This window comes from Paenibacillus sp. FSL W8-0186 (assembly GCF_037969765.1).
Lineage (GTDB): Bacteria > Bacillota > Bacilli > Paenibacillales > Paenibacillaceae > Fontibacillus > Fontibacillus woosongensis.
Genome location: NZ_CP150207.1, coordinates 57,672 through 519,044, shown reverse-complemented (window position 1 = coordinate 519,044; position 461,373 = coordinate 57,672). Strand labels below are relative to the sequence as shown.

General features: G+C 49.7%; 373 protein-coding genes, 12 tRNA genes, 6 rRNA genes, 2 other RNA genes, 2 pseudogenes and 3 riboswitches (2 of these 398 running past the window's edge). Of the genes and pseudogenes, 111 read left to right on the top strand and 284 right to left on the bottom strand.

The annotated features are described in order from the left end of the window. The 6 genes from MKX50_RS02245 to xylA all read right to left on the bottom strand — a co-directional run. Positions 1–644, bottom strand: partial view of an ABC transporter permease subunit gene (locus MKX50_RS02245; RefSeq protein WP_213591087.1) — the 5' portion only. Its footprint begins 286 nt before the window's first position; 644 of the gene's 930 nt are visible here — the first part of the coding sequence; it begins with the start codon at positions 642–644; its stop codon lies beyond the left edge, outside the window. 82 nt (positions 645–726) lie between these two features. Continuing rightward, entirely contained in the window at positions 727–2,217 is a 1,491-nt protein-coding gene (locus MKX50_RS02240; protein ID WP_339158291.1) for an ABC transporter substrate-binding protein, read from the bottom strand. A gap of 260 nt (positions 2,218–2,477) precedes the next feature. Then, positions 2,478–3,998 carry a response regulator transcription factor gene (locus MKX50_RS02235; RefSeq protein WP_339158290.1) on the bottom strand — a complete coding sequence of 507 codons (1,521 nt, stop codon included), beginning with the start codon at positions 3,996–3,998 and terminating at the stop codon, positions 2,478–2,480. After that, positions 3,991–5,814, bottom strand: coding sequence for a histidine kinase (locus MKX50_RS02230; protein ID WP_213590868.1), 1,824 nt, complete (start codon positions 5,812–5,814; stop codon positions 3,991–3,993). Before MKX50_RS02230 ends, MKX50_RS02235 begins: the two co-directional genes overlap by 8 nt. Before the next feature lie 277 nt (positions 5,815–6,091). Further along, positions 6,092–7,591, bottom strand: a complete 1,500-nt coding sequence (xylB, locus tag MKX50_RS02225; RefSeq protein WP_155611660.1) for a xylulokinase — start codon at positions 7,589–7,591, stop codon at positions 6,092–6,094. Between the two features lie 125 nt (positions 7,592–7,716). Continuing rightward, positions 7,717–9,033, bottom strand: a complete 1,317-nt coding sequence (gene xylA, locus MKX50_RS02220) for a xylose isomerase (protein WP_339158289.1) — start codon at positions 9,031–9,033, stop codon at positions 7,717–7,719. Positions 9,034–9,259: 226 nt separating this feature from the next. Between xylA and MKX50_RS02215 the strand changes: the two genes are divergently transcribed. From MKX50_RS02215 to MKX50_RS02190, 6 genes are all read left to right on the top strand, one after another. Continuing rightward, positions 9,260–10,459, top strand: coding sequence for an ROK family transcriptional regulator (locus MKX50_RS02215; protein ID WP_339158288.1), 1,200 nt, complete (start codon positions 9,260–9,262; stop codon positions 10,457–10,459). Positions 10,460–10,832: 373 nt separating this feature from the next. After that, complete coding sequence (locus MKX50_RS02210; protein WP_339158287.1) at positions 10,833–11,519, top strand: hypothetical protein; 687 nt, start codon at positions 10,833–10,835, stop codon at positions 11,517–11,519. A gap of 2 nt (positions 11,520–11,521) precedes the next feature. Further along, positions 11,522–12,439: an ABC transporter ATP-binding protein gene (locus MKX50_RS02205; RefSeq protein ID WP_339158286.1), complete on the top strand. Its 918-nt coding sequence runs from the start codon at positions 11,522–11,524 to the stop codon at positions 12,437–12,439. Positions 12,440–12,689: 250 nt separating this feature from the next. Next, complete coding sequence (locus MKX50_RS02200) at positions 12,690–13,238, top strand: sigma-70 family RNA polymerase sigma factor (protein ID WP_213590863.1); 549 nt, start codon at positions 12,690–12,692, stop codon at positions 13,236–13,238. Beyond that, positions 13,225–14,430, top strand: coding sequence for a DUF4179 domain-containing protein (locus MKX50_RS02195; RefSeq protein WP_339158285.1), 1,206 nt, complete (start codon positions 13,225–13,227; stop codon positions 14,428–14,430). The genes MKX50_RS02200 and MKX50_RS02195 overlap by 14 nt, the downstream gene beginning before the upstream one ends. Before the next feature lie 26 nt (positions 14,431–14,456). After that, complete coding sequence (locus MKX50_RS02190) at positions 14,457–15,434, top strand: DUF4179 domain-containing protein (protein ID WP_213590861.1); 978 nt, start codon at positions 14,457–14,459, stop codon at positions 15,432–15,434. An 87-nt stretch (positions 15,435–15,521) separates the two neighbouring features. On the opposite strand, the gene MKX50_RS02185 is transcribed toward MKX50_RS02190, so the two are convergent. Both MKX50_RS02185 and MKX50_RS02180 read right to left on the bottom strand, forming a co-directional pair. Beyond that, positions 15,522–17,762 (bottom strand): glycoside hydrolase family 95 protein, encoded by a 2,241-nt coding sequence (locus tag MKX50_RS02185; RefSeq protein WP_339159986.1) that lies wholly within the window; start codon positions 17,760–17,762, stop codon positions 15,522–15,524. A gap of 55 nt (positions 17,763–17,817) precedes the next feature. After that, entirely contained in the window at positions 17,818–19,242 is a 1,425-nt protein-coding gene (locus MKX50_RS02180; protein ID WP_339159984.1) for a family 43 glycosylhydrolase, read from the bottom strand. Positions 19,243–19,342: 100 nt separating this feature from the next. On the opposite strand from MKX50_RS02180, the gene MKX50_RS02175 reads away from it, so the two are divergent. Then, the gene (locus tag MKX50_RS02175; protein ID WP_213590859.1) at positions 19,343–20,218 is read left to right on the top strand and encodes an AraC family transcriptional regulator; all 876 of its coding nucleotides are present in this window, start codon (positions 19,343–19,345) and stop codon (positions 20,216–20,218) included. Here MKX50_RS02175 and MKX50_RS02170 read toward each other — a convergent pair. From MKX50_RS02170 to MKX50_RS02080, 19 genes are all read right to left on the bottom strand, one after another. Continuing rightward, positions 20,129–20,986 (bottom strand): carbohydrate ABC transporter permease, encoded by an 858-nt coding sequence (locus tag MKX50_RS02170; RefSeq protein WP_244996406.1) that lies wholly within the window; start codon positions 20,984–20,986, stop codon positions 20,129–20,131. The two genes, MKX50_RS02175 and MKX50_RS02170, sit on opposite strands and share 90 nt — an antisense overlap. A 16-nt stretch (positions 20,987–21,002) precedes the next feature. After that, complete coding sequence (locus MKX50_RS02165) at positions 21,003–21,896, bottom strand: sugar ABC transporter permease (protein ID WP_213590857.1); 894 nt, start codon at positions 21,894–21,896, stop codon at positions 21,003–21,005. A gap of 100 nt (positions 21,897–21,996) precedes the next feature. Next, complete coding sequence (locus MKX50_RS02160; protein ID WP_339158284.1) at positions 21,997–23,313, bottom strand: sugar ABC transporter substrate-binding protein; 1,317 nt, start codon at positions 23,311–23,313, stop codon at positions 21,997–21,999. Positions 23,314–23,712: 399 nt separating this feature from the next. Further along, positions 23,713–24,519, bottom strand: coding sequence for a Nif3-like dinuclear metal center hexameric protein (locus MKX50_RS02155; RefSeq protein ID WP_339158283.1), 807 nt, complete (start codon positions 24,517–24,519; stop codon positions 23,713–23,715). A gap of 43 nt (positions 24,520–24,562) precedes the next feature. Continuing rightward, on the bottom strand, positions 24,563–25,456 hold the full coding sequence (locus MKX50_RS02150) for a carbohydrate ABC transporter permease (RefSeq protein WP_055106928.1): 894 nt from the start codon (positions 25,454–25,456) through the stop codon (positions 24,563–24,565). 10 nt (positions 25,457–25,466) lie between these two features. Beyond that, positions 25,467–26,393 (bottom strand): ABC transporter permease subunit, encoded by a 927-nt coding sequence (locus MKX50_RS02145; RefSeq protein ID WP_055106929.1) that lies wholly within the window; start codon positions 26,391–26,393, stop codon positions 25,467–25,469. Positions 26,394–26,463: 70 nt separating this feature from the next. Then, positions 26,464–28,011 carry an ABC transporter substrate-binding protein gene (locus MKX50_RS02140; protein ID WP_055106930.1) on the bottom strand — a complete coding sequence of 516 codons (1,548 nt, stop codon included), beginning with the start codon at positions 28,009–28,011 and terminating at the stop codon, positions 26,464–26,466. A 112-nt stretch (positions 28,012–28,123) separates the two neighbouring features. Next, positions 28,124–29,710, bottom strand: a complete 1,587-nt coding sequence (locus MKX50_RS02135; RefSeq protein ID WP_339158282.1) for a helix-turn-helix domain-containing protein — start codon at positions 29,708–29,710, stop codon at positions 28,124–28,126. Between the two features lie 18 nt (positions 29,711–29,728). Further along, complete coding sequence (locus MKX50_RS02130; protein ID WP_230202479.1) at positions 29,729–31,426, bottom strand: histidine kinase; 1,698 nt, start codon at positions 31,424–31,426, stop codon at positions 29,729–29,731. Between the two features lie 113 nt (positions 31,427–31,539). Continuing rightward, complete coding sequence (locus tag MKX50_RS02125; protein WP_213590853.1) at positions 31,540–32,352, bottom strand: alpha/beta hydrolase-fold protein; 813 nt, start codon at positions 32,350–32,352, stop codon at positions 31,540–31,542. 29 nt (positions 32,353–32,381) lie between these two features. Next, the gene (gene gtfA / locus MKX50_RS02120) at positions 32,382–33,851 is read right to left on the bottom strand and encodes a sucrose phosphorylase (protein WP_339158281.1); all 1,470 of its coding nucleotides are present in this window, start codon (positions 33,849–33,851) and stop codon (positions 32,382–32,384) included. A gap of 11 nt (positions 33,852–33,862) precedes the next feature. After that, positions 33,863–34,822, bottom strand: coding sequence for a carbohydrate kinase (locus tag MKX50_RS02115; RefSeq protein ID WP_339158280.1), 960 nt, complete (start codon positions 34,820–34,822; stop codon positions 33,863–33,865). A gap of 41 nt (positions 34,823–34,863) precedes the next feature. Then, positions 34,864–35,805: an alpha/beta hydrolase gene (locus MKX50_RS02110; protein WP_339158279.1), complete on the bottom strand. Its 942-nt coding sequence runs from the start codon at positions 35,803–35,805 to the stop codon at positions 34,864–34,866. Positions 35,806–35,916: 111 nt separating this feature from the next. Next, the gene (locus tag MKX50_RS02105) at positions 35,917–36,906 is read right to left on the bottom strand and encodes a LacI family DNA-binding transcriptional regulator (protein ID WP_339158278.1); all 990 of its coding nucleotides are present in this window, start codon (positions 36,904–36,906) and stop codon (positions 35,917–35,919) included. Between the two features lie 72 nt (positions 36,907–36,978). Beyond that, positions 36,979–37,803 (bottom strand): carbohydrate ABC transporter permease, encoded by an 825-nt coding sequence (locus MKX50_RS02100; RefSeq protein ID WP_055106938.1) that lies wholly within the window; start codon positions 37,801–37,803, stop codon positions 36,979–36,981. Continuing rightward, positions 37,803–38,684 carry a sugar ABC transporter permease gene (locus MKX50_RS02095; RefSeq protein ID WP_155611640.1) on the bottom strand — a complete coding sequence of 294 codons (882 nt, stop codon included), beginning with the start codon at positions 38,682–38,684 and terminating at the stop codon, positions 37,803–37,805. Before MKX50_RS02095 ends, MKX50_RS02100 begins: the two co-directional genes overlap by 1 nt. A gap of 94 nt (positions 38,685–38,778) precedes the next feature. Further along, positions 38,779–40,140: an ABC transporter substrate-binding protein gene (locus tag MKX50_RS02090; protein WP_339158277.1), complete on the bottom strand. Its 1,362-nt coding sequence runs from the start codon at positions 40,138–40,140 to the stop codon at positions 38,779–38,781. Between the two features lie 212 nt (positions 40,141–40,352). After that, positions 40,353–41,267: a nucleoside hydrolase gene (locus tag MKX50_RS02085; RefSeq protein ID WP_339158276.1), complete on the bottom strand. Its 915-nt coding sequence runs from the start codon at positions 41,265–41,267 to the stop codon at positions 40,353–40,355. Positions 41,268–41,304: 37 nt separating this feature from the next. Beyond that, complete coding sequence (locus MKX50_RS02080; protein ID WP_339158275.1) at positions 41,305–44,058, bottom strand: EAL domain-containing protein; 2,754 nt, start codon at positions 44,056–44,058, stop codon at positions 41,305–41,307. 275 nt (positions 44,059–44,333) lie between these two features. Between MKX50_RS02080 and MKX50_RS02075 the strand changes: the two genes are divergently transcribed. Both MKX50_RS02075 and MKX50_RS02070 read left to right on the top strand, forming a co-directional pair. Continuing rightward, the gene (locus tag MKX50_RS02075) at positions 44,334–44,624 is read left to right on the top strand and encodes a metalloregulator ArsR/SmtB family transcription factor (RefSeq protein ID WP_213590843.1); all 291 of its coding nucleotides are present in this window, start codon (positions 44,334–44,336) and stop codon (positions 44,622–44,624) included. Further along, positions 44,621–46,276 (top strand): FAD-dependent oxidoreductase, encoded by a 1,656-nt coding sequence (locus tag MKX50_RS02070; protein WP_213590842.1) that lies wholly within the window; start codon positions 44,621–44,623, stop codon positions 46,274–46,276. Before MKX50_RS02075 ends, MKX50_RS02070 begins: the two co-directional genes overlap by 4 nt. Before the next feature lie 137 nt (positions 46,277–46,413). Here the strand turns inward: MKX50_RS02070 and MKX50_RS02065 are convergent, their stop codons facing one another. Then, positions 46,414–47,211 (bottom strand): formate/nitrite transporter family protein, encoded by a 798-nt coding sequence (locus MKX50_RS02065; protein ID WP_213590841.1) that lies wholly within the window; start codon positions 47,209–47,211, stop codon positions 46,414–46,416. A gap of 232 nt (positions 47,212–47,443) precedes the next feature. On the opposite strand from MKX50_RS02065, the gene MKX50_RS02060 reads away from it, so the two are divergent. Both MKX50_RS02060 and MKX50_RS02055 read left to right on the top strand, forming a co-directional pair. After that, a complete protein-coding gene (locus MKX50_RS02060; protein ID WP_213590840.1) occupies positions 47,444–47,596 on the top strand; it encodes a hypothetical protein in 153 nt (50 codons plus the stop codon). A 192-nt stretch (positions 47,597–47,788) separates the two neighbouring features. Next, complete coding sequence (locus MKX50_RS02055) at positions 47,789–48,628, top strand: hypothetical protein (RefSeq protein ID WP_213590839.1); 840 nt, start codon at positions 47,789–47,791, stop codon at positions 48,626–48,628. A gap of 58 nt (positions 48,629–48,686) precedes the next feature. Here the strand turns inward: MKX50_RS02055 and MKX50_RS02050 are convergent, their stop codons facing one another. From MKX50_RS02050 to MKX50_RS02025, 6 genes are all read right to left on the bottom strand, one after another. Then, positions 48,687–50,291 (bottom strand): response regulator, encoded by a 1,605-nt coding sequence (locus MKX50_RS02050; RefSeq protein ID WP_213590838.1) that lies wholly within the window; start codon positions 50,289–50,291, stop codon positions 48,687–48,689. After that, positions 50,266–52,182, bottom strand: coding sequence for a sensor histidine kinase (locus MKX50_RS02045; RefSeq protein WP_213590837.1), 1,917 nt, complete (start codon positions 52,180–52,182; stop codon positions 50,266–50,268). Before MKX50_RS02045 ends, MKX50_RS02050 begins: the two co-directional genes overlap by 26 nt. 538 nt (positions 52,183–52,720) lie before the next feature. Continuing rightward, positions 52,721–54,394 (bottom strand): extracellular solute-binding protein, encoded by a 1,674-nt coding sequence (locus tag MKX50_RS02040; RefSeq protein ID WP_339159982.1) that lies wholly within the window; start codon positions 54,392–54,394, stop codon positions 52,721–52,723. Positions 54,395–54,533: 139 nt separating this feature from the next. Next, positions 54,534–55,421 (bottom strand): carbohydrate ABC transporter permease, encoded by an 888-nt coding sequence (locus MKX50_RS02035; RefSeq protein WP_339158274.1) that lies wholly within the window; start codon positions 55,419–55,421, stop codon positions 54,534–54,536. An 18-nt stretch (positions 55,422–55,439) separates the two neighbouring features. Continuing rightward, positions 55,440–56,375: an ABC transporter permease subunit gene (locus MKX50_RS02030; RefSeq protein ID WP_339159980.1), complete on the bottom strand. Its 936-nt coding sequence runs from the start codon at positions 56,373–56,375 to the stop codon at positions 55,440–55,442. 254 nt (positions 56,376–56,629) lie between these two features. Beyond that, on the bottom strand, positions 56,630–57,979 hold the full coding sequence (locus MKX50_RS02025; RefSeq protein ID WP_339158273.1) for a glycoside hydrolase family 30 protein: 1,350 nt from the start codon (positions 57,977–57,979) through the stop codon (positions 56,630–56,632). A gap of 382 nt (positions 57,980–58,361) precedes the next feature. Between MKX50_RS02025 and MKX50_RS02020 the strand changes: the two genes are divergently transcribed. The 4 genes from MKX50_RS02020 (at position 58,362) to MKX50_RS02005 (ending at position 63,570) form a co-directional block, all read left to right on the top strand. Then, complete coding sequence (locus tag MKX50_RS02020) at positions 58,362–60,113, top strand: EAL domain-containing protein (protein ID WP_339158272.1); 1,752 nt, start codon at positions 58,362–58,364, stop codon at positions 60,111–60,113. A gap of 213 nt (positions 60,114–60,326) precedes the next feature. Continuing rightward, the gene (locus MKX50_RS02015) at positions 60,327–61,694 is read left to right on the top strand and encodes an efflux RND transporter periplasmic adaptor subunit (protein WP_339158271.1); all 1,368 of its coding nucleotides are present in this window, start codon (positions 60,327–60,329) and stop codon (positions 61,692–61,694) included. Between the two features lie 14 nt (positions 61,695–61,708). Then, positions 61,709–62,401 carry an ABC transporter ATP-binding protein gene (locus MKX50_RS02010; protein WP_339158270.1) on the top strand — a complete coding sequence of 231 codons (693 nt, stop codon included), beginning with the start codon at positions 61,709–61,711 and terminating at the stop codon, positions 62,399–62,401. Beyond that, positions 62,398–63,570, top strand: coding sequence for an ABC transporter permease (locus tag MKX50_RS02005; protein WP_213590830.1), 1,173 nt, complete (start codon positions 62,398–62,400; stop codon positions 63,568–63,570). The genes MKX50_RS02010 and MKX50_RS02005 overlap by 4 nt, the downstream gene beginning before the upstream one ends. A 42-nt stretch (positions 63,571–63,612) precedes the next feature. On the opposite strand, the gene MKX50_RS02000 is transcribed toward MKX50_RS02005, so the two are convergent. Both MKX50_RS02000 and MKX50_RS01995 read right to left on the bottom strand, forming a co-directional pair. Further along, positions 63,613–64,611 carry a glycosyltransferase gene (locus MKX50_RS02000; protein WP_213591083.1) on the bottom strand — a complete coding sequence of 333 codons (999 nt, stop codon included), beginning with the start codon at positions 64,609–64,611 and terminating at the stop codon, positions 63,613–63,615. Next, positions 64,583–65,629 carry a phosphotransferase gene (locus MKX50_RS01995; protein ID WP_339158269.1) on the bottom strand — a complete coding sequence of 349 codons (1,047 nt, stop codon included), beginning with the start codon at positions 65,627–65,629 and terminating at the stop codon, positions 64,583–64,585. Before MKX50_RS01995 ends, MKX50_RS02000 begins: the two co-directional genes overlap by 29 nt. A 173-nt stretch (positions 65,630–65,802) precedes the next feature. Between MKX50_RS01995 and MKX50_RS01990 the strand changes: the two genes are divergently transcribed. Beyond that, a complete protein-coding gene (locus MKX50_RS01990; RefSeq protein WP_339158268.1) occupies positions 65,803–66,417 on the top strand; it encodes a GNAT family protein in 615 nt (204 codons plus the stop codon). Positions 66,418–66,608: 191 nt separating this feature from the next. On the opposite strand, the gene MKX50_RS01985 is transcribed toward MKX50_RS01990, so the two are convergent. From MKX50_RS01985 to MKX50_RS01975, 3 genes are all read right to left on the bottom strand, one after another. Further along, a complete protein-coding gene (locus MKX50_RS01985; protein WP_339158267.1) occupies positions 66,609–69,692 on the bottom strand; it encodes a copper amine oxidase N-terminal domain-containing protein in 3,084 nt (1,027 codons plus the stop codon). A 253-nt stretch (positions 69,693–69,945) separates the two neighbouring features. Beyond that, positions 69,946–71,859, bottom strand: coding sequence for an LTA synthase family protein (locus MKX50_RS01980; RefSeq protein ID WP_339158266.1), 1,914 nt, complete (start codon positions 71,857–71,859; stop codon positions 69,946–69,948). A gap of 129 nt (positions 71,860–71,988) precedes the next feature. Beyond that, a complete protein-coding gene (locus MKX50_RS01975; protein ID WP_283926724.1) occupies positions 71,989–72,843 on the bottom strand; it encodes a helix-turn-helix transcriptional regulator in 855 nt (284 codons plus the stop codon). 122 nt (positions 72,844–72,965) lie between these two features. Here MKX50_RS01975 and fabF point away from each other — a divergent pair, with 122 nt between their 5' ends. Further along, complete coding sequence (gene fabF / locus MKX50_RS01970; RefSeq protein ID WP_213590824.1) at positions 72,966–74,204, top strand: beta-ketoacyl-ACP synthase II; 1,239 nt, start codon at positions 72,966–72,968, stop codon at positions 74,202–74,204. Positions 74,205–74,296: 92 nt separating this feature from the next. Here fabF and MKX50_RS01965 read toward each other — a convergent pair. The 3 genes and pseudogenes from MKX50_RS01965 to MKX50_RS01955 form a co-directional block, all read right to left on the bottom strand. After that, positions 74,297–74,890, bottom strand: a pseudogene (locus tag MKX50_RS01965) (aldo/keto reductase); the annotation flags it as partial. 170 nt (positions 74,891–75,060) lie between these two features. Beyond that, positions 75,061–75,273, bottom strand: a complete 213-nt coding sequence (locus MKX50_RS01960) for a TM2 domain-containing protein (protein ID WP_244996403.1) — start codon at positions 75,271–75,273, stop codon at positions 75,061–75,063. A 148-nt stretch (positions 75,274–75,421) separates the two neighbouring features. After that, on the bottom strand, positions 75,422–76,156 hold the full coding sequence (locus MKX50_RS01955) for a protein-glutamine gamma-glutamyltransferase (RefSeq protein ID WP_213590822.1): 735 nt from the start codon (positions 76,154–76,156) through the stop codon (positions 75,422–75,424). A 328-nt stretch (positions 76,157–76,484) separates the two neighbouring features. Here MKX50_RS01955 and MKX50_RS01950 point away from each other — a divergent pair, with 328 nt between their 5' ends. From MKX50_RS01950 to MKX50_RS01940, 3 genes are read left to right on the top strand one after another with little or no spacing between them, the layout of a single operon-like run. Next, a complete protein-coding gene (locus MKX50_RS01950) occupies positions 76,485–77,678 on the top strand; it encodes an MBOAT family O-acyltransferase (RefSeq protein WP_339158265.1) in 1,194 nt (397 codons plus the stop codon). Positions 77,679–77,707: 29 nt separating this feature from the next. Then, positions 77,708–78,868, top strand: a complete 1,161-nt coding sequence (locus tag MKX50_RS01945) for a hypothetical protein (RefSeq protein WP_339158264.1) — start codon at positions 77,708–77,710, stop codon at positions 78,866–78,868. Then, on the top strand, positions 78,849–79,034 hold the full coding sequence (locus MKX50_RS01940) for a hypothetical protein (RefSeq protein ID WP_155611616.1): 186 nt from the start codon (positions 78,849–78,851) through the stop codon (positions 79,032–79,034). Before MKX50_RS01945 ends, MKX50_RS01940 begins: the two co-directional genes overlap by 20 nt. Before the next feature lie 1,217 nt (positions 79,035–80,251). Here MKX50_RS01940 and MKX50_RS01935 read toward each other — a convergent pair. Both MKX50_RS01935 and MKX50_RS01930 read right to left on the bottom strand, forming a co-directional pair. Next, the gene (locus MKX50_RS01935) at positions 80,252–80,938 is read right to left on the bottom strand and encodes a hypothetical protein (RefSeq protein ID WP_283928321.1); all 687 of its coding nucleotides are present in this window, start codon (positions 80,936–80,938) and stop codon (positions 80,252–80,254) included. 144 nt (positions 80,939–81,082) lie between these two features. Beyond that, positions 81,083–82,381, bottom strand: a complete 1,299-nt coding sequence (locus MKX50_RS01930; protein ID WP_339158263.1) for an alpha-glucosidase/alpha-galactosidase — start codon at positions 82,379–82,381, stop codon at positions 81,083–81,085. A 251-nt stretch (positions 82,382–82,632) separates the two neighbouring features. Between MKX50_RS01930 and MKX50_RS01925 the strand changes: the two genes are divergently transcribed. Continuing rightward, complete coding sequence (locus MKX50_RS01925) at positions 82,633–83,475, top strand: AraC family transcriptional regulator (protein ID WP_339158262.1); 843 nt, start codon at positions 82,633–82,635, stop codon at positions 83,473–83,475. Positions 83,476–83,530: 55 nt separating this feature from the next. Here the strand turns inward: MKX50_RS01925 and MKX50_RS01920 are convergent, their stop codons facing one another. From MKX50_RS01920 to MKX50_RS01910, 3 genes are all read right to left on the bottom strand, one after another. Then, positions 83,531–84,274: a hypothetical protein gene (locus tag MKX50_RS01920; RefSeq protein WP_213590817.1), complete on the bottom strand. Its 744-nt coding sequence runs from the start codon at positions 84,272–84,274 to the stop codon at positions 83,531–83,533. After that, positions 84,259–84,636, bottom strand: a complete 378-nt coding sequence (locus MKX50_RS01915) for a hypothetical protein (protein WP_213590816.1) — start codon at positions 84,634–84,636, stop codon at positions 84,259–84,261. Before MKX50_RS01915 ends, MKX50_RS01920 begins: the two co-directional genes overlap by 16 nt. A 118-nt stretch (positions 84,637–84,754) precedes the next feature. After that, entirely contained in the window at positions 84,755–85,639 is an 885-nt protein-coding gene (locus tag MKX50_RS01910) for an AraC family transcriptional regulator (RefSeq protein WP_213590815.1), read from the bottom strand. 231 nt (positions 85,640–85,870) lie between these two features. Between MKX50_RS01910 and MKX50_RS01905 the strand changes: the two genes are divergently transcribed. Next, positions 85,871–87,478 (top strand): glycoside hydrolase family 43 protein, encoded by a 1,608-nt coding sequence (locus tag MKX50_RS01905; protein WP_213590814.1) that lies wholly within the window; start codon positions 85,871–85,873, stop codon positions 87,476–87,478. A gap of 755 nt (positions 87,479–88,233) precedes the next feature. Here MKX50_RS01905 and MKX50_RS01900 read toward each other — a convergent pair. From MKX50_RS01900 to MKX50_RS01870, 7 genes are all read right to left on the bottom strand, one after another. Continuing rightward, complete coding sequence (locus tag MKX50_RS01900; RefSeq protein WP_213590813.1) at positions 88,234–89,118, bottom strand: carbohydrate ABC transporter permease; 885 nt, start codon at positions 89,116–89,118, stop codon at positions 88,234–88,236. Between the two features lie 13 nt (positions 89,119–89,131). After that, entirely contained in the window at positions 89,132–90,013 is an 882-nt protein-coding gene (locus MKX50_RS01895) for a sugar ABC transporter permease (protein WP_213590812.1), read from the bottom strand. 120 nt (positions 90,014–90,133) lie between these two features. Then, the gene (locus MKX50_RS01890; protein WP_213590811.1) at positions 90,134–91,459 is read right to left on the bottom strand and encodes an extracellular solute-binding protein; all 1,326 of its coding nucleotides are present in this window, start codon (positions 91,457–91,459) and stop codon (positions 90,134–90,136) included. A 109-nt stretch (positions 91,460–91,568) separates the two neighbouring features. Continuing rightward, positions 91,569–92,357 carry a response regulator gene (locus MKX50_RS01885; RefSeq protein WP_213590810.1) on the bottom strand — a complete coding sequence of 263 codons (789 nt, stop codon included), beginning with the start codon at positions 92,355–92,357 and terminating at the stop codon, positions 91,569–91,571. Then, positions 92,332–94,104, bottom strand: a complete 1,773-nt coding sequence (locus MKX50_RS01880) for a sensor histidine kinase (RefSeq protein WP_213590809.1) — start codon at positions 94,102–94,104, stop codon at positions 92,332–92,334. The genes MKX50_RS01885 and MKX50_RS01880 overlap by 26 nt, the downstream gene beginning before the upstream one ends. A gap of 161 nt (positions 94,105–94,265) precedes the next feature. Further along, positions 94,266–95,312: an RDD family protein gene (locus tag MKX50_RS01875; protein ID WP_339158261.1), complete on the bottom strand. Its 1,047-nt coding sequence runs from the start codon at positions 95,310–95,312 to the stop codon at positions 94,266–94,268. Between the two features lie 265 nt (positions 95,313–95,577). Further along, complete coding sequence (locus tag MKX50_RS01870; RefSeq protein ID WP_155611604.1) at positions 95,578–96,027, bottom strand: SRPBCC family protein; 450 nt, start codon at positions 96,025–96,027, stop codon at positions 95,578–95,580. A gap of 148 nt (positions 96,028–96,175) precedes the next feature. Between MKX50_RS01870 and MKX50_RS01865 the strand changes: the two genes are divergently transcribed. After that, on the top strand, positions 96,176–96,952 hold the full coding sequence (locus MKX50_RS01865) for a helix-turn-helix domain-containing protein (protein ID WP_339158260.1): 777 nt from the start codon (positions 96,176–96,178) through the stop codon (positions 96,950–96,952). A 14-nt stretch (positions 96,953–96,966) separates the two neighbouring features. Here MKX50_RS01865 and MKX50_RS01860 read toward each other — a convergent pair whose 3' ends face one another. From MKX50_RS01860 to MKX50_RS01850, 3 genes are all read right to left on the bottom strand, one after another. Next, positions 96,967–97,143, bottom strand: coding sequence for a hypothetical protein (locus MKX50_RS01860; RefSeq protein WP_339158259.1), 177 nt, complete (start codon positions 97,141–97,143; stop codon positions 96,967–96,969). A gap of 149 nt (positions 97,144–97,292) precedes the next feature. Beyond that, positions 97,293–98,411: an alanine dehydrogenase gene (gene ald, locus MKX50_RS01855; RefSeq protein WP_213590805.1), complete on the bottom strand. Its 1,119-nt coding sequence runs from the start codon at positions 98,409–98,411 to the stop codon at positions 97,293–97,295. A gap of 160 nt (positions 98,412–98,571) precedes the next feature. Further along, positions 98,572–99,444 carry a LysR family transcriptional regulator gene (locus MKX50_RS01850; RefSeq protein ID WP_339158258.1) on the bottom strand — a complete coding sequence of 291 codons (873 nt, stop codon included), beginning with the start codon at positions 99,442–99,444 and terminating at the stop codon, positions 98,572–98,574. 156 nt (positions 99,445–99,600) lie between these two features. Here MKX50_RS01850 and MKX50_RS01845 point away from each other — a divergent pair, with 156 nt between their 5' ends. Beyond that, complete coding sequence (locus tag MKX50_RS01845; RefSeq protein WP_339158257.1) at positions 99,601–100,614, top strand: DMT family transporter; 1,014 nt, start codon at positions 99,601–99,603, stop codon at positions 100,612–100,614. A gap of 78 nt (positions 100,615–100,692) precedes the next feature. On the opposite strand, the gene MKX50_RS01840 is transcribed toward MKX50_RS01845, so the two are convergent. Continuing rightward, complete coding sequence (locus tag MKX50_RS01840) at positions 100,693–102,039, bottom strand: sodium-dependent transporter (protein WP_213590802.1); 1,347 nt, start codon at positions 102,037–102,039, stop codon at positions 100,693–100,695. 235 nt (positions 102,040–102,274) lie between these two features. On the opposite strand from MKX50_RS01840, the gene MKX50_RS01835 reads away from it, so the two are divergent. The 3 genes from MKX50_RS01835 to MKX50_RS01825 are packed head-to-tail and all read left to right on the top strand — an operon-like array spanning position 102,275 to position 106,959. Then, positions 102,275–103,981: a molecular chaperone HscC gene (locus tag MKX50_RS01835; RefSeq protein WP_213590801.1), complete on the top strand. Its 1,707-nt coding sequence runs from the start codon at positions 102,275–102,277 to the stop codon at positions 103,979–103,981. Beyond that, the gene (locus tag MKX50_RS01830) at positions 103,978–106,296 is read left to right on the top strand and encodes a tetratricopeptide repeat protein (protein ID WP_339158256.1); all 2,319 of its coding nucleotides are present in this window, start codon (positions 103,978–103,980) and stop codon (positions 106,294–106,296) included. The genes MKX50_RS01835 and MKX50_RS01830 overlap by 4 nt, the downstream gene beginning before the upstream one ends. Before the next feature lie 21 nt (positions 106,297–106,317). After that, positions 106,318–106,959, top strand: a complete 642-nt coding sequence (locus MKX50_RS01825) for a DUF1266 domain-containing protein (RefSeq protein ID WP_339158255.1) — start codon at positions 106,318–106,320, stop codon at positions 106,957–106,959. 108 nt (positions 106,960–107,067) lie between these two features. Here the strand turns inward: MKX50_RS01825 and MKX50_RS01820 are convergent, their stop codons facing one another. Then, positions 107,068–108,297 (bottom strand): MFS transporter, encoded by a 1,230-nt coding sequence (locus tag MKX50_RS01820; protein ID WP_339158253.1) that lies wholly within the window; start codon positions 108,295–108,297, stop codon positions 107,068–107,070. A gap of 221 nt (positions 108,298–108,518) precedes the next feature. Here MKX50_RS01820 and MKX50_RS01815 point away from each other — a divergent pair. Beyond that, positions 108,519–108,762 (top strand): annotated as a pseudogene (locus tag MKX50_RS01815) (hypothetical protein). A 44-nt stretch (positions 108,763–108,806) separates the two neighbouring features. Here MKX50_RS01815 and MKX50_RS01810 read toward each other — a convergent pair. The 9 genes from MKX50_RS01810 to MKX50_RS01770 all read right to left on the bottom strand — a co-directional run bounded on the left by MKX50_RS01810 (position 108,807) and on the right by MKX50_RS01770 (position 118,244). Further along, on the bottom strand, positions 108,807–109,787 hold the full coding sequence (locus tag MKX50_RS01810; protein ID WP_213590797.1) for a carbohydrate kinase: 981 nt from the start codon (positions 109,785–109,787) through the stop codon (positions 108,807–108,809). A 27-nt stretch (positions 109,788–109,814) separates the two neighbouring features. Next, on the bottom strand, positions 109,815–111,281 hold the full coding sequence (locus tag MKX50_RS01805) for a glycoside hydrolase family 32 protein (protein ID WP_213591079.1): 1,467 nt from the start codon (positions 111,279–111,281) through the stop codon (positions 109,815–109,817). Between the two features lie 36 nt (positions 111,282–111,317). Then, a complete protein-coding gene (locus MKX50_RS01800; RefSeq protein ID WP_213590796.1) occupies positions 111,318–112,151 on the bottom strand; it encodes a carbohydrate ABC transporter permease in 834 nt (277 codons plus the stop codon). Then, complete coding sequence (locus MKX50_RS01795; protein ID WP_155611591.1) at positions 112,151–113,035, bottom strand: sugar ABC transporter permease; 885 nt, start codon at positions 113,033–113,035, stop codon at positions 112,151–112,153. The genes MKX50_RS01800 and MKX50_RS01795 overlap by 1 nt, the downstream gene beginning before the upstream one ends. A gap of 101 nt (positions 113,036–113,136) precedes the next feature. Then, the gene (locus MKX50_RS01790) at positions 113,137–114,471 is read right to left on the bottom strand and encodes an ABC transporter substrate-binding protein (RefSeq protein ID WP_213590795.1); all 1,335 of its coding nucleotides are present in this window, start codon (positions 114,469–114,471) and stop codon (positions 113,137–113,139) included. 264 nt (positions 114,472–114,735) lie between these two features. Next, positions 114,736–115,713, bottom strand: coding sequence for a LacI family DNA-binding transcriptional regulator (locus MKX50_RS01785; RefSeq protein ID WP_213590794.1), 978 nt, complete (start codon positions 115,711–115,713; stop codon positions 114,736–114,738). 159 nt (positions 115,714–115,872) lie between these two features. Then, positions 115,873–116,766 (bottom strand): CPBP family intramembrane glutamic endopeptidase, encoded by an 894-nt coding sequence (locus tag MKX50_RS01780; protein ID WP_213590793.1) that lies wholly within the window; start codon positions 116,764–116,766, stop codon positions 115,873–115,875. Positions 116,767–116,850: 84 nt separating this feature from the next. After that, positions 116,851–117,642: an AraC family transcriptional regulator gene (locus MKX50_RS01775; protein ID WP_213590792.1), complete on the bottom strand. Its 792-nt coding sequence runs from the start codon at positions 117,640–117,642 to the stop codon at positions 116,851–116,853. Positions 117,643–117,647: 5 nt separating this feature from the next. Next, positions 117,648–118,244: a LysE family transporter gene (locus MKX50_RS01770; protein ID WP_339158252.1), complete on the bottom strand. Its 597-nt coding sequence runs from the start codon at positions 118,242–118,244 to the stop codon at positions 117,648–117,650. A gap of 181 nt (positions 118,245–118,425) precedes the next feature. Between MKX50_RS01770 and MKX50_RS01765 the strand changes: the two genes are divergently transcribed. Together MKX50_RS01765 and MKX50_RS01760 are read left to right on the top strand one after the other, a co-directional pair. Then, on the top strand, positions 118,426–118,902 hold the full coding sequence (locus MKX50_RS01765) for a glutathione peroxidase (protein WP_213590790.1): 477 nt from the start codon (positions 118,426–118,428) through the stop codon (positions 118,900–118,902). Positions 118,903–118,953: 51 nt separating this feature from the next. After that, positions 118,954–119,394 (top strand): MarR family transcriptional regulator, encoded by a 441-nt coding sequence (locus MKX50_RS01760; RefSeq protein WP_213591077.1) that lies wholly within the window; start codon positions 118,954–118,956, stop codon positions 119,392–119,394. Positions 119,395–119,508: 114 nt separating this feature from the next. Here the strand turns inward: MKX50_RS01760 and MKX50_RS01755 are convergent, their stop codons facing one another. The 11 genes from MKX50_RS01755 to MKX50_RS01705 form a co-directional block, all read right to left on the bottom strand. Continuing rightward, positions 119,509–121,791 carry a helix-turn-helix domain-containing protein gene (locus MKX50_RS01755; protein WP_213590789.1) on the bottom strand — a complete coding sequence of 761 codons (2,283 nt, stop codon included), beginning with the start codon at positions 121,789–121,791 and terminating at the stop codon, positions 119,509–119,511. 12 nt (positions 121,792–121,803) lie between these two features. Then, complete coding sequence (locus MKX50_RS01750; RefSeq protein WP_339158251.1) at positions 121,804–122,814, bottom strand: LacI family DNA-binding transcriptional regulator; 1,011 nt, start codon at positions 122,812–122,814, stop codon at positions 121,804–121,806. A 163-nt stretch (positions 122,815–122,977) separates the two neighbouring features. Beyond that, the gene (locus tag MKX50_RS01745) at positions 122,978–123,709 is read right to left on the bottom strand and encodes a DinB family protein (RefSeq protein ID WP_213590787.1); all 732 of its coding nucleotides are present in this window, start codon (positions 123,707–123,709) and stop codon (positions 122,978–122,980) included. Positions 123,710–123,870: 161 nt separating this feature from the next. Then, a complete protein-coding gene (locus MKX50_RS01740; RefSeq protein ID WP_339158250.1) occupies positions 123,871–129,558 on the bottom strand; it encodes an S-layer homology domain-containing protein in 5,688 nt (1,895 codons plus the stop codon). Between the two features lie 166 nt (positions 129,559–129,724). Further along, entirely contained in the window at positions 129,725–131,134 is a 1,410-nt protein-coding gene (locus MKX50_RS01735) for a glycoside hydrolase family 30 beta sandwich domain-containing protein (protein ID WP_339158249.1), read from the bottom strand. A 126-nt stretch (positions 131,135–131,260) separates the two neighbouring features. Then, positions 131,261–132,823 (bottom strand): extracellular solute-binding protein, encoded by a 1,563-nt coding sequence (locus MKX50_RS01730; protein ID WP_155611581.1) that lies wholly within the window; start codon positions 132,821–132,823, stop codon positions 131,261–131,263. Positions 132,824–132,896: 73 nt separating this feature from the next. Next, positions 132,897–133,808, bottom strand: coding sequence for a carbohydrate ABC transporter permease (locus MKX50_RS01725; protein ID WP_213591076.1), 912 nt, complete (start codon positions 133,806–133,808; stop codon positions 132,897–132,899). A 42-nt stretch (positions 133,809–133,850) separates the two neighbouring features. Further along, positions 133,851–134,771, bottom strand: coding sequence for an ABC transporter permease subunit (locus tag MKX50_RS01720; RefSeq protein WP_213590784.1), 921 nt, complete (start codon positions 134,769–134,771; stop codon positions 133,851–133,853). Between the two features lie 590 nt (positions 134,772–135,361). Beyond that, entirely contained in the window at positions 135,362–136,882 is a 1,521-nt protein-coding gene (locus tag MKX50_RS01715; RefSeq protein ID WP_339158248.1) for a glycoside hydrolase family 30 beta sandwich domain-containing protein, read from the bottom strand. 193 nt (positions 136,883–137,075) lie between these two features. After that, entirely contained in the window at positions 137,076–138,059 is a 984-nt protein-coding gene (locus MKX50_RS01710) for an aldo/keto reductase (RefSeq protein ID WP_339158247.1), read from the bottom strand. Positions 138,060–139,116: 1,057 nt separating this feature from the next. Further along, complete coding sequence (locus tag MKX50_RS01705; RefSeq protein ID WP_339158246.1) at positions 139,117–140,316, bottom strand: ROK family protein; 1,200 nt, start codon at positions 140,314–140,316, stop codon at positions 139,117–139,119. Between the two features lie 322 nt (positions 140,317–140,638). Between MKX50_RS01705 and MKX50_RS01700 the strand changes: the two genes are divergently transcribed. Next, a complete protein-coding gene (locus MKX50_RS01700; protein WP_339158245.1) occupies positions 140,639–141,274 on the top strand; it encodes a chromate transporter in 636 nt (211 codons plus the stop codon). Positions 141,275–141,336: 62 nt separating this feature from the next. Next, positions 141,337–141,873 (top strand): chromate transporter, encoded by a 537-nt coding sequence (locus MKX50_RS01695; RefSeq protein WP_213590780.1) that lies wholly within the window; start codon positions 141,337–141,339, stop codon positions 141,871–141,873. A 29-nt stretch (positions 141,874–141,902) separates the two neighbouring features. Here the strand turns inward: MKX50_RS01695 and MKX50_RS01690 are convergent, their stop codons facing one another. The 7 genes from MKX50_RS01690 to MKX50_RS01660 form a co-directional block, all read right to left on the bottom strand. Beyond that, entirely contained in the window at positions 141,903–143,162 is a 1,260-nt protein-coding gene (locus tag MKX50_RS01690; protein ID WP_339158244.1) for an anaerobic sulfatase maturase, read from the bottom strand. A 104-nt stretch (positions 143,163–143,266) separates the two neighbouring features. Further along, complete coding sequence (locus MKX50_RS01685; protein ID WP_339158243.1) at positions 143,267–144,745, bottom strand: sulfatase; 1,479 nt, start codon at positions 144,743–144,745, stop codon at positions 143,267–143,269. Between the two features lie 16 nt (positions 144,746–144,761). Further along, on the bottom strand, positions 144,762–145,637 hold the full coding sequence (locus tag MKX50_RS01680; protein WP_244996420.1) for a carbohydrate ABC transporter permease: 876 nt from the start codon (positions 145,635–145,637) through the stop codon (positions 144,762–144,764). Positions 145,638–145,646: 9 nt separating this feature from the next. Beyond that, entirely contained in the window at positions 145,647–146,576 is a 930-nt protein-coding gene (locus tag MKX50_RS01675; protein ID WP_213590776.1) for a sugar ABC transporter permease, read from the bottom strand. Between the two features lie 97 nt (positions 146,577–146,673). Further along, positions 146,674–147,981, bottom strand: a complete 1,308-nt coding sequence (locus MKX50_RS01670) for an ABC transporter substrate-binding protein (RefSeq protein ID WP_213590775.1) — start codon at positions 147,979–147,981, stop codon at positions 146,674–146,676. Positions 147,982–148,205: 224 nt separating this feature from the next. Continuing rightward, positions 148,206–149,843 (bottom strand): response regulator, encoded by a 1,638-nt coding sequence (locus MKX50_RS01665; protein WP_339158242.1) that lies wholly within the window; start codon positions 149,841–149,843, stop codon positions 148,206–148,208. Beyond that, positions 149,840–151,642, bottom strand: a complete 1,803-nt coding sequence (locus MKX50_RS01660; RefSeq protein WP_339158241.1) for a sensor histidine kinase — start codon at positions 151,640–151,642, stop codon at positions 149,840–149,842. The genes MKX50_RS01665 and MKX50_RS01660 overlap by 4 nt, the downstream gene beginning before the upstream one ends. A 283-nt stretch (positions 151,643–151,925) precedes the next feature. Between MKX50_RS01660 and MKX50_RS01655 the strand changes: the two genes are divergently transcribed. The 5 genes from MKX50_RS01655 to MKX50_RS01635 all read left to right on the top strand — a co-directional run bounded on the left by MKX50_RS01655 (position 151,926) and on the right by MKX50_RS01635 (position 158,031). Continuing rightward, positions 151,926–153,092, top strand: coding sequence for an ROK family transcriptional regulator (locus tag MKX50_RS01655; RefSeq protein ID WP_339158240.1), 1,167 nt, complete (start codon positions 151,926–151,928; stop codon positions 153,090–153,092). Positions 153,093–153,321: 229 nt separating this feature from the next. After that, positions 153,322–154,056 (top strand): glucosamine-6-phosphate deaminase, encoded by a 735-nt coding sequence (locus tag MKX50_RS01650; protein WP_339158239.1) that lies wholly within the window; start codon positions 153,322–153,324, stop codon positions 154,054–154,056. Between the two features lie 102 nt (positions 154,057–154,158). Further along, on the top strand, positions 154,159–155,127 hold the full coding sequence (locus tag MKX50_RS01645) for an ROK family glucokinase (RefSeq protein ID WP_213590772.1): 969 nt from the start codon (positions 154,159–154,161) through the stop codon (positions 155,125–155,127). Positions 155,128–155,213: 86 nt separating this feature from the next. Beyond that, positions 155,214–156,587 carry an MFS transporter gene (locus tag MKX50_RS01640; RefSeq protein ID WP_213590771.1) on the top strand — a complete coding sequence of 458 codons (1,374 nt, stop codon included), beginning with the start codon at positions 155,214–155,216 and terminating at the stop codon, positions 156,585–156,587. 13 nt (positions 156,588–156,600) lie between these two features. Beyond that, complete coding sequence (locus MKX50_RS01635) at positions 156,601–158,031, top strand: M81 family metallopeptidase (protein ID WP_339158238.1); 1,431 nt, start codon at positions 156,601–156,603, stop codon at positions 158,029–158,031. A gap of 179 nt (positions 158,032–158,210) precedes the next feature. Here the strand turns inward: MKX50_RS01635 and MKX50_RS01630 are convergent, their stop codons facing one another. The 15 genes from MKX50_RS01630 to MKX50_RS01560 all read right to left on the bottom strand — a co-directional run bounded on the left by MKX50_RS01630 (position 158,211) and on the right by MKX50_RS01560 (position 170,865). After that, on the bottom strand, positions 158,211–158,603 hold the full coding sequence (locus tag MKX50_RS01630; RefSeq protein WP_339158237.1) for a hypothetical protein: 393 nt from the start codon (positions 158,601–158,603) through the stop codon (positions 158,211–158,213). 254 nt (positions 158,604–158,857) lie between these two features. Beyond that, positions 158,858–159,283, bottom strand: a complete 426-nt coding sequence (locus MKX50_RS01625) for a hypothetical protein (RefSeq protein ID WP_213590769.1) — start codon at positions 159,281–159,283, stop codon at positions 158,858–158,860. A 12-nt stretch (positions 159,284–159,295) separates the two neighbouring features. Next, entirely contained in the window at positions 159,296–159,595 is a 300-nt protein-coding gene (locus tag MKX50_RS01620; protein WP_213590768.1) for a hypothetical protein, read from the bottom strand. A 200-nt stretch (positions 159,596–159,795) separates the two neighbouring features. Then, the gene (locus MKX50_RS01615; protein WP_244996399.1) at positions 159,796–160,107 is read right to left on the bottom strand and encodes a hypothetical protein; all 312 of its coding nucleotides are present in this window, start codon (positions 160,105–160,107) and stop codon (positions 159,796–159,798) included. A 42-nt stretch (positions 160,108–160,149) separates the two neighbouring features. Beyond that, the gene (locus MKX50_RS01610) at positions 160,150–160,482 is read right to left on the bottom strand and encodes a hypothetical protein (protein WP_213590766.1); all 333 of its coding nucleotides are present in this window, start codon (positions 160,480–160,482) and stop codon (positions 160,150–160,152) included. Between the two features lie 137 nt (positions 160,483–160,619). Continuing rightward, on the bottom strand, positions 160,620–160,895 hold the full coding sequence (locus tag MKX50_RS01605) for a contact-dependent growth inhibition system immunity protein (RefSeq protein ID WP_213590765.1): 276 nt from the start codon (positions 160,893–160,895) through the stop codon (positions 160,620–160,622). A 74-nt stretch (positions 160,896–160,969) separates the two neighbouring features. Then, a complete protein-coding gene (locus MKX50_RS01600; protein ID WP_339158236.1) occupies positions 160,970–161,260 on the bottom strand; it encodes a hypothetical protein in 291 nt (96 codons plus the stop codon). A 13-nt stretch (positions 161,261–161,273) separates the two neighbouring features. Continuing rightward, complete coding sequence (locus tag MKX50_RS01595) at positions 161,274–163,565, bottom strand: RNase A-like domain-containing protein (protein ID WP_339159975.1); 2,292 nt, start codon at positions 163,563–163,565, stop codon at positions 161,274–161,276. A gap of 353 nt (positions 163,566–163,918) precedes the next feature. Next, a complete protein-coding gene (locus tag MKX50_RS01590; RefSeq protein ID WP_339158235.1) occupies positions 163,919–164,833 on the bottom strand; it encodes a polysaccharide deacetylase family protein in 915 nt (304 codons plus the stop codon). Continuing rightward, positions 164,826–166,139: an MFS transporter gene (locus MKX50_RS01585; RefSeq protein ID WP_339158233.1), complete on the bottom strand. Its 1,314-nt coding sequence runs from the start codon at positions 166,137–166,139 to the stop codon at positions 164,826–164,828. The genes MKX50_RS01590 and MKX50_RS01585 overlap by 8 nt, the downstream gene beginning before the upstream one ends. Before the next feature lie 161 nt (positions 166,140–166,300). Then, positions 166,301–167,227: an ATP-binding cassette domain-containing protein gene (locus MKX50_RS01580; RefSeq protein WP_213590761.1), complete on the bottom strand. Its 927-nt coding sequence runs from the start codon at positions 167,225–167,227 to the stop codon at positions 166,301–166,303. Next, positions 167,179–167,973 (bottom strand): aliphatic sulfonate ABC transporter permease SsuC, encoded by a 795-nt coding sequence (gene ssuC / locus MKX50_RS01575; RefSeq protein WP_155613438.1) that lies wholly within the window; start codon positions 167,971–167,973, stop codon positions 167,179–167,181. The genes MKX50_RS01580 and ssuC overlap by 49 nt, the downstream gene beginning before the upstream one ends. Before the next feature lie 15 nt (positions 167,974–167,988). Further along, entirely contained in the window at positions 167,989–169,134 is a 1,146-nt protein-coding gene (gene ssuD / locus MKX50_RS01570) for an FMNH2-dependent alkanesulfonate monooxygenase (RefSeq protein ID WP_339158232.1), read from the bottom strand. A 36-nt stretch (positions 169,135–169,170) separates the two neighbouring features. Beyond that, positions 169,171–170,226 (bottom strand): sulfonate ABC transporter substrate-binding protein, encoded by a 1,056-nt coding sequence (locus MKX50_RS01565; RefSeq protein WP_339158230.1) that lies wholly within the window; start codon positions 170,224–170,226, stop codon positions 169,171–169,173. Positions 170,227–170,481: 255 nt separating this feature from the next. Further along, on the bottom strand, positions 170,482–170,865 hold the full coding sequence (locus MKX50_RS01560) for a hypothetical protein (RefSeq protein ID WP_339158229.1): 384 nt from the start codon (positions 170,863–170,865) through the stop codon (positions 170,482–170,484). Positions 170,866–171,035: 170 nt separating this feature from the next. On the opposite strand from MKX50_RS01560, the gene MKX50_RS01555 reads away from it, so the two are divergent. Continuing rightward, positions 171,036–171,683: an SGNH/GDSL hydrolase family protein gene (locus tag MKX50_RS01555; protein WP_339158228.1), complete on the top strand. Its 648-nt coding sequence runs from the start codon at positions 171,036–171,038 to the stop codon at positions 171,681–171,683. Between the two features lie 111 nt (positions 171,684–171,794). On the opposite strand, the gene MKX50_RS01550 is transcribed toward MKX50_RS01555, so the two are convergent. Then, positions 171,795–175,859: an S-layer homology domain-containing protein gene (locus MKX50_RS01550; RefSeq protein WP_339158227.1), complete on the bottom strand. Its 4,065-nt coding sequence runs from the start codon at positions 175,857–175,859 to the stop codon at positions 171,795–171,797. 252 nt (positions 175,860–176,111) lie between these two features. Between MKX50_RS01550 and MKX50_RS01545 the strand changes: the two genes are divergently transcribed. Then, on the top strand, positions 176,112–176,744 hold the full coding sequence (locus tag MKX50_RS01545) for a TetR family transcriptional regulator (RefSeq protein ID WP_213590756.1): 633 nt from the start codon (positions 176,112–176,114) through the stop codon (positions 176,742–176,744). Positions 176,745–176,778: 34 nt separating this feature from the next. After that, positions 176,779–177,780, top strand: coding sequence for an MFS transporter (locus MKX50_RS01540; RefSeq protein WP_339158226.1), 1,002 nt, complete (start codon positions 176,779–176,781; stop codon positions 177,778–177,780). Positions 177,781–177,808: 28 nt separating this feature from the next. On the opposite strand, the gene MKX50_RS01535 is transcribed toward MKX50_RS01540, so the two are convergent. Beyond that, positions 177,809–179,629 (bottom strand): APC family permease, encoded by a 1,821-nt coding sequence (locus MKX50_RS01535; RefSeq protein WP_339158225.1) that lies wholly within the window; start codon positions 179,627–179,629, stop codon positions 177,809–177,811. 166 nt (positions 179,630–179,795) lie between these two features. Beyond that, positions 179,796–179,968, bottom strand: a riboswitch (cyclic di-AMP (ydaO/yuaA leader). A gap of 348 nt (positions 179,969–180,316) precedes the next feature. On the opposite strand from MKX50_RS01535, the gene MKX50_RS01530 reads away from it, so the two are divergent. Then, positions 180,317–180,790, top strand: coding sequence for a hypothetical protein (locus MKX50_RS01530; protein ID WP_244996396.1), 474 nt, complete (start codon positions 180,317–180,319; stop codon positions 180,788–180,790). 313 nt (positions 180,791–181,103) lie between these two features. Here the strand turns inward: MKX50_RS01530 and MKX50_RS01525 are convergent, their stop codons facing one another. The 5 genes from MKX50_RS01525 to MKX50_RS01505 form a co-directional block, all read right to left on the bottom strand. Then, positions 181,104–182,123, bottom strand: a complete 1,020-nt coding sequence (locus tag MKX50_RS01525) for an SPFH domain-containing protein (RefSeq protein WP_339158224.1) — start codon at positions 182,121–182,123, stop codon at positions 181,104–181,106. Positions 182,124–182,144: 21 nt separating this feature from the next. Further along, positions 182,145–182,933 (bottom strand): TPM domain-containing protein, encoded by a 789-nt coding sequence (locus tag MKX50_RS01520; RefSeq protein ID WP_339158223.1) that lies wholly within the window; start codon positions 182,931–182,933, stop codon positions 182,145–182,147. Beyond that, positions 182,930–183,961 carry a TFIIB-type zinc ribbon-containing protein gene (locus MKX50_RS01515; RefSeq protein WP_339158222.1) on the bottom strand — a complete coding sequence of 344 codons (1,032 nt, stop codon included), beginning with the start codon at positions 183,959–183,961 and terminating at the stop codon, positions 182,930–182,932. Before MKX50_RS01515 ends, MKX50_RS01520 begins: the two co-directional genes overlap by 4 nt. Before the next feature lie 34 nt (positions 183,962–183,995). Next, complete coding sequence (locus tag MKX50_RS01510) at positions 183,996–184,748, bottom strand: PspA/IM30 family protein (protein ID WP_339158221.1); 753 nt, start codon at positions 184,746–184,748, stop codon at positions 183,996–183,998. Positions 184,749–184,833: 85 nt separating this feature from the next. Next, positions 184,834–184,989 carry a prolipoprotein diacylglyceryl transferase family protein gene (locus MKX50_RS01505; protein WP_339158220.1) on the bottom strand — a complete coding sequence of 52 codons (156 nt, stop codon included), beginning with the start codon at positions 184,987–184,989 and terminating at the stop codon, positions 184,834–184,836. 121 nt (positions 184,990–185,110) lie between these two features. On the opposite strand from MKX50_RS01505, the gene MKX50_RS01500 reads away from it, so the two are divergent. From MKX50_RS01500 to MKX50_RS01455, 10 genes are all read left to right on the top strand, one after another. Then, positions 185,111–185,377: a phosphopantetheine-binding protein gene (locus MKX50_RS01500; protein ID WP_213590750.1), complete on the top strand. Its 267-nt coding sequence runs from the start codon at positions 185,111–185,113 to the stop codon at positions 185,375–185,377. Between the two features lie 26 nt (positions 185,378–185,403). Continuing rightward, entirely contained in the window at positions 185,404–186,570 is a 1,167-nt protein-coding gene (locus MKX50_RS01495; protein ID WP_213590749.1) for an acyl-CoA dehydrogenase family protein, read from the top strand. A gap of 19 nt (positions 186,571–186,589) precedes the next feature. After that, positions 186,590–187,735: an acyl-CoA dehydrogenase family protein gene (locus MKX50_RS01490; protein WP_339158219.1), complete on the top strand. Its 1,146-nt coding sequence runs from the start codon at positions 186,590–186,592 to the stop codon at positions 187,733–187,735. A 51-nt stretch (positions 187,736–187,786) separates the two neighbouring features. Beyond that, entirely contained in the window at positions 187,787–188,842 is a 1,056-nt protein-coding gene (locus MKX50_RS01485) for an iron-containing redox enzyme family protein (protein WP_339158218.1), read from the top strand. A 79-nt stretch (positions 188,843–188,921) separates the two neighbouring features. Then, a complete protein-coding gene (locus MKX50_RS01480) occupies positions 188,922–190,538 on the top strand; it encodes an amino acid adenylation domain-containing protein (protein ID WP_339158217.1) in 1,617 nt (538 codons plus the stop codon). 15 nt (positions 190,539–190,553) lie between these two features. Next, positions 190,554–191,384, top strand: coding sequence for an HAD family hydrolase (locus tag MKX50_RS01475; RefSeq protein WP_339158216.1), 831 nt, complete (start codon positions 190,554–190,556; stop codon positions 191,382–191,384). Further along, positions 191,381–192,475: a hypothetical protein gene (locus MKX50_RS01470; RefSeq protein WP_339158215.1), complete on the top strand. Its 1,095-nt coding sequence runs from the start codon at positions 191,381–191,383 to the stop codon at positions 192,473–192,475. The genes MKX50_RS01475 and MKX50_RS01470 overlap by 4 nt, the downstream gene beginning before the upstream one ends. Then, positions 192,472–193,635 carry a glycosyltransferase gene (locus MKX50_RS01465; protein ID WP_339158214.1) on the top strand — a complete coding sequence of 388 codons (1,164 nt, stop codon included), beginning with the start codon at positions 192,472–192,474 and terminating at the stop codon, positions 193,633–193,635. Before MKX50_RS01470 ends, MKX50_RS01465 begins: the two co-directional genes overlap by 4 nt. Further along, positions 193,632–194,402: a methyltransferase domain-containing protein gene (locus MKX50_RS01460; protein WP_339158213.1), complete on the top strand. Its 771-nt coding sequence runs from the start codon at positions 193,632–193,634 to the stop codon at positions 194,400–194,402. Before MKX50_RS01465 ends, MKX50_RS01460 begins: the two co-directional genes overlap by 4 nt. 20 nt (positions 194,403–194,422) lie before the next feature. Further along, positions 194,423–195,652 carry a sugar efflux transporter gene (locus MKX50_RS01455; protein WP_196427313.1) on the top strand — a complete coding sequence of 410 codons (1,230 nt, stop codon included), beginning with the start codon at positions 194,423–194,425 and terminating at the stop codon, positions 195,650–195,652. A 115-nt stretch (positions 195,653–195,767) separates the two neighbouring features. On the opposite strand, the gene MKX50_RS01450 is transcribed toward MKX50_RS01455, so the two are convergent. The 4 genes from MKX50_RS01450 to galA all read right to left on the bottom strand — a co-directional run bounded on the left by MKX50_RS01450 (position 195,768) and on the right by galA (position 204,579). After that, a complete protein-coding gene (locus tag MKX50_RS01450) occupies positions 195,768–198,554 on the bottom strand; it encodes a glycoside hydrolase family 3 C-terminal domain-containing protein (protein ID WP_339158212.1) in 2,787 nt (928 codons plus the stop codon). An 84-nt stretch (positions 198,555–198,638) separates the two neighbouring features. Beyond that, positions 198,639–199,211: a DUF1349 domain-containing protein gene (locus MKX50_RS01445; RefSeq protein WP_213590739.1), complete on the bottom strand. Its 573-nt coding sequence runs from the start codon at positions 199,209–199,211 to the stop codon at positions 198,639–198,641. 430 nt (positions 199,212–199,641) lie between these two features. Continuing rightward, positions 199,642–201,543, bottom strand: a complete 1,902-nt coding sequence (locus MKX50_RS01440; RefSeq protein WP_339158210.1) for a sialate O-acetylesterase — start codon at positions 201,541–201,543, stop codon at positions 199,642–199,644. A gap of 276 nt (positions 201,544–201,819) precedes the next feature. After that, positions 201,820–204,579, bottom strand: a complete 2,760-nt coding sequence (gene galA / locus MKX50_RS01435; protein WP_339158209.1) for a beta-galactosidase GalA — start codon at positions 204,577–204,579, stop codon at positions 201,820–201,822. A gap of 197 nt (positions 204,580–204,776) precedes the next feature. On the opposite strand from galA, the gene MKX50_RS01430 reads away from it, so the two are divergent. The 6 genes from MKX50_RS01430 to MKX50_RS01405 all read left to right on the top strand — a co-directional run bounded on the left by MKX50_RS01430 (position 204,777) and on the right by MKX50_RS01405 (position 212,862). Then, positions 204,777–205,637: an AraC family transcriptional regulator gene (locus tag MKX50_RS01430; RefSeq protein WP_155613464.1), complete on the top strand. Its 861-nt coding sequence runs from the start codon at positions 204,777–204,779 to the stop codon at positions 205,635–205,637. A 30-nt stretch (positions 205,638–205,667) separates the two neighbouring features. Continuing rightward, positions 205,668–207,443: a histidine kinase gene (locus MKX50_RS01425; protein WP_213590736.1), complete on the top strand. Its 1,776-nt coding sequence runs from the start codon at positions 205,668–205,670 to the stop codon at positions 207,441–207,443. Between the two features lie 13 nt (positions 207,444–207,456). Further along, positions 207,457–208,974, top strand: a complete 1,518-nt coding sequence (locus MKX50_RS01420) for a response regulator (protein ID WP_339158208.1) — start codon at positions 207,457–207,459, stop codon at positions 208,972–208,974. Between the two features lie 214 nt (positions 208,975–209,188). Continuing rightward, positions 209,189–210,157, top strand: coding sequence for an ABC transporter permease subunit (locus MKX50_RS01415; RefSeq protein ID WP_339158207.1), 969 nt, complete (start codon positions 209,189–209,191; stop codon positions 210,155–210,157). 10 nt (positions 210,158–210,167) lie between these two features. Further along, positions 210,168–211,058, top strand: a complete 891-nt coding sequence (locus MKX50_RS01410) for a carbohydrate ABC transporter permease (protein WP_339158206.1) — start codon at positions 210,168–210,170, stop codon at positions 211,056–211,058. 58 nt (positions 211,059–211,116) lie between these two features. Continuing rightward, complete coding sequence (locus MKX50_RS01405) at positions 211,117–212,862, top strand: extracellular solute-binding protein (RefSeq protein ID WP_339158205.1); 1,746 nt, start codon at positions 211,117–211,119, stop codon at positions 212,860–212,862. A gap of 148 nt (positions 212,863–213,010) precedes the next feature. Here the strand turns inward: MKX50_RS01405 and MKX50_RS01400 are convergent, their stop codons facing one another. Next, complete coding sequence (locus MKX50_RS01400) at positions 213,011–215,467, bottom strand: excinuclease ABC subunit UvrA (RefSeq protein WP_339158204.1); 2,457 nt, start codon at positions 215,465–215,467, stop codon at positions 213,011–213,013. A gap of 336 nt (positions 215,468–215,803) precedes the next feature. Next, positions 215,804–216,172, bottom strand: coding sequence for a hypothetical protein (locus tag MKX50_RS01395; RefSeq protein ID WP_339158203.1), 369 nt, complete (start codon positions 216,170–216,172; stop codon positions 215,804–215,806). Between the two features lie 352 nt (positions 216,173–216,524). Between MKX50_RS01395 and MKX50_RS01390 the strand changes: the two genes are divergently transcribed. Next, entirely contained in the window at positions 216,525–217,124 is a 600-nt protein-coding gene (locus MKX50_RS01390; RefSeq protein ID WP_213590729.1) for a hypothetical protein, read from the top strand. Positions 217,125–217,354: 230 nt separating this feature from the next. Further along, a complete protein-coding gene (locus MKX50_RS01385) occupies positions 217,355–218,062 on the top strand; it encodes a MerR family transcriptional regulator (RefSeq protein ID WP_339158202.1) in 708 nt (235 codons plus the stop codon). 103 nt (positions 218,063–218,165) lie between these two features. Here MKX50_RS01385 and MKX50_RS01380 read toward each other — a convergent pair whose 3' ends face one another. Continuing rightward, positions 218,166–219,665: a DHA2 family efflux MFS transporter permease subunit gene (locus MKX50_RS01380; RefSeq protein ID WP_339158201.1), complete on the bottom strand. Its 1,500-nt coding sequence runs from the start codon at positions 219,663–219,665 to the stop codon at positions 218,166–218,168. Between the two features lie 161 nt (positions 219,666–219,826). On the opposite strand from MKX50_RS01380, the gene MKX50_RS01375 reads away from it, so the two are divergent. Both MKX50_RS01375 and MKX50_RS01370 read left to right on the top strand, forming a co-directional pair. Then, the gene (locus MKX50_RS01375) at positions 219,827–220,699 is read left to right on the top strand and encodes a TetR/AcrR family transcriptional regulator (protein ID WP_339158200.1); all 873 of its coding nucleotides are present in this window, start codon (positions 219,827–219,829) and stop codon (positions 220,697–220,699) included. Positions 220,700–221,242: 543 nt separating this feature from the next. After that, the gene (locus MKX50_RS01370; RefSeq protein WP_339158199.1) at positions 221,243–221,980 is read left to right on the top strand and encodes an alpha/beta fold hydrolase; all 738 of its coding nucleotides are present in this window, start codon (positions 221,243–221,245) and stop codon (positions 221,978–221,980) included. A 128-nt stretch (positions 221,981–222,108) separates the two neighbouring features. On the opposite strand, the gene MKX50_RS01365 is transcribed toward MKX50_RS01370, so the two are convergent. The 7 genes from MKX50_RS01365 to MKX50_RS01335 all read right to left on the bottom strand — a co-directional run bounded on the left by MKX50_RS01365 (position 222,109) and on the right by MKX50_RS01335 (position 232,422). Further along, a complete protein-coding gene (locus MKX50_RS01365; protein WP_339158198.1) occupies positions 222,109–222,666 on the bottom strand; it encodes a hypothetical protein in 558 nt (185 codons plus the stop codon). Between the two features lie 16 nt (positions 222,667–222,682). Further along, a complete protein-coding gene (locus MKX50_RS01360; protein WP_339158197.1) occupies positions 222,683–225,022 on the bottom strand; it encodes a hypothetical protein in 2,340 nt (779 codons plus the stop codon). A 222-nt stretch (positions 225,023–225,244) separates the two neighbouring features. Then, complete coding sequence (locus MKX50_RS01355; protein ID WP_339158196.1) at positions 225,245–225,619, bottom strand: PH domain-containing protein; 375 nt, start codon at positions 225,617–225,619, stop codon at positions 225,245–225,247. A 214-nt stretch (positions 225,620–225,833) separates the two neighbouring features. Then, positions 225,834–226,697, bottom strand: a complete 864-nt coding sequence (locus MKX50_RS01350) for a carbohydrate ABC transporter permease (RefSeq protein ID WP_339159971.1) — start codon at positions 226,695–226,697, stop codon at positions 225,834–225,836. A gap of 315 nt (positions 226,698–227,012) precedes the next feature. Next, the gene (locus tag MKX50_RS01345; RefSeq protein WP_339158195.1) at positions 227,013–227,927 is read right to left on the bottom strand and encodes an ABC transporter permease subunit; all 915 of its coding nucleotides are present in this window, start codon (positions 227,925–227,927) and stop codon (positions 227,013–227,015) included. 13 nt (positions 227,928–227,940) lie between these two features. Further along, positions 227,941–229,554, bottom strand: a complete 1,614-nt coding sequence (locus tag MKX50_RS01340) for an ABC transporter substrate-binding protein (RefSeq protein WP_339158194.1) — start codon at positions 229,552–229,554, stop codon at positions 227,941–227,943. Positions 229,555–229,956: 402 nt separating this feature from the next. Further along, positions 229,957–232,422 carry an AraC family transcriptional regulator gene (locus MKX50_RS01335; protein WP_339158193.1) on the bottom strand — a complete coding sequence of 822 codons (2,466 nt, stop codon included), beginning with the start codon at positions 232,420–232,422 and terminating at the stop codon, positions 229,957–229,959. A 125-nt stretch (positions 232,423–232,547) separates the two neighbouring features. On the opposite strand from MKX50_RS01335, the gene MKX50_RS01330 reads away from it, so the two are divergent. Next, the gene (locus MKX50_RS01330; RefSeq protein WP_339158192.1) at positions 232,548–232,913 is read left to right on the top strand and encodes a hypothetical protein; all 366 of its coding nucleotides are present in this window, start codon (positions 232,548–232,550) and stop codon (positions 232,911–232,913) included. 744 nt (positions 232,914–233,657) lie between these two features. Here MKX50_RS01330 and MKX50_RS01325 read toward each other — a convergent pair. The 5 genes from MKX50_RS01325 to MKX50_RS01305 all read right to left on the bottom strand — a co-directional run bounded on the left by MKX50_RS01325 (position 233,658) and on the right by MKX50_RS01305 (position 244,957). Then, complete coding sequence (locus MKX50_RS01325; RefSeq protein ID WP_339158191.1) at positions 233,658–233,960, bottom strand: DUF6809 family protein; 303 nt, start codon at positions 233,958–233,960, stop codon at positions 233,658–233,660. 362 nt (positions 233,961–234,322) lie between these two features. Beyond that, on the bottom strand, positions 234,323–238,312 hold the full coding sequence (locus MKX50_RS01320) for a hypothetical protein (protein WP_339158190.1): 3,990 nt from the start codon (positions 238,310–238,312) through the stop codon (positions 234,323–234,325). Between the two features lie 878 nt (positions 238,313–239,190). Next, entirely contained in the window at positions 239,191–241,602 is a 2,412-nt protein-coding gene (locus MKX50_RS01315; protein WP_339158189.1) for a restriction endonuclease-like protein, read from the bottom strand. Next, positions 241,574–243,787, bottom strand: a complete 2,214-nt coding sequence (locus tag MKX50_RS01310) for a DUF3578 domain-containing protein (RefSeq protein ID WP_339158188.1) — start codon at positions 243,785–243,787, stop codon at positions 241,574–241,576. Before MKX50_RS01310 ends, MKX50_RS01315 begins: the two co-directional genes overlap by 29 nt. Positions 243,788–243,901: 114 nt before the next feature. Further along, positions 243,902–244,957, bottom strand: a complete 1,056-nt coding sequence (locus tag MKX50_RS01305) for a DUF4236 domain-containing protein (protein WP_339158187.1) — start codon at positions 244,955–244,957, stop codon at positions 243,902–243,904. An 832-nt stretch (positions 244,958–245,789) separates the two neighbouring features. Between MKX50_RS01305 and MKX50_RS01300 the strand changes: the two genes are divergently transcribed. Together MKX50_RS01300 and MKX50_RS01295 are read left to right on the top strand one after the other, a co-directional pair. Continuing rightward, positions 245,790–246,458, top strand: a complete 669-nt coding sequence (locus MKX50_RS01300) for a hypothetical protein (RefSeq protein ID WP_339158186.1) — start codon at positions 245,790–245,792, stop codon at positions 246,456–246,458. Between the two features lie 251 nt (positions 246,459–246,709). Beyond that, the gene (locus tag MKX50_RS01295) at positions 246,710–247,675 is read left to right on the top strand and encodes a copper amine oxidase N-terminal domain-containing protein (protein ID WP_339158185.1); all 966 of its coding nucleotides are present in this window, start codon (positions 246,710–246,712) and stop codon (positions 247,673–247,675) included. Between the two features lie 5 nt (positions 247,676–247,680). Here MKX50_RS01295 and MKX50_RS01290 read toward each other — a convergent pair whose 3' ends face one another. Beyond that, positions 247,681–247,896 (bottom strand): hypothetical protein, encoded by a 216-nt coding sequence (locus tag MKX50_RS01290; protein ID WP_339158184.1) that lies wholly within the window; start codon positions 247,894–247,896, stop codon positions 247,681–247,683. Positions 247,897–247,973: 77 nt separating this feature from the next. Here MKX50_RS01290 and MKX50_RS01285 point away from each other — a divergent pair, with 77 nt between their 5' ends. Then, positions 247,974–248,399 carry a hypothetical protein gene (locus tag MKX50_RS01285; protein WP_339158183.1) on the top strand — a complete coding sequence of 142 codons (426 nt, stop codon included), beginning with the start codon at positions 247,974–247,976 and terminating at the stop codon, positions 248,397–248,399. An 84-nt stretch (positions 248,400–248,483) separates the two neighbouring features. Here MKX50_RS01285 and MKX50_RS01280 read toward each other — a convergent pair whose 3' ends face one another. Continuing rightward, positions 248,484–249,020: an NAD(P)H-dependent oxidoreductase gene (locus MKX50_RS01280; RefSeq protein ID WP_339159968.1), complete on the bottom strand. Its 537-nt coding sequence runs from the start codon at positions 249,018–249,020 to the stop codon at positions 248,484–248,486. Positions 249,021–249,308: 288 nt separating this feature from the next. On the opposite strand from MKX50_RS01280, the gene MKX50_RS01275 reads away from it, so the two are divergent. Next, positions 249,309–249,698 carry a helix-turn-helix domain-containing protein gene (locus MKX50_RS01275; RefSeq protein WP_339159966.1) on the top strand — a complete coding sequence of 130 codons (390 nt, stop codon included), beginning with the start codon at positions 249,309–249,311 and terminating at the stop codon, positions 249,696–249,698. A gap of 78 nt (positions 249,699–249,776) precedes the next feature. On the opposite strand, the gene MKX50_RS01270 is transcribed toward MKX50_RS01275, so the two are convergent. The 6 genes from MKX50_RS01270 to MKX50_RS01245 all read right to left on the bottom strand — a co-directional run bounded on the left by MKX50_RS01270 (position 249,777) and on the right by MKX50_RS01245 (position 257,560). Then, the gene (locus MKX50_RS01270) at positions 249,777–251,477 is read right to left on the bottom strand and encodes an ABC transporter substrate-binding protein (protein ID WP_339158182.1); all 1,701 of its coding nucleotides are present in this window, start codon (positions 251,475–251,477) and stop codon (positions 249,777–249,779) included. An 81-nt stretch (positions 251,478–251,558) separates the two neighbouring features. Further along, positions 251,559–252,446 carry a carbohydrate ABC transporter permease gene (locus tag MKX50_RS01265; protein ID WP_339159964.1) on the bottom strand — a complete coding sequence of 296 codons (888 nt, stop codon included), beginning with the start codon at positions 252,444–252,446 and terminating at the stop codon, positions 251,559–251,561. Between the two features lie 18 nt (positions 252,447–252,464). Further along, complete coding sequence (locus MKX50_RS01260) at positions 252,465–253,421, bottom strand: sugar ABC transporter permease (protein WP_213594633.1); 957 nt, start codon at positions 253,419–253,421, stop codon at positions 252,465–252,467. 122 nt (positions 253,422–253,543) lie between these two features. Then, the gene (locus MKX50_RS01255; RefSeq protein ID WP_339158181.1) at positions 253,544–255,103 is read right to left on the bottom strand and encodes a response regulator transcription factor; all 1,560 of its coding nucleotides are present in this window, start codon (positions 255,101–255,103) and stop codon (positions 253,544–253,546) included. Next, positions 255,096–256,889 carry a sensor histidine kinase gene (locus MKX50_RS01250; protein WP_339159962.1) on the bottom strand — a complete coding sequence of 598 codons (1,794 nt, stop codon included), beginning with the start codon at positions 256,887–256,889 and terminating at the stop codon, positions 255,096–255,098. The genes MKX50_RS01255 and MKX50_RS01250 overlap by 8 nt, the downstream gene beginning before the upstream one ends. Before the next feature lie 221 nt (positions 256,890–257,110). Beyond that, positions 257,111–257,560: a VOC family protein gene (locus MKX50_RS01245; protein WP_213594637.1), complete on the bottom strand. Its 450-nt coding sequence runs from the start codon at positions 257,558–257,560 to the stop codon at positions 257,111–257,113. A 119-nt stretch (positions 257,561–257,679) separates the two neighbouring features. On the opposite strand from MKX50_RS01245, the gene MKX50_RS01240 reads away from it, so the two are divergent. The 5 genes from MKX50_RS01240 (at position 257,680) to shc (ending at position 267,227) form a co-directional block, all read left to right on the top strand. Continuing rightward, positions 257,680–258,615 carry a YafY family protein gene (locus MKX50_RS01240; RefSeq protein ID WP_339158180.1) on the top strand — a complete coding sequence of 312 codons (936 nt, stop codon included), beginning with the start codon at positions 257,680–257,682 and terminating at the stop codon, positions 258,613–258,615. 79 nt (positions 258,616–258,694) lie between these two features. Beyond that, the gene (locus MKX50_RS01235) at positions 258,695–261,190 is read left to right on the top strand and encodes a helix-turn-helix domain-containing protein (protein ID WP_339158179.1); all 2,496 of its coding nucleotides are present in this window, start codon (positions 258,695–258,697) and stop codon (positions 261,188–261,190) included. A 347-nt stretch (positions 261,191–261,537) separates the two neighbouring features. Continuing rightward, positions 261,538–262,776 carry a PTS transporter subunit EIIC gene (locus MKX50_RS01230; protein ID WP_213594650.1) on the top strand — a complete coding sequence of 413 codons (1,239 nt, stop codon included), beginning with the start codon at positions 261,538–261,540 and terminating at the stop codon, positions 262,774–262,776. 67 nt (positions 262,777–262,843) lie between these two features. Further along, entirely contained in the window at positions 262,844–265,105 is a 2,262-nt protein-coding gene (locus MKX50_RS01225) for a glycoside hydrolase family 3 C-terminal domain-containing protein (RefSeq protein WP_339158178.1), read from the top strand. Between the two features lie 223 nt (positions 265,106–265,328). Then, complete coding sequence (shc, locus tag MKX50_RS01220) at positions 265,329–267,227, top strand: squalene--hopene cyclase (RefSeq protein WP_339158177.1); 1,899 nt, start codon at positions 265,329–265,331, stop codon at positions 267,225–267,227. 51 nt (positions 267,228–267,278) lie between these two features. Here shc and ahpF read toward each other — a convergent pair whose 3' ends face one another. Beyond that, positions 267,279–268,811, bottom strand: a complete 1,533-nt coding sequence (ahpF, locus tag MKX50_RS01215) for an alkyl hydroperoxide reductase subunit F (RefSeq protein WP_213594656.1) — start codon at positions 268,809–268,811, stop codon at positions 267,279–267,281. Positions 268,812–268,824: 13 nt separating this feature from the next. After that, positions 268,825–269,388, bottom strand: coding sequence for an alkyl hydroperoxide reductase subunit C (gene ahpC, locus MKX50_RS01210; RefSeq protein WP_155612393.1), 564 nt, complete (start codon positions 269,386–269,388; stop codon positions 268,825–268,827). A gap of 968 nt (positions 269,389–270,356) precedes the next feature. Here ahpC and MKX50_RS01205 point away from each other — a divergent pair. From MKX50_RS01205 to MKX50_RS01195, 3 genes are all read left to right on the top strand, one after another. Beyond that, complete coding sequence (locus MKX50_RS01205) at positions 270,357–274,319, top strand: endo-1,4-beta-xylanase (RefSeq protein WP_339158176.1); 3,963 nt, start codon at positions 270,357–270,359, stop codon at positions 274,317–274,319. Positions 274,320–274,410: 91 nt separating this feature from the next. Next, positions 274,411–274,686: a hypothetical protein gene (locus tag MKX50_RS01200; protein ID WP_339158175.1), complete on the top strand. Its 276-nt coding sequence runs from the start codon at positions 274,411–274,413 to the stop codon at positions 274,684–274,686. 12 nt (positions 274,687–274,698) lie between these two features. Continuing rightward, positions 274,699–275,547, top strand: a complete 849-nt coding sequence (locus tag MKX50_RS01195) for an alpha/beta hydrolase (RefSeq protein WP_339158174.1) — start codon at positions 274,699–274,701, stop codon at positions 275,545–275,547. Positions 275,548–275,587: 40 nt separating this feature from the next. Here the strand turns inward: MKX50_RS01195 and MKX50_RS01190 are convergent, their stop codons facing one another. From MKX50_RS01190 to MKX50_RS01125, 14 genes are all read right to left on the bottom strand, one after another. Continuing rightward, positions 275,588–276,346: an ABC transporter ATP-binding protein gene (locus MKX50_RS01190; RefSeq protein WP_339158173.1), complete on the bottom strand. Its 759-nt coding sequence runs from the start codon at positions 276,344–276,346 to the stop codon at positions 275,588–275,590. Positions 276,347–276,350: 4 nt separating this feature from the next. Then, entirely contained in the window at positions 276,351–278,669 is a 2,319-nt protein-coding gene (locus MKX50_RS01185; protein ID WP_339158172.1) for an ABC transporter permease, read from the bottom strand. A 4-nt stretch (positions 278,670–278,673) separates the two neighbouring features. Next, positions 278,674–279,318 (bottom strand): TetR/AcrR family transcriptional regulator, encoded by a 645-nt coding sequence (locus MKX50_RS01180; RefSeq protein WP_339158171.1) that lies wholly within the window; start codon positions 279,316–279,318, stop codon positions 278,674–278,676. A gap of 170 nt (positions 279,319–279,488) precedes the next feature. After that, positions 279,489–279,911, bottom strand: coding sequence for a DUF1259 domain-containing protein (locus MKX50_RS01175; protein ID WP_339158170.1), 423 nt, complete (start codon positions 279,909–279,911; stop codon positions 279,489–279,491). Between the two features lie 49 nt (positions 279,912–279,960). Further along, positions 279,961–280,380 (bottom strand): DUF1259 domain-containing protein, encoded by a 420-nt coding sequence (locus tag MKX50_RS01170; RefSeq protein ID WP_213594673.1) that lies wholly within the window; start codon positions 280,378–280,380, stop codon positions 279,961–279,963. Positions 280,381–280,515: 135 nt separating this feature from the next. Next, complete coding sequence (locus MKX50_RS01165; RefSeq protein WP_339158169.1) at positions 280,516–282,495, bottom strand: S-layer homology domain-containing protein; 1,980 nt, start codon at positions 282,493–282,495, stop codon at positions 280,516–280,518. A 183-nt stretch (positions 282,496–282,678) separates the two neighbouring features. Further along, entirely contained in the window at positions 282,679–283,137 is a 459-nt protein-coding gene (locus MKX50_RS01160; RefSeq protein ID WP_339158167.1) for a hypothetical protein, read from the bottom strand. 77 nt (positions 283,138–283,214) lie between these two features. Then, positions 283,215–283,784, bottom strand: a complete 570-nt coding sequence (locus tag MKX50_RS01155) for a TetR/AcrR family transcriptional regulator (protein ID WP_213594678.1) — start codon at positions 283,782–283,784, stop codon at positions 283,215–283,217. A gap of 153 nt (positions 283,785–283,937) precedes the next feature. Continuing rightward, entirely contained in the window at positions 283,938–284,102 is a 165-nt protein-coding gene (locus MKX50_RS01150; protein WP_196427247.1) for a hypothetical protein, read from the bottom strand. A 38-nt stretch (positions 284,103–284,140) separates the two neighbouring features. Beyond that, positions 284,141–284,737, bottom strand: coding sequence for a 4Fe-4S single cluster domain-containing protein (locus MKX50_RS01145; protein ID WP_213594680.1), 597 nt, complete (start codon positions 284,735–284,737; stop codon positions 284,141–284,143). Further along, positions 284,737–285,780, bottom strand: coding sequence for a helix-hairpin-helix domain-containing protein (locus MKX50_RS01140; protein ID WP_213594682.1), 1,044 nt, complete (start codon positions 285,778–285,780; stop codon positions 284,737–284,739). The genes MKX50_RS01145 and MKX50_RS01140 overlap by 1 nt, the downstream gene beginning before the upstream one ends. A 5-nt stretch (positions 285,781–285,785) precedes the next feature. After that, entirely contained in the window at positions 285,786–286,541 is a 756-nt protein-coding gene (locus MKX50_RS01135) for a hypothetical protein (protein WP_213594684.1), read from the bottom strand. Next, positions 286,542–286,769 (bottom strand): DUF2997 domain-containing protein, encoded by a 228-nt coding sequence (locus MKX50_RS01130; protein WP_213594686.1) that lies wholly within the window; start codon positions 286,767–286,769, stop codon positions 286,542–286,544. It abuts the gene before it with no gap. 142 nt (positions 286,770–286,911) lie between these two features. Further along, the gene (locus MKX50_RS01125) at positions 286,912–287,850 is read right to left on the bottom strand and encodes an aldo/keto reductase family protein (protein ID WP_155612409.1); all 939 of its coding nucleotides are present in this window, start codon (positions 287,848–287,850) and stop codon (positions 286,912–286,914) included. 160 nt (positions 287,851–288,010) lie between these two features. Here MKX50_RS01125 and MKX50_RS01120 point away from each other — a divergent pair, with 160 nt between their 5' ends. Then, positions 288,011–288,355, top strand: coding sequence for a helix-turn-helix domain-containing protein (locus MKX50_RS01120; RefSeq protein ID WP_155612410.1), 345 nt, complete (start codon positions 288,011–288,013; stop codon positions 288,353–288,355). A gap of 36 nt (positions 288,356–288,391) precedes the next feature. On the opposite strand, the gene MKX50_RS01115 is transcribed toward MKX50_RS01120, so the two are convergent. Continuing rightward, a complete protein-coding gene (locus MKX50_RS01115; RefSeq protein ID WP_213594688.1) occupies positions 288,392–289,189 on the bottom strand; it encodes an SDR family NAD(P)-dependent oxidoreductase in 798 nt (265 codons plus the stop codon). A gap of 222 nt (positions 289,190–289,411) precedes the next feature. Here MKX50_RS01115 and MKX50_RS01110 point away from each other — a divergent pair, with 222 nt between their 5' ends. Further along, the gene (locus tag MKX50_RS01110; protein WP_339158166.1) at positions 289,412–290,539 is read left to right on the top strand and encodes a DUF4303 domain-containing protein; all 1,128 of its coding nucleotides are present in this window, start codon (positions 289,412–289,414) and stop codon (positions 290,537–290,539) included. Between the two features lie 155 nt (positions 290,540–290,694). On the opposite strand, the gene MKX50_RS01105 is transcribed toward MKX50_RS01110, so the two are convergent. Continuing rightward, a complete protein-coding gene (locus MKX50_RS01105; RefSeq protein WP_339158164.1) occupies positions 290,695–291,369 on the bottom strand; it encodes a uracil-DNA glycosylase in 675 nt (224 codons plus the stop codon). Positions 291,370–291,531: 162 nt separating this feature from the next. Between MKX50_RS01105 and MKX50_RS01100 the strand changes: the two genes are divergently transcribed. After that, complete coding sequence (locus tag MKX50_RS01100; protein WP_339158163.1) at positions 291,532–291,876, top strand: hypothetical protein; 345 nt, start codon at positions 291,532–291,534, stop codon at positions 291,874–291,876. Between the two features lie 39 nt (positions 291,877–291,915). On the opposite strand, the gene MKX50_RS01095 is transcribed toward MKX50_RS01100, so the two are convergent. Beyond that, on the bottom strand, positions 291,916–292,404 hold the full coding sequence (locus tag MKX50_RS01095; RefSeq protein ID WP_339158161.1) for a MarR family transcriptional regulator: 489 nt from the start codon (positions 292,402–292,404) through the stop codon (positions 291,916–291,918). A 160-nt stretch (positions 292,405–292,564) separates the two neighbouring features. Between MKX50_RS01095 and MKX50_RS01090 the strand changes: the two genes are divergently transcribed. The 3 genes from MKX50_RS01090 (at position 292,565) to MKX50_RS01080 (ending at position 295,847) form a co-directional block, all read left to right on the top strand. Further along, a complete protein-coding gene (locus tag MKX50_RS01090; RefSeq protein ID WP_213594699.1) occupies positions 292,565–293,308 on the top strand; it encodes an NADPH-dependent oxidoreductase in 744 nt (247 codons plus the stop codon). A gap of 117 nt (positions 293,309–293,425) precedes the next feature. Then, entirely contained in the window at positions 293,426–295,120 is a 1,695-nt protein-coding gene (locus tag MKX50_RS01085; protein WP_339158160.1) for a GMC family oxidoreductase, read from the top strand. Continuing rightward, on the top strand, positions 295,101–295,847 hold the full coding sequence (locus tag MKX50_RS01080; RefSeq protein WP_339158158.1) for a YheC/YheD family protein: 747 nt from the start codon (positions 295,101–295,103) through the stop codon (positions 295,845–295,847). Before MKX50_RS01085 ends, MKX50_RS01080 begins: the two co-directional genes overlap by 20 nt. A gap of 132 nt (positions 295,848–295,979) precedes the next feature. Here the strand turns inward: MKX50_RS01080 and MKX50_RS01075 are convergent, their stop codons facing one another. Both MKX50_RS01075 and MKX50_RS01070 read right to left on the bottom strand, forming a co-directional pair. Beyond that, complete coding sequence (locus tag MKX50_RS01075; RefSeq protein ID WP_213594703.1) at positions 295,980–296,738, bottom strand: glucose 1-dehydrogenase; 759 nt, start codon at positions 296,736–296,738, stop codon at positions 295,980–295,982. Between the two features lie 161 nt (positions 296,739–296,899). Then, positions 296,900–297,838, bottom strand: coding sequence for a VOC family protein (locus tag MKX50_RS01070; RefSeq protein ID WP_213594705.1), 939 nt, complete (start codon positions 297,836–297,838; stop codon positions 296,900–296,902). Between the two features lie 658 nt (positions 297,839–298,496). Here MKX50_RS01070 and MKX50_RS01065 point away from each other — a divergent pair. Continuing rightward, positions 298,497–299,378, top strand: coding sequence for a hypothetical protein (locus MKX50_RS01065; RefSeq protein WP_339158156.1), 882 nt, complete (start codon positions 298,497–298,499; stop codon positions 299,376–299,378). Positions 299,379–299,518: 140 nt separating this feature from the next. On the opposite strand, the gene MKX50_RS01060 is transcribed toward MKX50_RS01065, so the two are convergent. The 12 genes from MKX50_RS01060 to ssrA form a co-directional block, all read right to left on the bottom strand. After that, on the bottom strand, positions 299,519–300,961 hold the full coding sequence (locus MKX50_RS01060) for an ankyrin repeat domain-containing protein (RefSeq protein WP_339158155.1): 1,443 nt from the start codon (positions 300,959–300,961) through the stop codon (positions 299,519–299,521). Positions 300,962–301,140: 179 nt separating this feature from the next. Then, the gene (locus tag MKX50_RS01055) at positions 301,141–302,691 is read right to left on the bottom strand and encodes a cation acetate symporter (protein WP_213594711.1); all 1,551 of its coding nucleotides are present in this window, start codon (positions 302,689–302,691) and stop codon (positions 301,141–301,143) included. Positions 302,692–302,694: 3 nt separating this feature from the next. Further along, a complete protein-coding gene (locus tag MKX50_RS01050) occupies positions 302,695–303,036 on the bottom strand; it encodes a DUF485 domain-containing protein (protein WP_213594713.1) in 342 nt (113 codons plus the stop codon). A 278-nt stretch (positions 303,037–303,314) separates the two neighbouring features. Then, entirely contained in the window at positions 303,315–304,475 is a 1,161-nt protein-coding gene (locus MKX50_RS01045) for a cobalamin-independent methionine synthase II family protein (protein WP_339158153.1), read from the bottom strand. A gap of 125 nt (positions 304,476–304,600) precedes the next feature. After that, positions 304,601–306,031, bottom strand: a complete 1,431-nt coding sequence (locus tag MKX50_RS01040) for a PQQ-dependent sugar dehydrogenase (protein WP_339158152.1) — start codon at positions 306,029–306,031, stop codon at positions 304,601–304,603. 28 nt (positions 306,032–306,059) lie between these two features. Continuing rightward, on the bottom strand, positions 306,060–306,638 hold the full coding sequence (locus MKX50_RS01035) for a hypothetical protein (protein ID WP_339158151.1): 579 nt from the start codon (positions 306,636–306,638) through the stop codon (positions 306,060–306,062). A 24-nt stretch (positions 306,639–306,662) separates the two neighbouring features. Continuing rightward, on the bottom strand, positions 306,663–307,412 hold the full coding sequence (locus tag MKX50_RS01030; RefSeq protein ID WP_339158150.1) for an energy-coupling factor transporter transmembrane component T: 750 nt from the start codon (positions 307,410–307,412) through the stop codon (positions 306,663–306,665). Further along, positions 307,405–308,208 (bottom strand): ATP-binding cassette domain-containing protein, encoded by an 804-nt coding sequence (locus MKX50_RS01025; protein WP_339158149.1) that lies wholly within the window; start codon positions 308,206–308,208, stop codon positions 307,405–307,407. The genes MKX50_RS01030 and MKX50_RS01025 overlap by 8 nt, the downstream gene beginning before the upstream one ends. A 41-nt stretch (positions 308,209–308,249) precedes the next feature. Next, positions 308,250–309,098, bottom strand: a complete 849-nt coding sequence (locus tag MKX50_RS01020; RefSeq protein WP_339158148.1) for an ATP-binding cassette domain-containing protein — start codon at positions 309,096–309,098, stop codon at positions 308,250–308,252. 327 nt (positions 309,099–309,425) lie between these two features. After that, complete coding sequence (locus MKX50_RS01015; protein ID WP_339159960.1) at positions 309,426–309,809, bottom strand: HNH endonuclease; 384 nt, start codon at positions 309,807–309,809, stop codon at positions 309,426–309,428. Positions 309,810–310,198: 389 nt separating this feature from the next. Beyond that, positions 310,199–311,452, bottom strand: a complete 1,254-nt coding sequence (locus MKX50_RS01010; RefSeq protein ID WP_339158147.1) for a mechanosensitive ion channel domain-containing protein — start codon at positions 311,450–311,452, stop codon at positions 310,199–310,201. A gap of 158 nt (positions 311,453–311,610) precedes the next feature. Further along, positions 311,611–311,974: a transfer-messenger RNA gene (gene ssrA / locus MKX50_RS01005) on the bottom strand. A 388-nt stretch (positions 311,975–312,362) separates the two neighbouring features. Here ssrA and MKX50_RS01000 point away from each other — a divergent pair. After that, positions 312,363–313,355, top strand: coding sequence for a DUF2167 domain-containing protein (locus MKX50_RS01000; protein WP_339158146.1), 993 nt, complete (start codon positions 312,363–312,365; stop codon positions 313,353–313,355). 76 nt (positions 313,356–313,431) lie between these two features. On the opposite strand, the gene smpB is transcribed toward MKX50_RS01000, so the two are convergent. From smpB to MKX50_RS00955, 9 genes are all read right to left on the bottom strand, one after another. Beyond that, positions 313,432–313,911 carry an SsrA-binding protein SmpB gene (smpB, locus tag MKX50_RS00995; protein WP_155612435.1) on the bottom strand — a complete coding sequence of 160 codons (480 nt, stop codon included), beginning with the start codon at positions 313,909–313,911 and terminating at the stop codon, positions 313,432–313,434. 361 nt (positions 313,912–314,272) lie between these two features. Then, a complete protein-coding gene (rnr, locus tag MKX50_RS00990; RefSeq protein WP_339158145.1) occupies positions 314,273–316,861 on the bottom strand; it encodes a ribonuclease R in 2,589 nt (862 codons plus the stop codon). Between the two features lie 238 nt (positions 316,862–317,099). After that, positions 317,100–317,333 carry a preprotein translocase subunit SecG gene (secG, locus tag MKX50_RS00985; RefSeq protein ID WP_155612437.1) on the bottom strand — a complete coding sequence of 78 codons (234 nt, stop codon included), beginning with the start codon at positions 317,331–317,333 and terminating at the stop codon, positions 317,100–317,102. 800 nt (positions 317,334–318,133) lie between these two features. Continuing rightward, positions 318,134–319,420 carry a phosphopyruvate hydratase gene (gene eno / locus MKX50_RS00980; RefSeq protein WP_213594737.1) on the bottom strand — a complete coding sequence of 429 codons (1,287 nt, stop codon included), beginning with the start codon at positions 319,418–319,420 and terminating at the stop codon, positions 318,134–318,136. A gap of 29 nt (positions 319,421–319,449) precedes the next feature. After that, positions 319,450–320,997 (bottom strand): 2,3-bisphosphoglycerate-independent phosphoglycerate mutase, encoded by a 1,548-nt coding sequence (gene gpmI, locus MKX50_RS00975; RefSeq protein WP_155612440.1) that lies wholly within the window; start codon positions 320,995–320,997, stop codon positions 319,450–319,452. After that, positions 320,998–321,750: a triose-phosphate isomerase gene (gene tpiA, locus MKX50_RS00970; protein ID WP_213594739.1), complete on the bottom strand. Its 753-nt coding sequence runs from the start codon at positions 321,748–321,750 to the stop codon at positions 320,998–321,000. Between the two features lie 31 nt (positions 321,751–321,781). After that, positions 321,782–322,963 carry a phosphoglycerate kinase gene (locus tag MKX50_RS00965; protein ID WP_213594740.1) on the bottom strand — a complete coding sequence of 394 codons (1,182 nt, stop codon included), beginning with the start codon at positions 322,961–322,963 and terminating at the stop codon, positions 321,782–321,784. Positions 322,964–323,165: 202 nt separating this feature from the next. After that, complete coding sequence (gene gap, locus MKX50_RS00960; protein ID WP_213594742.1) at positions 323,166–324,176, bottom strand: type I glyceraldehyde-3-phosphate dehydrogenase; 1,011 nt, start codon at positions 324,174–324,176, stop codon at positions 323,166–323,168. A gap of 82 nt (positions 324,177–324,258) precedes the next feature. After that, positions 324,259–325,320: a sugar-binding domain-containing protein gene (locus MKX50_RS00955; protein ID WP_213594744.1), complete on the bottom strand. Its 1,062-nt coding sequence runs from the start codon at positions 325,318–325,320 to the stop codon at positions 324,259–324,261. Between the two features lie 409 nt (positions 325,321–325,729). Between MKX50_RS00955 and MKX50_RS00950 the strand changes: the two genes are divergently transcribed. From MKX50_RS00950 to MKX50_RS00920, 7 genes are all read left to right on the top strand, one after another. Then, positions 325,730–326,851 carry an extracellular solute-binding protein gene (locus MKX50_RS00950; protein ID WP_339158143.1) on the top strand — a complete coding sequence of 374 codons (1,122 nt, stop codon included), beginning with the start codon at positions 325,730–325,732 and terminating at the stop codon, positions 326,849–326,851. A gap of 173 nt (positions 326,852–327,024) precedes the next feature. Further along, complete coding sequence (locus MKX50_RS00945) at positions 327,025–327,420, top strand: hypothetical protein (protein ID WP_339158141.1); 396 nt, start codon at positions 327,025–327,027, stop codon at positions 327,418–327,420. Between the two features lie 55 nt (positions 327,421–327,475). Beyond that, entirely contained in the window at positions 327,476–328,795 is a 1,320-nt protein-coding gene (locus MKX50_RS00940; protein WP_213594748.1) for an ABC transporter substrate-binding protein, read from the top strand. A gap of 189 nt (positions 328,796–328,984) precedes the next feature. Next, positions 328,985–329,059, top strand: a tRNA-Arg gene (locus MKX50_RS00935). 344 nt (positions 329,060–329,403) lie between these two features. Next, the gene (gene clpP, locus MKX50_RS00930; protein ID WP_213594750.1) at positions 329,404–330,000 is read left to right on the top strand and encodes an ATP-dependent Clp endopeptidase proteolytic subunit ClpP; all 597 of its coding nucleotides are present in this window, start codon (positions 329,404–329,406) and stop codon (positions 329,998–330,000) included. An 88-nt stretch (positions 330,001–330,088) separates the two neighbouring features. Continuing rightward, positions 330,089–331,885, top strand: a complete 1,797-nt coding sequence (gene ade, locus MKX50_RS00925) for an adenine deaminase (protein WP_283926526.1) — start codon at positions 330,089–330,091, stop codon at positions 331,883–331,885. 29 nt (positions 331,886–331,914) lie between these two features. After that, a complete protein-coding gene (locus MKX50_RS00920; protein WP_339158140.1) occupies positions 331,915–332,649 on the top strand; it encodes a DsbA family oxidoreductase in 735 nt (244 codons plus the stop codon). A 118-nt stretch (positions 332,650–332,767) separates the two neighbouring features. Here the strand turns inward: MKX50_RS00920 and MKX50_RS00915 are convergent, their stop codons facing one another. From MKX50_RS00915 to MKX50_RS00855, 13 genes are all read right to left on the bottom strand, one after another. Beyond that, positions 332,768–333,565 carry a DUF3298 and DUF4163 domain-containing protein gene (locus MKX50_RS00915; RefSeq protein WP_283926524.1) on the bottom strand — a complete coding sequence of 266 codons (798 nt, stop codon included), beginning with the start codon at positions 333,563–333,565 and terminating at the stop codon, positions 332,768–332,770. A 150-nt stretch (positions 333,566–333,715) separates the two neighbouring features. Further along, a complete protein-coding gene (locus tag MKX50_RS00910; protein WP_283926523.1) occupies positions 333,716–334,765 on the bottom strand; it encodes a spermidine/putrescine ABC transporter substrate-binding protein in 1,050 nt (349 codons plus the stop codon). A 305-nt stretch (positions 334,766–335,070) separates the two neighbouring features. Further along, positions 335,071–335,877: an ABC transporter permease gene (locus tag MKX50_RS00905; RefSeq protein ID WP_213594758.1), complete on the bottom strand. Its 807-nt coding sequence runs from the start codon at positions 335,875–335,877 to the stop codon at positions 335,071–335,073. Beyond that, positions 335,877–336,725 (bottom strand): ABC transporter permease, encoded by an 849-nt coding sequence (locus MKX50_RS00900; RefSeq protein WP_283926522.1) that lies wholly within the window; start codon positions 336,723–336,725, stop codon positions 335,877–335,879. Before MKX50_RS00900 ends, MKX50_RS00905 begins: the two co-directional genes overlap by 1 nt. Continuing rightward, positions 336,722–337,690: an ABC transporter ATP-binding protein gene (locus tag MKX50_RS00895; RefSeq protein WP_213594763.1), complete on the bottom strand. Its 969-nt coding sequence runs from the start codon at positions 337,688–337,690 to the stop codon at positions 336,722–336,724. The genes MKX50_RS00900 and MKX50_RS00895 overlap by 4 nt, the downstream gene beginning before the upstream one ends. Positions 337,691–337,958: 268 nt before the next feature. Beyond that, positions 337,959–338,711, bottom strand: coding sequence for an SIMPL domain-containing protein (locus tag MKX50_RS00890; protein ID WP_339158139.1), 753 nt, complete (start codon positions 338,709–338,711; stop codon positions 337,959–337,961). Between the two features lie 181 nt (positions 338,712–338,892). Beyond that, entirely contained in the window at positions 338,893–339,162 is a 270-nt protein-coding gene (locus tag MKX50_RS00885; protein WP_019640181.1) for an HPr family phosphocarrier protein, read from the bottom strand. Positions 339,163–339,262: 100 nt separating this feature from the next. Next, entirely contained in the window at positions 339,263–340,201 is a 939-nt protein-coding gene (gene whiA, locus MKX50_RS00880; protein ID WP_339158137.1) for a DNA-binding protein WhiA, read from the bottom strand. Between the two features lie 5 nt (positions 340,202–340,206). Continuing rightward, positions 340,207–341,193: a YvcK family protein gene (locus tag MKX50_RS00875; protein WP_213594769.1), complete on the bottom strand. Its 987-nt coding sequence runs from the start codon at positions 341,191–341,193 to the stop codon at positions 340,207–340,209. Positions 341,194–341,210: 17 nt separating this feature from the next. Further along, entirely contained in the window at positions 341,211–342,104 is an 894-nt protein-coding gene (gene rapZ, locus MKX50_RS00870) for an RNase adapter RapZ (RefSeq protein ID WP_283926519.1), read from the bottom strand. Between the two features lie 195 nt (positions 342,105–342,299). After that, positions 342,300–343,250, bottom strand: coding sequence for an ROK family glucokinase (locus MKX50_RS00865; protein ID WP_213594773.1), 951 nt, complete (start codon positions 343,248–343,250; stop codon positions 342,300–342,302). A 274-nt stretch (positions 343,251–343,524) separates the two neighbouring features. Beyond that, positions 343,525–344,790 carry a DUF438 domain-containing protein gene (locus MKX50_RS00860; protein ID WP_339158134.1) on the bottom strand — a complete coding sequence of 422 codons (1,266 nt, stop codon included), beginning with the start codon at positions 344,788–344,790 and terminating at the stop codon, positions 343,525–343,527. A 78-nt stretch (positions 344,791–344,868) separates the two neighbouring features. Further along, entirely contained in the window at positions 344,869–345,096 is a 228-nt protein-coding gene (locus MKX50_RS00855) for a DUF1858 domain-containing protein (protein ID WP_213594776.1), read from the bottom strand. A 172-nt stretch (positions 345,097–345,268) separates the two neighbouring features. Between MKX50_RS00855 and MKX50_RS00850 the strand changes: the two genes are divergently transcribed. From MKX50_RS00850 to MKX50_RS00830, 5 genes are all read left to right on the top strand, one after another. Then, a complete protein-coding gene (locus MKX50_RS00850; RefSeq protein ID WP_213594778.1) occupies positions 345,269–345,946 on the top strand; it encodes a response regulator transcription factor in 678 nt (225 codons plus the stop codon). Continuing rightward, entirely contained in the window at positions 345,943–347,337 is a 1,395-nt protein-coding gene (locus tag MKX50_RS00845; protein ID WP_339158133.1) for a HAMP domain-containing sensor histidine kinase, read from the top strand. Before MKX50_RS00850 ends, MKX50_RS00845 begins: the two co-directional genes overlap by 4 nt. A 71-nt stretch (positions 347,338–347,408) precedes the next feature. Next, the gene (locus tag MKX50_RS00840) at positions 347,409–348,320 is read left to right on the top strand and encodes an ABC transporter ATP-binding protein (RefSeq protein ID WP_213594782.1); all 912 of its coding nucleotides are present in this window, start codon (positions 347,409–347,411) and stop codon (positions 348,318–348,320) included. Beyond that, a complete protein-coding gene (locus tag MKX50_RS00835) occupies positions 348,320–349,033 on the top strand; it encodes an ABC transporter permease (protein WP_339159958.1) in 714 nt (237 codons plus the stop codon). The genes MKX50_RS00840 and MKX50_RS00835 overlap by 1 nt, the downstream gene beginning before the upstream one ends. Before the next feature lie 2 nt (positions 349,034–349,035). After that, positions 349,036–349,770 (top strand): ABC transporter permease, encoded by a 735-nt coding sequence (locus tag MKX50_RS00830; RefSeq protein ID WP_339158132.1) that lies wholly within the window; start codon positions 349,036–349,038, stop codon positions 349,768–349,770. Between the two features lie 717 nt (positions 349,771–350,487). Here the strand turns inward: MKX50_RS00830 and trxB are convergent. The 12 genes from trxB to MKX50_RS00770 all read right to left on the bottom strand — a co-directional run bounded on the left by trxB (position 350,488) and on the right by MKX50_RS00770 (position 362,494). After that, positions 350,488–351,444 carry a thioredoxin-disulfide reductase gene (trxB, locus tag MKX50_RS00825; protein WP_213594786.1) on the bottom strand — a complete coding sequence of 319 codons (957 nt, stop codon included), beginning with the start codon at positions 351,442–351,444 and terminating at the stop codon, positions 350,488–350,490. 151 nt (positions 351,445–351,595) lie between these two features. After that, entirely contained in the window at positions 351,596–353,314 is a 1,719-nt protein-coding gene (locus MKX50_RS00820) for a tetratricopeptide repeat protein (RefSeq protein WP_339159955.1), read from the bottom strand. A 390-nt stretch (positions 353,315–353,704) separates the two neighbouring features. After that, a complete protein-coding gene (locus MKX50_RS00815; protein WP_213594788.1) occupies positions 353,705–354,652 on the bottom strand; it encodes a ribose-phosphate pyrophosphokinase in 948 nt (315 codons plus the stop codon). Between the two features lie 53 nt (positions 354,653–354,705). Continuing rightward, entirely contained in the window at positions 354,706–355,551 is an 846-nt protein-coding gene (gene hisJ, locus MKX50_RS00810; protein WP_339158130.1) for a histidinol-phosphatase HisJ, read from the bottom strand. Between the two features lie 24 nt (positions 355,552–355,575). Then, on the bottom strand, positions 355,576–356,280 hold the full coding sequence (gene hisIE, locus MKX50_RS00805) for a bifunctional phosphoribosyl-AMP cyclohydrolase/phosphoribosyl-ATP diphosphatase HisIE (RefSeq protein ID WP_339158129.1): 705 nt from the start codon (positions 356,278–356,280) through the stop codon (positions 355,576–355,578). Continuing rightward, positions 356,277–357,035 carry an imidazole glycerol phosphate synthase subunit HisF gene (gene hisF / locus MKX50_RS00800; protein WP_155612469.1) on the bottom strand — a complete coding sequence of 253 codons (759 nt, stop codon included), beginning with the start codon at positions 357,033–357,035 and terminating at the stop codon, positions 356,277–356,279. Before hisF ends, hisIE begins: the two co-directional genes overlap by 4 nt. Positions 357,036–357,143: 108 nt before the next feature. Further along, positions 357,144–357,878, bottom strand: a complete 735-nt coding sequence (hisA, locus tag MKX50_RS00795; protein ID WP_213594794.1) for a 1-(5-phosphoribosyl)-5-[(5-phosphoribosylamino)methylideneamino]imidazole-4-carboxamide isomerase — start codon at positions 357,876–357,878, stop codon at positions 357,144–357,146. Between the two features lie 135 nt (positions 357,879–358,013). Next, entirely contained in the window at positions 358,014–358,640 is a 627-nt protein-coding gene (gene hisH / locus MKX50_RS00790) for an imidazole glycerol phosphate synthase subunit HisH (protein ID WP_339158127.1), read from the bottom strand. A 2-nt stretch (positions 358,641–358,642) separates the two neighbouring features. Further along, entirely contained in the window at positions 358,643–359,254 is a 612-nt protein-coding gene (gene hisB / locus MKX50_RS00785) for an imidazoleglycerol-phosphate dehydratase HisB (RefSeq protein WP_339158126.1), read from the bottom strand. Continuing rightward, entirely contained in the window at positions 359,238–360,551 is a 1,314-nt protein-coding gene (gene hisD, locus MKX50_RS00780) for a histidinol dehydrogenase (RefSeq protein WP_213594807.1), read from the bottom strand. Before hisD ends, hisB begins: the two co-directional genes overlap by 17 nt. 66 nt (positions 360,552–360,617) lie before the next feature. After that, positions 360,618–361,259 carry an ATP phosphoribosyltransferase gene (hisG, locus tag MKX50_RS00775; RefSeq protein WP_339158125.1) on the bottom strand — a complete coding sequence of 214 codons (642 nt, stop codon included), beginning with the start codon at positions 361,257–361,259 and terminating at the stop codon, positions 360,618–360,620. A gap of 32 nt (positions 361,260–361,291) precedes the next feature. Next, a complete protein-coding gene (locus MKX50_RS00770) occupies positions 361,292–362,494 on the bottom strand; it encodes an ATP phosphoribosyltransferase regulatory subunit (RefSeq protein WP_339158124.1) in 1,203 nt (400 codons plus the stop codon). A 323-nt stretch (positions 362,495–362,817) separates the two neighbouring features. Here MKX50_RS00770 and MKX50_RS00765 point away from each other — a divergent pair, with 323 nt between their 5' ends. Together MKX50_RS00765 and MKX50_RS00760 are read left to right on the top strand one after the other, a co-directional pair. Then, positions 362,818–363,348 (top strand): sigma-70 family RNA polymerase sigma factor, encoded by a 531-nt coding sequence (locus MKX50_RS00765; RefSeq protein WP_244996873.1) that lies wholly within the window; start codon positions 362,818–362,820, stop codon positions 363,346–363,348. Further along, positions 363,332–364,747, top strand: coding sequence for a DUF4179 domain-containing protein (locus tag MKX50_RS00760; protein WP_339158123.1), 1,416 nt, complete (start codon positions 363,332–363,334; stop codon positions 364,745–364,747). Before MKX50_RS00765 ends, MKX50_RS00760 begins: the two co-directional genes overlap by 17 nt. Before the next feature lie 65 nt (positions 364,748–364,812). Here the strand turns inward: MKX50_RS00760 and MKX50_RS00755 are convergent, their stop codons facing one another. The 25 genes from MKX50_RS00755 to ffs form a co-directional block, all read right to left on the bottom strand. Then, positions 364,813–365,340 carry an acyltransferase gene (locus MKX50_RS00755; RefSeq protein WP_339158122.1) on the bottom strand — a complete coding sequence of 176 codons (528 nt, stop codon included), beginning with the start codon at positions 365,338–365,340 and terminating at the stop codon, positions 364,813–364,815. Further along, positions 365,337–365,990 (bottom strand): pyrophosphatase PpaX, encoded by a 654-nt coding sequence (gene ppaX / locus MKX50_RS00750; RefSeq protein ID WP_339158121.1) that lies wholly within the window; start codon positions 365,988–365,990, stop codon positions 365,337–365,339. The genes MKX50_RS00755 and ppaX overlap by 4 nt, the downstream gene beginning before the upstream one ends. 6 nt (positions 365,991–365,996) lie before the next feature. Further along, complete coding sequence (gene lgt, locus MKX50_RS00745; RefSeq protein ID WP_339159953.1) at positions 365,997–367,040, bottom strand: prolipoprotein diacylglyceryl transferase; 1,044 nt, start codon at positions 367,038–367,040, stop codon at positions 365,997–365,999. A gap of 11 nt (positions 367,041–367,051) precedes the next feature. Further along, positions 367,052–367,993: an HPr(Ser) kinase/phosphatase gene (hprK, locus tag MKX50_RS00740; RefSeq protein ID WP_213594820.1), complete on the bottom strand. Its 942-nt coding sequence runs from the start codon at positions 367,991–367,993 to the stop codon at positions 367,052–367,054. 199 nt (positions 367,994–368,192) lie between these two features. Beyond that, positions 368,193–369,311 (bottom strand): sn-glycerol-3-phosphate ABC transporter ATP-binding protein UgpC, encoded by a 1,119-nt coding sequence (gene ugpC, locus MKX50_RS00735; protein WP_213594822.1) that lies wholly within the window; start codon positions 369,309–369,311, stop codon positions 368,193–368,195. Between the two features lie 122 nt (positions 369,312–369,433). Then, positions 369,434–370,546: a helix-turn-helix domain-containing protein gene (locus MKX50_RS00730; RefSeq protein WP_213594824.1), complete on the bottom strand. Its 1,113-nt coding sequence runs from the start codon at positions 370,544–370,546 to the stop codon at positions 369,434–369,436. 148 nt (positions 370,547–370,694) lie between these two features. Then, positions 370,695–370,767, bottom strand: a tRNA-Lys gene (locus MKX50_RS00725). 4 nt (positions 370,768–370,771) lie between these two features. Next, positions 370,772–370,857, bottom strand: a tRNA-Tyr gene (locus MKX50_RS00720). 44 nt (positions 370,858–370,901) lie between these two features. Then, a tRNA-Phe gene (locus MKX50_RS00715) sits at positions 370,902–370,974 on the bottom strand. 119 nt (positions 370,975–371,093) lie between these two features. Then, positions 371,094–371,170: transfer RNA gene (locus MKX50_RS00710), tRNA-Asp, on the bottom strand. Between the two features lie 23 nt (positions 371,171–371,193). Continuing rightward, positions 371,194–371,269 (bottom strand) — tRNA-Thr (locus tag MKX50_RS00705). A 20-nt stretch (positions 371,270–371,289) separates the two neighbouring features. Further along, a tRNA-Val gene (locus MKX50_RS00700) sits at positions 371,290–371,365 on the bottom strand. 8 nt (positions 371,366–371,373) lie between these two features. After that, positions 371,374–371,450: transfer RNA gene (locus MKX50_RS00695), tRNA-Met, on the bottom strand. Positions 371,451–371,472: 22 nt separating this feature from the next. Continuing rightward, positions 371,473–371,564 (bottom strand) — tRNA-Ser (locus MKX50_RS00690). Positions 371,565–371,647: 83 nt separating this feature from the next. Continuing rightward, positions 371,648–374,578, bottom strand: a 23S ribosomal RNA gene (locus tag MKX50_RS00685). A 299-nt stretch (positions 374,579–374,877) separates the two neighbouring features. Continuing rightward, positions 374,878–374,953, bottom strand: a tRNA-Ala gene (locus tag MKX50_RS00680). A gap of 97 nt (positions 374,954–375,050) precedes the next feature. Next, positions 375,051–375,127, bottom strand: a tRNA-Ile gene (locus tag MKX50_RS00675). A 45-nt stretch (positions 375,128–375,172) separates the two neighbouring features. Further along, positions 375,173–375,289, bottom strand: a 5S ribosomal RNA gene (gene rrf / locus MKX50_RS00670). Positions 375,290–375,422: 133 nt separating this feature from the next. After that, positions 375,423–376,978 (bottom strand): 16S ribosomal RNA (locus MKX50_RS00665). The 16S, 23S and 5S rRNA genes sit together here with 10 tRNA genes alongside, the layout of an rRNA operon. Positions 376,979–377,319: 341 nt before the next feature. Further along, positions 377,320–377,583, bottom strand: a complete 264-nt coding sequence (locus MKX50_RS00660; RefSeq protein WP_213595551.1) for a pro-sigmaK processing inhibitor BofA family protein — start codon at positions 377,581–377,583, stop codon at positions 377,320–377,322. A 38-nt stretch (positions 377,584–377,621) separates the two neighbouring features. Next, a complete protein-coding gene (locus MKX50_RS00655; RefSeq protein WP_213595541.1) occupies positions 377,622–377,918 on the bottom strand; it encodes a DUF2508 family protein in 297 nt (98 codons plus the stop codon). A gap of 146 nt (positions 377,919–378,064) precedes the next feature. Next, positions 378,065–378,664: a recombination mediator RecR gene (gene recR / locus MKX50_RS00650; RefSeq protein ID WP_213595539.1), complete on the bottom strand. Its 600-nt coding sequence runs from the start codon at positions 378,662–378,664 to the stop codon at positions 378,065–378,067. 27 nt (positions 378,665–378,691) lie between these two features. Continuing rightward, on the bottom strand, positions 378,692–379,003 hold the full coding sequence (locus MKX50_RS00645) for a YbaB/EbfC family nucleoid-associated protein (protein WP_213595537.1): 312 nt from the start codon (positions 379,001–379,003) through the stop codon (positions 378,692–378,694). 66 nt (positions 379,004–379,069) lie between these two features. Beyond that, the gene (gene dnaX, locus MKX50_RS00640) at positions 379,070–380,821 is read right to left on the bottom strand and encodes a DNA polymerase III subunit gamma/tau (protein ID WP_339158119.1); all 1,752 of its coding nucleotides are present in this window, start codon (positions 380,819–380,821) and stop codon (positions 379,070–379,072) included. Positions 380,822–381,061: 240 nt separating this feature from the next. After that, positions 381,062–381,329, bottom strand: an RNA gene (ffs, locus tag MKX50_RS00635) — signal recognition particle sRNA large type. A gap of 147 nt (positions 381,330–381,476) precedes the next feature. Between ffs and MKX50_RS00630 the strand changes: the two genes are divergently transcribed. After that, positions 381,477–382,739, top strand: a complete 1,263-nt coding sequence (locus MKX50_RS00630; protein WP_339158118.1) for a stalk domain-containing protein — start codon at positions 381,477–381,479, stop codon at positions 382,737–382,739. Positions 382,740–382,833: 94 nt separating this feature from the next. On the opposite strand, the gene rpmE is transcribed toward MKX50_RS00630, so the two are convergent. The 9 genes from rpmE to MKX50_RS00585 form a co-directional block, all read right to left on the bottom strand. Continuing rightward, the gene (gene rpmE, locus MKX50_RS00625; protein ID WP_155613487.1) at positions 382,834–383,031 is read right to left on the bottom strand and encodes a 50S ribosomal protein L31; all 198 of its coding nucleotides are present in this window, start codon (positions 383,029–383,031) and stop codon (positions 382,834–382,836) included. Positions 383,032–383,139: 108 nt separating this feature from the next. After that, positions 383,140–384,408: a radical SAM protein gene (locus MKX50_RS00620; protein ID WP_339158117.1), complete on the bottom strand. Its 1,269-nt coding sequence runs from the start codon at positions 384,406–384,408 to the stop codon at positions 383,140–383,142. 65 nt (positions 384,409–384,473) lie between these two features. Then, positions 384,474–385,811: a transcription termination factor Rho gene (rho, locus tag MKX50_RS00615; RefSeq protein ID WP_213595530.1), complete on the bottom strand. Its 1,338-nt coding sequence runs from the start codon at positions 385,809–385,811 to the stop codon at positions 384,474–384,476. Between the two features lie 156 nt (positions 385,812–385,967). Then, the gene (locus MKX50_RS00610) at positions 385,968–387,221 is read right to left on the bottom strand and encodes a UDP-N-acetylglucosamine 1-carboxyvinyltransferase (RefSeq protein ID WP_339158116.1); all 1,254 of its coding nucleotides are present in this window, start codon (positions 387,219–387,221) and stop codon (positions 385,968–385,970) included. Positions 387,222–387,406: 185 nt separating this feature from the next. Then, complete coding sequence (gene fba / locus MKX50_RS00605; RefSeq protein WP_213595526.1) at positions 387,407–388,261, bottom strand: class II fructose-1,6-bisphosphate aldolase; 855 nt, start codon at positions 388,259–388,261, stop codon at positions 387,407–387,409. Between the two features lie 253 nt (positions 388,262–388,514). Next, the gene (locus MKX50_RS00600; protein WP_055105456.1) at positions 388,515–388,892 is read right to left on the bottom strand and encodes a response regulator; all 378 of its coding nucleotides are present in this window, start codon (positions 388,890–388,892) and stop codon (positions 388,515–388,517) included. A 132-nt stretch (positions 388,893–389,024) separates the two neighbouring features. Continuing rightward, positions 389,025–390,626, bottom strand: coding sequence for a CTP synthase (locus MKX50_RS00595; protein ID WP_213595524.1), 1,602 nt, complete (start codon positions 390,624–390,626; stop codon positions 389,025–389,027). A gap of 284 nt (positions 390,627–390,910) precedes the next feature. Next, positions 390,911–391,468, bottom strand: a complete 558-nt coding sequence (rpoE, locus tag MKX50_RS00590; RefSeq protein WP_213595522.1) for a DNA-directed RNA polymerase subunit delta — start codon at positions 391,466–391,468, stop codon at positions 390,911–390,913. Positions 391,469–391,771: 303 nt separating this feature from the next. Beyond that, positions 391,772–391,912 carry a hypothetical protein gene (locus MKX50_RS00585; RefSeq protein ID WP_213595520.1) on the bottom strand — a complete coding sequence of 47 codons (141 nt, stop codon included), beginning with the start codon at positions 391,910–391,912 and terminating at the stop codon, positions 391,772–391,774. Between the two features lie 38 nt (positions 391,913–391,950). On the opposite strand from MKX50_RS00585, the gene MKX50_RS00580 reads away from it, so the two are divergent. Then, a complete protein-coding gene (locus MKX50_RS00580) occupies positions 391,951–393,102 on the top strand; it encodes a S8 family peptidase (RefSeq protein ID WP_339158114.1) in 1,152 nt (383 codons plus the stop codon). Between the two features lie 217 nt (positions 393,103–393,319). On the opposite strand, the gene argS is transcribed toward MKX50_RS00580, so the two are convergent. The 5 genes from argS to speE form a co-directional block, all read right to left on the bottom strand. Continuing rightward, positions 393,320–394,999 carry an arginine--tRNA ligase gene (argS, locus tag MKX50_RS00575; protein WP_213595516.1) on the bottom strand — a complete coding sequence of 560 codons (1,680 nt, stop codon included), beginning with the start codon at positions 394,997–394,999 and terminating at the stop codon, positions 393,320–393,322. 1 nt (position 395,000) lies between these two features. Next, positions 395,001–395,438, bottom strand: a complete 438-nt coding sequence (locus tag MKX50_RS00570) for a DUF1934 domain-containing protein (protein ID WP_213595514.1) — start codon at positions 395,436–395,438, stop codon at positions 395,001–395,003. 165 nt (positions 395,439–395,603) lie between these two features. Continuing rightward, the gene (locus MKX50_RS00565; RefSeq protein ID WP_213595512.1) at positions 395,604–396,614 is read right to left on the bottom strand and encodes a hypothetical protein; all 1,011 of its coding nucleotides are present in this window, start codon (positions 396,612–396,614) and stop codon (positions 395,604–395,606) included. Between the two features lie 232 nt (positions 396,615–396,846). Further along, positions 396,847–397,716, bottom strand: coding sequence for an agmatinase (gene speB / locus MKX50_RS00560; RefSeq protein ID WP_213595510.1), 870 nt, complete (start codon positions 397,714–397,716; stop codon positions 396,847–396,849). 14 nt (positions 397,717–397,730) lie between these two features. After that, the gene (speE, locus tag MKX50_RS00555) at positions 397,731–398,558 is read right to left on the bottom strand and encodes a polyamine aminopropyltransferase (protein ID WP_155613498.1); all 828 of its coding nucleotides are present in this window, start codon (positions 398,556–398,558) and stop codon (positions 397,731–397,733) included. 280 nt (positions 398,559–398,838) lie between these two features. On the opposite strand from speE, the gene MKX50_RS00550 reads away from it, so the two are divergent. The 3 genes from MKX50_RS00550 to MKX50_RS00540 all read left to right on the top strand — a co-directional run bounded on the left by MKX50_RS00550 (position 398,839) and on the right by MKX50_RS00540 (position 402,206). Next, complete coding sequence (locus MKX50_RS00550; RefSeq protein WP_213595549.1) at positions 398,839–400,893, top strand: PBP1A family penicillin-binding protein; 2,055 nt, start codon at positions 398,839–398,841, stop codon at positions 400,891–400,893. Positions 400,894–401,013: 120 nt separating this feature from the next. Further along, positions 401,014–401,649 carry a DNA-3-methyladenine glycosylase gene (locus MKX50_RS00545; protein ID WP_213595547.1) on the top strand — a complete coding sequence of 212 codons (636 nt, stop codon included), beginning with the start codon at positions 401,014–401,016 and terminating at the stop codon, positions 401,647–401,649. Positions 401,650–401,822: 173 nt separating this feature from the next. Next, positions 401,823–402,206: a metalloregulator ArsR/SmtB family transcription factor gene (locus MKX50_RS00540; protein ID WP_213595508.1), complete on the top strand. Its 384-nt coding sequence runs from the start codon at positions 401,823–401,825 to the stop codon at positions 402,204–402,206. A gap of 214 nt (positions 402,207–402,420) precedes the next feature. Here the strand turns inward: MKX50_RS00540 and MKX50_RS00535 are convergent, their stop codons facing one another. Beyond that, complete coding sequence (locus MKX50_RS00535; RefSeq protein WP_213595506.1) at positions 402,421–402,954, bottom strand: YwhD family protein; 534 nt, start codon at positions 402,952–402,954, stop codon at positions 402,421–402,423. Positions 402,955–403,152: 198 nt separating this feature from the next. On the opposite strand from MKX50_RS00535, the gene MKX50_RS00530 reads away from it, so the two are divergent. The 6 genes from MKX50_RS00530 (at position 403,153) to MKX50_RS00505 (ending at position 409,220) form a co-directional block, all read left to right on the top strand. Then, positions 403,153–405,138, top strand: a complete 1,986-nt coding sequence (locus MKX50_RS00530) for a M1 family metallopeptidase (RefSeq protein WP_339158113.1) — start codon at positions 403,153–403,155, stop codon at positions 405,136–405,138. A gap of 139 nt (positions 405,139–405,277) precedes the next feature. Beyond that, complete coding sequence (locus tag MKX50_RS00525; protein WP_213595502.1) at positions 405,278–406,102, top strand: hypothetical protein; 825 nt, start codon at positions 405,278–405,280, stop codon at positions 406,100–406,102. Positions 406,103–406,323: 221 nt separating this feature from the next. Further along, positions 406,324–406,461, top strand: a riboswitch (cyclic di-AMP (ydaO/yuaA leader). A gap of 5 nt (positions 406,462–406,466) precedes the next feature. After that, positions 406,467–406,958: a C40 family peptidase gene (locus MKX50_RS00520; RefSeq protein WP_213595500.1), complete on the top strand. Its 492-nt coding sequence runs from the start codon at positions 406,467–406,469 to the stop codon at positions 406,956–406,958. Between the two features lie 196 nt (positions 406,959–407,154). Further along, positions 407,155–407,293: riboswitch (cyclic di-AMP (ydaO/yuaA leader) on the top strand. 4 nt (positions 407,294–407,297) lie between these two features. Beyond that, positions 407,298–407,774, top strand: coding sequence for a C40 family peptidase (locus MKX50_RS00515; RefSeq protein WP_155613506.1), 477 nt, complete (start codon positions 407,298–407,300; stop codon positions 407,772–407,774). A gap of 343 nt (positions 407,775–408,117) precedes the next feature. Further along, a complete protein-coding gene (locus tag MKX50_RS00510) occupies positions 408,118–408,615 on the top strand; it encodes a GNAT family N-acetyltransferase (protein ID WP_213595497.1) in 498 nt (165 codons plus the stop codon). 245 nt (positions 408,616–408,860) lie between these two features. Further along, the gene (locus MKX50_RS00505; protein ID WP_213595495.1) at positions 408,861–409,220 is read left to right on the top strand and encodes a cytochrome c; all 360 of its coding nucleotides are present in this window, start codon (positions 408,861–408,863) and stop codon (positions 409,218–409,220) included. 81 nt (positions 409,221–409,301) lie between these two features. Here MKX50_RS00505 and MKX50_RS00500 read toward each other — a convergent pair whose 3' ends face one another. Both MKX50_RS00500 and MKX50_RS00495 read right to left on the bottom strand, forming a co-directional pair. Next, positions 409,302–409,610, bottom strand: a complete 309-nt coding sequence (locus tag MKX50_RS00500; RefSeq protein ID WP_213595493.1) for a 4a-hydroxytetrahydrobiopterin dehydratase — start codon at positions 409,608–409,610, stop codon at positions 409,302–409,304. Positions 409,611–409,828: 218 nt separating this feature from the next. Continuing rightward, positions 409,829–410,122 (bottom strand): hypothetical protein, encoded by a 294-nt coding sequence (locus tag MKX50_RS00495; RefSeq protein ID WP_213595491.1) that lies wholly within the window; start codon positions 410,120–410,122, stop codon positions 409,829–409,831. Between the two features lie 193 nt (positions 410,123–410,315). Here MKX50_RS00495 and motA point away from each other — a divergent pair, with 193 nt between their 5' ends. After that, entirely contained in the window at positions 410,316–411,119 is an 804-nt protein-coding gene (motA, locus tag MKX50_RS00490; protein WP_213595489.1) for a flagellar motor stator protein MotA, read from the top strand. After that, positions 411,103–411,891 (top strand): flagellar motor protein MotB, encoded by a 789-nt coding sequence (gene motB, locus MKX50_RS00485; RefSeq protein WP_213595487.1) that lies wholly within the window; start codon positions 411,103–411,105, stop codon positions 411,889–411,891. Before motA ends, motB begins: the two co-directional genes overlap by 17 nt. A 67-nt stretch (positions 411,892–411,958) precedes the next feature. Here motB and MKX50_RS00480 read toward each other — a convergent pair whose 3' ends face one another. Next, the gene (locus MKX50_RS00480) at positions 411,959–412,663 is read right to left on the bottom strand and encodes a pseudouridine synthase (protein ID WP_213595485.1); all 705 of its coding nucleotides are present in this window, start codon (positions 412,661–412,663) and stop codon (positions 411,959–411,961) included. Between the two features lie 74 nt (positions 412,664–412,737). Next, complete coding sequence (locus tag MKX50_RS00475; RefSeq protein ID WP_339158112.1) at positions 412,738–414,618, bottom strand: ATP-binding protein; 1,881 nt, start codon at positions 414,616–414,618, stop codon at positions 412,738–412,740. Between the two features lie 334 nt (positions 414,619–414,952). Here MKX50_RS00475 and tadA point away from each other — a divergent pair, with 334 nt between their 5' ends. Then, positions 414,953–415,444, top strand: coding sequence for a tRNA adenosine(34) deaminase TadA (gene tadA / locus MKX50_RS00470; protein ID WP_213595481.1), 492 nt, complete (start codon positions 414,953–414,955; stop codon positions 415,442–415,444). 99 nt (positions 415,445–415,543) lie between these two features. On the opposite strand, the gene MKX50_RS00465 is transcribed toward tadA, so the two are convergent. The 11 genes from MKX50_RS00465 to MKX50_RS00415 form a co-directional block, all read right to left on the bottom strand. After that, on the bottom strand, positions 415,544–416,611 hold the full coding sequence (locus MKX50_RS00465; RefSeq protein ID WP_213595479.1) for a DUF6612 family protein: 1,068 nt from the start codon (positions 416,609–416,611) through the stop codon (positions 415,544–415,546). A 104-nt stretch (positions 416,612–416,715) separates the two neighbouring features. Then, positions 416,716–417,543 (bottom strand): YitT family protein, encoded by an 828-nt coding sequence (locus MKX50_RS00460; protein WP_213595545.1) that lies wholly within the window; start codon positions 417,541–417,543, stop codon positions 416,716–416,718. 467 nt (positions 417,544–418,010) lie between these two features. Continuing rightward, positions 418,011–418,163: a small acid-soluble spore protein P gene (locus tag MKX50_RS00455; RefSeq protein WP_339158111.1), complete on the bottom strand. Its 153-nt coding sequence runs from the start codon at positions 418,161–418,163 to the stop codon at positions 418,011–418,013. A gap of 1,003 nt (positions 418,164–419,166) precedes the next feature. Continuing rightward, a tRNA-Ser gene (locus MKX50_RS00450) sits at positions 419,167–419,255 on the bottom strand. A 62-nt stretch (positions 419,256–419,317) separates the two neighbouring features. After that, complete coding sequence (gene serS / locus MKX50_RS00445) at positions 419,318–420,601, bottom strand: serine--tRNA ligase (RefSeq protein ID WP_155613516.1); 1,284 nt, start codon at positions 420,599–420,601, stop codon at positions 419,318–419,320. Positions 420,602–420,763: 162 nt separating this feature from the next. After that, the gene (gene pdxT, locus MKX50_RS00440) at positions 420,764–421,348 is read right to left on the bottom strand and encodes a pyridoxal 5'-phosphate synthase glutaminase subunit PdxT (RefSeq protein WP_339158110.1); all 585 of its coding nucleotides are present in this window, start codon (positions 421,346–421,348) and stop codon (positions 420,764–420,766) included. Positions 421,349–421,396: 48 nt separating this feature from the next. After that, positions 421,397–422,278, bottom strand: coding sequence for a pyridoxal 5'-phosphate synthase lyase subunit PdxS (gene pdxS, locus MKX50_RS00435; RefSeq protein WP_213595474.1), 882 nt, complete (start codon positions 422,276–422,278; stop codon positions 421,397–421,399). Between the two features lie 177 nt (positions 422,279–422,455). Continuing rightward, the gene (locus MKX50_RS00430) at positions 422,456–423,868 is read right to left on the bottom strand and encodes a D-alanyl-D-alanine carboxypeptidase family protein (RefSeq protein WP_339158109.1); all 1,413 of its coding nucleotides are present in this window, start codon (positions 423,866–423,868) and stop codon (positions 422,456–422,458) included. 139 nt (positions 423,869–424,007) lie between these two features. After that, the gene (gene guaB, locus MKX50_RS00425) at positions 424,008–425,465 is read right to left on the bottom strand and encodes an IMP dehydrogenase (RefSeq protein ID WP_213595471.1); all 1,458 of its coding nucleotides are present in this window, start codon (positions 425,463–425,465) and stop codon (positions 424,008–424,010) included. Between the two features lie 325 nt (positions 425,466–425,790). Continuing rightward, positions 425,791–426,378: an ATP-dependent Clp endopeptidase proteolytic subunit ClpP gene (clpP, locus tag MKX50_RS00420; protein WP_213595470.1), complete on the bottom strand. Its 588-nt coding sequence runs from the start codon at positions 426,376–426,378 to the stop codon at positions 425,791–425,793. Positions 426,379–426,426: 48 nt separating this feature from the next. After that, positions 426,427–427,218, bottom strand: coding sequence for an RNA polymerase sigma factor (locus tag MKX50_RS00415; protein WP_339158108.1), 792 nt, complete (start codon positions 427,216–427,218; stop codon positions 426,427–426,429). 11 nt (positions 427,219–427,229) lie between these two features. On the opposite strand from MKX50_RS00415, the gene MKX50_RS00410 reads away from it, so the two are divergent. Then, positions 427,230–427,529 carry a hypothetical protein gene (locus MKX50_RS00410; RefSeq protein ID WP_339158107.1) on the top strand — a complete coding sequence of 100 codons (300 nt, stop codon included), beginning with the start codon at positions 427,230–427,232 and terminating at the stop codon, positions 427,527–427,529. Positions 427,530–427,977: 448 nt separating this feature from the next. On the opposite strand, the gene rrf (MKX50_RS00405) is transcribed toward MKX50_RS00410, so the two are convergent. The 27 genes from rrf (MKX50_RS00405) to MKX50_RS00275 all read right to left on the bottom strand — a co-directional run. Further along, positions 427,978–428,094, bottom strand: a 5S ribosomal RNA gene (gene rrf, locus MKX50_RS00405). Positions 428,095–428,172: 78 nt separating this feature from the next. Further along, a 23S ribosomal RNA gene (locus MKX50_RS00400) occupies positions 428,173–431,100 on the bottom strand. Positions 431,101–431,441: 341 nt separating this feature from the next. Beyond that, positions 431,442–432,997 (bottom strand): 16S ribosomal RNA (locus tag MKX50_RS00395). Positions 432,998–433,144: 147 nt separating this feature from the next. Next, positions 433,145–433,306 carry a hypothetical protein gene (locus MKX50_RS00390; RefSeq protein ID WP_339158106.1) on the bottom strand — a complete coding sequence of 54 codons (162 nt, stop codon included), beginning with the start codon at positions 433,304–433,306 and terminating at the stop codon, positions 433,145–433,147. 149 nt (positions 433,307–433,455) lie between these two features. After that, entirely contained in the window at positions 433,456–434,964 is a 1,509-nt protein-coding gene (gene lysS / locus MKX50_RS00385; protein WP_155613529.1) for a lysine--tRNA ligase, read from the bottom strand. Between the two features lie 139 nt (positions 434,965–435,103). Then, on the bottom strand, positions 435,104–435,580 hold the full coding sequence (gene greA / locus MKX50_RS00380) for a transcription elongation factor GreA (protein ID WP_155613557.1): 477 nt from the start codon (positions 435,578–435,580) through the stop codon (positions 435,104–435,106). A 359-nt stretch (positions 435,581–435,939) separates the two neighbouring features. Next, entirely contained in the window at positions 435,940–436,941 is a 1,002-nt protein-coding gene (gene dusB, locus MKX50_RS00375) for a tRNA dihydrouridine synthase DusB (RefSeq protein ID WP_213595403.1), read from the bottom strand. Positions 436,942–437,010: 69 nt separating this feature from the next. After that, positions 437,011–437,217 carry a helix-turn-helix transcriptional regulator gene (locus MKX50_RS00370; RefSeq protein ID WP_213595401.1) on the bottom strand — a complete coding sequence of 69 codons (207 nt, stop codon included), beginning with the start codon at positions 437,215–437,217 and terminating at the stop codon, positions 437,011–437,013. Continuing rightward, on the bottom strand, positions 437,169–437,717 hold the full coding sequence (gene folK, locus MKX50_RS00365) for a 2-amino-4-hydroxy-6-hydroxymethyldihydropteridine diphosphokinase (protein WP_213595399.1): 549 nt from the start codon (positions 437,715–437,717) through the stop codon (positions 437,169–437,171). The genes MKX50_RS00370 and folK overlap by 49 nt, the downstream gene beginning before the upstream one ends. A gap of 8 nt (positions 437,718–437,725) precedes the next feature. Further along, positions 437,726–438,088 carry a dihydroneopterin aldolase gene (gene folB / locus MKX50_RS00360; RefSeq protein WP_155613533.1) on the bottom strand — a complete coding sequence of 121 codons (363 nt, stop codon included), beginning with the start codon at positions 438,086–438,088 and terminating at the stop codon, positions 437,726–437,728. A gap of 129 nt (positions 438,089–438,217) precedes the next feature. Beyond that, positions 438,218–439,054 (bottom strand): dihydropteroate synthase, encoded by an 837-nt coding sequence (gene folP / locus MKX50_RS00355; protein WP_213595397.1) that lies wholly within the window; start codon positions 439,052–439,054, stop codon positions 438,218–438,220. 19 nt (positions 439,055–439,073) lie between these two features. After that, positions 439,074–439,961 (bottom strand): aminotransferase class IV, encoded by an 888-nt coding sequence (locus tag MKX50_RS00350; RefSeq protein ID WP_213595395.1) that lies wholly within the window; start codon positions 439,959–439,961, stop codon positions 439,074–439,076. Beyond that, positions 439,958–440,539 carry an aminodeoxychorismate/anthranilate synthase component II gene (pabA, locus tag MKX50_RS00345; RefSeq protein WP_213595393.1) on the bottom strand — a complete coding sequence of 194 codons (582 nt, stop codon included), beginning with the start codon at positions 440,537–440,539 and terminating at the stop codon, positions 439,958–439,960. Before pabA ends, MKX50_RS00350 begins: the two co-directional genes overlap by 4 nt. After that, positions 440,536–442,119: an anthranilate synthase component I family protein gene (locus MKX50_RS00340; RefSeq protein WP_339158105.1), complete on the bottom strand. Its 1,584-nt coding sequence runs from the start codon at positions 442,117–442,119 to the stop codon at positions 440,536–440,538. The genes pabA and MKX50_RS00340 overlap by 4 nt, the downstream gene beginning before the upstream one ends. Positions 442,120–442,300: 181 nt before the next feature. After that, positions 442,301–443,239, bottom strand: a complete 939-nt coding sequence (gene cysK / locus MKX50_RS00335) for a cysteine synthase A (RefSeq protein WP_155613538.1) — start codon at positions 443,237–443,239, stop codon at positions 442,301–442,303. 262 nt (positions 443,240–443,501) lie between these two features. Continuing rightward, the gene (gene hslO / locus MKX50_RS00330; RefSeq protein WP_213595389.1) at positions 443,502–444,389 is read right to left on the bottom strand and encodes an Hsp33 family molecular chaperone HslO; all 888 of its coding nucleotides are present in this window, start codon (positions 444,387–444,389) and stop codon (positions 443,502–443,504) included. Between the two features lie 70 nt (positions 444,390–444,459). Further along, on the bottom strand, positions 444,460–445,224 hold the full coding sequence (locus tag MKX50_RS00325) for a type III pantothenate kinase (protein WP_213595386.1): 765 nt from the start codon (positions 445,222–445,224) through the stop codon (positions 444,460–444,462). Between the two features lie 6 nt (positions 445,225–445,230). Next, positions 445,231–446,097, bottom strand: a complete 867-nt coding sequence (gene nadC, locus MKX50_RS00320; RefSeq protein ID WP_213595385.1) for a carboxylating nicotinate-nucleotide diphosphorylase — start codon at positions 446,095–446,097, stop codon at positions 445,231–445,233. Then, a complete protein-coding gene (gene nadB, locus MKX50_RS00315; protein WP_339158104.1) occupies positions 446,087–447,703 on the bottom strand; it encodes an L-aspartate oxidase in 1,617 nt (538 codons plus the stop codon). The genes nadC and nadB overlap by 11 nt, the downstream gene beginning before the upstream one ends. Before the next feature lie 39 nt (positions 447,704–447,742). Next, positions 447,743–448,681 carry a quinolinate synthase NadA gene (nadA, locus tag MKX50_RS00310; RefSeq protein WP_213595381.1) on the bottom strand — a complete coding sequence of 313 codons (939 nt, stop codon included), beginning with the start codon at positions 448,679–448,681 and terminating at the stop codon, positions 447,743–447,745. Positions 448,682–449,641: 960 nt separating this feature from the next. Next, the gene (ftsH, locus tag MKX50_RS00305; protein WP_339158103.1) at positions 449,642–451,777 is read right to left on the bottom strand and encodes an ATP-dependent zinc metalloprotease FtsH; all 2,136 of its coding nucleotides are present in this window, start codon (positions 451,775–451,777) and stop codon (positions 449,642–449,644) included. A 102-nt stretch (positions 451,778–451,879) separates the two neighbouring features. Then, positions 451,880–452,419: a hypoxanthine phosphoribosyltransferase gene (gene hpt / locus MKX50_RS00300; protein WP_213595377.1), complete on the bottom strand. Its 540-nt coding sequence runs from the start codon at positions 452,417–452,419 to the stop codon at positions 451,880–451,882. A 61-nt stretch (positions 452,420–452,480) separates the two neighbouring features. Next, positions 452,481–453,914, bottom strand: coding sequence for a tRNA lysidine(34) synthetase TilS (gene tilS, locus MKX50_RS00295; RefSeq protein WP_339159948.1), 1,434 nt, complete (start codon positions 453,912–453,914; stop codon positions 452,481–452,483). 57 nt (positions 453,915–453,971) lie between these two features. Further along, entirely contained in the window at positions 453,972–454,934 is a 963-nt protein-coding gene (locus MKX50_RS00290) for a serine/threonine protein kinase (RefSeq protein ID WP_213595375.1), read from the bottom strand. After that, positions 454,897–455,640 (bottom strand): hypothetical protein, encoded by a 744-nt coding sequence (locus MKX50_RS00285; protein ID WP_213595373.1) that lies wholly within the window; start codon positions 455,638–455,640, stop codon positions 454,897–454,899. The genes MKX50_RS00290 and MKX50_RS00285 overlap by 38 nt, the downstream gene beginning before the upstream one ends. Before the next feature lie 153 nt (positions 455,641–455,793). Next, a complete protein-coding gene (locus MKX50_RS00280) occupies positions 455,794–459,540 on the bottom strand; it encodes an amino acid adenylation domain-containing protein (protein ID WP_339158102.1) in 3,747 nt (1,248 codons plus the stop codon). 76 nt (positions 459,541–459,616) lie between these two features. Then, positions 459,617–461,373, bottom strand: the 3' portion of a protein-coding gene (locus MKX50_RS00275; protein WP_213595369.1) for a methyl-accepting chemotaxis protein. The gene runs 4 nt beyond the window's last position; 1,757 of the gene's 1,761 nt are visible here — the last part of the coding sequence; its start codon lies off the right edge, out of view; the stop codon is at positions 459,617–459,619.

The following is a 461,373-nucleotide window of genomic DNA, read 5'->3' as shown; positions in this document are numbered from 1 at the left end:
ATGCGGCGGATTTGCTGCCATTTGTTCGCACCGTCGATCATTGCCGCCTCGTATAGCGACCTGTCGATTCCCATAATCGCCGCCAGATAGACGACGCTGTTGTAGCCGACCGCCTTCCACAGATAGACCAGAATAATAATAAACGGCCAATATTTCGGATCGGCATACCATTGGATAGGATCCATGCCAAGACCTTTAAACACCTGATTCAGCAGCCCGCGCTCGGAGCTCAGGAAGCTGAATGCGAAATAGCCGACGATGACCCAGGACAAAAAATACGGGAGGAACATGCCGGTTTGATATATTTTCGCTAAGCGTTTGTTCACGATCTCAGAGAGCACGATGGCCATCAATACCGACAACACTAAACCGATAAAAATAAATGCTAGATTATACAGCAGCGTGTTCCGCGTAATGACAAATGCGTCGTTTGTGCTGAACAGAAACTTGAAATTATCCCATCCGACCCACTTACTGTTCACGATACTCGCCCAGAAGCCGTCTCTATGGAAACGGTACTGCTTAAAGGCAATGACGGTACCCAGCATCGGCAGATAGGAGAAGAAGAGAAACCACAATGCACCCGGCAGAACCATGAGCAGCATCACTTTGTTTTTGGCGATGTCTTTAAAAAAGCTGCCGATTTTCCTCACGCTTACCCCTCCTGTTGGTTATTGAAAAAGAAGACCGGGAGGGCCAATCACCCGCCCGATCTTCGATTCGTTCCTACTTGTTGTTTGCAGCTCTCCACTCGTCAATCTGTTTTTGAGCTTCCGCGATAATCTTATCCAGACCCGCGGCTTTAAATTTCTCATTTGCTTTTGGCAGGTACTCTTCCGGATCTACTGTACCCGTCATAAGGGATGCCCAGAATTCGTCCTTCACGTTCTGCACGGCAGCGATTTCACTCGCTACATTCGTTGCATCAAAGTTGAAGCCCAGCAGCGGCGCGTTTTTACCCGATTCGTTGAACTCTTTGAATTGCTCCCATTTGTCGGAAGGATCGTTCTCGTTCAAGTAAGTGATCAGAATGTTCCCCAGGGAGAAGGTTGGCATGTCATAGTTCTTAGATTCCTCCAGGTTTTTCATGACATTGTCGCCGACTTTCTCATAATGGACGCCTTCGATTCCAGAATCGATCATATTGCGAAGCACTGGGTCTGTGTTAAGCAGATTCAGAAATTCCATAGCTTTCTCAGGGTATTTCGAGTTTGCGGAAATCGCCTGCATCGAACCCATAACGGACCAGTTATATACATAAGCATCGCCAGCTGGCGTTGAGGTTACCGGATAACCATAGCTTGCAGACCAGAGGTTATTGGCCAGCGGCTGTGTAGCAGCGCGATCCGAGAACCATTTTCCGGATTTATACAAATCATCTACCGAAGTCGTGGTCGCTGCCTCTGGAGAAATGTAGCCGGCTTGATAGAACTTGCGCATCGTCTTCAATGTTTCCTTGGCTTCCTCAGTTTCCAGGATGTTCACGACTTTATAGTCCTTGGTGTCCATGTATACAGCCATCGGCATTTTTTCAATCACGTAGTCGAACGGCATAAGCGGCACATGGTCACTCATGATGGCATACGGCGTGATGCCGGGCTCATTCTCCTTGATGACCTTCAGCAGAGGCTCAAGGCTCTCCAGAGAACGTACGTTTGAAATGCCTAAATTGTATTTATCAAGCAAGTCTTGATTGAAGCGGTAAACCTCCTGTGCTGGTAATTCCTTGTTGGCCGGAACAGCATAGTTATGTCCGTCAACCTTGGAGCCTTCCAGGAACGCAGGATCCAGTACTTCCTTGATGCCTTGGCCATGCGTCTCCAGCAGCTCGTCGATTTCCATAAATGCCCCTTTGCGGGCATTCTGCACGTAATCGAACGCCCAGGAGCTGGTGAACAGAATGTCCATAGGCTCACCGGATGCGGCCATGACCTGCATTTTTTGCGTATAGTCGCCGAAGTCGATCATTTTCATTTTGATCGTTGCATTGATTTTTTCCTTGGTATATTTGTTGACTTCCTCCATCACTTTGTCAACATCTTTCTGCGGTGTGCCGATCGTGTACCAAATCAATTCAACCGGCTTGTCGGAGCTGCCTCCAGCGCCAGAAGCCGCTCCATTGTTGCTCGCCTTGCCGCCTCCGCATGCGCTCAGCACAAGTGTAAGCGCCATCAAGGATACGAGAAGCAGAGACAATCTTTTTCTTTGTTTAGCCATTACCTATGAACCTCCCTTTGGTGTAGCCTCCGAATGATCTGCAGCATAACAACGCTATCGTTCCTCCGGACTTCCAAATTATTCATGATGCGATTGCTGGTGGAGGAAGCGGCCAGACTGCCATTCGCGGCTGGCTTTTCGCCTTGATTTCCTTAGTAGGACTATCTTTACTGTAATTTATGAAAGCATTTTCAAATAGAAGCGAAATTAAATAAATCCATGTATAAAATAAAGAAAGGGCTTTCCAGCGGCATGTTCCGCTAGCTAAGCCCTTTGAATTCAGTCGGCGATATACCGACGTATTTTTTGAATTGTTTATAAAAATAACCGGTCTCCCAATACCCGACCTTCCGTGCGATTTCCTGCACCTTCATGTTCGTCATCCGCAGCAGTTCCTTCGCTTTCTCGATCCGGTATCGGTTAATATACTCGGTGAACGTCTCATTAACTTCTTTATGAAATAATTGTCCCAGGTACACCGGATGGATATTGTACATCGAGCCAAGCACCTTCAGCGACAAATCCTGATTGTACGCATCATGAATATAATTTAGCACCTGCTGGACGACCGGACTCTTCACGTCGCGTTCAAGCAGATCCACCGTCATAGCCGCCGCTTCCTTGATCATCTCCATCAGTTCGGCCGAGGTTGTCGCCCTCCGAATTTGGCTAAGCCCACCCTTGTACGGCTCCGGATCATCGGTATGGGTGATTTCCTGCAGCAGCATCTTGAAGCGAATCAGCCATTCCATCGCGATCTCCTGCAGCAGATCCGGCGTCATACCCTCCAATTGCTGCAGATAAGCGAAGTCCTTCTCGATGCGAAGAAACAACGCCTTCGTATCCTTCGCCATAACTTCCTTCTTGTATTCATTCCAGTCGATCGGCCAATCTCCGAGGCGCGTCTCCTGCTGCCGGCTAGCCAAATCCTCATAACGTAAAATCCGGTCGGCTGATCTGACCATGAAATATTCCTGTGCCCGTTTGGCATGACTGTAGCTTTGCGAGGCATCCTCCACCTTCTCCACACTGCCAAGTGATGCACAAATTTTGTTATGGGGGGACAGGAGCAGGCGCAGATTATCGCTGATTCGTTCCGCATCCTCCTTGCACGACGACACATCATCCGCGTTGAACACAAGCACAATGTCGCCGTCCATATCCCGGAAGGGCACAACATTCTCCGACGAACTCAGCTGATTCATTACAGAATCGAACACCTCTGCCATAGAATGCCCGGCTCGCAGTATGGATACCTGCACATACCGCTGATCGAGCTCAATGCCCAGCAGATCGGCACGCTCCTGGAACTCCTTTGGACTAATCTGATCCTGCAGCCAGCGATACATCACATTGTCCCTCAATATCCGCATGCTCTGCTCGTTCAAGGCGAGCTCCGACCGGTTCACATTCAACTTCTGGGCAACCGTTCTCAAGGTTCCCTTGAATTCTTCCAAATTGATCGGCTTCAACAGATAGTTCTCAATCCCAAGCGCCATGCCTTCTTTCAAGTAATCAAACTCGTTATATCCGCTAAGGACGATGACTTTCAACTCGGGATGAACAGCCCGGACATGGCGGATTAAATCCAATCCACTCATCACGGGCATCGAAATATCCGTAATTAGAATATCGGCTGGCGTTACCTTCATCGCTTCAAGCGCAATCGCGCCATTCTCCGCATGGCCCACAATTTCCATGCCGAGCTTAGCCCAATCGACAATATCGTAAAGCCCCTCGATAATGAACGGCTCATCGTCTACGATAAACACTTTAAACATGGTTGATTACCCCCTCTCCCTTCCGGGGAAAACGAATGGTAAGTGTGGTGCCCTGTCCTTCTTCACTTTCGATTTCAAGGCCGTAACGGTCGCCAAAGAGCAGCCCCAGTCTCTCATGGATGCTGCGCAGCCCGAACGATTCCGCGTTCTTGTCCGGATGATACAGTCCAGTCATGATTTGCTCCAGCCGCTCCCGCGCAATACCCTTGCCATTGTCCCTGACCTGGACGATACAATCCTCGCCGCTTGGCTGTACGGATATTTCAATATGATTGTCATTCCTGTCCGCCCTCATGCCATGCAGAATGTAATTTTCAATGATCGGCTGCAGCGACATTTTAAAAATGGGAATGCTCTCAAACGGCCTATCGCATCGGATGCTGTAGGAAAACTTATCCTTGTACCGGATGCGAAACAGCTCCAGATACAAGCGGCAAGCCTCCAGCTCGTCCTTCAGCGTATAGTTGCTTTTCTGCTGAACAAAGCTCTTGAACAGCACCGACAGGCTGTAGATCATCTCCGCGACATCATGGGCTCCGTGGGATATGGACCGCATGCGAATGACTTCAAGCGTATTGTACAGGAAGTGGGGATTCACCCTCGCCTCCAGCGCGGCGAGCTCCGCGTGCTTCTGCTTGATTTCCGCCTTGAGCCCGCGATCAATATACAAGTTCAGTTCATCGAGCATATCATTGAAGCTCTTGGAAATTTGTCCAAGCTCATCCTCACGGGGATCATCGATACGCGCTTTCAGGTCGCCCTTCTTCACTTTTCTCATCAAACGAATGATGTTATAGATCCGTCTAGCAAAATTGCCGATAAACAAGGACGGAACGATAATGGCGACCAGTATGCAAATCAAGGCGATCGTAATGATCGAATTGCGCACGCCCCGGTAGGTGGCGGCAAGCTCTTCCTTTGGCACCGCGCTGAGCACGGTATATCCTCCCTGGCTCTGGGTCAGTTTCGTGATGGTCATATCTTCACCGATTACCCCAGTGTCATAAATGGAGCTGATCTGTTCTGCATACGGATACTTGCGGCCGTACAACGTATTTGAAGTGTCGAACAAGACGTCGCCGTCCGCGGACAGCACAACGATCGTCCCTTTAAAATCATCGCGATAATTCGCCAGGCTCCCCCAAATCTTCTCCGCATCAAAATAAACGAGCAGCTGCCCGACATTGCGCAGTGATTGCTTGTTGTTCACCGGGACGCGAAGCGAGTACATCGACTGCTCTGGCAAATTCACAATTTTCCGTACCCAAATGTTCGGGATCGATACCTGGGCCTCTTCTTCCAGGTACATCGCATCCGGCACGAAGGAGCGGGCCGCGTTTGTCGGGATGATTTTGAACTGCTTATGCTGATTGTAGACATATAATTGCTGCTGATCCGCACTGTACAGCATCAAGCTGCGAATGTCGGGATCATCCTCCATCTTATTGCGGAAGAACTGAACCGCATCAGTTGTTGCTCCGATATCGCTGTAGAACTTATCCAATCTGAACCGGACATACTCTTCATAGGGATGCTCCATAAGAAAAGAGGTGTTGCTCGCCAGCTCGCTGTCCCGGTACACATCGCGCATCATATTTTGCACCGATTCGTATTTCCCGCTGACATAGCTGCTAACGCTTTCAACCGCCCGTTTCTGGATGTTCATCTGACGCTGTACCGCAGCCTCCGACAAGGATAAGAACATCAAGTACGAGAACGTTATAATTGTCACAATCATGATAATCGAAAAGAACAGAATCATTTTCAAAAACAGATTGTTCTTGAAATACTTTCGGTATACATTGCCGATAATCATGGTAACCTCCTCAGAATATCGCTTATTATAACATGGCTGCGTGCAAATTTCTTATAAGGAACGCCGCCCAAATGAAATAAAAAAAAGGAAATCACCCCTGCAAAAGGCAATTTCCTCTAGGTTTATTCTACTGTCTTTATTTACGAATGGCTGAAGCAGATTTGTTCATTTTACGCCAAAGGGAGCACCTTCCAGGTGCTCTCTTTCACTATTGTTCTGGCTTTTTGCGCTCTTGCGCTTTTGTCCACCATTGCTGCTTAAGCTGTTCTTGCTGCGATTACTGCTCTCTGAACTCCTGCAAGCCCTCGTTCAAGGAACGGGTTGCCGAGTATACTTGCTGGTAGAGCTTGAACAACCGTGCATATTTCTCGACATTCGCCGCATTTGGCTCGTATGTGGCACGGTAACCGATGAATTTATCCGCGCAGTCCTTCAGGCTGTCAAACCAGCCGCTGCCAACCGCTGCCATCATCGCTGCGCCCATGGCCGGGCCCTGCTCGTTGTTCAATGCAACGACCGGCGTGCCGAAAATATCCGCCTGCATTTGCAGCCATACCGGATTCTTGGCGCCGCCGCCGATCGAGATAATGCGCTCCACGTTAATTCCCGCTTGACGGAACAGCTCCAGCGATTCTGCCAGTGAGAAGGTGATGCCCTCCATCACAGCGCGGGCGAGATGCTCGCGGCGATGCGTGCCAGACAGTCCAATGAAGCTGCCGCGGATGACGCTGTCCGCATGCGGCGTACGCTCGCCGACCAGATAAGGCGTGAACAGCAGCCCTTCCGCTCCAGGAGCGATATCGGCTACCGGCTTCAAAAGCTCGTCGAAGCTCAGTTCCGGCGCGAGCGAATCCTTGAACCAGCTCATGCTGTAGCCTGCCGCCAGCGTAACGCCCATCGCATAGAACGCTCCCGGATGAGAGTGGTTGAAGAAATGCACCTTACCACCGAAATCTTTATTTTTATCTTCCTCATACGACAAAATAACACCGGACGTACCGATGCTGCACAGCGCATCGCCCTGACGGACGATCCCGGCTCCAACAGCGCCGCAAGCATTGTCCGCTCCGCCGCCAAATACCTTGGTGCTCGTGGAAAGCCCTGTCAGTTCAGCGAATTCCGGCAGCAAAGTTCCGGTCTCTTCGGTGCTTCCGACCAGCGGAGGCGCAAAATCGCTGGACAGCCCGAATGCCTCCAGAATTTCCTCGCTCCATTTCGCTTCCGGCACGTTCAGCATCAGCGTACCTGCCGCATCGGACAGTTCCATGTGTACGTTCCCCGTCATGCGGTAGCGCAAATAGTCCTTCGGCAGCACAAAACGCGCCGCTTTGGCGAACAGCTCCGGCTCGTTCTCCTGCACCCACAGGACTTTCGGCAGCGTAAAGCCTTCCAATGCAGCGTTTCTGGTAATGTCCAGCAGCTTGTCGCCAAGCTTGGCTTCAATTTCCCGGCATTGCTTCGTCGTGCGGGTATCATTCCACAGAATGGCATGGCGCAGCACTTCATTCTTATCGTCCAGCAGCACAAGGCCGTGCATTTGGCCGGAGAACGAGACGCCTTCGATGTCCTCGGCAGCGATGCCGCTGCTCTTCATCAGTTCTTTGAGGCAGGTGATCGTGCCTTTTACCCATTCTTCAGGGTCTTGCTCACTGTACCCGGGGCGCTCGTGAATAAGCGGATAAGCTGCCGTTGCTTCTCCTTTGATCTCTCCGTCTTGGCCTACCAGCAGCGTCTTTACCGAGCTAGTGCCCAGATCGATTCCGATTACGTATTTCATCCGTGACTCTCCCTTCACCAAATAAAAATTGCCGCTCCCAGCTTACTTCTCATATTCAAAAGGGGACGTCCAGCGTCCCCTTTATAATTGCTCTTATTTCATAGTGATCTTATTTCGTAGTGATCTTATTTCGTAGCGAAAATATATTCGTTCAATCGAGCTTTAACCAATTCCAGGTGGCTGGATTTGTTGCGGATCTCGCTGTTTTGCAGTGCATAAGCTTCCAGCGTCTTGAAGTTGGCTTTACCGGATACGATGTCGGCTCCGATGCCGCTCTTGAAGCTGGCATAACGCTCTTCCAGCAAGTTGTCGAAGAATTTGTCCTCGATCAGTTTAGCTGCTACTTTAAGTCCTTTGGCGAAGGTATCCATACCTGCGATGTGAGAGTAGAACAGGTCTTCCGGCTCGAAGGAGCTTCTTCTTACCTTCGCGTCGAAGTTCACGCCGCCAGCGCCAAGGCCGCCGTTCTCCAGAATTTCGTACATTGCCAGTGTAACTGCATACAGATCTGTCGGGAATTCATCCGTATCCCAGCCAAGCAGCAGGTCGCCTTGGTTGGCATCGATGGAACCCAGCATGTTGTTGAGGCGTGCAACGCGCAGCTCATGCTCGAACGTATGTCCAGCCAGTGTCGCGTGGTTCGCTTCCAGGTTCAGCTTGAAGTGGTCTGCCAAGCCGTATTTTTGCAGGAATGCGATGGTTGTAGCCGCATCGAAGTCGTATTGGTGCTTGGAAGGCTCTTTCGGCTTAGGCTCGATCAGGAATTGGCCTGTGTAGCCGATTTCCTTCGCATAATCAAGAGCCATATGGAAGAATCTTGCCAGGTTGTCAAGCTCAAGACCCATGTCCGTATTGAGCAGAGACTCGTAGCCTTCACGGCCGCCCCAGAATACATAGTTTTCAGAACCAAGCTCAAGACCTGTTTCCAGACCTTTCTTCACTTGTGCAGCTGCATAAGCAAATACATCAGCATTGGAAGTCGTTGCTGCACCGTGAACAAAACGAGGGTTGGAGAACATGTTCGCTGTGTTCCAGAGCAATTTCACGCCGGTAGCTTTCATGCCTTCTTTGATCTTAGCAACGATAACGTCCAAGTTTTCGTTCGTCTCTTTCAGGTTTGCGCCTTCAGGAGCAATGTCGCGGTCATGGAACGCGAAGTAAGGAGCACCGAGCTTCTCTAGGAATTCGAAGTTTACTTCCACGCGGTCCTTCGCAAGATCAAGACCTGTGCGAGTCTCCCATGGACGAATCATGGTTGCTTGACCGAACGGGTCGCTTCCGTCCATCGTCAGGGTATGCCAGTAAGCCACCGCAAAACGAAGATGCTCTTTCATCGTTTTGCCAAGTACGACTTCGTCCTCGTTATAATGTTTGAATGCCAGCGGATTGTTGGAGCCTGAACCTTCGTACTGGATTTTGTTAATGTTCTTGAAATAACTCATACTTGAAATCCTCCCAGTCTGATTTGGAATTACTTGTGGAAAGTAAGCCTTTACATCATGATGATTATTAGTAGCATGACCCAAATTTAGACGAGGCATGCTGCTTGATATCTTTATCCTAACACGGCCGACTTAGTTTGTCTAGTAAACTAACTAAGTTATTGATTTAGCATCACCGTTATGTGTATGATGTAGTTATCTTTTATGTAGAATCGAGGGTATCATCATGAAAATTACGGGCGATCAGCAACTGATCAAGAAAATGAACAAAACGCTCGTTCTGGATACGATTCGTCAGCGGCAGCCCTTGTCCCGTGCCGATATCGCCGCTACGCTCGGCCTGAATAAAGCCACTGTATCTTCGCTTGTCTCCGAGCTGATCGAGAGCCAGCTGGTCACCGAAATCGGCCCTGGCGAATCGAGCGGCGGGCGGAAGCCTACGCTGCTGCTGTTCAACCGCGGCGCCGGATATGCCATCGGCATCGATATCCGCGTCAACGATCTGTTTGCCCTGCTCGTAGACCTGGAAGGGAACGTCATTCGGGAACGAACGGTTCCCCTGGAGGATTCGTCGCCTGATCATGCGATTGACCAAATCCGCAAAATGATCCACTGGCTCAGCAAGAAAGCGCCCGAATCGCCTTACGGCATCGTCGGCATCGGGATCGGTGTACCGGGACTCGTCGACGAGAAGAGCCGGATCGTCTCGGCCCCGAACCTGGGCTGGAACAATGTCGCTGTTCAGAATTTACTCGTCTCCGAATTCGGGGAGAATATTCACATAGACAATGAAGCCAACGCAGGGGCAATCGGCGAGAAGCTGTACGGGGCCGGACGCGATGCCGCCAATTTGATTTATATCAGCATCGGTGTCGGGATCGGCTCCGGCATGATTGTCGGCGGCGAGCTGTACCGCGGCATTTCCAATTTCTCCGGCGAAGTGGGCCACATGACGGTGAGCGAGAACGGCCCCCTTTGCCGCTGCGGCAACCGCGGCTGTTGGGAGACGCTCGCTTCGGAGAAGGCGCTGCTCGATCGTGCAGCCCAGCGCTGGAAGGACAGCTCGGCCGCTTCCGATGAGGAAGGGCTGGAGCGCCTGCTAAACCTTGCCCGGGCAGGCGATCCCGATGCGCTCTCCCTGCTGGAAGAGACGGGGAAGCATCTGGGCGTCGGCCTAGCAAACCTCGTCAACATTCTGAATCCTGAATTGATTGTCATCGGCAACCGTCTGTCGATGGCTGGAGATCTGCTTCAGGAGCCTATGCTGCATACCCTGGAGAGCCGCAGTTTGTCCTATCATATGAAGAAGACGCAGGTCGCCTTCGCCGAGCTGGGCATTCGCAGCACCGCCCTGGGCGCGGCCTCGATGCCAATCACTTCCTTTCTAGCCGATCCGGATGTCACTTCGCAGAAAACCCAGCTTTAAAACTCATTAAGCCCTGACCAGAACACTCTACCTGGTCAGGGCTTTTTATTGTTTCAATCCATATTTTTGCAAATAAGGCAGCAGTACAGCTGAGAAACCTATAATTTACAGGTATTTTCTTGTAACTAAGTATAATATTTGCTAACTTAATAGGATACGAATAGTGAATAAGGGACAGGAGAGATATTTATGCGTAAACTGTTTGAGCTGTTAAGTTTAGCAGGTGTTGTCGGCTACTTGATTACCCGCTTTTTTTCTATGAGCACAAGACTCTGATGTTTATTTTCGGAGGATTAGCCATGGTCGGGCTTATTGGCAGGTGGCTCACTCGAGAATCAAAGAATGTATAGGGGATGAAAGAAGGAGAATTGTTATGAAAGGAATAGTAATTAAAGAATTCGTCGGCCTAATTAGAGGAATTAAATCTATTTTAATCGTTTTATTTATTACCGGAATATCCATTTTAGCCGCCCGCAGCTTGAGAAATAGCCCCCTATTTATGGACGAATCCTCGAATCCGTCGGCTACGGCTCTGGCTGGATTATCTTTTATACTGGTGATCTTTGGGGCTCTATTTGTGCTTACTCTATCGCATGATATTGTGAATCGCGACATTCAGCTGCAGCGGATCCGTCTTTTGATTACCAAAACCTCCCGCCCTTCAGTGATTCTAGGCAAGTTCTTGGCGGTATGGTTATTTTGGGTCATCGTATCTCTCATTTCTTTCGTATTGGTATCCTTTATCACGCGAACCTTTGTCATTCATGAATTGCTATTTCTATGGATATATCTTGCCTTCCTGTCCAGCATTTGCGTTATGCTATCTACCTTAGTGATACACCACGCCTATTCCGTGATCCTGAGCGTGCTGCTCGGTCTGGCCCTGCCGATTTTTGGAATCTGGAGCATGTTCTCCTCCGTTGTGCCGATCCGTGCTTTGCGTTATCTGCTTCCCTACTACCCAATGTTTGAACAACCAGCACTGCTGCTCGTAACTGTGGCCGAGGTCCTTGTCTACTTAGCAGCCGCCGTGGTTTTATTTCAGAGAAAGGATTTATAAGCATGAAAGCATTAATCGTAAACCAACTGTCTAAAGAGTATAAGACGAAGAAAGCCGTGGATGATATCAGCTTTAGTCTAGAGACTGGAGAAGTATTCGCTCTTCTCGGAAGAAATGGAGCTGGCAAAAGTACTACCATCAACATGCTGAGCGGCATTTTAACACCGACTTCTGGCACAATCGAGATCTTAAATACACCCTACAGGCATATGAATAAAATCAAACAGCGCATCGGTGTCTTGCCAGATAACAGTAATTACTACAATGAAATGACCGCCATTCAGCATATGAAATTTTTCGCTCGAGTTAAAGGGGTTTCAGCCCGAAAGGACTCGCTTGTTGACCTGCTTGAATCGGTAGGTCTAGGAGAGGATTTAGGCCGAAAGGTCGGGCAATTCTCGCTTGGAATGAGAAAAAAATTAGGCATCGCTCAAGCTTTGATCGGCTCCCCAGAGCTGATTTTTCTAGATGAGCCCACCTCGACGCTGGACGTCGAGTCCGCACTGCAAATTCGTCAATTGATCAGTACGCTAGCATCTCAAGGCATTACTATATTCATGACGTCCCATAATCTCGAAGAAATTGAACGCATCTGTGATCGGGTGGCTATTCTGAACCATGGAAAAATTGAAAAAATGGGAACCTTGGAACAGCTTCGCGAGGCACATACCCGCAGCATCAACATAACTATCAAATATCAAGCCAGCGATCAATCACAAGAAAGCCTGTGGCTGGATCGGTTACAGCAGATGGCTGGTGCCGTGCAGTGTAAACCCCCTTATGTCGAGATAGAGCTCGACGAGGAAGAGGTGATCCCGGAGATTGTCCAAGCCGCGGTGGAGTGTAAAATCAGAATTTACAGCATCGAACGGGAAAGGGTCTCGCTGGAAAACATTTTTCTGGATGAGAAGCTGGCCTGAGACAAAACGGCAGGATGCATATCTTTTATCGCGAACAGCCCCCCGTGATTGATACACGCTCCCATCATAGTAAACCTAGAAAAAACAAATGACCCTGACCAGGGCACAAATCCTGGTCAGGGTATTTTTATGGAAAATCCAAACATCACTGCAATCCATCCTATTCCAAATAAGTCGGTCATAGCCTGTAACCTTTTCGCCCACTCCCCGATCTAATTCTATAGAGGGCCCTCAAAAGGAGTTGAAATTCTTGCAGCAAGATATAGTACTGGACGTCAAGCGGGCGCAGCAAGGTGACCGGGAAGCGTTCATCCGGCTCTTCCGGATGCTGGAGCCTCAGTTATATAGCTTGGCCAAGTCCATTGTCAGACGTGACGAAGACTGTGCGGACGCATTTCAGGAAACTACGCTTAAAGCGTACAAAGGCTTAGCCACATTACAACAGCCAAAATATTTTAAAACCTGGGTCATCCGGATTCTGATCAATGAATGCAATCAGTTGCTTCGTTTGCGCAGTAAGACGGTGGTTATGGCAGAACTCCCGGAAGCGGAGCCTCCGTTCCATTACTACGAGGACAGCAGCAAGCTGGATCTGCATGAGGCCGTGGATCATCTGGACGAGTCATTGCGCATCGTCATCCATTTGTTTTATTTTCAAGACTTGTCAATTAAACAAATCTCGAGTGTGCTGGACATTTCCGAAGGAGCCGTCCGAACGCGTCTGCACCGGGCTCGCGGGATATTAGCCGATGAAATAAAGCGGAAACAGGAGGGGAAGCTGACTTATGGAAATATATGATCTCGATAAAAAGCTTCGGGAAATCGGCAGAGGAGAACTAAACGAAGTACCGGAGATCATTCGTCAACGTCAGGATCAAGTTTACGCTTCCTTGCCCCATCATCCGATAGAGAACAAAACCGGGCATAACATCCGCAGCCGGATCATGAGCAAATTTTGGGCCGCTACAGCCGCTGCCGTCCTCCTTATCTTTATCGGGGGACTAAGTGGTGTAATGATGTCGCCAGCGTTGGCAAATTCATTGAAAAACCTGCCGCTCATCAGCAATATCTTCAAACTGGTTGACGATTTGGGACTACAAACAGCGGAGGAGCAAGGACTGGTCGAGGAAACAAAAGCCAGTGTGACCCATGAGGGAGTTACTCTGCATGTGCCCCAGGTCATCTTTGACGGACTTCGCTTGTCTCTGGCGGTTCAGCGAGAAGGCGATCATTTTCCCAACGCTATTCTGGATTCCGAGGTCGTCGGAGAAGGGGAGAATGCGAAAGTGATCCACCAAAGAGGCGAAATCAGAGATTTCAAAATGTTCATCAACGGCAAACCTACCCACGAATATAAGGGAAACCAACGCATCGGTTTGAGCGGGCTGCCGACAGAAGATCCTCATTCAGCGATTTTCCGGTTAACTGCCCATTCCGGCCCGGGGGAATCGGCATATTTTCTACCAGATCAATTTACACTGACAGCTCAATTTTGGCTGGAGGGTACCAAGGAGCCATTTGTTTTCGAGATGCCTGTTCGCAAGCAGACGAAGACAACGAGTCTCTCCCCTAGAGAAACGAGAAACTGGAGAAATGTTACCGTCACACTGGACGAAATTCAATTTACCCCCCTGACAACGAAGGTGACTTTAAATCTGGAACCAGAGGATGGGTCGAGAGAAGCTTATCAGAACTTAATATTCGAGCTATGGGATGGGCAAGGAAATCTCTTGAATTTTGTCGGCGGCATGGGGGCGCTCGGAGAAGCTGGCGAAAGCCGGAGTGAACTGTTATTTGACCGCTTCAAGGAAGCCCCAAGTACAGTAACGCTGAAAGCATTTGTCCCTGAAATGGTCGACCCTTCGGCCAAAACGGGCTTGTTCAAGCTTGATCAGAATGGAGAACTTGTCAAACATTATGTGAAAGAACTTGAAATGAGCGTACAAGTAAATCAGAACGAAATAGAGAAACTGTACAACCTATCCAAATAATAAAACCATATGTGGAGGAGTTTAAAATGAAAAAGGTATATAAAGTGATGACAACAGCCGCTTTAGCAAGTTTGATTTTGGGTGGAGCGGCTTTAGGAACAGCGACAGCGAATGTATCCCGTACACCCCTGCTTACCCCTACGAGCGTGGCGGCACAAGCGTCGGCGCAAAATCCTAGTGTAACCCACAACGGCATTACGCTGAGCGTAAGTAAGGCGCTGTATGACGGCAACTATATCGGTATTACCGTAAATCGAAGCGGCGGAGGATTGACTTCAGGAATAACCAAAGGGCATTTTGATCAACAGGCCGAGGATTATGTATGGGCAAAAGGAGCCATTAAGGACATTCAAATTTTCATGAATGGCAAAAATATTTATGACATGGGCGACGGAAAGCTGCATAAAAGACCTAGTCTCGGTTGGGCGCAAGGCTCCAATCCAGACACAGCGGAAATTAAGATTGTCGATCCATCCTGGCTGGGGGATCATCTCAACGAGCTCGCTTTTTCAAATAAATTCAAGCTTACCGTCAAGATCACGCTGGAAGGTGTAGACAATCCGTATACCTTAGAAATGCCGATCCAGCAAAGCGTAGAGAAAGCGACGGCCTTGAAGCCAAATATGACCAAAAAACACGGAAACCTAAGCGTCACCTTGAGCAAGCTTAATCTAACCTCAGATTCTTCCCGTATTCAATTGATTGAGAAAGGCTTAGACAAAGACAAGCATTCGGGCATCATTTATGAGTTCGTAGATGACGAAGGCAACATGATCGAACAAATTTCCAGCTTTGGAACAAACGACAACAACAAAAATGGGCACTGGTACCACAATTTCGTGATCGATGCCCTGAGTAAAAACACCGAGTCGATCACGGTCAAAGCTTTTATTCCTGAAATGGAAACACCAGGAGCAACATCAGGCAGTTTTAAACGAGATGAAAACGGCAATTTGGTAAAAAATTATATTAAAAATCTCGAAATGACTGTAAAGGTGAAGTAACCCATTGTAAACCTTGCCCCGCGCCTTGTATTCTGGGCGCGGAGCAAGGTTTTTTTATATTTAAGTTCTTATACGACAACATTGAAACTACGATTGGCCAAACGTATAGGAGCCGCCAGCCTCACCATCAAATGAAATGATGCCGATCCCTGGCCCCTTCAACCGGCAGGATGCGGCAACCGCGCAGCTCACGACAACCTCCGTAAGAAGGCCCTCCGCCCAGGAGAAATCGACGGTGAACCCGCCCCGGGCCCGCAGCCCTTTGACCCTCCCTTCGCTCCACCCTTCAGGCAAAGCGGGGAGCAATCGAATCATTCCGGTATGGCTTTGCAGCAGCATCTCGGCAATGCCCGCCGTCCCGCCGAAATTTCCGTCAATTTGAAACGGCGGATGGTTGTCAAAAAGATTGGGCAGCGTGGAGTGACTGAGCAGTTCCTTCACATTCTCGTAAGCTTTAGCCCCCTCCCGCAGCCTGGCCCAGAAATTGATTATCCACGCCCGGCTCCAGCCGGTGTGGCCTCCGCCATTCGCCAGCCTGCGCTCCAGTGTCGTCCGCGCGGCTTCGGCCAGCTCCGGGGTGCGCTCTACACAAAAAGCTTCGCCCGGGAATAACGCGAATAGATGGGATATATGGCGGTGTCCCGGCTCCATCTCCTCATAATCCTCCATCCACTCTTGGATCTGGCCGTATTTGCCGATCTGCGGCTTGGGGAGCCGCTTCAGGGCAGTGGCAAGTTCCTTCCGGAACGCCTCATCCCGTCCGATGATCTCCGCACTGCGGATGCAGGCGCTAAATAGCGCCTCGATAATCTGAAAATCCATGGAAGCCCCAGCACACAGCATGCCTGTCTCCCCATTGGGAAGCTTATAGCTGTTCTCGGGAGAGACGGACGGGCAAGTAATCAAACGGCCCTCCCCGTCCTCGATCAAATAGTCGAGAAGAAATTGTGCCGCTTCCTTCATGGTCTCATACGCCCGATGCAAGAAATATTGATCCTGACTGAACCGGTAATGCTCCCACAAGTGCAGACATAACCAGGCCGCACCCATCGGCCAGTAGGAAGCCGGGAGATACATATCCTGCGGAGCCGTATCCGCCCAAATATCCGTGTTGTGGTGCGCCGTGAAGCCCCGGCAGCCGTACATCACCCTGGCCGTTACCCGGCCAGGCTCCCGCATCCGCTCGATCAAATCGAATAATGGCTCATGGCACTCGTTCAGATTGCAGTTTTCCGCCAGCCAATAATTCATTTGGGCATTGATATTGATCGTGAATTTGCTGTCCCACGGCGGCAAAAAGCTGTCGTTCCATATGCCCTGCAAATTTGCAGGCAAGGAGCCGGGCCGGCTGGAGGAAATGAGCAGATAGCGGCCAAATTGAAAATAAGTTGCTATCAGGCCATGATCCTCTTCTCCTTTCCGGATTAGCGCTAGCCGTTCATCGGTCGGGAGTGTGGTTCTGTCCGGGTTTTTCGGCAGCTCGATGTCAACCCGCCCGTACAGCTCCCGATAGTCGGCAACGTGGCGGGCCAATTGCTCGCTATAAGTGGACTTGCTTATCGCCGTCACCTGCCGCTTGCCGTAAAGCTCCGGATCCGGATGCCGGAAGGTTGTACCGGCAACGAGCAGCAGTGTAACTGCATCCGCTCCGGTCACCACCAGATGTTCGCCAAGGGTGCGGGTGTCGCCGCCTTCCGGGATCGCCTTCAGTACGGCGCAGAAGGAACTGCCCCCCTTCCCCCCGCATTCCCCGCGCATAACCAGCCCGCTTTGCCCCCATTTCTCCGACTTCTCCAAGTACCTCCAGTTCTGCCGGTTGAACCGGGCTCTGAAAGATAGGGCTTTCTCCTTGTCGGCGGAAATTCGGAGGACGATCGCCTGGTCCGGATAGCTGGCGAACATCTCGCGGGTGTACCGCACCTGGCCAATCCGATAGCTGACGCGGGATACGCCGTGCTCGAGATCCAGCTCCCGGATGTAGTCTTCCGCAGGCGGCTCATGATCAGCGAACGCCAGCAGCAGATCGCCTAGCGGCAAATAGTGGCGCTGAGCTTCGGGCAGCCCCGTCATCGTCATCGCCGCCAGATCCTCCGCCTCCCGCAGCCGTCCGTCCATAATCAGTTCGCGTATTTGGGGCAAATGAGGCAGTGCATCTTCATTGTTGCGGTCACGCGGACCGCCGTACCATACCGAATCCTCGTTAAGCTGCAGCTTCTCTTCGGCCGTGCCCCCGAAGATCATGGCCCCCAGCCGTCCGTTTCCGATGGGCAGAGCTTCGTTCCATTCCGCAGCCGGTTCTCTATACCACAAACCATGCTTCTGTTCCATCGCAGTCATGCTTCCCCTCCGATCCGTTGGATTGAGATCACGAATATATTCAACCTTATTCCAGCGTGAACGAGGCCAAGCTCGCGCTTCCCATGCCAGTGTATGTAAAATACAAGGCTTGGATGCCGTCGGGAATGACAAGTTCTGTAGAATACGGTTTCCATACGTTTGAAAATTCAACCGGAATCGTTCCGAGAACAGGGCCGTTCCATGCGGTTTTGATTTCAAAGGCACCACGGCAATACCCACGCACCTGGATGGTCATCCTCCTGATTCCATGGCAGTCAAAATACTTGAACCCCGCCGTAGCCGAATCCGTCATATTGGCGATATATCCCATCTCCTCATCGCCGTCTTTTCCATCCTGGGTTATTTTCGGAAACCGGCTGTCCATCCATGCCCCGGAAGCGCCAAAACCTCCTGTATACAGCTCTTCGTCTTTACAAAACAGGTTACATGCCAAATATGCAGGATATTCGCCGCGCCCTGCAAGCGGCCCTCCGTTCGGGCCACAGGAGGTCATCTCCACCTGAGGGATCGTTCCGTCCTCCCGGAATGAAATGGGCTCCATACACCCCTGGCGGCTAAATGCGGTACCATTGGTATGCCTGTGATAGAAAATGTACCATTGCCCCTGAATTTCCACAGCACCGCCATGGTTATTGCCTCCGTAATACATCGGTTTGTCAGCCGGTTTATAAGAATCAATATGAAGATCATTATTGCTTACAATGACTCCCTGATATGTAAAGCCCTTTGTCGGAAATGGGCTGGTCGCATAACACAACTCATGCATGACAACCGAAGAATAGATCAGATAATAAGTATCGCCTCGCTTCCTGATGGATGGCGCCTCGAAAAACTCATGTCCTTCAAATCCGCTGCCCTTGCTGTACGGTTCGCTTGGCGCAACAAACACCGGTTCTTCCACGATGGTGAGCATATCCCGGCCGAGCACCGTGGCCATGGCCCCTTTTCTTGATTTGTCCCCGATGGCACAAAAGCCGGTATACAGATAAGTGAATTCCCCTTCTGTCAGCACGGCAGGATCAAATTGAGGCTCATCGCCCTGTCTTTCTCCTAGACGTGTTCCATCCGAATATCTCACATAGCCATAGAACTCATATTCACCAGCTGGAGAGTCACAGACGGCAACCGAAACAATGGGAACCTTATCTAGGACATAGTACAGATAGTACCGTCCATCAGGTCCCACGGTGACATCCGGTGCATACAGACACATGCCGCCGTCCGGATTAAGCGGATCGTCTGTTTTTTTGTAAATCACACCTTCATACCGCCAGTCCGCCAAATCTGCTACGGGTGCTGACCAGCATACATAGTCGTTTAAACAAAAAGCATGTCCGTTAAAGCGATCATGGGAGCCGTAAACATAAACCCTGTCGTTAAAAACATGCGGCTCCCCGTCAGGAACGTATTCCCAGGATGGAAGATATGGATTCAAACCTTGTTTTGTCATCATTAATGTTGTGCACTCCTTATTTTTTGATATAAACTGTCGAAATATTGATATACTCTTTGTATTCATAGATATATTCCCTTTGATTGAGGTGAGGAGCATGACCAAGATTTTCTATGTGGAATATGATGCGGCACACAATAGCCATTTTATTTTTGATATTCCCGAAGGACATGACTGCTGGCTTTTAGTGATCACGCAAACTCCGGCTCAATTTTGGGTGGACGGGGAATTGAAGGAATACCCGGCTCACTGCGCTGTGCTCTATCAGCCGAAGCAGAAAATTTACTACCGGGCCTGTTCCCAGCAATACATCAACAATTGGATTCGTTTCGAATCCGACGAGCCTTATGTGACCGAAACATCGCTCCCTTTCGGTGTTCCTTTCGCTTTAGATGACCCGGAGTACTGTCACAAGTTATTTCAGCTGCTCGTAAGCGAAAATTCATTCAGCAATGATTATAGAGAGTCGTCTATCGACTGCCTGCTTCGAACGCTGTTTAATAAACTCTTGGAGTCTTACTTCCAGGATGAGATTACTCCGCAGCACTATAACCTGTTAAAGCTCCGGGCCACCATTCACAACGACCCCGGCCAGCATTGGTCGGTTCCAAAGATGGCGGAGATTCTTCGCATCAGTCCGGGTTATCTTCAATGGATTTACAAAAAAAACTTCGGGATTTCCTGTATGGACGATGTCATCCATAGCCGAATTCGGCTGGCTAAAGAATATCTGATCCATGGTACACACACGGTTGCCGAAATTGCCGATCGATGCGGGTACCACAATGTGGAGCACTTCTGCCGGCAGTTTAAACAGTTAACCGGGTACACGCCAAGAAACTTTCACAAGCATACCCGCAGTCTGACCGGCAGAGCAGAGGTCTCATCCCTTGATTCCCGTCATCGTAATGCCCTGAACAAAATGCCGCTGCCCCACGAAGAACAGAATAAGTACGGGAATCACCGTTATTAAGGAGACGGCCATCAGCATCTGAATTTGCGACGAACCAAAGGAATTCTGGAAGAACTGCAAGCCGATTGCCAAGGTAAAGTTCTGATCGCTGTTCAGGTATATCAACGGCGACATATAGTCATTCCAATGAAAGGTTATAGACATGAGGGCAACCGTAATTAAAGCAGGCTTTATAGCCGGGAGCAGAATTTTATAATAGATCTGGAAGGCGTTTGCGCCATCAATATATGCGGCTTCATCCAAATCCTTCGGAATCGATCTAAAGAATTGCCGCAGCAGAAAAATATTAAACGCACCTCCGCCAAAAAAAGAAGGTACGATAAGCGGCTTCAGTGTATCCAGCCAGCCCATTTTGGTAAATAAGAGATAAGTAGGAACTAGGGTAACTTGACTGGGCAGCATTAATGTGGCGAGCACGGCAGTAAACAGCAGGTTGTTGTATCGTGATTTGAACCTGGCAAACCCATAGGCTACGAAGGATGCGGAGAGGACCGTTCCCAACGTGGCGAGTAGAGTTACGGTCAACGTATTTAATGTATAACGCGTGAAGTCCGCATACTTCCACCCCTCGATGAAGTTATCCAGTGTGAATGTCTTGGGAAACAACTTCGGAGGCAAGGTATAAGCCTCGGACGGTATTTTAAAGGCCGTGGAAAGCATCCATAGGAACGGAAAAATGAAGATACCCGCACAAATGATCAAGACCACATAACTCAGACTGTATCTGATTAAATCGCCGGTTCTTTTACTCTTATAGTAGGTGTCCACAGTAATGCCTCCCAACTTAATTGTCGTAATAGACCCAGTATTTGGAGGTCCGGTTTACAATCTGGGTTATGATCATAATGACAATGAACAATAACCATGCCAAGGTTGATGCATAGCCCATCTCACTATATTTGAACCCATTGTTATAAATGTGCATCATGTAGGTGTATGTGGCGTAACTCGGGCCGCCCTCTGTCAGAATGTAAGGCTGCATGAAGATTTGAAACCCGCCGATAATCCCCATGATCAAGTTGAAATACAGCGTGGGGGTTACCAACGGCAGCGTAATGCGCATGACCTTCACCAAACCATTCGCCCCATCTATTTCAGCACTTTCATATAATTGCTCCGGAATATCCTGCAGTCCCGCGAGGGTGATAATAATCGAATTGCCGATCGTCCAGACCCCCATGATAATGATCGCAGGCATCGCCCACTTGGTGTCGCTCAACCAACTTGGTCCCGAGATTCCGAACAGGGACAGGAAATAATTAATAAGTCCATATTGCGCGTTAAAAATCCATCCCCACAATAACGTAACTGCAACGCCGGAAGTGATGTACGGGATATAAAAGCTGGTTCTGAAAAAGCCTACCCCTCTGATCTTTTGATTGAGCAGTAGTGCGATCAGGAAGGCTAATATCAGACTGACCGGGACGGAAACGAGTACGAAGTACAGCGTATTCAGCAGAGATTTATAGAACAGCGGGTCCTGTACAAAAGCCCGGATGATATTGGCAAAGCCGATGAATTTTCCAGTGCCCGTCATATCCATATTCGTAAAGACCAATATGACCGAAAAGATCATGGGATACAGGGTGAAAATCAAAAAGCCCAAAAGCCATGGCGAGATAAAGAAGAAAAAATGCCTTTCTTCTCTCTTTGCAATGCTGTTTTTTCGCGCCTTCATTATTTCGCCTCCCCGGAGCCTCCCTAGGAGACTCTGAATTTTAAAGCATGGGAGGATATTGAGTTAAATACCCTCCCCTAACTCTAGCCGTCATACCCACTTACTTTCTGTTTTGATGGATGGAATCAAAGGCGGATTGAATTTGCGATGCATATTCCTTCGCCGCATCTTCAGCCGATTTGCCCTGAATCGTCACCTGCTGCCACATTTGCGCATACAGGTCTCCCGCCTTGGATATCGCGCCTCCCCAAGGGAAGGTAATAGCATCTTGCAGTCCTGTCACAAAATCCACCATGGAGATGTCTGTATTTTCAATCTTCATATTTACAAAGGTGCTTTCGGCTGCTTCCTTGGCTGCAGGAAGGTTTACTTTGCTGTACAAATCGCCGACTTCTTTATTCAGGGACACCGTCTTAATATAAGCCCACGCCGCTTCTTTGTTCTTGGAGGCCTTGTTCATCGCAAATCCCGTTTGAAATTTAATGTTCACGGTTTTCCCCGACGGGTCTTTCGGAGGCATCACGATCCCCCATTCAAAGTTGTTTCCGACATTTTTTGCGATCGTCGATGCTTCAAACAAGCCCATCGGGTACATGGCAGCTTTTCCAGCCGCGAACATCTGGTCCATCGGCATGCTCTTGGCGGCGGCATCATCCGGCATCGCCCCGGCCTTAACGAGGTCGCCAAACAATTGGTAACCCTTAATCGTATTCGGGTCATCTAATGTCTGCTTCGTCCAATCTTCGTTATACGGCGCTCCACCGTACACAAACGGGGCCAAGCTCTGCAGAATCCAGTGTGACACGATGCCGTAAACCCGGTTTGCCCCTTCTCCTGAAGATACTTGTTTGGAAACCTCAGCGAATTCATCCCACGTCCATTCATTTGTCGGATACGGTACACCGGCTTTATCGAAAATTTCCTTGTTATATGCAATCATAAAATCGGAGGCTGTGGTCGGCATTCCTTCCCTTTTTCCATCGGAATCTACATACCCCCCGTCAACACCTTGCGTGAGCAGAGCCTCGAGATCCAGGTTATCCCGCTCGATATAAGGATTCAAATCTTCAAACCATTTAGAGCGAAGCCCCTTCCAGTCAGGAGACATCATGATGACATCGCCTGCATTCCCTGCGGCCAAAGCCGCATCCAGCTTCACGTCAATGTTATCCGCCGGCAGCCAGATTTCATTCACTTTCACCCCTGGATACAGCTTCTTGAAAATTTTGGTGGCTTCCTTCCGGCTCTGAAGCTCTTCCCCGCCACCCCATCCAAACACCGTGATTTCCCCAGAAATCTCCTGACCCTTCTTGTCCGGATCGGCCGGCTGGCCATTCGTCTGTGTGTTATTCCCTCCACATGCCACGAGGGTCATAATTAAAATCCCGACCAACAACATTGCCAAAAATCTTCTCATATGCATCCCCCTCTTCTATTGCACGCTGATCAAAGTGTCGTGAATCGATGAGTAAACATAATCTCCTGACTAAGGACAAAAACCGGGATATTTATTGATATATTCTTATTTCATGTCGTTCTATGGAAATATACTAGTGTTCGTTTGTCACTCAGCAAACTCCCTAGACAAGCCCCCTTTCCATATGACAACTCGATTGTTAGCGTTTTCATTATATTCTAACATTAAAACTTTGAACGATTTGATTCAATGACATATTCTAATTTAATATTGATTTATTCTAATATCGTGAACACGCCTCAATAATAGCTGCTAATAAAAAAATACACCTTCCAGATGTCTTCATATCTTACGACATGATATACATGCTTGAAGGTGTCATTTATTCAAGACCTTACTTTATAAATACCGGAACGGCTCTTTTGCATCCACAAAACTTACGCGAATATCGCTAACGAGGGGCTGAAGCCAATCCGCCATATGCTTCATTCCCCATTCCTCGCTTCGCTCATGACCGACGATCAGCATCGCCTTATTCATTCCTAGCATGGCAGCGTCATTGACGTATGCACATAGCGTCCACTCCGTGATTTCTCCGCAAACCATGACATCCAGGTTCTGCTCTCTCATCAGTTGCATCGGCATATGCTCCTGTCCCAGCCCCAGGCTCCCTCCACCAACCAAAATTCCAATCCGAGAACAAGGCATATGGGGATTACCTACGATGCGCAAAGTGTCCATGGACAGTTTTTGTTTAAAAAATTGCGCGAGTTCCCCCACAGTCGTCTGCTCGATAATATATATCCAAGGGCTGTCTTCATTGGCCTGATGCTTCTCCCAGCCAATTTCTTTCAGAAGTCCCGCATAGATCCGGTCAGGTTGCGCCATGTGCATATGATCATGATACCGCCAAATCGCAATTCCGTAGTCGTCGATCCATTTTTTCTTAGCTAAATATACAGGATCCTCCCCCACCCAATCGAGACGATCTGCCCCGGTATAGTAAGTAGGCTCATGGGTAATGATCATGTTGGCTCCGAGCGAAATAGCTTCCTTAATCACATCCACAGTCGCCATAAAGCTGGTCACAATCCCTGTCACCTGCATGTCGGGGCTGCCGGATACCAATTGATCGCAGGTGTCAGTCAACTGTTTCCCGCCGCAGGAGTCGAGCAGGATTCGATCGATAACATCTTGTACTTTCATGCATTTATTCTCCTTTACAACAAGCTAGTCTTATGTTCGCTTCTTATCCTTTAATGGCGCCAATAACGACCCCTTTGGTCAAATACTTCTGCAGAAACGGCAGCACCAGCACAATCGGCAATATACCGATTACTGCCATCGACATGCGAATCCCCGTGCTCGGAAGCTCTACCGCACCTGCACCAATCACGTTTCCGGCCTGCCCGGATTTAAGAAACTGAATGTTGTTCATCAGGTTGATTAGCATGTTTTGAATGCCATAATATTTCGGTGATGTAATGTAGTATAAGGCGTTAATCCAATCGTTCCAGTAGGCCAATCCCATAAACAGCCCCACCGTTGCCATGACCGGAACAGACAGTGGCAGCATTATCCGAAAGAACGTCCGCAGTTCCGAGGCACCGTCGATTTGTGCGGCTTCAATCAGTTCGCTGGGTACATTGTTTTTGTAGTAGTTGCGGATGAGAAGCACATAAAAGCCATTCGTCAATAAATTGGGCACAATCAATGCCGCCAAGGAGTCTTTGATATGGAAGTACTTCGTCCACATGATATAAGAAGGTACGATGCCTCCGCTAAACAGCATGGTAAAAAAAATAATGAATGCCAATACGTTATGATATTTGAAATCCTTTCTTGACATGGGATATGCCAGCATACTTGAAATTAGAAGTCCGATGCTCGTACCCAAAATCGTAACCAGAAAAGACACACCGTAAGCTCTAGCAAAAGTGGATGCTGAAGAAACCATATAAAGATAGGCGTCCAAGCTCAGCTTCTCAGGAAAATAGCTGTATCCGTTCCGAATCAAGGCCGACTCGTCTGTAAAGGAAGCGACAACGATCAGAATAAAGGGCAAAAAAGCCAGTATAGCCCACAATCCCATAACAACGATGGAAAAAAGCCAAAAAATCCTTTCACCTCTAGTTTGAATCATGATGTGCCTCCTAAAACAACGCATTATCCGCGTTAACCTTTTTGACAATGGCATTTGCCACCATGACAAGAATAAACCCGACTAGCGACTGATAAAGACCTGCGGCGGCAGACATACCAATATCGTTAACCTGCATCAGCGCACGATACACGTAAGTATCAATCGTTTGCGTCGTACTGTACAAGGCGCCTGAATTTAAAGGAACCTGATAAAACAAACCGAAGTCTGAATTAAAAATCCTGCCGATCGACATTAATGTCAGAATAACAATGGTTGGCTTCAGCAGCGGCAAAGTAATCGTCCATATTTGCTTGAGCTTGCCTGCACCGTCGATCTTCGCAGCCTCATAGACGCTCTTATCTATCCCTGCTATAAACGCAATGTACACGATAGATCCGTACCCTGCGGTTTTCCAGAGCTGGATAAAAACCAACAGGAAAGGCCAGTATTGCGGCTCCGAGTACCAATTGATCTCCGGCAGGCCAAGCGGTATAAGAATCGAGTTGTTAATGAACCCGCTGTCCGCATTCAGAAACGCAAAGACAAGATACGAAAGGACGACCATGGAGATAAGATTGGGTAATATAAGGCTAGTATGAAATATCTTAGAGAATGCTTTGCTGAGCAATTCCGACATCAAGATCGCGATAAGGATCGATAGAATCGTCCCCAGCACGATAAAAGCGACATTGTATAGAAGCGTGTTTCTCGTCATGATCCAGGCATCGCTCGTTTGAAACAGAAACTTAAAATTGTCGAATCCGATCCAATCACTTCGGAATATCCCTTTGGCATAGTTGATATCCTTAAAGGCAATAAAGATACCTATCATGGGAATATAACTGTTTATAATAAAGTAGAGCAGCCCGGGAGCCGCTAGAAGCAAGAGCGGAAGCGTCTTTTTGGGTCCTTTCGATTTCGCCGTTGTGGTTGTCATACGATGTTCTCCTCCATTAACGCGAGGCGGACTCGACTCGAACCCACCTCGCCCAACACTTGATTAACGCTTACTGGGTGCTTTGTCCAGCAATCCACTGATCCAGTTGTTCTTGTTTGCTCTTAATAATCGCCTCAGCCCCCGCATCGTTTAACGCCTTTACAAACTTCGGAATGGACGTCTCAGGATCCAATACTCCGCATACAAGGCCAGGCAGATACTGGTTCACTACGTTGGTAACCGCACTCATTTGTGTTTTTACATCGCTAGGATCAAAGATGAAGCCAAAGAACGGGGACATCTTCGTTTCCTTATTCTCTCGCAGCTTCAGTTCCACATCTGACCAATTTACGCCTTCAAGCTGATACTGCAAAGATTCGGAGCCTACAATTCCCGTACTCAGCATGGCGGTATAGCCCACGGTGGAAGCATCCTTGCCTTCTGGAAATTTCACATGATGCTCGCCAGCCTTGACGTAATCCTCGCCTTCGATGCCATACAATACGGTATTGATCAATTCTTGATCCGAATACAGCAGGTTAAGGAACTTCACAGCCCCTTCCGGAGCTTTGGTCGTACTGGAAACCATCCAACTCACCATATTTACCGCACCGGTCTCAAAATAATAGGGGGCGATCCGCTTCATCTCTAGGTTTTTGCCCGTTTGCGCGCTTAATGCCTTCGCAGCTTCCAAGCCGCTGTACGAGGCCATAAAGGAGAATCCCCGCCCGGAGGCAATCATATCCGAGAAAGCGATTGAGGTTGTCGCCGCATCCTTCTCCAGATAGCCTTGATTGAACCATTCTCTCATCATGCTGACGCCACGTTTGAACTCCTCCGTTTCGTAAAAGTTCAATACCTGTGAATCGTCGCCGATAACTACCCCGATCCCGGTGGTGTCTGATAGGAAATCAACCTCGTACATTCCTTTTAACAGGAAAATAAGGCCTGGATCGCTCGGATTTACATTGACTGGACCAAATGGAATGACTTCCGGATACTTCTGCTTAATTGCATCAAAAATTTTGGGCATATCGTCGACGGACTGAATGTCATCGGCGCTGAAGCCGACTTCCTTCAACATGTCCGCATTGTAGACGATATTGCTCGGTATCGACATCCCCTTATTGACGGGTATGCCGTAAATATGGCCGTCCAAGGTGGTCGATTTCAGCATGTCCGGCCCAAAGTCTTTCTCAATAATCGCCAGTAAATCTTTGCCATGCTCTGGGAGAAGATCCTCCAGCGGGTATAGCTGGTTTTTGGATACATAGCTCGTAAATTGGCCGAGGGTTGTAAATACATCCATCTGCTCTCCACTCTGCAGAGCTAAATTCACCTTCTGGGCGTAATCCGCAGGGCCAAATACTTTGAAATCCACTTCGACTCCGATTTTTGGAATCGTTATTGCATTAATGGCTTCTGTAACTCTGTTGATATTATCTGGAATTCGATTAAAAGATGGCATGGCAAAAACGATTTTATCGGCCTTGGCCGATCCGCTTCCAGCGCCTTGTGAATTGGCCTTTGAGTCCCCTGAATTGCCGCATCCCCCCACGATTGAACTAAGCATCAGAATCGTTAGCAGTAAAGACACTATCCCCTTTTTTCTTCTCATGTTTGTATTCTTGCCTCCTGTCACTGTGATTTCAGTAATATCTTATCCCTTTGAAAACCACATGACTTTTAAAAAAACGGTATGTTTTTTCAAAAACAAGTGTTTCGAACAACTATTTATGATTAGCCCGATAAGCATTCGGCGTTTCGCCCGTAAGCTTCTTGAACAACGTAGAAAAATAGGAAATATTGTCAAATCCAGTATTCGATGCGATTACGCTGATGCTCGCCGTACTTTCAATCAACAACCGTTTGGCCTGTTCAATTCGATATTCGTTCAAATATTCTTTTATCGTTAAACCTGTTTCTTGCTTGAACACTTTAGCTAAGTAATCCGGCGTTAGAAAAACACAGGCAGCAACATCCTCCCGGCTTATATCCAGGTTAAAGTTCTGATGGATAAACCGCTTGGCCCGCTCAACTACCCCTTCAGAACGCAGCGTTTCCTTGGTGGTCTCAATCGAAATTTCTGTTATCATGTGCGCCCACTTCATGAAATCGAATATACTGCCATCGGATCTTTGGTACAATCGCTGGGCGACATCATCGGAGAACAGTTTATGGGCTTGAATTTGGTTGCCCGCAAGGAACGAGTAGACGACTTGAAGAAAATCCTCTCGAATCGAATGAAGCGTAGCCGGATCCAGCTTGTTGTGAGCAGTAAGCTGCTCCAGCTCTTTTTTCAACTGATTGACGATTTGTATCTGTTCCTTCTGAACGAATAGCGCCGCATAATGACGCGTATTCAGCGTATATCGTTCCGACGTATTGTAATTGAAATGATCTCTTTCATAGTGAATACCCCCTCTGAAAATCAGATTGGATATGTCCATATTCTCCAGTTCGGCTTTTGCTTGCGCCAGCTCCTCGATACTCCTCTCCTCGCTGATATAGCACGTAACATGGCACTTGAAATATTGCCTGCACAACCGGTTCAACCTCTCTGCTTTCACATGCAATTGGTCATTATTCTCTCTCGCTTCATACACAATCATCGTATAAATCCGGCTGTCTGTTGGATAAGTAATGACCCTTTCATGGCCGGGTTGATCAAACATCACTTCCGAACTCAAATTCGACAAGGCATAAATGAAGACATTCATGTCCCAATGCTGATCCAAATCATGCCGCTGAGCGCTCGCTAGAAACAAGATATAACCTTGCTCGACCGACAAAGACAAATCCCGTTTACGAATTTCGACCTGAATCAGATCGAGTCGCGAATTTATGGTGCCGCTCAGTACATCCTTCCAGAAACTTTTTTCTACGAATGCCTTATTTTTCAACCAGGTGAGACCTAGCTTCCGGTATTCGCCCAGCATTCTCTTTCGTTTGAGTGATTCCACCGATTTCCGCAATGCCGCTTCCAGCTTCAGCTTATCCAGTGGTTTGGTCAGGTACGAGTCTGCGTTGTACGAGATCGCGGTGGAGGCGAAGTCAAAACTCTCATGACAGGTAAGAAAGATAAAGGCTCCCTCGTAACCTTGCTCCCGAACCCATTTGATCATATCAATCCCGGTACCTCGGGGCATTTCAATATCACAAATCACGAGATCAGGCGCTTCCACTGCAAAGATCGCTTTGGCCTCCTGAACACTGTGTGCCTGCGACACCCGCATAATGCCAAAATCATTCCAGCGGATCATGTCACGAAGCACCTCAATCGTAGGAATGTCGTCATCTATCAGCAAGCAATGCATAATTACCCTCCTTAAGAATCAATCCGCCCTTGCATAAACAGGAATTCGCAGCTCAACTCTCGCACCAGACCGCTCCACATTCGAGAGATACAATAGATCGTCTCGCTTGTAGATCAACTGAAGCGTTCTGCGAATGTTGGCAATTCCCACTTGGCCGTCGGTTTCCCTGGCTTCTTGCTGTACAGGTTCATGAATCTGTAACGCCTCGGGAAATCCCTCTCCGTTATCTTCCACCACGATTCTAACGAAGGGTTCCTCATTCAGCATTTCAATGTCAGCCCGAATAAATATAGACAACATCTCCCCATAGGTCATGGCATGCTTAAAGATGTTCTCCACAAAGGTTTGAATCAAAAATTGCGGTATTTCAATTTCTCCTGCCCTGTAATCGATGTCTGTCATGTAAAAGATCTGATCGGGGTATCGAATCTCTTGCATGCGAATATAATTTTCGACGTGACTCATCTCTTCATAAATGGGAACGAACGTAAACGCGCCCTTAAACATGTATCTCAGATGCTTGGACAACAGGCTGATCCATTCCCTGATTTCCTCATTCTTCTGCTGATAGGAGAGACTCGAAATCGTCGAGATCGCGTTGAGAAAAAAATGCGGCCGAATTTGCATTTGCAGGTACTTCAGCTCATTGCGACTCTTCTCGATTTGTTCTTCATAGGTACGAATTTTCAAAGTCGTAATCTCGTTTACCATAGAATGAAAAGAGTGAAATAGTTTCATAAACTCCAGCGAATAACGTTCCGACGGGAGAGGGAATTCCGGCTGCCCTGTTTCCACTTCTTTAGCCGCTCGGACTAGTTCCAGAATCGGCTGTAAAATGTCTTTTGCCAGCCACCGGAGCAACAGCGGAATCACGATAATAGAAATGACGCCAAGCGAAATGATAAGCCATTGGATCAACTTTAGACCGGAAAAAATATTTTGCTTCGCTGCAATATGGATGATTTGGCCAAACTCGTTGATCGGCTCGGATATAAATAGATAGCTATCCTCATGCCTGTCCCGAAGCCCCCGTAGCGCTGCTTCACCGCCAACGAACCCGGAGTCTGTCGAAGCAAGAATAATCCCTTCATGGTTGCTTAAGACATAATGGCCGAAGCCGTCCCCTTCCCTCTCCGCGATCGATAACAAACTGCTTGCCTTCACGAATGTGCCAAAAGTAATGTCATTGTACGTAATAAATTTGAATAAATAATGCTGATCTTGAATGATTAAACCTGTCCATTGGTCTATTTCTGTCTGGGAATCCGGCCTGAATTCATGACGATCCAGGAAATCAGCCAAAATCAGCTTATCGGCTATTTCAGAGCGATTTCCAAATTGAATAAGCGTTGCCGCACTGCCAGGGAGCTTGATGAACACCCCATCGCTGGAATAGTTGTTAGAGACCTTGGCTTTTAAAGCATTCATTAACTGAATATCCTGAAAATAACTGCTGTCATCACCATTGTTAGAACGATCTATAGCGATGTCGATGTTATTCTCAAACACCTCGGTCAGATCTTTGGAGTAAATGCTGAGGTTGTTATGAATGTTCTCCACATAAATCTCTAGGGTATTCCGGGCATTGTTGAGAAAATGATTACGCACCACTTCCAGCGAGTAAATATTGCTCAGGAGCAGCACCGAGAACAGAATGAATAGAATAATCGTCAGGGGTACCAAGAATTTGAAAACAATGCTGTTCGTTTTAAACATGCTTCCGCCCCTCATCACTCAACCTCTCCCCTCGTTTACTTAGCTAAGTCAAAAAAAGCCCCTACAAGAACGATTCGCTCTGTAGAGGCATGGGTGTGCAATCATTAGATTATCTACGTGTTGGGGTTATTGCCCAGAGCCCATTCTATGGCATACACGATATATTCACTCCAAAAATCCCAGGTGTGGGCACCAGCGCTTTCCACGTAGGTTAGCGGAACATTCTCCCGCACTAGGAAATCGCGGAAACGCTGGTTGACATCCAACAAAAAGTCTTCCGTACCGCAAGCCATATAAATTTGAGGAATAGGCTCGCCCGATTCCTTCAAGCCCATAACAAGCGCTTCGGGATCTTTATCGCTTCCGAGGAGTTGATCCAAATCGCCAAACACCCGTCTGAAATATTTATAATCGGCAATTCCGTCCTTGAAATCCGGAGCCGCGTTTGCGATTTTATAAGGAAGAATCGCCGATGACAGCGCAATGATTCTACTGAAATGGCTTGCGTATTTCAAGCCGTTACGAATAGCTCCGTAACCCCCCATCGACAAGCCGCCGATAAAGGTATCTTCCCGGTCCGTAGACAGCGGGAGCATCGTTCGCGTAAACTCTACCAGCTCCTTGCCTACAAACTCCCCGTAAAGCGCCCCCAGATCTTCGTCGTCTACATAAAAGTGATTTTCCCCGGACGGCATAATCACAGCGATTTTATGTTTGTCCGACAGCTCACGGATTCTCGAATAGCTTAGCCAGTCCCCATGACTGCCTGAATACCCATGAAGCAGATACAAGGTCTTGAGCGGCTTGATTCTATGCTCTTCCTCCGTCTGCCCAGGAATAACCGGGGAATCCACCGGCAATAGAGCATTAAATGTCACTTCTCTGCGCAGACACTTGGAGAAAAAGTTAACTTGTATCGTCGCCATGGATCTAACTCCTTCCTCGTGAAGTGAACTTAGACAATATACTCAACGGTATGATTCATGTCATCTGCGTACTTGATCACGGAGCGATAGGTTTGCAGGTTAATCGCCAGCTCACAGCTTTTCTCGCCCTTTTGCCACTGAAGACGAATTTCATGGTCTGGCGAATCCAGCACACGGAATTCCCCGTTGAAGGCATCGTACGAATTACGGAAACGAATCAGCTTCAGCAATCGTTGAACAACATCTTTCTCCAAGGCCTGTTCAATTTCCTCCACGGTATAATTGTGCCGGTTGATTTCGCGCCCTTCGCCAGTCTCTTGAACGCGCTCCATATCGTTTTCGCCAGCCAGCAGTCCTACATAATATACCTGCGGAATGCCCGGTGCAAAAAATTGAATGGCTCTTGCCGCCATATAGGCGTCATCATCATGATTAAGGACACTATAATAGCTGCAGCGAATTTGATGAACATCAAACCCATCTGCCGCTTTATGCTCATCCGATAGAATCAGGCTTAGATTGGAGCCTCTCTCCAGACAGACGTCCACCAGCTTTCTTGCTTCCGTTGTATCGATAAGATCATCCAGGTCCGGCTTCACAGGAATACCGTCGTGGCAATCTAACATCGTGAACTGCTTATGCGGGCGAGTCTTCAGGTATTGGTTGAGCTCCGCGCTCGAATGGTTGATCAAAGCTTCTAGAACCCGATAAGGCAAAATAAAATCATAAATCCAGCAGCCATGCTCGGCAAGTTTGAATTGGGTGGAGTAATGCGCATGCACCTCCGGCAGCAATTCAATGTCATACGAATCAGCGAGCTCCTTGACCCAGTCAAGGAACTTATAAATTTCCGGCTCAACGAAGAAGCAGCTGGTTCCCAGTTTCTTAATGACATAGCCGACAGCATCCAGCCTGACAATCTTGACGTTTTGTTTCTTGAAATTTTCAAAAAACTCTTCAAAAAGCCGCCGCGTCAGCGGGGACTGGATATCCAGGTCGATTTGTTCGGAAGGATCTGTTTTACCAAAGGTCGTCCATACCTTTTCTTCCTTGCCATCCTTCCCGATTTGGAAGGTCGAGTAAGGCTGCGGGCGGCGCAAAAACATTTGATCAATATCTGCCTGTACCGGTTCGCCGTCTTCCCAGACCTTGTCTAGAGTCAGAAAGAGATCGGCATACTGCGAGTCGCGCCCCTTGGCGAGGAAGTCTTGAAAATAGGGTGACTGCCTTGATATATGGTTGACCATGAGATCAAGCAAAACATCAAACTTCTCCCCGATCTCCCGAATCTCGTCCCAAGTGCCAAAGCTCGGCTCGATTTCCAGATAGGTCAATGGGGCAAAGCCTCGATCCCCAGAGGAAGGAAATGGAGGAAGGATGTGAATGCCACCCTCAAAAATATCTGAAAAATGCTTGTTTAACATCTGATTCAGTGTTTTTAAATCCCCGCCCATAGAATCCGGATACGTAATAAGTTGTACTTGGTTCTTAATTGCCATTTCTAGACCTCCTACAAACTAAATTGTTCTTTAATAACATCCAGCCTCGGCAAATGCACCACTGCACCCGTAAATCTTAACTTGTACGCACTGACTGCAAATCCAAGATGGAGCGCCTCCCTGATGCTGTGGCCCTTGATTAATGCCGCATAGAATCCCGACCAGAACGCATCCCCAGCTCCTGTGGTGTCCACGATCTCGGTTGCCAAAGAGTCGAAGGACAGCGTCTCCTTGCCATTGGATACAATGGCTCCATCCTTACCCAATGTCATAATGACAAGCTTCGCGCCTAATTCAAGAAATTTCTCCAACTGTTTGACGGGCTCATCCTTCCCAAACAAGCGTTCAGCATCATCCTCCGATGGCTTAATCACATCCACCTTAGATATGATGGATTTAACATATTGCGCCCCATCCTCGCCCCGCTGCCAAATCATGGGATGATAATTCGGATCAAAGCCGATGAGCAGACCTTGAGAGCGGGCTTCTTCGATTACCTTTTCGAGCGTGTGTCGCGCCGGCGTTCGGGAGATGGGCCAACAGGAGAAGTGAACGATTTTAGAGTTGGCTATCCTTTGCTCCAACGAAGCATCGAATGTCATTTGATAATCAGCGTCGCGATAAAATATGGGGATCGGGGTTGTCCTGCTTTTTGTAACCACCACCAGGCTCGTGGAAGCATCTACCCTCTGTATGCCTTTTGTGTCCATATCTTCTTGCTGCAATCGCCGCAGAAGGTATGTTCCAAATCCATCATTCCCTACCGCCGAGACGATTTCAGAACGAATACCTAACCGATTTACATTCATCGCGATGTTGGAGGGAGCTCCTCCGGAAAACTTGGTATATCCATCGCATTCGAAGCTGCCATCGTCGTATTCATTGGAAATCATATCAACAAGCAGTTCCCCTACTGCTAGCAAATCATTGGATTTATCTCCAAGCGGAATGATATCGTCTAATTCAAACATGCGTTTCCCTCCGATATTTATATTTAAATTAAGGGAAAAGATTATTTGGCGGCGTTAAATGCCCTCGCCAGTGCCTGAATATACCCATCTTTTGTACGCTTGCTGATCTCCGCGTCGGGAGCGGTATATTCAAAGGCATGATAGCCTCCTGGATAGAGTTGAAACTCCACATCAACGCCAGCCTGGGCAAGCCGTGCAACATATTGGATCGTCTCATCGCGAAATGGATCCAGCTGCCCTACGCACGTATAGGTCGGAGGCAAACCTACGAAACTTTTCGCCCAAAACGGGGCGGCATACGGCGATATTTTCTCCTCATCTTTTTCCTCTTCACCAAGATACATTTTCCATGCTTCCAAATTATTGTGTCTATTCCACACCGCGGGATCAGTAATCTCGTAACTCGAAGGGGTCTCGTTACGATGGTCTATCATCGGGTATAGCGGCATTTGGAAGCAAATGGCCGGACCTCCTTTATCCCGCGCCATCAGGGTTAATGCCGCCGTCAAGCCTCCACCAGCACTAGCGCCGGCGACCGCGATACGGGAGGTGTCGATGCTCAATTCTTCTGCTGCTTGTACCATCCAGACCAATGCCGCATAACAATCATTAATCCCTGCCGGATAGGGATGCTCCGGGGCAAGCCGATAATCCGGGCATACGACGACGCAACCGGTCTTCTCTGCAAAGCTGATACAAATAATGTCATCTATATCTGGATGCCCCATGACATATCCCCCGCCATGAAGCCAAAGAAGCGCAGGCAATTCCTTGCTGGCTCTGTGAATCGGCTCATATATATTTACAAGCATCTCTTGATGATCCGCACCGTTTATCCAGCGTTTCTTGATGTGGACATGCTCGGATAGTACGGGCTTCCGAGGTTGTTCTCTCATCATTTGCAAATCTTCGGGGAGCCTGAAGACAGGAACACTTTCCAATCCCTCCCGCAACTCCGGAGCTACTCTATTGATAAAATCCATATGACTATTCCTCCTGATTCCTTCCTGTATGAAAACCCGATGAAGTCCAATCGATATGACAACCGGTTGACATATTTGGTTCTAAAATTACTCTGCCATACCTGACTTATTTTAAGTCGTTTCTCTCTCTATCAAGGAAACGGGAAACACATTGATCTTAGGCACGACTTCCCCGTTAATTTGCCTCACGATCAAATCAATACTACATTTGCTCATTTCCCTAACCGGCTGCCTGATCGTACTGAGCCGGGGATAAACTAACGAGGCTATTTTAACATCATCGTATCCAATGATTTTAATTTCGTCTGGAATGCTCCTTTTTAATTGATGGCAGACCTGGAGCACCTCGGCGGCAATAAAGTCACTGCTGGCAAATATACCATCCACTTCCGGATGCTGCTGCAAGAAACGAATGATTTCATTGTCGGGTTCGGAATCCTCCCCTTTATTTACCTCCAATTGCAAATGGACAGGTTTCGTTCCAATGGCGAGAAATTCTTCTTCAAAACCCTTCGCTCTTTCGCTAGCCAACAAAGCTTGGTGATGCGGCCCATCAATCCCTCGATAAAGGTAGGCTGGATTCTGGCAGCCATTGTCCAGAAGTAATCTTGCCGCAAGCTTGCCTCCCATGAAGTTATCAGAGGCTACAATGGGAATGTCATCAGCTATAGTGCGGTCAAATGAAATGATTGGTAAATTCAAATTCAAATAGTGCTGGACATCCAATACTGCGCTTCCCATAATAATGGCATCGACCTGGTTCTTCTTCAGCATATCGATATATTGAAGCTCTTTAGCGACGTCCCGGTTCGAATTGCACAATAACAATTTGTATCCCTGCTGATCGGCATAGTGCTCAAGATGATAGGTCAGCTCGCTAAAAAAAGGATGCGATACAGCAGGAATAATAAGGCCGATCATATTCGATTTTCTTCTAAACAAAGCCCGAGCCATTTCATTAGGCTGATAATTAAGCTCCTCTATTGCCTGATTTACCTTAGCTCTTGTCTTCTCGCTAATATAGCCTCTATTATTAAGCACTCGGGAAACCGTCGTGACAGACACTCCTGCCTTTTTAGCCACATCTTCAATTTTAGGCATGAAATACCACCTTGTTTTTTTACAACCATTATAAATAGTCCATCTCTATTACAGCAAACATCGCTATTATAATTACTTCAAAGCACCCTCCGTAATTCCTTTAATGATATGCTTCTGCAGGAATAGATACAATATGAGAACTGGAATAATTGTCATAATTAACCCTGCCATCAACGGAGCAAAATCCACAGCATACGACGAGAAGAAATTATACGTAGAGAGAGGTAGCGTCTTCTGTGACGGCGATAAAAGAACCAGGCTTGGCAGCAAGTAGTCGTTCCAGATCCACAGCACATCGAGCACCATTAGCGTTACGAAAACAGGCTTTAACAGCGGCAAAACAATTTGAAAAAAGGTCCGAAGCCTGGAGCTGCCCTCGATGAATGCTGACTCCTCCAGTTCAAAAGGAACCCCTTTGATGAAACCATGGAAAGTAAACACGCCAAATGGAACACCAAAGCCTAAATACATGAAAAACAACGTTGTTTTCATATCCAGCAGATCCATATTGCCGTACAACATCACGAGCGGAATCATAATGACCTGAAATGGCAGAGCCATGGAGGCCAGCATCGCAAAAAATATAATAGCGTTAATCTTCCAATTAAACCGAACGAACAGATATCCGGTCATCGCCGAAAAAAACAAGATCAACAGCACGGAAACAACTGTAATAATCATGGAGTTCAAAAAACTGCTCAGAAAATCCATATTATGATAAGCACTGACATAGTTTTCGAATTTCAAGTTTTTCGGGAAGGATAACGGATTTTCAACGAACTGCTGCGTCGTTTTGAAAGAGTTCATGATAATCATCAAAAATGGAGTTAAAAAAACGAGCAGCAGCAAATACAATAGTATGTTTTTAACCGTTGAGCCTCTGCGATGCGTATCCATTAAGATTCGACCTCCAATCTCTTAAGCAGGTATGATTGCGTAAGTGCAATAATCGCCACTACGGCAAACAATACAACTGCTTCCGCCTGACCGACTCCATATTGGTTCGACAAAAATGCCTTTTGCACAATATGATAGGTAGCCAGCTCCGTCGAGGCAAACGGACCACCTTTAGTTAAGGCAAGGTTGATGTCGTAGGTTAGGAAGGAGCGAGATAATGAGATGAAAACACAGATGACAATCGCCGGGATCGTTAGAGGCAGAATGACCTTCTGAATTGTTGCCTTCCGGCTGGCTCCGTCGATGGATGCTGCTTCCAGCACATCCGTAGGAACACCAGAGAAGCCCGCGATATAAATAATCATCAAATAACCGATCAATTGCCAGGCCGTTGCAATGACCAACGCCCAAAACGCCGTGTTTGTACTTGTTAACCACGAAGTCTGGAACAAGGACCAGCCGTATTTTTGCCCCATGTAAGGAAGCACCTGCGAAAACAGCGTCTGCCACAAATATCCGAGAACGATACCGCCAATCAGATTCGGGGTGAAAAATCCGGTGCGCAGCCACTGCTCTCCTCTTCCCCCGCTTGTAAGCAAAAGTGCAATAAAGAAGGCAAAGCCGTTAGCAATCAACACCGTAAAAAAAACGTATTTCAGCGTAAACCATAACTGGCCGAGAAATACTTTATCTTTAAACACTTCAATGTAATTGGCAAGCCCAATAAATGCAGTGTCAGCCGATCGAACATCCCAGTTGGTGAACGTCAGATACATTCCAACAAAAAAGGGAATTACAATGACAGCGATAAAGGCGAAGATGGAGGGTCCCCCAAAAACTAGAAACGTGCCCGTATTCCTTAGAAAATTTTTTTTAATCATGTTGCTGCCCCTTTATATGTCCATGTTTAGCCTTTTAGATGAAGGACGGGCCGAAGTAAAACCCCAGTCCCGTCCTCCTTTGTGAATAGACTTCTTATTTACGAGCTTGATCTATCCAATAAGCCTGTACTTCCCCTGCAAGCGCGTTGCGGTCAATGATGTCAGACAGATATTTCTGCATCGATGCTCCAGTCATAGACCAATAATCTTGCGGCAGATAGTTGATTACTCCAATGTTGATCACTTTTCCTTGGTCCACGTATTGCTCAACCGCATTGGAGATCACATTTGTGCTTGTTACTTTTACATCCTTGTAAGGCAGGGCTAATCCCATTTGACTGACAATAGCTTCTTGACCCTCTTGGCTGGTCACCAGCCACTCAAGAAATGCTTTCGCTGCTTCTTGCTGCTCTGCGGAAGAACCAGAATCATCAATCGCGAACAATTTAGGCTGGCTGTACGCTACTTGAGTGTTTCCGAAATCTTCGGGGTTATTGCTGATTGGGACTGGAATTAAGCCGAATTCTTCATCACGATTCTCCAGCGTTCCGATAACCGCCCAAGTCCAGTCTCCCATGAAATAGAAAGCTGCATCCCCTTTGGCGAAGTCAGCGCTATCTTTATTGTAGTCTGCAACAAGCGGGTCGTTCTTTCTTGCATTGTATTTCTTTAACAAATCAAAGGTATCGATCAGACCATTGAATTGCGGGTTGTCCGCAAGCGTAACAGAGCCATCCATCAGGCTATCCACAAACTTGCGATTTTCGTCTACGCTATCAGATTGCAACGAATAAGTCAGACCCAGATAATGAGCGCCCAAAGACCAATCTGCCCCATGGACCATAACTGGCGCTTTACCGGCTGCTTCAATTTTCTTAAACAGATCTTCCAGTGCATCCCGCGTTTGGATCGTAGATGGATCGAATGGTCCACCGATTACTTCTTCAACGACCCGCTTATTATACAGCAGTCCATAACCTTGAGCTGACCAAGGAATGCCAAGGAATTTCCCCTCCAGCAGAGCTCCTTCTACAGCTCCTTCTTTCGTCAACTCTTCGTATTTCGCTTTCTCCGGCTCTAAATCCAGGAACTTATCTTTATATTGCAAAATCGTTCCCGCATCCAGGTTGGCAATGGTTGCCGGGTTGCCGGACGCCAGCAAAGATTGGAATTTCTGAATTTGGGCGCCGCCAATTGGCGTCGGAATCAATTCAATCGTTACATTTGGATTTAGTTCGTGATACTTCTTGAACAAATCTTCAAACACCGTATTTACTTCCGCTGAGGTGTTAAAAAACGTAAGCTTAACATTTTTAGCGGCTTGAGAACTTTCTCCCCCTTCCTGTTGACTGTTGCTGGTGGATGACGTATTGCCAGCAGAACAAGCGGTTAACATAGAAATCACCAAAACCAAGCATAGCATTGCCGTCCATCTGATACCCTTAAATTTCTTCAAAATCATTTCCCCCTTTTTGCCAGTAGCTTGAATGCGCATTCATTCATGTTCGATTTTATGATAAACGATTGACATACATTGTGTCAACCGGTTGTCACAAATAAAAACACAGGTTATTTACCATGAATCAAGAACAGCCCTCAGGCTTATGACCACAAGGGCTGTTCTTCTATGGGTTCTTCTATGGGTTCTTCTATGGGTTCTTCTATAGCTTATATAACACGACTTAAAAAATGCTGCAGGAAGCGCTCGGCGTCTACCTTCGTACATATTTCGATTCTCGGTTCCCCTTCAACCGAACCTACCGTTTGGCCTGCAGCTTCTCCTTCGGTTACAACAGCAACCCGCATTCGGTCGAATGACACAAAACTCCGATCTATCGCCACACCTACAGCAAGCGGATCATGCAATCCGCAGCCGCCGATGCCGGGAAAGCGCGCCTCATAAGCGCCGATATAGAACTCCGTCATCTCCGCAAGCCATCCTCCCAGCTCACCGCCGGAACGGCGCCATTTCTGCAAAGACCCGCTGGACAGCAGCGTCTGCATCGTCACGTCCAGCCCGACCAGCGTCAGCCGTACGCCTGATGCGAAGACGGCCGCAGCCGCCTCCGGATCGGCCACGATATTCGCCTCGCCGTACGGCGTAGCGTTGCCGGGGACAGTCACCGCTCCGCCCATGACGACAACTTCGCCAATCAGCGGGATAATGTCCGGCGCCTTCTCGATCGCCAGCGCCAGATTGGTCAGCGGCCCTACGGCAATAATCGTCATCTCATGCGGCCGCTCCTTCACCTGCCGAATGATATATTCGGCCGCTGCCAGCTCGGCTTTATGGCCTTGAGGTTCTTCCCGGAACGTATTGCCGAGCCCGTCCTGCCCGTGAATATGCCTGGCGTAGGCTTTTTTCAGACTGCCGCTTATCGGCAGCTTCGCTCCTTCGTATACAGGAACAGGCTTGCCCAGCTTCTCCAGCACGTACAGAGAATTCCGCGTAGCCTCCTGAACGGAAATATTCCCGAAGCAGGTCGTGAGTGCGATGAGCTCCAGTTCAGGAGAGCGGGCTGCGTAAGCGATAGCCAAGGCGTCATCAATGCCTGTATCTACATCCATAATGACCGGTTTCATTTCGTCTTCCTCCTTCCCTAAGTTGAAGAAGCTAAATTCAGCACATCTTGTATACTTTATTGCTTCGGATCAGTGACAACGCTTCCTCTTCAGGCAAAGGCCTGCTGATATAAAAGCCCTGAATGAGATCGTATTTCGACTGCTTCGCATGCTCCAGCTGCTTCACGGTCTCTACGCCCTCGGCCACGACATTCAAGCCCAGCCGCCTGCCGATCAGCACCATGGCCCGGGCAAGTGAACGGTCATCCCCTTGATCCGATATTTGCGCGATAAACGAACGGCTGACCTTCAGCGTCGTCAGCGGCAGCTGCTGCAAATAGCTGAGTGAGATGTATCCCGTGCCGAAATCGTCCAGCGCGAGGCGCACCCCTGCAGCTTGCAGCCTGCCCAGCTTTGCGATCAATATGTCGGGCGCTACCATGCCGACAGACACCGATTCCGTAATTTCGAGCTCCAGATGCTCCGGAGGCAGTCCCGTGTTCCTCAAGATTCGCAGCACCATATCGACGAAATCCTCCTGCATAAGCTGAACGATCGAAATATTCACCGATATCCGCAGCTGCCCATACCCTTCCGCCTGCAGCTGCGCTGCGAACCTACAGGATTCCGCCAGCACCCATTCCCCGATCGGGACGATTAATCTGCTGTCTTCAGCGATCCGGATGAAAGCGAGCGGCGCGAGCAAGCCAAGCGCTGGGCTGTTCCAGCGGATCAAGGCCTCAAAGCCCATAATCCGGCCTGTCCTGAGGCTGATTTTGGGCTGATAATGCAGAATGAACTCCTTATTCTCAATACCATGGCGAAGCTGCGTCTCCAATTGAATCCGCTCGTTGAATGTCCGCAAATAAGCCGGATCGAACAGCACATATTTACCTTTACCCGCTTCTTTGGCATTATACATGGCCACATCTGCGTTTCTCAAGATTTCATCCACCGCGCGGCCGTCTTTCGGATAGAAGGAGACCCCCACGCTCACCGACACCTGCAAATCCGTGCCATTAATCCTAAACGGCTCCTTGAAGCCTGCAATAACCCTTTCTGCGGCAGCGATCGCCTCTGCTTCATCCCTAATGCTGCGCATGAACACGACAAACTCATCGCCCCCAAGGCGAAACAGCATGGCCTGTTGGCCGACCATGTCGGACAGCCTCCGGCTGGCTTCAATCAGCAATTGATCCCCGAACTTATGTCCCATCGTATCATTGACGTATTTAAAGTTATCGGTATCCACAAAAAATACCGCCGCCCTCTCTTCCGATGAAGCAAAATAGCCCTCCAACTCCTTCAACAGGTACAGCCGGTTCGGCAGGCCGCTCAAGGTGTCGTAATAAGCCAGCTGGTGCAGCTTCTCCTGAGAGAGCTTCAATTCATGGATATCCTCATGCGTTCCGGCCATGCGGTATGCCCGTCCCCGCCTGTCAAACAACGCTTTGCCCCGGCCAAGAAACCAGCGGTATTCTCCGCTTTTTACCCGCAGCCTGTACCGGCACTCAAACAGCTCTGTCTCCCCTCTTGTCGCCGCATCCATCGCCTTCTGCACTGTTTCTTGATCGTCTGGATGTATAAGATTGTCCAGAATATCGCTGGATACATGATCATCCTTCGTATAGCCCAGCAGTTCAAACCAGCGGGCTGAATAGAACCTCTTGTTGCGGAGCAGATCCATCTCCCATATGCCGGCGTTCGAGGCTTCGATCACAAGCCGGTGCTGTTCTTCATTCCGGCGAAGCATATCCTGGTTTTCAACTAGCTTCTCATAGTTTTCGAGCAGTTCTTTCTGGGTATTCTTCAGCTCCTCGCATGCGGCTTCCAGCTCGCGGCAGCTCTCCTCCAGCTTTAGCTCATACCTTTTTCGTTCCGTAATATTGATCATTGAGCCAGCAAAGCGGACAACCTGACCCTCGCCGTTCCTTCTCGTAATCCCCCTGGCCTGCATCCATAAATAGGCCCCGTCCTTCCTCCTGATGCGGTACTCGCTTTCGTACACGGGTGTATATCCATTTAAGCAGGCCTGTCGCGCACGCTCCGTGTCCGCCCAATCATCAGGATGTATGACCTTCTTTAATCCTTGAACGGTCAGCTCAATCTCGCTGCGGTCATAACCTAGCAAATCATAGAACCGGTCCGAGACGAAATATACGCCTACGGCTGGGTCGATGTCCCAGATGACGGCACCCGATCCGCGGGTGGCCAGCCTGAATCTTTCCTCGCTGACTCTAAGCTTCTCCTGATTGGCCACCAATTCGTCGAACTGGCGCTGCATTTCTTCCTGCGTGGCCGTCAGTGTCTCATAGGTCGCCTCCAATTCTTGGTAACTGCTCTGCAGCTTGTCCTGGGACATCCTATGTTCATGAATATCCATTCCAATCAGCACAATGCGGCCCGACTCTGCCGAGCTCCTTCCCCCGCCGATGGCCGAAGTCCTGAACGAGAATGTCCTTAACCGTTCTCCGCTCCCGAAGCTGATCATCACCTCCTTATCCTGAACGAATTTATTCGCAAGCGCATCATTCAATAGCGCGATGACTTCCTGCCAGCCGCTGCAAAGCTCCGCAATCTCATCATACTTGCGGCCGACAACCTCACTGCCGTTGACCCCAATCAGTCTTTCCGCGTAACTGTTAAGCCTTACGATGGTCTTGTCCAGCTTGACCGTCCAAATACACATACGCCCATAGTCAAAAATATCATGGAACAAGGCTCTTTCGGCCAGCATTTTTTTTCTGAACTGAACCGTTAACACGAGTGAACAAAACATGCCGAGCGTGGTTATGCCGAGTAAAAACATCATATGTATTCCTAGCACCCGGGCTCCTCCTTTATGCTGCATAAAATGTCTAATCACTACAAGGAGAGGAAATATAATGGGGAAAATGGAGCTATGGCGATTGTAACTATGTAGAATTTCTCCCTATATTGACTAATATTAACATATGATATATGGAACCTGGTGCTATTTTTACCTATCCTTTTCTCTAGTCCTGTGGACAATATCACAGACTTGCAATTAATATTGTAATATCGTAATATTGCGATATTAAGATATTGCCGATCTGGAGGTTGCTCATGGACAACAATTTCCAAGCTTACGAAGAAGCTGCTGAAATGCTTAAAGCGCTGGCCCACCCGGTTCGCCTCTGCATCGCCCGCGGGCTGCTGAAGCACGGCCCGTGCAATGTGTCATATATGCAGGATTGTCTGGAAATTCCGCAATCCACAGTCTCTCAGCATCTGCAGAAGCTAAGGACGAACGGCATCGTGAAGGCTGAACGCCACAGGCATGAAATTCATTACACCATCGAAAATGAACAGGTCAGACAGCTTATCCTTACTTTATTTGGGGAGGAATCATCATGAAAAGAAAAATTTTGATCGTCGGCGGCGTAGCAGGCGGCGCCTCGGCAGCTGCCCGGCTTCGCCGGCTGGACGAGGAAGCGCATATTGTGCTGTTCGAACGCGATCCGTATATATCCTTTGCCAATTGTGGACTGCCGTATTACATCGGCGATACGATCAAAGAGCGCTCGAAGCTGATCGTGCAGACACCGGAGGCGATGCGCCGCCGCTTCAATATTGATGTCCGTACAGGCAGCGAGGTGCTCTCTCTTGATCCAGCTGCCAAGACGGTCAAAGTGCGGAGCGAAGAACACGGGGAATACGTGGTAGCTTATGATGCGGTCATTTTGTCGCCGGGAGCAAAGCCGATCCGGCCAGCGCTGCCAGGGATCGATCATCCGCAAATTTATACCCTGCGCAACATTCCGGATACCGACCGCATCAAAGAGCAGGTAACATCGGCCAGCAAGCGCTCCGCTGTCGTTATCGGCGGCGGGTTCATCGGGATCGAGATGGCGGAGAATTTGCGGGAGATCGGACTGGATGTCGCCCTCGTCGAAGCAGGCCCGCAAATTTTGGCGCCGTTTGATGCCGAAATGTCGAATATGCTGGCGAAGGAGATGGAGCAGCAGGGCGTCAAGCTGCATCTTGGCGACAGCGTAACAGGCTTCGCCGATGCAGATGGCGAGGTTACAGTGAAGCTGGCCAGCGGCACGGAGCTGCAGGCAGGCCTGGTCATTTTGGCGATCGGCGTAGCACCTGATACCCGCTTCCTGCAGTCCAGCGGTATCGCACTCGGCCCGAAAGGCCATATCCTTGTCAACGAGCATATGCAGACAAATCTGGAGGACGTCTATGCGGTCGGCGACGCGGTGGAGACCATGGACTTCGTCAGCGGCTCGAAAACAGCGGTGCCCCTGGCCGGTCCTGCTAACAAGCAGGGCCGAATTGCCGCGGACAACATCTGCGGGCTGGGGACGACATATAAAGGAACGCAGGGCACCTCTATCATTAAAGTGTTCAGCCTGACCGGTGCGTCCACCGGCAATAACGAGAAGACGCTGCAGCGTCTTGGAACGCCTTATCATGCGATCTATGTGCATCCAAGCTCGCATGCCACCTATTATCCGGGCGCTTCCCCGCTGACGGTCAAGCTGCTGTTCAGCCCCGAAGGCCGTGTGCTCGGCGCACAGGCTGTCGGCAAAAGCGGTATAGACAAACGGCTGGACGTTCTTGCCTCAGCTATTCGCTTCAAAGGAAGCGTGGCGGATCTGACCGAGCTCGAGCTGACTTATGCGCCTCCTTATTCGTCCGCGAAGGACCCGGTTAACATGGCCGGCTATGCGGCCGAGAACGTGCTGACCGGCAAGACGCGCGTATTCCTGCCGAGAGAGCTGGAAGACCGGGATGAGAGCAGCACCTTGCTCGTCGACGTGAGAACGGAAGCCGAGCATGCGCGTGGGCATATTCCGGGCTCCGTCAACATTCCAGTTGATGAGCTGCGCGAACGCCTGGACGAGCTCGATACGAACAAGGAAATCTGGGTATACTGCCAGGTCGGCCTTCGCGGCTATACCGCTTCCCGTATCCTGAACCAGCGCGGATTCCGGACCCGGAATCTGACAGGCGGGTATGTGACCTACCAAACATACGCATACAAACCAGGGCAATAACGGCTGTCCACGCGGCTCTAAGCTGTCCTCAATAAAACCAACCCGGCCTTTCCCTCCATCTGCGGAGGCAAGGCCGGGTTGGTTGTCCTTTGCCAAGCGAAGCGTAACTTTTACTTGCCGTCTCTTACGCCTTTCATCTATAGCTTCTCTTTGTCCTCGGCGTCCAGATACGGCTTGTTCACGTAGTAATACATGAACCCCATGAAGATAACGCCGCCGATCAGGTTGCCGATCGTCACCGGAATCAGGTTGTGCAGCACGCCGGCAAACGAAATTGTAACCGACTGATCCAAGACAAGTGCAATCGCGAAGGTACACATGTTGGCAATGCTGTGCTCATACCCAGAGATGAAGAAGCAGAACACGAACAGCATCATCGCAAACATTTTGGCCCCGTCGCCCTTTAACGACATCGGAATGAAAAAGGCAAGGCAAACGAGCCAGTTACATAGAATAGCCCGGAAGAACAGCTCGGACGTCGACGTTGTCATTTTGTGCTCGACCACATTGAGCAAAAAGCTGTTTACCGATGAATCCGTGAATAATCCGGTCAAGAAAATCAGAAGCGCAAAGGCCGCAGCTCCCATAATATTGCCTGTGTAGCTAAGCACCCACAGCTTGGCCGCCTCCACCCACTTCAGCCGCCTCCTCAACGCAGCGAATGAATAATAGAACGTATTCCCCGTGAAGAGGTCCCCTCCGCCATAAGCGATCAGAATAATAGCTGCGCCAAATGTAATTGCAGCCATCGGATAGGTTAGCGGCGAATGCTCCATATAGAAGAAGTTGCCCGTTTTAAAAGCAACAATGACCCCGAACCCGATGAACATGCTGGCGAGCATGGATCTGGCGATGTAATGGAGCGGGTTCTGCTTGTAAATCTTATGCTTCTTGAGCGCCAGCTCCTCTACTTTATATAGTGATTCTGTTTCCATAGTGCCTCCCGAATCATGATATTTACTCATTCTCCATATATCCCAGTCCTTGTCAAGGAAATGACTGGGATGCGCTGCCGATTTTTTTGTACGATATCCTTGCTCTCTTATTTACTTTTGGCGGGTAATTGTGCATAATGAGAATAGAGTGTATGATAATGATTATCATTATTGTTATGTCGGCATCTTAGAATGATATATGATTTACGTTAACATAAGGAGAGTAACGATTATGAATCTATCAGTGCGCAAAGCTTCGCTCCAAGTCGACGACTACCTGGATTTGCTGAATCTGGCCACACGTCTGGGCGACGTGAAATGGCAAAAGGAGATTTTACGCAAGCTGGAGTACATGCGGCATACCGTGGCGGAAATGAAGTATTAAATATAGAGACCCAAGACACAAGAAAAAAAGGAACTTATTGACATTTCTATCCTGTATCGTGTATATTGGACAGAAATCATCCATAAGAAACAGCTTACGACGGAAGCACCCGTAAGAGCAGGCGCCAGCGCCTATTCTTGCAGGTGCTTTTTTGTCGTTCGCATGACTTGATGGGTAAGGAGATGAAGAAATTTGGTTATTCGTAGTGCCGGAACACGGCGATGGTTAGCTTTGCTGTTCACTGCAACTCTTATCCAGGTCTTTATCGCTCCCGCGCCTTCTGCCAAGGCAGCTTCCATGGAATTTACCGATTCCGTGAGAACTTCCCTAAATAAAACGGCGGAGGCTGCGGGCGGCAGCACGGAAACACGCCTGAAGAAGCTGTATAACGACTTAGCGGCTCTCGATAAGCAGCTAACAGCCCAGGATACCAAGACCAACAGCCTTCGGCTCAGCAATGAGGCCCGGCTTATCCAGACCCGTAAGCAAATTGCTAATATCGACGCGGACAAAATCCTCAAGCTGGACAATCAAGCCAAGTCGGCGCGGAGCAAGCTGCAGCCGCTGCTGGATTTGCACAGCTCCCTGAACAAGCAGGCCGCAGCTGTCAAATCGCTGAAGGATAAGAGCCTGCACAAGTCGCTGAAGCAGAAGGCCGACGCAATGAAGCCAGCGATTGACCTTGCCCGGCTCCACATTCGAAACCGGGAAGCAGAGCTAAAGGCCGCTAAGAGCGAGAAGACGAGAAAGACGAAGGAAATACGCTCCGTGCTCTCCCAAATCGACACCGTCAAAATCAAGATAAAAGCGGAGCGAAGCTCGGTCAGCAGCAAAAATAAGAGCATAGCTGCCGAATGGAAAAACTTCAAAACGGCCCTGAAAAATAAAGATGCCGGGAGAGCCTCAGATACACTGAACCGCTTAATCAACCTGTCGAATCAGGTGCTGGCCCATAAACAAAGCATCCACAAGCTGGAGACTCAAATTTCTGACATTATAGCGAAGGCTGCGGCCAAGATAAACTCAAAGTAAGGGGCGGAGCAACCAGGCGCCGATCACACAGCACGCTATATTGCCGAGTCCGCCCTGCTCACGCCTGGCAATGCGGCTGATCCTGACATGACAGCAGCTTTGCCCGGTATTCGAACGGCGATATTCCCTCCAGCTCCTTGAACACGCGAGAGAATTGCTTCGCGGTCTCGAAGCCTACAGCCGTGCTGATATCTGCAAGCTTAAGCGTATGGTCGTGCAGCAATTGCTTGGCCTTGCGAATTCTTACTTTTTTCAAATACACGACGAAGCTTTCTCCGGTAAACGCTTTGAAAGCCTCGCTGAAATAAGAATAGTTCAAGGACACGTGATTGCTGACGATGGCCATATTCAGGGAGCGATGATAGTTGTCTTCGATATAAGCCACCGCTTCCTTCATATCGCCATGCTCGGAGTGAGCCGAGCGAATGCCCTTGATATACTCGTGCAGACTGAACAGCAGCTGCTCCAACGATTTGAAATAATCATGAAAATGGCGGAATCGGCTCATCGTACCGACCTTGCGGTACAGCTTAAGCACCTCCACGGACGCTTCCCCATATACGCGGAACACTTCGTCCAGAACCTGCTCATTGATCCTCTGACTTATGCGCTCGATATAATGAATATCCAGCTCGGCCAGCTGTTCGCTATGGAAAATGGCATGAAGCAAAGGACTGATCTCCTTCTCACGATTCGTCCCTAGAATGTTGCCCAGCTTGCGGATTTCCTCCTCCGGCACGGCATAATTCAGCCGCGGCCCTTGAATATCCTGATGCCTGATCAACTGGACATGGGGATATATGAAGGAATACTGCAATGCCTCCAGCGCTTGGCCATAGCATTTCGGGATATCCTCCAAATGCTCCCCTACCTCGCTTAACCCGAATAGCAGGCCGCTGAGTCCCTTGCCTTCCGCGATTTGCGCCAGCTCGGCGATTTTCTCGCTGGAGCTGCCGATCAGGACGACCCGGCCCTCCCGGTCGTGGAAAGCCGCATTCACTGTGAGGCCCTCCACGAACTGCAGCAGTTCCTCGGCCAGCGCCATCAATTCCCCGCGCTTCATTTCGCGCCCATCCTCGTATTTATAGGCTGCAACGGCAACATTAAAGGGAACCGTATAATTCGCAAAATCAATTTCCCGCTCCAGCTCCCGCCGCTCCTGATCGGCAAGCCCGGTCTGCAGCAGCAGCTCCTGCAAACGGCTGGATTGCAGCTTCCGGCGGTAAGACTCCGCTCCAGCGATCGTCTCGGCTAGCCGGGAACGCCGTTCAATGTCCTCTTCGCATTTGCGCAGCGCGACAAACAGCTCATCCCGCCGGATCGGCTTCAGCAAGTATTCCTGCGCCTGATATTTGATGGCGGCCCGCGCATATTCGAAATCCTCGTAGCCGCTTAGAATAATAATGTTGGGTTTGGAGCGCTTCTCCCCTAGCAAGCCGCTGTCCGTCTCGCTCAGCTTCTCAATCAAGGCGATTCCATCCATAACCGGCATACGGATATCCGTAATAACAATATCCGCTCCTTCACTGCGGTACAGCCCAAAGGCTTCTTCCCCCTGGGTGGCCATCATGATAGCGTATGAGCCCGGGAATTCGCGCTCAATCATCATTTTTAATCCTAACCGGATATTTTTCTCGTCATCTACGATCAACAGCTTTCTCAATGTCCATCCCCCTCCCTGTTAGCAGCACCTTCGGGATTCTCATTACGACCTTGGCATATTGTCCCTGTACGCTGAAGACCTCTAGACCATAAGGTTTCCCGTAATAGAGCAATATCCGTTCATGGACGTTTCTGAGACCGATCCCTTCCGTCTTCTCCTCGCTCCGCTCGAAGCCTACCCTTTCCCTTTCCTGTAATCCGACGGCCACAATGCTGGCGTTAATCTGGCTGACAAGAAGTTCATCCATGCCGACTCCGTTATCAGCCACTGTGATGACAACTCCGCTATCCTCCCAATCTCTCACCGTAATCTTAATTTCCCGCTTCTGGCTTCCCCCGTCCGGCCAAGAGTATTTAACGCTGTTCTCTACGAGCGGCTGCAGCGACATCTTCAGCACTTCAAGCTCCATAAAATACGGCGGTATGTCCAACGACAATACTACAGGCTCGTCAAAACGGATATTCATAATTTCGATGTAGTTCTCAATATGACGAATTTCGTCCTTCAGTTTGACATATTCCCCCGTCCATTTGAAGTTGTAGCGCATCATCCCGCCCAGAGAAGTCAGCACATCGGAAATCGTCCGCTGATTCTCGATCTCGGCCAGCATCTTGATATTCTCCAGCGTGTTGTACAGAAAATGCGAATCGATCTGGCTGTACAGCGTCCGCAGCTCCGCCTCCTTCGTAATCGCCTGCTTCCGCACACCCTGAGCGATCAGCTCGTTAATCGTCTGCAGCAATTTATTGAAGTGATGCGCCAGCTCCCCGACCTCTCCGCTCTCTTCAAGCCGTGGAGCTGTCGTATTGAGCTCGCCCCTGCGCACCTTTTTCATCGCATCCGTCAGTCTCCTTAAGCCTTTTAATATCATGGAATTCAAAAAATATGTAATGATGGAGAGCACGAGAATGAGAATAATGTTGGCGGCGATAATTTGCTTCTTCAATTGCGCAATGTGATTGATCGGCTCTTCCATGGATATCACGTTGATCAAGTGAGCCCCTATCCGTTCTACCGGAGATGCCGTAATCAAATATGACCGGTCATCCACATTAAACCTGCTGGTCTCCTCGCCGCTTTGCTGCAGCCCGGCAAACTGCCGCTGCACTTCCTTCACGAACGCCTCACTGTCGCTGGATATGCTCCGCCGCTGATCCATGAACAGCGTTCCGCTATCGTCCATGATCATCATCTGGTAATCAACGTCGCCAATGCCTGCAAACGTCTTCGGAGAAAACTCCTTCAGCAGCATTTCGATGCTGATGATGCCGACATGCCTGCCCCCTTCATTGATTTCCCGCAGCAGGGAAATTTTCGGCTGATCGACGTTCGGCTCAGACGTATAACGCTTCATAATGTCCCGGTCGCCGTCCTGGAACACCCACATTTCCGCCCCGCCCAACGCGCTGGCCTCAGCAAACCAGGCCTCCTTCTCAATCCGTTTCTCCTGGAACACAATCGGCCATATTTCCTGAATCAGAGGGTTGTTGCCGAACAGCCGCCAATGCAGAATGCTGGGATTATTAAATTGAATCCGGCTGAAATCGGCAAAAGTTCCCCGCGAAAGCTCCAGCAGTTCGATCGTTCCCGGCTCCTCGCTCAGGGTTAAATAATCGATCAATTCCTGATCCAGTCTCGTAATCTGCGCAGCGGAGTCCATCACCTCAATCTGCTTCTGGATATGGAATTTCTCCAGCTCCAGCATAAATTGACTTTGCTTCACCGCATCCCGGGTATACGTCTTGCTGATTTCATTGAAGAAATAATTGGAGATAATGATGCTCGGTATCAAAATAATGACGATATACGCAGTGACCAAACGGCTCTGCATCGATCTGCGCTTAAGCCAGAATAGAGCCGGCTGCAAAGCCGAAATCATACGCTGCTTCATCCTCTGCACTTCCTGTTCTGCGCGGAAATACGCTATATAAAATCACTGTTGCATTTACCAAATTTTTCTGTTTACTGAAATGCTTACTTCAAGACGACATTTACCAAACTGTCGGTACACTGAAATGCTTACACTAAGACGCATTTACCAAACTTTCTGTTCACTAAGATGCTTACACTGCAGCCTGTACACTAAGACGCATTTATCAAACTATCGGGTACACTAAATGGAATTCTTGTAACTAAATTCACCCTAAGCGAAGATTTCAGGGGATTAGATGGATTTTACGTACCTAAAATCAAGAATCCAGCCCATGATTGGCCATTCCCCTGCTTCTAACGACATGAAATCCATTTAAATCTGCCTTCCCTTCTTTATTGCAAAAACTAACTACTACAAATCCATTTATATAAATGGACTTTACCAAAAAAGCTGCGGCTTTCTTGCAATATGCTATAATCCTTGAAAATACGGCCAAAGGGGCCCCCATTCGGCCAAGACCGACATGGGGTACCCCGTAGCAAAACAAGCTATTCACCTATTGAATGAATTCGGCAAGCTTCTTCACATTCTCTTCAAACTTCTGCTGCTTGTATGCCTGAACCTTAGCAAAGCCAAGCTCGTCGCGCTTCTTCAAGTAAGCCTCCCAGATTTGATCGAACTCCTCATCCGATTTGGCCAACAGCAGTTTAGGCAATACCTTGCCCCACTCCTGTAAAATTTTCGTATTCATAATGCCTTCGTCGGAATTGCCGACCGGATCGATCTGATCGTATTGCGACAGGCTCACCGTCTTGCCGCGAGTCCAGTCTTCCATTTGCTTGAACGGTTCAACCGCCGGCGGCGCCCAGGCCGGAGTCATGTTCGTATCCATCAGCATCCAGAACGTATGGGAAGCGCCATATTTCTTATCGAACGCGCTGCGGTCGCTGTTCAGCAATTCCTCGACCTCCGGCAGGAACTGATCCTTGCCATCGATCGTATCCCAGGTTACGCCTTGCTTTCCAAGGAACGTATCCCGCTGGCCTTCTTCCGAAATCATGTAATCAAGGAAACGGATGGCCCGGGCTTTGTCCTTCACGTTCTTGGAAATTAAAGTGACCGTCCAGCCGGAAATCGATGGCCCCGCCAGTGTTGGCTGATCCAGGTTGGAGTTCGCCGGACCGTCTACCGCAATATATACGGAATTCGGATCTTCAGCATACAATGCGTTTTGCTGGGCCGCTAAATCTGACCTCGAATACAGCATGGCAAAGTAACGGCCTTGAGCAATTTTCTCCTCCATTTGCGGACGCTTATCGATGAAGACATCCTTAGCCAGCAATCCCATTTCATTGGCTTTGCGTATCGTCTTCAGCCATTTTACGAAATCAGGATCGGTGAATCTGTCGTTCAGCTTGCCATCCTTCTCATGAGGCACCGCCAGGAAATTCTGAATGTAATGCTCGAAAGACGCGTTGCCCTTCTCGTGGAAATCGTACATGCCCAGCGGAATCAGCGGCTGCCCGTTAATGCTCGGGAACATTTTCTTGGCATCATCAAGCGCCTTTAGAAATCCTTCCGGCGTCCGCATATCCGGGCTGCCCAGCGCTTCATACATATCCTTGCGCACCAGGAAAGTCTGCGTCGAAGTCAGATTATCTCCGAACTTCTTATAGTCCTCAGGCGAGGACGATGAGTTCGGATATCCGTAAATATTGCCGTCCTCCTGTGTATACCACGAAACCTTCGCCGGGTCCGTTACCTTATAGAAATAAGGATCGTATTGGTCGGCCAGCTCATTGAGCGGCAGCACCAGGCCGCCCTCGATCATTTGCTTGACAGCGTCTTCATACCAGCCCAGCGTAATGAAGTCCGGAAGGTTGCCGGAAGCGATCATCGTATTCATTTTCTCCGCCTCATTACCAGCCGGAACGATGAAGTTTATGTTAACCCCCGTCTTCTCCGTTACGTACTGGCTTGTAATATCTACGCCCCATTTGTTCGGGAACCAGGAAAAGTTGATATACCAGTCAAATGTAATCGGCGACGTATCTACTTTCCAGCCCGGATCATTTTCCGTCAATTTCACTTCCTCGGCCGGCTGTTCACCATTCGGCTGCTCAGCGCCGTTCCCGTTCTTGCTTCCGCCTCCGCTGGAGCATGCTGTCGACAAAACTAGCAGCAGCGCGCAGAGAAGCATTGCAAAACTCTTTGTCTTAGGCTTCGCCATCATGCAAGATTACCCCTTTTCTTCATTGAAATAAGTATAATATGACTCTCGCTAACGGATCACTATAATTTAGCAAGAGGGACTACCGCTTGGAAGCGGAAGGCTTCTGACATCCGTATGCTGCCTCCCGCCTTCGGGCTTACCCTTTGATCGAACCAATCATCATCCCCTTAACAAAATAGCGCTGCAGGAATGGATAGACGAAAACAATCGGCAGCGTGGTGACGACCATCGTCGCCAGCTTAATGGATTGCGATGTTACAGTTTTGCCAATGCCGCCCGGGATTTGAGCCACCATCTGATTTGAGCTCGACTGGGCCACGACCCGGTATAAATAGGTCTGAATCGGCTGCAAATCCATATTGTTCATATAAATCACTCCGGTGAAGTAATCATTCCATTGATAGACGCCGTGGAACAGCGAGATTGTCGCGATAACCGGCATCGACACCGGAATGATAATTCGGATAAAAATCGACCAATCGTTGGCCCCGTCGATTTCCGCCGCTTCCTCCAGCCCATCCGGAATTTCCCGGAAGAAGGTCATGAAGATGATGAGATCAAAGAAACTGAACATAACCGGAATAATATATACGAGGAAATTGTCCAGCAGGTGTAAATCCTTCATCAACAGGTAGGTAGGTATCAATCCCCCGCCAAAAAACAGCGTTACCGTACCAATAAAAATATAAATCTTGCCCCCGATCAGCTCCCGCCTGGAGAAGGCATAAGCGACCATCGCCGTAAAAAATACGTGGAGGATTGTCCCCAGCAGCGTCTTTGCAACCGTAACGCCCATCGCCGTCATAATGCCGGGATTCCGGAAGACGCCCATATAATTTTCAAAGCTGAATATCCGGGGCCACCAATAAATTCCGCCGCGCATGCCGTCCACGCCCTCGTTCAGCGAGTTTACGACGACATACCAGATCGGGTATAAAGTTACGAAGCATATCAACAGCATTCCAATATTATTCAACAGGTCGAAGAGGGCTTCTCCCTTGGTCTTTCGATTGAGACTCAGCATGTCCGCTCGGCTCCTTCTCTAGAAGAGTGATGTATTATTCAGCTTCTTGGTTACGCTGTTCGCGATCAGCAGCAGGATCAGGGCTATCACCGATTTGAACAGACCAACCGCAGTGGAGTAGGAAAAGCGTCCGGACAGCATCCCTGTCTGGTACACATAAATATCGATGACATTGCTGGCACTCTCGTTGAGAGCGTTGCGCAGCACCAGAATTTGATCGAAATTGGAATTCAGGACGCCGCTGACAGCCAGAATGAACAGGATCGAAATCGTTCCCTTGATCGATGGCAGCGTGACGTACCACATTTTCTGAAACCTTCCCGCCCCGTCAATCGTAGCGGCTTCATACAAATCGGGCGATACGCTGGAGATAGCTGCCAGATAAATAATCGCTGACCAGCCCAGCTCCTTCCAGATATCGGACGTAATGATGATTCCCCAGAAATAGTCCGGCTCGGCAAGATAGGAAATCGGTTCTTTAATCAGGTTGAGCGCCAACAATATATTGTTGATGATTCCCACGTCCGCCAGCCAAGTCGTCAATATCCCGCCGAGAACGACCCAGGACAGGAAGTGCGGCAAGTAAGATATCGTCTGGATCGCCTTCTTATAGCGAAGCGAGCGTATTTCATTCAGAAATAAGGCGAAGATGATCGGCAGAGGAAAACCGATGATCAGCTTGATTAAGCTGATACCCAGCGTGTTCTTCATAACGTTCACGAAATTATCGTCCTCGAAGAAGGCTTTAAAATGCTCAAGCCCTACCCAGGGCGCCTCGGCAATGGTTCTGATAATCCTGTAATCCTTAAAAGCGATAATGATTCCGTACATCGGTACGTAGTTGAATAGAATGATCCAGGCGATGCCCAGCAAAGCCATGATCTGAATATGCCGCTGCCTGTGCAGCTTCCTCATCCAGTGGCGGCGAGGCGGCGAGGGGCGCATATTCTCCATCTTTGACAATGCGGCTGACTCGGCACTCTGCTCTAGTTCCATAGTTTGACCTCCAAGCTGTTCGTTTCGTTCCTATGCGTATCCATGAAAGCATTTTCATGTGTTTGAATTTATTGTACGATCTATCCCCTTAGGCCGTAAGGCTTCAGATTTCGTATGAGGGGCTCCAAATTTCGGCCGCAAAAAAGCAAAATCCCCCTTGCAGCAGCTGGCGAATGATCGCCAGGCTCCACAAAGAGGGATTTGAGTTCTATCTACTCATTACGATCGATGACATAAGTGATGATGGAGTGCGGCTCAAGCCGTGCCTCCAGCACCTCCGCTCCCAGACCAAGCGTAAAGCTCCGCAGCTCCTCGCTTTCATTCATGACAACAACAGCAAGCGTCCCATCCGGATTGGCAAACGCCGTGGAGAGCACGCCTGCTGTCCGCGACTCCAAGCCGATGCGTTCCGCTCCCGGAGCGATGAATTTGCTGAAATGACCGATGTAATAATAGGAGCTGTTATAATGGAGCGTATTTGTAACCGTGTCGGCAATGATCGGTGCATCGCACAGATTGTTCACATGGTTCGGTCCGCCCGTCTCATCCAGCACGATATTCCAGTCAAGATAGCCTTCCGTCCAGTTATTCAAATCCCCAATCATGTTTCGGCCATAGCGTTCACCGGTGAACCATTCCCCCAGCTTCACGCCGCCTTCCTGGCAGCCTTCCGTGAAGAGGAGGCCTTTGTCCGGGAACAAATCATGAACTTTGCCGACATTATCGAAGTCTTCGCTCACATACCAGTGGAAGCCTGTTCCCCAGACGTACTTCGCCGCCTCTGGATCGGACAGCACCACACTTGCGCGCTCCACCATAATATCCCGGTTGTGATCCCAAATGAGAATGTTCACGTCCTGCATACCGGCAGTATGCATCGCCGGGCCTAAATGATCTTTAATGAAATCCCGCTCCTCCTCGGCGCTGTAAATGCAGGAATCCCAGGTCTGAACCGCCGCCGGCTCGTTCTGGACAGTGATTCCCCAGATCGGCACGCCCTCCGCGCGGTACGCTTCGATAAATTTCGTATAGTAACGCGCCCATGCCTCGCGGTATTCCGGCTTAAGCGCCCCTCCATGATTCATATCCCCGTTCGTCTTCATCCAGGCTGGCGGACTCCATGGCGAGGCCAGCATCGTAATATCCCCGCCTCGGGTGCGGGCCGCATCCTTAACCAGAGGAAGAACCCATTTACGATCCCTGGCAATGTCAAACGTCTTCAGCTCGGTATCGTAATCCTCCACGTAAGTATAGTTCTCCAGAGCGAAGTCACAGCTATGAATATGCACACGGCCGATCGTGTAACCGATCCCCTCCTGCGGATCATAATAGCTGCGGATAACCTCCTCCCGTTTATCCGGGCTCATGCGGGACAGCGTATAAGCCGCTGCCTCCGTAAATGCCCCGCCAAATCCGAGGATCCGCTGGTAACGCAAGCCCAGCTGAAGCTCCAAATCGGCACTCTGCCCCTCAGCCCTTGGCTGAAATGACACCTTGCCCTGCTCCTTGAGGCGTTCATTCGTTTGCTTGGATGTCACAATGCATTTCGCTTGTCTGGCCATGTCCTACCCACTCCTTGTTTAGTATCATGGAGAAAAGCGCCTACTCCAGGGATAGGGGGCCCTTTCGTATGCGCTTTCACCTTTAAGCTTAAAAACTTGCTTAAATCTTAAAATGAAGCGAATTATCCCGTCAAACCAATACAAAATTTAGTGACCTTATACGAAATTTCGGTCCGTCCGGGAGCTGTAACATGGCCCTGCCCCTTTTAAATGTCCAAAGGGATTGAAAAAATTCGACAAAAAGCTCCATTTTCCTGATTTTCATATACGCTATCCATTGATTTCCTGCACCTTCCGCAATATGATATTTTTAAGGCATAATCCAATATGCTTATTCCATAAGTCCTACATAATTCGCGGTCAACTTGAGGGGGCTAATATATTGAGTCATTCCGGTATCGAATCACTGATCGATTCGGCCACACTGCTGAGATCTATTGATAAGATGGGGATCGGCCTAGCCATCACCGATCCTAATTTAAAGGATAACCCGCTCGTCTACGTCAATCAGGGCTTTGAAATGATTACCGGATACACTCGCGAAGAAGTGCTCATGCGAAATAGCCGGTTTCTGCAAGGCGAAGAGACGGATGAAGCCCATTTAGAGGTTATCCGGCAGGCGATCAAGGAAGGCCGGACCGATACTGTGACGATTAAAAACTACAGAAAAGACGGAAGCACGTTCTGGAACCAGTTCATTATTTGCCCTGTCATTAACTCGGAGGGCGAGCCAACCTATTTCATCGGCCTGCAATTCGATGTTACCAAGGAAATGGAAGAACGGGACGCCTCCGAGCAAAGAATCAAAATGCTCTCTTATTTCGATCCTCTCACCGGACTGCTGAACAATAACGGCTTCCGGGAAGCGATGAAGAAAGAATTCCAGGCGCCGGAAATGAATGTCCGCACCGCCGCCGTCATTCGCTTGAACCTGAACCGGTTCCGTTACATCAATGAAAGCTACGGCGAAGGCACTGGCAACGAGCTGCTCAAGGAAGTAGCGCGGAGACTCAAGAGTACCTTGGCTGAGGGAACGCCGATTTGCCGCAGCTTTGCAGATGATTTTATCGTCCTGCTCTCCGGCATCGACGATCCATTGCAGGTTCATGAGACCGCAATTGAGTTGAACGACGTCCTAAGACGGCCGTATATTCTCTCCGATGACGAAATCACGCTAGGATTCGGGATGGGAATCAGCCTCTACCCCGATGACGGCTGCGAGTCGGCCGTTCTGCTCAAGCATGCCGAGCTCGCGATGAAGGAAGCCAAAATTGAGGTACTCAACGGACCGCACTATTTCGATTACTACCTGCTGGATAAACTGCTGGAGCGGGTCAATATCGAGAAAAAGCTGCCGCGGGCCCTCACCGAAGGAGAATTCGAGCTCCATTATCAGCCAAAAATCGACGCAGCTACTAGAGCGCTTACCGGACTAGAGGCCTTGATCCGCTGGAATGATCCCGAGCTGGGGCGCATTTCACCTGCCTCGTTTATTCCGATCGCCGAAGATACCGGCTTTATCGTGCAATTGGGAGAATGGGTGCTGTGGGAGGCTTGCCGCACGAATAAAAAATGGCAGGATGCCGGATACCCGAAACTTCCGATCTCGGTGAACGTCTCTGCGGTCCAGTTCCGGCACCCCCATTTTGTACATATGGTCAAGCATGTACTGGAGCAAACTGGACTAGACCCGAAATATTTGGAACTGGAGCTGACGGAATCGCTCATCAATAATCCGATGATGATTAAAGAAAAGCTCGATTCTCTCAAGGAAAAAGGCATTAGCCTGTCGCTAGACGACTTTGGTACGGGCTATTCCTCCATTTACTATTTGAAGACATTGCCTTTACAGGTGCTCAAGATCGATCGGACATTCATCCAGGAAACCCCCTCCTCCCAGCGGGACAGCTCGCTGCTCCGTTCGATCATCGAGCTGGGCAAATCTTTAGGTATGACCGTGCTGGCGGAAGGCGTTGAGACCGAGGAGCAGTTCAAATTCCTGCAGGAAATCGGCTGCGATCAAATTCAAGGCTTTTATTACAGCCGGCCGCTGGATGAACAGGCTGCCGAACAGCTGCTAAGAACGGCAACCTGCAAGGAAGACCTGGTGCTTCATGAATCAACATGCAAATAAACGCCTGAAAGGCTTAGACGGCTTATTGCGAAATCGTACGAGCGATTTTAGCAATAAGCCTTTTTTGCGTCGTTTGCCCGCGCCGCCGCTTACCATACTTTCAGCAAACATTCAGTTTGGATTAAGCTTTGTTTCATTTACGCTCTGTAAACTATTCTTGAAGTTGTCTAATTTTAGGATCTACATAACTTTAAAGAAAGTTGGAATGGCGTGATGAAGAAAAAATGGCTATGGCCCGGCCTTGGAGCAGCTGCCATCCTGATCATTGCATCCGTGCTTTACATTATATTGGCGAAAGACAAGCAGGCCCAGCAACCCGTTATGGAACAGAGCACAGCCCGGGTTGCCAAAGGAGATATTCTCGTCAGCGTCTCGGGAGCCGGCAGCATTATTTCCACGGAAGAAGAGACGGTACGTACAAAAGACGAAGGCGTCGTTGCCGAAGTGAAGGTCAAGGAGGGCGATGTCGTCCAAAAGGGACAGACGCTGCTAACCTTTGAGGACAATGATCTCAGCGGCAGCATTGCCGCCAAGGAGTCCTCCCTGGAAAACGAGCAGCTGAATCTGGAGGAATTGCAGGACAAGTACAAACGTGAAGTATACGACGGAGGAACCGAAGAGTCGCTCGCCTCTATCAAGTTGTCCATCACCAAACAGGAGAAAAACATCCAGACGATTAAGGATGAGATCGCCTCGCTAAAAGAAGATATGATCGCCCCAGACCCGTTAACTGCACCGATCGACGGAACGATAACGGCGGTCCATATTTCTTCCGGCGAGCGGGCAAAGGAAGGGAATGAACTCTTCACCCTTATTGATTATCAAGCGCTAAGCGCGACCGTCAGCATCGATGAGCTGGATATCCCCAAGGTGCAAACAGACATGCGGGCCGAGGTCAAGCTGGATGCTATCCCTAACCAGACCTTTGCGGGCGTCGTTACCGGCATTGCCAACGAAGGAAAAGCGTCCGGCGGGGTGTCGCTGTTTGATGTAACCGTGAAGCTGGACAAGTCCGAAGGCATCCGCGCAGGGATGTCGGCGGAGGTCACAATTATTCTGGAAGAGAAAACGGATGTGCTGACCTTGCCTATCGAGGCTGTGCAGAAGGTCGGAGAGGACGATATGGTCATCCTTCCTTCCGCTGTCAAGACGGCTTCCAGCCTAGAAGCGCCGGCTAGTACGGGGCGGAGCAAGCCGAATCCGAATGTATCGTCACCTGAACCAGAGCAGCAGGAACAGCAAGGACCACAAGGACAGCAGGGGCAGCAGAGGCAGCAAGCGCAGCAAGGAAGCAGCGGGAACCCGGCAGGAGGACTGATGCAGAAGGTCGAGGTCGGAGTTCATGACGAGACACGCATCGAAATTGTGAGCGGGCTGCAGGAAGGCGATGAGGTCGTCATTCCAACGGTCCGAAGATCCGCTTCCTCCAACAATCAAGCTGGACAGCAAATGATGCCTGGCGGCAGCATGCCGGGTGCAGGCTTCGGCGGAATGGGCGGAGGTACGGGCGGCGTCATACCTGGCGGCGGCGCGTCCGGCGGCGGAGGAGCTATGCGCAGAAGCGGAGGCGGCTTCCAATGACATTGACCGCACAATTGCCGCAACCGTTAATCGAAGTTAAGGACCTCGGCCACGGCTATATCATGGCGGGAGAAATGATGCCGGTGCTGCAAAATATTTCTTTTACCATTCATCATGGCGAATTCGTCGCTATCATCGGCCCCTCCGGCTCAGGTAAATCCACCCTGATGAATATGCTGGGCTGCCTTGATATCGCTAACGAGGGTCGCTACCTGCTGGATGGCCAGGATGTCCGCGAACTGTCCGACAACAAGCTGGCGCAAATCCGCAATGAGAAGATCGGCTTCATCTTTCAGCAGTATAATCTGCTGCCCAAGCTGTCCGCCTTCGAGAATGTAGAGCTGCCGCTTATTTACCGCAACGTCCCCTACAAGGAACGGCGCAGGGCTGCCGAGGAGTCGCTGCGGCTCGTCGGACTCGAGGACCGCATGCATAACCGACCTTCGGCATTATCGGGCGGCCAGCAGCAGCGAGTAGCGATCGCCCGGGCCATTGCAGGCAAGCCGCCGATGCTGCTGGCCGATGAGCCGACAGGAGCGCTCGACAGCAAGACAGGCGCCGAGGTGATGGCCAAGATGCAGGAGCTCAACCGGCTGGGCCATACGATTATCATCATTACTCACGACCTGAGCATTGCCGAGCAGGCCCAACGCCTCATCCGGATCATGGACGGCAAAATCGTCGAAGATCGGGGGAATGAGCCTTGAATATTTACCAGTCCATCAAAATGGCCTTTAAAAGCATAGCAGGCAACAAAACGCGTTCTTTCCTGACGATGCTGGGCATCATTATCGGCGTATCCTCCGTAATTACGCTGGTTTCGGTCGGCCAGGGCACGACGTCCTCCATCACCAAGCAGCTTCAAGGGCTCGGCACCGACCTGCTTACCGTTAATATTATGGGCCGGGGGGCGACCACTTCATTAAGCTATGAAGAGGTTATGGAATTGAAAGAGATCAGCGGGGTGAAAGCCGTCTCCCCGGTCATTTCAGGGAATGCAACGGTGAAGAAAGGAACCGTAAACGATACGTATGCGGTGGAAGGCATTACGCCAGCCTACGAAGAGGTGAAGAATTTCCACGTCCAATCCGGACGCTACATTCTGGATATCGATAATGAATACCGGATGAAGGTAGCTGTGATCGGCTCCGAGGTGGCCAGCGATTTTTTCGGAATCAATAATCCGGTGGGCCAGACGCTGCAGTTAAACGGGGTAAGCTTCAAAATCGTTGGCCAGTTGGAGACGATCGGCACTAGCGCAACGGGCTCCAATGACGATAAAATCCTCATTCCGATTTCGACGGCCGAACGGTTCCTGCAAAGCCGGGGGATTCGTTCCTTCACCGTCCAGGCGGATTCAACCGAGCTCGTCTCTAGCACACAGGAGCGGCTGAAGGCCTGGCTGGACGAGAAGTTCATGTATGCCGACAATGCGTACAGCGTCTTCAGCGCCCAGGAGATGATGGACACGCTGAATTCGACCACGCAGATGCTCTCGCTGGCCTTGGGAGGAATCGCAGGTATTTCCCTGCTCGTCGGGGGAATCGGCATTATGAATATCATGCTTGTATCGGTCAGTGAACGAACGCGGGAAATCGGCGTGCGCAAAGCGATAGGCGCCAAGAAGCGAGACATTCTGCTCCAATTTCTGATCGAATCTACCGCGCTGAGCGGCTTCGGGGGCCTGATTGGCGTCGCGCTAGGTTATGGAGCCAGCGCCCTAATCTCCAGCATGTCGACCTTGAGTACCGAGGTATCCATGTCGATTGTGGCCGTCTCCTTCAGCTTCTCGCTGTTCATCGGCATCGTATTCGGCGTGATTCCGGCCAACAAAGCGGCCAAGCTGCGGCCCATTTACGCTTTACGCACCGACTAAGCTGCATTTCGGTCCAGCTCACAAGAAGATTATTGTAATAGATTATTTTAACCATCCATCAAAAAACTGGCGATACCCTTCCTTCATCACCGTGCTCGAAAATTTGCCAAAAGCATATTCCCGGTTATCCAGGGAATGGGAGTGCGGCGAATCCAGCGCCATATTGACCAGCTCGAACCAGTTGTGCTCATTCCCGGCGAAGGCATGCCGCGAGCTGATATGGTCATAGCAGGGATGCTCCGGCTTCACGACGATTTTGCCCATGGCCAGCGCTTCCGTCAGCGGCATCGCAAACGTATCGAATTTAGAGCAGCTCCAGTATACTTTGGCTGAATTCATCAGCTGAAAAATCTCGGCCTGCGACAAAGCAAACTGAAGCTTGACGTTGCCCGGAATATTATACTTTTTCATGCTCTCCCGGTAACGCTCGCCGCCGAATACCATATACACTTCCCGGTCCGGATTGCGCCGGGCATATTCCAGTACCAGGTCCGGCCGGCGGTTTTCCTCATCCCGGCCGATCCACAGCACGCGGTTGTGCACGATCGCACCCGGATCGAAATAACGATTCGCTAGCTCCTCGCTGAAGCCGATCGGAATCACATCGACATCGGTAACGCCAAACACGCTGTCCAGCTGCTTTTTCAGGAACTCGGTCTGCACGATAGCCTTGTCCACGATGCTGTAGAAAGGCTTCATCATTTCGTACCCTGTTAAGGCCGGATCCGGGAAGCTGTGCGGAAACAGAACGCTGTTCTTGATAAACATCTTCAAATAAGTGAATCCCGATACCGTAAAGATGACATGCTCGATCCCCTGGGCATAAATTTGGTCAAGTACGATGTCGTAGTTGACCAAATCTCCTTTCTCATGTTCGTAGCCGGGAATCCAGTCATGGCCGCTGACATGGCGCTCCGGCGAAATAAAGATGATTTCCACTCCAAGCTCAGCCGCCAAAGCCTGGAGGCGCTCGGCAAATACGCGCGGCCCCTGGGCTTCGGCAAACTGGATTTTACGCATAACTAGTCCGACCTTTTTCACTGGCATGCTGTCCTTTCTGTGTAATTTTGCTCCAGCAATCGTACAAGCTGGCCTTTACCTCGCTCCGTTGAGCCAGAAGCTCGGCATTGGACCAGACGCCTCCATCCTGCCGCAGATCATTCGCAATCAGCATCAGCATCCATAGCGAGAATACCGCCGCAAACAGGCTGTACGTTTCCATGAATGTCTCCTCGTCCTCCCATGGTTTGCCGTAATAAGCAGATTGCTTCAGGTAGTACCGCAATATCCGCTCGCGGTAAGCCAGCGTCATCTGCTTGGGATACCGGGGGTGCGACATATCGATCAGATAATATAAATCCCAGAAGGGAACGTTCAGATGGGCGTGCTCCCAGTCCAGAATGTACAGTTCACCGCTCTCCGTAACTGTGTAATTGCCAAGGTGCAGATCCCCGTGCGACAGTACCTTCGCTTCCTCCGCCCACAGACCGGCTCCCGCTTGATCCATATTGCACAGAATATCATCAACACACCTGCGAGGCAGTCCCGCTGCTTCCAAGGCAAGCTCCGCCTCGTCCTTTCGCTCGGACAGGTCAGCAGCCATCTGCCGCAGCTCCGGCTTCTGCCCCGTATCCGGGACATCGCCCCAATGCTCGGGCGGATAAGAATGCCACCAGGCCATCTGTTTAGCCACAAGCAGGGCATGCCTAACGTCGAAGCGATGGCTGATCGTCCCTAGATCCTCGAAGATGCCCCAGCCCGCCTCGCCCCGGCCAGGCGCAGAACACGCAATCAACTGCGGATATATAGGCGGGAAGGAGGATAGGACATGCTCGTACACCCAGGCCTCGCGATCCCCGTTCCCTTCATGGGTTACCGGCTTGAAAACGTAGCTTCGTTCGGGAGAGGGATAGAAGCGCTCTACGAACTTGCCGTTCATGCCCTGGTACAGCTGTTCCCTTTTCCACACATAGCGGTCATTAAGCTCGCCGCTCTCGGATACATATATAAGAACATCGTTCGGCTCCTGCATATTGTTCATGTTACCTTTCGGGTACAAGTTTATTATTGTAAGGGTACTAACCTTAGGTTTGATTGTCAAACGACAGGTTTCGATGAAAAAAACAGGGGTTTGCAATCCGTCTCAAGAAGCGATTATGGCAATCATCGGTTATAATATATAGGATATGGATACTAGGACCGCAGAATAATGATGTGCCAAGGAGGATCACCATGTTTGACCGCTTCCCCGCCCTATCCACCGAGCGTCTTCAATTGCGAGAAGTGACGCTGGAGGATATGGAGGCGGCTGCAGAGCTGTATGGAAATTCCGTAATGATGAAGACTCGCCAGGGGCCTGAGAAGCATCTGGACATTCAGGCGAGCAAGGATTCCCGCAGAACGACGGTTCCGGAACGGGAGACCGCTGCACACCGCATACAGGAGTGGTTTATGACTCCCTATCAGGAGCAGCGGGGAATTCGCTTCGGCATTTATTTAAAACACAGCAACCGGCTGATCGGATCCTGCGGTTTTTACCGCTGGAACAAAGCTCATTACAAGGCAGAGCTCGTATTCGATCTTCATTCCGAGTACCGCAAGCGAGGCTTGCTCAAAGAGGCGTTAAACGCACTTATTGCCTTTGGCTTCGATTCTATGAAGCTGAACCGGATCGAAGCACGGATCGAGGGAGGCAACCAGCCCGCCCAACGCACACTGCTCTCGCTAGGCTTCCGCCACGAGGGCATCGAGCGCGAGTCCGAATTCGAAGACGGCAAATTCATCGATATCGCCTGCTTTAGCTTGTTAAAAGGCGATGGCCCGCCGCCCGTGCATCTTGTGAAGTGACGAGCTGTGCAAATCAGCGCATACGCAAAGAACCTGAGGCATTGCCTCAGGTTCTTTCTTGGTTTGTTGCGTTCAGCCATGGTGAGCTTATGCCGTAACGCGCTAATACTTTCGATAGCTGCGTCAATACTTTCAGAACTCCTGCCTGTTATTATCGCCGCCGCTCCCGCTTTCGCAGTCCATTCTACTGCTTAAGGATTGGCAATGGTCAGGGCTGCGGAGTTGGACGGATCGGACAACCGGTTCACGGTAGCGTTCGTTCCGTCAGCAATGGACAGTACATAGGCTTGGTAAGCCGTGCCTGCTGTAATCGCATTGCCGGAGGCGTCCACATCGGCCTCCGTAAATGTCACAATCGGCGTTCCGCCTTTGCCGATGGTTCTATACAAGCGGGACTCCAATCCGCTCGCCCGAGACTCGTTCATACCCTCGCCTGCCGGAACAAGCAGGACCGCATACGAGGAAATGCCATTCTCGTTCGCAGGCTTGGTGAAGCTGACGATAAGGCTTGCGGAGTTACCATCCGCCGAAACGCTGACACCCGTTGCCGAAGGAGCAGCAGGATCAACGGCCGTCAGGCGGATGTCACCGGATGGACCGGCCAGAGCGTTCAAGGAAGCCGTGCCGCTCTTGGATACGGACAGAACGTATACCCGGTAGGATTCGCCCGTCTTCAGCCCGTTACCGTTCACGTCGCGCGTGGAAGCCGTCAAAGCCTGGGAGACATCTCTGCCTGCCGAGACCACTGTATAGTTAGGCGATCTAACTGCGTTGGCCTCTTCCTTGCCGAAATATTGACTTGCCGGCACAATCAGGATGCGATGCTCGGCGATATTGTTCTCTGCAGTTGATCTTGTAAAGTTGACGACGATATCCCGTCCGTCGCCATGATTCCCATTGACCGCCGCAGACAAGTTCCCGACCGGCGTTACTGCGCTGTTGCCGCTAAGCGTAATTGCCGCGGAAGCAGCGGATAATGCGCTTGAGCTTGCGGAGCCGTCATAGCCTACAGAGAGCACAAATACGCGATAGCTTACGCCGTTGCGAATGGCCGCTCCGTCCACGTCCCGCGCGTTATAAGGAAGCGTAAAGCTCAAGTAGGAGCCGGCTTTGTCGACGCGGGTATAGTTTGCTGCGGAAACCCCGAGCGCCTTAGAAGCATTAAAGCTGCCCGTATTCGCGGCTTTGACCACATAGACGCGGTAATGGCTAATATTCGATTCATCGGAAGCGCGGGTGAACGATACCTGCAGATCCCGGCCATCGTTATTATCATTCACGTCTTGTACATCCAGGCCGCTTATGGCGCCAATATTATAGTTGTTGCTCAGCGTGATCGCGGAGGATGGCCCAGTCAGCGCGTTGTTGCCCGCATAGCTGCCGCTGCCTACCGATAGCACGAACACCCGGTAGCTGACCCCGTTGCGGATGGCCGCACCGTCAACATCTCTTGCGCCAGAGGACAGAGCCTGCGTTACATAGCTGTTGCCGCCTTTGTTAATTTGCGTATAGTTCTCTCTGGATACGGCGTTCGCTTTCGCCAGATCGAACTTGCCCGCATTAGAAGCCTTGACAACAAGGACGCGGTAATGGCTCAGATTGGATTCATCCGAAGCACGGTTGAACGATACCAGCAGGTCGCGGCCGTCATTGTAGTCGCTGACATCGCTGACGTTCAGATTCGAAACCTTGCCTACACTGTAATTGTTAAGCAGCGTAATAGCATAGGACGGGCTGGACAGCGCATTGTTGCCTGCATAAGCGCCGCTGCCTACCGCCATCACGAACACCCGGTAGTTGACCCCGTTGCGGATGGTCGCTCCGTCTACGTCCCTTGCTCCTGAAGGCAAGTTACGATTAAAATTATAGCCGTCTTTGTTCCATTCGGTATAATTCGAGCTGGACACATTGTTGGCCTTCGTCAGATTAAAAGAACCGTAATCGCTGGCTTTCACGACGAACACGCGGTAGCCGCTAATTTTGGATTCATCGGCCAGCTTCGTGAAGCTGATGCGCAGGTCGCGGCCATCCCCATAATCGCTTTCATCAAGCACCTGCGTAATCACTGGTGCCGCTACCGATCCCGTGCTCAGCGTGATCGAAGACGATGCGGCAGACAGCTTATGTGCTGCGCTGCCCGTATTGCTGCTGATCGACTGTACGAATACGGTATAAGGCACACCGTTCCTGATATAGTCCCCGGCAGAATCTCTTACGCTTGAGCTTAACGCTGTCGACAGCGTGCTGTTCGATGTTTTGTTGACAACGGTGTAATATTGGCTGGACAGCCCGTTCGCCGTGGCAAGATCGAACTTGCTTGCATCCTTCGTCTTGACGACAAAGATACGGTAGCTGGAAATATCGCTATCCTTGGAAGGTCTCGTAAAGCTTACATACAAGTCTCTTCCGTCTCCATAGTCACTGACGTCGGTGACCCTTACATTCGACACCGCCGCCACCGAATTTTTGGTGCCCAGCGTAATGGAAGACGATGGGTAGGACAGGGCGCTAGCCAAGTTGCCCTTGCCGACCGAAACTACGTACACTACGTAGGATTGGCCTGCCTTGATCAAATCCCCTTCAACGTCACGGGATTGCGACGTTAACGTAATTGTCGGATCGATGCTTCCGACTGCTACGCTTGTATAGTTGGCAGAAGGCACCTTCAGGGCCGAGGCCAGATTAAACCCGGACGTTTTGTTCGCCTTAACGACCATGACCCGGTAGTGGTCGATGGAGGACTGATTCGAAGCCCGCGAGAAGCTGATCTGCATATCGCGGCCATCCCCGTTGTCAGCGATATCCCTGGCCGATACGTATGTGACAGGATCGGCTGACACCGGATTGCTGTTCGTTGTAATATACACGGTCTTGCTGGAAGCATCCCACACGACATCCTCGCCTAGAGCTTCGCTGACGAAGCGGACCGGAACCAGCGTTCTTCCCTGGAGAATCTGCGCAGGTACGTCAAGGCTCAACGTTTGGTTGTTGACCGTGGCTGTTCTGGCATTGATCTTTAGTACGACGGTCGTGCCATCTTTCCAGGCGGACACGGTCTTTGTCTTATTATTCCAGTCTACCTCTGCATCCAGCGCCTCAAAAATGGCGCGCAGGGGCAGCATGGCCCGGCTTCCAACCAGAACCGGCGCTTGATCCGTCGGCAGTTTGACCCCGTTAATATAAATGCTGATGGCTTGTGCTGCTTGAGCTGGTGTCTGTAATACTAATGGAAAAATTAAGAGTGCTGATAGTATAGTAGCCCAAATTTTCCTCACATGCTTAACCTCCTATGTCTTGGTATATATTTCTTACCCATGTTGGCATTGCCTTGACTATTTGACGTGTCTGGACGAGCAAAAGTTTCTTAGGAACTCTAATTTTTTCTTATAAATGCATAATTCGCCTGTCGGGATAAGGCATTTGCCTTCTGCCTAAATAGGCGCCTGCAGCCGAAAAATTAAAAAAAACACCTGCCGGGACACCAGTCCCGAAAGGCATTTTTCAAATCAAGCAGAAATAAAGATATTATCACCGGCGTTTCGGCAGCAGCTTCACATATTCGTCCGACAGCTTCATTAGCGAGATCACGTACTCATAATCCTGGCGATACCGGGTGAAATCCGCAACCGGCTCCAGCGTTTTGATCGATACGGCTTGTCCGTCCTCGAAGCCTTGTCCGGGAGTAAACATAATTTCATCGTTGAAAAAAGAGCCCGTCGGCAAATAGTAACGTACGCCAAACACATTGCGGTCAATGTTCAGCAAATCCTGGCCCAAAGCGGTAAAACCTTCCTCGTCCAGGGAGACCCCCAGCAAATTGGCAACGGTCGGCAGCATGTCGACCTGCCCCCCCGCCCGCTCCTCCACAATGCCGAGCTCCTTGCCGGGCACATGGATGATCAGAGGAATGTTGAACCGGCTGACCGTATCATCATAAGGAATGCCCAGGTTTGCCGTGATCTCCTCCTTGCTCGTCTCATGAGGCTGAAGGCCGAAATGGTCGCCGTAGAACACGAGCATCGTGCTGTCCCATAAATCAGCTTCCTTCAACTGCTCCATCAGTTGGCCGATGGCGTAATCTGTATAATGAACGGCATTGATGTAGTTCCCCAAATTCGTCCCCTTAAGCTTGTCCGGCAGCTCGATTTGCTGGAACGATTCCGGCACGATAAATGGCGAATGGCTCGAGGTCGTTACGAACTGGGCATAGAACGGCTTATTCCTTGCATGAAGATCCGCCAGCTTCTCCACGCCGACCCGGTACATTTCCTCATCCGATGCCCCGTAGTCGTTGAAGTGATCGTTATTGAAGGCAGGCTTGTCGTAATATTGGTTAAAATGAAGCGCTGGGTACAGCTTGTTTCGATCCCAGAACGTTACCTTGTTGATATGGAACGTATTGGCCAAATACCCCCGCTCCTGCAGCAGTCTAGGCAGGCTTGGCAGCTCGCGGTTGCCATAGCCGGTAGACATCGCCACCGCTGCGGTCGGATAGATGGAGGTATTGAACATAAATTCGGCATCCGACGTATTGCCCTGTCCGATCTGCTGATATACATGCGGAAAATAAATGCCCTCTTCGGCCAGTTTATTTAATACCGGCGTAATCTCAGCCCCGTTATCCAGCTTTAAGTGGATCGGGAAATTTTGAAAAGATTCCATCTGGATCACGATCAGGTTCATCCCTTGAGCGATCCCAAAATAATCTGGAGCTGCAGCGGCATCCGCCTTGGTTCGGTAAGGGTAGCTGCTCTGCAGCTTGGCGATGTTGGCCCGCGTCTGTTCGATGTTTCCCTCTGCGATCATCCGGTCCTCTGCCCGATTATTGACCGCAGCAACAACCTGATAGTTCAGGAGTCCAATCTTCTCTGCCCGGACGAGCTCATTGTCGATCTGCTTGCCCTCGAGCACATAGTATACAGAAGAGACTGCGCTCATTAGCAGCAGCCCGGACACGGCTGAATTCCATACCCATTTCCGGCTCTTTTGCTGCTTAGTGAAGAACGTGTGCACCACGCCTCTACGGCGACGGTTGACCGTTCGGACGATCTGCCAGCCTGCGGCAAGCACAAAGTCCGCAAAGAACAGAAACTGTTCTGGCCGCAGCAGCGCGCCAACGCTGGCCCGCACTTGGGGAACCTGGTTTAACCCGCTTAAGACGGCGTACGTCGGCACCGTTCCGAAATGGGCAAAATAGAGAGCCGATGAGAAGAACAGGAATGAAAATACCGCATTGAGGCTCCAAAATACAACTCCTTTACTTTTGGCCGGCGTCACCAATTCTACAAGGCATAACACCCCCAGTACGGACAACAATTCCCCCGGCAGGCCGCCCCAGGCGATATTGCCGAACAAGAACGTCCGCAGCAGCAGCAGCTTGAGAACGAGCAGCGTCCCGGTCACGACCAGCTTCGATTTGTACCATGCGTTGATTCGATCCATATTCCATCCTTTCCTTTGCCCGGTATATCTAATAAAACTACTTCCCTATACTTATCTAAACAGTGCATTGAACATTATAACATCCATGAAAGGGGTCTTGGTAATTTATGGACCCCAAGAAGCAGTCGTTCATTCCTGCTTCTCCATCAACTGGCGCAGCTTGTACTCCGTAGAAGTGTCCGGAGCAGGCGTGTAAATACTGCAGCGCAAATCCACGTTTCCATGCACCTGCAGCGATGTGAGCTGAAAATGCATTTTGCCCCCTTTGGCATGCCTGAACTCCAGAATAACCTCCGGGGCGGAGCTGACCTCGCTTTGCTCCCACAGCTGATTAAAGTCCGGGTGAGCCGCCTTCATCTCGCTCAGGAAGCGTTCATACCATTGATCCTCCACGTACTGGCCATAATAGGCGCGAAAAATCGCCAGGAATCCCCGCACAAACTGCTCCCAATTACCGGCCAGCCTGCGGAATTCCTGCCTTGTGAACAGCAGGGAGATCATGTTCCTCTGCTCCACCGGTACCTGTTCAAAGTCAAGGAACACATGCGAGGCCGCCTCATTCCAGCCGACGATCTGGCATCTTCGGTCCGAAATAATGGTAGGACAGTATTTTAGCTCATACAAAATCTTCTGCAAAGAGGGACTTATTTCCGGCTGCCCTTCCTGCGGCAGCTGGCCTGCCGAAACCGGGCCCCCTCCGGTATCCATCGCCAGCGCATATAAGTAATTGCGTTCATCCCGGGTCAACTGCAGAGCGGCCGCAATGTTATCCAGCACGGAAGCGGAAACCTTAATATCTCTTCCCTGCTCCAGCCAGGTATACCAGGTCGTGCTGACGCCGGCAAGCTGGGCAACCTCCTCCCTGCGCAAACCGGGCGTTCTACGTCGCGTCCCTGCCGGAAGCCCGACCATCTGAGGAACGATTTTGGCCCGGTGCGTCTTCAAAAATGCGGACAGCTCCTGCAGCCTTGTCTCCTGCTTCATCCCCTGCTCCTCCTTAGCCAAACACTTAAAGTGGTACTGATTATACTATAATAATCAACAACTTGTAATAGGATAATACATGTGACACAATAGCTCCCATAACAGCTCTAAAGGAGGTTCACATGGAAAGAGTTGCAATAACGGGACTGGGCGTCATTTCGCCGCTCGGCAATCAGGTGGAGTTGTTCTGGAATCGCCTGATTCATGGGGAATCAGGCATTTCTCATATTGATACTTTTGATACGTCCAGGCATAAGACGAAAATCGCCGGGCTGGTGCGAGGCTTCGATGCCGAAGCGTTGTTTGGCCGCAAGGAAGCACGGCGGATGGACCGCTTCTGCCAATTTGCACTGGCTGCCGCCGATCAGGCCATTGCCGATGCTGGACTCGATTTGGAGCAAATCGACAGAGAACGCATGGGGGTATATGTCGGCTCCGGCACAGGAGGGATCGACACCCTGCTCGAACAGAGCAGGCTGCTGCAGGAACGGGGGCCCGAGCGGATTAGCCCGGTGCTTGTTCCGATGATGATCTCAAATATGGCCGCGGCGATGATCAGCATTAAATACGGCGCCGCCGGACCTACGCTGTCTCCGGTCACCGCCTGCTCGATTGGAAATACGTCAATCGGGGAAGCGTACCGCCTCATCGCTTCAGGCGGTGCTGACCTCGTCATTGCCGGAGGGACGGAGGCGGCAATCACGGACATTTCCGTCGCCAGCTTCGGCAACGCCACCGCGCTCTCAACGCGCAATGGCGAGCCGGCCAGGGCGAGCAGGCCGTTTGATGAAGACCGGGACGGCTTCGTTATGGCGGAAGGCGCCGGCATCCTCATCCTGGAGTCGTTCAGCCATGCCAAGCAGAGGAAAGCCCGGATCTACGCCGAAGTGATCGGCTACGGAGCAACCTCCGATGCCTACCATATCGTCGCAACCCACCCGGAGGGCGTCGGCGCTTATCGGGCGATGAAGCTTGCGCTCAAGGAAGCGGATATCGCGCCTCAGGATGTGGATGTAATTAGCGCCCATGCTACGAGCACCGAGGTTGGCGACTGGTCGGAAACAAAGGCGATCAAGAAGCTGTTCGGGGAGCATGCCGGCCGTATTCCAGTAACAGCCAATAAATCGATGACCGGCCATATGCTTGGTGCGGCTAGCGCCGTCGAAGCCGTGGCCCTTGTCAAATCGCTGGAGCAGGGCATCATTCCGCCTACGATCAATCTGGACCATCCCGACCCGGTTTGCGATCTAGACTATGTGCCTCACGTGGCGCGGCAGGCCAAGCTGCGCATTGGAATATCCAATTCCTTCGGATTTGGCGGCCATAACGCGGTCATCGTCTTAAAAGGCTATGAGCAATAGCCTGCAGCCCGATATCGATCGATCGTTTGGCAATAAATAAGCCCCGCCAGCGCAATGGCTAGCGGGGCTTATAGTATTTATAGTATATATCGTTATTCTAGCAAATCGGCTGCACCCGCATTGGATGCCACTTGTTCGGGGTTTTTACAGCCGGGAATGACCGCGCTTACGACCGGGTTCTTGAGGCACCAGGCCAATGCCCATTGCGCCATGTCTACACCGGCCGGAACTTCCTCCCGTTGAATCCGCTCAACCTCCTCCAGCTTGCGGCGAACGTCCTCGGCATCCTTACGATGCCGCACATCTGTTGCATCGAATTGGGCGCCAGGCTTATACTTGCCGCTCAAGAAGCCGCTGGCCAGCGGAACGCGAGCCAGCACCCCGAGATCCTGACGTTCACAGGATGGAAAGACGCGCTTCTCCGGCACTCGGTCCAGACGGTTATACACAACCTGGATTACCTTGGAATTCACCTGGCTTGAGGCATCGGTCTGGTGCAGATTGTCATTGCTCCCGATCGAGGTACCCAGGTGACGTATTTTGCCGGCTTGAACCTGCTTGTCCAGCATCGTCCACAGTTGATCGTTATCGAATACAGCATCCGGCCCCGAGTGGAACTGGTATAAATCGATATAATCCGTTTTCAGCGCTTTAAGCGAAGCATCCAACTGCTTCAGCACATCCTCGGATAAATTAAACAATATGCCGCTGGAGCCGGAAACCAGAGCGACCGCACCCTGGCTATTTGCCAAAGTGCGGTCGCTTTGCTTGTACGTATGTCATATAAAAGCGCCGCATTAAGCAGCCAGCGCTATGTTAGCCCGTACAGACTGTCTAGACTGTCCTATGTATGAACCTAGGCCTTGATCGTTCTGCCGTCGCTGTCTTTGAAGCTGCCTACAGCGATAAGAATAAAGTCGATTAATGTCCAAATTCCGAGCCCGCCCAAAGTAAGCAGCATGATGATTCCTGTTCCCACCTTGCCTACATAGAAACGATGAACTCCTAGAGAGCCCAGAAAGAATGCCAGCAGTAGTGCAGCTACAAATGATTTGTCACTTTTTTCCACGGTTTTTCCCCCCACAACAATAGTTTTTTCTAACTTATTATCGGTATAACATACGCCTCTATTTAGGTCTAGAAAAATATTTTATATTATGAAGTTTATTTGTATTTTTGTTAATAAATGTTTTATTTTGTCGATGAAGACCGGGCTTCTACGCCCGTTCCTGAAGCCGCCGGATATATTCAAAATCCGGATGCACGACCAAATCCGACAGATAGGCAGAGGTCGAGCTTCCAGACTTTCTCCTCCCATTTAGTGCATTGATGATGGCGTCAGCCGATTTAATGCCCAGCCCATGGCCGAAGTACAGATGATCATCCAATAATATAGCGTTCTCTCCCTGCCATTCCGGAGTTTCCGGATTGAAATCCGGGTTCTCGAAATAGACGACGTCTCCGGCTGCTGCCTGCGGAGTACGGGTCAACTGAAGGTCGCTGTCATACTGCCAATCATAGAGCACCAGTTGATTAAAATGACGATTGAAGGCTTTATCGCCAATCGTATCCAACACCCCTTTATAGAGGATGACCACCATGGCCGTCGCGCACTCCATGGCATACCTCCCGCCATTATTGAAGATGTCTCTGATTGCGTCCGATGGCAGCACTTCCTCCCTAAGCCGAAGGCCTCCATTAGGCATGCGGGTCCAAAAGCTCTCATTGGCCCTTGAATTTTTGAAGGTTGCGAATTGGGCTCCTCCCGCGTGAAAATCCCTGGCGGCCTGAACGATCGCTCCTCTCATCGCCAGTTCGAAATCCAGCGCCTCTGGCGAGCGGTACGTATAAACGGCCTGAGTCTGTCTCTTCTGGGCAATAATGCTCCGATATAATTCTGACGATGCAAGCTGGTCGAGCCGGCCAGCCCTCATATTGAACGTAATAATCACGGCCCCACCTCCTAGGCGATTTACCCGCATTGTATGCGGGGCAGGGTATTTTGGTGCATATCTATCGGCAGCTCGCAAATCCTGGAAACTTTTGCTCCGGAAAAGCGTCTAATTTTATAGACCAAAGGCAGGAGCCATTTTTTATACTAAAAAGAAGGATTCACCGTGCAAATTGACGAATTTTGTATACTGGTGCCTGATCTTCTTTCAGATAATTGGAGCATTTAGCGAATTTTGATATAACCGGATGCGCTGATGTTGTGCTATCATGAACAAGCAGTAATAGGAGAGACAGTATACAAATTTTGGATGGTGGAATCAGAACATTATGATTTATACGGACTGGATATACTGGCTGTTCGTGCTCGTGGCTGTCGTCACGTATCACATTATGCCGCATCGAATCAGACCCTGGGTGCTGTTCGCCGCAGGCGTCACCTTTTATTATTACTACGCAGGCTCCTACCTGTTCCTGCTGCTGGCGGAGGTCATCATTGCGATCCTCATCGTCAAGGCCGCAGCCAAATGGAGTAAACGCTGGATTTACCCCGCTGCGATCATCGGGGTCATTCTCGTGCTCGGCTACTTCAAATATACGAATATGCTGTTGGATACGCTGAACGACCTGTTCGCATTCATGCAGCAGCCCTTTTTTCCGAAGGCCGAACAAATCGTTCTCCCCTTAGGAATATCATATTTCACGTTTGAGCTCATTCACTACCTGGTGGAACGCAAACGCGGAAATTTGCCGGACCACAGACCGGAAGGATTGCTGTCGTTTATCTTCTTTTTCCCGACGATGGTAGCCGGGCCGATCAAGCAATTCCAGGTGTTCTATCCGCAGATTAAAGCGAAGTTCCATATCGACCATATCCTGATCGGGATCACTCGAATCGGGTTCGGTATGTTCAAGAAGCTGGTACTGGCCGGAACGATTGATTTGCTCGCCCAGCCGGTATACTCTAAAGCCGGAATTGCCGGCGCGGATACCGGAACACTATGGATTTCGCTGATCGCCTATACGTTTGTCATTTATTTTGACTTCTCGGGTTATTCAGACATTGCGATCGGTACGGCACGGCTGTTCGGTATCGTCATTCCGGAGAACTTCCGGTTTCCATACCTGGCCCGCAGCATCGCCGAGTTCTGGAACCGGTGGCATATCTCGCTCGGCTCCTGGCTCACGCGTTATGTGTATTTCCCGCTCGGGGGCAGCCGCGTGCCTGCGCCAAGAGTCTATCTGAACCTGATGGCCACGATGACCGTGTCGGGGCTCTGGCACGGGGCTGCCTGGAATTTCGTCGTCTGGGGAATGTTCCATGGCGTCATGCTGTGCATCCATCGCTTCCATGTGAAGCAAATCAAGCCCAAATTAAAGCCCGTTCCGAAGTGGCTGAAGCCGGGAACAACGGTAATTGCCATTCTGATCACCTTCTTTGGCGTAACGATCAGCCGGGTATTCTTCATACTGCCGATCGTCGACGGATGGGATCTCATGCTTCGCTTGCTGGGCTTACGCTAAAATAGCTTAAATGAAAGTGAGGATTACCCATGTCTAATTTATTTATGAACAAGACGGTTACCGTCATGATGGTCTCGCTTGCAATCGCAGGCTTGATCGGTATTAGCGACGGGGCAAGCCCGATTGTCGACCATATGAAGGAAGACGTCGTGACTCACGCGAAGAAGGAACTGCGCGTGCCGGCTTACGACTCCATCGTCTATACCCCGCTATGGATCGAATATTTGAATGAGCAGCCGGATAACGGGAAGCAGACGGTCGGCATTTTCGGCCCTTCTACCGTTTACGGTACGACTGTCATGAAGGGAGCCAATACCTCCGCCGGGGTGATGCAGGTTCATCTCAAGGACAAACAGGTGCTCAACTTTGGCCTGACGGGCGGCAGATTTACAGAGACCTATGCCGTGCTGGCTTCAATTATCGACAAGATCGATTATGTCGTCTATGAAATTAACTATGGGATAGCCGTCGTCTCAGATAACGAGTCTAATGTAACGGTATATCCGTCTCTCATTACGAAATTGGATCAGAACATTCCGCGGAGCTGGCTGAACGATTTTCCCGATAAGAACCGCCAGTCGCTTCCAAGCGATATCCATAACTGGGCCACGTCCCATTTCCTGAGCAACTGGACGCTGTACCATGATCGCGACGTAATTAGCTACAAGCTGTTCAAGACGCGCACCCCGATGGAGAAAATCCGCCGGGAAATCAAGAGCGAGCTGGACAAGAAGAATGGTGTGACACCAAGCTATGCTCCGATGTACACGGCATTCGATAAAATGCAGGACAAACACAAAGAGGAAATCGAAGAGCACTTCAAAAAACTATACACATGGAACAAACCGTTCAATAAGGATGACAGCTTCGGCTTGTTCATGATTGAGAAGACGCTGGATCTGCTGCAGGAGCATAACAAGAAGGCCGTTTTCTATTCCGCTCCGCTGGATAAAGAGCATCTCACCAAGAAGAAGCTGCTGAATTGGGATGATTACAATAAAGTGATGGGAGCCTATCAGGAGCTGATCGAGTCTAGAGGTTATTCCTACATCGAATTCAACAAAGGGAAGGATAATACGATTCCGCATAAATTTTATCGCGATCCGTCCCATATGCTGGATGAAGGCAACAAAATGTTCGGCGAAATTCTCTATAAGAAGTTGACGCAATATGGAATTACAAACCCGTAGCGCCAAGCTCGCCAAGACCAAAGCCAACCGCCTCAGCCATCGGATCGGCCGAGCACTGATGATGCTGGGGACAGCGGTCGGCGGAGCTATTGTCATCATAGCTATCGTGATAGGCGTCTTATTCTTCTCCGGCGAGACGCAGGAATTCATCTATATGAACTTCTAATATGAACATCTAATATGAACATCTAATATGGACTTAGGTGTAAATCATCTTGTTCGCGTTTTAACATGTAAGTCTGCGTTATTATAGCGCGCGCGACTATGGGCTTCCTCGCTCGTTATTGAGCAAGGGAGCCTTTCTATTTGTTTGGGTTTTGTCTGGCCCCGCTGAACCGTATTGACCATCTTCATGTAACACCGGCCACCGGGCGCTGGGAGCTTCGCGCGCAAATGTTGCAGGGTAGAGCACCTGATGTATTGGTAGCGTAGTTGATAGCAGTAATGTAGGTAGCGAGATGTTGCAGGTAGGGCAGTAATGTAGACACGTAGTGTTGCAGGTAGGGCAAGTAATTAATGTAGGCAGCAGCAACTTCGCTATATGGGATGAGTTAATTATGGTGACGGCCATGATTGACGGATGCGACTAGAGGGCACTATGGCTGGGTGGTGACAACGGCTAGTAGAACTGTGACATTAGGATAGTTTGATGGCGATGATGGCGATGATGGTGGGTACGTCTGGATTAGCGAGGTATCTAGATCTAGATGCATTTCATACAGTTAGTTCACCGAGTTTTGCCGAGTTAGCGGCAACTAACTGTAGAACCTACACTTAGTTTGAGATAAATATGACGATTCAACCTAATTCAGCCAAACTAACTGCATGATCTGCATTTAGCACGATTGCTTTTTGATAAAGGAGGCTAACTAGTTGTATAAAATGCATGTAGTACCCGGATTCATCCTCAAACCCAGTAAGCAGACTAACATTTCTAAATAAAACTAACATGCCCCGTGCACGAGCATGCCAATGAACAAGCTGACCACGTACAATTACGACCACACACAAGCATGATTACAATTTCGTACAAGCATGAGTAGGAGTGGTGACATTAGGATAGTCTGATGGCGATGATGGCCATGATGGTGGGTACGTCTGGATTAGCGAGGTATCTAGATCTAGATGCATTTCATACAGTTAGTTCACCGAGTTTTGCCGAGTTGGCGGCAACTAACTGTAGAACCTACACTTAGTTTGAGATAAATATGACGATTCAACCTAATTCAGCCAAACTAACTGCATGATCTGCATTTAGCACGATTGCTTTTTGATAAAGGAGGCTAACTAGTTGTATAAAATGCATGTAGTACCCGGATTCATCCTCAAACCCGGTGACCAGACTAACATTTCTAAATAAAACTAACATGCCCCATGCACGAGCTAATTAAGTCCCCTATCCAACCCATCGATCCCTTGCCTCGTTAATTCATAGTACAAAATGCGTTGTCCTGTCCCGCGATAGGCCGGCTTTAGCCAACCCTTCTGACATAGTCGCTTCAAATGGCCGAGCGCGGTGCGATGGTTGATCGAGAAATGTTCCGCGATATCAATAGGTCGAATTGGTCGGGCTAGAAAGATGGCGTAGCGAATGATCTCTTGATCCGCGAAAAAAATCCGTTCCACCTGCTTATTCGACGTTTCAAATCGGCTCAGCACCATACGCAGCAAGTAAATGCAGACAGCCGGCTGATACGCCACATCATCGTAAGCGAATGAAATGACTTGAAATCCCATACCAGCCAAAAACGCTTCCCGCTTGAGTTCGTTGCAATACTTTTTGCGGTCCATGTTGGTGACATGCTCGCCAAATCCCTTAATTTCGATCAATAACCGGCTTAACATCGGATCAAAGACATAATCGGCAAAATACGACCTCCCGCGCCAATCGAGCACTTCGTATTCAGGATGAAGACCATCAAAACCTCCTTTTAATGGCCACCATACATTCTCTGCAAAAAGAATCTCTCCATGTCCATGCCCTCTTTCCAGTCTGCTTTTTCGCTCACCCGTTCGACGGCCCAAATGGCTCTGAATAAAAGCTGTGTGGGCTTCCTGAAAACTCATCATCACAGACAGTTCCTCCTACTCCACCGAATATTAAAATAAAAAAACGCCCTCAAACCACCTAAAAGTGATTGAGGACGTTCTTCGCCAATTGACCAAATGATACCAGCACCTGCCAAGCAGCGTCAATAGTTGGAGGTGAAGCCGCTATTGAAACCTCGGCAGCCAGTCTCCATGGGCTTCGATCAAATCGTCACACATCGCCACGATGTCGTCGATCGAGAGCTCCGCAGCTGTGTGCGGATCAAGCAGTGCCGCATGATAGATATGCTCCTTCTTTCCGGTAACCGCCGCTTCGATCGTCAGCAGCTGCGTATTAATATTCGTCCGGTTCAATGCGGCAAGCTGTGGCGGCAGCGCTCCGACATAGGTTGGTGTAATGCCCGAAGCATCGACCAAGCATGGCACCTCGACGCAGGCTTCCTGCGGCAGGTTGGTAATCAGGCCTGTGTTCATGACGTTGCCCCCAATTTTGTATGGACGGTTCGTCTCCATCGCCTCCAGAATATACGAAGCGTATTCCAGACTACGGGTATGCTCGATGCTTTCGCTGGCAAACAGCTTTTCCCGCTGCTCCTTCCAGCCTTCGATTTGAGCTATGCAGCGCCGCGGATACTCATCCAGCGGAATATTGAAGCGCTCGATCAGCTCGGGATAATTACGTTTAATAAAATACGGATGATATTCAGCATTATGCTCCGAGGATTCCGTGACATAATAGCCGAAGCGCAGCATCAGCTCAAAGCGCACCATATCATGGTGGCTCTCCTTCTGCTTCTCGGCGGCCAGCCTGCGGATTTCCGGGTACAGATCCTTGCCGTCCCGCTTCACTTCCAGCAGCCAGGCCATATGATTGATCCCGGCTATCTTCGTCTCCAGGCCTTCCTCGCTCAAGCCAAGCGCTCCAAACAGCTCCGGAATGCATTTCTGGACGCTATGGCACAAGCCGACAGTTTTGATTCCGCCCACGGTATTCATGACACTCGTCAGTACCGCCATCGGGTTCGTATAATTTAAGAACCAAGCATCCGGGCATACCTCCTGCATATCCCGAGCGAAGTCGAGCATCACCGGAATCGTCCGTAAGTTGCGGAATATGCCGCCGATCCCCAGCGTATCGGCAATCGTCTGCCGCAGTCCATATTTTTTCGGGATTTCAAAATCGGTAATCGTGCAAGGGTCATATCCCCCCACCTGAATCGCGTTAATGACATATTTCGCGCCCCGAAGCGCTTCCTTCCGATCGCTGTAAGCCTTTACAACACAGGTACTGCCAAGCGATTGCTTCATGCTGTTGAGCAGGTTCTCCGAATCCTTTAGCCGCTCCATATCGATATCAAATAAAGCGAGTTCAAAGCCCTGCAGAGATTCGGTCAGCATCACGTCTCCAAGAACGTTTTTGACAAATACCGTACTTCCTGCGCCCAAAAATGTAATTTTAGCCACTGCTTCATCGCCTCCATCATTCGTTAAATGTAACTTAACTATATGCGCAAAGCAGTGGACTGAACATGGCTCATTCCCACATAAACATGTCATAATCCCATTTACTAACCTGACTTCCTCGGTTGTATCCAATACCATACCTGTTATAATGCATGTAACATGCAATAACAAGAAGCCGGCTATTCACCGCATGGGCGCAATACATGGTGCTGAATGCGGCGAGCCGGTACGGAAGGAGGGAACACAGCAAAATGAGCCGTATCAATATCGTTCACTTTAACGAAACTTTTCAGAGCCAAATGGATCTCAGCCTGCTATTCTTTGGCATGGAGGAATGCCTGTCCGGCCATGCCTGGGGCCCCGGGCTGCGCGACTGCTACATTATCCACTACGTCCTTGAAGGGGCGGGGCGGTTTCATCTCGGCGGCCAGACCTATGAACTGCAATCTGGTGATGGCTTCCTTATTCCCCCCGATACCCTGGTCCACTATGAGGCTGACACGGCCAGCCCATGGACGTATTCCTGGATCGGCTTCAGAGGGCTCCATGTCAAATCCTTGCTGCAGCGGGCCGGCCTCTCCCTGGTCAGCCCCATTTTTCAAACAAACAGCCGCCTGTTCAAAACCTTCTACAACGATCTCGCAGCTGCCCGCTTGGAACGCGGCGGAGACGTTCTGATTCAGAGTATCGTTTACCGCATGATGGCCGAACTGATTTCCTGTTCACCGGATGCGGCACTGGAGCCTAAGGCCTCCCACTCCAAAGAAGTCTATGTGAGCAAAGCCATTGAATGGATCGAGCGAAGCTACAGCCAAAAAATTACCGTCATGGACATCGCCCGTTCCGTCGGGCTTGACCGGACTTATTTATCCGGGCTGTTCAAGGCGCAGTTCGGCGTCTCTTTACAAACCTTTTTGCTGGAATATCGGATGAATCGAGCCATCGAGCTGCTCCGCAACCCCGAGCTTACCATCAGCGATGTATCGCGCTCTGTCGGCTATACCGACCCGTTTCTGTTCTCGAAAATGTTCAAAAAAGTGACTGGCCACTCGCCCAGGTCCTCCAGAAAGCGAGGGGAGAGCTATAAAAAATAACTTCCCCAATAGGTCATATATTTTGACCTTGGGGCAATCCTGGCTGCAGCATAACTTATGTATCGCCGCTCGTTTCCTTGAAGGTAGCTATGGTTGCGCGAAGCTTAGACCGGTCTTCCTCGTAATACCGTTTTTCCGTAATGGCGATGACTTCATGAAAATGCTCCGGTGTAGCTACAAATGTCGCAATATAAATGTAATCATCTCCGTCGACCTTCTCCCGGTAGATCAATTCGTAAGCCCCATCGCCGTTTATTCGGATCATCCGGTCCTGGATAACGGTTGTCGCTGCACCCAGCCTTTCCTCCTTCATGGCTAAGTAAAAATCCTCTAGCGTAACATCAGCTTCAAATTCCTCTTTTGGATATGTAAATACAACAATACCTTTGCTGCCCCAATAGTTGGATATTGCCAGGTTCGCGTCAATCTCTTTGATTGTCGAAGAATCACGTCTTAATCCTAATCCATCCGTTATTTGAAACTGACCATCTTCACTTCTATGTACAACGCTTACCGGCTTAGACTCCGGATAATCGGTTATGGTCAAGGCAATCACGTTCGGTATTACTGCCAGGCAAATAATGACAGAGAATATCGCCGTAAGCGTAATTTTGGCCCGGCGGCTCGGCTCCTTGAACTTTAAATCCGACACTTTTAACACATATGTATTGGCGGCCATATCCCCTAGACGCTGCTTCTTCTTCGTGGCCAGAGCGCATATTCCCGCAGGTATGGCCCCAAATAACGCTGGATTCGTCTCGACGAGGCGGAGCAGCGTCCGAATCAAGGACTTAAGCAATCCCGGCGGCCTTCCATCATGCGGACAATGAATTTTCCTACTGTGTAACCCGTAAAGCCTTCAAGCAAAAGATGATACAGCAGCAGGAAACCAATAAAGACCGGGGCCAAATACGGATTGTTAAAAGAGAGCATCGTAAAGAGAATCCCCACAAAAGTGACCAGGTCTATCATCGTAGCGGCCCAACGTCTAAAGACGATGCCGGTTCCATAGCTGCGGGCGATTGCTTCTACCCGCGAATATTGCGGCTCCGGTGGAACTGGCGGACCGTTGTAATTTCCCCATGGAGGAGGCCCAGAAACTGGAGCATTATAATTCGGGTCTAAGCTGGGGCCCGGATTACGTGTTTGGTTTTGATTCAACGAAAAAATCACTCCTTACCAATTTATAGGTCATTCCTTTTGAAATGCCAAACAGTAAGGAGTATATGTTATTTTTTTACTGCTGTAAATATGAATTCCTGAACCAGACATTAAAGCCCTAATTATGAAACCGCCCCCTGAAACGGCTTGGCGATTCTCCGGTCCAGCGCTTGAACTGGCGGCTGAAATGGGCGATATTCTTGTAGCCCAGCCTATGCGAAACGTCCTCGATTGTTAACTCGGGATCCATTAGCAGCAGCTTGGACTTCTTGAGCATCAAGTTGGACATGTACTGCCGCGGGGACACGCCAAATACCGATGTAAACATCCGGTTCACCGAAGAGGGGCTGTAGCCTACTGCCGCAGCGATCGACTCGATCGTCTCCATGTCCCGGCCATCGCGGGTTCCTTCCGCTGTTTCATCCACGGCTTGCTCCAGTAAAGCAGCAACCTCGGAAGCGGTCTGAGACATCCGCGATGGCGGAGCATCGCCGTCCCGCCTGCCAAGCGTGCCGCTAATTCCCGCAAACAGCTCGAACAACGCAGACAATGCTGCCATGCGGGATTCTACGCGGACCACAGCCTCCTCCGACGTCAGAGCGATCAGCTTGTCCAGCGCAGGGCGGATCGCTGATGCCAGTTCGCTTCCCGCAGCATGATAACAGGCTTCGTTGCGGTACAACAGCTCCCGGAAGGCTCGTTCATCCACGTCAAAATGCACGCAATAATACGTCATTTCCTCCTCGCCGAGCACCCGGCTTTCATGCACGTCATCCGGCCCAAGCAGGAGCAGATCACCCGGCTGCTGTACGTAGACCGTTCGATTGACCTTCATTTCCTGCGTACCGGACAGAACCAGATTGACCTCGAACAGGGGATGTTTATGGGAAGGATACTTCCAATCCCGGTCGACCGTGCGCCAGTGGGCGGCAAATACGCGGAAAGTGGATTCCATGTCGGGCAGCATCATTTCTTTTCTCATTCGATCCGTTTTGACCTCCATAGCACCTGACTCCTTTACAATCATTTCTCACAGCCGACAAAGTTAATTGATTTGGGTAAAAAACCACATACAATGGATATTGGAAGCTTCATATAAGATTGTTACAATATAGTTATTGTAACATAGATATAGTACCCGTAGGCCATTTGTGGAAATGGGTAATTTATCTGTGTGAACCTCAATTATTCGACTCCCATCTTTTCCAAATAACCTAATAAAGGAGCAAAAGGCATGGCTATCATTCAAAACCCGATTTTGACGGGCTTCAACCCAGACCCGAGCATTTGTCGTGTTGGAGAAGACTACTATATTGCCGTATCCACCTTCGAATGGTTCCCTGGCGTGGGCATTTACCACTCAAAGGATTTGAAGAACTGGCGGCTGGTAACGAGACCTCTGAACCGCTTAAGCCAGCTCAACATGATGGGCAATCCGGATTCCGGCGGAATCTGGGCGCCTCAGCTGTCCTACGCGGACGGTCAATTCTGGCTCATTTACACGGACGTAAAAGTGACCGAAGGCCAATGGAAGGACTGCCACAACTATCTCGTGACCTGCGATACGATCGACGGCGAATGGTCCGAGCCGATTTATTTGAACAGCTCCGGCTTCGATCCATCGTTGTTCCATGATGAGGACGGCAAGAAATATCTCGTCAACATGCTGTGGGATCAGCGCGTCGGCCATCACAGTTTCTATGGGATCGTACTTCAAGAGTACAACGCCAGTGAGAAGAAGCTGGTTGGCAAGCGGGAAGTTATTTTCAAAGGAACCGATATTAAGCTGACGGAAGCGCCACACTTATACAAAATCAACGGCTACTACTATTTGCTGACGGCCGAAGGCGGCACCAAATACGATCACTGCGCAACGCTGGCACGATCCAAAAATCTGCGCGGCCCTTACGAGGTACATCCAGACAACCCGCTGATCTCGTCATTTGCCGTACCGCGTAACCCGCTGCAAAAGGCTGGACATGCCTCGATCGTGCAGACGCATACCGACGAATGGTTCCTCGTTCACCTGACGGGAAGACCGTTGTCCCGGGAAGGTCAGCCATTGCTCGACCCTCGCGGCTATTGCCCGCTGGGCAGAGAGACGGCTATTCAGCGCTTGGAATGGAAGAACGACTGGCCTTACGTCGTGGGCGGCAATCAGCCTTCCCTGCAAATCGAAGGGCCTAACATTCCGGAAGTGAAGTGGGAGCCCGATTTCCCAGAGAAAGACGATTTCGATAGCGACAAGCTGAACCTCCACTTCCAGAGCCTGCGGATTCCACTTGGCGAGAATATCGTTTCACTTACCGACAAACCAGGCCATCTGCGTCTTTACGGCAAGGAATCGCTGACGTCCAAATTTACACAGGCGTTCATTGCCAGACGCTGGCAGCATTTCAACTTCACGGCGGAAACCAAGGTTGCGTTCAATCCAACGACATTCCAGCAGTCTGCCGGGTTAGTCAATTACTACAACACCCAGAACTGGACTTCCTGCCAAATTTCCTGGAATGAGGACAAGGGCAGAATCCTGGAAATCGTGGCATGCGACAACTTTACGTTCTCCGCACCGCTGCAAGGCAATGAAATCGCGATTCCTGAGGACGTCCAGTATGTGTACCTGCGCGTAGACGTTGAGACCGATGTGTACCGTTACTCCTATTCGTTCGATGGAGCCAATTGGACCGTCATCCCGATCAACTTCTATTCCTACAAGCTGTCGGACGACTACATCCAAGGCGGAGGCTTCTTCACAGGAGCGTTCGTAGGCATGCAGTGCCAGGACACTTCCGGTCAAAACGAGCCAGCCGACTTCGACTATTTCGTCTACAAGAACAATTAATCTATGAAACAGCAGGCCGTCCAAGGATATGGTTATCCTGGGGCGGCCTGCTTTGTGGTTGATCATCACTCATACTTGGCTGGTCTGAGGTTAGCTCGTTGTCTGCGGTGTGGCCGTGGTTACTCACAACTTTCAGTTGGTTACTCGTTGTCCATTTGTGGTTCGGCTCCCCACTGAGTCCTTATGGACACAAGAGACGCTATTCTCCCCAAAAAGATACTTTCCCAACCCTAACGGACACCAGGGACGTTATTTGCCCTTAATCGTCTTTTTTACGAGGCTTTTAGGCACAATAGGGGCTCCTGTGTCCGTTAGATCTGCAAATTCGCCAATTTTGAAGCTATAGCGGAACCAATGTCCGTTAGCATGCCACCACCTAATTTACGCACATCCGATCGCCAGACAATTAGTTACCTTGCTTACCCTGCTACTCAGCTATTTTGTTACTCATTCACTCACTTGCTCCTTACCCGTTTCACTCCCGTGCCACCGTTACGTTCGCACATGTTGCCTGGCTGGTCACACTATACTACTTACTTACTACTTACTACGCCTCATCGTCCATCTATCCTACACACTGCGTCACGCCCTCATCCCCAAACTTACCCTCAACCCAAAAATAAAGAACCCGGGGTTCGCCCAGGTTCTTTATCACATACAGATTAGCTATAACATTATTTTGTTCACGGCTTCTTAACAGTCAGTTACTGCTATAAATTACTTTAATCACGGCTTCTTACTGTTTCTGTATCAACTTAACCCTTAACCGAACCGGCGGCGATCCCTTCGACGATCTTGTCGCTAAGGAACAGGAAGGTGATCAGGATCGGCAGAATGCTGATCATCAGAGTAGCGCCGATTGCACCCCAGTCCGTCGTATATTGACCGATGAAGTTCTGTACACCGACCGTCAGGGTCTTGTAGATATCGGAGCTAATGAACGTATTTACGAAAATAAACTCGTTCCAGTTATAGATCATGTTGATGATCGCTGTTGTGGCCAGCACGGAGCTCGTCATAGGAAATACGATTTGCGCGAACATCCGGTTCACCGAGCAGCCGTCGATGACGGCGGCCTCCTCCACCTCGCGCGGCAGCGCATAGTAGAAGCCCAGCAGGATCATGATCGTAATCGGCATATTGAACGCAACATAGGAGAATATGAGCGACAACGGATGATCCGTCAATCCGATTTTGTTATATACGCTAAACAAAGGAATGAGCGTCGAGTGGACAGGAATCATCATTGCGACCATAAACAGGCCAAGCACGAAGGAGCTTCCCTTCCACTTCATTCTCGTCACGGCATACGTGACCAGACTTGCCAGGAGGACTGTGAGCGCGGTCGCCAACACAGTAACCCATACGCTGTTCAAGAAGTACACATTAATATTCCCCGCGTTCCATACCTTGCTATAGTTTGCCCATTTAGGGTCCATCGGGAGCGAGAACGGCGGAAGGTTGAACACTTCCTGATTGTTTTTAAGCGAGAAGAACAGCAGCCATACGAGCGGCAGTATTTGAAGAACAGCCACCAGAATCAGAATGATATACAGCAGGCCATAGCCTATTTTGCGTCCAAGGGCTGCCCCCGAGCTAGCCGGCCCGCTCTGAAGCTGTCCTGCGGTTCCAGATATCATGAAGCGTCCCTCCTTAGGAATATTGAATGGTATCTTTCGTAGCGGTTAATTTGCGAATAATCCACGTAATGATGAGACAAATGACGAGCAGGAAGAATCCGATCGCGCTGCCGTAGCCGAAATCATGAGCCCGGAAAGCTACGCGATACATGTACGAGGCCATAACCTCACTGGCTCCGTTTGGTCCGCCGTCGGTCATGACGTAGATCAGGTCAAAATATTTCAGCGACCCGACAACGGCAAGAACGATCGTAACCTTGATCACTTCCATCGCAAGCGGAAGCTTGATTTTCCAAGCGATTTGCAGTGCGTTCGCACCGTCTATCTTCGCCGCTTCCTCCAGGGAAGCCGGAATATTCTTCAGCGCTGCATAGTAGATCAGAATATAAAAACCCGCATATTGCCACAGAATCGGAATGAACAGTGCAGGCAGTACCAGCGATGTGTCTGCAAGCCATGCAGGAGGATTAGCAATACCGATAGATTGCAAAAAGCTGTTTACGATCCCATTGGTCGGATGGTAAATTTTTAGCCACAATTGCGCAATCGCAACCGACGACAACAGCATCGGGATCAAATAGATTTTACGGAACAGGTTCGCTCCCTTGATGCGGGTAGCAAGAACCATAGCTACAGCCAAATAAATCACTAAGCTGAGCGTAGAGAACAAAGCCAGCAGAAGCGAGTGCCAGGCACTGCTCCAAAATGCGCTATCCTTCGCTAGAGCCAGATAGTTTTCAAAACCGATATAACTCATGGCGCTGATGCCATTCCATTTATTCAAGCCGTAGTAGCCGGTAAGTATGATCGGAATGTACACGACGCCCAAAATGAGAAGCAGTGATGGCAGTACATAGAGTGCAATTATCTTTTTATTGGAGAGCACCTTATCCACGTTGTCCGACTCCTTTCCTCCATAGTCGTTTCTAAGTCGCTGTTAAGAAAAGTCTATCCGGCAATACTGCCGGATAGATCTCTTCATCCTGTGTTGCACAAGTGCCTTTGAACCTCAGCTTTATTGTCCTCTGGCGATTGCCGCGTCATGCTCTTCCGAGAATTTCTCCGGCGTTACCGCCTTGCCAAAGAGAGCCTGGATCATGTTAAGGTGCGTCTCTGCCGCATTCGCAGGCATTTGTACGTCTGCGAACAAGGTGATGCTGCTTGCCTGATTCATTTCATTAAACAGATCGATATACAATTGAGGCAGCTCCAGATTGGACGTATCTACCTTCGTAGCCGGGATAACGCCTGCGCCGGTTACGGATTGCTCGCCCCATTTGGTGACGAAGTATTCTACAAATTTCTTGGCTTCATCCTTCACTTTGGAGTTCTCACCCACGAACAAGCCTACGCCCGGACCGCCAACCCAGCTGTTGATGTCGCCCTTGCCGCCTTCCACGGTCGGGAACTTAAAGAAGCCGACATTGTTGCGGAATTCCTGCGGAATTTCTTCATTCGTCGTAAAGTTTGGAAGATCCCAGGAACCCATCATATACATTGCTGCTTTGTCGTTCAGGAACTCGGATTTCGCCTCTTCATTGGACAAACCGTTGAAACCTTTGACAAAAGCATTGCTGTCTACGAGCGCTTGAACTTCCGTTGCAGCCTTAATCAGCCCTTCATCCTTGAAGGAAGCGGAGCCGCTGATCGCGTTAGCCAGCGTTTGCTGTCCCGCAATCCGGTCAGCCATGTACATGTACCAGAGGGAACCGGTCCAGCGGTCTTTGTTGCCCAGGGCAATCGGCGCTACGCCGTTGTCGGACAGCGTTTTCACAACTTGCTTAAATTGCTCGTACGTTTGCGGAACCTCAAGATTGTATTTTGCAAAAATCGCTTTATTGTAATATACAGGCGCGATATTGAACTCTAGTGGAAGCGCATACGTTTTTCCGTCAATATTATATGCCTCGGTCGTGCCGGCAACGAATTTACCGTTCAGCTCGCCGTTCAGCAGATCGTCTACAGGAGCAAACAGATTGCCTTCAACATAAGGCTGCAGGAATCCCGCCGCCCAGGTTACACCTACATCCGGCAGTTCGTTGGATGCGGACAGTACTTTTAGTTTGTTTTTGTACTGCTCGTTATCCAATACCTCTTGTTTGATTTTAACGTTAGGGTTCTCGTTCTGATATTCGGTAATGATTTGGTTCACGATTTTGTTCTGTCCAGCAGATACGCCTTCAGGCCAGAGATGCATGAAGGTTACCGTGACTTGATCGCCTTTGGCTTCGCCGCCGCCTTGAGATGCGCCGCCGTTGTTGCCCTTTGAACCGCAGCCCCCCAAAACCAAAGCGAGACACAATGATGTCAATAGCAGCATCGTCCATTTTTTCTTGAACACGTTTACAACCCCTTTTCTACGAATGCTAGCGGTTTCATTCCGCTTAATTAAATTGTAACAATGGTAGGATCATGCCGTAATGATAGAGGGATTGGGATTTATGCCACTATTATTGGATTGTGTCGTCTGGATCCTTTACGTTGCTTCTATATTGCCCAGGGCTTACCTGCTCCATTTCGCGGAAGACTTTGACGAAATATCTGGCCGTCTGGTATCCGACCCTCTCCGCAATCTCGGCAATGGGAAGCGTTGTCGTCGTAAGCAGGACCTTCGCCCTCTGAATTCTCCGCTTTGTCAAATATTCGCTGAATGTAAGGCCCGTCTGTTCCTTGAACAGCACGCTGAAATAGCTGGCATTCATATGAAGGTGATCCGCCAAGTCGCGCATGGATACCGATTCGTGCAAATGCTCGTCCAAATAACGGATCGCGTCGCGAACCGGGGTGCTGTATGCATTCTCATGCTCCATCGTCTCCATGAGCTTCGGATCGACCAGCTTTTCCATCCGCTCGATCCGGTGGATTTTCTCCTCCCGCTGGAGAGCAAGTTCGACAGCCTGAATGAGTTTTAATTTATCCAGCGGCTTCAATAAATATTCGATTACGCCGAATTTTAGCGCCTTTTGTGCATAGTCGAACTCCGGATGACCGGAAATGACGATGACAACGGGCGGATTCTTCAAATTCTCCAATCGCTCAATAAGATCAAGGCCTCCGATTTCCGGCATCCGTATATCGGTCACGAGCAAATTGGCCTCGTGCTCCTGCAGCCACTCCAATGCCGCCACGCCGCTAGATGCAATTTCAATCCGGTGTCGGCCGGAGGACCAGGCCTCCAACGTTTTACGGATCCCTTCCCGTGTCCTTGGTTCATCATCCACGATAAGTATCGTCTTCATGACTCATGTCACTCCCATATTCATTCGGTATTTCAAAGGACACCGTGGTCCCCTGTCCCTTCTCGCTCTTAATTTCGAGCCCCTCGGTGCTGGAGTCAAAGCTCAGCCGCAGCCTTCGCTCGACGTTAACCATGCCGATGCCATGTCCTTTTGTAGCACTCACATGTCCTTTTCGCATAACGGCATACAAGTAACGAAGCCTCTCCTGATCCATTCCAGGGCCGTCGTCCTGCACGGTCACCCGGGTAAATCCGGGGCGGCTAGCTTGCTCCACCCGCAAAATGACCGTGCCTGGTCCAACCCGCTGCTCTACGCCATGTAATATGGCGTTCTCGACGAGCGGCTGAATCAGCAGCTTGGGTACGGGTACCCGGCGGCAGTCCTCGTCCGCTTCAATCCGCCAGGAAAGCCTGTCCATCATGCGCATGGCCATGATTTTCAAATATCTTTCCGCGTGATCCAGCTCATCGCCGAGCGTTACCCATTCATCCTCATCCATTTTAGTAATGACGTAACGGAACAATCCGGACATCGCCACAACGATCTGGGCGAGCTCCTCTTCCCCTTTATCCTCCAGCTCCCAGTAGAACGCCTCAAGGGTGTTAAACAGAAAATGCGGGTTAATCTGAGCCTGAAGCGCCTTCAGCTCCGTCCGGCTCTGGAGAATTTCCTTCTCATAAACGACTTCAATCAGCTCGTTCAGATCGACAACCATTTGATTGTAAGAGTTGTTGAGTTCATGAATTTCCATTGTCGTAGACGTAATCGGGCTAGTCTTCAGCGTCCCGAAGCGGGCGCCGCGCATCGCCTTGATCAGATTCAGAATAGGACGCGTGATCATCGTGGATAGAATAAGGGTAAAGATCAGAAAGAGCAAGCCGCCAACTACGCCTGATACAAGAATCGTAGTGCGAAGCACCGATATCCCCTCGGTAACGTAACTCATAGGAGTCAGGATCGCGAGCGTCCAGCCCGTGGCTTCGGACTGCTTCTGAATGGCGATATAGGATGTGCCGTCAATGGTAATGCTCTCCCCGACATGGCTGAGCAGCATCCTCGAATCCACCTCTTGGGGAAAATCAGAAAATATCGTTTTCCCGGATTGGTCGAATAGCCCCATCGATTCGCGCATTTCGCGCTCCGTCGCCTCGGCTAGCTCGAAATAGCTTTTCTCAATATGAACCATTAAATACCCGGCATGTGAGAACGACTGGTCGATTAGCCGGATACTGCGGATGGCGATAACTCCGTCAGGATTCTGAGGATCGAGGCCAAACCACACCAGCCGACCCATTTGCTCATCGACCCGGTCAATCCACTCGCTGGACACCCGTTCAGTCAATCTGAAATCATCGAGCGGCAGCAGTCTTCGGTAATCGGCCGTGTACAACTCAAGCGAGCGTATGCCTGTCGCATAAGCCTCATATTTGCGCACCTCCTGCTGGAGCAGCTGGCGGTCTGTGAAACTGATTGGCACCCCTGCCATCTCTTCGGAGAGGAGCCGCTGCGTCGTTGCGCTCATCGCCACCTGGGCGGTCAGCGTATTGATTTGCTGCAGGAGGGCATCCAGTTTGCCCGTGGCTTGAACCGCAGTTTGCTGAATATGCTTCTCCGCATTGTTGCTCAGCAGGACGGAGACTTGGCCAAACGTAAAAAAGCCGACAGAAGCCAGCACGATGATCATAACCAGCATGAAACCGAGTAAAATTTGATTGCGCAGTGTGTTAAACCGCAAAAACTTTGACAAGACTACACATCCTTCGCCATAGCGTTGTAGTATTTACTATACACAATTATCTAAAAGTGTAGGTTCGAAAAGTCAAGTCAAGCTTACGAAAAGCCAAAAAAATAGCTCCGTTCGTCCAACCTCAGGTTGAACGATGGAACTATGAAGCTTTGGACGAGCGCTTAAGTCGTAAAATTGTTAAAAGTGCGGATTACGGAATGCAGCTCCTGCTGATATTCCTTATATTTAGCGGCATCCGTCCATACAGTAATCCAATGATAATACAGCTTCGTCTCGATTGTGGTCACAATATATGCGACCTTCACCCCGTTCACTTCCTGTTCAACGGCAAACTGATAAGCCGGATATCCGTTAATTACAGTAGCCCGGGGTTTATAAATTGGCGAATGGGCAAGGCCTGCGGCGAAGCTCTGCTCGGCGTATTCCAGATATTGCTCCAGCGTGCAGCCATCCTTGAAACGCTTCTTAGACTCGGAGAAAACGGCTAAATATTTATTCGAGAACCGATTGGAAATCGAGATATCCGCCTCATTGTCCAGATTGGGATCAAACAGCCAATCCGGGCTCGTCGTAATTTTGAACATGCCGCTATGGCTGATATGTATTTTCTCATCGGTATATGCTTCCTTAGACGCTCTCTCCTCCGGAAGGGGATTGACCCGCATGATCATCGGGAGTATGGCTGCCAGTACAATGGGTGCAGCCGCAAAGGTTATGGCGATAACCTCCTTCCCGCGGTTCATCGTACAAGAAGGTGAATCGCACGTCTTCACCACAAAGGTGTGTGCAGCCATATCCCCGAACCGCTGTCCCCGATCCGTCATAACAATGCCCAGAGCTGCCGGAAGACCGCCAAGCAGCAGAGGATTGCAGTCAAGCACGCGCAGCACGCTGCGGATTAGCGCTCTGTACAGCCCCGGCGGCTCCCCGTATCGATCGACCACGCGGATACGAATAACACGCTTGCCGATCGTACAACCCGTCAAGCCTTCGAGCAGCACATAGTAAGACAATATCAGTAAAATAACCCCAAGTAGAACGAATAACATATGCGTATCCTGCATCATGAACAGCTGATCTATATTCATCGCCGAACGAACCAGTGCGGCAAACAGTATATAATCGATTAGGGTTGCTCCTGCGCGCCTCAGCAACATCGATAAGGGCCGATAGGGCGGCACCGGCAATTCTTCAAGACCCTGCTTCAAGGCTATCGACACTCCCTATTTACTTTTCCGTATATTCCCATTTCAGACCATTCAAAGTATATGCCATCCCATCATTTTGTGCAAATTTGTTCGCTAAATATTGAATATGGCGTAGGCATTCCTTCCGTAACGTTGGCTTTGCTGATTTGCAGCATACTTCATATTGATGCTAGAGACGTAGATGAATGGAAATTGAAATCAAAAAACTAAGGGCGCCCTCAAGGGACGCCCTTAGTTCCTTAACGTTCTGCCGCTCTAGGCCACATCACCAGCCAAAATCAAGCGTGCTTCCTGTTTCCACATAGGTCTTAATGCCGCTGAGAATCATCCACCAGCTCTGTTCCGCCTTCTGCAGGCTAGGATGGTTCGGGGTAAAACGGTCATTAACCAAAGTCAGCTTCGTGCATTGGCCCACGGCTTCAAGCGTAAAAGTAAACCGTGATTCCAGTTCAGCATGGTTGTCGAAATAGGCGGGGCCGGGATGCTCTATGCCGCTAAATACTTTATGCGGTTCGAAGGCGAGCACCTCTCCGTATAGATGGACGGTCTCATCCCCCTCAGCTCCCGGGCCTACGTAAGCAAAGGCAGCCCCCTCTTCGAAGGTAGAACGCAGAGTGCAGCCAAAAAAGGCCGCCTTGGTTCCTTCCGGCTGAATCAGCGCATCCCACACTTTCCCCGGCTCGGCGTTAATATAGAACTCGTATTTCAATTCCAATGTAAATCACTCCTTCTTAGCTTGTATCGCCACGGTTAACGTTATTATAATCTTGGTATACAACCAGGTATTGTAAAAACGCGACACAGCACCCCAAAATGTCAGGAGTGATACAATGCGGCAAGCTTCTATACCGTCAAGACCAAGCATGGGAGTACTAAATCTGCCAGAAGGGGAGAAAAAGTTCCAGCTGACTCGCCATGCCCCGGCAGAAGCGCTCCGCTTCTTTGTGAAGCATTACTGGATCGTTGAATGGGATTTGAGTGGACAACCCTCCTACCAGCAGGACGTGCTCCCCAATCCATGCGTCAATTTGGTGGTGGAACAGCAAAAGACGGCGATTTTCGGCATCTCTACGGTAAAATACTCCCATCTGCTCGAAGGGAAGGGCACGGTATTCGGGGTTAAATTCAAACCGGGCGGTTTCTATCCCTTTATGAAAAGCCCTGTGTCCAAGCTAACCGGACAAGGCACCAGCACACTGGATATTCTCGGAGTGGCCCCGCAGCAATTGGAGGACAGCCTCCTGCAGCTTTCAGACAGCGCTGACATGATTGGCGTCATGGACGCTTTATTGCTGGAACGTCTACCGCAGCAGGATCCTTATGTTACACTGCTTAACGATCTGATTGACCACATTCACCGCCACCGCGAGCTTACAGCAGTGAAGCAGCTTTCCGAGTATGCGCAAATGAGCATCCGCACGCTGCAGCGGCTGTTCAACCAATACGTGGGCGTACATCCGAAATGGGTCATTCAATTGTACCGTCTGCAGAATGCCGCCGAGCTGCTTGATTACGGCTATGCCTCGCCGCTCCCGGAGCTTGCTGCCGAGCTGGGTTATTTTGACCAATCGCATTTCATTCGGGACTTCAAGGCGATCATCGGCATTACGCCTGAGGAATATATCCGGAGACGCAGCTAGAACCGGGAATCCCTCTAACTCGATTTGCGGGTAAGCAGGGCGCCGATCCCCATAACCAGACCGAGACCCGTCGCAGACAGCAAGCTGATTAGCGAATCACTTGATTTTGTGGCCAAATAAATCATGCCGTTTACGAGAAATGAAGCGATGCAAATATAAAAAATCCACTTCATGACCAGATGCTTCTTCATAATATAAGTTCCTCCTCCATCACTTTTCCGCATTTATTGAGGCTGCCGCTGCCGCATAAACAGCAAACACCCCTCTTATGAAACCATCATAAAGAGGGGTGTTCTCATTTTCCTTACGCATATCTTACATAAATCTTAAGTTGTGCGGCCTACGGATTCAGCAGGCTGTATACGTCTGTATAAGAAAGATTCTGCGCGTCGGCTACAGCTTTGTAGGTCACATGGCCGCTTAAGACGTTAATGCCTTTCGCCAGCGCAGGGTTGTCCAACGCTGCCTTGGCATAGCCCTTATTGGCAATTTGCAGACCGTACGGCGTAGTTACGTTCGTCAATGCCAATGTCGAGGTGCGTGCTACCGCCCCGGGCATGTTCGCTACGGCATAATGGATGACCCCATGCTTGACGTAGGTCGGCTGATCGTGGGTCGTAATCCGGTCGATCGTCTCAATGGAACCGCCCTGATCCACGGCCACATCGACAATGACAGAGCCCGGAGACATCGTCTTCACCATCTCTTCGCTAACGAGCCTTGGCGTACGCGCTCCCGGAATCAGAACGGCTCCGATCAGAAGATCGGCCTGCTTGACGCTGTCAGCAATGCTGAACGGGTTGGAGACAAGCGTCTTGACCCGGCCCTGGAACTGATCATCCAACTGGCGCAGCCGGTCGAGGTTCAAATCGATAATGCGAACGTCCGCACCGAGGCCAAGAGCAACCTTTGCCGCGTTAACGCCGACCATTCCCCCGCCGATAATCGTTACCTTACCAGGCTCTACGCCAGGCACCCCGCTGAGCAGCACGCCTTTGCCGCCATTGGATTTCTCCAGGAAATGAGAGCCGATCTGTATCGCCATCCGTCCCGCAACCTCACTCATCGGCGACAGGAGGGGCAGTGCGCCTGTATCCAGCTGAATGGTCTCGTAAGCGATAGCAGTCACGCCGCGGCCGGTAAGCTCCTTGGTTAGTGAAGGCTCGGGAGCCAGATGGAGGTAAGCGAACAAAATGAGGCCTTCGCGGAGGTACTGGAACTCCTCGGCTACTGGCTCCTTCACTTTGACGACCATCTCTGCCGACCAAGCGTCGGCCGCCGCGGGCACGATTTTTGCACCTGCGGCCTTATAATCCTCATCCGCGAAACCGACGCTAAGTCCGGCTCCGCTCTCGATCCATACCTCATGCCCAGCCTGAACATAGGACAATACCGAAGCAGGCGTCATGCCGACGCGATGCTCATTGTTCTTGATCTCTTTAGGCACCCCTACAATCATATATACACCATCCTTTATTTTCATATCAGCAAGCGCCGAATGTATAATTACTAAATTATAATGCATAATTACTGACTTTACCTAATTAAAGTTCACAAATGCGCTAAAAGTAGCAAATTCCATGTGTTTATTTGCAAAAAAACCGCTGCCGAGTCCATGGCTATAAAGCCGTCGGCAGCGTGCTTCCCACCTTAATGATTTCATCGATAAAGGCCTGGATCGAGCTCGTAATATGGGAGTCCTTCCGGCGGATAAACACCGTGGTAACCTCGCGGTAAGGGTCCGGCACACGATGGCAGTGGAGTGTTCCCTGTGCGGCCACGTATCCGACAGTAGATTGCGGTACGATCGTCAGCCCGATGCCGGCGGCCACGCTGCCGATAATCGTATCGAACGTGCCGAACTCCATGATTTTCTTCGGAACGATGCCCTCTTCCCTAAGCCAGCTCTCCAATCTCTCGCGATAACTGCAGCCTTTATTGTATAGCAGGAGTGGTTTGGCGGTAATTTCGTCGAGTGAAAATTCCGTTCCCTTGGAGACAATCACCAGCTCCTCCTGGAACACCTCGTACTGCTCAATTAGCGGATGCTGGATAGGCCCCGTCACAAACGCGCCGTCCAGTTTGAAGTCGATCACTTCCTGCAGCAGCTGCTCGGTGACGCCTGCCTTCAGGGACAGGTCGACGTTGGGATAATGCTGCAGGTAAGAGGATAACAGCTCCGGCAGCGCGATGACGGTCTCCACGATGCCGATCTCCAGGATGCCGGATGGTGTGGACGACCCCTGAAATACTTTCCTCATCTCATCAAATCTGGCCAAAATATCGTTCGCATACTCCAGCAGCCGCTTCCCTTCCGTATTGAGAATCATACCCCGGTTATGCCGGTAAAATAGTTCGGTATGCAGCTCACGTTCCAGCAGCTTGATTCTGGCCGTGACATTGGACTGCACATAGCTCAGCTCCTGCGCAGCCTTGCTGATGCTGCCATGCATGGCTACACACTGGAATATCCGCAAGTCATTCAAGTCCATTTCGGTTCTCCTCCATCTGACGCTTCCGTACTTATTCATCCTGATATCATTATAAATGATGGATAAATTGATTTACAATCATTTTACTGATGTCTGTGATTAATCTATCATTTGATATGAAATATTCGTCCGGAAATTGTTAAGGAGAACGATGAAATGAATAAGAAGCAAGTCATCATGGGATCGGCCCTATGTCTTATTGCAAGTATGTCCTGGGGAGCGATGTTCCCCGTCGCGCATGTCGCTTTGCAGAAAATTGATCCGTTCTATTTCTCTTTTATCCGTTATGGCGTCGTTGCCGTTATTCTGTCAGCCCTCTTGTGGATGAAGGAAGGAAAAGCAGCCTTTCGCCTGGAGGGGAAAGGAAAAGCTCTCCTTTTTTACGGCATAATGGCTTTTGTTGTCTATAATATGCTCGTGTTCACGGGGCAGCATCTCATGGGGGATTCGGGCACGATCACCGCCTCATTAATCGAAGTGCTCATGCCGATGATTTCGGTCCTGTTCGTCTGGATTACCGCGAAGGAGAAGCCGCCCGGGTATACCATCATCAGTATGCTCCTATGTTTGGCAGGCGCCGTGCTCGTGATTACCAACGGCAAGCTTGCCTTCTTTGCGGAAGCTGGCAAATCACTGTTCCCGCTGCTGCTTATTCTGCTCGGGGTTACAGGCTGGGTATTGTATTCGATGGGAGGAAGCCGGTTCAAGGACTGGTCAGTTCTGCGGTATTCGACCTTAACCTGTATCTTAGGCAGCATGGTGTCGCTGGTCATCGTATTCCTGGCTACACTGCTTGGCCTGCTGCCCGCACCTTCCCTGCAGACACTGGAGGCCGTTAAATGGGAAATGTCCTTTATGATTCTTCTGCCGGGCATCGCGGCCCTCTTAAGCTGGAACGCAGGACTGAAAATGCTGACGCCGCTGAATGGGATTCTATATATAAACTTTGTTCCAATTACGACCTTGGTCATTATGGCTGTCCAAGGCTACCAGGTCTCGATGTTCGAAATCTTGGGCACGCTGCTCGTCATTTTTGCCATCGTGCGCAACAATCTGGTTCAGCGCAAAATGCAGAAGAAACGAGGACAAGCCGCCGAGTCGAGGGCAACTACCCGCGCTGTCGCGAGCCGGTCCGGCCGCCAGAAAGATTCAAACCTAAACGCCCTCTAACCTTTTGAAGCCTCATTCTTGTCACAAAAAAAGCTCTCCCGAAACCATCAACGCATGGTTTGCAGGGAGAGCCTCTTTCTATTTAAATTGGATAATGCCCGAAGTATGCAGCAGCACCAGGAATACAAGAATCGGCGCGATGTAGCGCAGCATGAACAGCCACACGCGGAACCAGCCAGCACGCAGGCCGGAAGCTTCCGCCGCTCCCTTCCAGAAGTACCCTGCGAAGATCGTAATCGCCAGCCCGCCGATCGGCAGCATGATGTTGGACGTGATGAAGTCCACCCAGTCAAAGAAGGCTTTTCCGCCAAACGTAAGCTCTGGAACCATGCCAAGGGATAACGAGGAAGGCACCCCCAGCAGGAAGAGCAGCAGGATGAGAATCCAGACGGATCGTCTGCGGCTCCAGCCGAAGCGCTCCATCGTATAGGATACAGGAACCTCCAGCAGGGATACGGCCGACGTCAAGGCAGCGATGGCCAGCAGGATGAAGAATAGTCCCCCGAAGAATGCTCCCCACGGCATAGCCGAGAACGCAGCCGGCAGCGCGATAAATACAAGCGACGGCCCCTGATCCGGAGCGATGCCAAACGAGAAGGTCGTCGGGAAAATGATCAGCCCTGCAATAAATGCGTAGATCAAATCGCCCGCGCCAATGGCCAGCGTCGCTGAGCCAAGGGACTGCTCCTTCCGCACATAGGAACCATACGTCAACAAAATACCCATCCCGAGCGACAGGGAGAAGAATGCATGTCCCAGCGCGACCAACGCCGACTCGGCGGTCAATTGGGAGAAATCCGGATTAAGGAAAAAGGATACCCCCGCCTCCGCCCCCGGAAGGGTTACGGCCCGAATCATCAGGACGATCAACAGAACGACAAGACTCGGGATCAGAATTTTATTGAATTTCTCGATGCCGCCGGAAATCCCGAGAATGACCACGCCGCCTGTGATCAGCAGGGCAACGAACTGCCAGAAGATCGGCATATAGCCGGATACAAAATGGGAGAACTGTCCCGCAAAATCCGTATCACTAAACAAATTCCCGCTAAAAGCCGTCACCGCATAATGCAGCGTCCAGCCTGCAACGATGATATAGAACGACAGAATCATAAAGGGAGCAATGACCTGCAGAATGCCAAGCCCCTTCCAGCCAGGCTTACCGCCCACCCTTACGAATGCGGTTGCTGCGCTGCCCCGTCCGCTGCGGCCGATCGCCAGCTCAGCCAGAAGCACGGGCAGCCCTATAACCACTAGGCAGATAATAAATAGCAGGAAAAATGCCGCCCCGCCGTTCTCACCGGTAATGTAAGGGAACTTCCACATATTCCCGAGGCCCACGGAGCTCCCGATCGCGGCCATTATAAACCCGGTAGAAGAAAATCGATCCTTCTTCTGCTCGTTAATATTTCTTTGAACACTCATCATATCGACTCCATCTATCTATAATTATCAAATTATTATATATCATTCTTTCAGTAAGGTCATATCATATATTTCTCCAATAAACATGCTGATCTAAACATTACCATACTTAGGGTGCCGGGAACATGATTCTAACAGCACAATTCTTTTATGGGCAAATTATGAAATTTAGGCTAAAATCTGTCGATATATACCTAAGTAGATTGAATACATATTCGAGAAAGAGGTTACCTGAATGACAATGATTGGGATCGATCTAGGGACCACCCATAGTCTGGTGGCTTATTGGACGGAGGAAGGTCCAAAACTAATACCAAACGTTCACGGAGAGCATCTGACTCCCTCTGTCGTCGGCGTAGACGACAACGGCGAGATCCTGATCGGACAAATCGCCAAGGAACGGCTCATGACCCACCCCGATCTGACCGCTTCGACTTTTAAACGCTATATGGGCACGGAGAAGCTGTACCGGCTGGGCAAATACACCTTTACTCCGGAAGAGCTCTCTTCGTTTGTCATCAAATCGCTCAAGGCCGATGCTGAAGCCCACTTTGGAGAAGAGGTGACCGAGGCCGTCATCAGCGTACCGGCTTACTTCAACGATACCCAGCGGAAAGCGACGAAGCGCGCCGCTGAATTCGCTGGCTTGAAGGTGGAGCGGCTGATCAGCGAGCCAACGGCAGCGGCGATTGCTTACGGCTTGCACCAGGAAGAATCCGAGACCAAATTTCTGGTCTTCGATCTGGGGGGCGGCACCTTTGACGTATCGATCCTTGAATTTTTTGAAGGTGTCATGGAGGTCAAATCGATTGCAGGAGACAACTATTTAGGCGGGGAGGATTTCACAGAACTGCTCGTCTCTTATTTCGTGCAGAAGCATGGCCTCGACTATACCTCCCTGGATCTCAAAGCCCGTTCTGGGCTGTTCAAGCAGGCGGAGCTATGCAAGCGGGCGCTTGGCCAAGATCCGACCGGAACCATGACTTTTACCATTGAGGACGCGACCTACGAAACTACTATCGATCGCAATGAATACGAGAAAATCGCCGCCCAGCTCATGCTGCGCCTGCGCCACCCTATCGAACGCGCGCTGCGGGACGCCGCACTGTCTCCACGGGATATGGATGCGGTCATTCTGATCGGGGGCGCGACCCGGATGCCTGTCATCAAGTCGATCGTAACGAAAATGTTCGGGCGTCTCCCTTTTGCCGGCGTAAATCCCGACGAAACCGTAGCTCTTGGAGCAGCTATTCAAGTCGCGCTCAAGGAGCGGAACGAAAGCCTGAAGGAAGTCGTCCTGACGGACGTATGCCCTTATACGCTGGGCATCGAAACCTCAAAACGAATGGGCGGGGGCAATCAATTCGAGCATGGGCATTTCTCGCCGATTATCGAGCGCAATACGCCAATCCCGGTTAGTAAAGTGGAATCCTACTATACCCTTTATGATCAGCAAAAAATCATTGCCGTAGATATCTATCAAGGAGAAAGCCGTCTAGTCTCCAATAACATCAAGCTGGGAGAGCTGGAAGTCGATATCCCGCCTGACAAGGCCGGAGAGCAATCGATCGATGTGCGGTTTACATACGACATTAACGGAATTTTGGAGGTCGAGGTAACAACGACGAGCACCGGGATGAAGAAGTCAATGATCATTGAGAAAAACCCGGGGCTCCTAACGCCGGAAGACATCGCCCGGCGATTGGATGAATTGAAGGATATTAAAATCCACCCGCGCGAGCGCAGCGAAAACCGACTGCTGCTGGCCAGGGGCGAACGCCTATATGAAGAAGCGCTTGGCGAGAAAAGAGAAGAAATCGCTTTTCTTCTTCTTGAATTCGAGAGGGTGCTTACTTCCCAGAATGAACAAGAGGTGAAGAAGGCTGCTGCGAAGCTCCGAAAACAGCTTGATCATCTGGAGAAGTGGAGTGACTACTTTTGAGCATTTGGGAAATTCTCGGTGTTGAGCAAACCTATGACACTTCCGTCATTCGGCGAGCCTACGCCAAGCAGCTGAAAATTCATCATCCCGAAGATGATCCTCAAGGATACCAGAGGCTGAGGGAGGCCTATGATCGGGCCATGAAGCTGGCGAAACAGCATCAGCAGGAACAAATCCTCTACGAAGAAGATGAGGATGAGGAAAGAGCTGAGGAAGAAGTGGAGCAGGGTGCGGGTTTCTCCTCTTTGGAAAAACCGATTTTCAGCGAGATTCCCCATAACGCAGAGGACGAAGACACACCGGATGACTTAGAGTCCGAAGACGCTCCCGATGACTTAGAGGAAGAGGATCCTCCAGAAAGTATCGAAGAGCCCGATGCAGAGCCCCTCCGCATCTCACGCCTTCCGAAGTGGCATACCCTGAGCCGCGATGAGCAGCCTGAAGAGCATAACGAAGATAACGATCGGGATGACGACGATGATGAGGATCCTCCAGAAAGTATCGAAGAGCCCGACGCGGAGCCCCTCCGCATCCCGCGCCTTCCGAAATGGCATACCCTGAGCCGCGACGAGCAGCCTGAAGAGCATAACGAAGATAACGATCGGGATGACGACGATGATGAGGAAATAGATGAGGATTTTGATGAGGAAATTGATGACGAGTATGATTATGATTTTGATTTTGATGACGGGTATGAAGAATCTGCCTATCCGGTAGATGAATTCATGGCGCAGGTTCATGCATTATATTCGGATTTCGCTGCCCGAATGGACACCCGTCGCTGGCTGGAGCTCCTTGGTTCGGATACGCTGTGGAACATCGATTACCAGCGGGCGGTGGCCGAGAGAATGCTCAATTATTGCGAGCAACATTACTTTTTGCCCAGAGACGTCTGGAGCATCCTTGAAGAACATTTTCGCTGGCGCGAACGGAGCATGGAGGATGAGGATTTTGCCGAGGAATATCCCAAAATAGATACTTATGTCATCATGGATCTGCCCGGACTACATATGGATTACTCGGCCATTCTGCAAGCGCAGGACATGACAGACGAGCGCCGCGAGGAATTTCTCCGTTATCGCGAGGCCGTCGCCATGGCGCTTATCGAGGATGATAGGCGCACCGCCCATGTGAATCTCATTAAGGCGCTCGATATTTTTAAGGACGATAAGGACCTGCTCCGGCTGCAAACCGAGTTCTATCGCCGAACCGGAAATGGCGAGGAAGCCCTCGCTTCCTGCAACGATTATATCCGTCTCGCCTCTGGAGATAGCGAAGCATTCCTGATGAGAGCTCATATGCTGCTGGGCATGAACAGATTCTCCGAAGCGTTAGAAGATGCGCAGCAGGTTCTGGCCCAAATTCCGGAGCATGCCGAGGCTCTCGCCTTGGCAGGACAATGTCAGATGAAGCTGGGGAACATGGATCAAGCCAAAGCGGACTTCAACCAGGCGCTGGCGATAGACGGGGAAGATATTGAGGCTGTTCTTGGCCTGGCCGCGGTTCACCGCCATACTGAGAATGCTCTGCCTTATTTGAAAAGTCCTGCCCGCAAGCAGGCGCGGCGGGAAATCAACATGGAGCTGGGTCGGCTGCCATTACTTAGCCGGTTGAAAAGAGCTGTGGTTCTGCTTTTTTCCCGAAGATGGCCTGTCTTGACGATCATCATTATTCTCCATCTCATCATTAACCAGTCCATCGTCAAGCATACCGGCCAAACGGCCTGGGCTTATGTGCAAACCGTGTTTGCCCCTCCGCAGATCATCACCGTTCATGATGCCGCTGCCATGGATCGTCTCCCACCGGGGACGCATGCCGTGCGAATAAAGCTAACGAATGCCTTATATACAGGGATTCTGGAAATCGAAGACAAGGATGCCAATGGCTCCTCCACATATCGGTACCTGCACGCAGATAAAGCGAGGGAGCTCGGGCTTATGGATCGGTTAAACGGGTATGTCTGCATCGGATATTCGGGAAATGCTTCCGTGATGATCATCAGCAATTACAAGCAGGCCATGGAAGTGTTCAATGACAAGACTGTGGAAATCTCGGGGGAAATGAGGTTATCTCCTCCGCAGGAGCTCCAGCAGGAGATGGACCAGTTAATAGAGTTAAGGCGAATGTCGGACAATTATTTAAGCGATCACCCTCTGTCCGATTATTATATCGTGGCCGACGATACAATCAGGACAACCGTCCCGCCAGACAAGCTGCCGTCCACAGTCATGTACCTGACAGCCCTCCTGATCCTGTTCTACATTCCATTCGTCCAGGAGGCTCGCAGACAATGGAGATACATGCGCTACAACTGATTACAGGGGGGTTCAAAGCCAATGAACATAGATAAGCCGGAGGAACGCAAAGCCTGGATGCCTTACGTGAACACCGTACTCTCCCTTTGCTCCATCGGCCAGGAGGTCGGCTACTTCGTTATGAACCCGAAGATGCAATATCGTATGTGGGGGCGCATGCGCGGCTTCCTGAAGCAGCAGGATATTCATGATAAAGAAAAGCTCGCCGCCACAATCGGGTGGTTCCTAGAGACGGGCCGCCGTTGCGAATATTATCGTGATTATTGCCAGCTCTCCACACTGTCCGCCGCCGAGCGCAGCCGATATATCGAGGCTCTGACAGACGAACATAGGAAGCGCCAGTTCACGGTCGTCAACCGTTATTTATGGAGCCTCTCCACTGGAGGGATCGGAGCGTACGATTACTCATGGACGATGTTGAACTGCTTTGCCGGGAAAGAGGTAGGCTATTTATCGGAAAATGAAATGTGGGCATATATCGGCCAAGTTATTTCTTTGATTAAAGCGGATTTCTCGGACTGGGAGACTTATGTTACCAGCTATGCCGTTGGCCAGCAGTATTTGCTGCAGGACAATCCCTTCAGCTTCGTCAGCAGGAACCGTAAAATTATCATGCAATTGATGAATAGCAACCAAAATCCAATGCTTCACCTTAAGCCGTAATTATTGCCATCGTATACCCTCGATCCATATTAAAGAGCGTCCCTACAGCATAGGGACGCTCTCTTTATGTCTAGCCAGCGTTAAGCGGACTATTGTGTAATTGTAAAATCAAGATTCCCCCTCCGCCGGCCGTCCAATGAGACGATTCCTTCCGGCAGCCACGCCAAATATAAGTACAAGTACGGCTACCCCGATCAGGAAAAACATCGGCAGCCGCCACCCGTGGGTTGCATCGTGTAAGTAGCCCACAAATGTCGGACCTATTGCAGCCAGGAGGTATCCGACCGATTGAGCCATCCCCGACAATTCGGCTGCGTCATAAGCATTGCTCGTTCTTAGACCGAACAGCATCATCGCCAGGCTAAAGGAACTCCCTAAGCTGATGCCGATCATGATTGCCCAGAGCATCGTCAACCGGTCGCTGCCGTACAAAATTCCGCCCATGCCTATAAAGAAAAAAGATACCGTTATGATCATCAAACCGACCTGACTCTTCATGCGCCCGGCGATGATCGGCATAATGAAGGTGATCGGCAGCACGGACAGCTGCATGAATGAGAGCGTCCAGCCTGCTGAATCAGCTGACATGCCTTGGCTCTTCAAGATGTCTGGAAGCCAGGTTACTACGACGTAGAATAACAATGATTGTAATCCCATATACAAAGTGACGTACCAGGCCAGCGCGGATTTCCACACGTTGGTTGGCTTGTCCCGCTGTCCGGAAATATGCGCCTGCTGGCGCTCGCGCCGCAGCTGGGGCGCCCAGAACACGGATGCGATCAAGGCCAGCACGGCCCAAATCGCCAGCGCGCCCTTCCACCCTAGGCCAGCTCCTTCAGCAACAGGTACGCTGACCCCGGATGCGATCGCCCCCGTCAGATTCATGGCTACCGAATATACACCGATCATTAGCCCGGTTCGCAGTGGAAATTTTTCCTTGATCAGACTGGGCATTAGAACGTTGCAGACGGATATGGCCAGCCCGAGAATTACCGTTCCGATCAGCAGCGTCCCGATTCCCCACGACGATCTGATGAGGATGCCGACGCCAAGCAGTATAACGGAAGCGAGGAGAACGAGCGGCATGCCGTAACGGCGGGCCAGCTTGGGGGCTACAGGGGATAACAGCGCAAAGGCGATCAGCGGCAGTGTAGTAATCAATCCTGCCAGCGTATTGGATATCCCCAGGTCGGTACGGATGGTCTCAACCAGGGGACCTACAGAAGTAATAGGGGCTCGCAAATTTGTAGCGAGAAAAATAATACCCAGTACCAGCAGCCATAGCCGGGAGTCCGAGTCCGGATGGATGCGGGAATGAGTTTCTATGGATTTTTTCATTATGGTATGTCCTCCATCTTGGCGCATCTGTTGTTCATGGATGAAATGCGGTATGCCTGGATGCCATTTCTGTATCGTGCGCAAAAATGGGCTCATAGTAATCGCATACATGAATTCCCGTTCAACATTTACGTTCAACGAAACATTATACTACACTTCAGAAGCCTTGTCTGTGCGGCACCATGTTGTTGTGTATCATCAACAAGTCTCCTCTGCCTGGTATGAGCCCTTTCAAGAATAATTATCGGCAGCGGTCCGGTCTTCTGAATGTTGACGTCTACGAGACTGAGCGCGAGCTCGTCGCCGCCTGCGACATCCCCGGCTTGGAGAAGAAGGAAGATGTGCATATCGACATCGACAACAACGTCTGGCGTTACTGCTACCTATAAGAACGGCGGCCTTGAAGTTCGCATGCCGAAGTCATCGGGCGACGCAAGAAGAAAAATCGACGTGCATTTCCATTAAAAAAATGAAGACCCTGCCGGTTTGGCAAGGTCTTCATCATCTAGTTATCTCTTCGTGCTTGATCGAAACGCATCAATTTCCCGCAGCGTTGGCAGCGCGTCGATCGCTCCGGGGCGGCTTGCCGTAAGGGCAGCGGCAGCGTTGGCGAACCTCAGAGCTTCCCCGATGTGTTCGCGGCTTAGCTGCCCCAACTCCTTCAATGGTTGCGGTGCCGACTGCAATTGATACAGCACACCCCCGATGAAAGAGTCTCCGGCTCCGGTCGTATCCGCGACTTCCACACGATTGCCGGGCTCGGACACCTCTAGGCCATTGCGCGAGAACCACGTTGCGCCAGCTGCACCGCGCGTGTAGATGACATGCTGTACATCCCCGACGAACAGCGAGGCGATCGCCTCTTTCTCATCCTCATGACCGGTGATGAAGGACAGCTCCTCGTCGCTGATCTTCACGATATGGCTTAACGGAAGAAACTCATGAATGGCCCGGCGGCATGATTCGGGATCAGGCCACAGGGGCAGCCTGACATTAGGGTCGAAGCTGATGACCGCACCCGCTTGCCTGGCCAGCTCAATCGCTTTTCGATGGGCATATTTCACCGGAGCCTCGATTAAATCGACGGAACAAAAGTGAAGGAGGTCTCCAGCGGTGAACCAGCCGCTGCCAATTTCGTTCTCATGCAGCAGCATATCGGCGCTTGGATTGCGATAGAAGGAGAAATCCCGATCTCCGTCCTCCTTAAGGCTGACGAAGGCCAGCGCAGTATTTGCTTCGCTTGTGCGCAGCACGCGCGATACATCCACTCCGCTAGCGGCCAGCTTCTCGACGAGAAAGTCGCCGAAGGCGTCAGCTCCCAGCTTGCCGATAAACGCCGCATGGCCGCCAAGCTTGGCTACCGCGCACGCCACATTAGCCGGCGCTCCGCCCGCCGCCTTCGTGAAGCTCTCCACTTGCTTCAGCTCTGCTCCCTTTCTGTCAGGAATGAAGTCGATTAAAGCTTCTCCAATCGTATACACTGTCGCCAATTCAAGCGCCCCCTTGTATGTCATACTCTAAACCGGATGAATATCCCATTTTCGCAGCATCGTCACTTTGCTGTCGCCTGTCGAGAACAGCTTAATGCCCCGGGCATCAGCACTTGGATAAATCCGTGCCGTCATCACCACTTCTCCATCCCCAGCGAATACCTCCACCGAGGATTTATCCACGAAAATCCGCAGCGACAGCTTACCCTCCTGAAGAGGCACAGCTGCTTTACGCTGGCCGCCCGGTCCGATGCCTGCCCGCTCCCGATCAAACAGCAGCATTCCTTCTTCCTGTTGATAAGCTATAACCGTCTCTTCTTGACCCGCTTCATCTGTTCGAAGCTTCAGGCCAAATTCCCCAGCGTTCCCGGCTTCGAACTCGACTTGCAGCTCGTAGCTGTCGCCGGAGATCGCTAATTTCCTCTCCCCGCTCAGCTCAATATTCGCCTGCTCATAAGCGTTGCTGCGCCTCGACTCAATCTCTTCCGCGGGGCTGAACAAAATGCGGTCGCCATCCAGCTCCGCAACACGCGGCAAGCTCATCGCGCCTGCCCAATGATGGCCTTGCTGGGTTGGCATTTCCTGCTCCCACATATCCATCCAGCCGATCACGATACGTCTTCCCCGGTCATCCACCGTGGACTGAGGCGCATAGAAGTCGAAGCCATGATCGACCTGAGCGTAACGCTCCAACGCAAAGGTCCCGGCTTCGGAGTCAAATTCGCCCACCATATACATGTTGGAATGAAGATTGTTGTATTGCTCGCCCTGCGCCGGCATACGCTGCGGCGACATCATCAGAACAGCCTTATCCCCCAGCAGGAACAAGTCCGGACATTCCCAGTTGTCGCCGAAGGTACCGTCACTTTTGGCCAATATGTTAACAAATGTCCAGTTCAGCAAGTCCTTGGAGCGGTACAGCAGTACAAGACCGTTGCCCTGTGCATCATTCGAGCCTATAACCATATAGTACTGGTTATTGTACTCCATTACCTTAGGATCGCGGAAGTCCTTACGGCTCACTCCTTCCGGGATTTGATCACGGCCGATGATCGGGTTGCCTTCGTATTTGCGGAAATTCACCCCATCCTCCGAGATCGCCAGTGCCTGAACCTGCTCATAGTCCTGATCCTGGTTCGGACCAGTCACCACATGTCCCGTATACAAAAGAGCAAGCTTGCCCTCTTTGGCAATCGCGCTGCCGGAGAAACAACCGTCACGGTCGTATTCTTCATCCGGTGCTAACGCCACCGGGAGATACCTCCAGTTTACAAGATCCCGGCTGACGGCATGGCCCCAATGCATCGGTCCCCATACCGGTTTATAGGGATAGTGTTGATAGAACAGGTGGTATTCCCCATTATAATGAATAAATCCATTCGGATCATTCATCCAGCCGAACTCGGCCATCAGGTGGTAGTTCAACCGGTAATCGTTCTTCAGCAGATGCTTTGATTCCCTAATGAACTCATTAGCATCATTCAGCGTGTACATCCTCTGAGTAGTCATAGTTCCTCCCATACAAATCCTTTATTTAATAGAACCCTGCATAACCCCTTGAATGATATATCTCTGAGCGAATAGATAGACGAGCATGACCGGTAATATGGTAAGCACCAATCCGGCCATCAAAGGCCCGTAATCCACGGAATACGTCCCATAGAAGCTGAACGTAGACAACGGTAGCGTCCGATTATGCGGAGATACAAGAATAAGGGACGGCAGAAGAAAGTCATTCCAGATCCACAACACATTCAAGATTGAAATGGTCGCGGTTGTCGGCGCCAGCACAGGGAACACGATCCGAAAAAATGTTTGCGTGCGCGTGCAGCCGTCGATCAAAGCCGCCTCCTCCAATTCGGCAGGTACGCCCTTTACGAATCCATGATAGATGAACACCGCCAGCGGGCTGCCAAATCCTAAATACATGTAGATGAGAGCCCACTTGTTGTCCAGCATGTTTAGCGTTCCATATATTTTGACCAGTGGAATCATAATCGCCTGGAAGGGAATAATCATCGCAGCAACCATCATCATAAAGGTATACTGATTAAATTTAGTCTGATTGCGCACGAAGTAATGCGCCGTCATCGCGGCAAACAGCGAAATTAACGCTACACCTAGAACCGTTACGGTCAGCGAGTTCAAGAACGAAGCGGTATAACTCATTTTCTCGAATGCATTGCGATAGTTCGTCCAATCCAGGCTCGGCGGCAGGGATAGCGGATTTGAGGTAATCGCAGTATTGGCCTTGAACGAGTTAATTAGTAGAAAGATAAATGGAAAAATAAATAGTGCGAGCACTAGAGCTAGCCCAACCGTTTTCAACCATACTCCAGCGAATCCTTTACGAGCCGTGTCCATTATGCCTCTACCTCCATCTTCTTCCCAAAATACACCTGAAGCAGCGTAATCACTGCGACCAGAAGGAAGAGCACTAACGCCTCCGCTTGTCCTAGGCCGTAATCACGGGAGAGGAACGCTTTTTCATAGACATGCATTGACACCATTTCCGTGCTCTTGAAGGGGCCGCCCTTTGTCAGCGACAGGTTGACATCATAGACCATAAAGCCGCGCTGCAGCGTCAAAAATATACAAACGATAAACGAAGGAACCATCAGCGGCAAAGTCATCGTCCGCAGCTTCGTCCAGCCATTGGCGCCATCGATGCTCGCTGCCTCCAATATATCGTTAGGCACGCTCATGAGCCCAGCGATATAAATGACCATCATATACCCGGCGTACTGCCAAATGGTCACAATGATGAGAGCCCAGAAGGCTTTCTGCGGGTCAGCCAGCCAAGATGTGCTGAATAGCGGAATTCCCGCCTTCTCTCCTATGAATACCAGAACATTTGAGAAAATAAACTGCCAGATCAGACCGAGCACGATGCCGCCGACCAGATTCGGGATGAAGAACCCGGCCCGGAATATATTCTGGCCCTTCAATCCTCTCGTTAGTCCGAAGGCTAATAGAAAGGCAACGGCGTTGACCAGGATGACGGTAAACAATACATATTTCAGCGTCAATCCGAAGGACTTCCAGAAGACCTCGTCTTGAAACACTTTTCCATAATTCTCGAACCCTACTAGCGTATGTGTCGTCGCGATGCCGTCCCAATTCGTGAAGGTCAGATAAATACCATAAATAAATGGAACGATCATTACGGTAAGAAAAGCGAATAAGGTCGGACCGGTAAACAGCAATCTCGTCCGAAGCCGTGGCCACCATTCCTTTTCTTTGATCATAACGATTCCTCTTTTCCTCTGTCATTGTGAAGAAAGCGATGGGTAAGATACACGATGTGCTCTTACCCATCACTATCAACTTGTCATCTGATGTAAATAGATTATTTCACGCTTGTCCAATACTCTTCGATTTCTTTAATCAATGTAGCCCGATCGCCGGAATCGTTTAAATATTTCTGCATCGAAGCACCGACCTTGGCCCAGTGATCCGCGGGAAGAGTACTCATGGACTCTTGGGATTTGCCTCTGGCAATGTAGTCCTGAATAGACTGGCCGAGCGGATCAGCGGCTGGAATCGTGATATTCTTAAACGCTGGAATAATGCTTGCTTGGTTGACTAGGAAGTCCTGGCCTTTCTCCTCGTACACGATCCAATTCAGGAATTTCTTCGCGGCTTCCTGCTGTTCAGGCGTACTCTTCTCTTTGTCTACAATGATCCGCTTGGAAACCGCCGATGAAATCTCCTGGTTGCCGTAATCTTCCGGGTTGTTGCTGACCGGTACGGGCAGGAAGCCGTAAGCTCCGCTTGCGGTGTCGAAATCTTGAATTTGCGGCCATGCCCAGTTGCCTTGGAACCAAATGCCCACCTCGCCTTTGCCGAGCACTTCAGGGCCGCGCTCATATACACCCGCTAATGGAGACTTCTTGTCGATATTGTATTGTTTCATCATATCGAATGTATCCAACAGACCATTCAGTACGGCATTACCCGATAAGTCTTCTGTGCCGGCCTTCAGTGAATCCATGAATTGGTTTACTTCGGCCATGTCCTTGTTCTGTCCGGCATAAGCCAAAGGCAGGAAGTGGGCGCCGAGCGACCAATCCATTGGAGAGATGATCAGCGCCTTTTTGCCGGACGCTTCAATCTGCTTAAACAAGTTTTCCAGATCATCTCTGGTCTTCACCGTAGACGGATCGAAGCTGCCGCCCGCCGCTTCATCAAGAACGGCTTTGTTGTAAATGAAGCCATAACCTTCGATCGCTAGCGGGAAGCCATAATTCTTGCCATCGAATGTCGTCAGGTTCGTCGCATTCTCGACGGCATCCGCATTCCACTTCTCCTCGCTCAAATCAAGAATCCGATCCTTAAACTTCTCTACATCCCCTGTATCGAGCATCATCATCGTTGGCGGATTTCCCGAGGCATACAAAGTGGAAGCCCGCTCGAATGGAGAGGTGCCTGCCGGAGCAGCCATGATTTCCAGGGTGATATCCGGATTATCCTCGTGGAACGCCTTTGCTGCTTCTTCAAGCTGAGTCTGGATTTCACCTTTTGAGTTCAGTAGAGAGATTTTAACGGCTTTGCCCGACGCGTTAGCTCCGTTATTGCCTGTCTCACCACTGCCGGAATTGCCGCCGCTCCCCCCACAGGCCGACACAATCATTGCCAAAAGTACAAAAATTACTGTCACGCTCAACCCATTCCATCGTTTCATTGCTTTCCCCCCGTTAATTAAGTTACTGGAAACTAATGGTTCATGTTTGGTGTGGCAAGCGCTTGAATCACTTGCCGTAATGTAATCGCTTGCAGCATGCTTGCAATTAAGATTGTATGTCAAACCTTTAACATATGTCAATCGTTTGACATAAATTTATAGAAAATGATCTGATTTTGTCGAATGGTCCGTTCGTGTTGATGATGCCACAAAAAAACGCATCCATTTGATGATGCCAAATGAACGCGTTTATTACATCGAATATTATGCTGTTCCTCGAACAATTAATTCCACGGGCAGTGAATTGGCGATCTCCACTGGCTCCCCTTCTACCTGACTGCTAAGCACTTCTACCGCCATCCTTCCGAACTCGTCAATCGGCTGACGGATGGTAGTCAGCTCCGGCGTAAACCAGCGGGCTGCGTTCACATCGTCGTAGCCGATAATTTTGACATCCTCTGGCACCCGTTTGCCTGCAAATTCGCATTCTTTTATCGCGAATGCCCCGATAATGTCGCTTGTCGCGAAAATTCCATCAATCTCGGGATTGGCGGTTAACAGCTCCCGCAGCAGCTGCTCATACCTAGCTTGGTCAAATACGTTCATATCCGTCTGAATAATAAGATGCTCCACACCATGCCGCTGAACAACATCCCTGAATGCATCCGTCCTGCGATTTGCCAGCAAATCGAGCTGTAAATTACCGCATATATGGGCAATCTTGCGGCAGCCCTGGCTGATAAGCCTTTCCGTCGCCAGCCTGCCTCCTTCATAGTTATCCGAGCTGATGTAAGGAATATCCTCCCCGATCTGGCGGTCAAACGTAACGATCGGCGAGCGGAGATTGCGGTATTCATCAACCTCCAGCGTATGGCTTCCCATAATGATGCCGTCCACCCGGTTGCGGCGCAGCATTTCAATATAGTCCCGTTCCTTGACGGGATCAAGCTGAGAATTGCACAGCAGCACTTTATAACCCTTCAGATAAGCATAATATTCTATGCGATCCGCTAATTCGCTAAAGAACGGATGAGATACGCTGGGCACAATCAGGCCTAGAATATTCGACTGCTTGCGAAGCAAAGAGCGTGCGATCTCATTCGGCTGGTATCCCAGCTCATCCATGGCCGCAAATACTTTGCTGCGGGTAGTTTCGCTAATATATCCCCTGTTATTCATCACGCGGGATACCGTCGTTACCGATACCCCCGCCCTTAGTGCTACATCATGAATCGTTGCCATGATCTTCCTCTTTCATCTAACCGTATTTGTCTATACTCCACTATAACCGAAGGGTTAAGCGCGGACAAGAAATCCAGGCCAACCAGCCCTGTTTCATTATGAAACAGGGCTGGTTTAAGGTATGCCTTCTACGCTTCCCTCCGCCAATATAAGCAGAACTTATTTCAACAACGAAGATACGGAATCCGCATCAATTTTCTTATTTTTGTTTCTGTACATCATGTACACAGCAATGGTGCCGAGGATCAGTAGAACAATAGACAGCGCGCTTCCCTCTAGGCCAAAGCCCCCTCCCGACAGCCAGGCCGGACCTTGGTCAACCGTATGAAGCAAAGAGTAATCCCGCGTCGTCCCCGAGACATTGAAGCCATATATGTAGCCCTGAAAATAGTTCCAGGTCAAGTGCAGGCCAATTGGCCACCACAATCCTCCGGTAACCTCGCGAGCCACCGCCATAATGACGCCAGCCATGATCAAGTTGATGACCGGTAGCGGAGAGCTGAACATGCCCGGATTAAGGCTATGTAGAAGCGCAAACAGAACAGAGCTCACTACGATGGCAGTCGTGCTTCCGTAATGATGGCGCAGCAGTCCCTGAACATATCCGCGGGAGTATATTTCCTCGGATACCGCGACGCCAACGAACAGGAGAACTCCCTTAAGCATAGGAACCAGCATTTCCTGATCCCATTCGGCCCATTGCCAGGAAACCCCGCCGAAAGCCCAAACCAAAACAGCAGAGGCTGAAATAAGAATGATGCCGGCCACGGCGCCATGCAGAGCATACGCTGCTCCCCGCCGCTGCCTGAGCCCGATTGCCCATCCCTTCTTCCGTTCAAAGAACGCATACATCGCATAAGAGCTCGCTATAAACAAAATCATTTGCAAATACTGGACCAGCAGGCTCTCCCCGATCGAGGCCTCCAGCTCAGCCAGATTCATCCCTCTAGCTACGCCTATGGCTGCAAAAATAAAAGAGACGATGATCATAACAACCATGACCATGACGAAGCTTAATGCAATCTTGCCTGCTACAGAGGCATGAGTTTTCATAAGCACCTTCCTTAGGGCAGGCAATCGTCCCGATTGCCTGCAATTTTTTTTCGTTATCACTATATCCTTGGGTGCTTTATGCTGTCAATCCAAATTATGGGCGACCAGATGCGACATATACTCGAAGGCTGTCGTCCCGTAAATGTTCTTGAAGTGCCTGTTCAAATGGGCTAAATCCACAAATCCGCACTCGCTTACCGCCAAGTAAATATCCTTGCTCTTCTCAATTAGCTGCTTGGCGCGCTCTACCTTACAGTTCAAATAATATTGATACGGTGACGTTCCCGTATTCGCCTTGAACGCGCGGATGAACTGATATTTCGACATTCCAAACAACATGCTGACGTCATCCAGCTTCAATACCTGAGTCACATTGCCCTGAATCACTTCCTTAGCCTTGCGGGCAAATGCATGATCCTGACGGTCCGCCGTCCGCATCTCCACCTCGGAAAAATGCCCTGCCAGCCCCAGCAGCAATTCATGGCAAAGCGCCTCCGGCCTGCCGCTAAAAATCGCGTTCGTCAAATTCAGAATGCTTTGGCGCAATCCGGCATGATAGACGATCGGTGTATCGAACAGGACAACCTCCTTTTGTCCCAGCAAGTCCAGAAAAAGCTTGGGATGAATATAAACCATCACATAATCAATCCCCGATCTTTCCTGTGACCGCCCGTCATGATTCTGCTCCGGGTTGAACAGCATCACGCCGTTCCGGTGAGAGGATTGCAGGCTGCCGTCCAGATGGTATTCCTGAATGCCGCGCAAGGTGACGCCAAGGGCATACTCCTCATGGCTATGCTTCTTATATTGAAAATCGGCAATGCTGGCCGATAATACGGTGATCCCCGCCGATTGCCTGTATATGAACCGTTCCACTTCCTTCACCCCTTTGCAAACTCAGCGATCCCGGACACCAGAAACGCGGAGTAAACTAGAAACAAAGCCGTAATAATGTTCGCTGCCTTCTGATATTTTTGCATAAATTTTCTGAAAAGAGTACCGAACACCGCCCAGGTCACATAAGCTGCTAAACCGATAAGCGATACGATCACGACAAATGCGGACAACATCAGCTTCGACGTGTAATAAGGCATCACATAAGCCGGAATCACGGTCAGCGTAAACAGGACGACCTTCGGGTTGGCGAACTGCATCGCGAAGCCGGAGGCAATTGTTATGGCCTGACCAGCTGATTCCTTGGATACATCCATTCTATAGATCTGGTAAGCGAGATAGAGCATAAATATGCTGCCGACTACCCGCACCACGGACAAAAACGGCGGCAAGCTCGCTGCCAGCACATGGTTCAGTATAACAGACGCCGCAACTAGCAGGAAAAAAGCGAGAGAGGCCCCGGCGATATATTTCATCGTTTTTCTCGTCCCATAGTGATTAACCGCAGCCAGGATAAGAATATTGGTTGGCCCGGGCGTAAACGTCACGATAACACAGTAAATCAGAAATGAGGTCATGTTCATTAAGCACTGCTCCTTAGCTCCTTCACAAGGGAAATTACCTTGCATTATAGAGCTGCATGTGACGTCAGGCATAGTATATTATTGCACCCCCGCTTCATGATTTGACGGGATTTCCTGTTGCCAAACCGAGTTTAATCGTGTACGATTGAATCGTGTACGACTAAATTAAGGAGGTTTCACCGTGAATACCGTGTATGATTTCCAGGTTACAATGACCAATGGGGAGCAGAAATCGCTCCAAGATTATAAGGGACAGCCTTTAATCATCGTGAACACGGCCAGCAAATGCGGGTTTACCCCTCAATTCGGCGGACTCCAAGAGTTATATCGTAAATACAAGGATCAGGGATTGGTCATTCTGGGCTTCCCCAGCGATCAGTTCAACAACCAGGAGTACGATAACATTGAAGAAACCACGCAGTTCTGCCAGATCAATTACGGCGTTACCTTTCCGATTTTCGCCAAAATCGACGTTAACGGAAAGCACGAGGATGCGTTATTCACATTCCTGAAGGAGCAGCAGAAGGGCCTGCTGTCCAGCAAGATCAAATGGAATTTCACCAAATTCCTCGTTGATCGCGAGGGGAATGTCGTGAAAAGATACGGCCCAACGACCCCGCCAAGCAAAATCGAAGAGGATTTAATCCCTTTGCTGTAATTCATTCGAGACATTGCATGAACATACAACCTACGGATGAACAAGGTGAACATTGTGGAAGATTTTTTGACGCTCAAGAAACAGCTCTGCTTCGCAGTATACGAAACCGCCAGTGAATTCAACAAGCTCTATGCCGGAGTGCTCCAGCCCTTCGGGCTGACCTACCCTCAGTATTTAGTGCTGCTCGCGCTATGGGAGAGGGACGGGATCACCGTCAAGGAGCTAGGGGAGAAGCTTGATCTGGGCACCGGCACATTAACTCCTATGCTTGCTCGAATGGAAGCCAACGGCTGGCTGCAGAAGCGGCGCTCCCAGGTGGATGAGAGAAAGGTATTTATTCATCTTCAGCCCAAAGCCTTCGAGGAGAAGGCGCATATTACACTGGGGATCAGCGAGGAAATTCGTGCCTGCCAAATCGGACGGGAGGAATATGAGCAGTTGCTGCAGCAGTTGAACGATCTGCACCAGAAGCTGAAGGAACGCAATTCATAAAATTGCGAGTGGAAATTGAAACAGACGCCAACCCTGCGGTTAGCGTCTTTTTGCATACCATGAAAGTCCACAGGATTTACCCCGCTGCTATCATCAGCATTCACAATCATGCCATCAAACCAGTTCCTGCTCCTGCTCCGCCTGCCAGCCGTTGATTCTGCGGTACTCAGCCGGCGTTACGCCGTTATGCTTCTTAAAGGCTTTATAAAAATACGGATTGTTGGAAAATCCGGCCTGTTCGGCAATTTCCCCGATCGGATCTTCGGTTTCGACCAGCAGCTCACGTACCTTGTTCATCCGGACCTCCTGAATATAACCAAGGATCGTCTTCGATGTCGTCTGCTTGAAGATCCGGCCGATATAGTCGGCCGACAGCCCTAGCTCATCCGCAAGCAAATCCAGCGACAGGCTCGAATCCATATACTTCTCATCAATCAGTTTCATGATCCGTTCCGACACGTCCTCCTGTCTCGTTCTCCCCTTGTTCTCCTCCATATGCTTCTCCAGACGGTCGAATAAATGCATATAGCGCCCCATGAACTCCTCCAGCGTCTCGTTCCATTCATGCTGATACAGCGGCATCGAAGGAATCGCCAGTTCACCCGCCACGGAGAGGCGGCGTCCCATCGACCGAATGGCGTTCTGCAGCGCAAAGGACAAATGCGATACCGCAAGCTGGAACGACATATAGGAGTAATTCTCCGTATCCCGGATAATTTCGCTGAACAGCTCCTTTACGGCAGGAATCCGTTCGAGATACAGCTCGTCAATCAGCTGCTTCTCCTTATCCAGGGGATATTCATATGGTTTTGCTTTCTTCAGCTCCACGGTCTCCGAGTCAATGATACTGCCCGGGCCATGGAATACGCGGGAGAAGGAAGCCTCGATCGCCTGCAGGCACAGCCCGTGGACGGCCTGGATGTCCTCGCCGATCATGCTGGTTGAGACCGTGATCGACAGCTTTAAATATTGGGTCACCGCCGCTTGGATTCGGCCGGCATGCTCAAGAATCGCTTCGCGCTCATTCTCCGCTCCCTCGTCCCTGGCCTGCACGATTACGGCAATACGGTCATCGCCAAGCACGACGCCGGCAGCTGCAAACCCGGCCTCGTTCAGCATTTCCTGGGCGATGTTAAGCACCCCGAACCGCAGCAGCTGCCGATCCTCCACCGTGTAAGCTTCGATAAAGGAGCGGTAATCATCCACTGTCATCAGCAGCACGCGTACCGGGGAGTAGGGATCAAGCCCGACCCCATAACGGGCAAAGCCGGTCTTAACACGATCCGGGTTCCGGTCGGCATCCCCGTGCAGCAGCCTGCGCAAATATTCATATTTCATCGACTGCAGGCTGTTCCTCTGCTCCGCTTCCAGATTGCCCAGGCGGGACAGCTTCTTGCTGAGCCCGGAGAACAATCGCCGTGATACGAAGTAGGATATGCCCAGCCCGGCCAGCAGAATGGAGACCGTGATGATAATCGTCTTCCCGCGCAGGATGTCGATCCGTTCAGAAATGACCGTGTACGGAAGAATCCGGACATACCGCCAGCCCAAATAATCCGGCTCCGTGTAAGTAACCAAAGATTTCACGCCGTCCACTTCCTCCACAAAATAGCCCGAGGAGTCCGGGTCGGCCAAAATCCGATTAATATACGAGGTTCCCTTCATATCGGTGAGCATAGGGTATTTCCAGCTGCTGGAGACGAGATAGCCGCCCTTATCCAGCAAAAAAGTGTTCGCTGGATCGCTCGTCAGGGAGCCGTCGATATGCTTATGTAGTTGTGTTTCTTTAATGTTGACCACAATGGCGTTTCTGTTCGCCTTCGGCATCAGCGTGTCGTACAACAGGAAGCTATATACATCCCGCTGCTTCTCGGCAATATTTCCAGCGAGCCCTTCAATGCTGAGCTTGCGGGGGATTGGCATCAGGGAGTCATAGGCCTCCAAATTGCCAAGCATCTCCCGCATTTCATGATCGTAAAACTCCGATTCATCGAATACCGCAGCCACGCTCATATCCGTACTCACATAGAACGTATGCGCTTTGGCGTTATAGACATAAATCGAATCGATGAAAGGCGAAGTCTCCCGATAATTGGTCAGCTGCCGGACGGCTGTAGAAATCTCCATCGGATGGACATCAGCAAAGTTCAGCAGGTTGGCGATATGCTGGTCGCTATATATTTGCTTGGCGAATGTGGAAGCCGTGACCGCCATCACCGATGCCTCCTGAGTGGTCTGGGAGAGGCTGTTCATCGTCTGGTCGTAGGACTGCTGAAGCGCAATTCGTTCAAAATTAATGTAGAGAATACCAGAAAGAACCGTGATGGTTAGTACGATCGACAGGGTCATCGCCAGAAATATTTTCCCGTAATAGCGCGTATCTTTTCGACTAAGCAATCCTATCCCCCCTTATTCCGCTCCTTTGGAAGATTCCTTCACGACTAGCTTCGCATCGACTTTAAAACACCGCTTCTCCGCCCACACATTGTCGTTCATCTGATCGATCAGTTTCTCGGCCAGCACGGCCCCCATCGCATAAAGCGGCTGCTCTACCGAGCTGATTCTTGGCGTCACATAGTTAGTCAGCCTAATGTTATCCACCCCGGCAACCGCCAATTGATCGGGAATGGATATTCCGAGTTCATTGCAAGCCTTGTACACCCCCAGTGCCATCTCGTCGTTTGCGGCGAATACGGCCGTAAAGTCAGCCCCGCTGCTGCACAGTCGGTGGAAGGCCTCGCAGCCTCCTTCCTCCGAGAAATCGCCGTTTTCGACCAGAGCAGGCTCAAACGGGATGCCGCATGCTTTAAGCGCTTTCACATAACCCTCCAATCGCTCGATACTGTCCGTCGCATCCGCATATCCGCTAAGAAAAGCGATTTTCCGGTGTCCCTGCTCCGCAAGATGGAAGACCACCTCCTGGGCCAGCTTGATGTTATCCGTAAAAGAACATGGGATGCGCGCGTGCTCAATTTTCCGTCCAATCAGGCCCACCATATACCCGTTATCGGCATAGACTGCAATCTCCTCATCCGATAGATTCGGCGTTACAAGGATTAGAGCGTCCACTGTCCGGTTCATGAGCAAGGAAAGGAACTCCCGTTCCTTCGCCTTCTCGTTCTGCGCATCGCAAATGAGGACGTTATAATGGAGCGAATTGGCCATGTTCTCGATGCCTTTGATGATTTCCGCATAATAAGATACGCGCACATCGGAGACGACGACCGCCAGATTCATCGTTTTGCGCGAACGAAGCTGCTTGCCCATATTATTAGGGATGTAATCCAGCTCCCGGATGGCCTGCAGCACCCTTTCCTCCGTCTTGGCATTTACGAGGTTGCTGCCGTTCAGCACGCGGGATACCGTAGCGGGCGACACATTGGCTCTCCTGGCAACATCAATGATTTTGCTCTCCTTCATAATCACGGACTACCACACTTTCAATCATTATTGCTTCTATTATAAAATCGAATGAAATCGATTTCAATTGTTTAATTGGCTTTTTAAATAAAGGCTATGTTCATCATTAATTGCCGGTTACTTTTAAATCGAAAACCGCCTTTTCCAAAGGCGGTAATTAAGGTTATCGTATTCCATTCTGCTGAGCCTTCCGGTTTGGTTTTTTCATTTTCTTTTGCAATTTATCCTTTATACGGGCACACTTATTCAAGTGCAAAAAATTATGCCTCGTTGCTGGCATTAGCACAAGTCCGGCAACTGTCTTCTTGCTCCAATAATCGGCAATATCGCTTGCTTCCTGAAGGATGGCATTTTCATCAAACAACCTTTTGACTCTACAATCTTCAACTTTATTTCTGAACTCGCCTGGTTGCAGTGATGAGATGATTTTCCGGGTTTGTTTTCCCACAGCTATTCTATATTCTAATAATGAATTTATATTAATAACTGAACTTAGTTCTGCGATATCATCATCACTCATGCTGTTTCCGCCATAGGGAAATCTGATGTTCATTTTTTGCAGCCAATGATCAGAATGAAGTACCTGCTGACTGTCTGCAACCAAAATATTCATCGTCATGTCCTCGACTCTTGCAATATGCCACAGATGCCATACGATTGAATTCTTTGTATCTGGAGCATTTACTGGGTACTTCCTTAATGCCCCTTCCTCCAGACCTTCCAGAACGAAATCCTCCAAAGTATGGATGCAGCCGTTACTCATTTTCGCTGAGTGCAACAAAGCATGGTGATTCAGAAATAGCTCAATCGCTCGAGCATGTTCGTTTGGATTTAATATGACTTCAGTTAACTTCTTATGGTTTTCATTCCAAAGCCTTCTTTGCTCTAAATCCATTGAAATCAGCTCCAAAATAAAAGTACCAGACCTATTTTCTTATTCGACGCTGTGTTTTCATATTCCTTGTTGTAACAAAGCCTGATAAAAAAAGAAGCGGATGGATTTTCATCCACCCGCCCTTTTAATGCAAATCATTCAGACCGAACCTAGCTCCTGCCCTATTCGGTTATGAAATTTAATCTCTGCAATACCTTGTGAAGCACCACAGCCGCTTCAGCCCGGGAAGCCTGCCGGTTGGGCTGCAGCAGCCCCTGGTTGTCTCCTGCAAGGATTCCCGTACCTGTCAGCCGGGACATGGCTTCTACAGCCCATGCAGAGACATCCTCCGCGTCCTTGAAGGAGGCCATGTTCAGCTGCGCTTGGCTGCCTGCAGCCTCATTTTGCGGCCCGTCTGCAAGCTCCATCGCTTTAAGCAGGGTAACAGCCATTTGCTCTCGGGTTACCGCCTCATTCGCTTTAAAGGTGCCGTCCGCGAAGCCTTGAATCAAGCCCGCCTCAACAGCGGTCTGAACGGAATCCTTGTACCATGCCGCCTCCGGTACATCGGTGAACGAATGCGTGCTTTGTGTTCCCCCTTGCGCCAGACCTAAAGCCCGAACAAGCATGGAAACCCATTCTGCGCGAGTCACCTGCTGCTGGGGATCAAATGCGCCGTTTGCCGTACCATGAATAATGAATCTTGCCGAAAGCGCCTCAATACCCGTCTTCGCCCAATGCGCCTGAATGTAGGCAAAGGTCTTGGCCTGGACGGCAATGATGGCGATGATCCGGTCGTCCGCATAATTCGTCTTCAGCACCGCATGCACCTGACCATCTTCCGTATGCAGCACGGTCAGCGGAACAAAGCTCATTTGCCCCGTTGCAGGATCAATGGCAATCCCCGTTATTCCAGACGGATCTGCCTTAGAATCCAGCTTTAACGTCCGGGAGAGATAAGCCTGGCCAAAGTGGCTGATCTCGTTACTCACCCCGCCGGATTGCAGCTCGATATGAAACGCCGGGACAGCTGCGATCAGCGTGCTTCTGACGGCATCGCCCAACAGATTGGCGCCGTCCGCGGCTTCTCCGATTTCAATCCGCAGCACGGCCTGATCATCTGCCGGTTGAACGGCAGGCAGCATGGCGGACAAACTCGACTCGTATTCCGCATGTCTCGTCTGGAACGCCATGGACAGATTGCTGGTTGCAGCTGCAATCTCATATAGTGCCTGCACCGGCAGCTCAACGACGAGCGGCTCGGATTCGGACGCCCCGCTAAGACCCAACAGCAGTCTCGTTACCCCATCGCCAGAAGCCGCTTCCTTCAGCAGCTCTCCGCTAACCTGAATCAATGCTGCCTGGCTAGGGAAGTTGCCAATTACTGCAGTGCTGCCATTCCGTGTAACGGCCGGCTTGTTCTCCTTGTCCACAGGCTGCTGAGCGGACTGGCCGGTGCTTCCCGAGCCGCTCCAGGACGACCCTGAACCCGGGCTTGGTTTCGGCTCAGGCTGAGGTGAGGTCGGCTCTGCAATCACCGTCACTCTTGCACTGGCCGAATAACCGCCGTCCACCGTAGTTGCCGTCACCGTCGCCGCCCCGGCGCCTACCGCCGTGACTACCCCGCCGTTCACGACCGCGACCGACTCGTTATCGCTGCTCCACTCTACCTCCCGGTGGGTAGCGTTGTCCGGCGTAATGACGGCTGTTAGCGCCTGTGTCCGATGATTCGCTAGATTCAGCGTCAGCTCCGCAGGAACGAGCGAAATCCCGGTCACCGGTACGCTGTCCCCGTGGTTCACCTGAATTAGTTGGAAATCGTCGAACGCCGTCCAATTGCCGCCCTTGGCGTCCGTGAATAAGCCGATTTCCACTTCCCCGCTCGTGATTTGAAATGGCTCACTGATGAACAGCGTCCAATCGGAAGAACTGGCTGAGCTTAAATCAATCTCCAAATCCGGGCCGCCGTATTTTTTGATTTCCATACGGAGGGCATTCAGATCAGTTCCGGTTCTCACCCAGATCGATGCTTGGTAGGTATCATCTGTCACGCTGGCCAAGCCGATCGTTCGATACGTATTCTGCATGTAGTCGGCTCCCGCCCAATGCGTGAGCTTATAATTCCCTGTACGCGGATTGTCGCTATCGACAAAATGGGCATCACCGCCGGAGTTCCAGCTGCTCCAGCCCGTCGTGTCGCCATGCTCGAAGCCCGCGTTCTCCACCGGCACCGGAACGCGCGGTGTTACGGTGACGGACCGGGATGACAGCGACTCGTTCCCGTCCGTATCTACGGCCCGAACGGCGAAGGTGTAGGTCTGCTCGTTCGTCAGGCCCTCGATCACCACGGTAGGTGCAGTCACATTGCGCACCAGGCTTCCGTCCTGGTACACATTATAGGAAGCCATGTCGAATTCCGTGTTCCGCTGCCACTGCAGCGAGGCGCTTTGATCGCCGCCGATTGCCTTGATTCCCGCCGGCGCGGAAGGCGCGTAGCTGAACACTTGGAAATCGTCAATCGCCGCCCAATTCCCGGCTTTGGCGTCCGAATAGACGCCGATTTCCAGCTGGCCGTTCGTGACTTGGATGTTATCAAGGAAGAACGGAGTCCAGCTTCCGCCATCGGCTTTGCGCATATCTCTGGCCAGATTCTCTCCGCCGTAATTTTTAACCTCCAGCTGGAATTTGTTCTGGCCTCCGCCCGTCCGGGCCCACACTTGAACCTTGTATTTGCCGTTTGGCACCTCCAGCGTGCGGAACGTCGATTGAATATAATCCCCTGAGCCCCAATGCGTTAATTTGTATTGTCCTCTTGGGCTGTCGTTATCGACGAACTGGGCGATTGGCTGCTGTTCCGGGTGCCACTCCGACCATCCGGCAAAAGTGCCGAGCTCGAAATCCATATTCTCAAACGGAATCAAAGTGCCGGCAGACAACGGGATTACCGTAACCTCGGCAGATTTCGCCGACTCGTTGCCCGCCTGGTCGACCGCTGTTACCGCGAACCGGTATTCCGCGCCAGGCTGCAAGCCTTTTGCCACAAATCTCGATTCGGTGGCCGGCTCGACGGAAGCGATTCTGGCGTCATTTTGATATACATGATATCTCGCAAAATCACTGTCCAGGCTGTAATTCCACCTTAAAGCAGCCTGCTCTACTCCAGCTTCTGCTTTGAGGCCCGCAGGCACAGCAGGCGGAACGGTATCGGTGCCCGATGCTGTAGTGATGCTGACCTGCTGCGACACCCCGGATTCGCCATGGTCATTGAAGGCCGTCACCACATAATAATACGTCGTGTCCCCTCTTAAACCCTCATCCATAAAGGTTAGGCTGGCTGCCCCTGTCATGCCGGCTTCCACGAAATCAACATAAGCGCCGTCGATGACCGTCGCGCCGGCGATATCCTTAACGGAACGGTAAATTTTATAGCCATTGACGTCGCTGCCTGCAGAATCCCACCGCAGCTCGGCACGGAATCCGCCCGTCACCGCGGCGTTAACCTGACCCGGTACCGCCGGAGCTCCGGCGCCCGCGCCCGCAGCAGGCGCATTCGTCGTCACAGGCGTCAATTCGAAGTCATCAAAGGTGGCCCACTCGCCCACCGTAGCTTTGGAATGGACGCCGATTTCCAGCTGGCCGTTCGTGACCCGGATGTCGTCCAGCACATATTGCCTGTAGTCGCCGATGAATCCTGCATTCGCCGTTACGGAGCGGTCTGGCCCGCCGTAATTTTTGGCCTGAAGCTGAATTTCGATGTTGTCTCCTTTGCGAAGCCATACCGAGGCCTTATAAGTCCCATTCGGAACCTGTACCGTCCGGTAGGTTCTCTGCTCGTAGGCTTGACCCGCCCAGTGGGTCAGCTTGTATTCGCCGCTGCGGGCATCGCCCATTTCGGCCTTATGCGCGGCTTCCTGACCGGCCGGCATCCATTCCTCCCAGTCCTCAAGCGTGCCTTCCTCAAAGCCGCCGTTATAGGACAAGTAGTTCAGCGTATCGCGGTAGTGCTCGAACGAGAACTGGAACCAGTTCAAATGCACCTGCCCTTTGAGCACGACATACAGCGGAAGAGTACCCGCCGCATGCTGAATCACAGCGCTCTTCGTCACCCACTGCTGCAATCCTCCGGTATTCGCCAGGCGCACTTCGCCCAGCAGCTGCCCTTGCGGCGAGCCTGCCCGGAATTCGATCGACGCATCCTGCTCCGCTGCCGCCCGGACCTTCACGGTCGCCGTGCCGTCCACGAACTGCACGTTATCGAAAGCGATATATCCTTCATTGCCCGCAGGCGCTACGTAAGAGCCACCTCCTGCATCGGCCGCCACTCCGGTCTGAATGCCGCTGGCATTCGCGTAGTCCTCGGCCTCCACCCGGCCATAAGGATTCATGCCGGCATCTCCCGTTGGCGCTCCGTCCCACGTAAAGGTAGCAACCGCCCCCGCAGGCAGAGTATACGTGAAGCTCTGGGCGCCCCACTGCACCTTAAACTCCCGCTGCGACTTCGCGGAATTGAGCACGATCAGCGCCTTGGAGCCGTCTTTGTTCTTGAAGGCCACATTCTCGATGCTGCCGCTGCCGAGCGTGTTCGATTTGATGCGAACCGCGCCGGGCCGCACAAATTTGCTGGCATGACCAAACGCATAATATTCTTCATTCAAGGAAGTAATCGATTTGGACGGCTTATCCGCCGTCACCACGCCGCGGCAGTCCGTACAGCCGCCCACCCGCGGGCCGTAATCCTCATCGAGAGCCAGGTTCCATTTCAGCACCGTCTTGGCCCAATTGCGGGTTGAACCGATGATCAGGTTCTGCACATCCCAAGCCAGGTTGTCGCCGAAGACGGGTGCGAAATCTCCGCCGGAGCTCTCCGTAAAATAAATGCCTTTATCGGGATGCAAATCATGCACCTGAGCCTGATTTTCTACTTTTCCCGCATATCCGTGAAAGGCCGAACCCGCAATGTACCGCTTCGCTTCCGGGTCGTTCAGCACCTCGATTGGATAATCCGGGTCGCTCCAGTTATGATCCCAAATCAATATTTTCGTGTTGATATTCGCCGCCGCGAAGGCTGGGCCCAAATGATTCTTAATGAACTCGGCCTGCTCCGCCGCCTCCATGCGCATGCTGGCATAGTTGTCGGCTTCGTGATGCGGCTCGTTCTGAATCGTAACTGTGTCGATCTCAATGCCTTCCGCGGCGTAAGCCTCGATGAACTTCACGAAGTACCGGGCGTAGGCATCGTAATACTCCGGCTTCAGCTTGCCTTTGGCCAGCGACTTGTTATCCTTCATCCAGGCCGGGGCGCTCCATGGAGAGCCCATGATCTTGATTTCGGGATTCATCGCCAGAGCCTGCTTCAACACTGGGATGATATACTGCCGGTCATGATCGATCGAAAACTGGCTTAACGAAAGATCCTCCGCATTTCCCGCCGTATCGTTGTACGTATAATGCGAGCGGGCAAAGTCGCTGGAGCCCATCGGCAGCCGAATGTAGCTGAAGCCGATGCCCTGGTTGACATCGAACAACTGCTCCATCACTTCATCACGCGCTGCGTCGGTCAGCACTTCCCCCAGCAGCCAGGCTGATGAATCGGTTAACGCCGCTCCAAAGCCTTCGATTTCCTGATAAGTCGTATTCTCGTCCACATGAATCGTGTACGGGCTTGCCCCGCCCGCCGGACCAAACGCAATACCCGGCTCTTGGTGTAACAACTTGGACTTATCCCCCGTCGTAACCCATACCTCAACCGGCTCGGCCGCCGCGCCGACAGAACTGGCAAAGAGTCCAGAGAACATCGACAAGACGAGTGACGTGCTTAAAACGAGAGACAAGACGGACTTGCCCTTCTTCGTAATCCTCATGCCTTTCATGCGTATTCTCAGCTCCCCTCAAAATAATAACGCTTACATTTTTGGCAATCCCTTGGCTGCCTTAGCTCATTTATGGACCCTGTCCAGCGCTTAGCAGCATTGCTGGCACAGGCGTCAGGTCCGGGGCGGCAGAAGCCGCCCCCTAACTCTTCATTCGCATTCAAGCCTAGCCGGTAACTGTCCCCGCGCCGGCCCGCCAGCGATAGGTTCCCACCGTCTTTGCAGGAAGCTTGGCCAACCACTGGCGCCCCTCACAAAGTACGCAGAATTCCTGCTCCGCATCGCTCTGGTTAATCATCACCGCAACGAGCTCGCCGCCCGGATTGCGAAAGACGACATTCGTCACGGTCTCCTTGGAGCCATAATCGCTGGCTACCCTGTACGCCCCCGGCTTCACGAACCGGGTGTACTGCCCCAGCAGGTAATATTCCGGGATGATCCAATAGTTGTCTACATCCGCCGCATCTCGGATCATCATCGTAGGTCCCGGCGTTCCGAGCCATTGATGCGGGCTGATATTGCTGTCCAGCATCGTCACCCAAGCGTTGTAGCTGCAGGCGTAATTGCGGAAATACTGCGCCATCCGGTCTGCACCGGCCGATCCCCACAAGGAGCGCTCCGTTAAATAAATCGGCTTGTCCGGATAAGCGGCATGTATTTCGCTCATGACCTCTGGCGAGCCTTCGTAGTCATGCAGCGCAATCCCGTCAACGGCGCCGCATCCAGCTGCGTCATTCAGAATAGGCGTGACGTATGCCCAAGCGTCGCTGAAATTATGATCGAAAATCCATATTTTCGTCTCCAGCCCATGCTGTTCCAGCTCCTGCCGCAAAGCGACGGCCAGCTCTCTCTGCCTCTCAGGCGGCATATAACAGCTCGGATAATCCGTCTCGAACAACGGCTCGTTCTGCAGAGTCATCGCATAGATCGGAATCCCGTGCTCCTGGTAGGCCTGAATGGCCAACCGGTAATATTTCGCCAAGGCCGCCGTGTACTCCGGCCCCTCCTTCAAGCTGCCCCGCTTCAGGCTGCCGCTTGTCTTCATCCAGGCTGGCGGGCTCCAGGAGGAGGCAAATATCTTAACCTTCGGCGCCAGCGCGATCAACTGCTGAACAGTCTCTACGATCCCGAGCTCAACATCTTTTTTTATAGAAAAATACCGCTGCTCAAAATCGGTTACCCCTTCGGGCATATCGTTGTACGTATAAAAGGCCTGTCCGGTAAAATCCGAGGTTCCCAGTGTAATCCGGATTAAGTTCAGCCCGATGCCCGATTCCTCATCGACCAAAAGCCGCAGAACCTCCTCCCGGCGGGCGGGGCTCATCCTTGCCAGATTGCTAATCGTGGTATCCTCCATCGAGGTGCCCATGCCCAATATCTGCTGACCGGCATGACTTGGCGTGATCGTAATACGAGTCGTCTCCGTCTCCTGCGGCACCGTCAAAGCGATATCCGGCTGCCGGCTCAATCTGTAGGGAATGTCGCGCGGCCCTTCAAACCATTTCAATTTCCCCGGATCCACCTCCGAGCTCCACCATACTTCAACGGCATCGGAAAGTAGTTTCGTGTTATGCATTGTGGCGTTCTCCTCTCTCTAACACATCTGTCTTATAACCTGCCTTTCATCCTGCCTGAACTCTCACACTGCCGCTCCCGTTTAATAAAGAAGCGACGAATATTCGCCGCTTCCTCCATCCTTCAATTACTCGATGCCTCTTTCGTCAAAATACTTGTTCGCTTCCTCCTGGATATACTCCAGCAGCTTATCGACGCCAGCGGTCTTCAGCTTCTCGCGGTATGTCTTCAGAGAAGCGTCCACATCCGAGGTCAGTCCAAGCATAAGCGGTTTGCCGTATTGCTCGAACACTTGGTTCACAGCTGCAAGCTCGGCCTTAACAGGCGCATAATCGAGATAAATCGGTCCGAAAATATCCGGCTTGCTGATCGGCTTGAATTCTTCCTTCAGCGCATCCAGTCCGTCCCAGCCGCCTTTCTCGCCTTTCATGTTCGGCTCATAGCGCCAGCCCCAGCTGGCAATGTCGTAACGCGGCGTTTCATCCAAATTCACGCCCGGCGCAGGAATGACAATCGTCTTGTCGTCCTCGCCCTTCGCCCAGTGCGTGCCTTCGATTCCATAAGTCATTAGGTTGAAGTATTCTGGATCATTGCGCAGCTTATCCAGCACCATCAGAGAACGCTCAGGGTTGACGGAGCTCTTTGGAATCGCCATGGCATTCGAGCTCGGCAGCGTTGGAATGACATAGTTGTGGAAGCGGCTGAATGGGAAATAGCCGATTTCCATATCCAGATTTTTCGCTTTCACTTCATTGATAAATCCGCCTGCACTGGACGGGTTGCGCCAGTAAATCGCGCCTTGGCCGGTTTTGATGAAGTCGCCTGCCTCCTGGTTGGAAGAAAGCGCGTTTTTGTTCCAGTAGCCTTTTTGCTCCCATGTCTTCATTCTCTTCACCCAGGCTTCAAACTCCTCGGTGTACGGGAGAATCTGAATGTCGCGCGGATTGTCATAGGACGTTGCGCCAATGACGTCGCCGCCAATCAATTGGAAGTCGTTCCAGAATTTATACAAGCTGTTCACATTCTCATAGGCTGCTCCGTTAATCGGAATAACCTTCTTCTGCGTCTTCACCGCATCCAAATAGGCTTCGATGGAATCCAGATCCGTAAATTCAGGGAGGCCGAATTCTTTACGCCAATCTTCACGGTAAACGTAGCCCAGCGGCGTATATTCCGGGTTGGTATTTGGCACAGCATAGATTCCTCCGCTGACCGTTACCGAGTCCCAATCCTCTTTCGGGACGTTCCCCCAAGTGACCGGCGCATACTGCGGCAAGAGGTCTTTCAAATCCAGGAATGCCCCTTGCTTCGAGAGCTTGTAGAAATCCGCCCAGCTGGAGGCAAAAATCATGTCGATTTTCTCGCCGGACGTCAGCAGCAGGTTATACTTGGTCATCCAGTCGTTCCAGGTCGTAAACTTGAGGTCAACTGTCGTATTCAGGTCTCTTTCCAGCATCTTGTTCCATTCGGCGACGATTTTGCTCTGATCTTTATGCGCATCGCCGACGAGATACCAGGTCAGCTTGACCTTCTCCAGCTTCTCTCCAGCCGCTCCTTCCCCATTCGCCGCTTTCTCTGTACCTTCGTTTCCTGGCGAATTGGACGCTGTGCCCCCGCCGCAGGCCGCGAGCAAAGTGATCATTAACGATAACACCAGCAGCAGCGACAAGCGTTTCTTGGTTTTTAACATGTTGACTCCTCCTTTTGGTTACCTCATCTGTATTTCCTCCAAGCTGATATCTATGTTAGCCGGTACCCCGGTTCTAACCTTTGACGGCTCCAATCGTCAGGCCCTTTACGAAGTATTTCTGGACGAATGGATAGAGCAGAATGATCGGTCCCGTGGCGACGACCGCCACCGCCATTTTGAGTGTCTCGGTCGGCGGAACAACATTGGCTGCCAGGTAGGCTCCCGTTTGGGTGCGCAGCACCGCGGCGCTGGACAATATTTTATAGAGCAAAAACTGCAGCGGATACTTGTGATCCGACGTAATAAACACATTGGCGTTGAACCAGTCGTTCCAGTAACCGAGGGCCAGGAACAGCCCGATGGTGGCCAGGCCCGGTGTGGAAAGCGGAAGGATAATCTTCCGGTAAATCAGGAAATCTCCGGCCCCGTCAATCTTCGCCGATTCGATGACCGAATCTGGAATCGATTTCATGAAGTTGCGCATCAGGATGATATTCCAAGCGCTGACTAGAGGCGGCAATATCAAGGCCCAGTAACTGTCCTTCAGCCCCAAATACTTGGTCATCATGATGTACCATGGAATCAGCCCCCCGCTGAACAGCGTCGTGAAATAAATGAAGAAGGACAAGCTGTTGCGGTAAATGAAGTCCTTGCGGGACAGAACATATCCAGCCATTGATGTCAGGAGCAGGCCGAGGACTGACCCTGCTACCGTAACCCCGATGGTAACGCCATAGGCCCGGTAAATTTGTTCCGGTGTGGCGAACACCGACTTATAAGCCTCGAACGAGATCGTGTTTGGAAACAGCTTGAAGCCTTCGGCAATAATCTCCATCTCATCCGTAAATGAGCCGGCAACAATGAGCCAGAACGGAATAAGACAGACTATAGAAATCGCTGTAAGCAGCGTATATCCGATCACATTAAATGCAATGGTTGCTTTATCTGGCTTGATTTTGGTGCCCTTGTTCGTCTTTCGAACCATCGGCAGCTCTTCTGCTTGAACGTGCATGCTGCTCCCCCTCCTTTAGAACAATGCGTACTCCTCGCGGGTTTTCTTGATGATGTAGTTGACCGTCATGATCAGAACGAAGCCAAAGAAGGATTGGTACAATCCAGCAGCCGTTCCCATACCAATATCGAAATTGACTGTGAGTGACCGGAACACATACGTATCAATGATATCCGTCGCATCGTACAGTAAGCCGTTGTTGCCGATAATTTGATAGAACAAGTCGAATTGGCCCTTTAGAATGCCGCCCAGGCTGAACAAAATCAGCAGGATGAACGTCGGCTTAAGCAGCGGCAGCGTGATGCTTCTGATTTGCTGAAAAATATTCGCCCCGTCGATCTTGGCCGCTTCGTACAGCTCATCGCTGATGCCCATGATGGCCGCCAAATATATGATCGTTCCGTACCCGATGCCTTTCCATACGTTAAAAAAGACAATAATGTACTTCCACGGCGCTGCATTCAGATAGAAATCATACGGCTGCAGGCCGATCTGTTTGAGCAGCGTATTTACGACCCCCAGGTCGGAGAACATGTTGAACACGAACGCCCCAACTAGTACCCAGGACAGGAAGTACGGCAGGAACATCAATGACTGCGCCGTCTTCTTGAACCATTTGCTGGCTAGCTGAGCCAGGAAAATCGCGCTGATGATCTGCATGATATTGCCGATGATCAGGAACGCCAGGTTGTAAAGCACCGTATTCTTCGTCAGATTCCAGAGGATGCCTGACTTATACAGAAACTCGAAGTTTTTGAAGCCGACGAATTCACTTCCGAACAATCCGCCCTCAAAGTCAAAGTTCGTGAACGCGTAATACACGCCGATCATCGGAATATAGCTGAAGATAATAAAAAACAGCAGCGTAGGAGCAATCATCAGAAACAACGTCCTATTTTTGTTTAACTCTTTAAGAAAGCTGCGTTTTTCTGACATGGTTGCGGCCCCCTCCCTCTTTTTGTTTATCGAGCTGCGATCAGCTCTACTTGTATATCTCGCCGTGTATGTGGCCATATATCGCCGCAGCGGATCCGGCGTGCCTTGGTTGCATTGCCCATGTTAGGCCATCCCCCTTATATCTGACAACTAACTATCCCCGATATCGACTCACTTTTGCCTTCAAACGGGGACTATGCAATTCCGCGCTAACTTTCTTTTTCCGTCACAGTCCAGTCATATCAAGGGTTTTGGGTAAACAAAACTATATCGTTATCCGGCTCTTATTCATTTTGTTTGGATGACTTACTTAGCAAAATTAATGCATTTCATGTATCTATTTCATGGCAATGCTCTGATTTAGAGGGGAAAACTGCAAAACATGTATTTAAAACATAATTTTTCTTAGCGAGCTCTGTAACGGATTATTTTAAATACCACAAATGCATTCAAACCGATTCCTCTTATGAATTTGCAATAATTAATGACTACAAATGCAGTTAAAACTTCATAAATAGAAATACCTCCGCAACTAGCCGCGGAGGTTTGACTGGTTTAGTTATTAATACTGCTCTGATCAATATCCTATCTTAGGATACCGTACCGTGCCATTTGAAGGTCATGACGGATTTGCCCGGGATGTTATAGGTGAAGGCTTGTTTGCCCCATTGGATTTTAATGTTCTGATTCGAGGACTGCGGGTTATAGACGACAACGACTTTGGAGCCGTCCGGATTTTTGAATGCTACGTTCTTCATGTCCCCATAGGTATTGGATTCGACCCGGTACGAGCCGGGAACCACGAATTTGCTGAAATGCCCCAGCAGATAGTACTGCTTTTTGTAAGTGACGCTATTCTCCGGCCGATCGTTGCGGTTATCCGAATTCTGAATCGTGATCATGCCGCGGTTGCTGTTGTTCGGCGCAAGGAGTGTTGGGCCGCTTCGCTGATCCAGCGCAAGATTCCACGTAATGATCGATTTGGACCAGTTGCGGGTAATGTTGATGAATTCGTTCGCCATGTTATCGAAGCCGGAATGGGTGCCGTTCTCCGGATCATTCCACGTGCCAAAGCCGCCTTCGGTGAACCAGATGTCCTTATCCGGATGAGCATTATGAAGACTCGTCATTTGCGAGCCATCCCCGCTGTCATAGTGGTGGAAAGCGCTTCCAGAAACGAAGTGGCCTTTTCCGCCGTTTTTCAAATCGGTAATCACTTTGTTCGGGTAGTTCCAGTCCAGGTAGTTATGGTCAAACGTAATGATCTTTGTGTTCAGTCCGGCATTGCGGAAGGTTGGCCCGATAAAATCGCCGATCGCACCGACTTGATCCTGCTCGCTCATCTTCATCGAGGGATAGGCGCTCGTCTCATACATAGGCTCGTTCTGAACCGTAATCGCGTAAATCGGAATGCCTTCACTCTGATAGGCCTGCACGAATTTTTTCAAATAGTCGGCGAAGGTCTGGTAATGCTCGCCCTTCAGCTTGCCGCCATTTAAGGTATTGGAATATTTCATCCATGCCGGCGCGCTCCACGTAGAGGCGAATACTTTGATGTTCGGGTTCTTGGCCAAAGCCTGCTTCACCATCGGGACGATGTACGGCTTGTCCCTGCCGATGGAGAAATTGTTCAAATTGTTGTCGTTCGGGGTATCTGCATAAGTGTAGGCTTCCCAGTTAAAATCGGAGGCCCCGATCGGCTGGCGCAGCAGGCTCAGCCCGATGCCAGTCTGGCCGAACAATCGCTCCATGACCTCCGCGCGCTTGGAGGAATCCAGCTTGTAATTCAGCAGCCAGGCGGAAGCGTCGGTAATCGATACGCCGAAGCCGTCCATTTGCTGTCTGGTTGCATTCTCGTCGATGCGGATGCTGTACGTCACGCTGCCCGTATCGGCCCCAAAGGATACATCTCCTTTGCGTGAAAGTCTGGCGGAGGTGCTAAGACCCGAATCCGCTTGCGAAGGATCGGACGTGGAGATCCATACCTCTACCGTTTCCCCGGCCGCATGCGCCTGCGTTGATGCAAACAGGGAAGATAATGCGAGTCCACCTGCCAAAGCCATGCATAAGCTTCTTTTGACTACTTTCTTCGACAAAACCGCGATTGACATTTTACCAATTCCTCCCTTTGAAATCGATTTCATTTTGGATAATAGCATGTTTAATTCAGCATGAAAAGGAACAGAATTTCGGGTAGGCTAAATTGAGTCTAAACGACTAGTTTGGTTTTTCGCGATAAAAAAACGATACCCCTGGTCCGGAATGAACCAGAAGTATCGCTCTTGTTGTTCACTATTGCGACGATTAATACGCTCCGCGAATATGCTGCGCTACCTCGCTGCGGTAAAATGCTTGAAGGCGCTCCAGCTCCTCGGGTCCGAACGCCGGAACCTGCAGCGTTCCCAGGTTGTCCTCCACTTGACGGACATTCTTGAAGCCTGGAATGACGCAGGTAACTTCCGGGTGATCGAGAATCCAGCGCATGGAAGCCCGGGCCATATCCCCGCGTCCTTCCGCAATCCAGGACAGCTGGGAAGCCAGCTCCACGCCTTTAGCGAAAGGCAGACCCGCAAATGTCTCGCCTACATTGAATTGCTCCCCGTTCGCATTGAAATTCCGGTGGTCGTCCTCGCTAAACTTCGTATCCTTTGTAAATTTACCTGTCAGGAGACCGCTCGCCAGCGGCAATCTCGCCAGAATGCCGACTCCCGCCGCCCTGGCTTCCATAAATAATTGCTCCGCCGGCTTCTGGCGGAATATGTTAAAGATGACCTGAAGGGCTTTAACGCCGGGTACGCTCAGACAGAACAATCCTTCCTCCACCGTCTCTACGCTAACGCCGTAGTGGCGGATTTTGCCTTCCGCCTTCAGCTTGTCCAGCACCTCGAACACCTTGCCATCCTTCAGCACCGCAAGCGGCGGACAGTGAATCTGGTACAGGTCGATGCGCTCGCGCTGCAGCCGCTTCAGGCTGCCTTCGCAGTAGGCGCGAACCGATTCCTCGGAATACGTATTCAGATCGTGGATATCCCCCGCCCGGCAGAACTTGGTGGCAATATGGATTTCGTCCTCTTTGCCTTTTGTCGCTTTGGCCAGCAGCTCTTCCGCATGCCCTGAGCCGTACACATCCGCTGTATCAAAAAAATTAACGCCTTGCTCCATCGCCGTCGCCAGACCGCGCAGCGCCTCCTGGTCATCGGAATGCCCCCAGCTGCCGCCGATCGCCCATGTTCCGAAGCTCAGCTCGCTGACGCGTAATTCTGTATCTCCTAATTGCCGATAGTTCATATCCCATCCTCCTTAATACATACGACTCTCAATATGAGAATAGTCAAAAAAGCGCTTTCCCGCAACCTGTACGGCAGAAAAGTGCTGAATATTAAACGATTTTGTTATTATGTCCTCTAGTTACGAAAAAAACCATGAGGGGATTACTGCAATAGCAGTCTTCATCCCCTTAAATATGGATAATTTCATCGATTCAATATATGCATTCTTATATTTGTGTTTTGGTCGGGATGCTTTCGTAAAATTTGTCTCAGTTCTCGCACATATCACCGAATAAATCACTCACAAATTGAGGATTTTGCCCTCCAGAAGCTCAAGTAACCATTCTTTGATAAGTTAAGTGTATTCTATACATCTAGTTGAGCTCTTTTATCAAAAAAACCATGCGCTAAATGTAAAACATGCAGTTAGTTTGCCAGAATGGAGCTCATTCGTCGAAATCGCTCAAAACTAAATGTAGGTTTTACAGTTAGTCCCCTCTATCACGGCTAAAACCGATGAACTAACTGCATGAATTACATCTAGTTACTGACTATGACCATCTGCTGTGACCATCTGGGTATAGACATAAACCCGAGTTTAATTTATGGTGGGATAGACACTCCAGTTTCAGTTAGGAGATTGCTGCAAAAGTACATCATTTAATCCAGCATACGCCCTAAAAATTGATTTTACTGCGAAGATACAGCATTTATTTATGTAAAACCTAGCTTTGTCCTCATATGAGAGAAAATCCTGCACATTTACATCAATACAGCTGAAATGTAGCATAACGTGTGATAATTCCTGTACTATTGCATCATTCTTACAGCGGCGTTCCCAGTGCCCGGCCCGGTGTTTGGTGTCGCATGACGGTGACCAAGCACAGGGTCGTGGTCATGCACGCGATAGCAGTCTAGCACACGGTGGTGGTCAAGCGCACGACGGTACTCTAGCACACGATGGTGGTCAAGCGCACGACGGCACTCTAGCACACAACGGCGTCAACCATACGGTGGCGGCCAAGCATGATGGCCACCGCTCACACGCTAGGAACTCCTTCGTTCGGCAATCCCGCTCACAACGGCAACTGCTTGAACATCATGACCGCCGCACCAGTGGAAACGGCGTTTTCCTGGAGGACGCCTTTCGAGAACACAGGCTGATACTCCGGATAATAATAGATGTTCTTCTGAGCGACGGAAATGGCGGTATCGTAATACAGCCCGTGAGCGTTGATGAGCGCTCCCCCCAGGATTACCGTCTCCGGATGGAGGATGTTGATCAGATTAGCCAGACCGATCCCCATGTAAACGGCGGATTGGGTAAATAGCTCGCGGATAAAGGGGTCTCCCTCGTTCAGCGCTTCTACCAGCATATCGAAGTGAATGCCGTCCGGCTGAAAATTCTCCGCTCCGGCCAGCTGGCTCCGGCCCATTTTTCGCTGCTCTCTGACCTGCTTCTCCAAAGCCTGCACCGAAGCAAAAGCCTCCAGCGCTCCGTAATTCCCCTCATTGTGCAGTCTCGGCCCATCCGTCTGGATGATCATTTGGCCAATGGAGCCCTCCATATCCATCGCTCCATGAACGAGGGAACCGCCTGACATCATGGCGGACCGCAGCCCCGATCCGGCGTGGATGTACAGCATATGCTGAACCTTCTCGCCGCGTAAAGCCCAATGCTCGCCGATCAGAGCCGTATTCGCTCCATTCTCCAAGGTCGCAGGGATCCCCGTCTCCTTCTCCAGCTGCTCGCAAATCGGAACATGGGCCCAGCCCGCAGCGGCAAAGTACCGCGGCTCCAAAATAACCCCGCGATGCCTGTCCAGCGGCCCTACAGCCCCGACTCCAATTCCCGCCACCTTATCTTTGTCCAAGCCGTTCTCCTGCAGCATAACATCGATCTTCGCACTGACATGGCGCACCAGCTTCTCCGGCGTCATCGTCTCATCCATCGTCCAGCGGCAATAGGAAAGAGCCTTCATATTCAAATCAAACAGGCCCAGCGCAGAGTAAAGCCGGGATATTTCCAATCCGAAAATCACTTTATGTCTGGGATTGACCTGATACAGAATCGGCTTCCTGCCGCCGGTGGACTCCCCGAAGCCTGCTTCTGCCAGCCATCCCTCACTCGTTAGCTCATCTAACAATCTCGTCAGGCTGCTGCTGGTCAAACCAAATTCGCCCAACAGCTCGGCTTTGGAAACATGCTCCTGCCCGGCGATGCGCTCAAATACCGATTTTTTTGCGCTTAAGGCTGCTTGGCTTACTTTATTCATCAAGGTTCGCCTCGTTTTATTCATATTATTCTTATCGGATATCTATAGATCATTATATCTACTTGCTTGTAAATTTTCCAGTTCCAGACTTTTATCCAAATGGATAAAAAGATTTTAATACCCTATAGGATTACTATGAAAATAATGTCGATTTTTCACTTAATACTATTATATTACATCTGTCGAGATATTTTTTAGAGCAAATCATAAATAATCGAAAAACTTAATTCCATTTTGATAAAAAGTTGTTATAATTGAATTAGTTACAACGGATTCATCACAAGTATGCTGTGACATCAAGCAATTAGGGAGAGAATGAAGCATGCGAACCGGATTTATTGGCAAGTTGATCATACTGCGGGATTTGTTTTGGACATTTTTTAAAATCGGGCCTTCTACCTTTGGCGGGGGCTATGCGATGATTTCGACAATTGAACATGAAGTGGTGGAGCAGCGGCAGTGGATGGATGAACGGGAAATCAGCGATATTTTCTCCATTGCGGGATCGGCTCCCGGCGGGGTCGGCGTCAATTCCTCGGCCTTTATCGGCTACCGGCTGGGCAAAATTCCAGGAGCGGTAGCGGCAGTTCTGGGCATCACGCTGCCTACCTTTCTGATCTTGATCGGCTTAAGCGCGGGATATGCCCTGCTGCAAAATGAGCCGAAAATGATTGCCGCCTTCAAAGGCATCAACGGCGCCGTCATCGGCTTGATTGCTGTCGCTGCCTACAGAATGGGTAAAACCTCCCTGTTCGACCTTTCTACTAAGCTGGTAACCATCGCCTCGCTTCTGCTATTGTTGTTTACCGGCTTGAACCCGATTTTCCTAATTTTGATCGGACTCGCAGCAGGCAATGTCATCATGGGCGTGAAAAAAGCGCTGGGATTGCCGCTTCATACAGAAAAAGAATCCCGGGCCGCAGGCTCTGGGACGGAATTCATTGAGTATTATATTTAACCGTTCGTTCGCTTCGAACAGACCCGATGATTGAGGATGACTTATTACAAGAGGTGAATAACGTGCTGCTGTGGAAGTTGTTTCTTATTTTTATGAAAATTGGTTTTGCGTCTTTTGGAGGCGGCTATGCCGTCATCTCCATGATCCATTATGAAGTAAGCCAGTACGGCTGGATTACTCCAGAACGCTTTCAGCATATTGTCGCTCTGGCCGGCATGTCCCCCGGCTCCATTGCCGTCAATGCCGCGATGCTGATCGGCCTGGACACGGCTGGAATGCCGGGGGCGATTGCCGCTATTGTGGGGATTACTTTGCCATCGCTGATCATTATCGTGCTGGCGGCCAGATTTTTTTACAAGATTCATACCAAACCCTGGGTGCAATATTCGCTCTACGGCTTGCGTCCGATTATTATCGGGCTCATTATCTATGCCGCGATTCACCTCGGCTTCCCTGACCTAACGAGCAGCATATTCAATTGGACGACGCTTGCAACCCTGCTGATCGGTGGCGCCGCCTTCGCGTCGATCATAAGATACAAAGTCCACCCACTTATGGTGATCGGCTTGTCCGCCTGTGCAGGCATTGTGTTGTTTTGACATCAGTACGGTGTTGGGCTCAGGTCCGGCTATATCGTGTTTTCTCCACAGCAGTGCTTGTATTTTCTGGCGCTGCCACAGGCGCAGGGATCGTTTCGTCCCGGCAGTTTTCCTTTGAAGTAGAGCTTCAGGTTCCGTTCGAACAGCTGCTGTCTTAATTCGGCCCCAAGCTTCTTCATCCGCTCTTCCGCATACCCGTAAATCTGCTTGTAGCTCGCACAGAAATAATCGACCTCAGAAGCGCTTAAATCCTCTGTCCATTTGCGGTTGCGAGGGCAGCCCCCATGACACAGCCGCTGATATTCGCAGGTGCGGCACAACTCGGGAAGCGTAGGCTTCATATCGAGAAACTTATCGCGCAAGGGGTGAGACAGCAGCTCTTGAATGCTGTGCGTCGCCGCATTCCCCAGCTTCCAATCCTCGTGAATATAGAAATCGCAAGGATATGCATCCCCGTTCTGCTCCAGTACAAGCATCGTGCTACATCCAGCACTGAGAATGCAAAGCTCCGGGTCCCGGTACAGATAGGAGCTCAGCATATTATCGAAGAAGCGGATGGATGTACGCGGCTTCCCTTCGTTATACCAATAGTCAAATGCCTCGCACAGAAAATTGCCGTACTCTTCAGGCGTGATTTCATAGACACCTGGCATGCCGATCTGCTGGGAGCGGAAGGACATGCAGGGAATGAACTGGATGTACGCAAAACCCTGCTCCTCGTAAAACCGCATTAGCTCCTGCGCCTTGCCGACATTTCCTTGATGCACGACCGTAAGAATATTAAAATCAACATCATGCTCGCGCAAAACTCCGATCCCTTTCATCACGCGATCGAAGCTGCCCGCTCCCCGGGAATCCACTCTTCTAGCGTCATGAATCGGCTGCGGACCGTCCAGACTGACGCCAATCAGGAACTGGTATGTCTTAAAGAAGGCGGCCCACTTCTCATTGATCATCGTCCCGTTCGTTTGCAGAGAATTGCTGATTGAGGTGCGCGGTGGCGCATGCTTCACCTGCAGTTCTACCACCTCTTCAAAAAAAGACAGCCCTGCCAGCAATGGCTCGCCGCCCTGCCAAGTAAATGAAGCCCTTCCCTTGCTGATGCTCATATACTCCTGAATGAATTTCTCCAGAACGGAAGAATCTATTCTATTGATTTTAGGACCCGGCTTACCAGCGCAAGTACTGTAGTAGCAGTAGTCGCAGGCAAGATTGCAGTCCTCTGACACCGTCTTCCACATCACGCCGACATCGCCATAGGCTGCCGCTGCACAAGATTGATTCATCATGTCCTCCTTCACGGTATCCCGTTTCCATAGCAGTTATGCTAAGGCCAATATATAAAAATAGACCTGGAAACCGGCGGAATCGCCGATCTCCAAGCGAAATCATACTAATCGTCCTCTCTTTTCTCCAGCCCCAAGCGGAGGTATTGCTCTTCCGGCGCATCGGCCCGCTCCATCTCCGCCCGGAGCAAATCGATCATATGCTCTTCCACCGCCTCATTCTGCAGTGGATGCTGCTGGGCGTAATCCTCTTCGAGACTGAACAGCTGCGATTGCAGCACCCGTTGATTGCCCGTATAAGGCCTGCCTTCCGCCGTCAGCGGAATTTTGAATACCGGATAATCCGTACGCTCTAAATAACGTCCGCATTCGATCTCTTTTTCCATACCGCCGCCAAGAAACGAGCGGAACGTCGTCGGCATCGCCGTGTAGATATTGCAGGGATGATTATCTGCCGACTTAGGAGCGCGCATGTAAGTATGGCGTCCGTCTGTCACATTCACCGCCATGCCATGATATCCATAGATCGCCGCTTCGCGCACTTGATCCTCTCGACCTTCCAGCAGCCCTCGAAGGGAGTAGCCCCTCACATCTTCAGGAGCCTGGACGCCCATATAATCCAGAATCGTCGGCATCAAATCCACCGTTTGCGATAAAGCATGGATTCGCATGCCTTCTCTCTGACCGCCCGGCGGGCGGATCATCAACGGAATATGGGCCAATTCATTGTAGACATGCATCTGGTTCTTCCCGAGCAGCTCATGCTCCCCGAGCAAAAAGCCGTGATCGGTCGTAAAGATAAACAACGTATCCTCCCGTAACTCGAGACGATCCATCGTGTCCAGCAGCTTGCCGAACCAATGATCGATCATCGTCAGGTTGGCGGCATACCTTGCATTTAAGTGACGGAGAGCATCTTCCGGGACATCGGCATCCCCATAAATCGGCCAGTCAAACCTCGGTCCGTTATATGTGTCCTTATACTGCTCCAAATAATACGGCGGGCAATCAAACGGCTCATGAGGGTCGAAGGCCTCCACCCACAGGAAGTAGTTATCCTCATCCTTATTGCGCTCCAGCCAATCGCATGCCGCAGACAATGTCCGCGGTCCCGGATAATCTTCCTCTCGCTCAAAGCGGCTGCGGTTATGCTCATACTGATCCTCGATTCGGCCGTAATACTGCTCCGGCTTAGGCGGCTCGGCAATGACGGAATGCCAAGGATCGCCCTCCTGTCCACGATGGAAGTCCCAGGTGGAAAACGCCTGGCAGTAATTCTCCCCGCCCCGTGAGAAATAATGATAGTGATCGGTAATGATATGACTGAATATTCCGGCCTCGCGCAGCACCTCCGGCAAAGTCCGGTCAAACGGTTCGATGCCGCCCCAGCCTTTCTCCAGAAACGATGCCCGCCCCGTCAGCAGATCCCTTCTTGCCGGCATGCAAGGCAGCGATCCAGACCAATGCTGTCCGAATACGACGGACTTCTCCGCGGCACGGTCAATATTCGGCGTACTCGCCTCACCGCCATAGGCTGGAAGGCTGCGCCGATTCAGCGTATCCAACAATACCAGAATGGTCTTCATGCCAACCCCTCCTAAATTAAGCTTTTAACCCTGTCGTCACGATACCCTGTACAAAATATTTCTGCGCCGCCAAAAATAGCACTACAAGCGGCAGGACAACAAGAGTCGTCGCCGCCATCAGCAGGTTCCATTCCACGTTCGTCTCTCCGCGAAAAATCGTCAACCCGAGTTGAACCGTTCTCATTCCTTCGGTATTCGTCATAATCAGAGGCCACATATAATCATTCCAGGCCGAAGTCGTCTTAAAAATAGCCAGCGTTGCCAGAATCGGCTTGCTCAGCGGCAAATAAATTTGATAGAATACCCGGAACTTGGAGGCCCCGTCAATCTGCGAAGCTTCGTCCAAAGCTCTGGGGAAATTGAGGAAAAACTGCCGGCAGAGAAAAATCCCAAATGAGCCCGCGATAAACGGCAGGATCAGGCCTGTGTAACTGTTAATGAATCCGATTCCGTCTTGACCAAACAGATTATTGCCGCCCGCCAGCGGAAACTGCTTCATCATCAGAAAGGTAGGGATCATCGTCGTCTGGGCCGGCACCATAATTCCGATCAGTACCGAGAAGAACAAAATATCTCTTCCCGGGAATTTCAGCCGCGCGAAGGAGTATCCCGCCATCGAATTCAGCACCAGACTGACCACAACCGTAATGATCGTGACGACAAAGGAGTTATAGAAATACTTCAGCCAATCGCCCCGCGACAGCGCTTCGGCATAATTGTCAAAATGCCATACCTTCGGAAACAAAGAAAAGGTCGGTGACTGGATCTCTCCCATTGTTTTGAACGAGGTCAGCACCATGATCAAGAAAGGCGCCAGCATGACCAGCGATACCGCCAGCAAAACGACCGACATCACTACCAAGCCCATATTTCTGCTGCTCAATTTACCCACCCCCATCGATTAATCCACATCCAAATCATCCCCCTGATTGCCGTACTTGAAGTTAATCAAGGTAATGACCAGCGTGATGAGAAAGAGGACAATGGCCATTGCCGAAGCATATCCCATTTGGAAATCCTGGAAGCCGCGGAGGTAAATTTGATGCACGACGGTTGTCGTCGAGTTCAGCGGTCCGCCGGCCGTCATAATATTGACCTGTTCAAATACCATAAACGAGTTAATGCAGGACATGACCAGAATAAAAAAGGTCGTTGGCTTCAGCATCGGAATCGTAATCGAGAAAAATTGCCGGATCTTCGACGCCCCGTCCATATGCGCCGCCTCGTACAAGCTGGACGGAATCGACTGCAGGCCCGCGAGGTAAACGATCATCGTATAACCCAGCGATTTCCAGATACTCATAATGACTACGGCCATCATCGCCGTGTTCGGATTGTAGAGCCACTGAATGGGATCAATGCCAAACACCTTGATCATCCGATTCAAAATACCGAGGGCCGGGTCATAAATCCACAGCCAGATCATCGAAACAGCCACCATCGAGGTGACGTTAGGAATATAAATGCTAGCCCGGGAGAAGACGCGGCCAAAGAGCTTGCCATTCAACAGAACGGCTAGAATTAAGCCTAAGAACAATTGGGGCACAATCGTAAATAATGCATAGATGAACGTGTTGTACATCGCCTTGCCGAACAGCGCATCCTGCAGGAGCCGGGCATAATTCTGCAAGCCGATAAACTCCGGCGTACTGTAGAAGTTATAGTTCGTAAAGCTGTAATATACGCCGACGATCAGCGGTATGAAAATAAACAGAAAATAAATTAAATAGCCGGGCGCGATCATCGCATAGCCTACATAGTCGATGCTCAGCCGCTGCTTGGATCTAGTCTTCCCGTCCGTCTCCACAGAACGGGATAGCGTTGGTTTCATAAGTTAACCACCTCGCTGAAGTCTGGTTTTCTTCATCCTATACGAAACGCCTGTGCGTCATCGAAGCAAGCAGGCGTCTCGTTCTATAAACATTTCTCTATTTTCCAATCAGGTTAGGAAGCTCACGGTTCAACTGCTCCACGCCCTGCTTCATCGCTTCCTCAGCCGAAATCTTCCCGTAGAAGGCGCCCTCCAGGTTCTGGCTGATAATCTCGCTCAGCTTCCCGGCATAAGTGACCTTCGCTGCGCCTTTACCGTACGAGACTGCATCAAAGATCGCTTGGTTAATCTCCGGCTTGTCCTGGATATAATCCTGCTCCAGCGATTTCAGGACAACCGGGGTTCCCAGCTCCGTATAACGCTTCCATGTCTCTTCCTTGGACATAATGTGCTGAATAAACTCCGCAGCGAGCTCCTTATTCTTGCTCTGCGAGCTCATGAACAGCAAGCGCATGCCCGCGAAGGTAGCCTTCTCTTTCCTGGCGATCGGTCCGGACACGCCGATTTGTCCAACCAGTTCGGGATTCTCTTTCTGCAGGTTCGTGTAGGCTGCCGGACTGTCATAGGCGATCGCCGCCTTGCCGTTCGGGAACAGGTTCTCATTCGATTTGTCGGAATTGTTAGGAATCGTGATGCCATCTAATACAAGCTCCGCCAAATATTCTGTTGCTTCTATCGCTTCCGGCGAATCAAACAATGGCGTGTTCGTTTGCTCGTCGATGATCTGTCCGCCGTTTTGCAGAACAAAGGATTGCCACAGCGTCCATGCCGATGCTGTCGGAATCGCGAACCCAGCCAGTGTCGTAGTGTTGCCGTCCTTCTTCGTCAGCTTCCGGGCATAGTCCGCCAGCTCCTCCCAGCTTCCTGGCGGCTTCTCGGGATCCAGGCCCGCCTCTTTGAACAGGTCCTTCCGCCACAGCAGGACGCGCGGATCGGGGATAAAGCCCACACCGTACAGACTGCCGTTATACGTTCCGGTATCCAAAATATTCTCCATCATATCGCTTCTGCCGTCCCAAGTGGACAAATATCCATCAAGCGGCTCATACTGGCCTAAGCTCGCCCGCTGCGCAACCGAAGCCAGCGTATAGGACAGAACGTCAGGGGACGTGCCGCTGGCATAAGCCGCGTTCAGCTTCGTCTCCATGTCATTACCGAACGGCGCTTCGCTCAGCTCGATCTTGACGCCCGGATGACTGGCTTCAAATTCGCTGATCACCCGTTTCCAATACGCATTCTCCTGCGCATCGGTACCTGCTCTCCAGAAGGTCAGCGTCGTTGTTTCTCCACTGCCGTCCGCTTTCTTCTTGTTCAACTGCTCCGTGCCGCTGCTGCCTCCGCACGCGCTCAGCACGGAAGCGGCCAGAACGGTCACCAGCACGGTGGCCAGCCATTTCTTCTTCATGTTCAGACCTCCCTGTTTCATGTCTTCTTGTTGTTGCTGAATTCATTATAGAAAAAAGGCCTTATGGCCTAGTGATCGAAAATTCCGCTTTTTCTCCACAAAAAACGCCTTCTCTATTAATTTAAATAATCCGCTCTAAAAGGAGTAGCACAATATTACTGCCGCATAGCAAATTATTCGGATATAGGCAAAAAAACACCCCGCAAGGCGAGGTGTTCGAGTGTTTAGCGAGCCCGGAAGCTGCTATGCAATTCCATGTATTCGTAAGGAGAGACTCCGGCATATTTTTTGAACAGCTTGATAAAATAGCTTGGATTGGCGTAGCCCACCTGCTCTGCGACGTCGAAAATCCGCATATGCTGATGCTTGAGGATGTTCTTTGCCTGTTCCATGCGAACCTGCATCACGTATTCATTGAAGTTCAGGCCGGTCTCCTTCTTGAATAATTCACTGAAATACGTGCGGCTCAGATGAACATGTGTGGAAACTTCCTTCAGCGTAATTTCCCCGGCATAATTCAGGCGAATGTACTCGCACGCCCTTTCTACCGGCTCCGCGTACCGCGGGCGAGACGCCTCCAGCCAATCCATCAGCTCGCGAACCGCTCCGGTTGCCCAGGCGGCAAGCTGATGATAGCTCTCCTGCTGCACGATCTGTCCCGTGATCTCCGCCGATAACGCTTCAAGCCTGTCCCCCGGCAGCTGCAGGCTGCGGGCCCAATTGATCGCCGAGTAGATCAGCTCCAATACAATCGCTTTCATTTGTTTAGGGGAGAGCAACCTGTCCTCTCCCGCCTTTGTCAGCACATGGCCGAATTGCTGCAGCGCTTCTTGCGGCTTTCCTTCCCCCAATAAGCGGTGAAAGGAATCCATATGCGGCTTAAGCGAGGGAGTCCGCACATCCGAATGCAGGCTCATCATGTCCGAGTCCTGAAAGTACGCGACGCTCTTGTCGCCGTAGAATCTTTTTCGATCGAGCGCTTCCAGTGCCTCGCGCGCCTGCTCGGGAAGATAGGAGAGGCTGCTGTAGGTCATGCTGATGCCTATCGCCGACTCGACGCCAAGGAATCGCCTTGCATTCTCCGCCACCCGGCTCGCCGTCAGCAGAAGCAGCTCCCGCTGCGATTTCATGCCTGATGCCGAAGCGTTCACAAGCAGCATGTAAACCTCATTCATGTATAAAAAAGAACAGCCCCCGCCCGTCTCGGTCAACAGAGTTTCGTTGATAATATTAATCATGGCCTGCTGAAGCAGCTCGGGATCGCTGATCCTCTTATTCTTCACCGATCCGGGAATAATGCCGAAAGCCATCAGCGCGAGATTCTTCTCCTGCAGGGCAATGCCAAAGTAAGACATCTTGGACGCAAATTGCTGAGCGGCTTGTGCGCTGCCCTGAAGCAGCTCCCCAAAATAGGCTGTCCGCAGCACCTGCTCGTTCTGATTCAACACATGGCGCAAGGAATTCAGCTCAAGCGCCTTGCTTCGTTCCATTTCAATATCCCTTTTGATTTTCTGCAAAATGTCCTCAAGTCCAGGCAGGGTGATCTCGGCTTTGAGAATATATTCATTGGCCCCCAGCTTCAGAGCTTCGGCTGCAAAATGAAATTCGCTATAGGAGCTGAAAATCACCGAACGCACGCCCGGCTGCTCCTCCTTCAGCCGCTTGATTAGCTCCAGCCCGTCCATTCCCGGCATTTTCACATCGGTAACGACGAGATCCACCTGGTGCTGGCGGCAAAATGCCAGAGCTTCCTCCCCGCTGGCTGCCTCCCCAATGATCCGGCAGTCCCCGCCGAGCTTGTCCACCGTCATCCGAAACCACTCGCGGATAATCCGCTCGTCATCGACAATGAGAATATTCATAGCTGCTGTATGTCCTCCCGTTTGTAAAATGCCGGAATGCGCAGTGTGACCTTTGTTCCGGCATTTACCGCCGATTCCAGGGTCACCCCGTATTGCCGTCCGAAATGGAGCTGAATGCGCTCATGTACGTTCAACAATCCTCCGCCATGCGACAGGGCTGTCTGACCGATGGCCCCCTCCTCGGGCAAAGGCGGCACAGCACTTTGCTCCATCCCTACACCGTCGTCGATCACTTCAAAGAGGATGTCCCTGTCCTGAAGATACCCTTTGATTACGATCGTCCCTTGGCCTCTTTTCGGCTCAAGGCCATGAAAAATCGCATTTTCCACCAGAGGCTGCAAAATCAATTTAATCGTCCGGTAGGCCAGAATGTCTTCCTTAATCTCGTATCGCACCTCTAGCATATCACCCTGGCGGATTTGCTGAATATAGAGATAGTTCTTCAGAATATCCAGCTCCTCTTCGACAGGGATCCATTCATCTTCCTTGGAGATGGACTGCTTCAGCAGCCGAACGAGAGCCACGATAACGGAATCGACCGTCTCCTGCTTGTGCTTGTACAGCATGAACCGAATCGAGGCCAGCGTGTTGTACAGGAAATGCGGATTAATCTGGGATTGCAGCGTCTGAATTTCGGCTCGACGCTTATTTTGCTGCTCCCGCTTCACATCCTCCATCGAGGCTTTGAGCTTCTCCACCATCTGGTTGAACTTCTGGGTCAACAGACCGATTTCATCCTCGCTGTACACGGGCGACCGGACCGTCAGATCCCCCGCCTCGACGCGGCCGAAATCTTTAGACAAGCGCTTGATCGGGATCGCCAGGCGGCGGGCCATATAATAGGAAGCCGCGAATGAGAGCAGAACAACGATGGCAAACACGACGATAACTACCGTCTGAATTTTGTTAATGTTAGCAAGCACCGTTCGAGTTGGCGTATAGGAGACCAGCTTCCAGCCGGTTTTGCCTATGGTTTGGAACGCGATGAGCTGATCTGTGCCCATTTCGTGGTCCACAAAAAAACCGGATTCATATTGATCGATTTTCTCGTAATAGGCGCGAGTCTTGAGATCTTCGTTTGCGAGATCCGGGTTATTCGATGAAATGATTTTACCTTCATTTACGATGATGATCTCCTGATTCTCGTCCAAGGAACCCGCGTACAAATTTTTCAAGGAGGATTCATCGATACGGATAATGACCAGTCCGATCGGTGCCCAGCTCTCGAACCGATTGCTCGACCGCACCGCATAGACCGAACGATCGTCATGTCCCTTTGTTGCCAGACCCGGGATTGGCTCCGTGATCCACAGAATTTGTCCCTTGGCCTCCGTCGCCGTGTGGTACCAATCCTGCTGCTCCATGATTTGAATGCTCGGTTTGGTATCCAGCGGGTTCGTCGATAGCGTAAGGCCATTCAACCCTAGCAGGGTAATGTCGGGCTTCAAATTGGCGAAGGAATAAATCGAGCTCGTCAGCAGCCGGTCAAACTCGGAGCGGATTTGAACCTCTTCATAGCTGTTCGGGGAAATCGGCGCCGTAAAGCCATAGTTGACCTCTCTATTTAAATAAAACGTATTGGATAACGAGATGACGTCGTCCAGCAGCATGTCCGCTTTTTCGGAAATCTGCCCTAATATCCTTAAATTCAATTGGCTGACCTGCGATTCGATCGATTGCTTGGAGACCTGAAACGAGATGATCCCGAATAACCCCAGCGGAATAATAATCAGACACAGGGTCGAGAGCAGAAACTTATTCTGTATGCTGCTGTTGCGAATAAACCATTTCCGGAACATGCCCGCTCACATCCTCATGCTTAGAAACCTCCCGCTTTGCGGGGGAGATCATCAGGCCAAATTATTTTATCTATTATAGCTAGGATGGAATTCGTCTGTCCATGATTGTTGATGTACGGCATATTTTCAATTTGCAGAAAACCGTGTACATTAGTCGTGAGAGAGTTCCCTTACGGAGAGCGGAATGCTAATCCTTCAAGAAACCAGACTAAATTGACAATCGTTGGTAAAGTTATATAATATCTAAACTTAGTTTAATAAATGTTGTGAAAGGGGCAAATAGATGTCCACGTTTAATTTGAAATATGATCAAGGGCGAGTGAGGAAATACCATTACTTTATGTTATTGAGTTTAATACAGAAACATAAACAAATCTCAAGAACGCAATTAGCCAACTTAACCAAGATGAGCCATACAAGTATTGGCAAAATCATTAAAGAATTAATCAATGATGGACTAGTCATCGAGGTAGGGCAAATCGAAGGGGAGGTTGGAAGACGAGCGACTCTGTTAGAAATCAACTCCAATGGCTCCTACATCGTTGGGGTAGAAGTAGATTGGAATGCGATCAAAATTGGGATTGTCGCTTTAAACGGCAAAGTATTAGATAAAAAGTACTTGGAATTTGATGCTAAACAAGAAGCAGAAACTGTACTTGATCGAATTGCGGATGGCATCTCTGCATTAATAGAACAGATTGATCATGAGATTGCAGAGAAAATTATTGCGGTTGGGATCAGTATCCCCGGCCTGATTACCTGGCCAGACGGTGAAGCTCTGATTGTTCCTCAGTTTCACTGGGAAAAGGTTCAAATCAAAGCCTACTTGGAAAAAAAGATCGATTATATTGTGTATGTTGATAACCATGTTCGCACCGTACTATTGGCCGAAAGTTTATTTGGAAATATGACTGAATTTCATGACTCTGTCTGCATTTATATCGGAAGCGGAGTAGGCGGCGCTGTCATGATGAACGGTGAAATTTTACGCGGTCATCTCAATACGCTTGGAGAAATTGGACATATAACGATGGAACCAAATGGAGCGATGTGTGATTGCGGAAGATTGGGTTGTTTGCAGACCTATGTGTGTTCCTCTGAAATCGAAAAGCAATCGCAAAGACCGATTCAAGAGATTTTTTCCGCTTATGAAAGGAAGGAAAGCTGGGCTGTCACCCTGATTGACCGAGCTCGTCATTACCTGTGCCTAGCAATTGCCAATGTGATTTGTATGTATAATCCTAAAGGGGTTTTGCTGGCCGGCCCAATGGTTCAAGAATACCCCATACTAGTTAAGGATATTGAAGCAATCACAAGTAAATATGTCTGGTCCCCGCTGAATCAATCTTTTCACCTCATCCATCCCAGCATTGGCAAAGATAGTGGGGTAATTGGAGCAAGCGCTCTAGTGTTAAATGAATTTCTACGATTTACAAATGATGATATATAGATTATACGATCCGTCCCTTTGGATAAAACATCCAGTTATTTAATGTTCAAGTCATGGTTGTATATTAAATAACTGGGTGTTATAATGCAATTAATAAACTTAGTTTAATAAAGTAATTGAATTTAGTATTAAAGTCCTCCGAATCCATGTGTATTCGGTTTTATTATCCCCAATAATTAAACTAAGTTTAATATGTATGGAACAAAATACTTTATAAAGGAGAAATATCATGAGAATTATTCAAGTCAGAGATTATAAAGAATTATCCAAAGCCGCATTTGATGTCATTGCTGAAACTTTAAAGCAAAACGAAAACGCTAGCATTAACACGACAACGGGTGCAAGCTACGACGGCACATTTGAATTACTGGTTGAAGCCATCAATGCTGGTGAGCTTAATATTGCGAATTCCATTTTTACGAATCTAGATGAATACGTTGCCGAAAGAGACAAGCCTTTTACAGTATATACGTATATGCATAAAAAGTTTTATGACTTGATTAAAGTACATCCGAAATACATTGGTCTTATGGATGGAAGTGTCGAGGATGTAGAAGCGGAACTCAACCGTTATCGAAAGGTTCTCGACAAATATCCACGTGATTTGCAAATTGTCGGACTTGGAACGAATGCACATTTGGCTGCAAATGAACCAGGCATACCATTTAACTCTCGTTTATTTTTAGCAGACAGTGATCAATCTACAATTGACAGCACCATGGGCTACCATAACTTGACTGCTGAAGAGGCGCCGACGCAGATGCTGACGATGGGATTAGCCGATATTATGGAGGCAAAACATATTCTCGTGGCTTCATCTGGAGAGAGAAAGGCTGCAGCCGTGAAAGCTGCGCTGGAAGGGCCAATTCATGAGGACTGTCCTGCATCTATTCTGAGAACGCATCCAAATGTAACATTTATTATGGATGACGCAGCAGCTTCTTTATTGGATAAAAAATATTAATCATTTATAGCAATCTAGCAAGACATGAAAGCATCAGTGCCTAAAAGCAGGCCAGCTTTAGGCACTGGCTCATTAAATATAGATAGAATAAGGGTGACCTCAATGGGAGAAACCATTATAGGAATAGATATCGGAGGGACAACGGTCAAAATTGGCTTCCTGAACATGCAAGGAGATATCATTCACAAATGGGAAATAGATACAAATAGAGAGAAACAAGGATTATATATTGTTGATGAAATCTGGAATTCAGTTACTCGTAAAATATCTGAATTTCAAATGACAAATATTTTAGGTATAGGTGTCGGCGCACCAGGGTTTGTGGATAAAACAACGGGTCTTGTTTATGAGGCTGTAAACATTGGTTGGAAAGACTTTGAACTCGGAAAAGAATTAGAACAACGGTCTGGATTGCCCGTATATGTCGAAAACGATGTCAATTTAGTGGCCTTAGCCGAGAATTGGATAGGGGCTGGCAACAACGCGAAAGATCTTATTGCCATTACACTTGGAACAGGCGTAGGCAGTGGAGTTATCGCAAATGGCGAGATTTTAAATGGAATGAATGGTACAGCGGGAGAAATTGGTCATATTATTGCAGATCCAGAAGGATATCCTTGCAATTGTGGCCGTGCAGGCTGCTTAGATACGATTGCATCGGCCACCGGAATTGTAAAGCAAGCGATGGATAAAATTGCTGAACATCCTGAAAGCGGATTAGCGGCTCTGTATCGTACGAATGGAAAAATAGATGCTAAGGATGTTTTTGATTTAGCCGGCAAGGGCGACAGGATCAGCGAGGATGTGATTCAACGGACGGCTGATCTTCTGGGATTATTAATTGCTAATGCGGCTACGATGATTAATCCTTCTAAAATTATTATCGGTGGAGGCGTATCAAAGGCTGGAGAACAGCTGCTTCAACCCGTAAGGCGGGCTTTTCAAAAATATTCTCTGCCTAGAATCAGCCAAAATTGTCACATCGAAATTGCCAAACTAGGTAATGATGCCGGCATAATTGGGGCAGCCTACTTAGTTAAACAAGAAACACAAGAAACTTTACATGGGTAGGGGATTATTGTTTTCTCGATTTAAAGAAAGCGCTTAAACATTTAACTTATCGGAGATTTTATACAACAGCGGGAGTGTGAAGACCCATGGCTATGGAGCCGGTGTTACAAACTACGGGATATCAGCAATCTACTCAAAAGCTAAGCTTGAAAGAAAAAATCAGCTACGGTTATGGCGATATTGCTTCAAATTTTGTGTGGGGAATGGTCAATAGTTATCTCTTGTTCTTTTATACGGATGTGTTCGGAATTACGGCGGCGGCTGTCGGAACTTTATTTCTTATTACACGTATTTTTGATGCGCTGAATGACCCGATCATGGGAGTTCTTGTGGATAAAACAAATAGCAAGCACGGGAAGACGCGCCCGTACTTGTTATACGTTGCTATTCCGTTTGGGATCTTAAGTGTGATTACCTTTATCACTCCCGATTTTTCCGATACAGGTAAGTTAGTTTACGCTTATATTACGTATGGAATTTTGGGCATTGTTTATACAGCGATTAATATTCCTTATGGAGCCCTGATGCCGATGATGTCGAGGGATTCGAAGGAAAAGGGCGAATTAAACAGTTACCGGGCCATCGGCCGTTCGATTGGAGCCATTTTGGTGGCCTCGCTAACGCTGCCTCTGGTCAATTATCTTGGCGGCGGAAACCAGCAGTTGGGCTTTCCAATTGTTATGGCGATTTATTCCGTTATCGGAGTCATTTTATTCTGGCTTACCTTTAAGTATTGTAAAGAGCGCGTACAACCGCTGAAAGAAACGAAAACGGATACGAATGTAAAACGCTCTATTGGTCAAATGTTCAAAAATAAATATTGGGTGCTTACCTCATTAAACTCATTTCTATGGTTTGTAAGGCTAGGAATTATGAATGGTGTTCTCATCTATTATGTGAATTATGTATTGGAACAGCCTAATATGGTGCCTTATTACCTCACTTTATTAAACGTGGCTAATTTAGCTGGCGGTTTCTTCGCTCTTTCGATTTTAAGAAAATTCAGCAGCCGTAATTCAAGCATGCTGTTCTATGCGATTGCCGTAGTGCTGCTTGCTTCACTTTACTTTGTAGATGGTCAATCTGTCGTGTTGTTTTCTATTATTTTCTTTATTGCCAATGTCCTCATAGGATACGGAGATCCTGCGAATCTGACCATGCTTGGGGACACCATTGATTATCAGGAATATAAGTTTGGTGAACGTCCAGAAGGATTACTCGTATCCAGTTATAGTTTTTCTACAAAGTTCGGTGTAGCACTTGGTTCTTCTTTGCTAGCGTACGCTCTCGGATGGGCTGGATATAATCCGGCGGCAATCACAGACCAGGTGAAGAATATGATCCTCCTATTAATGTTAGGATTGCCGATTATCATCACCATTCTTCAAGTCGTCGTATTATTTTTCTATAAACTTGATAACGAACATGCTAATATTGTTAACGCTTTAAAACAAAAATAAGGGGGACATCAAAATGAAGGTTGTTGTAGGCTGCCTCTATCACGAAACAAACACATTTAATCCGATCCTGACAGACATTCATGATTTTGTACTAGCAGAAGGCGAAGATGCCGCTAGCCGCCTTGCTGGTACAGAAGTATTTAGGGAAAATGGAATTGAAGTCATCCCAAGTATTTACGCAACAGCATTATCATCGGGCATTGTAAAAAAAGAGGCCTACCGGTACTTTGCAGATAAATTGATTTCCTCATTGAAGCAGCACCCAGATATCGATGGAATTTGGCTACATCTGCACGGAGCGATGGTTGTAGAGGAAGTGGGTTCAGGTGAACTAGCACTCGTCAAAGAAATTCGTGAATGTGTCGGGCCGGATGTTCCAATCTCTCTAACCATGGATATTCACGGTAATATCGCACTAGACTATTATAAATACATCAACATTGTAAAGGCGTATCGAACCGTACCGCATGTTGACCAGCTTGAAGTCGAGAAAGAGACCGCTCAGCTATTAGTTGATTGTCTAAAAAATAATACGAAGATTAAACCCGCGTTTACTCGATTGCCGATGATTATTCCTGGTGAAAAAGCACTTGGGAAAAGCGAGCCGCTTCGTTCGATTTTTGAAAAATTATATGAGGTTGAGAAAATAAAAGGAATTTCAACGGCATCATTCTTTATTTGTCATGCATGGAGTGATTCGGAGAACACAGCCTCGTCCATCTTCGTCATTCCTGAATCGGAGGAATATGAAGAACTAGCTGAGAAGGTGAAGGATGAATTAGCCCATTATGTGTTCAGCAGACGCCATGAATTTGATTTTGATGCGGTTGTACTTGACCCAGAAGAATCTGTAGATAGAGCGTTGAATGAACAACTGAAACCCGTCTTTATCTCTGACTCTGGAGATAATACAACAGCAGGCGCAATTGGGATGAACACCCTGCTGCTGGATTTATTTAAAAATAAGGATTTAGGCCGCAAGAAGGTGTTAATTTCCGCTATTCATGATCCCATGGCCTACGAAAAACTGAAATCCTGCAGCATAGGAGAAGCTGTTACAGTTGAAGTGGGAACAAAAATAGATGAAAATAGCCAGCCCGTCTTGTTGGAGGGAACACTAACATCGAAAGGCGACCTTCTAGGGTACTTAAATGCAACAAGTGATAAAGTAGGAGATGTGTGCACAGTTTCTGTTGGCAGCTTGGACGTTGTAGTCGCCAATCGCGGGGAATCGTTTATTACGTTAAACCACTTTACCCGTGCTGGACTAAATTGGGAGGATTATGACATTATCGTAGTCAAACAGGGATACTTATTTAATGAGTTAAGTGCTGTTTCTAAGCTGGACATTCTCTCCATGACACCTGGTGCCACCTATCAGCGTATAGAGAATATCGATTATCGTCATGTTCCAAGACCCTTATTTCCTCTGGATACAGAATGATCTATATATGATCTAAAAAAACGAGGCAGTTCCCAAATGTGAGGGGAACTGTCTCTACTGAATTTAAACAGCTTTAGTATTTTGCTAGATTGGACTAAAGCTGTGTAATCATTCATCAACAAATTTCCGAACCACATTCCGACCAAATATTGTTGAGGTTGTAAATGGCTTTACACAAGCTATTTTATAGATTCATTTTCTATACTCTTAACTTCTACCACTTTTTGTTCAATCCACTTCATAACCATATCTGCCTCCTCTAGAGCAATCACTCCCCTCTCGCTTTTATATTTATAAGTTTCGTAAGCCCACAGTAATATAATTTTCACAAATTCAACTGTCTCTAATTTACAGATCGGTTCAATTTCATCCTTTTCCTCATCATAAAATGGATCTTCAATTATTGTATAGTCTTTATAAGATATAACGCTGGATGCATTTCCTCCATGTCTATATTCGGGTATATTTCCCCCAATTTGATATATAGGTATCTGTGTTATTGGTTGAATGATGGGTTCATTCGACACTGGGTGGGGTCCAACAACAGGCGATGAACTAAAGAATTTGTTCATCACAATTCAGGATCAAGTATATATCTTTTTTTTAATTTGTTTTGTTCATCAAACACATAGATGGTTTCACAATTAGGACAACGCCATACACTGTTTCTTGGGTTAGGTAAATCTATAATATCCGTAATATTCAGTTGTAATTTCATCCCATTCACGATCCGTATAAGCCCAAATAGTTACATCATCGGGTGCTTGGCTATTTGAAAGTACATATCCACATTTGCATTGAAAAGACGCCATTATTCCATCCCCTTTTATTTATTTTTAATAACAGATCCGTCATTTATCCAAATCTCTACATTTCCTTTCCCTCCTGTCTTTCTATTGATTATTTCTATAATCTGTTTTGCATCTTCAACTGTGTATCCAATTTTCCTACCGTCTATTACAACATTCTCTCCCTGTCTATTGATTGCCTCTATAGCTTTTTTAGATGTGGTATTCATATTTTTACTATTAGCTGTCTTTGCTTCAATAATCATTCCATCTACATTAAAGTCAGCACCTGGAATTAGGTTTCCATCCACTCCCTTAACATCAGCTAACTTGTCTACATTCTTACCTTCTTGGAGCCATTTATCAGCAATCGCAAATTCATCAGCGTTCTTAAACTCTTTTACACCTGATATATTTCCTGTCCATTTTTCAGGACTAATAACTCCATCACGTGCTCTTTGCATCAAAGTATTTTTTTAAAATTCACTCAAATGATCAAAAGACTTAATTATTTCCTTCTGTCTTTGAGTAATGCTTGCTGTCTCAACAGGATCCATCTTCCCGCTACTTGATCCCGAATCAGGCTTAGACTTAGAGAACTGTGGCTCCGTCTTCGGCATGTCCATATCCCGGACAGGGACTGTAAGGCCATCGGGTGTAGTCAAAGAGGCTTGCGGCCGCGTTTGCGCCGCTTCCTTCACATTCTTCACAAGTTCCTTTACGGTCTTGCCGGAGAATTTGGCTCCCGCTCTGGCGGCGCCTTCTACTACTGTCAAGGCGAAGAAGGCTTCTTAGATTCTACTCCATATTCAAACTCTTTCTTGTATAAGTTAAAATAAAACAGGCCAATCATGGTAGGCTTAACCATAATTGACCTGTTCAATACATATTAATCTTGATTGATATCTCTCGGATTTTTGTAGCACCATTCATCATCCTTGATCACGTAAGTGCCTAGTTCCGTAAATACTTGAACCTAGCCGTTCTCATCTATACAATCTTCAGCAGATTTAATGTCATCTGCTAAATCTATATTAGGATATTTATTTTCTAATCTCTTCAAACAGTCGATGAATGCTCTACTATTTACTTTGTAAGAAATATCTTCGAACACCTCACTTAACCAATAAATTTCTTCTTCAGTACAACTATCTAAAAATTCAATAGTTTGGTCAATATCTCTACTTAATAGCTCAGTAAATGCAGTCCAGTAGTCATATAATTTAGGATTATTCAACTCCAACTCCGAGCGTTCTTTCAAAAGGTCTTTAACGTGACTAACATTCAACAATTAATCACTCCCCATGGTACTGGTACAAAGTAGTCTACCCTACCCAATAAAAATCACTATCCCATCCCGATGAGTAAAAACCTTGGGCACTTCGGTCTCAATCAATGCGATTCTTTCAATTACTTTCCTTTTATCTTCCTCAGGTAATTTCTTCTTCGCCCACTCTTTTATTTCTAATAGTTCTTCTAAAACAAATGGAAAATCTTCTTTAACTAAATCAATACCAACGTGAAATACCCTCGTCCATTTTAGTCCTAACTCTTCGATTGCTGGCTCCCAGCATTTATTAAAGAAAGACTCAGCAGCTACAGGAATAAAAAATTTCTCTTCAAACTCATCTTGTGCATCTAAAACCATGGCACTAATAGACATCACTTTTTCCCTCCAAACAATGGATCAAACATGTTGTTTTGACCAATATTTGTTTATCCGTAAATTGTTGAGGTGCTTGAGCTAGAAGTCCAGTAATAGGATTGATGATGACATCAAACCCCTTTGCTGTTTTATCCTCATTTTAAATTATTTAAGATACGTAAAATTAACCATTTAAGTTTTTCTTCATTCATGTTTCTCATACCATAGCTTTTAACAAATTTCTGAACCACATTCCAATTATCCAGTTGAAGAATCTGCTCTAATTCGAATCTGATCTGTTGTCTATATTTCTGATTTTCAGATGAATTGAATTCATTTATTAGTCTATCCAATTCATCATAGTTGGCACTAACATTAAAATAACATTCAAGAAAATACTTAAACGTTTCAAAGTTCAATTCACCGTTCATGCTATCCCTCCCTATCACATCATTTAATGATTGGAAATAACAGCATCTTTTATACGTTTTGAACTTCAAGTCAACTATCTATTAAAATCCGTTAGTTTCACCATAAATAGTTCAATCATTTGTTCTATTTTTTTATTTGATAAATTTCTTCTACCATGTAAATAAACAAAGTCTTTTATCTCTTCCCAATTTCTAAGTTCGCTGATTTCCTTAATTTCTTGAACCAGACCATCTACATGTAATGATGACTCGCGCTCTTCATATTCCTCAATTAACTTACCTAAATCAGTATAATCCATACTCCAATTAAAATAACTTTCAATAAAATACTTTAAGTTTTCATATTTTTCTTGTTCATTAGTCAATATACTCTTCTCCTTATTCGAAAACTGGATATCCTGTAATAATTCTATAACCTGCAGGCATTGAAGGATCTTTAACCAAGTACAGCTGAGAGGTCGTTAAATTATCGGTCACTTGCTTCGAAGCAGAATTCCCCCCATTTTTAACATCTACGCCTCTCCCAACCGAATATTCATGCTTAACTTTAGTAATCAAATAGCCTCTTGAATTCGGGTTATTTAACCAATTGGAAATTTGCTCTGCATTTTTTCTGATGTTTTCTTGTGTTGCTTTTAATGCAGTACTCTTATTGTAAAAGGTAGTTGAAGGTACTCCTTCTTGAGCAGCACGCTTGAGTAAATCTTCATTGGTCTTACTTACATGTTTATCAAGTAAGTGGCCACCCTTAGACTCCATATCGTCTAGTAAATCGTTACTAACACTATTCCTTATAGTAGAAGCACTAGATTTACCGGCCCCCTCAACAGAATCCATCTTCCCGCCGCCCGATCCTGAATCAGGCTTGGACTTAGAGAACTGCGGCTCCGTCTTCGGCATGTCCATATCCCGGACAGGGATTGTAAAGCCATCGGGTGTAGTTAAAGAGGTTTGCGGCCGCGTTTGCGCCGCTTCCTTCACGGTCTTCACAAGTTCCTTCACGGTCTTGCCGGAGAATTTGGCTCCCGCTCTGGCGGCGCCTTCTACTACTGTCAAGGCGAAGAAGGCCTTCGTCACGGCTCGTCCGTATTTTACGCTCTCCTCATAGGTGGCTTTACCGGAAAGAACCTTCGGCTGCAGCTCGATGATATCCTGGAAAGGAACCACGAATTCCTCTGCCGCGGCGTCGCCGAGCAGCTTCCTCATATCATGGATCGTCAGCTCGCCGGTCGCTATCGCTTCCCCTATAGCGTAATATCCCGGCACGGTATCTGTCCAGAATCCCAGGGTTGCCGGATTGGAATTGACGGCGAACTCGGCCAGGTCCTTCACGTCTTCAAACAATTGACTGACGATGCCATCCCCTACGCCTACGATCGTTACGGCCGCCGTTAATCCGCCCGTGTTCAGGTTCGGATTGTTGCGCATGCCCGAGCTACTTTCCGCCCAAGCTAAGTCCAGCAGCTCCTTCGTGATCTTCCCGTCTACCTCGAACAGCTCCCAGCCGAACCACTCGCGCCGAACCGCCGCCATGGTGCTCACCGTGTTCGCGATATGTTGGTAGCCCGCTACGGCGATCAGGAATTCCTGATTATATTCGCCCGTAACCTCGCCTTGGTAGATGTTCATGTCCTTCAAATACTGCTGCATGTTGCGGATATCCTCCGCAGGAACCGCCTGATTGTATTCATCAAACAGCGCCTGCATTTCCCTGCGCCGCTCCGCCGCTTGACGCACCGCGGCCGCAATCGCGTCATAGTGAAGTCTCGCCCATTCCCGGTAGAGGGGATTAATCATACCGGCTGCGATCATCAAGCGCAGCTCGCTCTCTTTGGGCATCGCGGACAGATCCTGCTTCAGCGGGTTATATTCGCAGGCATCCAGCGGGGAGCCTTTATAGAACACGGCCAAGCTGACCCCGGACTTATACCATTCCTCAGCGACGCCGAGCTTCGCCAGCTGCTCCCTTTGCTGCTGGGCGGACCGGTGTGCGTATCCCATGTACAGCTCATTATCGTAGATGGCGTATATTTTATAGGCCGCTTGGTTGCGGGCAATTTCTTTGAAGCTAGAGGCAATGGCTTCGAGCTCCTCCCGCGCCCACGCCTGCTCCTTCGCCGTCCCGGTGTCCAAAATTTGCAGCAGAGAGGCGATCCGCTCGTCCTCCTTTACCGGGTCCAGACGCTGTACCAAAGAGGCGTCCTGAAGCTCCAGCAAGCTGCCCTTAATCCATTGCAGCAGCGATGGCCTTGACTCCGCAGACGAAGCCTCGCCTGGATCAGCGACATTCTGTCTCCCTTTCTCTAAGAAGCGCTGAAACCAGCTCTGAATCGTCCCCTTGAGGGTAAACGTCGCTGATTTTTTCACGCTGGTCGCCTTTGTTGAATTTTTCTCTACCTTTATGTATTCATTCTCCGCATAACGTAAGGCCTGAACCTTCTTCCTCATCTGCTCGTCAATCCGCTCGGCCAGCTTGCCGATTTCCCGCAGCAAGCCGCTGGCTTCACGCGCCGCGGAACGCACGTAGTGCTCGGACGGATCGGAATAGGCCGCCTCCACATCGCTTATTAGTCGGTTTAATTCCCTGGACATTCCCGTGATTCCGTTCTCCATCGTGCGCTCCAAACGCTCCAGGTCGCGTGCCAAGCCCCCGACTCGGCCAGGATCCACTTTATTCAAGCTTGTCCAACCTCATTTCAGGAAAATATTAGTGTCTGATATTTTACCAAAATGCCTACTTTTAAGGAATAAACCGGTATACCTATAAGGGACAGGATGGCAATAGGCTAATGAAATCTATATAAATCACTAATATGAAATAAATGGCAGAGGGGAGCCGCGAAAGGTGTCTTTAATCATAATCTGCCTATGAATTGCCTATGAACTGCCTATGAGCCCCCTATGAATATTTCCAACTCTAGGCCTTAAGAATTAGGCAATTCTACCAACCACAGACATGCCAAAGCCATGTTCAAGCCTCAGCAAAACTCCACCCCATGATCAACAGCAAGCCAGAATCAGCATCATTTCCTCGCAAGCTCCCGCACAAGTTTGATCCCTGACCTGATCCGGGGACGCCGCAGCTTCTTCCGTATGTAGCGATAGTCCACCATTTCTACTCGGGCATCCTGCATGGCATAAGCCAAGTCAGCATCAAACAGCAAACGAAACTCCCACACCCGCTTCTGCCAATCGGGAATATGCTCCATCATCCACGCATCCTCTCTCCCCGGGTGAAAATACATCTCGCTTACCCCGGACGGGAGCCTGTAGAGCTTGCCAATGATCGACTGCTTGAAGCTGTCGTACGTCTCCCCGGCCTGCAAGCCAAAGGGATGCGATAATAAATAGTCCGGAATCGGCACCCCCAGCGCATCCGCCAGCGCAGAGGCACGTGAGACAGGACGCTCAATGCCGGACAACGAACTTAGCAGCGGGTCATCAGGAACAATGCAGCGAAAGAACCGCGCCGGCACTTTCCACCGCGATGCCTTCCAGAACATGAGCGGCAGCAGACTGCGCCCCGTTGCTATGCCGTACAGGCTGCCCATGTGATTATCGATATGGCTGATCGTTATTCCGGCTTTCTGAACCCGCTCGTATTGGGCATCCAGTTCTTTGGCTACCGCTCTGGTTCGCGCCTTTTGCTCAAACTCCCTTACCGTCTTATGCATACGCCCGCTCTCATCCTGGAGCGAAATATCGCCGGTTAAGCTTCCCCAGGGCAGCGCCTCGAATTCGCTCGTCAATGTTAAGTGAAGGCCGATATTCGGCTGCCCCCGGCGCGCGCTCCAGGTTGCGGCTTCTGCAAAGCCGGGGGCTGCGACCATGATCGTCGCCGACGACACTTTGCCTTCCTCCAGCAGGTGCATGATCGCCTCATTCATAGCCGCGCTTTGTCCGAAATCGTCGCAGTTGATGATCAATTTTCTATTCATGGCTGCCACGGCTCCCTTCCGTATGATTTTCCCGAAAATCAAATTTTACCGTATAAGATATGATGACGGATATGAGCAGCAGGCATAGCGGTACGACGCTGATTAAGCATTGAAACGCCAGCGCCGGTTCAGGCCCCGGACGCTCTCCGCTCTCATACCCGAAAATAAGGCCCACCACGAAAAAAGCCAGCGCTGAGATCAGCCCGCTCGAACGCGTTATGAACCCGCTTACCGCGGTATAGATGCCTTCTCTCCTTAAGCCGGTTTTGGCGGCATCCTCATCAATGATCCGGCCTCCCACCAGTGCCGGGGTCACCAGGAAGCCTGCGAGCCCGAAGCCAAACACGATGCCCGCCAGCAGACCGCTGGCCAAATTATGGCCGAACCAAAGCGGGATGACGGATAAGCCGTACGCAATCAGCGACAGCCGCCAGGCTCTGACACCGTCCATGCTGCGAATGATCCAGTACCATAGGAACACCATCGGAATGACCGATACGAACACAGAAGCCAGCAGGATCGATACGGAAGCCTCTGGAATCCCTAGTACGTATTTGGCGTAGAAGGGAATGATCGAGCTGACCAGCCCGTTCACCGTTTGGGCAAAAGAATTGGCGATATTGAACACCCAGAACTTTGTATTCCGCAGCGTCTCCCGAAATGCGGCCAGCAGCCGCAGCGGCTCTCCTTCGCCCATTTCTCCCCGTTCCCGCACGCTCATCATGCAGAGGAGCATAAATACAGCGAATACGCCCGCATACAGAATAGCCATCTTGGAAAAGCCAACTGCTGTAAAAATAAGAGGCGTTAACGCCGTACCGACAAGCAGCGCCGCAACCTGGTAGCCCTGCTGAATTGCAGAGGCTTTGGCGCGGAGGCGGTCTCCGCGAAACAGCTCCGGGAACAGGGCCCCGTAGTTCACCCACAACACCGTAGCCACGGCCTCGAAGAGAACAAGCATAATAAGAAACCAGCTAAACAGCCCTCGCTCCGCGAGTCCATCTGGAGGGGAGAATAGGAGTACGAAGCACAGCATGAACAGAGGCATCGCCCCGAACACCCATGGCCTGCGGCGGCCGTAACGGGTATGCGTCCGGTCCGACCAGTACCCGAATAACGGATTATTGACGGCATCCCAGATAAGAAAAACCGTTCGCGCCAAAGTAGCCAGCCCAATGCCCAGCCCCAGCTTCTCCACATAGAAGTAGCTGTAAAACGAGCTGAAGGCCTGGCTCGGCACCATCATCGCGAACATCCCCAGCGCATAAGCATACGGAGAATTGATCCACTTTCCTTTGGCGCGCATGTCTCTCTCACACTCCCGCAGAGCAAATCGCCCCGTTAATTACACCTTGAGAAACCAATCAAGCGATCCTGAGGCAGGATCGCTTGATTGGTGAATGATTCCGTATGGAGTATGCTTCATATTTATGCGTGCCGTTTTATTTCCAGAACCGGACAATCCCATCAAATATCGTATAAAGGCACATGAGGGCTGGGCGGCTCCCCGTCATCCCGGGCCAATACCCGGTCAAGAATGATCTGTTCAAAATGGGCAAAGCCCGCATCCCGAGGGCGCGGCCGAGCCAGCGTAATTTGCAGGTCCAGCGCAATCTCCCCCTGCTCAATCAGAATGACCCGGTCCGCCAAAGCCACTGCCTCGCTCACATCATGCGTAACCATAACGGCCGTAAAGCCCCGCCGCTTCCATAAATGCTCAATCAGGCGCTGCATCTCGATACGTGTCAACGCGTCCAGCGCGCCAAGCGGTTCATCGAACAGCAGCAGGCGCGGATTCCCGACCAAGGCCCGGGCCAAAGCGACCCGCTGCCGCTGGCCCCCGGACAGGACGGACGGCCATTCCTCAGCCCGATCCGCCAGCCCGACCAGCTCAAGGGCTTCATAGGCTCGCCGCCGCGGATCGTTGGAACCCGAGCCGGTCAGACCCAGCTTCACGTTGTCCAGCACAGTATTCCAAGGCAGCAGCCGTGAATCCTGGAACATGAACCTCGTTGCAGGGTGAATGCCCTGAACCTCCTGCCCCTGCAGCCTCAAGGATCCGCCGCTCGCCTGATCGAGCCCCGATAGAAGGCGCAGCAGCGTGCTTTTGCCGCAGCCGCTCTGGCCGACGATGGCCACGAAGCTGCCGGGCTGCACCGACATTTGAATGTTCCGCAGCACCTGCTTGCTGCCGAATTGCTTGGACACCGCGTCCAGCTCAATCGATACGCCGTTAGTCGCAGTGTTATCCTGCGCAATTTGCTCCCGGTTCTCGTCCGCTTCGGCCTGCAGGGAGGGTTCCTTCGGCGGCGCATCGAGGTATGGCTCCCGAGGCGTATCCTTTCTTAGACGCTCTTGAATCGCGAGCCTTCTTTGGCGAAGTGCGGATGCCATCGCAGCCACCTCCTTTCAAACCCTTTGGCCATCAGATCTGATAATTTGCCAAGCAGTGCATACAGTAAAATACTAAGCACCACGACGTCCAGCTGGAAGAACTCCCGCGCATTCATTGCCATATATCCGATGCCGGAATTGGCCGCGATCGTCTCGGCCACGATTAGCGTCAGCCACATGATGCCGAGAGCGAAACGGAAGCCCACCAGAATCGACGGCAGCGCGCCTGGCAGTATAACGCGCCGGTACAACTCCCAATGGCGCAGCCCGTACACCTGTCCCATTTCAATCAGGCTTGGATCGACCGAGCGGATGCCATGCAGCGTATTAATATAAATCGGGAAAAATACGCCCAGCGCGACAAGAAAAATTCTACCCTCTTCCCCGATGCCAAACCAGGCGATCACGAGCGGAATCATCGCCAGATGCGGTACGTTTCGGATCATTTGGATCGTGGAATCCGTCAGCTTCTCCGCCAGCGGGATGACTCCATTCAATAATCCCAATACGAAACCCAGCAAGCCGCCGATGATAAAGCCGATCAGCGCCCTCCACGTGCTGATGCCGATTGCCGCCGCCAATTCCCCGTTCGTCGTGAGCTTCCAGCCGGCCTGGAACACCTCCACCGGCGACGGCAGCGTGCGTTCGGGCATCAGCCCCGTGCTGCCGAGCACCTGCCAGACGATCAGAATGAACAGGGGGATGTACCAAGGCAGGGCCTGTAAATGCCAGTTCTTCTTTCCCATTCGTATCGACTCCTCTTAATGTGCCGATGCCTTCGGCGTTGGCCGCACATTGTTTGCTATAAGCTCGCCAAACGGACTGATGGATGACGGCCCCGCCGCCTCGCTTCTTTGCTGCAGCGGCAGCAGCGGGAACAGCAGCTCCGCCACGCGGTAGGCCTCCTCCAAATGCGGATAACCCGAGAATATGAACGTCTCGATCCCGAGATCCGCATATTCCTGCATCCGCTCAGCGACGATGTCCGGACTGCCGACCAGCGCCGTGCCTGCGCCGCCGCGGACAAGGCCAATCCCTGCCCATAGATTCGGGCTGATCTCCAGCTGCTCCTTGCTGCCGCCATGCAGCGTGGACATCCGCTTCTGCCCGACCGAATCGAAACGGGCAAAAATTTTCTGCGCCGCGGCGATCGTCTCCTCATCTAGATGCTTGATGAGATCATGGGCCGCAGCCCAGGCCTCGTCCTCCGTCTCGCGAACGATGACATGGAGGCGGATGCCGAACCGGATCGTGCGTCCCCGGGCTTCAGCCAGCCTGCGCATCTCGGCGATCTTCTTCGCTACTTCGGCCGGCGGCTCGCCCCAGGTCAAGTAGACGTCGACATGATCCGCAGCCACCTGCTGCGCCGCCTCCGACGAGCCGCCGAACCAGAGTGGCGGATAAGGCTGCTGAATGCCGGGATATAGAATATGCCCGCCTTCGACCCGCAGATGCTTCCCTTCATAATCAACGGTCTCCCCAGAGAGCTCCCGGCGCCAAATATCGAGAAATTCACTCGTCAGCTCATAACGCGCGGAATGATCCAGGAACAAGCCGTCCCCGGCCAGCTCCACGGGATCGCCTCCGGCCACGACGTTCAGCAGCAGCCTGCCGTCCGAAATACGATCCAATGTCGCGGCCATCCGCGCCGCAAGCGTCGGCGAGGTTAGCCCCGGCCGGAGCGCGACGAGGAACTTCAGACGCTGCGTAACAGGCACTAACGAAGAAGCGACTACCCACGGATCCTCGCAGGAGCTGCCCGTTGGAATCAATACACCCTCATAGCCGAGCCGGTCGGCCGCGACGGCAATCTGCTGCATATAATGAAGATCCACCGCACGCGCGCCTTGACTGGTACCTAAATAACGCCCATCTCCATGGGTCGGTATGAACCAAAAAACTTTCATCACTCTTCTCCTCCCTAATCCGTGTCTGTGCACATGTTATTTTAAAACCGCGTCATGGATGTCCAGCTTATCCGGGATCAATCCCAGCTCATAGAAGGTATCAGCAATCGACTGCTGGGCCTGGATCAGCTCCTCGTCGATCCGCTGAATGCCGTAGGCTCTGCGGCCTGCGGCCAGCTCCAGAGATTCGACATCAATTCCGAGCTGGGGCGACAGCTTTTCCGCAAGCTCTCGCGGATGGTCTTTGGACCAAGCGTCGATCTTATCCGCCTCTTCCAGCAGAATCTCTACGAGATCCGGATACTTCTCGGCAAATTCACGGGTGGCCAGGTAGAATTCATGATTGGAGACAACGCCCTCCCCATTGGCAATCACCCTGCCCCCCGTGGCGGTCTCCGCAGCGGCGAGGAATGGATCCCAGATGACCCAGGCATCCACGCTCCCTTTCTCGAATGCGGCGCGCGCATCGGCGGGCGGCAGGTATTTTACATCCACATCCTTATAAGCCACGCCGTTCTTCTCCAGCTGCTCCACCAGCAGATAATGAACATTGGAGCCCTTGTTGAGCACAACGGTTTTCCCTCTCAGCTCGGCAACGGATTGAAGCGGCGAATCCTTCGGCACGATAATCCCCTCGCTTCGGGGACTGGCCGGCTCATGGGCCAGATAGACGAGCTTGGCACCCGCAGCCTGAGCGAAAATCGGCGGCGCCTCTCCCGTATGCCCAACGTCGATGCTCCCTACGTTTAGCGCCTCAAGCAATTGCGGCCCACCCGGGAACTCCGTCCATTCGATTTTAATGTTGCGTTCTTCCTCCAGGCGGCGATCCAGCGCTCCGTCCGCTTTCAGAATATTGATCGTCCCGTATTTCTGATATCCGATGCGGATCGTAATATCCCTCGTCTCGGACGGCGCATCCGCTGTCGCTGCTTCTGATGAGGGCGTGGCTGCTGCTCCCCCCGAGGCCGAGCGGCCCTCCGCCTGGCCTCCGCTGCCGTTTGCACTGCAGGCGGACAATGCCACCGCCAGCAGCAAAGCCGAAGCCGCCGCGATAACTCCCTGTGCTGCCCGTTTGGACTTTCTCTTTTCCATATCAAGCTCCCCCTTCTCTTCCTTTCACCAATCCTCAAAAAGTCCCTAAGAAAACACAAAGGTCCCCCTGATCGAAAGGCATAATACATGCCACTGTTCGATAAGAGAGACCCTCCGGCGGTCCGGTGAAGTCGTTTTAATTCTGTTAATTCACATCAATTAACTTGGATTATTTTGTATAATATCATCAGGGTAGAATGGTGTCAAGAATTTTTACCGGATGACCGGTCCCTATGATGCAAACTGTTTTTAATATTATCCCCCTTTAAAAGCACGGGATTGATACCTGACCCATTCTTCAATCTCACTCTTTAAAAAGATATGAGTGCCGTTGGGAAGCTTCATGTAAGGCATAAATGAGTACGTATCATAAATCCCCCCACTGTATTGCTTCCTTTTCGCTGTATCTAAGCTAATTAAATGAGTGACCTCTTGAGCTGTAATTCCTAAGTATTGGGCCAGTCCGCTTTCCGTTAAAATAGTTTTATTACTAAGGACAGTTTGATTTGTACTCCCATCAGCATTCGCAGCCTCTCTAATTTCAGAACCATCCTCCTGGCTCTGAAATATAATGTAACATCCTCCAAGAAAAGCAATAGAAAGAATTATGCTGCAGAGAATATTGCTGTATTTGTCCATCAGACACACCCCTCACATTAAAATTAAATTTCAACCTATTCCCAAGTTTAAGTGATTAAGGAAAATAAATCATGATTCGATTTCATTTCATACTCCCGCACCACCTATGCGCAAATCCCATATTATACCTCTAAGGTGTGTGATTATAAATAAGTGAGGGATATCTTCCTATGATCTATACCGCTCTTGGCGATTCGATTACATTCGGGGAGAATGCCTCCTCTTTCGCAAAAGCCTATCCCCGAGTCGCCGCATCCCTAGTAAATGCTTCAGGCTCCCATAAGGTGATTGGATATGTTCTAGCACGCCCTGGGTGGAACACCTTGGATCTGCTGGATGCCGCGGTATGGCAGGGCTCCTCTGTGATCAGCCGATCAAATGTCGTATCCGTCTGGATTGGAGGCGTGGACTTGGCAAATGCAGCGCTGTCCGCCCTTGCCAGCAAACAAGTCTTAGACGCACAACGAATCGTAGCTCGTTATAAACAAAATTTGCACGCGATTCTGACTCAGATTAAAAATACCAGCCATGCTCGAATTCTCTGCTGTACGCAATATAATCCTTTTCCGAGCAGCCCGCTGGCCGCCAAAGCGATCAGCGGCTTGAATCAAACAACGAAAGAAGTCGCGCGAAGCTACAATGCGAAAGTCATCCCCACCCATCTTTGGTTCGAAGGCAAGCAAAGCCAACTGATATATGGCTATCGCAAAGGCAAGATTGAAGATGCCTTGAGCGGCTTCCTGCCCATCCATCCCAATGACCGGGGCCATCATGTGATTGCGAAGGGCTTGGCGCCTTATCTTGGGGCGGGGAAGTAATACGCCTAATGCCGACAATAAAATAGGGCACCAACCTAATTTTGGTTGGTGCCCTATTTAGATACAGCTAATGCAACAATAAAGTTACTTTAGTATATCCTCATGTAGCATCTAAGGCAGCTTCATGACCTGTACATAATCGAAATCAGGGAGCAATGTTCCTCCTGCATCTGACAACTGATGATCTTTAGTACCGTTCACTTTGGTATATTTAATTTGAATATCCGCACCCGATTCGATGGCATTTTTAATTTTACTCTCATAAGAGTCGTAAAGCGAAATTTCAAGGCTGTTCTTAATCCTCTCGCCATTAGCATACTGACTCCTTGGCGATACAATGAAACCTCTAAGTTTATACTCTACACCGTCCACTTTCAGCACTAACCCAGCTGCCAAGCTTCGGTCGCCAAGTTGAAACCCGTTTGCAAAATTGAGAATAATCCTCTTTTCTGTAATTGAATACGTCGCTGAGGGCAATCCAGGTAAAGATATTTGTTCTACTTTATCGGACATTAACTGATCTGGATAAGCGTCTTTGGCCCAGTTAGTTATACCTGATGTGTTAAATTGCATAACTGCCTCTCCTACGGGAAGAGGAACATCAAATTTTAAAGTATAAGTAATATGTTCGATTGAATATCGGTAACCAGCAACCACACTTGGTTTAAATTGCCCTTTTCCATCAATGTCAACCACAAAACGTGATCTCATCTCTTCTGAATTAAACCCTAGATTTACATTATCCTGTGGATTCCACCCTGGATTAATTTCAACAATCATAGATTGGCGATCCGAACTAATCATAACTTTACCAAACTCTTCCTGTATCGTTGTTACCTTCTCATTAGTATAGGTTGGAGCTTTATTCTTTGCATCTGAAAGATCCTGCAAAGCACTACCACTATAACCTACGGTAAGAACATCTTTATCTGCCTCCACGATTCCACTGACCATCAACTTGACATACGGCGGAACCTCTCCAAAACCACCGGTATAATTATAGATGGAGACGCCCTCTATTTGCCCGGAACTTAACGCAAAATCCTCCGCAGAAGGCACAGCGCCCGGATCAAGCATCTCGTTGTAATAAATATAAATTGTATCCAGTGCATTATTAATATATGTGCGACTAACACGCGGTGGTTCTGTATCCAAAGCAACAACGACAGCTTGATCAAATAAAATCGTAGTCACATTAGACGAAGTATAATTATTCTTTTCATCGACAATAACAAACTCGACTCTTGCTTCTCCATTACTATATCTGGAAATGTTCACTCCTGTATCAAAGTCCTGTACCTGATTAACCTCCAATTCACCTAATTGGAAGTACGGCCAGGTATCTACATATACGATCTGATAAGTTCCTGCGTGACCTTCAAGCACTGCTTTCACATCAGATTGCTGCCAGCCGTTCATAACATTGACAACCATATAAACCTCAGCAGGCTTATTAAGAGCATATCTCACGTGAATTGTCCCATTCTTGACATAGGCCTGCGGGTAACCATCTACAAAATAAGGATCAATAAACCCTTCTATTTCTACATTTTCTGTCCCCGCACTTCTGACAATAAGCTCATATGACCGTGCTCCCGCTGCTTTCCCGTTCAGAGTTGCGGTCAAAGTGACGAATAGATCTTCCTTTTCATGTCTAGTAACAATCCCGGTATTCGTTATCACTTGTTCGTCGCTGGAAGACCAGACAATGTTGACTCCCGGATATGCAGGTAGCGAAGTAGGCAAGACCAAGTTTGAGATGATGCTATTAGCGCTTGAATTACTTCCAAGATACTTCGCTTCAATCGCCGCAAATACATCATCTACACTTATCGGACTCTCTATTGGACCGAATGCTGGACTCAACGCCGTACCACTGACTTGAATTTCATCGGCTTTAACGCCAACTCTAATATATTTATTGCCATTCTCAGCCGTTAGCTCATAGACGGGGTTATTAGCTCCTGCAATAGCAGTATATACCCCATCTTCTGAATCTGCCTGATACCATTGATAGACAACGTTCTGGTTAACAGGTATGCCATCATAATTCAGAGCACCTGCTGTTAGTTGAGTTCCGATCACTGGCTGCCCGATGATTGCGCCGATCCCCTTAAGAGACACTGTTCCAACTGTTCTAAAAGTTATTGTAAGTGTTGTCTCTTCATAGCCTTCTCGCGCAAAGACAAGCTGGTATTGCTGAATCTTCTCCGGGCGATCTATATCTAGTTTCAGCACAAAGCTTCCCGCTTTAAATCCATCCGATAAGCCTTCGCCAAAACTAGCATTATACGGAGACCCGTTAAGAGTGACTTCTATTGTCGATGGTTCAACCGGATTTCCGCTATAGTCCACCAAAGAAACAACGGTATACACAGAATGTGTTACTGAAGTTTGCTGTAGAGGTGATATTGCAGTAATCGCAGTATCGTAATGCCTCTCTTGAGCTAGAGACTTTCTCGTATCCGCTATACTTACATTGTCATTATTCAACTGCACAGCTTGATCAAGTTGTACCTCTGGCGCTACTACAGCCCCTGTATAGGATGACAAACTTACGCCGAGCCCAGGGTCTTTAACCTCAACTACGGCACGGGCTTTAAAATCCCCATCCTGAGTCGTTGCTATAACTGTTCCTCTGCCTGGCTGTACTGCCGTAATTAGACCATCTGCAGTAACGTTAATGAACGATTGGCTATCATCAGCTGCCTGCCAATTTACTTTTTTATTTGTTGCGTTTGTTGGCGATACCTTAGCTTCAAGCTGTTTAGTCTCACCAATGGATAATGATAGCGAGTCTGGAACAATAGACACACCCGTCACGGCAATCGATGCGCTTCCTCCGCCAGCGGAACCTCCTCCAGAGCTTCCACCGGTACTTCCACCTGTACTTCCTCCTGTACTTCCGCCGGTGGAATTAGACCCAGTGTTACCCTGGGATCCAATAACCTCACCATTTACCGTAGCAGACGCAGCGCCAGCTCCTGTCACGGTACTTATTACAGCGTTGCCCGTAATCACTGTACTTACTTCGGCAACCAGATTTTTTATGGTACCATTAACGATAATTTCTGTATCCGGTGCCCGGTTTACAACGGTATTGAAATTGCCGTCCAATTTGACTTCCTGTCCTGCGAGAATGTCTGCTGATATTTCAACAGTCTCAAATCCACCTCCAGTGAGTTCTCTGGTAACCAGCATGGCACCGCTCTCTAATACAGTGACAGAAACAGAGGTGCTGCCTGTTGCAAGAATACGAACCTGGCCATTATATTTATTAACTATAAGTGCGCCTCTCACATCTACATTATTAAAAATAATTGAATTTACACCACCGCCTTGCACATGAACCGTTCCAGTGATTTCAACATTTTCAAGTGTTACTTCACCTTCACCGACTCCTTGCGTGATGTACAAATCCCCGGCAATTTTCATATCTTTCAGAACGACATCTGATGTATTGATTACCACATTCCCGTGCACATCTTTGGAATATTCGCCCGGACGTGAAATCAACGTCTGAATCAATTTATTAAACAAGGTTACCGCTTCAGCCCGTGTCAAATTGCCTTTTGGTCTAAATGAACCGTCCGGCATGCCGCTAATAACTCCTTTAGATACTAGCCCTTCAACTGCGCCTTTAGCCCACCCTGCAATTTGAGTACTATCTCCGAAAATAGGTGATTGCTCTCTACTATCAATTTGAAATGTCTCGGCGATTAATAGAGCTGCTTCCTGGCGAGTAATTTTACTCTGGGGCATGGCCTTCCCTTCCGTTCCTTTTAACACCCCTGCAGTATTCAATTTAACAATAGAGTTATAAAACCACTGGTCCTTATTTAGATCGGAAAAATTATTATTTCCTTGAACTATGTATTTAACAATCCCGTCAAGCATAACTGAAAATTCTGCTCTGGTTACTGGATCATTGGGTCTAAATTCTCCATTATAGCCTTTAACTACTCCATATCCATTCCATTTTTCAATCGCAGCTTGTCCCCAATGGGAAGACGTATCCCTAAATACTGAAGGAATAGGCTGTAAATCTACCACCGACGTTGAATCAGTATGATTATTCATTATTGCCGATGCCGCAGATGCTGGTGTAACACTAGAAATGACAACAACTACAGCGGTCAAAAACGATATTAATCTCCTTTTTGCTTTTAGCATCATGTTATTCTCCTTATCTTGTTATGATTAATCCCTACCATTTACCCTTCTATTATACTATTTTCCAAGGAAAACATAGGAAAAATTACCTACTAATCACTTTAGTACACGTCATCCGAAAAAGTCAATTATTAGAACTATGTTTTTGCTACGAATAACAGCAAACCACTTTTTTTCTTCATCCCAAACATTCGCCCTTGCAAAATGAACCGCGTGTCATTATTATCATTAAATAAATGACACGAGGTTCATTTTATGGAAAGGAGCATGATGATGTCACCTAAAATTTCAGACAGCCAAAGAGAAAAGCGCAAGCAGCAAGTTCTCGATGCTGCCAAGCGGGTGTTTTCGGAGAAAGGATACGGAGCAGCTACGCTGAAGGACATTATTGAAGAAACCGGCATGAGCCGGGGCTGGATTTATTTATATTTTCAGACGAAAGAAGAAATATTCGAGGCGCTGCTCGACCATCAGGACGCCGAGCACGAACAGTATATCGATGAATTGCTCCAGACTTCAGCCAATGTCTGGGATGTCATCACAACCTTATATTCACAGCAGCAGGACGAACTGCTAAAGCCGCCCCGCGGCGGGATGCTGCCGGCCTTTTACGAGTATTTTCTGATTGGCTGGCGGGATGCGGAACGCAGCGAGCTGCTGCTGCAGCGCTACGAAGAAGGGATTGTCCGGTTCGCGGCGCTGCTGCAAAAAGGGGTAGATCAAGGTGAGTTTTCGCCCGCCATGAGCGTATCCGACATTTCGAAGCTTGCCGCCTCTTTCCAGGAAGGCATTCTGACCCATACGATCACCGTCGGTCCGGAGACGGCCAATACGCAAATGCAGCAAGAGGCGCTGATTCAATACCTGCACCGCTTGCTGCATTCCTGAGCTTGACGCAGACCATATTAGAAGGATTGATGTGATGATCTCACTCTTTCGGAATAGAACATTCACCAAGCTATTCCTTGCCGCATTCGCCTCGCAGCTTGGCACCGTCGTGGGCAACATGGCCTTTGCCTACTATTTGGTAGACCGGTACAGTGAACGGCCAGCCTTGGCTACCACGGCGGAGCTCATGTATTCTCTGCCAACCCTTGCAGTATTCTGGTTCGTCGGTGTCATTGCCGATCGGATCGACCGCAAATTCATTGACTGTGCAAGCTTCCTATTGTCCGGTCTGCTGATTGCCAAAGGCGATTTTCCTGAACATGCCCGCATGCCTAACGGCCGCAACCGCATCCGCGACATCCGAATTCCTCTGCTTCTCAAGGATTTTTGGCTGGGACTCCGTTATATTATGGGCAACCGGCTGCTTCTGGTTCTCATCTCCGGCTTCCTATTCTTTGGCATCGTCAACGGTGTGTTCGCCATTCTGCCGATTTTCTCCATGAAATACAAGATCAGCCCAGACAATTACGTGGTCCACTCTTCATTAACTACGATATTTCTCGGTGCGGGCTTCCTCATCGGCAGTGTCATCGGCCTCAAGCTCATTCGCCGTTATACAAGAATCCCGATCCTCATTGCCGGGTTGTTCATCTCCAGCGTCCTTATTGGGGGCCTGGGCTTCACCGACCGGATCGAGGTCTATCTTCTGCTTGTGTTTATAGAAGGGATCGCTATCGCCCCCATAAACATTGCTCTCGGCAGCTGGATGCCGGAACTCGTTCCCCCGCAAAATATGGGCAGGGTAAACGCCCTGATCGAGCCTGTCATGATGCTCGGACATTCATTAGCGTTAGGGTTTGTAGCCCTAGCCTTCCCGGCCTGGGTCTCCATTACCTGGCTGCACTATCTTCTTGGCATTTGTACGCTCGGCGTAAGCTTCTATTATCTGCTTGCTCTGCCTCCCCTGGTGCGCAAGCGTGCTAGTCAGGCGCACGAGCAGGAGCAGAAGCCAAATCCAACAGCATCTCATAGCTGATACGATCGATCCAGCCGCGCCCAGGGCGTTATTTTTTCAAGTGATAAGGCACTGTTGTGATGATGACATCCTTGCGGTAGAGCAGGTAGGTGCGGATCATTAAGCTGGTCTGGTTATGCAGGAAGTTGTGCCAGCCCTTCTTCGGAATGAACTGGGGAATGATGACCGTCACCTGGTAATCGTTCTCGCTCGCTTTCCGGTGTACCGTGTCGATGAATTTGCCCAGCGGCGTAATGATGCTTCGATAAGGGGAGTACAGCGTGACCAGCCTGACGTCCGGCCGCCAACGATTCCATTTCTCCTCAAAACGGGCGATATCCTCTCTCTCGAACGGAATATACACAGCGATGATCTGATCCGGCGACAAAGATTTCGCGTAATTCAGGGAATGGTCAACGACGTGCGTAATTCCCGATACAGGCAAAATAATGACGTTCCCCGTGATAGGTACCGCCGGCTCGCAGGTTGTTAGCCGCAGCTGATCGCCCACCGCTTCATAATGCTTCTTGATCCGATAAAACATCCAAACGATCAATGGCAAGAAGATCAGTACCGGCCAGACTCGTGTAAATTTTGTCAAAAAGAATACAAGTGAAACTGTTAAGGAGATCAGAGCGCCGATGGAATTAATAATCAGCTTAGGGACCCAGCCCGTCGGCTTCTCGCGAATCCATTTCATCATGATCCCTGTCTGCGATAGCGTGAACGGAATGAACACGCCAACTGCATACAGCGGGATAAGCTGCTCCGTCTGCCCCTGGAAGGCAATAATCAAGATGATAGATAGCAATCCCAGGCTGATAATGCCATTGGAATAACCCAGCCGGTCGCCCCGTACCGTGAACATTCTTGGAATGAACCGGTCGTTGGCGAGGTTCACAGCCAGCAGCGGAAAAGCTGAATACCCCGTATTGGCTGCCAGGATCAAGATCAAAGCCGTCGTGCCTTGGATAAAATAGTACACAGCATTTCTGCCGAAGGTATGCTCGGCAATTTGCGAGACGACCGTCTTCTCCGGATGAGGCGCAATCCCGTAATAATAGGCCAGAAATACAATGCCCGAGAACAGAATTGCAAGCAGGGTTCCCATCGCCAGCAGCGTTTTGGCCGCATTATTCGGCGCGGGCTCCTTAAAATTCGGGATGGCGTTGGAAATCGCCTCTACCCCGGTCAAGGCCGAGCTTCCCGAGGCAAAAGCGCGCAGGATCAAGAACAAGGTCATGCCGGCCACAGGCGTGCCGACCGGCGCATGCAGCTCCGGCGGGACATGGCCCATCGCAATATTGTATAGCCCTACGGCAATCAGCAGGAATAAAGCCATAACGAATAAATACACGGGATAAGCCAGAATCGTAGCGGATTCGGTAACACCCCGTAAATTCAGCAAGGTGAGGAGAATGACAAACACAACTGCGATGATGACCTTATGCTCGTGCAGGCTTGGAAAAGCCGACGTGATCGCATCCGTCCCCGCAGACACGCTGACGGCAACGGTCAGAATATAATCGACCAGCAGGGAACCGCCGGCAATCAGGCCGGGAAAGATCCCCAGATTCTGCTTGGAAACGACGTAGGCTCCCCCGCCGTGAGGGTATGCAAAAATAATTTGCCGATAGGATAAAATAAGAGCAGTCAATAATACCAATACGCCGACCCCGATCGGGATCGAATACCAAAAGGCCGCTGTACTGACGGTAACCAGCACGAGCAATATTTGCTCCGGTCCGTAGGCTACCGACGATAAAGCATCGGATGAAAGAATGGCCAGCGCCTTCTTCTTATTCAGCTTTTGTTCCCCTAATTCCGTCGATTTCAACGGCCGCCCAATCAACAGTCTTTTGATTGACATCTTATTTCCACCACCAGTTTGAGATATGGGACATTTTGTATCGTACCCTCTTGGTTTAGCCATTATCCGTTCAAACCAGTAATCCTATCCCATGCATTCGCACGAAAAAAGCCGCAGGAAAGTTGGCCTTTCCCGCGGCTGCTCAAAAAAACTTGGGCACGCGACAAATTCCTCTTTCGTAACGCTTACGAGGTTAGCTGACGGATTCGGGCCTGAAAGTAGCCCTACACTTGACGTTTACCTGATCCAGATCAAGCGATTCACCCCTGGGACTTACATGCATATGCGCATCCCTCTGGTTCCCCCGTTTCTGACTGCAGAATTCAGCGATAAAGGATTATTCAATGTATAAACCAGTTCGTCATGAATGAAATCTTACTCCCAAAAAAAGTATCTGTAAACAAATAAGGAATCCAGATTTGGCGCAAAAATAACCCTTCCTGCCTCAAAAGTGCGCTTACATTTCCCACGCTCTTGGAGTGGCTCGTTTTTTTGAATATAACCTCGTCGGTTTGACTACGTGGCAGACTAGGAGTAAGGAAGCAGCAGCACGGGTCTAAAGTATATGGCTAGGATGGTGAAACGGCATTATAAATGGGCCTATCCACCGTAGGATAAAATGCAAAAACGTATTAATATAGGAAGGGTTTGGAAATACGTGGAACGTGGAGAAGGAGAGAAAAATTCGTGAAGATCAGCAGATTGATGTATTTACTGTTATCCATTCTTGTATTGATAGGGTTAAGCGCCTGCCAATCCTCCAAAAGCGGGCCAGCACAACAACCGCCAGATACAGGGGCCGTACAGAACATGACTGCCGGAGCCCAAGGCCATGATGAGCAAAGGCCTGAATATTTGCCGGCGGATTTCCCTCTTCCGGACGATGTCAAGATCAGCACATCCCACTCTGAAATCAAAGACGGCAAAAAATCGGTGCTGCTGATTTTCTCAACCGAGGAAGACATGGCGACGATTACCAAGTTGTACAAGGATTATTTCAAATCGCAAAACTTGGATGATTCCGGTCAGACCATCGGCGATAAGAATATTATTATTCAAGGCGACAATCCCGATAAAAACGAAAGCTGGTCCATGATTGGCGGACGATTGTCCTCGAACGAAGGGGTCATTGAGTTAAACGTGACATGGACGGAACTGTAAGAATAGTAATACGAAATGGAATTTATGTATCTAATTATGCTCTTAATGCATGCTTTAGGGGATTAGATGGGTTTGATGGACCTAAAATCAAGAATCCTGCCGTGATTAGCCATTTCTCTTATTCTAATGACATGAAGTCCATCTAAATCTATTCTTCCTTCTATGCCGCAGAGATTAACTGCTATACATCCATTTACTCTAAGTTGAGCAATCCAACAGAAGCTGGCTACAAGTCCGCATAGTTAAAAAAGAATTAAACGCATGAGCCATCATCACTGGTCCATCGTTTAATTCTTTTTTTGCAATTAATGATTTAGTTCAGCTTCTGGCCGCAATTCGGACAGAAGTTCGCCCCTTCATTCTTGGCGCCGCAGTTCGGACAGAAGTTAGGGCGTTTGCCTCCTTCGGAAGCAGGAGCCGCCGGGGGCTGCTGGCTGTGCTGCTGATTGTGCTGCTGGGGTTGGTTCTGGCCTGGATTCTGATTTTGATGCATGTTCATGTTCTTCATCATTTCGTTCGCCATGGTCATGCCCATCATCATGCCCGCCATATCCGAGGCCATGCCGCCGCCCTGCACTTTGCCCGAAGCGATGCCGTCCGTCATGCTGACCTGCTGGTATTTCTGCAGATTGCCGATCATTTCATGGGACGCCGTCTTCGTGATCATATCCTGGATTTCCTGAGGATAGTTAAAGCTCATCACCTGGAAGCCGGTAATCGTCATACCGTTGCCCAGCATTTCCATATCCAGGTCTTCACGAATCCCTTTGGCAATTTCCGAGGCATTCGCCTGCAGATTGAACATGTCCTTGCCTTCCCGGCTGATCCACTTCATGAGCAGCTGATCCAATACAGAAGTGATACGGATTTTGACATCCTCCACGAGATAGCTGCCTTTCATCCCGGCGATATTATCAATCAGCGACACGTAATCGCTGACCTTGAAGTTGAACGTTCCGTTGGCGCGAATCGGCATGCCGCCCGGCAGCTGAGGCGTCGGAATCAGAATCGGATTCTGCGTTCCCCATCTAACCGTAAATTCCTTCGTGTTAACGAACAGAACCTCCACCCGCATGCCGCTGTTGAAGCCGAATTTGAAGCCTTTTAACGTGGATAAGAAAGGGATGATCTCCGATTCGATGTTGTATGAGCCCTCATCCTTGAAAATCCCTTCCACCTTGCCATTATTGACGAAAATCGCGTCCTGGCCGGCGCGGATGATCAGTTTACTGCCCTTCTTGATCTCCCGGTTGCTCCACTTCCAGAAGATCATGTCATCTCTAAACTCTTCCCATTCTACGACGTTCGCGAATTGATTTCTGAAGAATCCCATCTTGCTCTCCCGTCCCTTCGATTAGAATTTCCCTCTGCTGCCGCTATGCGAATGGCCGCCGCCGGTAATACCACCGCCGCCCCCGCCGCCCGAGCTGCTGCTCGTACTCCGTTCGATCTTCCGCTTCGTCGTCGTTGTGCGCAGGTATTGATCCTGACGATCCACGATCCCTGAAGTGCTGGCATCCTCATAGGTGCGCCGGTTGACCGTGACGCGGCCGCCGGAGCGATAAGTCATAATACCCACGACGATTCCTCCAACGACCAAGGCTGCAATCAGCTGGAAGCCAAAGTTGAACAGCGGGTTATCCGGGTTCACTCCCGGCTTGAAGCCCATGTATTTATGGGCGGTTTTAATATATTTTTCAAAAGCCAGCTTATAGTCGCCGTTTGATAAATTCGGCGTAATTTTCTCGCGGATCCGATCAAGCCTGCCGTCATCCAGGAGCTCCTCCGCCTTGTAGAACCCGGCCAAATAGACGTCCCGGTTCTTCATATCCAGCGTCAGAATCACCGCGTTGCCATGGGGTTTATCGTAGCCCGGCGCCTGCTCATCGTAAAAGTCCTCCGTCATCAGCTCGACATCGGTATTGTCCTCATTGTTAGAAGTAATAATGATTATATCCGTTTCCTGCTTGGCTCCGTACTCGTTCGCCATTGCATTTAGCTCCATATACTCCTCTTCGGTGAGAAGGTTCGCTTCGTCATAGATCAGCTTTTTCGTTTCAGCTGCTGCCGACGTTCCAAAGGGAATGACCAAATATGCCGCGAGACAAAATAGCACCGTTAATATCGCATAATGCTTTCTCACAGGAATCCTCCCCCCATCATCCAGGAGATCAGCTTCAGGGATAGCAGGGTTACGCCCGATACGCCCGCAAACCAGGCGGAGACCTTTGCTTTGCTGAGTGGCGGCTTGCCGACGACCTTCCCGGTCTGGCCGTTCATTGCGAACAAGTACTCCGACCGGTTATAGTCGTACTTCACCATCCAGACCGGAATCAGGCAATAGTCAGCCCGCTTCGGTGTCGTATCAATCTGTTTATTGGTGAAGCTGACGGATGTATACCCTGACACGGACGATGAAATGGAGGATTCAATATAGCTGCGGATCTTCTCCTTGGCCCGTGGAAGCAGCTCCCGATCATCATAGCTGTATTTATCCGCAGTATAACCGGCGAGGTAGGGACTCTTGAAGCCCTTCAGCCGCTCGTACGGAAAAGGCTCCAGCTTATCCATCAGATCGTCGCTCATTTTATGCGAAGCATCAATTGGCAAATTGACGTAATTCAGGCGGAGCTTGCGGTATATCGCAAAATGCTGCGTTTCTGTATATTGATAGTCACCCCGCGTATAAGTCCTTACTTTCGTAGCATGGCCATGAACCTCAACGCGATTATGGAGCTCATAGAGCCAGAAAGGAACATACACTCCGGTGATCCCCTTGACGCGATCCGCGGTCATAAATCCGTCGGGGGTAAGCAGGCCGTTCCGGCACCATTTCCGAAAAGCCGCCATGGCCTCCTCCTTGCTGATCAGAAAAGGAAGCACCTTGGCCGGAGCCAGATTTCCAGTCAGACGGTCGCCGAGGACGACGGCCGTACCGCAGAAGCTGCACACCGTCGCGGTCATCTCTGCATCGGCTATCACCTCGGCCCCGCAGCTGTTGCAGTGATACCCTCTCCCCCAACTCTCGGAAAATGACTGCTGCGTAAGCGGATCAGGAAGCTGTTCAATATTGTCTTGTCTCCCGCAGCCTTGACAGGTCAATGCTCCGGTTCTTCCGTTAAAGACCATGCCGCTGCCGCAATTGGGACATTTGTAGTCGATTACCGGCATTTGCTCACCTCAGGTACCCAAAAAGTAGCTTGCATCACAATTCCCTCTTGTTCATTCTTGCTTTGATTGCTGCTAATTCATCTTCGACGCTCGCAGAAGTGCTGGCGCTAGAGCTTGTGCTAGAGTTTATGCTATTGCTCGTGCTATTGTTCGAGCCAGCATTCACATCCGGTTTTACGTTGTCGTCTTCCAAATGAACCGCCGGATCAGCAGCATTGTCCAGTGCTTCTCCAGCCCGAAGCTCAGCCAACGCCAGTGCTTCTTCCGCAGCGAGATACGCTTTCTCCTCTAGTTCATCGAACGTGCCGGCAGATAGGTTACTGCCCGCACCGATGCCTTGCTGCATTCGGGAGAAGGCAAGCTTCTCCTTCAGTTCGGATTGCCGTGCCTCCAGCTGCCCGAGGTCGGATATCAGCTTCTCCTGCAGCTGCTGCATGCTTGCTGCCTTGGCGGCAGCCAGCTCGTGAGCAGTCTGCAGATCATTCAGCTTCGCGGCCTGCTGCGCTTTCCGATCCAGAAATTTCAGGGCATCATCCTCATTGCCCGCTTCCACGGCTTTCTCGGCGTAACGCTGCAGCTTCCTGATCTCGGCCTGGCATTCATCCAGAGAAGCCTTGGCCCTTCGCTCATTCGCAAGCACCGCTGCCGCCTCCGCCTTCACCTGGCCCAGATCGCTGTGCAGGTCCCTCATATATTCATCCATGGCCTTCGCCGGATCCTCCGCCCGATCCACGAACGAGTTGACGTTGGCTCTCATAATATCCCGAAACCTCGACAAGATTCCCATATAGAGTTCCCCCTCGCTAGTTGGCATTTACCTATAATACATGAATTCCGGCCAAAAGGTTTCATTTCATGCAAAATCCACAGCCTTATTCGGCTGTGGATGGACGGGCAGAAGATTTAATTAGCAAGGGCAGCATACCAACATTCCCCCGGATGATATCCCCTCTATAGAACTCAATGACGAATCTCCCTGCGCTGTACAAGAGCAGGTACAAGCTAGCGATGAGTCCTGTCTGGCGCACAACATTACCAAAATACGACAAATGTAGTCATTGCCAACCACGATTCTAGTAAGTATTATATTAAATAACATAAAATCCTATTTTTTAATAATTAATGTATTTTTAAGGAGGGAGCTATGTTGTGGAGCATGAAATTGAGAACAAGCTTAGCCAAATTATCAACCAGGTGAAGGGTACCGATGCCGAATTTTGCGCTAAAGACAATTTTATTGAACAGCTGAGCATGGATTCCATGGATATCATTCAAGTTATCGTGGCCATACAGCATGAATTCGGCCTTGATTTCTTCGGCAATCAAATCGATATCGACATCTTGAATGAATTTGGAAGACTGGCAGACTACATTAAGCAAAATGCCGTTCAGGCGCCGTTAGGGAGTGAGCTATGAGTCCCGCTACGGAAAAGTTCCCAATAATGAATCCGCAAACAAACACAAATTCTTTCTTCTCGGAAGGCCATCTGCTGCTGCGACAGAAACTGCAAGCCTTCATGAAGCAAGAAATTCTCCCCCACGTAGAAGATTGGGAACAGCAGCGCCGGTTCCCGCTAAGAAGCATCCTCAAGAAGCTAGGGCAACAGGAATTGCTGGGCCTGCGCTATCCCTCCCAATATGGCGGACAGAATCAAGATATATTCTCGCATATCGTATTTGCTGAAGAGCTTGGCAGAATTCCCTCCGCCGGGATCAGCATGGCCATCATCATCCATAACGACATGGTCGCCCCATTAGTGGCCGACTATGGAACTGCAACGCAATGTGAAGAGCTGCTGTCCCCTGCGCTTCGGGGCGATTTGGTTTTTGGCCATGCCGTATCGGAGGCTTCCGCCGGATCGGATGTGGCCGCAATCCAAGCCACAGCGGTTCGCGAGAGCGATTACTATGTACTGAACGGCGTCAAGAATTTCGTCACGAACGGACTGGATGCGGATGTATACTGCGTGCTTGCAGCCATGCCAGACCGCAACCCGCTGACGGGCATGGTGCTGCTATTCGTCCCCCGCTCGCTGCCCGGCATCGAAATTAGCGAAGAAATCGGCATGATGGGCCATCGTACCGCCAATGTTGCCAGCGTATCGTTTCAGGACGTCAGGGTTCCCGCATCCTGCCGGATCGGCAACGAAGGCGGAGGATTTCTCGCCCAATTGAACCAATTCGCGCAAGAGCATATTATCTCCTCCTGCCGGGCTACGGCGATGGCTGACGAGGTGCTTCGTTTAACTGTCCAGCACTGCCGCTCCAGAGTCACCTTCGGCGAACCCCTCATCAAGAATCAATGGATCCAATTCAAGATCGCGGAATTACGCACGGAAATCGAGCTGAGCCGCCAATGCAATTATGTTGCAGCTTCCATTTGGCAGGAGCAGGGAGACATCTCCTTGTTGTCCGCCATGGCCAAATTGCAGTCCAGCAGACTGGTTCGCAAGGTCGCCGACGAATGCCTGCAGCTGTTCGGCAAAGACGCTTATCTCGATGACCATATCATAGGGAGATTCTACCGGGACAGCCGCCTGTTCTCCATTTCGACCGGTTCTGATGAAATGATGCTGACCAAAATTGCGAAAATAAGCAAAATAAGCTGAACTGCAGGTGATGGATACCATGAGTATAAACCCGTTTACGCCGGAGCATGATGCGTATCGAAACGGCCTCCGCCACTTTATCGATCAAGAGATTAGACCCCATTTAAGCGAATGGAGAGCCGCTGGCCATCCTCCCCCAATCAAACAAATCCTTCGCCAATTAGGCGAAACTGGTTATTTGTCAACAACATTCCCTGAACGATTTGGCGGGGCAGCGCTGGACTACTGGTATAACGTCATTTTACATGAAGAGCTAGCGAGACTGCCTAATGGAGCGATCGGAATGTCCGTTGCCAGCCATCTGGATATAGCGACAAGCCTGGTCGCCAAATACGCCCGCCAAGAGTTGGCGGCGGACTGGGTCCCTTCCGCTATTCAAGGCAAGTCATTATTAGCGCTGGCCCTGACCGAAGAGAATGCCGGATCAGATCTAAGCAATATACAGACGACAGCTGTACAGGAGGGGGACGGCTATATCCTCCAAGGCCGGAAGACCTTCATCAGCAATGGCGTATCGGCAGACGCTTACTGCGTCCTTGCCCAAACCGCCAATAAACAGGGAGATCCTGCACCTACTTTGTTTTTTGTGCCTAAATCGTCGCCTGGCGTTGCTGTAGTCAGGAACCTGCCAACCTTGGGCAATCGGGGGGATATCGCGGAAATTGAATTTGACCGGGTTAAGATCGCCCAGCAGCAGGTCATAGGCGGACTGGGATTTGGCCTGTTTATTCAAATGAAGCAATTTTTCCAGGAACGGACGATTATAGCAATCCGGATGGCCGCGATGGCACGCTACCATGTTGACCTCACCATCGAACACTCCAAGAAACGCCGCACGTTTGGCAAGCCTCTCAGCTCTAACCAGCATGTTCAATTCACTCTCGCTCAATTGATCACCGAAATTGAATCCGTTAAACAATTCAGCTATGGATGCATACGAAAAATGTCGACGCCAAACGAGAATATGGCCGATGCCGCAATGGCCAAATACGCAGGCGGGAAGCTGGTAAGGAAAGTCGCCGACCAGTGCCTGCAATTGTTCGGAGGGGAAGGCTACTTGGACGACCATCCTATTTCGCTGTTTTTTCGCGATGCCAGAGCCCTGTCGCTAGCCGGGGGAACCGATGAAATGATGCTGAACATGATTGCCAGAGTAGAGTGCTAGAATATGTTATTCATCCAAAAAAATCAAAAGAATAGTGAGGGATAATCTATTATGTCTAACCGTCAATTGCCTGAAATGATCTTCGATTCGAGCGTCCAATTTCATGAGCTTGTCCATGCATTGATTGAATGGCCGGAATTGTATTCGCATATGAAGCAAAATCCCGAGGATGCGAATGAAGCCGTAAAGCTTGCCTTGCAAACCGTGGAAGATTACAAAGCGGGCAAGGAAGCTGCTTACTACAGCCTGCACCGGGCTCTGGATCTCCTCTATAGCATAAACATTCACCCGATGGAGCAAAAGCCGGTGTTCAACCAATATGATCCTACGCTGATGCGCATCCAGAAAGAATTAGAGGAAGCTTGGGAAGCTTACGAGGACAGCCGTTTTCCCGATATCGACATTCCGACGGATACCAAGGAATTCCAGCGCTGGTTCATGAGGACGATCCTGGATCATGAAGCAGCCAATCATCAATTGTATGCCTATTTGGAGGAAAGCTGCTCCAGAGAGGAAATGAGCTACTTCTTCTCTCAAGAGATTACGGTAGACAGCCGTTTCGACGATCTCGTTGCCCTGGCGCAGATCGGCACCAGCGAAGTGATCAAGATGGAGCTTGCCGAAAATTATTGGGATGAAATGGGCAACGGTGAAATGGATAAAGTCCATACCGTCATGTTCAATTATTTGCTGGACGAGCTGGGGCTCCTGAATGATACGAATACCTTGTCTTTAGTAGAAGGCGCTAGCTGGCAGTCCCTGGCGGTAGGCAATACCCTGCTGTATTCCGCCCTGTACCGCAAAAATCTGTATCGGGCCTTGGGCTGTCTTGGAGCGGTCGAGCTAGTAGCGCCAAAACGCTTCAGCAGACTGGTCAAGGGATTCAAACGCCTCGGCATCAGCGAAAAGGGCCGGGAATACCATACCCTGCATATCCAAATTGACACCCGCCACGGGCATGGATGGGTCAAAAACGCGATTGTTCCGATCATCAAGGACAATCCTGAAGCCAGAATCGAGATCGTAAAGGGAGCCTTCTTACGCTTAAACACCTCAATGGACTACTGCAATAAAATTTATGAGCGCTTCTCCAAAGTAAGCGTATAAACATTTAACCCGGCAACCTGATATTCATTAGGTTTAACGGATATTAGCATCCATTCTATGAAGGTGGGAGGTCTCTTCCGTGCTAGATGCATTGACAGGGAAGTCTGTAGATTCGCTGGGCAGCCGCATTTCATACTATGCCGGGAAGCAGCCGAATAAAATGGCTGTCCAGGACAGCCGGCATTCACTGACATACGCCGAATTGGACAAGCACAGCTTGGCTTGCGCTGCCGCTTTATCCCAATGGGGAATCACCCGCGGAGATCGAATCATCTGCTTCGCCCAAAAGGAAGTCTCACTGGTAGCCGCCATCATCGGCTGCCTGCGTTTGGGGGTGGGGTATGTCCCTGTAGACCCTAAGAACCCGCCAGGCCGCTTGCAGCACATCGCGCGGGAAATCGCCCCCAAGGCTGTAATTTTACCGGAAAAAATGCTGGCGGAGGCAGCCGGGCTGGATCCGGAGATCAAGCGGATTCCCCTGGAGTCAATCTCCCCTTTCCACGCAAAACCCTGCCATCTAACGGAAGATTCTATATCAGGCCAGGCATGGCCTGATATAGATATCTCTGATATGGCTTATTGCATGTATACGTCAGGATCGACGGGCATGCCCAAAGGGGTGGTGATCGAGCACCGAAGCATGCTGGCCTTCTTTGCGGCGGTCAACGAATTCATGAACATCACCGAAGAATCGGTCTGCATGAACACCTCCCCTTTTTATTTCGATGTATCGATTGTGGATACTCTGCTGCCGCTGTATTGCGGGGCAAGCGTATACTTGTACGACGAATTCATGATTCCTTCCCTGGTGCTCCAATATATCGCCAGACGGAGGATTACCCACTTTGCGGCAGTAGCGCCAATTCTATCATTGCTGTCTGAGGAGCCCCATTTTGGCAAAGAGGATTTTTCCAGCCTGAAACGGATTATGACGGGAGCAGAGGTGCTGAACGTCAAGTCGATCCAAAGATGGCTCCAGGAGGTTCCAGCCTTGACGATCATCAACGGATATGGGCCGACGGAGGCTACGTGCGTGTGCCTGGCCCACCCGATTACAGCCGCTAATGTGAATGATCATCATTTATTTCCCATCGGCCGGCCTTTAACCGGCATAAATGCTTTGTTGATCGATCAAGCGGGAGAGATCATAGAGACCCCAGGGGTCAGCGGAGAGCTGCTGGTTGCCGGAGACCAGCTCATGCGGGGCTACTGGTCGAATCCCGAAGCAACGAAATCCCGGCTCGTCGCAATCCATGGGGAGGTTTATTACCGGACCGGGGACATTTGCCAGCAGGATGAACAGGGCTTGTATCATTTTATCGGCCGGGGCGACGATGAGGTCAAAATACTCGGCTACCGCATTAACTTAAATGAAATCAGGGGGGCGATCGGGGAGATTCCCTTGGTAAAGGATTTCATCCTGAGCATCATTCATGAGGAAGGCCGAGGTAAAGTATTAGCGGCCGCAATTATTCTAAAAGACGGCGACCCGGAGCTCGGCAAGCTCGCCGATGTTCAGGCAGCGCTTAAGGACAAGCTCTTGGATTACATGGTTCCGCGTTATTTGCTGCTATGCACCGGATTTCCCAAACTGCCGTCCGGCAAAACGGACGCGAAAAGGATCGCCCGGTATATCGAAGAACAAATCAAGCACAACAAAACATCCTTGCACTTGCAGTCCGCAGATTGGCCATAACTGGAGGGGATTAATATGTTGAAGCCTTTATATATCACAGATTTGGATGGTACTCTGCTTCGCTCGGACTTGAAATTATCCGATTACACCCGAACGGTCATGAACAGAGCGATTCATGAAGGGGTAAATTTGACGTACTGCACGGCTCGCACGTATACGGCAGCGAGAAGTTTATTGAGCGGAATCCAGTTCCGCCTCCCTGCCATTTTATTAAACGGTGCCATAATGGTAGATCCTACCGAGCATAAACCTATCATTTGCAACAATCTCGCATTCGAAATCGCCGAGGATATTATAGATAAAGGAAAGAAATATAATTTGTTACCAATAGTCCTAAATTATGATAATATACAAGAGACTGTAATGCATTTCGGGCTGCAGAATCAAGCCCAATGCAATTTAATAAAGCAATTGAAGGCGTGGCACCACCCCGTTTCCCAACAATCGAGGCTTATGCCTTCCGACACCTTATTGAATTTATTCTTCATCGCTCCCTACGAACAACTGCTTCCCTTTCAAGAATGGATCGATTCCACCTATAGAGACAGCGTAGATGTGCTCATATTCGAGGATTCCTATAATAAAGGATTCTTCAATCTCCAAATCTCCAATCCAAGGGGGAATAAGGGACTTATGGTTCAGGAACTGGCTGCTTTCTTAGGGATTCCTTTATCCGCAACGACCGTATTCGGTGACCACGTGAACGACCTCTCCATGTTTGCTGTAGCTGGGCGCAAAATCGCTGTAGGCAATGCACATGAAAGCGTCATGCAGATCGCTGACGAATCTATTCTCAGCAACGACGAGGACGGCGTTGCTAAATATTTGGGAGAGTTAATCAGTTGAGCGCGGTTCTGTTGCCCATCCAGCCGCCGATGATCACCGGTTACGTCCATCACGGTCATGTGCTAAGCATCCTCGCCCATTATCCCGAGAGCTCGGACTGGTTCTACAGCAATTATATTCAATTATATTGCCACCGTAATTTTAAGGACAGCAGCGTACCTTTCAACTTCTTCATTTACGACGAACTCATCTATGAAGCTGACAAGCAGCGTTATACGACAGGATTAAGCCATTACCTGAATTCCATCCCCTGGCTGAGCGCAGAGAAAATATCCCGGCAGAGGATACTCCAAATGGGACGGGATTGCGTCTCTTTCTTGAAAGAATGCATTCATGCGGAGTGTTACATTTTTACTTATATCGATGAGTTTTTTATCCCTCATACTCCTTTCTATCAAAAGAATCGATTCGCGCATCAAGTTTTGATTTTTGGCTATGACGACGAGGCCGGGACTTTTCAGGTTGCAGATTTCATCCAAGACCGGAACCAGACGAAATATACCCAATTTGACGTGCCCTATGAACATATGGCTCAGGGATTCAGCCAAGTCGAATTGACCGGAGAGCATCGCCAGTATACCTATCTGCTGCGCTACAGGCCGCATACCGTGTATCCCTTCGATCTGCAGCACGCCTGTCGCCAGCTCTCTGCTTACGTAAATTCCGGGAATTCCTATCACGACATGCGAAATATGCAGCCGCCCATCGAACTGGCTTTCGGCATGGAATCCTATAGCTGCTTAGAGAATTACCTCGAGCAGCTGAGGCAGGATCGCATCGCCTTCGACGTACGCCCATTCCATATTATGTGGGAGCACAAGACCTGCATGCAGGCAAGGCTGGATCATCTGATCACCCGATTGGGGCTGGAGGATTTGCGGGATGTCGCCGCCGAATACGCCCAGGTCGAGAAGGGAATGAGAACGGTGCGCCTCATGCTCATGATGTATCAGCAGAATCAGGATCCTGCGCTCATTTCCAAAATGATTGCGTCTCTGCAAGATACGGCGCCCCTGGAGCAAAGCTTGCTCGAACGGATGCTGGCTGTGATAAGCTCTTCCGATGCGCAGTTGAAAGGAGGAATACGATGAAGGCCAGCATTATTATGCCGACTTACAATAGCGTCGAATTAATTATTCCCTGCCTGATCACGTTAAACCATCAGATTCTGGAGGAGGGGGACAGCTTCGAGGTTATTGTCGTGGATGACGGCTCGAACGACGGAACAGGCGAAGCCATACATGAACTCATCCTTAAATATGCGCTGAAATATTTTTATATCGACAGGTCTCTCGCCTCATCCCGGGCGGCCGCCCGGAACCTCGGCCTTACAGAGGCAGAAGGCGAGGTCATTATATTTTTGGATGGCGACCATCTGGTGCCTCCGCATTTCATCCAGGAGCATTTGAGATATCATCGGGAGCGGGATGACCTCGTTGTGATCGGCTTCCGGAACTACTTGACGTCGAATGATTTCGATGTGGAGAAGCTGAAGACCGAGTTCCGGGAGGATCTGCTGCCGGAGCAGCTGCCGGCGGACCGGCTGCTTGCCATTGATGCATTTTCAGAGAAAATGAGTAATCTGGAGACCGTCTGGTACTTCTTCTTTACCTGCAATGCCTCCGTAAGCCGCCGGAATATTCAAGAAGCCGGGCTGTTCCACGAAGGCTTCAAAGGTTGGGGACTCGAGGACTGCGAGCTGGCTTACCGGTTGTATCAGCAGGGATTAACCTTCGTTTATGCGAAAAATGCGCTCATTTACCATATGTACCACCCTAGTGAATATGACGAGAACCGTTATCAGAACTGGCTGAAAAATCTGCACACCTTCCAGGAGCTGCACCCGTCCATCGATGTTCAGCTGCTCCAGCTGCTGAAGCTCTTTTTCAATCCTGAGATCCGCTTATTCTGGTTCGACAGCTACCTCCGGTTTGAATATGCCGTTCGCGCAGCCCATGGCAATTTGCCCTACAAGGGCCCCGTAAGCGTCTACACCGTGCACTCGCCACTCGATGATGCTTCTCTGAATGAGCTGATCCGGGAGGCGGATGAGAGGGTCGTGTTCGTCATCGACGAGTCCAGAGATTTTCGGACTTCCCTGTCATTGTTATGCGCAGCCAGCAAGTACGACCTAATGTACTACTCTGCCCCGAGCTGTCCTCAGAAGGAAATGATCTTCCGGCAAATAGCTCAATATGGAGTATGGAGGCAGGTTGATTACGGCAAGCCGATAAAGGAGGAACATCCATGAGTTCAATGAATCAATGGAATGCAGATTTGTACGACGATAAGCTTAGCTATGTCTCGCAATACGGCATGGGGATTCTCTCGATTTTGAATCCGCAGCCGGGCGAACGCATTTTGGATCTCGGCTGTGGAACCGGCGATCTGGCTAACGAAATATCTAAGGCCGGCGCTCAGGTGACGGGCATGGATTATTCCAAAGAGATGATCCGGCAAGCCAAGAGCAAGTACCCGGATATTCCGTTCATTACCGCTAATGCCGAGAACTACCGCCCGGAAGAGGCCTTCGACGCCGTATTCTCCAATGCGGCTCTGCATTGGATGAAGAATGCGCAGGACGTCGTTAAGACGATCTACAGCTGTCTCCGCCCTGGCGGCAGGTTCGTCGCGGAGTTTGGCGGCAAGGGAAACGTAGGCATCATCACGGAGAATACGATAGCCGTCCTTGAAGAGTACTTTGGCGTCCCCGATGCCAGAGACCGGAATCCCTGGTATTTCCCCAGCATTGCTGAATACACCACCTTGCTGGAACACCAGGACTTCCGGGTGACCTATGCCGAGCATTTCGACCGGCCAACCCCTCTGGAGGACGGAGAGAACGGTCTTCGTCACTGGCTCGCCTCCTTCACAGGCGACTTCTTCAGCGGCTTGTCCGAAGGCGAGAAGCAGCAGGCCTACGCGTTGATCATGAACCGGGCGAAGCCGCTTCTATTCGACGGTCAGATCTGGTCTGCAGACTACAAAAGAATTCGTATCGCTGCAATCAAGCACTGAAGTGAGAAGGAGGAAGCCTTTTGCATAAGCTAAAACAAATATGGGCTTTATTCTCGATCCCGAACTACACTATTCTCATTATTTCGACCTTGCTGCTGGGGATATGCATCTCCTTCACCTATCCCTTCCTGTCCTTATTTGGCGTAGATGAGGTGGGCATGTCCCCCTCCTATCTAGGCTATTTCATGACCGTTACCGCCGCATCCAGCGTGCTGATCAGCACAGTGCTTGGCAGACTGTCCGATCGGTACTGGGGAAGGAAATGGGTGATCATCCTCTCGGTTAGCGCGGCGATCATCGGCTACATACTGTTCATTTACGTTAGGAATTATTACGTTCTGCTTGCCGTTTCCTTTCTATGTCTCGGCACGGCGTCCTCTGCGTTTCCGCAGATGTTCGCTTATGCGCGTGAAGAAGTGAACCGGAGCGGCTCGAAGCAAGCCGACATGGCCATCAATACGTTAAGGATGTTCTTCTCTCTCGCATGGGTCATCGGCCCGGCAATTGCTGCTATACTGCTTGCCTCGGCCGGCTTTCAGGGGTTATTCCTCTCAGCCGCCGTGACTTACGGCATTGTATTCCTCTTCGTTCTGATTTTTCTGAAGAACTCGAACCGCCAAGAGACCGCTCAGAAGAACGAAGCGCCCGTGAATTTAAGGAAATTTCTCCTGAAGCCGCGCATTGCTGGAGTATTGGGCTCCTTCATCCTGCTCAGCGTAGCCTCGACCATGAGCCTGGTGAACCTTCCGCTATACGTAACCCGGACGCTCCATGGCAGCCAGTCCGATGTAGGAGTGCTGTTCAGCGTAGCCGCGGCCGTGGAGATTCCCCTGCTGATCGGAGTGGGCATTCTGGCGGCAAAATACCGTAAATCCAAGCTGATCAAGATCGGGGCGGTCTTTGCAATTGCTTACTACGCCCTGGTGGCCGTCACGCCGATCGTATGGGCTATCGTTCCGATGCAGTTCCTAAGCGCAGTCGCCGTGTCGATCGTTATGGGGCTGGGCATCAGTTACTTTCAGGACCTGCTCCCGCAGGAGCCCGGAACCGCAACAACGTTATATTCCAACACCTCGGTTATCGGCAATATGCTTGGCGGAATTATCGCCGGCAGCGTCGCGGAGTGGTTTGGCTTCCGCATCGTATTTATAGTCTGTGCCGTCATGGCAGCCATAGCTTTTCTATTGCTGCTAACAGATCGGGAGTCCTCAGTGCAGGCGATAGAGGAGCATAATTCCGTCTCGACATGAACCCTGCTTCATGCAGCGAACACATATAAGTGAATGACAAAAATCCGAGATGGTATCATCATCCCGGATTTTTGGTGCTTCATGATCTCTATTCATATTCCGTACGTTACCGCGGTCAAATCAAATTAAACTCGATCCAGCCGATTTGCAGGCCTGGCTTGAGGAAATCAAGCGTCAGCTCGTACAAGCCCGCTTCCAGCTCGACCTTCACCAGCTTCTGGCGGATCCATTTGCCCTCCGTGCCGTTCGTCTGGATGGTCACCATCGGCTGCCCGTTCAGCATGACGTTGCATACGCTCTGCGCCAGCTCCGGCTCAGGAGACATGATGTTGACGATAATCCGATACTGTCCGGCCTGATCCACCTTCACGTAAGCCGCGCCTGTGGCCGAAGGCTTGATCTGTGCATCGCGGGACAGCTCCTGCGCCTGCTCCGGCGTTAAAGCTGGATTTGCTTTGAAGGCATGCACCGTTTCGACAATTTCCTGTTTCCGGTCGAATACCGGGGCCTGCATGAGAAACGCGCAAATATTCATCGCACAGCGCTGCAGCTCTCCGCGGGTCAACGTGCCGTTGCTCAGCGATTCGAGCGTATTGTCGTCATACGCATTGACCTCGGCGCCGTAGTTGGTGACGACCATATACAGGTCGTTCTGCGCGCGAACCATCCAGTTCGTATATTTCCGGTCCGCCTGGCCGCCATGGACGACGTCGTTCATGACCGCCCACCAGTCCGTCATGACGATGCCCTTAAAACCCCATTCTCCGCGAAGAATCGTCGTGTTCAAGTCGTAATTGGAGGCGGCCCAATGCCCGTTAACCGGGTTGTACGAGGTCATGATCGAATTGGCCCCGCCTTCCTTCACGGCAATCTCAAAGCCCTTCAGATAAATTTCCCGCAGCGCGCGTTCAGACACGACCGCATCGACCTTGCTGCGGTGCTTCTCCTGGTTGTTGCAGGCGAAATGCTTCAGCGTCGCGTAAGATCCGCCACTGATAATCCCCCGGGTGCAAGCTGCGGCGAAAGCCCCGGAAATCAGCGGGTCCTCGGAGAAATACTCGAAGTTGCGCCCGTTCAGCGGGCTGCGCCGAATGTTAAGCCCAGGTCCAAGCAGCGTATCAATATTGTTTCTTAGCAGCTCCTGCCCTTCCATGACATAGAGCTCTTCAACCAGCTCCACGTTCCAGGTCGCGGCCAGCAGCGTGCCGATGGCGACTTGGGTCGCCTTATCCCCGCTGTCCATCCGGATGCCGGAAGGGCCATCCGCCGTACAGCCGACCGGGATACCATAGCTCAGCAGGCGATCGCTGACGCCGCCGAAGGCCGATGCCGTACCCGGCGTCACCAGCGGGCTGACCATGCCCTCGCCCCGCACGATCGTCGCCAGATCCTCATCGCTAAGCTGAGCAATGAAATCCTCCATGCTTACTTTGCCGTCATGCACATCTCTTAGCTTATAGCCCTGGTCACCTGTTTGCTTCAAGCTCTGCGGCAGATTCTTCTCAATCCGCTCGGCCAGGGAAATCTTCTGCTTTGGCGCAGCCACAAAGGCAAGCTCATAGGAGCCGTCTTCCTTCCGGGCGCCCGGCTTCATGCGGGTGAAATCCTCCGTCGGGGCGAGCGCCTCCTCCAGCTGCTCCACCACTTGAAGGGCCGCCACTTCGTAGCCTTCCTGCCCCTCAACTGTGACATGTGCTGCATTCTTAACGCTATTTCCGACATAGAAACGGTACACTCCGGCTTCCAGCACATAAGCGGAAGGAGCACCGGTCACGCCGCCGTCGTCATAAGAGGCCATGGCATGGACAGGGAAGCTTAGCGTCAGGCGCTGCGATTCACCCGGCTGCAGCTCCTTGGTCTTGCCAAATGCGGCCAAGGCTCTGGCCGGCTGGCCGAGCTGGCCTTGAGGAGCTTCATAATAGACCTGAACGACCTCTTTGCCCGCATAGACGCTGCCCGTATTCGTTACGGTCACGCCGATTTCCACGCAAGGCTCTCCTTCCCGGGCAGCAATCTTTGCTTCCTCCGGCTCAATCCGGAATTCCGTGTAAGACAAGCCGTAGCCGAACTCGAACTGCACCTTATCCGGGCAGAATGTCTCGAAATAACGATACCCTACATAAATGTCTTCCTGGTATACGTTCTTGAATTCGTTCCCGTAGTTGCGGGTCGAAGGGTAATCCTCGATGGAGTAAGCGATCGTATCGGTTAACTTGCCGCTCGGCGTCACGTCGCCGGCCAATACGTCGGCAATGGCATTGCCGCCTTCCATGCCGCCCTGCCAGGCATAAATGACGCTTGAAATCGGATGCGCGTAATCGGCGTTATCGATCCAGCTCATATCGATAATATTGGAGACGTTCAGTACAACAATCGTCTGCTCGAAATGGGCGGTGACCTGCTTCAGCATGGTCTTCTCCTCCGGTGTCAGCTGATAGCTGCCCGGCTCATCGGCGTTATCCTGATCCTCGCCCGCGGTACGTCCGATGACGACGATCGCCTTATCCGATTTGCTTCTCGCTTCGCGCACCAGCTCATCGGTGAGCGGCATCTCCTTCTGGTGCCAAGGCTCTGCCGCCCAGCCGCCTCCGCCATTATCGAACGGGTTCTGTTCGATCCATTTCTCGTATACGGCCGCCAGTTCCTCGTTGACGGCTATGTTCTTCTTGCCGCGAAGGCCATCCAGCAGATTGGTCGTATAAGCAACGTTTACGCTGCCGCCCGAGCCTGTACCGCTGCGATAATAGTTGACCTGGATCCGGCCAAAAATCGCCACGTTTTCATTGTTTTTCAGCGGAAGAGCTTGTCCTTCATTTGTTAACAGCACGGCGCCTTCCGCAGCTACTTTCCTGCTGAATTCAGCAAAGCCTTCTAGTGGAATTCCCAATTTGCTTGTCGTCACTTTTTTCTCTCCCTATGCCTTTTTATAAATTTAACAATAAATTTGTATGATTGAAGCGGTTACAACCTTCGCCGATCAAGGCGGTTATTTACCGGCTCTGATGTTCTCCATCGTTACCCGTTCCAGCTGAATATCGGAGAAATCACTGACCAGCCCTTGACCGGTTGGCGATTGGGACACGATTCCCACCTTCAGCGTATCGGAAGCCTTCAGATTGAATACTCTGACCATCCGGTAGTTCGCCCCGTCCGTGGAGTAATGCATGGCGAATGCGTCGCCTTTTCTGCCGATTTGCAGCCATACGCTTTTATCGTCCAGGTTCACTCCGTTGGCATCATCCGACACGCCGTCCGTCACGACACTAACCACAGTATATGTACCAAAATCACTGTATTCATGGCATAGCTTCGCCCAGCGGTTATCGCGGTCCATGATAAAGAGCGCTGCCCCATCGTAGGTAGAGATGAAATCATGTCTTACTTTAGCGCGCAATACAAAATCCCCTTGGACCTCGGTATATAAAAATGGCGCATTGTTCTTGACTTCCCCAGACTCCGGATTAATGAAATAATCGGTATTTCCTGGTGCGGGAATTTGAAGCAATTGATCCTTCTCCATGATTTGGGATTCATTCAGCCACTTGTCGAATGGGTGCATATGCTCTCTCTCCTAACATGTAATTTTCTTTAGTATAACGCATATTTGGAAGCCCTAACAGATGCTAACTCAGCTTCAAGCTGCTTGAATTTTATTGGAGAAGAGGTCCATGTGGGAATGCCATGATCTGCCGGGCCTGATGCTAACGGACACACAGGTCGCTATTCCGGCTTTTTGACCAAATTTGATATGCTGTACGGACCCTGGTTCCGCTATTCAGTCTATATGAACGCGTTTTGCCCCAATTCCCCTTGGATAGCGGAACTGCGGTCCGTTAACTTCGGAATTGACGGTTTTTTGGGAAAATAGCGGATCTACGGTCCGCTAGATCGCCGGAGCAATCAGGGGCAAGGCGATCGTATCCCCACCTGTTGCCGTCCTCAAATTCATAAACCTCCATTGAGCAGGCGAAGCTCAAAGAATACTTCACTCAATCCCATCCGATCGTACTAAACGGCGATGCCGGAAGCCCCTCCCGGTTATACAAATTCGCCCCCGCCGGATTGTTCGCCCAGGCATACCTCGCATGGACAGGCTGCGAAGTCCCCTCATGCCGGACAATGACCGTGCTGCCGGAAATGACTGCCTGCGCCGGGAAGAAACGTCCATCCGGGCCGCTGACTGCAAATCCACGAAGCCCTCCGCTCCCCCCGCCCGCAATCAGCCCGCTGCCGGCATGGTCGAAATGCAGGACAATCGCGCCCTCACGCTGCTCCATCCTTGTGTACATCGGCCCGCTGTGCACCAAGTGCTCCTCGCCGTAGGCCAGCTTCCGGGCGCATAATGCAAGCCGCTGACCGACCGTTCTCTTATCCTGCGGATGCAGATCGTTATACTCCCCGACATCAATGGTTACCGCCATCGCGGTATTCGGCACCTCCAGGCTTCTGCGCTGCTCCTCCCGCAGCTCCGCCCAATTCACTTGAGCATCGTCCTCCTCGCCAAAATTGGCAAGCTGCACATAAATAAACGGCAGGTCAGCGCTTCCCCAATTCCGCCGCCAGTCCCGAACCAATGCCGCGAACAACTTGCGGTATCCCGCAGGCTGCCCGGTGTTGGATTCCCCTTGATACCACAGAATGCCCTTAACAGGATATTCCCGCAAAGGAGCAATCATGCTGTTATAGACGCCGGAAGGCTTATACTGGAAAAAAGTACTCGGCTCCAGCGCTTCAATGCTCGTTCCGACCCGATACTGCCACATCCCGCGCAAATCAAGCTCCTGTCCGCTGCCGACCAGCTTATACGGCATATCGGGCACGAAGGCCCCGGTATTCTCGTTGCTGACGACGCGAACGGCAATCGTATTGCGCCCCGGCTTCAACAGCCCCTGAGGAACGGGATAGCGTCTCGGCGGATACCTATAACCGGTACTGCCCACGGACACCCCGTTGATATACGTATCGTCCGCATCCACGATCGTTCCCAGCTTGAGCATAACCTCGCCCTCCAGCATGGAGGCGGGCACATCGATTTCCTTGCGGAACCAGACTGCCCCGCGCAGCGGCTCCAGCCGGCTGCCCGACCAAGAGCCTGGAACCTCAGTCAGCTCCCAATCCGCCGTATCGCACACGGCATTGAACCAGCCTTCCTGCAGCCCCAGATCGGTATCGTTCAGATGGCTGTACCAGAGGCGGCTGCGCTCTTCATCCTTCCGCATCGTCTCCTTCACGTAGCCATCGTCCTTGCACTGCTCCAAGACGGCTTCATAGCCGCCGACCTCCCTGAGCGTCTCCTCGCTCATCCAGGCTTCAATCGGTGTCCCGCCGACCGCCGTTTGCACGAGTCCGATAGGCACCTGATATTTCTCATATAACTCCCGAGCACTGAAGAACCCGACCGCGCTAAAATGAAGCACATCCTCCAGAGCAGCCGCGATCCACCGCCCGCCTGGCAGCTCCAGCCGCGGCGCCTGAAAATTGTACGTCTGCGGTACCGCGAACTGGCGAATCTGCGGCAGATTGACGCTGGCCACTTCCTCCGCGAGCAGATCCAGCGTCCGCCGCACCGGCAGCTCCATATTGGACTGTCCGCCGAGCACCCAGACATCACCGATTAGAATGTCGCGAACGACAAGCTCCGCCTGACTCGACCATATCGTCATCTCGTATGGTCCGCCCGGCTCCAGCTTTTCCAGCTCAACCCGCCAGTGCCCGGAGACATCCGCCGCTGTGCTGTATGTTTTGCCGAGAAAAGAAACCCGGATCTCCTCCCCAGTTCCTGCCGTTCCCCAGATCGGCACATGGGCGGCCCTTTGCAGCACCATCCCGTCGCTGAGCATGCTATGCAGCTTCATCCCAGACTGCTCCCCTTCCATAGGTGAATCTATCATCGCCACTCCCCTGGGTACCTTTCCATAGACACTCTTCCATAACACTCTTCTATAGGTACGCTTGATTCGATCTTACTTCATTCGTATGCCCAGGGAAATGGCTCATTTTAAAGATCAAGCCCCAAAATTTCAAGTTTATTCATAAATTAGACGTGAGGCGGCCAGTTCTACAGCACCGAATTCACCCGACAAACAATAAATCCATACCTCATAAGAGGTATGGATTTATTGTTGAGGCCAGGGAGGCACGCCCCTATGGCTCCCCCCTCGTTGCTTCTATTTCGTGCGGATTGAGACCGAGCCTTGAATGCCCGGGCTGTACATATCGGGCGTGATTCCAATTAACACAGAAATCGTGATTTGATCCTTCAGTTCGGCTCCTAGCAGCGGAACCTCCAAATTCTCGGGCCAAGGCAAGAATTGCTTCAGCTGCAGCCTGCCATCCACATAAATTTCAATATCACCGCTAATCGAATGGAACCAGAGATAAGGCCTCCCCGATTTCTCCACATCCGATATCGGTGCCTGGTTGCGGTAAGTGACATAGCCGCTGGCGCCACGCAGCATCTGAAGGGCGCCGAAGCTGACATCGACCATCTCCCACGAGTTCATGTCCGTAGGATGAATCATCACGTTCGGATCCGGGCGCTCCGCAGCAATCTCCTGCGTGATCAGCCAGTTGTTGATATACCGTTCATCTACGGACGGGACGAAAGGCAGCTCCTCAACAGGTTGAACAGGGATAACATGAGATGCGGGCTGCAATCCGTCACCTTCGATCGTTAGCACAATGTCCTCCTCTCCAACCTTGCTTTGGACAATCAGCTGACAGCATCCGTTGAACAAGCTGCGCTCAGCAGCATAGTCCGGCTCATGGCAGTTCGGGTCTCCATTGCCTACACCAAGGATGACCCCGCTTCCTTTGATGGAGAAGGACATTTTGCATTGCTCTGTAGGAACGAACCGGCCCTGCCCATCCACCGCATAGACATTGACTGCCATCGCATCCCTGCCGTCGCCGGATAAAGCTAGCTTCTGAGTCTCGACGCGTACAGTATGAGCCTCATCTGCCGTTTGGATCTCCGCTGCTTTGACGAGCTGGCCGCCCTTATATCCCTCCATCCTTAAGGTGCCCGGCTCATACACGGCATCCCATTCATATTGCTCGTAAATATCAATAGGCTGCCGATCGATAAGGACATCGTTCAGGTACAGCGCGACCTCGTCGCAATTCGTATGCGTCATGATTTTGACCTGCTGCCCCTCTCGGCCAGGCCAATTCCAATGTCCTACAATGTGCAGCACCGGCTCATCCCGCCAGAAGGCTTGATATAAATAGTACGAATCCTTCGCGAATCCGCAGGTATCCATAATTCCAAAGTGCGTGCTGACACTCGGCCATTCATACGGCGTCGGCTCACCGCGGTAATCAAACCCCGTCCATACGAAGGTGCCCATGACAAAATCACGAGTATTAATGGTCTTCCATGACTCCCTTACACTATTTCCCCAACTGGCCTTCTCTCGGTCATAGCTGTCGAATATTTGCCGGCTGTCATCGCTAATATAATTGCCGCGGGTCGAAAAGGCGCTGACTGTCTCGGAGCCGATGATCGGCTGATTCGGATGCTTTTCCCTGAACTTGTCGTATCCGCCATTCATATAGTTGAAGCCTACGATGTCAGTAACATCAGCAGCCCCCTCGTCCTCCATCACCCCGCCATGCATGGCGCCCAGGATAGGCCGGGTAGGATCCAGCTTCTTCACGGCGCGAATCATCCGTTTCACCATTTTCCGTCCAATCGGCGTCCCTTGCAGAGGCTCCTCATTAAATAGGCTGTAAAATACTACAGACGGATGGTTGCGGTCCCGAGTCACCATGTTCTCCAGCTGCCGCAGCCCCTCCCTGGAGCTGTCAAAGTTCCTGTTCTCGTTCATGACCAGCATCCCCAGCCGATCACAAGCATCCAGAAGCTCCGGCGCCGGGTTGTGATGAGCACAGCGATACGCATTGCTGCCCATCTCCTTCAAGCGCCAGATGCGATATTCCTGGATTCCGTCCGGCAGGGCGACGCCTACTCCCGCATGATCCTGGTGATTGCACGTGCCTTTTATTTTTAGGGGCCTGTCATTTAAATAGAAGCCGGTATCAGGACAAATGCGGATGGTGCGATATCCGTAATTCGTAACGGCCGTATCCAGCTCTTCCCCATTCACGACAAGGATAGAGTACAATTTGTATAGATGAGGGGCGTCCACGTCCCACAATGCCGGATGCTCGATCGGAAGATCCTGCGTAACTGCGAGGGATTGTCCCGCTGCGCAGCTGCCGCTTGCTAGCTCTTCCGCCACGATATTGCCGTCTGCTTGCTCGACTCGGGAAATAAGCTGATATTCTATAGCAGCTTCCGTTTCATTCCTAATCGTCGTCTCTACATTCGTAAGCCATCGACCAGCCTCCTGCCTTATTGGATTCACCCATATGCCGCGATGAGCTATATGAACGGGCGCGGTCTTCGTTAACCAGACATGCCGGTATATTCCAGCCCCCTCATACCACCAGCCCTCCGATACGGTGGCATCGACCTTCACGACGAGCAGATTCGGCTGATCGCCAAAATAGGCGCGATCGGTAATATCCACGGTAAAGCTCGTATATCCGCAAAAGTTCCTTTCGAGGATGCTTCCGTTAAAATAAACCGCAGCATGTGTGGCAATCCCGTCGAACTCCAGGAGAAGCTGCTTCCCCTGATCAGCGGGATCCAGTTTGAATTTTTTGCGGTACCAGCCTATCCCGCGGGGATAATAACCGAAGTCTGGAACCCCGTTCTCACGGTCGAGGGGCTGCTGATAAGACCAGTCATGCGGCAATTGCACCGTGTCCCACTCGTTGTCGTTCCACTCCATTCCCGCAGGCCCCCGGATCCCTCCCGCTTTGGCAAGACCGTATACCGCCTTATGGCTGCTTTCCTTCGCTTGGACAGGATCCCCTAAATGGAATCGCCAGTCTCTATCCATGCTCAGTCTTTCTCTCATGTTCTCAAATCCTTCTCCCTATGATATCCCCATTCTATGAAAATTTAAGGAAGGTAAGTTAGGACAAAAACGGACGGAAAATAGTATAAAATGAACATCCCTCCGTTTAGCTATTGTTCTTTTCCTGAAGTAGGATTAAGAATATAAGTAGTAGACTAATAGACCCATTATTACATCGATGAATTGGAGAAGACACTATGCTGATGCCTTTTCGACTGTTTCCGAACCCCTCTTCCCACCCGCTGCCTCTGGCGCTCTATAGCTGTGGACTGCATGAACAGAACTATCAATACAGGCCGATGGGATATCCGACCTTGCAATGCTTCATTAACTTTGGCGGATATGGTACATTTCACTTTCCCGATGGTAAAGAGCTCGTATTGACTCCCAATCATGCCCTATTGCTGCCAGCTAAGGCTGCCCACGAGTACTATCCTGGCTCGGGCCAGACCTGGCTTCTGGGGTTTATAAGCATATACGGCACGGCGGTAGAGCCTATGATCAACGGCTTCGACCTCCCGTTCATGACCAGTATTCCGCTGAAACCCGCAGCCCTTGATGTAATGAGCCATAAATTAACAACGATCTGGCAGGCTTGTATGAACGACTCCCCGGGTATCCAGGGGCAGCTGTCTATCCAATTATATGAATTTTTGCTCCTCTTATCCGAGCATGTCATTAGCCATAAGAATCCTATTCTGCCGAACCAGCCCAAGGCGTCGCAGGATGCGCTGCAGCAGGCCGTTCAATTTATGAAGCAGCATTATGACGAAAATCTGCATATTTCTAATATTGCCCATGCCGTAGGCTACTCCGTTCAGCACTTTCAGCGTATCTTTCGCGATGCCTACGGGATCGGTCCCCACGCCTATTTGCAGCGCGTCCGCTTGGAACAGGCCGCGGCTTGGCTCGAGAGCAATCCTGAATATTCTGTTCAGGAAATCTCTCATCGGCTGGGAATGGAAACCAGCTATTTTATACGTATTTTCAAGAAGAAATACGGGGTAACACCGAGAAACTACAGAAATGCATATGCCTATAGACATCAATTGCAATAACCCTATTTCTGTTCCATTAGGAGTGCAGCTATGTTATTCAAAATCAAGAAAAACAGCATCATGGTCAAAATGATCACCATGTACACTATTCCCTTTATCCTGCTGTCCCTGATTCTCATCTGGAACAGCCAGAAATCAACGCAAAATATTCAGGACAGCTTCATTTCAAATATGTCCCACGCCTTCGACCAAGCTTCACAGGAAATCCAAAGCCGGATTGATATGACGTATGACTTAACCGAGATCGTCAGCAAGAATAGCAAAATCATTACGTTCATAGGCGACCCCTTCCTAGGAGATGAGGCGGATTTCCTCAGCCAATACCTGGACAGCGTGATTCCAATCATTAAATATGCGACTGCATTTACGGAAACCGACGACTATTCCATCCGCATCTATATGATGAATGATCAGATTCCAGAGTCCTGGCCTTACTTCTTGCATCTGAAGAGGCAGGCCTCCAATGCGAAGCTGCAAGCCTTTATGGCACAGGAGAATGAGACGCAAATGTGGCTCAGGCCGGATGACCTCCAGCTCGAGCCAAGCTCCCTGAATTCCGACCGCAGTAAATACACGCTCCTTACCAAGCTGTACTCTCCTTCACGCGAATTATTAGGACTGGTCGCTGTCATGGTAGCCGAGGATCGTCTGCTCAGCACAAATGAAGGCGCTTACCCCTCGGATATTACACAATTCCTGTATCACGAGCCTAATATTACGCTAGCCGCTACCGATGTCGATGAAGCCGCCGAAGCCGAGATCCTGCAGCAGCATTTGACCGAATCTGATGCTCATTTCATTTACGATCAGCATCTCTATTTGTACCGGACATTTGATGCCATACAGCAGACCTTCGTATACAAGGTATCCCTGGAGCAGCTGAATCAGTCGATTCACAAAAGCATGCTGAACCAATTGCTGCTCATCATTTTCAGCGTAATGCTGCTGATCGTAACATGCTACTTCATGTTCAAAACGATTTTTCTGCGGCTGAATCGCATTGTATCCACGATGAGGAAGGTCATCAACGGCAACCCCCATTTGCGAATCAGCGATACCAAGCCGGATGAGCTGGGACAGCTCGCGCAGGATTTCAACGGGCTGATCGAGACGAATAATCACTTAATCGAACGCATCGTCATGAAGGAGCGGTTAAGAAAAGAAGCGCAAATCCAAGCGCTGCAATATCAGATCAACCCGCATTTCATCTACAATACGCTGGATATTTTTCGCATGAAGCTCATCAAGGAACGCATGTTCAGTACAGCCGACCGGATGGCCGATTTCGGAAAAATACTCCGGTACAATCTCAGCAGCAATACCCTGCATACTACGCTCAAGGAGGAAATCGGGCTGATCCGCAAATACGTCAGCCTCCAATCGCTAAGCAGCAGTCAGTCGATCCAGCTCGAGGTTGAAATTACCGAGGAGCTGAAATCGTACCCGGTGATCAAATTCCTGCTGCAGCCGATCGTGGAGAACAGCATTAAATATGGGAAAACCGTGCAGAAGGATTCACTGCAGATTCAAGTTCGCTGCTATGTGCTGAAGCAGCAGGTTCGGGTCGATATTATCGACAATGGCGCGGGGATGAGCGAAGAGAAATTGAACATGCTTAACGAGCATTTTCAAGCTCCGCTTCATTATGAAGAATCCGCTCCCGCTCCGAATGCACCCGAGCGCTCCATCGGACTATATAATATCAACTCCCGGCTGCGCCTGTATTATGGGGAGTCCTACTATATCACCATCGAGAGCAAAAAGAACGATTATACTCAAGTACAGATCAAATTACCCTATGAATGAGAGGCAATATGGAATGTATAAACTGCTTATTGTCGACGATGAAGAAATCGTGCGCGAAGGACTTCGGGACATTGTCGCCTACCTGCAGGTTCAGCATATCGGGCAAATCCTGACGGCCAAGGATGGCGCGGATGCGCTGTCCATCATTAATATAGAGAACCCGCAAATCATACTCACCGATCTGAACATGCCGGTGCTGGACGGGATTGAAATGATCAAACAGCTGCAAGGGAAGCATGAGCATAAAATCATCGTGGTTAGCGGATATGATGATTTTCATCTGGTCAAGGAGAGCTTCAAGCTGGGCGTGCGCGATTACTTGCTCAAGCCTGCGCATTCAGAAGAGCTGCTGGAAGTATTGGATAAGATTGTCCGCGAGCTCCGCCAGGAGGAGCAGCAGTACCAGAAGGGCGAGTCGGAGAAAATGTTAACCCAAATGGAGAGAGTCAGCAGAAGCATGAATTGGGTGCTCCAAAGCGCTGAGCAGGATGAGCATGCTCTGGAACGCGTATTCGCCGAATTGGGCCTCAGCCTGCCTTATCCGGATACGGCGGCAGCGATTCTCTCCCCCATGCATTCCGCCTCAAACGCCGAATCGTTGGGCGCCGACTGGGATGCCCTCTTAACTAGGCCGGACACGAATCGTTTACCTATGAAGCTGTATTCGTTCTACAATAGACAGAATGATCTTGTCGTATGGATCAATTACGATAGACTGCGGGGCGGAAGCTCCGCGGTCAAGCAGGCTCTGGAGCAACTCCTGGGGAGCACTCCAGAGCTCCCTGTTGTTATTGCCGTAGGCATGACCGTCTCGGCAGCGACAGGGCTGGCTCTAGCCTACCGGAGCGCATTACAAGTATTGAGCTACAAGCTGACCGCAGGCCCGCGGTCCATCCTGCTTTACGACGAGATTCTGACAAGGGAGGACCGCCATATCTCGCCTGCGGATCTGAGGATTTTGACCGAAATCATCGATATGGGCCGGAAGGATCAGGTGCTCCCCTATATTCAAAAGTATTTCAATGATGAATCATTAAGAAGAAGCACCCTGGACAGCATCCGGAGCAATTATGATGCGATCCTGCAGACCATCCGCTGGATTCCCCGTCAGAAGCAGGATTTCTCTGCCTTTGAACAGAGCGAGCAATTGCGCTTATACCTCATATCCCGAATACTGCAGACGATCGAGGCGCGCCAGGGCTTGATCCGCAGCTATGATATGGTGGAAATCGCCAAGAAGTACGTCGAAGAGCAATTGCTCGGCGAGATTAATATGGCTGTGATCGCCAACTACTGCAATGTCAGCTACGCGTATTTCAGCAAGTTGTTTAAGGAGAGTACCGGGATGAACTTTCAAGATTATGTCACGATGCAGCGGATGGACTACGCCAAGAAAGCTCTGAACGGCATCAATGTCAAAATTTGCGATGTCGCTTCCGCATTGGGGTACAGCAATCCAAAAAATTTCACCCGCGTATTCAAAAGTTATTGCGGCATGAGCCCGAAGGAATACCAGAAGCTCATGAAATAAGCGGTACTATATGAAGCTTCATGGTGCTTGACGTTCTTCATAGAGGAATTCCAGCCTTCACGTTCGTTATGCGAATGCGAAGGCTTTTGCACGTCGGTAGATATTTTTCGGATGACGAAAAATGATACCTTTTCGCAAACCCGAGTCCTGTTTCCCCTTAAATAATGCGCTTACAATTTAGTTATACAGCAAAAAGAGAGGGGTTTAGAGAGAGATGACAGACTCGGAGGCTTCTACAGCGAAATCAAATCTGGCTTTGGCACGAAAGAAAGGATCCTCCCACAATCGTGACCAGCTTTCACTCCAATCGATGATCATCCCGGGCATCCTGTTTATTCTGATCTTCACGTTCATACCGCTTTACGGCGTCATTATCGCCTTTAAGGACTACAACATCATTACGGGAATCCAGGGGATTTTCTCATCGGAATGGGTCGGATTGGCGAACTTCAAGGAATTTATTTCAGATATTAACTTTTGGAACATGCTGCGCAATACCCTCGGGATCAATTTACTAGGTCTCTGCATCACCTTCCCGGTCACGATCCTGTTTGCATTGTTTCTGAACGAACTCACCTTCCCCCGCTTCAAGAAGCTGACGCAGACGATCACTTATCTGCCGCACTTTATTTCCTGGAGCATCTTCGGGGGGTTAATCATCAATATTCTATCGCCAAGCAACGGTGTATTGAACTACCTGCTGGTGAATTTCGGCATCATCTCCGAGCCGATTCATTTTCTCGCCGAGAAGGATTACTTCTGGCTGCTGGCGGTGCTTACGAATTTAGTCAAGGAACTGGGCTGGGGCGCCATTCTATATCTTGCGGCGATTGCCAGCATCGATCAGGAAATGTACGAAGCGGCTTATATGGACGGGGCCTCGCGGTTTCGCCGCATCTGGCATATTACACTGCCGGCGATTACAGGCACGATCGTCATCCTGCTTGTCTTCTCGATCAGCAATATTCTGAACAGCGGCTTTGACCAATTCTTCGTCCTGCAGAACCCGCTAAACATTGACGCCAGTGAGGTCATCGATACTTACGTGTACAAGGTCGGATTACGGGAATTCCGCATGGAGTATGCAACGGCCGTCGGATTAATGAAGACCGTTATTGCGTTATTCCTGCTGTACCTGGCTAATTTCATAGCTAAGAAAATAACCGGGAAAGGGATTTTTTAGGGAGGAACCTATGGTTAGAGATCATTCATGGCCGAATCGGCTGTTTAATATGTTCAACGTATTCATCATGGCTTGCTTAATCGTACTCACCCTGTATCCCTTCTGGTATTCCGTCATCGGCTCATTCAATGATGGCCTCGACTATGCCAAGGGCGGCGTGTATCTATGGACAAGGCAGTTCACATGGGATAACTATAGCGCGCTGTTCAGCGATACCGCATTAGTGAAGTCCTTCGTTGTAACCTTATCCAGAACGGTGATCGGCACCGTCACCCATGTACTTTTTACGGCCTTGTTCGCCTATGCCTTCTCGCGGAGGAACCTGAAATTTAAAAGGCTCTATTCAACACTAGGGCTGATGAGCATGTATCTGAGCGGCGGACTGATCCCTTACTTCATTCTGATTAATGCGCTGGGGCTCTACAATAACTTCCTGGTCTTTATTATTCCGACGCTGTTCAGCTTCTGGAATGTGATTCTGTTCCGGTCTTATTTTGCCGAGCTTCCCGAAGCATTGATCGAATCGGCCAAAATTGACGGCGCAGGCGAGTACACCATATTCTTCCGCATTATTCTCTCGCTGTCCAAGCCTGTTATTGCTGCCATTTCATTATTTACGGCGGTCGGACACTGGAATGCCTACTACGATGCCATGATCTTCACCCAGGGCGACAGCCTGCAGACCGTGCAGCTGTACATCCTGAAATTGATTCAGAGCACGGAGGCGGCCCTATTGCTTGCGAATATGTCAGGCTCCCTCGGAGCGGCACAGGGTTCAGTCACCACCACCACCCTGCAGTTAGCCGCCATGGTTGCTGCATCACTGCCGATTGTGCTGGTCTATCCTTTCGTACAGAAATTTTTTATTAAAGGAATGCTCATTGGTTCTGTCAAAGGCTAGGCGGTATTTGAGGATTGATGATATTAGATTTATTATTCTACACATAGGGGGAAATACCATGAACAAAGCATCATTGCGATTATTGGCGATTGCGTTGGCTCTAACGGTCATGATCACCGGCTGCTCCAGCCAAAAGGGCGCAGGCAACAGCACACCGGCCGAGTCTAATTCTTCTCCAGAGGCAGCAGCCTCCCAATCCAACAGCGAGCCTGGCTGGAAATCGAACACCTCGCCCGTGTCCCTGTCCTGGTACACCGGAGTGGCGGGATATTCCAAGAAGTGGGACGCCAAAAATAACTACGTGGATAAGCTCATCACCGAAGAAACCGGGGTCAGCGTGGAGTTCATTCATGCGGGCAACGATGTGAACGCGGAGTTCAACGTTATGATGGCGACCAGCAATTTGCCGGATATCATTACACTCGACCGCTGGAACAGCACTTCGCTCATCCAGACGCTGATGAATAGCGGAATGGTAGCTCCGCTGAATGAGTTAATGGAGAAATACGATCCTTACCTGTCTACAATTCTGCCGGAGACGATGGTTGATTGGTATACGCAGGCAGACGGGAATCTCTACGCGATTCCGAACTACTATGTGTCGCCGGAAATGCTGGAGCAATATCCTGACGTCAAGAAATTCTATAACGAACGCTCGAACGGCCAGATTATCGTCAGACAAGACATCATGGATCAATTAGGGATTACGGTAGAGGACCTGCAGCAGGAGGACTCCTTCATTGCAGCCCTGAAGAAAGTGAAAGAGGCGAATATTCAATACAATGGCATGACCGTACTGCCGCTGTATTTCGATGACAAGGACAAATATATCAATGACTCCCTGGGTGTGCTCGCCGGCTCCTTTGGTGCGGTACCTGAAGCGGAGGACGGCTCATACGTTGACTTCCGCAGAACGGAGGAATTCAAGCATGTGCTGGAGTTCGCCAATCGATTATATTCCGAAGGACTACTGTCTCTGGAGAACTTCACCAGCGCACGTAATCAAATTGAAGAGAAAATGACGCAGGGCGCCGTCTTCATGAAGATCGGCAGCTACGCCGATTATACGACACCCGTCAGCCAGCTGTATCTCTCGGATCCAAATGCGAAATACATTACGATCGATGCGATCAAATCCAACAAGGGTACACTGCCCCAGTATGGCAGATCTCTGAACAAAGGCTGGACGCTGACCTTCGTGAACAAGAAGTCCAAGCACGCAGACCGGGCAATTCAATTTTTGGAGTACCTGTACAGCGAGCAAGGCCATGCAGCCAGCTTCTTTGGCAAAGAAGGCGAGACATTTACGATCACCACCGATGGCAAATACAAGCGCAATCCAGAGATTGATCAAGAGTTTAACGCGGATTGGAACGCCGCTACGAAGAAGTGGGGCTTCGAGTCAATCTGGTGGTTAACGAACGAGGTATGGCTTAAGCATGTCAGGGAAGCCGAAGAGACAGAGCAGACCCAATACATGGACGGCTTATTCTATGGATCGGCCAAATACATGTACAGCAACGACGTCTTAGACTCCGGCAACCTGTTCGACGCTTATGAGCCAGGCTCCAAAGAGGCGAACGCCGAAGCCAAGATCACCGTCTACTGGGCGCAGATCGTTCCCAAGATGATTTTAGCCAAGAACGCCGCAGAATTCGAATCTCTTTACAACGAAGCTATGGCTACCTTGGATAAGCTGGGTCTGGGCAGCATCGAAGCTGCTAAGAATGCACGTGTCCAAGAGTTCAAGCAAGCAACGGGCGTCAAACTGGTATCTCCGAAATATACAGGCGAGTATAAATAGAACAAAACAGCTCCAGCTCCATACCTGCTTAGGTATGGAGCTGGAGCTGTTTTGTGGTGAGCTTACTTTGTATGACAAAGCTTGTATCCCCTCTTCCGCCGGCTTACCGTCTTCTTATCTGCGGATGCAGAGAACTTGCCTTGTATGATCATAAATACCGGCCGGTATGCGAGCCCGCATGCTTCATGATTGCTTCCGGCGTCCCTTCTGCGATGATATGACCGCCCTGCCGTCCCCCTTCCGGACCTAGATCAATGATCCAGTCCGCAGTTCTGATCAGCTCGCTGTTATGCTCGACAATGATCACGGTATTGCCTGCATCCACGAGGCGATCCAGCAGCTTGGACAATTGCTTCACATCACTCGGATGCAGCCCGGTCGTCGGCTCGTCTAATAAGTAGAGGGTGCTGGTCTGCGATGTCCTCATCAGCTCCTTCGCCAGCTTCAACCGCTGTCCTTCCCCGCCGGAGAGCGTGGTCAGCGACTGCCCCAATTTTAGATAGCCTAAGCCAATCTCCACCAGCAATGCAAGGATTGAACGGATTTTCCCTTCCTCCTTAAAAATATCCAAGCTATCCTGTACAGAGCTCTCCAGAATTTGATTAATGGAATACCCGTTATATTGAACGGCCAGTACCTCCTGCTTGAAGCGCTGTCCATGGCAGACCGGACATGTCACCTCCAATTCCGGGAAAAACAGCATGTTCATCGGGACATACCCGAGCCCCTGACAATTCTCGCAGCGTCCGCCCTCCGTATTGAAGGAGAAATGCTTGGCCGTCAGCTTCCGCTGCTTGGCTTCCTTTCGTTGTGCGAAGGCATTGCGGATTTCGGTGAATACCTCTGTATACGTTGCGACATTCGAACGCTTCATCCTGCTGAGAGGCGATTGTCCGACAATTACCATTTGGCCGAAGTGCTCCAAGCCGTCCACCCGCTCAAAGCCTTCATGGATTTTATCATTTCCCTTCGCCAGCACATCGAACACGAGCGTGGATTTTCCAGAGCCTGAAACTCCCGTAACTGCAATTAAACAGCCGACCGGAAAAGATACCGTCACATCCTGCAAATTATGCAGGCTGGCCCGATGCACGACGATCGCTTGTCCTGTACCTTGGCGGACATTTCTTCTTGCTGCAGGATCATGGCGCAAGTATTGTCCGGTGATGGATTGTTCTTGATGGATGAGCTCGGACAGTGTGCCCTCGCCGATGACCATTCCGCCATAAGCTCCCGCTCCCGGCCCCATATCGATAATATAATCCGCCTCTCTCATCACATCGACATCATGCTCGATGACAAGGACGGTATTCCCCAGATCCCGTAAATCCTTCATCACGCTAACCAAGCCCAGGGTATCCCGCGGATGCAGCCCCGCCGTAGGCTCATCCAGAATATACAGCACGCCGGTCAAGGCCGAATCCAGGATGGAGGCTAGCCGGATGCGCTGGGCTTCGCCGCCGGAGAGGCTGACCGTCTGGCGGTCTAAGGTCAGATACCCCAGCCCGGTTCGAATCAATCGATTGAGCTTGGTGGCCATATCCAGAGTGAACGTCTCTACCTGCAGCAGGGAATCATGATCCAGCGCTGACTCGACCCGCTTCACCCAGTCCAGCATTTCCTCCAGGGAATGGTGGACAAGCTGGGGGATCGTCGTATCCGCAACTGTAACGGTTCTGCTGATTTCATTTAACCGGCTGCCCTGACAGTCATGGCATTGCTGCGAATAGAAGTAAGCTTCTCCCTCCGCCGACGCGCCTGACTTCTCAGAGAAGCGCCGCCACATGCCCGTCAGCACGCCTTCAAACTTTCCATCGCCTACCGCCTTCGGAGGGGCGATATGAGGGAACCATTGCTTCACTTCCTGACTTTCCACGCCATGGTACAGAATCGCTCGTTGCGCCGGGCTGTAGTCCTTTAGAGGAAGACCGTCCTCGATCGGTACACCGTAGTGCTTCATAGCGGTCTTAACAATCGACACCTGATAATCCGCATACCGCCCCTTCCACAGGTCAACAGCGCCACCTTCGATCGAATTCTCCGGATGAAAGACGGATGCCTCATGAATTTGCACCACCTCGCCTAACCCCTTGCAGGTCGGACATGCGCCTTCTATCGTATTGTAGGAGTAATGGGTGCGCGTCAGCTTCTCCATGCGATGCTGGCAATGCGGGCACTTGATAAACTCCTTGAAGCTGCCCGCTTCTTTCTCGATGTCCTCCTGGTTCAGCGTTGGCAGAATCTCCTGATGGCAATTCGGGCAAGGGCGTTTCCCCAGCTTCTCAAAGATCATGCGCAAGCTCGTGTACATATCGGTGACTGTGCCTACGGTGGAACGGGGATTGCGGTTGGTCACATGCTGGCTGACGCTGATGGCCGGGGATAGGCCGACGATGGAGTCCATCTTGGGTTTATTGATCCCCTGCATGCCCATCGACTCCAGATACTGCCGTTGGCATTCCCGGAATAAAGTGTCGATCGCTAAGGTTGACTTGCCCGATCCGGATGGTCCTGTCAGTACAACCAGCTTGTTCTTAGGGATGGACAGGGAAATATTGCGCAAATTATGCTCCCTCGCACCCTTAATAAATATCTCGTTATTCAAACGATCTCCTCCTCGAAAAATTTCTCAGCCTACCCCGATATTACAACATTCGTGCAAGTGTGAAGGTTTAAGAAGCAGCTGCTGTATGCAGCGGTGTAATCAGAAACAAAAGCCGTCCACGCTACTTTAAGGTTTTAAATGAAGCTAGGCTTTCCCCAGATGGGGATGGATGGCGCTGAAGCTATTGATTTGCTCATTTGATGCAAAAAAAGCAGCCCTGCATGAGCTGCTTTCGATTGGATTATTATTGGATTTTCTTGGCGATTTCAACTTCCTTAACCAGAACATTCACATCTTTAAAACAGTCAACAAATTTGTTAGCTTCCGTCATTGTTCTTACTCATCCATCGGTATAATCACTTTTAAAGAGTGGTATTGTACCCAGTTTTCAATTTCACTTTTTAGAAAAACCCTATGTCCGCCAGGGAGCTCCATGATAGGTAAGAACGAATACCTGTCGTATATTCCCCCTTTGAATTCCTCTCTCTTTTTTCTATCCGAATCAATCAAGTTCTTTAAATCACTGGTTGTGATCCCAAGAAAATCGGACAGTTCATTCTCTGTAAGTATGGTTTTACTATCGCTAATCACTTTTTCAGCTTCGTCATTAGGGATATTTCTTCCTCTCTCAGCTAACAAATAACATCCTCCTAGAAAGGAAGCAGAAAGAATTATACTACAAATAATGTTGGCATATTTATTCATTGAATCCAAAGGCCTCCTAAATAATAGATTAATAACGTAAATTTAATTTCCGTAAGGAAGGGGATGGGGTTGTTACATGGAATTATATACCATAGTACCAAAAATACATACAATGACCAGGGATAATATCTTCGTATCCAATGTCTAACAAGACGGATCTCCTTTGCAGATTTCAATGTGTTTTTTAATGAAAAAAGGTAAGCGACATCACCAACACTACGTAGTGAGCCGATAGTGCTCAAACGATGTGTTCCATGGGCCAGAAAGGGAACTGTTGGGATAACGCTCCAATGGAGAGCTTGATGTCTGAAGAGATTGTGACACAATAAAAAAATAAAAAAGAGTGTGAAATATGAAAAAAATATTATTGGTTTGTATTATGATAATGTTGATGCTAGCATCGGCTTGTGGAAATGTTGAAATGACATCAAATCCAGATACTTCTAGTGAGACTAAATTTGAAACGGATGAGTCTATTATTCCAAAAAAAACATCCGAATCTTGTCTTGTAGAACGTATACTTTTGGATAGTGAAACTGAAAAATATTTCTATGGAACTTGGAAAGTTGAGAAGCTTTTAGGATTTGCAAATTCATATAATGATGCTTCTGAATATCCAACCGGGAAAAAATTTATTGGAGATGAATTAATAATCAAAAAAGACTTTTTTTCATCAAAGGGACTTAAAAACTATACTGATTATCAGCATGAACTTAAAAATCCATTATATGAGATTACAGCGACATGCTATAACTCTGACTCTTTTTATAGATTATATAAAATAGATATCCCAGACTTAAATATAACTGATGTAGTAAAAGCAATAGACATAAGTGACCCTTCTACAAAACTTAGCATACCTGTAAGTGTAAGTTTTTTTGTTGTTAATAACGATAGGCTCATCTTGTTATCAGAGGCAACTATTTTTGAGCTTAAAAAAATTACTGATTAAATGAATTAAGGTTATGTAATAAGTTCTTGCTAATAGAATAGAAAATACCCAAGAACCTCCTATCGTGAAATCGCTAAATCTACCTCGATATTACAACATTCGTGCAAGTGTGAAGGTTTTGGTTTATGATGCTTTGTAGAATAACCAATCAAGGTCGTAAACAAGATCATAGGCCGTCACATTACTCTAATGTTTTAATTTAAACTTTCGCCGTATGGGGAGGTGACTGTATGAAACTTAAACCCATTGAAATTGCGAGGAAATTAGATGTTGGTACGAGTGCATTGCGGCATTATGAAGATTGGGGGATTGTTCCAACTCCACAGCGGGGTGCCAATGGCTATCGCATCTATACGGAAGAACATGAGGCTTATTTTAAGTGTATCCGGGCGATGTACCCGGGCTTCGGCATGGCCTTGGTTCGGAAGGTGATGCCGATGCTTCAGCAGAAAAAATATACGGAAGCGTTGTGGGAGATCAACCGGGTACAAGCCGAGCTGTATCAGAAGAAACAGCAAGCCCTGCAGGCATTGGAGATTCTGAAGCCGGATCAAATGGAAAGCTTCCTTGCCAGCCGGAAGAAGCAGTGGTATACCATCGGGGAAGTCGCGAAGGAAATAGATGTGCCTGCTACCACATTACGGCACTGGGAGAAGGAGGGCTTGATTGCCCCTGACCGCGATCCCGAGAGCGGTTATCGGCGATATCATCGCGACGATATCCGCCGGTTATTAATTATTAGAACCGTACAGTCCTCTGTTTATTTGCTGGAAACGGTCCGCGGGATCATGGAGAAAATTAATCAGCAAAGCCTGTCCGAGGTTCGAAGAATTACCATGGATTCATTGGCTTATATGGATGTGCAAATCGAGCAGCAGCTTCACGGCGCACATTATCTCTATAAGCTCATTGAGCTGCTCAAACGAAACGGCGGATAGCAGCTTCCCCGGCTCTACCATATCGGTTTGTAAAAAGACTCGAAGCCCCTGTCCTAAGACTGGGGCTTCGAGCTTGTTATTGGATAAACCCTTGTTATTTCAATTATTTCGCCGCGCTAGGCTCAGGCTCGCTCTCCAGCTTGGCTAGAGCCGCCTTGCTCACGTCTACGCGCTTGACGAACAGCGTAAGCACTAGTGCAACCACGGTAGTCGCAGCCGCAATCAGGAAGGAATATTGAATCCCTTCAAGCAGGGCCGTTTGGCCGATTTGGGCCTTTACTTGATCCGTAATTGTAGTGGGATCCATGGTAGCAATTTGGCTGGCCGCGCTCGATTTCGTTTTCGAGTTCATGATCGATACGAAGATTGCGGTGCCAATCGCCCCGGCAACTTGCTGAATCGTGTTGTTCGCCGCCGTACCGTGCGGATTCAGGCGCGTAGGCAGCTGGTTCAAGCCGTTCGTCATAATCGGCATCATAACCATGGAGATCCCGAACATACGCAGGGAATACAGCATGATGATGTGGCTATATGTCGTTTCCAAATCGAATTTGGACATCATAAACGTAGCAATAGCGGTAATGGTCAAGCCGACAAAGCCAAGCACACGCGGTCCGAACTTATCGAAGAGCTTACCCGTGATCGGGGACATAATCCCCATGACGATAGCGCCGGGAAGCATCATCAGACCGGAATCCAGCGGCGTAATGCCGCGCACATTTTGCACGTAGGCTGGCGTCAGGATCATACCCGAGAACAACGCCGCCGCATTGACGGCCGAAATGATGGCAGCCATCGAATACATCGGATATTTATAAATGCCCAGGTTCAACAGCGGAATTTCAAGGCGCAGCTGGCGAATGACGAACAGCGCAACTCCGATAACACCGGCAACGATGCAGGTTACGACGACAGGGTCGCCCCAGCCGGCGCTGCTTGCGTCACTGAAGCCGTACAGCAATCCGCCAAAACCGATTGTGCTAAGCACCACGGACAGGTAGTCCAGCTTGGTCTCCTTCGTTGGCATCACACTGCGGAACTTCCAGATGGCCAGCAGCAGCGCGATAACCGCAAACGGAAGAATCATCTCGAACAGCAGGCGCCAATCGTGATATTCCACGATATAACCGGAAAGTGTCGGTCCGATGGCCGGAGCCACGATCATAACTAGACCGAATACCCCCATGGCTGCGCCGCGTTTCTCACGCGGGAAGCTGATGAGCATGATGTTCATCAACAATGGCGACATGACAGAGGATCCAGCAGCCTGGATCATCCGTCCAGCGATCAGCCAGCCGAAGTTCGGCGAATAGGCCGCGATCAAGGTTCCCAAAGTAAAGATGGATAATGCCGTAATAAACAAACTGCGGTTCGTGAATTTCGTCAGCAAAAAGGCTGAGACGGGTATTAAAATCCCGCTGACCAGCATATAGCCGGTGGACAGCCACTGAACGGCAGAATAATCAATGCTGAAATCATGCATGATTGTCGGCAAAGCGACATTAAGCAATGAGTTATTAAGAAAGGCAACGAAGGTTGCAAAGAATAACAAGCCTATCATTAAATAGGGCGGTTTTTCCAACTGTTTCACAGTATCGCTCATCCTGAAGTTTCTCCTATTCTCTATTTAAAATTTAAAGTTACTTGATGATTTTATATCATCGGTACAATAAAATCAAGTTTTTATACCCAGGGTATAATTCACATTGTATTTTTGAAGCATCGTGGATATACTTGTTGGTATCAAGTTGTACGGAGGAACTCATGAATCGACGTAAAATGCAAGTGGTGGACCATGCTTTTGCCCTGTTTATTGAAAAGGGAATCATGCAAACCTCTATTCAAGATATTATTGAACGCGCAGGCATTTCCAAAGGGACATTCTACAACTACTTCTCCTCGAAAAATGATTGCGTCAGCGCCGTATTAGAGAAGCTGCGTTACGAAGCGCGCATGAAAAGAAGCGAGCTGCAGATCGGCAAAGACCCCAGCGATATCCATATCTTAATCGAGCAAATCGCGATGATCTCGCAAACGAGCCAGAAGTACGGGTTATCCGCCTTGTTCGAGGAAATTCTGCATTCCCACGATAAAGAAATGAAGCAATATGTCATGTACCACCGGATCATTGAAATCGGTTGGCTCGCCGATCGCCTGGTTGAAGTATATGGCGAGAAATTACGCCGTTCTGCATTTGAGGCGGCCGTGATTTTCATGGGGGTTCAGCAGCACCTGCTGTTTACGGCCAAAAATATCAATCAAACCCTCGATCCAAAGGATGTCGCCAGTACAATATTTCTGCACTATATGAGTCATATTATCGAATGCCTGGTCGAGAAGAACACCTCCGTCATTGATGACGAGAAGCTGCATGTGATGAAAGGCCAACTGATGCAAGAAGAGGTCAAGCAGGAGGATATTCTCCAGGCACTGGACGATTTCGCATGCCAGCTTAGATTTACGAAATCGCAGGCCGAACTATCGGCAGCGCTGCGTTATGAAATCGATCAACAGCCTTTGCGCGAATCCGTCGTCAACGCACTCCTGAAGCCCTATGTCGAAGCCTTCAGGGGCTCTGACGGCTATGACCAGTCTAAGGATATTATGACCATGATCTGGAGATATATGAGGCAATAGATGATGAGTTGGTTGGTGAAAATAGACCAAATACCGCCTAACGGCTGCAGCAGCTGCCTGTTGGGCGGTATTTTTTGGGGGAGTAAGCTGGCGTTTCTGGTGAACTGTTTAACTGATGAGCTGATGAATTGCTGGGTTGCTGAGTTGCTGATATGGTGAACTGCTGATATGGTGAACTGCTGGACAGTTGTGCTGCTGATCCTTGCGGACCCTGGTTCCGCTATTTCACAAGAATTCTGCTTTTTCTAGAGCTAACGGACACAGCGGACCTTATTGGTACCAAATCGATGCGTTCCATGGTCATTTTCACAAAATAGCGCCTTCTGTGTCCGTTGGCTGGCCAATTTCGCGAAAAAACGGCAAATAGCGGATCTCCTGACCGTTAGCAATTGTGCCTTAACTTACTCCTAGCTCGTGCTCGCTAGTGGAAACGCAAATACTATGGGGTTGTATCTTTTGAGCTTTATGCATAAGTTAGAATAAAGTGTTATATATCACATAAGTGTTTGGGGAACGTCGGGACCAATAAAAAGGAGTGAAAAAATGAGTACATTTGTTTTAGTCCATGGCGCATGGCACGGAGGATGGAGTTGGGATAAAATAGTCCCCTTGTTGCGAGACGCCGGACACCGGGTTCTTACTGTAGACTTGCCCGGACATGGAACGGATACGGATACAACTGCAGTTTCGAAAGTTACTTTGCAAGACTACACGGATCATCTATGCCGTGTTTTGGACAATGAGTCTGAACCGATGATTTTGGTGGGGCACAGCATGGGTGGACTTGTGATCACCCAAACCGCTGAATATCGTCCTGACAAAATTCAATTGCTCGTTTATGTATGTGCCTTTCTGCCGGTAAATGGTCAAAGCTTACTTCAAATCCTCGAAAAGGACGATACAGCATCGCCTCTTCCTATCATAAGAAGCGAGGATAACACTTATTTAAAGCTCAATAAGTCATTTGTAAAAGACGCTTTTTTTGGTGAGTGCTCTGAAAATGATTCTTTTGAGGCAATACAAAAACTTTGTTTCCAACCACTGCTGCCTTTTGCCACACCCGTTCGGACAACGGAAGATAATTTCGGAAGGATCCCCCGTGTGTATATTGAAACACTCAAGGACAATGCTCTCTCCACAAGATGTCAAAGAGAAATGTACGCTCGAACACCTTGCAGGTCCATTATTACTATGGATACAGACCACTCCCCATTCTTATCACAACCGAAAGTTTTATCGTCTCATTTGAATAACTTAGCTGAGCAAATGGAAGTTTGCTAGATTTCAAAAGTCCTTTTTTATATAATTTGATACTTTGGTTCAAAATCTCCTCCCCTTTGATTAGGGACATGCAAAAAAGGCTCATTCCTAACTTGTGATTCAAGCTGGAATAGGCCTTTCACCTTAGTTCAATATGCTAAATTCCCTTTGGTCATATCACCTGTCTTTGTATCAATAATAAAGCTCCAACCACTTCTTCCATAAACATCAGTATGATCCTCATCTCCTTCACAAACAACAGACGGCTGATTCTTTAAGGTCGATAAATAACTAAAATCAAAACCTTGAGGAGGATGTTTAACAAATAACAATGTACCATCCATTGCATACCCTTTTAACACTTTCTCAAACTGATTTTCTTTGGAAATAACGATTGCAACACCCTGCTCCGGGTAAATTTGAGCATTCAGTATATTCTTACAATTTACTTGAATTAAATGATCTTGTAATTGCCAACTGATCTTATCATTAACTTTATCTAAATTAAAAATCTGTTTACCCTCAAATGAAAGATAAAAAATTAGGTCCGGAGAATAGTTTTGCCCTGCTTCAACAACTACATATTGTTTTTCATTATTTAAAGAAGCAAAATATGCATTGTCATACTTTTTAGTTATATGTTTTCCATTATACAACCAGGAAACACTTCGATCCTGATCATCCCATTTAAAATTATCAATACCCATATATTTAATCCCCTTTTTATTTGATTGACCTTACTGATACAACCTCTAGGTAATCCATCTTGTCTGTACCTCTAGGAAGTAGCATTTGTATTTGATTACTTCCACCAGGTAAATATTTATCAGCATTTAGATCTATCTGAGGTCCAACAGGCCCTTTGATTACTGGTAGTTCCACACCTTCTTTCACTTTATAAGTAACAACTTTGCTGCAATCGACTTTCCAATCTGATTTGACGGCCAAATTGTTCCTAACAAAATCTATATTAGGAATGTTATCAAACGTAGCAAAATTTCCTGGCGATGTTACTGGTTGTGTACTATCCAGAGCCATCTGGAATGTATCCCCTGGTTTTAGTGTAGTTTTATGTACTGTTATGTCGAATCCCTCAGGCCATGGAGATTGTTCTTCTATTAACTTAATATAAGACCTTGAGGCCTCTTCAATACTTTTCCCTGGATTTTCAGCTAGGAACTTTTCCCAGGTATTTGCACTTCCTTTTGCAAGTGCATTTTCAATAGCCTTACCCGCCCCCTCAACAGAATCCATCTTCCCGCCGCCTGATCCCGAATCAGGCTTAGACTTAGAGAACTGCGGCTCCGTCTTCGGCATGTCCATATCCCGGACAGGGACTTCAGGGCCACCGGGGGTAGCAAACGATACTTGCGGCCGCGTTTGCGCCGCTTCCTTCACATTCTTCACAAGCTCCTTCACGGTCTTGCCGGAGAATTTGGCTCCCGCTCTGGCGGCGCCTTCTACTACCGTGATCGCAAAGAACGCCTTCGTCACAGCTCGTCCGTATCTTACGCTCTCCTCATAGGTGGCTTTGCCGGAAAGAACCTTCGGCTGCAGCTCGATGATATCCTGGAAAGGAACCACGAACTCCTCTGCCGCGGCGTCGCCGAGCAGCTTCTTCATATCATGGATCGTCAGCTCACCGGTCGCAATTGCTTCCCCTATAGCGTAATATCCCGGCACGGTATCTGTCCAGAATCCCAGGGTTGCCGGATTGGAATTGACGGCGAACTCGGCCAAGTCCTTTACGTCTTCAAACAATTGACTGACAATGCCGTCTCCAACGCCTACGATCGTTACGGCAGCGGTCAATCCGCCGGTTTTCAGGTTCGGATCATTGCGAATTCCCGAGCCTCTTTCTGAGCGGGCCAAATCCAGTAGGTCCTTCGTGATCTTCCCATCTACCTCGAACATCTCCCATCCGAACCAATCGCGCCGAACTGCCGCCATGGAGCTCACTGTGTTCGCGATATGCTGGTAACCGGCTACAGCAATCAGGAATTCCTGATTATATTCGCCCGTAATCTCGCCTTGGTAGATGTTCATGTCCTTCAAATATTGCTGCATGTTGCGGATATCCTCCGCAGGAACCGCCTGATTGTATTCATCCAGCAGCGCCTGCATTTCCCTGCGCCGCTCTGCCGCTTGACGCACCGCCGCCGCAATCGCGTCATAGTGGAGTTTCGCCCATTCCCGGTAGAGGGGATTAATCATACCGGCTGCAATTATCAAGCGCAGCTCGCTCTCTTTCGGCATCGCGGACAGATCCTGTTTCAGCGGGTTATATTCGCAGGCATCCAGCGGAGAGCCTTTATAGAACACGGCCAAGCTGACCCCGGACTTATACCATTCCTCAGCGACGCCGAGCTTCGCTAGCTGCTCCCTTTGCTGCTGGGCAGACCGATGTGCATAACCCATATACAGTTCATTATTGTAAATCGCATATATTTTATAGGCCGCTTGGTTTCGGGCAATCTCTTTGAAGCTTGAAGCGATGGCCTCGAGCTCCTCCCGCGCCCACACCTGCTCCTTCGCCGTCCCGGTGTCCAAAATTTGCAGCAAAGAGGCGATCCGCTCATCCTCCTTCACCGGGTCGAGACGCTGCACCAAAGAGGCGTCCTGAAGCTCCAGCAAGCTGCCCTTGATCCATTGCAGCAGCGATGGCCTTGACTCCGCAGACGAAGCCTCGTCTGGATCAGCGACATTCTGTCTCGCTTTCTCCATGAAGCGCTGAAACCAGCTCTGAATCGTCCCCTTGAGGGTAAACGTCGCTGATTTTTTCACCCCGGTCGCCTTTGCCGAATCCTTCTCTGCCTTTATGTATGTATTTTCCGCATAGCGTAAAGCCTGAACCTTCTTCCTCATCTGCTCGTCAATCCGCTCGGCCAGCTTGCCGATTTCCCGCAGCAGGCCGCTGGCTTCGCGTGCCGCAGATCGCACGTAATGCTCGGACGGATCGGAATATGCCGCCTCCACATCGCTTATTAGCCGGTTTAATTCCCTGGACATTCCCGTAATTCCGTTCTCCATTGTGCGCTCCAAACGCTCCAAGTCGCGTGCCAAGCCCCCAACTCGGCTAGGATCCACCTTATTCAAGCTTGTCCAACCTCATTTCAGAAAATATTAGTGTCTGATATTTTACCAAAATGCCTACTTTTAACCTATGAAAATACAAAAAAAGACACTATAAAAAGTGTCTTTCATCCTAACTCTATGAATAATTCCAACTTTAGACCTGAACCATCACATTCAACAGCAGGGGAATACCAGCTTCTCCCATACAACTCACTTCGTTAACAGCGCATTTGCGATGAGCATATCGAACCTGCGGATATCGACGCCTTTCTGCAGCTTCACCTTAATATGGCCCGCACGCGTCCACAGTTCTACCTCGGCGTTCATATCCAGAAATCCGCCCGCATTCTCCGTAGACCACATATCAATCGAGGAGTAAGGCAGCGAGTAGATTTCGACTTTCTTGCCCGTAAAGCCCTGCGCATCCCGGACAATCAATCTTTTGTTCGTAAAAACGGCGCTGTCGCGAAAGGTTTTGTAGGCAGCGACCGCCTCTTCCCCGGGAACGAGCAGGTTGTTCACATCCGGGGGAATCGGGCACTCGGATACAAGTGTCCATTCCAGTATATGACTTGTCTCAGCCATCAATTCTACCTCCTAATGATTTGCAACTTTTCCCATTGATACATCCAGATTAACATAGGGGGCGGATACCTGGAACCCTTGCGTGGGATGATTGTATAAACTTTCCGAGCCTTCCCCCTGTTTTAACACAAAAATACCGCCCAATGGCGGCATAAACTGCCGTATTGGACGGTATTTTTCATACATCAACAGAACGTTGGACGCCCCTACAAGGTCACCCCTTGATCGAACCGATCATGACACCCTTCTCAAAATATTTCTGGATAAACGGGTAGATCATCAAAATCGGCAGCGTGGATACGATAATGACGCCGTATTTGATCTGGTCGGCATATCTTTGCGCATAACCTCCCGCGTCTCCTCCGGTGCCCGCCCCGCCGGCAAACACCTGATTGGACAGCAGGATGTCCCGCAAAATAATTTGCAGCGGCTGCAGGTTGTTATTGCGGATATAGATCAGCGCGGTAAAGAAGTCGTTCCAATGCCCGACCAGATAATAGAGACCGATTACCGAGATCATCGCTTTGGAGAGCGGCAGCGCCACCTTAAAGAAAAAGATGAAATGCGAGCAGCCGTCCATAACCGCCGCCTCGTACAGCTCCTGGGGCAGCGAGCTCTCAAAGAACGTCCGGGCGATAATCAGATAGAACACATTGACGCAAAACGGGATAATGAACACCCAAATCGTATTGGTCAGATGCAAATCCTTCATTAGAAGATAAGTCGGAATGAGACCGCCGTTGAAGAACATCGTCACCACGAAAATAAACATAATGACCTTCCTCGCCCGGAACTCCCGCCGGGACAGCACATACGCCGCCGGCAGCGTAAACAGCATATTGACCAAGGTGCCGAACAGGGTGTAGAACACCGTGTTCCGGTAGCCCGTCCAGATCCGCATATCCTTGAAAATTTCCTGATACCCGAAAAAGCTGATGTTTTTCGGAAACAGCCAGACCTTGCCTGTCGCTACGAGCGTGGAGTCGCTGAAGGAAGCGATCACGATGAAATACAGCGGATAAACGATGATTAGAAAAATAAACGTGCATAGGAGGCCCAGCGTGATTTTGAAGACCAGCTCTTTGCCGGTGAGGCGCGGGCGGGCTCCATTGGTAGGCGGCCGGGTTCCACCGATACTTGGCCTGCGGCTATGGGCGCTTAACCCGGCCCCCTGGTTGCTTGGCATGGTGCTACCGAGTCGTGGCTGCCCATTGCTTCCTGGAGTTCCTTGGGTGAGTAAGATTCCGCCTCCGCTCAAGGCCCCATGGAATCTTGGTCCGGCTCCGTCGCTGCTCAAGGCTCCATGGCGGCCCATTGGAGTATGTTCCTTTTCGGTTCCACTATTACGCTTATACGTACGATCCATGTCCGTTCCTCCTTCCCTCATAGACTTTTAGAATAGGCTCGTCTCGGATACCCGCTTTGAGATCGTGTTCATGGCAAACAAGAAGATGAAGTTGATCACCGTATTGAACAGGCCGATGGCCGAGGCCAGGCTGAACTGGCTCGAGACGATCCCGATTTTGTACACATAGGTGGCAATGACCTCGGACACGGGCAGATTGAGCGAGTTCTGCATCAGGAATATTTTCTCGAAGCCGGTACTGAGAATGTTGCCCATGCTGAGAATGAACAAAATAATAATCGTCGGCACAAGCGCCGGAATATCGACATAGCGGATCGTCTGCCAGCGGCTGGCCCCGTCGATGCGGGCTGCGTCATAGAGCTGGGGATCAACCGTGGACAGGGCAGCCAAATAAATAATGCTGTTCCAGCCGCAGTGCTGCCAAATATCCGAGAGCACGTACACCGGAATGAAGGTGCCGGTTGAGGCGAGCAGGTTGATATGCCCCAGCCCGACCGCTTTCATCAAATGACCGACGACCCCGGTCTCCGCCGACAGCAGCACATTCAGCATGCCGACCAGCACGATGATTGAGATGAAGTGCGGCAGATAGACGGTCGTCTGCATGAGCTGCTTCATTTTTTTGCGCCGAATCTGGTTCAGAATCAACGCCAAAATGATGGGAGCCGGAAAACCAAGCACAATGCTCGCCAGGCTGATCAGAAAGGTATTCCTCATCAGGTCGGTGAACAGATAGCTGTCGATGAATTGCTGAAAATACGCCAGTCCCCGCCACTCGCCCCCGGTCAGCCCTTTGCTGAAATCATAATCGCGAAAAGCGAGCTGAATCCCGTACATCGGAATGTAGTTGAAAATCAGAATGACGATGATCGCCGGGAGGATCATAATCCAGAGTTGATAGTCACGCGTGACGGCTTGAATTAGCCCTTTGCGAGCCTGCATATGAACCCCCCCCTTATTTTTTGCTCTTATATTCCTCGTAGTATTTTTGCATGATCTCTAGATTCTGGGTGATGCCGGCCTTCTGGGCCTCCTTCACGTACGCGTCCCATTCTGCCTCGATGCCGCCCTTGGTCACCCACTTGGCGAAGCTGGACTCGGCCAGATTCATAATGTTCGTGTTGTTCAGGCTCATCGTGTTGTTGTCCATGGTCGAGTATTTAATAAACAGGCCGGGAAAAACATCCTTATCCAGATCCACTTTCAGCGCTTCCTCCAAAGGCTCGGATTGGCCGAGCACCTCCTGCATGTCTTTGCCGAGCGTCAGCTGCAAATCGTCCGGGATATAAAAAGCCCCGTGATCCGCCATCGTGGACGTCCATTTCCAGGTGCCGGGGTCCATCTCCGGATTGGCCGGAGGCAGTACGCTGTAAGTCCCGTCTCCATGATCCTCAATATTCGGGCCGATCGAGCCGAACAACGCCTGTATGCCGACCTTCGGATCGTACAGCTCGTTGATAAAACGCATCGCCGCTTCCTTTTGCTTCGTCTTGGCGGACATTACGACGTGATTCGTGCCGTAGTTCAAAGAATAGTAATCATAGCTCCACGACAGCTTACCTGTGTAATCCGCCGATACCTTCAGCGGAGGCAGAGTGACATACTGCGGGGCCAACTGCTCCCCGAACCGGTCGGACGCTACCCAGCCCCAGGTGAAGCCAACCTTGGCCGTGTCCCCTTCACCGCGGGCGATGGATTGATATTTCGTATAGTCGTGTGTAAAAACTTCAGGATTGATCAGTCCCGCCTTGTACAGCTTATTGAGGAAAGCCACCATGGTCTTGTAGCGTTCGTCGATGAGGAAATTCTTGATCTGGCCGTCCTCGACAAAATAGCCCTGCCCGCTGCCCTCCGACAGCGTGATGCCCATACTGCCCAGAAGCACAGCCGGATTAAAGTACCCGCCGATCCCGCCCGGCCAATCCATCGGGATCTCGTCCTTCGGATCGCCATTGCCGTTGGCGTCTTTCTCTTTAAAAGCGACGAGGACGTCATACAGCTCATCCCAGGTCGTCGGCTTTTGCAGCCCTAGCTCATCCAGCCATTTCTGGTTGATGAACTGCCTGGTGCCGGTTGACGGCCAGAACCGCTGGTATTTGGGGAGGCCGTAGATTTTGCCATCTGGCTGCGTGGCGATGAGCTTCGTCTCCGGCTTCTCGCTGAACATCCTCTGCACGTTCGGAGCCTGGTCGAGCATACCGGACAAATCCTGGAACAGCCCCTGGAACTGGGCAAAATCCGCATCCGTGATGACATTCGGCCCAATGAACAGATCCGGGATGTCGCCGCTGGCCAGCATCGTGCCTTTCTTTTGTCCATAGTCGGTGGTAATCTCCTGCCACTCAATTTCCACTCCAGCGGCATCCTCGACCGCCTGCAGCCACTCCATTTCCGCCAGCGGCTTGGTGAGCGGATGCTTGGTCATAATCGCCGTCAGCTTCACCTTCTCCCCGGACGCATTCCCGGGCGTTGTCCCTGCGGATTCGCTATCTCCCCCTGAACCGCACCCCGACAGCAGCATGGCTGTGATCAAGACGAGTGATGTGAGAACGCTTACCTTTTTCCGCATATCCATACCTCCACACATTTGATATGGGCCCGATCGATACAGACCGCTGCCACAGCTTTGCCTGGACTGAATCGCAGGCACCTTAGACAGTAATGGGAGATGCCAAGCCGCGTAAACGGGCAGTTTTTGTGCGGGTCTTCATTTTTTGAAAGCGCTTAATAAGGTGCGTGGCTAGAAGGTTGTTCCCGGCTGCTTCGGGGGCGTCTTCAAATATTGCAGATGTTCAAAAAATGCCCCTTGCGATGGTGTATGCAGGCGACCCGATAACGGCCATACAGCGGCAGTTGGCGGGGAGCCGCATCGTGCGCACTGTTCCCTTGTGCGGACGATGCAGATCCGGGCATGCTTGGGTGGTTGTCGACTATCCGCAGCTTGCCATGACAGCTTCGGATGGAACCGAGCTTAGCTTCTGTGGGTGGTGCGGTATTGGCCGGGCGTGGTACCGACGATTTTTTTGAAGGAGCGGATGAAGCTAGAGGTGTTCGTGAACCCGACCTGGGTGGCGATGCCCTCCAGCGTCTCCTCGCTCTCCCGCAGCAGCTGAATCGACCTCTGGATTCTGAGACGATCGATGTATTCCTTGAAGTTCTGGCCCATCTCCTTCTTGAAATGGTGGCTAAAATTCGAAACCGACATACCAAAATGATCGGCCATCAGCTGCAGCGAGCAATTCGGGTCCATCCCCTTGTCTTCGATCACCGCAAGAATCTCCTCGCGGGAAGCCGTGCGTCCCTTCGGCAGTGTCTCGCGAATCATCTCGCATAGCTTGGCGCCGCTCTCCTGCAGAATCCCCGTCATCTGCTCCAACGTATAGCGGGGCTGGAAGGCCGCATCCGTCAGGCGCAGCAGACTCTGGTCATCATGGCGGAAGCGCTGCAGCCCGTTAAAAATCACGCTAGCCGTGTTCAAATACACACTCCGCAGCATATGCGGAGGCAGCCCTTCGCTGCTCAGATAGCAGACAATCCGCTCAATCAGCGACTCCACCAGGGAGGCTTCGTTCTTCAAAATCGCCAGCTCCAGCGACTGCAACAGCTCGGCGAAATAAGAGACCGTGCCGGACGGCGATGTCTCGATCTCAGCAAAGCTCAGAATCGGGCTCGTATGGCGCAGCCGCAGCTGCTCGACCGTACGCAGCGCCTGCAAGTAGGAGACATGTGCCGAGTTGGGATCAAGGATGTACGTACAAGTTAGTTCAGGTTGGTTCTGTCCCGCAGTCCTTCGTGCTCCTTCTGGTTGGCCATGTCCGGCAGTCCTTACAGCCTCCCCTGGCTCGCCAATGCCGATGATCGTCTTCCAGCCCGTTCGCACCTGGAGCTCCTCCTGCAGCCGGGCTAAATACGCTTGAACGGAGAAATCCGCCCCATGGGAGCAGACGAATACGATCTCGTGATGGTAGTTGCTTTTGAAAAAATAACCCTGAACCCCTTCAGGCAGCTGGCTCTCCCGGTTTTTGCAATAAAGCTGCACAAGATTCGTCTTCTCCGTCTCGGAATCACAGGAGATGACCGCCACCGTCAGACGGGCTCCGTCCAGACTTACCCCGACCTTCTCCGCTTCCCGCTGCAGTTGCTCCCCGCTCAGGAAATGCCCGTTGACCAGCTCCAGCAGCATATTGTCCCGCATGATCGGCAGCGTCTCCTTCACCTCTTCATCCAGCCGGCTGTTGACCGCAGATAGACCGCTTAACGTGTAACGGATCGCCTCGATCTCGTTCATTGGCCCAAGCTCCTCGGGCTCGAACAAACCGGCGGCGAACTCGACCAAACGCTTAATTGGGTGGTAGTTTTTGCGGATCGAGACGTAGATGACAATCACTTCAAGCAGTAGAATGCATCCCACAAGCAGAATCGTATTGAGCTGGATCGCGCGCAGCCCCTGGAGCGATTCCGACACCGGGAGCAGGCTGACATACTTCCAGCCGTTCTTATCCGAGACCGAATAGGATACGAGGTAGGACACGCCGTCGATCCGGTGGATACCGGAGGACGAACCTGAGATCGGGTTAGAGGTCGAACCGGAAGACGAGCCCGGAGATATACTGGAGGGCGTGCCAGAGGACATGCCAGAGGCCGTACCAGTCGACGTATCCCGGAATGAGCCGCTGTCTTTTCCTAGACTGCTTACCAGCTGCGGTAAATCCTCCCAACTCTGAACTAGCGCCTCGTTGGAAGCAACGAGCGGCTGTCCCTGCGCATCAAAAATAAAGAAGTCCCCCTTATACGCCTCCGAGACCGACCGCATCATGCGGAGAATCGTATCCTCCCGGACCATGATCATCACCACGCCAGGCGAACTCGTGCCGCCCACCGGAAGCGGCTGCAGGAAGGTCAGCATCCGTACCCGGTTATGGCCGGGGACCAAAACTCCCTCTACGGGCCGAACCATGAGGGAATTCAGCGTGTTCAGCGTCTCGGTCAGATCGTTATGAGGCCAGCTCTCATAATAAAAACCAACCCCCGGCTTCCCCATATCCTCCACACTGTATGCGCTTCCAGTTTTGGAGAACAAATAACCGGTGCTTCTCACATACAGCAGGGTGTTGTAGATAAAAGCATCGGTCGCATTGTACTTTTTCATCTCATTCGCAATCAGCACGCGCTGATAATCGCTCTCCTCGGCTTGATACAGCCGGAACTCCCGGTTCTGCACCAGCTCAAACGGCAGATTGTACACATACCGCGTGAATGTATCCATCGACGTCATGAACTGCTCCGTAATGTGGGCGTTCCAGTCCATCTCCTTCACCTTGACTACCTTCGCCGAATACGGATAATAATACAGCACAATAATCATGACTGGAAATAGCAGCACCAGCAAATAGGAAATCAATAGCTTGGTCAGCAAATTCACCCTAGTTTTACCCATGCTGGCTCACCCCCTTTTTCTTTTTACACTCCATAACTACCCCAAAAGCCCCCAATGAGATTCTTAACGATTTTAATCAGGAATCAGGCTTAATCATTTAGAAACGAAGAGAGGACAGCACTAACATGGAGAACGTATCAAACGAAGTTCAAATGGAATCCATCAAATCCTTCCAATCGACAATCAGCAAATGCGAAAATGCCTTGGCTCAGATGACACAAAAAGGTGCAAATACCACCTTAATCACGAAACGACTCCAAGCTCTTTACATTGGCTTAGCCCTGCTAGAACACGTATGGAACCAAAAGCCCCATTATTACACCCAGAAAGATATAGCAGAAGCACGCCATGTGCTTACTGGTTTATTCCCATCCATTGAAAACAGTCATGCCAAGTCAAAGGCAGGTAGTCCGCAAAAAACACTATTAGAAAGAAGAATGAAATCATTGGAACTGGCTGTTCAAGCGATTGATGATCTCTCTAATGAATAACTTATTCCTCCGATACGGCTTACCAGCTGGGGTAAATCCCCTGAGCTCTGAGCAAACGCCTTGTTGAAGGCAACGAGTGGCTGTTCCTGCGCATCAAAAATAAAGAAGTCCCTCTTATACGCTGCCGAGACAATCGCATCATGCGGAGAATCGTATCCTTCCCGGACCATGATCATCAACACGTCGGGCGAATGGGTGCTGAAAGCCAGAAGCCGATGTAGGAACGTCAGAATCCGTACCCGGTTATTCGGGAAATCAGCACCGCCTCAACGGGCCGAACCATGAGAGAATACAGCGCGTTCAGCGTTTCGGTCAAATCGTTATGAGATCAAACACTCATAATAAAAGCCAACCCCGCCCCCCCAATATCCCCCACACTGTAAACGTCTCCAGTTTTGGAGAACAAATAACCGATGCTTCTTACATACAGCAGGGTGTTGTTAGTAAAGAAAATATAAGAAGAATTTGAAATTTACAACCATTTTTTTGAATTGTCGCTGTGGACGATGATGGATGTAGGCAGCAAAGAGGCTGGCAGCGAACTAGCCGCAATGCGACCGCTGTGAGGCCCATCACCTGCAGCCCTCGTTAGGTAGTAAATGTGGCTTAAGTCAGCCATGCTGCTGTGTGACTATATTATAAATGTAGACGTGGATGGGAGTTAGAGAACATGGAAGGAATTTGGGGGGACTTAAGGGTGAAGAGTATTCGTTATGGGGAACTTTAGCTGGGTTGGGCTTCTGCTTATTCCTCATCATGTTTGGTGTTATTACCTACCCCATGATCGAGGTGGATTTCGATAATCATAACCGCTCCCAACTTGAAGCCGTAGGTGAACGCCGCCGTCATCTCCATACTCTGAATCTGCTGCTGCAAGTCCAACAGCGCCTCAAGCTCGGCAAACTCATCGCTGGACAGCTTCTTTTTCCAGGCTTCTATTTTCTCGGACAGTTCTCTGCCCTTTTTGCGATACATGGGATCTTTGGGAACCAATTGTTCTTCGGGAATGAGATGACCGTAGTATAGGGATTCGAGTAGGGATTGCATGGGGGAGCCTCCTTTTTTTATAGGATAGCAGAAGAAGAGGCGATATGTGGTACGGAAATGCGTAATAATAGAAAGGTGGGGTAATTGGGTTGGTGAATAGAGGTAAGTAACAGCCTATCTCAATCGGAATTCATATCAAACGAATCATTACTATGTTGTTATCATTCAACATAGTAATGATTCCAAGTTGGAAATTTGTTTAATGATTTTGATCACATATTCTTCTTCTGCTCAGTCTAAACCTATCATCCCTTCGACATCAAAGTTTAGAGTCACGTCCACCTACCAAAGATAATTAAAATTCACTCAACTACTCAATTTAATTATTAAAGTAATGATATAATAATTTCTAATCTTTGAAATTAAATTTTGCTTCTTAATTCTGTCGGATAATTTTCAATCATTTCCTTTAAATACTCTTCATAAAGTGATAAAATGTTAATATTTTCCGAATAATTTAAGTTTAATTCATAATGAATCCGGTATACCATTTCAACTATACCGGCAGATGAACTTTTAATTTTCTCGAGTAAATTAATTATATGGGTAGCTATCTTGTAATTACCCTTAACTAGAATTATCACTTCATCAATCAATTTATTTAAATTTACTGTTTCGTTAGAATGAAAAAATATCAGTAGCAATAACAGTCTGCTTATTTCATTTTTTGGCTGACTAAACTTCAGATTCAAAAGAAATTCATGATTAAAATTTACTGAAACTTTATTCATCCCTTGGAGAGCAAGCAAATAAGGCAGTAAACAAATTAAACTGGTCTCTTTATTATAAATGTTAATGGCAGATAGTATTTTCTGGTAGTTATCATTAATATTAGCTGAAAGCAATGGAAATATAATAGTATCTTCTATTGTAATTCCTTGAAAAATATCAATCTCTCTCTTCTGTAATAATCGAAATAATTGTTCCGCAGAGATTATTTGTATTAATGTTCCCCAAACTCTATTAATTAATATTCTATAATCATTTGGAATATTAATAGTGGCAGTTACTATTTCATCCAAAACTTCATCACTTACATAAGGTTCTTTTTCAATATCGTTTGAGTAACCAAAACAAACAAAGTTCAAAAATAAAATATGTGAGATATTACTGTTAAATTTACCAGTATAGGGTCTATATATATCATTAATAAATGTTGATATTGAAGTACCTTTACTAAACCCTTTTAGACTATAATTAATTAAAGTAAAGTCATTATCCGATAAATTTAAATTATCTTCCTGTACTTTTCTTTCAAATGCTATCCAGTTACTTTTGTCCCCAATTTCATTAATTAATTGGTTTTTTTGTAACTGACCAACATTTTCATAAATCAACAACAGTTTTTTTATTATCCAGTTAAATCTAGCATTATTATTTATGAGTATATTCATTCTTATTTGATCCGTATTATTTAGTACATCTGAAAGTAAATATAAATTCTCTTCTGATGGAGTCACTGTAAAATTTAATAACGCAAACAAATATTCAATTCCAAAATCCTTAAATAAGTCACGTAATCGTGGTACATTAGGATTATCATTTTTTGTACTAATTAAATATGCACTGATGTCTTTAAAATTATCCATTATTATTTCATTATTTCTATCTGAAATTAGAGAAACTGAGATATCCTGAGAACTTAAATCAATTATCTCTCTTCTACTAATTAAATTAATAAATTCTAAAGTACGTTTGTTTCTAGAAAAAGAACTATCCAAGCTCGCAAAAAATGTAATTTCCAAAAGGTATTCTTGTACTTTAGGGGAAAATTCAAATACAAGTAAGTTTTCCAATAAGGTGTCATCATCTAATTCATTAAAATATGTCGTTACTTCATTTCTCTCAATGGAAGATATAAGCTTCTTTAAAACAAAGCTACTTGTTTTGGCCCCTTCCTGAACCATAAATTTAAGGAGAAAAATCTCCTCATCATTATTTTTTGGCCAGTACTTTTCAATTAAATCCTCCATTCTATTATTTCTATTTATCAGCAATGAACAAGCTATTGACCAGGCTGTTACTGCTTCTCTGATACTACTAGACTGTGAAATATATTTCTCTATAAATTTTTCAACAAATCTCTCTTGAATTGAATCGGGTAATTTTGAGAAATATGAGTGATTAGTGGAAGGAGCTATTTTGAACAACTCTTCAAGTAAATTACAAAATTTATTTTCCTGTTTTTGCCTACTCCTAAATACTCCTTCACATAAAAGATCCAGGGCTAACCAAGAACCGATCTTTGTAATCTTTTCAGTAGTAATCGCTGCATAATCCTGATTATTACCGTTTAATTCCCCACATATAGAAAAAACTACATCAATTAAATAACTTTTATACTTAGCTAAGTAACCCATTGCAAACAGGAAAGTGTTTCTCCAATAAATATTTTTGGCGATAATTCTGATTTTATTAGGAATTATTTCATCTGGTTGGTTATGCAAATAATAATTAGCTGCAAAGTATTCTTGCATTGATCTAATACTAAAACCTACCCTTGAATCCTCCACTTCAGAAATAAACACCAACCTATCAGTAATTGCAAATAGTATATCTTCTTTAAATTTATTTGCTTTTTCAGTATCAATACCCATTTCATCGACCAATATTTCTAATACAAACTCGCCAAACTCCTGATATGATACGCTTGAAGAAGGATTATCGTAGTCCTCTGAATTCTTTTGCAGCATAAAACCTAATTTATAATGAATAAGATCAATGTATTCATTATACTCATCATTTAATACCGTAACTACACCCTTTTGTCTTTCTCTGTTAAGAATAGTAGTATAATATTGTGTGAATAGATTATATCGGTTTCTTGGAGGTTCACCCCCACTTCTTACCAAAATCGCCATAATAGTAGCTTGTAGAGGACTTTTCATTAACCGCTTTATGCCATCATCATTAAGAGCCTTGGATAGTATGTTCATATAGGAAGCTTTCTGCTCCAATGAATTATCGAAGTTATCCATTAGTTTTTCTAGATACTTCAGACAATCTTCCTCTGATAAATCGGCTAACTGATAATGATCAAATTTCGTACTATCAAACTCTTTCGAATAGCCTTGAGGCCTAGTAGTGCCAATAACAATTGAATCACAATTTACTCTTCTCAACTCTATATCTAAAAAGTCATTTATTTCATTAAGAACATCTTCTCTATTGGAGGTTACCGGCACTTCATCAAGACCATCGAATATAAAAAGAATTGACAAAGAACCTAGTATCTTTCGTATATCCATTAAACTAATTTGGCCTTTACCTTTGGCTTCAATTTTATATTTTAAATATTCTATTACTGAAAATTGCTCTTTTTGCTTTACCATCCACCCAGCGTAATCTTTTAGTACAATCCTTATAGGAAAACGAATACAATTAGGTACCTCAATATCTAAGTCTTTAAATTGTTTAATAAAACCAGATACCTCTTCCATTATCTTGCATTCCGAGTTTTTTTCTAGAAAAAATGCTCTATATATTTGACTTAAAAATTGCGTAAGAGTTGACTTACCTTGACCCGGCCCTCCAATCAGCACTAGTCTGCTTTCATTTAAATTCTCATTATCAGGTTTATTTAGATTATTTCCTAATTCAATGCACTTTTTTACAAAGCGTTCTCCCTCTATCCGTCTTTTTTTGGGATCAATACTTACTATGTTCAAATCCACAAAAACCTTCTCCAGATTAACTTTTTCATCAGTTAGTTGGCCACCTTGCTCTAGTCGAGACGTCAAGTCTTCTTTGAACTCCTTTTCTAAAAATCTAGTCAGTAAATCCATATGATTACTTGAGCATTCATTTAATTTTTTTAACGTATTTGTCAGTTCAAAAAGTATATCACCAGGAAGAGTAAAACTAGAGTAAGTAGTTGCAATATCTCTATTATCATCAAGAAACCTACAGAGATCGTCATATCCAAAAATTTTTATATTAGGTATAGTATCTTCATATTCTTTGCATATTTTAGATATCCTATCTCTGCCACCTGTATCTTGTGTTCCTGTGAGAATTGCATTCGTAAAAAACAAATAATTATTAGGAACTTTTAAACCTTTCTTCTTATTTTCAATAAATTTGTTCATTTCATTTTTAAAATGCCTTTTCAGCCAGGAAAAATCTGATTCATCATCAGTACGATTCTTATATTTAGCTTGTACAACCCAATAACCTGACCAATTATCGGTCGCACTTGGAAATGGACAACTTCCTTCAAACGTAGCCTCTCTTCCTCCATCTGGCCCATCTCCAAATATTATAGTACCGTTGCCCATTATTTTCCTCGTTAATGCCTGAATAAAATGCTCGAAGTCTCTAGAATTGAATCTACTGAAACTATAATCGCCCATACCAAATCCCCCTGAAACATTAATGTTTATAATACTTCACTGATTGCATTCAACAAAATTCATATCCTACCCATTTCGAGCCCCATCTTTACTCCATATTTTCCAACAGCAATTTTTTGCCTAAGGATATAGAGTAATAATATTACTGATGACCCTTCCATGCCTAAAGTTCTAGTTAGTGTACTTTCGACAACATTCAGGGAAATCCTTCCTAATTTTATAAATGGAGTTAGGACAATGAAAAGATAATCATTTTGCGATGTAATTCTTGTCTTTAAGACCATGAATGCCTGCTTAAACCAAGCTACTAAGAAGGAAAACCCACTATTTTAAAAATATATTTAATTACATATGTACCCAATTCAGGCCCTTTAGCACAAAATATTATACCATTTTTAGTAAATTTTTAATCCAATGAGGAAATTACAAAGGTAAGTTATAAACATGGATAGCTAAGAAGAAACTACAGTCAATACAAAACTCCGGCGAATAACACAAAGCACGAAGAAGGTATGAACGCTCTATCATTTTTAGCTGAAATCATGGGGTAAAAGTCATCGATAACGGGAGTAGAAACAATATATTAACCGAAGAGGCATCAAGATTACTAGATGAATCCACAGCACAAGCTACAGTTAGTAGAGAGGGAATAAAAGAACAATAATTCTGTTGACTTAAAGGATTTTTTGGTTTACATTACATTATTACTCCAATTAGTTGTATTTCACGTTAACTTTATTCATTATCAATGATGCGTTGAAGAAGAGAGCAGATATTCTACTCTCTTCTTCGTTGTATGATCAATGCAAGAAAAGCATACGCCCACCGATGCTAAAGCCTCAAATTAAGGCCTAATCAATAAGAAGGGGGTGTTTTATTCACTCCTCCCGCAACCGTATATCCACAACAGCACTAGCCAGATCTACCTGATCATGATTAAGCTCTACAGTAATCGGCCCTCGTCTTCGCTCTTCACGCCATGTGTTCAGCTCTTCTTCCGTCTCGAGTCTGAGCTCTGCGATTTCCTGCGCACGATCAAAAATGTACTTTGACGTGAACAAGAGGGTCTTTATCCCGTGACCGCCCGGAACAATTGAAGGTGCCTTCCTTATCCACTTCTCTACCGAAAACTTAACATACAGCTCCTCACCAGTTCCCGGTCTTACGGGACGCTCGGTGATTTCCTTACGACGCAACACTTTCCACTCTGTAACTTTCCCATACCAATGAATGCCCGTCTCGCCGAATCTGCCAAATTTATTGATGGACTGATAGATGGCTACATATTCGATCTGCGTGAGCAGTTGATGATTCGAGATATTCTTTAACGGGGTATGGTAAAAGCCATATTTCAAGGCAGCTTCCAGCTGCGTGTCTTGCCTTAAAGAGCCTACTAACACATTCTTACCTGTGAACTTATTCTGATAATAAGCCTTCGTCCCACGAGGACGGGTAGACCTCTCATAAGCCTTCTCTGGGCTATCCATAATGATTTCGTCCAGGAACCTCTCCATCAGGCTTGTCGCATTAGGTAGAAATGGGAATGCTCCCACGTTGACGAGCTCAATACTTTTGTAGAATTTATGATCGCGAAACTGCTCTTCATTGTCATAGGGGAACAGAACATATGCCCCAAACATGCTACGTTCCAACTCTTGATTTCCATCCCCATATACAATGGCATCCCGATACCTGTGCATCGTATTAATATCTGATTCCTCAGGTCCAGGATTAGTGTACATTCTTCGGTAAGGAGTCCCCTCATAAGCTGGATTTAAGCGATACTTCGCATCAAAAATATATTTATATTCAATCGAAGAATCGCTTTTTTTCAAGGTCAGCACATTATCCGGCATCTGGCCGACTGTAGGGGTCTGCTCTCCACTTGGTAGTGAATTATAATAAAGCGTAAATACTTCACCATTCTGGGGATTCCGATACATGATTTTGGATTTCTGAGTTTTGTCGAGCTTCACAAAAATCCCTGAACGATTCACCTTGACGATGTCTTGTTTGATGAGTTCATATTTACGACTTAATAAATCGTGAATTTTCAGGAAACACCAGTACTCATACAACTGGGCTAAGTCCTTTAACGACAAGCGAATAAGATCTCCTTGAACCGAGAGGCCCTTCATCAGCATGAGATAACAACGGTATACCTCTCTGTACCCGGGTGCCATCTGTAGAACAAGGGATACTGACATGTGCGTCATATCGCCGACTGCCAGAAAATCGTATCGTAGCAGCCTTTGCAACTGTGATTCCATAACATCTACACTTCTTAATAGTTGAGGATCGGAAGTACGCTCTACGGACTTTAATCGAATACGGAGAGCTTGCAATTTCTTTGAAATCCGTATTAAAACCCATCGAACAAAGCGATTCTCCCCCGTATCAAAATCCATGTACTTCTTGGATTCCAATACATGAGTAGGGTACATTTTTTGGCCATTAACATGAATAATCCCGTTCTTGTTATCCTTAACAAACAGCTCTGGATGTCTGGAGAGGTAAGCTAAATTACCTTTCCCAGCATGCCTTGCCTTACCAGAGGATACTTTCTGATTCACTATATTCGTCTTAATGTGCGGCGCATTCTTGATGCGCTCTACGGCCTGAACCAAATGCTGAAACATATGTCTTAAGATCGCAAAGAACTCCGTCATACTTTGCTGGGTGGTATCTTTTAGCCCTGTCAAATGATAGGTTTTCCGCAAAAAATCAAAGGACAGATTATAAATTTGTTGATTCACATCGCTCAGTATCGTTTCATAGTCCTTTTTATAATCCATCTTCGTCGGAAAAATTTCTAACTGTAATTGCATGAGCGCTTGTCCATGTAAACGAAGCTCTAATTCCGTAAATCCAACCTCATTCTGGAAGTTCAAAATACCAGATAATATATTTTTCCCGAGTGGCTTTACCGCCTCTCTTAAATACCTATTCTCATGATAAAACTGAATAGCCACATCTTGCTTTTTCTCCACTACAATTTCATAAGCCTGCGTCTCGAAGAAAAGAGGGGCGCAGGCTTGGCCCTCTTCCCATGCTTGCAAACCGTTCTCCTCTGGCGAGAAGACCGATATGGAGCTAATCTCTAAATTGGAGGAGAATTTCTCTATACGACAGTGGGCATTTACCAGGGCACCCTCCTCATCCCGGTGTAGCTGTAATGCCTCTACCGTGGGGTGAAACGGCTTGCCCTGAATATATAAGTTAAATAGATTGGTCTCGATCCGTAGTAACTCTACCGTCCCATTACGATAACCAGTATGAAGTGAATCCATCCTCTTCTAACCTCCGTAACATGAACACAATCTTGCGGGCACTTTGCGGATATTTGATCTGCGACTGTGCGTTGAGAAATTCCGCCTCATTATATACTGGGGATAAGTCCTCCATTAGTTCATTGATGGCAAGAGGTCGATCTAAACACACCTTCAACAATTCCAAGAGAACTCGTCGAACTGCTGAGCTACTCCCTTGGATTCGAGGTAATATCTTCTGAAGTAATTGAAGGTCGAACGCCTCATCAGCCGACATTAAGTTGTCACGGCGATTGTATATCATGTAGAAGCTTACGGAGTCACGAACTCGGAACCCTACATGGGCGTGTATGCCTTCTAGAATTCCATTCAATTGAGCTAGACTTTGTGTCGTTTCTGAAATGAGCTCCCTGTTCTCTTCCATTGCGTCGACAAGCTGAAGGAAATCACTTCTCAAAAAGGAATTCGGAGCAACGGCTTCCGTTATCGTCTCTCCCACCACTTCATCTGGAAGCTGCAATAAATTGATATAGTTAAATTCAATGGTATTGGCTCGATCAAGAACCTTTTTACTAAAAGGATGGGTTGTCTCGTCCATATTGACCGTACCCATGAAATACACGTTATCAGGAATCGATAGGTCCCCGTACTTCTGCTGATCCTCCTCCGAAGATAGAGAAGCAGCTGAAATTAATGGAGCCGTCGCAATTTCACCATCTCTCCATTCCTGGGTTTCCAATACACTGAGAAGATCGCTGAAATAATGCTCTACCCTTGCTAAATTCATTTCATCTAAGCAAATAAAGTAGGGTTTCGAGCGGTTTTCCGGCTTAGATGCTTCATATAGCACTTCTGTTAATCGCCCAGGACGAAAGGTTCCTGATAAATCCTTATATCCTAATAAGTCTGAGGGATCGCTCCAGTCAGGTCTAACTGGGATAAGCGCGAACTGTCCATTCTGCACGGTCGCCCCCATCGCTTCAGCAAACAACTTCACTAATTTTGTCTTTCCAGTGCCTGATATCCCTGCTAGAATGACGAACGGCTTTGTTTTTATGGAAAGATAGAAATTCTCTATTAATCCATCTGGATACGAGAATCCTCTATTCCGAATAAATGAACGTATTTGTGATAGCCGTTCTGTTACGGACAGTGTCTCCACTTCTTCTGACTCCTCATCCTCGATTTGGTCATCTACCTCTTCATGCGCCGTCTGCAATTGACTTCGTACATAGATCTGATAATCCTCCATCATTCGTTGTAAATCAGCTACAAGCTGTTCGTTTTCTGGAAGATTATTGCTGTCATATCGGACGTAGGCAACGGTAGATACCTGGTAATCACGTCCTAGCCCGCTTGTGGTTAGCTCAATTTGATCGTCCTTTGCAAAGCCAACCAAAGGCAACTGTTTTCTGATTTGGTCGACTTTATTTTCTAGGTATGTGTAACCTCCCCTTCTCCCATAATCCCGAATAGGTTTCGTCACACCTTGAATAAAAGTTAAATAAACAGAGCTCATATCCTCTGCAAAAAGATAAACTAAATATTCGCCATATTGAGTTGATCCCGTAAGACGTGTATCCATCAATGCAATCCAGGGAACGGTAGCCCAATTTCCTTGACCTACAGAACCTTGAACCCGAATATGATCTGAGATGAACGGATATTGCCTTATTCCTTCGGGAATCGTTCTTCGAAAAGCAGTCCCCAGAGGATGATTCGCAAACGGTTCCTGCTTAGCCGTTCTATATGTAAGCAATATCTGGCTCAGGTGCTCCTTCAGAGAGAAAGAGTTAGACTGAAGCTGAGTATAATATGACTCTAATTCCCGGTTCGCATATCTTTCGAGTTCAGTCAGAACTTCTTCCCCTCCGTCCCATATCGCATTGGTGAATGTTAGCTCATTCATGTCGTTTTTAGCTAGAATACTTCTAAGAGCCTCGACCGGGGTATCTAATATCGCCTTCACTTGTGTAGCACTCACCTCTGACCAGCGAGAAGCCATACTATTCGGTGGAACATCCACTATTAGATTATTAACTTCCCGATCTCTGCAGTAGGTTACAAACCGTTCCGCAATGGAATCTAACGATATAAACCTTTGCTGGGTTTCACGCCAAATGCCAATCATAGAGAGTACAAGTACCATCTTGTAAGATTTTTGCTTCACACGAAAAATAGATGCTAATTCAGTCGGTAATGACATTTCTGTTCCTCCAGGTGAAAGTTGAGTTTATGTAGATATATTGGGATATAGTGATGTATAGCAAGTTATACATATTATAGTCCAAACATGAAATGAAGGAGACCACCCATTAAATTAACTGTGGTCTCTCTCCTTAGCATAGAGGAAATCCGAATTGTTCAAATATTCTCTTAAACCCTGCCCAACATCAGGACGCGAAACTTGAACCAGTTCATTTAATCCAGTCTCACTCCGGAAATAGAGTTCCGAATAGAGAACTACTGGAAATTGCTTATTGTCTTTAAATCTCCGATCTGGCCCACCATTTTTATTCACATATTTCCAAGTGTGATCTACAACAATTGTGTCTCTAGGAACCACCCCATCCTCAATAAAACGGGTATTCGAACATTCCAACATTAAACTGCCGTAGCTTACCGCTCCAACCTTCTTTCGTTGTACAACTAAGATTTTGTCAGGAAAAAAGTATAGTTTTTGCTCTCCCACCGGAACACAGGGAACCCTAACATTTGTTTTTATAAGTTTAGGAAGCGAGTAGTTGATTGAAATTGAGCTCCGACGAAGGAGTCTTGATGCTCCAGCATGATATTTCCGGTCTTGGACTTGACCCGAGGCGGAGACATGCCACTTGTGATTAGCACTCATGATCTCATTGAAAGTATCATAAAACGCTTGGATTCTTGATTCCGCAGCTTCCTCAATGTCATATACAATGAATGTCGTCCTTCTATTCATGTCCAGCCAATAAAGTAGGCCAATGGACAATAGGCCCAAAAACAGAAATGAAGTTGAACCCAAGAGAATAGTTATTACAATACCGATTGTCCATAAGGGGATTTGATTATATTTCTTATTTATTTCGTTTAACAGGTCTTGCGAACTTGAGTCAAAAATCTCCAACGCATCGTTGCTTTCAATTTCATGCATAACGACATCGGATTGTTGGATCGTCTGTATATTTTCTTCACGAGGTACTGTATTACTCGTATTTCTTTTTTTACCGATCATGGTTCTATAATAAAGCCCGTTTGCGCCGATACGAACATAATTGCCTCGGGGACTTATTCCAAAGCGGAATCCTTTCGTCCCAACGGAAGCACCTACCCCCGACTTGGAAAAGTTAAGCCTCAACCCTCCAAATGATACGGATTTCCTGAAGTAAAATCCCATATCAATCCCTCCTATAAAATCAATGCAAAAAATAGTTACTCTGCCCTATTTACTTCCACACTCCCTCACATACTCCTCTAAAAAGATCATCTTTTGCCACATTTGCAAGAAAAATAGGGCTTGGTTGCCCCAAGCCCTTAATAACTTACTATTAACTTGTTCCCTTTAGACAATGTTGCTAAACCAGCAAGTCAGCAGCCAAAGCTCCTTTTCACTTTGAAATCACTTGCAGTACACAGCGAGATTATCCATTGCTCTTCCATACCCGTAATACTCAGGCAGGAGATTCTTCCCTTCCTTTACGACGCAACCCGTCGTACCCTGTATCCTCTTTTGGTTTTATAACATCTTTCGCTTGTCCTTCTTCTACTTCATCCGGCATACGCAAAAGTAAGTCTTCTAGTTGTTGAATGAGCCCTTCCCTAATGCTATTGGGACGGACTGGAACTGATTTCTCACCCTTTCAGGTGCCCCCAAGCGGGTACGCACCACAATATAGTCAGTCCTTTTTTTTGAAGATATTTTTAATTAAAGAAAATATTTTATCAAAGAAGTTACTTAAATATATCTTGGCTAGAAAACCTACCAGAGCAAAAAATAGTGAGATAACTATTATAATCACAAATAATTTTAGTCCTATTTCAATAGATTCCATTTAGATACAGCACCTCCTTTTCATTTATGATTATATACATAACATCCACTTCAAGTGGAATTTATACTTTTGTATTATTAGGTGCCACAATAGTGCATATTTACATTTTACCTAAAATTATGTAAAATATGTATATAATATGGTATTATAGTAAAAAAAGAGGGAGGTAATAGTCTAATGGTAAGAAAGTCTATTAATTTATGTATCGCTCTATGTCTATCTATCGTTCTAATTTTACCGGTTGGTGGACTAGCGAGCGCAAGTGGATCATTATCAACAGACACAATTGTAACTGAAGAAAATGTAAACCAAGTTATTGAATATCTAGGATTAGATCCTGAAGATCTAAAAAAAACTGATGCTACTTTTTCAGATGAATCCGTTACTGTTACTGTCGGGGAATTGGAACAAGCCCTTAATCAATTAAAACAAGCCCCTAAAGAAGTTACATCAACAGAAAACCTTAATAGAATAGCTCCTCGTGCTGCGTCTGACTTTTGCACTGGATTAAAAATGTTATATTATACAACTAATCTTGGTGGATCGTTTGAATTATCTTATGAAGTAGCTGCAAATTACTCGTGGAACAAATTTACTTCTGTCAATAATGCGACCGTTTCAGTAATAGATAACGATGATAATTTATTTACAACTTTTACGATAGCTAGTAAAGATGTTGGAGCTAAAGTGACTAGTTCCGGCGAAAAAATTGAATTGAATGCTACCGTTAAAGTAGATTCGTGGATATCAATTGGAAATATGGGACTTATTAAGGTAACGACAACAACAGTTAGAACAACAAAGGAATGGACTACTGTACAAGCAGGAATCCCAGGTTGCATTTAGTAGAATATCAAGCGCGTATCTAAAAGGGCTGCTGCTAGCAGTCCTTTTTATTTCTATCCTAGCAATCACAAAAATACATTGTATTTATAATTCGTCGATTTTCAATCAAATTTACATGTGTTTTGCACTGCTTATCATTAACCAGTGTAAGCCCCCAGCTGATGCTCCATAAACTCATACTAACAAAACTTTCCAGTCCCTCTATGCGTCTAATACAGTACCAATGAAAATTTTCACGGAGGTAACGTACCATGAAGAACTGGCTTCGCCACGCCGTCCTTGCGGCGGTAGCTTTTATTGTACTTCTTGCTAACCTTCCAGCGGCCTATGCCGCCTCTGCACCTGCCACCAAGCTGATTATAGAAGGAAAAACGATCACCGAGCGCCTGCCCGTCATCACGGATCGCGGACGAACCCTGGTCCCGCTGCGCATCATTAGCGAAGCGTTGGACGCTCAGGTGCAGTGGGATACCAAAACATCTACGGTCACCGTACAGAAATGGGGAGAACGCCTAAGCTTGAAGCCCGGCACCAAAAAAGCCACATTGCGGGGGACAAAATCCGGCGATCTAGCTCTAGACCTGGATGCGCCAGCCAAATTAAAAAATGGAACCGTTTATGTTCCGATGCGCCTGATTGCCCATTCCTTTGGATATGAGGTGGAGTGGACTCAAGGGGTAATTAAAATTTACTCGCCGCTCAGCGAGGAGACTAAGAATATTTTGTATCGCGGCTCTCTCGAAGAGGCAAGACCGAAAATCATGCGGCTCATTCAGTCCGTTCACTACATGAACCCCCCGCTGGAGACCAAGATTATAGATGAAAATTACGATAGGACGTTTATTTTTCCGGAAGGCGAAGCGTTGAGTTATTACTACATTTATGGGGATACGATATCCTGGGTCGAACTGCAGGATAACTTTCTAGTATGTACTTGGCAAGCTAACTTTGAGTACGCCTCTACCGGTCACACGGAGACCCTTATGGGAACGAGTATCACAAACTCCACGGGAAAAGCTCCTGAAATCAACAAAAACATGCTGTACTATTCGTATGGTATTTTTGGAGACAGCAGTCATACCGAATACGGGATGATCGATACAAACTACCAATATACGACTCTCGCTTACGAACGCATTGTTGGCGATAGGGTCACTGACTCAGAGGGGGTTACGGCATTTACGCTGCCAGGCGAGGTAAGAACGGATTATCGATAGTCGCTCTAGTCTGCCGGCAAGCTCTCCACCGCTGTAAAAAATACATCCAGCAGCTCGACTTCAAAGTTAACTTGGACATACTCCGTGATTTGCTCCAGCTCTCGGTCACTCCTATACTCCAAGCATGGACGCCCTTCGCTCCAAAGAACTCTGCATTGAAATACCTCTGTGACATGCTCAATAATGTAATCTTGCTCTACAGCTCCACGACGGATGGCCATGTCTGATGCTCCCTTGCTATTTAATCTCAGTGGTATAGCTATATAGTAATATTATATTTGGAGGAAAGGGGAAAGCAATGATGCCAAGAAGAAGAACCTCCCTGATCCTTATTTCAATTCTAGGGATCATCTGCCTCTGGATGCTGTCCCGAGCACTTATTTCAAATCTAACCATGAACAACAGCTACGATCTCCAACTTGGGTTTACACCGAATCACGAATTGCCCAAAATAAACGACAGTTCTGATCGTTTTATCAACCATGCTCCGCTAACCGCAATAGCCATTTATCCAGATCAGAAGGAAAGCTTACTTCAGGCTCAATTATATGTGACAAAACGCGGGGAAAGCGAAATTCTTCAGCAAGAGTCAATGAGAGAAACCGAGGACTTAGCCGCGTTTGAGATGCGGCTTCATAATTTGGAATGGGAGAAGGGAGACTACACTCTTCACTTTAAGCGAGGGTTGGACATTCAAAAGTCCCTTGATTTTACGCTTCAATAGTTCATGTGACTGCTTCATATATTCAGTATGGTCCTGTAAGTGCTCCTTACAGGACCATTGTAAATTGCTCTGGTTTGACCAGCTTCAACTCATCAGCAGCTCCGACGGCATCCGGGCGGTCTCCGCATAACGCTGCGCTTCCTCCAGAAGCTCTGCATCCGTCGCCTTCGTTGTATTGTACGTGACGAATGGCGGCAGAAATTCGGCATCGCACCGGGTGAGGGTTCTCTCGATCGGCCGCAGAAGCTCGCTAAGGGTATATCGGTTAAACCCTCCTGAGCGATACTCTTTCTCCGACCCTCCCGTCGTCGTTGCCACCATGAATGCTTTGCCCTTCAGTTGATCTCCACCTGATCCATAGGCCCAGCCATACTCCAGTACGTCATCGAACCATTTTTTGAGCAGCGGCGGACTGCTGTACCAGTACAAAGGGAATTGAAGAATGATTCGGTCATGCTCCAATAACAGCTGTTGTTCTTGCTTCACATCGATGTTCCAGTCCGGATACGCCCCATATAGATCATGAAGCAGCACTCCCGCTCGCTGTAATTCCAGACATAGCGCCCGGTTTGCGCGAGAAGTGTTCAAATCGGGATGGGCCAGGATAGCCATGATTTTCACCAGCATATCTCTCCTTCCTAAATGGTGCATCGCGATGCAATCCCATTATTGGCGAGAATGCGCTGAGGTGTAAAGTACGCATTATTATCGTACTATGTATGCCAAATCGTACATTTAGCCGGAAGTTTGTTCATTTGTTGGTGGTACATTTTACAGATATCCAGCAGACATCCCCTTTAGTACGGTATACCGTACTTAGTACTGCAAATGAGCGTACTGTTCTATTTCTTAGCCCTCTGGTAAAATCTGTGTTAAACAGGTGCTCATACGAAAGGGGCGCGGACGATGATGGAAGACGAAATGCAAGACGAGATGCGCGATGAGGTGCGCGATGACGGAAAGACAGCGGGCATATTGACCACACTCCGCGTGATCGGAGGAAAGTGGAAGCCCTTAATTTTGTTCATTTTGCTGCAGGACGGCACGAAACGCTTCGGCGAACTGCGGCGCCTGCTCCCGAATATCACGCAAGGCATGCTGACTAATCAGCTGCGTGAGCTGGAGCGGGACGGCCTGGTGATCCGCACGATTCATCAAGAAATCCCCCCTAAAGTGGAATATTCCATATCGGACTACGGCAAATCTCTCCACAAGGTACTGACGGAGATGTGCGGCTGGGGATTTCAACACCTGGAATATATTCAGCACACGGCCAGCGAGCCAGCCGCCAAATCTTAAGCAAGCCATCGGCAGTCAATTCTTGCAACAAAAAAACTGCCAACCAACAAGTTGGCAGTTCCAGTTCACGCTATATTCTTACTCTCCATACCACAGCTTAACCCGGTCTTTAACAAACTGGCCATAAGCCTCTTCCATCTCCTTGACGCCGGCTTTATCAAGCTCCTTCATGTAGCTGTCCCAAATGGCATCGAAGTCCGCTGGCTTCGCCATAATCGCTTCCGGGATGCGCTTCCAAGTAATATCCTTCATTTTGGCTCCCAGTATAGTCGCCTTGTTATCTGCCGGCAAGGAGATGTTGTATACTGCGCCGGCCTTTCTCTCCGGGAATTCCTCTTCACTAGGGAAGAGGCCCTTCCAATGCTCTATATTGTATGCGGCCAGTGCTTCCTTCTCCGGCTCACTGTAGGAAGCCGTCAGCTCCTCGGCATTCGTCTTGGTGAAATAGTTGCCTGTGGAATCTTTGATTCCATCTCCATAATGAACCATCATGTTCCAGTAGAATCCAAGGCCGGATTCCTTGGTGTAAGCCGTGCCCTCCCGGTCCATTTTGTCCTGAATGTCTTTAGGCACAAATCGTTTGCCATTCTCCACGACGTAATCGATTCCTTCCACGCCCCAGTTCACCAGAATTTGTCCCTCCTCGGAAGCCAGGTAGTCCAGAAACTTGATGGCAGCTACAGGATCTTTGCATTGACTGGAAATCGCTACGCCATATCCTCCGTCAAAGCCGGCTGACCAGAAGCTGGGATCTTTATATTCCTTGCTCAGCGTTACTGGATAATGACCATAGGTATGATCGAACTTGCCGGCCGCTTTCAGCGATTGCTGCGCATCCCCGAATTCCCACATCGGAACAATGAGACCAAGCACGCGTCCTGATGCTACTTTAGACTTGAACTGATCTGTTTTCTGAACGAAGCTCTCCGGGTCCAAGAGGCCGATATCGTTCATGTGGTTCAGCCAGCGGAAATATTCCTTCTCTTCCGGGCGGCGGAAGTGATACGTCACGTCAAAGGTTTCCTGATCCACATAATATTCTCCATCATCAGGCGCGCCCGTCGTCATGAAGCCCACGTTAGTCACCATATACATATGCCAATCATCTGCATTCAGGGAAAGGCCGATATTCTTATTTCCGTTCTCATCGGTAGGATACTTCGCTAAATAGTCGGAGATGACTTTCTCATAATCCTGAAGGGTGCGAATTTCGGGATAGCCGGCTTCTTTTACAACCCGATGCTGCAATTCGAAGCCGTGCTCTGCTCTAAATTTCTTCTCCTCTACTGCGGACCAGGTAGGAATGGCATAGATCGACTGATCCTCCAGGCTGTATTTGGCCCGGACAATCTTATCCCCTAACATCTTCTTAATATTGGGCGCATGCTGTTCAATCAAGTCGGTTAAATCAAGAACCCCGCCGACATCGACCAATTTGCCCAAATCGGCTTTGGCAGCGATGAGATCAGGGTACTCCCCGGTAGCGGCCATAATGGACACCTTCTGCCCTGGATCGCCCACCGCAAATTCGGCATCCAGGATGACACCCGTCTTTTCGGTAATGATTTTGCCGATACGGTCCTGCATCTTATTCCAATTCGGGTTCGGATCCTCAGAGAAATACGTCAACGTGATAACTTCATTAGACGGTATGGTGTCTGATTGCTGCGACTCGTCAGGCTGCTCCCCATTTCTGGCCCCGCCACAACCCGTTAATGCCGTAGACAGCATCAGCAGAACGAGTAGTGTAGCTGCCAGCCCCTTCCTTCCTAGCCTCATATGATCACACCCCTTAGTTATGATTGCGTATTGAACAGGTCCACACCTGACGATACCGGTCTCACGGATCATCGGGCTCCCCTAGCTTTTGACTGCGCCGAGAGTCATCCCTTTCACAAAATACTTCTGCAGAAACGGATATACGACGAGAATCGGAACCGTGGCTACGATCGTAATGGCCATCTTAACGGAATCCGGAGAAATCTGGGCCATCAATTGGTTCATGTTGTCCCCGCGGACATTGTTCGCATTCACGGTCGTGCTCTGCAGCACCTTCATCAATTCATATTGCAAGGTAGTCAGCTTGCTGTTAGAGCCGTTAAATAAATAAGTATCGAACCAGGAATTCCACTGGCCCACGGCAAGGAACAGAGCAACAGTAGCCAGTGCCGGCTTGCATAGCGGAAGAATTACCCGATAGTAAATCGTGAAATCATTCGCCCCATCCAGCTTCGCAGATTCCTGAAGGGAATACGGAATCCCATCAATAAACGACCGGATGACAAAAATGTTGAAGGCGCTTACCAGCCCCGGCAAAATATAGACGGCAAACGTGTTCACCAGGTCCAGATTACGAATCAGAACGAAGCCCGGAATGAGCCCGCCTGACACGTACATCGTGATCGCCAGGAAGGTCGAGATGAACCTTCTGCCCTGGAATTCCGTCCGGGCCAGCGTAAAGGCAAGCATCGAGCCGCTGATCAGTCCCGCAATCGTGCCGACTACCGTACGCAGAACGGATATTTTAAACCCGGTAATAAGACCGTCGTAGCTGAAAATCAGCTTGTAATTCTGCAAGGTGAAGTCTCGCGGATAGATCGTAATGCCGCCCCTGACGGTATCTACCGAATCGTTAAAAGAAATCGCCAGCACGTTCAAGAACGGGTACAGTGTAATGATCGTAATGAGCGTAATAAGAACATAGACCACGACGTCAAACAGTCTGTCGAATAACGATTTGGATGCTATGGCAAGCTCCTCCTTCCCTTACATGATGCTCTCATTCGCTATTCTCTTGAACGCTCCGTTCGCAATAAACAGCAGCATGAGACTGATGACGGAATTAAAAATATTAATCGCCGTACCAAATGAATACCGTCCCATTTCAAGCCCATATTTTAGAGAATATAAATCGAGGACCTCGGAATAATCACTGACCATATGGTTGCCAAGCAGAAACTGTCTCTCAAATCCAATGCCAATCAAATGACCGATCGACATAATTAATAGAACGATAATCGTCGGCCGGATGCCCGGCAGCGTAATATGCCACATCTGGCGCAATCGGCTGGCTCCATCCACTCTCGCCGCCTCATACAGCTCCGGTCCAATTCCCGCAATGGCAGCCAAGTAAATAATGGCGTTCCAGCCGGTCTCCTTCCAGACGTCCGCCGCGGTTACAATGCCCCAGAACATGTGGCCCTTGGCCATAAATTGAATAGGCTGGTCTATCACATGAAGGCTCATTAAGACAGCATTCACGACGCCTCCGTCTGTGGACAGCATTTTACTCACAATCCCGGCGGCCACAACCCACGATACGAAATGGGGCAGGTACGATACCGTCTGCACAAAACGCTTCAGCACCTGTACCCTCACTTCATTTAGCAGCAGCGCAAACATGACAGGGAATACAAATCCAGCGACAAGCCCCAAGCTGCTCATAGCCAGGGTATTTCTAAGCACCAGATAGAATCGGTCATCCTGAAATAAAGCGGCAAAGTGCTCGAAGCCTACCCATTTCTGTTCGAGGAAGCTCTTTCCCGGTTTGTAATTTTGGAAAGCCATAGTCCAGCCCCATAAGGGCAAGTACTGGAACACCAGAACCCATAGCACGAAGGGTACGGACATCATGTACAGCACTTTTTGGTTTTTGAATGTGGTCCACTTTGTCCTTTTCCTGGTTAATCCCAGCTCCGGCTCACCCCTTGTTACCGCTTTCATCCCTTTCGCCCCCTTCCTGCATTTCATAGTAACGCAGGAGGGGAGCACCCCAACAGACTAGGGATTTCGCATAAATTCCTCCAACATCTTCGATTGTTTCTGAAATTTTTCAATCACTTCCATCAATTTTTAGCTTTTTTCTGATAATCGGATGGAGATTTTCCATCGTACCTTTTGAATTTGCTGTAGAAATAGTTTACGCTCGAGAAACCGGCCTTCTCAGCTGCTTCATATACTTTGTCCCCTTGGGCCAGCCATTCCTTCGCCTTCTGAATCCTCACCTTATCTAAATAGGTGTTAAAGTACTCCCCCGTCTTGTTCTTGAAAATTTGTCCTAAATAAGCGCTGCTGTAATTAAACATGCGGGCTAAGGTCTCCAGCTTGAGGTTCTCCGCATAATGGCGGTCTATAAAATCCAGCATCTTCTTAATTTCGCTATGTTGACCCGAGGAAGCGGACACGATCGACAATTTCTCCAGTACGCTAAGCACATCTTCAATTAACCGGGCCAGAGTATGGTGTCCGTAAATACTGCTTAGAAATTGCGCTGGACTGCATGCCAAATTTGCATCGTGCCATGTTTTCGCTGAAATCCTCCGAATCACTTCATTGATCATTTGGAAGAAGGCCTCCTTGACCTCCTGCTCGCTGCATCCCTTGTTCATATAAATTTGGGCCGCATCCTTCAATAAGGGTTCCAGATAGCCGCCATCCCCGACATCGATGAGGTAAAATAACCGAAAGCCCCATTCCTGTACATCCGGCAGCTCGCAGCGATCCAGTTCTGTCCCCTGGGTTAGGCTGGCTGTGGAAGAATCGGGGCATAGAATGGCATCCTGACCATAGAAGAAGCTCTTCTCCAATAAACTTTGGGATGCGGTGTAGGACTGCCTAATCTCCAGCAGCTGCTTCACCTTGCCGCCTGCGGCTATCGTTATGTAAGGGCGCAGCTCTCCAGATATGTGCTGCAATTCCTGATAGAGCTCCAGCCTTTCCTCTTCCCCCTCCAGCGGATTCTTGAGCAGTATGGCGATATAAGCAGCAGTATCCAGAACAACACCGCGCTTCTGACGGTTAAACAGATCAGCAAGCTGTTCGCGGAAGCGATGGATGTCGGCTTTATTCCTGGAGCCCTCCCCCCGAACCTCCACAAGCACCACTTCATATTCCGGCCAGCTTAACTCGTATTCCATGGCCATGTCCTGAACCGTACTTTGATCCATATTAGCGCTGCCTGATAACAGCGAATATATAAGCCACTCCTTCGATGGGGGGTCACTGCGCCCAGAGCTTTGCTGCTGCCTCTCTTGCACCATTTTCTCTCGCACGTTTATTAACAATGAGGTCATTTCGTCCTTGTTCACAGGCTTCAGCAAATAGCCGTCGGCTCCTAGCTGCAGCGCTGTCCGGGCATATTCAAAGTCGGCATAGCCGCTAACGATCACGTAACGCATAGGCACTCCGAGAGTACGGATCTCCTGGATGAGCTGCAAGCCGCTCATGCCAGGAATGCGGATATCGACAATGAGCAGGTCAGGCAGCTGTGTATCGAATGAGCGAAGCACTTCTTTTCCACTGGCCGCTGTCCCAATGACTTCAAAGCCGATAGACTCCCATGGAATCAAGGTTCTCAGTCCGTTGCGGAGCTTAGGCTCGTCGTCTACGATCATCACTTTATACATGCATATGACCCTCCTTCGGGATTAAAAATGACACGCTAGTTCCTTTCCCTTCTACGCTATCGATGCGAAGCCCGTACGGCTTGCCGTAAGAGAGGATTAACCGGTCATGCACATTGCGAAGTCCAATTCTCCGATCCGCCGCCTCTTCTTCCAGGTCCTCCAGATGGCCATGAACTTCAAGCAATTTGTCCTGCGAAATCCCCGCGCCATTATCGATAACTTCAATTCGAACGCCCTCCTGTATGCGATATACATGAACTTGGACTAGGGTAGCTCCTTCCTCTTTATTCTCCAGGCCGTGAATAATGGAGTTCTCCACCAAGGGCTGAATGATGAGGGGCAAAATCTCGACCTGCTCCGCATCCGGTTCAATATTTAACTCGTACTGCAGCCGTTCCTCATGACGGAATTTCTGCAGCTCAAGGTAACAGAGCACGATATTCATCTCTTCTCGCAGCTGGATGGCCCGGTTCCCGATCTCGAGGCTGCTCCGAATCATGCTGCTAAGCTGCCATACAGCCACAGCGATGTCCTCCTGCCCGCGAACATGCGCCTCCATGCGGATCGAATCGAGCGTATTAAATAAAAAATGGGGATTGATCTGGCTGGCCAGCATTTTGAACTTGATATCATTTTGCTTCTGCTCCAGCAGGCTCTTCTGGTAGTTGCTCTCCTCTACTTCATTCATCAGCTGATTCAGCCGCTCGACCATCCCGTTAAATTGTCGGGACAGCTGTCCGATTTCATCCTTGCCGTCGATCGTCAGGAACGCTTTCCACGACCCGCTCCCCACCTTAGACATATGCTTGCTAAGACGCAGCAGACGCCTTGTAATGAGGGAGGCCGAGCTGTACACTAGCAGAATCGCGGCGAAGAAGCTGGCGGCAATGACCCGTGCCGCGCGCCCGATCACCCCATTTGCTTCCTTTACAATCTCCGGAATACGGAAGACCGAGATGACTCTCAGTCCATTCCAGCTATTCTGGAGACTAAGACTGGATATGACAACCTTGGACGGATGCCCCGCCAGCATGACGTCAAAGCTTCCTTCACTCCTCGTTAACATCTCCGGGTTGTCCCCATGCATTTCTTTTAGATTTTTCCCGTACAAATCCGGACGGTTCGCCGCTACAATGTTATTCTGGTCATCCACAATCCATGTGGCGAAGGTCTCCTGGGCTAATATCGCCTCCAGCAGCACCGTATCTACGTTGATGACAAGGACGCTATCATACAGCCAGTCTTCGAGGTTAATTCTGCGCACCAGACTTAGATAGGATTGCCCATCCCGCTCATCCTCTATAAAACTCCACCCGACAAGCCCCTTCTGCTCTAACGCTTGCTTATACCAAGGCAGGCTCTGTATAACCTCATCAGGCTGCATAAAATCCCAGTTATTCAGCATCGTTGAATTGGGAGTGTACAGGCGGATCCCCTGGATTTCCTTATACATATGGACGTAGCTCCTGAGATCGGTATACTGCTTATACGCATGGACAACTTCGTAATTGCTGCCATACTCCCGGTTCACGACGGTCTTTAATCGCGAATCGTTGGAGAGCCGATAAGAGATGTCCAAGGGAACCTTGATCACCTCCTCGGTTCGCTGTCTTACCCGCTCCACATTGCTCACAGCCTGCTGAAATGCGCCCGCAATTAAAATTTCGCGAAGCTGCACCGTAAGAATGACACCGCTGATTAGCATCGGTATAACGGCAGCAGCAATGAAAATCAATGACAGTTTATTTCGCAGCTTAATATCATTGAGGATCCCGGTTAGCTTCATCATTTTGGATTCTCCTTGGTCTCTTAGTCCAAAAATTTCAGCACCTCTCAGACATCACCTCATCCGATTCATAATGCAGATGAAACAAGCCATCTTCTTCATCATATTTAATGGTCATGAAGCGTATGTCGGTATGCAAAAAAGGAGCCTTATGGCTCCTTTCAAATTAGGGACTTTTTCATATGGCATGTGAACTTGGGATCGGGATCATCTAGCACTTCTCACCGCAATCTCTCATCATACATCAACTGAATCTGAATCCCGAACGGGTCTTCAATAATCCCGTACGCCTTGCTGAACACATTGCTGGATAAGGGAACAATGACCCTCACCCGATCATCTGAAGTCAGGCTCTTGTAGAAATGTTCAATTTCCTCCAGGTCTGCGCTTTGAATACACCAGGAGGTGTTGTTGCCGACCGTGTATTTTTCCCGAGGGTCCATGGTGTCCTCTGCCAGCATGATCTTTGTTGTTCCGATGGATAGGACGGAGTGCGTGATATAATGCTTATTCGCGTCCGTAAGCTGGAACGAGCTGTCGAGCTTGGCCATATCCTCATAGGTCACCAACAGCAGTTCCTTGGCGTTGAAATGTTTTTTGTAAAAATCGATAGCCTCTCTCGCCCTTCCGTTCATGGACAAGAAAATAGCTACTTCTAATGTTGCACTCATGGGATCAGTCTCCTTTGATCGTGATTTAGGTACATCTCATCTACATTTGATCTTTGCCCTTGAACTCATCATAATTTATAAAGGTATCAAAATATGACACCTTTATAAGGAGATCCAGGATGAAGAAATCGGAAAGACTAAATGACATGATCCGATACTTGAACGGCCGGGAGTTTTTTAATTTACATGACCTGATGGATAAATACGATATTTCCAAAAGCACCGCCCTGCGCGACATTCATTCATTAGAGCAATTAGGCATGCCGATCTTCTCCGAGCATGGCCGGCATGGACGATATGGAATCCTTAAGAACAGGCTGCTATCCCCCATTGTCTTCACGATGGACGAGGTGTATGCTCTGTATTTTGCCATGTTGACGCTGGAGGCTTATCAATCCACGCCATTTCACCTTAGTGTGAATAAGCTGGGTGAAAAGTTTGAACACTGCCTCTCCGATAAACAGCTCCAGCAGATCCGCAGCATGAGAAAAGTCCTGCAGTTTGAAATGGTCCAGCATGCGCATGTGAGCCGGTATCTAGATCGCATTCTGAAAAGCATTCTTCAGGAAAGCAGCTGTACGATTCAATATCGGAAAAATATGCAAACAAGCTACCATGTTCAATTTTTCAAAATATCCGCTAAGTTTGGTCAATGGTATGCTTCCGGAATCGAGTTAAGTACGCAGCAGTATCGGGTGTTCAGATGTGACCGGATCACTTCTGTAGAAGAAGTGGAGGCTGAAGCTCCTTTTACTATAGACGAGCTCCTTCACCGTTCGTTAGAAATTTATCAATCTAAGCATAGTATTGACTTTGAAGTGGAGATTTTAGAACAGGCCAAGGATCTTTTCTATAAAGAACATTACCCTTCGATGAGCCTGGACTGCGGGAAGAAGACGGTCATACGGGGATTCTATAATCCGGGGGAAGAGGCGTTTATAGCTGATTATTTGATGAGATATGGCAGCTCTGTTGTATCCGTGAAGCCTGAATCCCTGAGACGAATGATCCAAGACCGGGCAGAGCGTCTCTTACATCACTATCAGCAATTATGATGCCGTGAGAACCCCCGAATAAAATAACGGAGAACCTCAAGAATAAGACTATTCTCCCGTCAGAAAGGAGCCCTTGCCGATGAGTTATCTCTACGAGTTTATCGAATATCAAGAGGATCTGCCGATCAGGCTGTTCGTGAACAGTGTCGCATATGTCCCTTTTCATTGGCATAAGGAGGTTGAAATTATTTATGTTCTGCAGGGCGCGATTACCATTCATGTGGATCAACGGAATTATGAACTGAAGCAAGATGATATTATCGTAGTCAACAGCATGTCTGTGCATCAGATCGACCGTACAAATCAGGATAATGTCCTGCTTACGCTGCAATTTAGTCCGGATCTGCTGGACGAGCAGCGGGCGGTGTCGTGTAATTCCCTGTATCAGACGCCAGAGAGCCAGGATATCTATGACAGCATTCGCCGCTATCTGGCCCAGATGGCCCGGGAAGCGAGCAAGAAGACGCAGGGCAGCCGGAATTATTCGCTGGGTCTTCTGCATATGCTGGCGGGGCATCTGATGCGCTACTTCTCTATCCAATTGACGGAGGAGAAGCAGAACAATGTCAACGATTATGACTATCAGCGGCTGAACCGCGTGCTGCAATTTATCGACCATAATTACAGCCAGAAAATTACGCTGCAATCGATTGCCGATCAGGAGCATTTAAGCCTTCATTATTTCTCCCATTTCTTTAGCGACAAGATCGGCATTCCGTTCCAGAAATATCTGACCTCTGTCCGATTGGAGAAGGCAGTTAATGCATTGATGGACACCAATCATAGCGTGACTCAGATTGCGCTCGATTGCGGCTTCGCCAACGTCAAGCTGTTCAATAAATATTTTAAAGAGAAATATGACACGACCCCCGGGGCCTTCCGCGAGGCCCTCACGGCGGCAAAACCTGTGGACCCTGACCGGAAGCCGCTCACCTATGAGGAATCGACAAGCGCCGACTATTATGAGGTGGATACGATTCAGGCGATGGAATCGCTCTACCGGTATTTGGAGCCGTCGCAAGCATCGGCTGTCCTCTCCTCCGCATCCAGCGTCCTTTATGATGAAGTGGAAATCCTCGTCGACGAGAAGGCGGCGGGTACTCCGTATACGAAGCACTGGAGCTGGCTTACGACAGCTGGCAGGGCGGTGGAAGGCCTGCGTGCTGATTGGCAGGCACAATTTCTTGAGCTGCAGCGCAGACTTGGGTTCTCGCATATCCGCTTTCACGGTATTTTTAATGATGAGATGATGGTGTATGCGGAGACAGCGGATGGCGAGCCGATCTACAACTGGGCTTATGTGGATAAACTGTACGATTTCCTGCTCCAAGCCGGGATTCGCCCGTTCGTCGCCTTAAGCTTCATGCCTTCAGCACTGGCTCGCTCGAAGGAGACTATTTTCTGGTGGAGAGGGCATATTGCTCCGCCGCGGGATCAGAATAAATGGAATGCGCTAGTTCGTGAATTCGTCCGGCACTGCCTGAACCGCTACGGCTTGGAGGAAGTATCCTCGTGGTACTTCGAAGTGTGGAACGAGCCTGATCTCTCCGGGGTATGCTGGGCGGGTTCCAAGCAGGAATATTTCCAGTTCTATGCCGAGACGGCGAAGACGATCAAGTCCATCTCCCCACGGCTCCGCGTAGGCGGTCCTGCGATGGGCTACGGCTCGCTCTGGAACGACAACTGGACGGAGGAATTCATTGCATTCTGCAGCGACAGACAAGCTCCGCTCGACTTTTTCTCGTTCCATGTCTATTCGGAATATCCGAGTCTGAAAGAAGAACAGCCCAAGCTTACGACTCTGATGCCTCCTACGTTCTATTTGGACAGTGTGAAACGGTTACGATCGAAGCTGGCCGCGACTGCCATGCCGGATCTGGAGCTGCATATGACGGAGTGGAACTTCTCGCTCTATGACCGCAACCTGATTCACGATACGATGTTCATGGGCGCGTTCGTCGTCCATCATGCGCTGCAGACGCTGGGTACGCTAGAATCTCTTGCCTACTGGTCATTTACGGATGTATTTGAGGAGAGCCAGGTGCCTTCCTCGATGCTGTATGGCGGGTTTGGCCTCATGAACCGCAACGGGTTGAAGAAGCCGAGTTATTACGCCTTCGAGCTGCTCGCCAAGCTCGGGGACCGTATTGTATCCCAAGGCGACGGGTACATCGTAACGAGCGGCCAGAATAGCAGCCTGCAAATCCTAATGTATAATTACGCCCATGTAGATCAGCTCTTCGCCAGCGGCGACTGGTCGGGATTGACGGAGCTAAGCAGGTACACCATTTTTGAGGAAAAGGGGAATCGCGCCTACCATATCAAGCTGAATGAACGGGAGCATGGCTATAAAGTAACCCGCTACCGGCTAGATCGCGAGCACGGCTCTGTCTTCGACGAATGGATTCGCTTGGGAGCGCCAGCCTACCCGACCGAAGAAGAGCTCCAGTTCCTGCAGCATCGGAGCGGACCGCAAATGCAAATTGAATGGCTGGCTGCGGCGGAGCGTTTAGAGCATACTTATATCGTTCCTCCGCATGGCATTTTGCTGCTGACTTTGCAGCCACAGTATTGATATATGGACTTTAGTAAAAAAGGAGTGACTGTTCTCGCTGGATGCGGGAATGGCGCTCCTTTTCGTATGGTTAGCGTTACAATATGTGATCATTCTGCATGAAAACAGTCGCCCAACTACATGCTATTGAAGGGCGTGGTTGCCTCACCATCCAGCTTCATCCGCCCCAAGAGGTGTTTCTTGCTGTATGGCTGAGCGAAGCCCGTATCCATCTAGAAAGTGAACAACCAACACAACAAGAAACATACCCACAGAGGACAAGGAACAACGAGAAAGCGCTATCAGGGCTGTTTATAATGATCTTGTAAGTCATCCATACCAAGCTTAACGATATAGGAGGAATCATAATGCAACGTCTAATGAAGTGGATGGAAGAGAATTTCGCCCCACGATTAGAAGCATTTACGAAGAATGTCTGGGTCGATTCCATTCAGGAAGCGATTATGGTCGCATTACCGATGATCTTCATTGGTTCATTGATAACCTTAGTGTCCATTCTGAATGATTTCATCCCAGGCATGCCTGATCTGTCGCCAATTACGACGTTCAGCTTTGGATTGCTGGGCATCTTTATTGCTTTTCTGACACCATATACCGTCATGCAGAAGAAGGGACACGACAAGATTAAGCTCATAGCGGGCGCAACTGGCTTATCCCTGTTCATGATGCTGCTCAAGCCGACCTTCAGTGACGACGGAACGGTACAATTCGTCCTGGAGCGCTTCGGGCCTTCGGGGATGGTGACTGCTCTATTGGTGGGTGCATTTGTAGCTGCTATCTTTAATGTCTTTAACCGATTCTCTTTTTTCAAAAAAAATACGACCCTGCCTGAGTTCATTAAGGACTGGTTCGACTTTCTCGTTCCGATTGCTCTGGTTCTTGTGATCGGCTGGGTTCTGATCTACCAATTGCATTTCGATATGTTTGCACTGATCGTAAACATCTTCAACCCGCTGCAAAAAATTAGCCAGACCTTAATTGGCTTCGTCTTGTTCAACTTTATCGGAGTTCTGCTCTATTCCTTCGGTGTCAGTCCGTGGGTCATGACTCCGATTTTCTACTCGATCTGGATTCCGGCGATAGAACAGAACGCTTCGCTCGTCGCCCAAGGCTTGGAGCCGGTCAATATCAACACGTTCGAGACGTTCTTCTCCGGCTGGGTCGGCGTCGGCGGACTCGGGGCCACTCTGCCGCTGATTGTCTGGTTCATGTTCGCGAAGTCGAAAAAATTAAAATCGATCGGGAAAGCAACGATTGTCCCTTCGCTGTTCAATATCAATGAGCCGGTCATTTACGGGGCTCCGGTCGCTTTTAACCCGATTCTGATGATTCCAATGTGGATCAACGGCATCATTACGCCGATTATCGTCTACATCGTGCTTGATCTTGGGCTGGTAGACATTCCAAGTAAAGTGTTCCAGCTCTGGTATACGCCGATCGGTATCTCCACGTACCTCTTGACCGGATTCAAGGGCGTCGTGCTTCTGGCAATTGTATTGTTCCAGATGTTCCTCGTCTGGTTCCCGTTCTTCAAAGTGTACGACAAGCAAGAGCTTAAGAAAGAGCAGCTCGCTGCTGCTGAATAATTTAAATTTGTGATCATAAGTGGACTTTCTAAACGACGAAATTTGTAACGATAGGAGAGACATAACGATGAAACCAACAAAAGAACTGCTCGCGGCTATGACTTTGGAAGAAAAAGCGGCCATCTGCGCCGGACTAAATATGTGGATGACAAAGGGCTTTGAACAACACGGGATTCCCGCTCTGCAAATGTACGATGGAACAAACGGAATCCGTAAAACGAACAGCAATGAAGAGATGGGCATCACCGGGGAGAATATCCCTGCAACCTGCTATCCTACGGGATCTGCGATCGGCTCGTCCTGGAACACGGAGCTGCTGCATGAACTTGGTGTGGCCTTAGGAATAGAAGGACGCGATATGGAGGTTGATTTGCTCTTAGGGCCTGGGATCAACATGAAGCGTACGCCGCTGGGCGGCCGGAACTTCGAATATTATTCCGAGGACCCGGTCCTGTCGGGCGAGCTTGGAGCCGCCTTCGTGAACGGTCTGCAAAGCCAAGGCGTCGGCGCTTCGTTGAAGCATTTTGCCGGGAACAACCAGGAGTTCGAAAAAATCGTCACAAGCTCCGAAATCGATGAGCGGACATTGCGTGAAATTTACCTCTCTGCCTTCGAGCGGATTGTGAAAAAAGCCAATCCATGGACCGTCATGTGCTCCTACAACCTGCTTAACGGCTCCTATACGAGTGAGAATGAGCACTTGCTGCACGATATTTTGCGCGAGGAATGGGGCTATGACGGAGTAGTCATCTCGGACTGGACCGCTGTCAATGACCGGATTCGCGGCCTGGCTGCAGGTCTGGATCTGGAAATGCCGGGCCCTGCTTACTACAATACTAAAGCGATTGTAAAGGCCGTCGAGGAGGGCAAATTGGACGAAGCGGTTGTTGATCAGTCCGCTGGCCGTATTATCGAGCTTGTGCGCAAGGTTAAGGAAGCGAATATCGAATCGGCTCCTGCGAACGTGGATTATCATGAACTGGCGCGCCGGGCGGCTGCGGAAAGTATCGTATTGTTGAAAAATGACAATGGCATTCTGCCGCTTGATTCCAAGAAGCTGTCCAAAATGGCCGTCATCGGAACGTTTGCGAAGCACCCAAGAATTCAGGGAGCTGGCAGTGCGAGAGTAACCCCGACCCGCGTCGACATTCCATTCGATGAACTGAAGAACATCGCAGGCGATCAGGTTGACCTGATCTATGCGGATGGATATCCGCAGGATGACCGCATCGATGAGCAAATGATTCAGGAGAGTGCGGCGCTTGCAGCATCCGCAGACGTTGCTGTACTGTTCGTCGGTCAGCCGGAGTATGTTGAATCAGAAATGCACGATCTGGAGACGATTGAGCTGCCGGTTCATCAGCAGAAGCTCATCAAGGCGGTGACAGAGTTTCAGCCTCGCTGCATCGTCGTTACTAGCAGCGGATCAGCACTAGCGATGAATTCCTGGGTTCAGTATGTGCCAGGCGTGCTTCATTCCTGGCTGACCGGCCAAGGCAGCGGCAAGGCGATTGCCGATATTCTGTTCGGACGCGTCAATCCGTCCGGCAAGCTGTCGGAGACCTTCCCTGTCAAGCTGTCTGATAACCCGGCGCATATGCGGATTCGCGGCGAGAACGGCAAGCTCTACTATCGCGAAGGGCTCTATATCGGTTACCGTTACTATGACCGCAAGGAGCTGGCGCCGCAATTCCCGTTCGGGCATGGCTTGTCGTATACGACCTTCGCTTACTCCGATCTGAAGGCTGTTCAGCAGGGCAGAAATGTGAACGTAAGCTTTACAGTAGAGAATACCGGGAAGATGTCCGGTAAAGAGGTTGTTCAGCTCTATGTTCATGATGAAGAGTGCAGCTGGGGCCGTCCGGAGAAAGAGCTTAAAGCATTTGCGAAGATTGCCCTTGCTCCCGGCGAGAAGCAGCAGGTTCAATTCGTACTGGAGGAACGCGACTTCGCTTATTACAACACGAAGTACAACAAATGGGTGGCGGAGACAGGGTACTTCCAAATCGCGATCGGCAGTTCTTCCCGGGACATTCGCTTGCGTGAACGTGTTCATTGCGACTTCGGCTTGGAGCCAGTCTCTTTCCACAAGTTCAGCCTGCTGAACGACTGGATCAACACACCGAAGGCGAGAGGCATCTTTGAAGCTTATCTTGCGGAGATGAACAAGCATGTCAGCGAGCAAGTCATTCTGGACGATGTATTCATTGGCTTCTGGGGCGACTTCCCGGCCATTAAGATCTTCCAGATGTTTGGCCAGACCTGGTTGGTCGATCGTTCACCGGACGATGTGATCGCAGAGATGATCGCTGAGTATGAACGGCAATAAGAAATATGCAGTAAGCTACAAGCCATTCTGAGCTTTGAGCTTTGATACTCTGAGCTTGAACCAAATTTCATCGTAATAATTCAAGAACATCTCCAAGCGGGTTTTCCCCTATCTGTTTAGATAGTGGGCAGCTCTCTGGAGATGTTCTTTGCGTCTTCCCCCTCATTTCCCCTCCCCTGCCTTCATATAATGCTAAAAAGACATACCTCGGAGGTACCCAAGGATGGGCGACGTGCTCCATGCAGTGGATGAGGAAATCAAGCGGCTGACCACAACGCTGATTCAGCAGCAGCGTAAGGATGGGTCCTGGCATTTTTGCTTTGAAAATGGGACGGTGATCGATGCGTATGTGATCATCCTCTTTCGGGCGCTGGGCATTGAGAATGAGGCGCTGATTCGCCAGCTCCATGACCGGATCCTGGCAGAGCAGCAGCCCGAGGGCTGCTGGAAATGGTTCTTCGATGAAGCAGAAGGGAATCTATCCGCTTCGGTGGAGGCTTATTACGCCCTGCTCTATTCTGGTTGCAGCCAAGCAGCTGACGAACCGATACAGCGGGCCAAACGGTATATTCTATCTCAAGGCGGACTTGGGGCGGTCACCAATCTCCTGACCAAAGCGATCCTCGCCGCCACAGGGCAAAGGAAATGGCCTAAATCCATCTCGCTCATCCCGCTGGAGTTTCTGCTGCTTCCGGCTGATTTTCCGATGAATTTCTTTGACTTCTCCAGTTACTCCCGGGTTCATCTTACCCCGATGCTGATCATGGCCGACAAGAGTTTCTCCATAAAGGGAGCTCATGCTCCCGATCTGTCCGATCTCAGCAGCCGGCCTATGGAGGAGGACGAGCAGCTCCCTCGCGGCTATCAGGATATGCTGGACGGCATACAAGCGGGTCTAAACCGGCTTATCGGGACACCCCATAAAATACATAAAGCCGCTACAGCCAAGGCTGAGCAATTTATGCTGGAGCGGATCGAGGCCGACGGCACTCTCTACAGCTATGCCAGCAGCACGATTCTCATGATTTTCGCCTTGCTGGCTCTTGGGTATGATCGGCAGCATCCTCTCATTACCCGCGCCATTCAAGGGCTTACCGCTATGCAATGCCGCTATGATGGTAAAACAACGATCCAAAACTCCCCTTCTACTGTGTGGGATACTGCTTTGCTCGCCTATGCTCTGCAAGAATCCGGAATGGCCGCTGATCATCCAGCAGCTCGGCGTGCCGCTTCGTATCTGCTCTCCAGACAACAGCATAAGGTGGCAGATTGGAGCATTCACAATCCGGACACCCCTCCCGGAGGCTGGGGATTCTCGGAGACCAATACACTCCATCCCGATGTGGATGATACAACGGCGGCTCTACGGGTGATCGCGGGCTTGTCCCATACCGATCCTGCCTGCCTGGCATCGTGGAACCGCGGACTAAATTGGGTCATATCCATGCAAAATAACGACGGCGGATGGCCGGCATTCGAGAAGAACACGAATCATGAGCTGCTGACCTGGCTCGCCATCGACGGCGCCAAATCCGCGGCCATTGATCCCTCGGAGGCGGATCTTACAGGCCGGACCCTGGAATATCTCGGGAACTTCGCCGGGCTGGATACCCGGCTGGAATGGATTCAGCGAGGAACGCGGTGGCTGCTCCAACATCAGGAAAAGGATGGCTCCTGGTATGGAAGATGGGGCGTCTGTTATATCTATGGGACATGGGCTGCACTGACGGGACTAGCGGCTGTCGGCCTTCCGGCAAGCGATGCGGGGATACAAAAAGGAACCCGCTGGCTGCTAACCATCCAAAATCCAGACGGCGGATGGGGCGAATCCTGCCACAGTGACCGCCTGCAGCGTTATTTGCCCTTAGGGAACAGCACTCCCTCCCAGACCGCATGGGCGCTGGACGCGCTTATCGCTGTGCACACGCAGCCAACGTCTGCGATAAATGCAGGAATCCGCAGGCTTATCGCATTACTGCATGAAGACAACTGGAAGAGCACTTATCCGACAGGCGCGGGTCTTCCCGGCCATTTTTATACTCATTATCACAGCTACCGGTACATTTGGCCGCTCCTGGCGCTGAGCCACTATCGAAGGAAATATGATGACAAGCATAACTAAAAACGGCCCCAGTCCCAAAATAGATCAGGACCAAGGCCGTTCATAAATATATTATTGATTCCGAATCAGGTAATCGAATGCACCTAAAGCTGCGGTAGCACCGGATCCCATCGAAATGATGATTTGCTTGTAAGGCGAGTTCGTGCAGTCGCCGGCAGCGAATACGCCAGGGATGCTAGTTGCGCCATGGTTGTCAACCACGATTTCACCCATGCGAGTACGCTCAATCGTGTCACCGAGCCAGTCGGTGTTTGGAACCAGGCCGATTTGAACGAATACGCCCTCGAGATCAAGATGCTTTGTCTCGCCGCTCTCGCGCTCGATGTAGCTGACGCCGTCAACTCGGTTCGAACCCGTGATTTCTTTCACTTGCGCATTTTTGATAACAGTCGTATTTGGCAAACTATTCAGACGTTCTTGCAGTACAGAGTCTGCCTTCAGCTCTGGCATGAATTCCAGAACGGTAACATGGTCGGTAAGACCTGCAAGGTCAATCGCTGCCTCAATACCGGAGTTTCCGCCGCCTACTACGGCAACCTTCTTGCCTGCGAATAGAGGACCATCGCAATGCGGGCAGTAGGCTACGCCTTTGTTCTTATATTCTGCTTCGCCAGGTACGCCCAGATTGCGCCAGCGGGCTCCTGTGGAGATGATGACGGTCTTGCTCTTCAGAATTGCGCCATTTTCCAGCTCAACTTCAATTAGATCCTTCTTCTCCAGACGTTTCGCACGTTGTGCCTTCATGATATCGATGTTGTATTCCTTCGCATGCTCTTCAAGGCTGGCAGCGAGTTTAGGCCCTTCCGTGTACTTCACGCTGATGAAGTTCTCGATGCTCAAGGTATCATTAACCTGACCGCCGAAGCGCTCGGCCACAATACCTGTGCGGATTCCTTTGCGTGCCGCATAAATCGCCGCACTCGCGCCGGCTGGTCCGCCGCCGATGACCAGGACGTCATAAGGCTCTTTGTTCTCGAACTCGGAGGCATCCGAGGTAACCAGCTTCGCAAGGATGTCATCGATCGTCATGCGGCCGCTCTCGAAGAACTCGCCATTCAGGTGAACGGTCGGCACGGCCAGAATGTCCTTGCTCTCCACTTCTTCCTTGAAGGCTGCCCCGTCGATCATCGTATGTGTGATGCCAGGGTTCAGAATACTCATCAAGTTGAGTGCCTGCACAACGTCAGGACAGTTGTGGCAGGATAGGCTTACGTAAGTCTCGAAGTTATATTCGCCTTTAATGCTCTTGATTTGATCAATTACGCTTTGTTCTACCTTTGGAGCTCTGCCGCTGACTTGAAGCAGTGCCAGAACGAGCGAAGTGAATTCATGTCCCAATGGAACGCCGGCAAATACTACGCCAGTATCTTCTTCACCTACACGATTTACGCTAAAACTTGGCGTTCTAGCCAATTCCGTGCGCTCTACTGTGATTCTGTCCGACATGCTGGACAGTTCATTCACTAGATCCAGCATGTCGTTAGATACAGAATCGCTACCTGCACTGACTTTCAGCAGAACATCGCCTTCCAAAAGCTGAAGATATTGCTCCAGTTGTTGTTTAATGTCTGCATCCAGTTTCATGATTTCTCTCTCCTTAGATCTTACCTACGAGATCAAGGCTAGGCTTCAATGTTTCTCCGCCTTCTTTCCATTTCGCAGGGCACACTTCGCCTGGATGTTTGCGTACGTATTGAGCTGCCTTGATTTTGTCGATAAGTGTGCTTGCATCACGGCCGATGCCGTCTGCAGTGATTTCAACCGTTTGGATTACGCCGTCTGGATCGATGATGAATGTAGCGCGGTTCGCCATGCCACTTGCTTCATCCAGCACGTCGAAGTTACGGGAAATTGTATGGGATGGGTCACCAATCATAATGTAAGTAACCTTGCCGATGGCCTCGGAGCTGTCATGCCATGCTTTGTGCACGAAGTGGGAATCCGTGGATACGGAGTATACTTCTACGCCAAGGTCTTTCAATGTAGCATATTGATCCTGCAAGTCTTCAAGCTCAGTTGGGCACACAAATGTGAAGTCTGCTGGGTAGAAGCAAACTACGCTCCATTTGCCTTTGAAGTTCTCGTCAGATACCTCGATGAATTCACCGTTGTGGAAAGCCATTGCTTTAAACGGTAGTACCTCTGTTCCAATCAATGCCATGGTTAATCTTACCTCCTAAATTTTCGCAATTAGTGATAGAAGCTTAAGACTAGTTTATCACACCGTCTCACTCAACTAAAACTAATTCTTATTTATAATCATTATTATATGCTATTGATTCTCATTGTCAAACATCTTCACGAAGTCTTCATAATTTTATGATGTCCTAAAAAGGAAGATTTTATTGGGCTGCGGACAGCCGACTGCCAACCGCCGCTCATATTTCCTTAAGCCCGTTCTCTTTTTCCGGATGTCTTGGAGGCGTAAGGTAGTCCTCTTGCTTCTATAATAGGAAGGTTGGAGGGTCATGAGAGGGTATGGATAGGGATAAGGGTGGAAATAGGGTAGTAAGGTAGTTAGGGTAGTTAGGGTGAGGTGAGGTGAGGTGAGGTGAGGTGAGGTGAGGTGAGGTAGTAAGCTAAGCTAAGATGGCTAAGTGTATTTCATGCAGGTAGATCATCGGTTTTGGCCATGTTAGAGAGAACTAACTGCAGAACCTACATTTAGTTAAAAGCTTTTTCGACGAATTAGCTCAATTCAGACAAACTAACTGCATGTTTTCCATTTAGCGCATGGTTTTTTTATAAAAAGAGCTTAACTAGATGTATGAAATACATTTCGTTTTTAAATTACCACGAAAACCAGGGGCCGAAACTGAACCGCCGCCGACAATCTAACCACCAAGCGAGCGCCACAGTCCCAACAATCAAAGTGGTCTTACTATGGGTGTAACCCATTAACTCGATATCCCGCTAAACGCAATGCTCTATTAACACAGCCCCTCTGTTCCCCAGCCTAAAGAGCACAAATGGAAATTTATCTTTAAAAACTACGGAATAATCTTTAATTTCTAGCTAGAAGCGTTTTTTGCACGGATGCTATGATTTGGGGTGGGAAAGGAGGACTCCTTCAATCAATTGAAAGCGCTTTACCGTTTTAACCAATCTACTGTAGGGGGAATGCAACGAATGGGAAAAATGATCAAGCAAGGCATCTCGATTTTGCTTGCAGTAATCCTGCTTATTCCTTTAGGCTGGCTGCCTTCAGAAGCGAATGCAGCGGCGCCATCGGCCACGAATGATGCGGTAGAAGTCTATCACGAGACTTTTGCCAGCGGCCAAGGCGTGGCGACACAGTCGGGTGGCGCTCAACTGGCACCGGTCACCGGCAAGGTCTTTGACGGGAACGATGATGGTGCGGCCCTATATGTCAGCAACCGAACGAATGACTATGACGCAGTTGATTTCAAATTTGCCGACATCCACCTGGTTAACGGCAAAACTTACACCGTCACAGCATCCGTCTATGTGGATGCGAACGAGAGCATACCAAGCGGTGCCCAGGCTGTTCTTCTAACTGTGAATAGCTATGGGAACTGGACCGGCGTTAACTATGAAGCTGGCAAAGCTGTTTCTTTGACCAGAGAGTTTACCGTCGATACCAGCATGGATACGGCTCTGCGCATTCAATCCAATGATGTAGGAGCCTCCGTTCCCTTCTACATCGGGGACATCCTGATCACCGAGAAGGCCGATTCCGGCGGCGGCAATCCTGAACCGCCTAGACCGCCAGCGAAGGAGTTCACCACCATCACCTTCGAGGACGGAACGACCGGCGGATTTGAGGGTCGTGCAGGCACAGAAACGCTGACCGTCACCGAAGAAGCCAATCATACCGAAGGCGGCTCCCGCGCTTTGAAGGTAGAAGGCAGAACATCGACTTGGCATGGCCCGTCGTTGCGCGTCGAGGAATACGTCGACAAGGGCAGCGAATACAAGATTTCCGCTTGGGTCAAGCTGATCGACCCTGCAAGCTCACAGCTTCAGCTGTCCACGCAAATCGGCAACGGCGGCAGCGCGAATTATGTCGCACTCGCCCCTAAAACAATCAATGCCAGCGACGGCTGGGTCCAGTTTGAGGGAACCTACCGTTATAACAGCGTCGGCGATGAATACTTAACGATCTACGTGGAGAGCTCCAATAACGCCGCGGCCTCCTTCTATATTGACGATATCAGCTTCGAGAAAACAAGCGCCGGACCGATCGATATCCAGAAGGACCTGCTTCCGATCAAAGACGCTTATCAATCTGACTTCCTGATCGGCAGCGCCATATCCGCAGAGGATCTCGACGGCGTTCGGCTTGAGCTGCTGAAGATGCATCACAACGTGGCCACGGCGGGCAACGCCATGAAGCCGGATGCGCTGCAGCCAACCGAAGGGGACTTTACCTTTGATGCCGCCGATGCGATGGTGGATAAAATTCTAGCCGAGGGAATGCAGATGCACGGACACGTGCTGGTCTGGCATCAGCAATCGCCGGCATGGATGAATACGACGACGGATGCAGCAGGCAATACGGTTCCCCTGAGCCGGGATGAGGCGCTTGCGAACTTAAGAGCCCACATCCGGACGGTCGTTGAGCATTTCGGCGACAGAGTCATTTCCTGGGACGTCGTCAATGAAGCGATGAACGATAATCCGCCTAATCCGTCCGACTGGAAAGAGGCGCTGCGCAAGGCTCCATGGTATCAGGCCATCGGTCCGGACTATATCGAGCAGGCGTTCCTCGCCGCCCGGGAAGTGCTGGACGAGAAGGGCTGGGATATCAAGCTGTACTACAATGATTACAACGATGATAACCAGAACAAAGCCGAGGCCATCTACAGCATGGTCAAAGAAATCAATGAGAATTACGCCAAGACACACCCAGGCAAGCTGCTGATCGACGGCGTCGGCATGCAGGGGCATTATTCGGTGAACACGAACCCGGCCAACGTCAAGCTGTCCTTGGAGAAGTTCATTTCCTTAGGCGTGGAAGTGAGCGTCACCGAGCTGGACATTCAAGCCGGCAGCAACTATCAGCTCTCCGAGCAACTTGCCAATGCGCAAGGCTATTTATACGCAGAGCTGTTCAAAATCTACAAGGAGCACGCCGATCATATCGCCCGCGTTACGTTCTGGGGCCTCGATGATGCCACAAGCTGGAGAGCTTCAAGCAATCCATTGCTATTTGATAAAAATCTCCAGGCCAAACCGGCTTATTACGGTGTCATTAACCCGGATAAATTCATCGAGGAGCATCAGCCTGAGACAGGCAATGCCAACCAGTCCACGGCCAAATTTGCCACTCCGGTCATTGACGGAACGATTGACGCCGTATGGAATGACACCCCGGGCATGCCAATTAACCAGTATCAGATGGCTTGGCAGGGAGCAAACGGAGTTGCCAAGGCGCTGTGGGATGACAAGAACCTGTACGTTTTGGTCCAGGTAAGCGACTCCCAGCTCGACAAATCCAGCGCTAACGTATGGGAGCATGATTCCGTCGAAGTCTTCCTGGACGAGAATAATGCCAAAACCTCGTTCTATCAAGATGACGACGGGCAGTATAGAATCAATTTTGCTAACGAGACTTCGTTTAATCCGCCAAGCCTCGCTGAAGGCTTCGAATCGGCTGTCCATGTTTCCGGTTCGAACTACACGGTGGAAATGAAGATTCCGTTCAAAACGATTACACCGGCCAACAATATGAAAGTAGGCTTCGACGCCCAAATCAATGACGCCAAAGACGGCGCCCGCCAAAGCGTAGCCACGTGGAACGACACAACCGGCAACGGATACCAGGATACTTCCGTGTACGGCGTGCTGTCTCTCATCGGCAAGCCAGCTGCCCCAGGCGGAAGCAGCAAGGGCGGAAGCGGTAGCAGCAGCGGTAGCACCAATAGCGGCAGCGGATCTGCCCCTCAAGAAGGAACTGTGGAGAGCAAAGACGGTGTAGTCACAATTAAACCGGAAGTCAAAGTCGATAACGGGCATGCAACGGCTACGATTTCTAAAGACACCCTGAGCAAAGCTCTCGAACAAGCCACTCCTGCCGCAAATGGCAAGAAACAAATCGTCATTGACGTGGCGGAACAGACAGAGGCAGCGTCCTATGAGGTGCAGCTGCCAGCGCAGAGCCTGAAGGGGCAGGAAGCCTTCCAGCTATTATTGAAGACGGATCAAGCGACATTGCAAATTCCGAGCGGACTGCTGTCCAACGCGGCCGTAGACGCTGATCAAGTATCTGTCCGCGTAGGCGCAGCCTCAACTGAGGGCTGGAGTGCGGCTACCCGGGAGCGGGTCGGCAGCCGCCCGGCGATCGACCTGAGCATCACGGCAGGTGATAATGTCATCGCCTGGAATAACCCTGATGCCCCAATCACGGTAGCCATTCCTTACACGCCGTCCGCAGAAGAGCTGAACCATCCGGAACAGATCGTTGTTCTGTATATTGACGGCAACGGCAACGCGACAGCCATTCCGAACGGAAGATATGATGCAGCAGCGGGAACGGTTGTTTTCCAAACTGATCATTTCGGTTCCTATGCTGTAGCCTTCTCATCGATGAGCTTTGGAGATCTGCACAATGTCCCTTGGGCCAAACGAGCCATCGATGCGCTGGCGGCTCGCGATATCATCCAAGGAACAGATGACAGCAGCTTCTCTCCTGAAGCAGCTATCAACAGAGCGGACTTTCTGGCGCTTCTGATCAGAACCCTGGAGCTGAAAGGCACGGGCCGCAGTGAGGCCGCCTTCAGCGATGTCCCATCCACGGCTTACTACAGCCATGAATTGGCCATTGCCAGGGAGCTCGGTATCGCCGCCGGGTTTGCGGACAATACCTTCAGACCTGACACCGAGATCTCCCGCCAGGATATGATGGCGCTGGCAGCACGCGCACTTGCAGCCGCTGGCAAGCTATCCGAAGGCACCGCAGCCCTGGACGCTTATACGGATGCAGACAGCGTTGCCGACTATGCCAAAGACAGCATCGCAGCTCTGGTGAAGAGCGGCATCGTCGCCGGCAAGAACGACAAGCTGGCGCCGCATGATTCGCTCAACCGCGCTGAGGCAGCGGCCATCCTGTACCGCATTTGGAAGCTGTAGGCACGGATAACAAACAAGCTGACACCGGTTCATACCGGTGTCAGCTCTTTATTTTGATTAAGGTGGCAATAATTGACTGCTATGTACAAATATGAAAAACTTGGGTTGGGTGATGAGTATGGATATTCCAAACAATAACAATATCGCCGGGAATAAGGTTTCCAACGCCCCAAAAGGCGGCAAACGACCCGGAGCCGGCCGCAAGCCTATCGGCTTGACCCGGAAAATATCCTTGACGCTGCCGCCCGCCTATTGGGCGGAAATCGACCGGCGCTGCTACAACTCTGATTATTCCATTTCGGAAATATTAAGAGCGATCGTAGAAGACTATCTGCAGGAAGCAGACCTTCTCGATACGTCGAAGTAAGGAGGGATTGGAATGGCGGATCAGCATCATTTGGAATTGCCCGATGCACGCCTATTTTACAGGACAAATGGGTCCGGGCAGCCCTTGATCTTCATTCACGGCAATTTCAACGACCATCATATTTGGGAGGAGCAGGCTGACTTCTTCGGCAGATACGCTCAAGATGTTCAAGTTATCCGCTATGACTTAAGAGGCTACGGCAGATCAAGCACCCCTGCCTCCTCCTTCTCTCACGTTCATGACCTGAAGTGCTTAATCGAGCATTTGCACCTGAATGCAGCCGTGCTCATCGGCTCCTCGATGGGCGGAGGCATTGCCCTCGATTTTGCCCTAGCCTATCCTGAGTACGTGCGGGCACTGGTGCTCGTGGCTCCCTCTGTGACGAATCAGCGTTATCCCTGGAAAATGCTCTGGAAGGGGATCAGCAACTTCTATCAACTGCGGTTCCGCGGCAGCCAGTCTGCCATAGAAGCCTTTATTCAAGACGATTACTGGAGCTATTTCTTCCCCTCTCCTCATCTAAGGGCAGCCCGGGAGAAAGTGCTGCGGAATGTCCGGAATCCCGATAATTTCTGCCGGTTCCCCCCTCGCCTTGCCCTTCCGCCGCGCATCAGCAGTATGCAGCGGCTGAATGAAATCCAGGTCCCTACCCTGATTGTGGCTGCGGACGGGGATCATCCGTTCAATCTGAAGACTGCCGGCGACCTTAGCAAGCTTATTCCGCAAGCATCGGGAGCGATGTTCCACGACTGCGGCCATCTTCCTTTTATCGAGCAGCCCGATAAGTTCAATCAGACATTACTCGCCTTTATTCAACCTATGTTATCCGGTAAGCGACAGAAGAGCCTGCAATCTCGTTAAATCACTTGAAGCATTCCCTGCAAGGCCAGCACCAGCGCAGCTATATTCCTATTTCTCTCATCTTTGCTGTTACCTTCCTGACCCTTCCATCGGTGTCCGTTCCGTTATACTTCGGAAGCTTCAATTCGCTGACGATCGTTCCATCGCGCATGAACATAATACGTTCTGTCCGTGCCGCAACCGTGGCGTCGTGAGTGACAAGCAGAATCGCGGTCCCCTCTGCATTGATTTCGGAAAACAGGTCCATAATCTCCTGTGCCGATTTGGAATTGAGCGCGCCCGTAGGCTCGTCACCGAATATAATTTTCGGACTGTTCATCAGCGCACGGCATATTCCCGCCCGCTGCAGTTGGCCTCCGGACACCTGGGTCATGTCGCGCTTCTCAAGCTCGGCAATGCCTACTCTTTGCATAAGCGCTCTTGCCTTTGCCGTAATTTCTGCGGCGTTCCTTCTGCTCCCCCGCATGGACGGAAGAATGATGTTGTCAAGGATGTTCAGGTGCTTCAGCATCGTCGGCTGTTGAAATACAAAGCCCATCTGGGTTCTGCGCATATCCGCAAGCTCATTCTCCCCAAGCTTGGATAGATCCTTGCCGTCAAACAAGACCTTCCCGTCATTTACGTGGTCCGTACCGCTCAGTGCAAACATCAGCGTTGATTTCCCCGAGCCCGAAGGCCCCATAACGGCCACGAACTCGCCTTTCTCTATCTCCACGGTCACGCCGCCCAATACGTTGCGCCTTTCATCGCCCTCGCCGAAGGATTTTATGAGGTGATCTCCAATAATGATTTTCTTCATAGGCCTACTCCTTTATATGTTCGGAAATGGTGATTCGACCCGCGCCCAAGGTGCCGAGGATAGTGGCGATCAGCACTGTGCCAGTCATCATCAGCGGATTTAGCAAATAGGCCGCAAGCGGCTCGACCGTAAAACGAAACGCTGCCGCTCCAAAGGAGGAGATCACCGCCCCGGCAAGCATCTCTCCGAGCGTGTTGGCCAGAAGCGTGCCAAGGACAATGCCGATCATCAACACGAACACCGCACGCGATACATACTGCGCCTGAATATCGGAGCCTGTGAAGCCGAAGGCTTTCATGACAGCTATAGAGTATCTGTCTTTGGCGACAAGCAGTTTCATGAACAGCAGTGTAACCAGTACCATAATCATGAGGGCCACTGCAACGGCCGCATAAGAGGCCTTTCCGATGGAGCTTATGGTGGAACCAAACGTTTGTGCAATATAGGCATCCATGTCAGATACCTTGGCGTAAGCAAACCTGCCCGCATAGTCCGCGACCTTGCTGTGGATGAGGGATGGATCTGCAAGCTCTGCAGAAATGATGTACCACATCACGTCTGCTGTATGATCGTTGAAAACAGCCTTTGCCGTTTTGCCTCCGTTGGTGATGTCGGAATAGAGGCCGCTGACCGTCAGCTTCCTTTCCTTCCCCCCGATCACCAGGGTGATGACATCGCCGGTCTTCTTGCTCAGCTCCTCCGCATTCAAAGCCGACAGCGCAATCTCGTCTGCTGCGGCAGGTGCTCTGCCCTGGGAATAGGCTATGGGGAATATCGAATGGTCGCCAAGTTCAACCTTTAGATTTTTTTCCGTGCCGGTCTCTGTTTTTACTTTGAACGTTTTCGTAGCAAACACGGCATACTCAGAAATGTCCTTGTCGTTATTCATTGCCTTTAAAATTTCAGCGGCTTTGTCGGATATACGGTCGGTCTGCTGGAGATCAACGCGCAAATCATAGCTCCCGACTCCCATATATTGAATGAAGCTCTTGGAGGAAATCGTGTTGTACAGATTCTGCGGCACAATCATGATAAATACAGACATGATCAGCACGATCAGCATGGTGGCGTACAGTTTTTTTCGGGCTAGAACGTCCTTGACCCCTAGAAAAATATTCGTGTTGAACAGCCGGTTCGTGCTTAGGCGCATATGCTTGGTAACTGTCGCTTTTTCCTGAGCGTTGCCGAAACGAATGGCTTCCGCCGCAGAAATCTGCCGAAAGCGTCTCAGCACTCCATTTACATAAATCATAATGGCGAGAAAAACAAGCAGAATGCCGATGATTCCAAAGAACGGCGCCAGGGATGCGTGGCGGCTCTCCCCCATATACAGCCGGATATTTGCAAGAAGCAGATCTTTGAAGACCAAGGCCAGTCCAAAACCCGCCAAGCTCCCCGCCACTGCAATGGCCGCGTATTTGGCAAGATAAATCTTCTTAATGTCGGAAATACGCAGCCCTAATGTCTTCATCACTCCGATTTCTCGGTAATCGTCTTCGATTTTCGCAAGGAGCGTAAAGCGGATGCACATCAAGGCGATGGCCACGACGAGCACGCTCACTAGCAGGATGACCCCAATCATCATTCCATCGGAAATGGCATTGATCATTTTAAATAGCGGATATGTAATCGTTGGCCCGTTCGCTTCCAGTCCTGCAGCAGCATAATCCGTCTCGAAAGCCCCTAGTGCCGATAAATCCTTCAATCTGAATTCGATCAGATATTCCGTATTGCCCAGGCTTTGTAATTCTGCGTGGTCCTGGGGACTAACCAGAAATCGCTTGGAGGAGGAGAGCATGGAATTCATCTGTGAGTCGCGCAGAAATCCCGCTACGGTAAATTCCTTGCCGCTGATGACTGCCCTGTCGCCAAGCTTGGCCGTGTTATCCATCATATAGTTGACGGGTACATACAGCTCGCCGTCGGATACGTCTATGATGTTCCCATTCAGATCAAGCAGATAGTCAAACTTATCGCTCTGGACGCTGAACCCGTTATCCTGGACACGATCCGCAAGCGAGCGATCCCCTAGTACAATCCGGGCGCCGTCCATATTGAGAAACTCCAGCACCTGAAATTCATCCACATTGCTGTGCCGATTCGCAAATTCCGTTAGCCGGGCAGGATCAAGTTCACCAGCATGCATCTGCATAAAATGAGGCGTCTTCGCCCGCGTCATCAGCGTATCTATCGCTCCCGACAGATGGACAACGAGTATCGCCGCAAGCGAGACCAGCATAGCTGCCGCTGCTACAAATATCGTGGTCGTCAGCGTGATCAGCTTGCTGTTCGATATATCATTGCGGATTAGTCTAAAATACATAAAGTCACCCCTGTGCCTCAGGATTCATCCCAAACATCCGCAAAACGTCCTTCAGGCTTCCGCTTTCTGCCCCAAGCAGCCTCTCTATATTGCAGACAAAGGCCTGCACTCGCGACAGGCGCTCCTCATTCGTCAATGCAACCATGTCACCATCAAAGACGGTATTCGCATAAATCACAACCATCTCCATGCATTCATAAGGATACGGTGTGCTGAACATTCCCTGCTCGATCCCCTCGCGGATGATTTCCGTTAATATCGGCGGAACGCCATGGATAATGACCTTTTGAATTTTCTGATGCATCAGCGCGTTCTGCGGCTTGTGGATATGTTCCATAATCTCCTTGCTGCCTCCGCCGCTTAGGTTCAGTGCCATGACAACACGGATAATACGCTCGACAACGGGGATGTTTTTGTCTGCGGCAATACTCTGAGCTGCGCCTAGAAGACGGGCGCTATACCTCTCGATCAGCGCATCCATAATATCTTCCTTGGACTTGAAGTGATGATACAAAGTTCCCCGCGCAATTCCGACCTTCTCGAGAATATGGTTTGTGCTTGTACCATCAAAGCCCTTAAGCGCAAAGAGCTCATCCGCCGTATCCAGTATTTCGTTTCTGCGCTCCTCTGCATCTTTTACAATTCTCAATGATATGCCCACCTCGCTATACACTATCATACCGACCGACTGTCTGTCGGTTATATCTTAACATGTCATGATAGAATGTCAACGCAAATTTCCACATCGAACAAAATCCCGGCCTCCATGAGGCCGGGCTAAACAATCCCCCTTTAAATGCAATTATTCATCTCATCATCTTAGCCTAAGAAAGAAATAGAACGTTTAACCTTTCTTGCAAAGGCAATGGGATTATCGATCGATTCCCAGTGGATATACATCAGACGCGGATTATCAAACAGCCAGTGATTGTGGACTGCCGTTACTTTAATTCCGTTCTTGCGAAGATTGCTTATCAATTGGTTGACTTGGTTCTGGAAGAGAGCCGTTTCCCCTAAACAAAGCGCGCGGCCTGAACTGTCCAGCGATTCAAACGAGAACAGCTGATAACGCACCAATGGAGACGTTGTCCTCCTGCCCAAAATAGAAGCGTTCACTTTCCTATTTCTACTTACAAAACAAACCGGCCCTTTAGTAATTTCATGCTCCGTTCCGCCTAAAATGCGTGAAAATTGGTTGCATAGCCTTTTAAAGCGAGGACTTGCCTTTACCTGCTCCGCCATAGAGAAGTTCATCCTTTCAATTTATAGTAAAAACATCAGCCCAGCTGCGTTAACCTAAGAAAGCAATGGATTCTTTTGTTTTTCTGGCAAATGCAATCGGGTTCGCGATGGCTTCCCAGTGCATATACATCAGGCGCGGATTTTCCTTAAGCCAGTGATTATGAAGGGCGGTCACTTTTATTCCCCGTTTACGGAGATTCGAGAGCAAACGGTTAACCTGGTTTTGATGTACGGCTGTCTCCCCCAGACAAAGCGCGCGCCCTGACTTATCCAGCGATTCAAACGAGAACATTTGCATCTGAACCAACGGGGATCGCGTTCTTCTTCCCAGAATTGTCTCGCTTAAATTCGTCATCCGGGTGACAAAACAAACCGGCCCCTCCTCAATTTCAGATTCTCCCCCCAGAATTCTTCCAAATTGATCACACAGCCTTTTGAATTGCGGACTTACCTTTACTTGCCCCGCCATGCAAATCCTCCTTTGATCATTTTCTAACCATCTTATGACCAGGGAAGAAAAGTGAATTAGGCGAATCACTCATTTCAGCATAATAAAAAAAGACACTAACCGGTTCATGGTTAGTGTCTTACCTTATGAAGGAGCTCAAGAAGATTTCTTGCCAATTTTCATCGTTAGAATGCCTCTGAGATTGTCATACGACACCTTTACCATTCTCCCGTTTAACTTAAACTGCTCCGGAATGTCGTTGCGATTAAAGTAATTCCAAACCGTATTCCATTTCTCCTCGAAGTAGAAGTGGAATAATTGCGCGGAAACGACCGGAATCTTAAACGATTCCGATAACGTCTCATTAGGCTGGCCGGGAGGCGTGCCCCATGCTGGAAACTGAAGCGTAACCTCCGTACCTTTATCATCTCCGCTAATCAAATTAATGGCTTTCGTAGCGCCGGTGATGCCAAATGTACGTCCTTCATTCGTAAATCCGAGCTCATCAGCGAAAGCCTGGAAGTTCTTTTTCGGATCAGATGACCACTTCGCCTTGAGCTGCGGCGCTTTCCACCCGCCTGGATATTCGACATTCGGGTCCAAGGGATTGAAGTCGAAGGTTGACGGATATTGCCCCTTAGTTCCAAAATAATTAGCCGTAGGATGCTTAGGGACAGTCCCTACAAAAATCATTTGCGTTTTATTTTCCATCTGTTTATGGACGGGATAATACTCAGCAATGAACTCTAGTGGGACGAAGAGGGTGATATCCTTCATTATAGCCGTGACCTTTGTGTTCTCCGGTTGATTTCCGACTCGAGTGCCGATATATGTCAGTGATCCTCTCTTACTATCAGCTCCATCCCATTCGAATTTCCATTGCAGGTTCTCTCCCATATCCAGATCATAAGTCGTCCAGTCGTCGCCCCGTGTATAGGAACCTCCCATGTCTTTTACAATATCGCTAACCGGAACATAGACGGTTCCATTCTTCGCGAACACCGGATCCAAGAATGTATTAAAGCCAGGTGCTCTCTTCAATACTCCATTGACGAATAGCGCATAGGGATCGGCATTTGAGACGGCCTCAGGGCTGTTATTTCTCTGTTCACCCCATCGTATGTGGTGGCCAAAGTAATACGAGGTGTGGATTGATGTCTTTCCTTTCCCTTGCATCTCTCCAGTTTGCTCGTATCTATACGCAAGCAAATCTTTAACTAATGAACGCGCATCCTTCTCGCTCATAGGCAGCCCAAGGTCAACGAGAATGGAGGCCATAAGATTGATTTTGCTTTTATCCAGTGAAATGATCGTCATATGCCAATGCTCGCCGAGATCGCCGTAAGCAAAATCATCCAACTGGAAGTCAAAATGAATGCCGCTGCCTTTAACTTCTGTCTGGTACCTTTCCCCATTGGAGGTCGCCGTTACTTTGACATTGGCCTTTTGGGCGACATTCTTGATTCGGCTGCCGAGAGTGTCCTTTAAAGGTACAGAGCTGTTTGACCGTTTAATCTTCCCTTCCTTAAAATCCTTCACGCCTTTCAATAAAACAGCAGCATACGCACGGTTTAGCAGTTCCGCTGGACCGTAATTTGTAAAGAAATCTCCCCTGTTGTTATATGTTCCTGAAGTCATGCCTTTTTGGTATAAATATTGCACGGCCTTCTTCGTAGACGGATGTTCGACATTCCCATTCAGGAGCAAATAGATAATTCGAGCCGCATCTGCTCGGGTGATATGAACCCTTCTTTTATCATCACCACTCACCCAATAGTCATCGAAAGAGTAAATTCCCTTCTGATCTAATAAGTCATATGCCCAATCAGACCACTCCTCTGATGTGGAATCCTCTTGGGATACTGTGCCCGCAGGCCTGCCGAACACAATGCTCACGGCTGTTACGATAAACTCCTCCTGCGTGACATACGCATTTGGCTTGAACGTACCATCGCTGTAGCCGTCCATCAATTTCGCATCAGCCAAATACTCAATGGCTGGACTTGCCCAGTGATTGGAAGGCACATCCGTGAATCGCTGTTTCGCCGCATATGTATGGCCCATAGGAATGATAGAAATGGCAAGTATACCGCAAAGCATCATCATAAAAATTCGTGTTTTGTTGAAAAATTTCATGGTTCTCCTACTCCTTTATTATGGGTCTGAAGTCATTACTGTATGGCTGTGTTTCGCTCCCCATCCTCGTACGGAACACCACATCCTTTCAACATGGATCAAGCCAATTGGGACTTTTGGCACAAAAATAATAACACGGACGCCTCAGCAGCGTCCATGTAAAATCAACCAAATTTAATGTATCTATTCCGGTAATACAACCAATAGAAGAGCAATTACAAGAATCAGCTTCGTTAGCCGTTCAACCAGACGGTGGCCCGCATTTTGTTCCTTGCTGCCGACTGCATCGGCGGCATAAGTGTTCAGACGCTGCTTCAGCTGTTTATCGACGGCAAGCTTGCCAATCAGAGCTGCCAGCATCAGAAAGGCTAAGACCAAGTGCCAATAGGCCGATGACAGCCGAGTGAGAACCTGGATCACGTCAACGATCAGTAATGCCGCGGCCGAGAGCAGCGCCAACCGGTTATACCTGTTCCAGGCGTTAATGGATATCTCCTCAAACATCGGAGCCACATCCGAACCCGTACTTATGGCCAGCTTGGCGGATAACAGCGGACGAACCGCTGCGGCCATGACGATCCCCCCGCCAACGATGATGGCCAGTGCAAAATTTTCAATGGCTTGCAAGATGAACATGAACATCGTAAACATCTCCCTTTTAGCTATAGTCCTAAGTTGGTCGACCAACCAAATTTATTTAAAAAAAGAAAAGCGGCTTCTTAATCCGTAATGTTATATCTAGCTCTCAGCATTTTCTCTAACTCTAAGTAGGCGCCGTCTATATCAAACTCCGGATTCAACAGCTTCTGCAAAGCCAACCCGTCAAAGCAGGCCAGCATAATGGCCGCCACCGAAGCTGCTTCTTCTCCGGCATCGCCAACAATCTTGTGCAGAATTGCCTCAATCCCGGTTCGTGCATTTCCCAGCAAGGCATTTACACTATCCGAAATTTGCGGATTGCGAAGCCCCAGGGCAAATAATTCGTATCGGAGTTTATACCAATCGGGCTGCCTTTCGACACGATCCTTAGGTTCGTTAAGAGCCGCCTTCGCGAGATGCTCCGCAGGTACGCTCGATTGAAGCCTCTGCATATCCTGCGTGTACTGCCTGGAGGAAGCAATTAGCAGATCGGTCAGAATTTCTTCTTTATTGCGGAAATAATAATGAATCAATCCGGGCGTAATCCCCGCCTCGCTGGCTATATCTTTAATGGATGCCTTCTCATATCCCTTTTCTGACATCACTTTATATGCCGCATCAACGACTTTATCCCGCTTCTGTTGTACCATGCAATCACCGCATTTCTAAATTTGGTTGGTTGACCAATTTAAATCAAATATAGCACAGCAGCAGACGGACTGCAATGCTTTGCTTGGTTATGCCAAGAGCCCAAAGTAAAAATAAGACACTAACCTTAATAGATCAGTGTCTTTCCGCCAAGTCTATTGGGCTGAGTCCCGCCTAACCGCAATAATACTCGGTTCTGCTCCGATGGTGCGGCGGAGCTTTTTTCTCGCTTCCACCGGTGTTCTGGCCGTGACCGGAGCTACTCGCTGTTCACCGCCGATTTCATAGGTGACCAGAAAACATTTCTCGCCACATCTCATATTGCATCTTCCTATCTCATTATTCAATACACAAACTATTATAGCAGCCGTCCAAACAGATCCTCTAAATCCTTAACTTCGGCTAGCCCGTTAACCTTCACCCTGCCGTCAGGCGCAAGACGCACCTCAAGCCTGTTCGGAATCTCTGCCAGCTGATCCTGGAGATGAAAGTACCGATCCGTCAGGAAATGGTAGCGCTGATTGGAGGAACCTACCCAGGGCCGGCTTGTATCCAGCCTGTCTTTCTGAAAAGGCCCGTCGATCAGCAAATCGGTCACCGCCAATAAGTCGAGGTAATCCTGGTTTCCCGAGCTCCGCAAGTTCTCAATCAGGTAACCCGTGAAGGTCATTACTGACAGCCCCTCATTCTTTAGGATGCCGCCTAACTGAGCCAACGCCCGGGCTTGGGCAAAGGGCTCCCCGCCCAGAAAGGTCACCCCTTCAACTTCAGGCCCCTGAAGAATCTGCTCCGCCAGTTGCTCTACCTCCATTGCAATCCCCCCGTCTGCCGCCCAAGTAAACGGAACCGCACAGCCAGGGCAATGAATGGGGCACCCCTGTACCTGAATACAGGCACGTATGCCGGGCCCTTCCACTCTAGTCACAGGTATAAATTGATGTACGCGCAGCAGCATCAGTAATCCACCACCCGTGCGTTTGGCTTCAGCGGTGTTGGCGTTGGGGATACAGATGCATCTATTGGTGTAAAAATAACCTGCTTACGCAATCTCTCTACTTGGTGAGGCTTTAACCCTAATAACTCCCCTACCTCTTCCAGAGACCGGAACCCGCCAACCGCTTCACGCTGCTGCACAATTCGCTCGGCCCCGACGATTCCGACGCCCAGAACTTCAATCAATTCCTCCATGGATGCAGTATTTACATCGACAGGGCCCATTTCATACGAAGCTTGCTTCGGTTCTAAGGAGAATTCGATCGAATCCTTCACAGACTGTGGTGTCGGTGCAAACCGCGGCTCCAGCGGAGCTGGCGAAGGAACGGGGAAGACCAGTTCAGCCATCTCAGGCTGACTCATGAACGGGATCCAATCTGGCATGCCCGGCTTCCATACATGGGTCTCTTCCGGCCGAATTTGTCCGCTGCCCAGTAAACTTTTAATCAGATCAATATCGTATGGACCATAGGATTGACCGGCTATGGCTACCATCCATTTCTCTGTTGGTGCAGGCATAGGTGGGGCGATGGGTGGGGCGTTCACCTTTTCCTGCGTGTTGTATTTGTCCTCAGATTCGGCTTGATCCCCCAATGCCGTAATGAGATAGCTCTGAATATCCTGAAGCAGCTGAACCAAGGCATCCTTATCAAATTGACCGGCAGACATACTGAAAAAGTTGCCTGGACCAAGCTCTATGTCATAATCTCCGCTCCGCATGACCGAGACCTGTATGAGCTCCTCCCAGCTCAGATAATTCTTCCTGGTATCCGTCGCCCAGTCATTGCGCCAATATACTCCGGCCTCGGTAATCAGCAGCCCATTTTTACCGCTGCCAAATACGGTAGCGTCGATAAAAGCAATGGCATGCCCCTGAACCTGGACCGATATCGCACTGCAAAACTTAGACAATTTGTTGATCGGAATCGCCTCTGCGACGAAATAGCCAGACCCCCAGTAACCCGCGCAAATGCGCTCAATTTTATTAAAATCTATGGTTCTCATCCTGTTCAACCCCTGATGTTGATCGTAAGTACTATGGAGTTATCCTCCAGCACTTCTTCACTTTCGACAGTCATGTTCTTTGCTTCCACACGTTCCTTTAGCTTCTCATAGACCATGGACTGCAGGCAGCGTTTATAATCCTCATCTACATCGGATAGGTATTGATATACTTTGCGCAAATCCGGCGCATTGTGAACCTCGACGTAAAATGGGCTGTCATGGGATGGGGACTGCCTGAATATCAGCAGGGCATCCTCTACTCTGCATTTCATGCCGGAGCCCTCACGGACCGGGTTAACGCCGAATTCCTTCAGTGTTCTGAACAAAAGCTCCCCGTCCCGAAAATTGGTAGGAAAGGTCGCTACGGACTCGGCAGTCTCTGTGGCTGAAGTCATGGTCATCGTGTCGCCCTGTACCTGAAGCTGCTCGAAAATCTGCCGCCCGGCCGCCTGATTGATCTCTGCCATGAATTCCCTGATTTTCTGCCTAGAATCGGATCTTCCAAAGACAGCTGTCCATTTGCCGTCATCGAGCTCCCAGAAGAAATACAGATCTTCCCCGTCGATATGGGTTTTATAGCTTCCTCCCCATTTTTCCGCATCGTACCCGGCCTTGCGCACCGTGCGCACGAGTTCATGCTCATTTTCAAAGGTGGAGGGCTCCTTCACTTGCATCGATTCTGCCCATCTGTCAAATTTGTCCTTACCCATCACCAGGCGCAGCGTAAGCGCGATAGGAACCAATGCGATAGAAACCGACATTTATACTCCTCCTTCTCTGGTCTTGATCTGATTTACATCCTGCTGCTGAACTCCTACTTGCTCCGTTTCATAATATTCATCCGTATATTCAGAATCTATCGTTTCCGCGTCGAGCAGTTGTTCGAGAATTTCTATATAATCCGTGCAGGATTTCCCCTTGATTCCGATAACCTCTGCTTTAATTTGTCCATCGGGAAAAATTTGGACCCGAATCTGTTTCTTTGCCATATCCCCCGCTCCTTTATCCAAATCTAAAATGTTATGTATTTATTCGACATACGGAAATATATCCCTGCCTCGACAAAAAAGGCCGTCCCAAAGCGGATCGCTTTTGAGTACGGCCTTTATCCTGTATGAAGCGGGGGGCTTCCTATTTCAAAATTTCTTCAATCCGGCTCAGAACGTCTTCGCTGAGCTCGATGCCCGACGCTTTGGCGTTCTCCGTGACCTGCTCTGGACGGCTGGCGCCCACGAGCGCGCTCGCTACGTTCTCATGGCTCAGAATCCAAGCCAGCGCAAGGTTGCCCACGGTAATTCCCAGCTCTGCGGCAATCGCCTCAAGCTGCCGAACCTTGGCAATCTTCTCCTCCGTGATGCCTTTGCGCACCCACTCGAGCTTCGCCGCGCGGCTGTCCTGCGGGATGTCAGTAGCGGACGTGTATTTGCCGGTCAGCAAGCCTTGTGCAAGCGGAGAGAAGACGACTTGCCCGATGCCGGAACGTTCACAGAGCGGAATGACTTCCTTTTCGATATAACGGTCGAACATATTGTACACAGGCTGGTTGACGACGATACGATCCAGCAGATAACGGTCGGCCACGCCAAGCGCTTCCGCGATCTGGGAAGCTTGCCACTCGCTGACGCCAGCATATAACACTTTGCCTTGGCGAATCAGATCATCGATAGCGCGCAATGTTTCATGCAGCGGCGTTTCCGGATCATGGCGATGGCAGTAGAAAATATCCACATAATCGTGGCCAAGGCGCTTAAGGCTGGCGTTGGCCTGTTCTACGATATGCTTGCGCGACAGTCCGCGGTCGTTCGGTCCTTCGCCCATTGGCCAAAATGCTTTCGTTGCCAGCACGTAGGATTCGCGCGGATAAGCCTTCAGAGCTTTCCCAACCAGCTCCTCCGCGGCTCCCTTCTCATAAACATTGGCTGTATCGAAAAAGTTGATCCCCAGATCGTAGGCAGTTTTAATGGAATTTACCGCGTTCTCGCGTTCCACGTAACCGCCATATGTAAGCCAGCTGCCCAAGCTGATTTCGCTGACTTTAAGTCCGCTTCCGCCTAATCTTCTATATTTCATGGTGCAGGCCTCCTTAATTAAATGTTGTAACCCTTTTCAATCTCCCTTTCCATTCTATATAATTTCATATACAATTTGAAGAAGTGAAATGTTGTTCACTTAATTATATGAGGTATAGGTACTATACATAATATAGTATGAATACTGGAGGGATGCTCTTATGACAACGGCCAAAAAAGCCAGCAGCTACATTCCAAAAACGCCTGAACATATCGAATGCAACATCGAAAAAACCTTGGATGTTCTAGGCGGTAAATGGGCATTTCTTGTCATTCGGGAGCTGTTCAACGGCACGCTCCGGTTCGGGGAGCTGCAGCGAAAAATCCCCAGCGTAAGTCCTCGTGCCTTGACCAGTACGCTCCGTCATCTGGAAGAGAAAGGGGTTCTAGAGCGGAATGTATTCCCGACGGTGCCCGTGACGGTCGAATATTCGCTGACTCCGAAGGGGCAGGATTTACACGTCATATGCCACGAGATGAAGCTGTGGGCGGCCCGCTGGACCTAGGCGCTTCATTCGCCAGCTCGGGTCTGCCTTAGCGTACTAACCCCGCAGCAGAGATTCCCCGCCATCGATATAGACGTCTGTACCCGTAATGTGAGACGAACGATTCCCGAGGAGGAACGACACCAGCTCTGCTACCTGCTGTGGACTGGCCGGCCGGTGCTCAAGCGGCATGCCGCCATGCGGTAATTGAACCGGCAGCTCCACGGCTTCGAGCTCAGGTTTCTCATCTATGCTCGCCTGAATATTCGTTTTCACCCCGCCGGGACAGATGGTATTCACGCGAATGCCGTATCCCGCCAGCTCGAGCGCAGCCATTTTGGCAAAAATGCTCAGCGCTCCCTTTGATGTGCTGTACGCCGACATCCCGACCTGGGAGATTACCCGGTTGCCGCTCACCGAGCTTGTAACGACCACGCTTCCTCCCTGCCGCTTCAGATGCGGTATAGAATATTTGACCGTCAGAAAGACGCCTTTTAGGTTCGTGTCCATGACCTGATCCCAATTAGCGGGCTCCATCTCCTCTATGGACGTTAGGTCGCCTACGATGCCGCCGTTTGCAAAGACGCCATCGAGCTTCCCCCACTTCTTGACGACCGACTGTACCGCCTCTTCGACATCGCCAGATTTCGTCAAATCGCAAGGAACCGCCAAGGCCTCACCGCCCGCAGCCACAATGCGATCAGCTGTTTCTGCGGCTCCATCGAGATGAATATCGGCTACGCATACCTGCGCACCATACTCCGCCAGAAGCTCTGCCGCGGCCCGGCCAATGCCTGATCCTCCCCCCGTTACCAAAACTGTCTTTCCAGATAGCTCGCCGTTCTGTTGCTCCATTTGGTTCATTCCTCCCTTTTATGGTAGGATCCCTTCTCGTTTATAATACCCTTGGCTGTACTCTTCGATTACCCGGCTTTACGATCTTTGAGTATTCCTTGGAAGTTTGGTCTCTACAAATGCTCCATCCGACCAATAAAGAGGAGAATGACCTTTAAAAAGAGAATGAACCCTCTTGAGGCTAATATTTTCCATATAAAATTATAATAAGGGGAGAAGTTGATGAACACTTATTACTCCATGCTCGGCAGACTGCTGCATGGGAAGACTCCGATTCATAAAGAAGGCTACTACATACTTTGTGAAGACCGCCATGTAAGGTACAATCTGGAGGGGCCGCTAAATGTAAAGGTTATTGATACGGAGCAGTTTGTACAAACCATAGTAAATGGATGCAAGGAGGTCATACAATCCTTTTCCAAAAGCCAGGATAACCAAGAGGTTTATGCGTTCAGCCTGTATGTCAATGAATATAAGTCGATTTATATATACATAAACAACATTCTAGAATTTCAAAAAAAGCTGCATGATCAGTATTCTCATTATGAGGATCCTAGCTATATAAACTCATTGAAATATAACTTAGGGGACTTTAGCTTTCAATTTTGGAGCAAACATATGAGCGAATTCGGTCAACTCCTCGATGATTTCGAGAAATTTGAAGACTCCCCATCCTATGAGAGAGACGAAGAACCGCTCCAACCAGGAGATCAACCCGTTATCGCACTTGAAGCGGGAATTATAGACTCTGGATATTACGCGCTTATCTTAGAAGCCGTGGTAAGGTTGAAAGCTGAGAATGCTTTTGACTCCTTAAATACGACGCCAAACTTTATAGCATTCGCCTCAACAGACAATGACTATCTAAATTACAGCATTATGATGCGTAAAACGATTGAACCGGACGTATTTTATACCGTGTTCCCCGATTTAAGAGATATGGATGCACGATTTGAAGCATGGGTCAGTCAAAATCGTCGATTATCGGCGGGCGATGTCTTGGATCACTTGCAAGATATATTCCTTGATAATTATAACTCGAGCTTTCCTTTCTCCGTAAATCGGTGCGGCTATGATATATTTGAACAGCTCGGGCATTTAGGGAATTCTCTAGCGGAAGAGTGCTTAAAGCGACTACATAACTATACTACTACGATAGAGCAGCTGGACCGAGAGCAATTTGATTTGATTAGCAGCTACATAGAGGCATTGTACTTCGCAGGAGAATTAACCTTAGAGCAAAAAAGTGCCTGTTCACAACTAGCTAATAGGTTTCTAGAGCAAGACGAAGACTTAATTGATATAGCCAGGGAATTGAATGCTTTATCCCTGTATTCGTCACCTTTTTAGGGGGATTTCATAGTGTTACCTGCAATTACAAATAAAATCAGGTTGTATCGTAGTTGGGGTAAACCTCAACAGCAAAACCCGCTCAATTGAGCGGGTTTTCTGTAGTGTTTATACCGGCGTGGATGTACGAAGAGAAAAAGAGCGGATCAACCTTCTTACAGGTTTGGGATTTGCCAATCTATTTCTTGAAGCCCCATCTTTCGCAGAAATGCGTTAGTACGAGAAAACGGCCTGCTGCCAAAAAAACCTCTATGCGCAGACAACGGACTCGGATGCGGCGATCGAATGATCATATGCCGCGGGTTCGTAATAAGCTCTGCCTTCTTCTGGGCGTGGCTTCCCCATAACAGGAATACGACAGGCTCACTTTTCCGGTTCACCGTCTCAATGACTTTATCCGTGAAACTCTCCCATCCCCTGTTTCTATGAGAATTCGCTTCATGAGCTCTGACCGTGAGCACAGTATTTAGAAGCAATACCCCTTGCTGCGTCCATGTAAGCAGATGACCATTATTCGGAATGAAGCAGCCCAAATCATCCTGCAGCTCTTTAAACATATTCTGCAAGGATGGAGGTGTGCTTATGCCCTCTTGAACAGAGAAGCTTAAGCCGTGAGCCTGTCCCGGTCCATGATAAGGATCCTGACCCAAAATGACCACCCTCGTCTCAGCCAGCGATGTATAGTGCAGAGCGTTAAAAATGTCATATTTATCCGGAAAAATGGTCTTCGTTCGATATTCATCAATGAGAAATTGCCGCAGCTTTAAGTAGTATGGCTTCGAAAACTCCTGCTCTAATTCTGACGCCCAGTCGTTCTTCAATATAGCCATTCCAAGTTCTATCCTCCCGCGAATAAGTAAATATAACTAAATTATATCATAGGGTTCTTTTCTCGTTCGGCCTTGATGTTGCATCTCTATGTAGAGATCGTTTATATAGTAGAATACTAGTATGAATATAAACCTTGTTATCTGGCTGAAGGAGATCTCATAATGAACCAACCATTAAGTATTATCCTGGATAAGTGGAAACGAAATGGGATTGTAACGATCGGCGGCATATTAATCGGGGCAGGACTTGCCGATTCCCTCATCGCCCTGAATCAACTGGATTTAAATCAAATCGCTAGAGGACTAACCATCTTTGGTGCAGGCCTCACCATCCTAGTCATCATGGATAACTCCAAAACGCAAAAGAACACCGAGAAAATCCAAAAAGAAACCCAGCTTCGGTTAGAAAAAGTAGAGGAAAAGCTAAATACAATGCATCAAACTCAACAAATGACTAAAGAACAGCTGCATGAAATAAAAGAACTGCTGAAACCATCAAATTCGTAGGGGGTCCTTCCAGCCTGTGCCAGCTTGGAATCCCGCAAGCTACTTCAGATTGGACAGCTTCTCCAGAAAGTCTGCCACAATTTCCAAAGATGGCCCGTCGAAGCTCGCCAACAGTTCCATTGCCTTCTGATCCTTCTCCTGGTGAAACAGCCGATGCAGTTCGGCCAATTCGGCGCCAAGCGGAGTCACGGAGAAATAAATTTCCTTCAGGTTGTCTGGCAGCTGGGTTTTCCGAATCAAACCCTGCTCCAGCAATTTACGGGTAATTTTGGAGACGGCGCCTTTCGTTAAGCCCATTTCGCGGGCGATATCGATTCCTATAATGCCGTCATGCATATAGATGACGTCCAGAACATGCAGGCTGGAGATGGATAGGCGGGGCACCAGCTTTTTCAGCCGATGGTCAGCAACGCGCTCCGTTAGCCAAAGCCGGTCTTGATCCTCGTCGCTTTCGCTGATGAGGATCCGGTATATTGATTTTTCAATGCGGTTTTTGAGCTGAAGCAAATCATCATTTATATCTGGCATAAGGCAAGCCTACCTTTTTTTCTCTCCATTATACCATGGTTTCCGCGGAAACCATTTGACAGCTCGTTACATCCTTGTTAATATTGTTTCCATGGAAACCATATTGCGAAATGCGGTCTTCATGCAGCTTCTACAGAAACCATATTTGGAGGGAAATTTTATGAATGAGGTTATCCAAGTCATCCGCCAGCATCGCTCCATCCGCAAGTTTAAAAATATTCCGTTGACCGGCGAGCAAATCGAAGCCATCATCGACGCAGCACAAATGGCGCCAACCTCGGCGCATATGCAGCCGTTCTCGATCATTGGCGTCACGGATCAGGAGCTGCTAAAGAAGATCGCAGCCCGTTCGGAAAATCCATGGATTGAGAAATGCGGCTACTTTTTTATCTTTTGCGCGGATCTTCATCGCATGATGCTGGCCGCCGCCCCCGACCAACAGGAAAAAATGGGCGCCAACCTGAACTTCTCGTATTTTTACCAGACTGCTGTGCTAAGCTCCGCGCTTGCCCTGCAAAACGCCAATTTGGCGGCCGAATCGATGGGGCTAGGCGCCGTGATCATCGGCGGGATTACCGGGGCTCTGCCGGAACTGGACCAATGGCTGGAACTGCCGGACTTCGTCATTCCTTTGGTGGGTCTTGCGGTAGGCGTCCCCGATGAATTCCCTGAGCAAAAGCCGCGCTTGCCCAGATCCGCCGTGTTTTTTGAAAACCAGTACAATCACGATCTTAAAGCACAAGTCCAGCGGTATGACCGGGAAATTGAGGAATATTACGGCGCGCGAACGAACAACAAGCAGAAGGCCAGCTGGTCCGGGAAATTTATCGCTATGCTGGATAAGGATTTGCCATTGGGCGGATATACGGAATATGTGAGGAGCAAAGGCTTTGATCTGAAGTAGCCTGACATATGAATGACACCTGACCACGTCAAAAAGTCCACATACGCCTATAACACACTTGCCCAGCGGGAATACAATGAACCATACACTTTAACTAATTAAAGGGATGTGGGCCTATTGGGAATTCGGAAACCTGCCGATTCGAGAAGGTTTGATTATATCGTGATCGGTGCCGGAACCGCGGGAGGCGTTATTGCCAAAAAGCTGACGGACGATAAAAAAACTTCAGTACTCGTCCTCGAAGCAGGAACCAATATTCAGAACAGCAGTGCTTCCCTGGAGACAGCAGAGCTTGAAGCAAATAATAATAAGCTCTCATTCAACATTCTTTCAAGCACGGAGCAAAAGATCGGGCATCAGCTTAGACTAAGAGGCGGGAGAGCCATCGGGGGAAGCTCGCAGCATAATTTCATGGCTGCCGTGCGCGGAAGCAGAAATCTGTACGATGAATGGTCCGACCTCGTCGGTCCTCAATGGAGTTATGAAGCGATTCGTTCCTTATTCAAAGAGAATGAATCCTATACGGGAAGCACCCAAAGCCCTAATGAACGGGGAACAAGAGGTCCCATTTTTATCAGGCAACAGCTCATTCCGGAAGGTGGACTGATCAGCGTTATAGGCAAAGCAATCTCAGAGGTATTGGGTGTTCCAATTGTGGAGGATTATAATACCGGTATTAGGGATTGTGCGTCTTTCAAAGTTCAAGCTACTCAACAAGAAGTGGACGGCATGTTTACGCGCTCCTCTACGGCAACGGGTTATCTGAATCGAAATATCGTCACGCAAGGAGATCAGTTCGAACCGGATGAAATAGGCATCGGGCGCAGGAAGTTAGAGATTCTTGCAAAAACAACCGTGAATAAAATACGGTTCAGACGCAAAGAAGGGACCTACGTGGCCGTCGGTGTCGATTATGTCCGAAACGGAGTATCCCAAACAGCATTTGCCCGAAAAGGAATCATTCTTTCTGCGGGAATTTTCTCATCCGCTATTTTACAGCGTTCAGGGATCGGCAGATCGGAGGATTTGGCTGAAGCCGGGATCGAAACCCTAATCGACAGTCCTAATGTGGGGCAGCATTTTCAAACTCAATATTTTTCGGCCATGGGAGTTGAAGTGGAAACAAGCCGACTGCTGCAGGTGCTTGCTGCGGACCCCGACCAGCCATATACATCCGGTGCCTTTAAAAAAGAAAGAGGCCCGGGCCGGCGCCTTCAATTAGTGGGGCTTCCAGTGCCATTTGCAATTCCGATTCAAGATGTGATCATTAATGGATGGCAATTTGATCCGGAAAAAGCGACAAATATAATGAGCTTTGCGATTTCCGACCTTAACCCTGCTAGCAGAGGGACAATTCGTATTACTCATAGCGATCCCGAAGCTTATCCCTCGATTAACTTAAATCCATTAGAAGATCCTGATGATTTAAATTATATGGTCGATCAGTATATTGAGACGTTCAACATTGTGAAGAAAGCCCGCAAAATGGATCCGGGCGGCATTTACAACGTCGTGTACCCTCCCGAAGATATATTCCATATACCGGATGAAAAAGAAAAACGAACCCTTCTCGCAGCTTATGCCACAGCTTCTTATACGAATTTCGACCATTTTGGAGGACAATGTAAAATGGGGCGGACGATTGAGGAAGGGGTTGTCGATGGATTCCTGAATGTTTTTGGCACAAAAAAATTAAAAATCGCCGATCTTTCCGTCGCGCCTGTTCTACCGGATGGCAACCCTTCAGTCCCTGTTCAGATGATCGGATTGAATGCGGTTCGTTTTATTCGTAATGAACAAAGTCGACAATAAACAGCGCACTCGCTCTGAGAGCAAATGGGCAAAATATCAAATTTTAAAGAGCCTCCCAGATCTTGCTCCGTATTTACCAGCAACGCAAAGATTTACGAGGCGGAATTTATGGCAATTTATTGCGAAATACGGAACCGTCATGCTCAAACCGACTCTCGGGCATTCCGGTTACGGGATCATCCAAGTCTCCCGCTTGGAGAAATACCGGTATGCCCTACAAAAAGAAGACAGAAAAATAATATTGGATGGCAAGCAAGCTGTATATGAACAAATTGACAAAATGATTCTTGACCAAAGTTACTTGGTGCAGCAACGGATCCCGCTAGCCCAGATCGAAAAAAGACCCTTTGATATAAGAGTCGTAGTAAGTAGAGCAAATAAAGATACCGCACGGAAAATAAAAGGGATGTTTGCTAAAGTAGCGGAAGAAGGTTATGTCATTACAAACGTCGCCAGTCAGGTTATTCCGGTTAAGCAGGCGATAGAATCTTCAAATCTGAAGCCTGATTCCATTCAAAAATTGATACGGAAGATCGAGCTGGTATGTCTGGTAGCTGCAAGGTATCTTTGTTCGTTTTATCCTTCTCAGAACATGATCGGCTTGGATATAGGATTAGATAGAGATGCTCAGGTCTGGATTATTGAGGCGAACTTTAAACCAAGCATGAAGCCCTTTTTGTTATTGAAAAGACGATCCGAGCCTCAAAAGTTAGGAAAACCTTGCTGAGATTAAGAATCTACGCTCCTTAGGCAGATTTATGAGAATGCTGCAGCAGTACTGTATATATAACAAAAGCCACTCTAATTTGAGTGGCTTCTTTAGAAGTATGAACATTCTATTTAGAACAATTCCTACAGATTAGTGAGCAACTTGTCCGCCATCGACGGCATAAACATATCCGTTACAGAAGCTTGCCGCATCGGAAGATAGGAATATGACCATTTCAGCGATTTCTTCCGGTTTAGCGGCACGGCGCATGGGAACGTTCGAAGTAACTTCAGCCCATTTTTCTTCGTCGTCCTTCCACATTTGAGTCATAGGTGTTTCAGTTAAACCTGGTGCAACACTGTTTACACGAATGCCATCTTGGGCGTAGTCAAATGCAGCTGCTTTGGTTAAACCGGTAACTGCATGTTTTGCAGCAACGTAGGGTGCCATATTAGGATCGGCGATTAAACCCGCTACCGAAGCCGTGTTTACAATGGTGCCACCACCGTTAGCAACCATATATTCAAGTTCATATTTTACCGCAAGAAATACGCCTTTGACGTCAACGGCCATGACTTTATCAAATACATCCTCTTCAATTTCTGCGAATTTTGCGGGTTTATTTAAAATTCCTGCATTATTGAAGGCGTGATGCAATCCGCCAAAATGCTTTACTGTTTGTTCAACAAGCGATTTTACGTCTTTCGAGTTTGTTACATCTGTTTTAAAGAATGCGGCTTCTCCGCCTTCTTTTTGAATCATTTCAACTGTTTCATTGGCTTGCTCATTCACGTCGCCAATGGCTACCTTCGCACCACGACGTGCAAAAGCAATCGCTGTGGCACGGCCAATCCCGGTTGCAGCTCCAGTAATTAATACGACACGGCCTGCAAAATCTTTTAGGCTCATCTCTTTACCCCCTGAATTTTTTACTAATTAAGCCTCTCGGATTTAATATTCCGTTGCCGTCCCTAGATTATTCGCTGCCAAATAGGAAAGACCCGCTCAGTGAGCGGGTCTCCATATGAGGCTAACCGTCGTATGTGTAGACACAATTCGCCGCCGCTAAATTATTGTACAGAGTCACGTGATCTGTTGTACGCTTCCTGTAATTCGGCAAGATCAAATTTCTTCATTTTAAGAAATGCTTCTGTGACGGCAGCCATCTGTTCCGGCGTACCCTTGCTCATCATCTCGTCCATCTCTCTCGGCACGATCTGCCAGGACAGGCCATACTTATCTTTCAGCCAGCCGCATTGCTCGGCTTCAGGAACTGCAGAGAGCTTGTCCCAGTAGTAGTCAATTTCATCTTGTGTGTCGCAATACACGACAAATGAAACTGCCTCATTGAAACTGAACTTATGCTCATGCGCGCTGTCCATGGCGGTAAACCACTGATTTTCCAGCATGAATTCAGCAAACATGATCGTCCCTTCTTTGTCCGGCTCCATGCCTTTGGGGTAGCGGGCAGTAAGTCCCTGCTTTGAATTCTTAAATACGGACAGGTAAAAATGAATCGCCTCTTCCGTTTTCCCGCATACCTCACCGACAAACAACATCGACGGCAGGATCGCAGGGCGCTCTTCGCCTTCCGGGTTGGTAAGAATTAATTGCCACGTCATACCGTACTTATCCTGAATCCATCCATATCTCTCGCTGAACGGATACTTATCAAGCGGCATTAATGCTGTGCCGCCATCCGATAATTTGCTCCAAACCGCATTCAATTTCTCTTCCGCATCTTTGTCTCGAGATGGGTCAAAATTAACCATGATAGACACTGACGGATTGATTTTAAAATGGGGTCCTGCGCTGATCGCCATAAACTTCTGACCCCAAATTTCAAAAGAGACTAGATCGCTATCACCAGACGGTGTGTTATGTAATGTGGTGACACTCGTCATTTTTGAGTCCGGGAATAAGGAGACGTAAAACTCTGCTGCTTCTTTTGCCTCCTTGTCGTACCATAAATGCGGAACGATCCTTTGATCTGTTAACCGGATTGACATGATTCAACAGCCCCTTTGTGGAGGATTTTTGACACCTCTATATTGTTACATACGGAGAGGTTGGTAAACCCTTATAGGGATTGTAAAATTAACCAGCCTCATTTTGTTTTCGTTATTTTATCACAATATGAAATTCATGCATACATACAGAAACGACTCGCTTCTACAGCCGAACGTATAATCCGGCCTGCTTCGACACTGGATGCTATAATTTCCTTTTTTTCTCATGCTACTTACACTACAATATAGAAATAGTCTATTCTGGTACAACTATTTGGCGAAATATTTTGTGGAAAAGATATCAAAGAAGAAATTGTATTTCATGATTGGGAGAGGTGTTGTCATTGTCATGGGTAGACGATTCGTAACTTTGCTGTTGGGATGCCTTATGCTTTTCCTATTGCTCTCAGGATGTACGAAGCATTATAAAACGAATTACATCAAGAAATTTCGTGCCTATCTCAACTATTCTTTAGGCCCCTATGAAGTGCTGGAGGAGGAACAAATCCATTGGCGAGCGAATCCCTTGCCCGTGAAAGGATCGAGTTACCGGTGGGTTGTCGCATTTTCCGATGATCGCGGAATCCAAAGGGAATTTGAATTTCGCAATTATGGATACACCCAAGGAGGGGATAAGCCGAACTTTGGCTACGCGGTCATGGATTATGCCCTGGGACTAGGCGAAGAACAAATTAACGCAGATGTGCTGTCCAAATATTTTAAACCGGAGGAAATTGGATTGCACGAATACGAAACGAATGCAACCCAAACCTCGGTAGCCGTGTTCAGCGAATACCCGTCCATGGGTAATGACTATTATGCCAGCTTTGTTGATCCCAAAAAAGGACTCCGGTTGAAATCCATTCACCCGAAACAGCTCGTTAATGACTGGGGAACTTCCTATAAGTTTAAATTCTTCACTTTAATCAACGATGAGGAGCAAATAAAGGAGTTACTAGCTAAAATCGAGCAAACGTTGAGAGATTATGCAGAATATGTAGACAACTACGATCTGCTTCCTGTCGAAGTTGAAGTAGAGGATTATGGGCATGGATATTACGGGACTTATGATAAGGAAAAGGACTCGTTCACCTGGATCACCATCGAGGAATACCACGAGTCGCTAAGATACATAGACGGCCACTTGAAAGAACTCGGAAGCGTGATCGTCAACGGCAAGGAATATAAGGTTAGAAAAAATTACGAAGAGGAAAATATCTACGTTTTCGCAAACCAGGTCAAATATTGTACGACAACCAAACAATATCATATTGATGATTTTGAGGACCTACTGGCTCTACTCGGAATCACGGTGTCTAAACTGGACCACGGTAATTACAAGTGGAAATTAGGCTCAGATACTTACCTCGTCAATAAATATGGGGGCTGGACCCTCAAGAAGAACGGGGAAAAAAAGAACCTGTTGCAATATCATGCTCATGAATGCGGAGGGCTCTCCCAAACCGACTTTGAAATGGTAAGCAATACCACGGTATATGTGGATGAGGAAAAAGAGGCGCTTGTCGTTACGAGTCAGTGAGTGAAAAGGCGAAAAAAATAGTCAGCTTTACCGCCGACTAACCCCGAAGGCCTGGCTGACACGGTCATTGCTTAAGCACCGTTAATCGCCAGGCCCTCCGGTTCGGTATCATTCAACTCCAATAGCCGTTTCACCGAAAATCATTGGAGAAGACTTATGGTCTCGTAGTTATTATATTGATTGGCATAATCTAATGCTGTCAACCCATTAGTGTCTTTCATATTCACGTCGGCTCCCGCTTCAAGTAAAACCGTCACAAGCTCATTATTACCATACATAGCCGCATGCATTAATGCTGTTAAGCCTTGAGAATCCGTCATATTTACATCATCTCCTGCATCGATCAGCATCGTATATATTTTTGTATCCGCTAAATCGCTTCGTCCTGCAATGGCTTGTATAACTCCTACGGGATTCGCTCCATGCTCTAACAATAACTGCAGCATTTCATGATTATTACGGGCTGCACTGAAATATACAAAGCTCTCCGACCATTGTCCAAAACCAGTACTGCCATTTGCATCTAGGCCCCCATTTAAAAGCCTCTCCATTTGATCGATGTCCATGTTTTGCATTGCATTATCTGCTGACGCTTGCATTTCAATCTGTTTATCGTCTACGGGCGATGCCCCACTCTCGAGAAGCAGATTGGCGATTTCAGAGTAGCCTTTATATACAGCGTACCATAGCACGGAAATGCCATCCGACGGTTCAATTTCTCCATCATTCGTCGAGACCATTGCATCAGGATTCGCCCCTGCCCGCAGTAACTCCCTAGTTTCATACGAATTATTATTTACCACAGCCTCACTCAATTCTGAGTGCAGCGATTCATTGTACACCTTAGCTCCTGCTTGCCTTAATATTTCCACAATTTCCTTAGCTGCCCCAGTACCGTTTTTATAATCTGCCAGCAATAATACAGATACTCCTTCTTTCGTTGTATTGGGATCTGCGCCTAGATCTAATAAACTTCTCACATCATCGACACTATCACTCAATACAGCTACAGTAAGTAGCGCTGAAGGTGTTGTATCGGAGGCATGTGTCTTTTCGATGATTTCATCAAATGTGATATTACTCATTTTCTCGAATACCGATTTATATGTATATGTAATTTGTTCAACTCTAAAAGATCTGTCTAGGAAAAAGAAAATAAGTTTGTCATTCTCGTCAACATATACTGCTTCTTTCTCCTCATCTTCCCTTGGATTCAGTTCACTATATGCTCTTATTAATTGGACATATGAGGTACCCACATTAACTCCATCCGAAGTTTTATACTCTTTATCTGTAGTCTCAATGGAGACTACTTTATCATCAAGAATTCCAAAAGAGAGCTCCCCATACTTATATGAAGTCGCCATTTCATTGGACTGAGTTTCGACAACTTGTCCCTTGGTCAAGGGATAACCCAACTTTTCAATCAGCTTATCCGTACTATCACCAAGCATGATCCCATGCACGATGAACTTATCTTCCCTTTGTTTGCCAGAAGACAACGAGTTATCCCTATCCGTTGTACATCCAGTTAAAATGGTTAAAGTAAACACTAATATAGCAATGACGACTCTTGTATGCATGAATCCACCCACCGTATGTTTTTCAAACTATTTTACTATATATAGGTAAATCTTCCTACCATAAAATATTTATAAACATAAGTAGGGCTGCGGCCAGATCTCTGCCCGAAGAAAAACCACCAAACCGTAGGTTTAGTGGCTTTTTTAATGGATTCCTTGAGATAGGATAGACTGCCAGCTTACATCACCGTGTTACCCATTCCCGTATTGGAACGGACGAGAATCTCATCGTATTCGACTTGGTTGTCTGCTTTGCCTGTCTTACGCGACAGCATGGTGCCAACAAAGCCAGCGATGAAGCCAAGCGGAATAGAGACAATACCCGGAGTCGTAAGCGGAAACCATGGGTTCCCAACGAACATCGCCTTTCCCGCTTCTGGATGAAATACGTTTGGACTGACGATAACGAGTCCCACGGAAGCGATCAGACCCACCACCATAGCCCAAATCGCCCCGCTTGTATTGAACCGCCTCCAGAAAATCGTATATAGAATAACAGGCAGATTCGCACTGGCAGCAACGGCAAACGCCAGCGATACCAGGAAAGCAACGTTAAGATTTTGGGCAAATAAGGCCAGAATAATGGAAATGACAGAAATCCCGATGGAAGCGTACCGTGCCATATTAACCTGCTGCTTCTCGGTCGCTTTCCCTTTTCTCAAAATTTGATTGTAGAAGTCATGGGAGAAGGCTGCCGCAGCGGTAAGCACAAGTCCTGCTACAACGGCGAGAATGGTCGCGAAGGCTACGGCCGAGACAAAGGCAAACAGCATATTGCCGCCCAGCGCTTGTGCGAGCAGCGGAGCAGCCATGTTCCCCGCTTTATCCGCAGCGGTAATATCTCCATTTCCAACGAAGGCAGCCGCACCAAAACCCAAGAAAATCGTCATCACATAGAAAAGTCCGATAATCCAAGTTGCGTATACCACGGAGCTGCGGGCAATTTTTGCATTCTTAACCGTAAAGAAGCGGACAAGAATATGGGGCAGGCCTGCGGTTCCAAGGACTAATCCCATCGTCAAGGACAAGGTATCCAGCCCATCTTTATACTTCACGCCAGGATTAAGAAATTTCTCCTTGAGCGGCGTTGCTTCTTTGACTTGATCGAACATGCCTGTAATGCTCCAGTTAAATTTATGCAGCACCAAAATTGAGATGAGAAGCGTTCCGGCCATCAGTAGAACCGCCTTAGTAATCTGTACCCAGCTCGTCGCGTGCATCCCGCCAAAGGTGACATAGATGGTCATGAGAATCCCTACAATGATCACAGAGGTTGCAAAGTCAATGCCGAGAAGCAGCTTGATCAATGCTCCTGCACCTACAAGCTGGGCAATCATGTAGAAGATAGATATGACCATCGTATTAAATGCAGCAAAACCGCGGATTTTTGCCGTTTTAAAGCGAACGGCGATCATATCCGCGAAAGTATATTTCCCTAAATTTCTTAAAGGCTCCGCAACCAAGAATAGAACGACTAAGTAAGCGACGAGGAATCCGATACTGTAGAAGAATCCATCAAATCCAGCTAACGCAATCGAGCCCGCAATCCCTAAGAACGAAGCCGCTGACATATAGTCTCCGGCAATCGCCATTCCGTTCTGCCAGCCGGTCAATCCGCCGCCAGCCGTATAAAATTCGCTGGGTGAATTATTTTTTTTCGAAGCCCAATATGTAATAACGAGGGTTAGGGCAACGATAGCAAGAAACATAATAAATGCAGCTGTATTCATCGTCTACCTCTCCTTCTCAGCTATAATTTGATCGGAGATTTCATCGAACTTGGCCGCTTTTTTGTAGTAGATCATACAAAGCGCCCAGGTCATGATAAATTGCAGAAAAGCAAAGACCCAGGCCCATGTGATACTGCCGTAAAAGGAGTGGTTCAGGATGCTCGTGTAGGAAGTCAGAATCGGCAGAGCGAAATAGAAGCAGAGGAAGAAGATTGTGAAAGGAATAATGAATGTTTTCTTAATTCGAATCAGCTTTCTAAATGGATCCGATTTCGCGATGGATGAGTATTGTGCGGGAGTTAGCTTCTGCCTTTTCCGATCAGCGGTTAACGGTTTACTTACCATCGGTAATCCCCTCTCATTCAATTTAATTTACCTGCAAAGTATAAAATAATTCGAAGCGCTTCCAACATCCTGTCAAATTATTAAGGGCCACCACCTTTAACAAAATGTGAACATTTTATGAATATGCAATTTGAAAATATTATACAACAAGAATTAAAATTGTAAATATATTAGTTTATTTGTATTTTATGTAACCCGCGAGAAGCCTGTGCGTTGTCTACAATTTTACTCTTAAAATGAGAAAACCCGCTCAAAGAGCGGGTTTTAGTAACACATTCCTATTTACTCCAATACTGCTGGGCAATTCTTTGTCCTTGATTAATTTTAGCCCACTGCTCAGCCTCAGTTAATTCATTACCTCCATCACAAGAAGCAAATCCGCATTGATGGGACAGCAGCAATCGATCCTTGTCAATAATACGAGATGCTTCATCAAGCATTCTGAAGACTCGCTCTTCATCATCCAGCGTATTCGTTTTGGATGACAACAAACCAAGTACAATTTCGGTCTCCGGCTTTTCCTTGAAGACGGCAAGCGCCTCAAGCGAACCTGCGCGTTCATCATCCCATTCTAGGAAGAAACGGTCATATTTAAGCTGCTTCAGGAACAGATTAGCAATTTTCACATAGGAGCCGCCACCCATATTCCGGGAATCATAGTTGCCGCGGCAGTTGTGCGTCCACATTTTCAGACCTAAGCTATGGCCAAAATCAATTAATGTATTGTTAATGTCAATAAATTCAGCAGCAAGAGCTTGGACTTCCTCTTGATTGATATGTTCACCGGTATACGGAGAATTCGGGTTGTCATCCGCAAACAGTTCCCATAAGCAATCGTCAAATTGCAGAATTTTCCCGCCAGCAGCAGCGAATTCCTCAACAAATTCTTTATATGCCTGGACGAGGCCATTTTTAAGCTCATGTCTATCCTTGTAAACCGCGTCTTTGCCGCCAATGTTATCCGACCATGACAATTCACCAAAAATATGGGATGGCGAAGGTACGCATAGCTTCGTTTCACGGTCGCCAGCAAGAGCTTGAAGTTGTTTGAATATGCCAATGAAATGATGATTCTTTCCGCTCAATTCACCTGTAATCCGCAAACCAATATCTTTTCGCGTCTCATATTTCGAGCTTCCATCAATATCGCGGAAAAAATATCCATGATCCGCAATATAGCGATCAACTCCTTGAAATCCCCACACAAAATCTAGATGCCACATGGATTTGGAATATTCACCATCCGTAATAATGGACAAATCATGCTCAATTTGTTTTTCAACAACAGCCTTAATTGCCTCTGTTTCACACTGCTCATAACCCTCAAAATCTTGATAGAACGGATAGCTGATGTCATCCCGATGTTCTATTTGTGTTTTATATTTCAAAAGTTCAGACGGCCGCAACAAACTGCCTACTGTTTGGAATTTACTGCTCATTCAAAAAACCTCCTCGTTGTCTCACCTCGTAATGCTCTGATTGTAGCATGGAAGAGGTATTATAACGTAACACCGAAAAGTCATAACTAGTTATAGCTAAAAGCTATAGCGGGAATGGTTATGAATTATGGAATGATTTCAAACACAGTACCTTGGTTGAAATCAGTTACTTTCATAGAGCTGTAAACCCCTAAATATAGTCTGGTTTGATCTAAATTCGACCCCAAACTCACATAATAAGCGGATTGAGATCCAAAATTATAATCGGTTTCAATCACACTAAAATCATTTAGTTTACAATCCGCTCTTACCCTAGTATAAGCTAAAACCCCTTTAACCTGAGAGCCATCCCCTTCATTCCGGGCAAGATCGGTAAACACAACGCTACCCGTTAAACTAGGAATTTGATTCCCTATATATGACTGGACACCTGTAAGTGCAGTTCCTCCAAATTTATCAGGTCTGGGATCTTTATGATAATAACTTGTTAAAGGCTGAATTCGCCTCACAGAAGTTTGTATGGCTTCATCGTAATAAGCAGTTGTTTTCTCATCCAAAGTCGGATTTGCAGAGCAGCCCCTTATAAACGAAGCAGGAAAAGCTCCTTCCCATCCTCGCCAGCCAAAGTTAATAAATCCTTCTTGATCAAGTTCAGAATTCATGAAAGAAGCTTGAATAAGCTGAGTAACCGGTATGGGTTTATAATGAACGAATGAAAAAATCGATTCTACCAAATCCTGACCAACATTTCCCACATATTTGATATATGAATTATAATACCTTTGAAATGAAATGCCTGGTATATTGCGAACCCCTTTGGCAATGACCGTAAGGGTTTCCTGAATAGGTGCGGGAAATTCATTAAAACGTGTGACTACAGGTGGATCATGGATAAATGTATGCTTAACTATATCAATTTCTATGATTTTACCGGCTATCTCCATATCGTCCTGACTTAAATTAAATGGATCATACCCTGATCCTCCATCTCCGGTTGTTAGAATAAGCTTTCCTGTTTCAGGTGAAAAGTTTAAGCTATTGACACCGTTATGATTAAAAAATGGCCTTCTTAATTGAAGTAGTGTCCGCCGTTTACGAGGTTGACCATTCGTTTGTAAAATCCATTCTTCGACGGTATCAATATGATCATACTGAGTTTCTCTATTTACCCACCTTAAGTTTAAAGTTCCGGGATCGCACGGATTAGGCTTAAAAGGTTCAGAAAGAGCACCTGGACCTTGTGTTCCAGCTACTGAATAATGAAGATAAAACAGACCGTTATAATAAAACTTGGGATGAAACGCCAGCCCTAGCAATCCCCGTTCATCATATCCACCACGAGAAACACCCGGTTCAGAAGTACCTAGCTTGATGACTCGCGGGCGAATATCCAAAAAAGTTCTTATAACTCCATTGCCTATGTAAAAGATTTCTCCAACCTGGGTTGCAATAAACAATCGTTCAACTGAATCGCCCGGAAGTATAGCTGTTTTCATAACAGTGGGTAAATTGATCTTACTTACAATAGGCCGTAAACTCACCTTAACTTTCATCAACTAACATCACACTCCTTCCCCTTAATTATTATTTTTGCACGGCTTTTTTTAATCTCGCTAATAGCCGGAGACTAATTTCCGTCCAGATCCCGCTATAAAGCAAGCTAAAAAGTAAGACATACACGCTGATGTCAACCTGAAAGTTTACTGAAACCGTCGGTCCGAGTATGGGAAAGCGAAAGGCATATACCACTAGCGCAATACCCATCCATAACGCGACTGAGGAAAATAATATGACCTGAATCCGATTTTTGAAATGTGTCATGCCGAAGCCCAATGCTAACCCAAGCAATCCTGTAGTAAATGGAAAGACGATTAATTCGCTGGGTTGAATAAGAAGCAATAACAAGCAGCTAAGTGCATACGCAGTAAGGCCCGAGCGTAACGTAATGAGCGTCGATAATACAATTGGGGCAGTAGAAAACGGGCTGATCAAGTATCCCGGTCCTGGCAAAAAGCCCCCCGCCGATTGGAGTAATGCGGTAAGGGCGCTAAAGAACGCAATGATGATCAGAGTTTTAGTTTGATTTGCACCAACTTGGGGTAATATTGTTTCGGACATTTGCGGCAACGGTTTTGTCCAATAATTTAGGAGAAGTTTACGCATTGTTATGAAGCCTCCCTCCTGCCTTTATATTGGGTACAGAAGAATAAAAGGAAGCAAGATCGCCAGAATCAAAACGACGATGTCGTGTTTAGCTATTTTCAGTTGAACATAACCCGTTCGCTCGCATCCCGGCTGATAACATCGGGACTCCATGGCCTCTGACAATCGTTCTGCCCGCCTTAAAATCATGAGGAGTACAGGTATCAAAAGTAAAAGCATATCTCTGCTCCTCCTTGCTATATTCCATCTGCCGTTATGCAATCCACGGACTCTCTGTGCCTGCATGATTCGCATTGTATCCTCCAAAAGCAGCGGCATATAAATAACGGCTACAGTGAACATAAACACAAACGTTTCCGTATTTATCCCTAAGCGGCGTACAGGGGATAATAATTTACGAAGTCCCTCTATTTGTTTTTCAGGCGGCGTTGTGGATAACATCAATGTGATCATCAGGAAAAAAGAAAGCACTTTTAACGTCATTAGAGCTGCGGCTTCTATCCCATTTAGACTGGCTTGGATACTACCCAATATGAATAGGACGACAATAATACCTCGAAGATTGTTCCATACCATAAGAAGATGAAACCCGGAAAGCAGATAGGAGGATATGACGATAACCATACCTACCCAACTCGTTATTAAGGAGTTGGATGAAACAAGGGTTACCAAATAACTGATAGCAAAACCATACTTTGAACGGGGGTCCAGCCGGTGAAGTAAGGAATCGCCTGCTACATACTGCAAGGAGGATAATGCGCCAAGGTTATTCATTGTCCATCTCCGAGATACGTAAGATTCGTTCAGATACATAGTTGAGGAGCTTGTTTTCCTGCACGATCTCTAAATCGGCTATTTCAGGGAAAATGACTTCAAGTTCCTTGCATAGACGCAGTAGTGGGGTTGGAAATAAAGGAATGCGAGGATGATCAAGTACGCTTTGGATTACGCTTGCTTTCAAGTCATGGACCAATTCTCCGTGATGTAAAAGGATCAAACGATCTGCATGCTCCAATGCATCCTGAAGATCATGAGTAATGTAGACTATGGATATTCGGCGTGTTCGCTTAAGAAGGGTCAGTAGAGCATGGAGCTTCATACGAGCTGACGGATCGAGTCCGGCTGTCGGTTCATCTAGTATAAGAATATTTGGCTCTTTGATCAGCGCCCCTGCCAATGCAGCAAGTCTTTGTTCTCCACCGCTAAGCTGAAAAGGGGATCGATCCTTGTACCGTTCAAAGTCCAGCCCTATTAATTCCATGGCTTCTTTCACTTTGGCCATGATTTCATGATCGCTATACTTCATCCTGCGAAGGCCAAAGCCGATATCCAGAAATACCGTTTCTTCAAACAACTGGTGCTCCGGGAATTGGGATACATAAGCGATTTTGTTCCATAATTGAGAACGGCTTTTGCGGTTGTTGATCGGGATATTATCCACGTACACTGTACCCTTATCTGGCTTCAACAAACCCGCACTAAGCTGACCTAACGTGGATTTTCCAGACCCGGATGAACCCATGATCGCAATAAATTGTCCGTCGGGAATGGACAAAGTTATACACTTCACCGCTCTATGCTCCATAGGCGTTCCTTTGGCATATGTATAGCTTACATCGCAGAAATGTATTCCCATATGGATTTAGCCAATTCCTTTTCCGATTTGCAGCCGCCTGACAGCTCTATTCCTCTCCTATAAAGCGATTCCTTGAAGCGTACAACAAAAGGCGGTAGCGTATGAGCATCTTGGAGAATCTCGGGCTGCTTCATTAAGGTGGGGACATCTCCCTCAAAAACAAGTCTACCTTGATTCAATACCAGTATCCGATCTGCCTTTAATATGTCTTCTGGATGATGAGTCACATGGATCACGGTGAATCCCTGTTGATGAAGATCAGACATTAGGCTGTGCAGATGGATGGTACTTTGTGGATCCAACATGGATGTGGACTCATCGAAAACGATGATTTTGGGGTCCATGGCAAGTACGCCCGCAATCGCTACCAACTGCTTCTGTCCTCCGGATAAGGTTCGAACGGGGCGGTTCCTATACTCCTCCAGTTGCAGTAGTTTCATCATACGGTCTACTCTCGAAATGATCTCATCCCTCTGGAGCATCAGATTTTGCAAACCGAATGCAATATCTTCTTCAACAGTTGTTCCCACAATCTGCTCATCAAGGTTTTGAAAAACAACCACAACAGACTTGCGAATCTTAAGGAGATTCGTCATTTCGATATTTTCACTGAGGACATGCACTCTTCCCAAGCTTGGCTTCAACAAGCCGTTCATTAATTTAATTAAAGTCGATTTCCCCGAACCATTTCCTCCCACGATGGATACCCATTCACCCAGCGTAATGCTAAAATTAATATCCTTTATGACCCATTCACTTTGCTCTGAATATCTGAATGAAACGTTCTCGAAGCGGACGGCTGGCGATTTGGAGGAATCGGTCATATCGTTACCCCATTTCCTACACTAAAAAAGAGAACATATATATACATTCACCATTTATATGATCACAGGCTTGTTTGTTATGTTACATTAAAAAGAGTACCCTATCAGGTGCCCTCTACCTTAACCTTCTATATATTGCGCATTTAAATGCTCAACAACTTCTAGCATTTTTTGAAAATAACGTCATGCGATACGGCTACATACAGGTCTCCCTCATAATATCGGAATGGAATTGTCGCCTCGCCTAGCCGCCAAAGAAAAAAATCTCCCGGAATCTTCATTGTCGCATCAGCTAACCGAAAGGAATACTCCTGTGCATTTTTACAATTAACGATGTCTGTATTTAGCTCTAAAAATGCGCCAACAAAGCTTGATAAGATTAGGAGCCGAATGTGCATTTTCGGCAAGATAAGAGAACGCAGTACGGTTTCCTCGCTTCGTATTACAATCGCTACATGAAGCAAGCAGATTGTGTGGAAGATCCGAGCCGCCTTTGCTTGAGGGGATAATATGGTCCACTGTCGTGGCGGGACGTCCGCACCACAAACAAGTGTGATGATCCCGTTTTAGCGCGACTTTTCGATAGTCACGAAATAAGAACGGGTTATACAGTAATTGGATCGTCCCCTCATCAATCCAGACGGCACGCGAACGCTCGACTTCCCGCCAAGCTCGATGAGGCAAACATGGCGTTAGTTCTTGACCATCCATATTGAGTACCGATATCATTGTACCTCCATCGCTATGATTATGATTCATCTATTTCACTCCATCTATACGAAATGCTTTGACTTATTATAAACAAAAACACCATCCTCATGCGGATGATGTTCATGATGGTGGAGGCGAGAGGAGTCGAACCCCTGTCCGAAGGCAACGCCACGTAGGTGTCTATGGGGAATGATGAGAAAATCCGTGGCGGCCGTAATTGTTTCTTCCATTTTACTTGTTAAGGCTAACTAAAAGACATGAATCCGGTAAAGTACCGAACTCATGCCCCACTAATCGCCTAATCGTCTAATCGTCTAATCGCTGATACCAGACTTATTTTAGTTATGCCTTCACCTTGCAATTCACTTCAACTTACCTCCGATTCGATCTCAATACCCGCGCGAAAATTGCGTGCTTTCTTTGAGTTGGGCGATATCGTGGCCCGTTGGATTTTGGAAGGCACGTAGCCCAAATGTCGGCGCAACCGCAAAAATGTGGTCAAAGATATCCGCCTGAACCGATTCATACACTCCCCAGTTGGTATCATTGCTGAAAGCGTAAATTTCCAATGGCAGTCCATTATCTCCCGGTGCTAACTGTCTGACAATCAGCGTCATTTCCTGGTGAATTTTCGGATGGTTCCGCAGATATTGATGGATGTATTCTCTGAATACGCCCACATTCGTAAGCTGTCTGCCGTTCACTTTGCTTTCCGTATTAATCCGGTGCTCCAGATTGTATGCGTTAATCTCATCTAATCTTGTCGTGACATATTCGGTAAGGAAGTGAATCTTCTTGAATTCCTCAATCATTTCCTCGGTACAAAAGCTTATGCTGCTCGTATCGATATAGATGCAACGCTTAATCCTGCGGCCACCGGATACTTGCATGCCTCTCCAATTCTTGAACGAGTCCGAGATGAGCGCATAGCTCGGAATCATCGTGATCGTCTTATCGAAATTCCTAACCTTTACCGTGTTTAACGTAATGTCGATCACATCGCCGTCCGCATTATATTTAGGCATTTCAATCCAGTCACCGACACGCACCATATCATTCGATGATAATTGAACGCCTGCCACCAGGCCTAATATGGAATCCTTGAAGATGAGCATCAGAACAGCCGATAGAGCACCAAGGCCACTGAGAATGATCAAGGGATTCTGGCCGATGAGGTTCGAGATCACCACAATGCCGCCAACGATGAATAGAACGATCTTCGCCACCTGTATATACCCCTTAATCGGCCTGATCTTAGAGATTTCAAACGAACGATAAATCGCATCAAAAGCATTGAGCAGCGCATTAAACACCGCAATGGCTACGATAATCATGTACGTTAATGCGGCCTTTTCAATCAAAGCTTGATAGGGCAGAAAGGTGGACGCAGAATAATAAATGATGATAGCTGGCACGAGATGCGACAGCTTATGAAACACTTTTTTCTCCAAAATAATATTGTCCCACGTATACCTATTGTTATGGACGATATGAATAATCGTCTTCAACACAATTTTTTTGGCTATGAAATTAGCCAGTATACAGACCACAGCTATAAACACGACCATGATCATATTCGAAAGATATCCAATGGTTTGTTCGCTCATGCCATATCCGTCTAGTTGATTTTTGATAAATTCCATTGTCTCCTCCTAACGCAGTATGGATTAGCCTATTATTATAAGTTAGATTTTAGTGCTAAGCAAAGTCCAAGATAAGACATTACGGGGCTGATTGGGGAGACGCTCGGTAAAGGTGTAATAAAAAAGACCACCTTCAACGGTGGTCTTTCTGATGGTACATATGGAGGCGAGGGGAGTCGAACCCCTGTCCGAAGGCAACGCCACATAAGCTTCTACGGGTGTAGTGACAGTTTTGATGTCACCCTAGAGACTCCCCGTCACCGGATTCCCTTCGGGTCAGCCTGTTTGTCTTCTTCAGCTAGCCGCAGGCGGAGACTAGACAGCGTATCCCACTAAAGTTGAGCCCTCATCCCGGTACATGGGCGATACAGAGCGAGAGCACGTCTGCAGGTTATTAAGCTGCGAGAGCGTAGTTTGTTTGTTGTTTGCCGTTTAATTGGCTTTAGCGTTGATAAAGCGGACGCGTCCCCACTACCCGCTACCTATGCTCGATCTACCCCCGTCGAATCCAAAAACGCCCCCGAAATAAGATAAGCGGTCTGCCACGATCCGCCCGCCTTAAACGGCGACTCGAATGGGTCGGCTGCGATTGCCGGTTCAATCCGAGCATAAGTGCTGTTTGCACTTAATATAGCCAGCTTTCAGCGAATCTCGCCTCAACTTGACTATAACCATTATACCACTTTCACCACGTTTCATGTCTGGTGATTTAATGGCAGGTAGACCATAATTGTAGCAACCCGAACAACGAAATGCAAGTTTCTTAGCCACTATTGATCACCCTCAAGGTAATATTAAACATTAATCTACAAAATATAACATCATTCTCCGATATAGATGGTTGGACAAACTAATATTGGAGGATGTTATGAAAATTAGCTGTTTTTTCAAAAGTCATGCAACACATTTTATGATGGCCTGGATTCTAGTCATCAGTATCTTGGCCGCACCCTTATCTGCCAGCGCTGAAGCTGTCGATGAAACCAGCCTGAACTGGATTCAAGGCTCGAATCAACCGCTTCCCGTGGGCGACATCGCGCAAGTCACGATTAATGAGGATTACGTATTTCTGAATGGCGCTGATATCAAAACCTATATCCGAGAATATGGGCAGATCCCTTCTGATCTTGAGATCGGAGCTGTTTTTCCTATAGACGAAGATGCTTACTGGATAGCTTACTTTGAATACGTAGACTCGGGTCATATTTCGGATGACGAGAAGACAAAAATTAATGCCGACAAGCTTCTGGACAGCTTCAAAACAGGCTCAGAAGAAGCCAACAAAGAAGTTGCAGAGCATAGCCGTCTTTATGTAGATGGATGGGATATTGAACCTACATATAACGAATCCTTGCGGAGCCTCACCTGGTCTTTGCTCCTTCATAATTACAAAGGGGAGAAGATCATTAACTATCACGTCCGCGTATTGACGCGTACGGGTTATCTATCCGTCATTCTGGCCTCCGACCCTGAGCACCTGGCCGCAGACCGCGCGACTCTGGAGCGTGACATCCTGCCGAACCTCGTGGTTAACCCAGGGAAAACCTATGAGGATTTTGATCCTGCTGTCGATAAAAAATCCTCGATGGGTTTGACCGGACTCATTCTGGGCGGAGCGGGACTGGCGGTCGCCAAAAAAGCAGGACTGTTCGGCTTGCTTGCCGTCCTGATCAAAAAATTCTGGTTTGTGTTAATCCTGCCGTTCGTATGGCTGTTCAACAGGCTTCGCGGGAAAGGCAAGAATAAGCAGCAGGAAGATCCAGTTGAAGAGGCTAACCAAGCGGACGGAGCAGATCACAGCTCCCATCCAAGCGATCCGCAGCAGGAGGCTGACGAAGACTCGAGATTCAAATCCAAATTCGAATTGGAAGAGGAAAATAAAAAGCCGCCAACCTCCCTCTAGGAGGCATCAAAAAACCTCGGATTGCAGCAAGCATGATGCCGCTGCGATCCGAGGTTTTGGCTTTTATTATAGTAAATTACCGCGCCACCTTCTGCTTCTCGCGAAGGATGCGCTGAATATCGCGCTGTGCATCGCGCTTGGCTGCGGCTTCCCGCTTGTCGTACTGCTTCTTCCCTTTACCCAGGCCGATTAGCAGCTTGGCATAGCCGTTACGGATATATATCTTCAGCGGCACGATCGAATACCCTTCCTGCTTCGACAGGCCGAGCAGCTTGTTGATCTGTGCCTTATGCAGCAGCAGCTTGCGTGCTCGCGTCGGATCCGTCGGATTATGCCGATTCCCTTGTTCGAACGGGCTCACATGCATATTATGAATGTGAATCTCGCCATTGCGAATCGTGGCAAATGCATCGCTGATGTTCGCTCTGCCGTTCCGGATCGACTTGATTTCGGTACCGGTCAGCACCATCCCTGCCTCAAAGGTATCCTCGATGAAGTAATCATGGGAAGCCTTCTTGTTCTGCGCCAATACCTTACCATCATTCTTCTTGCCCATGTTCATCCTCCTCACCGCCATTTTTGCCAGGTCACTGACTCTAGTACACCAGAAATTAATTGTATCAACTACCTGACGCAAAATCAAGGCGCCCCCGCACCGCTGCGCGGCGCAAAGCCCTGGCGCCCACCACACGTGGGCGCGGCCACACCAGCCCGGGGCCTGCCACCGGGCTGAACCCTAGGGCCGCCCCTGCGCGGGCGGCCCCACCGCAAGCGCCCGAGCACAGCTCGTGGGCGCTCACAAACAAGCGGCCCCCACCACCGTGGGGGCCGCCACCACAGGCCGCGCCGTTCCGGCACGCGGCCCAAGCCGCCCGCCCGGGCACAGCCCAGGGGCAGGCGAGCCACTCGCGCAAGAGCTACCGCTTCTTGCGCGGCGGCTTCCCATCGGCGCCCGGCGCACCACTGCTGCCGCCGCCGATGAAAATCCCGCTCGCAGACGTCTTCTTCCGCCGCGAGCCCTTGCCCGCGCCGCTGCTGCCGCCCGCTTTGCGGCTCGTAGGCGCCGGCCCTGGGGCATAGCCGCCTTTGCCGGAGCCGAAGCCAAAGCTTACCGCTGGCCCGACATCCCCGGCCGCTCCAGCTCCAGCACCGCGCTTACCGCCGCGCTTGCCCCCGGCCGCAGCCTTGCCCTTGCCGCCGGCGCCTTTGCCAGCTTTGCCGAACGCCTTGCCCGCTCCGGCCTTCTTCCCGGCTTTGCCGCCGTTCTTGCCGCCTTTGCCGCCAGCCGCCTGCCACGGCTTGCTGCTGCCTTTGTCGCCCGGGCGCCCGCCGAAGCCGTCTTCAAAGCCTTCTCCCCGGCGCCGCGGCTTCATATCGACCATCTCGAAATCAATCGTATGGTCGTCCATGTTGACCCGGGCCACGCGAATTTCGACCTCATCGCCGATGCGGTAGATTTTCGACGTGCGCTCGCCGATCAGCGCCATATGCTGCTCGTGGAAGTGGTAATAATCGTCCGTCATCGCACTAAGACGGATCAAGCCTTCCACCGTATTCTCCAGCTCGATGAACATTCCGAAGCTCGTCACGCTGCTGATAATGCCCGGGAACTCCTCCCCGACCTTATCGAGCATGAACTCGGCCTTCTTCAGCTGCTCCGTATCCCGCTCGGCCTCCACGGCGACCCGCTCGCGCTCAGACGATTGCTGGGCAATCTCCTGCATCCGGCTGGCCAAATATTCTTCCCGCGCCGCCGGCAGAGCCCCACCGTTCTCAATAACCTCGCGAATGACCCGGTGAATGACCAAATCCGGATAACGCCGGATCGGCGAGGTGAAATGCGTGTAGAACTCGGCAGCCAGCCCAAAATGCCCCGTGCTCTCCGCATCGTACTTCGCCTGCTTCATCGAACGCAGCATCATCGTGCTGATGACCGTCTGCTCCTTCGTCCCCTGGATATCCTCCAGCAGCGACTGCAGCGCGCGAGGATGAACACGGTCGCCTTTGCCGCCCTTGACCGAGTATCCGAAATTGGCGACGAACATCATGAAATTGAGCAGCTTCTCCTGATCCGGGTCTTCGTGAATCCGGTAAATGAACGGCACCTTCAGCCAATGGAAATGCTCCGCCACCGTCTCGTTGGCCGCCAGCATGAACTCCTCGATGATTTGCTCCGCGATTGAGCGCTCTCTTTTGACAATATCCGTCGGCTTGCCGTTCTCATCCACGATCACCTTCGATTCCTCAAAGTCGAAGTCCACCGCCCCGCGGCGCATCCGCTTGCTCCGCAGCTTGAGCGCCAGCTCCTTCATCAGGCGGAACATATCGGCCAATTCGCTGTAGCGCGCCGTGACCTCCGGATCCTCGTCCTCGACGATCTTGCGAACATTCGTGTAGGTCATCCGTTCTTTCGTGCGAATCACACTCGTAAAAATATCATGCTTCACGACCTTCATCTGCTCGTTGAATTCCATCTCGCACGACAGCGTGAACCGGTCTACCTTTGGATTCAGGGAGCATATGCCGTTCGACAGCCGATGCGGCAGCATCGGAATTACACGGTCCACAAGATACACGCTGCACCCGCGGTTATACGCCTCCTGATCGAGCTTCGACTTCTCGCGCACATAATAACCGACATCGGCAATATGCACGCCTAGCTTGATATGGCCGTTCGGCAGACGCTCCACGTTCACCGCATCGTCCAAATCCTTCGCATCCTCACCATCGATCGTTACAATGACCTTATCCCGCAGATCGCGCCGCCCTTGCTTGGCAATTTCCGCCGGGTCGATCTCATCGGGGACGCTCATCGCCTCTTCCATCACATCGTCCGGAAAAGCCTCCGGCAATTGATGCTTGCGAATGATCGACAGAATATCGACACCCGGGTCATCCTTATGCCCGAGAATTTCGATAATCTCGCCTTCGGCAGCGGCTCTCCCTTCCGGGTACTGCACGATCCGCACGACGACCTTTTGGCCGTTGGCCGCACCGTTAAAGCCCTCTTTCGGAATGAAAATATCGCGATTAATCCGCTTGTCATCCGGGATGACGAAGCCATAAGCCTCTTCGTTCTGAAATACGCCGACAACCTGGGTCACGGCCCGGGTAACGACCCGTACGACCTCGCCCTCCAGCTTGCCGCCGGCTATGCTTTTCGAATTGACGCGCACGAGGACGGTATCGCCGTTCATCGCGCTTTTGAGATCATTGGCATGAATATATACGTCAGGGTGCTCGCGATCCTCTGGAATGAGAAAAGCGAAGCCTTTGGCATGCGCCTGCAGCCGTCCCCGCACTAAATCCATCCGCTCCGGCATGCCGTAACGGTGAGTTCGCGTCAGTATGATTTTCCCTTCCTGCTCCAAACGGTTCAGCAGCTTCAGGAACTCCCTGAATTCCTTCGCGTCCGCAATATGGAAATGCTCTTCAAGCTCCTGATAGGTCATCGGTTTATAAGCGGTCTCCCGCATAAAATCAAGCAGCTCTGATTCTGTTACCATAAACTCACCTCGGCCCGGCTCGGCTTGTCCTTAACCGGTTATGTATTTTATATGTTGGGAACCAATTTCCACGAATTACCCTTCATGTATATACCCTAGTATACACGAAATTAACCGTCCGCATCCGTTTCTCCTTAAATCGCCGAGCTTCATTTTTCCCCCAAATTTGATTTCTCCTGAAAACCAATGCAAAAAACCCCCGTTCGCAAAGAACGAGGGCTCTCTTATATACGGTATCCTATTTAATAACAACAGCAACGGCAATGGCCAGAATGAAGAATCCAGCAGCAAGTACAACAGTAGCCCGCTCCAGAACAAGCTCCATGCCTCGCGCTTTCGCTTTGCCAAACAGATGTTCCGCTCCTCCGGAGATGGCGCCGGTCAGACCCGCGCTTTTACCTTCCTGCAGAAGGACTGCCGTGATTACACCGATGGAAAAAATAATAAGCAATATTTTCAAAAACAATTCCATTGAATCCACCTCCTAAGTGAGAACATCCAAATTACTTCAACAATTATGATAATGATATCATCTCATAAATAGAAAAACAGCATTATTATTGTACCATAGCATCCATGGAATGACAACCTAGATAAGCAATGTACGCCTACGTTTTCCATCCTTACATTCAACGCTCTAAATCCAACGGCTGCAGGTGCCGCTTCATCCTCCTTCTAAAGCTCAGAAATTAGCCAACAAAAAGTATGCTCTTGTTTTCTGAATCTTCTGGGACTAACCTAAATCATTTATAGGCTCATCAAGAACTGCCATATTACACGCTCTCCACTCGCTTTTACGCCGATCATGAATCGCGGTTTCTAGTTCTAAATGGAATTATAGTAGTTAATTTCTGCGGCAAAGAAAAGAAGGTAGATTTAAATGGATTTTATGTCGTTAGAAGAAGGGAATTGCCCATCATGGGCGGGATTCTTGATTTTAGGTACATGAAATCCATCTACTCCCCTAAAACATTCGTTTTGAGCATAATTAGATACATGAATTCCATTTAGTGTTCACGCTTGTGTTCGGCAGCTTACTTAACATAGGCCACAGAGTGAGATTTTAGAGTTCGATAGCCTGTATAAGATGAGCCAAAAAGAGGCGCCCCTCATTCATCTTTAATGACTTCTGGGACAGATCCGTCGTTTATTTTAGGGTTAATACAATTTTTCTCAGATCAATTGCATTTTTACCCGTTACCTCAACAAAAAACTCCCGCATTCTCTGAATGCGGGAGTAACTGTCAATAGATGCTGAAGATCTGCTCCAGACTATTGTTTCAGGTTGTAGAAAGATTTCAAGCCGTTGTATTGAGCCAGCTCGCCCAATTGATCTTCGATGCGAAGCAATTGGTTGTACTTGGCAACACGGTCTGTACGGGAAGGAGCACCCGTTTTGATTTGGCCAGCGTTTGTCGCTACAGCGATGTCAGCGATCGTGCTGTCTTCGGACTCACCGGAACGGTGGGAGATAACTGCTGTGTAGCCTGCGCGTTTTGCCATTTCGATCGCGTCGAAAGTTTCTGTCAACGTACCGATTTGGTTCACTTTGATCAGGATGGAGTTACCGATACCGTCTTTGATTCCTTTTTCCAGACGCTCTGTGTTTGTTACGAACAGGTCGTCGCCCACCAGCTGGATTTTATCGCCCAATTTCTCAGTGAGCAATTTCCAACCTTCCCAGTCGTCCTCGGAGCAGCCGTCTTCGATCGTAACGATTGGGTATTTGTCCACCCAAGAAGCCAGCAAATCAACGAATTCAGCTGGAGTGTAGGATTTACCTTCGCCTTCAAGATGGTATTTGCCGTCTTTGAAGAATTCAGTAGAAGCAACGTCCATACCCAGCATAACGTCTTCGCCTGGTTTGTATCCTGCTTTCTCGATCGCCTCAATGATGGAAGACAGAGCATCCTCATTGGAGGAGAAGTTAGGAGCAAAGCCGCCCTCGTCGCCTACAGCTGTGTTCAGGCCTTTTGCTTTAAGTACGGATTTCAGGTTATGGAAAATTTCAGCGCCTACGCGAAGTGCTTCTTTGAAAGTAGGTGCGCCTACAGGCAGAACCATGAACTCTTGCACGTCAACGTTGTTGTCCGCATGCGCGCCGCCGTTCACGATGTTCATCATTGGAACTGGAAGCTGCTTCGCGTTGAATCCGCCAAGGTATACGTACAGCGGAAGATCCAGAGCGTCAGCTGCTGCGCGGGCTACAGCCATGGATACAGCCAAGATCGCGTTCGCGCCGAGCTTGCCTTTGTTAGGCGTTCCATCCAAAGTGATCATCAGCTTGTCGATGCCAAGTTGGTCCAAAGCGTCCATGCCGATCACTTCAGGAGCGATAATTTCGTTTACGTTCTCAACAGCTTTCAATACCCCTTTACCCAGGTAACGGGACTTGTCCTCATCACGCAGCTCAACTGCTTCGTGAGCGCCCGTGGAAGCGCCGGAAGGAACGATAGCGCGGCCAATTGCGCCGGACTCCAGATATACTTCAACTTCTACCGTCGGATTACCGCGGGAGTCTAGGACTTCGCGAGCGTATACGTCAGAAATAATAGTCATTGTATAGTCTCCTTTGATATGTGTATTTTTTATGCTTTACGGCTGGCAATCATCGAGGTGCCTGTCATTTCTTCCGGTTTAGGCAGACCCATCAAATCCAGAAGCGTTGGCGCCACATCCGCCAGGATGCCGCTATCACGTAGTATAACATTCTCATCAGTTACGATGAAAGGAACCGGGTTCGTCGTGTGTGCAGTGAACGGACGACCATTTTCGTCAAATACCATATCGGCATTCCCGTGGTCGGCGATAATGATGACGACGCCGCCTTTTGCCTTAACGGCATCCACCACTTTGCCTACGCATTCGTCGGTTACTTCCACCGCTTTCTTCGTTGGCTCCAGCATGCCGGAATGGCCTACCATGTCCGGGTTCGCGAAGTTCAGAATGATCGCGTCATGCTTATCGGACTCAATCTCCTTCACAGCAGCTTCAGCCACTTCATAAGCGCTCATTTCCGGCTTCAGGTCGTACGTGGCCACCTTCGGCGAGTTGATCAGCACGCGCGTTTCGCCTGGCAGCTGAACATCACGTCCGCCGCTGAAGAAGAATGTGACGTGCGGGTATTTCTCCGTTTCGGCAATGCGAAGCTGAGTTTTCCCATGCTGCACAAGAACCTCGCCAAACGTATTGTCCAGATCCTTCGGCTTATAGGCTACATAGCCCTCTACCGTCTCTGCGAACAGCGTCAGGCAGACAAAATGCAGACCTTGCGGGAACTTCGGCCCCCGGTCAAAGCCTTGGAAATCCTTGTTCGTAAATACGTTCGACAATTGAATCGCCCGGTCAGGACGGAAGTTCAGGAACACAACCGAATCGCCGGACTCGACAAGCGCGATCGGCTGGTCATGTCCGTCCACGATGACAGTCGGCATAACGAATTCATCGAAGACCGATTTCTCGTAGGATTCCGTCACGGCTGTGATCGGATCAGTGTATTTCGGCCCTTCGCCATATACCATGGCGCGGTAGGACTTCTCTACGCGATCCCAGCGCTTGTCGCGGTCCATTGCATAGTAGCGTCCTTGCACTGTGGCGATTTTGCCTACTCCGACTTCCTCGATTTTGGCGATGAGACGCTCGATGAAGCCTTTCGCACTGTCCGGTGCCACGTCGCGGCCATCCAGGAATGCGTGGATATAGACCTCGTTCATCTCTTCCTTCTTCGCCAGGTCGAGCATCGCGAACATATGGTCAATGTGGCTGTGTACGCCGCCGTCAGAGAGAAGCCCGTACAGATGCAGCTTCTTCCCGTTAGCCTTGGCGCTGCGCACGGCATCTACCAAAGTCTCGTTCTCGAAAAATTCGCCTTCACGGATCGACTTGGAAATCCGGGTCAAGTCTTGGTACACGATGCGTCCTGCACCGATGTTCAAGTGACCTACCTCGGAGTTCCCCATTTGCCCTTCCGGCAGGCCTACCGCCTCGCCGCAAGCCGTCAATGTCGTATTCGGATATTCCTTCAGGTAGCGGTCGTAGTTCGGCTTATAAGCCTGGGCAACCGCGTTGCCTTCCGTCGTATTCCGCAGGCCGAAGCCGTCCATGATGATAAGTGCTACAGGTCTTGGAGCTGCCATTTATTGCGCCCCCTCGACCAGTTGAATATACGAAGCAGGCTGCAGGCTGGCACCGCCGACAAGCGCGCCGTCGATGTCGCTTTCGCCCATATATTCCTTCACATTCTCAGGTTTTACGCTGCCGCCGTATTGAATACGGATTTTACCGGCAACCTCTTCATTGTACAAATCTTTAACGAGGCTGCGGATGTAGGAGATCACTTCATTCGCATCCTGAGCCGTAGAAGATTTGCCCGTTCCGATCGCCCAGATCGGCTCGTAAGCAATAACCACTTGTGCGGCCTGCTCTGCGGACAATCCTCCCAGCGCCGCTTCGGTTTGCACCTTAACGACTTCCTTCGTTTGGCCAGCCTCGCGCTCCTCCAGCTTCTCGCCGACGCAAGGAATCGGAGTCAAGCCATGCTTGAATGCAGCATGAACTTTCTTATTCACGATTTCATCCGTCTCTCCGAAGTAAGCCCGGCGTTCGGAATGCCCGATAATGACATAATCGACGCCCAGATCCTTCAGCATTCCACCGCTGATTTCACCGGTAAATGCACCTTCATCTTCGAAATGCAGGTTTTGAGCACCAATTTTGATTTTCGTTCCTTTAGCCGCTTCGACCAAAGCTGGCAGATTCGTGAAAGGAGCGCAAATTACGCTCTCAACGCCGTCTACCTCCGCTTTGCCTTTCACCGCTTCGAAGAAAGCTTTTGCTTCAGGAACGGTTTTGAACATTTTCCAGTTCCCTGCAATGATCGGTGTTCTCATGCGGTTCACTCCTTATCTTTCACTGATAGTGTTACTTGTCGTTCAAAGCCACAACGCCTGGAAGCGCCTTGCCTTCCATGAATTCCAGGGAAGCGCCGCCGCCCGTGGAGATGTGGTCCATTTTATCCGCCAGGTTGAATTTCTCGGTTGCCGCTGCCGAGTCGCCGCCGCCGATAATCGTGTAGCCTTCCGTCGAAGCGCAAGCTTCTGCTACCTCACGAGTACCGTTTGCGAAAATATCAATTTCAAATACGCCCATCGGTCCGTTCCATACAACCAGCTTGGAGTTTTTGATAATTTCCGCATATTTTGCGCGCGTCTTCGGCCCGATGTCCACGCCTTCCCAATCTGCAGGAATGCTGTCGATATCGACGACTTTATGGTTGGCATCCGCGCTGAAGTCATCCGCAACAACGATGTCTACCGGAAGCTCGAAGTTTTTGCCCAGCTTTTTGGCTTTCTCGATGAATTCGAGGGAAACATCCAGCTTGCTCTCATCCAGCAGGGATTTACCGATTTCATAGCCTTGTGCTTTGAAGAAGGTATAAGTCAGTCCTCCGCCGATCAATACGTTGTCGGCAATGTTAAGCAGGTTGTCGATCACATCGATTTTGTCCTTAACCTTAGAACCGCCGATAATCGCTGTGAAAGGACGATCTGGATTGGACAATGCCTTGCCAAGAACAGCAAGCTCTTTCTCCATCAGCAGGCCGGATACGGCTGGCAGATGGTGAGCGATGCCTTCCGTAGAAGCATGGGCACGGTGAGCCGCGCCAAACGCGTCATTGACGAATAGATCAGCCAGCTCGGCGAATTGCTTCGCAAGCTCAGGATCGTTTTTCTCTTCGCCTGGATAGAAGCGCACATTCTCCAGTACAAGTACATCGCCATTGTTCAGGGCAGCTACTTGTGCTTTAACTGCTTCGCCGACAGCTTCATCAGCTTTTGCTACTTTTTTGCCGAGCAATTCGGACAGGCGCTCTGCAGCCAGGTTCAGGCGCAGCGATTCAACCACTTCGCCTTTCGGGCGTCCCATATGGCTGGCAAGGATTACTTTCGCGCCTTTCTCCACCAAATAGTTAATGGTAGGCAGCGTCTCACGAATACGAGTATCATCGGAAATTTTACCATCCTGAACTGGGACGTTAAAATCGACGCGGACAAACACGCGTTTGCCGGTTACTTCCACATCACGTACACTTTTCTTGTTCATCTCCACGTTCCTCCTAAGGTATGCGGCTATGGCTTCTAGGCCACTATACGCCACGGGTTCTCTTGAATGATTTCTCTCCTAAGCGGTGCTTGTATCTCTATAATTTGTGTGTGTGAATGTCGATTCTATAACTTCATGAACCAAAGAGGAGTCCTGCAGCCAGGTCGCTCCTCTTTGGTATATAAGGTGCTATATAACGGAATTACTTAGCTTTTTTAGCGAAGTACTCCAGCGTACGAACGAGTTGTGCTGTGTAGGACATTTCGTTGTCATACCAAGCTACAGTTTTAACCAGTTGTTTGTCGCCAACAGTAAGAACTTTAGTTTGAGTAGCGTCGAAGAGAGAACCGAAAGTGATTCCTTTGATGTCGGAAGATACGATCTCGTCTTCTGTGTAGCCGTAAGTTTCTGGATCAGCAGCAGCTTTCATTGCTTCGTTGATCTCAGCAGCCGTTACGCTCTTCTCAAGAACAGTTACAAGCTCAGTCAGGGAACCTGTAGCTACAGGCACGCGTTGTGCTGCGCCGTCAAGTTTGCCTTGCAGTTCAGGGATAACCAGACCGATAGCTTTAGCTGCACCAGTCGTGTTAGGAATGATGTTCTCAGCAGCTGCGCGAGCACGGCGGAAGTCGCCTTTCGCATGAGGAGCGTCAAGCGTGTTTTGGTCGCCTGTGTAAGCGTGGATTGTCGTCATCAAGCCTTCAACGATACCGAATTTGTCATTCAGAACCTTAGCCATTGGAGCCAAGCAGTTCGTCGTACAGGAAGCGCCGGAAATAACCGTCTCGGAGCCGTCAAGGATTTCATGGTTAACGTTGTAAACGATCGTTTTCATGTCGCCTGTAGCTGGAGCGGAGATAACAACTTTCTTCGCGCCGCCTTTCAAGTGAAGCTCAGCTTTTTCTTTCGTTGTGAAGAAGCCTGTGCACTCCAGAACAATGTCCACGCCAAGCTCGCCCCAAGGAAGCTCTTCAGGGTTGCGGTTAGCCAGAACTTTAACTTCTTTGCCATTCACTTTAAAGAAGCCGTCGTGAACTTCTACATCGCCTTCGAATCTGCCTTGAGTTGTATCATATTTCAACAGATGAGCCAACATTTTAGCGTCGGTCAAGTCATTAATCGCTACTACTTCGATGCCTTCTACGTTTTGAATACGACGGAAAGCAAGACGTCCAATACGTCCAAAACCGTTAATACCTACTTTTACACTCATTGATAGTTCCTCCCAGTGTGTTTGTTTTTTATTATTCAAGACTGGCCTGATAAGGCAGTCATGAGTAAATAAGGTTAAACGATCAAATAACGCTGTTCTGCTGTTTTTCTTTTTGCTCCAGTTCGCTCACGATGTCCATTGCCGCGGCTTCGTCCGTGACAAGAATGTCTTCATGTCCGAACTGCAGCACCGCGTGTATAGCTTTAGCCTTGCTTTTGCCGCCCGCGATTCCAATCACCGTGTCCGTCTTCCTGATGTCTTCCAGACGGAGTCCCAGGGTCAGCATTTTGTGAACAACTACGCCTTCTTTATCGAAATAGTATCCAAATGATTCTGCAACCGCGCCATCCTTCTGCAAGTCCTCGATCATTGCTCGGTCGAGCTTGCGGCGGCGGGCCATCTCCGTAGCATCCCCGATGCCGTGCACAACAATCCGCGCCTGGCGAATCGTGCTTACGATATCCTGAATATTCGGGTCGTGCACCAGTGACTGATACGCCTCCTTGCCGAGCAAATCGGGCACATGCAGCAGCCGGTAACCTGCTCCAACCCGCTTAGCCATGCCGGAAGCAATCGTATTCGCCTGGATTTCCAGGCTCTCGCCGAGCCCGCCTCGCGCCGGAACGAACCAGTTCTGCTTGAACGCTGCATTCGCCGGCGGATTCAGCTGCTCCGCTACCTCGGCCATCGTTGTACCGCCTGTGACCGCTACGACGTCTCCGCCGCGCATGGCCCCCAGCAGCGCTTTGGCACCTGCCAGACCGAGCTCCCGCTTCGTCAGCGGAGAGGTCTCCCAGTCTCCAGGAATGACCACAACCTTGCGCAATCCAAAGGCTTTGCGAATCTTCTCCTCCAAATTAGCGAGGCCGAATATTTCTTTTACGATCGGCTCCATATCTTCTAGCAGTTTCCTGCCCGAATCGCTAATCCTCATGCCTATATTCTCGATTTCAATCAGGCCTTGAGCCTTCAGGAGATCTGTTTCGGCACGCAGTACACGTTCCGTCATGTTTAGCGAAAGCGCCAAGGTTCTGCGACCAATCACATCCGATAACATGATCTGGTGAAGTATGGTATGCCTTTTCTTGAGAATTTCCATGAGATCTGGAAGAAGCTGCTTCTGCATTTCTAAAATATTTCGCATGCTTTCCACTCCTGCAAGCTTCGTCTTCCTCTCCATCTCCCTTGGCCTTAAAATGTCCCGGGTTAACGTTTTAAGTCCCACTGATATTTTAACCAATTTTAGTCCCTGTTGCAAGTGTGATGTCCCTATATTTCTCTATCTTCTGGAGGCTTATTCAATGATCTTCGATGAAATTCGCCAAGACATGAAAAACGGCGTTTTTATGACTTTTTTGCGGCAAGCCGGCAGCAGCATGCTAGCAATCTAGTTTGTTGATTTACAAAGAGTAGAGACGAGGGTATACTTAAATTGGCATCTAATTACAATTTTGGGAAATGTGGTGTATTCATTGCGTGTTCGGACAACATATATTCTTATCATTTGCCTGTTTTTTATAACCGGATGTACGGGTCAGCCCTCCCCTTCCGAATTGAACGACAGCGAACTCACCTTAAACATCGGCTACTTCTCAGAGAAGCAGTTCGAGAATAGATATTCATCCTTGCTGTCGATTGAATATCCGAAATTAAATTACAATGTAATACCGACAAGCGACTTAATAACGGAGAGGATATCCGTACAAGAATGGACTGCTGAGAACGCTGTAGACCTAATCTACCTTCCGCCGGCTTATTTGCAATCTTTGGCAAATAACGGATTTCTCCAGGAGCTTGATCCATACATACAAAAAACCTCCTTCTCTCTGGATACTTTCGTACCGAGCGTCGTAGAACTCATGAAGCAATATGGGGATGGCAAGCTATACGGGCTGGCCCCAACCTTCTATAGCCGGGCACTTGTATACAACTCTCATTTATTTGACCAATATGACGTTCCATATCCCAAGGATCAGATGACCTGGGAGGAAATCATTGATTTAGCCCGTCAATTCCCCAAAGGGCTGACGCATTCTTACCCGTCGAACGCCCACTTTTTAATTAACGTTGGGCAAACCGAGAACCTCCAAGCCTACAATGAGGATACGAAGCAAATCACTTTGGACAGCTCCTCATGGGCAAATTTGCTGGAGCTTACTCTTGAGCCGCTAAGAACAGGAAACATTGCCCTTCATGATTTAAATGACAATTTATTTTTAACAGGCGAGTATGCCATGGGCATTATCACATACGAAGAATTGATTCAGCTGGAGCAGCAAGGCTCGGAACTGGAATGGAAGCTGGTGACCATGCCAACCCATCCATCGGAGCCGGATTCAAGCCACCACTATGTGTTAGACGGCATGTGGGCGATCCCTGCCAGCTCGACCGAAAGCGATGCAGCCTGGGAATTAATCCGTTTCTTTATGTCAGATCAAACTGCCAAATGGTCGTATCGTTCCGTTTATGGCTTTTCTTCACTCACGGCTTACACTTCCATGGGGCAGAGCACCTCAGATATAGAAGCCTTCTACAAGCTTAGACCCGCATATCGTACAAGCCCGGTTCCAAGCACCATTTATGAGCTTCTAAATGAAGCGATAGAACAGGCCATCACCGGTAATGCAACAGCAGAACAGGCTTTAGCTCAAATCGCTAAGAAAGAAATTCAATAACTATACTGACTCTGCAATTTGGTTGATGTAATCGGGGCAAATCCTGTTCCGTTTACATATAAGCATCCAGACTCGCAACTTCAGCATTATGCCGAGAGAGGAGGGTTTGGTTCTTACCTTTTTACAGGACTCGTGATGCAATAATAATAAAATGAAGCAGGGAGCGTGTTAAAATGAAAAAGGTAACATTAGCTGCTGCAGCCACTTCGCTTTTTTTGGCTATCGCTATCCCAACGTTTGCTGCGGACATCGATACGCCAGATCCAAATGTAACAACGGTTGCTTTTATCAGTTCAAGCCAATCCTCCCCGAACACAGTTAGAGGTAAGTCTTATGCACTTACTTCGAATACTAAAATGACCAGTCTAAATGTTCAAGGAACCTTCTATCAATCTTCAACCCAGAAAGAAACCGGCACCGCTACTACGACCAGCAGAAATACCGAAGCGGCCTGGTTTACAAAAGACGGCGTATACTCCAGCAATGGATCCTACACTTTAAATACGGCATCAAGAACTTATTTCTCTGGAGGCAAATACGCCCAGGATTATGCATCAGATAGCTGGTAATAAATAGGGCGGGTCTATCCCGCCCTATTCTTCACTTACAAGGAGGAACATACATATGCCCATAAAACGCGGACTGTTCATACCTTTACTTCTTATCATCGTTTTTTCGTCACTTACAGGCTGCCAAAGGCCCCAGCAGGTTCAACCGATTACGATCAAAGTCAGCTATCCGTCTGCACAGCAGTTCTATAAAATGTTCGGCTTTGCTTTCCAGAAGTCGCATCCCTATATTGAAATCCAGGTCATCCAGGATGAACCCGGAACGGACGGTGGCAGCTTCGATGCAGAGGCTGATGTAATCTATATAAACGGAATGGACCAATACAAAGCAGCAATAGAACAAGGTAAGCTTAGACAGATCCCTCCGCCCCTATTAAATCCATCAACGAACGAAGGAGATCTCTCGCCAATCGTTACCGCACTACTTAGCTCAGCTTCCGAGGACGGCCGCTACTATGCGTTAGCTCCTACTTTTCATAGCGAAGCGCTATATTTCAACAAGAAGCTGTTTGATGAATATAACATTGCTTATCCGTACGACGGAATGAGCTGGAGCGATGTATTTGCTCTGGCGCAGCGATTTCCTACTGAAGATAAAGAAGGCAACCGCTTGTACGGCATCCAAATGAATTATTACAAGAACGTGACGATGAACTATATCCTTAAAGCCGGGGAGACGGAGAACTTGTCTTATTTCGATCCCCATACCATGAAAGTAACAATGAATACCGAACACTGGAAATCGATCTGGTCCAACGCGGTTCAGGCTTTCCGTGCAGGTGTCGTTTATGACCTAGGAGAAGAGCTTGATTCAATGAAGCATCCCGCATTCTTGACAGAGGATGCGGCAATGACTGTGAGCTCCAATGTTCTCGCTTATAACTTCGAGCCCTTCTCCCATTTTGAAGGCGGTACAATGCTTGACTGGGGAGTGGTTAGCGCGCCTATTGACCCGCTGAATCCTGACACCTCCAACTTTTATGAGATCTTTGACTTTTTTGGCGTCTCTTCAATTTCAGAGCATCCGGAAGAAGCGCTTGAACTCGTCAAATTCATTGCTGGTGATGCTCTCAACAGCCGTCTGCTGGCTCAGAAACAGCCCAATTACGGCTTGCCGGCCGTAACCGAATATGTCCACCCGGTAACCGGGCATGATCTCTCTCCCCTTTATTCGCTTCAGGCTAACCCCGATTACATCGACCCGTATACCCAGGTCGACGCCAATGTGCTGGATGCTTTTCAATCTGCCGCTCAATCCGTGCTGGATCGGCTCCTGCAAAATGAGCTGACGCTGGAGGAAGCGCTCGCGGAGGCGGAGCTGCGTGGCCAAGAGGCGGTCGATACAACACTCGCCGAGCTTGAGCTGAAGCAGTAAAGCGCAAAGTAAATACAGGCCGCCAACACGTTTCGGCCGAGTTTGTCCCGCTAGGCAGTCTCTCAACCCGCAGTATGGCTCTTGGGGGCAGACGGACATGCCGTCTACACACGTGTTGGCGCAGAATAAAATTTGCCACTTGAAATTTGTCCCCCGATGCCATATAATCATTTTTGTTACGCTAAATTTGCGCCCGTGGTCCAATGGATATGACGTAGGCCTCCGGAGCCTGAGATCGAGGTTCGATTCCTCGCGGGCGCGCCATCTAAATTTCAACCTTCAAACGCACAAAGCCTTAAATAAGGCTTTTTTTATTTTTCTACAGCACGCAAGCAGCGTTCTTATTACTGTCAGAACCGGAACGGATCATGAATGCACCAAATTAAGTGGTGCTTTTTCTTTTTTTATAGTTTGACCATCTTTGACTTTCTACTTAAAATTGTTTATGATGAGGTTAATAATTCTCGATTTCGTCAATTATGAGATTGATTGAATCGATACATGAATCTATATTACAATGGAGGCTATACTGCTCACTTCGCGATTGGCCCGGCCTTTATCGAAGAGACGCTAGTAGGAGCTCGAACCAATCTAAGGAGGTTTTATCGGTGAGTTATATTCCAATGGTCGTTGAACAAAGCAACCGCGGAGAACGCGCATACGACATTTATTCCAGACTGCTGAAAGACCGTATTATCTTCCTTGGTAGCGGAGTGAATGACGTCGTTGCCAACTCCATCATCGCGCAAATGCTATTCCTGGATGCAGAAGACCCAGGCAAAGATATTCATTTGTACATTAATAGCCCTGGCGGCTCAATTACCGCAGGGATGGCGATTTATGATACGATGCAATTTATTAAATCAGACGTATCGACGATTTGTGTCGGACTGGCTGCTTCTATGGGCGCTTTCCTGCTGAACGCAGGCGCGAAAGGCAAGCGTTATGCGCTGCCTAACAGCGAGATCATGATCCATCAGCCGCTAGGCGGTGCGGAAGGACAAGCGACGGACATCGAAATCCGGGCTCGCCGCATCCTGAAAATGCGTGATAAACTGAATCATATTCTTGCGGAGCGTACTGGACAGCCGCTGGAGCGGATTGAGAAGGATACGGACCGCGATTACTTTATGAGCGCTGCCGAAGCAATGGAATATGGCATTGTGGACAAAGTGATTGAGAAAGTCACTCCTGCTGGAGTGTAACGATTGTAAATAAGGCTGTCTTCCAAGCATAGCTTGGAGGACAGTCTTTCTTGCAATTAGGGTGCTAGGTGTAAAGGAGACCAGAGAAATGAGCCATAACCGAACGAACAAACAATATGACGTCAGCCACAGCCTGGGCCAGGTTGCCATGGGGGCAGAGCCCGCCGATCTGGTCGTCACTAACGGTACGCTGGTGAACGTATACACCGGCGAACTGATCGAGAACACGGATGTAGCCATCAAGCATGGCCGCATTGCTTATGTAGGCCATGCCTTACATACAATAGGAGCTAGTACGCAGGTGATCGACGCCGCTGGCCGGTATATTTCACCAGGTCTGCTGGATGGACATATGCACGTTGAAAGTACGATGCTGTCTGTCACCGAATTCTCCAAAGCGGCGCTAGCCAAAGGAACCACTGCTATTTTTATGGATCCGCATGAAATCGCCAACGTATTCGGAACGGAAGGGGTCCGCCTCATGCATGAAGAAGGCCGCGGTTTGCCGCTGAAGGTATACACCACCTTCCCTTCCTGTGTTCCGTCTACGACGGATCTCGAGGATGCCGGCGCCGAGCTGCATGTCGACGACATCGCAGAGGGCATGACCTGGGACGGTGTTGCGGGCTTGGGCGAGGTGATGAACTTCCCCGGCGTCGTGCATGGCGAACCGAAAATGACCGGGGAAATCAAAGCCACCATGGAGGCCGGCAAAGCGGTCACCGGCCACTTCCCTAGCGACGACGAGCAGCAGCTTCAGGCCTACATTGCCGCGGGTGTGACCTCCTGTCACGAGACGGTTACAAGAGAGCAAGGCTTGGCTAAGCTAAGGCTCGGCATGCATCTGATGATCCGCGAGGGCTCCGCCTGGCATGACGTCAAGGAGGTTATCAAGGTCGTCACTGAAGATCGTGTAAGAACCGACAACATTATGCTTGTTACCGATGACGTCTACCCGGAGACGCTGGTTGAGAAGGGACATCTCAACCATGTTGTCCGCCGTGCTATAGAGGAAGGTGTTGACCCGGTTACCGCTATTCAGATGGGGACGATCAACACAGCTCGCTACTTCAAGCTCGATGGCGATATCGGCGGAATCGCCCCGGGCAAATGCGCCGATCTGCTGCTTATCGATGATTTGCGGCAAATGGAGCCTTCCAGCGTTATTACGAACGGCGAACTGGTCTATGATCGCGGCAGACTGATAGCTCAGTTTCCCAGCTATGTCTATCCGGAGAAAATACGGCAATCGGTTCATTTAGCCCGCCCGCTTACTGCAGCGGACTTCCTGCTGAGCAGCCGAAGCCAGGGAACAAGCACCAAGGTGCATCTCATCCAAGCAATCGAGAACAGCGCCCGCACGGCGAAGGCAACAGCGACGCTGCAGGTCTCCGGCGGCATTATCCAGCTTGACCCTAAGCAGGATATCGTACAGCTGGCGTGCATTGAGCGTCATCATGGCACCGGACAAATCTCTCTGGCCTTCGCCCAGGGCTTCCAATTGAGAAGCGGAGCGGTTGCTTCTACAGTGGCCCATGACAGCCACAACCTGCTCGTCATGGGAACGAATGCAGAGGATATGGCTCTCGCAGCCAATGAGCTAGCCCGACTTGGCGGTGGCATGATTGCGGTGGAGAACGGCCAAGTCCTCGCCTCGGTGCCTATGGTCATCGCCGGCTTGATGTCCGATCAGCCGCTGGAGACTGTAACCAGGGAAGTGAAGCAGCTTGCTGCGGCCTGGCAGCAGTTGGGCTGTCCATTGAATGCACCGTTCATGACCTTCTCGCTGATCGCCCTGCCGGTCATTCCGGAGATCCGCATTTCAAATCGCGGTCTGGTTGACGTCACCGAGTTCAAGCTTATTCCTGTAGAAATTATTGAATGATAGAAGAGTAAATTTAAGGAGGCAATCCCATGAAAGTAGACATATGGTCAGACTTTGCTTGCCCATTCTGCTATATCGGCAAACGCAAATTCGAAGCAGCCCTGAAGCAATTCCCTCATGGCGACCAAGTCCAAGTTGGCTTCCGCAGCTTCGAGCTCGCGCCCGATGCCGAGAAGAAGACCGGCAAGGATATTAACACGGTGCTGGCCGAGAAATACGGCATGCCCTACGAACGAGCCAAACAAATGAATGAGCAAGTCACTATGCAAGCCGCTGAAGTCGGGCTGGAGTACCACATGGATAACGTCATCCCCACGAACACCCATGATGCCCATCAATTGACGCAGTTCGCCAAACAGCACGGCAAAGGAAACGAGCTGGCCGAACGGTTGTTCCAAGCTTATTTCACGGAAGGTCTTGATCTCGGCGACCATCCTACGCTTGCCCGGCTATCGGCCGAAGTAGGCCTCAACGAACAGGAGGCTCTTCGCGTTCTTGAGGAAAGCGCCTTCGATTCCGCAGTAATCGACGAACTCCAGCAGGGCGCTCGTCTTGGAATTACCGGTGTTCCTTTTTTTGTCTTCAACGATAAATACGCCGTATCCGGCGCGCAGCCAAGCGGAACATTCCTGGAAGTACTTGAGCAGGTGTGGCAGGAAGAACAGCAGCAGCCATTGCAAGTGATTTCTGGCCAGGCTGGCGGAAATTCGGACACTGGCCCGAATTCCGACCCCTCCTGCTCGGACGGCTCTTGCTCCGTTTAGGAGCTCATCCAGAACTGACAAAAGCTCCCCTCATCACAGGCAGGTTAAATACCCGTCCTTATGAGGGGAGCTTTTTCATAACCATAGAATTGTTCCACTATAGCAAAACATAATAGTATTATTTGTGTCTCGTGAAATCAAACGGATTCGTACCTGAAGGCAGCAGCTGCGAGAAAGGAAAATAGAACTCCGGAAATCCGTTCACATAAGGCAAATACTCATACAACGGGAAAAAGATGACGACACCCTCGTCCTTGACGTAATACGACGGATTCGGGCCAATCGTCTTGAAATTGCCGAAATAGCCCTGCGTCTGCTGTAATTGCTGAGCTATGGCAGGATCGACGATCTGGCGATAATTCGGATTCGCCCGCAGCAGCTCGTCAAGCGTTAGCCGCTTGCCGTCCTTCAGCCGAAAGGTCAGCCCTTCCCGGTAGCTGTTTCCATGTGCTCCCCCGGTGTAAGCATAGGTCTGCTCATAGAGGCTCAGAATGCAATTCTTGTTATAGGTGACCGTATAGTTAGCCAGAAATTCATACTTATTCCCGCTTGGGGAAGGCTGGTTCTGCTTTGCTTCCTTAACGGATTTCTTCACGAAATCCTCCGCGCGGGCTGTGAAGTACGAATTAAGCTTCCGTTGGACCGATTTGCTCTTCAAACCGCTTATATGGGGATATTCCGCTTTAATCGATGCCCCTGGCAAGGACTTCGTTATTGTTCGCGTCTCGACTTTAACCCCTTGTTCGGCAGCTGCTGTTGCTTGGGTTGTCCCTGCGAATGGTGTCTGCTTGGCTTGAACTCCCATTCCCAGAGCCCCATCCTCTGCGCCAACGTTGCCTTCAAGCAGCATTCCCGCCGATAACAACACGGCCGCGAGCAGGCCTAACCCAATCCGGCAGTTCTTCCACATCATCATCTTTGCCTCACCTCTTTCCTTGGATAGTCGAATTATGTCCCTCTTCCAGCAAAATCATGCCCAACATCCGATTAAGCGTACGAGGCCACAAAAAAAGCGAAGCGCAAATGCGCCTCGCTGTTGTAAATTATTGTTGCCAATCGATGGCCGTTATTCCCGTCCGCTCTTCAGCTCTGTCCAGTAACGGTCGTAGAGCTGCAGCTTATCCCCAACGTCGCCAAGCCATTCTGTGCGGGACAGCTCATCCGCAGAAAGGTTGATCATCGTATCGGCATTATATTCGTCGCTATGGAACTCCTTCGCCTTGATATTCGGATCGCTATAGCCGATCGACTCGTAGTTCTTCGCGCTTACTTCAGGCTCCAGCATGTAGTTGATGAACTTCTCTGCCAGCTCCTTGTTCTTCGCATCCTTCGGAATCGCATAATTATCTGCCCAGATCGTACCGCCTTCTTTAGGCACAACATATGCTACGTCCGGATTGTCACTGGCAATCACGGAAGCATCGCCCGACCAGACTGTGCCGATCCAGCCCTCTTCCTGGATCATTTTATTCTTAATATTATCCGTATCAAAAGCAAGCACGCTTGGCAGCAGCTGCTTCAAGTCGTCCACCGCAGCGCCGATTTCCGCTTCGTCTGTCGAGCTGTTCGATTTGCCGGCTTTTTTCAGAGCCATCCCGATCACTTCGCGGTTATCGTCCAGCAGCAGCACCTTTCCTTTGTAAGCCGGGTTCCACAGATCTTCCCAGCTGTCGATCTCGTCCTTGATGTATTTCTTGTTGTATGCAATTCCCGTCACGCCGGTCATATAAACGATGGAATACTTGTTGCCCGGGTCGAACACAGGATCCTTAAACGCAGGATCGATGTTCTCGAAGTTCGGGATGTTCTCCATGTTCAACGGTGCCAGCAGCCCCTCTTTAATCATGGTGTCGACCATATAGTCGGAAGGCTGAATCAAGTCGTAACCGCTGCCGCCCGTTTTGATCTTCGCAAGCAGATCCTCGTTGTTGGCAAACACGTCATATACAATTTTTACGTTATATTCTTTTTCAAAATCAGCGAGTACGTCGGCGTCAAAGTTATCCGCCCAGCTGTAAATGTTCAACGTTTCCTTGCCAGATGATCCGCATCCGGACAAGAGGGAAATAACTAACATGCTCGCCAGCAGTACGCCGGCCCATCTCATTTTTTTCAATTCTTTGATCTCCTCTCTTTAATAACCTATTATAAGTTGGACAGTTGAGAAGGATGTAGGGCAAGTACGTAAATTGCTCCTACGATCGCTGTTGTTCCCGGATTTCTTGGATTATATAAATTCATATGAGGCAGAAATCCGATCACAAAGCCGAGTCACAAGCTTATGCTTCCGAAGCAGCTTTCCTTCAGAAAGCTTTCATTTCTTCGGAATCATTTTTCTCCCTTGCCTGCATCCATTCTTTAATTAATCTTATTTACTTTAATCATGTTCAAAAAGTCAACTTTTCAGCGCATTACCTCTCATTAGAATGGGAGGAGGGATTTTTTCTTTTGCCCTTTGCCCCGATTCAACGCATATTGCGCCAGTAAAATCAATGTGACGCTGACGATGATCAGAATGGTACACAACGCATTAATTTCCGGGGAAATACCCCGTTTTACTTGCCCGTAAATATAGATCGGCAGCGTCGTCGAGCTAGGCCCGCTGACGAAGAAGCTCACCATAAAATCATCCAAGGACAACGTAAAGGCGATAAGCGCACCAGCCACGATACCAGGCATGATTTGCGGAAATGTGACATAACGGAACGTCTGCCACGCATCCGCCCCCAGGTCGTTCGCTGCTTCCTCCAGCTGCTTCCCCATGTCCGCCAGCCTCGTGCTGACCACGACGTAAACATAGGACATGCTAAACGTAATATGGGCTAGAATAATCGTCAGCTTGCCCATCGGAATATGGAACTGGGTGAACAGGACAAGTAAGGATAATCCCATAATAATATCCGGAATGATGATCGGCAGGTAGAGCAGACCGCCCATCCCGGCCCGCATCTTGCGGTTCAACTTTCTCATCGACAGCGCAGCCATCGTCCCTAGAATGGTAGATGCTACGGTGGATACCGCAGCAACGATTAAGCTGTTGCTCAGCGCCTCGATGACCCGGCGGTTTTTAAACAAAGAGAAATACCAGTCCAGCGTGAAGCCGCTCCAGTCGGCAGCTAGACGCGAGCTATTAAAGGAATATGCAATTATAAAAGCGATCGGCACATAAATAAACACCATCATCAGCAGCGAATGAAAGCCGAGCAATGGATGCGTCTTCGTCTTCATCAGCGCCCCTCCTTTACTTTGAGGTGCCTGGAAGTCATCGCTTTGTTAAACAAGGCGATCATAATCAACGACGTGATCACAAAAATGATCGACAGCGCCGAACCGAACGGCCAATCCCTCGCTCCCGAGAATTGCGCCTGAATGACGTTGCTGATCATCGCCGATTTCGCGCCGCCCAGAATGTCCGTTACAACGAACATTCCCGTGGTAGAGACATAGACCAGCACCGAACCCGTCATGATGCCGGATCTGGTCTGCGGCACCGTAATGTGCCAGAACGACTTCCATGGCGATGCGCCAAGGTCGCTGGCCGCCTCCAGCAGCTTTTTGTCCATTTGTTCCAGCGCAACATAGATCGGCAGCACCATAAAGGGAATAAACGTATAGACCATGCCAAGCAGAACGGCTCCCCGCGTATACAGCAGCTGCAGCGGCTCGTGAATCAGGCCGATATCGATCAGCAAATTGTTGACGACGCCCTGCGTGCGAAGCAGCAGAACCCAGGCATAGGTGCGAATCAGGAAGTTGATCCAGAACGGAATTGTCACCAGAATCAGTCCCCAGGTCTGTCTTCTCGGTCCAGCATTGGCAATATAATAAGCTAGCGGATAGCTCAGCAGCAGACAGATCACCGTCGTCATGACGGACAGTACGATCGTATCCCAATATATCCCCAAATACAGCGGATCGAAAAAGCGGGCATAAGCATCCAAGCTGAAGCCGGCTACGACGCCGCCAACCTGGTCACGGCCCATAAACGACATGCCGACAACAATAAGCATCGGAATGAGCATAAAAACGCCCAGCCATAACACCACCGGCAGTACCGACAGGCTCGATTTCCTCATGGCCCGATTACCACCTCGTCCTCGGCATTCCAGTCTACTCCTACCTTGTCGCCGATGCTCCAAGGACGATCATCCGTAATATCAAATATGATGGACACCGTCATCGGCTCGTTATCCAACTGAACGATCAGCTTGTGAATGCTGCCCAGGTAGAGCACATCCATGACCTCTCCGCTGCGCTTCGAGCCTTCCACCTGCCTGCTCGCCCGTAATTTCTCCGGACGCACAGCAAATAGCCGCCCATCGCTGGAGAAAATGTTATTCTCTCCTACAAAGGTGGCGGAGAACAGGGTGGCTGGCTTAGCATAAATTTCACGCGGCGTGCCGATTTGTTCCACTTGTCCGTTATTCATAATCACGATCCGGTCGGACAGCATCATCGCTTCCTCCTGGTCGTGGGTGACGTATACAAACGTAATCCCCAAGCTGCGCTGCAATTGCTTCAGCTCGGATTGCAGATTCTTGCGAAGCTGCAAATCAAGGGCGCTCAGCGGCTCGTCCAGCAGCAGGACCTTCGGCTTGTTCGCAATCGCCCGGGCGATCGCTACGCGCTGCTGCTGTCCGCCGGACAGCTGATGCGGATAACGCTTGATCAGCGGAGTCAGCTGGGTCATCGTAACCGCTTCCTCTACCCGCTGGCGCTGCTCCTTGGACGGTATTTTCTTCATTTTCAGTCCAAATGCGATATTATCCTCTACCGTCATATGCGGGAATAATGCATAGTGCTGGAATACCAGGTTCAAATCCCGGCGGTTCGGAGGCAGATCGGTCAAGTCCTTGCCGTCCAGCATAATTTTGCCGCTTGTCGGATGCTCGAACCCGGCGATCATGCGTAAAATCGTCGTCTTGCCGCAGCCGCTCGGGCCCAGCAGGGTTAGGAACTCCCCCTCTTGTATGGTGAGCGATAGCGGATGCACAACGACTTGTCCTGCAAAGCTTTTCTCAACTTCGGACAGTTCAATCATGTATGCACCAACTCCTTTAAGTCTACTAAGAAAAAAAAGCCATATCCATTGGTATGGCTTTTAACAGGTCAGTCGATTCATTTTTTGCATATTCACTATACCTTGTTTTGTCCCTAGATACAACACTTTTCTAGGCCGTTTGGCAGAACTAGAGGAAGTTTTGTGAAGGTTTTTCGTGAATTCGGCTCATTAAAAAAGCCGCGATGCCGCTGTCCTTGGACAGATTCCCGCATCACGGCCCTGGTACAAGGCCCTAGAGGCTTCCAGATTATTTCATCTCGTACATCACAGAGAGTGTTGTCTTTACACTGATTTCTCCCGGCTCGATGGAGGTTCTCTGATCCATGGATGCCTTCTCCGCTACGGCGAAGCTCACATTCATATAAGGCGCGTAATCGTTGCTGGCCTGAGTGACGCTCAGCACAACACCGACCTGGCGTTTGGCGGCTTTGGCAATTGCGGCGGCTTTCATGTCCGCATTAGCCATCGCCTTCTCGATCACCTGCTCCTGATATTGATCGGGATTCTCGGTGGAGAAGCGGACATTGTCAATGCGGTTAGCCCCTGCCTTCGTAATTTCGTCCAGCAGCTGGCCTACCTTCTCCAGATCGCGGTAAGTAATCGACAGTGTATGGTAAGCGGAATAGCCCTTGACCTTCTGGCCTTCCTTCTCGGAATAACTGTAGTTCGGCTGCACGGAGAACTGGCCTGTCTTCATATCCTTTGCATCCAGCTTCCACGTATCCTTGAGCAGCGCGTTCACCTTGGCCATCTGGGCTGCATTTTGGCTCTGCGCCTCCTTCGCCGTAGCCGCCTGTGTCTCTATCCCTACGGAAATATACGCTACGTCCGGCTTAATCATAATTTCACCGCTGCCAGTGACGTTGATGACATTGCGCTGCGCCTCATTGTCAGCGTATACAGGCTGTGCCATATCCAGTCCCCCGCCAATCCAAGTTCCTCCAACCACTAATGCACTTGCGATCACAACTGCGCCAATCGGCTTGAACCATTTTTTCATTAGTAATGACCTCCAATATAGGGTGAGTTTAACTACTAAACGACGGCTCATATGCAAATGTTGCAGCAATGGATTCATTCTTTTGGAAAAATATGATCCTGGGCCATTTCAATTTAAAAAGGGATGACTTCGCGGCAGGAACCCCGAAATCATCCCTTCAAGAACACTGGCATAAACCCTATTACTGGTTCTCCAGTTCCTCTTTGCTAACCAGATTAATTAAAGCGTTTGCGGCTTGCTCCGCGTCTGCGCCATCCGCACTGATGTAGATTTCCGTTCCGGTGCTAATGGCAAGGCTCATAATACCCATGATACTTTTAGCATTTACTTTTTTATCGTCTTTCTCAACAAATATTTCAGATGAGTATTTATTCGCTTCCTGGACGAAAAGCGCTGCCGGCCGAGCGTGTAGACCCGTTTTCAATCGAACAGTTACCGGGTGTTTGATCATGAAACCTTACCCCCTATTACGAATTCAATAGCATGTTGTAGAACTATGTGATCATGGTAAATTTATATCATTATATCATATACAGACTGTAACAGACTAGCTATAGGCCTGTACCCCCGCGAATTTTTTCCGCCAGCTCATCGATTTTCCGCAGTCTGTGGTTAACGCCTGACTTGCTGACCTTGCCTTTGAGCAGCTCCCCGACCTCTTTGAGGTTCATATCGGGATGAGCGAGACGCACTTCCGCAACCTCGCGCAGCTTCTCCGGAAGGTTCTCAAGTCCCACTTCTTTCTCCAAGAGCCTGATATTTTCGATCTGCCTGACGGCCGCTCCGATCGTTTTATTCAAGTTCGCCGTTTCGCAGTTCACGATCCGGTTGACCGAGTTGCGCATATCGCGCATGATACGCACATCCTCGAATTTGAATAACGCCTGGTGGGCACCGATAATGTTCAGCAGCTCGATAATCTTCTCGCCCTCTTTGATGTAGAAAATAAAGCCCTTCTTGCGTTCGATGCATCGCGCATTCAGATGAAATTCATTAGCGAGCTCCACCAGGGCCTTGCAGTGCTCCTCATACATGGAGGCGATCTCCAGATGATACGATGAGCCCTCCGGGTTATTGACGGAGCCTCCCGCCATGAACGCCCCGCGCAGGTAAGCCCGTTTACAACAGTTTTTCCGGGTCAACTCTGGATTAATCCCCGGCGTAAAAATAAAACCTTCAGACACGATGTTCAACGTCTTCAGTATTTCCTGAACCTTGGCCGGAATTCGTACGATATAGACGTTATTTTTCTTAAGCCGCATTTTCTTGCGTACAAGCAGTTCCGTATGAACCTGAAAGTGCTTCTTCAGTAAGGAATAAATTCGCCTTGCTATCGCGGCGTTTTCCGTAGAGATGTCCAGAACAACCTTCTTGTTCGAAACCTGTACCGAGCCATTCATCCGGATTAACGCGGACAGCTCGGCCTGCTCGCAGCAGGAATCAGCCTCGACCATCGTTAGTTCCTTTTTGGTTTGCGCCGCAAACGACAAGGATCTCACCTCTTTCGTAAATTCCAGTTTTGCACCAATTGGTAAATATGCTGACTCAATTTGTCGGCATCATGGCGCAAATAGCGACGGAACAACACGAGCGTGTCCGCAATGACTTTGTAGCCACGGCCCGTAACGACATCCCAGTCGACCTCGACCGGCTTAGCGCCTTGCTCGGCATAGAAATCCTGAACCTGAGTCGGGATTTCGCCGTCATTGACGATGACATAATCAAATAAATGATGGCCTACGTGATCGTAAATGGCCTGGAGATGGTCGCTTACCGTATAGTTATCCGTCTCGCCAGGTTGGGTCATGACGTTGCAGACAAAAATTTTGATCGCGTTCTTGTTGGATAGAACCGCTTCCGTCAGCTTCGGAACGAGCAGATTCGGAATAATGCTCGTGTACAGGCTGCCCGGGCCGATCAGAATGGCATCAGCCTCGCGAATCGCCTCGCACGCCTCCGGCAGCGGCTCGACCTCCTCCGGCTCCAGGAAAATTCGCTTGATCTTCCCCCGGGCCTCGGGAATCTTCGATTCCCCGGTCACGATCGTCCCGTCCTCCATCTCCGCATGCAGCACCACCGCCTGATCGGCGGCGGGAAGCACGCGGCCGCGTACCGCGAACACGCGGCTCAGCTCCCGGACGGCCGTGACGAAATCTCCGGATATATCCGTAATTGCCGCTAGTATTAAATTGCCCAAACTATGCCCTGCTAGTCCAGAACCGTTGGAAAAACGGTAGCTAAGCATATTCGACAGCAATGGTTCTACGTCCGCAAGCGCGGTCAATACGTTACGAATGTCGCCGGGAGGCGGCATATGCAGCTCATTCCGGAGAATCCCGGAGCTTCCCCCATCATCGGCGACGGTAACAATGGCCGTGATATCGAGCGGTTTTTCCTTTAACCCGCGAAGCATGACGGATAGGCCGGTTCCACCGCCCATCACTACGATTCGCGGAACTTTCGTATCGTTAGCTCGATTCATCGTCTTGATTCACCCTCTTAATGCCGGTCTCGGCCCTCATCCCTATGGCTTACGCGAACCGTCTCCGTTTCACTAGTTCCGAGCATCCGGCCCAAATATTCGGCAATGGCGACCGAACGGTGCTTCCCTCCGGTACAGCCAATGGCGATAATGACCTGGCTTTTTCCCTCTTTATGATATTGAGGCAGCAGAAAATGCAGCATGTCTAACAGTTTTGTCAGGAAGGACTGTGTCTCCGGCCACTTCATAACATAATCATATACATCACTGTCTTGTCCGGTGTGTGGACGAAGCTGCTCAATATAATGAGGGTTTGGCAAAAACCGGACGTCGAAGACTAAATCGGCGTCGATCGGTATGCCGTATTTAAATCCGAAGGAAGTGATGTTTACGGATAAATGATTGCTCTCCAAATGAGAAAAGCGGGAAATGATCTTCTCTTTAAGCTGGGCAGGCTTGATATTGCTCGTATCGATGACCTGGGTGGCAGAAAGTTTCAGCTCCTCTAGCATTTTGCGCTCAAGCCGGATGCCGTCGAGCGGCATGCCGTCCGGTGCAAGCGGGTGGCGGCGGCGGCTTTCCTTATAGCGCTGCACCAGCACGGAATCGGTCGCATCCAGAAATAAAATTTCACAATTAATTGTAAAATGATCTTTTACATAGCCAAGCGACTCAGATAAAGCAGTAAAAAACTCCCGGCCGCGCAGGTCGATAACCAGTGCCACCTTGGCGATTTTCCCATTCGATTGCTCGATCAGCTCAGCGAATTTGGGGATGAGTACTGGAGGCAAATTGTCCACGCAGAAGAATCCTAGATCTTCCAGGCTCCTGACAGCGAGCGACTTCCCTGCGCCCGACATGCCTGTAATGATAATCAAATTGGCTACTGAAGCTTTCTCCTTGTCTGACATGCATTTCCCTCCTCGTATAGTTCTCCTGTCTTCTTCTATCTATTATATATCTAAAATCGACACTATATATCGACAGAATTTGATAACAGACCCCCGATTGCCTACGAGCTTGCGAGCGTGACTTGTCGAACCCGAGTGTTCACTATAGCCCGAAGGCTGCTGCCCCTGCAAGCATATCTGCTTGCCGTGATTCTATTAGGAACGCGTGAACAGGCCTGCGGCACCAACCATTCCGGCATCATTGCCGAGCGTTGCAGGAACAATGCTTACCCCTCTTGCCGCTACTTCCGGCGTCAGCTTCTGGAACACGCTGCGCACCTCATTGAACAGGATGTCCCCCGCCTTGGATACGCCGCCGCCGATAATGAACACTTCCGGATTCAGCACGACAGCTACAGCCGCCAGCGCTTTTCCCAAATAGAATGCGGCGCGGTTCACGATGCGAATCGCTACTTCGTCCCCGGCTTTCGCCGCATCGAATACGTCCTTCGCCATAATTTTCTCTACTTGCGACAAGGCCGTGCGCTCTCCTCTGGCTACCGCATCATTGGCCATCCGGATAATGCCCGTTGCCGAGGATACGGTCTCCAGGCAGCCGGTCTCGCCGCAGCCGCATTGAATCGCTTCCAGATCGGGAACGACAGACATATGGCCTAGTTCGCCCGCAAATCCGGCGAAGCCTTGATAGATTTTGCCATGAATAATAATGCCGGCGCCTACTCCCGTACCCAGCGTAGCGCAGACGCAATGATCGATGCCCTTGCCCGCGCCGCCCCAGGCTTCGCCCAGCGCTGCAACGTTGGCATCATTGTCTATTTTGACAGGCTTGCCAAGGCGGGCCTCCAGAATCTCGCGAATCGGAAGATCCCTCAAACCTACATTCGGTGCTAGAATGATGATTCCTTCGCGAACGTCCGTAAATCCGGCAACTCCAGCTCCGACGCCTGCTACCTGTTCCCAGTCAAAAGGAGATTGCTCCACGATATGACGGACATACTGCTCGATATTGCTTACAACGGCATCGGCACCTTTATCAGCTTCGGTTGGCCCTTCATAAGTATGAAGAAGCTGCCCCTCCTCATTACAGATGCCGACTTTGATCGCAGTCCCGCCAAGATCAACACCAATGTAGATTTTTTCAGACATTGTACAAGCCACCTTTTTCTTCAAATAAAATTGTTTATCCTACGTACCAACTATAAGCGAACCACACCGTTCGGTCAAGAGAAGCGAACAGCAGGAAATCCAGTAAATACAAGGCTTTCAGCGCAAATGATGAAATTCACAAGCGGTGTTTATATAGAGAATACACCCGCTGCGGCAGCCCTCCAAATGCTGTCCAATCCTACAATTTCCCAGCAAAAAACCCCGCCGAAGACGGGGTTGCATATTATAGGTGAGCATACCATTTATACCAAGTTTAAGACAATATTCGCTTCTGACCTTCGAGTGCTTGAATCGGCGCGATATTTTGCGTGAATTCCAAGGTGCCCATATATCTGCCTTCGGCGCTGCGAACCGCAAAGTAACGGATATAAACGAGCTTATCCTTGAACGGAATCCAGAAATCCTCGGCATCTTTCCGCCCAGCCTTGAAATCCGCCAGCAGCTCATTCACGACATGCACGCTTTGCGGAGGATGGCAGTTTTGCACCGTACGGCCGATGACGGCCTTGGTCCGGGCGAAAATGCGCTCCTTCCCATGCGAGAAATACCGGACAACATCCTGCTCGTCAATGAACGTTAGATCCACAGGCAGATGATTCATAATCGCTTCCAGCTGCGCGGCGGTCAGAATTCCTGTCTCGAAGCGGATCAGCCCCTCTGGAAGCTGGCCGTTCTCCGCTACCTCCGTACCTTCGTCGTACGGGAGCGGCACACGCTCGGGAACCCACTTCTGTTCCGGGGCAGTCAGGCAATAGCCGATCTCATCGCTCTCGGCGGCTATTTTTACCCACTCGTCCTCCGTCAGCTTCTCCAAGGCCATCGGCAGCAAAATATTCTCTTCTTTGAAAATCATCTCGTTTACCTCAGTAATCACGCGCTCCAGATCGATGATGAGTATATCCTTATCGGCGCGGTCACCGTTGTAACTCAGGAGCTTCTCTTTTACTTTCTTAATCATCGCACGAATGGCATCGTCTACACCCCACATCACCTTGGTCGGGCCATAGATGCCGTATTTCTCTAAATACGGGAACAGCAAATTTTCCTTGCGGCTATAGTGTTTATCGAGATCCAGCAGCAGATTTAAATCTTCCACCAGCTTAAAGACGATATCCGTGCTGTCCTCCCGGCGGAATTTGTCCTTATGCAGCTCCAGCCGGAAATTGACATGCCGCTCAATCTCGCGATTCTCCAGCTTAAAGGTATGAACAGGATGCCCCGGCTGCTCCTCCGGCTTGGACGAACGGTGAATTTCCTCAATCGAGCCTTTAAAAATAGCCGTGTGCACAGAGCACAGGCGCTGCACCTCGGAGACTGGAATACCCTCCTCCTCCATCAAGGCTTGCTCCATTGCCGATATTTCCGCTACTGTCACGTCCCCGACTGCTTCCTCGAACCGGGTTTTGACCTCCTCCACGCTCTTCCCTTCATGCAGCTCCTTAATGATCTGCTTCAGCAGTTCTTGCCGGCGTCCTTGCTCTCGTACTGCATGCTCGCGGTTGTTGATCATTTCGCTCATCGCCGTACCCTCCTCTATTTATAAGCCTATTATTTAAAATTATTCTAAGCTCCGGACCATACAACGCGCCGCCTGAGTTCACTCCGTGATTTCATAGCCCTTGGCGCGGAACGCGTCCTTGATCGCATCGAGCTCCACCTTGCGCAGCCTGGCTCCCTGGGGGATCGTCATAAAGCGCCCCGCGCTCTGCAGCATCCCCGGCTTGGCCAGCTGCTCGAAGCCTAAGCCCACCATGATATCGATGATTTCAGGATCGGCCGTGCATAACTCGTAGACTGTTTTATGCAAATCGATCTTTTTCCCCATAAGCCCTCACCACATTCTTCAAATTTGAATGAAAACCATTCTCATATTCAAAGTAGCACAGGCCGCTCTGACAACTTGTGATTACAATCACAAGGATGCAGGTGCTTTGCCAGCACAGTTTATTTTTTTATGCAGATTTGTCACAATAGGAGCTAAAGGAGGTTTATTGACGATGAATTCCATTCATTTGCTATATATTGAAGACGATCCCGAGATCGGAAAGTGGGTTAACGAAACCCTGCAGGACCGCGGCTACCGCGTAACCTGGCTCACGAGCGGAGAGCATGCCCTGGAACACGCCGATTCCTGCCGGCTCGCCATTCTCGATGTCATGCTGCCCGGCTTGGACGGCTTCACGGTAGGACAGCGGCTCAAGAAGCAGCATCCGAATCTGCCCATATTGATGCTGTCGGCCAGAACCTCGATTGATGATAAGCTGCAAGGCTTGGAATTCGCGGATGACTACCTGACGAAGCCTTTTCATCCGGACGAGCTCGCCGCCCGAATTGAAGTGCTGCTCCGCCGCAGCGGCAATGCTTCCCCGGAACCGCTTAGGCTGCGGCATCTGCTCGTCCATGAACGCGAAAACCTCATTATCGACCAGGACACCGGGGAAGAGATTCTTCTTACCGGGAAACAGTTCCACATCTTTCATTACCTGCTGCGCCACCTCGGCCAAATCATGACGAAGGAGCAAATTTATGAAGCCGTTTGGGGAGAGCCCTATCTGGAAGGCGATAAGACCCTAATGGTACATATTCGGCATTTACGGGAAAAAATCGAGCGTGATCCCGCCGCCCCGGAAATTATCGAAACAATCCGCGGCATCGGATACAGGGTGCGGGCATGAGATTTATAAATCAAAGCCCTTTGCAGCGCCTTCGCACTTCCCTTTTATCGCGATACGTGTTGATCATCGTCACGGCTCTCGTATTTATCCCCGTGCTGATTCCAGCCAGCTTCATCGCCTCCTGGGCCGTTAACCGGATGCTGATGCTGGGTGGGCAGGAAACCTATAAGCTGCCTTACGGCTCTGCCTATGAGCTGGAGCAGATGTGGCATAAGCACGCCAAGGCACTGGCCGCAGCCTCCCCTGAGGAAATCGATGCCAGGCTTTCCGCGCTGAAGGAGGAATACCCCGATGCCGCGCTGTTCTGGGTTGACGGTGCGGGGATCACGCAGCTTCAGCTGCCTGTACAGGCAACGCTGCCCAAGCAGTGGTCGGCGGAGGATACCATTGCCTTCATGAAGGCGGGAATCAATGCCGACCCCTACACCGTCGTGGCCTTAATCGGAGGAGACGAGCAGGCGAAGCAGGGATTCATGGTCTTCAAGCTGCCGCGCTCCTATCTGACGCCCCAAGGCCGTCCTAGCGATTCCCGGTTCTATGGCTTGTTCATGGCGCTCATCTTCGGCATATTTATATTGCTGTCCTATTTGTTCTTCCGGGACATCCGCAAACGCCTCCTCCGGCTGGAAGCAGCTATGACGAGCGTTGGAGAGAACGGGCTTCCGTCGCCTACAGATGAAGGGCGGCCTGATGAAATCGGCAGACTGGAGCAAGCCTTTAATCATATGGTGAACCAATTGGAGGAGGGCCGCAGGCGAGAACGCAAGGAGGAGGAGCTGCGCAAGAATCTGATCGCCAACCTGTCCCATGACCTGCGTACGCCGCTGACCGTGCTCGCCGGCCATCTCTATTCCATGGGTAAAGAGCCTTTATCCGCGCAAGGACGGCAATCCTTAGCCTTGATGGAGGCCAAGCTGGACGACCTCGACCACCTGATCGATCATCTGTTGTCCTATAATTTGCTGGCCAGCGGGAAATACGCCTTGTCCATGGAGCGCCAGGACGTGCACCGCATCGTCAGGGAGAGCGCTGCCGCCTGGTACCCCATCTGGGAAAAGGCCGGCATGACCGTGGACATCGATCTACCGGATGAACCCCTGAGGTGGGCGGTCGACACGCAGGGCTTTCGCCGCGTCCTGGATAACCTGTTCCAGAACGTCGTCCGCCACGCCGGTACAGGCAAGTATGTAGGCATCCATACGGCACGCTGGAAGGGACGCCCTGCTCTTATTATTACGGACCGCGGCCCAGGCCTTGATGCCGCCTCCGGTTTTAAAGGGGCGGGCCTAGGCCTGGCGATCATAGAGCTGCTGCTGCGGGAGATGGGGCTTCGCCTCGACGCGGAATCCTCTGCCAAAGGCACCCGATTCGCTATCTTTCCCGCTTCTTAACCTAAATTTAAACTTCAACCTCCGCTGCATTTAAACTTCGGAAGCTATGTTGATTACCGAGGTGATTCATAGTGAGCGAACTGATAATCCAAACCAAGGGATTAACGAAGAAATACCGCGGTCGTCCGGCCGTTGATCAATTGAACCTGGAAATCTCCAAAGGAGATATTTACGGCTTCCTTGGACCGAATGGAGCGGGCAAGACGACGACGATCCGCATGCTGCTCGGACTGATTCAGCCGACGAGCGGCTCGATCTCTATTTTTGGGCGTGAGCTCAAGCGGGACAAATTGAACATTCTGCGCCGGATCGGATCGCTTGTGGAGTACCCTTCCTATTATGGGCATTTGAGCGCTACCGACAATTTGGAGGCGATCCGCCGTATTCTGGATGTGCCGAAATCGCGAATCGCCGAGGTGCTGGAGATCGTCTCCTTAACCAAGGAAGCAAAGCGCCCAGTCAAGGGCTTCTCCCTCGGTATGAAGCAGCGGCTGGGCATTGCCGCTTCACTGCTCGGGAGTCCCGAGCTCCTGATTCTGGATGAACCAACCAACGGGCTCGACCCTTCCGGAATTCATGAAATGCGCGAGCTGATCAAGAATATGCCGCAGCAATACGGCATCACCGTGCTCGTCTCCAGTCACCTGCTGGGCGAAGTCGAGCAGATGGCCCATAAGGTCGGCATTATCCGCGAAGGGCAGCTGGTCTTTCAGGATACGATCGATCATTTGCGCCTCCAGGCGCAGCATGACATCGAGCTGGTCGTATCCGAGCCGGACTCCGCCATTTGGATCGCCCGCGACCTGGGCCAGACGGGCATCCTCCAGGGCGGGATTATGACCTTCCCCGGCATGAAGGATGCTCAAGTCGCCCATCTCGTCAAGCGGCTCGTCGAGAACGGGCATGCCATCTACCGGGTCGAGCAGAAGAAGAAATCTCTGGAGGATATCTTCATGCAAGTGATCGGGGAGGGAGCGCTATGATGCTGTTGCGCTCGCTTCACGCCGATTTTCTCAAAATTCGCCGCAAAGGAATCTGGTTCCTGGTCTTCCTCGCGCCAATTGGCCTCGTCACCATGCAGGGACTGAATTTCGGACTGCGATTCGACTATATACTCAGAAGGTACGGTGACGATCTCTGGGGCGGACTCATCGAAAATATCGAATTTTTCGTCCCGATGGCGTTGTTCCTGGGCTGTACCTTAATCAGCTCTCTGGTCGCCAACATAGAGCATCAGATGAGCTCGTGGAAGCAGCTGCTGGCCTTGCCGGTGTCGCGCAGCTCCGTATTCCTGGCCAAGTTCACCATGTGCGTGATCGTGTTGAGCATTTCCTGCCTGCTGCTCCCGGTCTTTACCGCAGGACTCGGCCTCCTGCTTGGCTTTCAAACGCCGCTGCCGATAAGGGAATTATTAACCATGGGCTTCTACCCTTATTTGGCCGCTTGGCCGCTGCTGGCTCTGCAGCTCTGGCTATCACTGACGTTCCGCAATCAGGCCCTTCCGGTTTCGATCGGCATAGCCGCCGCGATACTCTCGCCTTTTACGCTGGATTTATCCGTATGGCTGCCGCTGAATTGGGCTACTTTGGCCATAAGCGACAATAGCCCGCTGGCCTATCTCCTTGGCGGCGTTTCACTGGGCCTCTTCATGCTAATGATCAGCCTGCTGCATTTTAACCGAAAGGATGTGGACTGACGATGCGAAATTTCCCGCGAATCCTGTCGGCGGAAACGCTGAAAATGTCCAGATCCGGCATTTGGCTGATTATTCTGGCCAGCCCGCTTCTATCGCTATTGATCGGAGCATCAATCTCGGTTCCCGCAGGAGCTGACCCTTGGCCAATCATGTTAGGCAGCATGGTCATGCTGCATGGCATGCTGTTCCTGCCCATCATGGCTGGGCTGTTCGCGGCCTACGTCTGCCGTTACGAGCATACCGGCGGAGGCTGGAAGCAGCTGCTTGTGCTGCCCGTATCGCGTACAGGCGTCTATCTCGCCAAATTTGCCGTCGTGGCCGGCCTGCTTGCGCTAAGCCAGCTCTTCTTCCTCCTGGCACTGATCGGGGCGGCGAAATACCATGCCTTCCCAGGGGCCATGCCATGGGGCATGTTCCTGAAGAGCATACTGGGTGGCTGGGTCGCCTGCCTGCCGCTCGTAGCGCTGCAGCTGGGCGTATCGCTGAACTGGGCGAGCTTTGCAGCACCGCTGTCGCTGAATGTCTCGCTGACGATTCCGAACATGCTCATCGTCAACTCGGCCACCTACGGCCCGTTCTATCCCTGGGCCCAGCCAGTATTGGCGATGATGCCCAGCGGCGAAGCCGATTTCGGCGCCTTTAACCTGCCTTACCAAAGCCTGCTGATCACCGTAACGGGCAGCTTCCTGCTGTTCTTCCTGGCCGGTCTTACCTACTTCCGCCGAAAAGAAATTTAGTGCCAGAATTTAACGCCGGCACATTAATTTATAGAGGGGCTGTCCTAAAGTCATTCTAAATGACTGAGGGGCGCCCCTTTCTTTCAGGAGGCCTTTCGCTTCTGCGGAATCCACTTGTTCCCTTGTCTGCATCCCATTCTTTAGCTATTTTATATAAGCTGTCGGATACTTAGCTGTCGAACGCTAAATTGTTGGATGCTAAGTTGTTGAATGCTAAGTTGCCGGACACTAAGTTGTCGGATGCTAAGTTGTCGGATGCTAAGTCTCGGACGCCAAGGTGTCGAATACTAAGTCAAACACTAAGTCGACACTAACCTGCCATGTACAAGCTGCGCCGAACACTAAATGGAATTCAAGTATCTAATAATGCTCTAAACGAACACTTCAAGGGATTAGATGGATTGTATGCACCTAAAATCAAGAATCCAGCCCATAATCGCCTTCTCCTTTCTTCTAACGACATGAAATCCATTTAAATCTACTTCCCTCTCCTTGCAACAGAAACTAACTACTATAAATCCATTTAGCAACGTACTGATTCTGCTGGGCTAATTCTGCTGGGCTAACTCTGCTGGGCTAATTCTGCTGGGCTAATTCTTCTGTTCTTGTTCCTTGTTCCTGTTACTATCCACCTAAATTCGAAAAAAACAAAAAATAAAAGCTGTTCCTAGCGTCATCCATCCGAAGATGACCTAAGAACAGCCTTCAGCTTGTATTTCAGGGGTTAAGCGTCTCGCTCCAGTCACGCACCATCGTGCCCTCCAGCAGCTTCTCGCAGTCCATCGCCGCCATACAGCCTGAGCCCGCTGCGGTAATCGCCTGGCGATAACGCGTATCCTGCACGTCGCCGCAAGCGAATACGCCTTCGACATTCGTGATCGTCGTTCCCGGCTTAACAAGGATATAACCATGCTCGTCCGTCTCAATCTGTCCGCCAAGGAACTTCGTATTCGGCGTATGGCCAATCGCAACGAAGATGCCGTCTGCCGGAATCAGCTCTTCCCCATTCGTTGTATTGTTCCGGACCTTAAGGCCGATAACTGCGCCATGCTCGTCCGTCGATACCTCAAGCGGGGTGCGATTCAGCGCCCATTCGATTTTCTCATTATTTCGAGCGCGATCCTGCATGATCTTCGAGGCACGAAGCTCGTCGCGCCGGTGCACAACGGTCACGCTGGTGGCAAAACGCGTCAGGAAGCTCGCTTCCTCCATCGCAGAGTCGCCGCCGCCGATCACGATAATTTTCTTGCCGCGGAAGAAGAAGCCGTCACAGGTTGCGCAGGTGCTTACCCCGCGCCCCACGTTCTCCTTCTCGCCGGGAATGCCTAAATATTTGGCGGAAGCCCCCGTAGAAATGATGACGGTCTCTGTCTCCAGAACTTCGCCGCCCTCTAGGGTCAATTTGAACGGCCGCTGGCGAAGCTCCACCTCCTGTACCCATCCGCTGCGGAACTCGGCGCCGAAGCGTTCAGCCTGCTTCCGCATCTGATCCATTAGCTCCGGACCCATAATACCCTGCGGGAAGCCGGGGAAGTTCTCTACTTCCGTGGTGGTCGTCAGCTGCCCTCCGGGCTGCATCCCCTCGATCACGAGTGGATTCAAGTTGGCGCGGGCCAAGTATATCGCTGCCGTCAGACCCGCCGGCCCCGTTCCAATTACAATCGCTTTGTACATTATCCGAACCTCCCTGGTAGTCATTGTTCATTAAATCAATTCATAATTCGCCTATGATACATTATGTAATTGATCCTATACACAAGTTTTACCCAAGAAAGGCCTGTCTTACCCTTCCGTCCGGCAATCGGCGGACGGACCGGCATAGTTATTATTGCACGAAGGGAAAGGTAACCGCCTTTTCCTTCCCATTATCCTGCACCTTGCATACCTGATTCATCCGCCGGGCGTAACGGCTGGCCGTCGATGCGGAAATCCCGTATCGCTTCGCCACCTCCTCATAGGTGAGCGCTTTGCGGTGCATTCTTGCCGTCAGATAATCGAGCGCGGCCGCCCAGCCTTCGATATGGGCCATTGCCGGAATGTCCGGATATAAACGAGTCAAAAAATCTACCCATAACGATTCGATGTCATGCTGCAACCGCAGGTCCGAAGACTTGCCAATCCGCTTGATGGCCAAATCGACCACCGCCTGCCATTCGCTTCGCCATACTGGCAAGCCGGAGCCTATTTTGCTGGGATCGACCATGATCGTTGTCCCGTCTTTCCATACGGGCACTGGATCTTTTACCCCAATAGACCGCAGCACCAGAACAGCCATGTCTTTTAAATACACATTCTCCTCTGGAATAAGCAAAAAGGCGAGCAGCGCCTCTTCTACTTCCCGGTCGGCAATCATGCCGAGGGCCTGAATAACTTGAAGCTTCGTACGGTGATCTCCATGGCGCAGTGCCCAGAAGAAGGAAGCACGGATGAGGGGATTATCCCGAATTTCCGGAGGGAAGCCGTTCTCCCATTTCTCCGGATGCTTCAGTTGCTCTTCAAAAGGAAGGTTATAATGATAGCTAATCGAAGGATATTGCCCTTGCAGTTCATCATCGTCCAGTCGATTCAAATAAAAAGAAGCGATGCCCGAACCGGGATCCAGCTTGTCTAGCTGCCGCCAAAGCGCGCGCGCAGCCGGATAGCGTCCGGTATTGCAAGCCGCCGCCGCCGTGTAATGATATAGAACAGGATCGCGGTTCACCTCATGGTCTTTAAGCAGCCGCCTGAAATGCGTATAAGCCGCTTCATGCTCCCCAAGTATCCCCATCGTCGTAGCCAGCTTGAACAGATGCTCCTGATGGAAAGGAGCTACAGCCCTGAGCAGCCCCCGTAGCCTGTCCAATTCGGCAGCATGGCCCTCCCGCTGCAGAAATATAGCCAGGTTGCATAGGCCGTGCAGATTGCCGGCATCCCGCTCTAGAACTCCGTTAATGGCCTCCATCGCCTGCGGGAACAACCCCAAATAATAATATCCTAATGCCAAATTGTTACGGGCGGCCAGAAAATCCGGATGCTGCTCGACAATCTCCTCCAGGAGCTTCACGGCCTGGGCGAACTTCCCCTCTTCGAGCAATTCACGGGCCAATTCATGCTCGATCATGCCCTCACGCGCTTTGATACGCTTCAGCTTCGCCGGACGCTCCAGCTCATATTGCAGCAAATCCAGCATCTCTTCAGCTTCGGCCAGAAATTGTCCGCCTTCATCCTCTTGCAGATACGTAATTAATGCCTCTTCCGCCGCTTCAAACTGCTCCATATTCGCATAATTATTAGCCATGTAGAAATAACATTCCGTCAAGGACGGATCAATGTCCCGTAAAATGGCAGACAATACGGCATTAGACGCCTCATAATCGCCCATTTCCGACAGTATGCCCGCCATATTGCAATGATTCACCGGGTTGCCCGGCTCATATTCCACCGCTTTACGAAAATATTTCAATGCCTTGTCATAGCGATTGCGGTCCAGCGATGAGACAGCTCTCTCAAAGAAAAAGTTCGCATCCATGGACAGCCGCAGCACATTCGCCTGCATGCCCTCCATTGGGATTCTGTTCTTCTTCACTCAAGGCACCTCCTTCTATCTCTATCTCTCCACACAGTATACCATAGAGGAAGCGGTCCTCCCACGGGAAATCGAGGAGGTAAAATACGGATTATCGCCTGATTTAGAGGAAAAATCCAGCTTGTCCCGAAGTATAATGTGGATACAAAATTTTACAAATGGAGTGAGTTTGTTGACTATTTTATGGGAAAATATCATCCTTACTTTGTTAGTTATCCTCGTCCCCCTCGCATTGATTGCCGGACTGGTTGTCTGGCTCATATTAGGAAAAAGCCGCCGCAAGCCCTAAAACCAAGAAAGAGCCGAAAATCCCCTTTAACAGAAGATTTTCTGGCTCTTTTCTGTTCTGCTTGCCTCTTGACCAAGAATTTAAATACCCCGATCCCTGAACAAAGCAGCGATGGATCCGCCCTCCGTAATAAGCTGGATCGCCTGGGACAGCATCGGCGCAACGGACAGCACCTTAAAATGGGCCGGCGGCTGCTCCGGCAGCTCGATCGAATCGGTCACCACGACTTTGCGGATGTTCTTATGATGCAGGCGCTCAACAGCCCGGTCCGAGAACAAGCCGTGCGTTGCGCAGACGTAGGCGTCATTGGCCCCGCGTTCCTTCAGCCCCTCCACGACGTTCACGATCGTGCTCCCGGTGTCGATCAAATCCTCGATAATGATCGGTGTATAACCCGCAACATCTCCGATGACATGCGTAATGACCGACTCATTATGAGCCGGCCGCTTCTTGATCATAATGGCGAAGGGAGAATCCAGCCCGCTGGCCAGCTTCTCCGCCATCGAAGCCCGCCCGGCATCAGGAGATACAACGACCGGATTCGGAATGTTCTGTGCCTTCAAATATTCAGTCATCAGATCAAGCGCGGTCAAATGATCGACAGGAATGTTAAAGAATCCTTGAATCGCAGGCGCATGCAAATCGATCGTCGCAACCCGGCTTGCCCCTGCAGTGGTCAGCACATCGGCCAGCAGCTTCGCGGAGATCGGTTCCCGTGGAGCTGATTTCCGCTCCTGCCGCGCATAACCGTAATAAGGCATGATGACATTAACCGTACGCGCGGAAGCCCGTTTGGCCGCATCAATCATGACCAGCAGCTCGACGAAGAGCTCATTGATCGGATGGGAAAGGGACTGCACCAGAAACACGTCGGAGTTGCGGATGCTCTCTTCATAGTGCACATAAATCTCTCCGCTTTTGAATCGGGACAGCTTAACCTTGCCGGGCTCGACCCCGAGCCGCTTGCATATATCCGCCGTCAATCTTGGATTCGATGAACCCGCAAATATTCTCAGCTTGGATCCCATAACTGCCTCCTGGATCATTATTGTAGTCGTTTATGTGGGTTATTCATTGCTCTCTAATCCTGCTCCAGTGGAATCATTCTGCGCTGCCGTTCTGTGAATGTAGCCAGCTCCCGGACTCCCAATCCGTACAGCGTGGCCCGCGCCTTATCCAGGTGTTCGCTTAGCTTCAGAGGATTATGGGCATCGGAGCCTACCGTCAGCGGTATTCCCAACTGGATCGCCGATTCCAAGATACGGTTGGCCGGGAACATTTCAGCACAAGGCTTGGATAATCCCGAAGCATTGAGCTCCATAGCGATTCCGGATTCGGCAATAGCCGCCAAAGCGGCCTGCTCCAAAGCCTTTGTCTCTGCTTCCCGCTCCGCGTCCGGGACGTTGCCAAAGCGCTTGATGACGTCAAAATGCCCAATGATGTCATAGAAGCCCGTCTTGGCGGCTTGGCCTATTGCTTTATAATAACGCTCATACACGGCAAAGACGTCCTGGCCGTCCCAGTTATGTACCTGGCGGTAGTCGGAAACATCCCACTCCCCCAGGAAATGCACTGATCCGATGACATAATCCCACGGATAGGCCTGAATGATCTTCTCGATATCGGCTTCCCAGCCCTCGATATAGTCGCCTTCCAGACCGACCTTCACGTCGATCTGGCCGCGGTACTTCTCCTTAAGCGCAAAGGCCTCTTCCACATAACGCGGCAGTTCGTCCTTGGGCATAGCCATTTCAGGATAGTAAGTCTCCGGGTCTACATGCAAAAGCGGCATATGATCGGATAAACCGATTTCGGACAGGCCGATCTCGATGCCCCGGACGACATATTCCTCCAGACTGCCTACGGCATGGCCGCAGCGGGCATGATGCGTATGATAGTCTATCCAATAATTCCTCTTCTTTGCCATTTATAATCCCTCGCTTGCGCCTTATTAATCCCGGCGCGGACGTTCATGACGCCGCTCCAGCTCCTGCATAATATCATCAAGCGGCAGATTCCGCTCGCGCAGCAGTACAAGCAAATGATAGATTAAATCGCTGACCTCGTAACGCAGCTCGTCATTATCCCCGTTTTTGGCGGCGATGATCGATTCCGCAGTCTCTTCGCCCACTTTTTTCAGGATTTTATCGATCCCTTTATCAAAAAGATAGGTCGTATACGCCCCTTCAGGACGCTCCTTGTACCGCTCGGCAATCAGCTGCTCGAGCTCGGCCAGAACGGCGAATCGGCCGCTTGCCGTGCCGCTATTCGCATCGCCGGCCCCTGCAGCCTGATCCTCAGCTGCAGCAGCCGTGCGATAAAAGCAGCTGTCCTCCCCGGTATGACAAGCCGGGCCCTGACGGTGCACCTCAACGAGCAAGGTATCGCCGTCGCAATCATAGCGAAGGGACATAATTTGCTGCGTATTGCCCGAGGTAGCCCCCTTGTTCCACAGCTCGGCGCGCGAGCGGCTCCAGAACCAGGTCTGCCCGGTCTCCAGAGACTTCTTCAGGGAATCCCGGTTCATGTAGGCCAGCATCAGCACTTCCTTGGAGGCGGCGTCCTGCACGATGGCCGGCACAAGGCCGCTCTCGTCCCATTGAATGGCCTCTTCCAGCTGATTCAGCGGAAGCTGCTGCTTAAGTTGCTGAGTCATCGTATTTCCACTCCTCTGGATATCAGATCCTTTTTCAAATCCGGGATCGCAATCTCTTTATAATGAAAAATCGTTGCGGCCAAGGCAGCATCCGCCTCTCCTTCGGTAAACACGTCATAGAAATGGGACACTTTGCCCGCGCCGCCGGAAGCAATGACCGGAATGCCTGCCGCACGGCTGATCGCCTTCGTCAAGGACAGGTCGAAGCCATCCTTGGTACCGTCAGCGTCCATGCTCGTCAGCAGAATTTCGCCCGCGCCTCTCGACTCGGCCTCCAGCGCCCACTGGACCGCACTCATTCCCGTCGCCTTCCGTCCGCCGTGGGTGTAGACCTCCCAATCCTTCAGCTCCTCGTTATATTTCGCGTCGATCGCGACAACGATACATTGGGAGCCGAAGCGCTTCGCTCCATCAGAGATCAGATCGGGATTCAGCACGGCTGCGGTATTAATGCCGATTTTGTCCGCACCCGCACGCAGAATCCGCTTCATATCCTCCACCTGGGAAATGCCTCCGCCTACGGTGAAAGGAATGGAAATCTCTCCGGCGGTCTGCTTCACGACTTCAACCATCGTCGCCCGCCCTTCGTTCGAAGCGGAGATGTCCAAGAAGACTAACTCATCCGCGCCTTCCCGGTCATACAGCGCCGCGAGCTCGACCGGATCCCCTGCATCCCGCAGGTTTACAAAATTTACGCCTTTTACGACCCGCCCGTCCTTCACGTCAAGGCAGGGAATAATTCGTTTTGCGAGCATGATGGATCAATCCTTCCTCGAATAGTTTCCTTCGGCCTTAAGCTGCCGCATTCTGCTTCAAGCGCCCCTTTGAGGGCCCTTGATCTTGTTGATCCTAACCGCCTAACCCTAGCCTTGGATCGCCTTAATTGCTGCTGCGAGGTCGATGCTGCCGGTGTACAGCGCCTTGCCGACGATCGCGCCGCCTACGCCCTCTTGGGCATGTGCCGCAAGCTTAAGGAGGTCATCCTGAACTGTTACGCCGCCTGAGGCGATAACCGTGCGTCCCGAAGCCTTCGCCAAAGCGACAATGGCCTCCACGTTCGGCCCCTGCATCATCCCGTCGCGGGAAATGTCCGTAAAAATAAAGGTCTCCGCCCCCTTGGCCGCCAGCTCCTTGGCGAGTACCTCCGCCTGAACCTCGGAGGTCTCCAGCCAGCCGCGCGTAGCAACGAAGCCGTTGCGCGCATCGATGCCGATAGCAACTTTATCGCCGTAGGTGCCAAGCACGGATTCTGTAAACTGGCGATCCTCGATGGCCGCCGTCCCGAGAATAACCCGGCTGACGCCCAGCGACAATAGGCGCTTCACATCCTCCAGCGTCCGCAGGCCGCCGCCTACTTGTACTGGAACCTGGACGCTGCGGGCGATTTCCCCGATCAGCTCATCGTTTACCGGATGGCCTGCCTTCGCTCCGTCCAAATCGACGAGGTGAATGAACGTGCCGCCCTGCGCTTCCCACGACTTGGCGACCTCTACCGGATTATCGTTGTATACCGTTTCACGTCCATAATCGCCCTGGACCAGGCGAACACACTTGCCTCCCCGGATATCAATCGCCGGGTAAATGATAAATGAAGACATAACCCCTCGTTCCTCCGCTCTATACTTTTCCTCAATCTGAAAAAGTGATTTCGATTTCACGCTATCTTTTGCTTGCTGCCTTTTTCATTCTGGACAGAAAATGCATGCCGCCGCAGCCTAAAACCGCTGCTTCTCCTACGCGCTGCCTTTCGCCTCTGCCAAGGCCAGGAAGTTGCGCAGCAGCGACATGCCCAGCTCCCCGCTCTTCTCAGGGTGGAACTGCATGCCGTATACATTGTCACGGCCTACGATCGCCGTCACCGGATGACCGTAGTCGGTCACGGCGATCAAATCGCTCTTCGCTTGCGGCTCGACATGGTAGGAGTGGACGAAGTACACATGCCCCTCCTCCAGCCCCGCAAGCAGCGGGTTGTCCGGCTGCAGGAACGCCAGCCGGTTCCAGCCCATGTGCGGCACTTTGTAGTCGCCGCCCACAAAGCGCACCGCCCTGCCCGGCAAAATGCCGAGGCCCTCGTTGCGCCCATGCTCTTCGCTCTCGCCGAAGAGCAGCTGCATGCCGAGGCAGATGCCGAGCAGCGGTGTGCCGCCGGCGGCAGCCTGCCGCACGACGGCGTCAAGCCCGGTGCCGCGCAGATGCGCCATGGCGTCGCCGAAGGCGCCCACGCCTGGCAGCAGCACGCCATCGGCACCGAGGATCGCCGCAGCGTCGCTGGTGATGAGCCCCTCGTAGCCAAGGCGCTCGACGGCTTTGCTGACGCTGTGCAAATTGCCCATTCCGTAATCAACGATGGCAATGGCCAAAGTTAGAGCACTCCCTTCGTTGACGGAACGCCGCTAACGCGCGGATCAATGCTTGTAGCTTCATCGATGGCACGTCCGAGTGCCTTGAACACAGCTTCGATCATATGGTGTGTGTTCTGTCCGTAATGGACAATAACATGCAGTGTAATGCGCGCCTCCAAAGCCAGCTTCCACAAAAACTCATGCACCAGTTCAACATCGAAGCTGCCCACCCGGCCCGATGGATACTCCGCACGATACTCGAAATGCGGGCGGTTGCTGCAATCGATCACCACTTGGGCAAGAGCTTCATCCATCGGCACAAAGACGCTCGCATAACGCTTGATGCCTCTCTTATCCCCCAGCGCCTCCCGTAGACATTGCCCCAGGCAAATACCGATATCCTCGACGGTATGATGATCGTCGATTTCGATATCGCCGTGCGCTTCCACCGTCAGATCAAAATGCCCATGCTTCGTAAACAGGTCCAGCATATGATCGAGAAACGGCACATCTGTCTGTAGATTGGACTGTCCGCTGCCGTCCACGGAGAAGCTCAATTTAATATCCGTCTCGTTCGTCTTGCGGCTAACGCTTGCGCTCCGCTCTCTTGCCTCTTCATAATTCGTTGTCATCAACATTCCCTGCCTTTCCTTCTTTACGCATCCGTATTTCGATCGCCCGCGCATGGCCTTCGAGACCTTCGCGGCGCGCTAGTTCCATAATCGTCTCGCCGTTCTTAAGCAATGCTTCCTTGCTATAATAAATCAGGCTTGATTTTTTGATGAAATCATCCACATCGACCGGGGAGGAATAACGTGCGGTTCCATTCGTCGGGATAATATGATTCGGACCCGCGAAATAATCTCCCACTGGCTCTGAGCTGTATGGTCCGAGGAAGATCGCCCCGGCGTTCTCAACCAGGCCGAGGTATGCTATCGGCTCTTCTACCATCAGCTCGAAGTGCTCCGGCGCCAATTGGTTAATCACGCCGATTCCTTCTTCAATGGAATCGACAAGAAGTATGACGCCATACTTCTCGATCGAGGCCGCGGCAATGTCACGCCGAGGCAGAACCGCCAGCTGGCGCTGAACTTCCTCCTGACATGCTTTGGCGAAGGCCTCCGAGGTCGTGACGAGAATAGCCGATGCCATCTCATCATGCTCGGCCTGCGACAGCAGATCGGCAGCAACGTAGGCCGGGTCAGCACTGTCATCCGCCAGCACGGCGATTTCACTTGGCCCCGCGATGCTGTCGATGTCGACCGCTCCATACACTTCCCGCTTCGCCAAAGCGACATAGATATTGCCCGGTCCGCAGATTTTATCGACAGGCGCGATAGTCTCCGTGCCGTAAGCAAGAGCGGCGATAGCCTGCGCACCGCCGACCCGGTAAATTTCATTCACGCCGGCTTCCGCAGCAGCCACAAGGATATACGGGTCGATTCCTTCCTTCCCGCTCGTCGCTGGCGGCGTCACCATAACGATCTCCGGGACGCCTGCCACCTGGGCTGGGATGACATTCATCAGCACCGAGGAGGGATAAGAGGCTTTACCGCCGGGTACGTATACGCCAACTCGCTTAAGCGGGCGAATGATCTGACCCAGCATGCTGCCGTCAGGCTGCAAGTCCATCCAGGAATTGCGCTTCTGCCTGGCGTGGTAGGCGCGGATATTCGCGGCCGCAGCCGATATCGCCGCTACAAAGGAGGGTTCGACCTTATCATAAGCGGCCCGCATTTCCTCCTCCGTCACTCGCAGCGTTTCCGGCGACAGCTTCATGCCATCGAGCTGCTCCGTATATTTAAGAAGCGCGGCGTCCCCTTCATTTTTTACAGCGCTTACGATCGTCTTGACGGCTGCATTCTGTTCTGGCGAACCGTAGTCTACCTCCCGCTTCAGCTGAAATTGTCCCGCCGATACTATTCTCATCCCTGATTGCCCCCCATCACTGGCTATGTTCTTTCCGTTCCTGCGTTTTTTCTTCCTGTTCCGTTCCTAGCTCTCGATGCCTGAGCCTTGAATCACCCGGTTTAGAGCGTCGCATACCGCCTGGATTTCACTGTTCTTCATGCGGTAGCTCACCCGGTTCGCCACCAGACGGCTTGTGATTTCAAAAAGACTTTCCATCTCCACAAGACCGTTTTCCCTTAACGTCCGGCCGGTTTCTACCATATCGACGATGCGGTCTGCGAGGCCGATCAACGGCGCCAGCTCGATGGAGCCGTTCAGCTTGATGACCTCGACCTGCTGCCCCTGCTCGCGGAAATACTGTGAAGCGACATTCGGGTACTTCGTCGCTACGCGCTGATGAATGCCGGGCTTCCATTCGGGCAGTGCGATAACCGACATGCGGCAGCGGGCAATTCCCAAATCAAGCAGTTCATACACATCGCGGTTCTCTTCCAGTAGCACATCCTTGCCCACGATGCCGATATCAGCTACCCCGTACTCCACATAAGTCGGCACGTCCACCGGTTTGGCCATAATAAATTCCATGCCGATCTCCGGCAAAGGAATAACTAGCTTGCGCGACTCATCCACATCGTTCGGAATATATAATCCCGCTTCGCGGAACATAGCCGCCGCCTGTTTATATATACGCCCCTTGGGCATTGCTACCTTAATGATCTCTCCCAAAGCCAAAGCCCTCCCTTCTTAACTGGTGTAGGTCAGAAACTGACGAAGCTGAGAATCTCGCCGTATGCCGGGCCTAGCGGGCCGCTGCGCATGTTTCTGGCCACGGTCTCAGATAATAGGTCCTCCGGTCTGTCGGTATGCTTCATCACTACGCTGCGCCCTTCCGCCCGAAGACGGGCCGCCTCAGCAAAAGCAAGCTTGCGGTTCACTGCATCATATTGCAGCAGGATCGGGAGCTCACGCTCCACCTGCATGCCGTCCACGCCATCCAGTATCCGATTGGTTTTCAAGGAGAACCCCGTTGCTGGAGCCGGCCGGCCAAACTGCTGTAGCAAGTTGTCATAGCGCCCCCCGCTGCAGACTGGGAAGCCCAGCTCCGCCGCGTATCCTTCAAAGGTCATTCCCGTGTAATACGAGAAATCGCCGATCATCGTCAAATCGATCATCACATGCTGGGCAACGCCATAATCCTCAAGTGCATCCCATACTTGGCCAAGATGCTCTATCGAGGCCTGGGCTAGTGGATTGCTGCTCAGTTCAAGAGCCTGATGGCATATTTCCTTTCCTCCACGCAGCTTAAGAACGCCTTCCAGCTCATTTTTCTGCGCATCGGTCAAGGACAGCCTTGCCAGCGTCTCGCGGTATCCCACGTAATCGCGGTGCATGAGTACTTCCTTCAGCGTGTCCCTAACTTCCTCGCTATCGGGAATCGCATCCTCGAGCAATCCGTTCAGGAAGCCGACATGACCCAAAGCGATCTTAAACGTTGTAACGCCTGCCGCCTGCAGCGAAGATACCGCCAGGGCAACCACCTCGGCATCCGCCTCCGGGGAGTCGTCCCCGACGAGCTCCACGCCTGTCTGGAAGAACTCCGCTTCCTTCCCCGCTTCCTCCTCGATCGCCCGGAACACGTTCGCATGGTAAGATAATCTAAGCGGCAAAGGCTCCTCCCTTAATAATGAAGAGACCACCCGCGCAATCGGAGCAGGCATGTCTGAACGAAGCACCATCGTCGTCCCCCGGCTGTTCAGCAGTTTGAACAGCTTCTGATCGGACGTTGAACTCGCTACGCCGACCGTATCGTAATATTCCAGCGTTGGCGTCATGATTTGACGGTAACCCCAACTTGACATGCAATCCAGTACGCTGCGCTCGATAGCCCGCAGCTTCTCTACAGCAAAAGGCAGGTAATCGCGCACACCAGCGGGTTTTTCAAATCCTTTCGGTTTAGACAAGACTTTCACCTCTCAGTAGATTAACTATATAATGTCATTTGCTTTATCATATTAAAGTGCTACCATACTACCAAATTAAAGGGTATGGCATATTTTATCATACTTGCTTCCGAATCGTCAACGCACAGCTAAATGGCTGCATGTGACAGCAAAAATACCAGCTATTACAACTTTAACATACCTGCGCCTATTTGACAGGGAATCGGATAAAACCGTTTGCGGCTCACCAGCGTCTTAACTATATAAATGTAATGGCCTGCTCATTTACCGCCAGGCTTCAGGCACGAACGAACAGCCAGCCACACACAGAAAGGAGCCGGAAAGTGCAAGAAAAAGAATGGGCGGCAGCCGCATGCCTCGGAGATGAAGACGCCTTCTACATGCTGGTGTCTTCCCAGAAAAGAAAATTATTCGGCATCGCCCACAGCTATTTAAAAAATGAGGCCGATGCGTTGGATGCAGTCCAAGAAGCGGTCTGCCGCGCCTGGATCAAATGCCGGAAGCTGCGGGATCCTGATGCCTTTGTGCCATGGCTTATCCGCATTCTGATCAACTGTTGTCATGATGAATTAAAATACCGCAAAAGAACATGGCCGCATCCTGCCGAGGCAGCCCAGGAGAAAACAGAAATGATCAGCGTTTATAAACTGGATCTTGAACTGGCGCTTGAGCGTCTGAAGCCCAAGTATCGCGACGTACTGATGCTTAAGTATTATCAGGATATGACTCTGACCGAAATCTCACGGGTTCTCCAGCGGCCGGAAGGCACGGTGAAGACCTGGCTGCATCAAGGATTAAAGCAAGTACGGGAACATATAAGAAAAGGAGGCGAAGGATATGCCGGGGAAGTTTGATTTTCATCGAGAGGTAAAACTGCTGACGGATTATTATAAATCCCACGATGCCGCTGCGGAGCAAATCTATGAAGAAAAATTAGACCAGGCATTGCTTGCCGGGATCTCATCAGGCCATTCTCGCTATAAACGCTTCGCTCATCATTTCCCTTGGAAGCTTACGGGCGCGCTGCTTGCCTGCTGCCTCTTGCTGTTCGGCGGCTGGCAGATGTGGACATCGGACAACTTGGGCCGTTCTGCCTTTCATGCGTCCCGCTCAGACATCCCAAGTTTCGTATACAACAGCATGACGCCCAAGCTTAAGGATGCAGCCCTCCATGGTCTATACCAACCCATAAATGAAACGATCACGCAGGGCAATTACCAAGTTACGATTGACGGGGTTCTTGCTGACCGTACCGAGATGGTTGTATTCTATACAGCGGTTAATTTACTAGGGAATGCCCCCATTTTTGCCCGGGACGCCAAGTTTCTGGACGCCCAAGGGAATGGCCTAGGCGTTATGGTTGATTATCCATCCTCTGATGCTAAGCCGGGGACTCCATCTAACGTGCAGCATGATAAATTTACGGTTTCTTTTCCTAATCATAATGTGCCTGCTCAATTCAGTTTCTCCGCAAAATGGGGTCATCCGCAAGCGTCGGATGAAGCCCATGAACTCATGGAGTTTCCTATTCAGCTGGATTCCAGTAAATATGCCGGATTGGAGCACAAAATCGAGGTTAACCGTTCAGCAACGGTTGGACCATATTCTTTTACGATTACGGATGCTATTTTGAATCCATTGACTACAAGGGTCTATCTCCGAATTGAATCCGCCAAGGAGAATTTATATCAGAGTCTGATCGATCCTGTTCTATGGATAACTCAGGAGGGCTCACGAAAATCCCTTCCTATGCAAATGTCTACAACGAATGCCAGGCCAAATGAACTTCTTATCCAATTTGACAGCCTGTATTATGCCAAGTGGCAGGACCTATCATTTGGTGCATCTGGAATAGAAGAAGCTCTTGGGAAAGATTTAAAGCTTGTGCTCGATACGGAGAAACAAAAAATTGTCTCTGCTCCGAATGATTCCGTTCGGCTTACCCGCGTGGTTCCAACCGAAGAATTTATAGACATCTACTTTGAACTGGATCACATTTCCGACCGAAGAGCTCTATACTTCGACTTAGATGAGGAATTCACGGATGGAGACGGGAAGAAGCATACACTAATGGTGGGGCGGTCAAGCTACTATCGATCCGATGAGGCCTTCGAAACGTTTCACTATAAAATAAAGCCGGGAAATTATATCCAGCCGTTAACCTTTAAGCTTCTGTCCTATCCCGGAACAGATATCAACCAGCCTTTTGAAATTCCGCTTCTCACCGGAAACAATCCTGCCAAGCAGCCGTAACCACGGTTTTTGAAAATAAGACCTCACCGCTAACAAAAAAGGATCGCCTTTAGGCGATCCTCTTTTTATTGTTCGTTTGCTGCGTCAGCCTCAAGGCCTGTTCGTTCCGGCGTTTTCCGCTCAATGACGCGAAGCGGATTGCCGCCAACGAATGCTCCCGGGGCTACGTCTTTATGCACAACTGATCCTGCGGCGACGACGGCCCCGTCTCCAATCGTAACTCCGGGAAGGATCGTCGTGTTTGCGCCAATCATGACTTCATTTCCAATATGAACCTCGCCCAGACGATATTCCTTGATCAAATATTCATGAGCCAGAATCGTCGAATTGTAGCCGATGACCGAGTTTCGTCCAATTGTAATCAGCTCGGGAAAGAAGACGTCCACCATCACCATGAGGCCAAAAGCGGTATGCTCCCCGACCTTCATGCCGAGAATGCGGCGATAAATCCAGTTTTTCAGCGACAGCACCGGGCAATACCTGGCCAATTGGATGAAAATGAAGTTTTTGACACCCTTCCACGGACTTACCGTTCGGTATAACTGCCACAGCGCATTTGGCCCTTCTACTGGATAACGCTGCACTCTCCTCACTTCTTCACAAGCTCCCATCCTAAAATTCCGTATAAATCAAGCATATCCTCCAGGATATAGTCCGGATTGTACTTCTTCAGCTCCTCCGCCCCTTTAAGGGACCAAGCCACTGCTGCGGAGAGCGCTCCGGCAGCCTGAGCCGACTTAATGTCCGCAGGGCTGTCTCCCACCATCAGGGTGCGCTTCGGATCGGCATTGAGCTGCTGTATTGCTGTCAGCACCGGCTCTGGATGCGGCTTGGGATGTGTGACATCCTGAACGGTTACAATCGCGTCCATATATTTCAGCAAATCAAACATCTCCAATACGCGCATCGTCGAAGGCCTGATCTTGGTCGTCACGATTCCAAGCTTCATTCCTTTCTCTTTCAAGGTGGAGACGACTTCACCGACATGCGGAAATCCTTTGACCATCGTATCGTGGTGCATGGTGTTAAACGAGCGGTAATCGGTCACAAGTTCCGCAACATCCTCCCAGCCTGAAAAAGCCTGAAACTGCTGCTCCAGCGTCATTCCCATATAAGGTATGATCTGCTCCCGGGTACGGGGCTGTTTATGCTTGTCCAATACGTGCTGGAACGACGCAATAATCAATTCGTTGGTATCTACAATCGTTCCGTCTAAATCGAATAACACGGTGTCTATATTCAAATTGAGCTACTCCTTTTTCGATTCCTCATCTTGTTCTGGCGCAGGAGTATCCGCTTCATTTGCCTTGTCTGTATCTACAGCCTTTCTGCTTAGGACAGCGGCGCTGGCGCTTGGGCCACTCTCGATCTCCTGATTTTTAGTAGAAATGATCGGATCGCTGTACCGCGGCAAATTAGTGACTGTTCTGCGGCGAACGATGATAAGGATAATTGCAATAACGATAATAAGCAAAGCCAACAGCTGGGATATGCGTACATTGCCATAGTTAGGATCCAAATACCCCTGCTCGAATCCAAGCCAAACCATCGGAAACCAGAGTCCGTCTACGAAAGATGCCAGCCACGCCGGCCCTTGAAACGCCAGACTGTCCGTACGCAGCGCTTCGATAAAGAATCGGCCGATGGAATACCATATAAAATAGGAAAAAAACAACTCTCCTGCCCGCAGGAATTTCTGTCTCCGAAGCACGAACAACAGCAGCAAGCCAACCAGATTCCATAGCGATTCATAGAGGAACGTCGGATGATGGAACACGCCCTCCACGTTCATCTGGTTTACGATGAAAGACGGCAAATGCAGGTAATCCCTCAAAAAAGCTTCAGTCGTAGGACCACCATAGGCTTCCTGGTTCACGAAGTTCCCCCAGCGGCCGATCATTTGGCCAGCGATCAGCGAAGGCGCGCAAATATCGGCAATACGCCAGAAATTATAGCCCCGTCTGCGCACCATAATGACCGCGCATATAATCGCGCCAATAAGCGCGCCGTATATCGCTATGCCGCCTTCCCAAATTTTGAAGATGTCCCATAAGTTATTTTTGTATTGATCCCATGTAAAAGCAACAAAGTAAATTCTGGCCCCAATAATGGCTGAGGGAACGCCTAACAGCAATAGGTCCATAAAGAACTCTTGCGGAATAGCAAAACGCTTCCCCTCTCGAATGGCCAGAAGCAAACCAACCAAAGCGCCCGTTCCGAGAATTAATCCGTACCAGCGTACAGCGATACTTCCGATAGAAAAAGCTATTGGATCCAATAACAAAGTGCCCATCATTCACGCTCCTAGTCCAAATCGTCAATATCTTCGGCAATCGTCTCGGTGAGCTTTGTCGTAAACTGCAATGCCGCGTTATATCCCATTCGCTTCAGGCGGAAGTTCATCGCTGCCACTTCAATGATGACAGCCAGGTTCCGTCCAGGCCGAACCGGAATCGTAGCGAGCGGTACATCGGTGTCAATGATTCGCGTCGTTTCTTCATCGAGCCCTAGTCTGTCATATTGCTTCTCTTGCTGCCAGGCCTCGAGTCGAACAACGAGGGAAATCCGCTTATTGTTGCGAATAGCTCCTGCGCCAAACAGCGTCATGACGTTGATGATGCCGACGCCCCGAATTTCAAGCAAATGGCGAATCAGCTCTGGCGCGGTTCCATGCAGCTGAAAATCGGAAGTCTGACGAATTTCTACGGCATCGTCGGCGATAAGACGGTGTCCGCGCTTAACGAGCTCCAGCGCGGTCTCGCTTTTACCTATGCCGCTGGAGCCGGTAATAAGCATACCTACCCCATACACGTCGACAAGGACGCCATGAATGGTTGCCGTAGGAGCAAGCTTCTTCTCCAAGAAGCTCGTAATGCGGCTGGACAAAATCGTTGTAGCCATGCTGCTCCGCAGGACGGGAATATTCTTGACCGAGCTGATGTCGATCAGCTCTTGCGGGACCTCCCATGATCTCGTCACGATAATACAAGGGGTATCATCGCTGGAGCATAGACGCTCCATGCGATCACGCCGCTCTTTAGACGGCAGCATCTCGAAGAATGCCAACTCTGTCTTCCCTAAAATCTGTACCCGCTCTGGCGGATGGTACTCGAAATAACCGGCCATTTCCAGGCCAGGACGGTATAAGTCATCGACGGTAATGATCCGTTTCAACCCTTGTTCTCCCGACACAACCTCAAGTCCGAACTGGTTGACCAATTCTGATACTTTTACTTTTTTAGCCATGGTGTTCTCCTTCTCCAAGCCACTCTTCCGCATTTGACCCCTATGGCAGAGAGCAGCCTGCGATATGTAAAATAGAAATTAGCAGCAACTACATTCATTTCATTGTATTCATCGTAAAGGAAAATACGACGTAAATCAATTGCCAGCAATTTATAAGCCAAAAACCGCCCCGTAGGGCGGTTTTGTCATCTAGCTAAGATTAGCTAAAAAATACGTTTTGCTCAGTTTCTTTATCGAAGATATGAATTTTGTTCATATCGATGGCAAGCTTCACATTGTCGCCTTCACGAGTGTTGGAACGTCCATCTACGCGAGCAATCAGCGGAGAGTTGCTGCTCAAGTACAAGAGCATTTCGTGACCCAGGTTCTCAGTAACGTCTACGCTTGCTGTAAATACAGTATTTGGGGAGCCTTCCAGGAAGATTGGCTCTTCATGAATATCTTCAGGACGTACGCCCATGATAACTTCCTTGCCGCCTACATATCCTTTTTCCTTCAGGGTAACAGCTTTACCTTGAGGTACTTCAACTTTGAGTGAATCGGATTGGAAGTATACAGCACCGTTTTGCTCTACAATTTTACCGTTGATGAAGTTCATTGTAGGGGAACCGATAAACCCAGCAACGAAAATATTCGTTGGTTGGTTGTACAGCTCTTCAGGAGAAGCCGCTTGTTGAATGATACCGTCCTGCATAACAACGATACGGTCACCCATCGTCATAGCCTCTGTTTGGTCATGCGTTACATAAATACAAGTCGTTTCAAGACGTTTAACGAGCTTCGTAATTTCCGCACGCATTTGACCGCGGAGCTTAGCATCCAAGTTGGAAAGCGGTTCGTCCATGAGGAAGACTTGCGGATCGCGGACAATTGCGCGTCCCAAGGCAACCCGTTGACGCTGACCACCGGAGAGAGCCTTCGGTTTGCGGTCAAGCAAGTGCTCGATATCGAGAATTCTTGCTGCCTCGCGTACACGTTGGTCGATTTCTTCTTTTTTCACTTTGCGAAGCTTAAGACCGAATGCCATGTTTTGATACACGTTCATATGCGGATACAAAGCGTAGGATTGGAAAACCATCGCGATGTCGCGGTCTTTAGGAGCTACGTCGTTAACGACGCGGTCGCCGATGTACAATTTACCTTCAGTGATTTCCTCCAGACCAGCAATCATCCGAAGAGTTGTAGATTTACCGCAACCGGATGGTCCAACCAATACGAGGAATTCTTTATCTGCAATGTCTAGATTAACGTCGATAACGGTTGCCTTGTCAGCACCTGGGTATTTCTTAAAAATGTGTTCTAAGCGTACGCCTGCCATGAGTCTGCCTCCTAGAATTAAATTAGTATTATAGATTAATCCAAATGTAATCGGATTCATTTCGTATCTTTATATTAACCTACCTGGGCAATAAAGCGCTATCCACAAAATGCACAAAAAACCTATTCCCTATTTGTCACTTTATACAATAGCATCCCCAGCTTGACTATGACCGCATCATGGAATCTGCGCACATCAAGGCCAGTCTCCTGCTTGAACTTATCCAGCCGGTACAGCAGTGTATTGCGATGAATATATAATCGCTTGGCAGTCTCGCTGACGTTGCAATCCAATTGAAAAAAGGTATCCAGCGTGGATAAAATCTCTTCATCCTGCATCAAGCTGATCTGGCTTCCGGTATCTTCAATGAATCTTTGCCGCTGGGCATCCGGGATGCTGTAGACGAGGCGTTCCAGACGCAGCTCCCAGGACAGATGAATTTGTTCCGTGACATGGAACAGCCGGCCTAGCGTCAATGTCTCCCGGAGCAGCAGCGCTGTCGAGACCAACGCCTGCTCTGGTGCAATCGGATCGCCTACCGCCAAATGGAATCCGCCTCCGCCCCATTCATTGGCTACGAGCTCATACATGCCTTGACTGAGTGCACCAAGCATATCCCTCTCCGTATCCAAACCTTCATCGCTCTCGTCACGAAGATCGGCTAATAATTTCTCGCCCACAAGCACATACCACTCTTCCTTAAGCGGCAGCAGTACGATATCCCCGCCAAAATAACTGCGCAGCAGTTTATTTAACTTCGCATACGAAATATCTGTAACCGAATGAGTTTCCCAGCCTAGCAAAAAAGGAATCATTACCCCATCCATCTTGGTTGTTAAAGTTAACGACTCAGGGGCATTCGCCTTATCTTCGCCCTGCTCTAACTGCTCTTGAATCCATGCGCCCAACTGACGGCTTCGATGCTCGTCATCCTTCTTCGCTCCTGCTGCCGGCAACGATGCTTCCCCTACGACAGCTGCCATTAAAAGCTCAATCAGCTTTACTTCCGCTTCCGACAGTTTGGACGTATCCGCTTCAAGCACTTGAACCGTTTGCTGATCAACGCCCCCCAACCACAGTGAGCGATCCTTCAGCACCACAGAGCGAGCGATCCCCGCTCCTTTGGATTTATGATCATTCGTCAATCTTTCCCACTCCTGCATTTCCATGTTGGACAAATGGACAGAAGCCTTAACTATGAGTTCAAGCTGTTTCTTGAGTAAGTTGATCTCCATAAGATGGCCTTTCCGGACAATCCCCGTTTTTTATTGACTATAGTCCATATTGTATCATGTTCCCCGGAATAAAATAAAATTTGCCTCGCTCGTAAAAATGCGTACAACAACAAAAAAGCCGTCAATCTAAGATTGACGACTTTTAGGATGAGCCATGAAGGACTCGAACCTTCGACACCCTGATTAAAAGTCAGGTGCTCTACCAACTGAGCTAATGGCTCGTACTGGTGGAGGCTGATGGATTCGAACCACCGAACTCGTACGAGAACAGATTTACAGTCTGCTGCGTTTGGCCACTTCGCTAAGCCTCCAGGTTTCATGCTAGATCAGGGCGTTGCCTGAGAGAGCATAAAAGTGGCTCGGGACGGAATCGAACCGCCGACACGAGGATTTTCAGTCCTCTGCTCTACCGACTGAGCTACCGAGCCATATTAAATTTGGTCAAAAAAATAAAGCGGTTAAGTATATAACTTTCCCACTTTTGTGGAAACACTATTTTGATTCTGCCAACCCTTGACGGGCTCTCATCCCTTATTGAAGGAAGTAATGGCGGAGCCGACGGGATTCGAACCCGCGGTCTCCTGCGTGACAGGCAGGCATGTTAGGCCTCTACACCACGGCTCCGCAATAACAGCTCCAAGAAAAAATGGTGCCGGCGAGAGGACTTGAACCCCCAACCTACTGATTACAAGTCAGTTGCTCTACCAATTGAGCTACACCGGCATAGGTGATTTAGATAAATATGGTGGAGGCTAACGGGATCGAACCGCTGACCCTCTGCTTGTAAGGCAGATGCTCTCCCAGCTGAGCTAAGCCTCCAGAAATTATGGTAGCGGCGGAGGGGATCGAACCCCCGACCTCACGGGTATGAACCGTACGCTCTAGCCAGCTGAGCTACGCCGCCAAACATATATACTTGTACAAAATGGCGGAGAGGGAGGGATTCGAACCCTCGCACCGCTTACGCAGTCTAACCCCTTAGCAGAGGGTCCCCTTATAGCCACTTGGGTACCTCTCCAAGCCATAAATTCAAGGAAGTTAATCCTTGAAAACTGGATACGAAACTTCATTTGCGTGTTAGCCCTACTTCTATATAGGGAATTGGATAAGCCCTCGACCGATTAGTACCTGTCAGCTCCATACATTGCTGCACTTCCACCTCAGGCCTATCAACCTCGTCGTCTTCAAGGGGTCTTACTAATTGGGAAATCTCATCTTGAGGAGGGCTTCACGCTTAGATGCTTTCAGCGTTTATCCCATCCGCACGTAGCTACCCAGCTATGCTCCTGGCGGAACAACTGGTGCACCAGCGGTGCGTCCATCCCGGTCCTCTCGTACTAAGGACAGCTCCTCTCAAATTTCCTACGCCCACGACAGATAGGGACCGAACTGTCTCACGACGTTCTGAACCCAGCTCGCGTACCGCTTTAATGGGCGAACAGCCCAACCCTTGGGACCTACTTCAGCCCCAGGATGCGATGAGCCGACATCGAGGTGCCAAACCTCCCCGTCGATGTGGACTCTTGGGGGAGATAAGCCTGTTATCCCCAGGGTAGCTTTTATCCGTTGAGCGATGGCCCTTCCATGCGGTACCACCGGATCACTAAGCCCGACTTTCGTCCCTGCTCGACTTGTCAGTCTCGCAGTCAAGCTCCCTTTTGCCTTTGCACTCTGCGAATGATTTCCAACCATTCTGAGGGAACCTTGGGGCGCCTCCGTTACTCTTTAGGAGGCGACCGCCCCAGTCAAACTACCCACCTGACACTGTCCCCGAACCGGATCACGGTCCTAGGTTAGAACTTCGATACGATCAGGGTGGTATCCCAACGATGCCTCCACCGAAGCTGGCGCTCCGGATTCCTAGGCTCCCACCTATCCTGTACAAATCGCATCAAAGTTCAATATCAAGCTGTAGTAAAGCTCCATGGGGTCTTTCCGTCTTGTCGCGGGTAACCTGCATCTTCACAGGTATTAAAATTTCACCGGATCTCTCGTTGAGACAGCGCCCAAGTCGTTACGCCATTCGTGCGGGTCAGAATTTACCTGACAAGGAATTTCGCTACCTTAGGACCGTTATAGTTACGGCCGCCGTTTACTGGGGCTTCGGTTCACAGCTTCGGGATTGCTCCCTAACCGCTCCCCTTAACCTTCCAGCACCGGGCAGGCGTCAGCCCGTATACTTCGCCTTACGGCTTCGCACAGACCTGTGTTTTTGCTAAACAGTCGCTTGGGCCTTTTCACTGCGGCCCCCTCGTGCTATTCACACTACCGGGGCACCCCTTCTCCCAAAGTTACGGGGTCATTTTGCCGAGTTCCTTAACGAGAGTTCTTCCGCGCGCCTTAGAATTCTCTTCTCGCCTACCTGTGTCGGTTTGCGGTACGGGCACCTTCTCCTGGCTAGAGGCTTTTCTTGGCAGTGTGAGATCATGACCTTCGGTACTGTAAATTTTCCCTCCCCATCACAGCCCAGCCTTAACGATGTGCGGATTTGCCTACACATCAGCCTCACTGCTTGGACGAGCATCCATCAGCTCGCGTCACTACCCTACTGCGTCACCCCATCGCTCATAGCGGATTACGGTGGTACAGGAATTTCAACCTGTTGTCCTTCGACTACGCCTTTCGGCCTCGCCTTAGGTCCCGACTTACCCTGAGCGGACGAACCTTCCTCAGGAAACCTTGGGCTTTCGGCGGATCAGATTCTCACTGATCTTTTCGTTACTCATACCGGCATTCTCACTTGTATGCAGTCCACCAGTCCTTCCGGTCCAACTTCAATCCGCATACAACGCTCCCCTACCCCTGATGCAATGCATCAAGCCATAGCTTCGGTGGTGTGTTTAGCCCCGTTACATTTTCGGCGCAGAGTCACTCGACCAGTGAGCTATTACGCACTCTTTAAATGGTGGCTGCTTCTAAGCCAACATCCTGGTTGTCTGTGCAACTCCACATCCTTTCCCACTTAACACACACTTGGGGACCTTAGCTGATGGTCTGGGCTGTTTCCCTCTTGACAATGGATCTTAGCACTCACTGTCTGACTCCCGGTTAATCAGTCTATGGCATTCGGAGTTTGACTGAGCTTGGTAACCCTTGGCGGGCCCCGCACCCAATCAGTGCTCTACCTCCACGACTGTCCTACCGAGGCTAGCCCTAAAGCTATTTCGGGGAGAACCAGCTATCTCCGAGTTCGATTGGAATTTCTCCGCTACCCCCACCTCATCCCCGCATTTTTCAACATACGTGGGTTCGGGCCTCCAGTGCGTGTTACCGCACCTTCACCCTGGACAGGGGTAGATCACCCGGTTTCGGGTCTACGTCCACGTACTAAGTCGCCCTATTCAGACTCGCTTTCGCTGCGGCTTCGGCTCTTCACCTTAACCTTGCACGGGAACGTAACTCGCCGGTTCATTCTACAAAAGGCACGCCATCACCCATCAATAGGGCTCTGACTTCTTGTAAGCACACGGTTTCAGGTTCTTTTTCACTCCCCTTCCGGGGTGCTTTTCACCTTTCCCTCACGGTACTGCTTCACTATCGGTCGCTAGGGAGTATTTAGCCTTACCAGATGGTCCTGGCAGATTCATACGGGGTTTCACGTGCCCCGCACTACTCGGGATCCGTCTCGGAGGGAACAGACTTTCGATTACAGGGCTTTTACCTTCTATGGCCGGCCTTTCCAGACCTGTTCGTCTAACCTCTTCCTTTGTAACTCCATGTGAGACGTCCCACAACCCCAGAGAGCAAGCTCTCTGGTTTAGGCTAATCCGCGTTCGCTCGCCGCTACTGACGGAATCACTTTTGTTTTCTCTTCCTCAGGGTACTTAGATGTTTCAGTTCCCCTGGTATGCCTCTTCACACCCTATGTATTCAGATGTGAGTGACTGCGTATTACCACAGCCGGGTTTCCCCATTCGGACACCCCCGGATCAAAGCTTGCTTACAGCTCCCCGAGGCAGTTTCGTTGTTCGCCACGTCCTTCTTCGGCTCCTAGCGCCTAGGCATCCTCCGTGTGCTCTTAGTAGCTTAACCATAACGCTCTCATTTCGGGCTATTCGCTCTGTTGTACGTTACTTTCCTGATCGAATAAATTCAACCAAGGTGGAAAGTAACTCCCAAAGGATCGCCTATCCCAAAACGTTCGCTAGCTACTTTTAATTAAACTTGTTTTGACACAAGTTCAGCTAAAAGGAATTTTCTAAAACGCAAATTTCGTTTCGTTATCCAGTTTTCAAGGATCAAGTTTCTTTCGCCATTTTACCGGCGGAAGACTATCTTATCAAATCCGTACTCACCATTCAAGAGGTAAGTTATGGAAGAGATATTGTTAATGGTGGAGCCAAGCGGGATCGAACCGCTGACCTCCTGCTTGCAAGGCAGGCGCTCTCCCAGCTGAGCTATGGCCCCATATCCAAGCCCCAAAAAATTTACGGCACACTCTGAAACTTGTCCCGTAACAAATCACGGGAACCTCATCAAGTATGACGCATATTATGGAGTTGTATGGTGGGCCCTAGTGGACTCGAACCACCGACCTCACCCTTATCAGGGGTGCGCTCTAACCAGCTGAGCTAAGGGCCCATACAGGGAATGTTCAATTTAAATAACACCCATAAAACGGGGTGCGCTTGGCGACGTCCTACTCTCCCAGGACCCTGCGGTCCAAGTACCATCGGCGCTGGAGGGCTTAACGGTCGTGTTCGAGATGGGTACGTGTGGAACCCCTCCGCCATTGCCACCAAACGCTTGAGAGTTGAACTCTCAAAACTGACCAACGAGTGAGCGATGTGTTCACTTTGCATTCGCAAAGTGTATCCGGCAGCTTGCGCTGACCGTGATTTGTACCGCTTCGCTACGGAAGCGAGGTACTCCATAGAAAGGAGGTGATCCAGCCGCACCTTCCGATACGGCTACCTTGTTACGACTTCACCCCAATCATCTACCCCACCTTCGGCGGCTGGCCCCTTGCGGTTACCTCACCGACTTCGGGTGTTGTAAACTCTCGTGGTGTGACGGGCGGTGTGTACAAGACCCGGGAACGTATTCACCGCGGCATGCTGATCCGCGATTACTAGCAATTCCGACTTCATGCAGGCGAGTTGCAGCCTGCAATCCGAACTGAGACCAGCTTTGATAGGATTCGCTCCACCTCGCGGTTTCGCTTCCCGTTGTACTGGCCATTGTAGTACGTGTGTAGCCCAGGTCATAAGGGGCATGATGATTTGACGTCATCCCCACCTTCCTCCGGTTTGTCACCGGCAGTCGATCTAGAGTGCCCACCTTTATGTGCTGGCAACTAAACCTAAGGGTTGCGCTCGTTGCGGGACTTAACCCAACATCTCACGACACGAGCTGACGACAACCATGCACCACCTGTCTCCTCTGTCCCGAAGGAAAGGCCTATCTCTAGACCGGTCAGAGGGATGTCAAGACCTGGTAAGGTTCTTCGCGTTGCTTCGAATTAAACCACATACTCCACTGCTTGTGCGGGTCCCCGTCAATTCCTTTGAGTTTCAGTCTTGCGACCGTACTCCCCAGGCGGAATGCTTAATGTGTTAACTTCGGCACCAAGGGTATCGAAACCCCTAACACCTAGCATTCATCGTTTACGGCGTGGACTACCAGGGTATCTAATCCTGTTTGCTACCCACGCTTTCGCGCCTCAGCGTCAGTTACAGCCCAGAGAGTCGCCTTCGCCACTGGTGTTCCTCCACATCTCTACGCATTTCACCGCTACACGTGGAATTCCACTCTCCTCTTCTGCACTCAAGTCACCCAGTTTCCAGTGCGACTCGGAGTTGAGCCCCGAGTTTATACACCAGACTTAAATGACCGCCTGCGCGCGCTTTACGCCCAATAATTCCGGACAACGCTTGCCCCCTACGTATTACCGCGGCTGCTGGCACGTAGTTAGCCGGGGCTTTCTTCTCAGGTACCGTCACTCTCGGAGCAGTTACTCTCCAAGACGTTCTTCCCTGGCAACAGAGCTTTACGATCCGAAAACCTTCATCACTCACGCGGCGTTGCTCCGTCAGACTTTCGTCCATTGCGGAAGATTCCCTACTGCTGCCTCCCGTAGGAGTCTGGGCCGTGTCTCAGTCCCAGTGTGGCCGTTCACCCTCTCAGGCCGGCTACGCATCGTCGCCTTGGTAGGCCTTTACCCCACCAACTAGCTAATGCGCCGTAGGCCCATCTGTAAGTGACAGATTGCTCCGTCTTTCAGCATCCCGCCATGCGGCGAAATGATTTATCCGGTATTAGCTACCGTTTCCGGCAGTTATCCCAGTCTTACAGGCAGGTTGCCTACGTATTACTCACCCGTCCGCCGCTAAGTTATTTCGGAAGCAAGCTTCCAAAATAACTCCGCTCGACTTGCATGTATTAGGCACGCCGCCAGCGTTCGTCCTGAGCCAGGATCAAACTCTCCAATAAAGATGAAAGGCAATTTTACCCGAAGGTAAGATCTCTTTCAGCTAAGGTGTTTGACTTGCTCATTTTGAATCTGACGAGATCAGATTTTCATCTGACTCTATTATTTAGATTTCACTTGCGTGAAACCCGCTCACTCGTTGTTCAGTTTTCAAAGATCAACTTTGTTTCGTGTGTCACCGTTGTTTCAGCAGCGACCTTTATAATATATCATGCTCGCTCTCCTCAAGTCAATACTTTTTTTAAAAAAATATTTACTGATTGACCCTGACAAGCACGGCCAATTGAAGAAGCGATTTATAATGTATCACAGAACTCAATTTAACGTCAACCACGAAATGTGATCATAACATTGTTAATTTAAGCCCCAGCAGTAAACCTACACCAGGCAGGCCAAGAATAAGAACCGTGCTTATCGTGACCGGGTTCATCGGAATATATGTCTCCGTAAGCAGACCCGAGAAATTGACGATATATATTCCCAGTGCAGCCAACACAACATGAAGGCCAAGGCGAGTAAGCCATGCTAATCCCAGCCTGCGCGAAAACACGATATAACCTAGCAGCAGCAATGACCCAATAAGCACTAGAGACAATATCATTTTCATCATTCGTCACCCCTCCTAACAGAAACATATATCGCCTATCAGTCTCGAAGATAGAATCCGTCCTTTGAGTATGACCCAAATTGAAATGGCTCCCATGTCACATTCGCCTGCTTTGCCGCCCTTAAGTGAACCTGGTACCTTCTTTCCGCGGCTTCCAGCGTATATATGGCTATATCTACCTCATCCGCACCCACTGCCTCCTGAAGGGCACAATAAGCCTGTTCCCACTGTCGCCGGGCTTTCATTACCTCACGATACAATTGCTCCTTATATTCAAGCTCATTATCATACTGTCTCATTTTCTTCCTGCTCAGCAGCCATTGCCTCAATTTCACGTTATATCCGCCCCCCCCAGATCGGTATATTTCATGTGTATCGGGAAAGGGACAAACTTAGAACCTACCGCGTACAAATGGGCTATAAAAGCAAAAAAGAAGCCCTGGTCATAACACCAGTGCTTCCGAATCAACCTTCTTTAAAGTTACCTTAATTCACGCCGCCCCTCGAGCGCCTTGGATAAGGTTACTTCATCCGCATACTCCAAGTCGCCGCCGACCGGCAGCCCATGGGCAATCCGGGTAACCCGGATCTCGAACGGCTTCACGAGGCGAGAAATATACATCGCCGTAGCCTCTCCTTCGATGTTGGGGTTAGTCGCCAAAATCAGCTCTTTAACCCGTTCATCGCTAAGACGGTTAAGCAGCTCCTTCAGCCGGATGTCATCCGGACCAAGTCCTTCCATGGGTGAAATAGCGCCTTGCAGTACATGATAGTAACCATCAAACTCTTTTGTCCGTTCCATGGCCACCAAATCCTTGGAGTCCTGGACTACGCAAATTACGGATGCATCCCGCGTCTTGTCCTGGCAAATCCGGCAAGGATCGGTATCCGTAATATTGCAGCATACTGAACAGTAGTGAAGATTCCGTTTGACGCTAACCAGAGCCTTGGCAAAATCAATCACATCGTCTTCCTTCATGTTCAGCACGTGAAACGCCAGCCTCGCGGCCGTCTTAGGGCCGATTCCCGGCAGATGAGTAAAAGCGTCGATCAGCTTGGCGATCGGTTCGGGATAATACAATGAGCGTGATCTCCTTCAGTCTTATAATTAGAACAAGCCTGGAATTTTCATTCCGCCTGTGAATTTACCCATGTCGTTGTTAGCCAGCTCATCCGCTTTGCCAAGCGCATCATTTACCGCGGTCAGCACCAAGTCCTGCAGCATTTCCACGTCGTCCGGATCTACAGCCTCTGGCTTGATATTGATGGACAACACTTTCTTATGTCCGGTCACTTCAACGGTAACTACGCCGCCGCCCGCGCTTCCCTCGACGGTTTTGCTGCCGAGCTCCTCCTGGGCTTTCAGCATTTGCTCCTGCATTTTCTTCACTTGCTTCATCATTTGGTTCATATTGTTCATCTGTCCAACATCTCCTTCTTCTTAGTCATTTATATGTTAATCAGAATTGTACAAAAATCCAGCCTGTTACTCCTTCACAACAACGAGGTCATCCCCAAACATGTTCAAAGCCTCGTCTACCCATGGCTCCTTGCCGCCGCCATCATCCGAGGGCTCTAACTGAAAAGGCTCCTCCTTCGATGTCTCTGACCCAGCGCCTTCAATACTGTCATTCCAGTCCTTGAGCATCATCGTCACCAGACGGTACGGTGAACCCATCACCCGCTCCATTACCATTTCAATGAGCTGCTTGTTCGCAGGCTTCTCTGTAGTTTCGCGGTGAATATCGTTCTTGAATGCGACTAGGATGGCATCATCCAGCACGGAAACGGGCTCGCCGTTCACAAACCAGGCATGAATGGTAATCTTCTCATCCTTAACCCCTTGCAGCACCTGATTCCATTTTCCTTGCACTTCCATGAATTCCGGGCTGCTGCGCTGGGCTACATAGCGGTCAATCCCCGCTGGGATCTTGGCCTTCGAGGCCACGCGAGGCGCCGTCGTCCGCGATGCCGGGCGATTCCCTCTGTTATCCCCGTCTTGGCTTCCGCCACCGAGTCCCCCCTGCATTGCGCGCTCAAGCTTCTTCTCCAGCTCCGCCACCTGCCGGCGAAGCTGCTGAATCTCAGATGGATCGGCAGGGGAGCTCGCAGTAACAGCAGAGGCAGCCTGTACATTAACCGCTTCTTCGCTCTGCGGAATGCTGCAGAGCTTCAAAAGAGCTACCTCAAACAGCGTCTGCGGCTGCAGCGCATATTTCATCTCGGTCTGATAATGGTTCAGCGTGTCGATAATCCGGAACAGTTGCGGGCGCGTAAACACTTCTGCCATCTCTCTGAATTCCTGGAGATCCAGCGCGCGCTCCGTCATTTTTTCCGCATTCGGCACCATTTTAATCATCAATAAATCCCGGAAGTAATACAGCAGATTCTCCATGCATTTATCAGCGCTTTTGCCTTCCTGCATAAGACCCTCAATCAACTGCAGCATACCGCCGACATCGCCTTCGATCAGCGTCTTCGCGATTTCCGCGAACTGCCTCGAAGGAATCCCGCCTGTCATATCCAGCGCCTGCTTGTAGGATACATGCCCGTCTGAGAACGAAGCGATCTGATCCAGGATGCTCAGCGCATCCCGCATGCCGCCATCCGACAACCGCGCGATATACTGGATAGCTTCATCCTCGGCCGTAATGCCCTCCTGTTCGCAAATCAGCTTTAACCGCTCGCACTGCTCCTCCAGGGATACCCGGCGGAAGTCAAAGCGTTGACAGCGGGATATTACCGTTGCTGGAAGCCGATGCGGCTCTGTTGTCGCAAGGATAAACATGACATGCGGCGGCGGCTCCTCCAGCGTCTTAAGCAGCGCATTAAATGCTTCCGTCGTCAGCATGTGAACTTCATCAATAATATAAACCTTCTGCCGCACCTCGGTAGGGGCATATTTCACCTTTTCGCGCAAATCACGAATTTCCTCGACTCCCCTGTTGGAAGCGGCGTCAATCTCAAGTACATCCATAACAGCCCCTGCCGTAATCCGGCGGCAAGCGTCACATTCGTTGCACGGCTCCGAAGCCGGCCCCTTCTCGCAGTTCACGGCTTTGGCCAAAATTTTGGCCGCGCTCGTCTTCCCCGTTCCCCGAGGCCCGCTAAACAAATAAGCATGCGACAGCCGCTGCTCCCGAATCGCGTTCTGCAGCGTGCGAATAATGTGCTGTTGTCCTACCATGTCCTGAAACGACTGCGGCCGCCAAGCACGGTACAGCGCAATATGCTCCATATGCGGCACCTTCTTTCTTCTTGAAACGATAATCGTCACTTTCCCATTATACTATACTCGAGGGACGAGAAAAACTTCTATCCGGACATGTCCCCGAGTAAAAGATTAACCCTTCACTCCCTTCAATACAAGCAGGAAGATTGCAGATGATTTCGGACGAAGGGATCCGGTAAATAAAAATAAAAATAAAAAAACATCTCTGTCCGAAAGACAAAGATGTCGCTCTATAAACCTATGTAGCCGTGCACCTGTTATTGATCATTGCGATCCAAGCGGCACCTTTACGGCGCAACTCGAGACAGGCTTCCCCCCGGCACAAAAGTATGACTGCTTATGGCTGCTTCCTTCCGGACCTGACCAGGTTCACAGGTACTCATTGCGGAGGACCCGTCTGTCAACGTCTGCCGTAAAGACCGGACCTCACATCGGCAAGACCTCTAACAGGAATTCAACCTCGCTATAGCGGATTGCGAGTTACAGGGCACCGCTACCTCCCCATCTAGCACGGTGAAAATAAGTATAGCTCATACCTGTCCAAAATGCAACCGACGGTAAAAGTTGTCTATTTAAGATTATTCGTGAACACATGCCTTCTCTCTCAAAGTTTGATATATTTATAGAATAATATGGAACTTCATAGAGAGGATGTACCTTAATGAGAAGAATAGGTAAATTCGCCCTTGCCGCCTCAATATGGATCGGCACTCTCAGCGGAGTAACGTCGCTGCCGCAGCAAGCTTATGCCGACACCTCAATCCGCATTATGCTTGACGGATACCCCCTGCAGTTTCCAGCCGAGCCTATCATTAAAGAGGGAACTACTCTTGTGCCGTTTCGCGCGATCTCAGAAGCGCTCGGCATTCAAGTAACTTGGGACGAAAACACCAAGAGCATTTCCGCCGTCAAAGGGAATGGTCCTAGTTCTGTTCGCGTACAGCTAACCCTAGACAGCAGGAAGTCGACCGTGAATGGATCCAGTGTAGACCTGGCGGTAGCGCCCCAGACTTCAGACGGGCATACCTTAATCCCGCTCAGCTTCTTCAGCCAGCAATTCGGCGCCCAGGTCAACTGGGATCAGAAGACGCGTACCGTCTCGATATCCTCCCCGAAGCAGCGAATGTATACCATGGGCTTCTATGCCATCTCGTCCTTCTCCGACGTATCGGTCATACCAAGCCTGGACTCCGTCGCCTTCGGCTGGAGCCGGATTGACGAGAACGGCAAATTTACGCTAAGCGGAAAAGATTTCAAATGGCCTCAGCCAGCGGGAGACATCACCCCCGAGAGTTTGGTCAATGAAGCGGCCAAATCACGGACCCTCCCCTATTTAATGGTCTACTCGGGAGACGTTCATGGCGAATTAACCAAAATCATCGAAAATGCCGACGCCCGAAAACAAGCCATTACAGAAATGATCGCTGCCGCTAAAAACAATCAATTTCAAGGCATCCTGCTGGATTTCGAAGGGCTGGGACTTACCACGGACAAAGCGAAGACCCGTTCTTCCTTCACCGCCTTCGTCAAGGAGGTATCCTTGCAAGCCAAATCCGAGAATCTGAGGCTGGCTCTTGCGCTCCATCCGCTGAACTCCTCGTATCAAGGCTATGACTACAAAGCGCTCGGCCAAATTGCCGACGAAATCATCATCATGGCCTATGATTACCGCAGCAGCGGCGGAACAGGGCAGCCCGAGCCTGCTGATAAAGTGGATGAAGCGATTCGCCTTGCCCTGAAGGAGACGAAGAAGGACAAGCTGGTCCTTGGTCTGAACCTTAACAGCGAGAATACCCATTCAGTGAACACGCTGATCGGCTTAGCAAAGCGTTACAACCTCAAAGGCATAGCGATATGGAGACTCGGGTTAGTTAGCAGCGACGAGTGGACACAAATGCAACAAAGTATCGAATTCAAAAAATAAAACGGTAACGACAACAAATCCCCTGCCATCAGGCAGGGGATTTTCCATGTATTTCACGATGCCGCAAACGCAGCATGTCTCTATCAAACGTAGATTAGATGCCGTATTTCTTCTTAAATTTATCAACACGTCCACCAGCATCCACGAATTTCTGTTTACCTGTGAAGAATGGATGGCAGTTGGAGCAAATCTCAACGCGCAGGTCTTGTTTCACAGAACCTGTCTCAAAGGTATTTCCGCAAGCGCAAGTTACCGTTGTCACGTGATATTTAGGTTGAATAGCTTCGTTCATGACTTCACCTTCTTTCCGCCCTGGGCCTCAAGCGTGCACAGAGTTATAATGACACATAACGTGATTATATCACGCCATGTTTTGTCGCGCAATTGGAATATATGAGGTTTATCCCCGTACTTTTACTCGTGCTAATTCAGCAGGGGGTACATGGGTATAAGAACCGATGACTACATCCGGCAGCTCTTGCTGAAATATTTCAATCGCCTGCTTCATGCCGAATATATCCCCTTTTGCTGGAGGAATAAGCTGCAAATAACTCTCTGGGTCAATATTAAGGTTGCGAAGCTGAATCAGGCGAAGCTTTGTACGACGGGCGAATTCAATCATCGCCTCGATCTCTTCCTCCCGATCCGTCACGCCCGGAAAAATCAAATAGTTAATCGACGTATACACGCCCTGATCCGAGGCATAGCGGAGCGACTTCTCTACATTCGCCAAAGAATACCCGCGAGGCTTGTAGTAAGCATTATAATGATCATCCAACGCACTAATCGTACTGACGCGCATCAAATCAAGCCCGGCATCGACAATGCCGCGGATATGGTCGCTCAGCCCCGCATTCGTATTAATATTGATATAACCCAAATCCGTCTGGCGCCGAACCTCACGGATCGCTTCGATGATCAGCTTGGCTTGCGTCGAAGGCTCTCCCTCGCAGCCTTGGCCGAAGCTGATAATCGATTCCGGGGTCTTCAAATGTTCCAGCATGATTTCAACGATTTCTTCGACGCGCGGGCGGAAGTTCATGCGCGTCTGCGGAGCGACGAACCCGCTGTCATCCGGCTGCTCCGAGATGCAGCCAAAGCAGCCCGCATTACAAGAGTACGACACGGGAACCGCACCCTCCCAGCGATTCAGGAACGTGTTGGAAGCAGTCAAACATTCATATCCCAGGGCACAGTTCGAGAGATGCTCGTATAAGCGGTTCTCGGGATATTTTGTCCGCAGTGCCTTGACTTGATTCTTCAGCTCCAGCGGATCGCAATTCAAAGGATTCCATTTCTCGGGATCGTCGGATAAACGCGCCGTTACGTAAAATTGGCCGTCCTTCCATACCACCGCAGAATATCCGAACAGCGGGAGCTTATATTCTTTATCCGTTTTTACATAACCCGGAAGACAGAGGCGGGTAAAGCCCTGTGGAAGCAGAGCCCCTACGGCCTGGACATCTCCAGGGACCGGCATCATTTCACCGGTGTCTGGATCCATCCCTACCGGCCTCGTCGAGGGAAGCCCGACCAGAGTCGCTCCTTCCGGCAGCGGAATGAGCTCATCCTCCAGAATTTCCACAATCATGTCCCCACTGCGAGCCAAACCGTACATTGAGGGGTGATCATATACTTGCCCTTTGTTGTCTGCATATACTAAATACATGTCGTTCTCCTCTTTGCCTTTCGATTGCGGAATGCTTCAGCCATTCCATGGCGCCAGGCCTATTGTTAAGATGACGAACCCGATCCGGAGCCTGAAGGCGCAGCGGTACGGGTCGTACGGCGCGTGCTGCTTCCACTGCCTGACGAAGCTGCGTTATTGCCAGCGGTGTCGAAGGAAGCCAGAAACTCCGCGTTAGTCTTGCTGTCACGCAGCTTCTTCAAGAACCCCTCCACAAAGTCGTAGGAGTCGTTCATATTTTTGCGGATAGACCAAATCGTATCAAGCTCCTCTTTCGTCAAGAGCACTTCTTCGCGTCTCGTCCCAGAACGGCGGATATCGATAGCCGGAAAAATCCGGCGCTCCGCTAGCTTCCGATCCAAGTGAAGCTCCATGTTTCCCGTCCCCTTGAACTCCTCGTAAATGATGTCATCCATACGGGAACCCGTATCTACTAGAGCCGTTGCCAAAATGGTCAGGCTTCCGCCCTCCTCTACATTCCGCGCCGACCCAAAGAAACGCTTCGGACGATGGAAGGCCGCGGGATCGATCCCCCCGCTCAGCGTACGGCCTGAAGGCGGAACGACCAGGTTATAGGCTCTGGCCAGACGAGTTATGCTGTCTAGCAGAATAACAACATCCTTCTTATGCTCTACCAAACGTAGCGCGCGCTGCAGCACAAGCTCAGCCACCTTGATATGGTTCTCAGGCAGCTCATCGAACGTGGAAGCGATCACTTCCCCCTTTACCGAACGCTGCATATCCGTAACTTCCTCCGGGCGTTCATCGATAAGTAACACAAATAGCTCAATCTCGGGATGATTAGTAGAAATGCTGTTGGCGATTTCCTTTAGCAACAGCGTCTTTCCTGCCTTGGGCGGTGCCACGATCAAACCGCGTTGTCCAAGTCCAACAGGGGCTAGAACATCCATAATGCGAGTGGATAAATGGTTAGGGGTTGTTTCAAGCACGAGCTTGCTTTGCGGATAAAGTGGTGTTAATGCCGGGAAGTGCAGACGCTCTGCTGCGATGGCCGGGTTCTCGCCATTAACGGCATTCACTTGCAATAGTCCGAAGTATCGTTCATTTTCTTTGGGCGCCCTGCATTTGCCGGACACCAGATCACCTGTCCTCAAATCAAATTTCCGGATCTGGGAGGCCGAGATATAAATATCCTCCGTGCTGGGCAAATAGTTGATCGGGCGGAGGAAGCCGTAACCCTCGGGTAAGATCTCCAGGACGCCTTCCATGAACATCAGACCGCTCTGTTCTGCCTGAGCCCTCAGGATCGCAAAAATAAGTTCTTTCTTCTTAAGCTGGCCGTAATAAGGAATCTGATACTGCTTCGCCAGCTTGTACAGCTCAGTCAGTTTCATTTCTTCCAAGTCAGCGATTTGTAAATCCATATAGTATACCACCTATTCAATTTTATCGTTGTGCAGCAATAATTGATTGTCTATTACACTATGAAACCAGTATAAGTCTAAAAATCAGAAAATTGATAGACGCATTTTACTAATATTACCCGGTTCCAGCAAAAATATGCGACCGGCAGAGAACTTCTACTCTGCCTGACGCCACACATCGGCACCGAGTGCACGCAGGTTGGTCACAAGATGATCGTACCCGCGGTCGATCAACTCGACGCCGGATACTTCCGTGACCCCTTCCTTGACGGTAAGGCCCGCAATGACGAGCGCCGCCCCTGCCCGCAGGTCGGTCGCCTTGACCTTAGCCGCGTTCAGCTCACCGCCCTCGATAATGGCCGAGCGCCCTTCCACGCGAATCTTCGCGCCCATCCGTACGAGCTCCGGGACATGCTTGAACCGGCTGCTATACACAAAATCGCTTAATACACTGACCCCTTCCGCCTGTGTAAGCAGACTGGTCATCGGAGACTGCATATCCGTCGGAAAGCCTGGATAGACAAGGGCCTTCACGTCAACATGCTCATACCGAGGCGCGCCAAGAACACGAATGGACTCGTCCATTTCTTCGACCGTAACACCCATTTCGATTAACTTCGCCGTAAGCGCCTCAAGGTGCTTCGGAATAACCCCGTCGATGATCATATCGCCGCGGGTCGCGGCAGCAGCGATCATATAAGTACCCGCCTGAATCCGGTCAGGAATAATCGAGTGGCGGCAGCCGCTCATCTCCCTAACCCCTTCAATTCGGATCGTCTCGGTCCCCGCGCCCTTGATGCTGGCTCCCATCGAGTTCAGCAATGTGGCAACATCTATAATTTCAGGCTCTTTCGCCGCATTCTCAATAATCGTGGAGCCTTTGGCTCTCGCGGCAGCCAGCATAATGTTAATCGTAGCACCAACGCTGCTCACATCCAGATATATTTTGGCGCCTCTCAGCTCTTTAGCCTGGAGATGGATGGAGCCGTGCTCATTCGTAACCGTGGCTCCCAGCGCCTCAAACCCCTTAATATGCTGGTCGATGGGACGTGGCTCGAAGTTGCAGCCCCCTGGCAGTCCAATCGTTGCCTCCCCAAATCTGCCCAGCATGGCACCCATCATATAATAAGAGGCCCGCAGCTTCTTCACGGGGCCGTTAGGCATCGGAATAGGGCGAATCTGGCTCGGATCGATCTTGATTTTGCCGTCCGTCCAGGTTACCTTCGCTCCCAGCTCCTCCAATATTTCCGTATATACCGCCACATCGCTAAGATGCGGCAAATTATCCAGAGTTACTTCCGATTCCGCCAGGATGACGGCAGGAAGGAGCGCAATCGCGCTGTTCTTGGCTCCACTAATTTGAACGGTCCCCCTGAGCGGGCGTCCGCCATGAATCATTAACTTTTCCATAAGAAGAAAATCCCCCTGAAGCCGAAAATAGTTCCTCAATCCATTGGACATAATACATCTTGCTCAATAGCACTCAACGATTCTTATCCATAATACCACTTATGTACTGAAATAGGAAAGACACCGCCCGAGGAGCGGTGTCTTTCTTGTAATATGAATTGCAAACTGTGCCTGGAGTTATTGGCTTAGGCTTGATTGCTGGAACCGAACTCACGCATTTTACCGATAACCGTTTGCTTGATAGCTTCACGGCCAGGTTTAAGGAATACACGAGGATCATAAGCTTCAGCCTTCTCGGCCAGAACTTCGCGAACCACTTTCGTGAAGGACATTTGGTTCTCCGTGTTCACGTTGATTTTGGAAGTACCGAGGGAAATGGCTTTCTTAATATCATGCGTAGGAATTCCCGTACCGCCATGCAGAACCAGCGGAAGGCTAACCGCATTGCAGATCTCTTCCATTTCCTTGAAGCCAAGATTCGGTTCGCCTTTGTAAGGACCGTGTACGGAGCCAAGAGCCGGCGCAAGCGTATCGATGCCTGTCTCTTTCACGATACGTACGCAGTCATCCAGCTTCGCGTACATTACTTCGCCGATGACGTCGTCTTCTTGTCCGCCGACCATACCTACTTCGGCTTCAACGGATACGCCTTTAGCGTGCGCATATTCAACGACAGCTTTCGTCGTTTCGATATTTTTCTCAATTGGGCTGTGGGAATCGTCAATCATGACGGAAGTAAATCCGGCATCGATCGCTTCTTTACATTTCTCAATGCTCGAACCGTGGTCAAGGTGAATCGCTACAGGAACTGTGATTTTCAAGTCTTCCATCAGGCCTTGCACCATTTTCACAACGGTGTTGAATCCGCCCATGTAACGAGCTGCACCTTCGGATACGCCAAGAATTACCGGAGATTTCTCTTCTTCGGCAGCTTCAAGAATCGCGTATGTCCACTCCAGGTTGTTGATGTTGTACTGACCCACTGCATACTTTCCTTTAAGAGCTTTGTTCAACATATCTGTCATACTTACTAATGGCATGGCTCCAATCCTCCTAGGACGTTTGTTTGTATTCATTTTGCCGACATTCACACGTAATTATTATAACACAACCCGACAAAAATACTATTCAAGCTTTTCCATCTATTTATGAAATTATGCCGCCAACCGATCGTTGATCCCACCTAAAACCTTACCCACATATATGTAAAAAAAACTCCCTCAAGCGAAGGGAAACGAATTTCCCACGCCCGAAGGAGGCTGTCTTTACGACATATTTGATTGCTGTTTCCGCTTAAAGGACGGCGCCGCCCTTCAGCTCCATATTTACCGCCATTCTCATTTCATCAATGTCGAAAGGCTTCGTAAAATGCCTCAACGCGCCAAGCTCTGTCGCTTCCTTGATCATATCCAGCTCGCCATAAGCTGTCATCATGATAACCTTAATGGCCGGATTGACTTCCTTAATATGCTTCAATATCTCGAGTCCATCCATGCCGGGGATCTTCATGTCGAGAAGCACCAGATCCGGTGAATCGCTGCGGACGATCTCCAAAGCCATCTTGCCATTGGCAGCCTGGAATGTCTTATAGCCCTCGCTGCTGAACACTTCCATTAATAAAATACGGATTCCGTTCTGATCATCGACAATTAACACTTTCTTCTCTTCCACTGAGACACCCTCCTACAAGTCTAGCCCTTGTAATTCTCATAAGGTATAATTCGCCTCGATTTAGGAAATCCCTTCTAATTTGGTAAAAAGATACTTAAAATCATTCGTGATTCCTATAGGAAGAGAAAAAAATTAAGAATTATGCGCGATCGATGCCTTCACGAACTCGCGGAACAACGGCTGCGGCCGGTTGGGACGGGACGTGAATTCAGGATGGAATTGAACAGCCAGGAACCACGGATGGTCAGGAAGCTCGACGATTTCGACGAGACGGCCGTCTGGCGACGTTCCCGAAATGCGCAGGCCTGCCGCTTCCAGTTGTTCACGATAGTTGTTGTTGAACTCATAACGATGGCGATGCCGTTCATCCACCAGCTCTGTCTTGTAGCACTGCTCAGCCAAGGAGCCCGGCACCAGCTTACATGGGTACAGGCCGAGACGCATGGTTCCGCCCAGATCCTCGATATCCTTCTGCTCTGGCAGAAGATCGATCACCGGATGCGGCGTAGCCGGATTGATCTCCGAGCTGTTCGCGCCTTCCAGGCCAGCAAGCGCACGTGCAGTTTCAATGACAGCTACCTGCATACCCAGGCAAATGCCGAAGAACGGAACTTTCTGCTCGCGGGCATAACGGATCGTCGTAATTTTGCCTTCGATCCCCCGGTCGCCAAATCCTCCGGGCACAAGAATGCCGCCGACGCCCTTCAACTGCTCAGCTACGTTATCTGCGGTAATATCCTCCGCATTCACCCAGCGAATTTTAACTTCCGCATTATTGTCAAAGCCGGCATGCGACAACGACTCTACGACGCTCAGGTACGCATCATGAAGAGCTACGTATTTGCCGACGATTGCAATTTCAACCGTCTTCTCCAGTTTGTTGATCCGGTCAACCAGCTTCACCCACTCGCTCATATCTGGAGCCGGTGCATTCAGCTTCAAGTGATTGACGACAATCTCGTCTAGCCCTTCCCCTTGCAAGTTAAGAGGAATTTCATATAACGTGTCCGCATCGCGGCACTCTACTACCGCATTGGCATCGATGTCGCAGAAGAGAGCGATCTTCGCCTTCATGTCTTCGGACAACTCATGCTCCGTGCGGCATACGATCACGTTCGGCTGAATGCCGATGCTGCGAAGCTCTTTGACGCTATGCTGGGTCGGCTTCGTTTTGACTTCCCCAGCAGCCTTGATATATGGAATAAGCGTGACGTGGATATACATGACATTGTCGCGGCCAACGTCGCTCTTGATCTGGCGGATCGCTTCCAAGAAGGGCAAGCTCTCGATATCGCCCACCGTTCCGCCGATCTCTGTAATGACCACGTCCGAGCCCGCCTCGCGGCCTGCCACGAATACACGCTCTTTAATTTCATTCGTAATGTGCGGGATGACTTGAACTGTTCCGCCGAGGTATTCTCCGCGGCGTTCCTTGCCGATGACGGAGGAATAGATTTTGCCCGTCGTTACATTGCTGTTCTTGGACAGGTTGATGTCGATAAAGCGTTCGTAGTGACCAAGATCGAGGTCAGTCTCGGCCCCGTCGTCCGTGACGAACACTTCCCCGTGCTGGTAAGGACTCATCGTACCCGGATCCACGTTAATGTAAGGATCGAATTTCTGGATCGTTACCTTTAAACCTCTATTTTTTAACAGCCTGCCGAGTGAAGCGGCCGTAATCCCTTTGCCCAGGGACGATACAACCCCGCCTGTTACGAAAATATATTTTGCCACAGTCAAAAAACCTCCTACATAATAGTCCAGAAATTCAGGCGACTCAGATCATAGCGTAACCCATTAGCCCACGAATCATAGCTAAAATGGACATAAAAAAACAAAAAAGTGACACCCGAATAGGTCGGGGCACTTTTAAAATTTAGAACATATTTATAGGTTTGAATCATAAGCCCATGCAATAGTTTACCCGTTAGCATCTCCCCTGTCAAGTAAAGAAGAGAGCATTTCAAGAGGTTACAATTGTGGCAATTTCGTGCAAACCCAAAGGATGAAAACCGGGTTTATTTATCTTCGAATTCATCCTCGAATTCCTCATCTTCGGAATCCGAATCTTCGTCCTCTTCATCGAGTTCTTCATCATCGATCAGCGGCTCTTCATCGACTTCGTCGACGCTGTCATCGTCATCATCCGAGAACAGCTCGTCTTGCTCGTCCTCTTCATCGATCGCATCGAAATCGTCGTCTTCGTCCGTGAAATCGTCTTCCTCATCCGTGAAGTCCTCGTCTTCCAAATCGTCATCATCATCATTAATGATGCGTGGACGCTTCGCATTCGCCACAGGATCCTCAGATTTCTCAATCGGATACCAGCGCTTCAAGCCCCACAGGTTCGTGCCTACGCAGGCAAATCGACCGTCAATGTTAATCTCCGTGTACAATTGAGCGATCGCTTCATTAATTTCTTCCTCCGACATATTGCGGATCTTCGCTACCTCGTTCATCAGGTCGCGGTAATAATACGGTGTATTCGCCGCTTTCAAAATCAAAAAGGCCAAGTCAACCATTGGAATTTCATGGACCTTCTCCGGGTCGATTTTCAAATTAAGTGGGGTACTCACCAGGCGGACACTTCCTCTCACGCAAAGTTCACTATACAGGTGCCGAAATCAAATTGGAACTTGATTCCTTCACTAACATATCCATATCACACCTAAGTAAAACCTATTTGGTATTAAGATGTCAAGTTTAATAGTGTGGTTAAAACGTGTCCAAATCGTGTATTGCCCTGCGGCGCTAAATCCATTAGAAAAGACGGGAACAAATCGTTCGCCGTCTCTCGACTGTATCCGACCGAGAAAAAGGCTCGAGCCTTCTCTTCGGGTGGTCATGAAGACCCTTAAGGCCTTCACTTCATCCTATGTCTATATTCTTCCTTTGGACACGGGACTTACAGCCTTTTGCAGCATTTCTAACAATATTTTTATTATTGATAGCTGCAGGCCTGTTTGCCCATTTCCTTGGAACAGGGCCACTTCCCCACTCCCGGTCAGCAGCTTCATCATAATATACTCCAACACGCTAACTCGGGAGGATATCATCTATGGATTACGCCAAATTACTGCGCTTTTTGAACGACTCCATCGACCCCTCCGGAAAAAGCGGACGGCATATCGTCCGATTTCTGCAGCCAAGCCACTATTATGAATTCATCCGTCAATGGTTCAAGTATCGGCACAAATATCCCGCCCTGCAGTCCATCCGTTCATCGCCGCTGCTGCAGGCCCTGTTCTGCCCTTTGCGTCTTCAGGACGGCCAAATGGACTCCGAACCCGGGCTATATGTCGAAAGCGACTCCACCATCAGCGTTAATTCGCCAGCTTCCCGTACCAAAGAACGCGCCACTGAGATCCCTTGGGGTGTAAAGCGGATTGGAGCACCTGAAGTATGGTCTGTCTCGACAGGACATCGCATCCGTATAGCTGTCATCGATACGGGAGCGGATTACAACCATCCCGATCTGCGTTATTCCCTGGCACGCGGCATTCATTTGCTGAACCGTGCCAGTCTGCCTCATGACGATAACGGACACGGCACCCATATTGCCGGAACGATCGCCGCGGCCGGCGGCGCGCAAGGGATGATTGGCGTGGCTCCCCGTTCATTAATATATCCTGTCAAGGCATTTGATCATAACGGCTCAGCGTACGTGTCCGATATTATCCTTGGAATTGACTGGTGCATCAGAAACCGTATGCACATTATCAACATGAGCTTCGGCATGAAGTCGACAAGCATATCCCTTAAAAATATTGTCAGGAAAGCCCATGAAGCGGGCGTCGTTATTGTCGCCTCCTCAGGAAACGACAAAAAACAGCGAACCGCGGATTATCCGGCAAAATATGCCCAGACCATTTCCGTAGGGGCCACGAACCGGGACGGAAAGGTGGCCTCCTTCAGCAATTATGGCCCCTATATCGACATTTACGCCCCTGGGGAAAAAATCACGTCCTCCTGGCTCGGTGGAGGACACCGCGAAATGAGCGGCACATCGATGGCGACGTCCCATGTCAGCGGCGCTATCGCTTTGCTGCTGGCAGCGCGGCCGAATCTTACACCGGACGAGATCAAGCAGCGGCTTCGCCGCACGGCGCGTCCGCTGGCTGGGTCGCTACCCCGGGGGCGGATCAGGCCGGGCGAGGTTAGCGCAGTGCGCCTCCTGCGAGCCAAAACATCGCGGCGCCGGCAGAGCTGACGCCGGCAGGACCCGGCAGGGCGGCCTGCAAGCTGCAGAGGAGCGCAGCCCTGCCGAACGCCGCACGGCGGAGCACCGCCGCGCAAAAAGCCGCCCTCTTCGCAGTAGCAAAGAAGACGGCTCCCAAGCCGGCCGGCGCGCTGCAGATGGCACTACCGCCCCAGGCGCAGGCGCGACGACTCGCTGCTTGCCGTGCAGCGGACAACCCTGGCCCGTGCTACATCCGTTCCGGCGCAGATACGCCGATCAGCTTCAGCACATTGGCCAGCACGGTCCGCACGCCGCCAAGCAGCGCCAGCCGCGCAGCGGTCTGCTCCGCGTCCTCGGTAATGACGCGCTCCGCTTTGTAATAGCTGTGGAACAATGCCGCCAGCTCATACAAATAACGCACCAGGCGATGCGGCGCGAAGTTCTCGGCCGCTACGCCGATTTCTTCCGGCAGTTCGCCCATTTTGCGCAGCAGATCGAACTCATGCTCAGCGGTCAGCTTGCTCAGCTTCACGTCTTGAATGGCAGGAATCACGATGCCTTGCTCCTCCGCCTGACGGAAGATGCTGCAGATCCGCGCATGCGCGTATTGGACATAATAAACCGGATTCTCATTGGATGTAGAAATCGCCAGATCCATGTCGAAATCCAAATGTGAATCCATGCTCCGCATTGTAAAGAAATAGCGAATCGCATCGACGCCGACTTCATCCATTAAATCGACCATCGTTACGGCTTTGCCTGTCCGTTTGGACATTTTCACCTTCTCGCCGTCCTGGAACAGACTAACCATCTGAGCGATCAACACCGTCAGCTTGTCCGGATCGTTGCCAAGGGCCTGCATAGCCGCTTTCACCCGCGGAATGTAACCGTGGTGGTCGGCGCCCCAAATGTTGATCATCCGATCATAGCCGCGGTCGTATTTGTTGCGGTGATAAGCGATATCCGGCGTCAAATAGGTATAGGTTCCATCGTTCTTCACAAGCACCCGGTCTTTATCGTCCCCGTACTCCGTGGATTTAAGCCATGTCGCACCGTCCAGCTCATAAGTTTGTCCCTTGGAGCGCAGCTCCTCCAGCGACTTCTCCACCTGTCCGTCCACGTACAGGGAGGTCTCGCTAAACCATACATCGAAGCCTACCCGGAAGCGGCTCAGGTCGCGCTTGATCTTGTCCAGCTCTTTCTCCAATCCGTATTTGCGGAGGAAGTCCTCTCTTTCGTCTGGAGAAAGGGACAATAACGCATCTCCCTTCTCGGCAACCAGTTCCTTCGCGAAGCCTTTGATATCTTCGCCGTGGTATCCGTCCTCTGGCATCTCCACGTCCTGGCCAAGCTCCTGCAAGTACCTCGCCTCGATCGATTTCACGAGGTTCACGACCTGATTGCCAGCGTCGTTGATATAGTACTCCCGAGTAACCTCGTATCCAGCATAATCAAGCACGTTGCACAAAGCGTCTCCAACCGCCGCCCCGCGCGCATGCCCTAAATGCAGGCTGCCCGTCGGATTTGCGCTGACGAACTCAACCTGTACCTTTTTGCCTTCTCCAAGCTGAACCCGACCATATTTTTCGCCTTGTGTATAGATCTGCTCCAAGACAGGGTACAGATAGCTTTTGCTAAGGAAAAAGTTGATGAAACCCGGGCCAGCAATTTCCGCCCGCTCGACACCAGCTTGTTCATAATCAATGTTCTTCACGATTTCTTCCGCGATTTGGCGCGGATTTTTCTTAGCCATCCGTGTGAGCTGCATAGCAGCGTTCGTGGCAAGATCCCCGTGCGCCTTATCCTTCGGCACCTCCAATACGATAGCAGGCACCTCGTCGCGATTTGCAAGTCCAGCAGCTACAACTGCGTTAAGAATCGCTTCCTTTACCGACTGATTGATTTGTTCCAAGGGATTAACTGTCATCTTAAACTTCCTCCTGTATATGTAAACTGATTACAAAGTGTCCGGTCATCTCTTCATGAACCCATAGGTCGTATTCCCAGGCCACAACGCCGCCGGAACCTTCTAGACGAGCATTCAGCCTGCTTGTATCTGTCGACAAATTAAACCTCGTATAAGGGGACCTGTAGAACCCCGGCAGCCGCTTGCCCTGCTGGAACGTCTGCTCGGACTCCACCTCTCCGTGGCGCATGATCTTGAGCTCGTTCTGCGAAATTTTGATCGTGGCCCGCGTCGTACCGCCCGTTGGCCCTGGTTCAGGCTCGACATATCTGACGTACAGCGTGCTGCCCTTGCTCCATGTCTCGCCCTTGATACGCTGTTCTGAGGCCTCATCGCCTTGCTGGCTATTAATGACGATGACGGCTGGCTTCCAGTTCGGCACCCTATCCTCTCCATCCATTCAGCCTGTTCTTCAACATTTTCTTATTGTACTACTATATCCAGTTCAACGGTGCAATTCAATATTTTAGCTTCAGCAAACGATCATTCAAATTTGCCGGCCGCCGCCGATTATACACGAAGAACACCACTCTCACGAGCGGTGTCTCTAATTTAAATGATGTAGTTAAAGCGGTTGGCTTAGAACCATATATTTGACCTTGGAGCCGTCGAAGTGAAGATGGAACCGGAAATAATCCCCCGATTTATAGCTCCATTTACTCGGCAGCTTCATCGGGTCTGCTTGTAATTTCTTGCCGACCTCGGCCGCCGTCAGCCCTACCTTCACTCCGCCGGGCGTCTCGTGGGAGCCGTCGCAGAAGATGATTTTATTGTTAAGCTCAAGAATTCCGTTACTGAACTTGCGAACCTCTTTGACTTCGCCTACGGCGTTATCGTAGTAAGGAATGCTCCAGTCGGCGGGCTCGGTGTCCAGCCGTTCCTCCCATTCCGAATAGATTAAGCCGTCCACCGCGATCTGCTCCCTTTCAACCCCTTTGGGCTCCCGCAGTTCAGCTTGCTTCTCCGCTTCCAACCGGGCCCTTTCCTCAAAGGCATCAAACACGCCAAGCTCCGAATCGGGCTGCATCAGACCATGCATTAGCAGCAGCACCTGATCATCGGCATAATATGCCTTTCCCGCGGATTCAAATGAGTTATTGTCCAAATTATAGGGAAATTCAATGATCCTCTGATCGCTAAGCGCAAATTGCAGAATGACCTGTCCTGCTGGGGAAGCCGTCTCCGTTGCCGCGGCCTGCATATCTGTGAAACGCAAAGATTGTAAAATCACATACTGGCGTTCAAGCGGTATTTCCTTCTTCGTTCCCTTCCAAACCGCAAAGACGGATTTTACCTCTTCCTCCTGGAATGACAGGTGATCCAGCAGGTAAGGGGACAGTGCTTCTCCCTCTTGATCCTGATTTTGATCCTGTTCCAGTGATATGTCAGATTGCTCCTCGAGGTCTGGCTTTACCGGCAGCTCCCCGTCAAGGGCAACACCGGCAGCGGAAGCATCCGTAACCTTCAACGCTTGATCCCGTTCCTGCAGCTTCACGATACCAATGATGAGAGCAGCGGCCAAGACGACCAAGGCGCCCGCCAACAAATAGCCCTTTAGATTGCTCTTTTTGTTCATCTTTCCTCCTTAACTGGCTGCCAGTTCATGTGCTAAGTAAATATTTCAAATACCATGTGATTAGACGCATAATCGGGATAAAGGTTGCCAAAATTTCTCACTAAATATGCAAAATAGTTCCAAGGGCATACACTGGGACAAACGCCGGTCAAAGCACAAAAATACCCCGCAGCCAGTTGCGCTGCAGGGCATTCCATCAATTGAATTTAAACAATAAATAAGCCATTTAAAACTACTTCACAAAGCCCAGCAGCATTTCGCGAATGAGCTTGGCAGCCACGATTTGCGTCTGCTCGGTCGGGTCATAAATCGGAGCGACCTCTACAAGATCGCAGCCCACGACGTTCACGTCGGATCTAGCGATCAAATGAACCGCTTCAAGCAGCTCCTTCGAGGTAATCCCCCCCGCTTCGGCCGTTCCTGTACCCGGGGCGCAGGACGGATCGAGCACGTCGATGTCGATCGTTACGTACACCGGACGCGAGCCCATTTTCGGAAGCTCGGTCTTCAGCGGCGCAGCTACCTCGAATGGATGGAAGTTAATATTCTGGCGTCCGTAAAGGAATTCTTCCTTCGATCCGGAACGGATTCCGAATTGATAAATGTTCTTGCCGCCTATCAATTCAGCCGCTTTGCGAATCGGCGTAGAGTGGGACAGCGGCTCGCCTTCATATTGATCACGAAGATCGGCGTGAGCATCAATATGGATGACAGCCAAATCAGGATACTTCTCATGCATCGCCTGAATGACCGGCCAGCTGACCAAATGCTCTCCGCCTAGTCCGATCGGGAATTTATCGTCTTTTAGCAAACCGCGAACATAGTCGCCAATCACGTCAAGACTGCGAGCCGCATTGCCGAAAGGCAGCAGCAAATCCCCCGCATCGAAATAAGCAGCGTCTAGAATGCTCTTATCCAAATACGGGCTGTACTCCTCCAGACCAACCGATGCCTGGCGAATGCGCGCAGGGCCAAACCGCGAGCCCGGACGATAGCTGACGGTATAATCCATCGGCATCCCGTAGATGACCGCTTTGGCATCCTCATACGACTCGGAGCTGCAAATGAATACGTTGCCCGAATAAGCCTGATCCAATTTCATTGCTGCACGCCCCCTTACTTCACGAGATCTTCTACGAACTTAGGCAGCACGAATGCAGCTTTGTGCAGACGCGGCGAGTAATACTTCGTATCGATCTCCGGAATTTGGGTCTCATCTACTTGAAGCGGATCATGGGTTTTGCTGCCCATCGTAAAGGTCCACAGACCGCTCGGATACGTAGGAATGTTAGCGCCGTATACCCGGACGATCGGGAAAATTTCCTTGACGTCTTTATTTACCTTCTGAATCAAGTCCGCTTTGAACCAAGGATTATCGGTTTGAGCTACGAAAATGCCGTCGTCCTTGAGCGCCTCGTAGATCCCTTGATAGAAGCCGCGCTCGAACAATGGGGCTGCCGGGCCTACAGGCTCCGTGGAGTCCACCATAATCACGTCGTATTTATTCTTGCTCTGAATAATATGCATATAGCCGTCATTTACTTGAACCTCAACGCGCGGGTTATCCAACTCACAAGCGATTTCCGGCAAATATTTTTTCGAATATTCAATGACCTTTCCGTCAATATCAACAAGAACAGCCTTCTCCACCTTAGGGTGCTTCATAATTTCACGAATAACTCCACCGTCACCGCCACCGACAACAAGCACATGCTTCGGATCCGGGTGCGTAAACAACGCCGGATGAGCTACCATCTCATGGTATACAAATTCATCCTTCACCGTCGTCATGACCATATCGTCAAGCACCAGCATTCGTCCAAACTCTTCGGTATCAATGATCGCCAAATCTTGAAAATCCGTCTGCTCTCTCACCAATGTTTCCCGAATTTTTGCCGTAATGCCAAAGACGGGCGTCTGTTTCTCCGTAAACCACAATTCCATCGTATAACCCTTCTTTCCCGTTAGAATAGTGTTTAGCCGTCATATTAACCCTTACCGGAGGCCGGGGGCTGTCCAGATTCACTTCTCGCAAAGTTTCTCTTCCTATTGTACCAAACAAATTTGATTATATTAAAACAAGGTGAAAATGCAACTATTTATGGAAATCCGCAAAATCGATCTTCCCCATGCCTCTGCCATGAATATCTCCCCCAAACTTTCCCATACTGAACAGTAGCCGCATCAAGAGCGGAAATTCGGAGGTTGGAGGCGAATGCAAGCTATGCAAAGACTTGTCCGCAGCAGCAGACGGGGCTCGCACCGCAGAAGATTCCTTATATTCAAATGTTTCCTGGCCTGTGGCGTTACCATGCTGATCGCCTCCGGAGCGCTTATCTTCTATTTATATCAGGCGGATCTGCCGCTCGCATACTCCGACCGGCATTCACAGCTCCTCAGCCGCCAGGGCGAGGCTATCGCCGTCTTTTCCAGCTCCGACCGCAGCCGTTCCAACGTTGCGCTAAATCATATTTCACCATACCTTATTCAAGCGACGCTCGCTGTAGAAGACCGGCACTTCTATGATCATTTCGGCTTTGATCTCAAAGGCATGGCCCGGGCAGTTCTCGTCAATCTCAAGGAGATGAACAAAGTGCAGGGAGCCAGCACGTTGACGCAGCAGCTCGCGCGAAACCTGTATTTATCGCATGAGCGTACATGGTCGCGAAAACTGAAGGAGGCGATGTACACTGCACAGCTGGAAATGAAGCTCGGTAAGGATGAAATCCTGCAAATGTATCTTAACGAAATTTACTACGGCCACGGCGCTTATGGCATCGAGGCGGCAGCCCAAATGTATTTCGGCAAATCCGCGGAACAGCTCAGCCTGGCCGAAAGCGCCATGCTGGCCGGTGTGCCGAAGGGGCCTACTTATTACTCCCCTTTCAATCAGATGAAGAATGCAAAGGACCGCCAGCGGCTCATCTTAAATGCCATGGTGGAAACCGGAAACATCACCGAACTTCAGGCGGAAAAAGCCTATGAGGAAATCCTCCAGTTCCAATCTCCGAAGCTGCGGACGACTGGAGATCAGGCCCCATATTTTCGCGACTACGTCCGAAATGTGATCATCAACGAGCTCGGGTTCGATGAGAGCCTGCTGGAGAACGGCGGACTCAAAATATACACCACCTTGGATATGGAAACGCAAAAGGCAGCCGAGCTTGCCGTGGCAAGCGAGCTGAAGGACTCGCCCGAGCTGGAGGCAGCCCTGATCTCCATCGACCCGCGCAGCGGCCATATCAAAGCACTCGTCGGCGGCGTGAACTACGTACGGAGCCAGTACAACCATGTCTTTGCGACGACCCGTCAGCCCGGCTCAACCTTCAAGCCGATTATGTACTTGTCCGCCCTGTCTTCCCGCAAGATGACAAGTGCCAGCAAATTTTCCAGCCAGCCGACCTTGTTTCATTATGATAACAACCGGAAAACGTACAGCCCTAAAAACTTCGGCGACAAATATTTGGGGGAAATCGATATGCGCCAGGCCATTGCCGCCTCGGACAATATTTATGCGGTCAATACAATCCTGACGGTTGGTGCCGATCAGGTCATCGAGCTCGGCCGGAAGATGGGGATTACCAGTCCGCTTAATGCGGTGCCTTCCCTGGCGCTGGGTACGTCGCCGGTTAGTCCGTTTGAGATGGCTACGGCGTTTGGGGTAATCAGCAACCAAGGCAAACAGGTTAAACCGGTTGCCGTGCTGAAAATTACCGACGATGAGGATCGCATATTATATGAAGCTCCCTCTGCAGCCCCCGAGCAAGTCGTCGAGCCTGCCGCAGCTTACGTGCTGACCCATTTGCTGGAGAGCGTATTCGAAGCCGGGGGAACCGGAAACCGGGTGTCGGCAGACATCAAGCGTCCGGTCGCCGGCAAGACAGGCACGACAAGCACCGATGCCTGGCTGGTGGGATTCACGCCAGAGCTGTCTACAGCCGTCTGGGTTGGATATGACAAGGGGAAGATGCTAGGTACGGCTGAATCACGCAAGGCGGCCCCTATATTTGCCAAATATACAGAGAAGGCCCTAGAAAAAGTACCGCCAAAAATTTTTCCGATTCCCGACGGGGTCGTCAGCGTATATCTCGATCCCGCGACAGGCAAGCTTGCAACGGAGGATTGCCCCAGCAAAAAGCTCGAGGTATTTATTGAAGGCACAGAACCGACAGAGACGTGTGACGCTCACGGGGATAAAGAGCCTGAACCGCTGCCCGTCGAAGAAAAAACACAGAGCCGCTCCTGGTGGAGCGATCTAAAACGCTGGTGGATGGACTAGGCGCAAGGCATACTGTAACATGTGAGATATCCTCATTCGGCACGCATAGGACTATGAATGATGTACAGAAAAGGAGATCTCTTAATCATGAGCTTACCGTTTACCCCATATCCGGAAGGTATGATACTGCCTCCTGCATTCTACGACACGACGGCTCTGGAAGCGGCTCCCCGGCTAATCGGGCATACGCTCGTCCGCCGAACCGAGGACGGAGATATCCGCTCCCGCATCGTCGAGACGGAAAGCTACGGCGGCATAGAGGATAAGGGAAGCCACGCTTATGGCGGGCGAAGAACGGCTAGAACGGAGATCATGTTCGGCCGGGGCGGAACAGCCTACATTTATCTAATCTATGGAATGTATCATTGCCTGAACGTCGTTACCGGTGCCGTCGATGACCCGCAAGCCGTATTGATCCGGGCTGTTGAGCCCCTGACAGCGGAGGATGAAGCTCTGATGCGTAAATATAGGGGCGCGGCAGCCAGGAAGCCCGTTGTTTTATCCGGAGGTCCAGGCAAGCTGTGCCGCGGACTTCGTATCGATAAATCGCTAAATGGCCAATCTCTGCTGCAGCAGGGCGGCCCGTTATGGATTGAGGCGGGCAGACCGCTGCGGAAGGAGACCATCATGCAGTCGCCGCGTATTAATATCGCGTATGCACAAGAATATGCTGCTAAGCCATGGCGTTTTTTCCTGCGGGATAATCCTTATGTTCCTCTGCTTGATAAGAACATGAACGTGTTTCAAGAGTTCTAAACAAAACTACCTGCGAGCGCCTATTTGGCGCTTTTTTTGCATTTATTTAGTTCAGTGCTCCGTCCGTACATTCAAGCGGACATTTGATTATAATGGGCAGCAGGAGTACAATATACACAACAATCAAACAAGCACTTGAATGTTCTTCTAAAGCAATAGGAGGTTCCTTACATATGACAAGTCCGATTCTAGTCCAAGCTGAAGTCCGCGAACAATCCCACCTACACAGCGGCATTACAGATGAACTTGGCAGCAGCCTCAATGAAGAAGATATCCTCGGCATGACACAGATGTTCAAGGCGCTGTCCGATCCCAACCGGATGAAGATCGCCTACTTGCTGCAGCAGAGGGAGGAGCTGTGCGTTCGCGATGTCGCTTTGATCCTGGACAGCTCCGTCGCTACGGCCTCCCATCATTTACGCTTATTAAAGCAAATGGACATTACGAAATCACGCAAAGAAGGCAAAAACGTATTCTATTCTCTGAAGGATCATCATATCCAAACGTTGATTACGATGACGCTGGAGCATCAGAAGGAGAGACATTGCCAAGGGTAAGTCCTCCACTGCCTAAGGCTATGCCATGACTCAGGGCCCTATCCTGTGCCCGCGCTGGCTGCCCTCAGGATCACCATCTTCCGATATAAGCCGGCATCATCACCTTCAGAAATCAAATAAGCACGCGTCCGGCTGAGGATCCCCTCTGAGGCTGGCGCGTGCTTATTTATATGACAACCTCGATGGATTGCTGTTTTGAATATGGAATTCGCTTCTATTCCGTCTCTAGAGCTGCCTTCAGCTCGTCTGAAGACTTCTCCCACCATTCTTCGTTGGTCTCTATGAGCAGCTTCTTCAGGGCGGCCTTTTCCTCCGCCCCCAACCCATCCAAAATGACTCTGCGCTTTAGAGCATAGTCCATCTTGTTGACATGATCGGCGAGAATCTTCCATCCGCGGCGCGCTTCCGTATCGATCAGCATTTCGCAGGCGGTCATCCCGCCGTAAAATTGCCCCAGCTCCGGCGTCCGGTCCACGGCTACCCATACGATCCATACTTGGCGTCCGTTAGGAACATCCTCCTTATTCGTCGAGAACTTGATGCCCTTCTCCACCTTACTCTTGGCATGCATGGCGCCGATATCGATATAAGCTTCACTTCCGTCGATGATGACTGGCGACATGCTGTTCAAATCGATGGAGCCTGCACCAAATCCTTTATGCTTGCTCTTGTCATCGTTACTAATAATATTTAAGGCGAATATCTTCTTGCCCGTCTTCTGTGAAGTATCTTTATCTTTATTATCCATAATTCCCTCCACCTGGCTTGAGCGGTCGCTTGATCAGAACCTGAGCAGCGTTCGCCGAAGGCAGTTTCTGCATGTTTTCTTTCCCTATAGAGAATGCTTGTTCAGCCGACGTACACATTAATTTTATTTTAGCTAATAATCTCCCAAATGCAAACATATACATGCTGTAGATGCTTGTCAACAGGAGGTATCCATGGTATGACCCGTCGATCGATAATAATTAGTATGGCTATTCTTACCTTGTGTCTTTTAGGCGGTTCCATCATGTACATGCTTCATGACGACCACACGGACGCCCCCTCATTTGCCCCGCAGCAGGGCAAGACCGCCTCAGTGAAGGCCTCTTCTCCTCCGCAGGAGAGTATACAGCAGCCGACAGCAGAAATACTCAGCAACCGGGTTACAGAATACCATATTGACGTCAAGCTGAATGAACAGGAGCGAACGCTGACTGGCACCCAGACGCTATCCTGGACCCATCCCGGGAAAAAAACGGTGAACGAGCTCTACTTTCATCTATATCCCAATGCCTTCGCTTCCTCGGAAACTACATTTATGAAGGAATCCGGAGGACGCCTGCGTGGAGATGTTATGCCGAAGGATGGCTGGGGTTCCATCGAGCTGACCGATATCCGGACGATGGACGGCATTTCTCTCCTGCACCGGATTCAGTATGTCCAGCCCGATGACGGCAACACCAACGACAGGACGCTTGCCAAAGTGCGTCTGCCCATGTCGGTGCAAGGCGGCGAGACCATTACACTCAAGATGAGTTTCACCGTGAAGCTTCCTAAAGTTTTTGCGCGAATGGGCACCGCCGGCGACTTTGTGATGGCCGGACAATGGTTCCCTAAACTGTGCGTATACGAACCTGTCTCAAGAAGGGGAAGAAGCACGGAGGGCTGGAACCTGCACCAGTATCATGGAAATTCGGAGTTCTATTCCGATTTCGGCATTTACAGCGTGAATATCGACGTTCCGAGCGAGTATAAGGTAGCTGCTACTGGCTTTCCGACCAAACCTGCGGTACAGCGGGGCGAACGCAAAATTGTCCAGTATTACGCGGATGATGTGCATGATTTCGCCTGGGCCGCTTCGCCAAGCTTCATCTACGCCGAAGAGCCGTTCTCTTCGGAGGAGGTGCCAGGGGTGCGGATCAAGCTGTATCTCGATCCAGTCCACAAAGACTTAAAGGATCGTTACTTCTATGCCGCTAAGGTTGCATTATCCAATTTCAGCAAATGGTATGGCAGCTACCCCTACTCCACTTTATCTATTGTTGTCCCCCCCGCTGACGGGAATGGTGCAGGGGGAATGGAGTATCCGACCCTGATTACGGCGTTCGGGGCAACTGGCGACTCCCCGGGGTATGACGAGCTAGAGCGCACGGTCATCCATGAAATCGGGCATCAATTTTTTTATGGAATGGTGGCCAGTAATGAGTTTGAAGAAGCCTGGCTGGACGAGGCCTTCACTTCCTATGCCGAGGACCGCCTGATGGAGCAGGAGTTCGGGATCACGACCAGCCTGCCGATTCAAGCTGCATTGATCCCCGACCCTAAGCCGTTGACTCAGCCTTCCTGGGAGTTCGGCACGGCGGATACTTACGCTAGGAATGTCTATCACCGCGGCAAACTCGTTCTTCTGGACATCGAGCGGCAGATCGGCAACAAAGCCATGAATCGGGCGCTGTCCCTCTATGCGCGTAAATATCGGTTCAAACATCCGACCACAGCGGATTTTCAGCGGGTGCTTGAGCAAACGACGGGACGCTCCTGGAAAAATTATTTTAACGAGTATGTATATGATGGAAAAATGGCGGACTATGCCATAGAGAACATTGATATCTATCAGGTCCGGCAGGACAGCAATGCTCTGTATGAGGCCGTCGTAGACATCGCCCGCAAGGGCGGAACCTATGCGAAGGTGCCGATCCTCTTCACCTTCCAAGACGGGCATACCGTACGGAAGGTACTAGACGGGAAGGAAGAGCGTTCCCAATTGAAATTATCCTATAGGGAACCCCTCGCCTGGGCCATGCTCGACCCGGATTACACGCTGGTGCTGGAAAACAAACATATTAATAACTACTTTAAAGCCAGCCTGGACGAGAAGGTCAGCACACGCGCCAATGTCACTGTAACGAAGCTGCTCGAAATGCTGACCAGCTCATTCCTATGGTAAGCAGCTTACGATGTAAGTTTTGTTCGAGGCTTATTCGGTGCGGTGTTGCTCACAAAACTAGGTTTATGCTTACGATGCGAGTTTTGTTCGAGGCTTATTCAATGCGGTGTTGCTCACAAAACTTTTAGGAGGGAATACCATGCCCTATATTCGCAATGGGTGGAGCAGCGTCAAAAGACAGTTCCCCTCCGTCATCATTCTGTTCCTGTATCAACTGCTGTGGGGAGTATTTCTATATCGGCTGGTCAATACGGCCGTGGTGCAGGTGCTGCACCGCTATCCTGACCCTCCCCCCAACGATCTGAGCCGGCTTCTGTTTATGATCGAGGGGCAGAATAGATTTTGGCAAATTCCCGAGGTTCATCATTACTTATGGATGGTCATCGGCATGATTTTGCTTCGCCTGCTGCTCACTCCTCTGGTTCAAGCGGGAATCTTGTATGGATTGCTTCCTGGGGAGGAACGAGCGCCTGGCCTTCCACTTTTCCGGGGCATGCAGAAATTTTGGAAGCCTGTGACGCTGTTCTACTTCATAGAGCTAATATTGATTCTAATTCCTACGCTGTGGCTCTTGCCGAAAGCATACGCATCCCTGTCCCCCTTTCTCCAGGGAAACGGCAGCCACATCTCAGCTGCCCTCATCGCTATGGCTTATGCTGTCGGCTGGCTCTGCTACAGCTGGTTCATCCGCCAGACGGTGCTGTTCCTGCAATTCGGCTACTTATTTAGAGGCAATGCCTGGCCGTCCCTGCTCCTTTGCTGGAAGCATCTTCTTCCGGGACTTGGCATTTCCTTTATTCTGGCAGCCTCTTGCTCTATCATTTTTATCTTATTCGGTACAGTATCCTGGATCTGGACGGGTCTGCTGGCCCTTATTTTGCAGCAAGCATACCCATTCTTCCGCAGTGTTTTCAAAATATGGAAAATATCCTCGCAATATTGTCTATGGCAACAAAAAAGTTAAAATTTCTTCATCTTCTCTCCTCCCTAGAGCCACAAGGCCTCCGCGCAATTGCGGGGGCCTTATTCTATGCTTGCTATATAATTCTCGCAATTTAACCATTGCCAAATGATCCCTGCCTTGTTACAATAACAACAGTACTTTTTAAGTAACAGATTTGTAATCATTTCTGTCATAATTCACAAAGATGCATGACAGCATTGTCGAATAAGTTACAAAGGGTGTTAAAATCACAGCCGAATTCCCGTCACCGGGGAAACGGGGGAACCACTTTGGGTGAATTGATCTCGCTTCAGAGGGATCATAGGGGACCTTCAACCCGAATCCTTAAGCTAACCTCGTAGGCATTGGAAGGAGCATAACTTCTTTGAAGAAAAAGTTGGCTGTAGCTGCTGTAAGTTTGTCCATCTTGTTCACCTTAGGGGCTGGCAGCGCTTTCGCAGATTCTAAACTGGATTCAACCATCGAGTCCGCACTGGGCACGAAATATGTATCTGGCGGTACGAGCACCGATGGCTTTGATTGTTCCGGATTTACCTCTTACGTTTTCAAGAGCCTTGATATCAAGCTGCCTCGCACATCAGCATCCCAATACAACATGGGAACAGCTGTCAAGAAGGATGAGCTGAAGGCTGGAGATCTCGTATTCTTCAACACTTCCGGTAATGGAATATCCCACGTTGGTGTTATGGTTGATGGCGAGAGCTTCGCTCACGCTTCAACGAAGAAAGGCGTAATCATCAGCAAATTAAGCGAAGATTATTATGTCAAACGTTATGTCGGTGCCAAACGCGTCCTGAGTACAGACAAGTACGAAGAGGTTGCAGTGGATAGCCACGATCATGACGATGTAGAATAATACGTCCAGAAAACCTGTAACGGTTCTTGCCGAACCCACCTACAGGTTTTTTTATTCCCAAATGGTACAGATAACTTTACCAACATGCTGCAGCAGAGCCTTTCTTGCAAAAGATGGCCGTTTTTGTTAGAATAACCAAAGTGATAAGTTACAATCTTGTCATTATTGTTGCAAGTCGTTTCGTTTCGGGTGCATACAACTTGATAAGCCGAATTCCCGGCACCCGGGAGACGGGGGAACCATTTATGGGTGAATTGATCTCGCTACATAAGAGATGATAGGGAACCTTCAACCGAATCCTTAAGCTAACCTCGCAGGCCTTGGAAGGAGCACAACATCTTGAGAAAGACTTTAACAGCAGCGGCGACGAGCTTGGCTATTCTTCTTACGATGGGGACAGCAAGCGCATACGCCGACTCGGACACGACATTGAACAAGGCGGTTAATGCCGTCTACGGAACACCTTACAAGCTCGGAGGAACGACCGCAAAAGGTTTTGATTGCTCCGGATTTACAAGCTACGTCTTTAAGAAAATGGGTGTTAAACTAGCCCGCGTCTCGGCGGCGCAGTACAAACAGGGTACGCCTGTTGCAAAGGATCAGCTCCAGGAAGGAGATCTCGTATTCTTTAATACCACCGGCAAAGGAGTATCTCACGTCGGTATTTATATCGGCGATGGAAAGTTCGCTCATGCCTCTTCTTCTAAAGGAATCCGCACTGACAAATTAAGCAACAGCTACTACAAGAAACGTTACGTCGGAGCGAAACGGATCCTTAGCAAATACGGCTATGCTACCCACGCCGCTCAATCCTAATCACTCAACCTCATTTATGTCTACTGCTTTTACTTCACCGCCGCGACAATTCCTGCCAGAATTGCCGCGGCATTTTGTTTGGAATTCCATCGGTCTAACTTAATAACGAAGAGCTAGGGAAAAAGGTTGCAGTCATCCGCGCCATAGGTACTATTTTTTTGACGCCTTGCTAAACCGTTTACACTATAAATGGATGACCCTTCCTCATAATTCCCTTGACCATCAAAAATCTCTTGGCTAGAGCCTTTACAATAAAATAAAATCCCGTTACAGTGGTGGTAAAACGTTCGCGCCGGCGAAGTTCCATGGCACGGCATTTCCCATTTGTACAAGGAGGCGCAAGATGGATAAACGAGATATTCAGTTTCAGATCGTTCCTATGGAAGAGCATCATGGGGAAGCAATCAGTACTTGGCGCTACGATTCTCCCTATGATATCTATAGCTGGCTGCCTTGGGAACAAATGAAGGCTCTTGATGTTGAATTTGGAAATCCGGCCTTACGGGCAGAGCAGTATGTATCCGTTCTGGACGAGGAAGGAAATTTGGCTGGATTTGCCCAATATTTTCCTATGGAGAATGTCACCAGACTCGGAATCGGAATGCGGCCCGATTTATGCGGCCAAGGTTTGGGTAAGTCGTTTGTATTAACGATCGTTAAAGAGGCGCAGCGACGCGCACCGTCCAACGTCATTGATCTTGAAGTGCTCACCTGGAATACGCGGGCCATCCGCGCTTATCAGAAATCGGGGTTCGTTATTACCGATCTGTACGAGAAAATGACCCCAGGAGCAATATCCAAGCCGTATTATTGTATGGTATATCGGGGTGAACGTTTATAGCATGGTCTGCAAAGCGTCTGAGGACGCCATTAAGGCGGTCTCAGGCATAGATATGCCCATTTACACTTCTCTTCCGAAAGACGCCGTATGGCTTGATTCTGGCGCGCTGTGAGGATGCTCATAATATATTGTGAATTTTGAGCGATTATACGTGGAATTCGTTGCTTTTTTTGTCACAAATGCTATGATCAAAGGGCGTGTTCCGTTATAATAATAAGGTAGCTTACATAGGAGGGACGATTTGAATGCAAAAGTGGGTTATGAGCGGGCTATTCTTTGTCGCGTGTGCACTAGCCCTGGTGCTTATTTTTACTTTGCCCGGCAAAGATCAGGTGGCACAAGAAAATAAGACGCAAATGCCTGAAGTCACGTTAAACGCAGAGCAAGCGGAAGCCGTCATCAAAGCAAACTGCATCAGCTGTCACGGGGATCAACTGGAAGGCTTGGCTGGGCCGAATTTGCAGCATATTGGAGCCACCTTGTCAACCGAGCAGCTTTATAAGATTATTTCGAAGGGTAAAGGCTCTATGATGCCTGGCTTCAAAGATAAGCTGCAGGATGAGGAAATTGCAAATGTCGCGCTCTGGCTTGCAGAGAAGAAATAATGAGCATGATACAAATACGCCCACTAGGAAACGAAGCGTTCCCGGTGGGCGTGTCTCGTGTTTAATCCATGACCATCACAGCTATAAGCTTTTTTCGGGTGAATTCATTTTATCGTATGCTTCATTGTATTGCTCGGCTTCCTTAATATCTATGGCCGTGATTCCACCTGCTTCCCATGATGTCAAACGAAGCGTAACCGTTTTGTAATCGATCGTAATAAAAGGATGGTGGTTAAAGGCCTCTGAGATCGCCGCGACCTCGTCCACAAAGGCTATGCCCTTCATATACTCGGAGAAGGTAAATTTGCGAACGATCCAGCGTCCTTCCTCCAGCTCCCATCCCTCCAACTTTTCCAAATGCGCCTCAACTTCTTGTGGTGTAAACGGCATGTTTTTTTCCTCCCTGTTCTTTTTCAAGAACTTCCAAAACTATGTAGTACTTCCTGTACCTTTAATGCACACGGCTTTATAGGTAGTTATTAATTCTACTTTTGGATTATTGTTATTCTTCCCAGGCCATATTCATGCCTAAAGCCAGGAGATGATTGGCTGTTCCTAACTTCATATTTTACCACGCCCCAAGGCGCATGCAAAATCATTTCATTCCGCTAAACCAGCTTCACCGATGTCAGTTCCTCTTCGCCGATCAATACGTTAATGCGATGTGCCTCCGGGTCATAAATAACAACCGCACTGCCCACAGTGATCACCGGCTCGGAGCCAAGTCCGAAGAACAAATCCTCAGCCAGCGCCTCCAGCACCTCATGCTTCTCTTCCTTGGACAGACCCTCCCATTCTGCAGGCTCCATCTCAAAAAAAACATAGCAATCCGGAATACGGCCAACTGCCTCCGTAAATTCCGCCAAAATATATTCATATTCCCTTCCGTGCTTTACTCCCACGGGCGATTCGCTCCCTTCACGATCTCCTAAATAAGCCATTGTCTTATTATAAACGAAATTACCACTTAAAAAAAAAAGGATTTCTGTCGATAAAAAAGATAACCGTTTATTTTATTGGATGGTTTCTGTCTTTTCGCAAGGATGCTTAAGGACGAAAGCACGGTTTCAATTTATCTCAAGGACGAGGTGTATAATGGAAATTTCATCACTCATCGGTATTATTCTCGGTTTAGTCGCCGTAGTTCTGGGGATGTTCCTTAAAGGAGCTCCAATCGTCAACTTGGTTAACAACCCGGCGGCGTACATCATTATCTTGGTAGGAACCGCAGCGAGCCTGTTCATAGGCTTCCCTTCCTCGGAATTGAAGAAGATTCCAAAGTTGTTCAAGAAATTATTCGTTAAGCAAAAAATGATCAGCAAGGCAGAGCTCATCTCGCTCTTTATGGAATGGGCTACTGTTACCCGGCGCGAGGGGCTCCTGGCGCTCGAATCCAAGGTCGAGGAAATTGACGATGATTTCCTGCGCAACGGTATGCGCATGATCATTGACGGCAATGACCAGGAGTTTGTCAGCGATGTACTTGCTGAAGATATTGCAGCGACCGAAGAACGGCATCGGGCAGGGGCGCTCATCTTCTCCCAAGCCGGGATGTACGCTCCGACACTCGGGGTACTTGGGGCCGTTATCGGGCTGATTGCTGCCCTTGCAGATATGTCCGATATGGATTCATTGGCCCATGCGATCGCAGCCGCCTTCGTAGCGACCCTGCTCGGTATATTTACCGGTTATGTGCTATGGCACCCTATTGCGAATAAGCTGAAGCGCCTTTCGAAGCAAGAAATCGAAATCCGCCTGATGATGGTGGAAGGACTGTTGTCCATTCAATCTGGTGTCTCAACGATTGCCATCCAACAAAAGCTGGCTGTATTTCTGACTCCATCGGAGCGCGCCGGTCTATTAGACAAGGTAGGTGAATCCGGTGAGCAAAAAGACTAGGCATGAGCCTCACGAGGAGCATGCTGACGAATCCTGGCTAATTCCTTATGCTGACCTGATGACGCTCCTGCTGGCTTTATTTATTGTCCTCTACGGCATGAGCTCTACGGATGCCAAGAAATTCGAGGAAATGAGCCAAGCGTTCAGCAGCGTCCTTACCGGCGGAATTGGCGTGCTTGATCAGAACGCCTTCGAAAGCAACACCAAAACGAATCCGATAGCTAAAGACTCATCCGAAGGCTTGATGAAGAAAAATGAGCTCATGCGCAAAGAACAAGCGAACTTGGAGGCGCTCAAGAAGCGCCTGGACAATTACATTAAAGAAAACGGGCTCACGACACAGCTTGATACGCAGCTCAATCATTCACGCCTTATGATTACGATTAGCGACAACGCCTTGTTCGCGTCCGGCGACGCTGAAGTGAAGCCGGAAGCCCGGAAACTCGCCAAAGCCATTTCCACGATGCTGGAGCAGTTCCCTGACTACGAGGTCGTTGTATCTGGACATACAGACAACATACCGATTTCGACGAGCGAGTTCCCGTCGAACTGGGACTTGAGCTCAGGCCGCGCCCTGAATTTCATGAAAATTCTGCTGCTTAATGACAAGCTCAATCCGAAGATGTTCAGCTCGACCGGTCAAGGGGAATATCACCCTGTCGCCTCAAACAAAACAAGCGAAGGACGTGCCAAGAACCGCCGAGTTGAAGTATCGATTATCCGGAAATACCAAGAAGAATCGAAAACAGGCATTCCGGCGATTAACAAATAACCACCTGCCATGCTGACGAACACTCAGGCCCTGTTAGAGGCCTGGGTGTTTTGTTATGAACAGCTCCTTATTTCAATTCATAATTCAGCGCAGCCCCGAGCTCCTGCTTCTCTTGCGGCGTCAAATCACGCCATGTCCCGACCTGCTGGTTCCCCAAATGAATATTCATAATCCGAATGCGCTGCAGCTTCCGCACTTCATAACCGAGCGCGCTGCACATCCGGCGGATTTGCCGATTCTTCCCCTCAGTCAGAATAATCCGGAATACCCGTTCCGTCATTCGAGTGATTTCGCACGGCCTGGTCTTCGTGCCGAGAATCCGCACCCCTTCGCTCATTGCTTTCAGGAAAGATGGAGTGATGGCTTTATCTACTGTAACGATATACTCCTTCTCATGCCGCCCCTCGGAGCGTAAGATTCTATTCACAATATCCCCATCACTGGTCAGCAGTATTAATCCTTCAGAGTCTTTATCAAGACGCCCAATGGGAAATATCCGTTCCTCATGCCCTACGAAGTCCACAATATTCCCTTGGATATGCTGCTCCGTCGTACTCGTGATCCCGACGGGTTTATTAAGGGCAATATACACATGCTTCGATGACTTCAGCGTCAGCGGCTTCCCGTTAATCCTTACGTCGTCTCCCTTCTCGGCCTGGCTGCCAAGCTCAGCGGGCTTCCCGTTAATCGTAACTTGACCGGACTCTACCAGCTTGTCTGCTTCCCGCCGGGAACAATATCCCGTCTCACTAATGAACTTGTTGATTCTCACCTTCGTTGTCACCCCGTATGCGATCTCTGATCTCTTGCTAGAACTTCATGTCTCAATAACCCTGAAAATACTATCTATGCATCCTGTGGAAGCTCTTCCTTACCGAGCCTTCGTGGCAAAGTAATCGTGACGACTGTTCCTTTGCCGACCTCGCTCTCGATATGAAAACAGCCCTTATGGGATTCGATGATTCTCTGGCTGATCATCAGGCCAAGCCCCGTTCCCTTCTCCTTATTCGTATAGAAAGGCTCTCCAAGCTTCTGCATCCGTTCTTCAGGGATGCCTTCGCCTTCGTCTATTACTCGAATGACAGCGAGATCCGGCTCATCGGGATAGAGCATTAACGTAATTTTCCCTCCGGATGGCATGGCTTCCATGGCATTTTTCAGAACATTGATGAACACCTGCTTTAATTGGTTCTCTTCACAGTGTACCAGAATCGCCTCCGACGAGAAATGAACACTAAATTCAACGTTATGTAAGTGAGCCTCACTATCCAGCAAGGAAACGACGTCACCGAGAGTATAGCGCACATCCTTGGTTTGATAGTTTACGGCCTGCGGCTTGGCTAAAATCAAAAATTCACTCACGATCAGATTGATTCGATCCAGCTCGGACAGCATAATGTCCGTATGAAGCGGGTTGATCGTTTTGGAATGCTGCTGCATCTGCAGGAAGCCCCGAAGCGTTGTTAGCGGATTACGGATCTCATGAGCTACGCCGGCGGCTAATTGCCCTACCGTGGTCAGCTTCTCTGACCTCCGCAGCAGTTCCTCCATCCGGTTATGCTCTGTCATGTCTCTGGAGATGCATATATAAGCCGATATCCTTCCGAACTTGTCGAAGATCGGAGACTCGCTGATACTGACCTCGACGAGACTCCCATCTTTGCGTTTGCGTACGGTCTCGGACAGAATAACGGATCTGCCCTGTTCCAGCTCCCGCTGCCACTCTTTCCTATCCTGCTCTAAAAATGGCGGAATATAATCCAGCTTCCGGTCTACGATCTCCTCGCTCTTCCAACCGTATAAACATTCAAAAGCCGGATTAACCCGCAGGATTCTTCCCTCCAGATCAATCAAGTGTATCGCATCAGCAGTCTGGCTAATTATGGACTCCAGGTATTCATTCATAGAGCGGATTTCTTCATTTTTCTGCTCCAGCTCTGCTGTATAATGGCCAAGACTAACCGCCATAGTATTGATTTTCTGACCGAGCAATCCAAGCTCATCCCGGCGATTTACCCGCATCCTCGTCTCAAATTTTCCTGATGAGAGCTGGTTGACCTTAATCAGAATATCCTGAATCGGCCGAATAATTTCACCCGCCAGAATATAACTTGCAAAAATGACGATTTGCAACAGCACTAGGGAAATCGTAACCTGGCTGAACATCTGCTTGGAAATCACCGATGAGATAGGCTCATAGCTGGACACGATTCGGATAACGTACGGCCCTTTATTTACAGGAGAAATGGGAACAAAACTCTCCAGCACCCTTTCCCCGTTGATCGTGGTGTCATAAAGAAGGCTCTCCCCCTTGCGGATGACCTCCCTGATCGCCGTTTGGTCCATCCTGTCATTTACATAGCTATAAGTCCCAAATAACAGCTTGTCGCCGCCTTGGAAGGTCTCGGGATCCATGCCCGTTATCTCAAGCAGGTGCTCGTTAGAACGTAAAGTCTCCTGAGTAATTCGTTCTGGACTAGTCATCTGAAGCATGCCTTCCGCCATGACGCGACTGATATTCCCCTGATTGTGCCTCTTGATGTACTCATTGACGGAGCGACTCTGTTCGACAGCCAGCGCAATCTGTCGGGCGGTAACCATCATGTTGGCCTCGCTCAAATTCCTTAAGTTGTCCCGGGTTGAGAAGTAACTTAAAGCAATATTTAAAGAAAGCAGAATTAATGCGAAAAACGACATGATCAGAGACAGCTTTGTTTTTATTGACAAACTTCCCCCCACCCTTTTGAACCGTTTGGTGATTTTTGGAATTAATCTATTTCTATCATCATAACTGTAACGACATGTTTTGCAAAGACGTTGATATTCCCACTCTCTTTCCCTACAATAAGTAAAAATACCTATAAATCAGCCTAATTTGACTGAGTTCAAAAAGTTATGCACAAGTTATGAACATATCAACAGATACAAAGTCCTTGTTGTGTATAATAGTGGGGATAAATCTGTGGTTATACACAGACTTACCCACAACATGTTAACAACGAATATTTGTTCGTTGGACAGGTCTTTTTTCTCATTAATTTGAAGGAGTTGACCGTTTCCCATGGATTCATCTTATCCTGTTACCCCGCCTGCCTCTACTTATTCCGATGAACACTGGATGCAGGAAGCGATTAAAGAGGCGCGCAAGGCCGAAGCGATTGGGGAGGTCCCCATTGGCGCTGTGATCGTGCTTGGCGATGAAATTGTCGGAAGGGGACACAACCTGCGCGAAAGTATCCGTGATGGCACGGCACATGCCGAAATGATCGCCATCCGGGAAGCGAGTCAGACTTTGGATGCTTGGCGCCTGCTGCATTGCCGGCTTTATGTGACCTTGGAGCCCTGTCCGATGTGTTCGGGGGCGATCGTGCAATGCCGTATTCCCCACGTCATTTACGGGGCTGCTGACCCCAAGGCGGGATGCGCAGGAACGCTTATGAATTTGCTCCAGGAGCCCCGTTTTAATCACCGTACCGAAGTGACCTCGGGGATCTTGCGGGAGGAATGCGCTTCTTTGCTTACGGAGTTTTTTCGGCGGTTGCGCAGGAAGTAACCCCATCCATAATGAAAAGAAGGGCGCCTCAGGGTCTATGCAGACCTTGGAGACGCCCTCTTTGTTGTGCATGTTCGAACTGTTTTGCTTATTTGGCTCTTAGTAACCTAGAGCATTCATTTCCTGCAGGAATTCATCCATTGTCATGACATCCGTAGGGATACCGATGCTGAATGTCGGCTTTTGGTTAATGCTCGTAAATTGGCTCTTCATTTGCAAGGCCAACTGGATTTTTTCCTTCGTATCCGGATCACTGAATGCCACATCCATGTTCATCTCTTGATAAGAAGGATAGTTGTCTTTATCGATGGCCGTGTTCATATTGAACTGGTTAATTGTCAGGTAGCGCTGCATTTCGTCCAGAGTTGTCTGGAGTTCGTTTTGATCCATTTCTTCGAGGCCCTTCTTCGCTTCCTCGATATCCTCCGGCGTTAACTGCATCATGGCGCGATATTCATCCTTAGCGATAATATCCAGTACCTTCGGCAGCGCCTCTTGCAGCAGAATGCTGATTGCTTCCTTGACCGTATCATTCGTTACGTAGAATTGAACGACCTGCTTAGCCTTAAAGCCTTCTGGAAGTTCAATGTCTTTCGGGTCAATATCCTTGATAAATTTATCATTGTCATACTCAGATAGAATTACATTCGCGATTTCGGCCACAAATTTTTGCGTCTTTTCGGTGTCGAGCAAATCCGGGTCGAACTCTTCCCCGCTGTACTCCGCCAATTCCTTCAGATCAAGCTCAAGGAATTTGCCAACGGCTTTCTCCGGCAGAGGGAGGAATGGAATGCTTGGTATTTTAACATAAATCTTGTCCTTGGTCGTTACGAATTGCAACGTAATTGTTGTTGAGAAATCGCCTGTCAGCTTCACTTCCAGCGAAGCTTCCGACTGCATTGGCTCTTTCTGGTACACCTGAGTTAAGTTAATCTCAGCGTCCTTCAGCATAGAAAAAACTACACCCATCTCAGGAGAAGATTCTCCCTCGAGCTTAAGGTCGGTAATTTTGATCTGGCTCTCAGAGACATAGGAATCCATATTGAGCGCAGTTACTGCCGCGCTTTTCAGCGCTTCCTTCGGCTCCTTCTTTGCGCCGCACCCGGTTAGAACCAGTGTCACAGACATAAGTAGAATAAGGGCCGACATAAAAAACTTTCTTGACATTAATTTCTCTCCCCTTCAAAGATGACAATACATAATATTTTTGTTAGACCACTTACTATATTAACCATAATTGCGAAGGATTGAAACATAAATTATGAATAATTTTAATGAATCGCCTTTTTCTTAAAACGTCCACCCTTCACATCATGGATATTTCCCACTGCCAGAAAAGCATTTTCGTCAAAATGGTTCACGATATCCTTAAGCTTGGCTTCCTCTAATCGGGTAATAACGCAAAATATCACCTTCTTTGGATCGCCCGAAAAACCGCCTTCTCCCGATAGGTAGGTTACTCCCCGTCCTAAACGGCTCAAAATCGCTTCGCCAATCTCATCAATCTGATCGCTAATGATCCACACTGATTTGGATTCGTTTAAACCATCCACAACGATATCTATAGTCTTAAAAGCAATATAATACGCCAGGAGCGAGAATAGTGCCCTCTCCCAAGTAAATACGAAGCCTGCTGAGAGCAGAATGAAGAAGTTCATGAACATGATGATTTCCCCGACCGAAAACGGCGTCTTGCGTGACACCAGGATCGCGACGATCTCCGTGCCATCGAGAGATCCTCCAAAGCGAATAACCAAGCCCGTCCCGAGTCCAAGCAAAATGCCGCCAAACACAAATGCCAGCAAAGTATCCTTTACAAAAGGTTCCACCGGATGCAGTACCGCCGTGCCTACCGACATGACCGCAATTCCGAGTAGGGTGGAAATCGCGAAGGTTTTGCCGATCTGCTTGTATCCAATAATCAGAAAAGGCAGGTTGAACAGAAATAAGAACATACCTAAAGGGACACCCGACAAATAAAAAGACATAATGGAAATGCCCGTAATGCCACCGTCTGTAATTTTATTCGGAACCAGGAACAATTCCAGGGCCACCGATACAATCAATGCGCCAATCACAATAAAAAAGGCTCTGAGCATAATGCTTCCAATGGAACGCTGCTTATGCTTACGAATAGATTGAGGTGAAATGGAGACCGGAGGAATAGAACCTGCATTGTCAAATTCCAATACGCATCACTATCCTTTCACTTTGACTACGAATAGCTTCTCTTCTATTATGACATTATTTGAACCACATGTCCTGTAATTATTGCAAATTAGAAATAAACCCCTCAGCGAGAGGCTGAAGGGTCGAAAGGAGCGAATCGGGTCTTTCCGATTGGATTCAGTTTCAAACTACACTAGATCCCGAGTTCAAATCAGATTCAGACCAGATTCAGAATTCAATTTGATCTCGATTCGATGGCTAGTGATCGGTTATGCTGTCATACGATTACAGCCGGTTACCGTATAATTCGTTCTTTGAGAACTCGTTAACGTTTGACCTTTGCTCTGCTTCGTCCTGGTATAACAGCATTGCGCAGCAAGAATTAACTACATATTGCTTAACTGCCCTGAGGATTGTTATGACTAACGTGATTCCGGTTCTTGACCTTTTTTGAACCCGATAACGGCTCAGGTCCCCCGTTTCCTCGCTCTCGGCCCTGATTGGTGTCGGGCTGGGTTCCAGGTGTGGTATAGGACTTTGGTTTACTCATGTACGGTGCATCCCCCTTTGCTTATCGAGCTTGGTTGGTTCATTTACTCTTAAGGTGTGGGGAACTTGATCTCTTTATGCATGGTGATCCTTGGATAGCTTCTCGGGGTGACTTCCTTGGATGCCCCTTAGGGTGGCATTTCTAGACACAGTACCTGCGTGGCGAAGTGAATGTTACTCTTGTGCCTGTATTCTTGCTCGCTGCACTTCCAGGGGCTTTACGCATTCCATGAGCTTAACTTAAGAGTACGGAGATCGGCTAGGCTCGGAAAAGCAAGCGGCCAAACTACGCTACCGCACATACACAAGTTTCCCCAAGACTGAGTCGTAGCACGAAACTTTTTAACGAACCTCACGATCACTATTTATTTAAAAATAACCTTCTTCAAAATGTAACGAATCTGGAGAACGTTATTTCAAATCTTTATTGCTCTAAACAGAGGATAAGCCGTAAATAGCGTGGCTAAAAATCGTTAGATTTAAAACAAGCGCAAATAGGTACAAATAACGAGGATGAGATTCGTTAGACTCCGGTTAACAGGATAGTGGCCACCAATCGAATGGCCTTATCTCAAGTGTATGGTGGGGTCTTCCCACGCGAACGAGCACTACTCCCCTGTACGCACGAAGCAAAGCCGAGGCATGGATGGCACCTAGTCTTATCCCTTCATTTCTTGCTTACAACGGCGGCTCGACGAAGCGGCAACCTTTCATAGTAGTTTGTAATGTCGTGCCTCTTCTCCTTCGCTCCCTGCGTGCGATCTGAGCCATGGGACTTGGCTTCCCGCACCATCATATTAAACGGCCAACCGGGGTATTGCTGAGAAGACATAGCCTTACTAAGCGGTAGTTCTTTTGCGACCATCAGCCCTTGACTCTAGGTTAATAACTTTCTAATATCAGCAAAAAACCGCCTCCCCAGCGGGAAGCGGCATAATCATTATTTCTAAGTTATCCTAACGAATCCGACACTCCGACGGACCTTCGTGAGTTCTTAATAAATCTGGCGGAGAGGGTGGGATTCGAACCCACGTGGGCTTGCACCCTAACGGTTTTCAAGACCGCCCCGTTATGACCGCTTCGGTACCTCTCCATAAGGTGAATCTGATTAGCGTAACAAATCAGATTCTACCATAGAGTTTATTCGCATGCAAGTTATTTCTTGCTGGTAATGTATTCAAGATTACCCATGTATGGACGGAGTACTTCCGGTACTTCAACACGGCCGTCTTCCGTCTGGTAATTCTCCAGAATAGCGGCAACTGTGCGTCCTACGGCGAGTCCAGAACCGTTCAAGGTATGCACGAATTCTGGTTTGGCTTTAGCCTCCGGACGGAAACGGATATTCGCACGGCGAGCCTGGAATTCCTCTACGTTAGAGCAGGACGAAATTTCACGGTAAGCGCCCGCCTCCGGCAGCCACACTTCGAGATCGTATGTTTTGGCGGCTGTAAAACCTAGATCCCCCGTACAAAGTGCCAGCACGCGGTATGGAAGCTTCAACAGCTGCAGAACGCGTTCTGCGTTAGCTGTCATTTTCTCCAGTTCTTCATACGAGTGATCCGGATGAACAATCTTGATCATCTCCACCTTGTTGAACTGATGCTGGCGAATCAGACCGCGAGTATCGCGGCCAGCCGCCCCCGCCTCCGACCGGAAGCAAGAGCTGTATGCCACATAATTCCGGGGAAGATCCTCTATGCCCAGTATTTCATCGCGATGGAAGTTCGTTACGGGCACCTCTGCTGTCGGAATCAAATAGTAACCATCCTCAGTCAGCTTAAACAGATCCTCCTCGAACTTCGGAAGCTGACCCGTACCGTACAAGCTGTCGCGGTTGACGATATATGGCGGCAGCATTTCTTCGTAACCGTGCTCATTACTGTGCAAATCCATCATGAAGTTGATCAGCGCACGCTCAAGACGAGCCCCCAGCCCTTTATAAAAGGTAAATCTCGAACCAGCTACCTTCGCTCCTGCCTCGAAATCTAAAATCCCGAGATCCGTGGCGATATCCCAATGCGCCTTTGGCGTGAAATCGAACTGCCGGGGCTCGCTCCAACGGCGAACCTCCACATTCTCTTCCTCGGAGCCGCCAACGGGAACATCTGCATGAGGAATGTTAGGAATGGAGAGCATCAGCTCATCGATCTGTGCTTCAAGAGCCCGGACTTCGTCATCCAGCTCCTTAATACGGTCACCCACCTCACGCATTTCGATGATCAGCTCGTCCGCATTTTCCTTGTTTTTCTTGCGCTTGGCGACTTCGGCCGATACCATGTTACGACGGTTCTTCAGCGATTCGCTCTCCTGCAGCAATTCGCGGCGTTTGCCGTCCAGCGGGGCGAAGCCCGATATCAGCTCCAGCGACTTACCTCTGTCCTTAAGCGCCTTCTCGACGCGTTCGAAATCATTTCGCATTATTTTTACATCTAACATGGGTTGTCCCTCCTAGAATCGTCCCCGGACCGCCTCGCTCGGCTCGCATGCTTCAATGGAGCAAGACAGGCCGTCATGGGATCACCAGAGAACTCGGGTGTCCTCCGTTAAAACAAACAAACCTTAACCCTTGGGAAAGAGTCAAGGTGTCTGATCAGCCCTTTACTTAGCAGCCGTTTTGTTAGCCTGAATCATTTCTGTAAAATATTTATGCAGCGAAGCATCGTCCGTCAACTCCGGATGAAATGATGATACCAGCAAATGCCCCTGACATGCCGTTACGATTTCATCGTTATAAGTCGACAGCACTTCGACGCTTTCGCCAACCTCCGTGATTAACGGTGCACGTATAAAGACTGCGCGAAGCGGCTCCTCAAGACCTTTGACCTCCAGGTCGGTCTCAAAGCTCTCCCGCTGGCGCCCAAACGCATTACGCGATACGCTGATGTCCATCACACCCAGGTGAGGCTCTTCGCCGCCATCGATCTTCTTCGCCATTACAATCAAGCCAGCGCAGGTGCCAAAAAGAGGCTTGCCCTCGCTGGAAAATTGCTGAATGGCTTCGATGAAGCCATACTTTCTCATGAGCTTGCCGATGGTTGTGCTCTCCCCGCCGGGGATGATCAATCCATCGATATCCAGGAGCTGCTCGGGCTGCTTCACAGCAACGCCCTCAGCTCCCGTGCTCTCAATGCTTCTTATATGCTCCGCAACAGCGCCTTGCAGCGCCAGTACTCCCACCTTCATGGAGAAACCTTCTTTCTATCTGACTCAAAAAAGGGATTGCTCTGCCAATTACCAGCCGCGATCCGACATGCGCTCGGCCGGGGACAATTTGGAAATTTCGATGCCTTTCATCGGCGTGCCCAGGTTCTTGGACACTTCAGCAATCAATTTATAATCGGTATAGTGCGTTGTAGCTTCAACGATCGCACGAGCGAATTTCTCAGGGTTCTCGGATTTAAAAATACCTGAGCCTACGAATACGCCGTCAGCGCCAAGATGCATCATCAACGCCGCATCAGCCGGAGTGGCTACGCCGCCAGCTGCAAAGTTCACGACAGGAAGCTTTCCGTTCTCATGAACTTCAAGCAATAGCTCATAAGATACGCCCAAGTTCTTAGCCTCTGCATACAACTCATCCTTGGACATATTCTGTACGGAACGGATTTGGCTGTTGATCAGGCGCATATGGCGAACAGCTTCGACAATGTTGCCTGTTCCCGGCTCACCTTTCGTACGGATCATGGATGCGCCCTCGCTGATACGGCGCAGCGCTTCGCCAAGATCCTTCGCTCCGCAAACAAATGGAACGGTGAACTCCCGCTTGTCAATGTGGAACACCTCGTCTGCCGGCGTCAGCACTTCACTCTCGTCCAAATAGTCTACCCCGAGAGATTCCAAAACTTTCGCTTCCACGTAATGCCCGATCCGTGCTTTGGCCATAACTGGAATAGAAACGACTTTCATGACTTCTTCAATAATCGTAGGATCAGCCATACGGGCTACGCCGCCAGCTGCACGAATATCAGAAGGAACGCGTTCCAATGCCATGACAGCCGTTGCTCCAGCCGCTTCGGCGATCTTCGCTTGCTCCGCATTCATGACGTCCATAATGACGCCGCCTTTTTGCATTTCGGCCATACCTCTTTTTACACGTGATGTTCCTGTTTCCATGTCCACGCCTCCCGATTTTAATCTAAATATATCCCCATGTTAGGAGGCCAAGGCGCAAGACCTTGTCCCCATAAACATTACTTCTGTCTCAATATCGCAAGCGATAATCTAACTTGATATTTTACAATATTTACGCTAAATATACAACCCGTTTACTCGGGATTTATGTTTCACTTACTAGAAAAGATTTTTGATTCCGTTAAACAAATCCTTGAAAAAATCCCCGATCGCACGCAGAAACAGCTTAAACCAGTTCGCCTTATCCGCATCCTGGGCGGTAATTAGCTTCACCGTCTTCTCTACAGGCTCGTCAGAGCCCGGAACTTTGTAGGAGTACGTCACGGTCCCCACTTCTGTTCCTTGCTTCAGAGGCGCCACCAAAGCCGTCTCCTCATTCAGAGACACCGTTGCTTGCAGGCTGCTCATATCCGCACCCTTAGGCACAACGAAGCTTACGCCTTGATCCGTAACGACAGGAACATCCACATTCTTCGCTTTCTTAACGGTAACCGTCTCGGCTCCTTCTACCGTCGCCTTAGGGGCAACGACCTGCTTAATTTCAAAATTGTTGAACCCGTAATCCATCACTTTGCGCGTTTCAACAAAACGTACATCCTCGGCCTTCATCGTCTTTGTAGCCTGCGTTCCCATAACGACACTGATCAGCCGCATTCCGTTCCGCTCAGCCGTACCGGTAAAGCAGCTGCCTGCTCTGGAGGTATGCCCGGTCTTCAAACCGTCCATCCCCTCATAGGCAAATTGTCTGAAGTTGGTTACATTCTTGTTCGCTTCGAGCATGTAGTTCCAGTTCACCATCGGCTTCTTGTCGCGAGGGCGGAACGTATATTCTTGAATTGTTGTAAATTCAGTAAAGTCAGGATGGTCAGTCACGATGTATTTAGCAAGAATTGCTGCATCCATAGCCGACATTACCGTTTCCTTGTCATTTGCCGGCTGAAACTCCTTAGGCATATCTCCAATATCCAGACCTGTAGAGTTTGCAAAATAAGTGTTGGTCATTCCCATGCGCTGGGCTTCGTCATTCATCATCTTAACGAATGCTTGCTCAGAACCGGCGACATGCTCAGCCAGCGCTACTGTTGCATCGTTCGCCGATCCCACCGCCATGGCAATGTATAATTCCCGAATTGTATGCTGGTCGCCTTGCGCCAGGAAAATCCGTGAACCAATCGTCTTTGACGCGTTCTCCCGTACGGTAACTACGTCGTCCCAGCTAAACTTTCCTTGCTTGACTAAGTCTGCAACGATGTATTCCGTCATCATTTTGGTCATACTTGCCGGAGGCAGCGGTGTATCTCCGTTTACGTTTAATAGAATTTGGCCGGATACCGGCTCCATTAATATCGCAGATTTAACATTAAGTTCAAGAGATTCCACGGATGGAATGCTAGAGCTGATTTGCTCTACTACAGGTTTGGTAGACGTCGTCGCTTCGGTTTGCTGACCTTCAGCAAGAACCATCGCCGGCACCGTAGATAGACATAACATATTCAATAAAAGAACAGAGGCGACGCTTTTACGAAGGATTTGCCGTTTCGATGTTCTAGGTTTCTTTTCTTTCAATTTCACTGCACTTAAAGCTCCCCTCATATACTCGTTCGATGTTCGATTGCTTTATCTATTCTATCACAGCGCAATACGCAAAAAAAGACAGGCCGGGCAGAATTCGCCCAGCCTGTGTTGGAAAATAGTGGTGTGGTGATTATTTTTACAAGGAATAGTTCGGTGCTTCCTTCGTAATTTGCACGTCGTGCGGGTGACTTTCGCGAAGGCCTGCTCCCGTAATACGGATGAATTTCGTATCGTTTCGAAGCTCATCCAAGTTAGCCGTCCCGCAGTATCCCATACCTGAGCGCAAACCGCCTAACAGCTGGTGAACCGTATCGGACAATGGCCCTTTGTAAGCGACGCGTCCTTCAATACCTTCCGGCACCAGTTTCTTGTCGTCGTCCTGGAAGTAGCGATCCTTACTGCCTTGCTTCATTGCTCCAAGGGAACCCATCCCTCTATACACTTTAAAACGGCGCCCTTGATAAATCTCCGATTCGCCAGGGCTTTCCTCCGTACCGGCAAGCAAGCTTCCCAGCATGACCGCATGTGCTCCAGCAGCGATAGCCTTCGTGATCTCTCCGGAATATTTAATGCCTCCGTCGGCGATGATCGGAATGCCATATTCGCGAGCAACCGATGCGCAATCGTATACGGCGGTAATTTGTGGAACACCGATCCCGGCGATGACACGCGTCGTACAGATCGAACCTGGTCCGATACCTACCTTGACGACAGAAGCGCCTGCCTCGATCAAATCGCGGGTTGCTTCGCCAGTCGCTACGTTGCCGGCGATAATTGTAAGTTCCGGATACCGTGTGCGAAGCTCACGTACTGTGTCCAAAATGTTAATATGATGCCCGTGCGCGGAATCAACCGTAATAACGTCAACCCCTGCCTTAACCAAAGCCTCCGCGCGTACAAAGGAATCGGAGGATACGCCGATAGCCGCGCCAACAAGCAGTCTGCCTTGCTCATCTTTTGCCGCGTTCGGGAATTGGATCGCCTTCTCGATATCCTTGATCGTGATCAAGCCTTTAAGTGTGTTGGATTCATCCACCAGCGGCAGCTTCTCGATTTTATGCTGCTGCAGGATAACTTCGGCCTCTTGAAGGGTCGTGCCCACAGGAGCTGTGACCAGATTCTCGTGCGTCATGACTTCGCTAATCTTGATGTTATAATCATGCACAAACCGCAGATCCCGGTTCGTCAAAATTCCGACTAACTTCTGCTCCTCGTTTACGATAGGAACACCGGAGATGCGGTACTTGCCCATCAACTCCTCGGCATCCGATACCAACCGATCCGGCGTAAGGGAGAATGGGTTTGTGATAACGCCGCTTTCCGAGCGCTTAACCCGATCTACTTCCTCAGCCTGCTGCTCTACTGGCATATTCTTATGAATGATGCCGATGCCGCCTTCCCGGGCAATGGCAATCGCCATAGCCGCCTCCGTTACTGTATCCATTCCGGCGCTGATGAGCGGCATGTTCAGCTTAACCTTATCGCTCAGCTTTGTAGACAAATTTACCTCTTTCGGAAGGACCTCCGATTTACGAGGGACGAGCAGCACGTCATCAAATGTTAAGCCCTCTTTGTCAAATTTACTTTCCCACACCTTAGTTTTTCCTCCCTTATATTCTATTCCTCGTCGACCGAATTCCCTTATATATCAAGGCCGGAAAGACACTTACGAAAATATATTATTGTACATCTTAGCAAAGGGCATATAGCCTGTCAAGGACAAGCGCCAGGAAATTACACCAGACTTTCACAGACACACGAGTGTCCACGGGAGGGATACAATACACTATTTTCCGGTATTCTCCCGCCGATCTATTGTTCCCCTATTGCCGCTAATATCATTCCAGTTAAGAAAATCGTCCACCCTTGCATATGAAAAAGAGCACTGTCTAAAGACAATGCTCTCTTACAAGCCCTGCTTACCCGGCCTTTGAAATCACCTGATCGATGACGCCATATTCAATTGCTTCTTGCGCGGACATGAAGTAATCCCGATCCATATCTTTGGCAATGCGCTCCAGCGACTGGCCCGTATGCTCGGCGGCAATCGCGTTTAGTCTCTCCCGGGTACGGAGAATCCGTTTAGCGCTAATTTCGATGTCACTGGCTTGCCCTTGGACACCGCCATGCGGCTGATGAATCATTACCTCGCTATTTGGCAAGGCGAACCGTTTTCCTTTAGCTCCCGACAACAGTAAAATTGCCGCAAAAGAAGCAGCCATGCCGGAGCAAATCGTCTGAACGTCAGGTTTGATGTACTGCATTGTATCGTAAATGGCAAACCCTGCTGAAGTGGAACCGCCAGGGCTATTTATATAGAAATGGATATCCTTATCGGGATCCTCAGCCGCAAGCAATAGCATTTGTGCAGTTATGCTATTGGCCACCTGGTCATCAATCGCCGAACCGAGAAATACGATTCGATCCTTAAGCAGCCTCGAATAAATATCATAGGAGCGTTCTCCACGGCTCGTTTGTTCGATGACGTACGGGATAAATGTACTCATTTAATCAACCCCCTGGATAATTAATATTTAAGACATGAACGTCCTTCTTTAGGCTGCTGCCCATACATACGTTTGCCTGTAAGCCGCGGCTCTTAGATCATCCTGATGTCGAGCATTTTCCTGCCTATGCTTTTGCAGAACGGGTGGCTGTAGCTGCTCGAGCGCGGTGGATTCGTTCATTAGCAGAAGCAGTGCCCGTGGATTATGCTCCCGGAATGCCTTTAAGTACGCATATACGATTTGCTCATTATGCGGGGTCGCATGTGCTGAGCCGCTTCTTTTTCCTAACCGTGAACCTTTATCTGTTTCCATACTCTCTCGCTCCGATCTAAGCTTCGTCCGGGCGCGGTGAAGCAATGCTTTAACAGCTCCTTCGGTCGTAGAGAGCAGTTCCGCCGCTTCTGCGGCCGTGTAACGAAATACATCTATAAGCATTAACGTAATGCGCTGATTGATAGGGAGGCGGTTTACGATTGTTTCCATAGCCGTCCAGAGGGAGGCTACATCCGCCTCATCTGCCTGGAGCTCATCAGCTGCTGTCTGGTCCATCGAATACAATTCTGCGCTAGTTCTATTTTTGCGACGTCCATCAATGTATATATGGTTAGCAATTTTGTATAGGTACGACTTATTGACGCTGAAGTCGCTGCCCTTTTCAAGAGAAATTCTCCAAACCTTCAGCCATGTTTCTTGGACAAGATCTTCCGCCTCCCAGGATGTACCGACTAAGGATCGGCAATACTGACTCAGTGCCCGCTGATAAGATTGAACCCATTCCAGAAAGCTGTCATGCCTTGTCTCCAATTGGAGGCTAGCAGTGGATCGCTGATCTGCACCCACAAGGTTAAGGTTTGGTTGCTGGTGCTGCTTTGACTGTTGAATATGCGGGTTTAATCGTTGTTGTTGCTTGGATTGTTGACTTGGCTTCAATTGTCGGGATTGCCGGCGGATATTGGATTGCTGAAGTGCCTTTGATGGCTGCATGGATCTTGCTTCCTGATGCAGCTTCGGCATCGGTTGTTTCAAATGTTTGGCTTGTGGCACGATCTTCGTTTCCGGCGAAGGTTTGTATGGGTGCACAATTACTGTGCCTTTTACGGGCCTCATATTCTCCAACTGCTTTGGTTCTTGCAGCAGTTCCGTTTCCTTAACGGACTTCATTTGTTCTAGAGTTCTAATTGGCTGCATCGTTGTGTACCTGCTGCTCATTACGCTTTACACCTCCCTGCACACTTAATCATTTTTCTATTTACTTATATAAACGACAAAAATGCATAGATCGATACGGTCCGTAACTATAAAATATTTTCGCCATTCATTTTGATTGACCTCTTTCGGACCCTGGTTCCACTATTTTGCAAAAATGCTGCTTTTTCCGGACCTAACGGACACAAAGGATCCTATTGGAGTAAAACCCATGGCTTTGAGGGGCATTTCCACTGAATAGCGTCTTCTGTGTCCGTTGGCTTGCCGATTTCGCATAAGAACAGCAAATAGCGGATCTCTTGTCCGTAAGAACGTGTTTGATGCAATTCAAACATCACTTAGTAAAAACAAAAAAGCACCGCTGATTCAAAGATCAGCAGTGCTTCTTCCATTGCTTGGCGACGTCCTACTCTCCCAGGACCCTGCGGTCCAAGTACCATCGGCGCTGGAGGGCTTAACGGTCGTGTTCGAGATGGGTACGTGTGGAACCCCTCCGCCATTGCCACCAAACATATTCAGATGACTTGATCACCTGAAAACTGGATACGAAACTTTATTTGCGTGTTAGCCCTACTTCTATATAGGGAATTGGATAAGCCCTCGACCGATTAGTACCTGTCAGCTCCATACATTGCTGCACTTCCACCTCAGGCCTATCAACCTCGTCGTCTTCAAGGGGTCTTACTAATTGGGAAATCTCATCTTGAGGAGGGCTTCACGCTTAGATGCTTTCAGCGTTTATCCCATCCGCACGTAGCTACCCAGCTATGCTCCTGGCGGAACAACTGGTGCACCAGCGGTGCGTCCATCCCGGTCCTCTCGTACTAAGGACAGCTCCTCTCAAATTTCCTACGCCCACGACAGATAGGGACCGAACTGTCTCACGACGTTCTGAACCCAGCTCGCGTACCGCTTTAATGGGCGAACAGCCCAACCCTTGGGACCTACTTCAGCCCCAGGATGCGATGAGCCGACATCGAGGTGCCAAACCTCCCCGTCGATGTGGACTCTTGGGGGAGATAAGCCTGTTATCCCCAGGGTAGCTTTTATCCGTTGAGCGATGGCCCTTCCATGCGGTACCACCGGATCACTAAGCCCGACTTTCGTCCCTGCTCGACTTGTCAGTCTCGCAGTCAAGCTCCCTTTTGCCTTTGCACTCTGCGAATGATTTCCAACCATTCTGAGGGAACCTTGGGGCGCCTCCGTTACTCTTTAGGAGGCGACCGCCCCAGTCAAACTACCCACCTGACACTGTCCCCGAACCGGATCACGGTCCTAGGTTAGAACTTCGATACGATCAGGGTGGTATCCCAACGATGCCTCCACCGAAGCTGGCGCTCCGGATTCCTAGGCTCCCACCTATCCTGTACAAATCGCATCAAAGTTCAATATCAAGCTGTAGTAAAGCTCCATGGGGTCTTTCCGTCTTGTCGCGGGTAACCTGCATCTTCACAGGTATTAAAATTTCACCGGATCTCTCGTTGAGACAGCGCCCAAGTCGTTACGCCATTCGTGCGGGTCAGAATTTACCTGACAAGGAATTTCGCTACCTTAGGACCGTTATAGTTACGGCCGCCGTTTACTGGGGCTTCGGTTCACAGCTTCGGGTTACCCCTAACCGCTCCCCTTAACCTTCCAGCACCGGGCAGGCGTCAGCCCGTATACTTCGCCTTACGGCTTCGCACAGACCTGTGTTTTTGCTAAACAGTCGCTTGGGCCTTTTCACTGCGGCCCCCTCGTGCTATTCACACTACCGGGGCACCCCTTCTCCCAAAGTTACGGGGTCATTTTGCCGAGTTCCTTAACGAGAGTTCTTCCGCGCGCCTTAGAATTCTCTTCTCGCCTACCTGTGTCGGTTTGCGGTACGGGCACCTTCTCCTGGCTAGAGGCTTTTCTTGGCAGTGTGAGATCATGACCTTCGGTACTGTAAATTTTCCCTCCCCATCACAGCCCAGCCTTACGATGTGCGGATTTGCCTACACATCAGCCTCACTGCTTGGACGAGCATCCATCAGCTCGCGTCACTACCCTACTGCGTCACCCCATCGCTCATAACGGATTACGGTGGTACAGGAATTTCAACCTGTTGTCCTTCGACTACGCCTTTCGGCCTCGCCTTAGGTCCCGACTTACCCTGAGCGGACGAACCTTCCTCAGGAAACCTTGGGCTTTCGGCGGATCAGATTCTCACTGATCTTTTCGTTACTCATACCGGCATTCTCACTTGTATGCAGTCCACCAGTCCTTCCGGTCCAACTTCAATCCGCATACAACGCTCCCCTACCCCTGATGCAATGCATCAAGCCATAGCTTCGGTGGTGTGTTTAGCCCCGTTACATTTTCGGCGCAGAGTCACTCGACCAGTGAGCTATTACGCACTCTTTAAATGGTGGCTGCTTCTAAGCCAACATCCTGGTTGTCTGTGCAACTCCACATCCTTTCCCACTTAACACACACTTGGGGACCTTAGCTGATGGTCTGGGCTGTTTCCCTCTTGACAATGGATCTTAGCACTCACTGTCTGACTCCCGGTTAATCAGTCTATGGCATTCGGAGTTTGACTGAGCTTGGTAACCCTTGGCGGGCCCCGCACCCAATCAGTGCTCTACCTCCACGACTGTCCTACCGAGGCTAGCCCTAAAGCTATTTCGGGGAGAACCAGCTATCTCCGAGTTCGATTGGAATTTCTCCGCTACCCCCACCTCATCCCCGCATTTTTCAACATACGTGGGTTCGGGCCTCCAGTGCGTGTTACCGCACCTTCACCCTGGACAGGGGTAGATCACCCGGTTTCGGGTCTACGTCCACGTACTAAGTCGCCCTATTCAGACTCGCTTTCGCTGCGGCTTCGGCTCTTCACCTTAACCTTGCACGGGAACGTAACTCGCCGGTTCATTCTACAAAAGGCACGCCATCACCCATCAATAGGGCTCTGACTTCTTGTAAGCACACGGTTTCAGGTTCTTTTTCACTCCCCTTCCGGGGTGCTTTTCACCTTTCCCTCACGGTACTGCTTCACTATCGGTCGCTAGGGAGTATTTAGCCTTACCAGATGGTCCTGGCAGATTCATACGGGGTTTCACGTGCCCCGCACTACTCGGGATCCGTCTCGGAGGGAACAGACTTTCGATTACAGGGCTTTTACCTTCTATGGCCGGCCTTTCCAGACCTGTTCGTCTAACCTCTTCCTTTGTAACTCCATGTGAGACGTCCCACAACCCCAGAGAGCAAGCTCTCTGGTTTAGGCTAATCCGCGTTCGCTCGCCGCTACTGACGGAATCACTTTTGTTTTCTCTTCCTCAGGGTACTTAGATGTTTCAGTTCCCCTGGTATGCCTCTTCACACCCTATGTATTCAGATGTGAGTGACTGCGTATTACCACAGCCGGGTTTCCCCATTCGGACACCCCCGGATCAAAGCTTGCTTACAGCTCCCCGAGGCAGTTTCGTTGTTCGCCACGTCCTTCTTCGGCTCCTAGCGCCTAGGCATCCTCCGTGTGCTCTTAGTAGCTTAACCATTTCGCTCTCATTTTGGGCTATTCGCTCTGTTGTCCGTCACTTTCCTGATCGAATAAATTCAACCAAGGTGGAAAGTAACTCCCAAAGGATCGCCTATCCCAAAACGTTCGCTAGCTACTTTTAATTAAACTTGTTTTGACACAAGTTCAGCTAAAAGGAATTTTCTAAAACGCAAATTTCGTTTCGTTATCCAGTTTTCAAGGATCAAGGACGGAACTTTTGTAACGATCACCTTCGGTGACGTTCAAAGTTACGTCAATTTGAGAGTTGAACTCTCAAAACTGACCAACGAGTGAGCTAAATTTGAATGTTCTCGTTGCAGAGAACGATTCTCCATAGAAAGGAGGTGATCCAGCCGCACCTTCCGATACGGCTACCTTGTTACGACTTCACCCCAATCATCTACCCCACCTTCGGCGGCTGGCCCCTTGCGGTTACCTCACCGACTTCGGGTGTTGTAAACTCTCGTGGTGTGACGGGCGGTGTGTACAAGACCCGGGAACGTATTCACCGCGGCATGCTGATCCGCGATTACTAGCAATTCCGACTTCATGCAGGCGAGTTGCAGCCTGCAATCCGAACTGAGACCAGCTTTGATAGGATTCGCTCCACCTCGCGGTTTCGCTTCCCGTTGTACTGGCCATTGTAGTACGTGTGTAGCCCAGGTCATAAGGGGCATGATGATTTGACGTCATCCCCACCTTCCTCCGGTTTGTCACCGGCAGTCGATCTAGAGTGCCCACCTTTATGTGCTGGCAACTAAACCTAAGGGTTGCGCTCGTTGCGGGACTTAACCCAACATCTCACGACACGAGCTGACGACAACCATGCACCACCTGTCTCCTCTGTCCCGAAGGAAAGGCCTATCTCTAGACCGGTCAGAGGGATGTCAAGACCTGGTAAGGTTCTTCGCGTTGCTTCGAATTAAACCACATACTCCACTGCTTGTGCGGGTCCCCGTCAATTCCTTTGAGTTTCAGTCTTGCGACCGTACTCCCCAGGCGGAATGCTTAATGTGTTAACTTCGGCACCAAGGGTATCGAAACCCCTAACACCTAGCATTCATCGTTTACGGCGTGGACTACCAGGGTATCTAATCCTGTTTGCTACCCACGCTTTCGCGCCTCAGCGTCAGTTACAGCCCAGAGAGTCGCCTTCGCCACTGGTGTTCCTCCACATCTCTACGCATTTCACCGCTACACGTGGAATTCCACTCTCCTCTTCTGCACTCAAGTCACCCAGTTTCCAGTGCGACTCGGAGTTGAGCCCCGAGTTTATACACCAGACTTAAATGACCGCCTGCGCGCGCTTTACGCCCAATAATTCCGGACAACGCTTGCCCCCTACGTATTACCGCGGCTGCTGGCACGTAGTTAGCCGGGGCTTTCTTCTCAGGTACCGTCACTCTCAGAGCAGTTACTCTCCAAGACGTTCTTCCCTGGCAACAGAGCTTTACGATCCGAAAACCTTCATCACTCACGCGGCGTTGCTCCGTCAGACTTTCGTCCATTGCGGAAGATTCCCTACTGCTGCCTCCCGTAGGAGTCTGGGCCGTGTCTCAGTCCCAGTGTGGCCGTTCACCCTCTCAGGCCGGCTACGCATCGTCGCCTTGGTAGGCCTTTACCCCACCAACTAGCTAATGCGCCGTAGGCCCATCTGTAAGTGACAGATTGCTCCGTCTTTCAGCATCCCGCCATGCGGCGAAATGATTTATCCGGTATTAGCTACCGTTTCCGGCAGTTATCCCAGTCTTACAGGCAGGTTGCCTACGTATTACTCACCCGTCCGCCGCTAAGTTATTTCGGAAGCAAGCTTCCAAAATAACTCCGCTCGACTTGCATGTATTAGGCACGCCGCCAGCGTTCGTCCTGAGCCAGGATCAAACTCTCCAATAAAGGTGAAAGAAAGTTTTACCGAAGGTAAAATCTCTTTCAGCTAAGGTGTTTGACTTGCTCATTTTGAATCTGACGAGATCAGATTTGCATCTGACTCTATTATTTAGATTTCACTTCCGTGAAACCCGCTCACTCGTTGTTCAGTTTTCAAAGATCAACTTTGTTCTCACTCGCTACCATTGTTTCAGCGGCAACTTTCTTATCATACAACATCCGGCGATCAATTGCAAGCTTTATTTTTTGTTGCTGTTTAAGCTCACCATAAAGCTTGTTATTAACGACCGGATATTTAATATACCATCTTTTCAATATAGGCGCAAGCCCTAGTACCTATTTTTATGCTTCCAATTTCGCCCATTCCCCACTCCGTTATTTGTATCTTTAATAACACAGCGCGCATTTCTCCATCATGACAAAACGAGCCCGGCTTTTCTAAGCCAGGCTCGCTCCTATCTATATTATTCCGAACGCATATGCGGGAACAACAACACATCACGGATCGATGCAGAATTCGTCAGCAGCATCACCAGACGGTCAATACCAATTCCAAGTCCGCCAGTTGGCGGCATACCATATTCAAGCGCATGGATGAAGTCATTGTCCATCTCATGAGCCTCATCATTACCGTGCTCGCGCTCAATCAACTGAGCTTCGAAACGTTGACGCTGATCAATCGGGTCATTCAGCTCGGTAAATGCGTTGGCATGCTCGCGAGCTACGATAAACAACTCGAAACGATCCGTGAACCGCGGATCTTCCTCATTTTTCTTCGCCAGTGGGGAAATCTCCACCGGATGTCCGTAGACGAAAGTCGGCTGAATCAGCGTCTCTTCTACGAATTCTTCAAAGAAGGCATTCAATATATGCCCAAACGTCATATGAGGCTCAACCGGAACTTTGTGTTCTTTCGCCAGGCGGTGTGCTTCCTCATTGCTCATTTGGACGCCAAAGTCTACGCCGGTAACTTCCTTAACAGCATCTACCATTGATACCCGGCGCCATTGCGGCGTAAGGTCTACTTCATGCCCTTGGTAATGCACAACCTTCGTACCCAGCACTTCTTCGGCGATATGAGCGATCATATTCTCCGTCAGCGCCATGATATCCTTGTAATCCGCATAAGCTTCATACAATTCAATCATCGTAAATTCCGGGTTGTGGCGTGTAGACACACCTTCATTCCGGTATACACGGCCGATTTCGTACACTTTCTCCAGCCCGCCAACAATAAGACGCTTCAAATGAAGCTCGATCGCGATTCGCATATAAAGCTCCATATCCAGCGCATTATGATGTGTAATAAACGGACGAGCCGCAGCGCCGCCGGCGATGCTATGCAGTGTCGGGGTCTCTACTTCCAGGTATCCCAATGAATCCAGATAACGGCGCATCGATTGGATTATGCGGGAACGTTTAATGAATGTTTGCTGTACCTCAGGGTTCACAATCAGGTCCACATAACGCTGGCGATAGCGGAGCTCAACATCCTTCAGGCCATGGTACTTATCCGGCAGCGGATAAAGCGATTTGGACAGTACTTCAAGATCGGTCACTTTAATGGTTGTCTCGCCGGTCTTCGTCTTAAATACTTCACCGCGCACCCCTACGATATCGCCTAGGTCAAGAATGCTGAAAGCAGCATACTTCACTTCTGGGACACTATCCTGACGGACGTAAATTTGGATTTTGCCGCTCAAATCCTGAATATGAGCGAAGCTTGCTTTCCCCATTCCCCGTTTGGCCATGATCCGTCCGGCAACTGATACCTCTACCTTCTTCTCCTCAAGCTCTTCCTTCGTCATGCTGTCGTAATCCTGCAGAATTGCACCTGCCATATGAGTACGCACGTACTTCTTACCAAAAGGGTCGATCCCCAGGTTCCACAGCTCGTCCAATTTATCGCGTCTGATTTGCAATAGCTCGCTGATTTCGACTTCCTGCTCCTGAGTGTTGTGTTCCTCGCTCATGTTGATACTCCACTCCTTCTACAACTTATTATACAGCTTATATTAGCTGAATCTTGCATAAATGCTCACTACTGGAAAGTATTCGACAACAGTGAAAAAAGCCTCCCCTGGGGAAGCTCTTCCAACTCAAAATACCGCCCTATTTCTTAATATCTACGATTTTATATTGAATCACGCCCGCAGGGACCGTTACATCGACGATAGCACCCTTTTGCTTGCCGAGGATCGCCTTGCCTACTGGGCTTTCATTTGAAATTTTATTTTGCAGCGGATCGGATTCAGCCGTACCGACGATGGCGTATTCCATCGTATCGCCGAACTCCAAATCCTCTACGGTTACCGTCGAACCAATGCTCACCGTGTCCGTATCGATTTCGTCGTTGTTAATGATACGTGCGTTGCGCAGCATTTTCTCAAGCGTAATAATGCGGCCTTCAATAAAAGCCTGCTCATTCTTGGCATCCTCGTATTCCGAGTTTTCACTAATATCGCCATAACCGATGGCAACCTTAATGCGCTCCGCAACCTCACGACGTTTCACGGATTTCAAATTTTCAAGCTCTTCTTCCAACTTCTTCAAACCATCTTGTGTAAGAATAACTTCTTTATCGCTCATCTCAACCGATTCTCCTGTCATGGAAATAATTTTCGCACTATGCGCGCGGTCATGGGCTCCTTCAATATGAATACCTTCCGCCACGGATGGATCTAACCCATTCTCTAACAAGCCCTCAAGGGTCCGAGTTGCCGCATGCCACGGCCGTGAAAATTCACGCATCATTTGAGAATATCATATGCAAACTCATGGAGCTCAGACCACCCCATGTCGTGGAAGTTATCTCCTGAGGCGAATTTATACTGAGAAATTATAGGTGAAGCCTCTCGAAATGTCAATGACAGTACAATTTTCAAATGTAAACGTTTCATGAAGGATGTTTACGTTGCGAATCATCCTTTTATTATCATTTTCGTAAATTAAGCGGATTCCGCTTCCTCAGCATTCTCGATGGACAGATTAGCGACAAAATTCTCGAGAATTCGTACCATCTCGTCCCGCTTGGTCTCTTCCATGATAACATCCTTAATCCGTGCCGCGCCTTGCATGCCCTTCAAGTACCATGCCAAATGCTTGCGCATCTCGCGTACTGCTACGCTCTCCCCCTTGAGAGCGGCTAAACGATCCATATGAAGGATTGCAATGCGGATTTTCTCTTCCGGATCCGGTTCAGGCAGCAATTCCCCGGATTTCAGATATTCTACCGTCCGGTACAGCATCCACGGGTTGCCTAACGCACCCCGGCCGATCATGACGCCATCGCATCCGGTTTGCTCCAGCATACGCTTCGCATCCTCTGGTGTCGCAACATCGCCATTCCCGATGACTGGAATAGACACAGCTTCCTTAACTTGCTTAATGTAACTCCAGTCGGCTTTGCCGGTATACAGCTGCTCCCGGGTACGGCCGTGTACACTGACCGCCTTGCCTCCAGCCTGTTCTACCGCTTTGGCGTTATCCACCACATAGATATGCTCAGCATCCCAACCGATCCGCATTTTGACCGTTACCGGCTTGCTGACAGCATCCACCACGGCGGACACCATTTCATAAATTTTATTCGGATCAAGCAACCAGCGTGCCCCGGCATCGCATTTCGTCACCTTAGGCACAGGACAGCCCATGTTAATATCGATGATATCGGCATTCGTCTCCTGATCGACAACCTTGGCCGCTTCTACCAGAGAACCCCGATCCCCGCCAAAAATCTGCAGACTAAGCGGCTTCTCCCGCTCGTCTACGAATAGCATTTCCCTCGTACGCTTGTTGCCATGGATGATCGCTTTATCGCTAACCATCTCCGCACAGACGAGGCCGGTACCGAACTCCTTGGCAATCAGCCGGAAGGCAGGGTTGCAGACGCCCGCCATCGGTGCCAGCACGACCTGGTTCTTCATTTCAATATCGCCAATTTTCAGCATAACATCCCTCCCTAATCATATTGTTGTCGAACTTGCTCGCAATTTGTAGCATTATCCCTGCGGGTCAATTTATTCTGAGGATTTCAATTCAGACATCGAAATGCCCAAAGCATCCACAATTTTAATTAAAATTTGTTCTTCTGCGCGTCGGTTCCCACGCTCGATCGCTCCGAGGACGGCTAGCGATACGCCGGATCGCTCCGCAAGCTGCTGCTGTGTGAACCCCTTTAGTTTTCGGTAAGCCCGGATTCGCTGCGCCAGTTGCAAATTTTCCAAAAACGTACGCCTTCCTTTCCATCCATGCTGGTCAAAGCTTCTTGGGTGCGCCGGTATAAGCCGGAAGACTCCTCCTCGGCAACGATGTCCGCCAAAGGGACAAGCACAAAGGCACGCTCCATCATCCGCGGATGTGGCAGCGTCAGCAATGGGGTGTCTATCTCTTGCCCCTCTACCCATAGCAGATCCAAATCAACGGTTCGCGGCCCATAGCGAATTTTGCGCTCACGCCCCAGCTCAAGCTCAATTTGCTGCATGACAACCAGCAGCTCCTCAGGACCCAGCGCCGTCCGTAGCGCTGCAGTCATATTCAGGAAGCAAGGCTGATCGAGATATCCTACGGGATCGGTCTCGTATAGACGGGAGCAGCGGAGCACCTCTATCTTCGAGTGGGCATCCAGCCGAGCCAGCGCCTCCATCAAGGTCGCTTCCCGGTCGCCGAGATTGGCCCCTAAAGCAATATAAGCCTCTGTAGTTCCAGAGGTCGGATGTGTATTCATCGCACGTCTCACTTTCTAGAGCGGTACAACTGCACCGTCACACCTTCAAAATGAATATCAAATGGCGGATGCGGCTTCGTGACATGAACCGTTAACGCATCTACCATAGTATAAGTGTCCAAAACCGAGGATGCAATATGTTCCGCGAGGGCTTCGATCAATTTGAAGCTTTTACCTTCGACAATGCCCCGCAGCAGCTCATGAATTTCGGCATAGTTCACCGTCTTGCTCAAATCATCGGTCTGTCCGGCTTCCCGCAAATCAAGTTCTAATTCCAGATCGACATAGAAGCGTTGACCGAGCTTGCGCTCTTCTTCAAAAACACCATGGTATCCGTAATATTCCATGCGCCGAAGCACCATTTTATCCATCCATTACCCAACCTTTCCGTCATATAAAATAAACCAGAAGCAGCCGGCACGAAAGCCGGCAAAACTTAGCAAGCTCAATTTCACGCGTCAGAGCAAGCTAAGGCAAATCACAAAGCTACATGCAAACAATTAAGCATAAATAATAGCATCGCACATTTTGGCCAGTTGTTTGATTTCCTTCACGTCGTGAACCCGTACGATCTGGCAGCCTTGAGCAATGCCAAGAGCTACCGTCGCAGCGGTACCCATGACCAGCTCGTCTACCGGCAAGTCCAGCGTGGTTCGTATAAATCTTTTACGGGACGTACCGAGCAACAGAGGATAGCCCAGCTTCATCAGCCGATCCAGCTCCTTCATCACACGCAAATTCTCCTCATAGTCCTTCACAAACCCGATCCCCGGATCAAGGATGATCTGCTCATCCCTTACTCCAGCCCGCCGCGCGATCTCTATGCTGTCCAGCAGGTCCGCTTCTACGTCCTGCATTAAATCACGGTAATCCCGATCATGCCGGTTATGCATTAAAATAACGGGAGACTGGAACTCCGCCGCTACCTCGGCCATGAGAGGGTCTGCTTTGCAGCCCCATATATCATTGATCATATGAGCGCCCGCGGCAAGGGACTGTCTCGCTACCTCCGCTTTGTATGTGTCTACCGAAATAGGAATATGGGGAGCTTCGCGATGGATCGCTTCTACGATAGGGACCACCCGCTCCAGCTCCTCGTCCAGCGATACAGGCTCATGGCCCGGTCTGGTCGATTCCCCGCCGATATCGATGATATCAGCCCCGTCACGAACCATTTCCAAAGCATGGGCAACCGCCCGTTCCGCCTCGTTATACCGTCCACCATCGGAGAAAGAATCCGGAGTTACATTTAAAATACCCATAATCAAAGTTCGTTCACCAAGCTTCAGCTCGGTTTCGCCGCATTGATAAGTCCGCTGATATAGCGTAGGCTGCATGTTATCGTCCCCCTTCTATCTATACACCGCAATTACTTCTATAACTATCTAAAAGCATTTCCGTAACGGGACCAATCATTCCGTCCCCGACCGAATATCTCGCCCCCCCCGGCTCAACCAATGCCGTCACTGGCACCAGCTCTTGGATCGAATTGGTCAAAAATACTTCTTCCGCCGCGACCAGCTCATCCCAGGTATAGCATCCTTCTATATACGACAGCCCTAGCCGCTCCGCAAGTTCTAACACGAAAGAGCGAGTAATTCCCGGCAGAATGCCGGTCCCAATCTCCGGTGTATATAATGTCCCCTCGCGCACAAAAAATAAATTGCTGACGATTCCTTCCGCCAAATGTCCTTGGGCCGTCAAAAGCAATCCCTCAGGTACTCCTCCTGGATGGGCATTTTTGATAAGTCCCTCCAGCTCCCGCTTGGCGAGAATATTATTCATATAGTGAAGCGACTTGAGCCTGATCTTCCCCTCAGGGGTATTGCGAGGCGTAGATAAACGCCATAATTGCTTGCCATGGGTGTACAGCCCCGAATCAAAGGACGGCAATGGCTTCACATAGATAATAACGCACGGCTCCGTATAATCTTCCGGCGGCAAGCCAAGCGGCCCGGCGCCAGCCGATACAGTCAGCCGGATATACCCATCCAGCAGCTCATTCGCCTTCAGCAATGAGGCGATTTCATATCGCAGCAGTTCCTCCCGGGCCTCGTAACGTATGCCTAACTCCCGGCAACCGCCCCGAAGCCGCTCCAAGTGCCGCTCCAGAAGAAAAGGCTGCCCCCCATACGTCCGAAATGTCTCGAACAGCCCCATACCGTACATGAAGCCGTGATCCATTACGGATATCACGGCTTCAGCGGATGGGGTGGGAACTCCGTTCACCCCGATATAATTCATACCCCTGCCCCGACCTTGCGGCTAAGGAAGTTGCGGAGAATTTGATGGCCATGATCGGTAATAATCGACTCCGGATGGAATTGAACCCCTTCCACGGCATAAGTTTTATGGCGCAGGCCCATGATTTCGCCTTCCTCGGTCTCGGCGGTAATCTCAAGGCAGTCGGGAAGGCTGGAGCGTTCCACGATCAGCGAATGATAACGGGTTGCCGTAAACGGCGAAGGAAGCCCCGTAAATACGGATTCACCTTTATGGCGAATCGGCGAGGTCTTGCCATGCATTAGCCGCTCCGCCCGAACGACCTTGCCCCCAAAGGCTTGACCGATAGCCTGATGACCCAGGCAGACGCCAAAAATCGGGATCTTGCCCTTGAACCGGTCAATGACATCAAGAGTTATCCCTGCCTCATTTGGCGTGCACGGACCCGGAGACAGTAGAATGTGATCCGGCTGCAGTTCCTCGATGCCTTGCAAATCAATTTCATCATTTCGGCGTACAACAACTTCTTCCCCAAGCTCGCCTAAATACTGCACGAGATTGTACGTAAAAGAATCGTAATTATCGATAACCAGTATCATAACTTCATCCCCTGTCCTTGGCCTTCGGCGGCGAATTCCTGACTTAACCCGACCGCCATCGTTATAGCTCTGGCTTTATTATGGCATTCCCTGTATTCCCGATAAGGCACGGAGTCGATTACAATGCCTGCCCCGACCTGAATATGTCCTACGCCATCCTTAACGACCAGTGTACGTATAATAATATTTAATTCCATATTTCCGTTGTAGTCAATCCATCCCATAGCACCCGTGTACGGCCCGCGGGTCACAGGCTCCAGCTCCTCAATGATCTCCATTGTCCTTACCTTCGGAGCGCCGGTAATCGTTCCCCCTGGAAATACAGCAGCAATTACATCAAATGGCGTCTTTCCTGCGTCCAGCAGGCCCTCTACCTGCGAGACCAAGTGCATTACATGCGAGTAATATTCAATAACCATCAGCTCACTGGCCCTGACCGAACCAAACTTGGACACACGACCCAAATCGTTGCGAAGCAAATCGACGAGCATGATATGCTCCGCCCGCTCCTTCTCGCTGCTCAGCAGCTCTTGGGCCATGGCCTCATCCTCCTCCGGTGTAGCGCCCCGGCGCCTTGTGCCGGCGATAGGACGTGTTGCCATCTTCCCCTGCTCCAGCTTCACAAGGAGCTCTGGCGAAACGGAGACAAGCTGAAAATCGGGAAATCGGAGAAGCCCCATATATGGAGAAGGATTCAGCAGCCTCAGCCATTCGTAAATCTCCTCTGGCGAAACTGGAAGCGGAAGCCCTCGGCGCAATGACAAATTCACCTGAAATACATCTCCCGCCGCTATATATTCCTGTACCCGGCGTACCGCCGCTTCGAAATCGTCTTGGGCAAAAGAAACGGAAGCGGAACGCTCCAAAATGTCATCCCACTCGGGGGATGAGACATCTCTATCCGCCAACGCCATACGGCGGCCCCTTGTCTTCTCAGCTATCGTCCCGTGTTTGGCCTCATGGATGATTTCATTCCAGCGATCAAGCATCAGTGATGCCCGCTGCTTCGCTTTCTCGAAGGCCTGGGCCAGTGACATTGCAGACTGCTCTGCTCCAACGGGACAATGGACGATTGCGTATACCTCTTCCAGCTCATGATCGAACACCCACAGCTCTTCCATGCGCATCCATATATAATCGTCGATTCGGAGGTCATCCTCTGCCATCACAGGAAGACGCTCCAAAGAGCGGGCCACATCATAACTGAGATATCCTACACCGCCTCCGCTGAATTTAGGCAGTCCAGGTACCGCTGGCGACTTAAATGGCTTTAGCCATTCATGCAGCACGTCCAAAGGACGTCCTTCAACTTCTACGATATGGCCCGTGGAGGTGTCCTCGATTTGTGCAACAGTTCCTTTTCCCCTTATGACTGACAAAGGGTCCAAACCGAGAAAGGTATAGCGGCCGTCCTTGCCGCTCTCTAACACAAAGGAGTATGGCCCCGCTGTGTTCCAGGCCTGCGCCCAGTCGCCCGGCAGACGGGAATCCGATTTCATTTTGACGGCGCAGGGCAGCATCGTCCAACAGCCCTCCGCTGCCCAGCTCTCCCATTGCTCCCATCGTGTAATGGTAATCATACTATGTCACTACCTCCAGCCCTTGATGCGTTCTTGTTGCTAGCTAGTATACTAGAACCTTATTCCGTTGAACATCCCCAATAACATGCAGCAAAACAATCATAAAACAAGCAACAACCCCCACACCGTCTGATGCAAGCGGTTGGGGGTTGACTCAATATATACAAGCCGCAGCTAGAAATTAAGCTTCGAAATTGTAGAGCGGCGTACTCAGGTAACGCTCGCCGTTACTTGGAACGACTGCGATTACGCGTTTGCCTTTGCCAAGTTGTTTGGCTACTTTAAGCGCAGCGAAGATGGCTGCACCGGAAGAAATTCCGGAAAGGATGCCTTCCTCTTTAGCCACTTTACGCGCTTGCTCGAATGCTTCCTCGTTCTCTACGTGGATGATTTCATCGTAGATTTCACGATTCAGAATTTCAGGTACGAAGTTGGCGCCGATCCCTTGAATCTTATGCGGTCCGGGTTTGCCGCCGGATAGAATTGGCGAAGCTGCCGGCTCGACGGCGTAAATTTTAATGTCAGGGAAACGCTTCTTCAGCACTTCACCTGCACCGGTAATCGTGCCGCCCGTTCCGATTCCTGCCACGAAAGCGTCCAGCTTGCCGTCAAGCGAATCGATCGCTTCAACAATTTCCGGACCTGTCGTCTCGCGGTGGATCTTCACGTTAGCTTGCGTTCTGAATTGATCGGCCAGGAAATAGTCCGGATTTTCAGACAAAATTTGTTCAGCTTTCTTAACGGCACCGTTCATGCCTTCTGCCCCTGGAGTGAGGACCAGCTCGGCTCCATAAGCACGCAGGAGGTTGCGGCGCTCAATGCTCATCGTTTCAGGCATAACAATAACCGCCTTGTATCCTTTAGCAGCGGCAACAAGCGCCAGTCCGATACCGGTGTTTCCGCTGGTTGCCTCGATGATCGTACCGCCCGGCTTCAACTTGCCCGCTTTCTCAGCTTCTTCCACGATGCTGATCGCAATACGGTCTTTCACGCTTGCGCCCGGGTTCTGGTACTCCAGCTTTACATAAATTTCAGCGCTATCCTCGGGTACGATGCGGTTCAAGCGAACAAGCGGTGTATCCCCGATGAGATCTGTTACGTTATTAACGATTCTAGCCATACGAAAACCTCCCTGAGTAATAAAAATAATAAGCTGCAGATAATCTAATCTAGCTGTGATCTAGTTGTAAAAAAACGAAAGAGGAGTCGGATTTACCGCGGTTCTCCTGCCCTCATTTATTTCCGAGTAAATAAGTTGGTATTCTTCTTTCATTATCTTAACAATCAGCAGCGGCAGTTGTCAAGAAAGGATAGAAAAAAATACTTTGCGCAATCCGGAAATTTCCTAGGCTTGGCAAAGTATTTTAACAATTTCGACCTTATTATTTGGTCTGGGCTTGAAGCTCGGCAATACGCTCCGGGCTTATACTATAAGCCTCGTTGCAGAAGTCACAAACGACTTCAATCTCTTTATTCTCCTCGGCCATCTCGGCAAGCTCGCTGTGACCCAGGCTAACCAGCGTTCGTTCAACGCGCTCTAACGAGCAATTGCAGGCGAATACGACCTCCGATTCGTCCAGCAGCTTAAAGTCCGGCACGATCCAGCCTAGCAGCTCCTCAAGCTCCAGCCCCTGATCCAGAAGAGAGGTAACCGGAGGAAGCTGGCCGATGGCCCGCTCAATCACGTCAATCTCCTGATCGCTCAGCCCAGGCAGCAGCTGAATGATGAAGCCGCCAGCCACGATGACCGAAGAATCTGTATCGACCAGAACGCCTAATCCAACGGCAGACGGAGTTTGCTCCGAGACAGCAAAATAATAGGTGAAATCCTCGGCAAGCTCGCCGGAAATCAGCGGAACGCTTCCCCGGTAAGGCTCCTTAAGCCCAAGATCCTTGGTTACATGGATAAAACCCGTCGTTCCGACCGCTCCGGCTACATCGAGCTTGCCCTGACTATTGCTCGGCAGCTGTACATGCGGATTCTTGACATAGCCGCGAACCTCGCAGTTTGCATTCGCATCAGCGATGATTTGACCGATTGGCCCGTCGCCTTTTACCTGAACGGTAAGCTTCTCATCCCCCTTCAGCATTGCGCCCATCATCGTTGCTGCCGTTACAGTCCGCCCCATCGCCGCTGTTGTTGTAGGATAAGTATCATGACGGCGGCGCAGCTCTTCAACCAGCGCAGTCGTGCGGACGGCAAACGCTCGTACTTTGCCGTTCATGGCCGTCCCGCGAATTAAGCGGTCTTTTTCTTGTTCCGTTCCCATAGAAGTGAAGCCTCCTTTTCTGGATGTAATGACTACTCACTGACAAACTGCACTTATTATTGCCTGTCTCTTACTGATTACGCTCGTATATGATACGCAGCCCTTCCAAGGTAAGAAGCTGGTTCACTTCCTGAATCGATTCTGCCTCGCTGGCAATAAGCTCTGCCAGCCCTCCGGTTGCGATGACCTTAGGCTCGGCATGCATCTCCCGGCGAATCCGGTTCACGATGCCATCCACTTGCCCCGCATACCCGAAAATAATACCCGACTGCATCGCATGGACCGTATTGCGGCCGATGACCTTCTTCGGCTTCTCCAGTTCGATCCGCGGGAGCTTGGAAGCGCGCTGATACAGCGCTTCTGTGGAAATTCCGATGCCCGGCACAATGGCCCCGCCCAAATAATTGCCGGCAGCATCGATACAATCGAAGGTCGTGGCCGTTCCAAAGTCGACGACAACGAGCGGACCACCATATTGCTCTACCGCGGCCACAGCGTTGACGATGCGATCCGCGCCGACCTCGCGCGGATTCTCGTACCGCAAATTAAGTCCCGTCTTGATGCCCGGTCCGACGATAAGCGGCTTCTTGCGCAAATATTTCTCGCACAGCTCTTCGAGCACATGCATCAATGGAGGGACAACCGAGGAAATGATGACCCCCTCAATATCGCCTACTGCGATCTTGGACATTTGAAACAAATTATGAATCTTAACCCCATATTCATCGGCCGTAGACTGCCGGTTGGTGCTTAGTCGGAAATGGTGAAGCAGCTCTCGGCCCTTGTAGATTCCCAGTACGATATTCGAGTTGCCTACATCTACCACAACGAACATGCTGCCTTACCCCTCTTTCTTCTCATTCAGATCCAGGCTAATGTCCAGACTGTCAAAGGAATACGTCAATCTTCCGACGGAAATGACATCCACGCCAGTGTCGGCGATTCCGTAGATCGTCTGCAGCGATACGTTGCCCGAGGCCTCGACCGTCACATGCGGAGCTCTCGCCTTAATCCGGCGCACCGCTTCCTTCATTAGCTCGGGCGCCATATTATCCAGCATAATAATATCTGCTCCAGCCGACAAGGCCTCGTCCACCTGCTCTAAATTCTCCGTCTCAACCTCGATCGTCATCGTATGAGGAATTGCCGCGCGCGCACGCTGTACCGCTGTGGCTATTCCACCCGCACCCTTAATATGATTGTCCTTAATCATGACCGCGTCATACAACCCGAAGCGGTGATTGGAACCGCCACCTACACGAACTGCATATTTCTCGAGCATTCGATGCCCGGGCGTAGTCTTCCGCGTATCCACGAGCCGTACAGGCAGCCCTTGCAGCGCATCGACATACTGCCGCGTCCGCGTTGCAATTCCAGACAAACGCTGCAGCAAATTCAAGGCAAGCCGCTCTCCGGTCAGAATGCTGTGCGTGCTGCCCTCCACCTCGGCCAACACCGTTCCCTTGCTTACAGTATCGCCGTCCTGCACCAAGGGATTAAACGTAAGCGAAGGATCCACCATCTCAAAGACAAGAGAAGCAATCGGTATGCCCGCCGCAATCCCTGTCTGTTTAGCATGGATGATTCCCTTGGATTGATGCTCAGCAGGAATCGTTACAGCTGCTGTAATATCGCCTGAGCCGACGTCCTCTTTCAGCCATTGGCGAATGGATTCCATCAAGCCTTCATTATAACCGTTAAACATCATCGCCTATTTCCTCCAACATTCCTTTTTCCCGCTGCTGCAAAATATGCTTCCTCCACACCGCATCATCCCGCTGCGGATAATCTTCGCGATAGTGGCCGCCACGGCTTTCCTTCCGGGCTAGCGCAGATTCAGTCAGCAATAAGGCACATGTTAGCATATTAGCATATTCCCACTGCTCTCGGGTATGGAGAGCTGCATTGAATATTGGCAGCTGGCGGCGCAGTTCATTTAGCCCTTGATTTAGGCCCTCTTCACTGCGGCGTACACCGGCTTTTCGCACCATAAGCTTCTGTAGCTCCAGCCGCCGTTCTGCGATCGGCCATGCGACGGCATCCTCGCGAGCCTCTTGGCAATGTATGCCTTCGCCTGTTCTCTCCAGAGGAGACAGCTCCGAGATCCGTTCAACGATACGCCGCCCGAATACGATTGCTTCCGACAGCGAATTGCTCGCCAGCCGGTTTGCGCCATGAACTCCTGTCGAAGATACCTCGCCGCAGGCAAACAAGCGATGCACGCTCGTCTCTCCGTGAAGCCCGGTACGGACTCCTCCCATCATATAATGCGCAGCAGGCGCTACAGGAATCCAGTCGGCCGTCATATCAAGCCCGTACCCGAGACAAGTATCATATATTGTCGGAAAGCGGTGCTTGATGGTCTCAGGAGCCTCGTGTGTTATATCCAGAAAGACGAAGCTCGACTTCGTCTCCTCCATCTCGCTGACAATGGCTCGTGCTACGATATCACGCGGGGCAAGCTCCAGCAGCTCGTGGTATTTGTCCATGAACCGCTCTCCTTTCACATTGCGAAGCACTGCGCCTTCCCCCCGGACCGCCTCGGATATTAAAAACCGCGGTGCGCCGGGATAACATAACGAAGTCGGATGAAACTGAATGAACTCCAGATCCCGAAGAACGGCTCCAGCCCGGTAAGCGATAGCCACCCCGTCCCCGGTAGCCACATCAGGGTTCGTGGTATACCGGTACAACTGGCCCGCCCCGCCGGAACACAGGATTGTAGCCAGCCCTCGCAGGAACACTCGCTGTCCATCTGGACGCTGCACCAGCGCCCCAATGCACTCATTGCCCTCCGTAATCAGATCAATGACAAAATGCTCATTCCATATCTCTATATTAGAGTGGCCGGCTAACTGCTCGGATAACGCACGCACAATCTCATAGCCTGTGGCGTCGCCGTTGGCATGCAGAATGCGCCGGTGGCTATGGGCCCCCTCCCGTGTTAAAGCCAGCTCTCCGTTCTCTACATCAAAAGCCGTGCCAAGGGTGATTAACTCCTGCACACAGACAGGCCCCTCATTGACTAGAATATCCACCGATGACGAAGAACATAGCCCTGCCCCGGCCATCAGCGTATCCTGTCTGTGATACTCCGGCGAATCTTCTTCGGAAATGACTGCGGCAATGCCTCCTTGCGCATACCGGGTATTACTCTCCAGCAGTGCTTTCTTAGTAATGATGATAACGCGGTGACGCTCACTAGCTTTAATAGCGGTATACAGTCCGGCGATGCCTGACCCGATCACGATGACGTCCGTCTCCACGGCAGGCAGCTCACTTATATCAAAATCAACCAAATATCGTGGTATCATTACACAGGTCACCTATCTTGAACAAGAGAGTAGCGCATGCTACTTGACTTGTAACATGCGCTCTAGGGAAGTTCTGGCTTTGTCGGCTACGGCAGGCGGCACGTAAATTTGCGGCTGCATCGTCTCCAAGCATTTGACCAGTTTTTTCAAGTTGTTTACTTTCATATTTGGACAGACGAGGAACTTCGTGGCGAAATGGAATGTTTTGTCCGGACTATCCTTACGCAATTGATACCCGGTTCCATCTTCCGTGCCCACGATGAATTCCTTGCTGTTGGAATTTTTGCAGTATTCTAAAATAGCTGTCGTACTTCCGACAAAATCACCCATGGCAACTACTTCAGGACGACATTCCGGATGAACAACAAATTCCGCGTTAGGGTGCTTCGCCCTCATCTCTACTACGTCCTTCACGGTTAGCATGTCGTGCGTATTACAGTAGCCTTCCCAGATGATCATCTTCTTGTCGGTATGCTGTTGTACGTAGTGACCCAAGTTTTTATCCGGCACCCAGATGATTTCATCAGAGTCGATCGAATTGATCACCTTAACCGCATTAGATGACGTACAGCAAATATCCGTCTCAGCTTTAATCTCGGCGGAAGAGTTAATATAAGTGACGACCTTGGCGTTTGGATGCTGTGCCTTCAATTTGCGCAGGCCATCCACGTTGACCATATCCGCCATCGGACAGCCCGCCCGCTCGTCGGGAATCAGCACCGTCTTGTTTGGCGCCAAAATCTTTGCGCTCTCCCCCATGAAATGGACGCCGCAAAATACGATCGTATCTGCATCCGTCGAAGCAGCCTTCTGAGCCAGCAGGAAAGAGTCGCCCCGGAAATCGGCAACCTCCTGAATTTCATCTCGCTGATAGTAATGCGCTAAAATAATTGCATTACGTTCCTTCTTCAACTGCAGCAATCTCTCCCGCAGCTCGCGGTTCATTTCCGCTTTCCGCTCTAATGCCAGAGCTTCCACGATGATCCTCCCCCTTAATCCTTCTTCCGCCTTTTCTATCTATATAGCGGGATTTTGCATGCCTGCACTATTGGTCATAATCCATCATAACTCCCTGGCAGCTAAGAAGAACGTATAAATTTTCACGTTGCTTGCCATGTAGTTGCCGAGGATGTGAAATTCGGTACGTTCTTATTCACGAAAATACCGATAGGTTCACTCCATTGTCACATTACGTTGTTTAACAACTAATTTACACAAGGTCGGTATCCCTGTCAATCGACCTGAACCCTAATACATTAAATTTAAAGGATTATGGTCTGATTTTTTGGTTATTCTCGCCTGGCTGCCAAAAACCTTTCTTAGCAAATGCTCCTTCGCCAATCTCACTAGCAAACCATAGCTCCAACGCGCGCTGACTTGCGTCTCTCTGACAGCAGTTGCTAGTCGAAAGCAGCAAACTAAACTATTGTACCGAACCTGCAGGCTCCCCGGGATCAGAGCAAGACTAGATCAAAAACCGGGAGTTCGTTCGGAAAGCGAGACGTCAGGCCAAAGCCGATACCATACGGCCAAACTAAGATCAGATACGTCAAGCTTAACCGAGGCCATCGTGAGGGAAGACTCTAGACCAAGAAACCGAGAGCCAAAGCTGAAAACGAGTCATCAGCCACAAATCTAGAATTCTTAACGAATCTCACGATCGCTATTTATCTAGAATCAACCCCTTTTGATCTGTAACGAATCCAGGTAACGTTAATTCACCCTATGCTGCTCCCAATAGCAGCTTTACCGTTAAATAGCGTGGATGAGATTCGCTAGACTTAAACAATAAAGCAAATGTCTCCTTCAAATCGCCTTTCGTGGTTATAGAACTGTTCAATCGCTCTAGAACTTATTAATACACGTACGCACGGCAAAAAAGAGCAGCCCCTGGTAAACTATCCAAGGGCTGCTCTGATTCATTTTGCAATCGGCCGACTATACTGTCGGGTTATTGTTTCCATTGCTGCCGTTGCCTTTGTTTGGGTCATCCCCATCAGGACGGTCAGCATTCGGCAGATCGTTAACTGTTCCATCCGGCGTATCCACAACCGGATCGCTTGTAATATCATTCGCCGATCCATTAGGCACATCATTAGGAATGTCCCCGGTTGGGATGCCCGAGGCGCCTGAGGAACTGTCCTCTGGCTTGCCTTGGATACGAACGCGTACATCACCGATATTATCGACGATCGGTTCGCCCGATTCTCCCGAATTATCGCCGCCTTCGCCAGGCTCAAGCAATTTCCCATGCTCGATCAGTTGCTTGATTTGATCTAGCTCCAGTGTCTCCTTCTCGAGCAAAGTCTGCGCGATAAGATGCACTTCTTTGGAATGCTCGGTCAGAAGCTGCTTACACCGCTCATACATCTCTGTGATGAAACGATGCATTTCCTGATCGATTTCATAGGCGATTTGATCGCTATAGTTCTGTTCATGGCCGATATCGCGACCCAGGAATACCTGGCCTTGCGATGTGCCAAATTGCATCGGTCCAAGCTTCTCGCTCATACCGTATTCTACAATCATGCTGCGCACGATGCTTGTCGCTTGCTGGAAGTCACTGTATGCTCCAGTACCGATTTCGCCGATGAATAACTCCTCAGCCACACGGCCGCCCAGGAGGCCCGTTACCTTGTCAAGCAGCTCCTGCTTCGTGACAAGCATCCGGTCTTCCTTCGGAAGCATAATGACATATCCGCCCGCACGTCCGCGCGGAATAATAGTTACCTTATGCACCATGTCCGCATGCTCCAAGAAGTAGCCTACAATCGTATGGCCTGCTTCATGGTAAGCAACGATCCGCTTCTCACGATCGCTGATGACGCGGCTGCGCTTCTCCGTACCTACGATGACGCGGTCGATAGCTTCATCAACCTCTCTCATCGAAATATCCTTGCGATTGCGACGTGCCGCCAGGAGTGCCGCTTCATTGAGCAAGTTCTCGAGATCAGCACCCGTAAAGCCTGTCGTACGCTTCGCAATAATATCCAACCGGACATCATTCGTCAGCGGCTTGTTGCGGGCATGTACCTTAAGTACTGCCTCGCGGCCTTTTACATCTGGACGATCGACCGTAATTTGACGGTCAAAGCGTCCCGGACGCAGCAGCGCCGGGTCCAGAATATCCGGACGGTTCGTTGCCGCAATAATAATAATGCCTTCATTTGCTCCAAATCCATCCATCTCAACGAGCAACTGGTTGAGCGTCTGCTCCCGCTCGTCATGACCGCCGCCTAGGCCAGCGCCACGCTGACGGCCGACAGCATCAATCTCATCGATAAAAATAATGCAGCTAGCTGATTTCTTCGCATTCTCAAACAGGTCCCGTACCCGCGACGCACCGACACCAACGAACATTTCCACGAAGTCAGAACCGGAAATGCTGAAGAACGGAACGCCGGCTTCACCCGCAACCGCACGGGCAAGGAGTGTCTTACCGGTACCCGGAGGACCTACGAGCAGTACCCCCTTAGGAATACGTGCCCCAACAGCGGAGAATTTGCGTGGATCCTTCAGGAACTCGACAACCTCGACAAGCTCCTGCTTCTCCTCATCCGCCCCGGCAACATCCTCAAACGTCACCTTCTTCTTCTCCTCGTTGTAGAGACGCGCCCGGCTCTTGCCGAAGTTCATGACTTTGCCGCCGCCACCCTGCGCCTGGTTGAACAGGAAGAAGAACAGAATAAACATAATCGCAAGCGGCAGCAGTGAAGTCAGGAACGTCAGCCAGATGCTCTGCTCCTGCATCTTCTTCCAGTTCAGCTGAAAGCCGTTCTGCTCGCTTAAATCCACGATTTCCTTCAACACATTCGGGTCGTAAGGAATATAAGTCGTGAAGTTCGTCGTTTTGCTCTCTCCGACGGCTTGCTTATATTTACCGGTTACCAAGTAAGCGTAACCGTCAAATTTCCCTGTCATTTCCTGGACGTTATCGGCTTTCAATTGCTGACGCAATTGATCGTATCTAGGGGTGTCGGCCGTTTCATTTGTGCCGGTTAGGATTTGGACGATGCCCACCACGACTAAGAAAAGTATTAAATAAAAACCAGAATTCCGGATGAACCGATTCATCCCCTGCCTCCTCTCAAAACAACTTAAGTTATTTTACCATAGTCCCTTACTCATTATCAAAAAAGTCGCAGGCGATGTTCGGCCAAAGGCCAGATATGGGCTTTAGCTCTTGTACACTTCTGGCTTCAAAACTCCGATGTAAGGAAGGTTACGGTATTTCTCGGCATAATCAAGCCCATAACCGACAACGAATTCATCGGGAAGCACGAATCCTGACATGTCAGCCTCCAAGTCGACCGTGCGTCCAGCCGGTTTATCAAACAGAGTAACGATCTTGACGGAACTGACCTTCCGCCGCTCCAGAACATCCACCAGATAGCTGAGAGTCAGGCCGCTATCGATAATATCCTCTACGATCAGAACATCGCGTCCCTCCACAGAGGTATCCAAATCCTTGATGATCTTGACTTCGCCGGACGATTTCGTTGATGCTCCGTAGCTGGATACAGCCATGAAATCAAGCTCAAGCGGTACGGTAATTTCTTTAACGAGATCCGCCATAAAAATAAAAGCGCCCTTCAGAATGCAAATGACGAGCGGATTGCGTCCTGCATACTCTTCACTAAGACGCTGTCCTAGTTCTGCTACTTTATCCTGAATCTGTTCCCGGGTAATTAAAATTTCCTTAATGTCGTTCTGCAAAATAAGTAGACCTCCTACGTTATACTATGAATGTCTTAACCCGGCGATAACCCGATGCTAGTTACTCAGCATCCCGTACTACAGTCATCAACAAGACGGAGGACGTATGCTGTCCAACCGCAGCGATCGAAGACCTGCGAATGCCGGGAATCCATATAATCCGGCCCTGGCCATCGGTGACTATAGGTATGCGGGAACGAAGAGAGGGAGGTACTTTCTCATCGATGAAGATGTCCTTCACCTTTTTGGTGCCGTTTAGCCCCATGACTTTCATCGTATCCCCCGGCTGACGGGAACGCACTGTAAGCGGATAGACCAGCTCATCCGCATCAAACACAGCACTGTCTTTACCGTGCGTCATCTTACTCATAGCGTCTTGCCCGGCCGCGGTCTGCGTAAAAAACAGGTTGGTGCCTAAACCCTGAATCTCAACTTCCGCAGGAATGGAATCCACGCGGTATGTATAGCGAAGGTCGTCAATCCCCCCCGCTGCATTAGGTATAAACCTGATGGTGTCGTATTCACGAACACACTGCAGCCCACCCCCGAGATCAAGACTCCATGTCGTGGGAGCGCTCTGAATCGCCCCTTGACGAACACGTTCAATCTTGACAAAATCGCTTTCTTCCAAGCAGAAAGGCAGATAATTTAATATTAGTTTAATCAACCTCCGTTGTAAAGCGGCATGTAAGGTGCCAAACGGCTTGATTTGAAAGGCCAAGCCTTCACCGTCCGAGGTGACCAGCTCCTGATATGCCCGGTCGGTCAATTGCTGCAAATAATCATCTTCCTCGCCAAGCGTGTCTGCCAGACGATTCAGCGACTCAGCCAGTTGTCCATTATATTGCCCCAAAAATGGCAGCACATCCAAACGAATTGCATTTCGCACATATTTATTTTGCAGATTACTGCTATCTATGCGGTAAGGAATTTCTGCATCCTGACAAGCCTTCAGGATTTCCGCTTTATAAATCCGTAGCAAGGGTCGAATCAGATTCACATTCTTCTCTCGCCGCTTCAGCCTCATGCCTGCAAGCCCGGACGTGCCGCTTCCGCGCAAGATGCGCATCATCACCGTCTCTGCTTGATCATCCGCATGATGAGCCAAGGCAATAGAAGCCGCTCCGTATTTGCATGCTACCGCATGCAGAAATTCATATCTCTTCTCCCGTGCCGCCAGCTGCGCCCCTTTTCCAGATTCCTTCATATATGTAGGGATATCCAGATTCGCTAATTCAAATGGCATATCAAGCTGCCTGGCCAGGCTCTGCACGAACTCCGCTTCCTCACGAGACGCTTCTGGCCGGAACCCGTGATTGATATGCGCGCAGACGAGGTTCAGCCTCTGATCCGTCCGCGAGGCTATGGCATGCATAATATGAAGCAGCGTGACCGAATCGGGTCCTCCGGACACCGCGACAACGATACAATCTCCGGGAGACCACAACCCGTATTCCTCCCCGGTACGGCGAACTCGTTCCACCAAGGGGTACATGCTGTAATCGTCCAATTGTCTCCCACCTCACCAACTAATTCATCCAAGACTCTTGGATTAGAACCGGAAAGCCATGTATAACGCATAAACCAGCAGCGTTACAGATATTGCGAAAGCGCTAATGATCCAACGCGGCGTCGTTGGCTTCTTCACTGGTTCCGGCCGGGACGCCGTCACAAGTTCCTTCCATAATAAGCAGGCCTCCGCCGTATCGCGGAATTCCCCCTGAATCGCCTTCTGCAGCCACTCTCTATAGGGTGCCAGCGAAGGGGCTTTATACACGATATCAAGCAGATCGCCGGAGCTTCTCATTTGCGGCAGCTGCGTTGCGGCATGCTTCAATGGCTGCTCGGCAAGCAGGTGAATGCATACGACGGCAAAGCTGAACCAATCATAGGAAGGCTCTGCCGTCCGGCCTCCGGCATTCCAGAAGCCGCGATCATACCACTCCGTAAACTGCTTGACACTGCGGCCAATACTGCTGACACCGCCATAATCGATCAGCTCTACTTCCCCGTAAGTCCCCACGAGAACGTTCTCCGGCTTTAAATCGCCGAATACCCAGCCCGACTCATGAAGGCGGCGGAGCTGCCGCAGCAGATTCATTCCGGCGGCATCCATCCATCGGCTCCCGCGCCTCGCAAGAAAGGCCCGTAAAGGTTCCCCCTTTATATACCGCATCACATAGAAAGGGATCTCCTTGCCCTGGAAAGAATAATCGTCTACCTCGACCAAATAGCCAGAATTGTCCCGCCTAACGGGATGATGTCTTCGTCCTTGGCGCTGCAAAGCTTTTAACACATTAATTTCCGACTGAATATCTACGGTATCGAAACCCATTTTGAGCGCGTACAGCCTTGCGCTGTCCACCTGCTTCACCAGATACACGACCCCATTGGCTCCCTGGCCTAACAGCCGCTGGATAAGGTAACGTCCGCCTCTCCATCGGCCGGTAATCAGCGTGCCCTGCGGCAGATTCAGCTTAAACGACGTAGTCACCGAGCATTCCTTCTCCTTCATCGGATTCCTCCGGCCAAGCCACTTTTCCGTTTCTATCCAGTGTACCATACCGGAAGAATTCCATCACCTTCTTGATCGCAGGCCCGGTAGGCGTTGCGCCCCTCATTACCAATCGCTGAAAGATCGACCTGGCGCCGCCGAGATCCAATGTCCAATCCAGATCAAGCACAGCATCTTCGCCCCTTGGCCCCGGAAAGTGAAACACCGCCAGCTGGCTTTGTCCTTTCCTTGCTCCTAAACTGAGCATCATGTCGCGAATTGCCTCCTCGACGGCGGCAAGCTTGGGCTTCATGCTCGCACTGGCATCGATAAGCAGCGCAACCTGCAGGGGACTGCTTTCACTAAAATCATCGATGACATCGACGACTTGGGAACGTTGATCGGGAGGCAAATCTACAATGCTCCCATTTCCCAAAATTTGTCTCAACTCTCTATTAACCGCTTGCTGAACCGTCTGAACCACCGTCTTGCGCGTCAACATTTGCATCGTCTGGGCAAGACGCTCCGTTCCGGTGAGCTGGCTCATTCCGCCGCCGGCCTTGGCGATTTCCGCAATTTCCTGGCTGCCCAGCTCCCCGATTGTTCCATAGTCGATGATACCGACAACGTTGACCGTGATTCCCTCCTGCCGGGCCAGAGCCGCTGCTAGAACCGGGCTCTCGCCCACATTGGAGCATCCGTCCGTAATCAGCATAATCTGCCGCATTGCACAAGCCTCCTTCCAATCTCTCTTCTCTATCATTTCCAGAGAAATCGTGATTCAAACCAGAATACCGGCCGCTTCTCCGACAAATTGCAAAAAGGCATAGATACTGGGCTATCTCCCGTACCTATGCCTTTCGTTTCTATTTACATGCATTCATTTCGGAGGATTGAAATATCCTACCTTTACCGCGTGATCGATTAACTTCTTGAATAAGAAGCGATCCGGTGCGGCGCAAGTGATGCCGGCTGCCCTGATATATTCCAGCGTTTGCGGACAACTGAAGCGGTACACGGAGTTTTTAGCGCCGTCTCCCTCCAATTGAGCCATCGCCAGCTCCGTTCCCTTCTGATCCTTTGGCTGGCTGGAGTCCAGCAGCCATGCTTCATATTCGGGCCAATCCAGCAAAGAGATGTAGTAGCCGTAATCCCTAAACTGGTCGATCATATCTTCATATGAAATTTGCACGGGATTACATATATGGAACATTCGCCCCGCGGTTCGATCCTGCAGCAGGAGCGTGGCTATGGCCTCACCAGCGTAATCAATCGGCGTAATATCAACCTGCCAGCTTACGCGGGGCGCCTTGCCCAGCAGCAGCATCGCCTTAAGCATACGGTAGAATGCGTTGCTGTCCATGTTCGTCTGAAAGATTCCGCTCCTCGAATCGCAGGACAGATTCCCTACGCGATATACGGTAACGGGCACGCCGTCCTCTTCGCATGCTCTAACGGCCAGCTTCTCCGCCTCCAGCTTGCTGTTCGTGTATACATTGTCAATGCTGAGGGAGTAATCATATGTCTCGCTTGCCGTAAAAGAGTCCCACAGTCCGCTCATGGCCAAATCCTCCGGAATACCGATCGTAGAGATATAATGAAAACGAAAGTTGCCCTTTCCTTTCCCCAGCGATACCAGGCGTTCCGTACTGTCGACATTAACACGCCGAAAATATTCCGGTTCCCCAAAATGCCGCACTTCCGCACCGCAGTGCACCACCGAGTCAATCTGCTCCCGCAGGAGAGCGTATTCCCTGCCGTTTAGACCCAAGTTATCCTGCTGCAAATCGCCTGCTACAGCAATTACGCGTCCCTCCATTTTGCTTGCGCTATTATCCTCGAAATAGGCCGTCATGACATGCTGAAGTCGTTCATAAGGCTGACTTCCGCTAACAGGACGAATCAAGCAGTAGATCATGGCCTCACTCCGCTCCAGCAGCTCATGCAGAAGCCTGGAGCCGAGATATCCGGTAGCCCCCGTCAGCAGGATATGCTGCTGGCTGTACGAAGCCTCCGCAATACCCTTCCCGCCAAATTGCAGAGGATGCTCCGCCAAGTCGACAAGCTCAGTGCCTTCCACTCCGACCGATATGCCTGTGCCCTGGTCAACCGCAAGGGACGCTATTCGTTTAGCCAGCATCGCGATCGTCGGATTTGCAAAGAAATCGCCAATTCTCAGCCCGGGGTATTTCGGTTTTAACAGCACGAGGGCTTCCAGTATTTTCAGAGAATGCCCCCCCGCCTCGAAGAAGTCCTCGTGTATGCCGATCCGGATCCGGCCAAGCACCTTTTCCCAGGCAGCCGAAATCTCCAGCTGCAGCTTATTTTCTGGAGGGTTATAGTCCGTCTCTTCTTCATCTTGCATATCGTATTCAAAGAACGCCAGCTGCTTGCGGTCGATTTTACCGGTAGGCGACACAGGCATTGCATCGATCGGAACGAAGTGGCTCGGAACCATGTATGCTGGCAGCTTGCTCTTCAGAAACGACTGCAGCTCACTCCGGCTTAGCCCGCCTCCGTCCCGTGAGGTATAGAAGGCAACCAGCATTTTGGAGCCGTCCGCACCGTCCTTGGCGATGACCGCCACATCCCTGATGCCTTCATATTTCGCCAAATTATCCTCGATTTCTCCGATTTCTATCCGATATCCCCGAATTTTCACCTGAAGGTCTTTGCGCCCCATATACTCGATAACATCATTCTGCAGGCGAACCAGGTCGCCTGAGCGGTAGTATCTTTTGCCGGATTCCGGATGAACGGGGTCGAGGATAAACGCTTCATTCGTCTTGTCCTGCTGGTTCAAATAACCACGAGCCAATCCCACGGAACTGATCAGCAGCTCTCCCGCTACATTCTGAGGGCAAAGCTGGTTATGCTCATCCACGATTAATATTTCATAATTCGCAATAGGGCGGCCAATGCCTATCGTAGAAACGTAATCCGGCACTATATCCTCGAAAGGGTTAACGGTTGTGACTACGGTTGCTTCCGTTGGCCCGTAGGCGTTAACGATGAGCGGACGATGCTTCAGCTTCTTCTGGAATGCCCGTACGGCCGCTCCCGCAAGAGCCTCCCCGCCGATGACGAGGCTGCGGATAGACTTGTATTTATCGGCCTCTTCCTCATTGAAATAGGTGGATAACTGATTAAAGAAAACCGTAGGCAATATACCGAAACGCGTTGCTCCCGTGTATTCGATCGCCGCCGTGAATACTTCTACCGAATACCGCTCGTCCCCCGATAATAAATGCAGCCGAGCGCCCGCATGCAAAGCGCTGAAAATATCGTAGACCGAAGCATCGAAGCTAAAGGTTGAATACTGCAAAATAACGTCCCGTTCATGGAGCCCCAACTGCTCCACCGTAGCAGCAGCTAAGTTGATCACGCCGACATGCGGAATCAACACTCCCTTTGGTCTGCCCGTTGTGCCTGAAGTATAAATCACGTAGGCGATATCAGCTGCTCCAACCGCCACCCTTGCTGGCTTGGCCGGGTAATCGCTGAGATTGCCATCCAGGCAAAAGACCTGATATGCTGGCCGGCTCTGCTCCCGATCAGGCCACCTCTCTTGCTCTTCCAGCAGGGAGGCCACTCTAGATGCATACTGCTTCTTCGTCAGGACAATAGCCGAGCAGGTATCCTGAATAATATACGCGTTCCGGTCGTCGGGATGCTCGGGATCGAGCGGAACGTAGGCCCCGCCGGCTTTCAGTACACCGAGCATGCTGATGACTGCCTCCAGGCTCCGCTCCATAAAGATTGCCACGAAATTGCCGGGAACGAGCCCAGCGCTTAGCAGCATTTGCGCCACCCGGTCCGATTCTATATCCAGCTCCGCATAGCTTATTTCCTGCTGGCCGGACGACAGGGCGATCCGATCAGCGAACCGCTTCATAGACAAATCCAGCAGCTCCGGAATGCTGGCCGCCTCTGGCAGCGCCTTTGCGGTGTCATTCAGCCGGGCATACGCCTCGACGTCTTCCTCCGTCAACAAAGGAATCCTGCCGACTACGACATGTTCATCCGCCAGCACAGCATCGACGATTTGTTGAAATAGCGCGCCATATCTCCGAATCGTCGTTTCCTTAAATAAATTGCCCGGATAAGCAATATGAATCAGCGGTTGACCTTGTTCAACCCTCACATCCCAGTGAAGCAAACCCGGTCTGCTGCTTTCATTCCGGCCATAAACCGCCTCCAGCTCGGGAATGGGGCCAGTAATGCCCTCAATTTCCTCTAACGGCATACTGGCCGCCTCAGCCTGAACAAGCTTGTCCGTAATTTGCTTATATAGGTCGCAAAATTGGCTGTGGCTCTCGAGTAATATCCTTACTGGCAGCAGATGACCCCGGCTGCATCGCACGCCGAAGATCAACTCCTGCTCACCCGTCATTCTACGCAGAAACACGCAATAGCAGGCGATCATCCATGCCCGCAGCTCATCCGTGCCCCTTAGCACAGCGTTCAGCTGTTTCATATTTAAATCCAGTGCATAAGTCGTTTCGCGCAGCTCTCTGATCTGTCCGTGTTTAGGAAAGTCGGTGTACATATCCAAACCGGACAACGGAGGCTTCAGTTCATCCAGCCAATACTGTCTGCTCTGTTGCGTTACCAGTATGGTATTCATCGTATCTACTCCTTCAAGCGATCTCTCTATTTAACAACCAGTGAGCCTGGCCCGTATGCCTGGAACAACGCCGTGCTTATAATTTCAAACCGGCGACGAGCTCCTCCAGCTTATCGGATATCTGATTCAGTTGTTCAGCGGCATTGACTATTTTATTGGAGGAATTCCGCTGCTCCATCGCCCCCGTTTTGATCTCCTCGGACACGGCCGCATTACGCTCAGCCAGTTCAGCAAGCTGCTTGATGGCCGCCGTGATTTGTTCCGTCTCCGCCACCATTTCCTCAGTAGCCGCGGATACCTCCTGAATCTGACTGGTTACCGCATCGGTAGCCGATAGTATCGAGCCGAACAGCTCTCCCGTTTCTTGGACAATGCCGATGCCGACCGCAACATTATGCTCACCCTCGTTGATTGCCTGGACGGCCTGAAGGGTCTCTTGCTGAATATGCCGGACAAGCTCAGCAATCTGTTCCGCAGATTTCGCGGACTCCTCGGCCAGCTTCTTAACTTGGTTAGCAACCACGGCGAAGCCGCGGCCTTCTTCCCCTGCCCGGGCAGCCTCAATGCTGGCATTGAGAGAAAGGAGCTGCGTCTGCGTGGCAATCTGCGTCATGACCTGAACAATTTCCTCAATTTCGCCTGAGCGCTTATGCAGTTGCTCAATGGAATCGACCGAATTTTTGACCGATTTATGTATGGAGCCCATTTGCGTCATGACCATCTCTACTTTATCGCCGCCTTGCTCGGATTGCTCCTTCATCTGCATCGCAGCTTCCGATACAGCGGAGGTATTGCCGGCAATCACATTCGCTCCAGAGGCGATATCCTCCAGAGAAGTAGCGCTCTCCGTAATCGATTTGCTTTGGAGGGATACCTTCTCGGAGATTTCCTCGATATTATGCGTAATCGTGAGTGAACTCTCATGATTATCTTCCACGGTAGAGAACAGCACCTTGGATTGCTCTGCGGATTGGATCGACACATCCTTAATCGTCGCTACCAGACGGTTGATGTTGCTTACCGTGGAATTGAATTTAGCGTTGATCTGGCCAAGCTCGTCCTGACTCGTCTTCAGCTGGACGCTGAAGTCCCCTTGGCTCAGCTTGTCCAGCGCGGCCATCAAATCCTTCACCGGTGCAAAGGTTCTTCTCATCAGGACATATTGCAGAGTAAGGATAACCAGCAGGGTTGCTCCAAGAGCAATCGACGCGTATTTAAGCAAACTCTGCTGTCCCTGCATAATCAAGCTTGCATCGATGTCCATCCCCATGTAAGCAATGACATTTCCTTGTCCGTCCTGGAACGGATACAGCACCGTCAGCCATGTTCCATAATCGTCTTTATACGGCTTCGTATAAGTGATTGTCTTCGTTTGCATCATCTCGCGGACGCCCTGCACATGAAAATCAGGCTGTTCCAGCAAATCCCCCAAATGAAGGCCTTCCTCCGCAAACATATCGAGAATGAAACTAGGGAAAGCAATCATTAGCGTCTTATTGCCATCCACCAGTTCGGAGCCGAAAATATATCCTTGAGCGACATTCGGATGGGTGGCCGACAGTTCATCGAACAGGAGCGTCAGCTTCTCTTGAACAGGCGATTTTGGGTCTGTATTGCCCATGGCTTCGGCCGCCTCGTCGGCGGTTACCTTTTTGCTCCAGGCTTCCATAACTTTAAGGGAATCGTTTCTTAACTGGTCCGTCAGAACCCCGCCTTGAATGTAGAAACTGGAGGCGATTAATATGACTCCCGTCAATATGATGGATAGACTCGTCAGCAGCATATTTTTGGAAACAATGCTCAATTGGGTTAACTTTCTTAAAATTGGCAGCT

Excerpts from the sequence above, each read along its gene's own strand:
- MKX50_RS00580 (WP_339158114.1), top strand. The coding sequence starts at position 391,951 with ATGGATTACGCCAAATTACTGCGCTTTTTGAACGACTCCATCGACCCC.
- MKX50_RS01935 (WP_283928321.1), bottom strand. The coding sequence starts at position 80,938 with ATGATGAGTTTTCAGGAAGCCCACACAGCTTTTATTCAGAGCCATTTG.
- MKX50_RS00610 (WP_339158116.1), bottom strand. The coding sequence starts at position 387,221 with ATGGAAAAGTTAATGATTCATGGCGGACGCCCGCTCAGGGGGACCGTT.
- MKX50_RS01290 (WP_339158184.1), bottom strand. The coding sequence starts at position 247,896 with ATGGCCATCCGTCGTGGAGCTGTAGAGCAAGATTACATTATTGAGCAT.
- MKX50_RS02070 (WP_213590842.1), top strand. The coding sequence starts at position 44,621 with ATGAAAAGAAAAATTTTGATCGTCGGCGGCGTAGCAGGCGGCGCCTCG.
- MKX50_RS01735 (WP_339158249.1), bottom strand. The coding sequence starts at position 131,134 with ATGCATAACACGAAACTACTTTCCGATGCCGTTGAAGTATGGTGGAGC.
- xylB (WP_155611660.1), bottom strand. The coding sequence starts at position 7,591 with ATGAAATACGTAATCGGAATCGATCTGGGCACTAGCTCGGTAAAGACG.
- MKX50_RS01300 (WP_339158186.1), top strand. The coding sequence starts at position 245,790 with ATGGTAAGAAAGTCTATTAATTTATGTATCGCTCTATGTCTATCTATC.
- MKX50_RS00565 (WP_213595512.1), bottom strand. The coding sequence starts at position 396,614 with ATGAACAAAAAGAGCAATCTAAAGGGCTATTTGTTGGCGGGCGCCTTG.
- MKX50_RS02165 (WP_213590857.1), bottom strand. The coding sequence starts at position 21,896 with ATGAAGGCGCGAAAAAACAGCATTGCAAAGAGAGAAGAAAGGCATTTT.
- folK (WP_213595399.1), bottom strand. The coding sequence starts at position 437,717 with ATGAATACACATCCGACCTCTGGAACTACAGAGGCTTATATTGCTTTA.
- MKX50_RS01385 (WP_339158202.1), top strand. The coding sequence starts at position 217,355 with ATGAAACTTAAACCCATTGAAATTGCGAGGAAATTAGATGTTGGTACG.
- MKX50_RS00895 (WP_213594763.1), bottom strand. The coding sequence starts at position 337,690 with ATGATTGAACTGTCCGAAGTTGAGAAAAGCTTTGCAGGACAAGTCGTT.
- MKX50_RS01250 (WP_339159962.1), bottom strand. The coding sequence starts at position 256,889 with ATGAAGCTAACCGGGATCCTCAATGATATTAAGCTGCGAAATAAACTG.
- MKX50_RS00540 (WP_213595508.1), top strand. The coding sequence starts at position 401,823 with ATGACAAGTCCGATTCTAGTCCAAGCTGAAGTCCGCGAACAATCCCAC.
- MKX50_RS01365 (WP_339158198.1), bottom strand. The coding sequence starts at position 222,666 with ATGGGTATTGATAATTTTAAATGGGATGATCAGGATCGAAGTGTTTCC.
- pabA (WP_213595393.1), bottom strand. The coding sequence starts at position 440,539 with ATGATACTGGTTATCGATAATTACGATTCTTTTACGTACAATCTCGTG.
- MKX50_RS01270 (WP_339158182.1), bottom strand. The coding sequence starts at position 251,477 with ATGAGGCTAGGAAGGAAGGGGCTGGCAGCTACACTACTCGTTCTGCTG.
- MKX50_RS00940 (WP_213594748.1), top strand. The coding sequence starts at position 327,476 with ATGCCCATAAAACGCGGACTGTTCATACCTTTACTTCTTATCATCGTT.
- MKX50_RS00460 (WP_213595545.1), bottom strand. The coding sequence starts at position 417,543 with ATGCTCAGAGCCTTTTTTATTGTGATTGGCGCATTGATTGTATCGGTG.
- MKX50_RS01590 (WP_339158235.1), bottom strand. The coding sequence starts at position 164,833 with ATGAATAGAAAATTGATCATCAACTGCGACGATTTCGGACAAAGCGCG.
- MKX50_RS01475 (WP_339158216.1), top strand. The coding sequence starts at position 190,554 with ATGTTGAAGCCTTTATATATCACAGATTTGGATGGTACTCTGCTTCGC.
- MKX50_RS02025 (WP_339158273.1), bottom strand. The coding sequence starts at position 57,979 with ATGGCCAGACAAGCGAAATGCATTGTGACATCCAAGCAAACGAATGAA.
- MKX50_RS01665 (WP_339158242.1), bottom strand. The coding sequence starts at position 149,843 with ATGAATATTCTCATTGTCGATGACGAGCGGATTATCCGCGAGTGGTTT.
- MKX50_RS01820 (WP_339158253.1), bottom strand. The coding sequence starts at position 108,297 with ATGAAAAAATCCATAGAAACTCATTCCCGCATCCATCCGGACTCGGAC.
- MKX50_RS02080 (WP_339158275.1), bottom strand. The coding sequence starts at position 44,058 with ATGATGTTTTTACTCGGCATAACCACGCTCGGCATGTTTTGTTCACTC.
- MKX50_RS00855 (WP_213594776.1), bottom strand. The coding sequence starts at position 345,096 with ATGGGGAAAAAGATCGATTTGCATAAAACAGTCTACGAGTTATGCACG.
- MKX50_RS00525 (WP_213595502.1), top strand. The coding sequence starts at position 405,278 with ATGCCCTATATTCGCAATGGGTGGAGCAGCGTCAAAAGACAGTTCCCC.
- galA (WP_339158209.1), bottom strand. The coding sequence starts at position 204,579 with ATGAGAGAAAGACTGAGCATGGATAGAGACTGGCGATTCCATTTAGGG.
- ssuD (WP_339158232.1), bottom strand. The coding sequence starts at position 169,134 with ATGAAAGTTTTTTGGTTCATACCGACCCATGGAGATGGGCGTTATTTA.
- MKX50_RS01490 (WP_339158219.1), top strand. The coding sequence starts at position 186,590 with ATGAGTATAAACCCGTTTACGCCGGAGCATGATGCGTATCGAAACGGC.
- MKX50_RS02175 (WP_213590859.1), top strand. The coding sequence starts at position 19,343 with ATGACCAAGATTTTCTATGTGGAATATGATGCGGCACACAATAGCCAT.
- MKX50_RS00830 (WP_339158132.1), top strand. The coding sequence starts at position 349,036 with ATGCGAAATTTCCCGCGAATCCTGTCGGCGGAAACGCTGAAAATGTCC.
- MKX50_RS01845 (WP_339158257.1), top strand. The coding sequence starts at position 99,601 with ATGAATAAGAAGCAAGTCATCATGGGATCGGCCCTATGTCTTATTGCA.
- MKX50_RS01155 (WP_213594678.1), bottom strand. The coding sequence starts at position 283,784 with ATGGTACAACAGAAGCGGGATAAAGTCGTTGATGCGGCATATAAAGTG.
- ahpF (WP_213594656.1), bottom strand. The coding sequence starts at position 268,811 with ATGAAACTGGATGCAGACATTAAACAACAACTGGAGCAATATCTTCAG.
- MKX50_RS01285 (WP_339158183.1), top strand. The coding sequence starts at position 247,974 with ATGATGCCAAGAAGAAGAACCTCCCTGATCCTTATTTCAATTCTAGGG.
- MKX50_RS01910 (WP_213590815.1), bottom strand. The coding sequence starts at position 85,639 with ATGGAGGTCAAAACGGATCGAATGAGAAAAGAAATGATGCTGCCCGAC.
- MKX50_RS01585 (WP_339158233.1), bottom strand. The coding sequence starts at position 166,139 with ATGCGCGCCAAAGGAAAGTGGATCAATTCTCCGTATGCTTATGCGCTG.
- ald (WP_213590805.1), bottom strand. The coding sequence starts at position 98,411 with ATGATTGTAGGGGTGCCTAAAGAGATCAAGAACAATGAGCATCGCGTC.
- gap (WP_213594742.1), bottom strand. The coding sequence starts at position 324,176 with ATGAGTGTAAAAGTAGGTATTAACGGTTTTGGACGTATTGGACGTCTT.
- MKX50_RS01670 (WP_213590775.1), bottom strand. The coding sequence starts at position 147,981 with ATGAAGAAGAAATGGCTGGCCACCGTGCTGGTGACCGTTCTGGCCGCT.
- MKX50_RS00340 (WP_339158105.1), bottom strand. The coding sequence starts at position 442,119 with ATGATTACCATTACACGATGGGAGCAATGGGAGAGCTGGGCAGCGGAG.
- eno (WP_213594737.1), bottom strand. The coding sequence starts at position 319,420 with ATGACTATTATTTCTGACGTATACGCTCGCGAAGTCCTAGACTCCCGC.
- MKX50_RS01355 (WP_339158196.1), bottom strand. The coding sequence starts at position 225,619 with ATGGCTGAGACAAGTCATATACTGGAATGGACACTTGTATCCGAGTGC.
- MKX50_RS00510 (WP_213595497.1), top strand. The coding sequence starts at position 408,118 with ATGGATAAACGAGATATTCAGTTTCAGATCGTTCCTATGGAAGAGCAT.
- MKX50_RS00285 (WP_213595373.1), bottom strand. The coding sequence starts at position 455,640 with ATGCGGCAGATTATGCTGATTACGGACGGATGCTCCAATGTGGGCGAG.
- folP (WP_213595397.1), bottom strand. The coding sequence starts at position 439,054 with ATGCAGCCTACGCTATATCAGCGGACTTATCAATGCGGCGAAACCGAG.
- MKX50_RS01275 (WP_339159966.1), top strand. The coding sequence starts at position 249,309 with ATGGAAGACGAAATGCAAGACGAGATGCGCGATGAGGTGCGCGATGAC.
- MKX50_RS00545 (WP_213595547.1), top strand. The coding sequence starts at position 401,014 with ATGATACTGCCTCCTGCATTCTACGACACGACGGCTCTGGAAGCGGCT.
- MKX50_RS00920 (WP_339158140.1), top strand. The coding sequence starts at position 331,915 with ATGAAAGTAGACATATGGTCAGACTTTGCTTGCCCATTCTGCTATATC.
- MKX50_RS00530 (WP_339158113.1), top strand. The coding sequence starts at position 403,153 with ATGACCCGTCGATCGATAATAATTAGTATGGCTATTCTTACCTTGTGT.
- MKX50_RS01745 (WP_213590787.1), bottom strand. The coding sequence starts at position 123,709 with ATGGATTTAGAGCAAAGAAGGCTTTGGAATGAAAACCATAAGAAGTTA.
- MKX50_RS01345 (WP_339158195.1), bottom strand. The coding sequence starts at position 227,927 with ATGCAGGCTCGCAAAGGGCTAATTCAAGCCGTCACGCGTGACTATCAA.
- MKX50_RS01050 (WP_213594713.1), bottom strand. The coding sequence starts at position 303,036 with ATGGTAAGTAAACCGTTAACCGCTGATCGGAAAAGGCAGAAGCTAACT.
- MKX50_RS02205 (WP_339158286.1), top strand. The coding sequence starts at position 11,522 with ATGAAAGCATTAATCGTAAACCAACTGTCTAAAGAGTATAAGACGAAG.
- MKX50_RS01295 (WP_339158185.1), top strand. The coding sequence starts at position 246,710 with ATGAAGAACTGGCTTCGCCACGCCGTCCTTGCGGCGGTAGCTTTTATT.
- MKX50_RS01750 (WP_339158251.1), bottom strand. The coding sequence starts at position 122,814 with ATGAAGGAGAGCAAAATCATTGATGTTGCCAGGAGAGCCAATGTGTCG.
- MKX50_RS00500 (WP_213595493.1), bottom strand. The coding sequence starts at position 409,610 with ATGCCGTTTACACCACAAGAAGTTGAGGCGCATTTGGAAAAGTTGGAG.
- greA (WP_155613557.1), bottom strand. The coding sequence starts at position 435,580 with ATGAGCGATAAAGAAGTTATTCTTACACAAGATGGTTTGAAGAAGTTG.
- MKX50_RS00570 (WP_213595514.1), bottom strand. The coding sequence starts at position 395,438 with ATGGATGGAGAGGATAGGGTGCCGAACTGGAAGCCAGCCGTCATCGTC.
- MKX50_RS02045 (WP_213590837.1), bottom strand. The coding sequence starts at position 52,182 with ATGAAGCAGCGTATGATTTCGGCTTTGCAGCCGGCTCTATTCTGGCTT.
- MKX50_RS02180 (WP_339159984.1), bottom strand. The coding sequence starts at position 19,242 with ATGACAAAACAAGGTTTGAATCCATATCTTCCATCCTGGGAATACGTT.
- MKX50_RS02030 (WP_339159980.1), bottom strand. The coding sequence starts at position 56,375 with ATGGAGAATATGCGCCCCTCGCCGCCTCGCCGCCACTGGATGAGGAAG.
- MKX50_RS01315 (WP_339158189.1), bottom strand. The coding sequence starts at position 241,602 with ATGGATTCACTTCATACTGGTTATCGTAATGGGACGGTAGAGTTACTA.
- speE (WP_155613498.1), bottom strand. The coding sequence starts at position 398,558 with ATGGAATTGTGGTTTACGGAGAAACAGACGCCCGTCTTTGGCATTACG.
- MKX50_RS00820 (WP_339159955.1), bottom strand. The coding sequence starts at position 353,314 with ATGGAGGGCATGCAGGCGAATGTGCTGCGGCTGTCCATGGATGCGAAC.
- MKX50_RS02115 (WP_339158280.1), bottom strand. The coding sequence starts at position 34,822 with ATGTTTGAATTAGACGATATCATTCCGCTTGGAGATAAATCCAATGAT.
- MKX50_RS00730 (WP_213594824.1), bottom strand. The coding sequence starts at position 370,546 with ATGGAGATCAACTTACTCAAGAAACAGCTTGAACTCATAGTTAAGGCT.
- MKX50_RS02140 (WP_055106930.1), bottom strand. The coding sequence starts at position 28,011 with ATGAGAAGAAAAAAGGGGATAGTGTCTTTACTGCTAACGATTCTGATG.
- MKX50_RS00645 (WP_213595537.1), bottom strand. The coding sequence starts at position 379,003 with ATGAACAATATGAACCAAATGATGAAGCAAGTGAAGAAAATGCAGGAG.
- dusB (WP_213595403.1), bottom strand. The coding sequence starts at position 436,941 with ATGCTGAAAATTGGCGATATTGAAATGAAGAACCAGGTCGTGCTGGCA.
- MKX50_RS01835 (WP_213590801.1), top strand. The coding sequence starts at position 102,275 with ATGACAATGATTGGGATCGATCTAGGGACCACCCATAGTCTGGTGGCT.
- speB (WP_213595510.1), bottom strand. The coding sequence starts at position 397,716 with ATGAAATTGGATCAGGCTTATTCGGGCAACGTATTCATTTGCAGCTCC.
- ugpC (WP_213594822.1), bottom strand. The coding sequence starts at position 369,311 with ATGGCAGGCGTACGCTTAGAACACATTTTTAAGAAATACCCAGGTGCT.
- MKX50_RS00900 (WP_283926522.1), bottom strand. The coding sequence starts at position 336,725 with ATGAGGAAATCGAGCCTGTCGGTACTGCCGGTGGTGTTATGGCTGGGC.
- MKX50_RS00850 (WP_213594778.1), top strand. The coding sequence starts at position 345,269 with ATGAATTCCATTCATTTGCTATATATTGAAGACGATCCCGAGATCGGA.
- ssuC (WP_155613438.1), bottom strand. The coding sequence starts at position 167,973 with ATGGGAAAGAAGAACTGGCATTTACAGGCCCTGCCTTGGTACATCCCC.
- MKX50_RS01795 (WP_155611591.1), bottom strand. The coding sequence starts at position 113,035 with ATGATCAAAGAAAAGGAATGGTGGCCACGGCTTCGGACGAGATTGCTG.
- tilS (WP_339159948.1), bottom strand. The coding sequence starts at position 453,914 with ATGTACCCCTTGGTGGAACGAGTTCGCCGTACCGGGGAGGAATACGGG.
- MKX50_RS01945 (WP_339158264.1), top strand. The coding sequence starts at position 77,708 with ATGTCTAATTTATTTATGAACAAGACGGTTACCGTCATGATGGTCTCG.
- MKX50_RS01465 (WP_339158214.1), top strand. The coding sequence starts at position 192,472 with ATGAAGGCCAGCATTATTATGCCGACTTACAATAGCGTCGAATTAATT.
- serS (WP_155613516.1), bottom strand. The coding sequence starts at position 420,601 with ATGTTAGATGTAAAAATAATGCGAAATGATTTCGAACGCGTCGAGAAG.
- MKX50_RS01420 (WP_339158208.1), top strand. The coding sequence starts at position 207,457 with ATGTATAAACTGCTTATTGTCGACGATGAAGAAATCGTGCGCGAAGGA.
- MKX50_RS01045 (WP_339158153.1), bottom strand. The coding sequence starts at position 304,475 with ATGAGCAGTAAATTCCAAACAGTAGGCAGTTTGTTGCGGCCGTCTGAA.
- MKX50_RS00760 (WP_339158123.1), top strand. The coding sequence starts at position 363,332 with ATGCCGGGGAAGTTTGATTTTCATCGAGAGGTAAAACTGCTGACGGAT.
- MKX50_RS01800 (WP_213590796.1), bottom strand. The coding sequence starts at position 112,151 with ATGGACACGGCTCGTAAAGGATTCGCTGGAGTATGGTTGAAAACGGTT.
- pdxT (WP_339158110.1), bottom strand. The coding sequence starts at position 421,348 with ATGAAGGTGGGAGTACTGGCGCTGCAAGGCGCTGTTGCGGAGCATATA.
- hprK (WP_213594820.1), bottom strand. The coding sequence starts at position 367,993 with ATGGCTAAAAAAGTAAAAGTATCAGAATTGGTCAACCAGTTCGGACTT.
- MKX50_RS01200 (WP_339158175.1), top strand. The coding sequence starts at position 274,411 with ATGAAAAACTTGGGTTGGGTGATGAGTATGGATATTCCAAACAATAAC.
- MKX50_RS01380 (WP_339158201.1), bottom strand. The coding sequence starts at position 219,665 with ATGAGCGATACTGTGAAACAGTTGGAAAAACCGCCCTATTTAATGATA.
- MKX50_RS01415 (WP_339158207.1), top strand. The coding sequence starts at position 209,189 with ATGACAGACTCGGAGGCTTCTACAGCGAAATCAAATCTGGCTTTGGCA.
- fabF (WP_213590824.1), top strand. The coding sequence starts at position 72,966 with ATGGAAAGAGTTGCAATAACGGGACTGGGCGTCATTTCGCCGCTCGGC.
- MKX50_RS01805 (WP_213591079.1), bottom strand. The coding sequence starts at position 111,281 with ATGTACACGCTGAATGATGCTAATGAGTTCATTAGGGAATCAAAGCAT.
- MKX50_RS01035 (WP_339158151.1), bottom strand. The coding sequence starts at position 306,638 with ATGCGTAAACTTCTCCTAAATTATTGGACAAAACCGTTGCCGCAAATG.
- MKX50_RS01900 (WP_213590813.1), bottom strand. The coding sequence starts at position 89,118 with ATGATATCTGGAACCGCAGGACAGCTTCAGAGCGGGCCGGCTAGCTCG.
- MKX50_RS02160 (WP_339158284.1), bottom strand. The coding sequence starts at position 23,313 with ATGAGAAGATTTTTGGCAATGTTGTTGGTCGGGATTTTAATTATGACC.
- MKX50_RS01725 (WP_213591076.1), bottom strand. The coding sequence starts at position 133,808 with ATGGTTCGAAAGACGAACAAGGGCACCAAAATCAAGCCAGATAAAGCA.
- MKX50_RS01685 (WP_339158243.1), bottom strand. The coding sequence starts at position 144,745 with ATGAAGACCATTCTGGTATTGTTGGATACGCTGAATCGGCGCAGCCTT.
- MKX50_RS01015 (WP_339159960.1), bottom strand. The coding sequence starts at position 309,809 with ATGGATGGTCAAGAACTAACGCCATGTTTGCCTCATCGAGCTTGGCGG.
- lysS (WP_155613529.1), bottom strand. The coding sequence starts at position 434,964 with ATGAGCGAGGAACACAACACTCAGGAGCAGGAAGTCGAAATCAGCGAG.
- MKX50_RS02190 (WP_213590861.1), top strand. The coding sequence starts at position 14,457 with ATGAAAAAGGTATATAAAGTGATGACAACAGCCGCTTTAGCAAGTTTG.
- MKX50_RS01710 (WP_339158247.1), bottom strand. The coding sequence starts at position 138,059 with ATGAACTATCGGCAATTAGGAGATACAGAATTACGCGTCAGCGAGCTG.
- MKX50_RS00280 (WP_339158102.1), bottom strand. The coding sequence starts at position 459,540 with ATGAATACCATACTGGTAACGCAACAGAGCAGACAGTATTGGCTGGAT.
- MKX50_RS02110 (WP_339158279.1), bottom strand. The coding sequence starts at position 35,805 with ATGGATTTTATCAATAGAGTAGCTCCGGAGTTGCGGGAGGGATTGGAA.
- MKX50_RS02060 (WP_213590840.1), top strand. The coding sequence starts at position 47,444 with ATGAATCTATCAGTGCGCAAAGCTTCGCTCCAAGTCGACGACTACCTG.
- MKX50_RS01070 (WP_213594705.1), bottom strand. The coding sequence starts at position 297,838 with ATGTCAATCCGGTTAACAGATCAAAGGATCGTTCCGCATTTATGGTAC.
- MKX50_RS01030 (WP_339158150.1), bottom strand. The coding sequence starts at position 307,412 with ATGAATAACCTTGGCGCATTATCCTCCTTGCAGTATGTAGCAGGCGAT.
- MKX50_RS01245 (WP_213594637.1), bottom strand. The coding sequence starts at position 257,560 with ATGAGTGCAACATTAGAAGTAGCTATTTTCTTGTCCATGAACGGAAGG.
- MKX50_RS01675 (WP_213590776.1), bottom strand. The coding sequence starts at position 146,576 with ATGAAACCAACGCTATCCCGTTCTGTGGAGACGGACGGGAAGACTAGA.
- MKX50_RS01975 (WP_283926724.1), bottom strand. The coding sequence starts at position 72,843 with ATGAAGCAGGAGACAAGGCTGCAGGAGCTGTCCGCATTTTTGAAGACG.
- MKX50_RS01655 (WP_339158240.1), top strand. The coding sequence starts at position 151,926 with ATGTCCACGTTTAATTTGAAATATGATCAAGGGCGAGTGAGGAAATAC.
- MKX50_RS01445 (WP_213590739.1), bottom strand. The coding sequence starts at position 199,211 with ATGCACCCATTCGACAAGTGGCTGAATGAATCCCAAATCATGGAGAAG.
- MKX50_RS00290 (WP_213595375.1), bottom strand. The coding sequence starts at position 454,934 with ATGAAGGAGAAGGAATGCTCGGTGACTACGTCGTTTAAGCTGAATCTG.
- lgt (WP_339159953.1), bottom strand. The coding sequence starts at position 367,040 with ATGGGCACTTTGTTATTGGATCCAATAGCTTTTTCTATCGGAAGTATC.
- MKX50_RS02230 (WP_213590868.1), bottom strand. The coding sequence starts at position 5,814 with ATGATTATCGGCAATGTATACCGAAAGTATTTCAAGAACAATCTGTTT.
- MKX50_RS02065 (WP_213590841.1), bottom strand. The coding sequence starts at position 47,211 with ATGGAAACAGAATCACTATATAAAGTAGAGGAGCTGGCGCTCAAGAAG.
- MKX50_RS01640 (WP_213590771.1), top strand. The coding sequence starts at position 155,214 with ATGGCTATGGAGCCGGTGTTACAAACTACGGGATATCAGCAATCTACT.
- MKX50_RS01080 (WP_339158158.1), top strand. The coding sequence starts at position 295,101 with ATGAACAAAGTCGACAATAAACAGCGCACTCGCTCTGAGAGCAAATGG.
- MKX50_RS01865 (WP_339158260.1), top strand. The coding sequence starts at position 96,176 with ATGGGAGTACTAAATCTGCCAGAAGGGGAGAAAAAGTTCCAGCTGACT.
- MKX50_RS01825 (WP_339158255.1), top strand. The coding sequence starts at position 106,318 with ATGAACATAGATAAGCCGGAGGAACGCAAAGCCTGGATGCCTTACGTG.
- MKX50_RS01010 (WP_339158147.1), bottom strand. The coding sequence starts at position 311,452 with ATGGAATTTATCAAAAATCAACTAGACGGATATGGCATGAGCGAACAA.
- MKX50_RS01310 (WP_339158188.1), bottom strand. The coding sequence starts at position 243,787 with ATGTCATTACCGACTGAATTAGCATCTATTTTTCGTGTGAAGCAAAAA.
- MKX50_RS00585 (WP_213595520.1), bottom strand. The coding sequence starts at position 391,912 with ATGATGAAGCTGCTGACCGGGAGTGGGGAAGTGGCCCTGTTCCAAGGA.
- hisJ (WP_339158130.1), bottom strand. The coding sequence starts at position 355,551 with ATGGCAAAGAAGAGGAATTATTGGATAGACTATCATACGCATCATGCC.
- MKX50_RS02135 (WP_339158282.1), bottom strand. The coding sequence starts at position 29,710 with ATGCATTGCTTGCTGATAGATGACGACATTCCTACGATTGAGGTGCTT.
- MKX50_RS01770 (WP_339158252.1), bottom strand. The coding sequence starts at position 118,244 with ATGAACATGACCTCATTTCTGATTTACTGTGTTATCGTGACGTTTACG.
- MKX50_RS02240 (WP_339158291.1), bottom strand. The coding sequence starts at position 2,217 with ATGGCTAAACAAAGAAAAAGATTGTCTCTGCTTCTCGTATCCTTGATG.
- xylA (WP_339158289.1), bottom strand. The coding sequence starts at position 9,033 with ATGAGTTATTTCAAGAACATTAACAAAATCCAGTACGAAGGTTCAGGC.
- MKX50_RS01780 (WP_213590793.1), bottom strand. The coding sequence starts at position 116,766 with ATGAAAACTCATGCCTCTGTAGCAGGCAAGATTGCATTAAGCTTCGTC.
- MKX50_RS01860 (WP_339158259.1), bottom strand. The coding sequence starts at position 97,143 with ATGAAGAAGCATCTGGTCATGAAGTGGATTTTTTATATTTGCATCGCT.
- hisB (WP_339158126.1), bottom strand. The coding sequence starts at position 359,254 with ATGACAACGAATTATGAAGAGGCAAGAGAGCGGAGCGCAAGCGTTAGC.
- MKX50_RS01720 (WP_213590784.1), bottom strand. The coding sequence starts at position 134,771 with ATGTCAGAAAAACGCAGCTTTCTTAAAGAGTTAAACAAAAATAGGACG.
- MKX50_RS01690 (WP_339158244.1), bottom strand. The coding sequence starts at position 143,162 with ATGATGAATCAATCTTGTGCAGCGGCAGCCTATGGCGATGTCGGCGTG.
- cysK (WP_155613538.1), bottom strand. The coding sequence starts at position 443,239 with ATGGCTAGAATCGTTAATAACGTAACAGATCTCATCGGGGATACACCG.
- MKX50_RS01375 (WP_339158200.1), top strand. The coding sequence starts at position 219,827 with ATGAATCGACGTAAAATGCAAGTGGTGGACCATGCTTTTGCCCTGTTT.
- MKX50_RS01925 (WP_339158262.1), top strand. The coding sequence starts at position 82,633 with ATGAGCCGTATCAATATCGTTCACTTTAACGAAACTTTTCAGAGCCAA.
- pdxS (WP_213595474.1), bottom strand. The coding sequence starts at position 422,278 with ATGGAAACAGGAACATCACGTGTAAAAAGAGGTATGGCCGAAATGCAA.
- secG (WP_155612437.1), bottom strand. The coding sequence starts at position 317,333 with ATGGAATTGTTTTTGAAAATATTGCTTATTATTTTTTCCATCGGTGTA.
- MKX50_RS01395 (WP_339158203.1), bottom strand. The coding sequence starts at position 216,172 with ATGAATAAATATGCCAACATTATTTGTAGTATAATTCTTTCTGCTTCC.
- MKX50_RS00325 (WP_213595386.1), bottom strand. The coding sequence starts at position 445,224 with ATGTTCGTTGTGGTAGATGTAGGCAACTCGAATATCGTACTGGGAATC.
- MKX50_RS00885 (WP_019640181.1), bottom strand. The coding sequence starts at position 339,162 with ATGATCAAACACCCGGTAACTGTTCGATTGAAAACGGGTCTACACGCT.
- MKX50_RS01560 (WP_339158229.1), bottom strand. The coding sequence starts at position 170,865 with ATGGACAAATACAGCAATATTCTCTGCAGCATAATTCTTTCTATTGCT.
- MKX50_RS01235 (WP_339158179.1), top strand. The coding sequence starts at position 258,695 with ATGAGTTATCTCTACGAGTTTATCGAATATCAAGAGGATCTGCCGATC.
- MKX50_RS00905 (WP_213594758.1), bottom strand. The coding sequence starts at position 335,877 with ATGAAGACGAAGACGCATCCATTGCTCGGCTTTCATTCGCTGCTGATG.
- MKX50_RS02210 (WP_339158287.1), top strand. The coding sequence starts at position 10,833 with ATGAAAGGAATAGTAATTAAAGAATTCGTCGGCCTAATTAGAGGAATT.
- MKX50_RS01130 (WP_213594686.1), bottom strand. The coding sequence starts at position 286,769 with ATGGCAAAGAAACAGATTCGGGTCCAAATTTTTCCCGATGGACAAATT.
- MKX50_RS01105 (WP_339158164.1), bottom strand. The coding sequence starts at position 291,369 with ATGGCTATATTGAAGAACGACTGGGCGTCAGAATTAGAGCAGGAGTTT.
- MKX50_RS01410 (WP_339158206.1), top strand. The coding sequence starts at position 210,168 with ATGGTTAGAGATCATTCATGGCCGAATCGGCTGTTTAATATGTTCAAC.
- MKX50_RS01460 (WP_339158213.1), top strand. The coding sequence starts at position 193,632 with ATGAGTTCAATGAATCAATGGAATGCAGATTTGTACGACGATAAGCTT.
- MKX50_RS00965 (WP_213594740.1), bottom strand. The coding sequence starts at position 322,963 with ATGAACAAGAAAAGTGTACGTGATGTGGAAGTAACCGGCAAACGCGTG.
- hisF (WP_155612469.1), bottom strand. The coding sequence starts at position 357,035 with ATGCTCGCAAAACGAATTATTCCCTGCCTTGACGTGAAGGACGGGCGG.
- MKX50_RS01940 (WP_155611616.1), top strand. The coding sequence starts at position 78,849 with ATGGAATTACAAACCCGTAGCGCCAAGCTCGCCAAGACCAAAGCCAAC.
- hisD (WP_213594807.1), bottom strand. The coding sequence starts at position 360,551 with ATGAGAATAGTATCGGCGGGACAATTTCAGCTGAAGCGGGAGGTAGAC.
- MKX50_RS01175 (WP_339158170.1), bottom strand. The coding sequence starts at position 279,911 with ATGGCGGAGCAGGTAAAGGCAAGTCCTCGCTTTAAAAGGCTATGCAAC.
- tpiA (WP_213594739.1), bottom strand. The coding sequence starts at position 321,750 with ATGAGAACACCGATCATTGCAGGGAACTGGAAAATGTTCAAAACCGTT.
- MKX50_RS01430 (WP_155613464.1), top strand. The coding sequence starts at position 204,777 with ATGCTGATGCCTTTTCGACTGTTTCCGAACCCCTCTTCCCACCCGCTG.
- MKX50_RS01255 (WP_339158181.1), bottom strand. The coding sequence starts at position 255,103 with ATGTATAAAGTGATGATCGTAGACGACGAGCCTAAGCTCCGCAACGGA.
- MKX50_RS01580 (WP_213590761.1), bottom strand. The coding sequence starts at position 167,227 with ATGGCATCCGCACTTCGCCAAAGAAGGCTCGCGATTCAAGAGCGTCTA.
- ade (WP_283926526.1), top strand. The coding sequence starts at position 330,089 with ATGAGCCATAACCGAACGAACAAACAATATGACGTCAGCCACAGCCTG.
- MKX50_RS01240 (WP_339158180.1), top strand. The coding sequence starts at position 257,680 with ATGAAGAAATCGGAAAGACTAAATGACATGATCCGATACTTGAACGGC.
- MKX50_RS01425 (WP_213590736.1), top strand. The coding sequence starts at position 205,668 with ATGTTATTCAAAATCAAGAAAAACAGCATCATGGTCAAAATGATCACC.
- MKX50_RS00465 (WP_213595479.1), bottom strand. The coding sequence starts at position 416,611 with ATGTCAAGAAAGTTTTTTATGTCGGCCCTTATTCTACTTATGTCTGTG.
- MKX50_RS01340 (WP_339158194.1), bottom strand. The coding sequence starts at position 229,554 with ATGCGGAAAAAGGTAAGCGTTCTCACATCACTCGTCTTGATCACAGCC.
- gtfA (WP_339158281.1), bottom strand. The coding sequence starts at position 33,851 with ATGGCAATTAAGAACCAAGTACAACTTATTACGTATCCGGATTCTATG.
- MKX50_RS01565 (WP_339158230.1), bottom strand. The coding sequence starts at position 170,226 with ATGGAAAAGAGAAAGTCCAAACGGGCAGCACAGGGAGTTATCGCGGCG.
- MKX50_RS00945 (WP_339158141.1), top strand. The coding sequence starts at position 327,025 with ATGAAAAAGGTAACATTAGCTGCTGCAGCCACTTCGCTTTTTTTGGCT.
- hslO (WP_213595389.1), bottom strand. The coding sequence starts at position 444,389 with ATGGGAACGGAACAAGAAAAAGACCGCTTAATTCGCGGGACGGCCATG.
- MKX50_RS01650 (WP_339158239.1), top strand. The coding sequence starts at position 153,322 with ATGAGAATTATTCAAGTCAGAGATTATAAAGAATTATCCAAAGCCGCA.
- trxB (WP_213594786.1), bottom strand. The coding sequence starts at position 351,444 with ATGTACAAAGCGATTGTAATTGGAACGGGGCCGGCGGGTCTGACGGCA.
- MKX50_RS01535 (WP_339158225.1), bottom strand. The coding sequence starts at position 179,629 with ATGTCAATCAAAAGACTGTTGATTGGGCGGCCGTTGAAATCGACGGAA.
- MKX50_RS01555 (WP_339158228.1), top strand. The coding sequence starts at position 171,036 with ATGATCTATACCGCTCTTGGCGATTCGATTACATTCGGGGAGAATGCC.
- rapZ (WP_283926519.1), bottom strand. The coding sequence starts at position 342,104 with ATGTCAGACAAGGAGAAAGCTTCAGTAGCCAATTTGATTATCATTACA.
- MKX50_RS01060 (WP_339158155.1), bottom strand. The coding sequence starts at position 300,961 with ATGCATACAAGAGTCGTCATTGCTATATTAGTGTTTACTTTAACCATT.
- dnaX (WP_339158119.1), bottom strand. The coding sequence starts at position 380,821 with ATGGAGCATATTGCGCTGTACCGTGCTTGGCGGCCGCAGTCGTTTCAG.
- hisIE (WP_339158129.1), bottom strand. The coding sequence starts at position 356,280 with ATGACTCAGCAACTTAAGCAGCAGCTTCCGCTGAATCAGCTGGAAGAG.
- MKX50_RS02095 (WP_155611640.1), bottom strand. The coding sequence starts at position 38,684 with ATGATTAAAAAAAATTTTCTAAGGAATACGGGCACGTTTCTAGTTTTT.
- MKX50_RS00955 (WP_213594744.1), bottom strand. The coding sequence starts at position 325,320 with ATGCGAAATATTTTAGAAATGCAGAAGCAGCTTCTTCCAGATCTCATG.
- MKX50_RS01515 (WP_339158222.1), bottom strand. The coding sequence starts at position 183,961 with ATGCCGGTAATCGACTACAAATGTCCCAATTGCGGCAGCGGCATGGTC.
- MKX50_RS00845 (WP_339158133.1), top strand. The coding sequence starts at position 345,943 with ATGAGATTTATAAATCAAAGCCCTTTGCAGCGCCTTCGCACTTCCCTT.
- ahpC (WP_155612393.1), bottom strand. The coding sequence starts at position 269,388 with ATGGCATTGATTGGAACAGAGGTACTACCGTTTAAAGCAATGGCTTTC.
- MKX50_RS02130 (WP_230202479.1), bottom strand. The coding sequence starts at position 31,426 with ATGTTTAAAACGAACAGCATTGTTTTCAAATTCTTGGTACCCCTGACG.
- MKX50_RS01390 (WP_213590729.1), top strand. The coding sequence starts at position 216,525 with ATGAAAAAAATATTATTGGTTTGTATTATGATAATGTTGATGCTAGCA.
- MKX50_RS01140 (WP_213594682.1), bottom strand. The coding sequence starts at position 285,780 with ATGAGAACCATAGATTTTAATAAAATTGAGCGCATTTGCGCGGGTTAC.
- smpB (WP_155612435.1), bottom strand. The coding sequence starts at position 313,911 with ATGGGCAAGAAGAATGATGGTAAGGTATTGGCGCAGAACAAGAAGGCT.
- MKX50_RS01195 (WP_339158174.1), top strand. The coding sequence starts at position 274,699 with ATGGCGGATCAGCATCATTTGGAATTGCCCGATGCACGCCTATTTTAC.
- argS (WP_213595516.1), bottom strand. The coding sequence starts at position 394,999 with ATGACAGTTAATCCCTTGGAACAAATCAATCAGTCGGTAAAGGAAGCG.
- MKX50_RS01540 (WP_339158226.1), top strand. The coding sequence starts at position 176,779 with ATGATCTCACTCTTTCGGAATAGAACATTCACCAAGCTATTCCTTGCC.
- MKX50_RS01075 (WP_213594703.1), bottom strand. The coding sequence starts at position 296,738 with ATGAGCCTAAAAGATTTTGCAGGCCGTGTCGTATTAATTACTGGAGCT.
- MKX50_RS02150 (WP_055106928.1), bottom strand. The coding sequence starts at position 25,456 with ATGATTCAAACTAGAGGTGAAAGGATTTTTTGGCTTTTTTCCATCGTT.
- MKX50_RS01000 (WP_339158146.1), top strand. The coding sequence starts at position 312,363 with ATGATGGCCTGGATTCTAGTCATCAGTATCTTGGCCGCACCCTTATCT.
- MKX50_RS01055 (WP_213594711.1), bottom strand. The coding sequence starts at position 302,691 with ATGAATACAGCTGCATTTATTATGTTTCTTGCTATCGTTGCCCTAACC.
- MKX50_RS02195 (WP_339158285.1), top strand. The coding sequence starts at position 13,225 with ATGGAAATATATGATCTCGATAAAAAGCTTCGGGAAATCGGCAGAGGA.
- MKX50_RS01170 (WP_213594673.1), bottom strand. The coding sequence starts at position 280,380 with ATGGCGGGGCAAGTAAAGGTAAGTCCGCAATTCAAAAGGCTGTGTGAT.
- MKX50_RS01635 (WP_339158238.1), top strand. The coding sequence starts at position 156,601 with ATGAAGGTTGTTGTAGGCTGCCTCTATCACGAAACAAACACATTTAAT.
- MKX50_RS01990 (WP_339158268.1), top strand. The coding sequence starts at position 65,803 with ATGTTTGACCGCTTCCCCGCCCTATCCACCGAGCGTCTTCAATTGCGA.
- MKX50_RS02075 (WP_213590843.1), top strand. The coding sequence starts at position 44,334 with ATGGACAACAATTTCCAAGCTTACGAAGAAGCTGCTGAAATGCTTAAA.
- MKX50_RS02100 (WP_055106938.1), bottom strand. The coding sequence starts at position 37,803 with ATGGATACGCATCGCAGAGGCTCAACGGTTAAAAACATACTATTGTAT.
- MKX50_RS01370 (WP_339158199.1), top strand. The coding sequence starts at position 221,243 with ATGAGTACATTTGTTTTAGTCCATGGCGCATGGCACGGAGGATGGAGT.
- MKX50_RS00505 (WP_213595495.1), top strand. The coding sequence starts at position 408,861 with ATGCAAAAGTGGGTTATGAGCGGGCTATTCTTTGTCGCGTGTGCACTA.
- rho (WP_213595530.1), bottom strand. The coding sequence starts at position 385,811 with ATGGATTTACAAATCGCTGACTTGGAAGAAATGAAACTGACTGAGCTG.
- MKX50_RS01510 (WP_339158221.1), bottom strand. The coding sequence starts at position 184,748 with ATGGGAATCTTGTCGAGGTTTCGGGATATTATGAGAGCCAACGTCAAC.
- MKX50_RS01185 (WP_339158172.1), bottom strand. The coding sequence starts at position 278,669 with ATGTATTTTAGACTAATCCGCAATGATATATCGAACAGCAAGCTGATC.
- gpmI (WP_155612440.1), bottom strand. The coding sequence starts at position 320,997 with ATGGCAGCTCCAAGACCTGTAGCACTTATCATCATGGACGGCTTCGGC.
- MKX50_RS01405 (WP_339158205.1), top strand. The coding sequence starts at position 211,117 with ATGAACAAAGCATCATTGCGATTATTGGCGATTGCGTTGGCTCTAACG.
- MKX50_RS01165 (WP_339158169.1), bottom strand. The coding sequence starts at position 282,495 with ATGAAATTTTTCAACAAAACACGAATTTTTATGATGATGCTTTGCGGT.
- MKX50_RS01525 (WP_339158224.1), bottom strand. The coding sequence starts at position 182,123 with ATGGGATTCTTCAGAAATCAATTCGCGAACGTCGTAGAATGGGAAGAG.
- MKX50_RS01230 (WP_213594650.1), top strand. The coding sequence starts at position 261,538 with ATGCAACGTCTAATGAAGTGGATGGAAGAGAATTTCGCCCCACGATTA.
- MKX50_RS01100 (WP_339158163.1), top strand. The coding sequence starts at position 291,532 with ATGAACCAACCATTAAGTATTATCCTGGATAAGTGGAAACGAAATGGG.
- MKX50_RS00890 (WP_339158139.1), bottom strand. The coding sequence starts at position 338,711 with ATGAAAAAATGGTTCAAGCCGATTGGCGCAGTTGTGATCGCAAGTGCA.
- MKX50_RS01335 (WP_339158193.1), bottom strand. The coding sequence starts at position 232,422 with ATGGGTAAAACTAGGGTGAATTTGCTGACCAAGCTATTGATTTCCTAT.
- rnr (WP_339158145.1), bottom strand. The coding sequence starts at position 316,861 with ATGGTAACAGAATCAGAGCTGCTTGATTTTATGCGGGAGACCGCTTAT.
- MKX50_RS01065 (WP_339158156.1), top strand. The coding sequence starts at position 298,497 with ATGGATTATGCCCTGGGACTAGGCGAAGAACAAATTAACGCAGATGTG.
- MKX50_RS00860 (WP_339158134.1), bottom strand. The coding sequence starts at position 344,790 with ATGAGCGAAATGATCAACAACCGCGAGCATGCAGTACGAGAGCAAGGA.
- MKX50_RS01090 (WP_213594699.1), top strand. The coding sequence starts at position 292,565 with ATGAATGAGGTTATCCAAGTCATCCGCCAGCATCGCTCCATCCGCAAG.
- MKX50_RS01495 (WP_213590749.1), top strand. The coding sequence starts at position 185,404 with ATGAATCCGCAAACAAACACAAATTCTTTCTTCTCGGAAGGCCATCTG.
- MKX50_RS01115 (WP_213594688.1), bottom strand. The coding sequence starts at position 289,189 with ATGGAGCAACAGAACGGCGAGCTATCTGGAAAGACAGTTTTGGTAACG.
- MKX50_RS02155 (WP_339158283.1), bottom strand. The coding sequence starts at position 24,519 with ATGAAAGTACAAGATGTTATCGATCGAATCCTGCTCGACTCCTGCGGC.
- shc (WP_339158177.1), top strand. The coding sequence starts at position 265,329 with ATGGGCGACGTGCTCCATGCAGTGGATGAGGAAATCAAGCGGCTGACC.
- fba (WP_213595526.1), bottom strand. The coding sequence starts at position 388,261 with ATGCCATTAGTAAGTATGACAGATATGTTGAACAAAGCTCTTAAAGGA.
- hisA (WP_213594794.1), bottom strand. The coding sequence starts at position 357,878 with ATGTCTTCATTTATCATTTACCCGGCGATTGATATCCGGGGAGGCAAG.
- MKX50_RS01325 (WP_339158191.1), bottom strand. The coding sequence starts at position 233,960 with ATGCAATCCCTACTCGAATCCCTATACTACGGTCATCTCATTCCCGAA.
- MKX50_RS01110 (WP_339158166.1), top strand. The coding sequence starts at position 289,412 with ATGAACACTTATTACTCCATGCTCGGCAGACTGCTGCATGGGAAGACT.
- MKX50_RS01790 (WP_213590795.1), bottom strand. The coding sequence starts at position 114,471 with ATGAAACGATGGAATGGGTTGAGCGTGACAGTAATTTTTGTACTTTTG.
- MKX50_RS01095 (WP_339158161.1), bottom strand. The coding sequence starts at position 292,404 with ATGCCAGATATAAATGATGATTTGCTTCAGCTCAAAAACCGCATTGAA.
- MKX50_RS01850 (WP_339158258.1), bottom strand. The coding sequence starts at position 99,444 with ATGGACTTGAATGACTTGCGGATATTCCAGTGTGTAGCCATGCATGGC.
- MKX50_RS01330 (WP_339158192.1), top strand. The coding sequence starts at position 232,548 with ATGGAGAACGTATCAAACGAAGTTCAAATGGAATCCATCAAATCCTTC.
- MKX50_RS01705 (WP_339158246.1), bottom strand. The coding sequence starts at position 140,316 with ATGAATAAAGTAAGCCAAGCAGCCTTAAGCGCAAAAAAATCGGTATTT.
- MKX50_RS00915 (WP_283926524.1), bottom strand. The coding sequence starts at position 333,565 with ATGATGATGTGGAAGAACTGCCGGATTGGGTTAGGCCTGCTCGCGGCC.
- MKX50_RS00350 (WP_213595395.1), bottom strand. The coding sequence starts at position 439,961 with ATGAATTATATCGGGGTGAACGGAGTTCCCACCCCATCCGCTGAAGCC.
- MKX50_RS01625 (WP_213590769.1), bottom strand. The coding sequence starts at position 159,283 with ATGCAAAGAGCACGTGATGGAGTTATTAGTCCTGAAAAATGGACAGGA.
- MKX50_RS01645 (WP_213590772.1), top strand. The coding sequence starts at position 154,159 with ATGGGAGAAACCATTATAGGAATAGATATCGGAGGGACAACGGTCAAA.
- MKX50_RS01610 (WP_213590766.1), bottom strand. The coding sequence starts at position 160,482 with ATGTCTATTAGTGCCATGGTTTTAGATGCACAAGATGAGTTTGAAGAG.
- MKX50_RS01225 (WP_339158178.1), top strand. The coding sequence starts at position 262,844 with ATGAAACCAACAAAAGAACTGCTCGCGGCTATGACTTTGGAAGAAAAA.
- MKX50_RS01550 (WP_339158227.1), bottom strand. The coding sequence starts at position 175,859 with ATGATGCTAAAAGCAAAAAGGAGATTAATATCGTTTTTGACCGCTGTA.
- MKX50_RS01150 (WP_196427247.1), bottom strand. The coding sequence starts at position 284,102 with ATGAGATGTGGCGAGAAATGTTTTCTGGTCACCTATGAAATCGGCGGT.
- MKX50_RS01950 (WP_339158265.1), top strand. The coding sequence starts at position 76,485 with ATGATTTATACGGACTGGATATACTGGCTGTTCGTGCTCGTGGCTGTC.
- MKX50_RS02085 (WP_339158276.1), bottom strand. The coding sequence starts at position 41,267 with ATGAAACCGGTCATTATGGATGTAGATACAGGCATTGATGACGCCTTG.
- MKX50_RS01120 (WP_155612410.1), top strand. The coding sequence starts at position 288,011 with ATGACAACGGCCAAAAAAGCCAGCAGCTACATTCCAAAAACGCCTGAA.
- rpmE (WP_155613487.1), bottom strand. The coding sequence starts at position 383,031 with ATGAACGAAGCTATTCAACCTAAATATCACGTGACAACGGTAACTTGC.
- MKX50_RS01605 (WP_213590765.1), bottom strand. The coding sequence starts at position 160,895 with ATGAACGGTGAATTGAACTTTGAAACGTTTAAGTATTTTCTTGAATGT.
- MKX50_RS00535 (WP_213595506.1), bottom strand. The coding sequence starts at position 402,954 with ATGGATAATAAAGATAAAGATACTTCACAGAAGACGGGCAAGAAGATA.
- MKX50_RS02035 (WP_339158274.1), bottom strand. The coding sequence starts at position 55,421 with ATGCTGAGTCTCAATCGAAAGACCAAGGGAGAAGCCCTCTTCGACCTG.
- MKX50_RS01905 (WP_213590814.1), top strand. The coding sequence starts at position 85,871 with ATGGCTATCATTCAAAACCCGATTTTGACGGGCTTCAACCCAGACCCG.
- MKX50_RS01260 (WP_213594633.1), bottom strand. The coding sequence starts at position 253,421 with ATGAAAGCGGTAACAAGGGGTGAGCCGGAGCTGGGATTAACCAGGAAA.
- MKX50_RS01125 (WP_155612409.1), bottom strand. The coding sequence starts at position 287,850 with ATGAAATATAGAAGATTAGGCGGAAGCGGACTTAAAGTCAGCGAAATC.
- MKX50_RS00865 (WP_213594773.1), bottom strand. The coding sequence starts at position 343,250 with ATGTCTGAAAAAATCTACATTGGTGTTGATCTTGGCGGGACTGCGATC.
- MKX50_RS01630 (WP_339158237.1), bottom strand. The coding sequence starts at position 158,603 with ATGAACAAATTCTTTAGTTCATCGCCTGTTGTTGGACCCCACCCAGTG.
- MKX50_RS01440 (WP_339158210.1), bottom strand. The coding sequence starts at position 201,543 with ATGATAGATTCACCTATGGAAGGGGAGCAGTCTGGGATGAAGCTGCAT.
- MKX50_RS01190 (WP_339158173.1), bottom strand. The coding sequence starts at position 276,346 with ATGAAGAAAATCATTATTGGAGATCACCTCATAAAATCCTTCGGCGAG.
- MKX50_RS00835 (WP_339159958.1), top strand. The coding sequence starts at position 348,320 with ATGCTGTTGCGCTCGCTTCACGCCGATTTTCTCAAAATTCGCCGCAAA.
- motA (WP_213595489.1), top strand. The coding sequence starts at position 410,316 with ATGGAAATTTCATCACTCATCGGTATTATTCTCGGTTTAGTCGCCGTA.
- MKX50_RS01205 (WP_339158176.1), top strand. The coding sequence starts at position 270,357 with ATGGGAAAAATGATCAAGCAAGGCATCTCGATTTTGCTTGCAGTAATC.
- clpP (WP_213595470.1), bottom strand. The coding sequence starts at position 426,378 with ATGAGTACATTTATCCCGTACGTCATCGAACAAACGAGCCGTGGAGAA.
- MKX50_RS01135 (WP_213594684.1), bottom strand. The coding sequence starts at position 286,541 with ATGTCGGTTTCTATCGCATTGGTTCCTATCGCGCTTACGCTGCGCCTG.
- folB (WP_155613533.1), bottom strand. The coding sequence starts at position 438,088 with ATGGATAAAATGGTGCTTCGGCGCATGGAATATTACGGATACCATGGT.
- MKX50_RS01020 (WP_339158148.1), bottom strand. The coding sequence starts at position 309,098 with ATGACCGATTCCTCCAAATCGCCAGCCGTCCGCTTCGAGAACGTTTCA.
- MKX50_RS00550 (WP_213595549.1), top strand. The coding sequence starts at position 398,839 with ATGCAAAGACTTGTCCGCAGCAGCAGACGGGGCTCGCACCGCAGAAGA.
- MKX50_RS01980 (WP_339158266.1), bottom strand. The coding sequence starts at position 71,859 with ATGGATCGAATCAACGCATGGTACAAATCGAAGCTGGTCGTGACCGGG.
- nadB (WP_339158104.1), bottom strand. The coding sequence starts at position 447,703 with ATGATACCACGATATTTGGTTGATTTTGATATAAGTGAGCTGCCTGCC.
- MKX50_RS01700 (WP_339158245.1), top strand. The coding sequence starts at position 140,639 with ATGCGAACCGGATTTATTGGCAAGTTGATCATACTGCGGGATTTGTTT.
- MKX50_RS02040 (WP_339159982.1), bottom strand. The coding sequence starts at position 54,394 with ATGGCGAAGCCTAAGACAAAGAGTTTTGCAATGCTTCTCTGCGCGCTG.
- MKX50_RS00660 (WP_213595551.1), bottom strand. The coding sequence starts at position 377,583 with ATGAAAATGATATTGTCTCTAGTGCTTATTGGGTCATTGCTGCTGCTA.
- MKX50_RS01305 (WP_339158187.1), bottom strand. The coding sequence starts at position 244,957 with ATGGGATTTTACTTCAGGAAATCCGTATCATTTGGAGGGTTGAGGCTT.
- MKX50_RS02215 (WP_339158288.1), top strand. The coding sequence starts at position 9,260 with ATGAAAATTACGGGCGATCAGCAACTGATCAAGAAAATGAACAAAACG.
- MKX50_RS02185 (WP_339159986.1), bottom strand. The coding sequence starts at position 17,762 with ATGGAACAGAAGCATGGTTTGTGGTATAGAGAACCGGCTGCGGAATGG.
- MKX50_RS02145 (WP_055106929.1), bottom strand. The coding sequence starts at position 26,393 with ATGACAACCACAACGGCGAAATCGAAAGGACCCAAAAAGACGCTTCCG.
- MKX50_RS01730 (WP_155611581.1), bottom strand. The coding sequence starts at position 132,823 with ATGTTAAAAACCAAGAAACGCTTGTCGCTGCTGCTGGTGTTATCGTTA.
- MKX50_RS01660 (WP_339158241.1), bottom strand. The coding sequence starts at position 151,642 with ATGTTCCGGAAATGGTTTATTCGCAACAGCAGCATACAGAATAAGTTT.
- MKX50_RS01715 (WP_339158248.1), bottom strand. The coding sequence starts at position 136,882 with ATGTCAATCGCGGTTTTGTCGAAGAAAGTAGTCAAAAGAAGCTTATGC.
- nadC (WP_213595385.1), bottom strand. The coding sequence starts at position 446,097 with ATGATGTTTAACGGTTATAATGAAGGCTTGATGGAATCCATTCGCCAA.
- MKX50_RS02235 (WP_339158290.1), bottom strand. The coding sequence starts at position 3,998 with ATGTTTAAAGTGTTTATCGTAGACGATGAGCCGTTCATTATCGAGGGG.
- ftsH (WP_339158103.1), bottom strand. The coding sequence starts at position 451,777 with ATGAATCGGTTCATCCGGAATTCTGGTTTTTATTTAATACTTTTCTTA.
- MKX50_RS01785 (WP_213590794.1), bottom strand. The coding sequence starts at position 115,713 with ATGGCAACGATTCATGATGTAGCACTAAGGGCGGGGGTATCGGTAACG.
- MKX50_RS00630 (WP_339158118.1), top strand. The coding sequence starts at position 381,477 with ATGAGAAGAATAGGTAAATTCGCCCTTGCCGCCTCAATATGGATCGGC.
- MKX50_RS00620 (WP_339158117.1), bottom strand. The coding sequence starts at position 384,408 with ATGTATTTAGTATATGCAGACAACAAAGGGCAAGTATATGATCACCCC.
- MKX50_RS01545 (WP_213590756.1), top strand. The coding sequence starts at position 176,112 with ATGGAAAGGAGCATGATGATGTCACCTAAAATTTCAGACAGCCAAAGA.
- MKX50_RS01740 (WP_339158250.1), bottom strand. The coding sequence starts at position 129,558 with ATGAAAGGCATGAGGATTACGAAGAAGGGCAAGTCCGTCTTGTCTCTC.
- MKX50_RS00875 (WP_213594769.1), bottom strand. The coding sequence starts at position 341,193 with ATGAATCGAGCTAACGATACGAAAGTTCCGCGAATCGTAGTGATGGGC.
- MKX50_RS00815 (WP_213594788.1), bottom strand. The coding sequence starts at position 354,652 with ATGGGATCCAAGCTGAGAATATTTGCGGGTTCATCGAATCCAAGATTG.
- MKX50_RS01885 (WP_213590810.1), bottom strand. The coding sequence starts at position 92,357 with ATGAAGACGATACTTATCGTGGATGATGAACCAAGGACACGGGAAGGG.
- tadA (WP_213595481.1), top strand. The coding sequence starts at position 414,953 with ATGGATTCATCTTATCCTGTTACCCCGCCTGCCTCTACTTATTCCGAT.
- MKX50_RS01160 (WP_339158167.1), bottom strand. The coding sequence starts at position 283,137 with ATGTTCATGTTCATCTTGCAAGCCATTGAAAATTTTGCACTGGCCATC.
- MKX50_RS02015 (WP_339158271.1), top strand. The coding sequence starts at position 60,327 with ATGAAGAAAAAATGGCTATGGCCCGGCCTTGGAGCAGCTGCCATCCTG.
- MKX50_RS01485 (WP_339158218.1), top strand. The coding sequence starts at position 187,787 with ATGTCTAACCGTCAATTGCCTGAAATGATCTTCGATTCGAGCGTCCAA.
- MKX50_RS01145 (WP_213594680.1), bottom strand. The coding sequence starts at position 284,737 with ATGCTGCTGCGCGTACATCAATTTATACCTGTGACTAGAGTGGAAGGG.
- MKX50_RS00455 (WP_339158111.1), bottom strand. The coding sequence starts at position 418,163 with ATGAGTAAACCAAAGTCCTATACCACACCTGGAACCCAGCCCGACACC.
- MKX50_RS01840 (WP_213590802.1), bottom strand. The coding sequence starts at position 102,039 with ATGAGTGTTCAAAGAAATATTAACGAGCAGAAGAAGGATCGATTTTCT.
- MKX50_RS02105 (WP_339158278.1), bottom strand. The coding sequence starts at position 36,906 with ATGCCTAAAATTGAAGATGTGGCTAAAAAGGCAGGAGTGTCTGTCACG.
- MKX50_RS02125 (WP_213590853.1), bottom strand. The coding sequence starts at position 32,352 with ATGGCGACGATACAAGTTAACTTTTTCTCCAAGTGTCTGCGCAGAGAA.
- MKX50_RS01320 (WP_339158190.1), bottom strand. The coding sequence starts at position 238,312 with ATGGGCGATTATAGTTTCAGTAGATTCAATTCTAGAGACTTCGAGCAT.